The sequence below is a fragment of the Campylobacter sputorum genome (assembly GCF_002220775.1).
Classification (GTDB): Bacteria; Campylobacterota; Campylobacteria; order Campylobacterales; family Campylobacteraceae; genus Campylobacter_F; species Campylobacter_F bovis.
The window spans coordinates 692,057-1,153,429 of record NZ_CP019685.1 but is presented as its reverse complement, the minus strand read 5'-3'; the positions used below and the strand labels follow the sequence as shown (position 1 = coordinate 1,153,429).

The following is a 461,373-nucleotide window of genomic DNA, read 5'->3' as shown; positions in this document are numbered from 1 at the left end:
AAATAATGAGTTTGTTTTTATAAAAGATTTACTCCTTAGCCAAAAAGGCAAACTAAATGCAACAGGGGCAACACAAAAAAGTTGGAGTGATACGCATAGAAATTTCATCAAATCACTATTTGATGAAGGATATAGATTAAGATATAGTGGTGCTATGGTTAGTGATTTGCACCAAATTTTGCTAAAAGGTGGCGGACTTTTTAGTTATCCATCAACAAGCGATACGCCAAATGGCAAGCTTAGACTTACTTTTGAAGTTTTACCATTTGCTTTTATATATGAAAAAGCTGGTGGAAAAACAAGTGATGGAAAAAATGATTCTTTATTAAATTTAGAAGTTTTAGCTATCCATCAAACAACTCCATGTTTTTTTGGATCAAGTTATGAGATAAATAAAATGCACGAGTATTATGGAAAATAAAGTATGAGCGAACAAGATAATATCCAAAAAGATAGTTATGATATCGCTTTTGAAAATAAGCTTAAATTACTAAAAGAGTGCCAAAATTCGAAAAATATTGATAGTTGTATGAAATGCGATAAAATCTTTGAGTGTCAAACTAGAAAAGATTATGTTGATGCAACATATCAAAGTATGATAAAAGGACAAAGCGGCGGCTTTGATTTTTAGGAGAAAAAATGGAAAAAAGATATATAACAACACCAATTTATTATGTAAATGACATTCCTCATATAGGACATGCTTATACTACGATAGTTTGTGATACAATGGCTAGATTTTATAGACTTCAAGGATATGATACATATTTTTTAACAGGAACTGATGAGCATGGTCAAAAGATAGAACAAGCTGCATCTAAAAAAGGCTTTACGCCAAAAGAATATGCGGATGATATAAGTGCTAAATTTAGAAATTTATGGGATTATTTTGAGATAAGTTATGATCATTTCATAAGAACAACAGATGATTATCACAAACAAACTGTGCAAAATGCTTTTGAGAAAATGTATAAAAAAGGCGATATATACAAAGGCGAATACGAAGGGTATTATTGTGTTAGCTGTGAGTCTTTTTTCACACAAACACAACTTTTGGATGATGAATGCTGTCCTGATTGTGGTAAAAAAACAAGCATTGTTAAAGAAGAAAGTTACTTTTTTAAACTCTCAAAATATCAAGATAAGCTTTTAAAATGGTATGAAGAAAACGAAGATTGCATAATACCAAAAAATAAAAAAAATGAGATTATTAATTTTGTAAAAAGTGGATTAAAAGATCTTTCTATCACAAGAACTAGCTTTGATTGGGGTATAAAGCTTCCTGCAAGCTTGAATGATGATAAGCATGTTATGTATGTTTGGCTAGATGCCTTGCTAAATTATCTCTCAGCTCTTGGATATACGCTTGGTAGCGAGAAAATGGGTTATTGGGATCACACTTTGCATGTTGTAGGTAAAGATATACTTAGATTTCATGCGGTTTATTGGCCTGCATTTTTAATGAGTCTTGAATTACCTTTGCCAAAGCATATAGCAGCACATGGTTGGTGGACAAGAGATGGTGTAAAGATGAGTAAATCCTTGGGAAATGTTGTAAATCCTAAAGAAGTTGCCGATGCATATGGAAAAGAGTGTTTTAGGTACTTTTTGTTAAGAGAAGTTCCATTTGGTCAAGATGGAGACTTTTCGCAAAAAGCACTGATAGATAGGATAAATAGTGATCTTTCAAATGAGCTTGGGAATTTACTAAGCAGGATTGTTGGAATGAGCTCAAAATATAGTGATTACGAGATAAATTCAAAAGATGTTTTGAAATTTTATAAAGATGAGCTTTATAGTGTGGATTGTTTTATAAATAATGCAATATCGGCATTAAATGAGGTGGCTACAAACAGATATCTAGAAGAGCTTTGGAAGATACTTTCTGTTGCAAATGGCGTGATAGCAAAATACGAACCTTGGAATTTGATAAAAAACTCTAAAAATGATGAAGCACTTGCTCTTGTGGCTTTGTGTGCAAATTTGCTTACAAAAGTTGCTATTTTGCTTTATCCTGCAATGCCAAAAAGTGCTAGCAAAATAGCTGAAATTCTAGGTTTTGAGATAAATAATAAAACTTATGAAAGTGTTATAAAAGAAAAAAATCTTTTAAATTTTAAAGCACAAAAAACGGATCCACTTTTTGTAAAAGTAGAAAATGAACTTTTAAAACGACCAGAAGTAAAACAAGAAGAAATCCCTCAAAAACAAGATAATGATATACAAATAGATGATTTTAAAAAATGTGTTATTAAAGTAGGAACCATTTTGGAATGCGAAAATGTAGAAGGTAGTGAAAAACTGCTTAAATTTAGCATTGATCTTGGCGAAGACAAGCCAAGGCAGATAATATCAGGCATAGCAAAATATTATAATCCTTTGGATTTAATCGGCAAACAAATTTGCGTTTTAGCAAATTTAAAACCAAGAAAAATTTTTAAACACATTTCAGAAGGTATGATACTGAGTGCAGAAGATGGCAGACTAACGCTTCTTAGTGTTGAAAATAAAGTAAAAAATGGTGCGATAATAGGATGAATATAATAAATCTTTGCGGTCTTTTAAACGCTGATTTGCTAAATAAACCAAAAATTTCGGCTATAAATAGTTTTTGTTTTGATTTAAAAGATTGCAAAGATCAATGTGCTTTTATCTGTATAAATAGTAGCGATGATGACATAGCTGAAGCCATAGAGCGAGGTGCTTATGTCATAATTTGCGAACACGATACTATGGTGCAAAACGATGAGATTGCCATAATGAAAGTTGGTAGTCTAAAAATTGCTTTAACTAGGCTTATACGCTTTGTTGCGTGTTATAAAAAGCTTAAATTTGCGATTTTAAATACCATTCAATATGCCGCTATTTGCAAATTTTCACTAGATAAAAAAGCAAAGATACTAAAAAGTGATTTTAAAAAGCGTTTTTTGGATATAATGAATGCAAATGATGAGGATCTATTTTTTAGCGATGATGAGAAGTTGTTGCAAAAAACTACGGCTTTTTATGATACTGTTTTTAGTGATGATGATGCACAAAATATAACAGAAAATTCTATTTTTTATTTGAGTTTTGTTTGCGATGATGTATATTATCAAAATATAATTTATCCCAAAGTTTTTCTTAGGCATTTAACTGGGCTTATAAAATATCTAAACAAATTAGAAATTTCTTTTAAATTACCAAAAGATTTAGGCATAGAAGGACATTTTGATCCTATATTTGTAGATAAATTTTATAATATAAAGTCTTTTGGCGATAGTTACAGAGCTTTTATTGTTGAGAATGATTTAAGTTTATTTGAGATTGAAGCAAATTTTTTAAGGTCTAAATTTAATGATAATATCATAATTTGTGCATCTTATAATTTGCAAACAAACATCCAAATAGATTTTCGTTTTACATCATTAAATGCTTTGCAAAATTTAAATAATTTTCATTACGCTTTGGTTTTTTGTGAAAAAAACGAGCTAGTAGATTCTTTAAATCAAAAAAAAGATCAAGAAACACTTTTTTAATCTAAATTTATCCTTATATATAAAATAGTATAATGCGCTAATGCTAATTTTAGGAGGATACTATGAATAAAACAGCTTTCATAACAGGTGCAACTTCGGGTTTTGGTGAGGCTATCGCTAGGCTTTTAGCTAAAAATGGATATAAATTAGTGCTCGTAGCAAGAAGAGAAGATAGACTAAAGGCTTTATCTGATGAGATTGGTAAAGACAATGTGTATATTATATCGCTTGATATTTGCGATAAAGATGGTGTTTTTAAGGCTATTAAAGATATCCCACAAAATTTTTTAGATATAGAAATTTTGGTAAATAACGCAGGTCTAGCTCTTGGTCAAGAGAGTTTTATAGATGCATCGATTGAGGATTTTGAGACTATGATTGATACAAATATAAAAGGTCTTATTTATATCACAAAAGCGATATTACCTATAATGAAACAAAGAAAAAGCGGATATATCTTTAACTTAGGCTCTGTTGCTGGAAACTGGCCATATAGTGGCGGAAATGTTTATGGTGCAACAAAAGCTTTTGTAAAACAGCTAAGCTTTAACCTTAGAAATGATTTAAAGGGTACAAATATCAGAGTTACAAACATAGAGCCGGGTATTGCAAAAACAGAGTTTAGTTTAGTGAGATTTAAAGGCGATAAATCAAAAGCAGATAGTGTGTATGAAAACACAGGGTTTTTAAGGGCTGAAGATATCGCTACAATAGTGTTAAATTGCATAAATATGCCAAAAAATGTAAATATAAATTCGCTTGAAGTAATGGCTACAACGCAAACTTGGGCTGGATTTTTCTTTGAAAAAAAATAGTTTAAGGAGTTTTTACTCCTTAAAGCATTTTTAATACTTTGACAACTTCGCCCTTTTTTAGACCATCTTTTTTTTCTAACGGACAAATTAGTAGTGCTGCGTTATTGTTTAGATTATTTATTATCGCACTTGAACCGCTTTTTTTACCTTCTAAATTTGCAAAAACTTTACCATCTTTAAAAGTTATATTGCAAGCAGTAAATTCTAAAAATTCGGTCTTTTTAACATAATCTTGGCTTAAAATAGCTTCAATTTCATTTTCTTCTTTTATGCAAAAAAGCTCGTTTATCAAAACTCTTACATACAACACGCACATTACCATAGCCGAGTATGGAAATCCTGGAAGTGCAAATATGTATTTATCATTAAATTTGGCTATTTTTATGTGTCTTCCAGGTTTTATAGCTGCCCCATCTACTAATATTTCACAATTTTCTTTGAGCGATGATTTTACAAAATCATAATCCCCAACACTCACTCCGCCTGTAGTGATTAGCATATCGCAACTTTTTATGCCATTTATGATAGCTTCTTTTACTAGATTTTTTTCATCTTTTATTATTGGTAAAATAACAGCTTCACACCCCATAAGTTCTAACATAGATGCTATTGCTATGTGATTTGAGCTATGAATTTGTGCTGGTGTTTGAAGTGCTTCTCCAAGATCTCTTATCTCGCTTCCTGTTGCCAAAACTCCGACTTTTGGTTTCATAAAAACAGATATATGAAACTCTCCAAGCTCAGCAAGAAGTGCTATTTCAGAATAACTAAGTTTTGTTCCTTTTCTTATCAAAATATCATCTTTTTTGTAACTTTCGCCTATTTTTCTTACAGCAAAACCTTTTTTTACGCCTTGATTTATAAAAATATACCCATCTTTGACATCTACATTTTCTATAGGTATTAGTGTATCGCTATTTTTACACATAAGTGAGCCTGTAAATGTTTTTATGCACTCGCCATCTTTTAAGCCTATATTCATAGGATTTGTTCCAGCTGGAATATCTCCTAAAATTTTTAGCTTTCCAGCGGATAGATCGCTAAATTTACAAGCATATCCGTCCATTGCTGAAGTTTCATACTGCGGGTAGTTTTCTTTGGCAATTATATCTACTGCTAATATTCTATTTAGTGCAGAAGTTATGGCAACTTTTTGTATTTTCTCACAAGGTTTTATAGAGTTTTTTAGTGTCTTTAAGGTCTCTTCGTATGATTTAAATTTCATTTTATTCCTTAGCTTAAAAGTCCAGCATTGCTTAAGTTATGTGATCTTTCTTTTGCATAGATTCTTTTGCCATTTATAACATCATATTTCCAAATAGGAGCATTTGCTTTAAAATCTTCTACAAAATCGTTTATAAGTTTTAAGGCTATTTTTCGTTGTTTGCTCACAACGCCGCTCATATAAGAGCATTCGTGAATTTTGACATCTCCAAGAGAGTGTGCAAAAAGTAAATAAGTGCCACATTTTGCAGCATCTTTTACCCAGTTTTCATACCAAGATTGTAAAATCGGTTTGTATATATCAAAGCTTAGTGCGGATATACCGCCTTCATCTCTTACTATACCGCTAAATGTTATCAATGCACCACAATTTGCATTCTTAAATTTATCATACCAAGTTTTATAAATTTGCAAACTATCCAAACTTCCTTGGTAAATTTCCATATTTGTTAAAATTTTTTGCATATCATCCGCCGCAAACTGGCGGTAAAATAGATATTTTATCGCCATCATTTAGTGTTATATCAAGAGAATTTACCATCACATCATTTATAGCAACTCCTGATATTTCAAGCCATTGTTTTAGGTTTTCATATTTTGCCAAAACTTCTTTTAACTCTTTTAAATTTTTTACATCCAAAGATAATTTTTCGTGTCCTATAGGACCTAAAAATTCAACTTCTACCATAATTTACTCCAATTTAAATTGGAGTATTTTAACTAAAATTTCTAAATTTTCGCATAATTTAAAAAAGAGATATTATTTATATTATTTTGCTATAATTCATAAATTCAAAATTACACAAGGATAAAATATGGCAAATGGTATGATTATATATGCTTCAAAAGCTGGTGCAACTAAAGCAGTTAGTGAAATTATAGCAAAAGAGCTTGATTTTGATATTTTAAATGCAAAAGAGCTTACATCTGAAGTTTTTAGTGAGTATGATAATTTTATTTTTGCGTCTTCAACTTACGGAGATGGGGCTTTAAATCCTGATTGGAAAGATAAATTAGATATCTTAGAAGATGCAAATTTAGAGTCAAAAACTATAGCACTTGTAGGCATTGGAAATCAAGAAAGACACGGAGAGCATTTTTGTGGCGGTATGGCTGAGTTTTTAGAAAAGATAAAAGGTGCAAATGTTATAGGGCAAACAGAGCTTAATGGTTATAAATTTAATAATTCTGAGTTTTTCAAAGACGGTAAATTTTTTGGTTTAGCTGTTGATTTTAAGGGCGATGAAAATTATCAAAAAAGAGTTCTTGATTGGGTAAATGATATAAAGGTTAAATTTAAAGGATAAAATCCTTTAAATTTTGTATGATTGCAACTATAAAATATATTAAACTATATTAAACTATATTTATTTTTATTGTTGCAATCTTTTTAAACACTAATACTCATACAAAAACGCTTTTAAGCCAGTAGGCTCTGCTTGCTCGACTTCTTGATGTACATTATTTGATGGCTTTATATTTACATCTCTACCAAAAACATAACTTTGTTCATCTACAACAGCTTTGTAAGCTTTATTTAGTTTTAAAGCGCGCTCCGCACTTGGCATTAAAAGATAACTAATGTCATTTTTCAAAATTTCCATAGCCTTTGGTTTTAACTTCCAGCTTCTATCCATTTTAGCCCCAGGATTAGCTTGATTTATCTCATACTCTTTTTCTATCATCTCTTGGTTTTTTCTCCAACCATCCATAAAGAATTTATCCATTATCTCTGTATTTCCTCTAAACTCATCACCGGCGTTATTTAGTGCCAAATATTTAGCGTATTCTCCTTCGCCATCTTTAAGCACCATATCTTTTATGCCAGAAAAGTCTTTTTGCAACCAGTGAAACCAGCCATTTTGAAACTCATCATTTTCAAATTTACGCTGAAAAACAAATGTTGAATCAGCCGTTGCTGCGATATTTGAGTGACATCCCATACAAAATAGAGTCTCTTCATAATTTTGCGGCCTAAGTTCTCCAAATTTATCTTCAATAAATCCTTGAAAAAACCAACCACGCTCATTATTTAGCCCAGTTTCCACGTTTCCAACATATTGATCTGTCCTATCGGGAAAATCGCTCTTTTCTTTTATAGCGTCAGCTCCAGTATCTGAGAGATCGCCATAAGTTTGCCAGTATTTTTTAATGCCGTATCTTAGCTCTTTCATTCTTTTTGCCATACCTGTTTTATCATTATTTACATCTATATATCTAACAGAGTGTAAAAACTCAGTCCCAACAGGATAAAGCCCTGGGGCAATATTTACTTTATTTTTTAAAAGCAAATTTTTAGCAAGTCCAACATAACTCATAGTAAAATTTGAAAGTTTATCTGTTTTAATGTCATAATAAGGCTTATTCCATTTAAAAACTATCTCGTTTGCCGTGTCAAATTTGCCATTTTGGTTTAAATCAACGCCGTATTTACTCTCATCTATCGCAAATGTTTTTATGCTTTTTTGCTTTATCAAACTCTCCACTATAAGTAAATTTATCTTATAAATTTCAAGATCAAATTTACCGCTCTCATCTGTGGCAAAAATTTTTGGAAGGCGGATTAAAACATCATCCGTGTTTCCATTTGTAGGCCAAAAAGTCCCTAAAAATGGATAGTATCCAAATGCTCTCCAAAGAGTATATCCGCCATCTTTTGTCCTATCAAAGCCCTCATTATCAAAGTTGTACTCACAATCAGGTATATAGCCATCCCATTTACCATTTTTATTATAATCCCAGTTTTTGTCTAAATTTTTAAGCTTTTTAGCTAAGATTATTTCGCCGTTTTCATCTTTATAATTATCGCTTCTAACATATTTTAAAATTTCATCATCGCTGATTTTAGCGATATCTTTACTTCTATCTACAAATAAATTTGTAAAAGGATTTTTAGTTGCAGGAGCTGGAAAATCATAACTTTCTTGAACATCATAATCCTCATAAGTAAAATTTGGCTCTTTATTTAAGCTATGACAAGTAAAGCAAGGATTTGATACGATTTTTGGATTTTTCTCATCAATGGTTTTTGTATAGCACTGCGATGAAACATAAGAGTGATTTGCGTTGATAATCTCTTTACTGGTGATATTAATTTCCAATGCAAAAGCATTAATAAAAAGCAAATTTAGTAAAACTAAACTTTTTCTCATAAGACCCCCTTTTTTAAATTTATAAAAGCCCACTTTTAAAGGTGGGCTTTGCGTGAAATATTTGTATAAAATAACTATTTTGTTATAACAGGAAATGGTCCGATATATCCAGTATAAGCTCTTGAATCACTTGGATTTGAAAGCTTATCTTCATCGCTCTCTCCATAAGGGTGTTGCACAACTGCCATTATATAGCCAAAGCCAGCGATATTGTTGTAGTAGTAAGGCGATGTTGTTTCACTTCCATAAGGTGTTGTAAAAATTCTAGTTAGCTTATCTTCTGCAATGTTGTATGACCAAATAGCGTCATTTTGATGACCATCGCCTGTATCTTCTCCGATGATTAATGTGCCAGTATTATTTATATAAGTAACATTATCAGGATTTGCTAAGCCATTTAAATCACAGGTATTTAGCTTATCTCCTGTACTGCTATACTTGCCTGAAATCATACCTTTCATTACACTTGGAACAAATTTTGAGCCTATTTTTTCATCTTCTACTAAGCTTAGTCTATAAACAGTTCCACAAGTATTGTGCGGCAGTCTTATGTGATCAAATCCCTTAACATCATATTTATTGCTATCTTTGCCTTTATTTTTAAAGCTTTCCATACCTTTATTTATCTCACTCATTCCTATATAAACTTCATTTAGATTATTGTTGTAAGTTATGCCTTCCATTTTTCTAAACTCAGTTGTAGCTCCTTTTATCGCTGCAACTCTTCTAGTTTCTAGTCTTGAAGCTACTTTTTCCATACCATCTTTTAGCTTTATACACTCAGGTGGTGTTTCTTGGTTAGAATCGGCATTTGCTTTAGTTGGAGTAAATCCAGCTGGGCAACTCTCATCTTTAAATTCAGCCACTTCAAACATATCGCTAAATTTAACATTATCTTTGATAGCTTTTTTGATTTCATTGTTTGAGGCATGACATAAATCCATCCACTCTAAATTTGCAGTTCCGCCGTTTTTATCATCTATTTGATTCCATTTAGCAGCATATAAAGTTCCCGCACTCAAATCTCCTGCCTTATCAGATACAAACATAAACAGCCCAACATTCGTGCCATCATCACTTAAAAATACGGTCTTATTATCAGGCATTACATAAGATAACTCGTGAGCGAATCTACCCATAGAGTAGTGTTTTGTAACTTCAACATCACTTTTATCGCTAACTATTTTTATCTCAGGCGTCCAGCCGTAAGCATAAGGATTAAGTTTAGTTAAATCTCCGCTAAAATACTCGCCCATTAAGTTATAATATTCGCCACCATCGCCATTATCTTTTATAGTTCTTGCATCTGGCTCATACTCTTCGCTTCCTAAATGCGTTCCCCAAGGTGTAACCGATCCAGCACATGGAACCCATAAACCACCAAATTTAGAAAAATCTATATTCCTAGTATTTACGGCTGTTAATTTTCCATTCTTATCTTGTCTTAACTCTGTTACATACATAGCAGCTGGTCTTGTCTCAAAGTGAGAAATCATAAAAATTTTATCACCATAAGTTAAAAGTGATGAGAAGTCATTATCATTTGAAATTCTAGGGCTTCCATCTTTTGTTGTGATAAGCTTGCCATTTGTGTCATACAAAGCACCAAATACGCCATCGCCTACTTTATCACCTGAACGCATTATGATGTTGTAGCCTATTTTATGCTCTTTATCATTAACTTTTACGCTACTGCTTGCTCTTACTTCTCTTTTTTCACTGTCAGTTTTAGGAACTGATACTTCGCTAAATTCAATGCTAGTTAAATTTTCAGCCCCAAAAGATACGCAAACTGACGCAGCAACTAACGAAATAATTTTTTTCATTTGTATTTCCTTGTATTGATAAGATATTTTGGATTATATATCCTAAAAACAACATCAAGGAAACATTTATTTAAATTTGATTGTTTATTTAAAAAATGCTAATATTTTGTAAATTTATACAAAGGAGATTTTATGGGTGGTATATTTTTATTTTGTGCTCTTATAATTGCTATTTTTGTAATTATTTATATGATAGCAAAACTAAACATTCATGCATTTTTATCTTTGATGTGTGTATCGCTAGTTTTAGCTATAGTAGTAGGAATTCCTTTGGGAAAAATCCCAAGCATTATAGGATCTGGTTTTAGTTCCATTTTTTCTAGCATAGGTATAGTTATAATTTTAGGTGCTCTTATTGGCACAATACTTGAAAAAACTGGAGCCGCTTTAAAACTTGCTGATATGGTTATAAATTTTGTTGGTGAAAAAAGACCAAATTTAGCAATGATGATAATGGGCTGGGTTGTTGGAATTCCTGTATTTTGTGATAGCGGATATGTAGTTTTAAATCCTATTAGAAAAGCTATATCTCAAAAGATATTAAGTTCAAATCCTCTTGGTATGGCTGTTGCATTAAGTGGTGGACTTTATATAGCTCATGTTTTGATTCCTCCAACACCAGGACCAATAGCAGCTGCTGGAGCTTTAGGGGCTGGAGAAAACTTACTAATGGTTATTTTAGTTGGTGTGCTAGTAAGTATTCCTATACTTTTTGTTTTATACTTTTTTTCTAAATTTATAGATAAAAAAGTATTTTTACAAGAAGATAAGCAAGAGCTTATAAAAACTTATGATGAATTAAAAAGCGAATTTAAACAACTTCCTAGTGGTTTTAGTGCCATTATGCCAATACTCGCACCTATACTTTTTATGGCACTTGGCTCACTTGCTGCAATTTTAAAAATAGACGGATTTTTGGGCGATATTTTTAAATTTTTAGGAGCTCCTATTATAGCACTTGCTATTGGTCTTTTATTTGGAGTTTATCAGCTTTATGAGACTAAGAAGTTTGATGAATTTAATAAAATAACAGAAGAAAGTTTAAGAGTAGTTGGTCCTATCATTTTTATAACTGCTGCTGGTGGAGTTCTTGGTAAAGTTATATCTGAGGCTGGTTTTGTTAATTTTATAAAAGAAAATGCGCTTTATATAAGTTCTATGGGGATATTTTTTCCATTTATTATCGCTGCTATTTTAAAAACAGCTCAAGGCTCTTCAACTGTTGCTATTATCACAACTGCTTCTATTTTGGGTTCATATCTTGATCCAAATTCAGTTATGAGTGTTTTGGGATTTAGTACAAGTATGAGTGCGGCACTTTGTGTAATGGCGATAGGTTGCGGTGCAATGTGTGTTTCTCATGCAAATGATAGTTACTTTTGGGTTGTAACAAATTTTAGCTCTATGGATACAACAAGGGGTTACAAAACTCAAACTTTAATGACATTTGTTATAGCTGTAGCTGGCATTATAAGTGTTTATATTTTTAGTTTGTTTTTGATGTAAAGTTTGCATGGAAAAAGTCGTTATTGCCATTGATTCATTTAAAGGATGTATGAGTTCGCTTGAGGCTGGACTTGCTATAAAAGATGGTATAAAAGAGTTTTGTGATGAGGTTGTAGTTATCCCTATAGCTGATGGTGGAGAAGGAAGTGTTGAGGCTATGAAAGATGCTTTGGGTGCTAAATTTACGCAGATTGATACTTTTGATCCATTGCTTCGTCCAATAAAGGCAAGTTATGCTTTTAATAAAAATTTAGCCATAATGGAAATGGCTAGTTCTTGCGGTTTAGCACTACTAAAAGATGAAGAGAAAAATCCAAATAAAACCTCTACTTTTGGTCTTGGTATTATGATAAAAGATGCCATAAAAAAAGGCGTAAGAGAGTTTATCATAGGAATAGGCGGAAGTGCTACAAATGATGCTGGTAGCGGTATGCTTGAAGCACTTGGCTTTGAATTTTTTGATAATGATAGCAAAAAACTTAAAATGTGTGGTGAAAGCTTATCAAAAGTAAGTTTTATAAGCTCAAAAAATTCTTTAAGTGAATTAAATGAGTGTAAATTTAATATAGCTTGTGATGTTATAAATCCGCTATATGGCACAAATGGTGCTGCTTATGTCTATGCTAGACAAAAGGGTGCAAGTGATGATATGATAAAGTTTTTAGATAATTGTCTTAAAAATTTTGCGGATATAACATATAAATTTAACGGAAGTGATTTTTCAAATTTGCAAGGTGCTGGTGCAGCAGGTGGTCTTGGCTTTGGATTTGTAAGTTTTTTAAAAGCTAAGCTAATGCCAGGTTTTGATATTATCGCAAATGCTGTAAATTTAGAAAAATATATAAAAGATTCAAATTTGGTAATAACTGGCGAAGGAAGAATTGATTTTCAAAGCACAATGGGCAAAACCCCAACAAAAGTTGCAAGTGTTGCTAAGAAGTATGGTAAAAAAGTTATAGCTTTTGGTGGAGCAATAAGTGATGATATAAAAGGGTTAAATGATTTTATTGATGCATATTTTTGCATACAGCAAAGAGCAATCAGTCTTAAAGAAGCTATGCAAAAAGAAATTGCGATGAAAAATTTAAAAAATACATCAAATCAAGTTATGAGACTTTTAGTTTAAGACCCATTTTGGGTCTTATGTTTATTTTACAAGTTCTAAAGTAGCTGATGCTATTGCAAACTCTTCGTTAGTTGGAACTATCAATGTTCTTACTTTTGCATCTTTTGTGCTTATATCTCTTATTTCGCCACTTCTAATACTATTTTTTTCTTTATCTATTGCTATTCCTAAATTTTGCATATTTTCACAAATAGCTTCTCTTGCAAGGTCATCGTTTTCGCCAATCCCTGCTGTAAATATTATGGCATCAACTTTGCCTAATGCTGCATAATACGCTCCGACATATTTTTTAATGCGGTAACAAAACATATCAAAAGCTAATTTTGTTTTTTCATCTGTTTTCATTTTTTCTTCTACATCTCTCATATCATTTGTGCCACAAATTCCATAAAGTCCGCTTTTTTTGTTCATTATGATATCCATCTCTTCAACTTCTATATTTGCTATTCTTTTTAGATAAGGAAGTACCGCAGGATCTATGTCACCACATCTTGTACCCATCATAAGTCCTTCAAGTGGAGTTAGTCCCATAGATGTATCAAAGCATTTTCCGCCTTTTATAGCACTAGCACTAGCTCCGTTTCCTAAGTGTAGCGTTATGCAGTTAAAATTATTTATATCAATGCCCATAAATTTAGCACCAGCTTTACTTACATATTCGTGAGATGTACCGTGAGCCCCGTATTTTCTAATCTTGTATTTCTCGCAGTATTCATATGGTAGTGCATACATATAAGAGCTTTTTGGCATAGTTTGATGAAATGCTGTATCAAAAACAACTACATTTTTCACATTTGGTGCTTTTTTCATAACGCTTCTTATGCCTATTGCGTGAGCTGGGTTATGAAGTGGTGCAAGTGGAATAATATCTTCTATATCTTGTATAACTTTTTCAGTAACTAGTGTTGGTTTGAAATATCTATTTCCACCATGAACTACCCTATGTCCAATTCCACCAAGCTCTTCAAAATCACTCATTATACCGCTTTTTTTGAAAAGATTTTCCATCACTTCAAGACCTTGAGCATGATCTTTTATAGCCTCAGTTGATTCAAAAATTTCTTTAGTTTTTTCAGCTTTTAGTTTTGCGTAAGATGATTTTTCGCCTATTTTTTCTACCAAACCACTTGCGATAACACTTTTATCACCCATTTCAAAAAGTTTAAATTTGATAGAACTACTTCCTAGATTTAAAACTAATATTTTCATTAAATTTCCTTTGCTTGAATAGCTGTTATTAAAATTGTATTTACTATATCTTCTATTAAACATCCACGACTTAAATCATTAACTGGTTTTTTAAGCCCTTGCAAAATAGGACCAATTGCAACTGCTCCCGATGTTCTTTGAACTGCTTTGTAGCAGATATTTCCACAATTTAAATTTGGAAATATAAAAACATTTGCATTTCCTGCTACTTTTGAATTAGGCATTTTTTTCTTAGCTACTATCTTATCAAATGCTGCATCAAATTGAAGCGGTCCATCTACGCTATCTTTTAGCTCACTATCTTTTGCTAATTTTGTCGCTCTTTTTATAAAATCAACATCTTCTCCACTTCCACTTTCTCCAGTTGAGTAACTAAGCATAGCAACTTTTGGTTCAAGTCCGAAATCTCTAGCAGTTTTTGCACTTGATATAGCTATACTAGCAAGTTGTTCTTCTGTTGGATTTGGTGTAATTGCGCAATCTGCAAAAACTACAACTTCATTTTCTAAACACATCAAAAATGCACCACTTACTGTTGATACTCCTGGTTTCATTTTAATTGTTTGAAGTGCAGGGCGTATAGTCTGCGCTGTGGTTGTGTTAGCACCACTTACCATACCACTTGCATATCCGCTATAAACTAACATTGTGCCAAAGTAAGTTCTATCTTTTACTAGTTTTTGAGCTTCTTCTAGTTTCATATATTTTGCTTTTCTTAGCTCATAAAGCGTATTTGAAAATTCTTCAAGATATTCATTATCATTTGGATCAATTATCTTTGCATCTTTTAAATTTAAACCAAGTCTTTGAGCATTAGCTAAAATTTCATCATTTTTTCCTAGAAGTATTAAATTTACTGCGCCGCTTTTTAAAAGTTTATCGGCTGCTTTTAGTATCCTTTCATCATCACTTTCTGGTAAAACTATCGTGCTATTTGCACTTTTTGCCATTTTGTATAATTGTGTTTCAAATTTAAGAGGTGTAATGATATTTTTTTTCGTTTTTAAGCACTCTTCTAACTTTGAGTTTAATTCTTTTAAATCTGTTAAATTTATAACAGATAAACCTTTGTTTTCGGCGTTATTTTTAAAAAATGTTTTTTTAAATTCACATTTGCTTAAATTTACTATAGGTAAGTTTAAATTTCTTGCTATTTCTAAATTTAAAAAACAAAAATTTTCATTTGCAACAACAGCCAAAGCACTATTTTGAGCTTTTTTATCAAATTCTTCAATAATACTCTTTAAAAGTTCATTTTTTTGATTGTTTAAGAGTAACTCTTTAGCTTTCTCTTCGCTAAAAACTGCACTGTTTTTATCATAAATTGGATAAAAACACTCAATATTTGTTGGTAAGTTTTGTATATCGTTTTGATTATCTGTTATAAGATAAAAACTATTTTGGCACATACGCACTCCTTTCTTTGCAATTTTGGAACTTTATTTGCTTATAAATCATTATAACATAAAATATTCTAAGGTTTTATATGAAAAAAAATCTAATTTTATTTTTTATCTTAACTCTTATATTATCAGGGTGTACATATACGGTTGATCCAAAAATATCTATGGAACCGCCTGTTTATGTAGAGCAATTACCTCCAAAACAAGCAGGCAATGAGATACAGCATGCTGGAAGTCTTTTTGGAAGAGGGGAAAATCCAATTTTTTCAGATAGAAAAGCTATGAATGTAAATGATTTGGTTACAGTTGTAATAAGTGAAAAAACAAATCAAAGCTCAAATGGTAAAAAAACTACTTCAAAAAACTCCACAACAGCATTATCTGGTGGAATTATAACTGCAGGTTCGCCATTATCTAGAGTAACAGATCAAATAAATAAATTTGGAAATATAGGTTTTAAAGGCGGTAGTGAAACTGCTTATAGCGGTGATGGGACAAATACTCGAACAGAAGCATTTAACACAACCATATCAGCAAGAATAGTAAAAGTTTTAAATAATGGAAATTATTTTATAGAAGGAAATAGAGAATTACTAATAAATGGCGAAAAGCAGATTATACAGCTTAGTGGCGTTATAAGACCTTATGATATATCAAGCAACAATGAGATTGATTCAAGGTATATTGCTGATGCTAAAATTTCTTATAAAACAGAAGGCGATATAAATAAAGCGATAACAAAACCTTGGGGAACAAAGCTTTTAGAGGGAATTTGGCCATTTTAGTTGCCAAATTCTCCAGTCCTTTCTAGCGCATCTTTTGCTTTGCTGTATTCTTTTTTATCAACAAATATTTTTGCTACATTTCTACAAGCAAATTCTATGTCATTTTTACAAGCAATAGAATAAAATTTAATAGCTTCGTCTATATCATAATTTTCGCTATTTTCATACATATAACCGGCGTTTGCACATCCTTCAAAACTACCATATTCACATGAAAGTTTATAATATTTTAAAGCTTGTATATCGTTTTTGTTTGTGCCATCTCCACTTTCAAACATCATGCCTGTATTATCACATCCTACTGCATTTTTAAGCTCACAAGCTTTTTTATAGTATTTAAATGCTGCTTTGTAGTTTTGTGTTACACCCAAAGCTTTGTCATAATAAAAGCCAACAAAAACACACGCAGTACTATCGCCTAAATCACAAGCTTTTTCAAAGTAATTCATACTTTTGCTTAAATCCATCTCAACTCCATCTGCTTCTTTATATATACTTCCTAAATTTAAACATGCCCAAGCATCGTTTTTGTTGCATTGTAATTCAAAAAGTTTTTTTGCTTTATCGTATTCTCCTGCATTAAAAAAATCAAGAGCATTTTTGGTTAAATTTTCATCATTTTTTGCATATGTTAAGCTTAATAATACAAATATTATCATAAAGTATCTATGCATATTTTATCCTTATTTTCGGTAATTGTGTTTCAAAAATAAACAATATTATAGCATAATTGCTAAAACTGAATGTATATTTTACATATATAAACTAGTTCAAATATTAATAAAGATATAATATAAAAATTTTTGTAAAAGGTGGTATTAGTGAAAGAGATAACAGGCTCGCAAATGATAATAGAAGCTTTGCATTTAGAAGATGTAAAAGTTGTGTTTGGATATCCTGGCGGTGCTGCACTAAACATTTATGATGAAATTTATAAACAAAATTATTTTAAGCATATTTTAGTAAGGCACGAACAAGCAGCTGTTGTGGCTGCAGATGGTTATGCAAGAGCAACCGGTAAAGTTGGAGTTGCAGTTGTAACAAGTGGTCCTGGCATTACAAATGCACTTACTGGCATTGCGAATGCATATATGGATTCTATACCTATAATTATAATAAGTGGTCAAGTTAGTTCAAATTTAATAGGCACTGATGCTTTTCAAGAAATAGATGCTATTGGGATGAGCAGACCTTGTGTAAAACATAATTTTCTTGTAAAAAATATACAAGATTTACCTAGAATATTAAAAGAAGCTTTTTATATAGCAAAAAGCGGTAGACCAGGACCTGTTCATATTGATATTACAAAAGATGTAACGGCTGCAACAGCAGTTTTTAAATATCCATCGTCTATAAATATGTTAACATATAAACCTACTTATAAGGGACATTTAGGACAGATAAAAAAAGCCGTAGAATTGATACTTGATGCAAAAAAACCGCTATTTTACATAGGTGGCGGTGTGGTTAGTTCAAATGCAAGTGAGCTTGTGAGAGAACTTGTTGAGTTTACAAATATACCAGCAGTTGAGACTATAATGGCACTTGGTGTTTTAAGCTGTGAAGATAAAAATTTTATCAAAATGGCTGGAATGCATGGAAGTTACGCAGCAAATATGGCTTTAAGCGAATGTGATTTGTTAATTTGTCTTGGAGCTAGATTTGATGATAGAATCACTGGAAACACAAAAGAATTTGCAAAATATGCAACAATTATCCATATAGATATAGATCCAAGTTCTATTTCTAAGATTATTCATGCTCATTATCCAATAGTTGGGGATATAAATATGGTTGTTACACAACTACTTGAAGAGCTTAAAAAAGAAAAAATAAAGAGTTTTAAAGATTGGCATAATACTATAAAAACTTATGATAAATTGCATCCTTTGACATATAAAGACAGCAAAGATTCTATAAAACCACAATGGGTTATAGAAGAGAGTGCTAAGATACTTGGAGATAATGTTATTGTCTCAACAGATGTTGGTCAACACCAGATGTGGGTTGCACAATTTTATCCTTTTAAAAAGCCAAGAAAACTTCTAACAAGCGGCGGACTTGGAACTATGGGGTATGGTTTTCCTGCTGCAATTGGTGCAAAAGTTGCATTTAAAGACGCTATTGTTGTAAATTTCAGTGGAGATGGATCTATTTTGATGAATATTCAAGAGCTTGCAACTGCAAATGAGTATGGTATTCCTGTTATAAATATCATTTTAAATAATGGCTTTTTGGGTATGGTTAGGCAGTGGCAAAGTATGTTTTATGAAGAGCGTTTTTCATCAACAGATTTAAAAAATTTAGCTCCTGATTTTGTTAAATTGGTACAAGCTTTTGGCGGAAAAGGCTATAAATGTGAGAGTAAAGATGAGTTTAGACAAGCTTTAAAAGATGCTGTGAAGTCAAATAAAGTATGCATTATAGATGTTAGCGTAGATAGATTTGAAGATGTTTTACCTATGGTTCCAGCTGGCGGTGCAATTTATAATATGATACTAGAATAGGTGGTATTTATGAACGAGAGAAGAGTAATTTCTGTAATAGTTTTAAACGAACATGGTGTGTTAGCTAGGATTGCAGGACTTTTTGCTGGAAGAGGGTATAATATAGATAGCCTTACTGTTGCTCCACAACCAGATAGTCAGTTTTCAAGAGTTAGTATAGTTACTAGTTGTGATGAAAGAGTTTTTGAACAGCTTGTAAAACAACTTCATAAACTTATACCTACATATAAAGTTATAGAAACTGATAATTTTAGTGAAAAAGAGCTGGTTTTAGTAAAAATTCCTATAAAAGAAGATTTTAGCGGTTTAGATGCCATTTTAAAATCATATAATGGTATAGTTGCAAACGCAAATGAACAGTATATAATCGTAATGGCGTGTGATGATGCGGTAAGAATAGATTGTTTCATAAAAGTTATGAAAAAATACAGCCCGATTCAGATTGTTCGTGGCGGTTCAGTTTTAATGGAGATGTAAATGAAACTTAGTAAAATAGTAAAAATTTTAGATTTAAAAGTAGATTTAAAAGAAGATATTGAAATTCGCTCTTGTGCTTCTCTTTTGGATGCCAAGAGTGATAATTTAAGCTATTGTGATGGAGTAAAAAATCAAGATGATATAGCTAAAAGTAGTGCAGGAGCGATACTTGTTAGTAAAGATTTGGCTCACTTAGTTCCTAAAAACTCACAATCTTTAATATGCGAAAATCCTCATCTTGCTTTTGCGATTTTAAGCAAAGAGTTTTCAAATCCTCTTTTTTATCCAAAATCAAGCTCTTTTATAGATGAGAGTGCAAACATTATGCCAAATGTTTATATAGGTTCAAATTCAAAAATAGGAAAAAGCACTATAATGCACGGAGCTTATATAGGCGATAATGTCGTTATAGGCGATAAATGTATAATACACCCAAATGTTGTAATTTATAATAATACTATCATAGGTAATTCTTGTAATATACTTGCAAATGCTGTGATTGGAAGTGATGGTTTTGGTTATGCTCACAAAAAAGATGGTAGTCATGTAAAAATTTATCATAATGGAAATGTGATTTTAGAAGATGAAGTGGAAATAGGTGCTGGAACTACCATAGATAGAGCTGTTTTTGGCTCAACTATCATTAAAAAATGCACCAAAATAGACAATCTTGTCCAAATAGGACATAACTGCGAACTTGGAGAGAATTGCATTATTGTTTCTCAAACAGGACTTGCAGGATCAACAATACTTGGTAGAAATGTTGTAATGGGCGGTCAAAGCGGAAGTGGCGGTCATGTCAAAGTTGGTGATTTTGCTCAAATTGCAGCTAGAACAGGAGTATCTAAAAATTTAGAAGGTTTTAAAAAATACGCAGGTCATCCTATACTTGAACTTAGTGAATGGTTAAAGTTAAATGCAAAAATTATGAGGTTTTTTAAAAAATAGTAGTTTATGAAAATAACCATTTTTCCAATAGCTGCAAGTTTGGTTTTTATTTTCATAAATTTATATGTTTATAAAAGATTTTTTGGAAAAATCCATATTTTTTCTAGCAAAAAATACTATGTTTTTGTTTTAATAATTTGTATTTTAGAGACATTTTTTTTCTTTAATCTAAGAGTTGATTTTTTAAACCAAAGAATGCAAAACATATCAGCTATGCTTATTGGGGTTAGCTTTATTGCATTTAGTTATGTGATTATTTATGATATTTTTCTCATTTTTATTAAATTTTGTAAATTTAATAAAAATAAACAAAAAAGTATAAAAAAAGCTGTTGATTTGATATTTTTTGTTATGATTTTTATTTCAATTATTTTTGGGGTATATAGTGCTATTTCAAAACCTAATGTCAAAAATATAGATATAGTTTTACCAAAACTAAAAGAAGATTTAACCTTTGTTCAAATAAGCGATATTCATATAGGTGGATTTTTAACTCAAGATTTTTTAAAAGACATTGTAAATGAAATAAATGCTTTAAATCCAGATATAGTTGTAATAACTGGGGATTTGATAGATTTTGATCCAAAATTAGCTGAGGAAAAACTTACATCTATAAATGATATAAAATCAAAATTTGGAACTTATTTTGTGCTAGGAAATCATGAGTATTATGTTGGTGTAAAAGAAAGCTTAGAGAATTTAAGTAAATTAAATATGTATATTTTACAAAATGAATCAATTGAGATTGGTGGTGTAAATTTAGTTGGAATATATGATTATTTGGGTTATAAAGTAGGAGAGTATGAACCTGATTTAAATAAAGCTATAAAAAATATAAATGAAAGTTTGCCTGTTATTTTACTATCTCATCAACCAAGAATAGTTAAAAAATTTAATAAAAATGAACTTTCAAAACTAGATTTGATTTTATGTGGTCACACTCATGGAGGTCAAATTTTTCCATTTCATTTTTTAGTAAAAATGGTAAATTCTTATCTATACGGACTTTATGAAAAAGATAAAACTAAAATTTATGTAACATCTGGAACCGGATTTTGGGGACCGCCTATAAGACTTTTATCATCATCTGAGATAGTAAATTTTAATTTAAAGGGTAAAAAATGAGAAAAATAATATCGCAAATTTTTGGTTATATTGCGGCTGCAAATTTTGGCTTTTTGCAAAAATACATAAATAAATTTTATATAAATTTATTTAAAATAGATATGAGTGAGTTTAGAAGTTATGATGAGTATAAAAGCTTAAACGAACTTTTTACTAGAAAATTATTAAAACAAAGAAGTTTTAGCCTTGATGATATAGATTTTATAAGCCCAAGTGATGGACTTTGCCTAGAGTGTAGCACTAGTAATAATAGCACTGCTTTGAGTATAAAAGGTAGAAGTTATGATATAAAAAAACTTCTTGATATGGGTTATAAAGATGGTGAGTTTGATTATATAAATATATATCTTTCGCCAAAAAATTATCATTGCTATCACTCTCCTTGCGATATGCAAATTTTAAGTGCTTTATATATTCCTGGGGATTTAAAAAGTGTAAATCAAAAATCTTTAATGCGTTTTGATGGTGTTTATGAGACAAACGAAAGAGTTGTTTTAACTTGTAAATCTAACGATAATTTTACATTTTGGTTAGTTTTTGTAGGTGCTTTGAATGTAGGTAAAATGAAATTTCTTTTTGATGATAGGATTCAAACAAATGCAAAATATATGGATAAGACACTTTATGAGTATGAAGATATATTTTTTAAAAAGGGCGATATGCTTGGGAATTTTGAGCTTGGTTCAACCATAGTCGTGCTAGCAAAAAGCGGCAAGATGAAACTTAGTATAAAAGCTGGCGATGAGATAAAATTTGGAGATACTATAGCTAAAATTCTATGACACAGGCACTGCTACTTTTGTAAGTTTTGTGAATTTTACTCCTTTTAAACCGGCTATTTCGTTGCTAAATTTTTCTATATCTTTAGCCTCGCCTTTAAGGCATATAGTTTCTAAACAGTTATCGTGATTTATATGAATGTGCGTGGTGCAAGTGATATTTACTTTTGCATCATGTTCTATTTGCATCATTTTTGATAAAACATCGTTTTGATGGTGGTTATAAACAATGGTTAAAACTGCTATTAGTTCATCATTTGCTTCTTGCCAAATATCTTTTATGATTTGTTCTCTTATAAGATCTCTTATAAACTCACTTCTTGAAGCATAACTTTTATTTTCTACTTTTTTATCTAGTTCATCTAGTAAATTTTTTGGCAAAGAAACGCTAAATCTTATTATTTTTTCCATTTTTAATTCCTATTGTGTAATAAATTTAGCTTATATTGTATTATTTTTATCTTTAAAATGACTTAAATACCATTGCATTTGACCAATTGCAATAGAGCTATCATTTGGCGGAAATTTTGGTATATGATAAGTTAAATTTGCTTTTTTAAGGAGTTTTGTTGTTGCTTTTAGTAAAGTTTTGTTTTGAAAAACGCCACCACTAAAACAAATTTCAAGATTGTATTTTAAAGATATTTCTGCTATTAAGTTGCTAAAAGCGTTTATGAAAGCTGTTGCGGCTACTTTTTTATCATCTTTTAGTGCATTTATTAGTGCAGTTTTATAGCAAATTTCATCATTAAGTATTTCAAATTTATAGCTTACATCTAAATTTTCATCGTATAATGCTTCTAATTGCATTCCAGAGTGCCCTTCATAACTTATTTCATTTATGCCACAAATTATACTAGCAAAAGCGTCAAATAGCCTTCCAGCTGAAGTTGTAAGAGGTGAATTTATGTTTTTTTCATATATTTTTTTTAAATTTATTAGTTTCATTTGATCAAATTTAGATAAAAATTTTTCAGCAATATTTTCTAAATTTTCACTTAAAATCAAGCTATAAGCAATTTGCCAAATATTTTTTATAGCATTTTCTCCGCCAAGAAGTTTAAATTCTTTAAAATGTAAAACTCTTTTTAAATTTCTATTTTTATATAAAAATATCTCTCCGCCCCATATTTTCTTATCTTCTCCATATCCAGTTCCATCAAAACAAAATGCTAAAAAATCCTTTTTTTCTAACTTAAACTCAAATATATTTGCATATACATGAGCTTTATGATGCCCGATTTTTTTTATATTAAACCTATTTTTTTCAAAATATTTAGTGTGTAAAAAGTGTGGATGTAAATCCCCTATAATCTCATCAAATTTAAGCTTATAAGTTTTAACAAACATATCAAGAAGAGATATGAAACGCTTGAAAGTAGCAACATTTTTAAGATCGCCTATGTATGGAGATATAAAAATTTGTGAGTTTTTATATATTGCAAATTGATTTTTTAACTCTCCTCCAAGTGCCAAAATTGTTTTTTTATTTATTGAGTTTGTTTTAATTGTTTGCGGATTTACTCCTCTGCTTGTGCGTAAAAACATAGTTTGATTATCAATGACTTGTAAAATACTATCATCTCCTGGATTTAGTATATCTCTATTATTATCAAGATAAAAATCAAAAATATTGTCTAATTTTGAAATTAAATTTAATTCATCATATATGATAGGTTCCCCGCTTATATTTGCACTTGTTGCGATAATTGGATTTTTAAAATATTCAAAAAGTAATAAATGAACGCCTGTATTTGCTAAAAAAATCCCAACTTTATTTAAATTTGGAGCAAGTATTTGTGGTAAATAAGTGTCTTTTTTTAAATTTAAGATAACAATAGGTTTTAAATTTGAATCGAGTTCTTTTTCTTCTAAAGTGTTTATATTTGCGAAATTTTTAGCCATATCTAAATCTTTACACATTATTGCAAATGGTTTAAATGGACGATGTTTTCTTATCCTAAGCTTTTTTATTGCATCTTGATTTAAAGCATCTACACATAAATGAAATCCGCTTAATCCTTTTATAGCTATGATTTTACCATCTTGTAAGGCTTTTGCTGCTAATTTTATAGCATCATTTCCACTTTTTAAAATATTTCCATTTTTATCTTTTAAATACAAGCTTGGTCCGCAATTTGGACATGAAATTGGTTGAGCGTGATAGCGTCTATTTAGAGGATTTGTATACTCACTTTCGCAAAATTTACACATTTTAAATTTACTCATAGTAGTGTTGATTCTATCATATGGTAAATCTTTTATTATCGATATTCTTGGTCCGCAATTTGTGCAATTTATGAAAGGATAATGGTATCTTGCATTATTTTTATTATAAAATTCAGCCTTACATTCGTTACAGATTGCAAAATCAGGTAGAATTGGAGATATCTTTTTTGCAGATTTTGAAGCAATTATGGTAAATTTAGTAAATTCTCTATGAAATGTTTTTATTTTTTTTACGCTATGAATTTTACAAAGTGGAGGAAGAGAAGAGTAAAATATTTCAAAAAAATTATCTATCTCATCTTTGCTAGCTTGAAGTGTTAGTTTTACGCCTTCACTATCGTTATAAACTTCTCCTTTTAAACATAAATCCGTAGCTATTTTATACACAAAAGGTCTAAATCCAACCCCTTGAACTAAGCCCCTTATATCAAATTCATAGCATAACTGGGAGTTCGTCATCAAAACTCATATTTAGATGTAATTTGCATAGTGCACAAAATGATTTGCATTCTAAAAAAGAGCCCAATATATCTACATCAAAAATATCATATTCATCTTTTGCAGTTGTAAAAAGTTCATTGATAAACATTACAAAAGATTCAATATATCCAAAACTTAGCGTTTTATCGTCAACTCCTGCTAATTTAAAACTCATACCGCTTTTTATAAATTTTATATAGTCAAATTTAATGTTTTCTATGAGTTTATAATCAATCATAGGTCCTTTTTTTCCACTATAAGCATCAGCGTTTTGTAAGATATTTAAATCAAATCCTAAAATATTTTTAACTATCTCAAAAAGTGTAAAAAAGTTTTTATTTCCTTTTATTTTACCGCTTGGAAACGAAAATTGCTCTGTAAAGTTTTTAATAAGTTTTGTTCCTGTTTCATTTTGTTTTATGGATTCAATAATTTCCTCGTAAGTATCTGGTATATGTATTTGAAGTAAATTTATACTATTTGTATCATCTAATATAAGAAATTTATCATCATAATGCTTATTTAGTAAAACTAGTAAATTTTGTTTTGATAAAATGCCTTTTTTATTTATATGCATAGCATAAATTAACAACTCCGGGTGATCTTGTTTTGAAGAATTTAGCATATCTTGAATTTTTTTGTTTAGATAATAAGTCGAAGATAAAACAACTTGAGAATTTTCTAAAATATTTACTTTAAATGGCTCAATAGTTTTATTTAGTATATGAATACTAAAAAATAGTATATTTATTTTATGAGCTTGATCGCATAAAACATATGTAAAAAGATCTCTTGCTCCTTTTACCCAAAAATTATATGGTGAGTTTTCATGATTTTTTCTATAAATTGCGTTTATTCTAAGATTTATCATGGGTTTTTCAAAACTAGCTAAAGCAAACTGAGCTTTATCATCAGCTATAAAAATTCTTGTAATTTCTTTTAAATTTGTTGGCATTAAAAAATCACTATCAAAGCTCACTCCACTATTTATTTCAAATGTTCCGAAATCATCTTGAAGAACTATTTTTTGTGAATTTTTAAGAGTGTTTAAACAAAATTCTAAAAGCATATAAAAGTTATTTTCATCAACATTTATAAATTTATTATCTATAAAAACAGAAATTTGGCTTAATATATCAAATTCATTTTTTGAAATTTGCGATGAGTCGTTGTATAACTGAGCGACTTTTGGAGTTATATTTGAATATTTTTGTATCTCAAAAACTTCACTTTGTTTTAAATTTTCACAAACTTCAACTTTAAAGTCTTTTAAAAATATAAAATGTGGAATTTTTGGCATACACTCATCATTAAAAGCTAAAATGTCATTTTCATCGCCCTCTACAAAAAATATGACTTTCTCGTATTCTTCGCAAATTTCTGTTTTTATGTTGTATTGTTTTGCATAAAAATTTAAAAAATAACTCAAAATATGGTTCGAGCTTTTATATAAAAATTCGTATTTTAAAATCATAATTCACCTTTAGAAAATAAATTTGCGATATCTTGTATGTCTTTATCATTTTTTTTGATTATATTAAATTTAAACTCATCTTTTAGATGTTTTAATATAGTTTTTTGGGCTAAATTTACACCATCTCTTATCTCGCTAGATATTTCAAAGCTCAAAGGAACTATGCGTTTTGGTATAATACCCACAATCTTAGTTTTAGGAATATCTCCCATAAGTTCCATGTATTGAAGTGTTTGAAGCATTTCTACTTCATGAGCCGAACCACTCCAATTTATCTTTTTAGGCATATCATTGTAATCAAAAAAATAAACATCTCCGATATTTCCATCTTTTGCATCTATGCAGTCTATGATGATAGCATAGTCATATTTTACTATTATAGGGATAAGTTGCATTGCAAGTGTTCCGCCATCTATAAAAGTGATAGTGTGAGTATCTGATCTAAAAGTGTAGTTTTTTTCTAAAAGTTTACAAAGATGAACTCCGATGCCTTCATCGGAGAACATCACATTTCCTATACCAAGAACTAGAATTTTCACTAATGATTTTCTTGTGGAAATTTATAGCCACTTATAATAGCATCCATTGCACCATTTTTGCCTTTTACGGCATTAAATATAGCCATATAAACATGTGCAAGAACAAAAATCATAATTATCCACATACAAATATGGTGGATTTCTCTTACATTTGCAAGACCACCCATCCAAACTTCAACAACTCTCATGGGTTCATAAAATAACCCTCCAAGCCCCTCGTGATAAACATGAACATATAAAACCATTCCAGTTAAGCATATCACAAACATTACTATATAAAATAGCAGATATGAAGCAAACTGAAGTGGATTATAAACACCTTTTATATGAGGATGTTCTCCTAAGAATAGATAGTATTTAACTTGTTCTATCCATATTTTTATATTAAAAAAATCCCCAATACTCGCTAATTCTTTTCTACTTTGTTTGTCAAATACAAATAAATAGAGTTTAAAGAAAAGCACCGCAATAAGCACAAAAGCTGCTATCATATGCACAGCTCTCCATTTTGCATTCATAAATATCACAGGTTCATTTGTTACAACTGGACTTACAAAAACATAAGCTATATAAAATCCACTAACTACAAGCAAGACTATGCTTAATGCTCTTATCCAGTGAGTAAGCCTATATCCAATGGAGAACTCATACTCAGCAATATGTTTCGCGTCATTTTTCATAGATTGCTCCTTATAAATTTGGATTTACTTTATACTCGCTTATTTCATTTCCTTTTGTATCCATTACATGAACTGCACAAGCAATACATGGATCATATGAGTGAATTTTGCGAATAATTTCTAAAGGTTGCGTTAAGTCAGCTATTTTTAAACCAATCAAACAAGCCTCATAGCTTCCCATTGCACCATTAGAATCTTTTGGAGAGGCATTCCAAGTAGAAGGAACAACTGCTTGCCAATTTTTTATAACGCCTTTTTCTATTCTACACCAATGGCTCAAAGTTCCTCTAGGTACATGACCTATATATCTGCCTTTATACTCTTTATTTGGGTCTATAGCATATTTTGCACAAGTTTCTGTATCGCCTGATTTTATATTTGCAATTAAGTTATTTAGTGCTATTAAGCCATTATCTGCTATAACTTTTGCTTCTATCATACGACAAGCAGTTCTTCCAAGTGTTGATAAAACAGCAGTTAATGGAAGACCAGTATCTGCTAAAAATTTATCAACCACTGGAACAACATATTTGTTTCCTTTTGCATAATTTACAACTATGTTTGCTAAAGGTCCAACTTGCATAGGTTTTGAGTCATATCTTGGTGCTTTTATCCAAGAGTATTTACCAGTTGTATCAAGAACTTTCGTATCAACCATCTCACCTTTAGCATTTATTGTTTTTTCGTCTTTAAATCCTGTGTAATTAGGCTCTTGCTCTCCATCGTAAGGATGAAGAGGTTTATCGTTTTTATACCAAGAATGTGTTGCTTCTTCTGTAATTTTGCTTTCATCTAGCTCTTCAACTTTACTTAAATTACCATTTATAATAATACCACTTTCAAACAACCATCCATCTTTTGATATTTGAAATTCTTTTTCTGTAAATAAATTTGCTACCCCAACATCATTTAGAACACTTGGTTCATTTGCATAAGCTTTTCCAGCCATTACAAGGTCTGGATAATAAGCTCTATCAACGAAATCTTTAACTTCATTAAATTTAGTCATATACTCACCAAGTCTAGCAGGACTTAATATATCCATAACACAAGTTACACCTCCAACTGTTAGACTTTGTGGATGTGGTTGTTTTGCTCCAAAGATTGCCATCATTTGAGCAGCTGTTCTTTGAACTCTTAAGCACTCTAAATAGTGGCTTAGAGCTATTAAATTTTGCTCTGGTGTTAGATGATAAGTTTTGTGCCCATAGTAAGCATTTGCAAATGGTCCAAGATTTCCTTTATCAACAAAAGTTTTCACTTTTGCTTGAACAGCTTTTAGCTGATCTGCTCCACATGCATAAGGAAAATCTGTGTATTTAAAAGCTTCATCTTGTGCTTTAAAAGGATCTGCACTAAGTGCACTTACGATATCAACAAAATCAAGTGCATGAAGTTGATAAAAATGAACAATGTGATCGTGAAAAAATAAAGCATTATTCATGAGAGTTCTCGTTAAAACAGCATTTAGTGGTGGAGTTATACCAAGGGCATTTTCAACTGCCATTATACCAGCTTTATAGTGAGAAAATGTGCAAACTCCGCAAATTCTTTGCATTAAAAAACCTGCATCTCTTGGATCTCTACCTTTTACTATTGTCTCAAGCCCTCTCCAAAGTGTTGAGCTACTAAAGGCATCTGTTACTACATTGTTATCATCAACCATAACTTCAATTCTAAGATGACCTTCTATTCTTGTTATAGGATCTACTACTATTCTTTTACTCATAATTTATTCCTTATTTTATTTTTTAAATGAAGCAATGGCTGCATGAGCTGCAATAGCAACGCCGGCAATAGCTAGAATTCCTATACCTATTTTATCAGCTGTAGCATCAGCTCCTAAACCGCCAAAAGTTGTATTATAAAGTCTATCTCCAAGAGGAACTTCAAATGGACCCATTTCATCCCAAAAATTTGGTTCACTACATCCTATACAGCCATGACCTGCTTGTATAGGCCAACTTGTATGAGAATTAAATCTTTCTCTTGAGCAGTTGTTAAAAGTATAAGGACCTTTGCATCCTACTTTATATAAACAATAACCATCTTTTGCACCCTGATCGCCAAAGTTTTGGACAAATTCGCCAGCATCAAAATGACCTCTTCTTTCGCAAAGATCATGAATTCTTAGTCCATACGCCCATTTTGGTCTATTGTAAGCATCTAAGCTAGGTAGGGTTCCAAAAAGCAAATAATTTAAAACATTTCCAACTATATTTTTCTCACTTGGTGGGCATCCTGGTACATTTATAACAGGTTTATTTGTTATTTTACTAAGAGGTTGAGCATTTGTTGGATTTGGATGAGCGGCTTGAACGCCACCAAAACTTGAACAGGTTCCTATAGCAAATATAGCTAAAGCATTTTCACTTGCGTGTCTGCAATGCTGTGCTCCTGTTGTTCCTGTTGGACCTACTGTTAAATAAAATTCACTCGAACCTTCAGGAATTCCACCTTCAACCATAAGGACATATTTGCCTTTGTATTTTTCTATAGCATCTTCTAAATTTTCTTCAGCTTGCCATCCACTTGCTGCCATTATAGTTTCATGATATTCAAGCGAAATATAATCAAATATAAGGCTATCTATAGTAGGTGTATCTGTTCTTAATAAACTTTCACTACATCCTGTGCATTCTGCCATATGCAACCAAATAACTGGCAATCTATCTGCTAATTCAGCAGCTTTTGCAACTTGAGGTATAAAAGATGTAGGAAGTGATAGCATTGCAGTCATCGCTCCAGCCCATTTCATAAAGTCTCTTCTTGTAAAACCGTGTTCTTGCAATTTTTGCATAATAGAACCATTATGCATTTTTGGCATATTTTGAACTTCGTTCAATCTAGCACTGATTTTTGCGGCAAGATTATCTTGTTTCATGAACTCTCCTTTGTAAATTTTTATTCTTACTTTATTTAATATAAAGAAAATAGATATTTATCTAAAATTAGATAAATATATAAATATTATGTAGTTTACAACTATTCAAGTTAAAATAAACTTTTATAATTAAATTAATTTTAAAATAATAAATTATATTCAAGTAGTAATATTTATTAAATTTTTTTATTACGAATATAAATTTATATTTTTCTTAATAATTAGCAGATGAGATAACATAAACTAATAATATTGCATTAATTAAATAATATAAATTTAACGCATTTTTTAGAATTTTTATATGGATTTTCTATGAATAATTAGGTATATTGTATATTGCGTTAATATGTAGAAATTTATGACAATCGCACTTATCTTAGCAAGAAGCTAATAAGTATATATGATAGGACAAAAGCTATTATAAATATTATATACTTTAAAATATTATTTTTATTCATTTTTAAATTCTAGTTTTTATTTTTTATTAAAGTTTTATAATATACATAGTTTTATTAAACATAAATAAATTTATGTTTAATAATGCGAATATAAAAAAACAAGATATAAAACCAGAGTTTAAGTTTTTTAATAGTTATGTTTTATTTTTATAAGTAATTTTAATGCTTGGATGCCCTAAGAGGATTCGAACCTCTGTTAGCTGATCCAGAGTCAGCAGTTCTACCACTAAACTATAGGGCAAAAATAAAGTTTGATTATAAATCAAATAAACATAAATTTAGCTAAATTTCTTCTATATGTTTTAAAAAATCTTTAGCAGTTATTAAACCTATTATTTGTTTGTTTTTTAATTCAATTCCATCTTTAAAAAATATAATAGCAGGGGGACCATAAACTCCAAATTCTTTCATCATTTCTTTGTTTTCATTATTGCTATTTGTAACATCTATCTTTACAAGTTCAAATTCAAAAAGTTTTTGTTTCACATCATTATCTTGAAAAATATTTTCTAACTCTTTACAATTTACACACCAAGTTGCCCAAAAATCTATCATAACTGGCTTTTTTGAACTATGAATTATATTTTTTAGTTCTTTTAAATTTTTAGCATATTTAAAAGAAATTTCTTGATGATTTATTTGAGGGCGGTTTTTACTAATTGTAATGTTTTCAAGTGGTTTTGATATATCTGTTGCCCCACTTGCAAATCCTATAATTAGTAAAATTGAGTAGATAAATACAAAAATACAAATAGATTTTTTAAATTTCATAAAAGTGCTTTTTGCTCTGTCAAAACGTCCCATGAAAATAGCAAAAAATATCCCAATGACACCATAAATAAGCATTGTTAGATTTTGATTTATTATTCTTGATAACATCCATACGGCCATTATTAGCATTATAAAGCCAAATAATTTATTAATTTCTTCCATCCAAATTCCTGGTTTTGGAAGAAATTTTTTTCCACCAAGACCTATTAGAAGCAATGGAATTCCCATGGCAAAGCTCATTACAAAAAGAGCTAGTCCTCCAAGAAGTATATTTCCACTCTGAGCTATGAAAAGAAGTGCTCCAGCAAGTGGTGCTGCTATGCAAGGTCCTACTATCAAAGCTGATAAAAATCCCATAATGGCTACGCCAAAAAACCCTGTTTTATGTTTAGTTTTTGAGTTTATGAAATTTTGAATAAAAAGAGGCATTTGAAATTTAAAAACACCAAACATTGAAAGAGCAAAAAATACAAAAATAAGACTAAAAGATATGATAACAACAGGAATTTGAAGTATTCCTTGAATACCCATGCCAAAAAGACTTGCTAACACACCTGCTATGGCGTATGCTATACTCATTGAAAATACATAAACTAGACTTATTATAAAACTATGTTTTTTGCCAACATCCCCTTTTGATACAATTATGCTTGAAAGTATGGGAATCATTGGTAAAATGCATGGCGTTAAAGCAAGAAGCAGTCCGTATCCAAAAAATGTAATTAAACTAACAAAAACGCTGTTTTTTGATAAATTGCCAGCTATAGTTTGATGGTTTGATGAGTTGCTTGATTTATCTGTTTTTATATATTTTGGAGTTGAAAATTTTTTTAAATCTATTTGAGATATAGAAATTTCATATGTGTTTGCATTTTTTTTAATATCTATCTTTTTTGCTAAAGGTTCATAGCAAAAGCCATCATAAGCACATCCCAAGTAATCAACTCTTAGAGAAAGCTCATCTAAATTATTTATAAGTCCAAGCGGAATTAAAACATCAAATTTTCCGCTATAAATTTGATAATTTTTATATTGTTTGCTTTGTGGAAAATTTAAAAACTCAGTTATATCTTTGTCTTGCGAAAGTAATTTTACCTTGATTTTATCGCTATAAAGATATGCTTTTTTATCTATATTAAATTCTAAATTTAAACCAATATTATCTAACATTTTGGCTTGTATATCAAAAACATTATTTATATTTGCAAATAAAAAACTACAACTAAAAAACAGAAAAAATATTATCTTATTAAACATTATAAATTCCAATTCTTATATGAGGGTATTGCATTATACTAAAACTTAATTAAGATTTTATTTATAATGTTATAAAATTGTTAAAGTATTTATACAAAAAAGGATACGATATGCTTAATGAAGAAAAAAAAGAAAATAGAAAAAAAGAGAAAAAGGAAAAGAAAAAAGCATATAAAAAAGAGCTTAAAAATCTTCAAATAGAGCTTTTGAAAATGCAATATTATATAAAAGAAAAAGGTTTAAAACTTCTTATTATAATGGAAGGGCGAGATGCTGCAGGAAAAGGTGGAACTATAAAACGCATAATAGAACATTTAAATCCTAGAGGATGTAGGGTTGTAGCACTTCCTAAGCCTAGTGATGTAGAATCCACTCAATGGTATTTTCAAAGATATGTCGCTCATTTGCCAAGTGCGGGAGAGATTGTTATTTTTGATCGCTCTTGGTACAATAGAGCAATGGTAGAGCCTGTTATGGGATTTTGCACACAAAAAGAGCATAGAAATTTCCTTCAAGAAGTGCCGCAATTTGAATTTCTTTTAACTAGGTCTGGTATTATGATTTTTAAGTTTTTCTTATCTATAAATAAAGAAACACAGGCAAAAAGATTTAAAAGCAGAAGAACAAACCCATTAAAAAGATTTAAAATTTCCCCTGTTGATAATATGGCACAAGAACTTTGGAATCAATACTCAATGGCACAAAGTAGTATGTTTTTACAAACAGATACAGATATAAATCCTTGGATTATTATAGATTCAAATAGTAAAAAACAAGCTAGAATAAATACTATAAAAACAATATTAAATAAAGTTGATTATAAGGATAAATGTTCTCAAGATAAGTTAAAAATAAACAAAGAAAAAATTAGAAGTGCTGCAGATGAACTAAAAATATTAGAACAAGCGATTAAAAAAATGAAAATTACACTTTAGTCGGTATTTATTTTTTCTGGCTTTGGTATTATTGGTGCTGTTTTGCTAAAATTTATAAGATCATAAGTAGTTTTGATATTATCTGGTATGAAATTTAAACAATGCTGAAAAATTTTTGTAGCAGATATCGTATCGCTCATCGCTCTATGATGGGCGTTGTTTATGTTTAGAAGTTCTTTTAGATGTTCAAGACCATATTTTTTTGATGATATTGTTCTTTTTGCAAGTTCTATTGTGCAAAGTTTTGGATTTAAAAGTATTCCAAGTCCAATTTTACTTAGACTATTACTTATAAAATTGTAGTCAAACCTGACATTATGGGCTATAAATACAGAGTCTTGCAAAAAAATCTTAAATTTTTCTAGTGCAATTTTTAAATTTGGTGCATCTTTTAAATCGTTTGTAAAAATTCCTGTTAATTGTGTAATATTTTCTGGTATAAATGGTGCATAAATTAGCGTTTCAAAAGTATCTACGATTTTTGAATTTTGTAGTTTTACAGCACCAATTTCTATAATCTGCCCATCTTTCATACTACCATTTGTTTCTATATCTACAATACAAAATACTTGATCTTTAATCAATGTATGTTTAAAAACTGGAACAACTCGATTTATGTAGTCTTTTTGTAAATTTAACCCAAGCGTTTTCCATTCACATAAATTTTTTACATTTATTATCTCATTTATCTCTTTGATGTTGCTTGCTATATTTACAAAATCTTTGTAATAAAGTGGATTTGTTATAAAAAATTTAATAAAAGCCTCTAGCTGCAATTTTATATCTTTAATGAATCAATAGATGTCTTGTAATCATTTGATGAAAATATATAATTTCCAGCTACAACTATATCAGCCCCAGCTATTTCTATGTCTGATATATTTAATCCATTTATACCGCCATCAACCTCTATCATGCATTTTATGTTATTTTTATCTATCATATCTCTTAAAGCAGATATTTTTTTAAGAACAAGAGGCATAAATTTCTGTCCGCCAAAACCAGGATTTACACTCATTAAAAGCACTATATCAACACTATGAATTATATGTTCTAGCATAGAAACTGGAGTGTGTGGATTTAGGACTATTCCTGGACTAATGCCGTGATCTCTAATGTATTCAATCATTCTTAAAGGATGTTTTTCTTCTTCTATGTGAAATGTTATAAACTTTGGTTTAATGTCTAAAAAAAGATCTACAAAAAATTTAACATTTTTTACCATTAAGTGTATATCAAGTGGCACACTTGAAGCTTTTGCTGCAGCTTTTACAACACTAGGTCCTATTGTTAAATTTGGTACAAAATGACCATCCATAACATCTATATGCAAAAGATCAGCTCCAGCTTCACAAACTTTTTTTATATCACTGCTTAAATTTCCAAAATCAGCCGAGAGAATACTTGGTGCTACATACATTATTTTCCTTTATTTATTTAAAAATACAATACAACTTTTTCCGCTTATATCAAGTTCTAAAAAAGCGCCTTTGCTTTTATTTGCTTCAAATTCCTTGATGTTTGTTATACTTCTTGACATTGTAATTTCTACTTTTTGTTTTTTTTCATTAAACATCAAAAGTATATTTTCACCTATTATATCCATAAATTCTGCTAATGCTACTGCTATATCACTTCTTTCATTTTGATTTTCATCTAGTAAAACTTTGCAAATTTCTTTGGCGCAATTTTCGCTTGTACATAAGAGCAATTTTCCATCAATATCACCATAAAATGCTATATATGCACCTATGTAATCTTCAAAACCTTTTGCACTAAATGGTATTAATGATGCTTGTTTTTTTGTAATTTGTGTTTTTAAAATAGAAGATATTGATGAGCTTATAATGCTTATTATATTTGGTAGTGTTTCTATTAAATTTTTACCAATGTTGTTTATTTTATTGCTAAGCATTCCTGCACCGCCACTTATTGTGCTTTCATCATTATAAAAATCTTCCATAGAATCATAAACTAAAATTCCGCCATCTTCAAGCTCATTTTTTAGGGCTTGAGTTATATTTTTTATATTACAAATTGCTATTACTACGCCATATTCTGCACTTAAGACAGAAAGACTTGCTAAAAAGGCTGTTCCATATACGTTAAAAGATGGTATATTTGTTCCATCAAAAATAAAATATTTAAACCCAACTTTAATTAAATTCTCATAATATTTTTTATCAAAATTTTCAGCAAAACTGGAATCTAAATAACCATTAAGATTATACACAACAACATTATCTTTTATGTATATTTGTGTATTTTTTTCATAATTCATAATATGTGTCATACTCAAAATATGGTCAAAATCTTTTTGCATATTTTTAAAATCATCAACATTTTTTGCTATATGAACATCGTGTCCTTTTTGAGCAAGGCTTAGGGCTATTTTAGCATTTTGCTTTTGGCTATCTGTATATATTAAAACCTTTTTTTTATTTTCGTTTGATTTATCATAAAAAAGCATTCCCACTTCAAGTGTTTCAAATAAAGAATAATTTATACTTTGATCAGACATATCAAAAAAAGATTTAAACATTTTTTCATTATAGTCACAAAGCCCTATGCTGATTTTTAGTTCTTCTTTTATATTTAGCAATGTGTTTATTATATTGTTAAATCCGATTTTATTAAAAAAAATTACTTTTTTAAATGAAATAAATACACAAACTGGCATTTTTTCTTTTAGATAAAGTATATCATTAGAGTCTATTATGGTTTTTGACATTGCACCATCAATAAAACCAATAGGAGAAAAAATAGCAACGCTATTTTTTAATACAGGGGTCATATTTTCACTTTCTTTAATAAATTTGTTTTGTATTTTACCTATAAAATCTTTTAAATTAAATAAATTTATAAAAGTAAATTTAAGTAAATATTTTGTTTATTATGATATAATTGCAAGTTTATTTTATTAGATTAAGGAAAAACTATGTCAAAAAGATGTGCAATAACAGGAAAAGGTCCTATGGTTGGAAATAGTGTAAGTCATGCTAACAATAAAAGCAAAAGAAGATTTATGCCAAATTTACGCTCTATCCGTGTTACTTTAGAAGATGGAACAACTAGAAGAATCAAAGTTGCTGCTTCTACTATTAGAACTATGAAAAAACATTCAAAATAATAAAATAAATTTAAAAGAGGAGTAGATGTCTTTACTAGAAAAGATAAAAAAATTCCTCAACTGGTCTGATTCTTCAAAGCCAGAAGTAGATTTAAATACAGAACTATACGAACAACTACGCTTTTTTCGTCTTCCTTTGATAGCAGTTATCCTGATGCTTATGTTTGGGGCATTAGGATATGTTGTTATCAACGATTTTTCTTTGATAGATGGGATTTATCAAGCTGGTATGACCTTTACAACGGTTGGTTTTACGGAAGTTGATTATATATCGCCAGCTGGAAGACTCTTCACAATAGCACTTATTTTCACTGGATTTGCTGTTTTTTCATTTTCTATAGGTCTTGTTATAGAGGTGTTAAAAAAAGGATCGCTTATAAATGTTTTTAAGGAAAGAAAGATGATAAATGATATAGCTAGATTAAAAAAACATTTTGTTATTTGTTATCACAATAACTATACTATAGAACTTACAAAGCAGTTTAGGGAAAACCATATACCTTTTGTTGTGGTTGATGAAAGGGATGACTTGGGAGATTTGGCAGAAAAGTATAAGTATCCTTACTATATAAAAGCTGCACCGCATACAGAAATTGCTCTTAAAAAGACACATTTTTCAAGTGCAAAGGGACTGATTGCCCTTAGTGAAAATATAGCTGATAATATAGCAATTATTACAACAGCAAGGTTGTATGAAAAAGAGCTTGGTAGAGAAGAGTATTTTATAATGAGTACAGCAAACAATGAGGACGACACCGTAAAGCTTAAAAAACTTGGGGCAAATTCTGTTGTAACGCCGACTAAGCTAGTTGCACAAAGACTTAGTGCTGTAAGTGTTAGGCCTGATATGGAAAATATGCTTGAAGAATTTTTGTATAAAAAAGGCTCACCTATAGATATAGAAGAGATTTTAGTGCCTGATTATTCTTGGATTAGATTTAAAAGACTAAAAGATACTCATTTAAAAGAGCTAGCAAGTGCAAATATAGTAGGCATAAAAGATCAAAATAATAAATTTATGCCTATGCCAAAAGATGATATTTTGATAGGAACTGGCTCTAAACTTCTTGTAATAGGTACAGCAGATGGTATAAGGATGACTAAAAGAGTCATAAGAAGCAAATATATGCCAGAGGAGTTGAAATATGTTTGATATAATTTCTTTAAAAAATGGACTTGAAAATGTAGATGGTTTTTGTTTTGGTGGAGTAAATGCTGGTTTTAAAAAAGATTCAAATGATTTAGGATTTATAAGAAGTGATGAGGCTTATGATGTAAGTGCTGTTTTTACTAATAATAAATTTAAAGCAGCTCCTATTAGGCATTTTTTAAATTATCCAAAAAATTTTAAAACAAATTTTATACTTTTAAACTCAAAAAATGCAAATGCTATGACAGGACAAAACGGAATTGATGATATAAATTTTATTTTTGAAAACTTATCACAAAAGATAAATTTGATAAATCCTATAATGAGTTCAACTGGTGTTATAGGATATAGACTAGATAACGCAAAAATCATATCTGCATTTGATAAGATGGATTTTAACTCAAAAGATAGCAATGGTGTAGCTAAGGCAATTATGACAACAGATAGTTTTAAAAAAGAGCTGGCTTTTAGGGTTGAGCTTGAAAATGGCGGATATTTTAATGTTGCTGCTATTTGCAAAGGTGCGGGTATGATAAATCCAGCTTTTGCAACTATGCTTTGTTTTATACTAACAGATGCAAATGTTCCAAAAGAAGATATGGATGAAATTTTATTTGGTAGCGTTAAGCATAGTTTTAATGCTATTAGTGTAGATGGCGATACATCCACAAACGATACTTTAATGTTGCTTACTTCAAGAAAAACTGAATTTTATGATAAAGTAGCTTTTAGAGAAGTTATAAATTTGATAACAAAACAGATGGCATTATATCTTGTTCAAGATGGAGAGGGTTCCAAAAAAGTTGTATCGTTTAGTGTAAGTGGGGCAAAAAACGATGAAGAAGCAGAAATCGCTGCAAAAGCTCTTTCAAATTCACTTCTTGTAAAAACTGCGATTTTTGGAGAAGATCCAAATTGGGGAAGAATAGCTTCAACCATAGGTGCTAGCAAAGTAGAGTGTAAAGAAGAAAATTTAGTTATAAAATATGATGAAGTTGTAGTTTTTAGCAAGGATTTACCTCAGTTAGATGAGCAAAGAGAAAATTTAGCTCATAATATAATGAAAAAATCAAGTTACAAGATAAGCTGCGATTTAGGAATAGGAGAAGGTAAATTTGAGACTTATGGATGTGATTTAGGTCATAAATATGTAGATATAAATTCAGATTATAGATCATAATAAAAGTAGTTTTAAGTCTTGAATAGATAAAATGCTAGACAAATAATAATTTTATTTTAAGGAGATATTATGTTTCATGAGTATAGAGAGCTTATAACTGAGCTAAAAAATAAAGATGCACACTTTGCAAAAATTTTTGATCGTCATAATGATCTTGACCAAAAGATCAAAGATGTTACAGAGGGTAGAGAGCATATGGATAATTTTGAACTTGATAAACTTAAAAAAGAGAAACTTCTTTTAAAAGATGAAGCATATGCAATTCTTTCTAATTATGAAAAGGAAAATAAGTAATTTGTTGTTTTCGGATGAGTAAGTCTTGCTCTTAAATTTATTTATATCGCTTTTATTAAGGAAATTTTTTGGATAAGATAAAAGTCGCTATTGTAGGTTTTGAAGATATAACAAAGAGTTATTATAGTGATCTTAGGCGTTCTGATTATTTTGAGCTTGTTGGAATTTCTAAACAAGATAGTTCAAAAAATTTACCAGATATAAAAACTCAAATATATCAAAGCGTAGATGAGTTATATTCGTATCACTCGCCAGAAGCACTTATTATAACTGCTCCTGCTAATATGCGTAAAAAAACTTTTTTACAATGTCAAAAGTATGCTAAAAATTTTTTAATACATGCACCATTATCTACTAATATGGGAGATATAAATGAGATGGCTTACATTGCAAAAGAAAATAATCTAAAGGTTTGCATTGGTTACAACACTAGATTTAATCCAGCTATAATATCACTAAAACAGGCTTTAAAAAAAGAAGAGCAAATTTATAGTATAAATATCATACATTCTTCTACTTATCCTAAAGATACTTTTGGTGGTATAAAAATGTCTATTACAATCAGCGATTTGGATCTTATAAGATACATTTCTTCATCGGAAATATCAGAGTTTTGTGTATCTACAAATAGTATAAAAGATAAAGACATAGAAGATGTTTTATGTGCTAAAACAAAAACAACAAATGGAATAATTTGTAGCATAACCAACTCATGGAATTATAAAATAGATAGATTTTGTATAGAAATTTCTTGCTCTAGTGGGCATTATATGGCTGATTTGATTGCATTTAACCTTAGAAAAATGGACGATAGGGGACTTATAAATTTAAGAGTTGATAATGAAGATATGTCAATTAGATTTCAAAATAGTGAATTTTTTAAATATTGTATGAGCGGCGATATAGGAAATTTAGTTAGTATAAAAGATTCCATAGCAATATCGAAAGTGATTTTATGAAAAAAGTTTTATTTCTTTTAAATATGGGTGGTCCTTCAAATTTAGATGAAGTTTGTGTATTTTTAAAAAATATGTTTAATGATAAATATATAATAAGTGTAAAAAGTAATCTTCTTAGAAAATTTATAGCTTATATGATAGTTAGTTTTAGAAAAAAAGAAGCTAAAAAAAACTATGAGATGATAGGGGGCAAATCTCCTATTTGTGATATTACTTCAAGTCTTGTTAAAAAACTTAAAAATAGTGATTATGAAGTTGATTTTATAATGAACTACACTCCGCCTTTTGCCAAAGATGTGCTAAAAAAATACAAAGATGCAGATGAGTTTATTTTGCTTCCGCTTTATCCTCATCATTCTAGCACCACAATTTTATCAAGTGTTGATGATATTAAATGTGCTATGGGGGAACTTGGATTAAATCAAAAAATAACTCAAATTCCATATTTTTACGAAAATAATCTTTATAATGATGTAATTTTAAATTTAATTATAGAAAAAATAAAATCTAAAAATTTAAATACACAAGATATTGTGTTGATATTTTCTGCACACTCTTTGCCTATAAAGATAATACAAAATGGTGATTTATATGAAAAACACATACAAGATCATGTTTGTATATTATCTAAAAAACTTCAAGAAAATGGTGTTATTTTTAAAGATATAAAGCTTGCATATCAGTCAAAATTAGGTCCTGTTAAATGGCTCGCTCCAAATATAGTTGATGTTATGAAAGAATTAACTCATAAAAAAGTCATAGTTTTTCCAATTGCATTTTGTATAGACAACTCAGAAACAATTTTTGAGATAGATATAGAATATAAAAAACTTGCAAAAGAGCTAAATTATGAGTTTTTTGATGTTATTGGGTGTCCAAATAATAGAGATGATTTTGCAAAGTTTATAGACACTATAACAAGGAATACTTTTTGCTTATGAAATAGTACCTTAGCTAAAGGAGAATTTATGAAAATAGAAGATATAAATTCCATAATATCTACATTAGGTACTGTAGCAAATAGTGCTAGAATTGGTGATTTTGATCAAGAGTTATCTAAAGCTTTAGTATCTCAAAATCAAAAACTATCTGATGATTCAAAGATAGGCAGTGTTGAAGAGTTTCGAGATAGGCTTACAAAGTATGGCTCTTATGCTTTTTTAAATATTCTTAATGCTGAAAAAATAAATGAAAAAATTGAACAAAAAAGGCAAGAGTTAAAAGAGTTGTTAGGACTTAATGATACTAAAAATCTTAGCAAAGATAAGATTGCTGATTTAAATAAGATTTTAGAAGATTCGCTTGATGATTATAAAAAAGAGTTGTTAGCCAAATTTCAAAATAATGCAATTTTAGAAAAAGCCCAAAATATTAATTCTAAAAATAACTCATCAAATTTTACTTTATTTGATTTGATAAGTTTAATTTGAATTATATGCTAGGTATGAGTTGCTGTTCTTGTATTAAGAGTTCTACAATGCTTTTAAATATAGGAATAGCACTTTGTGAAGCATAAATCTTACCTTCTTTTGGTTCTCTTACAAAAACCCCTATGGTATAATTATGTCCAAATTTATCATCCGCAAATCCAAAAAACGAAGCATTATAAAGACTTTTTGAGTATCCTCCGCCAACAGCTATACGAGAAGTTCCAGTTTTTCCGCCTATATTTAACCCATCTATATTAGCTTTTTTACCAGTTCCATCCTTGACAACTCTAATTAGTATATTTCTCATTCTTTTTGCAACATCTTCAGTTAAAATTTGCTCTTGTGGTGGAATAGGTCTTCCTTTGTATAATTTTCCATCTTTTTGCAAATTTGATACTAGTTGAGGTGTTACAAGATAACCATTGTTATTAAAAACAGCATAAGCTCTTAGAAGTTGCAAAAATGTAGTTTGTATGCCATAACCATAACTTGCAGTTCCTCTATAAATTTCAGAGTTTAGCTCTGATAAGCTTGGGATTATTCCTCTTTGTTCGTAAGGTAAATCTATGCCAGATCTTTTCGTAAATCCAAATTTTATGAAATTCATATAAAGTTCTTCGCCAGATATTCTTTTTGATAGCTCAACCATGCCTATATTTGAAGAGTGTATTATAACCTCTTCAGCGTTCATGCTTTTTGCAGGATGACTGTCTCTTATAGTGCTTTTACCGTGTTTATATATACCATTGTGTGTATTAATTGTTTCTAGCGGATTTACCTTGTTTGCTGACAATAAATATGCAAAAACAATAGGCTTTATAACAGAACCTGGTTCATATGCATATTCACTAGAAGTTGAGTTTAATGCTCTATAATTTTCTTTTTTTATGTTTGATGGATTATATCTATTTGTAGTAGCAAGTGCTAACATTTCGCCAGTTTTACTATCCATTATTCCTGCAACTATCTCTTTAGCTTCTATGTCTTTTATCATAGTATCTAAAATATATTCAGTCATTTTTTGTAGCTTTAGGGATATATTTAATATCACATTATATCCATCTATTCTTTGTCCAAGATCATTTGGTTTTTCTATTATTATATTATTGCTTAAATCTCTTGAGCCTACAATCTGAGCATCTTTTATAGATGCCAAATAATCATCATAATATTTTTCTATACCTTTTACACCCTCTCTTTTTATAATTCCATTTTTTATCACTTCTTTTACATAGCCTATTGATGGCGTTAAGCTATCTTGTGCCATATAAACTCTATACTCTCCTTTTTCTATGATACCCATTGCTTGTGCATCGTATTTTCTACCATTATCGTCAACAAAGGGTATGAAAACTGAGTTTGTTGAAAAAAATCTTCCAAGCTTTTTTAGATGTGCTGCAGTTTTTGCGGATATATTTTTTGATAATATAACATATCCTTTTTTGCTATTTATAATTTTTTTTATTTTGTTTGGATTATTATCTGTATATATAGAATAAAGTTGTATAAACAAATCTTTTTTATCTGGATTTAGACTTCTTGTATCAATTTTTACATCAAAAATTTTTTGAGTAGTTGCAACTCTAAAACCATCTTTTGATATTATATCGCCTCTTATGGATGTATCAGAATCGCTTGCTATGCGACCTACTATACGTCTATCAAGAGTTGCTCTATAAAAAAACACTACAAGAAGTATTAAAAAAGCCGCCAAGACAAGCAAGAAAACGATAGTTATTTTTGATTGTCTAGCTATCATTATAATTGTGTTCTTGATATCTCTTTATATGCGCTTAATGCTTTGTTTCTTATTTCTAACATTAATTTCATGCTTGTTTCTGCTTTGCTTATAGCAAGGGCTGCTTGATGTAAATCTTTTACTTCCCCTGTTGCAAGATCTGCTAAAGCTTTATCTGCATTTATTTGAACTTCGTTTAACTCTTTTAAGGAGTTATCAAGCATTTTAGAAAATTCTCCACTATTTGATGAAGTTTTATTTAAATTTTTATCACCTATGTGTGTATTAAGATCTATTTTGTTTATATTATTCATAATTTATTATCCTTTTAATAAATCTATCGCACTTTGTGTTATGCTTTTTGTTGTTTGGAAAGCTGACACATTTGCTTGATACGCTCTTGTTGCTTCTATAAGATCAGACATTTCGATAACTGGATTTATATTTGGATATGCAACATATCCTCTTGTATTTGCATCTGGATGAGATGGGTCATATTTCATTATAAAATCCTTATCGTCTCTTACTATCTTATCAACTACTACACTCATGATAGATGGGTCGCCATTTTTTGGTGAGTCTGAATCATCAAGTGGATTTGAGTATTCTAACATATTATGGCTTTTTTTAATCTGATTATTTAGTTCTTTGTTAAAATCAAATGCTTTAAATATAACTTCTCTTCTTCTATAAGGACCACCTTCTGCTGTTCTTGTGGTTTGAGAGTTAGCTATATTTGAGCTAATCACATTCATTCTAAATCTTTGTGCACTAAGACCATATCCACTTATATCAAAATCACTTAAATATGCCATAATTTATCCTTAAATTTTACCGCTTGCTTCGATTACTGCCTTAAATATCGCACCACTTTTACTAAGTGCGGCATCTATAGCACTTATCATCATTGCATTTTTACTCATTTCTGAAGTTTCTACATCTAAGTCAACCGTGTTTGCATCATTTCTAGCCATATGACCATCTCTTAGATAAATTGTTCCAAAACTATTTTTTGGAAAATCAACTCTTGGAAAATGGGCGTCGTTTGTCTGAGCTAATTGCAATATTTGATTTTGTTTATTGTTATATATTTCTTCAACTTTTTCTTTTAAAGCAGATTCAAAATCAACATCTCTTGCTTTATAAAAAGGTGTGCTTACATTTGCTAGATTGCTAGATATGAGCTGATTTCTTAAATTTCTACCAGATAACGCTTGTTCTAAAAGTGGTTTTGCTTTGGTCGTATTTATTCCTGCAAACATATTAATCCTTTTTATTTTATAGGTTACAAGCAAATTTCGTTCCAAAATTGATTATTGAATAAACTTAGAATACAATAATTATTTTTTTTGGTTTAGATGTTTGCAGTATCCATTTATGTATTCAAAACCAGAATATAAAGTTAGTCCAACCGCTATCCATAGTAAAATAGATCCGCCATACCAATTCATACATAAAAAACCTATTGCTATCATTTGAAAAACAGTTTTTACTTTTCCAGTCATAGAAGCAGCTACTTTCACTCCATCGCTTGCGAGAAAAACTCTAAAGCCTGTTATGAAAAACTCTCTTACCAATATCAAATAAACAGCCCATGGATTTGCTCTACCTATCATCATAAGACCCATAAATGCAGCTAATGTTAACATTTTATCTGCTAATGGATCAATGATTTCTCCTAGTTTTGTTGTTTGTTTCCAATTTCTTGCTATATAACCATCAAAAAAATCAGTAATAGATGCTATAACAAAAACAAGTGTAGCAAAATAATTTAACCAGCTTATGTGAATAGTTGGATTTTTTATCTCAAGAAGTATATAAAACATAAGTGGTGCAAGGAAAATCCTTGCAAAAGCTAAAATATTTGGTATGTTTAACATATTATTTAAATGTGGTTCCGCCGTCTATTATCAATGTATGCCCAGTTACCCAACTAGCATCTTTTGAGCATAAAAACAGACATGCTCCAGCTAAATCTTCTGGTTGACCCATTCTACCAAGTGGGCTAAGTTTGGCTGTAATATCTCTTACTTCTTCATAATTTGTAAATGCTTTTAAAGCATCTGTATCTATTGGTCCACCGCTAACTGCATTTACTCTGATGTTTTTTTCTCCAAGCTCAGTTGCTGCGTATCTTACCATTGCTTCAACCGCTGCTTTACAAGTTCCATGACCTGAATAATTCTCTATAAAAACTCTATTTCCAGTTGAGCTTATGGATATTATTGATCCGCCACCAACTTTTTCCATCCTTTTTGCAGCCTCTTGTGCACCAACTACAAAAGCGTTGACTGTTGCTGTAAAAATATTATTTATGCCTCTTGGTTTTAATTTCATAAATTTAGTATATCCTCCAGCAACTGCACGCCCTGAAATTATAGCATTTGAGATAAAAAAATCTACTCTATCAAAATCTTCATCAATTTTTAAAAAAAGCTCTTTATATGTTTCTGGTTCTAGTATGTTTAACGCATAACATCTTGCTTTTATATTATATTCTTTTTCTAACTCTTTTACTTGTGTTTGTGCTAACTCTTCATTAGAATTGTAAGTAAAAGCTATGTTTGCACCAGCTTTAGCAAATTTAAGTAGTATGGCTCTGCCAATTCCTCTCGTTCCACCGCTTATAACTAGTGTTTTATCTTTGTAAAAATTATCCATTAAAATCCTTTTATATGGTATTGTTTCATAATATTTTCAATTTTTTTCATATTTTCATTACTAGGTTCACAAAGTGGCAATCTATACTCAAGCACAGGTATTAATCCTGCTATAAACATAGAGGCTTTTATTGGTATAGGATTGCTTTCGCAAAACATTATTTTATTTATGTTGTATAGTTTGTCATTTATAGCTTTTGCTTTTGAAAATTGTTCATCTAGTGCAAAATGAGTAAGTCTAGCTGTATAATCTGGCAATAAATTTGAAGTTACAGAAATTACACCTTTGCCACCATTGCTTAAAATTGGATAGTTTATTGCATCTTCTCCACTCATAACAACCATATTTGGCTCATGTGCTAGTAAATCAACGCATTTATCTATATTTCCACTAGCTTCTTTAACGCCATAAATATTTTGGCAATCATTAAATAGTCTTATAGCAGTACCAGTTTGTATATCACAGCCAGTTCTTCCTGGAACATTATATAATAAAACTGGTATATCTACATTTTTTGAAATTTCACTATAATGTCTATAAAGACCTTCTTGTGTAGGTTTATTATAATAAGGTGTAACAGAAAGTATACCATCTGCGCCTTGTTCTTGAGCAAATTTAGCCAAAGATATAGCTTCATGCGTTGCATTACTTCCAGCACCTGCTAAAACTTTAGTATTTGTTCCTTTGCATAGTTCAACTGCAATTTCAATGCAAGTTCTGTGTTCATCATGAGTTAGTGTTGCACTCTCGCCAGTTGTTCCAGCAGGAACAACACAATCAATGCCATTTGCTATCTGTCTTTTTATGAGTTTAGCATAGGTATCCTCATCTATTTTCCCATTTTTAAAAGGAGTAATTATGGCGGTCATTGCACCTATTAATACTTTTTTGCTCACTTGTTTTCCTTTCTTAAAATTACTGTTGTTGATGTATGTTTGACAAAATATTTTTGTGCACATTTTTGCAACATTTTAGAATCTAATGCCTCAATTTTACTCTCTAAGTTTAAAAGTGGCTCCAAATCACCTTTTGCTATATAACTACCATAAAGAGAACTAACTTTACTAGCACTTTGGAGAGAGTAGATAAGTTCTGCTTTTATGCTATTTTTGATTTTGGTAAAATCATCTTTGCTTATTGTATCATTTTTTGTTTTTTCTATCAATAAATTTATCTCTTTTTCTACAAGCTCTGCTTTGATTTCATTGTTGCAAATTGCTATTATTATAAAAAGACTCTCATCAATATTGTCCATATTGTAAGCATAAATTTGATTTACTAGTTTTTTTTCATCTACTAAAACTCTTTGTAAAAGTGAGCTTTTTCCATTACTTAAATACTCACTTAATCCTTCTAGACAAACGCTATCTTCGTGATTAAAAGGTGGTATTTTATAAGCTATTGCTATCATCTCAACATCACTTTGCTTTGTTAGATAGATTTTTTTTGCACCATCTTGTAATGGTTCTTGGCATATGACATTTGGTATTGCTGATTTGTTTTTTATATGCTCAAAATATTTTTTACTTAGATCAAAAACACTTTTTTTGTCTATATCGCCACTTACTATTAAAAATGCATTTTGTGGTTGATAAAAAGTAGAGTGAAAGTTTTTAATGTCTTTTATGCTCCAGTTTTGTATATCATCGTAAAATCCGATTGGTGTCCAATGGTATGGATGATGCAAAAATGCGTGATTAAAAAGCCTAAAATATAGATATCCCATAGGCGTATTATCAGTTCTCCATCTTCTTTCTTCTAAAACAACATCTCTTTCTGGTTGAAATTCGCTATCTTTTAAATTTAAATTTTCCATAATTTCGCTAAAAAGATATAGAGATTTTTCTAAATTTTGTTTTGAACATTTTATAAAATAGTGTGTATAATCAAAACCAGTTGATGCATTATCAATCCCGCCAAAACCCTTAACTATTTCATCAAATTCGCCAGCTTTTAAGTTTTTAGTTGATTTAAAATTTAGATGTTCTAGCATATGGGCTATTCCGCTTTTTCCCATTATTTCATTTCTTGAACCAACTTTATAAAATATATCGACACTTATCACATTTGAGCCAATATTTACAGGTATGTGATAAATTTCCATTTTATTTTTTAGTATTTTTTTATTAAATTTATTAAGCATGATATCCCTTTATTTTAAATTTACTCCGACTGCTTGCGATATATTTTTATATCCATCTTGTTCTATCATTTCTGCAAGTTTTGAGTTTATGTTATAGCAAATTTTAGGTCCATTATATATAAAAGCTGTGTAAATTTGCACCAAATTTGCTCCAAGTTTAATTCTTTCATAAGCTTCATCTGCGTTATTTATACCGCCAGAACTAATTAGTATGGTTTTACCAAAAAGCTCTTTTGCAAGTTCTTTTAAAAGTGTTTTTGATCTGTTTTTTAGAAGTTGTCCGCTAATGCCTCCAAAATTTTTAGCATTTTTACTTAGAGAATAATCAATGGTTGTATTTGTTAGTATTATGCCATTTGCTCCATTTTTTATAGCAGTTGTGCATATTTGCAAACTTTTTTCTATACTCATATCAGGAGATATTTTTAAGATAATTGGTTTGCTTGTTAGCGGTTTTATAGCTAAAAACAGATCATTTATAAAACTTTCTTCTTGTAAGTCTCTTAAATTTGGCGTGTTTGGCGAACTTATGTTTATGACAAAAGCATCACTAATTTCGCTAAAAATTTTAACTAAATTTATATAATCATTTACGGCTTCAGCATTTGGTGTGATTTTGTTTTTGCCTATATTGCAAAAAATTGGTATCTCAAATGGATAAATATCTTCAATCCTATTTTTTATAACTACTGAGCCATCATTGTTAAATCCCATTGCATTTTGAATGCTTTCTTCTTCTATAAGTCTAAATAATCTTGGTTTAGCATTTCCGCTTTGTGGTTTTGGGGTTAGTGTGCCATATTCAATATGCCCGTAACCAAGTGCAAAAAGAGATTTTATCATAGTCGCATTTTTATCAAATCCTCCGGCAATGCCAATTGGATTTGGAAAATTTAGTCCAAATATATTTTGATTTAAAATTTCATTTTTATAGGTAAAATTTTTTTTGAGTATATTTAAAGCAAATGGAAATTTTGATGCGGTTTTTAAGCCAATTTCTGCTATATGGTGTGCATTTTCTGGATCAAATTTAAAAAATATATTTTTTATAGTATTATATTGCATTAATTTTCCTTATCCGTTATAATGGTTCCTTTTAAATTTTTATATATTTCACAACTATTTGAAAGTTCCTCATCATTACCAAAAGCTACTATTTTGCCATTGCTTACAACTGCTATTTTATCTGCATCTTCTACTGTGCTCATTCTATGGGCTATAACAAATATTATTTTATTATTTGAGAGATTTCTTATGATGTTTGTTATAACTTTTTCGCTTTCATTGTCTAATGCGCTTGTTGCCTCATCAAAAATTAAAATTTGAGGATTATCATAAAGTGCTCTTGCTATTGTTATTCTTTGTCTTTGTCCGCCACTTAAATTTGTTCCAAATTCATTTAGTATTGTTTCTATTCCATTTTCTAAATTATTTACAAACTCAAGGGCATTTGCCATTTTTAGAGCATCTATAACTTTTTGTTTATCAAAATCGTTTCCATAGCATACATTTTTTGCAACAGTATCGTTTAATATATAAGCACGCTGCGAAACAAAACCTATATTTTTTCTAAGAGATTTTATGTCAAATTCTGCTATGTTTTGATTATTTACTAAAATGTCGCCTTTTATGGGGTCATAAAACCTCATAAGTAAATTTATTATAGATGTTTTTCCACCACCACTTTTGCCAACTATTGCTATGAGTTCGCCTTTTTTTACTATCAAATTTACGCCATTTAATACAACTTTATCTTGATATTTTAAATAAATATTATTAAAAGATATTGTGTTTATGTCTTTTGGAAATTCTTCTTTTCCACTTAATATGTTAGGATGTTTGTCTATTAATTCAAAAGTTCTTTCGCTTGCTGCTATGGCATCTTGCATACTATTGTGTAATTTTGAGATTTTTTTTAGAGGCGTATAAAGCATAAAAAGTGCTGTTAGAAAGGAAAAAAAACTTCCTACGCTTAAATTTCCATCAATTACTTCTTTTCCGCCAAATATTATAACTATGGAAATTCCAATAGAGCCGAGAGTTTCCATTATGGGGCTAACAATCTCTCCTATTTTTACGCTTTTTAAATTTAGTTTGAAAAATTTATCATTTTCTTTTGAAAATCTATTTAATTCATAATCTTGAGCATTTTTTGATTTAATGATTTCTATATTTGTAAAAATTTCGTTTAAACATGAGCTAATATCTGATGTTTTTTCTTGAGAAGATCTTGAAATTTTCCTCATTTTTTTAGCAAGTTTGGATATCGGAAAAACCGCAAGAGGCATTATAATTAGTGCAAAAAATGACAATTCTAAGCTTTGATAAAGCACAACGCACAAAAGCCCGATAATAGTTATAACTTCTCTTATAAACTCAGGAATCATAGAAGATACAACGCTTCTTATTCGCTCAATATCGTTTATATTTCTACTTACAAGTTCTCCAACTCTATGCTGGCTAAAAAATTCCATATCCAGTTTAAGTAAATTTCCAAGAAGTTTTTCCCTAAATCTCCTAACAGTATCTTGCCCAATATATGCTGTATAGTAAGCTTGCATATAAGTTCCAAGGCTTTTTATAAAATAAATTGCGATAATTGCATAAGGCAAAATGTATAACATATCTTCGTTTTTTTCTACAAAGATTTTATCTAAAACAGGCTTTACAAGATACGCAGAAATCGCAGAACCAGCCGCAGCCATAATCATACCTAAAATTGCCAATGCAAAATGAGGCACATAGTCTTTAAAATATGGTAAAAATCTTTTGAAAATATCCCTTATGCCATTCATAGCTTTTCCCAAATAGTTCCACTTGGTGTATCCATAATGGAAATTCCTAAATCTATTAAATTATCTCTTATTTCATCTGCTTTTTGATAATTTTTTTCTTTTTTTGCTTCATTTCTCTGTGTTATGAAATTTAAGATATTTTGTTTTGTTTCATCATCCACGCCAAATTGAAAATACTTTGTGGTATCAACTTTTAAAATACCTAAAATTTCACTACAAAAGTTCAAATTTGCTAAAACTATCGCTTTATAGTTTTTATCTTTTGGGTTTTTATCTAGATATTCGTTTGCCGAATTTACCATCATATCAAGTGTTGCAAGTCCAAGAGATGAGTTTAAATCATCACTTAGTGCTTCTAAAATTTCTGTTTTAAATTTCTCATCAACCATACTAGGCTTTACATCTAAAACTCTTTTTTTTAATCTGTAAATTTTATCTAACCTTTTTTTGCTTGCAAGTAAATCTTGCAAATTATAGTTAAAATTTGCTCTATAATGAGTGCTTATTAAATAAAATCTCAAAACTTCCCCGCATACGATTTTTAATGCATCTTTTATAAAAAAACTATTTCCAAGGGATTTACTCATCTTTTCATTATTTATTTGTACAAAGCCGTTATGCATCCAGTATTTTGCCAAGTTTTTATGCTCGGCACATCTACACTGTGCTGCTTCGTTTTCATGGTGTGGGAAAAGTAAATCCATACCACCTGCGTGAATATCTATGAGTGTTTCATCATCATAAGCAAGGTGTTTTTTTATCATTGCAACACATTCTGTATGCCATCCTGGTCTTCCTTTGCCAAAAGGACTTTCATACCATTTTTCATCAAATTTCCATAGTACAAAGTCTTTTTCATTTTTTTTATTTTCATTTGAGATAACTCTTGCTATATTGTCTTCGCTATCGTTTTTATGGCTTAAAGATAGATAATCTTTATCTTTTGATGTATCAAAATATACGCCATCATTTAGTATATAAGCTGAATTATTTTTTATCAAAAGTTCTATATATGATATGATTTCATCTAAATTTTGTGTAGCTTTTGGCTCAAAATCGGCTCTTAATACATTTAATTTATCCATATCATCAAGATATCTTTGTATATAAAAAGATGTTATTTCTTCTAAGCTTTTGCCACTTTCATCCATCTTTTTTAAAATTTTATCATCAATGTCTGTGAAGTTTTTTACAAATTTAACTTTATATCCAAGTGATATGAAAACTCTTCTTAAGAGATCAAAACTAACGCTACTTTTTGCATGTCCTAAATGTGCGTCATCATAAACAGTAGGACCGCACACATAAATTCTAACTTCACCATTTTTGATTGGCTTAAATTCAACTTTTTTCTTTTTGACACTATCGTATATAACCATCTACAAAACCCTTAAAAACTAATAATATCAATATTTCTAACACGCAAAGTGCAAAAATTATTAAAATTTTCTTAGCACTTATTATAGCCAAAAAATTATTAAACGAAAAAATCTTAATATTCATAAAAAGCAGATAAAACGCCGAAATAGAGCTAGCAAGTGCAAGTCCAGCAGCACCAAGAGGTTTTATCAGTAAAAGGCAAAAAATCAAATTTATCAAAAGACTGTATATAGATATTTTTGCTGCTAACTTTTGTTGCATTTTTGCATACAGCCATAAAGAAAAAAGTTTTGCTAACCCAAAGGCAATAAGTCCAATCATAAACATACTAAGAACTTGAGCACATTCTTTGGTATTTTGTGAATTAAATTCGCCTCTTTGAAATAACAGCCAAGTAATTTCATAACTAAGCATTATGCCACCAATGCTAGAAAAAAGTAAAAATGCAAGTAAAAAATGAAATGATTTACTCATTAAATTTAGTGCATTTTCATATGAATTTACTTTGATTTGTCTGCTAATTTTTGGAAAAACAGCTGTTGTTAAGGCTACGGCAAAAAGAGAGTAGGGGAGTTGAAAAATTCTATTTGCATAATACAAATAGCTAATGCTACCAGTTGCTAAAAAACTAGCAAACCAAGTATCTATAAAAGCACCAATTTGTGCTGAAGATGAGCCTATAATTCCATGATAAAAATTTTTCCAAAAACCATCAGTTTTAGTTCTAAGCCCTTTTTTAAATTTAATAAAACCACCTTGTAAAATACGCAGCATTTTTATGTGTTTAAGTGCTATTATGTGGGTTAGCGCCTGTAAAAATCCGCCAATAACCACGCCATAACTTAGATAATATGCCGCAGTTTTTTGATCATTTCCATAAGATAGCAATAGTGCACAAATCATAGAAATATTAAGAAGTGCAGTTGAAAAAGCAGTTGTTGCAAAATGCCCTTTGTATTGGAGCATAGAAGCAAAAAGAGTTACTAAAAAAATAAAGCTAAGATACCAGAAGTTGATCTTTACAAGCGGAACTGCTAAGTCTATCATATTTTTATCAAAACCAATAGCTAAAGCCTTTGTAAAAAGTGGAGCAAAAAGCATAACAGTAAGACTTAAAAGTAGGATAAAAGATAGAAATTTAAGTAAAATTTCTATGCTAAAAAGACCTTTTTTATTTGTTGATACAAAATTTGGTAAAAAAGCCTGCGTAAATGCACCTTCACCAAAAAGTCTTCTAAAAAGATTTGGTAATTTAAACGCTATAAAAAATATATCACTCCATACACTAGCACCTAAAACCGCAGCTGTTAGCATGTCTCTTAAAAAGCCTAAAATTCTTGAAAATAGTATACCAAAGCTGTTTGTAAAAAAATGTTTTAGCATTATTTTTTTTGTAAAATAACAGCAGCTATGGCAAAACCACCATCGTGGCTTATGCTTAAGCTTGCGTTTTGTATATCAAAATTTGATTTAATTTTTTGAGCTATTTTTAAAAATGGAGCACCATTGCTATCTTTGTAAATTTCAACATCGTGAAAAGAAAATTCCTTGCTTATGCCACATCCTAAAGCTTTAGCAAAAGCTTCTTTTGCGGCAAAAAAGCCAGCCATTGTAGCTTCGCTTTTTGCTATGTTTATCTCATCTTTATTTAAGAATTTATATAAAAACTTATCACCATATTTTAGTTTTAAATCAGATATCCTTTTTATGGCAATGATATCTATTCCTATCATTGGATGATAAAATCCGTGAAATATACATTTTTTATATAGCCATCTGTTAAAATTTCATTTATTTTCCCAACTATTTCATCTTTTAATCGCTCTTTACCTTTTGTTGTGCTGATTTCTTCGATGGTTTTAGATGAAAGTGAGCGTATAACAATGTCTCTTATTATGGATTTTTTCTTATCCATTTCTGGTGTTAAAGTTTCTATGCTAAGTTCAAAATCTATTGAAGTTTTTAGGTATCTAGAACCGCTTTCACTTAGCAAATTTACAACAAATTGATCCATTGGATACATTACGCCAATATTCATAAAATCGCTGTATCTTACAGATGTATTTGGTTTTGGTACCGGTTGTGTTTTGTGTGAATCGGATTTTGTTTCAACTGCTACTTCTTGTTCTGGATGAGAAGATAGCATAAGTCCGACAATAACTCCTAATACAAGTAAAATTATAAAAGATAATGCTATTACGATTATTAAAATTACTTTTTTGCTACCGCCTTTTTTTTCTTTTTTCTCTTCTTTTTCTTCTTCGGCCATCATAATTCCTTAAATTTTTTATTTAATCTTGACATTATATCTAAAAAATATTTAAACAATCATTTTGTATTTTTATAATGGTATTTTAAATAGCTACTTGCATAACGCTTTTTGTTGATATCAAATTAAAATTCTTTTGGATGATCTAGAGCATATCTAAATTTAGTTAAATCAACTTTTTTATCCCATATTGAAACAATTAAACAGCCAACGGCATTACCGCATAGATTTCCAACAGCACGCATTTCACTCATAAATTTATCAACTCCAAGTAAAACAGCAACTGTTGCTACTGGTATTATGTCTAGTGCAGAAAGTGTTCCTGCTAAGATAATAAACCCTGAACCAGTAACACCTACTGCGCCTTTGCTTGTAATCATCAAAATAAGCAGTGTCATAAGTAAATGCATAAATGATAAATCAATATTAAAAGCTTGTGCAAGAAAAATAACACTCATGGCTAAATATATATTTGTACAATCTAGATTAAATGAGTAGCCAGTTGGTATTATTAATCCGACAGAGCCTCTTTGAATACCTGCTTTTTCTAGTTTTTGCATAAGTGGAGCAAGTGCGGTTTCACTTGAGCTTGTGGCAAAAACTATAAGAACTTCTTTTGAGATAAAACGCATAAATTTAAATATATTAACTTTTGCAAAGTAACAAATGATGCCAAGTATTCCAAAAATAAATAAACAACAAGAAAATAGCATAACAAGAAGCAAGTTTATCATGCCCCATAGTGTATTTAATCCAAAATGACCAATTAGATAAGCCATTGCCGAAAATGCAGCAATAGGACTAAACCACATAAAAATGCTTAGAATTTTAAGCACAATGTGCTGCAAACTGGTAATTGGTTTCATGATAATATCTTTGTGCTTATGTGATAAAAATGATATAATAAACGCAGTTACAATAGCCATAAATAACACTTGAATGGTATTTCCGGTAATAAAAGGCGTAATTGGATCAGATGGTACAGCACCTTTTAAAATGTGCCAAATTTCATTAAACATATTTTCTATTGGGCTTGCATTTGGATCTAAGGCAATATTTTTTGATTGAGTTATAAATTTATCAACACCCTTGGTATCTAAATTTTCTATCTTTAAATTCATTCCAGACCCTGGTTGTAAAATTTTTGGAACAACTATACCGATCGCAAGGGCAAGAGTTGAAACAACTTCAAAGTATATGAAGGCCTTTAGCCCAATCGAACCAAGCTCTTTTAGGCTATGAAGCCCAGCTATACCAGAGACTATGGTTAGAAAAATTATAGGACCTATCATCATTTTAAGTACTTTGATAAATATTACTGCGCCTTGTTTTACTATGTGTGATTCTGCGAGCGGGGGATTTATTATACCAAGCAATATACCAGCAATTATCCCAAATACAACCCAAAAAGCCAAATTAGTTAATAGTTTTATGGTGCGAGATTTTTTTGTGAGTGTTTTCATTTCTTTCCTAATTAACATATAACTTACATAAAGTATTTTTAAAGTTTATTTAAATATTAAATTTATTATTTATAATAAAATAATAAAAAATATACGCATAGTAATATACATTGTTTTTTCTTAATTTTATATTATTTAAAGCTATCGTTTTATTGTATTTTATAAAGTAAAATTATTTTATATGTAAAAATAGTTAAAGTATTTAGACTCTAATTTATAAGTCTTTTTGGTATTTTCATAGTAAATAATGATGTATTGGCTAGCTTATAAATATATAAATAAAAGTAGTTTTTTAATTAAAGAATAAATTTAGAAAATGTGTAATTTTGTAAATATCTTATTTGACAAAAAACTTGCTTTATTATGTGCTTTTATTTATAATTGCTTGATATAAAATATTTGATTTGTATGGAGATGATAAATGGTGGTCAGAGGCAGAATCGAACTGCCGACACGCAGATTTTCAGTCTGCTGCTCTACCGACTGAGCTATCTAACCACGAAAAAGAATTATAATTATATCTTTGTATTTATTAAAATTTGTTTAATTATACTAAATTTTTATATTTTTTTGCAATTTAGCATAAATTTAACCTTGAAAAAGGTCAAATTTATTACTTTGTAAAAGCGTATTTTAATACATCTCTTATATGTTTAACTGGTTGTATATCTATAGCTTTTTTAACTTCATCTGGTATTTCATCCAAGTCTCTATCGTAATTTTTTTGAGGAATTAGAGCCAATTTTACACCAGCTTTATGGGCTGCAATTAATTTTTCTTTTAAACCGCCTATTGGCAATACATCGCCGCTTAATGTTATTTCACCTGTCATTGCAACATCTGATCTTATTTTTTGGTTTGTAAAAATAGAAGCAATTGCTGTGGCTATAGTTATTCCAGCACTCGGACCATCTTTTGGAGTTGCACCTTCTGGGACATGTAGATGAAGGTCATATTTGTGGTAAATTTCATCATCATTTTTTTCATCTTGTGTTTTTGGAATAAGGGTTTTTGGGACTTTTAGATATTTTTCATCTATTAAAACTTTTACAACACTATATGCAATTTGAGCCGATTCTTTCATAACATCGCCAAGTTGCCCAGTTAATTGAAGTAGTCCTTTGCCGCGTATTTTTATCGCTTCTATTTTAAGCACATCCCCGCCAACACTAGTCCAAGCAAGACCATTTACTATGCCAACTTGCGGGGCTCTTTTAATCTCATCTATTTCAAAAATTTTCTTTTCTAAATACTCTTTAACTTTTGCTTTTGTTATGGTTGTTTTTTTAATCTCATTGTCGCTTAAAACTATATTTTTGGCTACTTTTCTTAGAATATCTGCTATTTTTCTCCTTAAATTTCTAACACCGCTCTCTCTTGTGTATTCACTTATGATAAGTTCTATCGCGTCATTTTGAAAAATTATCTCTTTTGTGCTTAGGGCGTGTTTTTGTATTTCTTGTGGTATTAAGTATTTTTTAGCTATTTCAAATTTTTCTTGCGGTGTATAGGAGCTAAGAAAAATAAACTCCATTCTATCTCTAAGGGCTGGCGGTATCATGCTCACATCATTTGCTGTTGCTATAAATATAATTTTGCTAAGATCTATGTCAAAATTTAGATAATAGTCTCTAAATTTAGAATTTTGCTCAGGATCTAAAATTTCAAGCATCACAGCACTTGGATCGCCCCTATGTCCGTTTCCTATCTTGTCTATCTCATCTAAAACCATTACAGGATTCATCTGTTTTGCTTCTATGAAACCTTGAACTATCCTACCAGGCATTGCGCCAATGTAAGTTCTTCTATGCCCTCTAAGCTCATTTACATCTTCTAATCCACCAAGAGCTACGCGTATAAGTTCTCTTTTTAATGCTTTTGCTATTGAATTTGCAAGACTGGTTTTACCAACGCCAGGGGGTCCTGCAAAGCATATTATGGCGCCGTTATTTAATTTATTGTCACTTTTTCTTTTTTCTATCAGCTCTCTTAAAGCGAAATACTCTTCTATCCTTTCTTTTGGTTTTTTTAAAGAGTAGTGATCTTTATTTAGCTGTTTTGAGACTTGTGCTATGCTAGATTTTTGTTTTGAGATTTTTTCAAAAGGCACTTCAAGTGTCCAGTCAAGGTAGCTTTGTACCATTCCAGCATCAGCTGAATCTGGGTGAAGGCGAGATAGCTTATCTATTTGTTTTTTTATCTCTTTATAAGCCTCAGTTGATATAAATTTCTTTTTAGTTTCTAATTTTTTCTTGTATTCTTGAATTTCTTCTTCTTTGCTATTATCTGTGCCTAATTCTTCTTGAATTTGTTTTAGTTGTTCTTTTAAAAAATACTCTTTATTTACTTTTTCTATACGAGAATGAACCTTGCTTTTTATATCTTTTTCTATTTTATGAGATTTTATCTCTTCTGTTATATAATCAATCAGTCTTAAAGCTTTTTTTTCAAATTTTGTTTCTATAAAAAACTCATAAGCTAAATCTTTTTTTAATCTAAGAGAGCTTGATATAAGGTCGCAAATTCTTATGGGGTCTATATTTTCTTCTATAGCTTTAAGAAGTTCTGGCGGAAAGTAACTTATAAATTTGTTTAGCGTTTTTACTTTTTCTATAAGTGTATTCATAAGTGCCTCAACCTTATTTGGCTCAGGTAAAATCTCTTCTATAGCATCAACTTCAGCTATCAATGGTATTTTTTGTATTTGTTTGATTATGCGACCTTTTTGAATACCTTGAAAAAGTATTTTTACTCTTCCATCAGGAATAGTGGAGCGTCTCATGATATTTCCTATAACACCGCAATCAAAAATATCATCAAAATCTCTACTACCATCATTTTGAGGCTTTGTTGTAGTTATAAGTATAGGTTTAGAATTTTCTTGTGCGTAATTTATAGCTTCTATATTTTCATTATCTTCTATAAAAATTGGTGTAATCATAAAAGGATATAAAAAAATATTATCTTCTACTAAAACAGATATTTGCATTGGCAAACTTTCAATCTTGCTTATCATATTTTCTCCTATTCAAAAATGCTTCTATACCACGGAAGTGTTGGTGGTATTAAATTTGTATCTTTATAAGGGGAATTATCTATCTTTTCTTTATAAATTTCAGCAGATATATCTCTGCCTGTTCTTTCATATAAATCGGCTATTTGTAGATCCAAATAGTGCGTAGCAAGATTAAATTTCAGCAACATTGTCTCAGCTAATGGTCTATACATTGAGTTTGGATATTTGTATAGAAAATTTTGTATTTGAACGGTTGTATCATCCATTAGTTTTTGATTTCTATTTGGTCTTATAAATGAGTCAAAATTTGCTTTCATTTTTAAAAACTCTGCATATTCTGTTTTTTTATAATCCCCGTATTTTTTTATATATTCATCCAAATAGTAGTTTGCAAGCAGATACTCTTCATCTTCCATATGGGCTTGTGCTAGAATTATTAAAATAGTCTCTAATAGTGGCGAAGCGACATGTTCGCTTTGCATGGATGTATAGTGTTTATCGGCACTTTCTAAGTCTCTATCTCGTATATCTTTTATTATCAGGGAATACCACGCATCTGGAGATAAGTTGTAAATTTCATCAGACTTTGTTGAGCATGCAGTTATTACAAATGCAATTAATATCGCAATAATATATTTATATGATATTTTCATATAGCAATTTCCTTATAAAATAAATTCTTGGCATATTTTACACTTTTTTGTTTTATTTGTTTATAAAAAAGGGATATTTATATGCTTTTTGATAAAAAAATGATAGAATAACATAATAATATAAATTTATAAGGAGAGTATCATGATTTTTGATATAAAAAGTCCTATATTGGGTTTTGAGCAGATAAAAAAGGCTAAAATTGTTCAAATAGACGATTTTTTTGCAAGATTAGAAAGTCAGGACGATAAAACAACTTTTACACTAATAAATCCTTATGGATTTAGAGATTATGCTTTTGAAATTCCAGATTATTATATAAAACTTATGGATATAAAAGATAATAGCGAACTTAGAGTTTATGTTATAGTTGTACTTAATTCACCACTTGAAGAATCAACTATGAATTTTGTTGCTCCTATAGTTTGTAATATGACAAATAATACCATTTCTCAAGTTATACTTGATACTGTTGGTTATCCTCAATACAAACAAGCTGATAGGATAGCTAACTATATAAATAAAGATAATTAAATTTATGGAAGAAATTTTTATACTTGGCAATGGAGCTATGGCAACTGCTATGGCTTTTGGGTTAAAAGATAAGTATAGTGTTTTTTTGGTTGGCAGAAACAGAGAAAAATTAGAAAATTTAGAAAAACAAGGTTTTAAAACAGAGCTTTATGGAGATAAATTTGATATAAATAATAAATTTATTATATTAGCTTTTAAACCCTACGCTCTTGGTAGTGTTAGTCAAATTTTAAGTGGAAAAGCTGATTTAGTAATAAGTGTTTTAGCTACATCAACACTTGAAGATATAAAAAATCAAATTTCTTCAAATAGATATATAAAAGCTATGCCAAATATAGCTGCTAAATTTAAATCTTCTATAACTCCTTTTTTCTCAAAAGATTGCCACAATGAAGATGAGGTTATTTTATCTACATTTGGTGAAATTTGTAGAGTTGATAGTGAAGATGAGTTAAATATCGCAATGGCGATAAGTGGTTGTGCGCCGGCGTATTTAGCTTTGGTTGCTGAAGCTATGGCGTGCGGTTGTGTTAGTAAAGGGCTTAAAAAAGATATATCCCATAGTATTACTGCTGGTGTTTTTAAAAGTGTATCAGCACTACTAAAAGAATCTCATCCAGCTCTTATAAAAGAGTCTGTTTGTTCGCCTGCTGGAACTACTATAGAAGGTGTTAATGTCCTAGAAGAGCATTCTATTAGATCTGCTTTTATAAAAGCTATAAAAGCAAGTATAGATAAGGTGAGAAAATAAATTTATATGTTAATAAAATAGTAAGCTTTATTTAAAAGCTTACTAAATTTCTATTTTTTGTAGCTTTCAACAAATTTAGCGATTCTATCTATGGCTTTTTTGATACTATCTAAATCTGTTGCATAAGACATTCTAAAATATCCATCTAATCCAAATCCTATGCCTGGAACAGCCGCTACTTTAGCTTCGCTTAACATATCTTTACAAAATTTCATAGAATCTTTTTCTATCTCACTACAATTTACAAATATATAAAAAGCTCCATCTGGCTTTAATGCTTTTAATCCTTTTATATCGTTTATTGCTTTTACAGCGTAGTCTCTTCGTTCTTTGTAAGCTTTATTCATTTTTGCTATATCTTCGTTTGATTCGCCAAGTAGTCCAGGAATTGCTCCTGCTTGAACAATAGAACTTATATTTGATGTGCTTTGGCTTTGTATAGATTTAACAGCTTTTGTAAGTTCTGGTATCTTGCAAGCCATATAGCCAAATCTCCATCCTGGCATTGCACCACATTTACTAAGCCCATTTATAGTTATTGTGCGTTTTAACATATCTTCGCTTATACTTGCTGTTGCACAAAATTCTCCATCAAATACTAATTTTTCATAAATTTCATCGCTGATTACAACTATATCTGTATCTTTTAGTATTTTGGCAAATTGACTTAATTCTTCTTTTGTATATATTGAACCTGTTGGATTGCTTGGGGAATTTAATATGAGTAATTTACTTTTTGTAGTAATAGCGTTTTTTAGCTGCTCAGCTGTAATCTTAAATTTACTACTCTCATCTGTATTTATAATCACTGGTGTTCCGCCTGCAAATTTAACTATCTCAGGATAACTTACCCAGTAAGGTGCTGGTATAATAACTTCATCGCCTTGCTCTATCATAGCTTGAATTATATTGAAAATAGAGTGTTTAGCACCAACATTAGTTATTATTTCATTTGTTTCATATTCTAAATTATTGTCTTTTTTTAGTTTTGTTTTTATAGCTTGTAAAACCTCAAGAGTTCCTGGTATTGGAGTATATTTTGAACAACCTTGTGATAAAGCAACTTTTACGGCACTTTTTATTATCTCTGGCGTATCAAAGTCTGGTTCTCCTGCACTCAAACTTATAACATCTATGCCATTAGCTTTCATTTCTTTTGCTTTTGCACTTATTGCTATTGTTACAGATTCTTTGATAGATTTAGCTCTATTTGCGAGATGTATATTCATTAGATATCCTTTATGAAATCAATGTAGTAAATTTAAAACATAATTATTATACTATTTTTTTCTTGTTTTAATCATAAAGTATATACTTGAAAATAAACATAATATATATCCAAAAAACTCACTTCCTTCTTGAACTATATTTTTGACAATATTTGCATAATTATCCGGTAAGAATATATTCCAAAACATAGTTGTTCCAAATAATCTTGAAAATACTAATATTGTTAAAAGTCCAGATATCATCATGCCAAAATATGGTAAGTTTTTATAGTATTCAAAGCCATTTAAAAGTTTATTTTTATCTCTCAAAGCAAGTATTGTGCCAGTAATAGTTGTTAAAATAGTAAAATAAAACCAAGAACCATGATGCAATATATCAAATAAGAAATCAAACTCTCTTATTAATATACAAATAAAAAATGATCCTATAAGTATGCAAATATGTTTTAAAATATATATTTTTTTTGCTATATAAAAATATATACAAATAATAATAAAAATTATTATTTCTTGTGAAATTTCAATAAACGAATATTCGCTTACTATATCGTTTATATCTTCAATATTTATATTAGCGTATGATACAAGCATTATGGTAAGTAAAATAAAACTCATTATTAAAAATATTAAAATATGTTTTATTAAATTCATAAATTTAACCCTTTTTTCTAAAACTTTTTAATTTTTAATAATATAGTTTTTATATAACTCTTCTAAAGCTTTGTCTTTTGATAATATGTCTTCGTTGTCTTTATGTAAAATTTCTTCGATTATTGAAATTCTTTTTACAAGATATTCAAATAGCTCTTTGTTTATATTTGGAATTTTATTATGAGAAAGAGGTGTTTTATCACAACCTCCAAGTACTGTAGCAGGAATTCCAACAGCAGTGCAATTTGGTGGAACACTTTTTACTACAACTGAATTTGCTCCTATTTTAGAGTTTTTACCTATTGTGATATTTCCTAAAATTTTAGCTCCAGCACCAACTACAACACCTTCTTTTAAGGTAGGGTGGCGTTTTCCTTTATCTAAACTAACGCCACCTAATGTTACGCCTTGATATAACAATACTCTATCACCAATTTCGGCAGTTTCTCCTATAACAATTCCAGTTGCGTGATCTAAAAAAACTCTTCTCCCTACTTTTGCACCAGGGTGAATATCAACTCCTGTGAAAAATCTTGAAATTCCAGCCATAATTCTAGCCAATCTTTTAAATCCTTTAGTATGGAAAAAATGTGCAAAACGATGGTTTATAATAGCCCAAACCCCAGGATAGTTAAAAAATATCTCTAGTAAGCTATTAAAAGCTGGATCTTGCCTTTTTGGTTCTAAAAAATCTTCTTTTATAATATTTAAAAATTCCATGTATCAACCTATGGTTTTTAGGTATCCATTATCATTTAAAAATAGATATAATTCACCTAAAATATGTTTTTTTTGTTTTTCATCAACAAGCTCTGATTTTTCGATTCTCTCATTTAAAGTGTCTCTTATCTCATAAACATCATAATCCATATCTTCTAAAATGTCAAGAACTGATTGTGATTCTAATACATCTGATATTTCATAACCACCATTTTCTTTTAGTGTTATTGTAGCTTCAGTTGGATGAGTAAAAAGATTGTGATTCATTCCTAAAACTTCTTGATAGGCACCAACTAAGAAAAATCCTAGATAATAGTTTTCGTTTTGTATATCAATATCGTGTAAAAAAAGTTGATTCTTGTTTGTATCAAAAGGAATTTCTCCATCACTATCACAAGTTATATCCCAAATGGAAGCCGATCTGTTTGGGCGTTCGTCAAGTTTTTCAAGGGGCATTATTGGAAAATGCTGTTTTAATCCCCAAAAATCTGGTAAAGATTGAAATAATGAGAAATTTACAAGATACCGCTCTTGCACTTCATTTTGTATTTTTGATAAATCACTAAAATTTTGTTTATTTCCAAGCATTGCAACTGCTTTTTTCATTATAAGATTTGCAAGTATTTCCGCGTTTGATCTATCTTGTAAATCAGCATATCCTAAATCAAATAGTGTTAAAACGCTTTCCATATGAGCTATTGAGTCGTGAAGATATTCAAGAGCATTTGTTGGTTTTATGTTTTGATATAAATCATAAAGTTCTGTTATAAGCGGAGGATTTGTTTTTTTAAGACATATTTTATCCTCTGAGTACTCTTGCGAGAATAGCTCTAAAACAGGTGCAACTAAAACAGCGTGATTTGCAGAGACATATCTGCCAGATTCTATAAATATATTTGGTTCTTCAACTTTTTTTTGATTTGATATTGTTTTTAGTAAAAATACAACATCATTTGCATACTCTCTTAGCGTATAGTTTCTAAGAGAGTTTTCTTTCATTTGTGAGTATTCGACAGCTAATCCACCGCCTAAATTTATGGCTTTTAGATTTTTTGCTCCCATTTTTCTAAGTTCTGCATATATATTTCCAGCTTCAGTTAAGGCTTTTTTAAGAGGATGAATTTCGTTTATTTGAGAACCTATATGAAAATGTATCATTGTAAATTTATCAAGTAAATTTGCCTCTTTTAATAAATTCATAGCTTCTATTAACTCTGTTGATGTTAAACCAAATTTAGAGTTAATGCCAGCACTTTTTGCCCAAGCACCGCTTCCAGAGCTGTGAAGCCTTATTCTAAGACCAATATTTGGTTTTGGCTTAAATCTTTCTTTGGCAGTTTCAATTATCCCTTTTAGTTCGCTTAACCCTTCAATGGTAAGAGTTATATTGTGCCCCATTTCTGCTGCTATAAAACCTATATTTATTAGCTCTTTATCTTTAAAACCATTTACTGTAATTGGTGCTTCAAAGTTATTGTATGCCATTGCTAATAAAAGTTCAGCCTTACTTCCAGCTTCTAGTCCATATTTATAGGGATTTCCTATCTTAACTAAGTTTTTTACAAAACCTGGATATTGATTTACTTTAAGCGGATAAACTGCACTAAAATTGCCATTGTAATCAAATTCTTTTCTAGCTCTTTCAAAATTTGAATAAATTTCAACTATTTGCTTTTTGATGAGATGTGGAAATCTAAGCAATATCGGTCCTCTTATACCATCTTGCCTAATATCGTTTATCATATCTATCAAAGCTGGTTTAAAATCTGTATTTAAGCAGACTCTACCACCGCCATCTATTGTAAAATTTGAATTACCCCAAATACTAAGACCATAATCATTCATAAATTTGCCTTCAATTCTTGTTTTATATCTGAAATTTTGATCTTTTTATCTTGTTTATTTTGTAAATTTTTATACCAAATTTCGCTGTTTTTTGCTTCATCTTCTCCCACGCACAAAAACACATTAGCATTTATATTGTCAGCATTTTTTAAGTGTTTTGTTGCATTTTTTGCCTCATAAGATATTTCTACTTCATATTCATCTCTTAAATTTAAGCAAAGAGTATAAATTTGATCTATAAATTTATCATCTAAAGCGCATAAATATATTTTTTTTCTTTGTATTTTGTAGTCTTTAGAAGATAAAATTTCCATTATTCTTTCTATACCAAGGGCAAATCCTACGCCATATGTTGATTTTCCACCTAAAAATTCAACTAAATTATCATATCTTCCGCCACCTAAAACTGCACTTTGTGAGCCTATTTCATCGCTAACAAACTCAAAAGCTGTTTTTGTATAATAATCAAGTCCGCGCACAAGTTTTGGATCTATTTCAAATTTAATGCCGTTTTTTGTTAAAATTTCTTGTAGTTTTTTAAATTCACTTTCGCACTCTTTACTTAGATTATCTATAATAAGCGGTGCATTTTGTAAAACTTCCTTACAATGATCGACTTTACAATCTAAAACTCTTATTGGATTTGTTTGTATGCGTCTTTTGCAATCTTCGCAAAGTTCATCTTGTATATTGTTTAGAAAAGCAACAAGTTTATTTTTATATTCGGGCATACAATTTTTATCGCCTAGCGAGTTTATTTTTAGAGCTGTTTTTATGCCTAATTTTTGCAGTATTTTAGCACCTATTATGATAACACTAGCATCTTCATAAATGCTATTTTCTCCAAAGCATTCTATGCCAAATTGATGAAATTCTCTCAAACGACCTTTTTGCGGTCTTTCGTATCTAAACATACTTCCGTGATAAAAATATCTTTTAACACCACTTGTTTTATCAAATTTATGTTCTATAAAAGCTCTAACAACGCCTGCTGTTCCTTCTGGTCTTAAACAAACATCATTTCCGCCTTTGTCTGTAAATTCATACATTTCTTTTCCAACAATATCACTACTCTCGCCAACACTTCTTTTAAAAAGAGAAGTGTTTTCAAGTTTTGGTGTTTCAATAAAACTATATCCAAAATTTAAAGCAACGCTTTCACAAACTTCTATGATATGTTTGTAAATTTGGGCTTTTTCATTTAGTATGTCATTCATACCTCTAAGTGCTTTAATCATTTATAAACTCCAGAATTTGTTTATGGATAGTCTGTATCTCAAGAGTTGAATCAATACTTAAAACATCAAATTTACTATTTTTAAATAAAATTTCCATATAGTGTTCAACTCTTTTTAAATATTCTAATCCTCGTTTTTCAATGCTATCTAAATTTCTTAAATTAAGTCTATTTTCTAAAATATCAAAATTTGCTTTTAAAAATATAAATTTATCTCCAAAATCATTATCTAGGACAAATTCGTTAAATTTTATAAGTTTTTCTATATCTAGTGTAGGATCATTTGCCATAGCATAAGCAATCCCTGATATAAAGCCTCTATCGCTAAAAATCATTTTATTTTTATTAGGTTTTATAATCTCATCATAATGTTGTGCTCTATCTGCTAAAAATAGTAAAAGTTCAGATTTGTATGATATTTTACCACTATTTTTCAATAAAAACTCTCTTATTTTGTTTCCAAAATTTGTTCCACCTGGCTCTTTTGTGATTATAGCGTCTTTGTAAATATCTGCTAAAAGTGATATTTGAGTGCTTTTGCCAACTCCGTCAATTCCTTCTATGGTTACTAACATTTTTCATCCAACATATGTAAAATTTCTTTTGGTACTACGCTTGAAACATCGCCACCATGTAAAAAAATAGATCTCACCACTGAGCTGCTTACAAATGCATATTTTAAAGATGGCATTAGATAAACCGTTTCTATATTGTTCCATAGTGCAGTATTTGCATACCCCATTTGTAGTTCGTATTCAAAATCGCTAACAGCCCTAAGTCCCCTTATGATTGTGTTTATACCGTTTTCTTTGGCAAAATCAACTAGTAGATTATCAAAGCCAACTACTTTTATATTTTTTATTTCTTTAGTGGCTATTTTTGTCATCTCAATGCGTTTTTCCAAGCTAAAATATGGTTTTTTATTTTCAGATAATGCAACTGCTATTATAACCTCATCAAAGAGTTTTTTAGCTCTTTGTATAACATCCAAATGACCGTTTGTTATAGGGTCAAATGTTCCTGGATATATACATGATTTAAACATTTTGTTTGCTACCTAAAAAATAAATTATAATTTTATCTAAAGTTTTATTATACATTAATTTATCTCCATTTTTTATATAAATTATGTTCAAAATTTAAGCTATCAAGCCATTTTCCAACAAAAAAGTTTTCTAAATCATCAAGTGATTTAATATCTGAGTAATTTGCATAAACAGGCGGTGCTATAATTACCCCAATGGATGATAACATAGCCATTTGATTTAGAGATATATATGAAAGCGGCATTTCTCTAACGCCTAATACAAGTTGCTTTTTTTCTTTTATAGCAACTGCTGCTGATCTTGCGATAAGATTATCGCTTATGCCTGATGCAATTTTGCCTAAAGTATTTATAGAACATGGTGTAATTATTGTTTTTGAAATACCAAAAGAACCACTTGAAACAGGTGCTCCTAAGTCTTTGTTATCAAAAAATGTAATATTTTTAAATTTATCTTTGCTAAAAACTATATGATTTTCTATATTTAAAACATTCTTAGCATTTTGACTAATTACTGCAAAAATTTCTAAATTATTTGGTAAATTTAAAAGCAGTTTGATTCCTAAATTTACACCACTTGCACCGCTTATACAAACTAATACTTTCATTGTATCAATACTCCATTTTTTGATATAATTTTAGCATTAAAAAGTTTTCCATCATTTGTTCTTACTCTTATAATATCTCCTATAACGCCGCTATCTAGGGCTTTAACTTCTACATTTACACTTAGCGCATTATCTATAAAAATAGCATTTATGGTTGAGTTTTTTTTGACATCTGCCATTATGCTAAATTGTGTTGATGTTAAAACACTTCCTCGTTTAATTTTTTGTTTTGAGATAATTTTTGTTGTAGGTATATCGCTTAGTGCGTTTATTTTATAATCTTTTAAATCAATATATTCATATCTATAATCACTAATATTTAAAACATGCTTTGCGTTTATATCTTTTGTTGCAATAAAAGCCCCGATTTTAGCATCTAGTGTGTATTTAAAAAAGAAAATTTTTCTGTTATTTGTATCATTTTTTTTCTTTAAAAAAAGTATAAATTTGCCATTTTCATTTCGTATATCTGTGATTTTTATATAATCAATATTGTATAAAAAAAAATCATCTGGAAGTTTGGCTTGTGTGGATATATCAAAATTATTTATCTTTAAATCACCATAATTTTTGTAAATTTCTTTTAAAACGCTGTTTTTAACTATATCTATAAAGGAACAATCAAGCTTAAATTTAACAATTCCACCGCTAAAATCTCTATACTTTATACCGTTTTTTACAAGTTCTAGTCTTATTATTTCGCTACTAACACTAGTTTGGTTTAAATCAAAAAGTAAAGCAGTATCTTTAGGATCTTCTGTTATATCATAAAGCATAACGAAATTAGAGTTTATGCAGTATTGCGGTAAAATTTTTACATTTGCAAAACAAATAAGTGGGATAATTGTAAGTAATATAATTTTTTTCATCACAATGTATATTTTATTACTTGTATTTCATTACCACTTTCTAGTTTTAAATTTTGTTCATTTGATAAGCAAATCGCATTATTTAAAGTAAGTGGCTTTATCATCCCTGAGCCGTAGTTTTCCAAATATGGCGTGAAAATACCATCATTGTAATTACCTAGTATGATATTTGTTCTTTGTGGTTTTAATTTTATAGTATTTGAAATTTTGGTGTTGATAGTTTTATGTTTAAAATCCGCTTGCCCGTTCATTTTTTTAAGAGTTGGGATTAGTATTAAAAAACATGTAAAAAATGCTGTCATGGGATTTCCTGGAAGTATAAAAACAAATTTATCATCTTTTATAAATACTTTTACAGGACCACCTGGTTTTAAATTTAATCTATCAAAAATTTCTTCATATCCTAAGCCCAAAAGTGCTTCTTTCATAAAGTCTTTATCGCCTTTGCTAGCTCCTCCTGAGCAAATTAAAACATCATAATTTAAATTTGATAAAAAAGCTTTTTTTGTATCTTCTAAAGAGTCTTTTATAATGCCCTTATAAACACTTTTAAATCCATTATAAGCAAGTAAAGATGCGATTGCACTTGCATTTACATTGTAAATTTGCTCACTACTTGCATTTTCCCAAACTTCTACAAGTTCATCTCCGCTTGAAAAAAGTGCTATACTTGGCTTTGAAAAAACTAAAATTTCATTTATACCTTGACTTGCTAAAAGCATTATCTCACTTGGAGTTATTTTTGTACCTTTTTTTAGTAAAATTTCTCCGCTTTTTATCTCTTCACCTTTGTATCTAAAAGCATTGTTTTTCTTTGTTTTTTCATCTATAAAAAGCTTATTATCTTTTATAATGGCATCTTCAAGGCGAACTATGGTATCCGCATTTTTTGGCATTATCGCACCAGTCATTATACGAATTGCTTCATTTTTATCTGTATGGTATTGTGTTTTATCTCCAGCAAAAATGGTTATTTGTGATATGTTTAATGGAGTGTCTTTATCATCAAATTTAAAAGCATATCCATCAAGAGCGCTATTATCAAAGCATGGAAGATCTTTTGATGCGTAGATATCTTTTGCTAAAACTTTACCTAAAGATGAGGCAATGTTTGTGTATTCATTTTTAGTGCAAGTATTGATTTTTGAAAAAAGTAAATTTAGCCCATCATTATAGTTCATTTTATTCCTCTAATCTTTTAATTTTCGCACCAAGTTTAGATAGTTTTATTTCAAGTTTTTCATAGCCTCTATCAAGGTGATAAATTCTATGGACTCTTGTAGTTCCATTTGCAACAAGTCCGGCTAGAACAAGGGCTGAACTTGCTCTTAAATCAGTTGCCATGACATCAGTTGCGTTTAGTTTTATGCCACCATTTATCGTTGCAATATGAGCATTTAGTTTTATATCTGCTCCCATTCTTAAAAGTTCACTTACATGCATAAATCTGTTTTCAAAAAGTCTTTCATCAATTACGCTAGTTCCATTTGCAACAAGACAAAGTGCCATAAATTGAGCTTGCATATCTGTTGGAAAACCGGGGTATTCGCTTGTTATAATTTCTATAGGTTTTATTTTTTTTGCTGGTAATATAGTTATGCAATCTACATCTATTTTTATACCATATCCCATACTTTCAAATTTATCTAACACTGCTACTAGATGGTTTGGATTTACATTTTTTACAGTAATTTGTGAATTTGTTATAGCTCCTGCGCACAAATAAGTTCCAGCTTCTATCCTATCTGGTATAACATTTATTTCTTTTATATCAAGTAGTTTTCCACTGCTTCCTTTTATGATAAGTTCACTTGTGCCAATACCTTTTATATCAACTCCACTTTGTGATAAAATCTCGCAAAGTGCTACAACTTCTGGCTCTTTTGCTGCATTTATGATTTTTGTTGTACCATTTGCAAGAGCTGCTGCCATTATGATATTTTCGCTTCCAGTAACAGTTATTTTATCAAAAATAATATTTGCACCTTTTAGCCCATCTTTTGGCGTAGTAGCTACAACATATCCCTCTTTTATCTCTATTTTTGCACCCATTTTTTCCAATGCACTTAGGTGTAGGTCTATTGGTCTTTGACCTATGGCACAGCCACCTGGAAGCGAAACTTCACAATGGTGAAATCTTGCAAGAAGTGGTCCTAGAACTAAGATGGAGGCTCTCATCTTTCTAACAATATCATATGTTGCTTTTGTTGAATTTATCGTAGTTGTGTCTATTTTAACTTGGTGTGATTTTATAAATTTACAAGATGAGCCTAAATTTTCAAGTAGTTTGCATATAGTTTTTATATCTTCAACTTCTGGTATATTTTTTATATTTACAGGTTTTTTCGAAAGTATTGAACAAGCTATGGAAGGTAAGGCTGCATTTTTTGCACCACATATTTTTACTTCGCCGCTTAATTTATACCCACCTTTTATCGATAATAGATACATATTTAACCTTGATTTTGATTTTTGCCATTGTAGCGAAAATTTGCTTAACTTTTTAAATTTTTATTTAAATTAGTAACTTTTAATGATATAATAAAAAATCCCAAAAATTTATTTACAGGTTTGTTTATGAATACAAAAAAATTTATAGTGTTTTTAGTGAGTTTGATTTTTTTTGTAGGATGTTCTACTAAAACAGATGTAGTGCAAAATGATTTTTATGATATTTATAATGATGAAAATTTAACAGATATAAAAGAAGATTTTCAATCTCAACTTGTATTGCAAGATGAAAAAACAGAGGAATTTTCAATTCCAAATGCAGATAAATATCCCTATGATTTAGTTAAACTACTAGATAGATATTTAGATACAAAAGCAGGTGGCGATTGTTCTGGTTTTGTGTCTCTCATAAATAACAGATATGATAATTTATATTTTGATGAAAATGAATTAAATTCTTACTACTCAAATCATAGAAAATCTCAAGCTATGTATAATCTTTATAAATATAATGAAAAAATATCGTTAAAAAATCCTAAAGTAGGGGATTTGATATTTTTTTCAAACACATCTACAAAAAAATCCATAAAATCTGTAAATCCTAAAAATGTCACACATGTTGGGATTATAAGGGGTATAAATAAAGATGGAACTATAAAATTTATTCACTTTGCAAGTGGTAAAAACATGTATGGATATATGAACTTAAGAGATAAAAATACCCATATTAGAGATAATAAAATTATAAATAGTTATATAACTAGATGTTCGAGTGCTTCTTGTCTTACTTCAAATAGATTTATAGGATATGGAAAGTTAAATTAAGTCTATTTTTGTAAAATTAAGCTATGAATAAAAAATTATATTTCTCTTCATTTGTCATTGCAATAAACTGCCTTGTGTATTTTTTACACTATTTTGTGTTTAATACTAATAAATTTAGTATATTATTTGGTCTTAATTCCCTTTGTATATATTATGGTTTTTATTGGCAGCTTGTAACATCTATGTTTTTACATGGATCATTTATGCATTTGGCTATGAATATGGTTGTTTTGTATCAGTTTGGATCCATACTTGAGCGGTTTTTAGGCGGGATTAAATTTATGCTTATTTATTTGCTTGGTGGAATTATTACAAATTTATTAAGTCTTGTTTATATATGGTATAACGGATATTACAAAGGTATAGATATAAATACAATTGGAGCAAGTGGTGCCATATGTGTTTTACTTGGATTTATGGCTTTTATAGATAAATACAATGCAAAAGGACTTTTTATAGCTTTGATTTTGATGAGTTTTGCACCGCTTTTAATGGGTATAAATGTAGCTTGGTATGCCCATTTACTTGGATTTGGTATAGGGTATTTAAGCGGTAAAATAGTTAGGAAATATTAGATGTTTTTTGTCAAGTTAGAAGATATTTTATTTCAAAACAATCCAACAGAAAAAATTTCTAAATTTAAAAACTTTTATGATGAGTTTAAGTATGGAAATTTAGAATTTGAAAAAAATTTTAAACCCAAAACTTTAGTAACGCCTAGTTATGCTTCATTTTGTGATGTAAAATCTATGCGTGAAATGAAGATAAAATATCCAAAAGAAAAAAACTTTGCTGCATTTGTGCATTCTATAGCACACATAGAATATAGTGCCATAGATATAGCCTTAGACGCTGCGTATAGATTTGCAAATTTGCCCTGTGAGTATTATTTAGACTGGCTTGAAGTTGCAGATGATGAGATTAGGCATTTTGAAATGATTTGTGAGTATTTGCAAACTTTGGGCTATAAATACTCTGATTTTGCCGTTCATGACGGTCTTTTTATAGCTATGCAAAAAACTGAGAATTCTTTTTTAAATAGAATGGCACTTCTTCCAAGATATATGGAAGCAAACGGACTTGATGCAAATATGCATATGGAGAGCAAAATTTCTAAAAATAGCGATAAAAAACTCACAAATATTTTAAGCATAATACTTGATGAAGAAATTTCTCATGTAAAAAAAGGAGATAAGTGGTTTAAATTTGCGTGCAAGCAAAATAATCTTAATCCTGATATTTATATAAATATCGTAAAATCTCTCTATCCTAATGCGTTTAAACAAAAAAGAGAGTTAAATATAAATGCAAGATTAAAAGCTGGGTTTAGTAAATTTGAAATAGAGCAAATAATGAACTTAATGGAGCAAAAATGAAAAAGGTATATTTTATAAGACATGCAAAATCATTTAATAATTATGATTGCAAAGATATAGATAGAAGCATAAATCAAAAAGGTGAAAAACATATAAAATTTATGGCAAATTTGCTAAGAGATAAAGGTATTATGCCAGATATTATAATTTCTAGTAATGCAAAAAGAGCGTTTCAAACTGCTAAAATTATTTCCGATGTTGTGGGATTTCAAAGCCAAATAGTTCAAAAAAAAGAGCTTTATAATTCATCTTTGAGTGATTTTTTAAAAGTGTTTCATGAAATTGATGACAAATTTAAAACTGTGTTTATTATAGCTCACAATCCTTGTATATCTGAGATATGTGAACTTCTAAGCAATTCAGTGATAGATCATATGCCAACTAGCTCCATTTTTTGTATCGAGTTTGAACAAGATTGCTTTAAAAATATACAAAACCATAGTGGAAAAGTTATATTTTTTGACTATCCAAAATTGCATAAAAATAAATAAATTTAACATTTTATTCACATTAATTATATAAAATTACTTTCTAAATTTTTAAATTTATAAGCGGTGTATATGAAAAAAACTATCAAATATATTATTTTGTTTGCTATTTTAATAGCGGTTGGATATGGAATTTATGCTAAATTTATAAAAAAAGAAGAAAAAATTGAGTTTATAACTACAAATGTAAAAAGAGGCGATATAGTTAAAAGCGTAGAAGCAACAGGCAAAATTTATCCAAAAGATAGCGTTGATCTTGGTGCTCAAGTTTCAGGACAGATAAAAAAACTATATGTTGAGATTGGCGATATAGTGAAAAAAGGCGATATGATTGCTGAAATTGATGATATAAAGCAAAAAAATAAGATTGATGACCTAAAAGCGTCTCTTAGTATATTTAAAGCAAAATTAAACTCAGCAAATATAGCAAAAGAAGTAGCTGAAAATAAATATAAAAGAGAGTTAGATTTATACAAAGCAAATGCAACTTCAAAAGAAAATTTAGAAAAGACAAAAGATGAATTAAGTTTGGCTAAAGCAAGCCTAACCGAAATTCAAGAGCAGATTAAACAAACCGAAATTTCGCTTTATACTGCTCAAACTGATTTAGGTTACACAAAAATAGTTTCTTCTCTTGATGGAGTTGTGATATCAATACCTGTTAAAGAAGGCCAGACTGTAAATGCCACGCAAACAACTCCTACTATAGCAAAAATTGCTAATTTAAATACATTAGAAGTAAGAGTTGAAGTTCCAGAAGGCGATATAAATAGTGTTAAAATCGGGCAAAAAGTAAAATTTGGAACTCTTGGAGATATAAATTTAGATTATAATGCAACTATATCAAGTATAGATCCTGCAGATAAAACATATAGTGATGAAAATTCTGATATAAAAGGCAGTTCTGCTTCCGCAAATAGCTCAAATGCCGCTGTGTATTATTATGCAAAATATTATATAGAAAATGATAATAATTATTTTAAAATAGGCATGACTATAGAAAATTCAATTATTATAAATAATGCCAAAAATGTTTTAATGGTTCCTTCCATAACTATAAAAAATGATGAAAATTCGCATTTTGTTTTATTAAAAGATGAACAAAATGATGTAAAAAAAGTTGGCGTCGAAGTAGGTCTTAGTGATGGTATAAATACACAGATAATATCTGGATTAAAAGAAGGTGATGAGGTTATAACAAACAAGCTTAGTGCTAAAGAGTTGGAAAATTTAATTGAAAATAGAAAAATGAGAATAAGGTAAAATTTGAGTTTATTAAAACTTGTTAATATTTGTAAAAATTTTGGAACAGCCAAAAATCCAACAAAAGTTTTAAAAAATATAAGCTTAGAAATAAATAGTGGAGAATTTATCGCTATAATTGGTCAATCTGGCTCAGGAAAATCAACACTTATGAATATTTTAGGTTGTCTTGATATCCCAAGTAGTGGCGAATATTATATAGATAATAATCTTATATCAAATTTTGACAAAGATAAATTAGCACTTTTAAGAAGAAAAAAATTTGGCTTTATTTTTCAAAGATACAATCTTCTTTCTGGTATCAATGCTACCGAAAATGTAGCACTTCCTGCTGTTTATGCTGGTATTAATTATGATAAAAGAATCAAAAGAGCAAAAGAGCTTTTAGAAAATTTAAATCTTTCTCATAGGCTAACATATTATCCAAGTGAGCTTAGTGGCGGACAACAACAGCGTATAAGCATAGCAAGATCGCTTATGAATGGTGGAGAGATTATTTTAGCTGATGAACCAACTGGCGCCCTTGATTCTAAAAGTGGAGAACTTGTTTTAAAAATACTTGAAGATTTGCATAAAATTGGTCACACTATCATACTTGTAACGCATGATTTAGGGGTTGCAAATCATGCAAAAAGAATTATAGAAATAAAAGATGGCGAGATTATAAAAGATGAAAATAAAAACGAAAATGAAAATTTTGTCCAAAAAAATATTGATAAAATAGATAGTAAAAATTCTTTATTTGCCATAAAAGATATGTTTGTTGAGTCATTTAAAATGGCAGTAGGAGCTATTTTATCTCATAAATTAAGATCACTTCTTACTATGCTTGGAATTATAATAGGCATAGCATCCGTTGTTTCTGTAGTTGCTATAGGCAAAGGTTCTCAAGAAAAAATACTAGCTGATATCAATGCAATGGGAACAAATACTATAACCATTTTTCCTGGCAAAAGTTTTGGTGATATGAGGGCAAATAATGTTAGGAGTTTAAGTATCAGCGATACAAGACTTTTAAATAAACAAAGTTATGTAATGAGTGTTACGCCAAATACATCTACAAACGGAACTTTAACTTTTCGCAATTTATCTTATACAGGCTCACTTCGTGGCGGGAACGAACAGAGTATAAATGTAAATGGTTTGAAGTTGGAAGATGGGAGATTTTTAGATAAAAACGATGTTGTAAACAGTGCTTCTGTTGTTGTGATAGATAGCAATACAAAAAATAATTTTTTCCCAAACTCAAATCCTATCGGTAAAGTTTTGCTTTTTAATAAACAACCATTAAAGATTATTGGGGTTTTAGAGCCAAATGATAACTTTGGAGACGCCGAAACATTACGTATTTACGCACCTTATACTACGGTTATAAATAAAATAACAGGAGATAGAAATATAAACTCAATTACCATAAGAATAAAAGATAATGTAAATATGCAACTGGCTCAATTTGCCATCACTGAATTAATATCTACAAAGCACGGAAAACAGGATTTTTTTATAAGAAACTCAGATAGTATACGACAAACCGTAGAAAGTGCAACAGGAACTATGAGAATTCTTATATCCGCAGTTGCTCTTATCTCACTTATAGTTGGTGGAATTGGTGTTATGAATATAATGCTTGTTTCTGTTACAGAGCGAACAAAAGAAATTGGACTTAAAATGGCAATAGGTGCGAAAAGTAGAGACATACTTATGCAGTTTTTAGTTGAAGCTATTTTAATATGTGTAATAGGTGGTATTTTTGGCTTAATGCTATCTTTTGGAATAGGTTTTATTTTTATGTATTTTGTATCTTCTTTTGCGATGGCATATTCCATAACTTCTATCATAGTAGCACTTATATCTTCTATGTTTATAGGCATTATTTTTGGTTTTATGCCTGCAAAAAATGCAGCAAATTTAAACCCAATAGATGCACTTTCAAGGGAATAAAATGAAAAATTTAATAATAATTTTTATGATTATTTTTAGCGGTTGTGCTATGAAAGAGTATGATTTTACTTCGCCTATTGGAGATGTAAATGAGAGTTATTATGAGCAAAATTTATCTTGGTGGGAAGGTTATGATAATGTTTTGCTGAGCAAAACAATGCAAACAATACTTGAAAATAATCTTGATTTCAAAAATAGTAATTTAAATATAGATAAATTTATGGCTTATCTTGGTCTATCAAGAGCGGATTTGTTACCAACTTTTGGTGCAAGTTACAATGCGTCTGCAAATAAAAATATAGATGAAAATTCAAATAGCGATATAAATTTTAAAAGTTCATTGAGTGTATCTTATGAGATTGATTTGTTTGGTAAATTTATGGATAAATATAAACAATCAGCTTTGCTGCTAAATGCCTCAAAACTTGATTTAAACGCACTTGATCTTAGTATAAAAAGCGATAGCGTTAGCACATTTTTCAACCTAATGTATCTGCAAAATTCTAAAGATAAAATTTATAAAATGAAGCAAAATTATGAGAAATTAAAAGAAATTATAGTGGCTAAATTTAATTACGGAAGAGCCGATAAATTAGAGGTTGAGCAGATAAATCAGTCTTTATTGCAAACAGATGAAAAGATTTTAAATATAAATACGCAAATTTACACAACTCGAGAAAAATTAAAAAATTTAATGTATTCACAAAATTTACCAAATTTAGAAAATTATAGTATTTTAGATACAAAACTTCTTGGTATATCAAGGAAAATTCCTCTTGAAATTCTCTCAAATAGACCAGATGTAAAAGCAGCAGAACTTAGACTAAAAGCTGCATTTTATAACTATAAATATACTTTTAAAAGTTTATATCCAAACATTACAATAGGTGCTTCCCTTAATTCAAATGAGCAAAAATTTGATGATAGTTTTAAGCTAAATTTTTTAAACGGAAATATACAAATAACACTTCCTTTTTTAGATTTTGCTAGGGTTAAAAATAATATTAAGATTTCTGAGATTGAGTATGAAATGGCTAAAAACGACTTTTTAACAAAATTAAATAGTGCAATAAATGAATTTTATAGAGCATTTTTAGACTATGAAAATTATAAGCTTAAGTTTGAAAATACTAGTAAAATTTTAACTCATAGTATAAATATCACAAAATATTATCAAATACGATATGATAGTGGTAAAAACGAACTTTATGATCTTTTAAATTCTCAAAATACAAAGTTAAATTATGAATTAAATTTACTATATGATAAATATATTTTACTTCAAAACGAAAATTTAATATACAAAATAGTAGGTGGTAAAATTTAAAATAATTTCATAAAAGAAAAATATTTTGATACAATTAGACCTGTAATTATTAAATTTAGGGATTAATATGAGAGTTTTATTTTTGATATTTTTATCATCCGTTTTGATGTTTTCTAAAGTTTTAGATGATAACAAGATTAGTTGCGATGAAATAAAAGAGTATAAAGATGAAATTTTTTCAAATTTAGATATAGATTTTTTAAATACACAAATCGATTTTAACTGCGAAAATTCTTTATTAAATTTAGATTTTTTAAATAAATTATTTGATATTAGTAAAGAAATAAGGGGTGATAGGTTAAATTGTAAGGGTATTGTGTATAATGCAAAGCAAAAAGAGTTTAAATTTCTTCTTTTAAAAGCTGGTGTTGCACCTGAGATTTACGCAAAAACATTAAATGATGAAAATGGCAAAATTGCTGATGATAACAGAGCTTATTTTAGATTTTGGGCTTATAATAGTATAGGAAATTTTGAGTTATTTAACAATTTTTGGAAAGAATATAATGCAAATATGTCAAATCTTGTCTCTTTTTATAAAAAAAGAGAGATAGATGAAGGAAGTGCCATATTTTATGCAACAAAAGTTATGAATGACTTTTTAAATTTTTCAGTTGGAGATTTTTCATATACTATAATGGGGAAGGTTCCTGATATTACTGATTTTGAAAAGCGTATATCAAATCCAAATTTCGATTTATATGGTTTGCAAGAAATTCTTTTTAAAGATAAATATTCGCAAAGTGAACTTAGCAATGCTTTAAATATATCTCTTTTGCATGAAAAAAGTGTTAAATTTTTAGAAGAACTTCTTAAGATGGGCGCAAAAGTAAATGAAGGAAGCGAGTCATCGATATTTTTTGCTCTAAAAAATATAAATAACATTAAATTTTTGCTTAAAAATGGAGCAGATATTAACTATAAAAATACATTTGGAAAAACTCCTATTTTTTATACTGTTGGCTTTAATGATTTAAATACAACAAAATTTCTAGTACAAAATGGTGCTGATATAAATGCAACATATATAAGTAAAAATGAGAAATTTGCAATAAATTCAAATATAGGAATGGTAACACTGCCTTTTTATCAAAATTTATGTGATTTAGAGCATACTTCAAGAACTCTTTTTATGCATGCTGCACAACATTCAAATGTAGAAATGTTAAAATTTTTAATGCAAAGCGGGGCTGATATAAATGCCGTAGATGACCTTGGTTATAATGCTTTGGATTATGCAAAATTAGGAAACAAGAGCGAAAATATAAAATTTTTAGAAAATTTGAAATAAGAGTGTAGATATATTTAGCTTAAATTTTTATAAATTTAATTAAAATTTATTATAAAATAAATATAATAAGTTAATTTATAAAACATTGTTTATTTTTATTAAATTCATATATACTTACAATAACTAAACACTTAATAAAGGAGTATCATGAATATTCATGAATATCAAGCTAAAGAGCTTCTTGATGATTTTGGTATAAATGTAGCTAAAGGTAAGATCGCGTTTAATCCAAATGAAGCTCTTAATGCCGCAAAAGAAATAGGTGGAAATGTTTGGGCTATAAAAGCTCAAATTCATGCGGGCGGTAGAGGTCTTGGCGGAGGTGTAAAGATCGCTAAAAATTTAAATGAAGTTGAAAAATATGCAAATGACATCATAGGTATGAATCTTGTTACAGCTCAAACTGGCAAAGAGGGTAAACTTGTTAAAAAGGTTTATATAGAGCAAGGCACAGATATAGCTAAGGAGTTTTATTTAAGTTTTACATTTGATAGAAAGAGTGAAAAAATAGGGCTTATAGCTTCAGCTGAAGGCGGAATGAGTATAGAAGAAGTTTCTCATAAAAATCCAGAGCTTATAAAAAGCATTTTGATAGATCCGCAAATTGGACTTTGTGATTTTCATTCTATGGAAGTTGCTTCTTTTTTGAAATTTGATAAAGATTTAAGTATTAAATTTTCAAATTTACTTACAAAACTTTATAAACTATACATAGATACTGATGCAAATTTAGTTGAGATAAATCCACTTGTTTTAACTACTCAAAATGAATTTATTCCTCTTGATGCTAAAATGGGATTTGATGATAGTGCAATGTATAGACAAGAAAAAATAGCTAAAATGCGTGATTTAGATGAAGAAGAACCAAGCGAAGTTGAGGCTAAAAATTATGGTTTAAGTTATGTAAAGCTTGATGGAAATATAGGTTGTATGGTAAATGGTGCTGGTCTTGCTATGGGAACTATGGATACTATAAATTCAGTTGGCGGCAAACCAACAAATTTTCTAGATGTTGGTGGTGGAGCAAGCCCTGAGACTGTTGCTAAAGCTTTTGAGATTATACTTAGAGATAAAAATGTAAAAGCGATATTTGTAAATATTTTTGGCGGTATTGTAAGATGTGATAGAATAGCAAATGGCATTTTAGAAGCTACGAAATTAACAAAAGTAAGCGTTCCTGTTGTAGTAAGGCTTGATGGAACAAACTCAAAAGAAGCAATGGAAATTTTAAAAAGTGCAAATATAGAAAATATAATCTCAGTTGATGGTCTTGAAGATGGTGCAAAAATGGCAATTAAGCTAGCAAAGGAAGGTAAATAATGAGTATTCTAGTAAATAAAACCACAAAAGTTATAGTTCAAGGTTTTACTGGCAAAGAAGGTACTTTTCACTCTGAGCAATGCTTAGCTTATGGTACAAATATAGTTGGTGGAGTTACACCTTTTAAGGGTGGACAAACCCATCTTGGAAAACCAGTTTTTAATACCGTTAAAGAAGCTGTTGATGCAACTAAAGCCGAGGTTTCTTTGATATTTGTTCCTGCTAGATTTGTTGCAGATGGTATCATAGAAGCTGCAAATGCTGGTATAAAATTAGCAGTTGTTATAACAGAACACACTCCTGTTAATGATATGATTAGGGCAAAAAATTATGCAAATAAGTGTGGTATGATGATGATAGGACCAAATTGTCCAGGCATTATAAGTTCAGATGAGTGTAAACTTGGCATTATGCCAGGAATGGTATTTAAAAAAGCAAAAACAAATATAGGCCTTATTTCAAAATCAGGAACTCTAACTTATGAGGGTGCAAATCAAATCATAAATGAAGGTTATGGCATATCAACAGCTGTTGGTATCGGAGGAGATAGCATTATAGGTTTAACTTATAGTGAGCTTTTACCTATGTTTGAAAAAGATGAAGAAACAAAGGCTATTGTTATGATAGGCGAAATTGGTGGAAATTTAGAAATTCAAGCTTGTGAGATTATAAAGTCGCAAATAACAAAACCAATTATTGCTTTTATAGCGGGTCAGTCTGCACCAAAAGGTAAGAGAATGGGGCATGCTGGTGCAATTATAAGTGGCGAAGATAGCACTGCAAAAGGAAAAATGAAAGCTTTAAGCGATGTTGGTGTTTATGTTGTGGAGAGTCCAGCACACATAGGCTCTAAGTTAAAAGAGATACTTGGTTAAAGGAAAATAAATGGATAATGAAAATAGACCTGTTTGGGTTGATGAGTCAAGATGTAAAGCGTGTAATATATGCGTTAGCTACTGTCCTAGTGGCACAATTGCTATGAGAGAGGAAGTTTCTGCTATTAGTGGCACAATGATAGAAGTTGTTAATCCTGATTCATGTATTGGGTGTAGAGAGTGTGAAAATCACTGTCCTGATTTTGCAATTTTTGTTGCAGATAAAGGTTTTAAATTTGCTAAACTCACAGAAGAATCAAAACAAAGAGCGGCAAAAATTAAAGCAAATAACTATCAAAAATTGCAAGGAGAACTAGCATGAGAGAGCTTATAACAACAGGAAATTCTTTGGTTGCACAAGCAGCAATTGAGTGTGGCTGTAAATTTTTTGGTGGCTATCCTATAACACCATCAAGTGAAATTGCTCATGAGATGAGTCGTTTGTTGCCAAAAAATGGTGGACATTTTATACAAATGGAAGATGAAATTTCTGGTATAAGTGTAGCTCTTGGTGCTTCAATGAGCGGAACAAAAGCAATGACTGCAAGTAGTGGACCTGGAATTTCTTTAAAATCTGAGCAAATAGGTCTTGGTTTTATTGCTGAAATTCCTTTGGTTGTTGTTGATGTTATGAGAGGTGGTCCTTCTACTGGGTTGCCAACAAGAGTAGCACAAGGCGATATAATGCAGACTAAAAATCCTACTCATGGCGATTTTGCTAGTATTACATTGGCACCTAGTAGTTTAGATGAAATTTATTCTCAAACAATTAAGGCTTTTAATCTTGCAGAACGTTTTATGACTCCTGTATTTTTACTTTTAGATGAAACTATAGGTCATATGCAAGGAAGAGCTTTTATTCCAGATGTTAAGGATATTAAAATAATAAAAAGAGCCCAGTTTAGTGGCGATCCTAAAGAGTATTATCCTTATAATGCTAAAGAAGATGAGCCAGCAACACTAAATCCATTTTTTAAAGGATATCATTATCATATAACAGGTCTTCATCATGGTATAACTGGGTTTCCAACAGAAGACGGGTCTATAGTTGATTATAATATAAAAAGACTATTTAATAAAATTAATGCTCATAAAGATGAGATAATAGAATACGAAGAGTATATGTTAGATGATGCAGATATTTGTGTAATATCATATGGCAGTGTGTCTCTTAGTGTAAAAGTAGCTATAGAGGAGTTAAGAAAACAAGGAAAAAGAGTTGGTCTTTTTAAACCAATTACTCTTTGGCCAAGCCCTGAAGAAAAATTAAAAGAAATAGGAGCTAAATTTAAAAATGTATTAGTTGCTGAGCTAAATATGGGGCAATACTACGGAGAAATAAAAAAATGTATGCTAAGAGATGATATACAAACACTTCTTAAAGCAAATGGAAGACCTATTTCACCAAGTGAAATTATACAAAAAGTTATGGAGTTTTAAAATGGCAATTGATTATAATAAATATTTAAGAGCAAATAAAATGCCGACATTATGGTGTTGGGGATGCGGTGATGGAGTTATTTTAAAAACTATTATAAGAGCCATACATGAACTTGGTTGGAATATGGATGATGTTTGTATAGTAAGTGGTATAGGTTGCTCTGGAAGACTTAGTTCTTATGTGGATTGCAATACTGTTCATACAACTCATGGTAGAGCTATTGCTTATGCAACTGGTATAAAACTTGCAAATCCAAATAAACATGTTATAGTTGTAACAGGAGATGGAGATGGTTTGGCAATAGGTGGAAATCACACGATTCATGGTTGTAGAAGAAATATAGGGCTTAATCATATTCTTATAAATAACTTTATTTATGGTCTTACAAATTCTCAAACAAGTCCTACAACTCCACAAGGTTTTTGGACTGTAACAGCACAATATGGCAATATAGATCCTCATTTTGATGCTGCAAAGCTTGCAATTGCAGCAGGAGCGACATTTGTAGCAAGAGAGAGTGTTTTAAATCCGGATAGAATAGTAAAAACTCTTGTAAAAGGTTTTTCGCATGATGGTTATAGCTTTTTCGATATTTTTTCAAACTGCCATATAAACTTAGGTAGAAAAAATAAAATGGGCGAAGCTACAAAAATGTTAGAATGGCTTGATAGTAAAATAGTAAATAAAATAAAATTTGATCAAATGAGCGAAGAAGAGAGAAAAGATTTATATCCTACTGGTATATTACATGAAGATAATTCTAAAATAGAGTATAGCAAGGCATATGATCAAGTTATTAAAGCTGCTAAAGATGGAGTTGCTATAGATTGGGAGATGATAAAATGAGACGCAATTTAAGATTTGTTGGTGTTGGTGGTCAAGGTGTAATTCTTGCTGGAGAGATATTATCATCTGCTAAAATTGAAGATGGTGGATATGGAGTGAAAGCATCTACTTACACATCTCAGGTTAGGGGCGGTCCAACTAAAGTTGATATACTGCTTGATGATGAGCCTATACTCTATCCTTATGCAAATGATGGAGAAATAGAATTTATGCTTGCTACTGCACAAGTTAGTTATGATGCTTTTAAAGATGGTGTCAAACAAGGAGGCATAATAGTAATAGAGCCAAATTTAGTAAAACCAACAGATGAAGACAAAGAAAGATATAAAATCTATGAGATACCTATTATTTCTATAGCTAAAGATGAGGTTGGTAATGTTATAACTCAAAGTGTAATTGCTTTGGGTCTGGCAGTTGGCTTTACAAATGTTATGGATAAAGATGTTGTTAGAAAAAAGATGATAGAAAGTGTTCCTAAAAAATTTCAAGAATTAAATTTAAAAGCTTATGATTTAGGATTAAAATACTCTAAAACATTATAATATTTTTAGTATAGACAAAGATATTTTGTCTATACTATTTTATTTTTCTCTTTATATATTTTATTCTTTTTTTTATTTTATTTATTTCACTAAAAAAGTTCGAGTAAAAACTTTTGTAAAAATCAATAAATTTACTATTTCTATTTACACATATAACTGAAAATACCTGTTCTAATTCCATTTTTTCTTTACTTGTAAGCTTTTGCATTACTCTTTTAGTCCTTTTTTTATTTTTGATAACACATACATAATATCTTCTTTTTCAAGTTCACAAAGCATTTCAAAAGCTGCTTGAACTGCTTGTGGTTTTGAGTTTCCAAGTCTCCAATCTTGATATGTTCTCATAGACACATTAAGTTTTTTAGCCATTTGTGCATGCGAAATTTTTTTACCCATATATTTGGATTCTACTGCATTATGCAACAGGTTAAAGATATCATTTGTTTGAATCATTTAGAAATTATACAGATTATATTATTAAATATGTATTAAATATTATATAAATTTATATATTTTGTATAAAAATAATATAAAATACATTATAAATAGTTTTAATAGTATTAAATATAATATATTTAATCATTTTTATACGGAAAAAATTATAATATATACATTATTTTACATTTAGTCATATTTACTAAATAAAATTAAATATATTTTTTTAGGTTAAAATACTTGACAAATAACCACTCAATGTTGTATAATACCACTAGCAATTAAAGTTAGAGAGTGCTAGATAATGAAAATAAATAAAAGAGATTTTATACTTGAATCCATTATAAAGTCGTATCTAAGTGACAATACTCCAGTTGGCTCAAATGAGTTGTGCTTAAAGATTAATGAAAGTATTCCACCATCTACGATTAGAGTTTATTTCAAAAAACTCAGCGATGAGGGAGCTATAACACAACTTCATATTAGCGGAGGTAGAATTCCTACAGTTTGTGCTATGAATGAATATTGGAAAAGTATATTAAATTTAGATGAATTGCTTGTTATAAATGACAAACATGCACTAAGTTTTTTGATTAAAAATTTTGGAATTTATTGCATAATTTTTGAAAATAAAAAACAAATTCTAAAAGATGTTGTAAATTATAGAGATAGGTTTATTATACTTGATTTTGATGGCGAAGAACTAGTTTTAAAATTTAATATCAAAATATATAAGCTTTTATTAAATTTAGTTGGCATTGATTTGGATGAATTAGAAAAATTCTGTATACAAATAGGAGCTAGTGAGCTTAGAAAAAAAATAAATCAACTAAATACATCCAAAATTTTATTTAGAGATAATGAGTTTATGTTGTTCAATATTTTTAAAGATGACAAGTTTAAATTTATGCTTGATTGCAATATTTTAAAATATATAAAAAACAGTATTTATATTATACCAAATGAAAATGAAGGTTTTATGGCAATTAAAAGAAATGTTATTTTTGAAGATGAAAAATCTACAATGATATGTTTAGGAAGTGTTTATAATGATTATGATAAATTTTTTGAAAACTTAAAGGATGTGGCATGAATGAAGAAAAACTAGAACAAGAAAACACGCAAAACTTAGATGAAAATTTAAATTTTAATGATGATGAAAATGTAAGTTTTGAAAATCTTGACAAAGAAGATATTAAAGATGAGCAAGTAGTTGAAAATGATGAACTAGCTGAGTTAAAGGCTAAATTTATAAGGACTGTTGCAGACTTTGAAAATATTAAAAAAAGAATGGATAAAGAAAAAATTGTAGCAGTTGAGTTTGCAAATGAAGGTTTTGCAAGAGATTTACTTCCTGTTTTAGATGCCCTTGAAATGGCCATAAAAATGGATGTATCTCAAAATGAACTTGCTAAGAATATAAAAGATGGAGTTGAAATGACAATATCTTTATTTATGAAAAACTTTGAAAAATACGGTATTACACCTATAAAAACAGATGGTAAATTTAATCCAGAGCTTCATAATGCTATAAACATTATAGAAGTAGAAGGTAAAGAAAGTGGTGATATAGTCGAGGTTTATCAAAAAGGATATAAATACAAAGATAGAATTTTACGCCCATCTATGGTTGTAGTTGTAAAATAAATTTAAAAATTAATGAAAGGTTAGAAAATGGGAAAAGTTATAGGAATAGATTTAGGAACAACAAATTCTTGTGTTGCTATTTATGAGCATGGAGAAAGTAAAGTTATACCAAATAAAGAGGGTAAAAACACAACTCCTTCTGTGGTTGCTTTTACAGATAAGGGTGAAATTTTAGTTGGAGATACAGCAAAAAGACAAGCTGTTACAAATCCTAAAAAGACTATTTATTCTATAAAAAGGATAATGGGTCTTATGATGAATGAGCCAAATGCGCAAGAGGCAAAAAATAGACTTCCTTACGCAGTAGTCGATAGAAATGGTGCATGCGCTATAGATATAGATGGCAAAATTTACACTCCACAAGAGATTTCTGCTAAAGTTTTGATGAAGTTAAAAGAAGACGCAGAAAGCTACCTTGGAGAAAAAGTTGTAGATGTGGTTATCACAGTTCCTGCGTATTTTAATGATAGTCAGAGAAAAGCGACAAAAGAAGCTGGAACTATAGCAGGACTTAATGTTTTAAGAATAGTTAATGAGCCAACTGCTGCTGCACTTGCTTATGGATTAGATAAAAAAACAGCCGAGAAAATCGTTGTTTATGATTTAGGTGGCGGAACATTTGATGTCACCGTTCTTGAAACTGGCGATAATGTTGTTGAGGTTCTTTCAACTGGCGGTAATGCGTTTTTAGGTGGTGATGATTTTGATAATAAACTTATAGATTTTTTAGTTAGTGAGTTTAAAAGCGAGAGTGGAATAGATTTAAAAAGTGATGTTATGGCACTTCAAAGATTAAAAGAAGCAGCTGAAAACGCTAAAAAAGAGCTTTCAAGTGCTATGGAAACGACTATAAATTTACCATTTATTACAGCTGATGCAACTGGTCCAAAACACCTTACAAAAACTATAACAAGAGCTAAATTTGAAAGTATGATTGATTCTTTAGTTGCTGAGACAATCACAACTCTAAATAAAGTTGTAAAAGAGGCTGGCTTAGATAAGTCAGATGTAAAAGAAGTAGTTATGGTTGGTGGTTCAACTCGTGTTCCATTAGTTCAAGATGAAGTTAAAAAAGCATTTGGAAAAGATCTTAACAAATCTGTAAATCCTGATGAAGTTGTTGCTATTGGTGCTGCTATTCAAGGTGCTGTTATAAAAGGCGATGTAAAAGATGTTTTACTTCTTGATGTTACGCCGCTAAGTCTTGGTATCGAAACTTTGGGTGGCGTTATGACAAAAGTTATAGAAAAAGGAACTACAATTCCAACTAAAAAATCTCAAGTTTTCTCAACTGCAGATGATAATCAAAGTGCAGTTACGATCCATGTTTTACAAGGCGAGAGAGAATTTAGTAGAGATAATAAATCTTTGGGTCAGTTTAATCTTGAAGGTATTCCACCTGCACCAAGAGGAGTTCCGCAAATAGAAGTTGAGTTTGATATAGATGCAAATGGTATTTTAACTGTTTCAGCTAAAGATAAAGCAACAGGTAAAGCACAAAATATCACAATTTCTGGCTCAAGCGGTCTTAGTGAAGAAGAGATAAATAAAATGGTAAATGATGCAGAAGCTCACAAAGAAGAGGATAAAAAACGTAAAGAATCAGTTGAAGCTAGAAATAGTGCTGATGCGTTGGCTCATCAAACTCAAAAAAGCTTAGATGAATTAGGAGAAAAAATACCTTCAGAAGATAGAGCAAAAATAGAAGCAGCCTTAAATGATCTTAAAGAGACCCTAAAAGACGAGAATGCTTCAAAAGATCAAATTGACGCAAAAGTTAAAGCATTAAGCGATGTTAGTCATAAGCTTGCTGAGAGCATGTATAAAAATAAAGATAATACTAATGGGCAAAACACATCTGATAAAAATAAAAAAGATGATGATGTTATAGACGCAGAAGTCGAATAAAATTTTCAAGGGAATCTTTTCCCTTGAATTTTTAACTAATAGTTACATTGAAATAAAATCTACTTAAAATATCTAATTTTTTTTGTTTACAATATTTTCTAAATTTATTTATTATGTATTGACAACGGGGGGGGAGTGATATAATTTATCATTTAAAATTACTAACTAAAAAATTATTAATTTATAAGGAGTATTTTTATGTTGAGTAAAGTTTCAAGCAAGGTTTCGCTTATTATTCTTTTTTTGTTAGCCGTTTCTTTTACAGTTTTTTCTTTTATAAACTATAATTCGACTAAAAATGTTGTTTTAAGCGAATCTATGAGCAATAAAAAAACTATAACTAAATCAGTAGAAATGTATGTTGAACAATATATTAAAACACGCGTTTTTGCTATAAATAATTTTGCCAAGTATTTAGGAGCAAATCCTTATCTTTTAGATGATAAGGATGCTATTAGGTCTAGATTAGAAAGTATAGGTCCTGTACTTGATTTTCAAGAATTTTATGTTGGCTTTGCAGATACTGGAGAGGTTTATAGTATAATTTTTAATGGTGATGGAACTACAAAATTCGAAATACATGGTAAACAGATAAATTATGATGCTAGAAATACAGATTGGTATAAAGGCGCATCTAGTGATACTTCTAGAGCATATGTTTCAAAGATATATATAGAGAATAACAAAATTGTTGTTAGTCTTGCAAGAGCAATTGTTGTAGATGGAAAAGTAGTTGGTGCTGTAGGAACAGATATACATACAGAAATATTGTCTAATGCAGCAAATAGTTTAAAACCTACAAAAACATCCCTAGTAAATATAATGGATTTAAATTCCAATCAAATATTAGCACATCCAAATAAAGAATTTGTAATGTCGAATTCAAAAGATGCCGTAGATGCTTTTAATACATTTACAAGTAAATTTAAAGAATTTGGAAACAAACCTTTTGAATATGACTTTATGGGAGATCATAAAGTTGGTGCTTGCGAAAAATACGAAGCTGCTAACTGGCTTATTTGTTCAGCAAACTCAATGAGTGATTATGATAGCACACTAAGTTATATAATTAAAAGTCAAAGTGTAACTTCAACTATATTTATTATACTTATAGTATCTATCTTAACTTTCATAATAACAAGAGCTTTAAAACCAATCTCTATAATCCAATCAGGTCTAAACAATGTATTTAAATTTATAAATCATGAATCAAAAGATGCTAATACAATAAATGTAAAAACAAAAGATGAATTTGGAGCTATGGCTAAAGCTATTAATGAAAACATTGAAAAAACTAAAAAGAATTTATCTGATGAAGAAGTATTTATAAAACAAGCTAATACATTTGTAGATGAGATAAAAGAAGGTAACTTCTTAGTATCATTTGAAGCAAATTCTTCAAATCCAGCACTTAATAATCTAAAAGAAGCATTTAAAGAGTTACAAACAACATTAGTCTCACTTATAGCAGATAATGGACATAATATACTAAATTTATTAAAATCTTTCCAAAACAAAGACTTTACAACTTCTATAGAAGATAAAGGTGTTATTGCTCAAGGTATAAATACTTTAGGCATTGAAATATCAAATATGCTTAAACAAAATCTATCTCAAGCAGAGAGCTTACAACAAAAATCAGATCTATTATCTAAAGCAGTAGATCAAATAACAGCTTCAGCTAAAAAACAAGCTAGTTCACTTGAAGAAAGTGCAGCTGCAGTTGAAGAGATGTCTAGCTCAATGAACTCAATTAATCAAAAAACAACAGAAGTTATAGCTCAAAGTGAAGAGATTAAAAATGTTATAACTATTATAAAAGATATATCAGAACAAACTAATCTTCTAGCACTTAATGCTGCTATAGAAGCAGCAAGAGCTGGAGAAGCAGGAAGAGGATTTGCAGTTGTTGCTGATGAAGTTAGAAAACTTGCTGAAAAAACAGGTAAATCTTTAACTGAGATAGAAGCTAATGTAAATGTTTTAACTCAATCAATAAATGAGATGAGTGAAAGCATTAGAGAACAAACTGAAGCAATATCTATGATAAATAACTCTGTAGCTGATGTAGATGCTTTAACAAAAGAAAATGTTAATATTGCAAACAATACAAACAGCATTACAAAAGAACTTGATACTATGTCTAAAGATATAGTTGAGAGTGTAAGGAATAATAGGTTTTAAATTAATCCCCCTTAATATATAAATTTTCTAGATGCTTAAAGCATCTAGAAGTAAACTATTAAAATAAACTATATCTTATAAATACTTTGTTTTTGTTTATCAGTAATTAATGCTTTTGGTAAATTTAAGTTATTAAATGCTTTTTGTAATTTCTTATACAATTTTTCAAAATCAACACCAGCTACTCTAGTTTCGCTTATGGTTGTGATAAGTATGACATATAGAATTTTTAGAATTTGAAATTTAAAAATAAACTACATTTTAAATACTCTGTTTTTGTTTATCAGTAATTAAGCATATTGATAAAAAACTATGTTATAATTCACAAAAATTTTTAAGGATAATTAATGATAAAAAGAGCTTTTGGAGAGTGGGAAGAACAAGAACTTATAATGCTTTCTTTGCCTCATGAAAATAGCGATTGGAATGAGTATTTAGATGAAATTTTACTTTCATATGAAAATTTTGTAAAAGCGATTATTCCTTATCAAAAAGTCCTTTTAATAGCTCCAAATTCAAATATTTTTGAGAAAATATTTTCTAAATTTGATAATGTTTATTTTATGCAAATTCCTACAAACGATACTTGGATTAGAGATTATGGTGCTATAGATGTTATGAATGGCGATAAAATTATAAGTTATGATTTTAAATTTAATGCTTGGGGTAATAAATTTAATGCTAGTCTTGATAATAATGTAAATAAAATTCTTTTTGAGAATTATTTTAAAACTGAGTTAAAAGAGATTAATCTTATACTTGAAGGTGGTAGCATAGATTTTAACGGAAATGGCGTAATGCTTACAACAAAAGAGTGTTTGTTAAATCGCAATAGAAATAGTTCTATGAATAAAGATGAACTTGATATAGAGCTTAAAAATCTTTTTGGTTTAAAACAGATTATTTGGCTTGAAAATGGATTTATAGATGGTGACGATACCGATTCTCATGTAGATACTTTAGCTAGATTTATAGATGAAGATACCATTGCTTACTCGATCAGCGAAAATCCAAAAGACAAAGAATATATGGCACTTTTAGATATGCAAAAAGAGTTAAGAAAAACTGAATTTACACTGATTCCATTACCATTGCCGCAGGCTAAATTTTATAATGGCAAAAAACTAGGTGCAACATATGCAAATTTTGTTTTTATAAATGAAGCTTTAATAGTCCCAACATATAATGATAAAAATGATGAAATTGTTATAAATAGACTCAAAAAAGCATTGCCCGGTAGAAAAATTGTAGGTGTTGATGCGACTGTATTTATAAGACAAAATGGTTCTTTGCATTGTTCTACTCAAAATAGATTTATTGGAAAAAGATAATTAATGCATATTGATAAATTAGAAAAAACCGCACCAATTGTTGCTGGAACAACGGCTGTTTTGCTTGCTATTATAAAGTTAATTGCAGGACTTATGAGTGGTTCTATTTCTGTTTTAAGCTCGGCAATTGATTCTATGTTAGATTGCATAGTTTCCGGATTTAACTATTTTGCACTTAGAAAATCACAACAAGGACCAAATGATAAATTTAATTTTGGTTATGGCAAACTAGAAGCGTTGGTTGCATTTTTAGAAGGTTTATTTATAATCGGTATTGGTATATTTATTTGCATTCAAAGTATCCAGAAATTTTATGCTAAAAACCATGATTTTAACATAGATATTGGTTTATATGTGATGATTTTATCACTTGTAATTACAGGTATTTTAATACTTTATCTTAATTTTATTTCTAAAAAAAGTGGTAACCTTATCATCAAAACAGATGCTTTGCATTATCAAACTGATTTTTTGACAAATTTAGCAATTATAATTACTTTGATAATTATCAAATTTACAGGTCTTACGATAATAGATGCTATTTTTGGTATCATTATAAGTATCTACATAGTATTTAGTGCTATAAAAATCATAAAAGAAGGCATTTATACTCTTCTTGATGGTGCTATAGATGAAAATATAGTAGATGATATAACTAAATTTATTATTTCGAGAGACGATGTTACTGATTTTCATGATTTAAGAACAAGAAAAAGTGCAAAAACCTGTTTTTTTTATATACATATGGTTTTTCATCCAGGAATTTCACTTTCAAAAGCACATGCTATAGGCGATGAAGTAGAGCATTATATACAAACAAAATACGATAGTTATTCATGGATTATAAATTTGCATTTTGATCCAATAGATGATTCAGATTAATAATAAATAAAAAAAGGTTTAGAAATGGCAAAAATATTAAAAGTTGGTATTATTTCGCATCAGTATTGTGGTAGTAAAACTGCAACTATAGAAAAAACGGTTTGTCTTATAGAACAAACTGTAAATAGCGGTGCAAATTTGGTTGTTTTGCAAGAACTTCATCAAGAAGCTTATTTTTGTCAAAACGAAAATGTGGATTTTTTTGATTTAGCAAATGATTATGAAAGTGATTTGGCTTTTTGGTCTAATGTTGCAAGAGAGTATAAAATAGTTTTAGTAACTTCTCTTTTTGAAAAACGCTCAGCTGGAATTTATCATAATAGTGCTGTTGTTTTTGATATTGATGGAAAAATAGCTGGAAAATATAGAAAAATGCATATACCAGATGATCCAAATTTCTATGAAAAGTTTTATTTTACACCAGGAGATCTTGGTTATAATGCAATACAAACAAGTGTTGGAAAATTAGGAGTTTTGATATGTTGGGATCAGTGGTATCCCGAAGCTGCCAGACTTATGTGTTTAAATGGTGCAGAAATTTTGATATATCCAACTGCAATTGGTTGGTTTGATAATGATACAGATGATGAAAAAAAACGCCAACTTGATGCATGGATAGCAGTTCAAAGAGGTCATGCTGTAGCAAATGGAGTTCCAGTAGTTGCGGTAAATAGAATTGGTTTTGAAAGCGATGGAAAAGATGGCGGAATTAGATTTTGGGGAAATAGTTTTGCTTTTGGTCCGCAAGGAGAAGAAATATTTAGTTCAAATAGCACAGATGAACTTTCAAGTGTAGTTGAAATAGATATGATAAGATCTGAAAATGTGCGTAGATGGTGGCCGTTTTTGAGAGATAGAAGAATTGATAGTTATTTTAATATAACAAAGCGTTTTGTGGATTGATTTTTTAATAATCTCTTAAGCTTAAAATTGTAGAATTACTTTTTATTTACTATTTACTATGAAATTATGCAAGGAAATTATTTGACAACTTTTGTAAAAAAAATATTTAAAAGTGAAACAACTGGCGGTGTATTTCTACTTATTGCTACTATTTTAGCTCTAGTTTTTCAAAATTCATCTTTGATGCATAATTTTTATCATTTTATTTTAGAATTTCCTATAGTTATTGGTATTGGTGATTATGTATTAGATAAACCATTTGAATTTTGGGTAAATGATGCCTTGATGGCTATATTTTTCTTTTCTATTGGCTTAGAGTTAAAAAGAGAGATGATAGAAGGTCAATTAAAGCATTTTTCACAAGTATTTTTACCAAGTTTTGCTGCTCTTGGAGGAGTTATTTTCCCTGCTATTATTTTTAGTATCATAAACTGGGGTAATGAATTTGCTATGCGTGGATGGGCTATACCAACAGCAACAGATATTGCTTTTGCAGTCGGAGTTCTTGCTATTTTAGGGAAAAGAATTCCATCAAGTCTTAAGATTTTTATCTTAACACTTGCTATAATGGATGATTTATGTGCTATAGTCATAATTGCACTTTTTTATTCTACTAGTCTTAACTTTGCTTTTTTAATTGGTGCTTTGATATGCACTCTTATACTTATATTTATATCAAAAAAAGGTGTTGATAGTAAGGGTATATTTATTTTATTTAGCATTATTCTTTGGATTTGTGTATTAAACTCTGGAGTTCATGCAACTATAGCTGGAGTTATAGCAGGATTTACAATACCAATTTATAATGAAAATAACGGCACTTCAATGTTAAAAGAGATGGAACATTCGCTTTCTATACCTATAAATTTCCTTATTTTGCCGATATTTGCGTTTGTGAATGCTGGAATAAATTTGCAAGGCATGTCACTAGATTATCTTTTAAGTCCGGTTCCATTAGGTATTTTTGCTGGATTATTTTTTGGAAAGCAATTTGGTGTATTTTTATTTAGCTATATAGTTATTAAACTTAAATTTGCAACATTACCACAAAATGCTACTTGGAAACAATTGTATAGTATAGCAATAATATGTGGCATTGGTTTTACAATGGCACTTTTTGTTGCCAATCTTGCTTATTTGCCAGATCCTTTGAGATATCATCAAACTGATAAATTAGCCATTTTGCTTGCTTCTGTTATATCTGGTGTAGTTGGCTATATAGTAGCTAGAGTTTTTGGCAACAATCCAGACGGTTCTCCTAAAAATCATAAATAAAATTATTTAGCCTTTGATATTTAAAGGGCTTTTTTAACTTCTTTTAAGACAATTTTAAATATAATCAATTTTCTGATTAAAAATTAATGATGAAAGGAAGTAATGTGCCAACCATAAATCAATTGGTTAGAAAAGGACGCAAGAAAATTACCGAGAAATCAAAATCTCCTGCGTTAAAAGATTGTCCTCAAAGGAGAGGAGTTTGCACGAGAGTTTATACTACAACTCCTAAAAAACCAAACTCAGCTCTTAGAAAAGTTGCCAAAGTAAGGCTTACTAGTGGCTTTGAAGTAATTAGCTATATAGGTGGTGAAGGACACAACCTACAGGAACACTCAATAGTACTTGTTCGTGGCGGTCGTGTTAAAGACTTACCTGGTGTTAAATATCATATAGTTCGCGGAGCTCTTGATACTGCTGGAGTTGCTAAAAGAACTGTTTCTAGATCTAAATACGGTGCTAAACGCCCAAAAGATAGCAAATAATATAAATATAGTTTATTTTAACAGACTTACTATTTTTTGAGTAATGTTTGAGTAAAATTTAATCACAAATTTGAAGGAATAAAAATGAGAAGAAGAAAAGCCCTTGTTAGGGAAGTTATGCCTGATCCAATTTATGGCAGCAAAATCATTACTAAATTCATAAATTCATTAATGTACGATGGTAAAAAGGCAGTTGCAACCGAGATTATGTATGGTGCTATTGCTCTTATAGACAAAAAAGGTGGCGAAGTTAAAGGCATAGATGTTTTTAACAATGCTATTGAAAATGTAAAGCCTGTTATGGAGGTTAAATCACGCCGTGTTGGTGGTGCTACATATCAAGTTCCAATAGAAGTTCGTCCTGCTAGACAACAAGCTTTAGCAATCCGTTGGTTAATTTCTTTTTCAAGAAAAAGAAGCGAAAGAACTATGATAGAAAAATTAGCTTACGAGTTAATGGATGCTGCAAATTCAAAAGGTGCCTCATTTAAGAAAAAAGAAGATACTTATAAAATGGCTGAGGCAAATAAAGCATTTGCTCATTACCGCTGGTAATAAGGAGAAATAATGGCAAGAAAAACACCTTTTCACATGGTTAGAAATATAGGTATTGCAGCTCACATTGATGCAGGAAAAACAACAACAAGCGAGAGAATACTATTTTTTACGGGAATAAGTCATAAAATAGGCGAAACTCATGAGGGTACAGCCACAATGGACTGGATGGATCAAGAAAAAGAGCGTGGTATAACTATCACTTCTGCTGCGACAACATGTTTTTGGAAAAATCATCAGATTAATCTTATAGACACCCCGGGTCACGTTGATTTTACAATCGAAGTTGAAAGATCAATGAGGGTTTTAGATGGCGCTGTTGCTGTATTTTGTGCTGTTGGTGGTGTGCAACCACAAAGTGAGACAGTTTGGAGACAAGCTAATAAATACCGTGTTCCAAGAATAGTTTTCGTAAATAAAATGGACAGAGTTGGAGCAAATTTTTATAATGTCGAACAACAAATAAAAGATAGATTAAAAGCTAATCCTATTCCTATCCAAATTCCAATTGGCGCTGAGGATGATTTTAAAGGAGTAGTTGATCTTGTAAGAATGGTAGCTTATGTTTGGGAAGATGACAAGGTGCCAACAAATTATGTTGAAAAAGAAATTCCAGCAGAATTAAAAGAAAAAGCCGAAGAATATCGTGCTAAGATGATAGAATCTGTTTGTGAAACAGATGATAAGCTTTTAGAGAAATTTTTTGGCGGCGAAGAGTTAAGTGAAGCAGAAATAAAAGAAGGTATAAAAAAAGGTTGTTTGAGTCTTAGTTTGGTTCCAATGCTTTGTGGAACTGCTTTTAAAAATAAAGGTGTTCAACCGCTTCTTGATGCAGTAGTTGAATATTTGCCAGCTCCAGATGAAGTTGCCGATATAAAAGGTGTTTATGAAAATGGAGAAGAGGTAACTGTTCCTTCAACAGATGATGGAGAGTTTGCTGGACTTGGATTTAAGATTATGACAGATCCTTTTGTTGGTCAACTTACTTTCGTTCGTGTTTATCGTGGTAAACTTGAAAGTGGAAGTTATGTATATAATACAGTTAAAAATACAAAAGAGAGAATTGGTAGAATTTTAAGAATGCACTCAAATAAGCGTGAAGAGATAAAAGAGCTTTATGCTGGAGAAATAGGTGCTATAGTCGGCTTAAAAGATACTTTAACAGGTGATACACTAGCTAGTGAAAAAGATAAAGTTATTTTAGAGAGAATGGAATTTCCTGATCCTGTTATTAGTGTTGCAGTTGAGCCAAAAACAAAAGCAGATCAAGAAAAAATGGGTATTGCTCTTCAAAAACTTGCTCAAGAAGATCCAAGTTTTAGAGTTGGAACAGATGAAGAAAGCGGTCAAACAATCATATCTGGTATGGGCGAGCTACATCTTGAAATCATAGTAGATAGAATGTTAAGAGAATTTAAAGTTGAGGCTGAAGTTGGTAAACCGCAAGTTGCTTATAGAGAGACTATAAGAAAAACAGTTGAACAAGAGTATAAATATGCAAAACAGTCTGGTGGTCGCGGTCAGTATGGACATGTATATCTTCGTCTTGAGCCAATGGAACCAGGTAGCGGATATGAGTTTGTAAATGAGATTAAAGGTGGTGTTGTTCCAAAAGAGTATATTCCAGCTGTTGATAAAGGTTGCCAAGAAGCTATGCAAGGCGGCGTTTTGGCTGGATATCCAGTTGAAGATGTTAAAGTTTCTCTATTTGATGGAAGCTACCATGAAGTTGATTCTTCTGAAATGGCATTTAAACTTGCTGCGTCAATGGGCTTTAAAGAGGGTGCTAGAAAAGCAGGTGCAGTTATATTAGAGCCTATTATGAAAGTTGAGATAGAAACTCCTGAAGAGTATATGGGTGATGTTATAGGAGATATAAATAAACGTCGTGGTCAAGTAAATAACATGGGTGAGCGTGGAGGAAATAAGATTATAGATGCATTCTGCCCACTTTCAGAAATGTTTGGATACTCAACAGATTTAAGAAGCCAAACTCAAGGTCGTGCTACATATTCAATGGAATTTGATCATTATGATGAAGTTCCTAAAAATGTTAGCGAAGAGATCATAAAAAAGAGAAATGGCTAAATAATCGTGTCAAAGGATTTAAAAATCCTTTGACTTTTAAAGCAAAATTGCATTTAAATATTTTGTCCTCATAGCTCAGCTGGATAGAGCACAAAATTCCTAATTTTGAGGTCGTGAGTTCGAATCTCGCTGAGGACATATTTTATATTCGTTTAATACATATCCTGTTGCATATATATTTGTAATATTAAGATTTAATTTTCTTCTTAAATTTCCTACTAAATTTTGTATTGTTATCTTTGTAACATATTGTGTATTATAAACACATTCTTCTATCATTTCAAATGTAACTATAGATCCTAAATTTGCACTAAATAGAATAATTAGTTTATGCATTATTGGGCTTAAAAAAATTTCGTTTTTATTTTCGAATATTTTCTCGGTTTTTAAATCTATGCTTATTTGTTTTGTCAGTTTTGTTAGTTTTTTATCATTGTTTTTATTTTTAAATATAAGGATTATATTGTCTAATATAGCACTAAATTTTATTGGTTTAAATAAAATCATAGAACTTCCGCCATTAAATTCATTTAAAAATTTAATATAAACTTGTCTTTTACTAGCTAAAAATATAAATTGTTGATTTTTATTCATATTAATTATAGGAGATAAATTTATACTTGATACATAATCTAAATCTAAAATTATAATGTCAATATTTGTGTTTGAATTTAAAAAAGCTTCAATAAAATTATCTCTATTTTTGATAAGTAAATTGTTAAATTTATTTCTATTTTGTTTTGCTTTCTCAATTGTTTTTTTGCAATCAACAACTAATATTAAATTTAAATTTTTTAAATTTATCAATATATTCCCTTTATTTCGGTTAGTATTTTACAATATTTAAGTTTAATATAAGCATAATAATGAAAACTAGATGAAAATGTATGTTATGATACATTTTTATTATCAACAAAAAAGGATTATTTGTATGAATAGACGAAATTTTTTGAAAGCAACAGGTGTTGCAAGTGCTGTATTATCTACAAATCCGCTTTTAGCAGGCGAAAAAAAGCTAAAAAGCATTCCGACTGCTTCAAATGTAGGGGCATTTTTTGGAGAAGTTGATGAAAGTGGAAAATTGGTAAAAATTACTCCACAAATTTCAGATAAAGATCCTAAAATTCCATGGAGCGAGGCGTGGATAGATAGAGTCTATAGTCCTACTAGGATAAAGTATCCATGCGTAAGAAAAAGTTATCTTGAGGCAAAAGGCATAAAAGCAAACTCAAAGCCAGAACTTCGTGGTAAAGAAGAGTTTGTTAGGGTTAGCTGGGATGAGGCGATTAAGCTAGTTTTAACTAAACTTCAAAGCGTAAAACCAGATGAAATTTATAATGCAAGTTATGGTGGATGGGGTCATCCTGGTCTTTTACATAACTGTTCTGCAGCTGCTGGAAGATTTTTTAACACAGTAATTGGTGGTGCAATTACAATGGATGGAGAGCATAGTAACGGTGCAGCTGGTAAGGTAAATACAACTATAGTTGGGGATTTAGAAGTTTATTCGCTTCAAACAGCTCACGAAGTGATATTAGACAATACTCAAGTATATGTTATGTGGGGAGCTGATATTTTAAAATGTAATCAGATTGATTTTAAAGTTGCAAATAGAGCAAATAATCCATATTACGACAAATATGCTAAATCAAATATCAAATTTATAACAATTGATCCTCAATTAACGCCTATTGCTAAAAAACTAAATGCAAAATGGATAAAAATTCGTCCAAATACTGATGTTGCGTTAATGCTTGGTATGATGCACTATCTTTATACATCAAATCAATATGATAAAGAATTTATTCAAAAATATACTTATGGATTTGAGAAGTTTTTACCTTATTTGCTAGGAAAAACAGAAGATAAAGTAGAAAAAACACCTTTATGGGCTAGTAAAATTACAGGCATTGAAGAAAGTGTTATCAAAGCTTTGGCTGATACTTTTGTAAAAAATAGAACATTTTTAGCAGGAAACTGGGCTATGCAAAGAGCCCATCATGGCGAACAAGCAGACTGGACTTTGATGGTTTTAGCAGCATTTATAGGACAAATTGGACTTCCTGGTGGAGGATTTGGTTTTTCTATGCACTACTCAGGTGGTGGTCAAGCATCAAGTGGAGTTATGCTTCCAGCAGGTCTTCCACAAGGCAAAAATAAAGTTAGGGCTAAGATTCCAGCTTCAAGGATAAGTGAAGCTATCTTAAATCCAGGCAAAAAAATTAAATTTAAAGGTGGAGAATTAACATATCCAAATGTTAAAATTTTTTATAATGTAGGTGCAAATACTTTAGGGCATCAACCAGATTCAAATTCTTTAATTAAAGCTTTAAGAACTTTGGATACCGTGATAGTTCATGAGCCTTGGTGGACACCAACTGCTAAGATGGCTGATATAGTTTTACCAGCTACAACCACACTAGAAAGAGATGATATAAGCTATGGCGGAAGTTATTCGCAAGATTATGTTTATGCTATGAAAAAAGTTATTGAACCGCTTTATGAAGCAAGAGATGACTATGATGTTTTTGAAGAAATGGCAAAAATTGTTGGCGTTAGAGAACACCGTAAATTTACAGGCGGAAAAACCAAAATGGAGAGAATTAAAGGCTTTTATGATAGAAGTGATTGCCCAAATTATATGAGTTTTGAAGAGTTTTGGGAAAAAGGATTTTTAAGTTTTACTCCTGAAGAGAGTTCTTATAAGTATGTAAGACACGCTGATTTTAGAGAGGATCCAGAAAATAATAAGTTAAAAACAGAAACTGGCAAACTTCAAATTTTCTCAGATAAATTTGATAGTTATAAATTAGATGATTTTAAAGGTCATCCAATTTGGCTAGAACCTGATGAGTGGCTAGGCGATAAAGAAAAAACAAAAGAATTTCCATTTCATGTAGTAAGCCCACATCCAACTTATAGAATTCACTCTCAACTTGATAATTGTTTTGTAAGAAAACTTTATAAAGTAGGCAATAGAGAGCCAGTTTTAATAAATAGTGATGATGCTAAAAAGTTAGGCATTAAAAACGGAGATACTGTTGAAGTGTTTAATAATCGTGGTAGTTTATTAGCTGGAGTTGTTGTAAGTGATGATATAATGAGTGGAGTTATTTCTATCCAAGAAGGTGTTTGGTATGATCCTGAGAGCTTTGATAATCCAAGATGTAACGCAGGTCATGTAAATGTGCTTACTCATCATATATCAACTTCATCAATGGCACAAGCCACAACTGCAAATACATGCCTTGCAAATATCAAAAAAGTTGATGCTAAGCCTTATGTTGGCATAAAAGCACCAGTGGTAAAAGGAGTGTAGTATGAAAAAAATGATGTTTTTACTCATAGTTTTAAATAGCTTAGTTTTTGGAAAAAATATGTGGATTTACAATATAAAAACAGATCTTATAAATCCAAAAACTAACGAAGTTGTAGGTAAAATTTATGAAGGAGCTCCTGTAAAGCTTATAAAAAATCAAGGAGAATTATCTTTAATAGAGGTAAAAGGTGTTACAAGCAGTGTAGATAAGGGTGTTTTAGTTCATAAAAATGATAAAAATACAAATACCCCATTATCAAGCTTTTTAAAGCTTGATAATGCTACTGCAAAAAGTGGAGATAAATTTTTAGTAAAAAGTTCAGATTTAGTTGATAGAGAATATCCAGCATGGGAAGAAATAGAATTAGTTTATTATGATACTTGTACAAGTTGTCATGCAGGACATCATCCAAGCGAACATTTAATGAATGAATGGGATGCTTATTTATCAGCTATGCAGTACTTTGCAAAGATAAATGATGAAGAAAAATCTAGAATCTTAAGATTTTTAGAATCTCATGCAAAAGATGGATTTACAAAAGAAGAAGAGTAGATTTAGGGCTAAATTTAGCCCTAAATCTATTAAAATTTAATTTTTACAAGTCTATAAAGCGGATCGTATCTAAAGGTTATTAAATTTTGTAAAATCCCAAATATACACATAAAAGTTATAAAACTACTTCCTCCATAGCTAAAAAATGGAAGCGGAACTCCTACAACTGGTGCAAATCCTATAGTCATTGATATATTTACTCCAACATAAATAAAAATCATCGAAGCTAGTCCAACTGACATAACTATAGTAAAATAATCTTTTTTTCTCCAATACACTATACTAAAAAGATGAATTATAAGTAAAAAATAAATTAGCATAAGTGCACTCCCTCCAATAAATCCAAATCTTTCTATGGTGTATGCAAAGATAAAATCACTTGTTGCGATTGGTAAAAATTTAAATTTTGTTTGTGTTACTTCATCTTTTGGTTTGCCACTTATACCGCCGCTTCCTATTGCTATTATTGATTGTTTTACTTGATAACTTGGTTCTTTTGATATAAAATCTGTTATACGCTTTTTTTGATAATCATGAAGATTTTCATATATTATTGGCGATAAAATTCCTGCAATTACAATGAGTGATATCCATATCTTTTTATTTACTCCAACTACGAAAAGTATGCTATATCCAACTAAAAATAGTATAAGTGCAGTTCCTAAATCAGGCTCTTTTAAAATTAAAATAAACGGTAAAATTATATAAAAACTTATTTTTATAAAATCTTTTAAACCATACCCGTCTTTTTCTGGTGGTTTTTGCTTTATCATATATGCTAACATCAATAAAAATGCAGGCTTCATAATTTCGCTAGGTTGTATTGTAAAATGGACAAATGGAATTTCTAGCCATCTTTGTGCACCAAGCTTACTAACTCCAATTATATCAACACTAAAAAGTAAAATTATATTTACCCAATAAACTATCGGTATCAACCACTCAAGTTTTTTAATGGGTATTAAAAAAAACAGTATAAAACATATAGCTCCAATGCCAAAATATACAAGTTGTTTGCTAGCTAACATATCATTTGCGTCTGAAACTAGTATGTATGATAAAATTACTATTGGTATTATTAAAATTACTTGAATATAATCAAAATGTGTTAAAATACGCTTGTCAAGTCTTATCAAATTTTGCCTTTTTTGGCAAATTATACCATAAAGAGAGTTATAGTGAAAGAAATTTATGCAACTTATAGCAGTGAAAGATTAGATATTTTTTTATCTCGTGTTTTAGATATATCTAGAAATCAAATTGCAAATTTGATAAAAAATGCAAATGTAAAAGTAAATGATATTTTGGTTTTAAAACCATCTTTTAAAATAGAAGAAAATGATAAAATAAACATAAATTTTCCACAAAAACAAGATATTATCTCAGATATAAAAGTAGATTTTGATATAGAGGTTATTTATGAAGATGATGATTTGCTTGTGATAAATAAACCGCCAAATTTAGTTGTTCACTCAGCACCAAGTGTAAAAGAGCATACTTTGGTTGATTGGCTAGTTCAACGAAAAACTTTGCTTTCAAATATAAATGGAGAAAATAGACCAGGTATTGTTCATAGATTAGATAAGGGAACAAGTGGTGTTATGGTCGTTGCAAAAAACAACATTGCTCATGAAAAATTAAGCTTACAACTTCGAGATAAAACAATGGGCAGAATTTATCTAGCACTTTGTGATTATGCATTAAAAGAAAATTGTATAGTTGAAAAGCCAATTGGTAGAAATCCATCAAATAGGCTTAAAAAAGGCATTGTAGAAAATGGAAGATATGCAAAAAGTGCATTTGCAAATGTATTTAGTAACGGAAATATAAATTTAATAGCAGCAAAATTATTTACTGGTAGAACTCATCAAATAAGAGTTCATTTAAGCTCAATATCAAGGCATATTTTAGGTGATAATTTATACGGATTTAAGAGCGATAATGATAAAATAAATAGAGTAATGCTTCATGCATTTGAAATTTATTTTATCCATCCAAGTACAAATTTACCTATGAGTTTTTGTGCTAGTTTGTATAGTGATTTTTTAGATTTAATTAAAATTGACAAGGAGTTTTTAGATGAAAATTTGCAAATACCTAATATCAGGAATTTGTTTTGCGATATTTCTAAATGGGTGTGCCACAAAATTACCAAATAGCACAAATCCTAATCTACCTATAGTTGAAAATATAAAAACTATAAGCGATATGACAGAAATTGCTTTTGAATGGTCATCTCTTGGTAGCAATGAAAATATAGAAGGATTTTATTTATATAGAAAAGACAGTAATTCTAATAGTTTTAATATAGTTGCAAATATAAAAGATAGATATGCTACTCATTATGTTGATACTAAATTATCTCCTGAAATAACATATGATTATATGATGAAATCATATGATGTTTCAAATAATGCTTCTAGGCAAAGCGAGATTGTCAGCGTTAGAACGCAAAATTTGATAGAATCTGTTCCGTTTGCTCAAACCATACAAGGTTTGCCAGATAGAGTTAAAGTTCTTTGGAGACCACATCCTGATTTAAGGGTTGATAGCTATATAATAGAAAGAAGCGAAGTTGGCAGTAGTAGTTGGAAACAGATAGCTGAGATAAAAGGTAGATTAAATGCAGAATATATCGATAAAAAAGTTGATGCCGGTAGATCTTATAAGTATAGAATTAGTGTAAAAACTACTTCTGGCATAATATCAAGACCAAGCGAAATTTTTAACGCTCAAACTAAGCCAAAGCCATATCCAGTTACAGGACTAAACGCAACAAATTCAGAACCTAAAAAAATAGTTCTTAATTGGGATGCTAATACAAACGAGGATTTTTCGCATTATAATGTTTATGCTAAAAGTAGTAAATTTTTGCCATATAAGCTAATTGCTACCACAAAAACAAATTCTTATACTGATTTAGTAAATGAAAATGGTGCCACAAAAACATATGTGGTAACAGCTGTTGATACAACTGATTTAGAAAGTGATAAACAAATTCAAGGCGTTGTTGGAAGTACATTGTCTGCTCCTAAAAGTCCAGTTTTTACAAGAGCTGATTATACGGGCGGTGCAGTTATGTTAGCTTGGGATCCAAAAGATGATAAAACCGTGAGTTATGTTTTAAAAAAAAGTAGTAGCGATAAAGAGAGTAGTTTTGAGTTAAGCGATACAACTTATGCAGATAGCGATTTAACGATAGGTGAAACATATAAATATAAGATTATTGGGATTGATGAGTATGGAATAAACTCTCAAGAATCTGATGAAGTTACTATTTTGGCTAAATAGATGCCAAATTTTGTTGCTAGTTCTATAAATAAACCTAAATTCCCTTTTGTTATCCATGATGTTAGTTTTTTGTGGAGCGCAAAAAGTAAGTTTGATGATATTGTTTTAGTTAAAATTGATAATGAAGAGTTTTTCATAACGATAAAAAAAAGAAAAAATGACTTTGTATTAAAAGGCGAAAAGATCACTAGGCCAGCAAAAGTTGGACTTTTGCAAAAAGCACTGAGTGTTTTTAAAGATGAGTTTTGTAAAGATATATTAAGCGATACAATAGCTATTAAAAAAAATAGATTAGTAAAACAAACTCCTCTTTTGGTTGATGAAGAGAGTCTTTTAAATTTTCTTGATACAACAAAATTTAAAAAGATTTTTATAGAAATTGGTTTTGGATCGGGCAGACATTTGCTTTATCAAGCTAGAAAAAACGAAGATACTTTAGTAATTGGTATAGAAGTTTATAAGCCTTGCATAGAACAAGTTGCAAAACTTGCAATGGTTGAAAATTTAAATAACATTTTGCTTTTAAATTCAGATGCTAGAATTATTTTTTCTTTGATTAAAACTAGCAGTATAGATAGAGTTTTTATGCATTTTCCAGTTCCTTGGGAAAAAGCAGAACATAGAAGAGTCATATCTGAAAATTTTGCAAAAGAAACTAAAAGAATTTTAAAACAAAATGGTAAATTTGAATTAAGAAGCGATGATAGGGATTATATTGATTTTAGTATAAAACATTTTCTAAATTTACCTCATTCAAATTTAGAAATACAAAAAGATGTAAATTTGCAAATTAGCAGTAAATACGAAGATAGATGGAAAAAACAGCATAAAAATATATATGATATGTTTTTTACAAATTTAGAAAAAAATGTGTTTGAAGATACGAAATTTGATATGGTTTTTGATGAAATATATGATGTTGTGGCTATAAAAAATAGTTTTAAAAATATAACTATAAAAAAAGAAGGTTATTTTGTGCATTTAGAAAATTGTTATGAAAAATCAGATGATGAAATTTTAATAAAACTTTCTTTGGGTGCATTTTATAAACCAGAGCATTGTTATATTTTTATTAGTTTGCAAAAATGTGAATATTTTATAAAAAAACCACTAGCAACAAAGGAAAATTTTATGGCGCATATGGCTTTAAAGGAGTTTTTAAAAAAATGCCACATCCTATAATAAAAACAGAAAATCTACTTCTTGGTTACGAAAAAGATGATATTGTTATAAATAGTGCAAATTTAGAGATATTTCCAAATGATTTTGTTTTTATAACAGGACAAAGCGGAAGTGGAAAATCCACAATATTAAAGTCTTTTTATGGAGAAATAGTTCCTAAAAAAGGTATGTTAAATGTCTGTATGTATGATTTAAACAGTATCAATAAATCAAATTTGAATGCATTAAGACGAAAAATAGGCATTATATTTCAAAACTACCGCCTTATAAATGAGTGGAGCGTTGAACAAAATGTTATGTTGCCACTTATAATAAAAGGTTTTTCTAAAAATACTTGTAAAAAGCAGAGCACAAAGCTTTTAAATCATGTAAATATGTTACATAAAGCCGATAAATATCCTTTTGAATTAAGTGGTGGAGAGCAGCAAAGAGTTGCTATGGCTAGAGCATTAGCTCATAATCCTATGCTTATTTTATGTGATGAACCAACTGGAAATTTAGATGATTATTCAAGTGATATTATATGGAGTTTGTTAAGGTCAGCAAGAGAGATGCTTGGTGCTACTATCATAGTTGTAACACACCGCATACCATCACTTTTACGAATGCAATATAGACACTTTAGCATAGAAAAAGGAAATGTTAATGAAATCTTTTAAAAGTAATATGAGTGTATTTTTGCCTTTATTTATCTTGCTTTTTTCATTTGAATTTTCTTTTAATGCAAAAAATATAGTAAAAAATTATGAAATGGCTATGAATCAAGATTATAACATCATAGTTGTATCTAAAAATGATATAAATGAGACTATACTTAAAAAAGAAATTTATACATTTCAATCAGCTAATAAACTAACTACTGATTCTATACTAGATAAATTAAAAGAAGATATATCTTCAAAAAATTTATCTATTTTAAAAAACTCGCTTCCAAATTTTTATTCTATAAAGTTAAATTCTTTTCCTAGTACAAAATATATGAATGAAATTAAAAGTAAGCTTTTAAAAATAGATGGAGTTACTAGAGTTGAAACTTTTTCTAAAACTCACGATAAGATATATAAATTTCTTTTGATTTCCAAGTATTTTTCATATATTTTTACATCTTTAATAACGCTAATAGGTTTGATGCTTATATATAAACAGATGAAAATTTGGATATATGAACACCAAGAAAGAATAGATATAATGTCTCTTTTTGGGGCTGCTTTTTGGCTAAAAGGCGGTAGTTTATATAAAATGGTTTTTATTAGCTCTTTGCTTTCTAGTGCATTTGTTATAATATTTTTTGTAATTATTTTTAATCTAGAAAATGTTAAAAACGTATTTTTTGAACTTGCTATTATGCTTCCTGATATAAACATACTTCATGATTTTTTCATCCTTTTTGGTACATCATTAGCACTTACATTAATTGCTGTAAGTTTTGTTATGATAAAAACATCTAGGTCTAGTGTATGAAAAAAGCTATATTTCTTTTTTTTGCTGTTTTTATCTGTTTTTGTGCGGCTGCAACTTCAACAAAAGATAAAATTGCAGATAAATCAAATACACTTAAATCAACACAAGAGTTAGAAAAATCTCTAAATAAAAAATTAGAAGAACTTGCAAGCGATATTGTAGTTGGCGAAAAAAATATAGCATTAACAGATGATCAGATTAAAAAATTAGAAAATCAAGTTGAAGAGTTAAAACAAAAATCAACTCTTGAGTTAAGCGAACTCGATAAGCTCACAAAACAAAACTCAGATCTTATACGCAGTAAGCAAAATATGGAAGAAATGATGATTCGTATAATTGCAGAAAATTTCTCTTTTGATTTGCTTTCTGCAGATCATATAGAAGAGAGTGAAGAAAGTATCATAAGTAGGGAAATAGTTTTAAATTTAAGCAAAGATATGAAATCTAAATTTGAACAACTTGCAAAAAATTATGAGGAAACTACAAATTTAATAAAAACCCAAAATTCAAAGATAAATAATATAAAAAATAGTCTAAAAGAGTATGAGGATAAAAAAAACGAACTTACAATAACAAGAAAAAAACGCTCAGATGCACTTGAAAAATCAAAAAAAGATAAAGATATCTATCTTTCTAGGCTTACAAAACTTCAAGCACAGCAAGATGAGCTTAGAAAAACTCTTGAGAAGTTAAAAATTTTAAGTGCAAAAGAAGATGAAGAAAAAAAGAGAAAACAAGAAAAAGAGAGTTTAAAATCAGCAAAATCTAAAAACTCACCAGATAATGATATTAGAATAGTTGGTTCAAGTTATAAAAAAGGCGATGTTAAAAAATACACTGGATCAAAAACTATAGCACCTCTTGAAAATTTCACAGTAAAACAGAAATTTGGTAATTATGTTGACTCTGTTTATAATATTAAGATATTTAATGAATCAGTTGTTCTGTCTTCAAATGAACCAAATGCGAAAGTAAGAAGTGTTCTTGCTGGAAGAGTTGTTTTTGCAAAAAATACAAGTGTTTTAGATAATGTTGTGATAATTGAAAATCCAAATGGCATACATACTATATATGCACATCTTTCTCAAATAGCACCTACTATAAGTGTTGGCAGTAAAGTTTCTAAAGGTTATACGATAGGAAGAGTTAGAAGAGATTTGACATTTGAAGTTACCCAACAAAATTATCATATTGATCCGCTTGAGATGATTTCTTTTTAAATTATATAAATTTAAACCATTTTTTGATAAAATTAAAGGTTAATTAGGAGTAAAAAATGGATAAGAAAAAAAGAATACTTGTTAAATTTTCAGGTGAAGCACTTGCTGGAACAACTGGTTTTGGTGTAGATGTTTCTATACTTAAACAAATTTCATTACAGATTAAAGAACTTGTTTTAAATGATATTGAAGTTAGTATAGTAATTGGCGGAGGTAATATTATAAGAGGCGTAAGTGCTTCAGCTGGCGGCATTATAAAAAGAGCAAGTGGAGATCATATGGGTATGCTTGCAACTGTAATAAATGCAATTGCTATGAGAGAAGCTTTAGAAAATGCAGGGATGGATGTTAGAGTTCAAAGTGCAATAAAAATGGAAGCTATATGCGAAACTTTCATTTTAGGTAGAGCTCAAAGACATTTAGAAAAAGGTCGTGTTGTTATCTTTGCGGCAGGAACGGGTAATCCATTTTTTACAACGGATACTGCAGCAACTCTAAGAGCTATAGAAATAGAAGCAGATCTTATAATAAAAGCCACAAAAGTAAATGGTGTATATGATAAAGATCCAAACAAATATGAAGAAGCGAAGTTGCTAAATGTTTTAAGTTATGAAGAAGCAATGAAAGATAACATTAAGGTTATGGATGATACTGCCATTGCTTTAGCAAAAGACAATAACTTGCCAATAGTAGTATGTAATATGTTTAAAGATGGAAATTTGCTTAAAATTACAAATGGTGATTTTAGCGAGTGTTCTATTGTAAAAAATTTAAATCAGGAGATATAATGAGAACAGAACAAATAGTTTCAAAAGCACTTTTAAATTTTGATGGAGATAGATACAAGCTTTCACTTGCCGTTGCAAAAAGAGCAAAAGCTCTTTCTATGGGAGCAGCTCCGCTTATAGAAACTGATACTAGAAAAATGAAATTTACAGATATTGCTATCATGGAAATAGCTGATGGAAAAGTTAAAATAGAGGCGAGCGTTGAAGCAAATAAATAGCGGACTGTTTTTAGGAGATCTGTTAGAGGAATTATCTAATTGTAAAGATCTTGATTCAGCTAAATCAATACTATTTAGCTTTTTTACTCCAAGCGATAAAGTAAAAGAAGCTGTTGAGTTTTGCATAAAAGCACATGATGGACAAACTAGAAAAAGTGGCGAACCTTATGCTGTGCATCCTATACTAGTAAGTACTATAGTTGCTTATATGGGCGGTGAAGAAAGCATGGTGCTTTCTGCTTTACTTCATGATGTTATAGAAGATACTTGTTGTGGATTTGAGGAAATAAAGGTTAAATTTGGACTAGAAGTTGCAAATTTAGTAGAAGGGCTTACAAAAATAGTAGAAATAAGAGATGATCAACTCATAGACGCTAATTCAAATGAAAGAATGGCTAGATCTGCTCTTAGCTTTAGAAAAATGCTTTTAGTATCCATTCAAGATGTTAGAGTTTTGGTTATTAAGCTTTGTGATAGACTTCATAATATGTATACAATCGATGCATTAGCCCCAGAAAAACAGATAAGAATAAGTGAAGAAACTCTTATGGTTTATGCACCGATTGCACATAGATTAGGAATTTCTTCTATCAAAAATTTACTTGAAGACATGAGTTTTAAACATGTTTTACCAAATGAATACGCTAAAATAGATGGTTTTATTAATAAATTTAAACAACAACTTCAGTTAAAACTAAATAGTTTTAGCGATGAATTATCAGAAATTTTGCTTAAAAATGGCTTTGGCGAAAATGATTTTATGATAGAAAAAAGATTGAAGCACTATTATTCTATATATTTAAAAATGCAAAGAAAAGGAATTTCTATAGAAGAGGTTTTAGATCTTTTAGCTATTAGAATTTTGGTTAATGAGCCAAAAGATTGTTATTTGGCATTAGGTTGCCTTCATACAAATTTTAGCCCTTTGATATCTAGATTTAAAGATTATATCGCACTTCCTAAGCAAAATGGATATCAGACCATACATACAACTCTTTTTGTTGATAAAGCTATAATTGAGGCTCAAATTAGAACTTTTGATATGCATAAAACAGCAGAATACGGAGTTGCAGCACATTGGAAATACAAAGATGGTGATAAACTTCCAAAACCACATCTTGAGTGGCTTGGTGATATATCTACTACAAATCAAGAAGATGAAAATCCAGAAGAGCTTTATGAATACGCAAAAGATAGTTTATATGTAGAAGATATAAATGTTTTATCGCCAAAAGGTGAGATTATAACCCTTCCAAGAGGTGCAACTGCACTTGATTTTGCATATGAGATACACAGCGAAGTTGGTCTTCACGCAAAAGAAGCATATATAAACAAAATTAAAGTTCCACTTCTTGCTGAGCTAAAAAATGGTGATTTTGTAAAGATAGTAACAGATGAAACTCCAAGATATAGATGTTCTTGGTTAAATAATGTAAAAACAGGTAAAGCAAAAGCTGCCATTAGAGGATTTTGTAAGCAAAAAATAAAAGATATAAATAATTTTGTTGCTATTAATATACTTTGTGCTACATTTAATACAAAAAAAAGAAATATATTAAGATGGATAGAAAATGAAAATTTAGGAAAAAAGGTTTTTAAGGTTGCAAGCGATTCTGTATTTTTTCAAGATGTTGTAAATGCTTTAAAAAAATATCCAAGACAAAATATGACATTTTCTTTAAATTTTGGCAACAAATATGAGATAAAAAAACAAAAATTTGATAATATAGTTGTTTATTCTAATTATAAAATAAATGATGTAGAGTTTGATTATTGCTGTAATCCAAAAAGAGGGGATGATATAATAGGTTTTAGAAACTCTCATAGTGTGATAGTTCATCATAAACTTTGCGAAAGGGCGGCAAAGCTTATGCAAAGTGGAAAAGAGATGATTTTTGTAAAATGGACTAGAAATGCACCTCTTAGATACAAAATAATAGCTAGTTTAGAAAATAAAAGAGGCTCATTAGCTTCATTTTTAACATTTCTTGTTAAAATGCAAGTTGATTTAGTTACAATTACATTAAAAGAAAGCTATGACAAACAGGCTGATTTTTTCGAACTTACTATAGAAGTTAATGAAAATATGGATGTAAATGATATAAGGGATAAAATTAAAGATAGATATAAGATAGTTGAGTTTATATCGCTTAAAGATGCTTATTCTGAGTAAAAAAAGGGGGTAATTATTTATGAATATACAAGAAATTATACAAGAGTTAAAAAGAGGTGTTGCAGAAATAATCGATATGGAACGCATAGAGTTCTTGATAAAAGGGTTTTATGATAAAAATGAAAATTTTTATGTGAAAATAGGCCTTGATCCAACTGCGCCTGATTTACATCTAGGGCACACAGTTGTTCTTCAAAAAATGGCATTTTTGCAAAAACACGGCGCTATAATTCAGTTTTTAATAGGCGATTTTACTGCTCAAATAGGCGATCCAAGCGGAAAAAGTGAAACTAGAAAAAAGCTTGATGTTAAAACTGTGCTTAAAAATGCTAAAACTTATGAAGAGCAAGTTTTCAAAATTTTAGATTCAAGCAAAACTGAGATTAAATTTAATTCAAATTGGATAAATGACATTGGGGCTAGTGGCATGATAGAACTTGCTAGTACTTTTAGTGTTGCTAGAATGCTTGAAAGAGAAGATTTTACAAAAAGATTTAAAAACGGCGTAAGTATATCTATAAGCGAATTTTTATATCCACTTTTACAAGGATATGATAGCGTTGAGATGAAAAGCGACATAGAAATGGGTGGAACTGATCAGAAATTTAATCTTTTAATGGGTAGAACTTTACAAAGAATTTATAATATCGGAAAAGAACAAGCCATCATTATGATGCCTTTGCTAGAGGGTTTAGATGGCGTAAATAAGATGAGTAAAAGTCTTGGAAATTACATTGGAGTTACAGAAGATCCAAATACTATGTATGGGAAACTTCTAAGTATAAGCGATGATTTAATGTGGAGATATTATGAGCTTTTGAGTGAAAAAAGCATATCTCAAATACAAGAAATTAAAAATGGTGTAAAAAATGGTAATATCCACCCAAAAAATGCAAAAGAGGCTTTAGCTTTAGAAATAACATCTAAATATCATGGTGAAAAAGCTGCAAATTTGGCAAAAATAGAGTTTGATAATGTTCATAGTAAGAACGAAATTCCGACTGAAATTCAAAGTTTTACTATAAAAGAAAATCCAGTTTGGATAATAAAAGCTTTGGTTGAGTGTAAAATGTGTGCTACAAATAGTGAAGCAAGAAGAAAAATTGCAGAAAATGCAGTAAGTATAAATCAAAGTAAAATTTCAGATGAGAAAATGGAGCTTAATGCTGGCGAATATGTATTACAAATAGGCAAAAAAAGTTTTGCCAAATTAAAGGTTGTATAATGAGTTTTTCAAGCTTAAAAATAGGAAAATATGAGATAAAATTTCCGATAATTCAAGGTGGAATGGGGCTTGGCATAAGCTGGGATAAACTTGCTGGAAATGTTAGTTTAAATGGAGGTCTTGGTGTAATAAGCTCTGTTGGAACAGGATACTATGAAAATAAAGCTTATATTGATAAAGAGATAAACTCAAAACCATACAATAGTGAAAATTTTTATTCATCTAAGGCCTTGAAAAAGATTATAGAAAATGCTAGAAAAATTTGTGGAAATTTACCTCTTGGTGTAAATGTAATGTGTGCTGCAAATGATTATGAAAGAATTGTTAAAGATGCTTGTGATGGAGGGGTAAATGTTATAATTTCAGGAGCAGGTCTTCCTACAAATTTACCAGAATTTACTAAAGATTTTGCGCATGTTGCTTTAGTGCCAATTGTATCTTCAGCAAAAGCATTAAAGATAATTTGCAAAAGATGGAGTGGTAGATACAATAAAATTCCAGATGCTGTTATTTTAGAAGGTCCAAAAAGCGGAGGTCATCAAGGTTTTACTTATGAGCAGTGCATTGACCCTGAGTATCAATTAGAAAAACTTATACCTCAAGTTAAAGAAGAGATAAAAAATTGGGGAGATTTTCCTTTGATAGCTGCTGGTGGTATTTGGGATAAAAAAGATATAGAAAATGCTATAAGCCTTGGTGCAGATGGTGTGCAAATGGCAACAAGGTTTATTGGCACACATGAGTGTGATGCTCATATTAATTTTAAAGAGACTATATTAAATGCAAAGCAAGAGGATATAGAGCTTATAAAATCTCCTGTTGGATATCCAGCAAGAGGCATTAGAACAAATCTTTTAGATTTAGTAGATAAAAGAATTGGTCCAAAAATACAATGTATTAGCAACTGTGTTTCGCCTTGTCATAGAGGTGTTGAGTCAAAAAAAGTAGGGTATTGTATAGCAGATAGACTTTATGATGCATATGCCGGTATTAAAGAAACTGGGCTATTTTTTACAGGTGCTAACGGTTATAAATTAAAAGAGATAATAAGCGTAAAAGAACTATTTAAAAAGTTAATAGATGGTGAAAATTCTTAAAATAGTATCTATACTATGCTTTAGTTTTTGTTTGTGTTTTGGCGCATTTGCTGATGATATAAAAGCTTTTGATACTAAATTTGATTCTTCGTCAGAAAGTATAAAGCTAAAATATTATCACTCTATGAAAAATATCTATATTCAATCAATAATAAAAAGTGATAAAAATTTAAAAATTGCTGCATTAAAAAGATTGATTACAAGTTCTAAGGCATTAGATATGGATTATGCAGATTATGAAAAAGAACTTGCTAGTCTTGGTATTAGTGATGAAAAAAAACAAGCAGTTTTTGAAAATAAAAAGCAAAATATCGCTAAAAAAGTAGAAAAAAAATCTCAAGATGATGATAAGCCAGATACTATATTAAGACTTTTAGAGGTAGCTAAGATTGATAATGCTATAAGATTAAAATTTAATAGACCCCCGCTTAGTAAAGAAGTTAAAGAGTTTAATTTAAACAATAAAACCACAAATCGTTTTGTTATGGATTTTAGTGGGATTTTGATTGGAAAATCAAGAAATATTGAAAATTATATAAATGATGAAGTGCGTGTGGCACAATTTGACAAGCAAACACTAAGAGTTGTTTTTAGCGATAGAAATAAAGTTGAGTATAATATATCTAGAGAAAATAATTATATATTCATAACATCAAATAAAAAAATTACCACCGATGTGTCAAAAGATAATAAAACAAAAGCACAAGTAGTCACTCAAAAAAAAACAAATAGTTCTGTAAAGACAGAAAAAAAACAGACTGTATCATCTAAAATAAAACGATCTTCAAAACTTATAGTTTTAGATGCAGGACATGGTGGCAAAGATTCAGGGGCTGTTGGAAATGGATTTTATGAGAAAAATATAGTTTTACAAGTTGCATTAAAAACAGGTAAAATTCTTAAAAATATGGGCTATGAAGTAGCTTATACAAGAACTAATGATAAATTTATAAATCTTAGAGATAGAACAAATCTTGCTAATAACAAAGCCGCAAGTTTGTTTATATCAATACATGCGAATGCTGCACCAAGCTCTAAAAAAGCAAAATCAATGAATGGCGTCGAGACATTTTTCTTGAGTCCTGCAAGAAGTGAACGAAGTATGAATGCAGCTGCATTAGAAAACAAATCTGATATAGAAGAGATGAATCACTTTTCAAAAATGACTTTTTTAAATTTCTTAAATAGAGAAAAAATTATCTCTTCAAACAAACTTGCAATAGATATCCAATCAAATATATTAAGTTCTCTTAAAACAAAATACAAAGTAAGTGATGGCGGTGTTAGAGAGGCACCATTTTGGGTTTTGGTTGGAGCTTTAATGCCAGCTGTTTTAGTTGAAATTGGATACATTACTCATCCAACAGAGGGTAAAAGACTTGCAAATGATGCTTATCAAGATTCTTTGGCAAAAGGTATAGCAAAAGGCATAGAGGATTATTTTATAAAAACTTCTTTATAATATAAATTTTAAATGTTTTTATATATAATCATAAATTTAATGAATTAAAAAGATATAACATGATAGAAGTTAAAAATTTAATTAAATACTACGGCGATATAAAAGTTATCAACGATGTTAGTTTTAGTGTAAAACAAGGAGAGATTTTTGCTCTTGTTGGACATAGCGGAGCTGGTAAAAGCACTTTGCTTAGGTGTTTAAACGGATTAGAAAGTTATCAAGATGGAAGTGTAAAGATAGATAACAAAGAGATAAAAGAGCTAAAAGAAGAAGAGCTTCGCAAATTTAGAAAAGATGTTGGTATGATATTTCAACATTTTGCATTAATGAGTAGAAAAACTGTGTTTGAAAATATAGCAACGCCACTTGTTTTTTGGAAATATGACAAAGATTATATAAAAAAAAGAGTAAATGAACTTTTAGATATCGTTGGATTAGAGCATAAAATGAACTCATATCCTAAAGAGCTTAGTGGTGGGCAAAAGCAAAGAGTTGCCATAGCTAGGGCTTTAGCATTAAATCCTAAAATTTTACTTAGTGATGAAGCAACTTCCGCACTTGATCCAAATACTACAAAACAAATTTTAGAACTTTTAAAAGATATAAACTCAAAATTTGGCATAACTATAATCATAGTTACACATGAAATGGAAGTTGTAAAAACAATCGCACATAATGCTATTTTACTAAAAGATGGAATTATTACAAATAAAGGTAAGGTTCATGAACTATTTTTAAAACCTGATGAAAATATGCGAGAGTTTTTAGGCGAAGAGATGATTTTACCAGATAGTGGTATAAATATAGCACTTTACTTTCCAAAAGAAGTAGCTTTTGAATGCGTAATAACATCAATGGCAAGAGAACTTGATATAAATTTTAACATCGTTTGGGGCAAAATCGAGCAGTTAAGCGACTTAGTTTTAGGACATTTAGTTATAAATGTTGAGTCAGAGCACAAAGAAAAAGTGGTAAATTTTATCAAAAAAACGGGTGTTTTATGGGAAATTTTAGAGTAAATTTTGATATCAACTTTGACTTTATGATGATTAAAAAAATTAAATAGATAAGGCATTAAATGAAAAAAACTATGATATTTTTAAGTATAATTTTAGCCCTATTTTTCTTATATCCGTTTTTTGCGGGTGAGAGTATTTTTGAGAGCATGGATACAGCATTTTTTAAAGATGAGCCGTTTTTTGGAGCTCTTTTTGATAGCTTTGGAGTTAGTTTAAAAGAAATTTTAGGCGATAAAACTTATCAAATTGCTATTGATATTTTATTAGTTGCAACTTGGGAAACTTTATATATGAGCATTACTTCAACATTTTTTGCTTCCATCATAGGAATTGCACTGGCTATAATTCTTGTTTTAACTAGACAAAATGGATTAATGGAAAATGCAAAAGTGTATTTTGTTCTTGACATAATAGTAAATACGCTTAGAAGTTTTCCTTTTATAATACTCATCATAGTTCTTTTTCCGCTTGTTCGCCTTATAATTGGCACAAGTATAGGAACAGACGCTGCTATCGTACCACTTACTATAGGCACAGCTCCTTTTATGGCAAGACTTATAGAAAATGCTTTAATAGAAGTTGATAGTGGTATAGTTGAAGCTGCAAAAAGTTTTGGTGCTAGTAAAATGCAAATAATTTTTAAAGTTATTTTAGTTGAAGCAGTTCCAACTCTTATAAATGTTATAACTTTAAGCATAATAGTAGTTATCGGTTTTTCTGCTATGGCTGGAACTCTTGGTGGCGGAGGACTTGGTGATGTTGCTATAAGATATGGTTTTCAAAGATTTAGAGCAGACATAATGACATACACTGTTATTATACTTATAGTAATGGTTCAAATTTTCCAAAGTATGGGGGATTTGATTTATAAAAAAGTAAAAAGATAGTATATTTATATAAATTTAAGAATAAATTTATTACAATCATAAAATTATTTTTAAAAAGGAGATATTATGAAATCAGATATGTCTGACATGTATGAAATGTGTCGTTGTTTAGCTATGCGTTGTCGAAAGATTTTTTAGTCAAACACTTAAAATTCCTTTAAGTGTTTGAGATTTTAAACATTTAAAGGAATTTTATGAAAAGATTATTTCTTATTCTGTTTATAGTCTCAAATTTAAGCTTATATGCACAAAAATTAGCTGTTGGCACTTTGCCTATTTCTCATGCTCATATTATAGAGTTTATAAAACCACTAAGTTTTGATATAGAAATAAAAGAATTTAATGACTATTTTATATCAAACTACGCTCTTGAAAATGGCGAGATATATTTGCATTTTGGTATAGGTCTTCCTTATATGAAAGAATTTAATCCAAAAAATACTACGCATATATTTCCATTAGATATTGCTATTGTAAATATGAATTATGTTCTAGGAGTAAATTTAAATCCAAAAAGAGATACTCTTGCCTTAAAAGATAGAGAAAATACTTATGTAAATTATCTTATAGTAAAGGAATGTAATGAAAATTTACAAAGCTAAAGAATTTATAAAATACAATATAATTAATATATTTTAAAGGAGAAAAATATGAAAAAAATAGTTTTTAGTTTATTGTTATCGTTTTTAGTAGCTGGTTTTGCAAATGCTGCTGAAAAAATAGTAGTTGGTGCTACGCCTGTTCCTCATGCTGAAATTCTAGAAGTTATCAAACCTGAACTTGCAAAAGCTGGATATGATTTGGATATAAAAATATTTAATGATTATGTTATACCAAATGTTGCAACAGATAGTGGCGAGTTAGACGCAAACTTTTTTCAACATTTGCCTTATTTAGAGGAATTTAATAAAAATAAAGGCACAAAACTAGTTAGCACAGCTTCTGTTCATATAGAGCCAATGGGTGTTTATAGTAAAAAGATAAAAGATTTAAATGAGCTTAAAAAAGGTGCAAAAGTTAGTATTCCAAATGATCCTACAAACGAGAGTAGAGCTTTGGATGTTTTGGCAAATGCTGGACTTATAGAGCTAGATAATGCGACTTTAAAAACTCCACTTGATATAACCAAAAATCCTAAAAATCTTAAATTTATAGAGATAGAAGCGGCTAGTCTTCCTAGAACGCTTGATGATGTTGATATATCAGTTATTAATACAAATTACGCACTTAGCGTAGGCTTAAATCCTAAAAAAGATGCCTTAGCTTTAGAAAGCAAGGATAGTCCTTATGCAAATATAGTTGTAGTTAGTGAAAAAAATGTAGATAGCAAAAAAACCAAAGCGTTAAATCAAGCTATACAAAGCGAAGCCGTGAAAAAATTTATAGATGAAAAATACAAAGGTGCGATAATTTCTGCTTTTTAACTTCATATAGATAGCCATTTTTTGGCTATCTATTTAAATTCCAATCATTTATCATTATTAACTACAATTTCGTTTTATTTTTTAAAATGAGGTAGTATATGAAATACAAAGAATCCAGTCTTATTATGATAACTTCGGCACTTTTTGTTGCGTTTTATAACTTTACATTTTTTACAAATGTTGCATCTGTTTATGATATAAGAGAAAATTTTATATATTTTGTTTCTATAGTTATAATGCTTTTTTCATTTAGTGTTTTGTTTTTTACTCTTTTTAGCTCAAAATACACAACAAAACCTATACTTATTTTTGTGGTTTTGGTTTCATCTATAACGGCTTATTTTATGGATAATTATGGTGTTATTATAGATAACACTATGCTTACAAATGTCATTGAGACAAATGTTTCAGAAACTGCTGATTTGCTTAGTATAAAGCTATTTTTATACATTATATTTTTAGGCATAATTCCATCAATTTTTATTTATAAATTTAAGATAATTTATCCAAATTTTAAAACACAATTTTTCTCAAAGTTAAAAATTTTAAGCATTTTTTACTTATTATACTTGCAACTATGCTTAGTTTTTCTAAATTTTATACATCATTTTTTAGAGAACACAAACCTTTAAGATACGCTATAAATCCATTTTACTGGCTTTATAGTGTAGGAGATTTTAGTACTAAATCTTTAAAAGGCACTAACATTGGGTTTGTAAAATTAGGCGAGGATGCAAAGGTAGTTGAAACAAGCTTGGAAGATAAGAATGATGATAAAAAAGAGCTCATTATACTTGTTATTGGAGAAGCAGCTAGGAGTGACCATTTTAGTTTAAATGGTTATGAGAGAGATACAAATCCGCTTTTAAGTAAAGAAAATATTATAAATTTTCCAAATTTTACTAGTTGTGGTACAACTACGGCAGTTTCTGTACCTTGTATGTTGTCTGCTTTAAGACATGATAATTTTGATAAATACAAGGCTAAAAATCAAGATAATGCTTTGGATATTTTAAGTAGAGCTGGGGTTAGAATTTTATGGAGAGATAATAACTCTGATTCAAAAAATGTCGCAACTAGAATGGAGTATGAGAATTTCAAAACTAATCAAAATAACAAAGTTTGCGATAATCAAGAGTGTCGTGATATTGGAATGCTTGATGGACTTGATAAATTTATAGATAAAAATAAAAACAAAGATATCTTAATAGTGCTTCATCAAATGGGAAATCACGGACCAGCTTATTTTAAAAGATATCCAAAAGAATTTGAGAAATTTACTCCAGTTTGCAATAGTAATGATTTTCAAGAATGCGATCAGCAAAGCATAATAAATTCCTATGATAACGCTATTTTATATACTGATTATTTTTTAAGCGAGGTTATAGAATTTTCTAAAAAATACTCAAGTACACATGAAAATGCCGTGATTTATATGAGTGATCATGGAGAGAGCTTGGGCGAAAACAATATCTATTTACATGGTTTGCCATATGCCATAGCTCCACAAGCTCAAAAACATGTGCCGGCTTTTATATGGCTTGGCGACGGTTTTTTTGATGTTGATAGTAAAAAACTTAAAGAAAAGGTTAAAAATGGAGAGTTTTCACAAGACTATTTATTTCATACTTTGCTTAGTATTTTTTGAAGTTCAAAGCAAAATTTATGATAAAAACTTGGATATATTAGATGGTACTAAAAAATAGCATTTTTATAACAGGTTTTTTACTAGTTTTAGTAATTTTACTATTTGAATACACAGATATAGACATTATAGTTCAAAATCATTTTTATGATATCAAAAATGGTTGGCTAGTTGATAGAAATGATAAAATGCTATATTTTATTTTTTATAGTGGCGTTAAAAAAGCTATTGTAATTTTTGGCGTTATTTTGTCTTTTATGGCAGTTTTTTATAAAAAATTAAAGCTAAATTTAGCAAATTTACTCATAGTTTTGTTGTCTTTATACATAGTTCCTTCAACTGTTAGTTTATTAAAAAAACAGACAAATATGCCTTGTCCTGTCAATCTTGAGATATATGGCGGAAGTTATCCAGATATAGGATTGTTTGAACGATATCCAAAAGAATCAAATTTTAAAAGAATAGCTTGTTATCCAGCAGGACATGCAAGTGGCGGATTTGCACTACTTTCTCTTGTGTTTTTATGTAAGAAAAAAAGAACAAAAGTGGTTGTTTTTATTCTAGCTCTTGCCTTAGGTTGGATGATGGGATTATATAAGATGATGATAGGAGATCATTTTTTAAGCCACACCATTGTTTCAATGCTAATAGCATGGCTTAAATTTTGATAATTTCTAAACTAATTTATAAGAAATTTAATAAAACTTAGTTTTGATTATCTAAAAAATCAATCGCAGATTTAACAGCTTTTGGGCAAATTTTAGAAAAAAGATTTTGATTTATTATCTCTTTTAATTCATCTTTTTTACTCAAATCATAGCCCAGTATATCTTTGCATTCAAGTCTTTTAAACTCGTTTATAAAAGGTTTATCAAATTTAGCTTTTAAATCTTTTGCATTTTTGTATTTTAGTCCCATTGTCATTATAAGTAATAATTACGGCACCATAGGTTTTTGCTCACCACATCTTGTCCTCAAAACATGCGTTAAGGTTTTTTATATTTTCTTTTGACAAAAAATCATTACATGTTTGGTTTAGCACCATTTGTGTGCAGTTTTGTCCAGAATGCAAAAAAGCTGAGTTAAAATTTACTCATAAAACTTCTGAAAAAAAGAGCCTATTTATCAAAAATTCCAACTACGACTTCACATTTTCCTAACGAAATACACAAAGAAAAATGTTCTTATATAAAATGAGCATGCTACAAAAAAGAAACAAAAGAGCTTATAGTCTCATTAACTGAAATACAAATGCATGATCGTTTAGAATCAATGCTAAATCGTTTTATTAAAACAGAAAAAAATGAGGATAAATGTTTGATAGGAAATAACGCAAACCTGTATCAAATTCCAAAAATACACTTGATGTAATTAAACAAACTGGAAAACATACAATGGGTATAGCTTCAACTTTAGCAAGTGCTACAAAAGAAAATCTAAAAGGTAGTTTTTCAAATTTATCAGATAAAGCTACATCCAGTAGCAGAATGAATGATATAGCAAATAGAATTAAAGAAAGAATATCTCCAATAGATGAAACTAAAAATACAAGTAGCAGAACAATTTCAGGTGCGAATGAAACTTATTATTCTGGCATAAATTCTTAAATAAGGTAAAAAATGAGTAAACAATATATTAAACAAATCCATATTTAGATGCAAAAAGAGAATGGCTTGAACGATATGGAAATTATATATTTCAAAAAAGAAACTGGCAAATAATAGCAGTTCTTAGTGCAATTATCTCTTTAATTTGTGTTATTTTTCTTGGATATTCTACTACGCAAAATAAGCTAATCCCATATGTTATAGAAGTTGATAAACTAGGAAATACTTCAAAATTTGGAATAGTCCAAAATATCGATAAAAAATCCCAATGTTATAAAATATGGTTTTAATACTTTTATTTATATTTTTTAAAAAGTTTTTTGTTTCTTATGTCGTCATTTTTATTATTTTATACATTTTACAATTACAATATTTAAAAATTTTTATAATATTTTTTAAGAAAGCTATTTAAAAATATATTTAATTTTATTAAAAATATGTTGTTATTTGCTATTTTTTGTTTAAAAATAATGCAAACTTGTAAAGTGGATAATATTTTGAATTTATTTATAGTTTCTATGTATGCAATAGCATTTATTAAATTTAATTTTAAATATTTTATTAATTAATTAAATAAATTCTAATTAAATACAAAATTATGTACAATCTCAAAATTAGTGCTAAGGTGTAGCAATAACAAATTTAGGAGATTAAATGTTTCATTCTTTCAGACAAAAATTTTTAATAAATTTTTGGCACACTGGAAAAGCTATGATAGCTTTAGCTATAGTTGCGACTGCGTATTACGGGATAATGCGTAGTGGCTGGGCTGTAACTGGCGAGATGACAAGGTGGGGTGGAGAGTTTTTAGAGCTTTTTGGTATGGATTTAAGCGGATATTCATATTATAAGAAGCAAAATTTAAGTGGCACACCTTTTTCAAGATCAGCTGGACTTATGCTAATAGGTATGTTTATAGGGGCTTTAGTAGCAGCTTTATGGGCAAATAAAGTTAAAATTCGCTTCCCTGCAAGCAAAATTAGGGTTTTTCAAGCTATAGTTGGAGGAATTTTAACTGGTTTTGGTGCAAGACTTGCATTTGGATGTAACTTAGCAAATTTCTTTACAGGATTGCCATATTTTTCGCTTCATACATGGTTTTTTACTATTTTTATGGTAGGCGGAATTTATACTGCAGTTAAGCTTTTAAATATTGATTTTTTCAAACCAAAAGCAAAATTGGTTCGTTCAATTACAGGCAAAGGCGTAGGTTTAGAAATAGATAAAACAAAGGCAAAAAGACACTTTATGTTTGGTAGTATAATTTTTGCTTTGTTTTTAGTTTGGTTTTTTGTTTTACTTATAAAAAGTCCAGCCATTGATGTAGCTAATAAAAAAAGCCTACTAAGCGTAGCACTTTTATTTGGATTTATTTTTGGTTTTATCATTTCAAGAGGGCAAATTTGCTTTACATCTTGCTTTAGAGATATGTTTTTGTTTGGTAGAACCATAGCTATCAAAGGTGCGATTATTGGAATGGTGATATCTTGCGTGTTAGTTTATGCTTTTGTTTTAAACGGACACGGGATTAAATTAGTTGAAATTTCGTCTGGCGTGATGATAGGTGGATTTTTATTTGGATTTGGGATAGTTTTTGCTGGAGGATGTGAGTGTGGATGGACATATAGAGCATTTGAAGGGCAAATTCACTTTATGATAGTTGGAGTTTCAAATTTTGTTGGAACGGCTATTTTGGCTTTAAGCTATGATGCTATACCAAATTTTATAAAATCAGGCGTAAAAGTAAATATGCTTGAGAGTTTTGGAAATTTTGGAGGATTTGTTATAAATTTAGCCCTGTTTGGCGTTATGGCGATTTTAGCTTATGTTTATCAAAAGAATTTTTTTAAAAAAAGGGGATTTTAATGAGTAATGTTTATGATGGAGAAGTGACTTATACGCTTGATTTAAAAGGAGAAGCTTGCCCTTTGCCTGCAATTGCTTTGGTTGATGCTTTGCCACAGCTTAAAAAAGGGGAAATTTTAGAACTACTTTGCGATTGCCCACAAAGCATTAACTCAATCCCTCACGATGCTAAAAACCGCGGTTTTGAAGTTTTAAGTGTTGAACAAGATGGTCCAACGATAAGATTTATTATAAAACATCCTTGATATAAGCCCTAAATTTGGGCTTATTCCTACTTTTTAATTAAATATCGCTACTAAATTTACTATTTTTGTAATATTACTTATAAATTATAAAAATTTTTAAGTTTATATTAATAAAATTACACATAAAAATAAAAAGTAACTAATTTGTAAAGCTTTTTTAATGGTAAATTTATGTGGTAGCGTTATTGTTGCGAATTAAAAATATATTATAGCTATTTAAAGTTTGGTAGTTAATATTATATTACTAGTTAGGCTGATTTTGGATTTAGAATTATAGCTAGATAAAACATTTGCTTTAACTGATTTAAAATTATAACTATTTATGTCAGATGATATATTTATTATTTTATTGTTTGCATAGATTTTAAATTTAAGTATATTAATTCAAAAAAAGTTTATCTATTTCTTTGCTTTGCCCGAGCCTATAAAGTGCAAAATCGTATTTTATAGGATCATTTTTATCAAATTCTCTTAGCTTTTTTGTTAGTTCCATAACAGCCCTAAAATCATAACTTTTTCTATTTATAAGTCCAAGTTTTAGTGCAACTTTATGAGTATGAGTATCAAGTGGTATCAAAAGATATTTTTTATCAATGCTTTTGAAAATTCCAAGATCGATATCGCTACTTCTAACCATCCATCTTAAAAACATATTGTATCTTTTATATGGTGAAATAGGAGTTTTAAAAACTGAACCAAAATAAAAATTATATCCAAAAGATCTATAATCATTTAGTGAATATATAAATTTCATAAGTTCATTTATGCCATCTATAATTTCGCCTGATTTTTTCATACCGTTTGCTACAATTTCTTCTATATTGCCATCTTGTTTTAATCTTTTGTGTGTTATAAAAATCTCTTTTACATCTATAGTGCTTTGAAATCTGTATTTATGCGAAGTGTAAAATTTATTTATTTCTTCATCGCTTTCATCAAGTAAATCGAAATTTAGCGAGTTTAGAAATTTAACTATCATTTTTGCATTACCATAAGCAAATAGTGCACATATTAGTGCAATATTTGGCTCTTTATATTTTCTAGCAACTTGCAATGGATCCGCAAAAGCTAATAAATTCTCATCACAATTTTTTAAATTCGCATGAAAATCTAGTAAATTTTTTAAATCAATCATTGTTTTAAAGTAAGCAATGTATCAAGCATTTTTTCTACTGTTGTGATTATTTTTGCACTTGCCCCATAGCTTGATTGAAATCTAATTAAATTTGTAAGTTCTTCATTCATACTTACTCCGCTAATTGATTGAAACTCTTGAAGAGCTGTTGTATATAAGGCTTTATTTGTTTCATGTGCGTTGTTGTTTGTTTCAGTTTGGGCAGCTATTTGCGTAGTTAAAAATCTATAAAAACCTTCTATAGTTTCTTCTTTTCCAAATGAGTTTTTGCCATTAAATTCAAGCTTTTTATATTGAAGTTGAACAATCTCATTTGCTACTTCGTTATTACCATCAATTGGTGCTTTAAATCCTTGAAGTTTCACAGGATCATCACTTAATACGCTATTTACTTTTATGTTTTTTGAGCTATTTCCGTCAAAAAATCTATTTAAACCAACAACTCCTGGAAAATTTGTCCCATTATCTTCAAAAGATATAAAATATTCATCGTTATTAAATTTAGGATTTATAGATAGTTGCCCTAAATTTTTATCATCATGATATATATATGATGCACTAAAATAATCATCAACATCGTTTAGTGAGTTCTTGTCTTTATTATCATCTGAGTTTGTATTAAACTGAGTTACTATGGAATTTGAGTCTAAACCGCTATTCATAGCTGTAGTTCTATTTATCTCTATAGTTTTTCTAGCCACTTCCTTTCCTTGTTTATCATAAACTACAACATCAAATGTTCCTTCTTTTATAGTATCATCAAAATTTATAAGAGAATTTTCAGGCTTTAAGAAATTTAAATCACTTGAATTTACTTTGTTTTGAGCCGATTTTGCATAAATATTATTTGTTTGGGTTATTAATGTTTTAGCAAAAGTATCTAGGTTATTTATATAGCTTTGAATTGTTCCATCGCTTGTTTGACCAGTAGATGCGTCTATATACCTACCTCTAAGCTCAAGTTCAGCCCCTATTTGTCCGCCTGTTATACTCGGCATTATGTTTATAAGTCTGCCGTCTTGTCTTTCATAATACACTGCTTGAAAATCACTAACGGCACTTTCGCTTTTTAAAACAAGTGGGTGAAATGCAGTTCCTTCAACTATACCAAATCCACCTAAATTTAGACTATAATCTTGACCCATATCTGTGATATTTCTATCTATGGCAGTATTGCTTTCAAGAGAACCTTTAAATGCTGTTATATTTACTAATTTTGCCATAGCTCTTTCAAGCTGATCCCTTTTATCCCTAAGATCATTTGCATTATTGCCTTTTATTGATTCTATTCTAGCAATCTCTCCATTTATATCAGCTATTTGTTGTCCTAGACGATTAAATTCTTCTACATTTATTTTTAGCTGATCATTTACAGTTTTTTTCATTTTATATAGTTCATCTGATGCTTTTCTTATATTCTCGCTTAGGGTTTGTGTTAGTTGGATAAGGTTGATTTTTTGCGAACCATCTGACGATTTTGATGCAAAATTATTCCAAGCATTAAAGTAATTTTCTAAATCTTTTAGTATACCAACATCTTTTAAATCCGGAAATCTTTGTGTTATTTCTTGTAAGATATCTTGTTTATAACCAGTATAAGAAAGAGCACTTTCTGAATTTTTTAATCTACTATATGAAAATTCATCATGTATTCTTACAATCTGATCTACTTGTGTGCCGTTTCCAACATCTCCTGGTATATTGTGAAAAGGTTCTTTGGCTGATTGAACAACTCTTTGTCTTGTATAGCTTTCATTATCTATATTTGAAATATTATGACCAGTTGTGGTTATTTGCATCTCGGCGGCATTTAAGCCAGAAACCCCAATTGATAAAGTGTCAAAGATTGCCATTTTAAACCCTTAATTTGAAATTAGAGTTAAAAATTTGTTTGCCTTTTTTGTTATACCCTTCTGATTTTTCTCCAAAAATCTTGTTTGCAAGAGAGTCGTAATACTCTTTTATTACTATAACATATCTTGAATACTCTCTATTTTTATTTTGTAAGAGAGTAAGAGAGTCTTTAAGTTCGGCTAACTTATTTTTATCCTCTTCGTCCAAAATACCAGCAAGATCTGTTCCACTTTTTTCTTCTAACATTTTAAGAAGTTCTTTATCAAGAGTTATTTTGGAGTTTTCAAATTTTTTTATAAGTTCTGTTTTGGTTTTTACACTTTGTTCTACTGCTTCGTGTCTAGCATTTTTTATATTTTCTATGTCAGTTTGAGTTATTTCTATGAGTTGATTTAGTGATGAAATAGCTTCATCTAGGTATTGTTTTATCATTTTTAGTCCTTTTAAAGCACAAAGGACTAAAATTAAAATAGTTCGTTAGCTACTGCCTTTGCTGTTTTGTTTAAATCTATTTTATAAGTTCCGTCTGCTATGGCTTTTGCTATTTTGCTAACTTTACTATCACTCTCAGCACTTTGAGCTGTTGATTTTAAATTTTGTATCTTTTTATCGTCATTTTTAATTTTACTAAGCGAAGAATCAGTTACGAAGCTCGCACCTACTGAATTAATCATCTTTTATCCTTTATAGTTAGAACTTGATTGCTAACTATATCGGCATTATTTAATTTTTATTAAGACCTTTCTTTTAAAAAATTAAATAACATATCGCTAAATCCAAAACCACCGCTTAATGCTTTACTCATTGTGTCATTATACATTGAGTTATAAATCTTATCTCCAGCATCTTTTGGAAAAAGTGAATTTTCGTTTTTTATAGATAAATCAAGAACGGTTTTTACTAAAAATGATTCAAAAGCATCAGTTTGCTCTCTTAGTGCCTTTTCATCAAATCTAGGTCTGTTTTGAGTTATCAATTTATCATTTACTGTATTGTATGCATTTAATGCCATAGAGTTATCTATCATTACATAATCTCCAAATCTGCGTGTATCGCACCAACTTCTTTTAAATTTTGTAAAATTGCTATTATATCCTTTGGTGTTGCACCAAGTCTATTTAAAGCTCTTGTTACATTTGCAACAGTTGTTTTTTGTGTTCCTATATTTAGCGTATTCATAGCACCATCTATAGATGTTTCGCCACCGAGATCTATTATATTTGCTGCTGTATTTTCAGGTGCTAGATTGTAGCTTTGTGGTTCTATCTTTAAAGTTATGCCTCCATGAGATATAACAACAGGATCAACTGTTATATTTACTCCACTTACTATGGTTCCTGTTCTTTCATTTATTACTATTTTTTCTTGTGGCTTATAATCGACTTCGGTTTGTAAAATTTGAGATAAAAAATCAACCATGCTAGCACCTTCTGGCTTCATCAATCTTATTGTTCTTGGATCTGTTGCAACAGCTACTTCCCCATAAATCCTGTTTATGACATTTTGAACAGTTGTTGCACTATTGAAATTTGTAGTTTTTAGACTAAGATCTGCAAAGTTTTGATTATATATGTCATATAAAACTTCTTTTTCTACTAAAGCACCTTGCGAAACTACAGCAACTGTAGGATGATTTCCAGCTGCGTTATTGCCAGTTCCTTCATTTTTCCCGCCTATACTTACAGAACCTTGTGCTATAGCGTAGATATCCCCATCAACACCTTTTAATGCCGTCATAAGCAGTGTTCCGCCTTGCAAACTTTTAGCATCACCAAGAGAAGATATAACTATGTTTATTTTATCTCCTTGCCTAGCAAAAGCCGGAAGTGAGGCTGTAACCATAACAGCTGCTGTGTTTTTTGATTTTATATCATCTTGATTTATTTTCATGCCAACTGTTTGAAGCATATTTGATATAGACTGAAGCGTAAATTCAGAAGTAGTGCCATCTCCAGTGCCTTTTAAACCTACAACCAAACCATATCCTATGAGTTGATTTTCTCTTACTCCTACAACATTTGCTATATCACTTATTTTTGCTGCATTTAAGAAATTACAAGCAAAAAAAGCTATAAACATATATTTCATAAACCTCATCATAATATCCTTAAAATAAATGAAATTTAGAAATATGAAGCAATAAGTGTTCCAAATATTAAATTTTTTAAATGTAGTAACTAAGTGAGCTTTTTCCAAATTTACGAGTTTTGTCTAATTTAAATTTACCTAAAATATCTGGCATTTTTAAAGTGCTAATGTGTTCTATGGCTATAAGATAAATTTTATCGTTTTTGACATTTTTTATCATATTAAAAATATTATCATAAATTTCTTCAAATCCATCCCTTATATTAAAAGGTGGATCTATGTATAATATAATCTCATCTTTTATATTTGCTATTATCTTTGGAAGTTCAATAAAGCAATCTCCATTGATTGGTATTAGATTTTTTTCATCTATACTTTTCATATTTGATTTTGTTATCTCAAAAGCAGATTTGTCTTTTTCTATGGCTACACAAATTTTCGCATAGTTACTATAAGCTTCTATTGCCATTAAAGCACTTCCTCCAAAACACTCTACAAAAACTTTGCCATGAAGTTCATTTCTAATAGTGTCAAAAAAAGAGCCTTTTAGTATGTTCTTAGTGCTTCTTGTGGTTTTTAAGCTTGGAAGAAGTAGTTTTTTTCCTTTAAATTTGCCACTTGATATAGTTGTAAAAAGTTTATTTTTTGAGTTCATTTTTTATCAGTTCTGTTAAGTCTATTTTAAATTTATTAAGCAAATTATTTAGTTTATCTTCAAAACTACTTGAAATATACTCTATATTTTCGCGATGTTTTATTTGCATAGCAGAGTAAAAATCTTCTATTGTATAAACTAACTCTTGTTTATTAAAAGGAAATTTAAGATATGGTGAGTTTTCGCCTATAATAAAAACTGGTTTATTTGTATCTAGTTTTTTGTCGCTTATTATAAAATCACAATCTTTTCTTCTAGAGGCAAATTTACCAAGAAATAACATCATTGATTTTTGCAGCAAAATACATTCACATTCAAAAGATATTTTCATAACTCCCTCCAAAATATTTTCTTATTTTAACTAAAAAAATAAAATTTAGTATGCCAAACTAAATAAATTATACTTTTTGTCGATATACTCACCAAAGAAAATAATTTTAAGGAGAAAATTATGGAGATATATGATGTAGCTTCAAGACAAATGGATAGTTTTATTTCTTTATCTCAAACTCAAAATAGTACAAAATCAGCGTTATTTGAAAAATCTAATTTGAGTAGTAGTAATGAAGAGTTAAATCAAAAAAGGTCTTTATCAAATGAAGAGATAAATAAGATTGCAGATCGATTAAATAAACAGATGGAGTCTTTGCAGACAAATATAAGATTTGCCTATAATGAGGAGATAAGTTCTCTTTATGTAAATGTTTTAGAAAAAAATACTGGAGAAGTTATAAGAAAAATTCCTACAGAAAGTATGATGAAACTAAGCGAACATTTTAAAGAAATTATAGGTTTGTTAATGGATAAGAAAGGATAAATTATGCCAGCCATAAAATCACTCGGAATAGGAAGTCAGGTTTTAACAGGAGATATAATCGACAAGCTAAAAGCTGCTGATGTAAAAGCGCAAATAGATCCTATTGGTAAAAATATCACAGATAATACCACTAAACAAAAAGATATAACAACTATTTCTACATTCTTGTCATCTTTGAAAACATCAGTATCAGCCCTAGGAAATGAGACAACATACCTTAAAAGAAAAGCAAGTGTTAATGGGGATAGTGCTAATGTAAATGTTTCTTCTGGTGTTAATTTGCATGATTTTAATTTAGATGTAAAACAGTTAGCTCAAAATGATGTTTATCAAACTTCTAAATTTGGAAGCGAAAATGACATAGTTTCTGCTGGTGGAAAGCTTTTTGATGATGGTAATTTTACTATAACTTTAGGAAGCGGTAGTAATAAAAAAGAATTTAAAATAAATATAAAACAATCAGATACTTATGAAGATTTAGCTAATGAGATAAATAGAGCAACAAATGGTGCTGTGAGTGCCAAAATTTTAAATGTAGGAGAGGGCAAGTCTCAGCTTATAATACAATCAAAAGATTCTGGATTAGATAATGCTTTATCATTTAGTGCTACAAAAACTAAAGATACAAATGGAAGCGAAATAGATGATCCAAATTCTTTAAAAATACTTTCTGCTCTTGGTCTTGGAAATGAGATGGTGGATAAACTCGATGAAAACTCTCAGCCAATTCTTGATAGCTCTGGTAATAAAGTTCAAATAACACAGCTTGAAGCAAACCATATACAAAAAGCACAAAATGCTGAATTTACATATAATGGTGTTAATATGTCAAGACAAAGTAATAAATTTGATGATATTACAGCAGGTGTTGAAATTACTTTAAAAGAGACTGGGAAAACTAGTGTTAGTATAAATAACGATACTGAAAATATAATTAGTGAGATAGAAAATCTTGTAAAATCATATAATGAACTTATGAATAATCTTAGCGCCTCTACTGATTATAATGAACAAACTGGAATGGGCGGTGTTTTGCAAGGTATGAATGAGATTACTACTATAAAATCAAGTATTAACAAAGTTTTATTTGAAGCTGTAAATACCGGTAGAAGTGTTACAGAAATTTCACAAGATAAAAATGGCAATGAGATAAAAAATATCTATAATGCACTAAATACAGTGTCTGACTTTGGTATAAGTTTGAGTGAAGATGGTCTTTTGAAATTTGATAAATCAAAATTTAATAAAATGGCAGAAGAGGATTTTGACTATGTTGAGAAATTTTTCGTAGGAGATATGAGCCATTCTAAAATATCTTATAGTTCAAAAGATATATCAGGCGGTGCTATTTATGTTTCTAGCGGAGCTTTAAAGATAGGCGATAAAGAAATTTTATTTAAAACAGATGCCGCTAATACAAAAGAACAAAATGCTCTTGCTCTTTTAGACGCTATCAATAAAGCTGATATAAAAGGCTTAAAAGCTGAATTAAATGCTACTAAAACTGGCGTTAATTTAACAAGGCAAGATGGTGGTTCTATAGAAATAACTGGTAGAGATGATGTGCTTAAAGCTTTGGGATTAGAAAAAGTAAGCATACATGCTACTTCTAGTGAAAACAAAGGTGTATTTGCCAAATTAACAGATACGCTAAATGGCATGGTTGGTCAAGAAGGAACGATAACAAAGCTTTCGGATTCTTTAACTAAAGACAACGAAAGACTTAGCGATGAAAGACTTGATACGCAAAAAAAGATAGATGAAAGATATGAGAGAATGGAAATGCAATTTGCTCAATATGATGCCATTATAGGTAAATTAAACAGACAGTTTTCAGCACTTCAAAGTATGATAGATGCAGAACTTGCAAATAAATAAAAAGGAAAGTAAAATGCAAAATAATTTAGCATATTCTGCTTATATGCAAAATAGCGTAGGAATAGAATCTCCAAAAAAATTAATAGAAATGCTTTATGAGGGGATACTTAAATTTGTTTATAGGACAAAAAAAGCTATAGAGGATGATGATATAGAAGCAAAAGTTTATAATATAAATAGAGCAAATGCGATATTTTTTGAGCTTATAAATTCACTTGATTATAATCAAGGCGATGTTGCACATTATTTAGCTGGTCTTTATACAAGAGAGATTCAACTTCTTACACAAGCAAATTTAACAAATGAAAAAGCTAATCTTGATGAAGTAATTCATGTTGTAAAAGAGCTTTTAGAAGCGTGGAAGGAAGTTACTAAAGAAGATGAATTGGCTTGATAATTTTAAAATTGCCATAGCAAATAAAGATAGTGAAAAAATTTTACTTCTTATAGACAGTATGCCATCAAATTTTAAGACAGTTGATGATATGTTGTCTGCTCTTAGTCTTACAAAAGAGGCTTTAAATTTAATAAATTTTAAAAAAGACTCTTTGGCAAACGATATAAAAAAGTTAAAAAGCGTTAGAAAATATGCTGATTATTATCGATAATAAGTTCTAAATTTATTATCGATGTTTTTTTATATTTTAATTTAAAATGTAACTCTTTTTTATACATAATTAACAAGGATAAAAATGAAAAAGATTATTTTTACACTTTTAATATCACTTTTATTTTGTGGATGTAGCTTTTTTACAGATACTCAAAAAGAGCTTTTGGAAAATAAAATAGTAGTATTATCTGATAATTTTTATGATGATTTTAAACTTATAAATACAGCACATAAGCTCAGAGAAGATGGATTAACAGAAATTGAAGCTGTTTTTGTAAATACAGCAGATAAAAGCATAAAAATTGCTTATAAAATAGACTGGTTTGATAAAGATAATTTTTTGGTAGATACTCTTATGTCTAAATGGGAAATTATAAATGTAACCCCTATGAAAAATTTAGTTATAAGAGGAGTTTCGCCATCTACAAAGGCCATAAATTATCAAGTAAGGATAATGTATCCCAAAAGCGATGATATAAAATAAATAAAATTTAAAATCAAAAATACAATAATTTTTATATATTATTGTATTTTTTGCTCTATCTTACTTGCCCATTTCCTAATACCTGATATTTGTATGTAGTTAGTTCATTTAGTCCCATTGGACCTCTTGCGTGAAGTTTATTTGTGCTAATTCCAATTTCTGCTCCAAATCCAAACTCACCTCCATCGCTAAATCTCGTTGATGCGTTTACATACACACAAGCACTATCAATTAAATTTAAAAATTTTTGTATATTTTCTTCGTTTTTAGATATTATAACTTCAGAATGAGATGAGCTAAATTTTTCTATATGAGTTATAGCTTCATCTATGCTTGAAACAACTTTTAAATTTACTGCGTAGTCTAAATATTCTGTATCGAAGTCCTTGTTTGTAGCTTTTTCGCAATTTATAAATTTAGCAGTTTGTTTACAACCCTTTATATGTATTTTTAGCTCATCAAATTTAGTTTTTAACATAGGCAAAAATTTATCAGCTATATTTTTATGGATTAGTATTGTCTCGATGCTATTACAAGCCGATGGTTTTGAAAATTTTGCATTTACGCATATATCTAAAGCTTTTTTTAAATCAGCAAATTCATCTACATAAGCATGACAAAGTCCTTTGTCGTGTTTTATAACTGGTATTTTTGATGTATTGCTTACCATTTTTACCAAATTTTCTCCACCTCTTGGTATGATAAGATCTATGTATTTATCCATTTTTAAAAATTTTTTAACATCTTGTCTTGAGATATTAAGATAGCTAATGCATTTTGTAGGGATATTAAATTTTTCTAAAGATTTATGTAGTGCTTTTATGATTGCTAAATTTGAATTCAGTGCCTCTTTTCCGCCTTTTAATAGGCAAACATTTGAGCTTTTTAGACACAAAGATGCAACTTCGGCAGTAACATTTGGACGCGATTCATAAATTATACCAATTACGCCAATAGGTATAGAAACTTTGTTTATTTTTAAACCAGCATAATTTATCCAACCACTTAAAACATTACCTATTGGATCTTGTAAATTTGCTACTATTTTTAGCGAATTTGCTATATCGTTTATCCGTTTTTCATCCAACATTAATCTATCTTGCATAGCTTTGCTAAGTGAAATTGCGTTTTGCATATCTATTTTATTTGCACTTAATATATCTTTTTTGGATTTTGATATTTCCTCGCTCATATCAAGTATGATATTTTTCTTTGTTTGCGGGTTTAATTCAAGTAGTGTTTTTGATGTTTGTCTTGCTTTTTTGATTGTATCTATCATAATATTTTCTCTTTTAATCAAATTTAAACTAAAAAATTGGTATATTTTAGCATTTAAAACTTAATATTTTGGAGAGTAAATTTGAAAAATATTTATGATGTTGTTGTAATTGGCGGAGGTCCTTGTGGAATAGCTTCAGTTGTTGAGTCAAAAAAGATGGGATTTGAAAATGTTTTACTTTTAGAAAAAGGCGATAACCACTCTCAAACAATTAGAAAATTTTATAAAGACAATAAAAGAGTAGACAAAGAGTATAAAAATATGCCTTCAGTTGTTGTTGGAAATGTTCCTTTTGAAACATCTATAAAAGAAGATGTTTTGGATTATTTTGATAAACTTCTTGAAGAAGAAAAAGTAGATACAGTTTTTAATATAGAAGTTGAAAAAGTTCAAAAAATTGAAGATATTTTTCATGTTGCAACGCCAAGCACTATTTATGAGGCTAAAAATGTTGTTGTAGCAATCGGTAAAATGGGCAGACCAAATAAGCCTGATTACAAAATCCCGACTTCTTTAAATTCAGTTGTAAATTTTAATTTAAATTCTTGTTCTAATGATGAAAAGATTATGGTTGTAGGTGGCGGTAATTCGGCAGCTGAGTATGCAATAGAGCTTAGTAAAGCAAATATTGTTACACTTTGTTATAGAAAAATTACATTTACAAGACTTAATGATATCAATGAAAGAGAACTTCTTGATTTAGCAGAGCAAAATAAATTAAATTTAAAACTAGGCATTGATATAACTGAACTAGAAAATGAAAATAACAAAATAAAAGTCAAATTTAGCGATGGATCATATGAAATTTATGATAGGATTATTTATGCGATAGGTGGCTCAACTCCAATAGATTTTTTACAAAGATGTTCAATTAAAGTAAATGAGAATTCTCAACCAATAGTAGATGAGAATTTAATGACAAATATACCAGGTCTTTATGTTGGCGGTGATATAGTTACTAAAAATGGTGGCTCTATAGTATTTGCATTAAATCATGCTCATAATATTATAAGTCATATAAAATCTAAAATATAGTTTATTTGGGAGACTTTTTGTGAGGTTTTTGTTAACTTTTTTAACTTTACTTGCTGCAAGCTTATTTGCGGCAATTTGTTATGTATTTTACGATACAAAAATCTCGCAAGTTTCTGTAAAAGAAAATATCCAAACAAATCAAAATGAGCTTAAATTTAGCGATTTACCGCTTAGTATTCAAAAAAACTATATAAATAAAGACGATCTTTCTGAGTATGGGGACTACATAACGCCTTATTCTTACGCACTAAATTTTGAAATAAATAGCAATGATGGAGAAGTTGTAGGCAGTAATGATGAACTTAAAGCCCAAATAATAGCACTTAGAAATCATAATAAACTTTTATATATAGACAATATTGATTTAGCTAACAAAAACTGGGAGGCGATATTAAGGCTTAGAGATCAAAAAAAAGATATAGAAAATGAAAAAAAAGAATTTTTAGATAAAAATTTAAAACTTTTAAGACAAGCACAAGATCAACACTACAAGAATATAGATGAACTTACAAAAAGGCTAAATGATGTTCAGCTTTCTAGTATGCAAAATTCTAAAATTTATGAGCAAAAGATAGTAGAGTTAAAAAATGAGATAGAAATAGCTCAAAAGATTTTACGCGATAAAGAGCTCGAATTTAGTCAAAAACTTTCAAATATAACAAGCAAAGAAAAACAAAATAACTCATCTCTTAGTCAAAAAAATAGTTATCTTTTAGAGCAACTTGAAGAGCTTAAATCTAAAAATGCACAAAATTTAGAACTTTTAGCAAAACAAGCAAAAGAAATCGACAAGCAAAAATCTGATCTAAAGCAAATAGTTGATTTAAAAGATACTCAGATAAACAATCTTTTAAGCAAGCATACTATGAGTATTGCTGATTTAGAGAAAAAAAATAAAACAGATCTTTCTGATTTGAGAACTGAGTTTGAAAAACAAAAAGATAAATTTATAAAAGATTTAGAATCAAAAGAAGAAGATATTAAAAATCTTGGTAAAATAGCATTAGAAGAAAGGCAAAGTTATACAAATCAAATTACAGGACTTGAAGATAGACTAGCTAAAACGCTTGTAGAAAATAAAAATTTAAAGGATAAAAGTTTAGAAAAAAAGTATCTTAGTATGCTTAGAGAGCAAAATTTAACTATATCTAATTTGCAAAATGAGTTAAAAAAGATAAATGATAAAAATGAAAGTTTGATTATATCAAATCTTGAAGAGCTTATTAAGCTTAAAGATAATCAAATTTTATCTTTAAATCAAAAAATGGATAAATTTAAAGACGACAATAAAACTACAAAAGATATAATTGATAAAAATTATAAACTTCTAAATGAAAAAATTGCATCATTGCAAAATGAAAAAACTTCTTTGCAAAATTCTTTAAATACTACTATAAATAAGCTAAATGATGAGATAAAGAATTTAAAAGAGGAGAATTCAGCTAAAATATTAAACTCAAATTTAGCTTTAAACTATGGCTTAAAAACTAGAGAATATGAAGATAAAATAAAAACTTTAACGCAAAAATTAAATGATATAAAAGATGAAAAACAAAATTCTATCGATTTGAAAAAAGAAAACAATAAACTAAAAGCCAAGCTTGAAAATTTAAATAAAACAAAAAAAGGTAATTTTGAAATAGAGGTTATAAAAAGCGATAAAGATAGTCTAGCACTAAAAGAAAAAAACCAAGAACTGCTTTCTGATATAAATAAGTTAAAAAATCAACTTCTTAACAGCGAAAAACTTCTTTTAGATGTTGTAAATGAAAATGAAAAACTAAGAATAAATAGAATTTCAAGCACTCAAACAAACGACATTATTGCAAAATATGAAAAAAGTTTGCAAAGTATAAAAGAACTTGAGATAGAAAATGGAAAATTAAGGCACGATATACTTTCATTAGATAAAAATAGTATAGCAAAAATCGCTCCTAAAAAAGCTGTTAATATAGATTCTATATCATGTGAGGATTTGAACTCAAAAAATAAACCAAGTGTAATGTGTAAAAACTTAGTAAGTGAATTTTTACAAAAATATAATTCTAATTTTTCTTTTGTAGTCATTCCTATAAACAGTTCAAGCTCCGTAAAAGCAGTATCTCAAAAACTTCGAAATAGTGGCATTAGTAATGCAGATAAAATCAGTAATTACGCTTTAGGATATGAAAAAGCAGAAGTTGGAGCAAGGTTGATAAGAGATGAATTTGGAGATTTTTCTAGGATATCTTATGCAAATGAAGTCATAACAAAGCCAAATAAACAAGGCTTTGTTATAAAAGTATATAGATGAAACTTTTTCAGCCAAAAGAAGGATATCGCTACAACAGCGATACGGTAATGCTTTATAGCTTTATAACAAAGCTAAAAGGCAATGTTTTAGATGTTGGTTGTGGATGTGGTATTTTAGGGCTTTTGTTAAAAAGAGATTTTAGTAATATTTCTTTAACTATGATTGATATATTGCAAACAAATATAAATATGGCTATAAAAAATGCTAATGAAAACAATATCAAAGCAGATATCATTAGTGGCAATTTTTTAGATATGAATGAAGATGTTAAATTTGATTATATTGTCTCAAATCCGCCTTTTTACCACGACGGGGCTATAAAAAGTAAAAATTTACACAAAAATTTTTCTAGATATAGTTCTAACTTAAATTTGCAAAATTTTTTAGAAAAAAGTTTCAAGATTTTAAAACCAAATGGAACTTTGATTTTTTGCTATGACGCAAAGCAAATTAATGATATATTTTTTTTGCTTCGTAATCTTAAATTTAACACAAATAAGGTACAATTCGTGCATCCAAAAGCTACAAAAAATACAAAGCTTGTTTTGATTGAGGCGAGAAAAAATTCTAAAAGTTTATGTGAAATTTTACCGCCAATTTTTGTAAATTGTGATGATGGTTATAGCTCTTTGGCAAAAGAAATATTTGCTAAAGCTGATTTATTGAGTGTAGATTATGAGTGAGTTTGATTTTACTTTTGATAGTAGTGCTTGCAAAAAGTGTGGAGGAAAATGCTGCATTGGAGAAAGTGGCTATATATGGATAAACAAAGATGAAATTTTTGAATTGTGTAAGCATTTAAACACTAGCTTTGATAATTTTAAACATAACTATTTAATAAAAGTTGGTTTTAAATTTAGCCTAAAAGAGAAAAATTACAACAATGGAAAAGCTTGTATATTTTTTGATGAAGATAATTTAAACTGCCTGATTTATGATTTTCGTCCAAATCAGTGTAAAACTTTTCCTTTTTGGAATCATTTTAAGAATAATTTTGATGAATTGGAGAAAGAATGTATTGGTGTAAAAAAATTGTCTTGATATTTATATTATGTGTAAATGCATTTTGTTTTAATCTAGACAAAAAAGATACACAAAGATTTAATTTAATGCAGGCATTTTTATATGAAAACAGTGGAAATTTTGATGAAGCCAAATCTTTACTTCTTGATTTGTATAAACAAACAAATGAAAAAATATATCTAAAAGAGTCTATTAAGATAGCTTTTGTAAATAAATCTAGTGATTTTGCAGAGCTTTTGAAAAAAGGTAGGATTGTTTTAAAAAATGACCCAGATTTTATAAGAATAGATGTTTCTGATATGCTTTTAAGAGGCAGATTTGATCTAGCAAAAATAAAATTACTTGATCTTGTAAAAAAAGATAAAGATGCTAAGAATTACTCTATGCTTAGCATGATTTATATATATGAGCAAGATTATGAAACTTCTTTAAAATATTTAAAAAAAGCTTATGAGCTAGAAAATAGTGAGAAAAATTTAATGCCAATTGTTGAGGTTTTAGATAAAAATTTATTCAAAACAAAAGAAGCTATCAGTATTTTACAAGATTATATAGATAAAAATGGCTGTAGTATTGAGACTTGTGAAGCTGCTGGATTGCTATATCTTAAAAGTAATGATTCTAAAAAAGCTATAGAAATTTATGAAAAACTATATGAAGATTCTTTAGATGAGAGATATTTACAGGCAATTATACAAATTTTTGCAGTAGAAAAAGAGTATGAAAAGGCTGTAAAATATCTTGAGAAAAATTATCCCCAAAATGATATTTTAACAGATCTTTATGCTAAACTTGGCAGATTTAATGATGCATATAATTTTGCAAAACATAAATTTGAAAATTTAAAAGAACCTATTTATCAGGCAAAAATGGCCATTTATAAGTATGAAGATAATAAAAATAAACTAAATCAAAATATTTTAAAAGAAGTTATTAATAACTTTGAAAAATCCGTGTACTTAGTAAATGATCCGATTTTTTATAATTATTATGGTTATTTACTAATAGATCATGATATAGATGCTAAGAAAGGATTAGAACTAGCTAAAAAAGCCCATGAACTTGATCCAGAATCGTTTTACATAGTTGATTCTATAGCTTGGGGTGAGTATAAAGTAGGCGATTGTAAAGCCGCAAAAAACACTATATCTAAAATCATAAATAATGAAGATTTTATAAACTCCCCAGAAGCAAAAGAACATATAAAATTTATAGATGAATGCTTAAAAAGAGGGCAAAATGATACTAGATGAGATTATACAAAAAACAAAAGAAGATTTAGAAATTCAAAAAAAAGAGTTGCCTTTTGATATTTTAAGTAGAACTATTTTTAATGTAAGAAATATTCAGCGAGATGTAAAAAAAGCCCTCAAATCAACTAATGATGAGCCGTTTAGACTAATTTGTGAAGTTAAAAAAGCAAGCCCTAGCAAAGGCGTTATAAGAGAGGATTTTGATCCTGTTAATATAGCTAGTTTATATCAAAAAGCTGGTGCAAACGCACTATCCATATTAACTGAACCGCATTTTTTTAAAGGAAATTTGGAGTATCTCTCACTTATAAGAAAATACACAAGCGTACCGCTTTTAAGAAAAGATTTTATAGTAGATGAATACCAAGTTTTACAAGCTTACTTATATGGTGCTGATTTTATACTGCTTATTGCAAAAGCTCTTGATAAAAAAGAGTTGAAAAAACTTGTAGAGCTAGCTTTTAGCCTTGGTATGGAAGTATTACTAGAAGCTCATGATAAAGAAGATATCAAAAAAGCTATTTTTTCGGGTGTAAATATAATAGGTATAAATCATAGAGATTTGCAAACTTTTGATATGCATATGGATCTTTGTGAAAAACTAATACCCATGATTCCAAATGGTAAAATCATTGTAGCGGAAAGTGGTCTTAGCTATCGCGAGCAACTAGTAAATTTAAATAAAATTGGCGTAGATGCCTTTTTGATAGGCGAATATTTTATGAGACAAGATGATATAGCTAAAGCTATTAAATATATGAAAGGTTAGATATGAACCATTTAAATGCACCTTGGAGATCTAAGTATTTTGAGACAAAAAGTGATAGTTGTGTTTTTTGTAATATAGTAAAAAATCCTCAAAAAGATGATGAATTTGGTGTGCTTTTTAGAGCAAAACACTGCTTTGGTGTTATGAATCTTTATCCATATTCTCCAGGGCATTTTATGGTAATTCCATATGAGCATATAGACAATATTGAATATTTAGACGATAAAGCTTGGCTTGAAATGAGTTTATATGTAAAATTAGGAGTTAAAATTTTAAAAGAAGTATTAAATGCAACTGGTGTAAATATAGGTATGAATTTAGGAGCTGACGCTGGTGCTGGAATTTGTGAGCATATACATTATCATTTAGTTCCAAGATGGAAAGGTGATACAAATTTTATCACAACCATAAGCGAAACTAGAGTAGCTGGTGTTGATTTTGAAAAATTGTATAAGAAATTACAAAAAGCATTTAATAACTTAAATTTACCAAAAGCATTAATTACTGATAAACAAAAACAAAGTATTTATAAGATATAGTTTATTTTAATAGTTTACTTCTAGATGCTTTAAGCATCTAGAAAATTTATATATTAAGGGGGATTAATTTAAAACCTATTATTCCTTACACTCTCAACTATATCTTTAGACATAGTATCAAGTTCTTTTGTAATGCTGTTTGTATTGTTTGCAATATTAACATTTTCTTTTGTTAAAGCATCTACATCAGCTACAGAGTTATTTATCATAGATATTGCTTCAGTTTGTTCTCTAATGCTTTCACTCATCTCATTTATTGATTGAGTTAAAACATTTACATTAGCTTCTATCTCAGTTAAAGATTTACCTGTTTTTTCAGCAAGTTTTCTAACTTCATCAGCAACAACTGCAAATCCTCTTCCTGCTTCTCCAGCTCTTGCTGCTTCTATAGCAGCATTAAGTGCTAGAAGATTAGTTTGTTCTGATATATCTTTTATAATAGTTATAACATTTTTAATCTCTTCACTTTGAGCTATAACTTCTGTTGTTTTTTGATTAATTGAGTTCATTGAGCTAGACATCTCTTCAACTGCAGCTGCACTTTCTTCAAGTGAACTAGCTTGTTTTTTAGCTGAAGCTGTTATTTGATCTACTGCTTTAGATAATAGATCTGATTTTTGTTGTAAGCTCTCTGCTTGAGATAGATTTTGTTTAAGCATATTTGATATTTCAATGCCTAAAGTATTTATACCTTGAGCAATAACACCTTTATCTTCTATAGAAGTTGTAAAGTCTTTGTTTTGGAAAGATTTTAATAAATTTAGTATATTATGTCCATTATCTGCTATAAGTGAGACTAATGTTGTTTGTAACTCTTTAAATGCTTCTTTTAGATTATTAAGTGCTGGATTTGAAGAATTTGCTTCAAATGATACTAAGAAGTTACCTTCTTTTATCTCATCTACAAATGTATTAGCTTGTTTTATAAATACTTCTTCATCAGATAAATTCTTTTTAGTTTTTTCAATGTTTTCATTAATAGCTTTAGCCATAGCTCCAAATTCATCTTTTGTTTTTACATTTATTGTATTAGCATCTTTTGATTCATGATTTATAAATTTAAATACATTGTTTAGACCTGATTGGATTATAGAGATTGGTTTTAAAGCTCTTGTTATTATGAAAGTTAAGATAGATACTATAAGTATAATAAATATAGTTGAAGTTACACTTTGACTTTTAATTATATAACTTAGTGTGCTATCATAATCACTCATTGAGTTTGCTGAACAAATAAGCCAGTTAGCAGCTTCGTATTTTTCGCAAGCACCAACTTTATGATCTCCCATAAAGTCATATTCAAAAGGTTTGTTTCCAAATTCTTTAAATTTACTTGTAAATGTATTAAAAGCATCTACGGCATCTTTTGAATTCGACATTACAAATTCTTTATTTGGATGTGCTAATATTTGATTGGAATTTAAATCCATTATATTTACTAGGGATGTTTTTGTAGGTTTTAAACTATTTGCTGCATTAGACAATATTTCTGTATGTATATCTGTTCCTACAGCACCAACTACTTTTCCATCTACAACAATTGCTCTTGCAAGACTAACAACAATTTTGTTATTCTCTATATATATCTTTGAAACATATGCTCTAGAAGTATCACTAGATGCGCCTTTATACCAATCTGTATTTCTAGCATCATAATTTATCTGTTTACCATGTATTTCGAATTTTGTAGTTCCATCACCATTAAAAATTATACTATAAACCTCTCCAGTATCTGCAAAGCCAACATAAAATTCTTGAAAATCAAGTACAGGACCTATACTTTCTAATCTAGACCTAATAGCATCCTTATCATCTAAAAGATAAGGATTTGCTCCTAAATACTTGGCAAAATTATTTATAGCAAAAACGCGTGTTTTAATATATTGTTCAACATACATTTCTACTGATTTAGTTATAGTTTTTTTATTGCTCATAGATTCGCTTAAAACAACATTTTTAGTCGAATTATAGTTTATAAAAGAAAAAACTGTAAAAGAAACGGCTAACAAAAAAAGAATAATAAGCGAAACCTTGCTTGAAACTTTACTCAACATAAAAATACTCCTTATAAATTAATAATTTTTTAGTTAGTAATTTTAAATGATAAATTATATCACTCCCCCCCCCCGTTGTCAAGGGCGATGTTATAAAAATAAAATTATATTTTTATTCTACTGTAACGCTTTTTGCTAAATTTCTTGGCATATCAACATCATTTCCAAGTCTTATTGAAATTTGAAGAGCTAAAATTTGTAATATTATTAATAAAATTTAAAATTTTTTTTATTAACTTTTGTTTTTTAAATTTAGAAAATTTTTATTTAAAAATTTAAACCAGCTAAAATACTTAATAATCCTAAAATATAGGCAAAAAGTCTTTGTTATGTCTTTAGTATGTTACAATTATTAAATTTAACTTTTAATATATCTTTTAAGTATTATCATTGCACTCAAACTATCTAGTTTTCCATCTTTTTTCTTGTGGTTTATTACTGCAAAATCGCTAGCCTCTTTGCTTGAAAAACTCTCATCTATAAAAATTATCTCTCCACTAAAATTTATTAAATTTACAAAGTGTTTTATGCGTCTAGTCATCTCATCTTCACTACTTCCGCCAAGTGGGATACCAACAACAAGTTTTTTTGCTTTATAATCTTGTAGTAACTGACTTATTTCTTTTGAAGCTTGATTGCGATTTTTGCGTATAATTGCATTTAGCGGCAAAACTACTCCATTTTCATAAGATATGGCAACTCCTATTCTTTTTAAACCAACATCTATAGCCACTATCATTTTACACTCACGCTAAAGCCATTTATGCTGATTTTGCCAAGTAGTTCGTATTCGTAAATTTTGCTTCCAAATTTATTTAAGCACTCTGTTAAATTTGAATTATTTTTTATAAAATCCAACACTTCGTCTTTTTGTAAATTTTCTTTTAATTTACCGCCAAATTTCTCGCCAAGTTCGTCAAAATCATCTAAAAGTGTCGCATCTTTTTGTTTTAGTAGTAAATTTGTACCCTTGCTTTCATCTATCCTTTGAGGAAAAGCAAATATAGGAATTCCTAAATTTTTGGCTATTTTAGCACTTGAAAGTGAGCCGCTGTTTAAATCAGCTTGTGCTATAACAATTGCTTCACAAAGTCCTACAACTATGCGATTTCTTTGTAAAAAACGATGTTTAAATGGCGGCTCATCTGGTTCATACTCGCTTAAAACAAGTGAGCTTTCATACATTTGATTTATTAAATTCGAATTTGTTTTTGGATAAATTATATTTAAACCATTTGCAAAAACTGCTATGGTGTTTGGAAAAGCGGCTTTGTGTGCTGTTATATCACATCCAATAGCCCCACCACTTACTACGCAAATGCCATATTTTTTAAGATTTAAGCATAAATTTGATATCAAATTTTTAGTATAAAATGATATTTTTCTAGAGCCAACTACTGCAATTTTTGGCATTTGTAACAAATCAGTATTGCCTTTATAGTATAGCATTTTAGGCGGATTTTTTAGTCTTAAAAGATCTTGCGGGATTTTATCTAATATAGCCATAAATTTCCTTATATAGTCTATCTACATACACAATTTCTACATCTTTTAACATATTTATGTTTTTATTTATGGTTTTTAGCGTTATATCGTGTGGATGACCTATAGCTATGGCATAACCTCTTTTTTTTGCTATATTTATAGCATCTTTGAGTTGCGTTTTTATCTCTATTTCAGAGTGAATATTATCTAAAAAAACATCCCTAGATAGATATGGCATATTGTATTTTTTGGCTAAATCTTTAACTTTACTTTTTGCTATTGTTTTGCTATCAAGAAGTACAATATCTTGGGATTTTAAAATGCTCATAAGTTTATCTAAAGCTTGAATGTTTGATGTAAATTCGCTTCCGGTATGGTTATTTATAAATTTAAGCTTTGGAAAATCTTTTTTTATCTTTTTTATCCTTTTTAACATCAAGTCTTTGCTATCTGTTATATGCATAGTGTTTGGCTCTTCATTTTTATAATTAATCGCACTCATTGGTAGATGAATCATATAAAAACTAAATTTATTTGCAATTTGAGCTGTATTTGGAGTATTTGTTGATACTGGAAATATAGATGGAGTAATTTTTAATTTTATTTTTTTGATAAGCTCTGCTTGTGTAAAAGTTGAAACATCGTCTATTATAATTGCAAGAAGTGGTTTTTTGCCTCTTCTATCCAGCGTTTTTGCCGTTGTATCATAAATTGCTTTTTGTGATTTCTTTTCTAAATCTTCATCTTCGTATTTTTTTGGACTATCTATAATGCTAATTTGTTTTGATATATTTTTATCTATTGTGTTGTTTTCATCTTTTATTTGTGTGCTTTGATTTGCATCTAAAAGTTTAAAAAATTCACTTAAATTTTGCTCTGCTAACTCTTGTTCTTGGATTTTTTGAGATGGTATGTTTGTTTGGTATTTTGAATAATTAGTGTTTTGTTGAGTGTGTTTTTGTTTTACTAAAACTTCTTTTTTCTCATAAATAATTTGATCTGTTTTTGAATTAGTTTGATTGTTTGAAGTTAAAATTTGTTGAGTAGTTGTTAGATTTTTATCTTCAATATTTTTTTGTGAATTTATTGCTATACCATAAATGGTTGCAAAAAAAACCAATATTATAAAAATGCAAAAAATATACCATTTAAAAGCGTGCATTTTAACACGCTTTTTTGAAGATTTTTTTTTATTCAAAGTATTAGTTTTTAGATTGATCTATTAATTTACCGTTTTTTATCCAAGGCATCATAGATCTAAGTTTTTCACCTGTTTTATTTAAAAGAGAACTTTGAGATATCTTTCTTTCGGCGTTCATTCTTGTATAGCCTGCTTTTTTCTCTAAGATAAAATCTTTGGCAAATTTGCCATTTTGTATCTCTTTTAAAATTTCTTTCATAGCTTTTTTGCTCTCTTCGTTTATAACTCTTGGACCACTTACATAATCACCGTATTCAGCGGTATTTGATATAGAATATCTCATATCAGCCATTCCGCCTTGATATATCAAATCAACTATAAGTTTCATTTCATGCAAGCATTCAAAATATGCCATTTCTGGTTCGTATCCAGCTTCAACAAGAGTTTCAAAACCTGCATTTATAAGAGAACAAAGTCCTCCGCATAAAACAGCTTGTTCTCCAAAAAGATCAGTTTCTGTTTCGTCTTTAAAAGTTGTTTCTATTATCCCGCTTCTTCCACCACCTATAGCACAAGCATAGCTTAATGCTAGCTCTCTTGCTTTGCCAGATGCATTTTGTTCAACTGCTATAAGATCTGGAATTCCGCCACCTTTTAGAAATTCACTTCTTACGGTGTGCCCAGGTGCTTTAGGTGCTATCATTATACAATCAATTCCATCTGGTGCTTTTATTTGACCAAAATGAACATTAAATCCATGAGCAAATGCTATGGCACTTCCTTGTTTTAAATTTGGTTTTATCTCTTTTTCAAAAATTTCGCTTTGATGTTCATCTGGTGTTAGTATCATGATAATATCAGCTTCTTTTGTAGCCTCGCTAACGCTTAAAACTTTAAAACCTTTTGCTTCAGCTTTTGCCCAACTGTTTCCATCTTTTTTAAGTCCAACGATAACCTCTACGCCACTATCTCTAAGGTTTTCAGCGTGTGCATGACCTTGTGAGCCAAAGCCTATCATTGCAACTTTTTTGCTTCTTATAAGGGATAAATCACAATCTTTATCATAAAATACATTTACAGCCATATGAAATCCTTTTTTAAAAAATTAAAGTTTAATTATAGTTAAATCTAGTTAATAAACTACTGAATTTACTCTTCAAAAAATATATCACTTCTTAGTCTTATTAATGATAAAAAGCCTAGCGTTGCGCTTTGTTCTCTTATGTAGTTTCTATTGCCTTTTAGAAAAAATCTTTCTACCATCATATTTCCATCTTTTGAACCAGATCCTATAAATACAGTTCCAACCGGTTTTTCTTTACTTCCGCCATCTGGACCTGCTATACCGCTAATTGCTATGGCAAAATCAGCGCCACTTGCTACTAAAGTCCCTTTTATCATCTCTTCGACACACTGAGAACTAACAGCACCGTAAGTTTGAAGAGTTGTATCTCTAACTCCAAGCCAAGAGGATTTTATCTCATTTGCATAAGTTACCAAAGAGCCATCAAATGCAGATGATACACCACTATAAGATCCAAATTTAGCAGCAAGTAATCCACAAGAACAACTTTCTGCAAATGTTATTTTCAACCCTTTTTTTATAAGCGTATTTGCGATGTGTTTTATCGGATCTTTTTGGAGAATTATCTTTTGTGAAAAAAGGTTTTTAGCACTTTGCAAAAAGCCATCTATTTGACCAAATTTATTTTCTACTGCTTTAACTATAGTCCAGTTTGCAACCATTTGACTTAAATTTATATTTATATCATATGTTTTTGCTAATGGTTCAAGTAATATTTTAGCACTTTCACTATCTAAATCAAATATTGAAAAATAAGCAAAATTTCTTTCAAATTTACTCAAAAATGGAGGCAAATCTTGAGTTGGATTTGCATTTATTAAATTTACTTCTGCGTTATTTATCTTTAAAACAAAGCTTCCGTTTGAAAATTTACTAACTTTGCTTGGAACTAGCATCTCATCTTTTAACTCTAAAATATCACTTGTAAGGGTTGCAAGGACTTTGCTTGCGATATGGTAGTTATCGTCTGTTGTAAAAATGGTTAGTATATCATAAGCAAAAGTGTAATGTTCTATGTTAAAAGGTAGATTTTTGTCATTTTTATTTATATAATTTATGACGCCTTTTTCTCCAAAATAATCTTCGTATTTCTCATATATATATGTTAAAAACGAACTATTTAGTATGATATCTTCACCAATAATTAAAATTCCATGTTGCATAATTAACCTTTCGCTAAATTTCTAATTATCATTAAAATTTGATTTAGTTCAGTGTCGTTATAAATTATATTATCAAAGTAGTTTTTATGTTTTTCTAAAATGCTTTTTTTATTATCTATCATCAATACCGTTTTTATGCGAGTATTTGCGTTTTCGTCTGGATTTAATAGTAATTTTTCTATATCGTCTAAATTTAATTTTGGTAAATTTATATCTATGATTAATACATCATAAGAAATTTCTTTTATCAATTTTTTAAATGTATCTAAACTTGTAGCGACATCTATATTTTCAAAAAATTCTTGGAATTTATTTTTCATCAAATTATTATCAAGAATAGATTTTTTAACTATCAAAATATCTTTTTTATTTACATTAGTGCTTTTTGTATAATGAGTGGCAATATTTTGTCTTAACTGCATATTTGGTATGATTTTATGTTGCGGTATGAGTTTGTTTAATAATCTTGAAAGAGTGTTGATTTTTAATGGTTGAGATATTAAATCATCAAAGCCATTGCCATAAATGCTTTCATCATTTCTTTTTATGATATTATCTGTAATTGCTATGATTGGAGAGTGATTTATAGCATTTTCTTTTTCAAATTCTATGATACTTTTTATGCCATGTTCATCTATTTGCATAGTAGGATCTAGTTGTATAAAAATTACTTCATAAGATAGTTGAGTATATTCAGAAATAAGTTCTTTTATGGATGTAACTATGGTAGTTTGTATATACAAATAAGATAACATATATTTTATAAGTTTTTGCATAGTAACATCAGTTGTCAAAACTAAAGCTTTTGCGTTAAATTTATCATCTATTTTTTCTATTTTATTGCTTATAATGTAGTTTGGATTTGATTTTTTAACGGACATTATGTTTTGTAATGTTTTATCTATATAAGTTAATTTTATAGGTTCATCTATGTAGAAAATATTTTGATTCATATCTTCTTCTTTTATAGAGTTTAAAATATAGTAATTTGCACTAATGATTATAGGTTTATTAAATTTTATTTTTAATTCCATATAATCATCAAAACGAATAAAGATAATATCAAAATCAAAATATTGTGGCTTGAGTTTTTCTACATTAGAGAAAAACTCGCAATCAACTCCAAGACTGCGTAAATAAATTTCTAAAATTTTATTAAATTCTTCACTTTTTGATTCTATAACTGCTATTTTTAAGCTATATTGATTTAACGGTACATTTATATTGGTATCTTTTAAATTTATGATAAAATCAAATGTATTTCCAGTTTTTGAGTTATTTTTAAATATAAGCTCCCCGCCTAGTAAATTGGCTAATTTTTTAGATATACCAAGTCCTAAATTTAAATATTTTTTTTCATATTCCTCTTTGTTTATTGAGGTTTCTATAAAAATTTGATCAATTTTTTCTATATTTATATTTTCTCCATTGTCTTCAACGCTAAATTTTATTTTAACTTCGTTTTTAACATTATAATCCATTTTTATTACGCGTAAGATTACTTTCCCGCCATCGTGTGTAAATTTAATGGCATTATCTAGTAGGTTTATCAAAATTTCTTTTATTTTTACTAAATCGCCATTTATGTAGCTTGAAAGTTTTGGGTCTATGAAAACATAAAATTCGATATTTTTATCTGAGGCTAAAAGCACAAAAATTTGTGCAGTGTTTTCAAATTCTTTTATTGGTAGAAAATCTATATTTTGAAGTAAAACTTGATTGTTTTCTATATTTTTGGTCTCTTTTATATTTTTTGCTATTTGAAAAATATTTTTTGCATTTTCTTTTATGTTTTTGGTTATGACATTTTTATATCTTTTTTCCATCAAATCAATATAGCTAATTATGCCTTGTAATGGAGCTTGTATCTCATGAGCGATATTTACTAGAAGATCTGTTTTTATTTGATTTGCTTTTTTAAGAGAGCTTATAGAGTAAGCCATATTTTTTATGGATTTATCTATGTTTAAAAACGCATCTTGTATGTTTTTCTTAGAATTAAATTTAAAATGTATTTTTTCATCCAAGTAGCCTTTTTGTTTTAGTGTATCAAGCGTATATCTGAAATATTTTACAATTTGATTTCGTCTGTTAAGATTGATTATCAGTTCTATAAAAAATACACCGCATAGCATGAGTATAAGAATATAAATTTTAATGTCATTTTTAAGAAATTCTTCGTATTGTTGAAATTTTGTTGATATATTTTGATAAGCTATGTCGTTATATTGATATAATATAGATAATTTATCGTCAGTTTTTTCAGTCCATTTTCTATATGGCGTGTTAAATATTCCATTTTGAGATTCAAATAATATATTTAGTTTTAATTCAGAACATATTTGAAACAAATCATTTAGTTCATCATTTGGATCTATATTTAGCATTTGTGCTTTTGAATTAGTTGACATTAGTATAAATGGATTTACATTTGTATTTGCATAAGCTATTTCTAGCCAAAATTGTTTTTGATTTTTTGATATTGGTGTGTTTGTAATCAAAATGCTATTTATATAGTCTCTTTGCAGGTTTGTCGTGGTAATAATATCTTGAGAAAATATAATGTAATTTATAAATAAATTTATATCTAGTGGAGCATTATAGTTTAAAAGAGTTGTAAGCTTTTCTAAAATTACTTTGTTTAAATATCTGTATATTTCTAGATAAGGTGCGTATAAATGCTCAAAATTATCTAGTTTTGGATTTTGTCTTATTTTGCTCGTTTTTGTTAAAAATATATTTATATTTTCGCTTAAATTTTCTCCATAAGCGTATTGTATAAACCTATTTGTTTTTTGTATTTGATTTGTAAAAATTTCTACATTAAAGCTATTTGTTTTATCTAGGGTTAAGACGCCAATTTGAGCTTCTTTTTCTATGGCTGTTTTTAATTGTTTTAATATAGAGTACTCTTTTAGAGTTGTTTTCATTTCATTGTTTTGTTCAAGTTTTTCATATGTATTGTATATGAAATATAAAAAAATAATTATTAAAGCAAGTAATGGTATGCTAGTTACAATTTTAAATGTATTTTTCATGCTAAATAAATTTATCCTTTAAATTTATATTAAAGCATATTCTACCAAAAATTATCAAAAACTCTTTTTAATTTATCAGGTAAATATTTACCTGATAAATGTATTTTTATGAATTATAAACATCCTTGCTTAATGTTTTTAGTACTTTGTCTGTTGCTATACTAGCAGTCATTCCGCCAGATACATTTGTGGCTGTTCTTGCCATATCAATGATTGGATCAATTGCTAAAATAGTTGCAAGAAGTGCGAAATTGTTTTCTAAACCAAGACCTGTTATAACAACAGATAGTGCCATTATGGCAATTCCTGGAATTCCTGCTATACCAAATGAAGCTATTACGCTTAATATAACTATCATGGCAATGTATTCAAAAGTTATACTTACTCCAAGTGCGTTTAGCAAAAACACAGCAGCACTTCCAGTATAAAAACCAGCACATCCATTCATTCCAATCGTTGTTGAGATACTTGCTACAAAAGATGCATTGCTTGAACTTACGCCAAATTTATTCGTAAGTGTTGATATGGTCATTGGAAGTGTTCCAGATGAACTTCTTGATGTGAAAGCCATTATTAGCGTTGGTAAGGCTTTTTGAAAATATTTTATAGGGTTTAAGCCATTTATTAAAAGAACAATAGCGTGCATACTAAGTGTTAAAATAGCTGCTACATAGCATAAAACAATATAATCAAGTGCAGAAATAATCGCATCAAACCCATTTTCTAAAAATGTATTTGCTATCATTACAACAACTACATAAGGTAAAAACGATATGACTTTTTTGGTTATTTGCATAATGATTTTATAAATAAAATCTATCAAATTTCTAAGTATTTCGAAATTTTTTATATCTTCATTTTTTGCTATCATATTTGCACCAAATGCGATAAACAAAGAAAATATAACCACGCCAAGAACATTTGTATTTGCCATAGCTGAAATTATATTGTTTGGTATAAAGTCCAGTATAACTTCATTTATAGGCTTAACTTCTTTTATAATTTTTGTAGTAGTTTGATTTATAGTTCCAGAGCCTACTTGCATAACAATAGCCAAAGTTATTCCTATGAGCGAAGCAATGGCTGTTGTTATCATTAGATAAGAAAAAGATATACCAAAAATATTTTTAAATTTTACATTTTGATCTAAATTTATAATAACTCTTATAATGCCAAAAAATATTATAGGAATGATTAAGAGCTTTAAAAAGCTTATAAACATAACTATTATAAATTTAAACCACACATAAATTTCATAAAGAGGTCTTAGATTAGTGGAATCTTTTAATGATAATATATTTTGATGTGGAAAATTTGCTAAATATAAGCATAAATATCCAAGTAAAATGCCAAAAATTAAAGATAGAGCCATAATCTTACCGTTACTTACCCCTACATTTTTCAACACTTTTAACAGATAAAATATCAATGCTAAAGCAAAAAGCCCAAGTAGTGTGTAAATGCTAGATATGTTAAAAAAATTAACAAAAAAACTATACATAAAAGTCCTTTTAAATTTGAAATTTAAAATATATAATAATAATATATTAAATATTTTAAAAAAGTTATTATACAATATTTTTGATATTATAGCAATACTTTTAAATATATTAATATTATATATTTTTAATTTTATTAGCTACTTTAATATTTGTAAGGGATTTTATATCTTCAAAATTAGCTTCATATATTTTATCAAATGAGCCATAATAGTTTAAAAGTTTTTTGATACTTCCATCGCTTATTCCAAGATTTTTCATCTTTGAACTATTTAAATCCATTTTTCTTTTTGTTTTTTGATGAAATGAAATGGCAAACCTATGAGCCTCATCGCGTAGTTTTTGAATGAATTGCAAAATTTTATTATTTGTTTCAAATTTAAAAACTCCGTTTTTTGTGTAAATTTTGTCTTTTGCATTTCCTTTTGCGCGGTAAGCTTTAGCGTCTATTTTTTCTTTTGAAATGGCAATCACATCTACATTTGCACCGCTACTTTGGATTATCAAACTAGCTAAATCAAGCAAGGCTTGTCCGCCATCTATTATCCATAGATCTGGCGGGTTTAGTTTGTCAAATCTTTTAGCTCTTAGTGTTAAAAACTCATTCATTTGATCATAATCATTTTTGCTTTGCAAATGTGCGTGTCGATAAGCGTCTTTTAGAAAATGATCTAATTCAAAACTTACCATTGAACCAACATTTGCAACACCTTGCATATGTGAGTTATCAAAAATTTCTATCCTAAAAGGAGTATTGTTTAAATCAAAAGTTTGTTTTATGTCGTTTAAAAGCTTATAATTACTATTTTTCAAATGTTTTTGAATTTGTAAATCGCAGTTTTTATACGCAATGTCACAAATTTTTCTTTTTTCACCTATTTTTGGAGTTTGGATCTTAAATTTAACCATATGTCTTTTGCTTAAAATTTCAGATACTAACTCTTTATCTTCAAAATTCTCATATGTGTAAATTTTAGTAGAGTTTATAGGGCTTTCTTTAGGATAAGCTTCTATTATAATTTGTTTATAAAGCTCATTTATCTCATTAATACTTGCATTTTCAACCATTGAAATAATATGTCTTGAGTTGCTTATTTTGCCATTTCTTATATTAAATATTACAGAGCAAACTATATTTTTATCAGCTTTTATGGCAATTACATCGAAGTCTTCTAATTTAGCCAAATCAACTTCTACTTTTATTTGCATATCTTTTATAGTTTCGATTTGATCGCGCATTATAGCTGCTTCTTCGTAGTTTTCGTTATTTGCATAATTTATCATTAAATTTTGTAAAAACGGCACAAGAGACGCTGTATTTTGCATATCTTTTATAGCATCATCTACTATTTTGGAGTATTGTTCTTGCGAAATTTTATTTTCACAAGGTGCATGGCAACGCTTTATTTGATAAAAAAGACAAGCTTTTTTACCTTTTATGCACGATTTTTTTTGAACAAGTGGAAATTTAAGATATAAAGCATTTAAAATTTCTTTGCTACCTTTAAAATATGGACCAAAATATTTTATATTTTTACCTTTTATAACTTTTCTTGTTATTTCAAAACGCGGAAAATCCAAGCTTAAATCTATGTAAATATAAGGATATGTTTTATCATCTCTTAGTAAAATGTTGTATTTTGGCTTAAGTTGTTTTATAAACGAGTTTTCTAATATCAGTGCGTCGCTTTCAGAATCTGTTATGATGTATTCTAAATGCACACTTTGGCTTATCATGCGGGCTATACGCGTGCTAAGGCGTGGATTTGGCGATAGAATAGGGCTAAAACTAAAATAACTTCTTACTCTATTTTTTAAATTTTTTGCTTTACCCACATAAAGAAGTTTCCCATCTTTATCAAAATACTCATAAACACCCGGATTTTTAGGAAGGGATAAGATATCATCGATTAGCATTTTTTAGCTCTTCTTTAATGTTTTCATAAATTTTGTGTAGTTCTTGTGATGTGGCTAAATTTTCAAATTCACCACAAGATAAATGTGAGTAATCTTTTTTTATTTTTATGATTTTTTCTTCTTTTTTTGGTTTTTTTATGATGATTTCTATATTTTTAATATTTACTAAAGTGCTGTTTTTGTTTATTTCGCAGTATTTTTTTAATAAGTTTTTTATTTGATTTATACTACTATCACTATTTAATTCTTGCTTAAATGCAGGATGTAAAACAACTATATACATAATTTCATCTTTGCAAAATGTGTTGTTTATAATGCTATTTTTGGATTTTCCAAGAAGAGATATAAACTCTTTTGCTTCTTTGAATTTTTTTAATTTGTTGTAAGAAGGAGTGTTTGACATATGAGTAATAATTTCTTTAACGCTTTTCATAAGGTTATTTTATCATTTTTTTTATTAATTTTATTTGCAGCTTGCGGTTATAAAGCACCACCTTTTTATTCTGCAGATTCTGACAGTGATGTAAATAAAACTAATGAAAACTTTATATCAAATCACGATACGATAACAAAATAAAATATAAAGATAAATAAGTTTAAATTTGATACAATTGTGCTTGATTAAATTTAGATTAAACAAATAGGAATTTTTATGAAAACAGCAGATATTATAGTCTTAGACTTTGGTTCGCAATATACTCAGCTCATTGCCAGAAGATTGCGTGAAAATGGTGTATATGCAGAACTTTTGCCATTTAATGCAAGTATTAGTGATATAAAAGCAAAGTCACCAAAAGGTATTATTTTAAGCGGAGGACCGGCTAGTGTTTATGCTAGTGATGCTTATTTTTGTGATGATGAGGTATTTTCTTTGGGTTTGCCAATTTTAGGAATTTGTTATGGAATGCAACTTATCGCTCATAAATTTGGTGCAAGTGTGGTTGCTGCGTCACATAAAGAGTATGGTAAGGCAAATTTAAAATTTAAACAAGATCATGATTTATTTAAGCAAACAGATGATGGGCAAATAGTATGGATGAGTCATTCTGATAAGGTTGAAAATTTACCAGATGGATTTGAAACTATAGCGACTAGCGATAATTCTCCATTTTGTGCATTTGGAAATGAAAAAGAGAGAATTTATGCTCTGCAATTTCACCCAGAAGTAGCACATTCGCAGTTTGGTGATAAAATTTTAAAGAATTTTGCAAAATACATTTGTGGATGCGAAAGCACTTGGAATATGGGAAGTTTTGCTAAAACTCAGTGTGAAGCAATAAAAGCAAAAATTGGAAATGATAAAGTTTTATGTGCTGTTAGTGGTGGAGTTGATAGTTCCGTAGTTGCTGCACTTCTTGCTCATGCTGTGCCTCAAAATTTGATTGTTGTTTTTGTTGATAATGGACTTTTAAGAACAGATGAAGCAAAGCAAGTAGAGGCCACATTTAAACTAAAATTGGGCGTTGATCTTATAAGTATAGACGCAAGTAAGTTGTTTTTAGAAAGATTAGAAGGTGTGAGCGATCCAGAGCAAAAAAGAAAGATAATAGGTAATACTTTTATAGAAGTTTTTGATAAAGAAGCAAAAAAACATGAAAATGTAAAATATCTCGCTCAAGGCACGCTTTATACGGATATCATTGAAAGTAGTGTAGTTGGATCTAGTAAAACTATAAAATCTCATCATAATGTTGGCGGTCTTCCAAAGGATATGAACTTTGAGTTAATTGAGCCATTAAGAGAGATTTTTAAAGATGAAGTTAGAAAACTTGGAATAGAGCTTGGCTTAAGCCCAGATTTAGTTTATCGCCATCCTTTCCCAGGTCCTGGTCTTGCAATACGCATAATGGGTGATGTTACAAAAGATAGGTTGGAGCTTCTAAGAAAAGCAGATGTAATCTTGCGAGATGAACTTAAATCAAGTGGTTGGTATAATAAAACTTGGCAAGCATTTTGTGTGCTTTTAAATGTAAATTCAGTTGGAGTTATGGGCGATAATAGAACTTATGAAAATGCAGTTTGCATTAGAGTTGTTGATGCAAGTGATGGTATGACTGCAAGTTTTTCAAGGCTACCTTATGATTTATTAGAAAATATAAGTCGTAGAATTATAAATGAAGTTGATGGAATTAACCGCGTAGTATATGATATTTCAAGCAAACCACCTGCAACAATTGAGTGGGAGTAGTAAAATAGACTTTAGGGCCTTATAAGAGAGTGTTGTGTTTGCTATAAAAATTAAAAAAAGAATGATTTGATTGATTATTGAGTAAATTTTGATTGATATTTTTAAATAATTGTATTTTTTAGAATTAAAGCTAAGAAGCAAAAGATTAGAGAATTAGTTAAAAATTCATAAAATTTACTCTTTTTTGGTTTGATGTATATTAATAAATACTACTTTGCAATATCTAATAAATGTATATAGCAAAAATTTTTAATAATAAATTATAACGTTAAATAAGATTATTTTAAACTTGCAAAGATTCTAAAATGATTTTTATTTTGATATAATTTCCATATAGAAATTATATTTAGGGGTTAACATATGGATTTAAAAAAATCTCTTATAGATTTGCAATGTGAAATGGTTGCTGAAAGAAATTTAGTAAATCCTAGACAAATTACTTGGTTGCAATATGATATTTTATATCAATTAAAAAACAATGGTAAAATTTTACCATCAAATTTAAGTATTTTACTTGGAATATCGCGAACTAAAATTTCAAAAGCATTAAAAGGATTGAAAGTTAAAGGATATATACAACAACTTCCAAATAAATTTGATGGAAGAGAATTATATACTTATATTACTAAAGAGGGTAAAAGTTTACTAGATGATATTTCGGCTAAACATACTGCACTTCATCAAACAGCATTAAAAATTTTTTCTAAAGAAGAGCAAGAAGCGTTTGCTTATTTATCAAATAAACTATCAGGCAAATTGCGTATGGCTAGGATAAAAACAGATGAATAATTTTATAGTTATAAAAAATGCAGCCACAAATAATCTCAAGCATATTTCAGTAAAAGTCCCAAAATATAAAATAATTGCAGTTACAGGTATTTCTGGATCTGGAAAATCGTCTTTTGTATTTGATACGATTGCAAGTGAATCACAAAGATTATTAAACGAAACTTATTCCACTTATATTCAAAATTTATTGCCTAAATATAAAAAACCTATAGTTGATTCAATTTCTAATCTTCCTGTCTCTTTGGTTATTAATCAAAAAAGATTGCAAGGTAATTCAAGGTCAACAGTAGGGACAGTTACGGGAATTTATTCTGATTTGAGACTTTTGTATTCAAGGATTGCTAAGCCTTTTATCGGTTATTCTATGAAGTATTCATTTAATAATTCTAAAGGGATGTGCAAAAACTGTCAAGGATTAGGAATTGTAAAGTCTATAGATGTCAAAAAGTTAATTGACTTTAATAAGTCATTAAATGATAGTGCAATAGAGTTTCCAACATTTCAAAATGGTGGTTGGAGATTAACAAGATACACGGAATCTGGTTTTTTTGATAGTGATAAGAAAATAATAGATTATACGAAAAATGAACTGGATTTACTTTTATATTCACCTGAAATCAAACCTAAAAATCCAACTAAGAATTGGCATAAAACGGCAAAATATCTTGGAGTAATTCCAAGAATTATGAATGCCTTTGTCAATGTAGAAAACACAAAATACAAAAAAGATTTAGAACGAGTTTTAACAACATTAGTATGTCCAAAATGTCACGGGGCTAGGTTAAGTGAAGAAGTTTTGAGTGCAAAAATACGAGATAAATCTATAGCGGATTGCTCGGATATGATGGTTAATGACTTATATCATTTTTTGGATAGTATTGATGATGAAAGTGCATCCATTATCATTCATGAATTAAAAACAAAATTGAGAAGTTTGTCTATTGTGGGATTAGATTATTTAAAATTAAATCAACCAACAAGCACTTTATCTGGTGGCGAATCTTAAAGAATTAAGATGGTTAAGTATTTAAATAGTTCTTTATCGGATGTGCTTTATATATTTGATGAACCAAGCGTAGGTCTTCATCCTCAAGATATTAAAGGTATTGCTAATATTTTTAAAGAAATAAAAAATAAGGGCAATACAGTTTTGTTTATTGATCATGATTTAGATATGATTAAGGTATGTGATGAAGTAATTAACTTTGGTGAAGGAGCAGGAATTCATGGAGGTAAAGTAACTTTTCAAGGTCCATTTGAAAATTTGTTAAGGTCAAATACGGTTACAGCTAAAGCATTTTTAAAAAAACATACTATAGTCCAAGAAAAGAAACAATTCTTAAAATATTATGAACTTGTCAATGTATCAAAGCATAATTTAAAAAATATCTCTGTAAAAATTCCTAAAAATGCCATCACATTAGTAACAGGGGTTGCAGGATCTGGAAAAAGCACATTAATAAGGGAAGTTTTTGTAAATAGCTATCCGAAGTCAACAATTTTAGATCAAAGTATGCCACAAGCTTCTAGTCGCTCCAATATTGCTACTTATTTAAAAATTTATGATGAAATTAAAAAAGTTTTTAGTAAAGAAAATCATGTTGATATATCACTTTTTTCTATGACTGGCAAAGGAGCTTGTCCTATATGTAAAGGAAAAGGTGTTGTAAAGCTTGACTTAGCTTATCTTGGAGATTTTGAAGAAATTTGCGAAAAATGCCAAGGAAAAAGATTTAATGATAAAGCGCTCTCATACATATATAGAGGTAAAAATATAAGCGAAATATTTGATCTAACTGCCCAAGAAGCAAAGGAGATGTTTTTTGATAATAAATTAATAAGACACACATTAGAATCTATTATTGAAGCCAATTTATACTATATAAAACTTGGACAAAACCTTGACTCATATTCTGGAGGGGAACTGCAAAGATTAAAGATAGCGCAAATGTTATTAAATCATACATCAGAAATTATTATCTTAGACGAACCTACAACGGGGTTACATGAATCTGACATTGACAATTTATTGATGCTTATTCGTGAATTAGTAAGAAAAGGAAATACTGTAATAATTATAGAGCATAATTTGTCTGTTATTGCTCAAGCAGACTGGATTATCGATCTTGGTCCAAAAGGAGGAAAGATGGGAGGAAATTTATTATTTCAAGGATATCCAATTGATTTTATCAAATGCCAAGATTCTTTTACTGCAAGACATTTAAGAAGATTTTTAAAAAAACAATAAAACTTGTATAAACTTGAAAATATTATTTAAGACTTAAAAAACAACATTTCATATCAAATTTTTTAAAAAATTTAATAAAGAATATGTTAAGTTTGGATATATTTAATTGACGATATTTAATAAACTTGATAAAATAACGCTTTTATTTTATAAAAGGTGGTCTTATTGGATTATTTAATTTTTATTTTGGTTTTTTGTGTTTTTGTTTTAAGGTTATATTTTTTAAAAATTTCTAAGAAAAATGAGAAAAATATTTTAAAAAATGGCGGAAAAGAGTATGGCGTAAATAATACAAAAGCTATAACTATAGTTCATGTTATGTTTTATCTTTTTTGTTTATTTGAAGCTATTGTAAGAGGGGTGAAATTTGATATGGTTAGTTGTATTGGTTTAGGATTGCTAATGTTTGCATTTTTTATGTTGTATTATATAGTAAATTATTTATTAAAAGGTATTTGGACAGTTAAGCTGATGATAGCTAAAAATCACAAATACAACCCACATTTTCTTTTTAGGACAATAAAACATCCAAACTATTATCTAAATATTTTTCCAGAACTCGTAGGACTTTCAATGCTTTGTCATGCTAGTGTGTCGTTTATTATTTTAGCTCCAATTTATCTTATAATTATGTATATAAGGATAAAAGAAGAAGATAATTTGATAAAAAATGTAATCATACCAAATGGTATAAAAGAATTTTGATTTTATTATAAAATTTATAAATAAAGTAGCAAAATGATATATCTAGTTTCTCATACAAAATTTGATGATAAAAGTGTTAAACATTTGCAAGTTTGTGAGATTAAATTTCATAAATTTAACATTGATTTAAGTAAATTTGATGCTTTAGTTATAACATCAAAAAATAGTATCAAATCTTTGAAATTTAACTCTATAAATTTAGCAAATTTAGAAGTTTTTAGCATAGGTGAGGGCAGTACAAAAGAGGCATTAAATTTTGGATTTAGTGAAATTTACACAGCTAAAAACTCACATGGTGATGAATTTGCAAATGAGATAGCACCGCTTTTAAAAGATAAAAAACCACTATTTTTAAGAGCAAAAGAAGTTGTATCTGATGTTTTTGTAATTTTAAAAAATGGCGGTGTAAATTTAACAGAAATAATAGCCTATGAAAATGTTTTTTTAAATTTAGCAAATGATTTAAAGCCGCCTAAAAACAGCATTATTATTTTTACATCCCCATCTAATGTTAATGGTTTTTTAAGAAATTTTGAACTAGATGCTAGTTATAAAATCATAGCAATAGGCAAAAAAACAGCAATAAGTTTGAAAAATTTTTCAAATATCATTGTTAGTAAAACTCAAAGCATAGAAGATTGTATAGAAATTGCAAAAAATTTAGCGTAAATTCTAAATTTATATACACATTGGCTGTAAATTTAAGTATTGTTTTGTTATAATTTAATCGCCTGAACGAAGCGTCAGTATTTTTGAGGGTCCAACACATAAGTATGGCGATGATGTACTTAGTTCGTGTGATGTGGTTTTGTTTGAGCTTTTTTTTGAAAGCGAGAGATTGCAACCTGTAGAACTAGTCTAGTTGCAAGTTTGGCTTTTTAGGGCCGACCATTTACAACAACGCTCGTTTGGGTATTTTATTTTGGAGACAATATTTGAAAATTTTGATAATTGGAAGCGGTGGCAGAGAATATGCCATTGCTATAAAACTTCTTGAAAATAAAGATAATTCGCTTTTCTTTGCACCTGGAAATGGTGCTACAAATAACTTAGGAGTAAATTTAGATATAACAGATTTTGAAAAGTTGGCTGATTTTTGTGAGCAAAACAAGATAGATTTAACAATCGTTGGTCCAGAAGATCCTCTTACAAATGGTATTGTGGATGTATTTAAAAAAAGAAATTTAGTTATATTTGGCCCAAGTAAAAATGCTGCAAAGCTTGAAGGTAGCAAAGTTTATATGAAAAATTTCCTTAAGAAATATAATATTAAAACAGCTAGATTTCTAAGCTCAAACGATAAAGATGAAATTTGTAAATTTATTGATACTTTAGGTGATAAAGTTGTTGTAAAAGCTGATGGGCTTTGTGCTGGCAAAGGCGTTATCATAGCAAATTCTCACAATGAGGCAAAAAAAGAAGCTCTTGATATGCTTAGTGGAAAAAGTTTTGGTGAAGCTGGAAAAAATGTGGTTATAGAAGAATTTTTGGATGGATATGAGCTTAGTTTTTTTGCGATTTGTGATGGTAAAAACTTTGTAAGTTTGCCTTTTGCACAAGATCATAAAAAACTTAATGATGGAGATATGGGACCAAATACAGGTGGAATGGGGGCTTATGCACCAAGTCCACTAGCTAATGATAATCTTTTAAAAAGAGTTGAAAATGAGATACTAAGAGTTACGCTTGATGGTATGATACAAGAAAATGCACCATTTTGTGGTGTTTTGTTTGTAGGTCTTATGATTGTTAATAATGAACCATATGTGCTTGAATACAATGTTCGTTTTGGTGATCCAGAATGTGAAGTTTTGATGCCGCTAATAAAAGGCGATTTGGCTGGTATTTTAAAAGATGCTAGTTTAGGTAAATTAACTAAGATAGAGCTGTATAATAAATTTAGCGTTGGCGTTGTGATGGCTAGTGAAAATTATCCTTTTAGTTCTTCGCCAAAACAAGAGATTAATGTAGAAAATATACCAAATGACACACATATTTGTTATGCTGGAGTTAGCTTAGAAGATAAAAAACTATATGCAAATGGTGGTAGAGTTTTGGTTTGTGTTGGCAGTGGAGATAACATAAAAGAAGCACAGGAAAAAGCTTATATGCTTTGCCAAAATGTTAAATTTAAAGGTGCAAAATTTAGAAAAGATATCGCATATCAGGCATTAAAATGAGTGATAATGTATTAAAAAAACTAAATACAGAGGGCATTGATATAGCACCAATGAACAAAAGATTTTTATCTTATGCCATTGATGAGGTTTTACTTAGTTTGCTTTTTGTGATAATTTATTGGGATTTTTTTACTACCAATAATGATTTTGAACAAACATTGCAAATGGTTTCATCCATGAGTCTTCAACTTGTGCTTTTAAAAGTTGTTTATCAGTCGTTTTTTATATGGTATTATGGTGCAACTATAGGTAAAATAATTTGTAAAATAGTATGCATTGATGTTGTTATGCTTTCAAAACCAAAATTAAGCACAGCTATTTTAAGAGCGATTTTTAGAATAGTTAGTGAGAGTTTTTTATACTTAGGGTTTGTTTGGGCTTTAGGAAATCAGCTAAGACAAACTTGGCATGATAAAATCGCAAAAACAGTGGTGATAAATGCGTATTAAAAAGATTATTTTTTTTCTTTGCGTGCTTTCTACGATTTCGTATTGTAAAATTGAAAATATGGAACTTTTAGCAGATGAAGTAACCAAAGAAGGAAATACAACTATAGCAAATGGTAATGTTTTGGTTTTCTCGCAAAGCTATCTTGCTACTGCTGATAAAGCTATGTATCACGATGATGATAATTCTAGTATAGAGCTTTTTGGTAATGTAAATTTTATGACAAAAGATGGTTATATTAGCAGGTCATCTTACACAAAACTTTATTTAGAAAATAATAACATAACTTCGGATGCTTCTTTTATGATGAATAAGCAAAATGAAGTTTGGATACAAAGCGATAATGCTTGTGATGATAAAGAGTATTATAATACAAGTGGTTCTGTGGTATCAAGTTGTAATGTTAATGATCCTGATTGGTCTATTAAATTTACAAGCGGTATGATGAACAAAGAAAGCAAGTATTTACATCTTTTTAACCCTAGATTTTATATAGGAAGTGTTCCTGTTTTTTATCTTCCATATTTTGGATTTCCAACAGATAAAACTAGAAGAACTGGACTTTTGATTCCAAGTGTTGGATATAAGCAAAAGGAAGGATTGTTTTATAGGCAACCGATATATTTCGCACCACAAGATAGATGGGATTTAGAGTTAGATCCTCAGATTAGAACAAATAGAGGAACTGGAATTTATGGAACATTTAGATTTGTTGATTCTATGGATTCAAGAGGAAGTATTACAACTGGTATTTTTAAAGAAAAGAAATCTTATCAAGAAGAGCAAAATCTAAAAAACGATTCTCATAAAGGTTTTGAGTTAAAGTATGAAAGGGATAAATTAGTAAAATATTTGCTAGATGATAGCTATAAAGAAGGGCTTTGGATAGATTATATATCTTTAAGAGATGTTGAGTATCTAAAGCTTCAAAATACAGGATCTGATAATGACTATGATGATTCTTTGGTAACTTCTAGGTTAAATTATTTTCTTTCTAAAGACAATCATTATGTGGGTCTTTATGGTAGATATTATGTGGATCTTTTTGAGCTTGCGTCAAAAGGAAATAATGACAAAACAGTTCAAGAACTTCCTACCATACAATATCATAAATTTGTAGATTCGCTTTTTATGCCAAAACTTCTTTATTCTACTGATTTGCTATATCATAGATATGATAGGGATATAGGAACAACTGCAAATCAAGTTGAGTTTAATCTGCCAGTAACTTGGAGCACAGATTTAATGGATGAGTATTTGAAATTTGTAGTTAAAGAAAATTTATACACCACAAAGGTTAATTACTCAAAAAACAAAGCTATCATAGATAATCAAATTCAAGATGTAAAAGATAATGATTATATAAACACATACACTCAATTTGCTTTATCCACAGAGCTTTCTAAGGCTTATAGTAACTTTTTTCATACTATAAATTTTGCAGTTGATTATGTAATTCCAGGGTATGAAAAAAATGGTATAGATAAAAAAATATATAATGGATATGGTGATTTATCAAATATTAATCTGTTTGATAGATATTTAGAAGATAATTTTGTAACTAGTGTGGATGAAAAGTATTTAGATGAAACTTCATCTGCTAGTATGGTTCAGTATTTTTATAACAAAGATGGTAGAAAAGTACTAAGACATAGCGTTGAGAGTGGTTATAATATAGATAAAGATAAATATCTAAATTTAAAGCATCGTATATCTATTTTCCCTTATTCAAATTTATCTCTTCATAATAAATTTGAATATGATTTTAGTGAAGATATATTTGAAAAAATACAAAGTATGATTAATTATTCACACTCTATCATATCGCTTAGACTTTGGCATAATTATGAAAATAAAGGAAAGAGTAAAAATACTCAAAAATATGATAAAGAAGAGTATTTTGGTGCAACTGGTTTAGTTAATATAAATAGGTATTATTCTGTTTTTGGTAGCTTTGGATATGATTTTGAAAATAACTATACAAAAACATGGAGTACAGGGATAAATTATAGAAGAAAATGTTGGGGATATACTATTAAATTTAAAGAAGATTTAGAGCCTGAATTTACAAGTGCAGGCCCAGGAATGGAGAAGAAAAAAGCTGTGTATTTGTATTTTAATTTTTATCCAATCGGTAGCGTTGGCTATGATTATTCCACAACGCAATATAGTGGTAATCAATGATTGCTCTAGAAGAGTTGCAATTTGAAAATCAAATTGAAGCGGCACAAAAAATCATAGAAATTTTACCAAATGATTTGGTAAACGATGATTATCTTATGGTGTGTTCATCCTTGGATTCTGTTATAGTTGCAGATATTGTCGCAAAAGAGCTTAAATTAAGTTATGAGATTATGTTTTGTGAATCCATTTATGCACCACATAATGGCGAATGTGTGATAGGTATGGTAAGCGAAACACAAGAGATAGTTCTGCATGAAAATTTAATAAAATCTTTTGGCATAACGCTTGGTTATGTTTTTGGGGAGGCGCATAGGAAATACGAAGAAAAAATTTTAAAAAATGTTTATAAATTTAGAAAAGGAAATTTATTAGGTGAATTAGCAAATAAAAACATTTTGCTTATTGACGAAGGTTGTGAAACTGGACTTACTGCTGAAATTTGTGTAAAAACTCTGTTAAATGAAGGGGTAAAATCTATAACTTATCTCACACCTCTTATTTCAACTGATATCGCCGATGAGCTAAATGTTTTAGTGGATAAGGTTTATGCCGTTCATAAAATTGCTAATTTTGTTAGTGTGGATTTTTATTATAGAAATAAAATTATTTCAAGTCCAGAAATTATAGTTTCTATACTAGAAGAAAGTCCATATTATTTGCCGCTTCAAAAAGGAGATAAGAGTGCAAGTTAAAATAGAAGTAAATAATCAAAATGAAATTTTTGATGTAGATAAAGTTGCAAAACAAGCAGCTGGTGCTGTTTTAATGAGAGTAAAAAACACAGTTATATTAGCTACTGTTGCTAGAGAAAATTCGCAAGTTGAAGATGATTTTTTGCCTTTAACTGTGCAATATATAGAAAAACAATACGCAGCTGGGAGAATTCCTGGTGGATATGTAAAAAGAGAGACAAAACCTGGTGATTTTGAAATTTTAACATCTAGGATAATAGATAGAAGTTTAAGGCCGCTTTTTCCAAAAGGTTATGCTTATCCTACTCAAATTGTGGTTTATGTTCTTTCAGCAGATCCTGAAGTTGATTTGCAAGTTGTGAGCTTAAATGCTGCTAGTATCGCACTTTATTTAAGTGATATACCTGTTTCAATGCCGGTTTGTGGCGTTAGAGTTGGCTGTATAGATGATAAATTTGTAATAAATCCTAGCAATAGCGATCTTAATAATTCTACTTTGGATTTGTATGTAGCTGGATTAAAAGATGAACTTTTAATGATAGAGATGAGAAGTTTGCCAACAATTGGCGATAATAATAATTTATCAAAAGATTTATCTGATCTTGTTATAAATCAAAATATGAATGAATTTAGTGAAGATAGAATGCTTGAAGCTATTGAGTTTGCAAGAGCTGCTATACTAAAAGGCAGTAACGCTTATGAAGAGGCTTTTTTAAATTTAAAAAAAGAAGATGCAAATCTTGATTTAAAACCAGAGATAGAAAATGAAAGTATAGCCGTTTATATAGATGAATTTTATAAAAATGATGTAAAAGATGCCATAAATAAAATGGCTAAAAGCGAAAGGGCTAGTGAACTTGATACAATAGCAAAAGCTATATCAGAAGATGAAACTGCTGTAAATGAAGGTTGGGATCTTAAAGTTATACAAAATGTTCTAGGTAAATACAAAAGAAAAATCATAAGAGATCAGATTATAAATGAGCATAAAAGAGCCGATGGTAGAGGATTAAAAGATGTTAGACCTATTAGTATAGAAACCAACATACTTCCTAATGCACATGGAAGTTGTCTTTTTACAAGAGGTCAAACTCAAGCTCTTGTTGTAGCTACTCTTGGCTCAGATAGTGATGCTCAGATGAGCGAAATGCTTACTCAAAAGGGAGCTGTTGCTGAGAGATTTATGTTTAATTATAATTTTCCTGGATTTTGTGTTGGCGAAGCAAGTCCATTAAGAAGTCCTGGAAGAAGAGAATTGGGGCATGGAAATTTAGCTAAAAGAGCATTAGCTCCTAGCATACAAGAAACTTCGCCTTATACAATAAGAGTTGTAAGTGAAATTTTAGAAAGCAATGGTTCTAGTTCTATGGCTAGTGTTTGCGGTGGATCTCTTTGCATGAGAGCAGCTGGTGTTGATACTATAAAATTAGTTGCTGGCGTTGCTATGGGGCTTGTATTTGAGGATGATAAATATGCTATTTTAACTGATATAATGGGACTTGAAGATCATGATGGCGATATGGATTTTAAAGTTGCAGGATCTATTGATGGGATAACTGCTTTGCAGATGGATATAAAGCTTGGCGGTATTAGTTTAGATGTATTAAGGCAAGCACTATATCAAGCAAAAGAGGGCAGAGAGCATATTTTAAATTTAATGGAAAATGCAAATGATCAGATTGTTTTAAATGAAGATATTTTACCTAAATTTGAACTTTTTAACATAGATCCAAGTAAAATTGTAGATATCATAGGACAAGCTGGAAAAACTATAAAAGAGATTATAGAAAAATTTGCAGTTAGTGTTGATTTAGATAGAGAAAAAGGCGAAGTTAAGATAGCTGGAGATGTTAAAAAAAATGTAGATGCTGCAAAAGATTATATAATAGAAATAGTTTCTAAAGATAAAAATCAAAAAAGAAAGCAAAATTCTCAACATAAAAAAGAGACGATCAAATTTGAAATGGGTGAAGAGTTTGAGGGGGAAGTTAAAAATATTTTAGATTTTGGTGCATTTATTTCTTTAAGAGATAATATTGATGGACTTTTGCATATATCAAAAATAAAAACTCCACTTAGCGTTGGAGATAAGATAAAAGTAAAAGTAGGCGAACAAAAAGGTAACAAAATCTCTCTTGATTTAGCTGAGTAAAATTACATAAAATAGAAAAGAATTAACTCTTTTCTATTTGTATAGTTTAAATTTGAGCTATATACTCTATCTCTACTAGAACGTCTTTTGGTAGATTTGCTATGCCAACAGTGCTTCTTGCTGGTTTTATTTCGCCTTTAAAATAACTTGCATAAACTTCATTTACTTTTGCAAAATCACTTATATTTTTTAAAAAAATTGTAGTTTTTACTATGTTGTCTAATGATGAACCAGCTTCTTGTAAAACACAGGATATATTTTTCATAACTTGATGAGTTTGATTAACTACATCATTACTCAAAAGTTCACCATCTTTTGTAAGAGGAATTTGTCCAGAGCCAAATATAAAACCATTTGAGATAACTGCTTGCGAATATGGTCCAATAGCTGCGGGTGCATTTTTTGTTGAAATTTTTTTCATATTTTCTCCTAAAATAAAATTTGTAAATTATATCATTATTAATAATATATGTTTTTTAAATAATAAAATTTTTGTAAATTAACATAAAAGCAAAGAAAAGTAATATTATAGAAGCTATGTAAGATAGATTTCTTGCCATATGATTGTTTATAAAATTTCTGTTTTTGTATACAAAAAGAGGCATTAGTGAAATCCAAGAAAATATAGCTATAATCAAACCAGAAATAATAGCTATACTCGATGATTTATCGCTACTTATAGTTGCTATGCTTAGCCAAAATCCTATAGTATAAGGATTGCTTATTGTAAGCAAGAAACCTTTTAGGAATGTTTGAAGCTTTGATGAAAATTCAACATCTTTAAAAGATATTTTATTGTGTGCATTTTTTATAATTGTGTAAGATATATATAGTAAAAAAATAGCTCCAAATACAGCTAAAGATTTTAGAATTATTGGTGTATTTAAAAAATTTAAAATACCATAATTTAAAAGAATTAGATAAAAAATGTCAGCACACATAGCACCAATTCCAAATAAAAGTGCATAAATATAAGATTTAAGCGCATAAGACATTATGATTATATTTACAGGACCTATAGGTACTGCTGCACCATATCCTAATAAAATCCCATGAAGCAAAAAATTAATCAATATAATAAATCCTTTTTTGGTTCACCTAAATAGTAGCCTTGAAATTCATCTATATTAAGTTCAACGCATATATCAAAAACCTCTTTTGATTTCACGAACTCTGCTATTGTTTTTATATTCAAGTCTTTTGCAAATGCAACAATTGCTCTTGTTATGGCATATGAGTTTCTATCTTTATCTATATCTTTTATTATTGAACCGTCTATTTTTAGATAATCTGGCATTAGTTTTAATAAATAGGCAAAATTGCTATATCCGCTTCCAAAGTCATCTATTGCTATTTTAGCACCCATTCTTTTTACTCTTTTTATGAAATCTTCAATTCTTCTTATGTTTTCTATATTTTCATCTTCTAGTATTTCAAAAACAACTCTATTTCCTATGTCGTATTCACTCAGTTTTTCTATTATAAAAGAACTTATAATTCCATCTATCATATCTATTTTTGATATGTTTAAAGATATTATTGTATTTGGATGTTTTTTGAGAGTTTTAAATGTTTTATCTATAAGTATCATTTCTATCTCAGCATATCTTTTTGTTTTTTTAGAAACTTCTAAAAAAACAGCAGGACTTATAGCGCCTTCTGTATCGTTAACAATTCTTACTAAAGATTCATATTTTATAATGTTTTTGTTTTTATCGAAAATTGGTTGAAAATATGGCATAACTTCATTGTTGTATATAGCTTTATTTATCATATATGATCTAGAAATACTTGTTTTAAATTCTCTTATTTGATCTATTTCTTTAAAATAACAAACATAATCTTTATTTAGATTTTTTGCCATTTTTAATGCCGTGAAAGCTTTTTCTAATGTATTTTCTGATTCTAATGCCATGCCTATTGTTACATGTAGTTCTACTTGGCAATCTAGAGTATCTTCAGGAGTAGGAATGCTAAAAATTTTTCCTTTAAGTTTTGCGATTAAATCTTGTACCATATTTTCATATTTTTCTATGTCAAATGGCGAATCTTCTAAAAGTGCAAACTGATCGCCTATAAGTCTATATAGTTTTAGGTTATATTGTTTTGAAAAATCTTTTAGAATTTTTGATAGTTTTTTTAAAAGTTCATTGCATACCGTTTTTCCAAAATAATCATTCATTATCTTAAAATCATCAATATCTATAACTATAATTTTTGGCATTTGCATATCTTTTAGATCCCTATATATAGCTGTTTTATTTGAAAGACCAGTTAGGGAATCTATATAAATCTTTTGTCTTAATTCTTTGTTTTTATTGCGTAGTTCATTATTTTTTCTATTTATATCATCTTGTATTTTTATTATAAAACTTATATAAAATTTATATAAAATATATATTGCTAATATCGATATTGCTAATACTAATAAGCTAATAATAATATTTGATTTGATATTGTCTATTATCCAATATGTAAAATTATGATTTTTTGCAAAATTACCTTCTAATATATATATTGTATCAAATCCTATGATTAAATCATCTCTGATTTTTTTGAAATAAACTACTTTCTTTATATATTTTGATATATCTTGGAATTTATAAATTTCATTTTCTTTTATGGTAGCTTTATATTCATCTAAACCAATTAATATATATTTGCTGTTAGATAGTGGTGAGTTTATTAATTCTGGGTATCTAGAGCTATAGTATATAGTAGGTTCTTTTAAGTCATTAGAACCAATCATCCATATGGACTCAGAGCTATTTTTTATATATTTATCAAAATCAAAGTCTGAAATATTTTCATATTTTTTTAAATTAAATTCTATCTTGTCTATGGTTTCTTTTACACTTAAAAACTTAGCTTCTGTTCTAAAATCATCATCCATATAATACATAGATAATAAAAATAAAATATTTATTGGTATTATAAAAATAAACAATATTATAGGTATTAATATAAATTTGAGTTTATGATTTTTTGTTTTTAAATCAGGTGTATTTTCATTTTCCATTGTTTAAACCTTAAATGATTTTTTAACAAAATTATACTTTTTGAAAGTAAATTTTCATTTATAATTTTATTATTTTTGCTCCAAATCCACCTAAATTTGGTGGTGCATCAAAAAACTCTTTTACGCTTGGATGATCTTTTAAAAATTCTTTTACAGCATAGGCTAATTTTCCTGTGCCTATGCCGTGTTTTATAACAACTTCATCAAAACCTACAATCAGACTATCTGAAATAAATTTATCAACTTTTTGCAAGGCAGCTTCTACTCTAAGTCCATGTAAATCAAGTATCATACTTGCATTTTTAGGTTTTTGTATGTTTAAATTTAGCTTTGGTTGTTGCATTTTAGCTTGATTTACGCTTGGTTTTATAGAATTTAGCGAAACTCTTAATTTTATACCATCGCTTAAAATGGTAACTTCACTTTTGTTTACGGATATGATTTCGCCTTTGATGTTATTATATTTTACTCTATCGCCAATACTAAATTTATAATCACTCTTATCAGACTTTGGTATTTCTATGGCTTTTTTTAAATCATTTGCTCTGTTTATGCTTCTTTGCTTATCTTTTGTATCTTTTAAATTTATAGTTTTTTTGGCTTCATTTATAGCTTTAAAATACTCAATTTCAAGTTTATTTATCTTATTTTGTAAAATTTCATAATTTTTTTCTTGTTGGTCTTTTAAATTTGATATCAGTCTGTCTAGTTTTTGCGATTTTATATCATTTTGTATGATTTTTTCTTTAAGTTCATTTTGTGTATTTATAGCTTGAGAAATAGCCAAATTTAAATTTTCTTTATCTTCGCCATAAGCTTTTTTAGCTTCGCTTACCAAGTTTTGACTTATGCCATAACGAAGTGCAGTTTCAAATGCATAACTTTTGCCTATAATGCCTTTTAGGAACTCAAATTTAGGTGAGCGTTTTTCTTCATCATATAATGCCGCAACTAGCTCTACATCGCTATTTTTACTAAGTAACATTGCTAAGCGTTTATGATGCGTTGTAATTACCATTTTTATATCATTTTGCATAAGTTTGTTTATCATTACGCTATAAAGACTTGCGGCTTCTTCAAAATCGGTTCCAAGTTCTATTTCATCAACTCCTATAAGGATGGATTTTTGAGAAAAAAGTTTAGAAAATTTAATCATTCTGCCCGCAAATGTTGATATGTCATTTTTTACATTTTGAGGATCTTCTATGATTGTTTCAAAGTTTTTAAATGTTCCTATTTTTGATTTAGTGCTATTTATACTCATTGGAAGAAGGTATTTGGCTAATAAACTTGCAGATATTATTGACTTTAAAAGCATACTTTTTCCACCTGCATTTACACCAGTTATTAGTAGCACTTTGCCACAAAACTCAACGCTTACTCGCTTTGGATTTTTTAGGGCAGGGTGAGCAAATTCGCTTAAAATAATATCTTTGGAACTATCTGGTAAAACAAAGCTCAAATCACAGCTTTTTGCCATCATTGCTCTTGCACTAAGAGCATCAAAAGTGTCGAAAGCTTGGTTTATAAATTTCAAAAACAGATAATTTTTATGCAAAATAGAACTAATTTTTACACAATGTTCGTAAATAATCTCTTCTTTTTTATCTAGTATTTCGCTTTGTTCGTTTTTTAACTTGCTTATAGTTGTTGGAAAAATATAAAAAAACCCGCCGCTACTTCTTCCTATGACACTGCCTTTAATAGCGTGATTAAATCCGCCTCTTAAAAGAAGCGTTTCGCTATCATTTATGTAGTGAATTTGTGTATCAACAAGATATGGAGTTAAACTTTTTGAGTAAATTAGTTTTTTAAGTTCGCTATTTATCTGCTCTTTTTTGATTTTATAAGCTTCTTTTAGACTAGCAAATCTATCATCTAATTCATCTTTAAACTCGCCATTTTTATCAAATTTATCTGGCAAATCTTTTAAATTTTGGGGTATTTCTATCTTTTGTAGCCATTCATCAAGTTTTGGTTCAAATTTGAGTTTTTTTAGATACTCAAAATATCCTATTATCTTTGCAAATTCATAAATTTCGCTTATATGAAGCGTTGCTTGTTTGGTAAGTCTTAAAAGAGCATCATCTAAATTTGTTATGTTTGGAGGTGCTTTAAATTCACTATTTGATAAGATTAGTATCTTTTCGTAATTAAGCTTACTATCGCCTTGTAAAAAAAGTGGCTTTGGTCGTGATAAAAATGAGTTAAAATGCTCAATATAATTTTGCAAATCCAATGTTTTGAAAATTTCCTCATTCATCTATTTTGCAATCCTTGATATTTATAATCACACCTTTTAAATTTACAAATTCATTTTTTGGTATGAATGTTGAAGTTCCAAACTCGTAGTTAAAACCACTTTTATTTACATCATAAATTCCACATTTTAAAATTTTGCCTTGGTTAAATTGTGTAACTAAAGTTATTTTTTGCTTACTAATAGATGAAATTTTGCTCTCATATATAAATATACAAATGCAGATAAAAAATACAACTAACGTTGAGATAAGTTTTGATTTTTTGCTAAGTTTTTCGTCATTTATGCTATAAATAACTATGGCAACTACTATAATAATTAAAACTAAGATAAATCTCATATTTCTCCTCTTAATTGGTAAGTTATGTCTCCAGCCCCAAAGCCTATTATCAAACCTTCATCTATGCGGTGTTTTACATCAAATTCATCATTAAAAGTGATAGCTCCATCCTCATTAAAAACTCTTTTTGCGAAATTTGGTCTTAATTCTTTAAATTCTTTTTTTAAATTTATACCATTATCGGCTTCACCGCCTGAATAAACAGGAAGTATTACGATATCATCTACTCCTTCAAAGCATGTTTTAAAGCTTTGTAAATTTGCTTTTAATCTTGTAAAGCGATGCGGTTGCCAAATAACTGTTGTTTTTGATATTCCTAGCATATTAGCATACTCTTTTGCACTTTTTAGAGTTGCTTTTATCTCAGTTGGATGATGACCATAATCGTCTATTAAAATAAAGTCTTTACTAGCTTTTAGTATATCAAAACGCTTTTTTATGCCTTTATATTTAGCTAAATTTTCTCTTATGCTTTCAAGACCAACTTCGCAATTTGCCGCAAGTATAGCAAGAGATGCATCTATGGCGATATGTTCTCCTATGCCAAAAACTTCAAATGTGCCTAAATTTTTAAGATTAAAACTCATATAAGGTTCATAGTTTCTTAAAACCATTTTTAAATCCGTTATATCTTTACTTGGGTATAGTTTTATGCAATCCATTTTTAGTGTAGATAAAAACTCATCTTCAGCGTTTATTACTCTAACTTTTGCTCTTTGCAAAAAGCCTGTATAAGCAGCGTAAAATTTATCTAAATCATAATCATAATGTTCCATATGTTCTGGCTCAGCGTTTGTTACAACTGCTAGATATGGATTTGAGTTTAAAAAGCTACTATCACTTTCGTCTGCTTCAAAAATGACATTTTCGCTTTCAAAATATTTCATATTTGAGCCAAATTGCTTTGATATAGCTCCAATTATAACAGAACCTTCAACTAAACTAGCAAGCATGGAAGAAGTTGTGCTTTTGCCATGTGCTCCAGCAACCGAAAAAACTCTTTTATCATTTAGTATAAATGGCAATATCTCTTTTCTTGATAAACATTTTATACCTTTTTCTTTGGCTGCAATTAGTTCTGTATTTTCAGGTTTTATGGCAGCTGAATAAACTACTAAATCTTGATCTTGTATGATATCAGCACTATGGGGCGTTATAACGCGAATTCCTTCGTTTCTTAAATCTATTATAGTTTGTGTTTCTTTTATATCTGAACCACTTATTATAAAATTTTTTTCTTTTAAAAATCTAGCAATTGCAGAAATTCCAATACCGCCTATGCCTATAAAATGAACTTTTTGCATAAAATTTCCTAAAACTTTTTTGGCAATAATTGTAACCAAAAATGACTTAATGTTTTATCTTTAAATTTAGTGTGATATAATCTACTTATCATTATAAAGGAGTTTTTTGGTGTATAAAAATAAAATTTTAGTTTTGGGTGCTGGGTATGCTGGGCTATCTTTTTTAAAAAATTTGACAGCTAAAAGTATTAACAATTGTGAAATAACGCTAATAAATACAAATTCATATCATTATCATAGTGCACTTTTACATAAAGTTGCAAGTGGAGAATGCGATACTAGAGCGATTTATAATTTAAAAGATGTAATTGATGAGAAGATAAATTTGGTTGTAGATAGTGTAGTTGACATCAAAAAAGATAAGGTTAAAACAAAAAATGGCGAGTATGAGTTTGATTATCTAGTTATAGCACTTGGTTATAGCATAGAAGATTTTGGTATACAAGGCGTAAAAAAACTTCACTCTTTAAGTAACTATGAAGATTCTTTGGATATTAAAAAGGATATATATCAAAAACTTGATAATTATAAATTTACAAACGATAAAAAAGATTTAAGTTTTATAATTTGTGGTGCTGGATTAAGTGGCGTTGAGCTTGCTGGCTCTTTGTCAAATGAGCTTAAAAAATATGCAAAAAAAATAAATATAGATGAAAATGAACTTAACATACTCATTATTGAAGCGCTTCCTTACATACTGCCAATTTATGATGAAAAACTTAGAGATATGGCAAAAAGAAAACTTGAGCGTATGGGTGTAAAAGTATATTTAAATTCAAAAATATTATCTGTTTCAAACGATAGTATAGTTGTAGAAAATTTAGGAGAGATTAAGGCAAATACGATTATATGGACTGCTGGAACTAAGGGAAATGATTTGATTAAAAATTTGGGTTTTAAACAGATTAGATCAAGAATAGAAGTAGATGAGTTTCTTAATCCTATAGGTTTTGAAAAAAATGTTTATGCCATAGGTGATAGTTCTGCTTTTATTTTAGAAAACTCTAAACCTCATATACAAAGTGCACAAATAAGCCTTAAAATGGGGAAATATGTAGCTAACAATATCCAAGCTAAATTAAATGGTGAAAAAGATATTGAGAAATTTAGTTTTAAATCTCTTGGAAGTGTTTGTTCTATAGGCAATGATTATGCACTTGGAGAGGTTTTGGGCTTTAAAGTAAGTGGGTATTTTGGTCATATAATGAAAATTTTAATAGAGAGAAAATGGGATTTTATACTAGATAATTTAAGAGGGTTTTTCAAAAACGGCTAAATTTAATTATTATTTTTTATAAATTTATTTATTTTTTATAGAAAATCTAGATATATAATCAAAATAAAAAAGGTTAGAGATGATTAGATTTTTTATGTTTGTAATGCTTTCTTTTAGTTTGATTTTTTCTAATGAGTTAAAAAATGATAGTTCTGTGATAGTTGGTAAGCTTAAAAATGGTCTTACTTACTATATAAAACAGAACAAAACCCCGCAAAATTCAGCTCTTATTTATCTAAATGTCGCAGCAGGGTCTATAAATGAAAAAGAAAACGAGCAAGGTCTTGCACACTTTGTGGAACATATGGTGTTTAATGGAACAAAGGATTTTGATAAAAATAGTCTTATTAGTGAGCTTGAGAAACTTGGTGTTAAATTTGGTGCAGATTTAAATGCTGCAACAAGTTTTGATAATACCTTTTATAAGTTAGAGATAAATTCATCAAAACAAAATTTACAAAGCGGTTTTAAAGTGCTAGAAAATATGGCTCATTATGCACTTTTTAACGAAGATGAACTTCAAAAAGAAAAAGGTATCATTATAGAAGAAGATAGAATGAGAAAAGATAGCTCTGAGCGTATTTTCAAACAAAGTATGCCTTATATTTATAAAGATAGCATATATTTAAACAGGCTTCCTATAGGAAAAATGGATATTGTAAAAAGTGCAACTCCTGAAATTATGCGAGAGTTTTATACTAGAAATTACCAGCCAAAGCTTATGAGTTTGATAGTAGTTGGGGATTTTGATGTTGATGAGGTAAAAAAACTTATAAGTGAAAATTTTTCAGATATTAAAAATACTAAAGAAATTCCAAATGTAGATAAAAGTATAGGTTTTTGGGATAAATTTGTAGTTTTTAACTCACATGATAGTGAAGTTACAAATGAGAGTATAAGAGTGTATTTTGAAGGGAAAGCAAATGTAATAAAAGATAAAAATAGCTATAAAGAGTATCTTATAAAAAGGTATTTTACAAAGCTTTTTTCACAAATGAGTTCAAATTTAGCACAAAAAGGCTTGATAACAAACGATATTTATTTTTATGATTATAATCTTTTTGATCAAAAATCACTAAATGTTTTTACTCAAAGAGTTGTTTCAAATGATTATATTGGCGGGATAAAAAATATTTTTTCTTTGATAAATAAAGTTAAAAAAGATGGCTTTGATAAATCGTATTTTGAAGTGGCAAAGAGTGATTTTTTATCATTAAATGAGATGAAATTTAAAAAAAGTCAAACACAAAGTTCAAAAGAGTATTTGATGAATATACTAAATTTCGTTCAAAATGGTGATATTTTTCTCTCTCCAAAAGACGATTATGAGCTAACAAAAGAACTTTTAAACGATATTACGCTAGATGAAATAAATTTTAAATTTAAAGATATGGTTGAAAAAAATGGCGTAATGGTTGAGTTTTTAACAAAAGAAAAGTTTGATTTTGACGACAAAGAGATAAAAGCTATTAGAGAAATAAAACCAATCGAAGTTAATTTCGCTGTAAATTTACCAAATTCTTTGGATGTTGGCGAGTTAAAAAGTGTTAAATTTACAGATAAAAAGATTGATAAAAGCGGCGTTATAAAATATAGTTTTGAAAATGGCATAAATGTTTATTATAAGCCAAATGAGAAGCAAAAAAACAAAATGACATATATTTTTAGCACAAAAGGTGGTTTTAGCAACCTTGATAGTGTTAAATTTCCTGCAATGAGCGTAGATATATCAAATGGAAGTGGTGTTGGTAAATATAGCGATTTTGAGATAAATGTTATAACCAAAGGTCAAATGTTTAGTTTGAATAAATTTATAAATGAAATTTCAAGAGGATACAAGGGAGAGAGTTCCAAAGATGACTTTGAAAATATGTTAAAAATGCTTGTTTTGGATATAAAATCACCAAAACTTAGTGATGAGTTTGCTAAAAGATTTAAAATAAAATCATTAGATGCATTAAATAAAAATAATTCTAATCCTATGTATAAATTTTTAAAAAAATATAATGAAAAATATTATAACAATAACGAAAAAAAGAGCTTCTTAGACGCAGATGATATAAATAAATTTGATATAAATAAGGGTAGAGAATTTATTAAATTTAACTACTCAAATCCTTATAATTTTAACTTAATAGTAAGTGGCGATATGAGTGAGAGTAAATTTGAAGAGCTTATAAACAAATATATAGGATCAATGGATACAAAAGCAAGTGTTACAAATATTAAAGATGATGGGATAAGGGCTATAAAAAATGGCTTTTTTGGGGATTTTTCATCTAATGATGAAAGAAGTTTGGTTCAGATTAAATTTACAAATAGTGATATCAAATTTAGCCCACAAAAAGATGTAATTTTTGATGCAGCTTCAAGTATATTAAGCAATATTTTAAGAGAAAACATAAGAGAACAAAATAGCGAGGTTTACTCCATCAGTGCAGCTTATGATTTAAATAAACTACCATATGCTAGATCTATTGGCATTATCAACTACTCTTCATCGCCAAATAATGCTAAGCTTATAGTAGAAAAATCTAAAGACATTATACATAAATATCAAAAAGAGTTTGTTGATGAGGTGTATTTGCAAAATTATAAAAAATCAGCCATTATATCACTTCAAAAAAATATGCACAAATCTTCATTTTTAATAAACCATATAAATCAATCAGTTATAAATGATGAACAAATTTTAAACTATGATGATATGGCTAAAATCATAAACTCGGTAACTTTGCAAGATATCAAAACTGCATTAAACGAGCTTTTTGATACAAATAAAATGTTTATTGGTATATTTTCTCCCAAAAAGTAGTTGTTTTAATTTATATTTATCTAGTATAAATATAAATTTTTTGATAGATGATTTTGAAAATATTAATTTATTTATAAAAATAGTCCATTTTATTTTTGTAAGAATTTATTTCAATTCATCTAGCATTTTAGTTACTTCGGTTTGGTCAAATTTGCCTTGATTTAGTAAAATAAGTTTTGAAATTTTTATAAAATCTTTTGTTATATCCCACGCTATCGAGCTATCGTTCATTAGAGAAGTTGCCATAGATGAGGTTATTTTCTCATTATTTAAAAGATTATTTATAGCATCAAATGAATTATCGTTGCATGATTTTTTAAGTGATTTTAATGTTATTAAATGTTCTTTTGCCTCATCTAAACTATCGTTAAGTAAAATTTCATTTGTTAGTTTTAGTGTTTTTGTTAAATTTAGTCTTAGTAAGTCGTATTTTAACTTGATAAATTCATTATCGTGGTTTATAAAATAATATATATTTTTATGTATTAATTCCATATTTTTAAGTGTATTAGCAAGGTATAAGCATATTTTTCTAATAGTCATAAAATATTCACTAAATTTCTGTGTTTTATCAAAGTTTTGTGCTTTAGTGCTAAAATCAATAATCTCATTATAAATTGGCTTAAAGCGTTGTGCGTAAAGTTCTTTAAAGTCAATTTTGATTGGTGTTTGGCGAAGTTTTATTATCTCGTCTGGTTGATTGTTGTTAATATCGTTTGATGATATGCTTATGCTTTTTGCAAGGATTGTGTATGTGTTTTTTACAAGATGTCTAATCTCTTTATTTATAAGTTTTTTTGAACTCTCAATAGATGTTAAGGCGTCTTGATTTAAATATATAGCTTTATCTATTTGATTTCTATGATAGTCTTTTTGTTTGACGAGTTTTTCAAGTAAATTTACAAAATGCTTTGCAAATGGAGCAAAAATTATCATAATAATAAAGTTGAAATATGTGTGAAAAAGCGAGAGTTTAAGCATATAATCATTGTTTTTGATACCAAAAAATTTAGAACTAATATCTACGATATTAACAAAAGGATTAAAAAGTATTATTGCTATAATTGCAACAACAATATTTACAATGACATGACCTAACATAAGACGCTTACCATTTGTATTTGCGTTTAGTGAGCCAATTACCGCCATTATGGTGCTACCAACATTTGAGCCAATTGCTATAGCTAATGCATTTTCATAGACTATTTGGTTATTTGCAAGTGCGGCAAGTGTTAGCATAAGTGTTGCGTGTGAGCTTTGCATAAGAGCTGTTATAAGTGTGCCAACTATGACATAAATAATTACGCCTTTAAGACCCTCAATTGAATATTTTGCCAAGTCTATATTCTCTTTTGTGCTTTCAAATCCACTTTTCATATACATAATAGCTATTAAGATAAGACCAATACTAATTAAGAAAAAACCAATTCCTTTTATGGCATTTTCACGCATTATGGTAAAAATTACGCCAAATATAACAATTGGCATTGCATAGTTTGCGATATCTATTTTAAGTCCTATCCCTGCAATTAGCCAAGCACCAGTAGTTGTACCAATGTTTGTCCCAAATATTACAAAAAGTCCAGAAAGAAGTGTTATAAGCTCTGCGCTTAAAAATGAAATGCAAAGAACAGTAACAAGACCGCTTGATTGCATTATTGCCGTGCTAATAAGTCCAAAAAGAAAGCTTGTGGTATTGTTTTTTGTGGCTTTCTTAAGAAAAATTTCGAGCCAACTACCAGTTATCATCTTAAAGCTGTTTGATAAAACTTCAAGAGAGTATAAAAATAGACATATTCCAAAACAGATAGTAAGGAAATTTTTATTATTAAAAATTAGCATAAAAAACACTACTAATACAGAATAATTAAAAAATTTCTTTATCATATTTTATCCTTTTGGTGTGAATTTTAATATTAGTTATTTAAAATTTGCTTAAAATAAATTTAAACTATATATAAAACTTTATTCATAATTTTGAAAATATATAAAAGTACTTATTTTAAATATAAAAACACAAAATTTAGTGATGAAAGATTACTATTATAAGCTCAATAATTTTGTAAGATATTAAAATCGCATTAATTATCTTTTTATGCAAATAGGTTTTATACAAAAAGTGGTTATTTTAAATTTTAAATAGATATATTAAAATGTCATTATTAAGTTTTAAACTTAAACTTTAAAAGCTCTATTTTATACCATAAAAAATACATTTTTGTATAAAAATTTGTATTTAATCTTAATAATTTATTTCAGAAAAATATTTTTAAGTTTAATTTTTGTATAATAAAGTATAAATTTTATATAAATGGAGATAAATATGAAAAATATCAACCTAAGTTTGGGTGTTTGTTTGGCATTATGCTCATTTGGTATTCTAAATGCTGCTGAGAATCTCGAAGAAGCCCTTGTAAATGGAAAGTTAAAAACAGAGTTAAAAGCTGCATATGTAGATCAGACAAATGATGGAAGTCCTTATAATAATGAAAATATGCTTACAACCGGCATAGAAATGTCGTATGTAACAGATCCTCTTTATGGTTTTAGGATCGGCTTAACAGGGCAGGGCAATGCATCGCCTTTTGATGATGATCAAAATTCAAAACAAATGAAGAGAGCAGAGTGGTGGGCTACAGGATTTGTTTTATCTGAGGCGTATTTGGGATATGCTTTTGATAAAACAGATGTCAAATTTGGTCGTCAGTATGTAAATATGCCACTTGTTAGTGGAAACTATACTCGTGCTTTTAAAGAAGCGTTTGAGGGTGTTAGTGTATATAATAATAATTTACCAGATACACAGATTCAAGCTGGTTGGTTTTATAAATTTCAAGGTAGAACAAATGCTGTTATGTCAACAGATGGCGATAAAGATGGTAGAGCACCTGTATTTAAAGATAGAGTAGTTCTTGGAGGAGTTGGTCCATATTCAAGAGAATTTGATAATATTTTTACTATAGCTGCCATAAATAAATCTATTCAAGAAGCAACATTTACAGGATCATATGCTCGTATAACAAATGTTGCTTCTGGTAATGGTAATGGAGATGTAAATTTATTTTTTGGAGAATTGAATTACATAGTTCCATTGGATATGCTTAAATTAGTTTTTGACGCTAGGTATAATGGCTCAAGGGTAGATGGTGAGTTTGATAAAGAGAGATTTGATGGCGATATGTTAGGACTTAGAGCTGGATTTAAGGATTTATATGGATTTAGTTTGTACTATGCATATACAACTGTTAGCGACAAAGATTCTGCGATTATAAGTGTTGGACTTGGCGGCAATACTTATACATCACTTCCTATAAGAGGACCTTTTGTTTATACTAATCAAGCAGGTATGGATGTGCACAAGATTTTATTTGAGTATAATTTTGCTCAAGTTGGCTTAAATGGTCTTAAAGCTGCATTTCACTATGTAAATGGCGAACAAGATAGTAAAAATAATAAAACAAACAAAGATGTTGATATAAAAGGTTGGGCTACTGTTGTAAATTACGCTGTAAAACAAGTTAAAGGTTTAAGTGCTGCTGTATTTTATTCTGAATTAGAAAAAGACCCGAACAAAAGTGATGCAAAAACTACAGAGCAAGATGAAATTTGGATAAAATTATCTTACAAATTTGATGTGCTTTAATGTTTTTTGTAATTTTTAAAACCAAGATTAATTAAAATAATTATAACTCTAAATAAATAATGCCAAGTTTTTAAACAAGTAAATTTGGCATTATTATAAAATTTACTTATTATAATCTTAATGAATTAAATTTATAAAATATAAACTTTGATATTTTATAAAAATAATAAATATTAAAATATATAAAAGTGAATTTATATTAAATAAAAATATAAAATAATTATTTTTTTAATAGTATTTTTTAATACTAAATTTGATAAAACTACTCAAATTTAGTATTTGATTTGAAATCATTTATTTATTTTAAATAACAAAGCCAATTTTTGTTATTAAAATAAAAAATATTTATGAGACTTTGTGTATTATATATTTCATACTTTTTGTTATTTAGCATAGTTATTATTTCGATTTGATTTATTAGTTAATTTATAAAGCAATAAATTTCAAATATCTATAGACTAAATTTTATTAGTGAGTTCACAATTAAACTTTATATAAAATAAATGATTATTATTATACATATTAAGTTATTTTTAATAGCATAAAAGATAAAATGTTTATTAAATATTAACTATTTTAGGTGCTGAATGCTAAAGATTATCTTTTGTTTTATTTTTGTTGTATCGTTGCTTTATTCTAACGAAAAGCAAATCCAACAAAGAGAATTCGCAAATGAACAGCAACATTTAAAGCAACTTCAAGAAAATATGCCAAACTCAAACATAAATTTGCAACCAAAAAACAAGCACGATAAATTTTCACTTATCTTAAACGAAAATCCTTGTTTTGTAATAAATGAGATCAATTTAACTGGCAACAACAAAGATAACTTTTCAAACTACCTAAAAGAAGTGCTTAGAAAGATAAAATTTCAAAAAGGGCAGTGTCTTGGCAAAAAGAGTATAGCCATTTTGCACTCTGCTTTTAGTAATGAGATAATATCTAGAGGACTTATAACCACAAGCGTGATAATCCCTAATCAAAACATAAAAACAGAAAGAGCATTAACATTTGAAGTGCTTGAAGGAAAAATAGATCAAATCTTGATAAACGAAAGCAATAGCACAACTGATAAAATTTCCGTATTTATGGCATTTGGCGGTAATGTCAGTAGTGATGATTTAAATTTGCGAGATATTGAGCAGGCTCTTGAAGTTTTTCAAAACTCATCAAATGCACAAGTTGGCATAGAACTCATCCCTTCATTAAAACCAAATTTTACAAATATTAATATCACTAAACAAAAATCTTTCCCTATAATAGCTCAACTTAGCTTTGATAACTCAGGCTCAGACGCTACTGGAAAGTACAAGGGTGATACAAGTGTACAAGGCTTAAATTTATTAGGACTTAATGAAATTTTATATCTATCATACACTAAAAATATATTTAGAGGCGAACATCAAAGAGTAAACAACGAGAGTGAAAATGGTGGCAATGATAGTATTTATTATGGCTTTACTTTGCCATTTGGTAGAATTTCACTTGATTTTAACGAATACAAATATAATTATGATCAAGCTATAGCTGGAGCATATGGTGTTTATAAATATAGTGGAAAAAGTAAAAATAGAAATTTAACGCTAAATTATTTGTATCATCGTAATCAAATCTCAAAAAATAGCATATATTTTCGTCTTTGGGAGAGAGAAAATAAAAATTTCATACAAGATTACGAGTTGGATAATCAAAGGCGAAAAACAGCTGGATATGAGATAGGGTTAAATTCGCAGTTTTATATAGAAAATGGATTTGTTATACTTGGCGCCTCTTATAAAAAAGGCACAGGTGCTAGAGGATCGCTAAGAGCACCGGAAGAGGATTATAATGGCGGAACTAGCAGGTTTGAAAAATATATTTTAAATTTTCACTTTCGCAAATCATCTAGCAACACACCTTTAACATATGATTTAAAATTTCAAGCTATGTATAATGGCACTCCTTTAACTATGCAAGAGCGTATAAGTCTAGGAGGATATTATAGCATTCGTGGATTTGATGGTGAAATGAGCTTAGTTGGAGATAGAGGGTTTTTAATCCGCAATACTTTAGAATACGACTATATAAATAATCATAAGACATATTTTGCATTTGATATTGGTAAGGTAACGCCACAAGCTGGTTTGTATGATTCAAAAAATGCTTTAGCTGGCGTGGGTATTGGATTAAAAGGGAATTTTAAACTAAGTGGCTCTCTTGGATATGATATCTTTGTTGGTAAAGCACTAAGTAAGCCAGAATATTTTGAGACCAATAAAGTAGCTTTAAACTTTGGTCTAACATACACATTTTAAGGATATGCTTTGTATAATAAAAACAATTCATTAAATAATAAATCTCTACTTTATAAAATATTAACCAACAACTTATCCATTTATAAATTTTTAAATACTAAAAAACCTAAAATCATAAATTTAAAAACTTTTAACCAACCTCTCTCCATCCTAATCTCTTTATCCCTTATATTTCCAAATTTTATTTTAGCTAATATAATAGCTGATATTAATGCTCCTATATCTAATCAACCAATTATACTAAATACAAATAATAGTGCTATACAAATAGACATAACAAAGCCAACTTCTAAAGGTGTATCTATAAATGAATATTTAGAGTTTAATACTCTTAAAAGCGGAACTATTTTAAATAACTCTAGAAGTGGAAGCAACACCCTAACAGCAGGACAAATCCAAGCTAACCCAAGACTAAGTAAAGAAAGTGCTAAACTTATAGTAAATAAAGTAAATTCCCATGAAAAAACTAATCTACAAGGCAATATAGAAATAGCAGGAGATAGAGCTGATTTAATAATAGCAAATCCAAGTGGTATAAATATAGATGGCACACATTTTATAAACTCTAAATCTACAACACTAACAACTGGAAATATAGAGTATGAAAATGGTGGCATTAAAAATATAGCAGTTAATAAAGGTGAAATTTTAGTTACTAATAGAGGCTTAAAGGATGAGAGCAATTATTTAAATATCTTAACTCATAGTGCAAAGATAAATGCAAACATTCACGCAAATGAGATAAATATAATAACTGGAGATAATACTATTAACAAAGATGGTAGTATCTTATCAAATAATGAAAATAGTATAAAAACTTCAAAATTTTCTATAGATAGCTCATCTCTTGGCGGAATGTATGCTAATAAAATAAAGCTAGTAGGTACCAAAAATGGTATTGGGGTAAATAATCAAGGTAAAATTATAGCAACTAGCTTTATAAAAATAAACTCCAATGGAGATATTATAAATAGTGGTGATATAGTATCTAATAAAGAGATACAGATAGAGGCTAAAAATATAAAAAATAGTGGAAATGGTGTAAAATTTGCAAACATTAGTGCAAATAGCTTTAAGTTAAAGGCTGATAATTTAGATAATACTAATGCTATAATACAAACAAATACTGCCCTAGATATAAAAGCACGCAACTTAAAAAATACATTATCTATAATAGGTAAAGATATATCTTCTAACTCAAATCTTAACAATAAAGATTTATCTACAACTTCAAACAATCATAGCTTTATACTTATAGATAATACAATCTCAAATAATAATTCCAAAATTTTATCAAATGAATTAAATTTAGATATAAAAGATGCTATTACAAATGAAAACACTAAACTTAATATCAAAGATATTGGCACAAGCACTGATGAAATTTCTAATACAAATTCAGATATCATTGTAGATAATTCTATAAATTTAAAAGCAAAAAATATCACTCAAAATAGTTCAAATATCCATTCAAACAAAGATATCAACCTTGAAATTTCAGACACTCTTTTAAATACAAACAAATCTAGTATTTTATCATCTGGTGATATTTTCTTAAAATCAATTAATCTTGATAATATTGGCTCAAATATCATATCAGGCGGTGATTTTACCATAAACACAAACAATTTAAATAATAAAGATAGTTTAATAGCTTGTGGTAAAAAATTAAATATAAATACCAACACCTACAAAAATCATGCAACACTAGAAGCTAAAAGTGATTTGAGTTTAAATATCAAGGATGATAATGTTGTATATAATGGTGGCTTTTATGCTAAGAATAATATATCCATAAATACAGCTAAAAATTTTATAAATAATACTAAGTTTATATCAAACAATGCCTTAAGCATAAGTGCAAATAACATAATAAATAATTCTATCTTATATGCAAATGGCAATATGGATCTGTTTGCTGTTGCTAGATTAAATAATTTTAATAAAATAGTATCTAATGCAAATTTGAGTTTAAATGCTAATGAGATTATTAACAAAAGTTCAAATATATATGCTACAAAAGATATATCTTTTAGTGCAAATACTATTAATAATATTTCAAATTCAGATATTTATAGCAATGGTAATATAAATATCAACGCAGATTTGGTATTAAACAAAGATAGCTCAAATATCATAGCTGTTTTAAATTTAAAAATTAAAAATGATAAAACAAAAGATCACAAATCCTCACTTATAGACAATTCCTCATCACTTATCTATGCTAGTAAAGACATTGGTATCATAGCAAAAGATGTAAAAAATTATTCACAAGATGAGTTAAAAACTTATATTACAAATTCTAACTCAAAAACTATAAATTTAAGAGGATATAAGATAAAAATCAAACAAGACATAGGTAAGCTAAGAGATGATATAATAAAAACTTATAAAATAAACAACAACTACAAAAATCCAAGTAATGAGTATATAAATACTACTCTAAAAGAAAAGATTATAAACTCTACACAAGATCTTTATGTAATAAATTTATACAAAGATACAAAAGCACATGGTAAAAATATATATGATAGCATAACAATAGACTATGATAATAAAGTAGCTTACATAAATACTAGCGACATTAAAGATCATGAAAAAACTAGAAATATAATTTATAACATAGCAAAACAAAACATTAATGCCAATGATTTAGCAAAATTTAGAAGTTCTCAGATTGTTTCAGGCAGTGATATAAATTTCATAGTTAATGATTTATTAAATGATAAAAGTATAGTGTATGCTAATAATGATATAAAGCTTTATAAAACAAATTTAACCAACAAAGGACTTGAGTTAACAAACACCATATCATCAAATGCAAATTATGTTTGGCAAGAAAAAGTTAAGAGGGGATTTTTGAGGCGTAGCAAATGGAAAGATCGCGGAGGAAGTGTAGGTAGTATAAATACAAACTATACAGAAGTTGGATACCCGGCTATATTTGCAGCAGGTAGTAAGATAACAGGACAACTTTCAAAACTAAGCAATGGCTCATACAATGACACTATACTTGCTACAAATAAGCCAAATTTTACAGATGCATATAGCAACAATTTTTTAAACTATCTTTCTAGATTTGATACATCTACTAAAATTTTAAACAAAAATTCAAACCAAACCATCATAACACATCCAAAATTTGAATCAAATAGTGTAGCTTTAAGCGATACAAAGTATTATTATCTAAACAACAGTGCTATTTATACACAAGATTTACCAAATAGTGATTATATGCATAATAGACTTAGTAGCTTTTATGATTTTAGAAATTCTATTTTTAGATCTATTATGCAAAAAGATACCATACCATCAAACTTTGCTTCTATTATACATACTGATGAAGATATCATACTTGATATAGATGGCAATCTAGGAAACTATGGCTTTATAGCTAGTAAATCAAATATCAGTATAAAAGCAGACAATATAACAAATCATCAAGCAAGTATGACATCTAGTGGAGCTTTTATTTTAAAAGCAAATAATAATATAAAAAATTTATCTAGCTCAATAAAAGGTGATAAAATATCTTTAATTGCTAGTAATGATATCTATAATACAACCCTATCATCTAAAAAAACCATAAAGCAAAGCAATTATACATATACTGATATTGGTAAAAAATCAGATATATCATCAACAACTAAAGATATATATCTAAATGCTAAAAATAATATATTTATAAATGGTGCTAGCATTAACTCAGCTAAGAGCATTGCTATGCTTTCTAATGCAGATATATCTGTAAATACAGTGCAAAATAAAGGTAATTATGATTTTAAAACAAATGGAGGGTATTACAAAAGAGATTATATATTTCACAATGGTTCTAATATTAATGCCAAAGATTTTATATATCTAAAATCAAATAATAATATAACACTAGATAGCGCAAACATATATGCAGGTGAAAATTTAGCAATAGATGCAAAAAATAATATAAATGTTATATCAAGCCTTGATAATGACTATAGTGAATCAAAAATAACTTCTAAAGGCTTTTTATCTAAAAAAACTACATATACTCAAACCTTATTGCAAAATGTAAATAGTTCAAACCTAAATGCTAAAAACATATCTCTTATATCAGGAGAAAATACAACTATATTAGGATCAAATTTACATTCCACTAATACAATCAACATAGATGCTAATAATATAAATTTAACTAGAGCTTTATATTCAAATCAAAGCATCAATCAAACAAGTAAATCAAATTTAGGTGGATTAAAAAGATCACTTGATATACACTCTTTAGCAAAATCAAATATTCAAGGCTCAAATTTAAGCACTGATAACAAAGATATAAATCTATTTGCTAAAAATGATTTAAATATAATATCATCGGATGTATCAAGTGGAGCAAATCTAAATTTAAATGCAGGTAATAACCTAAATATATTAGCAGCTAAAGAACGTATTAAAGAGCAAAGCATTCATAAAAAATCTAGCTTTAATCCGCTAGGATTATTAACCTTTACAGCTACACTTGGCACATCTGGTGGAGAAATATATACTGCTAAATTAAACGAACAAGGTAGTTTAGATGGCTTATCAAAACTATCAAACATCACTGCTAATGATAGTATTAACCTAAATGCTAACAATATGCTTATTACAGCAAATTTATCGAGTAAAAATGATATCAACATTAACTCAAATACAGCTAGTATACTAAATGCCACAAACACACACGAAAGTTATAGTATAAATAAAAAAACTAGTATAAACATAGCTCACATACAAGATATACTAAAAGACGCTAAACCTAAATCACTCTCTGAGCTAAAAAAAGATACATCAGCTAAAATTCGCCTAGCAAATGCAACTTATGAAAAAGCTACTAAGAATACAACTTCAACTAATAGTATTAATTCAAACATAAACGCTAAAAATTTAAATATAAATACTAAAAAAGATATAACTATCATAGGCTCAAATCTAAGCACAACTGAGGATATAAAACTAACATCAAAAGATGGTAATATCTATATCTCAAATGCAACTGACACAATTGATACTACTACAACACTAAAACAAGCTCAAGTAGCTCTGTCTCTTAGTATCCAAAACGAATACGCCCAAATAGCCCCAGCCGCTATTGAACTTGAACAAGCAGTAAAACAGCTAAATAGTGTAAAAAAAGAGTATGATGAATATAAACAAGCTAAATCTAGTTTACAAGCAAAACTATTAGAACTAAAACAAAGATATAATAATAAAGAAGCTGGCATAGATCAAAGCGATATAGAAGATTTAATAGATATAATAGACAATATAAAAGATGAAGAAAAATATTATATAACAAACATAGCCCTAGCAACTACAAATGTAGCCTCTAAAACCACAGCTCTAACATCTCAAATAGCTACGTCTTCATCAAGTGGTTATACTTATGGCTTTAGCGTAGGTATAGTAGGAGATGTAAGTGCTCATCAAAGTAAATTAGATACTAAACAAACAACATCTATATCTTCAAATTTAAAAGCAAACAACATAAATCTATCAACTAGTAAAGATAAATCCACTAACATAACTGGCTCAAATTTAATAGCTAATAATGATATAAATATAGATACTAAAGATCTAAACATAAACGGTAGCACCAATACATATACATCAAATGAAAATAGCAAAGAGTTAGGTGGAAGTCTAAATTTTACTATGTATGGTGGAGGTGGAGGAAGTGCAAATATAAATCATAAACAGGGTTATTCAAATATAGATAACCTAATACACAATAACTCACTACTATATGCTAAAAATAATCTAAACATAAACACATCAAACGATACAACTATACAAGGTGCAAATTTAAGAGCAGATAATAAAGCAAACATTCAAGTAGGTAATAACCTAAGTTTAATTAGTCAAAGAGATAGCTACTTATCAACTCACAAATTAAAAAGTATGGGAGCTGGTATAGGAATAAGTGGAGAAAAATCACAAAGTAATAATCCAAATCCTTATGCTATCTCAAACAATATGATAAACTATGATAACTCTAAACTATCAAACATAAACTCAAATTTCAGCCAAAGTAACTCAAATACCATAACTAAACAAACAAACCTTAGCTCAATTACAGCTAATGAGCTAAATATCAACACTAAAAATAACACTCATTTAAAAGGCTCACTAATAGCAGCTGGATACTATAAAGATAACACTAAAAATAGTAACTTAGTATTTATAGATAATAAAAACCTAAACTTAACAACAAATACTTTAACTTATGAAAATTTATCAAATACAAGCTATACTAAAGGAACAGACTTAAGCTTAAGTGCAAACTATGCTATTAAGAATAATACAAAAGAAAAAGAGAATACAACAAATAACAATCAACAAAACAGCCAATCAAATACACCTACTAATCAAACACAAGATATAAATTCTAAAATTTCATCAGCTTCGTATTCAAACAATAGAAATTTAAGCTATAGCCACTCAAAGACATTAGCAACTATAGGACAAGGTAACTTAATAGTAGCTAATACTAATATATCAAATTTAAACAAAGATGAGTTAGAAAATTTACAATCAACAAATACAAATTTATTAAACTCAGATGACCTAACTAGACTAAATAGAGATACAACTAAAACAAATAAAGACCTATACAATACAAGTATAAGTTCAAATGTAGAGGCTATTCTTGATACAAGGCTTTTAACAGAAAATGGAAGAGAGGAGATAAAAAGAGATTATGAAGACTCTTTAACTATAGCAGATGCTATAACACAAATAGTAACTACTCATAGAGCAAAATTTAGTGACTTTTTTAAAGAAAATATTAAAACTTATAATACGCTTCAAGGGGTAAGAGAACTTATAGATAATAATGAAGTCATAAGAGAGTATCTGTCATCAAACGATACAAATATACAAGATAAAGAGATATTTACAAAAATAATAATAAATTCAGTTATGTCAAATTTAGGCTACATACCAACTAATGCTAAACTAATATACACGGATGAAAAAGGATATGACAATAAAGATATACAAGGATATTACTCATTACAAACAGATACTAGTTATATAAATTTGAAAAATATTTTTTCAACAAAAGATATTATAAAAGTAATAGCTCATGAAACAAGTAGAGCTATTGATACTAAAAACAATATGGATATCACTACAAATAGAGATGATAACACAAAATATGCTTCAAATTTTGCAAATTATACTACAAGATATTTTAGTGATTCGTTAAATAAATATAATAAAGAATTTATAGCCATATCTCCTATATCAAACTCTATCTATAAAGATAATCCATATATCATCTCAAACAATAGTGAGTTTGTTATGCTAGATAAAGATATGGGGGATAATAAGGTCTATATGTATAATGGAAAGGTTTTAACATCTGATAAAATAAATGATCATAAGGTTGTAGATTTGACATTATGGGAAGCTATAAGTAGAGGTCATTTAGATATGAATTTACCAATTACTATTATAAATAGCCTATCTGATAATACAAAAATACTTGAAACACCAGACAGTAGAGTTTATAAAAAAGAGTATGATTTAAGTAATAAAGATGACTTTGAAACTTTAAGAAAACAAACAGATCTAACATATGATGATATTAATAATAATACAAAAATAGTATTTATAAATGGTATGATGAATAGTTATGATGACGCAAGAAATAGTGCCAAACTTATAAGTAAAGACTTTGATAAAGTAGGACTTATAAATAATTCTTCTACCTATGCTGGTATTGGTGATATAATAGAATGGTTTCCAAATTATTTAACCACTAAGGATGTATTAACAGCATATAAACTACAACAATTATCGCCAGGTACTATTATAATAACACATAGTGCAGGAAATGAAGATATCTTTAAAACAAATAAAATAAACTACATTCAAGGAGTAAAAACACCATATAAACTTATCTCTGTTGGTTCACCAAAATCTGCTACATATTTAAAAGATTCAACATCAAAAGTAGGAGCAGAATTTATAATGCAACTAAATCATCCAAATGATCCAGTGGCTAATGGTTTTTTAAATAAGGATGGGGATTATGATATAAAGTATGGTCCATTTTATGATTTAGAATTTCATAAATTTGAAAATTATTCTCCTAGTATAAAATCATATATTCAAAATAAAGGTATTATGAAAAATGAATAGTAATCTAAAATTAATTTTAATTCTCTTTTTATTTTTTTTAATGTATCATGGTCCATTATTAATTTTGACAACATATTACATATTTTCTATTTATTTTTATTTAATTTATATATTTTTATATATAATTTGGAGTATTTTCTTATATCTAAATATTAAAAACATTAAGGTATATGTCTTTTCTATATTAAAAATAATATTTTTTAGTCTATTTTTGATATTATATGCAGTTGTTGCACAAGGTTTTACTGGTATTATATTATTTGGACTCGATGGTCCCGGATATTTAGAAAGACATAATTTTCATAATTATGAGTTAAGGCATGACAATGTTCTTTATTGGCTATTCATTTTTTCCCTCCACTATCCTATATATATCTTTATCTTTATAAAACCATTTGTCAATCATCTTGATAAATCAATTAAGAAATTTAAAGAAAAAGAGTTAAATAAAGATGAGTAAGTTCATGTTTGCTATAAACATATTAAATAAAGACCTATACAATACAAGTATAAGTTCAAATGTAGAGGCTATTCTTGATACAAGGCTTTTAACAGAAAATGGAAGAGAGGAGATAAAAAGAGATTATGAAGACTCTTTAACTATAGCAGATGCTATAACACAAATAGTAACTACTCATAGAGCAAAATTTAGTGACTTTTTTAAAGAAAATATTAAAACTTATAATACGCTTCAAGGGGTAAGAGAACTTATAGATAATAATGAAGTCATAAGAGAGTATCTGTCATCAAACGATACAAATATACAAGATAAAGAGATATTTACAAAAATAATAATAAATTCAGTTATGTCAAATTTAGGCTACATACCAACTAATGCTAAACTAATATACACGGATGAAAAAGGATATGACAATAAAGATATACAAGGATATTACTCATTACAAACAGATACTAGTTATATAAATTTGAAAAATATTTTTTCAACAAAAGATATTATAAAAGTAATAGCTCATGAAACAAGTAGAGCTATTGATACTAAAAACAATATGGATATCACTACAAATAGAGATGATAACACAAAATATGCTTCAAATTTTGCAAATTATACTACAAGATATTTTAGTGATTCGTTAAATAAATATAATAAAGAATTTATAGCCATATCTCCTATATCAAACTCTATCTATAAAGATAATCCATATATCATCTCAAACAATAGTGAGTTTGTTATGCTAGATAAAGATATGGGGGATAATTTAAGTATATTTATACATGGCACTTGGTCTAGTCCAAAAGATGCAGACCCTAAATTTATAGAAGCTTTATCAACTACTTTTAAAGAGCCTATTTATCAATTTAAATGGAGTGGAGAAAATCACAAAAAAGCAAGAGCAAGAGGAGCTATCAAACTTACAGAATTTGTAGAAAATTATAAATTTAAAGAAGGCGAAGCATTGAATTTAGTCATGCACTCTCATGGCGGAAATGTTGGAAAAGATTTTACACAATTTTATGAAGGAGATAAAAAAATAGATAATTTTATAATGCTTGGCACACCAGTAAGGGATGATTATTTTATAAATTATGATAACTTTACTGAAAATGCAAATATTTTAAATGTGTATGATAGCAGTGATATTGTGCAAGTGGGTGGCAAATTTGAGTTCAAAAATTATACTATTAATATTTATATGGGTGATGGTTGGCATAAAATAGATGATTCTAAAATAAATAATATTAAAATTGAAACACCAAATAACCGTTGGTATGATGGGCTTATTGGAGACCATACTAATATGGACTCTAAACCTGTTTGGGAGCAAATAAAAAATGAAATTAGGTGAATATGTTATATTTATAAATATATTTATTATATTTATAATACTATTTTTTATCAATAAACTACTTGATAAATTTGATATAAAAAGACGATTGATTTATTATATATGCATAGTAATTGCTATTGGTTTGTTAATAAGCGGATCGTTTTTCAATATTGTATTTAATTTGTATGGTGGCGAAACTAATGGATATGCTATGTTTTTATCATATATAGGGGCTTTTCTTTTTGTTTTGCTTGAGATTTTTGTTTTATTTATGATATTGCTTTTTAAATTTTTGAGAAAATGGATAAAAAATGAAATCAAATAAGCCATTTTATTTATTGATAATATTGTTTTTATTATTAAATTTACTATTTTTGATAATATATTTTTATTTTAAAACTGAAAATTTGCAATATTGGTTTTTTTATATATTTAATCTCTCAAATTTTAGAACCTTTTGTTTGTTTGTACTTGTTAATTTTTATGCTGTTTTATATTACAAATTGTTGTAATTATTTTAATTTAATATTTAAAAATTTGGAAGTATCATAAAAATGAAAAATTTTATCTCTGTTGGTTCACCAAAATCTGCTACATATTTAAAAGATTCAACATCAAAAGTAGGAGCAGAATTTATAATGCAACTAAATCATCCAAATGATCCAGTGGCTAATGGTTTTTTAAATAAGGATGGGGATTATGATATGACAACAATAAAAATCTGGAAAGATATAAAAAATTATCATCCATTTGAAATTTATTATCCAAATATAATTAAATATATCAATAACACTCAAAGGGATAAAAATTGAATAACAATTTAAAGTTATTATACATATTAACATTGTATTTTCAAATGTATTATGGAGGTTTAATTTATTTTACAGATAAAGATTTGCATTTATATATTTACTTTGCAATATCTTTATTTTTCGATGTTATATTGATATTGTTATTACATAAAGAGATAAAAGATATTAAAAAAAATATAGTTATATTTTTAGAATTACTTATTATGTCCATAATGTTATTTTTATTTTCAAGTATAGCTCAGTTTTTTACTTGGCTTACCGATTTTCCATATAATAATAAAGAGGAATATTATTATTTTTATAGACTTTTCATTTTTTCCCTCCACTATCCTATATATATCTTTATCTTCATAAAACCATTTGTTAATCATCTTGATAAATCAATTAAGAAATTTAAAGAAAAAGAGTTAAATAAAGATGAGTAAAAAATACTATCAAACAATATGAAATTTTTCAATATAGCTTTTTCTTTTCTTATTAAAGAATTTTTTGAAATTAAATTTTAACTTTACATGTAACTTTTAAAAATACTTTATTTAAATAAAGATATAATACCAAATCATTGCATAATAAATTAAGGAGAATAGGTGTTTTTTAAAAGATTTAAATCTTTAACTTTTAACCAACCTCTCTCCATCCTAATCTCTTTATCCCTTATATTTCCAAATTTTATTTTAGCTAATATAATAGCTGATATTAATGCTCCTATATCTAATCAACCAATTATACTAAATACAAATAATAGTGCTATACAAATAGACATAACAAAGCCAACTTCTAAAGGTGTATCTATAAATGAATATTTAGAGTTTAATACTCTTAAAAGCGGAACTATTTTAAATAACTCTAGAAGTGGAAGCAACACCCTAACAGCAGGACAAATCCAAGCTAACCCAAGACTAAGTAAAGAAAGTGCTAAACTTATAGTAAATAAAGTAAATTCCCATGAAAAAACTAATCTACAAGGCAATATAGAAATAGCAGGAGATAGAGCTGATTTAATAATAGCAAATCCAAGTGGTATAAATATAGATGGCACACATTTTATAAACTCTAAATCTACAACACTAACAACTGGAAATATAGAGTATGAAAATGGTGGCATTAAAAATATAGCAGTTAATAAAGGTGAAATTTTAGTTACTAATAGAGGCTTAAAGGATGAGAGCAATTATTTAAATATCTTAACTCATAGTGCAAAGATAAATGCAAACATTCACGCAAATGAGATAAATATAATAACTGGAGATAATACTATTAACAAAGATGGTAGTATCTTATCAAATAATGAAAATAGTATAAAAACTTCAAAATTTTCTATAGATAGCTCATCTCTTGGCGGAATGTATGCTAATAAAATAAAGCTAGTAGGTACCAAAAATGGTATTGGGGTAAATAATCAAGGTAAAATTATAGCAACTAGCTTTATAAAAATAAACTCCAATGGAGATATTATAAATAGTGGTGATATAGTATCTAATAAAGAGATACAGATAGAGGCTAAAAATATAAAAAATAGTGGAAATGGTGTAAAATTTGCAAACATTAGTGCAAATAGCTTTAAGTTAAAGGCTGATAATTTAGATAATACTAATGCTATAATACAAACAAATACTGCCCTAGATATAAAAGCACGCAACTTAAAAAATACATTATCTATAATAGGTAAAGATATATCTTCTAACTCAAATCTTAACAATAAAGATTTATCTACAACTTCAAACAATCATAGCTTTATACTTATAGATAATACAATCTCAAATAATAATTCCAAAATTTTATCAAATGAATTAAATTTAGATATAAAAGATGCTATTACAAATGAAAACACTAAACTTAATATCAAAGATATTGGCACAAGCACTGATGAAATTTCTAATACAAATTCAGATATCATTGTAGATAATTCTATAAATTTAAAAGCAAAAAATATCACTCAAAATAGTTCAAATATCCATTCAAACAAAGATATCAACCTTGAAATTTCAGACACTCTTTTAAATACAAACAAATCTAGTATTTTATCATCTGGTGATATTTTCTTAAAATCAATTAATCTTGATAATATTGGCTCAAATATCATATCAGGCGGTGATTTTACCATAAACACAAACAATTTAAATAATAAAGATAGTTTAATAGCTTGTGGTAAAAAATTAAATATAAATACCAACACCTACAAAAATCATGCAACACTAGAAGCTAAAAGTGATTTGAGTTTAAATATCAAGGATGATAATGTTGTATATAATGGTGGCTTTTATGCTAAGAATAATATATCCATAAATACAGCTAAAAATTTTATAAATAATACTAAGTTTATATCAAACAATGCCTTAAGCATAAGTGCAAATAACATAATAAATAATTCTATCTTATATGCAAATGGCAATATGGATCTGTTTGCTGTTGCTAGATTAAATAATTTTAATAAAATAGTATCTAATGCAAATTTGAGTTTAAATGCTAATGAGATTATTAACAAAAGTTCAAATATATATGCTACAAAAGATATATCTTTTAGTGCAAATACTATTAATAATATTTCAAATTCAGATATTTATAGCAATGGTAATATAAATATCAACGCAGATTTGGTATTAAACAAAGATAGCTCAAATATCATAGCTGTTTTAAATTTAAAAATTAAAAATGATAAAACAAAAGATCACAAATCCTCACTTATAGACAATTCCTCATCACTTATCTATGCTAGTAAAGACATTGGTATCATAGCAAAAGATGTAAAAAATTATTCACAAGATGAGTTAAAAACTTATATTACAAATTCTAACTCAAAAACTATAAATTTAAGAGGATATAAGATAAAAATCAAACAAGACATAGGTAAGCTAAGAGATGATATAATAAAAACTTATAAAATAAACAACAACTACAAAAATCCAAGTAATGAGTATATAAATACTACTCTAAAAGAAAAGATTATAAACTCTACACAAGATCTTTATGTAATAAATTTATACAAAGATACAAAAGCACATGGTAAAAATATATATGATAGCATAACAATAGACTATGATAATAAAGTAGCTTACATAAATACTAGCGACATTAAAGATCATGAAAAAACTAGAAATATAATTTATAACATAGCAAAACAAAACATTAATGCCAATGATTTAGCAAAATTTAGAAGTTCTCAGATTGTTTCAGGCAGTGATATAAATTTCATAGTTAATGATTTATTAAATGATAAAAGTATAGTGTATGCTAATAATGATATAAAGCTTTATAAAACAAATTTAACCAACAAAGGACTTGAGTTAACAAACACCATATCATCAAATGCAAATTATGTTTGGCAAGAAAAAGTTAAGAGGGGATTTTTGAGGCGTAGCAAATGGAAAGATCGCGGAGGAAGTGTAGGTAGTATAAATACAAACTATACAGAAGTTGGATACCCGGCTATATTTGCAGCAGGTAGTAAGATAACAGGACAACTTTCAAAACTAAGCAATGGCTCATACAATGACACTATACTTGCTACAAATAAGCCAAATTTTACAGATGCATATAGCAACAATTTTTTAAACTATCTTTCTAGATTTGATACATCTACTAAAATTTTAAACAAAAATTCAAACCAAACCATCATAACACATCCAAAATTTGAATCAAATAGTGTAGCTTTAAGCGATACAAAGTATTATTATCTAAACAACAGTGCTATTTATACACAAGATTTACCAAATAGTGATTATATGCATAATAGACTTAGTAGCTTTTATGATTTTAGAAATTCTATTTTTAGATCTATTATGCAAAAAGATACCATACCATCAAACTTTGCTTCTATTATACATACTGATGAAGATATCATACTTGATATAGATGGCAATCTAGGAAACTATGGCTTTATAGCTAGTAAATCAAATATCAGTATAAAAGCAGACAATATAACAAATCATCAAGCAAGTATGACATCTAGTGGAGCTTTTATTTTAAAAGCAAATAATAATATAAAAAATTTATCTAGCTCAATAAAAGGTGATAAAATATCTTTAATTGCTAGTAATGATATCTATAATACAACCCTATCATCTAAAAAAACCATAAAGCAAAGCAATTATACATATACTGATATTGGTAAAAAATCAGATATATCATCAACAACTAAAGATATATATCTAAATGCTAAAAATAATATATTTATAAATGGTGCTAGCATTAACTCAGCTAAGAGCATTGCTATGCTTTCTAATGCAGATATATCTGTAAATACAGTGCAAAATAAAGGTAATTATGATTTTAAAACAAATGGAGGGTATTACAAAAGAGATTATATATTTCACAATGGTTCTAATATTAATGCCAAAGATTTTATATATCTAAAATCAAATAATAATATAACACTAGATAGCGCAAACATATATGCAGGTGAAAATTTAGCAATAGATGCAAAAAATAATATAAATGTTATATCAAGCCTTGATAATGACTATAGTGAATCAAAAATAACTTCTAAAGGCTTTTTATCTAAAAAAACTACATATACTCAAACCTTATTGCAAAATGTAAATAGTTCAAACCTAAATGCTAAAAACATATCTCTTATATCAGGAGAAAATACAACTATATTAGGATCAAATTTACATTCCACTAATACAATCAACATAGATGCTAATAATATAAATTTAACTAGAGCTTTATATTCAAATCAAAGCATCAATCAAACAAGTAAATCAAATTTAGGTGGATTATCTAAAACATCCCTTAATAAAACAGATACTACTACAAATGTAAAACAAACCATCCTTAAGACAAATCAAATAAATTTATCTGCAAATGATATTAATGTTATAGCATCTAGTATAGAGACAAATATTGCTAATATAAATACTGAAATTTTAAATCTAATCTCATCTAAAGACACACACTCTAAAACTGAATATAAATCTAAATCAGCACTACTAACATCTACTATCCATGATAAAGGTAAGATAGTAGAGATAGAAATTCCAGCTATTATTAAAGTAAAAGATAAGTTTATATTAAATAATCAAGATATAACACAAAAGCTTGATAAAAAAATAGTAGATGAAATTTCTAAAACTCTAAATTCACAAAATTTAAAAGAAAATATCATAAGAGAACTTAGCTCAAATTCAAACACTCCACTATCTCAAAAAGAGATAAACCAAATAAAAGCAACTCTAAACTCAAAAGAGTGGAATGATAAAACAACTACATTAAGTGGAGTAGGCTCACTAATAGTTACAGCAGTAGTTACTTATTTTACAGCTGGAGCTGGTAGTGCAGTAGCTTCATCTTTAGCGTCAGCTAGTGCTGCAACCACTAGCGTAGCATCAGCAGTTACAAGTGCAGTTATAACAAATGCATCGCTTCAAGCTACAAATATGGTTATATCAAATGGTAAAGTTAAATTTGATATTAACTCTTTAACTAAATCAGCTCTAAGTGCAGGTCTAGGAGCATATGCTAGTTCATATATAAATAGTATAGACACTCTAACTAATTCAAACATAATAAATTCAAACTATCTTGATATAAGTTATGCTGATACACTAAATACCCTATCAAACTCAGCTATACAAAGTGGAGTATTTAAAACAAGCTTTAAAGATAGCTTACTTGCAAACATCTCAACTAGCACAAGCAATTATCTATTCAAACAAGCTGGAGATTTAGGATTAGTATCAAACTCACAAGATGGAAGTATATCTAAAACACTAATTCACTCAATAGTAGGTGGAAGTATAAATGCTATTAAAGGAGATAGCTTTAAAGAAGGAGCATTAATATCAGGAATAACAGAAATCTTAAGACCATTAAGCACTAATTTAAACAAAGAAGAACAACTTCTATCTTCACAACTAATAGGAATTATAAGTGGAGCTATAATAAATGATGAAGTAGGAGCTAATCAAGGATATAACTTAGCTACTAGTTCAGAACTATTTAATAGACAACTTCATAAAGATGAAGAGAAATTTTTACAAAATAACGCTAAAGATTTTATAAAATACTATAAAGATATAACAAACAAAGATCTATCAGAACAACAAGCAAGAGACTTACTTCTTTTATCAGGTAAATATATAGTTGATGCTAAAGATAATGGTATATTTAATATATTAAATTTCTTTGGTAAAACAGACTTTAATAAAGATGAGATAAATATAGCAAAAAGTTTTATATATCAAAATTCACAAGGATTAAAATTTACAGACCACTACAAAGAAAACTTTACACCAACTGATTTCTTTAGTGCTACAGATGAACAATTTTATAATCATTTCTACAATCCAAACACTCCACAAGGTTTAAGTGATGATAGTTTAGTGTTTATACCTATGGATAAGGTTGGAACAACTGCTACTAAAAATGTTGGTGAATTGGCTTATGAAAGTAGTAAAGTATTTTTAAAAAATAGTGGTGATAAATTATCTACATCTGCTATACCAATTACAACTATAGGTTTATCAAACTATCTAAATACCCCAATGAGTAGCGATGAAATACTATATAGTGGTCCAACTGATACTGCATTAGTAATAGGTGGTGGATTACTAGCAAATCAAGGCACAAAAACTCTATCAAAAGCATTTTTAAATCAAAATGCTAAGACATCTATAAAGACTGGTTTGGAGGCTGGGGCATTTGATGGTGCATTGCAGGTAGGAAGTCAAATTTATACTCAAGTTATTAATAATAATGGATATGTAAATTTTAATGATATAAGTTTAGATTACGATAGTATTGTATTTAGTGGTGTGGCTGGAGCTATAACAATACCTAGAATTTTGGAGACAAAAAACAATATACAATATTCTATTAAAGCTATTGATGAATTAAGAAGACAACAAAAAAATGCAAAAACCATAAGCAAACACAATAAACTACAAGATAGAATAGATAAACACTGGATGAATATTATAAGACAAGGCGGTTTTCAAATTTCAAACTCAATAATGGTTGATACAATTAAAGAGCAAGCCACTAATAAGGAATAGATATGAAACAAGGTTTTAATAACTGGTTTGTTATAAATATGGGTAGCATATGCAGAGATTATCCGGTATTTTATTGGGTATTTTTCTGTATATTTGGCTTATTTATCTTTCGAGTATGTTTAGGGTCGATACTTCTAGATATTGGTGTCAAACATAAAAGATTTTCAAAATTCACTTTAATATTTATGATTATGTCGTTAGTAGTTTTTATTGTTTTAATTTATTTCACAATAACAAAATCATATGGTTTATTAATTTATCCTTGCTTATTTACTTGGCTTGCTACTTTTTATACTATTTTTATAGTATTTAAAAATCATAAACAAAACAACAAACCATCAAAAATAAAAACTAAAAAGAAACCAATCATAAAAGTAAAAGCAAATAAAACACCGCCCAATCAAATAAAGAAATCGATATTTCTAAACTATCCAAAGCTAGAAAAAGATATAATAAAAAGAGTAGTTCAGAGAGAAAGCAAGGATAAAATTTGAAGTATAAATTTATGAAATATAAATTCCCAAACATATTTAAATTTATACTTATTTTATCTCTAAGTATAAAACCATTACTAGCAAATTTATATTTACCACAAACAAGCAATTATCTATTCAAACAAGCTGGAGATTTAGGATTAGTATCAAACTCACAAGATGGAAGTATATCTAAAACACTAATTCACTCAATAGTAGGTGGAAGTATAAATGCTATTAAAGGAGATAGCTTTAAAGAAGGAGCATTAATATCAGGAATAACAGAAATCTTAAGACCATTAAGCACTAATTTAAACAAAGAAGAACAACTTCTATCTTCACAACTAATAGGAATTATAAGTGGAGCTATAATAAATGATGAAGTAGGAGCTAATCAAGGATATAACTTAGCTACTAGTTCAGAACTATTTAATAGACAACTTCATAAAGATGAAGAGAAATTTTTACAAAATAACGCTAAAGATTTTATAAAATACTATAAAGATATAACAAACAAAGATCTATCAGAACAACAAGCAAGAGACTTACTTCTTTTATCAGGTAAATATATAGTTGATGCTAAAGATAATGGTATATTTAATATATTAAATTTCTTTGGTAAAACAGACTTTAATAAAGATGAGATAAATATAGCAAAAAGTTTTATATATCAAAATTCACAAGGATTAAAATTTACAGACCACTACAAAGAAAACTTTACACCAACTGATTTCTTTAGTGCTACAGATGAACAATTTTATAATCATTTCTACAATCCAAACACTCCACAAGGTTTAAGTGATGATAGTTTAGTGTTTATACCTATGGGGAGAATTGGAAAATTTAACAAAAATAGTGAAAAAAATATAGTAAATATTATAACCAACAACAAGGCTAAAAAAATATTTGGAACACGAGATGGGCATGTTATAGACACACCACAAAATAGAGAACTTTTGATGAATGTTGCAAATGATACAAAATTAGTTTTAGGTAAAGATAAATTTGGCAATACATGGAGTTCAAAACTTTTAGATAACGGAGAGCAGGTTTGGACGCAAACTAGAAATGGACAAATTATCAACGGCGGAATAAATAAAACACCAAAAATTTTAATTCAGAAACTGGTCTATCATCTCCAATAAGACCGAATTGGAAATAAATATGAAAAAATATTTAACTATAAATGAAGCATATATTTACTCATATAAATTTTTAAGTGATTTGTATTTTCAGAATTTAGATGATGATTTGGGCGGATTTTTAGGTGGAATGTCGCCAGAAATTTGGATTGGTGAAAATGCTGGTGATGAAGATTTATATAATCAATGGATTATAAGTGCTAGTAAAATTTCAAATTCTACAAAACTCACCTTAAAAGAAAGTTTTTTAATAATGATAAAATTTTTAAATATCCAATATGAATTATTTGATGAAGTATGGGCTAAGAATTTAGTTAATGAAATTGTCAATAATAAAAAATATTTTAAAAAATGGATAAAATTTGAAGTATAAATTTATGAAATATAAATTCCCAAACATATTTAAATTTACACTTATTTTATCACTAAATATAAATTTATCACAAAATGTAAGATGTGTTTATGAAATTTAACAAACAGAGATGAATAAGGCACAAAAGGTTATAGACTGGGTAATATTATAGGGTAAAAAGTGTTGTAAATATAAACAAGCTTAGATTTTATATTTTTAGGAATTTTACTTGAAAATTATTATTTTAATTTCAGATACTTTATTTATACAAGATAACTTAAAAAATATTCAAAATGCTATCTTAAACATAATTACTCTTTAAAAGATATACAAGTAGGTGAAAAGTATAAAGTGGTGGGTCACCAAGACTAATACTAAAAAGCCTAAAGCTACTAATATATCGGAATTAGCTCCAATTAAGAAAGCCTTATTTTAATTAATCGGTAACTTTTTAGGTAACTATTGTTTAAAGCACTAAATGCTTAAAAATTCTAAGCTATAATAACTTAAGCTATTATAGCTTGTTGCACCATATAAATATATTAAATCTAGACCCAATGGAATTTAAACTATAAATAAAGAGCTTTAAGTTATGATTTTACCTATGAAAAACAAGTATTTGTATCGTTCCAGATTTTCAGAAAACAAATTTCGTGAAATTTTGAAATATTTTTGTCTTAATATATAAGCAGTTAAAATATCTAAATTAACAGAAATTTGAGAAAAAACAGTGGGAAAAATATTTAAGCAAATCAGAATTTAATGATGAACGAATATGAAAAAATATCTAAATTTAGTGGAGAAATAGGGATAGATAAAAGCGCTAAAAGAGTAAGAGACAAAAAAGGTATAGGTGCTAATAAAACATCAGTATTTGGAATGTTAAAAAGAGATGGCAAGGTTTATACACAAGTTTTAAACTGTTCTAGTAAAGAGTTATTGTCTATTTTAAAAGAGTTTAGTAATCTAGGTAAGAGTGTAATTTATTTAGATAGCTAGAAAGCTTATGATGGGCTTGGTTGATTATGGTGCTAAAGAACATTACGAAGTAAAACACTGTAAGGATGAGTTTGTAAATACTAGGAATCATATAAATGGCATAGAAAACTTTTGGGATGCTGCAAACACAAACTAAGTAAATTTAAAGGCATAAATTATACTGCACTTAAAGGAGTGTGAATTTAGATATAACAACAAAGAAAATCTCTATCAAGTTTTATTAGAATTGATAAGAGTTCTTGCAAAGCTATGAGCGTAAGCGAAGTAGAAAATCCTCTTAACTTGTCTTGAACCTTTTATAAAATATCTATGGCTTATTATTTAATTATATATTCTATCTATTGTCCAAAAATAGGCTTTAATACTACGGATTTTATTTTGTAGTGTTTTTGCTTTTTTCAAATCCTTAGATGAAATTGTTTTAAGTAAATTATTTATTTTTCTATCTTTTTTTACAATATTTTTATACTCTTTATGAGAAAGTATTTCTTGATTTATTTTTTCAAATTCACGATTATTAATTAATTCCAAAAGTTTTGTTAAAAGAGCACTACTTTTAGAATTAATATCGTTTTGTTGAATCTTTTTTACCCTATTTATAAGATTATCTAAATCGGAACTATATTTTTGCTTTAAATTATGTATAAAATTTTTTACATTTTTTAACGAAATTTCACCTTTTACAACTAAAATTAACAATAAATCAGCCGTTGTAATGATTTCACCTAATAAATTATTCTTAAAAAATTCACTAAAATCATTTTTTGCCCCATCATCATCTGTAATAAAATATGTTTCAAAAAAACTATCAAATTTATATCTATTTAAATACAATGCATAAGAACAAGAGTGCAACTCACCATTGTCTTTAGCATATTTAGTAGTTTTCTTAGTAAATTCCAAAGCAGATTCAAAATCTTTTTGGTTCACTACTGCCAACATCTCATTATGCAATTCTTTTGATATGTAAGTATTTATCAAAGACTTTTCTTGCAAGGAGTTTAAATTTTTATCGTAATTATCTTTAATCTCTCCTAATACTTTTTCTACAATTTTAATGTCTAAACCTACTTTTTTTAATAATTTTAAATAATCATATTCTAATTCATAATTATCGTCTTGATATATAATATCGTTTTGTAATAAATTTATAACCGTGCAAGCATCTAGTATAAAAACCACTTACTCTTCCCAGGAGATAATCTCTTGTTTTATTTGATTAATAAAATCTCTATTTATAGTCTTTTTTTCTTTTATTAGTGCCATTTCTAAAATTATAGAAAAACTTTCGTTGATTTTTCTAGCAGTTAAATTTCCTATATGGCTAAGTATATATGAAATATCTTCATCAGATATAGGGATAGGCTTTGACTCCATCAAGGCCTCATTAAACATCTCTTTTACATATATTTTTGCTTCTTCTATACTTAATGGTGCAAAGTCGATTTGCACACCTATTCTAGTAGTCAAAGCTTCACCAAGATACAAAGACATATCTTCTCTAGACATAAATGGTTTTTGAGTAAAATTTATAAAAATAGTTAAGTTGTTAGGAGTTTTATCTATGAATTGCCTTAAAAAAGTAGTAAATCTATCTTGAAGAGACTTACTAAGAGTATCTATATCTTCAAATTCATCTAGCCATATAAAAAATGATGAATAGTATTCTTTTTCTAAAGTTAAACAACCAATAATAGTTGCTAGAAAATTTGCTATTTGTTCATCGTTATTTAATCCATATGAAAGCCCTAAATAATTTAAAGTACCTTTTGTACTATCACCATATATATAATTTTTTAATTGTTGAAAATCATCATCAATTTCTTCGTTATTAAATAATCCTTTTTGTTTTTTTATATTAATTCCAACAAGTTTTTTAAAGACATTTGCAATTATTCCATCGTTTGAAAAAGCATCAATCCTTTTAGCCAAAGCATCTTCGCCTATTTTATCTCTAATAGCCAAAAAATCATCTCGTATATCTTCCAATGAATACTGCCCTAAAAAAGATCGCAAAAACTCCTGAACTATATTTTTTGAAGTTCGTGGTAAGGTTACTTTTATACTTTTAGCTTTTTCTACATTATTTTTCTCTACAAGTTCTTGTAATCTATCTGTTTTTGAAAAATAAAGTGCAGCATGAGTTTTTCCACTACCATAACTTCCCCAGTTAATTACTATCCTAGAAGGTCTTGTTAGTAGTGAAATTTTAATTCTGTCTTCTATCTTTTCTTTTACATCTTTCATTCCAGCCCATATTATCTCTTGTTGATTTATTGGTGGTGTTAAACGGAATGGATTTTCTTTTAATCCTAAATTTTCAAATTTCATTATTTACTCCTTTTTTCTTATAAAGCCATCGTTTTCTGTTTTATACCAATCGAAAATATACTCTCTGTTTTCCTTGCCACTTAAGTATTTTTGTATATCGCAAGGATCTATTATTTTTTCTTCTTTAAATAACATCAAAAAACAACTATATATTATAGCTTGAGAGGCTGTTACTCTGTTTGGTGCCATGGTTTTAAACAGCCTAAAACTCTCATCAATATATTTTTTAACTAATATTATATCTGATTTATCCACATATGATGCTTTTATAGAATAAACTTCGCTCATTAAACTAAAAAAATCCATACACAATAATTGATTTACTATAGTAAATTTCTCTTGAAATATATCATAATATGAGCTTAAACCACTAAGAAATTTTAGCCCTTTTTGCGATAAAATAATATTGTTTTTTAAAAACTCATCCTTATCTAACAAATCTAGATCTAACATCCAATTTACTCTTGGTTCAACAATGTGTTCTAAATAAGATTCTTTCCAGTTAATTATTTTTTTAATTTGTAAATTCATTTCTATTTTTTCTTTATTGGAGATTTTTGAATGTTCAACTATAAAGCGAAGTTCTTTTATAATATACTCTTTAAATTCTGATTTTAAATTTTTAATAGTTGTTTTATTTCCTTGAATATAAATTATTTCTAGTAAAGACCAAAAGTAAAAATTATCATTTTGTAAAATAAAAAATAAAAAAAATATCTTTTCATAATATTGTAAAATAAAGTAATTATCCGTAGGATTATCTAATTTTTTTCTAAGGACATTAAAAACTTTTCCGAATTTGGATAAAGCATATCTATTATTTTGAATATATAGCATTCTTAAAGAAATCGCAAAATCTATATATGCCTTAGGAGAATTTCCTGTTCTAGAAATTTCTATAATTCCTTTGGTGTTTATGTGCGATAATAAATCAAACTTACGCTTATCTGCTTCTAATTCTATTTTTCTATTAAATACATTATCTGGGTAATTATTACTCTCATAAAATAATCCCATTATCATTTTAATATATGCTAATCTTCTAACTTTGGTTTGCAGGGCTATTGAGCTTATACCATTTAATGTTAAGTTAAGTTTATATTTAAAATCTTGCCAGTCAAACCATGAAATTTTTTCATAATATTTTTTAACAAAATTAAGTTCTATGTTACTAATATTTAGTTTTATAATATCTTCAAAAAAATCTAACCTGCCACCAATATCCTTAGATAGCATAATCTTGTAAAATAAATCATAATATGGGCACCAGCCACTATTGCTACTACCGATTGATATAGTTGGGATTTTAGAAAAATACTCATAATATTTTTTTAAAATTTCTAGAACAAAAAAATATTTCTTTGGATGAGTTTTTATTTGTATTGAAATATTTTTTATACTGATTTTTCTAGACAAATCAGTATCATATAATAAATTTAACTCCATATAATCTTCATTGCATATATCATATAAATCATCTTGATTAGTTTCTATAATAATTTCTAAATTGGTAAATGGTACTATAATATTAGAATAAAGGTATCCTACCATTCCATTTTTGTATTTATCAAATAGTTTTAATAGTTCTTTTTCTTGCTTAGTAATCATAGCGTACACATCGTACAAAGTTTATCTTTTTCTATATCATAAATCATCTTATCATGTTTTGATATAAACTCCATTTCTTGCATCATAGTTCCATTTTTTATAGGTTGATTTTTTCTTATTTCTTCCATTCTTTTATAAGATTTTTTAATTTTATCAATATTTTCTGGTTTTATAAGTTCAGAAAGTGGCATACCTTTTATCCAGCTATATCCATCTTTTTCAAATTCCATAGCTTTTTTAAACTCCTTTGGTCTTTGTTCGTACAGCCAAACCCACTCTATCTGTCTCATAAAAAAACAAAAATAACACCCAGACCTACTTCTAAAATATTCTATATCATATTTTTCATCATATATTGCATCATAATATTTTGGTAGTCCAAGCCCTATATCATTCAAAATCCTTTTTACATCATCAAGCGTTATACCATCATCTTTAAAAGGCATAACAGTTGTGATATTTTCCTGGGTTGGCACTAATCCATCTCTATTTTCATCAGCCCTTATGCCTATATAGTTGTAAATTTGATACTCACTATATTCTTTCATCTTATTTAAAAATGTTTCTAGCTTCATCTTTCTTGTGCACCATCTCTCCATAGGTGAAGGCAAAAAATCATTATGCTCCATCAGTAGCTCTTTAAATGATTTTTTAGGTTTTAATCTTTGAACTTCAATACCAGCTAAATTTTCTAAATCCCTTAAATAATCATATGTATCTTGAAGTTCTTCGCCTGTGTCAAAAAATAGATATTCAAATTTAATATTTGGGTATTTATTTTTTAGATATATTGCTAATGCAGCACTATCTTTTCCGCCAGAAATTGATACTACATGTAACTCTTTATTCATCTTTTAACTCCTCTTTTAATAGCTGTGATATTAAATACAGTTTTTCATCTTTTGTATAGTTTTTTGGTATCTGTTTTTTTATTTTTATAGCCTCGTTATCTATCTTAACTATTTTATCTTTATCTATACTAATGATTTTATTTAAATTATTATCTAATAAGTTTAATGAAATTTTTCTTACATCTTTTTTGTCTGAAATAAGCTCAGTAATTTCTAAATTATCTAAAATTTGTATAGAATGCTTTTTTAACTTGTTTTTAAACTCTTTTATGTCGTTATCAGTGCATTTATCTATCTCTTTTTTAATCAAATTTATACTCAAAGAATCAAGTAGTTTAACTAAAGAATCACTATAAATAAAACTCTTTAAAATGGACTTTGTTGTTTTATCTAAATTTACATTGTTATTTAGTTTTTTAGCTATTTTAGACAAAGAGTTATTAAATGGAAAAATTTTAGAGTCTAAATAAAAAATATCTGAAATAAAACTCTCTAATTCTACTAATAAATTTTTATAAGATAGTGCTATTTCATTAAATGCATTTTTAAATTTAAATATAAACTCATCTAAATTAATTTCTTGTATATTTTTATATCTGAGTGCTTTAGGTATCGATTCAAAATAGGCTTCTTTTGGCTCTTTCATAGAAGATAATACGCTCCTTAAAGAAATAGCCTCTTTAGATAGTTTTTGTGTATTCTTTGAAAAATCACTAAACAAATTAAATTTACCAAAAAGCACTCTTGTAACAGCAGTAATATTTTCTTTTGAGTAGCTAAAATCTGCTATATCAGATGTAATTCTTACATATCCTTCAAAAAGCTTTTCTTCGAATTTATTTAGTTTTATAAACTCAATTTCAAATTTATCACTAGCTTTCCACATGTTCATTAATAAATCTATATTTAAGTCAAAAATATATGTGTTTTCACGAAAAATATTTATAGAGTCTTTATGAACTATAAAAAACAAAGATGACACAAAAAGAGCTTTTGTTTGACTAAGCCCAAAAGGCTCTTTTGATAAATGTTCAAGTAAATTTACTAAATTTACTCTTTTGTCTATAAATTCTTTTATGCTCTTCCAAATATATTTAAAATTCAAACTATCTGGAGCGAACAATTTATATTCTTTTCCATCTTTTTTATGTATCCCGGCTGGCTTGATAACAGATAAATATAAAGCTTTCTCAGCAGGAAATTTCTCAAAAGCTAAATTTTCTTTATCATAATCACATAGCATTTTTTTAAAAAGTGCTTTTAAAATAGTTGTGTTTGTTCCTTTGCTATTTATAGTATGATTTAGAGTGTAACTGTTTATTATGGGTGTTTTGCTGAAATTTATCTCAACTATTTTACTTAATAGCTCTTGCAATTTTTTATGACTAAAAACATAACAGCTATCTTTGTATAAAATTTCATTTTCTTCTATGTCTTTATTGAGAATAACCTCAAAAGCGTTTTTATAGTCTTGTATCATACTACTAATAATTTCATTTGTATCTTTGCTTATTTTTTCCTTATGAAGCTCTCTAATGTGCTTTAAAATTTCTATTTTTTTAACTAATTCTTCTAATTTTTGATGATTTTTTAAAACAATAGCTACGGATTTTTCATTTCTATACAAGATATCCTTAATTTTATCATCATAAGTAGAAAGTAAAAATACTTTATATGGTAAATCCAAGTTTTTCAAAGCAGTGCTAATATATTTTTTTTGAAAACTTTTTTCTAAACCATAGAGTGAAAAAAACCTCTTTGCAACGATGCTATCCTTAGATATGATATGATTAATCTTCTTTTCATAATCCATATTTATATTTTGAGATAGAAAATTTTTCATCTCTTTATTTATATCTATATTTGAATCTTCTAAAAGCGAATATGACTTTGTCTGCTCTTGAAAAATGATGATATTTTGCTCTTCTAAATATCTGATACTATCTTTTATATCATTTTCTTTATACTTATCAAGTAGTGATAAAACTATCTGTTTGTCGTTTGGGATAATGGTTAAATTTAACTTAAATGTGTGTAAAAGACTGATTGTTTTGATTATATCTTTTTGGATATTATTTTTTATCCTACTATCTTTTAGTCTATATTCGGATAAATACCAAATTTCTCTATCTGGCAACAAAATGGTATAAATTTTTAATAAATAAGAGACATAATCATACAAATTTGCTAAATCATATAGCTCATGTTTTTCAAATTCATTATCTAAAAACTCTTGAAACCCGAATGATTCTGCGGAAAATAAAAACGAATAAATAGTTCTTTGATTTTGAAAATATTTTGTAAAAACTTCAGCTATTATTAGAACTGAATATGGGTGTAATGGGCAAATTTTCTCAAATATTTCTAAGGTATTTTTTTGACTAATTTGTTTTGCAAAGCTCTGATTTTTAGATATTTCTTTAACTGTTTTTCTAGCTTTCTGTATATGCGTAGAGCTATTATCATAAAAACTCTCTTTAAAAATATTTAGCATCTCAAAATAATCATCTTTAAAAACGATATTTTCAAAACGCCCTTGAATTTTATCCCAGTCCGTGTAGGTTATCAAAGATGCATCAAGACCATTGTATTCTCTAAAAGTTTTATGAAGTGAGACTATTAATTTAAAATTTTTTTGAGTATTTACAAACTCAGCAACTGTTTGTAGCTCGAAAATATCATTAGATTCTCTTTCTTCTAAGCTATACTCTATAAATTTTCCAAACTCATCAATTGTTAGCAAAACATCAGTATATCCAAGCTCATCGGCTTCTTTTAATAAAATTTCTAGCAAAACACTGACTTGATATTTCTCGTTTTCTTTTAGGTATTTGATTGTATTTTTAAGCTTAACTATTTCTAATAAAGCTGTTTTTAACTGAGTTTTGAAAGATATATGTTCACCAACAATCTTTATTCTTAGAAAATTCTTATTTTTTTTATATTTGACAAAGTTATCGTAAATTGTTTTATCACACTCACTTAGTTTATCAAGGCAAATTTTTGCATATTTTGTATCACTTAACAATGTATTTATATACAACAATAAGGATGATTTACCAGAACCAAATGGACCTATTATGGATACAGAGTTATTTGAGTTTTCTCCCACTAGGTACTCAATCACTTTAAGAGTGGATGTGGTAAGTATATAGTCTTGGCAATTTTCATCATCATAAATAATATTAACCGATTTATTAAATTTTTGATTTAATTTTACACTATCTCTATATTTAAACATAAATTTTATCTCACTTTAATATATCATTTAATATTTTTTTAAGTTCAAGCTTTTCTTGAATGTAAATTTGCCTAATCCCCGAAGCTTCAGAGTAAAACAGTTTGCCATTAGTTATTTTTTCCAAATTATTTATTTTTATAAAAAAACTATTTTCATTCATGCATAGGCTTTTTTGGATGCTTATCTCGCCTTTTTGCAAATCATCTATAGATATAGATGGGTTGGCATTTTTAAAACTGTTTAAATAATCAACTAAAATATACAAAAACACACTATCGCTTATATGTGTAGCTAAGCTAATGTTTAAATTATAAAAACCGCGATTTTCATCTAAGATATTTAACTCTTTAAACAAACCAAAATTACTCTCTTTTGAACTGCTATACATTCTTAAGAAAACATCTATGTCTGATTTAATGGTATTTGTGGATAAGCTGTATTTATTAATTTTTAGCCATTCGATAATACTATTTAATAATTCTTCCTTTGAAAATTTAAAAAGATATAGTTTGTTAAAAAATAGATAGTATAGAGTCGATTTTTCTTTGCTTTTTACCAAATTCCAGTGTAGAATCCACAAAATATCTGTATTTTCTATATATGGATCATTTTCTAAAATTGTTTTACCTAAATATGTTAAATCATTGCCGTCTATAAGCTCCAAATTTTTCATCCAGTGTCGCAAGGATTTTACCATATTGACACCTAATCCCAATTTTGCAACCGAGTTTTCAAACTCTGAAATTTCAAATAATTTGCTATTTTTACTAAACGCTTCAAGTCCCCTTGAAATCCAGTCTATCTTACAATCAAATTTATCATGACCAGAAAAAGATACTTTAAATTTTGACACATATTACCTTTTTATATTTTTTAAAAATATTGTTAAAATTTCCTTTTACTTAACGCTGTAATACACCGAACATCTATTGTAGCATATTTCAATCTTTCATATAGTAATTTTATTAAAAACTATTTATCATGTTATGCTACCATAATTTTCATAAAAATTGTTTTTTCAATACATTGAAAATAAATCAATTGCCAAAGAAATATAATAACAAGGCATGGTTTATATTTTTTTATTTTATAAGTTTGTACTAGATTACAGCATAATATTAATTTAATTTTCTAATACATTAACCCAAACAACCAAAGCGGAATTTTACTTCCAAAGCCAATTTTCAAATTATCAGCAGCTACAAATGAGTTTTTATCATCCTTTATCTGACTAAAGCCTTTTTTAGCTCCACCTATTTCAAATACAAACTCATCCACTCTAAAGTCTCCACTTTTACTAAAGTAAATTTCTCCACTATTTCCAGCCTGATTTACAAAAATTATCTCTCTGATATTGCTAATATCTGGCTTATATAAATGCATTAAATTTGTATTTTCAAGGTAAATTTTATCAGCTTTATTCATATTTTAGTGATAACTCATCTCTCATTAGAAGTCTTATAAGTCCAGCATTCTAGCACAGCAAGATAATCTTTTAGCGTTCTATCATCCTTAATATCCACTATCTTTTTTAAATCAGTATAGTTTGGAGAGTAGGAGCATTTTCACTAATTGCGTGAAGTAGTAGCTTTAGCTTTCTAGCTGTGTTGCCACTTGGGTTTGGATATACGCTAAGTAAATCTCTATAAATAGTTGCTTCTATACTTTGCCTTAGGGTTTGAAAAAAGACTATTTCATTTGACAACTCTTTATAGTATAGGTAGTATCCAAATTTCAAATACTCTTTAAAAAGCTTAGTTGTATATAACTCTTTTTCTTTTAAGCTCTCCACAACATCACTAGTAATATCTTGATGAGTGGTTAAGACAGCATCTAAGCTAAAAGGAATGATGTTAATACCGTAAAAAAGTCTTAAATACTCCCTAAAACTCATCCCATGCATTTTATAAATAATAGCTCTTCTGCTTAAATCATGCGAACTTTTAAGAATTTCCAAAGCTGATGAGCTAGTTGCTACGATATTTAAATCCTTAAAATTATCATAGGCAAATTTAAGCACTCCAGATATATCTTTGTCTTTATGAATTTCATCAAGGTAGAGATATTTTCCGCCATTTAAAACAAACTCTTCAATTATTGTTGTGATATCGTTTGAAAATTCCATATTATCTAAACTTAGATAGAGACTTCCTTTATTTTTGCTTGTAAGCTGAGCAAGAGCGGTTGTTTTACCGATACCACTACTTCCTAGAATTATGCTTAGCCTGTGATTTTAAATCAGTAGTTTTTTAAAATATCTTTCAAACTTTTGATTGTTTAAGTTTGATTAAGGCGTTGCTTTTTATAAATAGCTCATCTAGCATCTTTCATTCTTTTTATGTAATGAGATACAATTATATCATAAAAAGTATGGATTGTATTACATATTTATAAAAACAGACTAATTTAAAATCAAGCTGTATAAAATTTGATTTGAAAATTTTATACAAATAAAAGCTATGTTAATCATAAAAGAATCTAGAACATATCTAAAAAGCATTTTAACATTAAGATTATAATATAAAAATAAGTTTGTTCTAAATAGAATTTAGGCAAATAGAGCTATAAGTATGGTATGAATTTATATAAAAATATCCATAAGGTTCTTTAAAAACAAGTATATATGAAACCAAGGATGTTTTAAGTTTTAGAGCACTATTTTTTCAACTCGCTCCACGATAAAACTACTCCACCAAGATGCAATTTCTTCAAGCCCTTTTAACATCGTAGTTCCTCCGCTATATACTAGTGTGATTTGATTTCCTAAAAACAGCTCTCTTACCTCAAATCTGAATTTAGAGGCTTTTTCATTCTTGATGGTTGTACTATAGGTTTTTCTAAAACTATGAGTTCTTTGATAATTTGAGCCTTTATTAAACCGCATTCGCTCTAGTTCTCTATTAATATATTTGCTGCGATAGGCTCTAAGCTAGAGGTTCTAAATTAGTCTCCAAAAGTCCTAAATCCCTACAAAATTTTTCTTGATTTTTAAGAATTTTAACAACCTCATTACTAAGCTGTAAGATAAAATCACTTATGTTTGCATTATTTACCTTCATCTTTCTCTGGTATGGTTAGCAGTTTTTCATCAAAATCAACATAATCCCATCTTAAAGACACAGCATTTTGATCTAAGTGGTATGTGAAGCATGAACTTTAAGATGTTTTTTGTAGTTATATTACTGTTTTCATAAATTGCTTTACATAAGTTTGTAAAGTAGGGCTCTGTGGTTATGACTTGGAATTTATAACCTCTAGTCTTTTTACAATATTATCCATTTTTATATCAGAAACGACATTTCTGTCTATATAGCCTAAAGATAGAGCATATCTAAAATTTGATTCAATAGTCCATGTAGCCTATGTGTCCATTTGAGACTAGACTTCGCTCTTTTTACTAGTAGCGTAGATATATCTCTTTTATGGGTAGAACTCATCGGCTTATTTCCTATCTTGTCAAGCGCCCACTTTTCTATCTCTCTTCTGTTTCTGCTAGCAGTTTCTATACTAATAATGCCTTTTTCATTTATTTTTCATCTTTTATCTGCAAATTCATTGTAAATTTTTTCAAAAGTATTACTGAGTTCTTCTTTTGCAATGGATGCTTCACTATCTAGATGAGTTTTTACATCGTCTATACCATTTTCTCTAAGAGTGATAAGTTCGGTAATTTTTTGTCTTGCATCAGCTAAAGTTACCTCATCATAGTTGCCGATAGCAATTTTTCTTTGTTTGTTGTAAGAGTTTCTATAAAGATAGTAAAATTTCTTAGAGCTTGTTGGATACACTCTAATGTAGAGATTGTTGCTCAATCTCTTTCAAAATACTCTTTATATTTGGGTTTTAGTCTTTTTAGGTGGATATCTGGTCTATCTCTCATGCTAGGCACCTCCTTTGCTTGGATGTGTAGTTGAAAAGTTATTGATTTTATCATTTTGTATAAAATTATGTTTTAGGTAACTTTTTCGGTAAGTAAATTTCGTGAATTAATCTGAATAGTTATAAACTGATACGACTTAGAATTTTATTAAAATGCTTAAATATCGTAGTTAAAAATGTGAAAACAAATTAATATGAATCTTTAAGAATAGTAGGTGGTGGGTTCAGTAGGACTCGAACCTACGACCATCCGGTTATGAGCCGGATGCTCTAACCAACTGAGCTATGAACCCACTTAGCAAATTAGAAAATGTATTTTATATAAAAGTAATTTAAATTTAGCTTTAATAATAAAAATATTATTAAATTTATAAAAATAGTTTTGGATTTTCTTTTTTTATGTATTCTATAACTTCTATAATCTCATCAACGCCCTCAGCTTTGCTGTCTTTTAAAATATCATCGATATTTTCAACATAAATTTTAACTGCTTCTTGAAGATTATCTTTTTTTACTCCAGCATAATACAAAAGACCTTCTAATAAAACGCTAATTTCATACATTAGTTCATCTTGTGAAATTTCCGTATCTTGATTTTTCATTTTTCTTCCTTATTTTGAGTAGTTTTTTTTAAAATGTGATCTTTTATTTGATTTTTTATATTTTCATAATCAAAACTATCTTTAAAAGCCGCAAATAAACCACCGCTTGCGTTTTTATGGCCGCCTCCGTTAAAAAGTTCAGCCGCCATTGCACTTACATCTATTTTATTATTTGCTCTTAGACTTATTGTTTTTTTAGAGCTTACATCCATAAAAAAATCAAATTCCGGATTTGTTACTAAAAAGTCATTTCCTATAACAGAAGTATTTCCGATATTATGCGTTAATATGCCTTTAAATTCTCTGTAATTTATAATAAATTTCTCTTTTTGATTTGAAAGATTTTTTACTATGAAATTTGAAATCATATTGCTAAGAGTATCATTTGTTGTATCAAAAAAATACTCTTTTTTTATTTTGTGTGTATCATCATCTAAATTTATATGTGCATTTTGTGACCACATATATTCATTTGCTTTTCGTAGTAAGAAAAATATATATTCGTTTGATTTGTCTTGAAACATAACTTTATTTATCTCTTTTGAATTTGCTACAAGGTTTAAACATACTTTTCCAAACTCAAAATATTTATCATCTTTTAACCATATATCAACTGCATTTACCATTTTGCAATACTCGCGTAAGTTTTCTTTTTGTCCATATATAGATGCAAAAAAATCATATGTTATAAGAGTTGCACATCTGGAGTTGTCAAGATAATACCACTTAAATTTCTGCGAGCATTCTAAACCACTTTGATGATGATCTAGTAAAAAAAGCTTTGTATTTTTATCTTTTATTAAATTTTCAAAATCTTCGCATTGTTTAGGCGTTAAATTTAAATCAGTAATTAAAATTATAGATTTTTCATCATCAAGTAAATTTACAATTTGATTAAATTTCTCATCTATTTCTTTTCCATAATTTGAGTTAAAAAATGTAATATTATCAAAGTAAGCTTTTGTTACAATTTGTGCTGAGTAGCCATCTAAATCTGTATGTGAGAGGTGAAAAAATTTCATTATTATCCTTATAAGTTTTCTATATTTATCACACCAAGAGTTTCAAAAGGTGTATTTGGCGAAATTTCGGCAAAGCTAAGCACAACTATATCTATGCCAAACTGAGAACAGATATCTGAGATAAATTTTCTTATAGAAGATTCTACACAAAGTACCATATTGTTTTGGGTTATAGGTTTTTTATCTCTTTGATCTCTAAGAGCTGTTACTACGGCACTAGTTTGTGCTACATTTAGCATTAGATTATAACTTCCGTCTTTTAGCTGAAGAGCATCTATAAGTTTTTGTTGATCTGCAGAGTTTAGTATGTAGAAATTTAGCTGCCCGTTTTCATCGCTATACATTGATGTTATAACTCTTGAAAGAGATTTTCTAACATATTCTATTAACATATCGAGATTTTTAGTGTATTCTGCCATATCTCCGATAGCTTCAAGTATACTTAACATATCTTTTATAGGAATATTGTCTTTTAAAAGAGCTTTTAGGATTTTTTGTATCAATCCAACACTTGCAACCCTTAGTGTATCATCTACAAGAACTGGATAATCTTCTTTTAATTTATCTAAGATATTTTGAGTTTCTTGCCTTGTTAAAAGCTCAGATGCGTTTTGTCTTACAAGTTCGCTCATATGGGTTGATATAACTGCTGCTGGTTCTATTGGTATATATCCTTTTACCATTGCATCTTCTTTAGCACTAGCATCTATCCAAAGCGCGTCATATCCAAAAGCAGGTTCTTTTGTAGGAATTCCTTCTATTTCTTCGCTTACCATCCCATCGCTCATTGCCATAAATTTATCAGGATAAACTTCGCTACTTCCTATAACTATACCTTTTAATTTGAAATTATAAACATTTGGCGGAAGTTGTAAATTATCTCTGATACGGATTTTCGGCATCAAAAATCCAAGATCATTTGCTATATTTCTTCTCATAGATCTAATTCTTTCTATAAGATCGCTATCTGCTAATTTAAGTAGTCCATATCCTAAATCAAGTTCTAAAATTTCTAATTTTAGTATATCGTTTATGCGTTTTTCTTCTTCTTTTGCTATCTCTTCTTCGCTTTTTTTAGGTGGTTTTGTAGTTGCTTCTTCTTGTTGTGCTTTTTGCTTCATTTCTTCTTTTTTCTTAGGTGTTAGCAAAAGTGGAGCTTCGCCTTTTGATCTTCTCATCAAATATCCCATTCCAAGGAAAATACACCCAATGAAACCCAAAGAAAATGTTGGAAGTCCTGGAACTAGTGCAAAAATGACTAGTATAAAGCCAACTATAAACATAGTTCTATACTCGCCAAGAAGTTGTTTTAAAACACCTTCTGCAAAATTATCATCATCTTTGCTGGCTCTTGTTATGATAATAGCAGTAGCCGTTGAAGTGATAAGACCAGGAATTTGGCTTACTAGTCCATCTCCTATTGTTAGTATCGTATATGTTGATGCAGCATCAGCCATAGTTAAGTCATGTTGAAAAGTTCCTATCAAAAAACCACCAACTATATTTACTATAGTGATGATGATACCAGCAACTGCATCGCCTTTTATAAATTTACTAGAACCATCCATTGCTCCATAAAAGTTTGCTTCCCCTATAATTTCTTGTCTTCTTTTTCTAGCTGTTTGTTCGTCTATCAAACCGGCATTTAGATCTGCATCTATTGCCATCTGTTTTCCAGGCATTGCATCAAGTGTAAATCTTGCTTGAACTTCACTAACCCTGGTCGATCCTTTTGTTACAACCATAAAATTTATAAGCACAAGTATCGTAAAAACTATGATACCAATTACATAATTTCCACCAACTACAAATTGTCCAAAACTCGAGATAATCTCGCTTACGGTATCTGGACCCTTATGCCCCTCACTTAATATCATTCTAGTTGTAGCGATATTCAAAGAGAGTCTAAAAAGTGTTATAAGAAGTATAAGTGTTGGAAATGTAGTAAGATCGGTTGGTTTTGGTATATAAATCGAAATAAATATAATCAAAACTGATAAAGATATGGAAAGTGCTAGGAAAAAATCAAGCACTATACTTGGAAGTGGAACTATGATGATTGCTATAATTGATATGATTAAAGCAACTATAGAAAGGCTTTTCATTTTTACAATCGGCTCTAAAAAAGGAGCTATGAGGGTTATTATATTATTTTTTGATTTAGCCAAGTTTATCTACTTTTGCATAATATCTTTTAATGTTATTTTTTTTAAAAAATCATCTACAATGTTTTGAAGTTTGCTAAAAATAGGCCAAATAGTGCAAATATCACCATTTTGATTATGACAATTTTCTATATCTCCAGAACATTCAAAAACATTTGTAGGGCGTTTTTCCACATACTCTATAATGCTTGCTATTGTTATTTGTTTTGGATCTTTAGCTAGTGAAAAACCGCCATTTATTCCACGAGTAGATTTTAAAACACCATTTTTTGCAAGATTTTGTAAAATTTTTGCTAAAAAACTTTTTGATATATTTAATTCTTTTGATATATTTTCTACATCTTTTGGATTATTTGATTTTGCAAGTAAAATCAAAGATAAAAGTGCATATTCGCTAGCCTTTGTAAAAAGCATGATACTCCTTTAAAATCTTCAAGGAAGTATTTTAGCTTGTTTTTACTATAATTTATATTAAACGGCTCTGTATTTTACATAATTCAGCATAATTTTAAGTTCTTTGGATATAATCAAAGTTTAATTTTACCAATCAGGAGGTCTAAAATGGCTTTGGATTCGGCTACAAAAGCAGAAATAGTTGCAAAATTTGCTAGAAAAAGTGGTGATACAGGTTCACCAGAAGTTCAAATCGCACTTCTTACAAAAAGGATAAGTGATTTAACCGAGCATTTGAAAATTTATAAAAAAGATTTCAGTTCTCGCCTTGGTCTTTTAAAAATGGTAGGACAAAGAAAGCGTCTTATGAAATATTTTAAAAGTAAAGATTATAATGCTTATATTAAACTTATTGAAGAATTAGGTTTAAAAGACAAATAATTTCCCCCGTTTTTACGGGGTTATTTTATATAAATATACCCACAAAATCTTCCTGTTATTTTATCTCTTCTATATGAAAAATAATTTTTATCACAATGTGTGCAAGTCTTACTTATCTTATAATCTTTTAGCCCGATTTCGTTTATCTCACTAAGTAGCGCTTTATTCATATAAAAATTTCCATCTTTTTTAAATTTATTAAATGTTTCAAGATTTAAATTTCCTATTTCATAACATTTTCCTTGAATATGTGGACCAACTATTAGTTTTAAATCATCTATTTTGCATTCAAATTTAGCTATCATTTTTTGAATTACTTTTGTTAGTAAATTTGCACAAATTCCAGCTCTTCCTAAATGCACGGCTGATATAATTTGTTTTGATTTATCAAATAGTAGCACTGGCATACAATCTGCTACCATAACACATAAAACTGCGTTTTTTAAATTTGTGATTATTGCATCGCAAGTTGGAGCTTGGTAGGGCATTTTATCTATTATGCAGATATTATCTGAGTGAATTTGATTCATAAATACCAAATTTACACTTTTAAAACCTAATTTATTTGCAAAAATTTCTCTATTTTGTATGACTAAATTTTCGTCATCATTTACATGTAGTCCTAAATTTAAACTACTATAATTTCCATTTGATACACCGCCTTTAGTATCGCTAAAGCCGTAAAATATACTCATTAATAAATACTCATTATTTTATCTATATCATCCCAAGTAGTAGTATTTTTATTAGATATTATTTTATAAATATATCTTGCAAACATATCAGTTTCTATATTTACTTTTCTGCCGATACTAAAACTGCCAAACAGAGTATCTCTCATGGTTATGGGTATTACACATATTCTTATTGAATCTTGCATAGTTTGGGCTATAGTAAGGCTAACTCCATCTATGGCTATACTTCCTTGCGGAGAGGTAAATTTCATCAGCTCTTGAGGAAGTTTTATAAAAAAATCTGTTCCATTTGAGTTTTTATTTATAGCATAAATTTCTCCAATACCATCTATATGACCTTGTAATAAATGCCCGTCAATACTATCTCCAAGCTTCATTGCTGGTTCTAAATGAACTCTGTCTTTGTAATTTTGCAAGGCTAGCATTTTTTTACTTTGTGAGCTTATTTCTACACTAAATCCGCCCTCAAATGCTTTTACAACGCTAAGGCAAGCTCCGTTTATAGATATACTATCTCCCAAATTTGGTTTTAAATTTGATTTTAATGTTAATATATTTTGATTATAGCTTGTAACTTTGCCTATTTCTCTTATTAATCCATTAAACATCTTAACTTCTTACAGCTGATCCAAGATCCCACATAGGCATAAAAATTCCAAGTGCTAATAAAACTACCATACCGGCAATAGCAAATATTAAAATAGGTTCTATATAGCTTGATATATTTTCTATAATATCATCAAATTTAGTTTTATAATAAGCTGTTACTTTTTCCATCATTTCTTCTAAATTACCGCCCATCTCTCCTGCTTTTATCATTTGAATAAGCATGCTTTCATATAGTTCTGTTTCTATTATACTTTGAGTAAAATTCTTACCATTTTGTATAGATGTGCTAACAGAAGATAGTCTTTTGTTTATATAAAAATTTGGAATAGTCATAGTAGCAGTATTTAATGCTTTAGATATAGGAATACCAGCATTAATAAGCTCCCCAAAAATCAAGTTAAATCTATACATACTAGAATAAAATAGTATATTTTTAATAAGATAAACTTTATTTACTATAAATGTATCAAAAGATGCTCTAAATTTATCGTTTGTTTTGTATTGGTGTTTTGCAAATACAAAAGCTAAAAATAATCCAGCAAGTATGAAAATACCATAATTACTAAGGGCATATTCAATTTTTAAGAGAAGTATGGTTGGAAGTGGTAAATTTGCACCAAGTTCATCAAATATAGCTTTAAATTTTGGAACTATTGCTAACATTAAAAAAGTAAAAGCTCCAGCTATAGAAACTATAACAAAAGTAGGGTATCTTAAGGCTTTTTTGACATTTTGTTTATTCTTCCAAACATCATCTAGTATATTTGCTAGATTATTTAGAGATTCTGCTAATTTACCAGTACTTTCACCAAGCCTTATCATAGCAATAACTATATCTCCAACTTGATCTTTGTATTTTTCCATAGAATCTGCAAAATTTTGTCCGTTATCTAGCATTTCATTAACAGATGCGAAAATATTTTTTAATTTTTTGTCCTCTGTAGAAGCTACTATTTCTTTTATTGAGTCTACTATAGGGATACCAGCGTTTATCATAACAGCTAGTTGTCTTACACATGAAATTAAATTTGGTGTTTTTACCTTTGATCCAGATATAAAATTAAGTATTTTATCTTTACCTTCTTCAAATTGGGCAGATAATGAAGTCGATTGTATTTCGCCTATTTTGGTTACAGTGCCATTTTTTCTAGCTATATTCATAGCTTGAGTTTTATTTACAGCACTTAGTTTCATTTTATGCTTTTTATTGTTACTTATGTATTCTACTTCATATATTTTCATGTTTTAGCAACCCTTAAAATTTCTTCATATGTTGTTATTCCTCTAGCTGCTCTTAGAATTCCATCGTGAAACATATCTATAAATCCTTCTTCGTATGCCATATGTTTTAAATCATCTTTTGAAGCGTTTGATGCTATTAAGCTAGACATTTTGTCGCCTACTGGTAAAATTTCACTTATCATTTCTCTGCCAAGATATCCAGTTTGTGAACATTTTTCGCAACCTACATTTTTATAAAATTGATAATTTTGTGGAAGATATTTTTCTATGGTTTGCAATGTAGCATCTGGTAAATTTATAGGTTGTTTGCAATAAGGACATAATTTTCTAACAAGTCTTTGAGCTTCTATACACACTATGGATCCGCTTATAAGATAAGGTTCTATTCCCATATCTATCATTCTTGTAATGGACGATATTGCATCATTTGTGTGTAATGTAGAAAAGACTAAGTGCCCTGTTAGTGCTGATTGTATAGCTATTCTTAATGTTTCTTGATCTCTAATTTCTCCTATCATTATTATATCAGGATCTTGTCTTAATATCGATCTTAGAGCTGAAGAAAAAGATAGTCCAACTTTTTCATTTACATGAACTTGTTGAATCATATTTAGCTGGTATTCAACCGGATCTTCGACTGTGATTATTTTTGTTGTTATGCTTTTTAGGTCATTTAGTGCAGCGTATAATGTAGTTGTTTTACCGCTACCAGTTGGTCCAGTTACAAGTATGATTCCATAAGGAGATTTAATGGCTGTATTAAATTTGGCTAAATTTTGAGGGTGCATTCCTAAATTGTCTAGACTAATTATAACTTTTGATTTATCAAGTATCCTTAAAACTATACTTTCGCCATTTAAAACAGGCAAAGTTGAGATACGAAAATCATACTCTTTGTCTAAAATTTGAGCTGAAAATCTGCCATCTTGTGGCTTTCTTCTTTCTGCTATATCCATATTTGAAAGTAACTTAATGCGAGATACCATTGGAGGATAAATATCTTTATCAAATATGAAAAGTTCTGTTAGCATCCCGTCTATACGGCTTCTTACTATGCAATTTGTCTCTGTTGGTTCTATATGTATATCACTTGCCCTTGATGTTATTGATGTTTTTAATATAATTTCAATCAATCTTAATATGCCGCTAACATTTGTGCTATCATCATTTGCGGAACTTGAGATCTCTTTTCTTATTTCATTTATAATACCTTTTATATTTTCATTTAATTCTACTTTGCTTAAATATTTATCTATTTGGGCTGGATCGGCTACAACTATCTTTAGCAATTTTCTGTTAAAGATATGTTGTATCGCATCTTGCGAGTTTAAATCAAAGGGATTTTTAAAAGCCACATAGATATTTATCTCATCTTCTTTTATTGGCATTGCACCAAATTTTTTTAGCTGAGATAAATTTGTTTTTTCTGATATTCTATAATCTATATCAATACTATCTAGATTATAAAAAGTAAATTTAAACCTATTTGAGACTAGTTTTAAAAATTCTTTTATATCTTGAGTAAAATCGTTTTCGATACTACTTATATCTACCCTTTGTCTTCTATATAAATCAACTAGGGTACTAGCAAACCCATCTTTGCTTATATATTCGTTTATTATATGTTCAAAATTATTGTTATTTTCTAGTTTTGCAAAAATTTCTTCTTGTTGCGATTGTGAGATTTTTTTGTCTTTTATAAGTTGATTTATAAATGTTTTATAACTCTCTTTCATTTAAAAAGTCTCCTAAATATACAGCTATAATGAATTATAGCTGTATATAATTACTGATTGATTAAAGATTTGGAAAAACCTAATTCCCTTACTGTTTCTTGAACTGGAGTACTTGTAGTTTCTATGATTCTTGGTGTAACTAAAAATATTAACTCAGTTGTGCTAACTTTATCTCTTGTGCTACTAAAAAGATTTCCTATATATGGTAAATCACCTAAAAAAGGAACTTTTGTATTATCTTTACCTTTAGTTTCTCCTATAAGACCACCTATGATAACTGTATCGCCATTATTTACCTGAACTACAGTAGAAAGCTTTTTTTGTAATGTATCTGGAGCTATAACTCTAGGTTCTAAATTGCCTTGATATGCGTTATCTTGGTCGTATTTAAAGTTACTTAAAGATGGGTTTATCCTAAGCATTATTTTATCATCATCGCTAATAGAAGGTAAAATATTTAACAAAATTCCTATAAAAACAGAATACTGCTTCCAAGTAAAATTAGTTCTTCCGCCTATAGTATTATCGTTTGTTGATTCTTCTTGAACTCTATAATTTATATTATCTCCAACTGTTATCAAAGCTTGTTGATTATTTAGAGTCATAACTTTTGGACTTGATACTACTTTTGTTCTTCCTTTTGTTTCTAGGAAATTTAAAACGCCATCAAGGTTAAAATTTACATTTGCACCTATTCGCCAAGCACCATTTGATTGACTAGATTTTAAACCAGGAAATGTGTCCCATGCCCAAGTTCCAGCTTCGCTTAATATACCATTGTCATATTTTGGTCCTTTTGTTATAACCGATCTTTCATTTCTATTTCCCCAAGTGTATCCGCTTGGTTTTGTTGGATCATTTCCTAAATATGAATTAAATCCTATTTGAAATTTACTCCAATCAACTCCTTTTTTATACTCATTTTCTAGCTCAACAGATATAATATTAACATCTAATATGACTTGTTTTTTGAGTCTTTGTTGCATAAGTTTTATATACTCTTCTATTCTATCTAGTTGAGATTTTGTGCCAGTTACGGTTATGAGTCCCGCATTTTGATTTATAATAGGCATTGGTGCTTTTATACTTTCTGATCCATTATTTAAAACAGCTAAAAGCTCAGCTTGTAAATTTGCCCAAAAATCAAATTTTTCTGTTGTTTTTATAGAGTTATCTAGGTTTTCTAAGTTATTATTATTACTATGATTAAGATTATCTTCTTCTCCAACTTCAACTGGAGCTGAGTCAACAGAAGCTTTTATAACAGCAGTTCCTTCTCTTATTGAGGTGATGTAGTCTATTTTGAATGTTTTTGTATCTAGTGATGAAATTTTTAAAATATTTTTATCAAAATTATAATTAATGTTTTTTTCTGCAAGAAGTAAATTAAAAATTTGATCTAGTTTTAAATTTTTTATATTTATACTAGAAACTTCGTTATTTAGTAGCATAGTTGCATTCTGGTCTTTTGTGATTATGCTAAAATTACACATATCTGAAAATTGATTTAAAATTTCATTTAATGTTACTTTTTGACTTACCTTTAGGTTAAAAAGTCTATTTTCGCAATTTGCATATAATGAAGTTGCCATAAGTAAAACGCAAACTATATATATCAATTTATTTTTTTTAATTATCTGATATAATGACATTCTCATTTCCTTTTACTAAATTTAAAGTTAAAGTTTCGTTGTTTTTAGTTAATTTAACACTATTTTTTAGTATGGCATTTAATTTGTATCCTCTAACATCATCGCCAATGCTATACCAAGTATCATTTATTTTTGCTTTGTTGTTTAATATGGCATACAAAGCGTATTCCGGCTCTTGTTCTAAATTTATAGATGGTTGGTCGTAAGTAACTATAGGTGTATTTTTTATACTTATAAATGGATCTACGGATTGGCTTAACTCTTTATCACTAAGACCTTTTCTAGCTTTATCTAAAGAGTTAAAAAGCCCTTCATAATGTTTTATCATATCTGATATTTGATTATTTTGACCACCAAATGAAAAAGATAAACCAAGGATTAAAAATATAAAAATATTTACTATTTTTTCCATGTTAATATTTTACTCCCCATACAGAAATATCTATCTTGCCAATAAGACTATTTTGTGTAGCTACTATATCCATTTTATGAATATCTACTATAAGTTTTGATTCTTCTATAGAATTTATAAACTCTAAAATATTATCAAATTTACCTTCTAAATCTATACTTATATTTAAAGCTTGTTGTATTTTTTGCGGAGTTAGTATTTTAAATTCATTTTTTATTTTTTGTATTTTTATATTGTTTTCATTTGCTAAATTTGAGATTGTGTTTAAAAATATAGCCCAATTTTGTTCATTAAATAGTAGATAAGATAATTGTGTTAATTTATCGTCAAAATATTTGTTTGCATCTTTTATGCTTTGCAAATTTTGTTTTGAGTTATTAAGAGCCGCTATTTTTTGATTTACTAAAAAATTATCATCATTGTTTTGAGAAACGCTTTGCAGGTATTGATTTGTATCTGTTAGGTTTTTGTATGTAATATTATAGTTTTTTTGAGCATCTTCTATTTCATAGATAGAAGGATCGAAAAGCAATATATAAAAAATAAAAGCAACAATTGAAAAAATTCCCATAAATATCAAAGAAGTTTCGTTTTTTGTTTTTAGAGAAAAATAGTTATCAATCTTATCTATATATGATATTTTATTCACTGATTTATCCTTATAGTAACATTGCTTTCATATGTTCTTGTATCGTTTTCATCTAATGCAATTTGTTTTGTAGATACTGAATATGATTTTGTTTTGCTTATTTCTTTTATAAGTTCTGTTAATTTCGTATCGCTATCACTTCTTATAGTGACTGTTAGATTATTATCTGTGTTGTTTATCTGATAGACTTTTGTATTGTATTTGTTGATAAGTATTGATAGATTGTGTAATGCAATACTTTTCATAGGATAATTTTCTTTTTTATTATATAGTTCGTTTAATAACTTTTTTCTAAATTCTAGTTTTTCATTTTCTGCTTGTATTATCTTATCAACAGCTTCTTGTTCTTTTTTAATTGTGGCTAGTTGTACTTCTATTTGTCTTTTTCTAGCATCTTTTATCAAAAGCTCTTCTTTCATATATTTTGTTTGTAAATTTAAGATAAAAGCATTTATATAATTATAAATAGGAATACTAGTAGAAAGCAAAATAGCTACTAATATCGTTAATATAAGTTTTCCTGAGTCTCTTTGAAAAAGAGGAGGTGGTCTTAAAAATGTTGAGAAATTAAACTCATCATTTTTATATTCGATGTAGTTTTGTGCTGTTAAAAACATAAGATTATGAAAAATGTTTAATTTTAATGTTTTTGAATTTATTGTTATATCAAAAGAAAAATCGTTAGTTTTTATTTCTGTTATATTTTCTACCAATTCGTTAAATTTTGGTATATTTCCTATATCTGTGTATATGTAGATATTATCAATAGAGATATTTTGCATTCTAGATATATTTTTTGTAAGATCTGATATATAATAAATCATATCTTCAAAAATTTGATGTAAATTTTGATCGCTATTATTTAATCCATCTTGCATAAGAGCTTGAAAAAAAGATTCTTCATTAATTCTGCTTGTATTTAATTCCGCATATTTTTCGCTTAAATATCTTAAAGAATATCTAAAAGATCGAGAGTGAACATATTCTGCGTTGTTATATATAGTTAAAAAGGCTTCGTTTTTCATCATAACTATAAAACAATCACAACTGCTACTTGGCAAAATATTTTTAGTATATAATGATTTTACTAAAAGTGGTGCATATGCGATATAATCTATATATTTCTTTTTATCAACGATATTTGAAAATATAGTGTTTAGTTTCGAGTTTTCTATGACAAATATATTAAAACTTCTAACATCTTGACTGTTTGTGTTTAAAACCTCTATATAGGAAATTTTATACTCTTCATTTGGATCTAAATTTTGTTCTTCATATGCTTTTATAGTTATAATGTTTGCTATATCTTCTTCTGGAGTAGAACTTGGAATTTCTATAATAGTGTTTGCTTTTGCCTCATTATAAGGTAAATAAGATATATAAAAATCATTTTTTTCGGGTGGCTGTAACAAATCATGTATACTAACTCTGTTTTCTTTAAAGTTAAACGCAGTATTTTCTGCAACATCAATAGTTGTTATATATTTATTCGTTTTTTGTTTTTTTATCATTATTCCAAACTTTATTTTTATTAACTTTGCATTATATCAAAAAAAAAAAAAATAAACATAAAAAAATCTAATTATTTAAATTTTTTATTAAATTTAAATCTTTTGTCCAGTTTTTTATGATATCTATCTTTATATTTATGAACACTTTTTTTTGTAAAAAGTTAGATATTGTCTTTCTTGATGTTATTCCTATACGCTTTGAAGTTTCGCCATTTTTACCAATTAATATGGATTTATGGCTTTTTGTATCAGTGTATATGGTGGCATAAATTTCAGTTATATCGTTTTTTTCTATAATCTTATCAATCTTTACATCGCTACAATAAGGCACTTCATCACTTACATTTTCATACACAGCTTCTAAAATAAGATCTCTTATAATATCTTTTTGGTTATTTGTGCTAATTATTTGCGGATCATAATAATATTCGTGAGTTGGCAGAAATTTGCATATCTCATCTAGTATCAATTTTTTAAAAATTTGCTTTTTTGTATTAATCGGGATTAGAGATAAAAATTCATTTTGGTATTTTTGATATTCTGTTATTTTATGCAATATCTTTTTATCATCAGATTCGTCTATTTTGGTTAATAATAATATATGCGGATTTTTTCTCTCAAGCGATAAAAACTTTTCATAGTTTTGCAATGAATCATGAATACAAGCAAGAAAAACTATCAAATCACAATCACCTATCATTTTTTTAGCTTCATCTATCATAAAAGAATTTAGTGTTTTGTTGCTTTCATGAAGTCCTGGAGTGTCTGTGAAAATGATTTGATTATCTTCGTGCATCACAATTCCACTTATTTTGCGTCTTGTTGCATTTATTTTATGAGAAACCATAGCGATTTTCTCGTTTAAAAGATAGTTAAGCAGGCTACTTTTACCAGAATTTGTTCTGCCAACTAAGCTTACAAAACCGCTTTTCAAAGTATATACCTTGCCAAATCTTCATTTTCACAAATATCTTGCAGTTTTTCTTCTACCATTTCTTTTGTTATGATAACTGATTTCCCTTTGTATTCATCAGCTTCAAAGCTTATATCCTCAAGAACTTTTTCTATAACAGTATGTAATCTTCTTGCTCCGATATCTTCTATTTTGTTATTTGCATTTGCTGCTATTTTTGCTATAGCTTTTATGGCATCATCGTCAAATTTAAGCTCAACATCTTCTGTTTTTAAAAGTGAAATGTATTGTTTTAAAAGAGAATTTTTTGGTTTTGTTAATATGTCATAAAGTGCGTCTTCATCTAGGCTATCGAGTTCTACTCTAAGCGGAAATCTGCCTTGAAGTTCAGGTATTAAATCACTTGGCTTGCTTATATGAAATGCTCCAGCAGCTATAAAAAGTATATGATCAGTATTTAAAACGCCAAATTTGGTATTTACACTAGAACCTTCAACTATAGGTAGTAAATCTCTTTGAACACCTTCTTTGCTTGGATCTTGACGATTTGAATTTGAGCTTGAAACTGCTACTTTATCTATCTCATCTATAAATATAATGCCTTCGTTTGCCGCTCTTTTTATAGCTTCTATTTTTATGCTTTCCATATCTAGTATTTTATCGCTAGCCTCGTTTTTAAGAGCTATTTTAGCATCCTTTACTTTCATATCTTTTTTAACTTTTTTACTGCTTATTCCTATAACTTTTATAAAATTTTCTTGGATTGATGCCATTTCTGGTGGAAGAGACGCATCTGATTGAACTGTGCTTTCACTAACTTCTATTTGTATATCTAAATCATCGAGTTTTCCGTTTTTAAATTTTTCAAGCATTTTGTTATAGCTTATTTTATAATCATTTTGTTTTTCTTCGCTAGCTCCTTTTGGAAGTGGCGGAAGAAGTTTTTCTATGATTTTATTTTCTATATATTCTCTTATCTTATCGGCATTTTTTTCTATATGTTCATGTTTTACTAAATTTACTGCTGCGGCTGCTAAATCCCTTACCATAGATTCCACATCTCTACCTACAAAACCAACTTCAGTGTATTTACTGGCTTCTATTTTTATAAAAGGCAGAGCTAACATTTTTGATAATCTTCTTGCAATTTCGGTTTTTCCTACCCCGGTTGAGCCTATCATGAGTATATTTTTTGGGATTATATCATCTTGAAGTTCTTTTGGAAGTTGCATTCTCCTATATCTGTTTCTAAGTGCAACTGCTATGGTTTTTTTCGCATTTTTTTGTCCGATTATGTATTGATCCAAAAACTCAACAGTTTGCTTTGGCGTGTAAATCATTATTTTTCATCCTTGATTGTAAAAGTTTTAATGTTATTGTTTGTATAAATGCAAATTTCTCCAGCTATTTTTAGGCTTTCTTTTACAAGTTCTTCCTCGCTTAAATTTGCAAATTTATCTAAGGCTCTAGCAGCGGAAAGTGCATAATTTCCACCGCTTCCTATAGCTGCTAATTTATCATCATCAGGAACTACAACATCTCCGTTTCCACTTAGTAAAAATATGTTTTTTCTATCAACTACAAGCATCATAGCTTCTAATTTTCTAAGATATTTATCTTTTCTCCACTCTTTACTAAAATTTATTACAGCTTTTTCAAGTTCACCTTTTGCTGAGTCTAAGCATTGTTCAAACATATCAAAAAGATTAAAAGCATCAGCAGTGCTTCCGGCAAATCCAGCAAGAACGCTTTTGTTTTTGCCTATTTGTCTTATTTTTGTAGCACTACCTTTTAAAACCGTATTTCCAAATGTAACTTGCCCATCTCCTCCAACAACTGAGCAATTTTTACCTTTATAAGCAAGTATTGTTGTAGCGTGAAACACCTATTCGCCCTCCACATTTACTTTTAAATTTGCACTTATAGAATTGCCTAATTTTACTTTTATATCATAAATTCCAGTGCTTTTTATGTGCTCACTTATATCAAAACTTTTTTTATCTATTTTGTATTTATGTTGTTCATAAAGTTCATTTGCTATCTCATCTTTTGTAACAGAGCCAAATAAAGACCCATTTTCTCCAATAGATTTTTTTATAGTTAGTGTGATTTTTTCAATCTCATCTTTTAGTTTGTTAGCACTTTCAATCTCGTATCTTAATTCTTCTGCTTTTCTTTTTTGATCAGATTCATATTTTCTTAAAACTTCTGTGGTTGCAGCTTTTGCAAAACCTTTTGCTATCAAAAAATTATTACCATATCCATCTTTTACTTCTTTTATTTCTCCTGCTTTTCCAAGAGATTTTACATCTTTTATCAATAAAACTTTCATAAATTAATCCTTTTTTGTTAAATTTGTCTTCCGTTTTTTCCAGCTATTATAAATCTCAAAGCGTTTAGTTTTATAAATCCATTTGCATCTTTTTGATCAAAAACAGCATCTTCTTCAAAAGTTGAAAATTCTGTATTAAATAAGCTATCATTTTTGCTTTCTCTTCCTATTATGGTAACATTTCCTTTATATAATTCAAGCTTTACGACACCATTTACATGTTTTTGACTTTCGTTTATAAGTGCTTGAAGCATTTTTCTTTCTGGTGAAAACCAATAACCATTGTAAATAAGTTCTGCATATTTTGGCATTATTTCATCTTTTAGATGAGCCGCACCTCTATCTAAAGTAAGACTTTCAATGGCCCTATGGGCTTTTAGCATAATTGTGCCACCTGGTGTTTCGTAACAACCTCTTGATTTCATGCCAACATATCTATTTTCAACTAAATCAAGTCTGCCAATTCCATGTTTAGCACCAAGTTCGTTTAATGTTTCTAAAATTTCATATGCTTTCATTTTTTTGCCATTGACTGCAATAGGATCGCCATTTTGATATTCTATTGTTATAATTTCACTTTCATTTGGAGCGTCTTTTGGACTATTTGTCCATCTCCACATATCATCTTCTGGTTTTGCAGCAGGATTTTCTAAAACAAGGCCTTCATAAGATATGTGAAGTAAATTTGCATCCATTGAATATGGAGATTTTCCTGGTTTTTTGCTTATATCTATGCCATTTTTTTGTGCATAATCAAGAAGCTTTTCACGACTATTTAAATCCCACTCTCTCCATGGAGCAATTATTTTGATATCAGGATTTAGTGCATACGCACCAAGTTCAAATCTAACCTGATCATTTCCTTTTCCAGTTGCACCATGACTTATTGCATCAGCTCCTGTTTTTTTTGCTATTTCTATTAGTTTTTTTGTAATAAGAGGTCTAGCAATTGATGTTCCAAGTAGGTATTCGCCCTCATAAACTGTATTTGCTCTAAACATTGGAAATACATATTCTTTTACAAATTCTTCCCTTAAATCTTCGATAAAAATATTTTCATGTTTTATGCCAAGTTTCATAGCTTTATTTTTTATAGGCTCTAAATTCTCTTTTTGCCCTATATCTGCTGTAAAAGTAACAACTTCACATCCATAATTATCGCCTAGCCATTTTAAAATAATGCTAGTATCAAGTCCTCCAGAATAAGCTAAAACTACTTTTTTAATATTTTTTGACATGAAAAACCCCTTGAAATAATTTTATAATGAAGTAGTATTCTATCTAAAATATATTAAATTTATTTTTAACTTACATATCGCATAAATATTGTTTCTATTTTATTTCGATTAGAATTTTTAGTCGTTTTAATGTAATATTTATTAAATTTTGTATAAAATATTAGGTCTTAATTCTTGCATAGGAGAGAATATTAATGAGTGCTACAAAAGAACTGAATTCACAGTTAGAAGAGTTGTTTAAAGAAAATGAAAAAGAAGGATATATAACATTTGAGAAATTAATTAGACTTTTTAATAAAGCACCAAATATGAGCATTGCAAAAAAAATAGAATCTTTGAGTAAAACATATAAAGTAAAACTTATAAGTGCAGCTCAAGTTGCAAAAATGAAAAATTTAGAAGATGCTAAAAAAGCAGAAGCACAAAGACAAAAGATACAAAGTGAAAGTTTGGAAGAAGAATTTAATCTATCAAATGAAAATGATCTTTTGGAGTGGAGCAGATCAGATAGTCCTGTTAGAATGTATCTTCGCGAAATGGGGCAAATTTCACTTCTTAGTAAAGAAGAAGAGATAGAAATAAGCAAAAAAATAGAACTTGGAGAAGATATAATCATAGATGCATTTTGTTCTGTGCCTTTTTTGATAGATTTTATTTTAGCATATAAAGATCCTCTTATTAATAGAGAAAGAAGAGTAAAAGAGCTTTTTAAAAGTTTTGATAATGATAAAATAGGAGAAGATGATGACGAAGAAGATGTTATAGATGATGAGGATGATGAAGAATTCGATGGTGATGATGAAGAAGAAGGTGTAAAAAAAGAACTTTCTAAAAAATTTGATAAAAGAGCTTTGAAAGTAACAGAAAGTTTTAAAGCACTTGAAAAAGCTAAAAAAGATTGGCTAAAAATAATTGCAAAGCAAGAAAAAACAGTAGAAGAAGCTGATGATTTATTATCAAAACTATCTATTAGCTTTAAAAAGAAAATTTTAAAAGAAAAACTTATGGATTTGGGTCCTACAAGTAAACTTATAACAGAGATTGTAAAATCCATGGAAACAGCTTTAAAGAGTGATGATGAGTTTGATAAAGAGCTAAAAAGACTTGAATACAAACTTCCTATGTTTAGTGCAGAACTTAAAAAAAATCATAAATCAATACTAAAAGATATTACTAAGCTTTCAAAAGAAGATATAGCTGCTAGGGTTCCAGAAACTACAATGGTTTCAACTTATGTTGAGATAAAAAAACTATTTTTAACAAAAGAGGCTAGTAAACAAGGTTTTAACCTAGATCCAAAGCTTCTTAAAGAAATTTTAGAGCAGATAAAGCGAGGTAAAAATATATCAGATGAAGCAAAAGGAAGAATGGCTAGGTCAAATTTGCGTCTTGTTGTGAGTATAGCAAAAAGATATACAAACCGCGGCCTTCCGTTTCTTGATCTTATACAAGAGGGAAATATCGGTCTGATGAAGGCTGTTGATAAATTTGAATATAAAAAAGGTTATAAATTTTCAACTTATGCTACTTGGTGGATAAGACAAGCAATTTCTAGGGCAATTGCGGATCAAGCAAGAACTATAAGAATTCCTATACATATGATAGAAACTATAAATCGCATAAATAAAATAAATAGAAAATATCTACAAGAAACAGGAAAGGAACCAGATGTTCAAACTATAGCCAAAGAAGTTGGACTTAGCGTTGATAAAGTAAAACAAGTTATAAAAATCACAAAAGAACCAATAAGCTTAGAAGCTCCTATTGGAAATGAAGATGATGGTAAATTTGGAGATTTTGTAGAAGATAGAGGCTCACTTTCACCTATGGAAGAGATTTTAAAAGGTGATTTGCAAGAACAGATTGATGAAGTTTTAGATCAATTAAATGATAGAGAGAGGTCTGTTATTAGAATGCGTTTTGGACTTATGGAGGATGAGAGTGATAGAACTCTTGAAGAAATAGGAAAAGAGCTCAATGTAACAAGAGAGCGTGTTAGACAGATAGAAAGTTCAGCTATAAAAAAACTAAAACATCCAAAAGTTGGTAGAAAACTTAAAAACTATATGGAAAGCTAATTATTTAAAAGTAATGATATGAAACATAGACAAACTTGGAGTTCCCAATTTACTTATATTTTAGCAGTTGCTGGTGCAACTGTTGGTTTTGGTTGTACTTGGCGTTTTCCATACCTTACAGGATTAAATGGTGGTGGAGCTTATGTGCTAGTTTTTTGTATAGCAATGATTTTAATTGGTATCCCAATGATACTTGTTGAAAACGCCATAGGTAGAAGGCTTCGTGTAAATGCAGTTGATGCGTTTGGCGGTCAAGCAAATGGCAAAAATATATCTAAGCTTTGGAAGATAGCTGGATATATGGGTTTGCTTGGTGCATTTGGAATAATGGCTTACTATATGGTTATAGGTGGCTGGGTTTTAGAGTATATTTACTCTATAATTTTTGGAGACTTTAATCTATCAAATGGAGTTATTAGTAAAGAGCTTACCATAGATTTTTATGAAAAAAATATAGTTAGTAATCCATTTGCTATAACTATATCTACTGCTATTTTTGTTTTGATAAACTTTTTTATACTTAAATTTGGAGCTGTAAGAGGTACAGAAAATGCGGCAAAAATTCTTATGCCAATTCTGTTTTTACTTATGATTGTTATGGTTTTAGGAAATATAACTTTAGATGGTGCAATGGATGGCATTAAATTTTATTTAACACCTGATTTTTCAAAAATCACACTAAAACTTTTTGTAGATGTTTTAGGTCAAGTATTTTTCGCACTTTCTTTAGGTTTTGGTGTTATGATAACAATGTCTAGTTATCTAAAAAAAGACATAGATCTTATAAAAACATCTGTAGCAACAGGTATTTTAAATACAGTTATAGCAGTTATTGCTGGTTTTATGATATTTCCGTCTTTATTTAGTTTTGGTCTTTCACCTGACAGTGGACCAAGTTTGGTTTTCAAAAGTTTACCCATTGTGTTTTCAAATATGATTTTTAGTAATTTTTTTGCTGTTGCGTTTTTTTCACTTTTAATGATAGCAGCACTTACTACATCTTTGCCTATTTATGAGGTTTTGATTACTTCTATTTGTGAAAAAACAAAAATTTCGAGAAATAACTCTATTGCTTTAGTTTTGGGTGGAATTTTTGTATTTGGAAATTTGCCATCGTTAATGGCTACAAATATTTTAGATCATATAAGTATATTTGGAAAAAATATATTTGACGCGTTTGATACTATAAGTGCTACGATATTTTTTATTTTAACATCGCTTTTGTGTGCTATTTTTGTTGGTTGGGTTTTAAAAGATGAGGCTAAAGCAGAAGTTTTACTTGGTACAAAATTTAGCTTAAGGGTTGTTAATATTTGGTTTTTTTATATTAAATTTATTATACCTATTTTGATAATTATTGTATTTTTTAGTAGTTTTTATGATAACTTTTTAAAATGATTTTAAAACTATTTATCAAATTTAGATACTATTGCCTAAAAAATGGAGAAAAATAGTGTTTTTTGCTTTAATTTTTATATACACTGCATATACGATTTATAAAATTTATCTTTCAACTTTAGAGATAAATTTTATAAAAGAAAATATTAATAAAAATCCAGTGGTTCTTAATGAGTATGATTATAAAAAAGCTGGAAATACGGCTATAATAAATCAAAAATTCTCTATAATAGAGAGTATTTATTCGTTTGCAATGATAATTTTTTGGCTTTTTTTTGGACTAAATATCTTAAATATATTCATAAAAGATCAAATTTCTATTTTGGGTGGGACACTTTATATTTTATCTTTTTTGATAATTAGCACTCTACTTACTTTACCACTTGAAATTTATAGAACTTTTGTAAAAGACAAAAAACTAGGATTTTCCAAAACAACTCCAATGCTTTTTATAAAAGATAATATAAAATCACTTCTTTTACTTATTGTTTTTGGAGGACTTTTTATTGCTATGATATTATGGTGTTTTAAAACACTTGACTCTTCTTGGTGGATATGGGCATTTGTGGCTAGTTTTGTGATTTTACTCATCATTCAGCTTATTTATCCTACTTTAATAGCACCTATTTTTAATAAGATAAAACCATTGCAAGATGAGAATTTAAGCTCATCTATAAACTCACTTTTACAAAGTTGCGGATTTAAAAGTAAGGGCGTTTTTGTTTTGGATGCTAGCAAAAGGGATGCTAGATTAAATGCATATTTTGGCGGTCTTGGTTCTACAAAAAGAGTTGTTTTGTTTGATACTCTTATTGCAAAATTATCAAAAGAGGAAATTTTAGCTGTTTTAGGACACGAACTTGGACATTTTAAACACAAAGATATATTAAAAATGCTTACAATTTCTTGTTTTATGATTTTTGTTATGTTTTTTGTTTTTTCTCATATTCCAAATTCTATTATAAACTCACTTGGTATTGTTGATGACGGAGTTGGAATTATAATAGTATTTTTACTTTTTTCGCCTGTATTATCGGCTATCTTTGAGCCAATCATATCAAAACTTAGTAGAAATAATGAGTTTAATGCAGATGAATTTGGTGCAAATATGAAAAGTAAAAATGATATGATAAATGCACTTAAAAAACTTGGTAGTGAAAATAAAGCTTTTCCTATATCACATAAACTTTACTCTGCTATTTATCACTCTCATCCAACGCTTTATGAACGCATAAGTAGGCTAGAGAGTTGAAAATTTCAGAGCTTTTGAAAATAGGCGAGAATTTAACAGATTCTAGTTTTATAGCAAAAGAACTTATGAAATTTCATACAAAATTGAATTTTGAAGAGATTTTTTTAAATTCAAATACAATTATAGAAGACGAAGATGGTTATATAAAACTCATAAAAAGATATGCTAACGGCGAACCACTAGAATATATAACTAATAGTTGTGAGTTTTATGGTTTAAATTTTTTTGTTAAAAAAGGTGTTTTGATACCTAGATTTGAAACAGAAATTTTGATACAAAAAGCTATAAATTTACTCTCAAAAATAAACTCACCTAGAATTTGTGAGATAGGTTTTGGATCTGGCATTATATCTATAATCCTTGCAAAAAATCTTAAAAATGCTAGTATTATCGCAACAGATATCAGTAAAATAGCACTTGAGGTTGCTATTTTTAATGCAAAAACTCATGGTGCAAATGTTGAGTTTGTAAATACATCTTTGCTTGATGGAATTAGCGGAAATTTTGATGTTATTATATCAAATCCGCCTTATATATCAAACTCATACAAACTTGATAAATGGGTTTTAAATGAGCCAAAAGAAGCATTAATTGGAGGCGAAATTGGAGATGAAATTTTGCATAAAATTGTAGAAATTTCTGCAAATAGGACAAATTTTTTAGCTTGTGAAATGGGCTATGATCAAAAAAAATCTTTAGAAGAAAAACTAATAAAATTCGGATTTAAAGCTGAGTTTTATAAAGATTTAGCTGGATTTGATAGAGGATTTGTTGCAAGGAGATAAAATGTTTGAAATAAGAGAGATAAAAGAAGCTGAATTTGATGAGTTGTTGATACTTATAGATGAACTTGCAGAGTATGAAAATCTTAGCGATGAGATAAAATTTAATAAAATTGAGTTTAAAAAAAATATATTTGAAAAAAATTATGCAAAGTGTTTAGTTTGTATAATAGATGGTAAAATGGTAGCTTATGCTTTTTATTTTATTACATTTTCAACTTTTTTAGGCAAAGCTGGAATTTTCTTAGAAGATCTATATGTTTGTCCTAAATTTAGAAATCAAGGAATTGCAAAGAGTATTTTTTCTAAACTTATACAAATTTGTAAAGATAATGGATTTGGCAGAATTGATTGGGACTGTCTTAATACAAATGAACTTGGCATAAATTTTTATGAAAAATTAGGTGCAAAACATCTGAAAATATGGAGAAAATATAGGCTTTGTGAAGATGATTTTGACAACTTGTTAAACAAAGGAAAAAAATGAAATTTTTAAATATATATCTTTTTTTATTGGCTATGGTTATAGGTATTGAGGTGTCAATTGGTGCATTTTTAGCTCCAGTTATATTTTTCCCACAAAATATAATAGGCGAGGGTGTTTTAACGCATTTTCAAAGTGGTCAGCTTATGAGTAATATTTTTGTGAAATACAACTATGTTTTGCTTGCCGTTAGTGCTATAAGTTTTATTTATGAGATTATAAATTTAAAATTTGATAGTAGTTTTTATAAGAAAGTATCATCATTTGCACTTAGTTTTATTATACTAGTTTTAGCTTTAGCTTTTGTGTTTTATTTCACTGAGTATATTTTGCAAGCTCAAAAAATAGGAGTAGAAGCTACTCAAAATGAGCAGTTTAAACAAATTCATAGTGCAAGCGAACTTGTAATGAAAATAATGATGATAGCGCAAGTTATATTGTTTTTTATAAAATTTCCATGTTTATCTTGCATATCTAAAAAGTGCTAATTTTTACTGAGCTGTATGTTGTCTTTGGCTAAATGAAGTTTTTCGAATATCTCTTCTAAAAGTTTTTGTTCATCTTCATTTAGTTCCATTTTTTCTTTTTTTAAAAGTATTTTTACAACTTCTTCGTTTTTTAACAAATCATTGTCAAATTTTATGGCGTTTTCAACTATTTTCATTACAATAGGATTTTTTAAATTTCTATAATCCATATTTTTATTTCTTTCTTTTGTTATAAAGCTTTATATAAATTTGAAGTATGTCTATAGCTGCTGGAGTAATGCCGCTTATCTCACTTGCTGCAAAAAGCGTAGGAGGAGTGAATTTTTCGAGTTTTTCAACGACTTCATTGCTAAGTCCAGAAACACTTCTAAAGTCAAAATTATCTGGAATTTTTATATTTACCATATCTTTCATACGCTCTACTTCTTTTTTTTGTATATTTATATAAAAATAATACTTCGCTTCTGTTAAAATTTGTTCTAAACTTTCTTCGTCTAAATTTTCAAAAAATTGATCTAATTTTTTTAATTTCTCAAGTGTAAATGTTTTTCTAGCAACTATTTTTTGAAGCGATATTTTATCGCTGATTTTTTCTTCGTCTATGCTTTGTAAAAATGTATTTACATCATTTGTAGGTGTTATTATTTTATTTGTAAGGATATTTAAACCTTGTTCTAAATTTTGTTTTAAATGCAATGTTTTTTGATATGTTTCATCATCTATCAAGCCAAGTTCATATCCGTATGAATGGAGTCTAAGATGAGCGTTATCTTCCCTTAAAAGTAAGCGATATTCTGCTCTACTTGTAAACATTCTATATGGTTCTTTTGTGCCTTTTGTTACCAAATCATCAATCAAAACACCTATATATGCCTCATCTCTTCTTAAAACCAAAGCATCTTTATCCATCAAAGCTAGAGAAGCGTTTATTCCAGCCATTAAACCTTGTGCGGCTGCTTCTTCGTATCCAGTTGTTCCGTTTATCTGTCCTGCTAGATAAAGTCCTTTTATCTTTTTAGTCTCAAGCGTGTGTGTTAGCTCTAGTGGATCTACATAATCATATTCTATAGCATATCCATGTCTTACAATTACTGCATTTTCGAAGCCTTTAACAGAGTGAAGCATAGAAACTTGCACATCATAAGGAAGGCTTGTTGAAAAGCCATTTATGTAGTATTCTGTGGCTTCTTTTGTTTGTGGTTCTATGAAAAGATGGTGTCTTTCTTTGTTTGCAAAACGATTTATTTTATCTTCTATGCTAGGACAATATCTTGGACCAACACCTTCGATTTGACCGGTAAAAAGTGGAGCTCTATCAAAATTTGAGCGAATTATATCGTGCGTGGTTTGGTTTGTATAAGCTATATAACAAGGAAGTTGTGTTGGATTAAAATTTTTAGTTCTAAAACTAAAAGGTTTTATCTTTTCATCGCCGCATTGTTTTTCTAACACAGAAAAATCTATGCTTGAGGCTAATACTCTAGGGCAAGTTCCTGTTTTTAACCTACCCATATTTAATCCGAGTGATTTTAATGAGTCTGAAAGTGATGTTGAAGCTAGCTCACCAACTCTTCCTGCTTTTAATTTGTTAAATCCAACATGGATTAATCCATTTAAGAAAGTTCCTGTTGTTATGATTAGTTTTGTTGTATTATAAACATTATTAAGATGAGTTTTTATGCCTATTATTTCATTATTTTTAGTTAAAATTTGGGTTGCTATCTCTTGAGTTACTGATAAATTTGGGGTACTTAAAAGTAAATTTCTCATATAAACTCTATATCTATCCATATCTATTTGAGCTCTTGAGCCTCTAACAGCTGGTCCTTTACTTTCATTTAATACTCTAAATTGTATACCACATTTATCAGTTGTAAGTCCCATAACTCCGCCAAGAGCATCAATTTCTTTTACAAGATGTCCTTTTGCAAGTCCACCTATTGCAGGATTACAGCTTGTTGCACCTATTTGTTCTGCTAAAATAGTTATAAGAAGAGTTTTTTTACCCATATTTGCAGCTACCATACTAGCTTCTATTCCAGCATGACCGCCACCAATAACGATTATATCATAATTCATAAATTTCCCTTATTCTAAAAAACTTAGATTATACTACAAAATTTATTAAATTTACATCCAGTCTAAAACTTGATTAATTTCTTTTGCTATGAAAGTTTTTATTGTGTTATTAGATGTTGTTTTTAGCGGAGCTATAGCATTTTTAAATTTTTGTATGCTTGCTTCTTTTAGTCTTATATCTAAGTTATAAACATCTCTGATTTCTCCATTTAAACTAACTTCTCCTATAAAAATAGTTTCTTTGCTTATTGGTCTATTTTTAAAGCTACTAACTATTGCAGCAACCACGGCAAGATCAGCTGCTGTTTCGTTTATCTTAACTCCGCCTATAACATTTATAAAAACATCATAGTGTCCCAAAGGAAGTTCTATTTTTCTCTCAAGTAAAGCTAATATCATATCAAGTCTGTTTCTATCATATCCTGTTGAGCTTCTTTTTGGGTATGAACTTTCACAAACCAAAGCTTGAATTTCTACTACTAATGGACGAGAGCCCTCCATTATGACAGTTAGAGCACTTCCACTTATTGCTTTACCTTTTGTGAAAAATTTACTAGATATATTTTTTGCTGGTATTAAGCCGTTTTTGACCATCTCAAAAATCCCAACTTCACTAGTTGAACCAAATCTGTTTTTAAATCCCCTTAATATTCTAAGTTCTTTACTTGCATCTCCTTCGAAATATAGCACAACATCAACCATATGTTCAAGCACTCTTGGTCCTGCAATACTACCTTCTTTTGTTATGTGTCCAATGATAAAAATGCATATGTTTTGTTCTTTTGCTATACGCATTAACTCAAATGTAATTTCTCTTACTTGTGAAACGCTTCCAGGAGCTGAGCTTATATTTTCGCTATAAAGCGTTTGAATGCTATCAACTACTATAATTTTATACTCTTTATTTGCTAGCTCAGATTTGATATTTTCAAGGCAAATTTCTGTTAATAAAAATAGATTTTGATTTATAGCATTTAGTCTTTGTGCACGCATTTTAATTTGACTCTGGCTTTCTTCGCCACTTATATATAAAACTTTTCTATCATTTTTGCTTAAATTTGAAGCTATTTTTAAAAGCAAGGTCGATTTTCCAATCCCAGGACTTCCGCCAATAAGCACCAAAGACCCCTCTACAACACCTCCTCCTAAAACTAAATCAAGTTCTTCATCTTCTGTGCTAAGTCTTGAAATTTTTTCTATCTCAACTTCACTGATAGGTTTTGCTTTTGAAGTGTTAATATGAATTTTAGAAATTTCTTTTAAAGCTTTTATTTGATCTGCTTTTAACTCTATAAAACTATTAAAAGAACCACATTCAGGGCATTTTCCAAGCCATCTGTTTTGTTGATTACCACAATGCTCACACTCAAATATTGTTGTTTTTGTTTTTGCCATTTAAATTTCTTTATTTTTTGATTTATAAATTTTATCAAAATTTATTAATTTTTTGATTAATTTAGATTTTATATAAATATTTTTAAGTATTTTGTATTTTTTTTGATAAAATTGAGAAATAAATTTCGTTATTAAAATTTAAGGAGTATTTAAATGGGTTTTAAACAGAAAATTTACCTAATTTTAGGTATTTTACTTGTTTTGGGGTATGGCATATTTAGTATATTTAGTTATATAAATACCAAAAAACATACAGAGAAAAATAACTTGCAGATCTTTCTTTAATAGTAGAAAACAACAAAAATTACGCTCAGAATTGGCTTAATAATATTGAAAATTCTTTAGATGTTACTGCTAAAACAATAAGTAAATTTGAATCATCCCAAAGGGATGTAATAATGGATCATCTTATTACAAATAAAGATACAATAAGAGCGATTGGAACATTTGTTGGCTATGAAAATTTAGATTATATAGTGAGTTCTGGATGGATACCACCAGCTAGTTTTAATCCTACTAAAAGAGGCTGGTATGTTGCAACAAAAAATGCTCAAAAGTCAGTTATTACAGATGTTTATGAAGATGCTGGAGCTAAAAGATTGGTTATATCGGTAACTGCACCAGTTAATAAATCATCAAAATTAATTGGTGTTTTAAGTACTGATATATCTCTTGATACAATCACTAATCGTGCAAAATCAATAGAAATTTCTGGCGGTAGAGCGTATTTCTTAGATAAAAATGGCTTAATTTTAGGCTACCCTGATGAAAAAATAGTTGGTAAAAAACTAGTAGAAACTTATCCTGAGATAAAATCAATCATAGATCAGATGTATCAACAAGAAAAAGGTGTATTAAAATACAAATTAGATGGTAAGTCAAAAATGCTTATTTTTGACACTATTAACAAAACAGGTTGGAAAGTTGCAGCTGAGATAGATGAAGAAATAGCATATGAAGAGATAAATTCTACATTTAGAAATTCTCTTATATTAAGTATATTTAGCATAGTAATATCTTTAGCAATAATTATATTTCTACTATATATCCTCTTCAAACCTCTAAACCGTTTAGGACTTATGATAAAAGATTTAGCAGTTGGAGAAGGTGATCTTACAAAAAGAGTTGAGATTAATGGCAAAGATGAGATAGCTAAGATTGGTAAAGATGTAAATACATTCATACAAAAAATTCAAACTCTTATAATAAATTCAAAAGCAACAAGTTCTGAAAACGCTTCTGTTGCAAATGAACTATCTCAAACATCACTTGCAGTTGGAAAGAAAGTTGAAGAAGAAAGTGCTGTTGTAAATAGTGTAACAAAAGATGGTGAAAAGATATTAAATAATATTAATAATTCAGTTGAACATGCTGAAGAGAATTCAAAAGAGTTATCAAAAGCAAATGATAATCTTGAATCTATAAAAAATGAGATGGTAAAACTAAACTATGTATTAAGTAATATAGCTCAAAAAGAAATTGAACTATCTAAAAAACTAAATCAAACAAGTAGAAATACAGAAGAAGTTAAAACTGTTTTAACTGTTATAAATGATATATCAGATCAAACAAATCTTTTAGCATTAAATGCTGCTATTGAAGCAGCACGTGCAGGAGAAGCAGGAAGAGGATTTGCTGTAGTTGCTGATGAAGTTAGAAAACTTGCTGAGAAAACTCAAAAAAGTTTAGATGAGATAAACACAACTATAAATTTAGTAGTTCAATCTGTTAATGATGCAAGTTCTCAAATGGATGAATCTACAAAAAACATAACAGATCTATCCGAAAATGCAAAAAGTTTAGAAGATGTAGTAAATAAAAACGCTCTTATAATACAAGAAAGCATTAACTCTAATATACAAAGCGTAAAAGAGTATAAAGAGGTTTCTAATAATATTAAAAATATCATAAACAAAGTAAAAGAAGTTGATTCTATTACAAGTGCAAATGCTAGAAGTGTTGAAGAGATAGCAAGTGCAAGTGAACATCTATCAAATATGACTTCTAAACTTGATAATGAGCTTGGGAAATTTAGGGTGTAATAAAATATAAAATATATGTGGCTAAATAAAAGCCACATATAATGAATTATTTTTTGGAACTTTTTTCTTGTAGCATTTCATCAAAAATATTAAAAAGTTCTATGGTATATTTTTCTGCTTCTTTGAAATTGTCTAAAATTTGATTTTTATTTTCGCTATTTGAAAAATCTTGTATAGATTTGTTTATTAATTCGTGAACCATTTTATGAGGTATTTCTATTTTTTCAAATGCTTTTGTATCGCCAAAGTTATCTTTTCCGTTTGCACTAACCCATTTTCCAAGACGACAATGTAAATGATCGCTTAATTGATTTAAATTTTCAGATAAAATTTCTCCATATCCGCCAACTTTAAACAAAACATGATCAAGTTTTACTAGGGTAATAAAAATTTTATACATAATCTCCATAGCATCATTGCTTACAATTTTTGAATCATTAATTAATTCTTTAAATTTATCATAAAATTTTTCCATATTTGAATTTGATTCCATAGCAGTTTCTTGGACAGATTGGCTGTGTGTAAACATTTCGTTCGAATTTTGTTTTAAAATATTTATGTTTAATTCAATCTCGCTTGTTGCTTTTTGGGTTTTCTCAGCTAGTTTTCTAACTTCATCAGCAACTACGGCAAATCCTCTTCCAGCTTCTCCAGCCCTTGCAGCTTCTATAGCAGCATTAAGTGCTAAAAGATTTGTTTGATCTGATATATCTTTTATTAAATTTAAAACTGTTGAAATTTCATCAACAACTTTATGTAATTTATCTGCGATAGAATATGCTTCATTTGATGAACTTGAAATTTGTTCTAATGACGATACAACGCCTTCAAAGACATCTGATAACTCATGTATGTTACTGGAAATTTCTTTACTTTTTTGGTCAATTTCTTTAGCATTTTCTAAATTTGATTCCATATCTTTTTGAACAATTTTGACATTATTAAATGTCATATCTTGAAGCGATTTGGAAATTTGCGTTTTTATGGATTCATCTTGGTTTATTTTTTGCGTATCGCGTTGCTCTGTTACTTGTGCTTTTAACGCAGAATTTTCATCACACAACTCTTTAATTTTACTATTAAGAAGCTCTATTTCTTGGTTTAGTTTCTTAACTACATTTTTCTCAAACATGTCCGACCCCCCCCCCATTTTTATATAAATTTATTAATAAGTTACAAAAATGAAATTATATCTATATTAAAATTATATTATTCTTAAATTTAATATTTTATATTTTATCAAATATTAAGAATAATCAAAAAAAAACAATATTGATTAAATTTAATATAATTTTAATATTAATAAATATAAAATAACAGATTATTTTCAAAAATGGAGAAGCCTATGACAAAGATTAGTAAAAAGCAGTTTTTGGTTATATCGCTTATGCTATTTTCAATGTTTTTTGGAGCAGGAAATTTTATATTTCCGCCAATGCTTGGAAAAGAAGCTGGTATAAATGTATATGAAGCAATTTTGTTTTTTTGCGTTACTGGGGTAGCTTTACCAGTTCTTGGAATAGCAGCTGTTGCAAAAAGCCATACTATGGATAATCTTGTAAGAAGAGTAGATCCTTATTTTGCAATGATTTTTACTATTTTAATTTATATTACCATAGGACCAGCTTTTGCGATACCAAGAGCTGCAAATATGCCATTTGAAGTTACTATAGCCCCTTTTATATCTACTGAGAATCAATCAATTGGGCTTTTTATTTATACTCTTATATATTTTATAATAAACTACTTGATATGTATAAATCCTAGTAAAATGGTTGAAATGCTTGGAAAAATACTAACACCACTTATGTTAATTTTGATTGTTTTTCTATTTATATCAAATATTATTAATCCAATAGGGGAATTTGGACCCGCTGTTGGAAAATATGCATCGCATCCTATTGCATCTGGGTTTTTAGCAGGTTATGAGACTATGGATGCCCTTGCTTCATTGGTTTTTGGTATAGTTGTGATTAATGCTATAAAAAATCTTGGATTAACAAACAATAGAGTTATAGTAAAATCAACTATAAAATCAGGAATTTTAGCCGGTGCTATACTAATGTCTATTTATATGATGCTTGCATATATTGGTGCTAGCGCGTCTTCATTGTTTCCTGATGTAAAAAATGGTGCAACACTGCTTTCTAATATCACAAATCAGCTTTTTGGTCGGTTTGGAGTGTTTGTTCTGGGAGCTATATTTTTACTAGCTTGTCTAACTACAACAGTTGGACTTATATCTTCAGCTAGTGAATTTTTCTCGGGTTTAGTTAAAAATACAAGCTATAAATTTTGGGTTATAGTTTGGTCTTTCATTAGTTTTTGTGTTGCAAATGTAGGTTTAAATGCTCTTTTAACATATAGCATACCTGTATTAATAGCTCTATATCCAATAACTATAGTTTTAATAATCTTAGGTTTGATCAATAACTTTATAAACTCATCTAAACTTATTTATAGAACTTGTGTTTATGTTGCAGTAATAATAGGTGTTTTTAATGGATTTGATACAGCTGGTATAAAAATTCCTTTGATTTCTGAAATTTTTGCAAAAATACCTTTTTATGATATAGGTCTTGGTTGGATAATACCAGAAATTTTATGCCTTATGATAACTTATATAATGCATCTTTTTAGAAAAAAAGATGGAATTTAGTAAATTCAAGGGAGTTATGCTCTCTTGAATTATTCAAATATACTTTCTAATATAGAATCAACAAAATCTTGTGCCCTAAACTCGATAATGTCGTCTTGTTTTTCTCCTGTTCCTATGTAAAGTATAGGAAGCTCTAGTTCTCTTGCTATGCTAAAAAGTGCTCCGCCTTTTGGAGTTCCATCGAGCTTTGTTATAATTACGCCATCAAGTTTTATTATCTCATTAAATGATTTTGCTTGAGAAAAACCAGCATTTCCTTGAGTGCCATCTAAAACTAAAATTTTTCTATGTGGTGCTGATTGCATAGCTTTGGAGCTAATTCTAACAATTTTTTCAAGCTCATTTGCTAGGTTTTTCTTATTTTGTAGCCTTCCTGCTGTATCAATTAAAACATTATCAATTTTTTTTGCTATTGCAGAGCTTATAGTATCGTAAGCAACTGCAGCAGGATCGTGACCTTGTGCAGAAAATACTATAGGGGTATTGATTTTATTTGCCCATAACTTTAATTGCTCAACTGCTCCTGCTCTAAATGTATCGCAAGCTCCAAGCATAACTTTTTTGCCATTATTTTTATACAAATTTGCAAGTTTTGCTATAGTTGTTGTTTTACCAGCTCCATTTACACCCAATATTAATTCAACAAATGGTTTTTCGTTGTATGTATCTTTTTTTGGATATAAAAAATATGTAAGCATAACTCTTTTTAAATCATCTTTTTTTACATTATCGTTTGGTGGAAGATAGTAGATTATTTCTTCAACTATTGAGTAATTAACATCTGCTTCAAGTAGCATATCTTCTAAAACTTCTTTTGAAATTATTTTATTTTTAGGTTTTGCACTATTGATTACACTAAGTGTTTTTTTAAGAAAGTCAAGCATTATAATAAAACCTTATTTATATCTGAAATCAACATTTCTCTTGGAACAAGACCAAGATATCTTGATATATATTTTCCATTTTTATCATAAAGCATAGTGTATGGAACACCGCTTATCCCACCAACTGCGTTACCAAAAAAGAAATTTGACTCACCGCTTGATATTTCGTAATTTATATTGTTTTGTTTTATAAATTCATTCACTTCTTCTTGTGTTTTTTCCTCCATTAAAACACCAACAACTACAAGATTATCTTTAAACATATTTTGTATTTCATTTAGATGAGGAATTTCTGATTTACAAGGCGGACACCAAGTTGTAAAAAATGTAAAAAGTATAGCTTTATCGTTATTTTCTATCTTAAATCCATCTTCATTTTTTTGCATTGATAGAAGTTTTTTATTTTGTAAATTTAATAAAAAAGGTGCAGTATAATCTTGTTCTATTATCGCTGTTTGGTTACTTTCTTTTAAATTTGAATTTTGCTTATCATCTTGTGTTTTTTTATCGCATCCATAAAAAAATATAATACAAATTAATGTTATAATTAAAAATCTTAATTTCATATAGTAAGTTCCTTATTATTTTTTTGGAATTATTATATTATAAAGTAAATAAAATGTGTGTTAAAAAAGATAAAAATAGTTTGAGAAAATCTATAAAAAAAGATTTATCTAAAAGAGTTAAAATTAGTGCAAAATCTACTCATTATAAAATGCTTGAAAATCTTTTAAATTTAATAAATTTTATCTGTGCTAAACGAATTTTAATTTTTTTACCTTTACAAAGTGAGCCAAATTTATACAAAATAATGAGATATATGCGTAGAAAATATGAATTATATGTTCCATTTATGTTAAGTAAAAGTTTAAAAATGGTAAAATTAAGACAGCCATTACACATTAAGCGTTTTGGTGTCAAAGAACCGAATTTTTCAGGTGCTTATACAAAAAAAATAGATCTAGCTATAGTCCCTGTTGTTGGGGTTGATATGGATTTGGCTAGAATAGGACATGGAAAGGGATTTTACGATATGTTTTTTTCAAATTTAAATTATCGCCCAATCATAGTTTTTATAAGCATAAGCAACTATTTTATTAATTACCGTGTATGTGAAAAACACGATATAAAATGTGATTTTTATTTAACCCCTACTAAAATTTATTCTAAAAGAGGATTTAATGATAGATATTTTAATAGGTTTAGGAGCAGGTGTAATCGGAGCAGGTGGAGGTTATTTAGTAGCTAAAAAGATAAATGATGCTAGTCATGAGATATATGTAGTTCAAGCTAAAGAAAAAGCAAAAGCCATAGAAAAAGAAGCTGAAAAAAAGCTAATGGAATCTGATCTTAAGGTTCAAAAGGCTGAGTTTGAGGCTAGAAAAAATTATGAAGATAAAAGTTATAAACTTCAAAAAGAATACAATCTAAAATTTGATGATATTGCTAAAAAAGAAAGTATTTTGCAAAGCGAACAGCAAATTTTAAAAAATACCAAATCTGATTTTGAAAAAGAAAAACAAAATTTAGAGAAACTCAAAGAAGAAAATTTAGGTCTCAAGAAAATTTATGAAGAAAAACTAGCTCAATCTTTGCAAATTCTTGAGCGTGCTGCAGGAATGACTCAAGAGGAAGCAAGATATAATATATTAAAACAAGTTGAAGAAAAAAGTAGAGCAGATATCGCTCATATAGTAAGAAAACATGAAGAAGAGGCTAAAAAAGAGTCAAAAAGAAGAGCAAACTATATATTAGCTCAGGCCACTACGCGTTTTGCTGGAGAATTTGCTGCTGAGAGACTTATAAATGTTGTAAATATAAAAAATGATGAACTAAAAGGTAGAATCATAGGAAAAGAGGGCAGAAACATTAAAACTTTAGAGATGGTTTTAGGTGTTGATGTTATCATTGATGATACGCCTCATGCTATAGTTTTAAGTAGTTTTAATTTATACAGAAGAGCAATTGCAACTAAGGTTATAGAACTTTTAGTAGAAGATGGTAGGATTCAGCCTGCTAGAATCGAAGATATTTATAAAAAAGTTTTTGATGAATTTGAACAAAGTGTGCAAGAAGAGGGCGAAAATATAGTTATGGATCTTGGTTTGAATGGCATACATCCAGAGATAGTAAAACTTATAGGTAAGCTTAAATTTAGAGCAAGTTATGGACAAAATGCCCTTTCTCATAGTTTAGAAGTAGCACATTTAGCTGGAATCATAGCTGCTGAAACAGGTGGAGATGAAAAGCTTGCTAAAAGAGCAGGACTTTTGCATGATATAGGCAAGGCTTTAACACACGAGTATGAGGGGAGTCATGTTGATTTAGGGGCTGAGATTTGCAAAAGATACAAAGAGCATGATGTTGTCATAAATGCTATTTATGCTCACCATGGTCACGAGGAAGCAAATAGTATTGAAAGTGCGGCAGTTTGTACAGCAGATGTCCTTAGTGCAGCAAGACCAGGTGCTAGAAGAGAAGTTTTAGAATCTTTCTTAAAAAGAGTTGAAGCTATAGAAGAAATAGCTAAAGGAAAACACGGTATAAAACAAGCTTATGCCATAAATGCGGGTCGTGAAATAAGAGTTATAGCAAACGCCAAACTTATCAATGATGATGAAGCAGTACTTGTGGCAAAAGAGATAGCTGATGAAATTCACGAAAAAGTCCAATACCCTGGTGAAATAAAAGTTAATGTTATACGAGAAGTTAGGGCTGTAAATTATGCTAAATAAATTATTTTTTCTAAACAAAATACTGCTTTTTTTATTTTTTATAACACCGCTTTTTGCGAATAATGAATTATTGCTAAATGCATCAAATTCTTATGTTTTGGTAATGAAGGAAAATCAAAACGCACCAATAAAACAGCTTTATGCTCAAGCTCAAGCTATAGTTATATTTCCAAAGCTTACCAAAATAGGTTTTATAGTAGGTGGAATGGGTGGAAGTGGTGTTATGATTATCAAAAATGGTAATGAAATTTCTCATATAAAAAATGTTAAAATAGGCGGTGGAAGTCTTGGGCTTCAAATTGGATATGATAGTAGTTCTCTTGTTTTGTTTATTTTAAAAGATAGTATAGTAAATGATATATTAAATTCAAAATTTACAATAAGTTCTGATATTTCTGTTTCTTTTGGAGATTTTGGGAAAAAATATAGCAGAATTAGTGATATTAAATTTACTAATGATATTTATGCTTACGCTAATAATAGTGGATTTTTTGCAGGAGCTAGCTTTAGTGGAGCGATTATTAGCTTAGGCGATAAATTCGGTTATTCAAAAGATTCTTATGCATACTCATCTTTGATAAAAGCTTTTTTGAAATTCTAAGGTGTAAAAATGCAAGATATGTTAACTTCTTTATCTACATATGGATATTTTATTTTATTTTTCTACTCTCTTGGTGGTGGTATGGTTGCTATTATAGCAGCTGGTGTGCTTAGTAGTGTTGGTAAAATGGATATAACTTTAAGTATATTTATAGCAATTCTTGGAAATATAATAGGAGATAGTATCATTTTTTATCTTAGTAGATACAATAAAAAAGAATTTTTACCATACCTAAAAAAGCAAAGGCGAAATGTGGCACTTTCACAAATTTTATTTAAAAAATATGGCAGTTTTATAATAGTTATTAAAAAATATATTTATGGTATAAAAACAATTATACCTATTGCTATTGCTTTTACAAAATATCCATTTTATAAATTTACTATTTTTAATATAATTGGTTCTATTGTATGGGGGATTAGTTTGGGATTGCTAAGTTATTTTATGGGAGATTATCTGATACAATCTTATGAAAAATTAAAAGAATATCCATGGATAATGCCACTTTTTATATTTATGATATTTTTTATAATAATTGTGTATTTTAAAAAAGCTACTAAATCAAAATAATTTATTTTTTAGAGTATAAATTTATACTCTAAATTTTTATATTTCTTTAATTGTGAATTTTTTCTTTAAAATAATCATCTATATTAAAGTAATATTCGCCACTTCTGCTTCTATATGTAATCATGCTTTTATCAAATTTATCAACGCTACTTATACCCATTATTTCCATTATTGTTTTTAAACTATCTAGTAATCTATTGTGATAATTTGCAATGTGTTCTGACTTTTCATTTATAAGATACGAAAATCTTTTTTTCTTATCTTGTGTTGCCATACCAACCGGACAAGTGTGTTTTCCAGCACCTGCACAAACTCTAGCTCTAATGCATCCGCCACTCATCATAAAGCCTCTTGCAATTCCAGCCAAATCAGCTCCTAAACACAATACTATAGCAACATCATCTGGTGTTAGAATTTTGCTACTAGCTATGATTTTTATATCATCTCTTAATGAAGTATCTTTTAACTCTTTATCTACTATATATAGTGCGTGTGCTATGCTTAGCCCAACAGACTCCATTAGTTCTAGTGGTGCAGCACCGCTTCCGCCATCGCCACCATCAATGGTTATAAAATCTGGAAGCATTTTTCCATCTTTTTTACGCTTAGCTAAATTTTGGCACATTTTTTTGATTTCATTAATGTCTGAAACGACTATCTTAAAGCCAACTGGCTTATCTGAAAGTTTTTTTAGTTTTTCGATAAAATCAAACAATTCATCATGTGTTTTTGCATATGGGAATCTATTTGGGCTAAAAAGATCAACGCCTTGAGGAACACCGCGATAATAAGAAATTTCAGGTGAAATTTTAGTTCCAAGCAGTTTTCCTCCTGTTTGCTTTGCGCCTTGGGCTATTTTTATTTCAGTTGCTTTGCAAAATTTCATTACTTTTTGATATCTAAGTTCATCAAAGTTGCCATTTTCATCTCTTACACCATATAATCCTGAACCAATTTGAAATATTATATCTGCCACATCATCTGGTACATTTTGTGGAAATGCTTCTATAGGAGCATCCCAGTTTATTCTATAAAATTTAAGGCTCTCTTTGTCTAAAACAAAGCTATCTTTTGCCTTACCTTTTAAGGCTAAATCTTTATATTTTCTTGAAGCAACGGTGTGGTTAAATAGCTTTTTATACAAATGATAGATTTTTTTAGCACTTTCATCTGGATTTATTACTTCTAAATATTTTTCTCTCTCTAGTGTTAGTTTGTGTTTAAAAAAATAGTTACTAGTAAGTGAACCCTCGCCTGTATTTATAGGAAATTTTCCTTTTATTGCGCCAAGAGAAAAAGCTCTTGTTGCTTCTGGACTTAAGGCACCATCACTCATGGCTGATCTAACTATAACAGATTTTGTCGTAAATGGTATTTTACAATCTTTGTTTCCTATATTAATGCTAAAATTATTGCTAACTTCGTTTTTGTTTAAAACGCTTGATGAGTGTTTTAACATAAATCTACTTCCGTCATATGCCTTTGAAACACTAAAAGACATAAGTAGATTATCTCCTTTTGCGGCTTTATAGACCCAATTTATCTTATCTCTAGATTCATAGAAATTTTCTTCGGCAAAATACTGCCTAAGCGGCTCTCTTAAAATTTCAAAAAGATATCTAAATCTGGCAATAACAGGATAATTTATAAGTAGAGCCGATTTCCTTTGAACATATCTATCGTAGACAAAAAGCATTACTATGCATAAAATAATTACAAAAAACAAAATTTGTAAAATAATCATCACATATTCCTTACAAACAATATATTTAAAAACATATAATTATATTGTAATAAAATTTATTTCACCTAAAAAATAAATTTTAATTTTCCCCATAACTTTCACATCTTTTCAGCTCACTTTAAGCAATATTTCTATACAATTCAATTTCCGCTTCGCAGAAAAACCTTTTAAAAAGATCTTTTTTGTTGTTAAGTGTGTTTTTTAAATTAATATTGTTAAACATTTTTAGTCAATCTTTGAAATCTAAACAAGTGATCGATTGAGCCATCTATTTTTAGGCTTTCTTTGGAAAGTAAAAAGTAGTAAAAAATATAATTATTAATAATAAAGATTAAAATATCAAATTATTAAAAAATAAAAAGTTTTTAGATTAAAACTTCATATAAAAGCGTGATTAAATTTCTTTAAGTTATTTAGAAATTTATACAAACACCTTAGATTTATCATTATATGAAAAACTAAGTTTTTCGTAAATGTATGTAACTTTAGGTGGGTGTAAGAGAGTAAAACTCCTACACGCAGAACGGACTTTGTTCGTTTAAGTAATAAATATGGAGAGTTTGATCCTGGCTCAGAGTGAACGCTGGCGGCGTGCCTAATACATGCAAGTCGAACGATGAAGTCCTAGCTTGCTAGGATGGATTAGTGGCGCACGGGTGAGTAATGTATAGCTAATCTGCCCCATAGAGAGGAACAACACTTAGAAATGAGTGCTAATACCTCATACTCCAATTATACATAAGTTTAATTGGGAAAAGTAGCTCTTAATAATATATATCAAAGATAATTTATAAATAAAAAATCATAAATATAACAATGAGTTTTTTTAAAGCTTTATATTAATAAAGCAAAAAAAGCAAAGTAGTTAGATTTATTTAGTTTTTAAATATTTTTAAACATAAACAAATTTAATCATAATAATTAAATTTAAATTATCACTAAATTTCTAAACCATCATTTAGAAATATCTTAATATATATTATTAAGAGCTTTCGCTATGGGATGAGGCTATATTGTATCAGCTAGTTGGTAAGGTAATGGCTTACCAAGGCTATGACGCATAACTGGTCTGAGAGGATGATCAGTCACACTGGAACTGAGACACGGTCCAGACTCCTACGGGAGGCAGCAGTAGGGAATATTGCTCAATGGGGGAAACCCTGAAGCAGCAACGCCGCGTGGAGGATGACACTTTTCGGAGCGTAAACTCCTTTTCTTTGGGAAGAATAATGACGGTACCAAAGGAATAAGCACCGGCTAACTCCGTGCCAGCAGCCGCGGTAATACGGAGGGTGCAAGCGTTACTCGGAATCACTGGGCGTAAAGGACGCGTAGGTGGATAGATAAGTCTCTTGTGAAATCTAGTAGCTTAACTACTAAACTGCTTGGGAAACTATCTATCTAGAGTAAGGGAGAGGCAGATGGAATTCTTGGTGTAGGGGTAAAATCCGTAGATATCAAGAGGAATACTTATTGCGAAGGCGATCTGCTAGAACTTAACTGACACTAATGCGTGAAAGCGTGGGGAGCAAACAGGATTAGATACCCTGGTAGTCCACGCCCTAAACGATGTATACTGGTTGTTGCTATGCTAGTCATGGCAGTAATCCACCTAACGGATTAAGTATACCGCCTGGGGAGTACGGTCGCAAGATTAAAACTCAAAGGAATAGACGGGGACCCGCACAAGCGGTGGAGCATGTGGTTTAATTCGAAGATACGCGAAGAACCTTACCCGGACTTGATATCTAACAAATCATCTAGAGATAGAAGAGTGTCTGCTTGCAGAAATGTTAAGACAGGTGCTGCACGGCTGTCGTCAGCTCGTGTCGTGAGATGTTGGGTTAAGTCCCGCAACGAGCGCAACCCACGTGTTTAGTTGCTAACAGTTAGGCTGAGCACTCTAAACAGACTGCCTTCGTAAGGAGGAGGAAGGTGTGGACGACGTCAAGTCATCATGGCCCTTATGTCCGGGGCGACACACGTGCTACAATGGCATATACAATAAGACGCAATATCGCGAGATGGAGCAAATCTATAAAATATGTCCCAGTTCGGATTGGAGTCTGCAACTCGACTCCATGAAGCCGGAATCGCTAGTAATCGTAGATCAGCCATGCTACGGTGAATACGTTCCCGGGTCTTGTACTCACCGCCCGTCACACCATGGGAGTTGATTTCACTCGAAGCCCAAATACCAAATTGGTTATGGTCCACAGTGGAATCAGCGACTGGGGTGAAGTCGTAACAAGGTAACCGTAGGAGAACCTGCGGTTGGATCACCTCCTTTCTAGAGTACAATGAATATTTCTCACAAAATATTCATCAAAGGAAAATTTTAGATTAGTATATATAAACTAATCTACTCAATCATCCTTGTTTAGTTTTCAGAGATTGATCTTAATAAAGATATATAGTGCTAAAAAGAAATTATATAATTTAGATTTTACTTAAATAAAAAATAATTTATTTTATTGTTTAAAGCTATCTAAAACAGAATATGTGAGCTTTGCACAATAAAAAGCAAACTGCTTTGCTTTTTAATTGATTACTGTTGTGAGCAAAGCGAACCAGTAAGCATACTGCGTGCATTTGAGTTTATTTGCATAAGAAAATATATAAATATGGGGAATTAGCTCAGCTGGGAGAGCGCCTGCTTTGCACAATAAAAAGCAAACTGCTTTGCTTTTTAATTGATTACTGTTGTGAGCAAAGCGAACCAGTAAGCATACTGCGTGCATTTGAGTTTATTTGCATAAGAAAATATATAAATATGGGGAATTAGCTCAGCTGGGAGAGCGCCTGCTTTGCACGCAGGAGGTCAGCGGTTCGATCCCGCTATTCTCCACCATTTAGATAATACAGAACTGAATATGGAAAACAGATTAAAGAAAATATCCGTTATCTGCACTCAGACATCCGTATTTGGTAAGAGGGCCTATAGCTCAGCTGGTTAGAGTGCACCCCTGATAAGGGTGAGGTCATAAGTTCAAGTCTTATTAGGCCCACCATTATATCATTAATTAGTTTTTAGTGCATTGTTATAATAAAAATGTTTATAATATTTATATGCTTTAATTTTATCTCGTGAATAATTTGTAATTCCAAATAAAAAATATTTCTATTTATTTCCTTTAAGTAAATTTCATGATATTTATATAAATAATTAATTTAATTTATAATTTTATATTTTTTACTGATTAAATATTAAAAAGTGGTGATACAGCAATCTTTATATGGTGTTTTAATACTGCGTAAATATTATTTAAAGTTTTAACTATGATAGATAAAAAACAAGTTAAATTTGCAGATTTATGCATGGATACATAATGCCAGTAAATCATTTAGAAAATTAAGCCAATAAAATATTAAATGATAAAAATATGCTGGATAAAAAAATGCTATAGTGTGGCAAAATAAAACATATAACGGAAGAAGCGATAAGATGTCATTAAACTTTTTGGACTATCATCTTGTCATTTTTGTTGTAGAATAGAGATTGTGTCTGTTTTAGGTGGAAAAGAAGATATAAATGGCGTAAAGATGAGAAACAATTTATCATTAATTAAAGATGAAACTATAAAACACATTGATAAAATGAGATTTGAATGATATGCAAATAAAAAACTTTTAACCACTCTAAAACATTCCAAAACTAAGCATAAACAAAGCAGAAACTATAAAAGCATTAATCACATCACAAAAATGCACCTCATATAGAACAAAAATCATAATGTAACCAATTATTATAATGATTAGTGGTTTTTGAAGATAGGAGATTATTTGTATAATATTTTAAGCTAATAATAAAACTAGAAAAGTATTTTAATTTTAGACAAAATGGAGATAATCAAGTTGAAATTTTCAATATTTGCTTAGATATAACACATGGGCTATTTAGAGTAATGCTTATGATGAGAATTTATTTGTATAATTTAAAACTATTAATAGTTAAATTGTATGGATTTATGATTTTAAAAAACTAAGCGATGAGACAATTAAAAAGCGTAAAGCACTAAATATTTTCAATGATTTTCAAAAATCTATTATTTTTAAGTTCAGATTGTAAAACTTCTTCTAGTAGAAAAGAGTTTATAATTTATATTTTAGATAAATATGAATAGCAAGAAATGGATAAATTTGAAGACTTTTTATATACAATAAATTATATAAAATAACATAAATAATTAATAAAATATTTGAGATAATTATTGAGTGTTGCATGAATTAAAAGATATTGCCTTAATTTATAAACTAAAAAGTATTTTTAATAAGCAGCTAAATTCTATAAAAATTTCAAAATATAGATATTTAAATCTTGATACAGGCAAGAATAATCTAAAATATGGTTTTGATGATTAATTATTGCAACGAAATTAATGGGTTGGTTTTATAGTTGGAGAGATTGTAGACATAGCTCCTTCTGTCATTTGATTTTTATTAAATGTTTTTAATTAATTTTTATCTTTTTTAATTTTTAATTCAAATCTACAAGTATTTATAATATATCTCATCATCAATCAAAAAAACCGTATTATCATTAGTATGATATCAGCTAGTATTTTTTATTTAGCTTATTTTCAAATCTTGCTAGTATTTATTCTTTATATATAAAATTTCTTTTTATCACTCTTGTTTTTATATCTATTTAATTAGAAATTCTTTTATTTTAAATATAAAAAGATTATACGTTTTGACAAAACGCATTATGTTTCAAAATCCATAGGATTAAATTTAAACATCATCTTTTCGGTATTCTTTTTCATAATCAAATTTTAAAGATAATAGATTTCCTTGCTCGTTTAGGATTTCTTGATATTTATCTTGACAGCTAAAACAAGTATCTACTAAATAACCTTTTGTGTTTTCGTATTCTTTTAAACCTCTATAATAAAATAATTTATGTTCATCATCAATAATAAAAGGCGTTATATTATTTTTCAAACATTCTTTAAACATTATTAATCTGCCTGTTCTTCCGTTGCCGTCTTCAAAAGGGTGTATACTCTCAAATTTATAATGAAAATCTATAATATCTTCTATGACTATATTTTCTAAAGAGTTATATAAATTTAATAATTTTTCTATCTCTTTTTCTACATCTTTTGGGTTAGTTGTTTTGGTATCTCCTATAAAGTTTACTCTTTTTTTAAAATCTCCTATAATACTATCTTTTGTATCTTTTTTTACTATAGAATGTATATTTTTGATAAGTGCTATGTCTAGTGGTTTATTATAATTATCTAAAATAAAATCAAATGCTTTAAAATGATTTTTTGTTTCTATAATATCATTTATTTTTATAATCTCGTCTTTTTGGGATAATAAAGAATTTGTTTCATAAATATATCTAGTTTGGTCTTTGCTTAATTTACTGCCCTCTATTCTGTTTGAATTATATGCAAATACTATCTGTGTATAATGATAAAGTCCATTTTTAATGCCGTTATTATATTCATCAAGTAAAATTTTTAATGCCAAATTTTCATTCATTATTTATCTCCTATTTTTTCTTAGATTTGATTTTTCTTTCCATTCGTTCATAAGTTTGGCTGTTGTTTTCTCTCTATATTGTCTTTCTAGTTCTCTTATTTCTCTAACTTATTTTTTTAGCTCTAAATTTAACTTTTAAAGCGTTTAAATAGTCTGATTTCATATTTACGATTTTATAAGACCTTTTTCTTATACGCTCTTTGATTTATCTTTTTTCAACTTCTCTTTGTTCTGTTTTGTTATATTTTTAATTTCAATGTCTGCTTTAAATTTCAAAATAAATTTTAACCCATAGCAAAACCAGTAAAAACCATCGATACACCCAGTTTCAAAATCCATAGGATTAAATTTAAATCTGATTATACCTTTTTTTGCTACTTTTTTTCAATACATTTCAAAATCCATAGGATTAAATTTTAACGAACAGGGGGCTTATGATAGCACAATGTCAGCCTCCGCCTGGATCGGAGTAATTACCAGTTTAAAAAGTGATTATGGAAGAGTGTTTAACACCCAAACTCCTACAATATCAATGTGGGAGACAGTGCAGAGAAATAAATTTATCTTTGTAACACTTCCTACTATGGCAAGTGATACAACTCCAAAACAGCTAGGAAAGCTAATTCTAGGGCTTATTAAAGGGGTTGCTGCCGAAAAAGCAAAAAATGCGGACGAGCCAAAAATTCCTTTTATTTGTTGGTTTGATGAGATAGGAAGTTACATTATCGAGGGTTTTGGTAGACTTATGAGTAAATCAAGAGCTTTAGGTATCACAATCATACCTATTTTTTCAGTCTCCGTCTCAAATAGACGCAGTTGGAAAGGTTGTTGGTAGTGAGAGCTTGGAAAGACGTGAAATTTTTGATACCACTGGAACGCATATTTTGATGAAAAACATTAATCCTGAAGCAACTGAGCTATATGCAAAAATGGTAGAAGAACAAAAATTTATAGATATGGAATACTCCGATAGAAGAGAGGGCGTAAAAGGGCAGATTGGCACGGAAGATAGGTATAAGGTTGAAAAAGAACCAGCTATCAAGCACGAGCAGGTAGTCGGAATGAATAACGGCGAAATGCTAGTATTTAATGACGGCAAAATGTATAGGGCAACGGCAACTACTGAAAGCAGTTTGGCAAGATATGGCAAGAAGATATCATGTGAGTTAAAGAAAATGGAAGAACCTATACCGATAACCGAGTATATACCGAAAAAACAATTTATAGCCGATACATATAAGCTTTATAAGAAATTGCAAATGGATAAAAAAGGTGGCGTGATGATAGAGATTAAAAAAAATTGTAATAAGGAGAAGAGTATGAAAAGGTTGGCTTTATTTAGTTTAGTTGTAGCAAATTTGGCATTCGCAAATCCTCTAGATGAAGTTGGTAATACTATTGACGGTGTTACAAAGCAAGGGCAAGACCTTTACAATCAAGGTAAAGGCATTTATGATAGCACGATAGGTAAGGCTGTGGGTGTTTTGGATAGTATTTTAGGAGGTAGCTTAAGTGGAATTAATAGTAACCTCGATAAGCTAAATAAAGTTTTGGATAAAGTGCAAGGAAGCCCAATAGGGCAATGTTATACTATCCCTCAAGCTAAACTTGATATTTGTAGCTTAATCCCTGATATGGAAGCTGGTTTTGATGTGTGTAGTCTAGCACCAAATTTACCAGGACTACAGAAGAAAAGTAAAAGGATGTCGCAGGACACAAGTCCTTTAAAAGCTTTTTGTGAAAACAAAGAAAAATATACTGGAATAGGTGGAGTTGGAAACACTGATACCAGCATACTTACTGGTGGTAGCTCAGAAGATAAAAAACCCTCTTATGATATGCCAGGCGGAAAGGGTAGCCTTGATAGGATAATCAAAACTAAAAGTTCCGCAAATACCGCCCTTATGCAAAACGACCAGTCAAAATTAAATTTAATAAAAACTGTTGGAGACGCAAAAGGTAAAAATTTAGAAGATGTTACTATAGAAGATGTAGTGGCAACCGCCCCTAAAGATATAAAAGAATATACAAATAAACGAGATATTTTAGTTAATGCAGAGATAAAATTTAGTATAGAAAATTCCCCTTATAGGTTTGCTAAAAAGCTATCAAATAAAGTAGGAAAAATTAGTGGTAATGACCCTAGTTCTATTGTTAGTAGTGAAGTAAATGAGGCTCATAGGGCTTTAACAACTGAAACAATTGAAATAATGAAAAACGAACTATCAAGAGCTTTTAATGATGAGTTTTTAGCTACTCCTACAAGAGAGTATATTGATATTTTAAGGCAAGATATAAAAGTTAAAAATGTTGAAAAAATAAATAATCAAATGTTGTCTGAGGCAAATATTGTTAAAGATATTAAAGCTAATCTTGAAAAGAAAAAAGACCTTATCTCCTTAACCGCTGAAAAAGTAGTTATTATGAATACGGTGTTTGATGTAGCTAGTGCAAGAGCTGAAGTCGAAGCACTTATAAGATAGGAATTATAATGAAAAAAGTTGTTTTACTTTTAATGGTTTTTATGGGTTTTGTATTTGCAGACCCTAGCGAGACTGAAATTTTTATGGAAAACGATGAAACGATCGCCACTACTTGTAAGCCACAGTGTAGAAAAGTAAGTAATAAATTTGTTGCTCTAGTTACAGCGTTTGACCCTAAAAGTGGTATTACTCAATGTAGCATTTATCCAAGAGATGATTTAAGAGCCTCTTTAGGGTTAAACGCCAATACTAAAAATAAAACTTGTATCGACCAAACAAATCAAACAGTTCCTATGAGTGGTTTATCAAGCTATAATAAAAAATATGACGCTTCGGATTTAAAATACCAACCAGGGCAACTAACACTTACAAAATTTCTAGCTGGAATGGTAACGCTTGACCCTAGTTTAATTGATTTTGAAAGAACTAAGGTAACTGGAGTAATAGAGCTTAAAAATCCTACGGCAATATATGGAACAAATATAGCAGAGGTAAAAAACAGAGAAGAAATTACAGCAACGGCGGATAGTTTCAATAAGGCTAACTTGGCATATTATGGCAATATATATAGCAATATGAGCCGTGTGTATTCCGCTTTACAATATATGCTTTTAGTCGTTATAGGAGGTTTTTTCTTTTCAGTTATGGCTGTTAAAAATTTTAACAATAAGATTGAAAGAGCAAATGAAAATCAGAAAATTTTAAATACTCTTTTAGTGCCAGTAATTGTGTTTGGAACATTTTTTATCCCTATCCCTGAGGATAGTGGAATGAATGCAACGCCTATCCAAAAGATTATGAGGGCTGGTGCAAGTTTAAGTAATGATTTTGCAGATAGAGCTGGTGTGTTTGGAAGTGAAAGTTATATGCAAAAGCTTTACGGTAGTGTAGGTGCTTATACTGTAGATAAAGAAAAAGCACTTGAAGAGAATAAAAAGAACTATGTAAATATCATAAAAGCTTATGAGCTTGGGTATAAAGAGTGTAAAGAGAGGTTTCCTAACATAACTAGTTTTTTAAATCCCTCAGACGGGACAGATATGTTAAATTTGGATAAGAAAAACGAGAAGTATCATTTTTCAGGATGTCGGTTTATAGAACATAAAATGAGAGCTTTTTATACTCTACAAAGACAGAATGATTTAATGCTTGGAGCAGTTAAGAAAAATATTAGAAACAATGAACTAGAGGCTACTTTAAAGCAGATTAATGAGGGTGTCAATAGTAGAAATAATGAGCTTGGTTGGATAAATTCTACTATTATTCCAGCACTTGCGGTCTTGGTTGAAAATATATCTGTTGTAGAAGATAACTCGGTTGCCTCTCAGATTGTAGAGGATAATAAAAATAATATTGAGAGGTCTAGCAAAGATAGAGCAGATGAAAATATGATAGAGCGTAATAAAGATAGTTGGTGGAGCTGGGGTGCAAATGTAAAAGATAAAATGGATGTGGTAGCTGGAGATACTGTCGGCTGGATTATGGGTAAAATGACTTATATGATTTTGCCTGGTGCTGGAGATGTAGTCAATATGCTTTCAGTAAAACCAGAGACAGCTGAAAAAATAGCAAATTTTATACCTTTTGGAAAAACCGCACTTGGTAAAATAGCCATTGAAAAAGTTATCTCGTTTGCTTCATCAGCTTTGGCAATAGTTATAGTGGTAGTTTTATATACATCTATATTAAACTACATCCCATTAACTGTATCAATAGTTGCAAGTGCCTTAGCATTCTTGGGTTATATTATAGAGTTGACTAAGTATTTTTATATAGCACCGTTTGTTACGGCTTTTTCGCTAACTACTGGCAGGACAAATAAAGTAGCGGATTTTCTTGTAACTGGTATAGCCTTATTCTTAAAGCCAGTGCTTATAGTTATTTTTATATATTTTGCACTGTTTATATATGGCTTGTTTAATGATATTTTTATGATGTATGCAGTAGAACAACTTAGTATGATAATGGAAATTCAAAATCAATTTTGGATGACAGTTATGATTGGTGTTTTTGAGATACTTTTAAAAATAGTTGGTGCTATAGGGTCAGTGTATATTATGTGGAAATTAATAATACACGCTCCAGCTTGGGTATTTAAAATGATAGGTCTTAATGATAGCAATGCAAGTTTTGCAACAGAGCAGTTAGGACAAAGACTGGAAAAATATAGCTTCCAGCTATAATAAAAAATAGTAGTTGATTGCTATTTTCTTATATTCTATATTAAGAAGATAGCAATTTAGACAAAGAATATGATATAATTAAGATATTAAAAGCATAAGGAGAAATAAAATGAAGAGGTTAAGCTCAATTGGGTTAGCTGTAGCAATCTTGACAAATTTTGCATTTGCTGAGGAATGCACTCCTGAAATGAGAGCATTGACTAATTGTAAAATTACTAAACCCTCTTATGATATGCCAGGCGGAAAGGGAGATTTAAATAGAATTCTTGATAAAACTCCACGTGATGTAGGTTATGATGAGGGAATGATAAAGAGAGCCAAAGCAAGATACAATAAGTCTCTTAAAGATTTAGACAAAGCCAAAAAAGAGCTTGAGATAGCAACCGAAAGTAAAAACACTCAAAAAATAGAAAAAGCCAAAGAAAATTTGCAAGAGAAAGAAAGAGATGTGGAACTTTATAAAGCTAAAGTAGTTGATTTGGAAGCTAGAAAAAAAGAAGCAGAGAAAAAGGAAAAGTAAGAGATGTCTTATTATTAGAGCTAAACATGGCTCACGTAGATTTAGGAGGAATAAAATGAGGCAAGAATTTATAAGTTTTCATCTTGATATACCAAAAGAACGTGAAGATTTGGTAGATTTTGCTAGGTGGCTGGTTAGTAAAGTTAATAATATAAAAAATTCAGTTGATACAAAAAATGTTGATAATGAAGTAGAAGAAAAATTGGAAAAAGCTAAGGATTTTATAGGTGTTATTAAGGGCGTGGATATAACGAACGAGCAAATCAAAGAGGTTAGGGCGTTATCTAGGTTAAGGGCTTAGAATGTAAAAAGTCTTTTTAGATATAAATTTTGTTTGTGATTTGATGTTGGAGGATAGGATATACAGCAAACTATCAATACAAGAATTCAATAATCTTATTAAAGATAAAGTTGCAATGACAGTTTCATCCACTTCTATACCAACTATATATTACATAGCAAGTAATGCTTATAAAGAAAATCAGTTTTTTATCCAGCAGATGATATCTTTACGCAATCAAGCCAGTGTTTTTAATGATAAACTAAATAAAAACAATGCTTTTGAAGTAGCTAAGTTTTTTATAGATGAAATTTTAAAAGAACCAAAACAAGATAATAACAAAAAGCTAGTTATAGAGGCATTATACTCAATGTGTAATAATGGTGTTGTTGAGCTATTGCCTACCACGTCTATTGCTACAATAGAGGCTATAAAGTATTGCAGAGATAATCCAAGCAATGATTTAGAAGATGTTTTGCAGTATTTTATAGCTAAAGAAAATGGCTGTGATGTTATTTACACGAATGATAAGAAATTTCCTAAGCTTGATATACCACTAAAAAGAACTGACCCTAACATACCTGATTATATTCCCACGCAAGATAAAGCAGATAAAAGTATAAGTGATTTAAAAAAAGAGTTTAATGAAATTTTTTCAAATACTCCAGTGGATACAAATAAGGCAGAAATTAAAAGAGATAAACAATGAGAAAACTTATATTTATTGCCCTAATGAGCGGTATTTGTTTTGCAAATTCTCCAGGTGCTTTAAGTAGTCTTACAAAAGAACATACAGAGGTATATCCTACACACGAAAATCAGTATATTACTATCATCAATAAAAAAGAAATTATGAAAGATATATTGATTAGCAAGGCAAATTTTATATTTGAGTTAAACAAATTTAAACACTTGCTTTTTAATAATTTTATCATTGACGCAGAGAAAAAATACTACAAGGAATAAGTATGGCAAATGATTTTTCAACTGATGAGGCTCTTAAGGAACAAAGACGCAAAGAGAAACTTTTAAATATAGTCAATAAAGAGCAGTATAGATTGAAACTTGGCATAGTTTATCTTTTTACCAGTGGTTTTAATTTAATTGCTATGATAATTGCCTACCTACTTTATAAACTGAGCGGATATAGCTTGGATATCGTAATTACTCTATATCTCATATCTATTATTTTTTACTACAAATACTGGTTTAACTACACCAAAGACGGAAAGCATTTTGACGGATTTGTGTTTAGGAGCTTGGTTGCTTTTAATATTAGAGTTGAGAAAAAATTGCGTGAAATGCTAGAGCTAAATTCGGCAAAAAAGATTAAAGAATGATAGATAAAAAAAACATTGAAAACTCTACAGTAGTAAGAATTCAAAAGGATACATTTAGTAAAAAAAGCCTATTAAATCAAGAAGAAATAAAGGTTTATAGTGCTTTGATAAAAGCGATTAATGAGCTTGGCATTAGTGGACTTGTAAATATAAATTCTCAAGTAAATTTATCGGCTTTTATAAGTAGTGATATTGCTTATCCGGATTTTAATAAACTATCCGTTGATTTTTTGATAACTAGCAAAAAAACAGCCGAGCCTTTATTGGTTATAGAGTATTACGGCGGAGGACATTATGGCAATGAAGAAGAGGCGTTAAAAGTAGAGAATAGAGACCTTATAAAGTTATCTATATTTGCTAAGGTGGAGTTGCCTTTTAAAATAATTTGCAATAGTGAATTGGATGATATTATGGTGTTTTGTAAGAATTTACTTGAAAAATTTGCGGATCAGTGTAAGGAGAATTTAGGAGGAGATAAACAGTGAAAAAGATTATTGTGTTAATGGTTTTTAGTGCGATCTATGTTTTTGCTTGTGGTGGTTGCCGTGATCAAGGACTAGGGCAACAGCTAGGACAAGTATCGGTGCAAAAATTTGAAGCACTAGACAAGCAGACAGCAGAAAAGATTAATGAGATTGTGGCAAAAATTCATAAGGCACACCAGGAATTAGAAGTGGAGAATAAAAACATACTTATTCAAAATCAAAAGTTAGTAGTACTTCAAGCGGTTTTAGAAAAACAAATAGTATTTAATCAAGATGTTATAAACAAGCTTCAAGGGATATTAAATACCAAAGAAAACGAAAAAGGATACTTTGAAAAATGAAAAAGATACTTTTGGTTTTTATTTTTTCAGTAGAATTTCTTTTGGCTGGAGTGTGGAGTAGTAGTGGCGAAGACGGCATTAATCAGTAGAGTTAGACAGCTAAACGAAAAGACCATACAAACTACGAGCAGATAAGAAAAACTCAAGTAGATAAAGTGGTTGAGAATGATGAGCTAAAACAAAGGCTTTTAATTAATCATAGAGAGCTTTTAAAGAATGAGAGTATAGAAAAGCAAATGGTTGATATGACAAATGCGTTTCAAAATCCATAGGATTAAATTTTAACGTTCAAGGCAGTTTTTCATAACCCGCTCCCGCTCGTTTCAAAATCCATAGGATTAAATTTTAACGACAAAGCTCTACCCTTTAGTTGATATTTTTCATTTGTTTCAAAATCCATAGGATTAAATTTTAACAGTCTTGGAAAAAGCCCTGAAGTCGCAGCAACTGGCAGTTTCAAAATCCATAGGATTAAATTTTAACTCTGGATTATCTTTATAGAACTTAAGCCTATCTACAGTTTCAAAATCCATAGGATTAAATTTTAACCTTTTCCAATTCATTATGGTTTGATACGCAGTTTTTGAGTTTCAAAATCCATAGGATTAAATTTTAACACAAAAGAAAAAACAGATAGTGTGTTTGATAGCTTGTTTCAAAATCCATAGGATTAAATTTTAACAATGAAAGCTATTTTCAACTAATAGATCACATAAAAGGTTTCAAAATCCATAGGATTAAATTTTAACTATAAGAGGAACATATAGCTTACTTCTACTTCTTTGGTTTCAAAATCCATAGGATTAAATTTTAACCTTCCCAAGTATCTCTATGGCTCTCCAAAGTAGCCTAGGTTTCAAAATCCATAGGATTAAATTTTAACAGCAACCAAATCATCATACATCGGCAATCATTGCAAATTATTATAAATATATCCGACTTAAAAGCTGCTTATAAAAGCCTTTTTTGCAAACAAAAAACCCTAAATATAGGCATTTAAATAAACTTAAACTTAGCTTTAAAAACTAATCCCCAAAAAAATACAAAATCTCTCTTGTAAAGTAAGCTAATCAACATACCCTTCATAAGGATAATTCTCACAAATGCACTTTTTTATCTGATTTGCTTCACGCCTAATTATTTGCCTATAAGTTAAAAACTGATTTTCAAATTTCACCTGAGAAGTAAGGGCTTTTATCATATTTAACTCTATTTTTTGCACAGCTTCGTTTGTAAACCTTATCCTTCCGGCATCAGTTTTAAAGTCTTTTGCTGTGATTTCATCTTTATTTAGCATATTAAAAATCAAATTATCCCCTAAAACAGGCTTAAAAATCTCAGCCAAATCAAGATGCAAGCTAAGCGACCTGTAATTTGGCTCGTGTAAAAACGAAATCCTAGGATCAAGCTCGGTTTTATAAATTTCGCTTAAGCAAACATTATAAATTCTAGTATTTACATAGCTTATAAAAGTGTTGATTTTATCAGTTGGTGGGCGTTTTGAGCGAGCGATAAATTTAAAGCTTTTTTGATTTTTTATGATTTCGTTCCATTTTATAAAATATTCCTTTGCAAAAGCCCCTTCGCACGCCATAATTTGGGCTATATTTTGGGCATTTTTTAGAGCTTTAAGATGCCCATCTTCTTCAAATTTAACGCCTCTTTTTGTGCAGTTATTTATAGAGTTTATCATCCTAGCTTTGGTTATTTCTTTAGCGATTGCTACTCTTTTTATCTCATCGTCAAAAGTTCTTACTTGATTTAAAAGCACAAAGCCGCTTTTATTTACTGAATTTGGCGAGTTTGGATAGAAATTTCCACGAAAACTTCCATGCTGACTAAATATATGAAGCAAGATATTATTCGTGCTTAAAAACGCCATAGTATAGGTATCTAACTCAACTTTGCCAAGGATATAAATTTCATTGATAGCGTTTATGGGTAGGATTTTTGTGTTTAAAATCAAGCCATCTTCATCATATTTATCAAAATAAATATTGTTATCTTTTCTATAAAGTTTTCCACTGCTTAGCAAAAAATGTGTTCTATCTGTTTTCATAAATCTCCTTTAACTAAAAAGTGGTTCATTTTTATCTATACCTATAACTTCGCGTTTAGTGTAACTTTGCTTATCAAATTTATAGATGATTATAGAGTCAAATTTGGCGTGGATGAGCTTTTTGAGATGGGCGGTTAGCTTTTTGTAGTCACTTTCTCTAATCTCGCCTTCATAGACGCTAAATTGCACTCTTGGGATATATTTTTCTACAAGTTTTCTTACGCGGTTTGAATTATTTTTCTCTTTTTCTTCGCTATTTGAGATGTCATAAAACAAAATAATATACATAAATTTCCCTTAAAAACAATAGTCATTGTAAGCGCAATTTTTACAAAATTTACATTTAGCTGCCTTTGGTGGAGTTTTAAGGCTTAAAAACTCACTCATTTCATCCAAAAGCTCTCTTATAAGCTTAAAATTCTCATCGCTATCATCAATGGCGATAACTTTTTTACCACTTATTACTTTTCCATAAATTTGCTTTAAATTTAGAGCGGTTTTAAGAGTGTAGATATAAAAAAGAAGCTGCATTTTAGCGGCGTTTTCGTTTTTTAGAGATTTTTTATATTCGGTTATGATGTAGTGACCACTTTGCTTTGCAATTTTATCAAATTTAAGGTTTGAGTATGGGAAATCGTGCAAATTTTCCCTTAAATCAGCTAAGGCTTTTCCAATTAGCATATTTTCATCATCTTGTCGTGCGTGAATTTTTCTAGAATACAGCCAAGCTTCTCTTTTACAAGTTGTGTAGTAATTTACCAAAGTACCTGTGATCTCTTCTTTTGTAAAAATCATGAAAATGCCATTTCTTTGGAGTTAGCTTTTAAAATTCCTACATTTTTATCATATTCTGGTGCGTTAAAAGGCAAGTAAGAAATATCACAAAATTTTACTTTTTCTAGGCGAGTGCCAAAATTTTTAATGTCATTTTGGCTTATATTGACGCCGTATTTTATAATTTTTTTAATGATATTGTTTCTAAATTCTTTGATTTTAAACTCATCATCATTTTTATAATTAAAGAAAACTTGCTCCAAATCCGAAATAAAATTAGGCTTTGGTTCTATAATAATAAGTTTTTTATATCTATTTTCTTTCATAATTTCATCTATTTTGCTATTTATAGTTTCAAATTCAAGTTTTGAAATCTCATTTTCTATATATAAATTTTCTAAATTTTCATGAATTTTTTTAAAATAAATATTAGAAAATTCTAAAATTTCACTCTCTTTTATCTCTTTTTGTTTTAAGATTTTAAAGATGCTATCGCTTATATTTTGCAAATCTCCATATATTAAAGCTTCAAATTTGCTAATGTTATTAAAAACATATAAAACACCATCACCAAATTCCCCGCTTCTATTTACCCTACCTGCTGTTTGTATAATAGAGCTTATAGGACTTATTTCTCTAAATCCAACTTCAAAGCTAAGATCCACACCAGCTTCAATAGACTGGGTTGAAATGAGAAGTATTTTTTTAGATTTATCATTTTTATTTTTAAGCCGTTTTTTAATATCACCTATGATTTGCAATTTATGATTGTCAGTCATGTAGCCATTTATTGAATATGTTTTAAATTCATCTTGAAATTTAAAGTATAGCTCTTGAGCTTTTTTGATAGTATTTACAACGACAAGGGTGTGTTTATCTTTGGCAACTATTTTGATTTGTTCTATGAGTTCATCTTCGTCTTTATCTAAATATTTTATTTTATATCTATTTTGTTTTTTGAAATAGTCTAGGTTTGAAATTTCTTTAAATTCAGGGCTATTGATAACTGGCATTGTTGCTGACATAAGTATGAAAACAGAGTTTAATTTTTCTGAAATAATTTCACAAAGCTTGATAAAATCTTGTCTAAATTTATATGGCAAAGCTTGAGCTTCATCAACTATAATAACACTATTTTTAAGGCTGTGAAATTTGACATTGTCTTTGTTTGAGTTACCAAACATGGCGTAAATTAGTTGATACATTGTTGTGATATTTATATCAGCACTAAATGAGTTTAGCATAAATTTAACTTTTGAATATCTATCACTATCTAAATCTATATCTTCGTTTTCATCATTTTGGACTATAGTTTTATGGTGGATTTTTTGCACTTCCAAATCAGGATAGATTTTCGAGAAAGTGTCGTAAGTTTGATCTATGATGGATGTAAAAGGAAGAGTAAAAATAACTCTTTCTTTTTTAAATTTAAGAGCGAAATTTAGAGCAGTTAATGTTTTGCCATAGCCTGTTGGAGCTGTTAATGTGTATAAGGAGTGGTTTTTATCAAAATTAGATAAAACAAATTGTCTAAAATCTTCTCTTTTTTTATTTTCAGGTAGATTTCTATCTTCATCTTTTACTAAATTTTTTATATATTTTTCAAGCGGTTTTAATTGAATGGGCTTTGAAGGAGTAAATTTAGAGCTAAAAATTGCTTCAAATTTGTCATTAAAGATTAAATTTGAGTAAATAGATTTAAATTTTATAAAATCATCGTAATTAAATTTATGCTTAAATTCTGATAATAGTAAATATCTTGATAATTTTTTAGCTTTTTCGTGTATATTATCAAATTTAATATCTTTAAATTCACTAAAAGTTTTTGCATTTTCTATAACTTCATTTGCAAAGCTAAACTCTATACTGTTTTGGTAGTAATCACCAAAGTTTTTGTTTGAAACTTTTAAGGAATAAAAATCTTTTACATCTGTGTGATGAGAAATTATTGCTAAAAATCCAAAAAGTGTATCTAGCTGATCAAAGTCGCTATTTGAAACAAAAAAATATCCGCTTAGTAAAGAGTGCTCTTTATTTTTTACTTTTGATTTATCTCTTATGTAAATTTGAAAACTATTTTTAAGTTTTGCAATATCGTGATAAATTTTAACCTGTTTTTCTAGTGTGGCATCGTTTTCATAAAGCATTCCTAAAATGTGATTTATGAAGATTTTATTTGGATGAGATAGAAATTCATCAAACAAAATAGAGTCTTTCGTCATTGATTTCGTAAATTTCACCACTATTTTTAGCAAGAAGTTTGCCTAAGTTTATTTCTATGATGAAGTTTTTAAACTCTTTAAAGATTCTATTGTTTTCTACATCACAAGGCATAGTGTAAGATGAGAGTTTGGCACTAAAATTATCTTTTTCAAAGATAAAATCGTTTTCTAAAACAAAGCTAGAAACATAGATTTTTTCATCTTCTATTTTGTTAAAGTTTTTAATCTCTTTAAATTTAAAGTCAGCAAGGCAAAAATTTATGCCAAGATATGGTGTATATACGCTTTTATGCTCTTTAATATTTTTATAAATTTGATCTTGAAAGTATTTATCTAAATTTTCTAAATTTAGATAAATGGTATAGTTTGGCTCGCAAATTAGCTCTCTATAAAACTGTTTTTTTTGAGATGCATCTTGGTAACCATCAGCTAATTTCATACTTGAGCTAAGAGCCATTTTTATACCATTAAAAATCATAGTTTTTTTCTTTAAGGATGCGTTTAGTTTAACGCTATATTTTAAATCTCCAAGCTTTTCATACTCTTTTAGCCCTATTATGGCTCCCAAAAGTCCCATTATGGCTGTTTTTGGCGGCACTGGATAAGTAAGAGATGAATAAATTGTCGCAGGATGGCTAAAATGCGCATAATCTCCCCATAAATCAAAGGCTATTAACATCTATTTCTACCCAGCTTTTATCAAATTCATCTTCATTTAAATTTTTAAAGTTAAAATCGCTGATGAATTCAATCTTTTCTATATCATTTTTATATAGTTCAAGTTTTTCTTTTAAATTTGAAAAATTGATTTTAAAATCTTTTATACTTCTTATTGCCTCATCTTCTTTTTGTGAAATTATTGAAACTAAGTTGTTTAGATCTCCTGTAAAGGTATTATTTTTATAAGATATGATTAGTAAAAATCTAGGTATTTGCCCTATTTTTGTGCGAGTTGTTAAATTTTTGCTTCCATTCCAAAGAGCTTTTAGAATTTTTTTAGCATCATCTTCGCTAAAATTTGTATTTTTAGCATTATTGTTATCAAAAATTCCATAAGTTGCAAAAAATGCGTAGTCTAAAAAAGACTCTTCCCTAAATGTTTTTGCATCTTTATCGCTTCCGCTTGCAAATGCACCAGCACCTTTTATGTATTTTACTGAAACTTTATGTAAAGATTTTGAGATTCTAAACTGAACTGGACCAGTAAAGCTTACACTTTTTGTTTTAACTTCTTTTTCTTTGTTATCAGAAATTGGCAATACTCCACCAAAAGCACGAATATCTATAAAATTTGATAAAATTGCTTCTATGATTTCATCTTTATTTGCTTTTTTGATATCTATATTTAGCTTAGTTTCCTCTCTCATTGCTGTTTTTGCATCTAGTATTTTTCCGTCTTTATCTTCGTATGTTTTTATAAAAATCTGATCCGGATTTTCTCTAATTAGTTCATCTCTTATTGTTCTTTTTATTCTAACATCAGTAGCTTCTGCTAAACTTGTTTCTTCATCCAGTCTAGGAGCATTATCATTTAACATATCTCCGTTTGGATTAAAATTTTCACCATCCCAAAAAAATAAAATCTCTTTTTTAAGCATCATTTTCTCCTTTTTTATCTTTTATATGTTTATTAAAATCGCTCCCACCCATTGCAAAAGCGATTGTAATGTGTGAACTTTTTACTATTTCGCTACTTGTTACGGTATCTGCTAGCGTTTCAAAAAGCTTATCTTTGATTAAATTTATTTTTTCTGTGCCGCTTATAGCACTAGATGTAGATGAAACTTTTCTAATAGTCTCATCGCATTTTTTATAAATTTTTTCAAGATTTGATCTGTTTATAACTCCTATATTATTTAGCCAGTTGGCATAAGAGCTTTTTTTAGACACTCCAAATTGCCAGTTTATTGTGGCTGCTGATAGCATACCAATAAGATATGCACTTTTTAAATTTGGATTTTGCAAAAAGCTACTATTTGCTATTAGTGAATTTAATTTTTCATCTAGTGATAAATTTTTCACATCTATATCCTTTCTTAGGTTAAATTTTATTTTGCCTATATCATTAAAGAAATTTATATATTTTTCTATACTTTCTATAGTTCTATCTTTGTAGTAATCATTAAAATATTTATCCCATTCAACATTGTTAAAATAAGCTTTATTATTACTACCAAAAACTATTAAATTTGCTATTTTAGTAAGCAATATATCTAATTTTATTCTTTTATCAGTAAGTAAAATTTGCATAATCTCTAAGTTGTTATTAAAAAGCTTTTGCAAATAAATCATATCTTTTGGATTGTTTTTTGAACTAAAGGCTTTTATTTTATATTTGGCGAGATTTTTTGCAATATTGGTTATGTAAGATGGCAAAATATCATCAATAACCAAAAATAAATTTACAGCAGCATTTGTTTTTCCATAAAATAAAATAGTTGCTAAAACAGGGTAATCTTTTAAATAAAGCCCACTATTTTCTAGAGTTAAGTCAATCATTTCTTCGCCATCTTTAATGCTATTTATATCGCCATTTGTAGTTTGTTCCAAAATTTCTAAAATCTCTTTTGAGATATCTTTGTCATTTGTTAAAAATGTTGGCAAAATAGCCATTTTAAGACCATAAAAATTGTGAGATAGTTTTTTATCCATAGCATCATAGCCGATTTTGACGATTTGTGCATTTTCTGGACTAAGTGGTAAAAGTCTAGGTTTTATATATTGCAAATTTTCAGGAAGTTCATTTACAGAACAAAATGCTAAATTTGCATCTCCTCCAATTCCTTTGATATTTTCTATCATATCATATCCATAAACATTTAAAACTTTGGTTTTGGAGATATGTTTTATGTATGTCTCTTGAAAATATGCAGAAACCGGCTTTTTTTTATAAGATAAGGCTAAATAGGTTGCTGTTTTTGTGCCTTTTTCTTCTTGTAGTTTTGAAATTTCATCTATTTTATCTTTAAAAAAATCTTCATCTATGTTTTTTAATATAGTTAAAATTTTATGCTGGTCGCAACTTACATCACCAAAGTCATCACTGAATTTTGATAATAAATTTTTGCAAGCAGTTAAAATACCTTTTATAAATTTATCTAAATTTAAATTGGTGTTTTTATCAAAAAATTGGTTTGGAAAAAGATTTCCAGAATTTGATCCAACGCCAAAGCGAGTGATAATTAATTCATCTTTTAAAACATTAAGACTAGGAATTATCTCTTTTGTTTCTATGTCAAAAAGATAGGTTTTGATTTTGCCATATTTATAAGCATTATTTTTTATAATGGCTTCATCACTTTTATAAACACTTCCTATGTCATAAAAAGTTTTTATAATATCACTCATTATTGCTTCCTTTTTGTATTTTTTGAATTATAGCAAAAAGTAATTTCTTTGTCAAATTTTATTATTATATTAAGTTATATATTTTGACATAAATTGAAATTTTGCTATAATTCTACCTTTTAGCAAGGCATCTTATAGATTTTGAAATTTATTTTATTAAGTTAAAGCCTTGCTAAACTTTTTCTACAAAGCCACATCCATAGCTCATAACACCACTTCCAAGCCCGGTAGAAAGGGCTAAATTTATTAAGTCGTTATTCGCTTTTATATTCCAGTTTCCAAGCCAAGCTTTCATATAGTTTTTATTATTTCCGTAGTAAAATTTGTGAAATCTCTCAAAATCTTGCCATAAAAGCTCTATTTTAAGCTCGTCTTCATAAGCTTTACCATAAAAAGTTTCATATTTCTGAAGTAAATTATTTGTCATAATTTCTAAGTGCCTTGAATCAGCTGGTTCGAGATAGACTTTTCTATCTAAAAGCCCTTTTATATTGCAAACAACATATCCTTTTAAATTTAAATCCGTTTCATCCGTTTTGTGCTCACTTAAATTTATCGCTGTATCAACCAAGTGAATCTCACCAAGCCTTAAGCTATTTTTTAGTAAAGAAACAGCTACTATCTCTTCTAGTTCTTTTTCTAAAGCACTAAATTTGATATGTAAAAGCCCGTCTTTAAGAGTAAAGCAAAAATTTGTTTTTTTGAAAACCTTTCCACTACCATGTTTGTATCCAATATGTTCTATTTCAGGTAAATTTGAGTAAAAAAATCCCTGAATCAGCTTTGATAAACCTTTATAAATTTGTAAATTTTTTGATGGAATTTTGCTTTGTATTGTAAGCATTGAAAAACCTTTCATATGGAATTAATATTATATTTTCAAAATTCTATATTAAGGTAGTCAAATTTTTGTTTAAATTTATATTTTTTCAAAAAAATCTTTATATTTTATCTATTTTTAAGTTTATTTCTGTAAAATACCATTTCGCTTTTGTAGAAGCGATGTTATTTAACTTACTATTGTTAAAAGTCACAAACAAGTTTTAATAAAATAAAACAATTTTACAGGACCTTGTTAAAGCTTTAATTATATTGATTACAAAAAAGCAAGCTTTTAGATTTATCTGTTATCTAAATTTAAAAGTTTAAAGATTATGTCACGGTATATAAAGAGTTAAAAACTTATCTTTATATATTATTAATCTCTTTCCGTCTTAAATCATATATAATTAAACATTGTAAATAAAGTAAGATAAAAATAAAGAGAGAATTTTTTAGACATTTAAAAGTTTAAAAGGTAACTTTTTATTAATTAAATAATAAAAATATAGTTCTTATTTATAACTTTATTAGCTATAGAGTTTAAATATCAATTATTAATATTTAATTATTTAAAATATTTTTATTACTATTTATCTTTAACAAGGAAGTGATGCGAATTAGAATATAAACATAATAAACAATTCTAATAAATTCCAAAGACAATAAAATTAAATTTACTTACAATCGGTGAATTTATGTTTTTGTTGTAAATCTTTATAACTTTAGGTGGGTTGAGAGAGTGCTTGCACTCCCCACCGTAAAGACGAATTTTATTCGTCTGCGGAATTAAAAAAAGGTAAGCTACTAAGAGCAAATGGTGGATGCCTTGGCTGGTAGAGGCGATGAAGGACGTACTAGACTGCGATAAGACACGGGGAGCTGTCAAGAAGCTTTGATCCGTGTATTTCCGAATGGGGCAACCCAGTGTATAGTAATATACATTATACGGGTTACAGAGAATAGATTAAATACCAAATTTTATTATTAAATTTATTATGATTAACTTTTAAATTATTTCTTAGTCTATAAATCATAGTTTAGAAATAACTATAAAAGAGTAATAAATAGAATAGATAAAAATATTTTTTACTTCATAAAGATTAATTATAATAAACTAAAAACTAAAATTTCTGTATATAGTTATCTGTTGTCTGTAATCCGTAGGCGAACGTGGGGAATTGAAACATCTTAGTACCCACAGGAAAAGAAATCAAAAGAGATTACGCTAGTAGCGGCGAGCGAACGCGTAAGAGGGCAAACCACTAGTTTACTAGTGGGGTTGTAGGACTGCATAAAAGACTAAAACATGATAGTAAAACAATCTGGAAAGATTGAGCATAGAGGGTGATACTCCCGTATACGAAATCATCTTTTTACTTAGCAGTATCCTGAGTAGGGCGAGGCACGTGAAACCTTGTCTGAATCTGGGAAGACCACTTTCCAACCCTAAATACTACTACTAGACCGATAGTGCACAAGTACCGTGAGGGAAAGGTGAAAAGAACTGAGGTGATCAGAGTGAAATAGAACCTGAAACCATTTGCTTACAATCATTCAGAGCACGATTCTTTATGACGTGTGATGGACTGCCTTTTGCATAATGAGCCTGCGAGTTGTGGTGTCTGGCAAGGTTAAGGAAACCCGGAGCCGTAGCGAAAGCGAGTCTTAATAGGGCGTTTAGTCAGATGCTGCAGACCCGAAACGATGTGATCTATCCATGAGCAGGTTGAAACCGGTGTAAAAACCGGCGGAGGACCGAACTGGCAAGCGTTGAAAAGCTTTCGGATGACTTGTGGATAGGGGTGAAAGGCCAATCAAACATCGTGATAGCTGGTTCTCTCCGAAATATATTGAGGTATAGCGTTGTGTCGTAACTATAAGGGGTAGAGCACTGAATGGGCTAGGGCGTATACCAATGTACCAAACCCTATCAAACTCCGAATACTTATAGTGTAATCACAGCAGTCAGGCGGCGAGTGATAAAATCCGTCGTCAAGAGGGGAACAACCCAGACTACCGACTAAGGTCCCCAAATCTTATTTAAGTGGAAAACGATGTGAAGTTACTGAAACAACCAGGAGGTTGGCTTAGAAGCAGCCATCCTTTAAAGATAGCGTAATAGCTCACTGGTCTAGTGATTTTGCGCGGAAAATATAACGGGGCTAAAATAAGTACCGAAGTCGTAGATTCGGAATACAGATTACAGAATACAGATTACAGAGTTTAAAGAAATAAAACAGAGTGAATACAAATAATAAAAAACTAGATGTAACTGATTTAGAAATTTATAAATCATCTTATAATCTTATGTTAGAAATTCACAAATTAACACTATCTTATCCAAAGATAGAACAATTTGGTGGTATAGCTGATCAATTAAGAAGATCAAGTAAAAGTATAACTGCTAATATGGTAGAAGGTTATGCTAAACATAGATTCTATAAAGATGAGTTTAAAAGAATGCTAGTTTATTCAATAGGAAGTACAGATGAAACTATCTTATGGATAAGAGTTTCAAAAGATTTAGGTTACATTGATGAAAAAATATCTAATAAATTAATAAAAGAGTATAAAATCTTAGTTAGAAGATTATCTGTATTTACAAGTAGTATTAAATAATTAACTTTAAATTCCGTAATCCGTATTCTGTCATCTGTATTCCGTCTGGTAGGAGAGCGTTGCATTCAGCGTTGAAGGTGTACCGGTAAGGAGCGCTGGAGCGGATGCAAGTGAGCATGCAGGCATGAGTAGCGATAATTAATGTGAGAATCATTAACGCCGTAAACCCAAGGTTTCCTACGCGATGCTCGTCATCGTAGGGTTAGTCGGGTCCTAAGCAAAGTCCGAAAGGGGTATGCGATGGAAAATTGGTTAATATTCCAATACCTTTGATTATGTGCGATGGAAGGACGCTTAAAGCTAGTGGGGCTAACTGATGGAATAGTTAGTCTAAGGATGTAGGTTGAGTTATAGGCAAATCCGTAACTCTTTATCTGAAATCTTAAAGGCTTACAAAACTCTTCGGAGTAGCGTAAGAACCCATGATGCTATAGAGCCAAGAAAAGTTTCTAAGTTTAGTAATCAAAGCCCGTACCGTAAACCGACACAGGTGGGTGGGATGAGTATTCTAAGGCGCGTGGAAGAACTCTCTTTAAGGAACTCTGCAAAATAGCACCGTATCTTCGGTATAAGGTGTGCCTACCAGGGTGTTAAAGCCCTAGAGGTTACAACAAAGAGTCCCTCCCGACTGTTTACCAAAAACACAGCACTCTGCTAACACGTAAGTGGATGTATAGGGTGTGACGCCTGCCCGGTGCTCGAAGGTTAATTGATGGGGTTAGCATTAGCGAAGCTCTTGATCGAAGCCCGAGTAAACGGCGGCCGTAACTATAACGGTCCTAAGGTAGCGAAATTCCTTGTCGGTTAAATACCGACCTGCATGAATGGCGTAACGAGATGGGAGCTGTCTCAAAGAGGGATCCAGTGAAATTGTAGTGGAGGTGAAAATTCCTCCTACCCGCGGCAAGACGGAAAGACCCCGTGGACCTTTACTATAGCTTGACACTGCTACTTGGATAAAAATGCGCAGGATAGGTGGGAGGCTTTGATCCATAGATTTTGGTTTATGGTGAGCCATTGTTGAGATACCACTCTTTTTTATTTGGGTAGCTAACTAGCATGAGTTATCCTCATGTAGGACAATGTCTGGTGGGTAGTTTGACTGGGGCGGTCGCCTCCCAAAATGTAACGGAGGCTTACAAAGGTTAGTTCAGAACGGTTGGAAATCGTTTGTAGAGTATAAAGGCATAAACTAGCTTAACTGTGAGGCATACAAGCCGAGCAGAGACGAAAGTCGGTCTTAGTGATCCGGTGGTTCTGTGTGGAAGGGCCATCGCTCAAAGGATAAAAGGTACCCCGGGGATAACAGGCTGATCTCCCCCAAGAGCTCACATCGACGGGGAGGTTTGGCACCTCGATGTCGGCTCATCGCATCCTGGGGCTGGAGCAGGTCCCAAGGGTATGGCTGTTCGCCATTTAAAGCGGTACGCGAGCTGGGTTCAGAACGTCGTGAGACAGTTCGGTCCCTATCTGCCGTGGGCGTAAGAAGATTGAGGAGAGTTGACCCTAGTACGAGAGGACCGGGTCGAACCAACCACTGGTGTATGGGTTGTTCTGCCAAGAGCATCGCCCAGTAGCTAAGTTGGGATGTGATAAGAGCTGAAAGCATCTAAGCTCGAAGCCAACTCCAAGATGAATCTTCTTTTAAGAGCTCTTATAGACTATAAGTTTGATAGGCTGGATGTGTAAGTGATGTAAGTCATTTAGCTGACCAGTACTAATAGCTCGTTTGCTTATCTTTTATTTTTTTTGTTTGTCTTTTTTCTACTAAACTGCGTCAGACTTCATATAGTTCTGCGGTCATTACCTATATGGTAACTCCCTTGAACTCATTTGTCTTCCTTGTTTAGCGAAAAAATACCTCCAAAAATACATAATAACTATACAAATAAATAGTTAAAATTAAGCATCACTTCCTTGTTAAGGATAAAATTAATAATGATTTAGTTTAGTGTAAGAACAATTGCACGAAAGCTTGATTAGATTTTTGCATTCATTACCTTTAAGGTAACTCACTTAAAACTAATCAAACTTTTTACAAGCCTTACATCTAATCACAAATCAAGTTTGCTAGAAAGATATAAAAGTGAAATATCTTTAATCCTTAATAAGTAAAAAGTTTTATAATTAAAACTTAGACTTTTAACAATTTATCTAACAGTGTTTAATAAGAATACTTTTATAAGTTCGTGGTTTGCTTAAAATACGACTATTTTTAATTTAGATAAGGAAAGCGAATAATAAGCATACTTTTTAATCTTGACGCAGTATAAATAAAAAGAGAAAGTATTTTTATTTAACACTGCTTTGTGGCTATACAGATATGGAAACGCCTTGCCCCATCTCGAACCAAGAAGCTAAGCATATCATGGCTGATGATACTCTCCCTTACTGGGATGTGGAAAAGTAAGTCGCTGCAAAGCGTGTTAATAATTTATTCTACAAATCTTTCTTAATTTATTCACATTTATTTATATTAAAATAATTAAATAAATTTAGTATTTTTTATATAATAATTCATATTAAATTAAATATAATTTGCTTTTGTTATTGTTTGTTTCCATTTGTTAATTTTTATATAAATTTATAAAATTTTAAGTACAAAAAATGTAAAATCTGATTTATCCTAATATATTATTAATTAATCATTATATATAAGAAAGATAAAAAATATACTAAATTTAAAGGAAAATATATGAAAAAGTTACTTTTATTATTAATGCTTGTTTGTTCTTATGTATTTGGAGCTATAGATTTAAATACAGCTTCTAAAGACGAACTTATGACATTAAAAGGTGTTGGAGAATCTAAAGCAGAGGCTATCATAGAGTATAGAAAAACTAATAAATTTAATAGTGTTGAAGATATAAAAAATGTCAAAGGTATAGGTGATAAGATTTATAATGATAATAAAAATAGTATGAGTGTAAATAAAGCTAATAACAACAAAAATAAAAAAGAAGATAAGAAGGATAAATAAGTCTTTATAATGCTTTTATGATTATAAAGAGTTTATTGTAAATTTATAATTTTAAATTTTGCTAATATAATATTATATTAGAATGGGATTGTAAAGTAAATCTTATCCTTATGATGTTTATGATTGTTATGGGGATAGGTTTTTAAGTTAAAGCTGTGATTTTTTATATGTCAATTTTGCCTTATGTTATATGATTTAAAATTATTTGCAAGTTGAATTTTTAACAATATAACTAACAGCTACTGAAAAAGTACTTTCATTACAAGTTGACTTAAACTCACAAGCTTTACTAGGCCAAGTAATATTTTTCGTAAAACTACCTACTAAATAACTTACTTTAATCATAACATTTTTATTATCTGCCTGTTTTATATCTAGAATTTTAACATCTATATTAAACATTTCTTTTTTTTCGCTAGATATTTGTATTAGTACATCCATTTAATAAAAATGCGGCAACTAAACCAAATAAACAAAATTTTATTTTGCTAACACAACTTATCGTTTATTAATAAATATAAGTATATTATGGTCTAAATTTGAATTGTATTTAAACTTTAAAATAGAATACGGCGGTAAAACGGTATTTGTTGATAAAATTGATATTTTTTTGTTGCCTGTTTTTACATTAAATGCTTTTGCGAAGATTGATATACAGGCACGAAAAAGGTTTTAACAAATACATAAAAATAACCTAAATTTAAAAGATATTTTGTAAAATGTTTTTGTAAGAATAATCATATAAGATAATATTATTACCACATATAAATTTAGTAATACGATTGTTATGCAAAATAGGCAATACATATGAAATATAGTGGTTTTAAGGTAAAATAATAGGCATAAAAGACATTGTTGCTTATAAAATAAATACAGTTACCCACTTATTTATCTAGTTGTTATGCTGTAATAAAGTAATATAGCATTAGAAAATTATATTTAGTCATTGATGCATGAGGGCTTTTTAGCAGCAAAAATGATATTATGGTAGATTTAAACTATGCTAATTAATAGTTCTAGAATGAATGAAGATAGTGTTGTATAAGATTTATGATACAATATCTATCAAAAAGTTGAAACTATGCAGGTTTTTCTAGTTATGTAAAAGGTAAATATATGAAACCAAAGTACAATTTTTTTAAAAATACAAAATATGCATTAAGCGGTATTTATTGCATGTTAAAGAGCGAAACTTCTTTTAGAATAGAACTATTTTTAGGCTCTATTTTTATCATTATAGCCCTGTGTTTAAAAATAGATATATTGCATAAAATTTTACTTATTTTGCCTATATTTCTTATTTTTATAACAGAATGCATAAATTCGGCTATAGAAAGATGTGTAGACCTTGTTACAAAAGATTATCATATATTAGCCAAAGAAGCAAAGGATATAGGGAGTTGTGCTGTATTTTTATCAATATGTCTTTGTGTGTGTATTTGGGTTGCTATACTTGTAAAAATTTTTATTTTAATCTAGCTTTTATTTTGATTTAAAATATGATAAAATTAAGCTATGAAAAATGTAATTATATTAATATTTATTCTGTTTTTTTTAAACGGTTGTTTGTGGTTTAATGAAAGAGGAATTTCTACTAGATACTACAATGATTGCAAAGAGTATTATGATGCTACTGGGACTTATCAAAGAAAATGCCCACAAAATATTATTGATTGGTAGATAAATGAATCTTGAAGAGATAAGAAAACAAAAATTAAATGAGCTCAATTTTGAAATTTATAAAAAAAATATTAGCAATATATCAAATTTACCTATCATAGAATCCGAGTGTAAATTTGATGATGTTATAGAAATTTCAGCAGATATTGATGATAAAACTAAAAATCTAGTTTATGAAACGGCTTTAAGTTTAAAGCCTTGGAGAAAAGGTCCTTTTGATGTTTTTCAAACTTTTATAGATTCTGAATGGCAAAGCTTTATTAAATTTAATATTTTAAAACCATTTTTAAATTTACAAGGCAAGGTTGTTGGAGATATAGGTTGTAATAATGGCTATTATCTTTTTAGAATGTTAAATTACAATCCGGCAAAATTAGTCGGTTTTGATCCTGGTATTAGGGCGTATTTGCAATTTAAATTTATAAATCATTTTATTAACAGCAACATACACTTTGAGCTTTTGGGGGTAGAGCATTTGCCTTATTATGAGTATAAATTTGATACGCTTTTTTGTTTAGGTGTTTTGTATCATAGAAGCGATCCGATAAAATGTTTGAAAGATCTTAAATCATCATTAAATCCAAATGGCGAGTTATTTTTAGACACTATGATCATTAATAGCGACAAAGAAATAGCTCTTTGTCCTAACAAAACTTACTCTAAGATACCAAATATATATTTTATACCAAGCATAAAGGCTTTGCAAAATTGGTGTCAAAGGGCTAAATTTAAAGATTTTACAATACTTGCAACAAAAAAAACAGATGAAAATGAACAGAGAAAAACAAGCTGGATTGATGGTGAAAGTTTGGATAATTTTTTGAATAATAAAGATAAAAATTTTACAGTAGAAGGCTACCCAGCGCCACTTAGAGCCTATATAAAGCTTAGTATATAAAGGAAAAATATGTCAAGTGATATAGAAAATTTAGAAAATGATGATCAAACTTCTGAATTAATGGAAAAATGGGAAGTTATAAGAGGTGATTTAAAATTTGAATGGCTTATAAAACCAAATATATGTGGATATATTATTGAAATAGATAAAAATAGTGCAAAAAGTATTTTAAATACGAATATGGATATGAAAATAGATAATGAAAATTTGATAGATGTATCATTTTTATTTATGGCTGCAAATTATTGTGCTTATGCTTCCATAAATGAAAAATATTTAGTTACTATTGGTGTAAAAATAAGTTTTTTAGCACATCCTAAGCTTGGTGATGTGATTGATTTTGTCGCAACTTCAAATTTTGAAGAGAGTAAAAAAAGAGAAGTTAGGGTTGTTGGAACTATAAAAGATATAAAGATTTTTGATGCAGTTTATCAGATTTTAATATTAGAAGATCATGTATTAAGGATAAAAGAAAAATTAACTAAAAAAGCAACTAAAAATAATGACAAAGAAGATTAAAGCCTTTTTATCCATGTTGTGATATTATTTTGCTCTTCTTTTAGTGTTGATGGTATTCCATGACCTGGTAAAAGTATAAAATCTTGTTGTATTTTTAAACATTTTTTTAGGCTGTTTTTCATATCTTCTTTGTTTGAGTGTGGAAAATCATATCTTCCAATAGAGCGATAAAATAAAAAATCCCCACTAAATAGATAATCACCTATCTCTATCATCGAGCATCCTGGTGTATGACCTGGAAAGTGGTGAAATTTTATTTTAAAATCGCCTATAATGAATAGATCTTCATTGCTTATTTTTATGTCAACTTTACTAGGATTATACCCAATGCCAAAAATATCATTTTCTATCATAAAAATATCATCTTTTGGTGCATAAATAGGTATATTAAATTTATTTTTTAATTCAAAATTATTATAAATATGATCAAAATGTCCGTGTGTATTTAGGATTGCAAGCGGATTTTTTACATTATTAATTACCCATGAAAAAGAATTTTCTCCTGGATCTATGATTATTTCTTTGTTATTTATAGACAATATGTAGCAATTAGTTTGATATCTTCCGCATTCTTTTGTTAAAACTTCCATTTTTAGTCCTTTTTTGTTACAATTATAATACTTAATTTTAAATTTTTACTTTTGTATTCTTTTTGTAATTTTAAAAGAATTTTTTAATATAAAAACCAGTAGAATTAATAAAATTTATATTATTAAAGATTGAAATGAGTAATTATTCAGATATACATAATAAGATATTAAATTTTTTAAAATTAAATTTAAATACTGCTAAAAATTTTATAATTGGCATTAGCGGTGGTTTGGATTCTGCTGTTGTAGCTACTTTGTGTGCAAAAGTGTCACAAAAAAATACATATGCGTTGCTTTTACCAACTAAAATTTCTAATGTAAAAAATTTAGAAGATGGGATTAATCTTTGTAAAAAACTTGGTATAAATTATAAAATTATATCAATAGAACCTATTTTACAAGCTTATAAAGTAAGTATAGATGAAAATTTAAGTAACATTAGATTAGGCAATCTCTGTGCTAGAATTCGAATGAGTTTACTTTATGATTATTCTGCTAAGATTGGTGGATTTGTTGTAGGAACTTCAAATAAAAGCGAACTAATGTTAGGATATGGAACTATATATGGCGATATGGCTTGTGCTATAAATCCAATTGGTGAAATTTTTAAAAGCGATATATTTGAGTTTGCAAAATTTCTAAAAATTGATAAAACATTCATTGAAAAAAAACCTAGTGCCGATTTGTGGGAAAATCAAGATGATGAATCTGATTTGGGCTATAGTTATAATGAATTAGATATAATTTTAAAAGAGATAAGTAAAAACGGCATAAGCAAAGTAGATTTGTATAATAAATTTGATAAAGATTTGGTAGATAGAGTTTTATATTTAGTAAATAAAAATAGTTTTAAGTTGCATCCTCCTAAGATTGCTAAAATACATTAGATTGTAAAGGAAAAATATGAAAAAAATAGATTTTTTTAGACCTCAAATAGATGACAAAGAAAAAGAGCTTATAAAACAAGCATTAGAAAATCCAAATAGTGTTGATATGGTTCTTGATTTTGAAAACAGCATAAAACAATATTTTGGTGTAAAGCATGTTATTTCTACTAATAATGGTACATCTGCAAAACATCTTGCACTTTGTGCCATGGATATCAAAAGAGGAGATAAAATAATTTGTTCTGTAAATTCGTTTCCAAATATTGCAGAAGTTATAAGGCATTTTGATGCAGAACCTATTTTTGTTGATATAAAAGAAGATGATTTTAATATAAATCCGCAAAAATTTGAAGATGTTATAAAGGCGAATAAAAGTAAAAAATTAAAATGTGCTTTTATAACTCATATGGCTGGCCAATCTGCAGATATGGAAGAAATTTATGATATAGCTAATAAGTATGAAATAGATATAATAGATGATGCAACTAATGCTCTTGGTGCGACATATAAAGGTAAAAAAATAGGAAGTATGAGTTCTAAGATATCTTGTTTTAGAATCAATTCACAGTTTAATATTAGTGTTGCAAGTGCTGGTTTTATGCTTACAAATGATAGTGATATTGCACAAAGGGCTTTACTTTTAAGAAATCACGGTATCGTAAACAATGGTGGAAAGAATGATAATTTAGGTTATATTTATGATATCGTAGATATAGGCACCAAATATAGCCTTTGTAGTATAGATGCTGCTTTTGGTTTGGCTCAGTTTCAAAAAGTTGATATGTTTATCAAAAAAAGAATAGAAATAGCGTCTATTTATAATAAAAATTTAAAAGATTGTCCACATATAGAAATTCCTATAAATAATGGCGAACATATTTATTTTCAATACATAATAAAAGTTGATAAAAATAGAGATAGTTTTGCTAAAGATTTAGCAGATATTGGTATAAGCACAGCTCTTCATTATGTCCCTTTAAACCTTTTAAGTTATTATAAAAATAAATATAATTTAAAAGTAAATGCATTTCCATCTGCACTTAAGACATATCAAACTGTTCTTTCTTTGCCTATTTATTCTGATTTAAAAAACGATGAGATTGAGTATATTTGCAGTAGCATTTTAAAAACAGCAAAATCTCGTGTGTAGACAAAAAATACATTTATGGATAAATAGGTATTTTTATAGACCAAATTTATTTGATGTATTTTTATCCATAGCTTTGTTGCCATTTAGTTTTGTTTACGGATTTTTGGTTTGTATAAAAAAGCTATGTTTTAAACCAAAAAATTTTGACATAAAAATTATAAGTGTTGGAAATATAATTGTAGGTGGTAGTGGAAAAACACCACTTGTTAAAGCTATTTATGAGTTATTTTCCCCGCAAGTCAAAACCTTTATAGTTCTTAGGGGTTATAAGAGAAAGTCAAGTGGCTGTTTGCTAGTTGCAAATGATGGAGAAATTTTTTTAGATGTTATAAAAAGTGGCGATGAAGCTATGGAATATGCTAAGTTTAAAGCAAATGTTATAGTTAGTGAAGATAGAAAACTTGGTATTGATATGGCTAAAAAATATGGAGCAAAGTTAATTATTTTTGATGATGGATTTTCTAAATTTGATATAAAGAAATTTGATATTTTGCTTAAGCCACAGATAGAGCCATTTTTTTCATTTACTTTTCCAAGCGGTGCTTATAGATATCCAACTTTTTTTTATAAATTTGCAAATTTTATACCACAAAATTCAGATATTATAAAAAATAGTAAAATTATAAATCCAAGCAATAAAATGCTTTTAGTTACGGCCATAGCAAATCCACATAGATTAAAAGATTATTTTGATAAATGCGTGGGAATAGAGTTTTATCCAGATCATTATGATTTTAATAAAAATGAACTTTTAAATTTATTGCAAAAGTATCAAGCCACAACGCTTCTTGTTACTATGAAAGATTTTGTAAAAATTGAGAGGTTTAACTTGCCTACTTCAATAATAGTTTTAGAAACTACTATTAGTCAAAAATTTGCAAAAACGCTTTATAATTATGTCTTTGATAGTAAATTTAGCTCGTTTTAGATAAAATTAAAATAAAAATATTGAGAGGTTTTCCTTGCATACAAGTATCAAAACAGCAGAAATTATACTTTCGGCACTTCCTTATATCCAAAAATTTAGAGATAAAATTATAGTAGTAAAATTTGGTGGTTCTACTCAGATAAAACCAGAGTTTAAACAAGAGTTTGCAAGAGATATGGTGTTGCTTCAAATTGTCGGCATAAAAGTTGTCATAGTTCACGGGGGAGGCAAAAAAATAAATGAGTTTTTGCAAAAAACAGATATAAAAAGCGAATTTGTAAATGGCATTAGAAAAACATCGCTAGAAGCATTAGAAGTAGCAGAAATGGTGCTTTGTGGAAATATAAATAAAGAACTTACAAATTTACTCAATTTTCATGGTGCAAAAGCTATAGGAGTAAGTGGAAAAGATCTTGGCTTGTTTAAAGCAAAAGCCCTTGATATGGATAATTTAGGTTTTGTTGGAAAAATAATTGATGTAAATGCTAGTGCTATAAATGATCTTTTAAATTTAGGTATAATGCCTGTAATATCGCCAATTGCAGCTGGAGATGAAAATAGCGTTAATGGATATAATGTAAATGCAGATTTATGTGCATGTGAAATAGCTAAAGCTTTACATGCTAGTAAAGTTGTATTTTTAAGCGATATTTCTGGCATTTTGGATAAAGATCAAAAATTAATTAGTAAATTAAATAAAGCCGATATAAAAAGACTTATTGATGATGGTACTATAAGTGGTGGTATGATACCTAAGGCACTTTCTTGCGTTGAATGTATCGAAAATGGCGTCGAAAAAGCACATATTATAAATGGAAAAATTATGCACTCCATACTTCTTGAGTTATTTACAGATGTTGGTATAGGAAGTATGATAGGATAAAAAAGGAGAAAATATGATATTAACTACAACTCGCTTAAAACAGGGCGATGAAGCTCAGTGTTGTAAATTTAGCGATTCGCTTTTAAGCCCAAGTAGCGTCTATGGCGGGCTTTTTGCACCAAAGGATTTGCCAAAAATAAGTAGTAAATTTTTTAAAAAAGAGCGAAGTTATGAAGAATTTGCGTTAAAAGTTATAGAAAAATTTGGTTTTGATCTTAATATAAATAGTTTTAAAAAAGCAATAAAAAGATATAGATATTTTGATGATGAAAACTCGCCTATAAAAATTAAAAAATTATCAAAAAATCTTTATATAAACGAACTTTTTCATGGTCCAACAAGGGCTTTTAAAGATATGGCGCTTCAACCTTTTGGCAAAATTTTAGATGAGCTTGCTAAAGATAGACTTGAAAAATATCTTATAATGTGTGCAACTAGCGGAGATACTGGACCTGCTACGCTAAATACATTTGAGAAATCAAAAAATATAAAAGTAGTTTGTCTGTATCCAATTGATGGAACAAGTGAAGTTCAAAGACTTCAAATGGTAACATCTAGGGGTAAAAATTTAAAAGTTATTGGCATAAAAGGTAATTTTGATGATGCTCAAAGAGCTTTAAAAAATCTGTTAAATGATGAGGATTTTAAAGAACAACTTTTTAAAGAAAAATTAAATTTAAGTGCTGCTAATTCTGTAAATTTTGGGAGAATTTTATTTCAAATTTTATATCATTTATATATTTATGCATATTTGCTTTTTAGTAAAAAAATCAAAGATGATGAAAGTATAGACATAATCGTGCCAAGTGGCAATTTTGGTAATGCTTTGGGTGCGTATTATGCTAAAAAAATGGGTGCTAAAATTGGCATGATAAAAATAGCCTCAAATTCAAACAATATATTAACTGAGTTTTTCAACACGGGAGTTTATGATTTAAGGAGTAAAAAGCTTATAAAAACCATGAGTCCAGCTATGGATATATTAATTAGCTCAAATGTAGAAAGACTGCTTTTTGATAAATTTGGTGCAGTGCGAACAAAAGAACTTATGGATAGTTTAAATAAAAATAAATTTTATGAGCTAAGTAAAGATGAATTAAAAGAGTTGAAAAATGATTTTATGGCAGATTTTTGCACAGATGAAGAGTGTGTGAAATTTATAAAAGAGTGTGCAAAAGATTCTAATTTAATAGATCCTCACACTGCAACTTGTTTTAAAATGGTTCAAAAAGATAAGATTAATGTTATAACTTCTACAGCACAATGGGTTAAATTTACTCCATCAATGATAAAAGCTATCAAAAATGAAAATATAATAGATGAGAAAAAACAGATGATAAAACTTGCAAAAGAATTTGATGCAAAGATACCAAAAAGCATTTTAACACTTTTTGATGACAAGATAAATCATAGAGATATTGTAGACCAAAGTGAGATAAAAAATACAATAATAAAATGGATAAAATCATGATAGTAATACCAGCAAGACTTAATTCAACTAGGCTAAAAGATAAGATTTTACTTGATATTTTTGGAGTTCCTATGTTTATAGCTACCGCAAATAATGCGTCAAAAATAGATAGTGTTTTAATAGCTGTTGATGATGAGAATGTTTATAAGATAGCAAAAGAACACGGATTTGATGCTGTTATGACAGATATAAATCATCAAAGTGGAACAGACAGGATAAATGAAGCAGTAAGTAAAATGGGACTTAAAGATAGTGAGCTTATCATAAATGTCCAAGCTGACGAGCCTTTTTTTGAGATATCAAATTTACTAAAATTTAAAAAATTTGCAAGCCAAAAGATAGAGCAGGGTTCTTTTATGGCGAGTTGTTTTAAAATGGTTTCTAAAGATGAGGCAAAAGATCCAAATTTAGTAAAAGTTGTTATCGATGAGAATTTTAATGCTATGTATTTTTCTCGCTCACTTATACCTTATCCAAGAAATGAATGCGAGCTTTATAAGGCTCATATAGGAATTTATGCATATAGCGTTGCAACTCTTAGAGAATTTTGTTCTTTTTTGCCATCTTTTCTTGAAAATACAGAAAAGCTTGAACAACTTCGTGCCTTGCAAAATTGTAAAAAAATATCTATGCTAGAAATTTTTACAACAAGTATTGGTATAGACTGCCAAGAGGATTATCAAAGAGCCATAAAAGCTTACAAAGAAGCAAGTTTGTATGAGCAATGATAAATTTATAGAACAGATTTCAACTGCAGTTAAATTTATTCAAATTTATTGCGATGATAAGCATAAAAATGAAGTAAAAAATGCAAAAGAACTAAGTTTAATTTATAAAAATGAAAATTTACATACATCCATAAAATACAATCTTTGCAAAGAGTGTGAAGAATTGGTTTTGTATGTGTATCAAAGGCTGCAAAATTGTCCTCATGAAGAAAAACCAAAATGTAGAAAATGTCCCAAAACTTGCTATGAAAGAGATAAATACAAGCAAATGAGAAATATAATGGTAAGCTCTGGAACTAAACTTGGTCTTACTAAATTAGCCCAAAAAATCGGTATAAAAAGTAAAGTCTAGATTAAATTTCTAAATTTATCAAATCCGCTTTTTTGTGTTTTTTTGATAGATAAAATTTGCAAATACTCATTTCTTGGTATTTCTTTTGCACCCATAAATATAAGATGAGGATTTGTAACTTGACAATCTATTAGAAAATCAAAATTATTTAGTGACTTACAAAGATGGTAAAGTGCGACTTTAGATGCATTTTTGCTAGTAGAAATCATACTTTCTCCACAAAATATTTTGCCTATTATCAGCCCATATAATCCACCAACTAAAATATCATTTTCATACACTTCTATACTATGAACAATGTCATCATCTGCTAAAGATGAATACGCTTTTACAAATTCCTTTGTTATCCAAGTCTGATCTTTTTTTAGTCTTTCTTGTCTGCAAAAATTTATAAATTCTTTAGTGTTTTTATCAAATTTTACGTCATATTTTTTTATATAAGATTTTAAGCTTTTGTGTAATCTAAAATCATGCGGATACAGCACACATCTTGGATCTGGAGAAAACCAAATAGGCACTTTATCTATTAAAAACCAAGGAAAAATTCCACCATTATAAGCACTCATCAAACACTCTTTGCTTAAATCACCACCATATGCAATTGGATCTGAAGCAGGAGCATTTAAGGCATCTGGAAAGATATAGTCCATTAGTTAAATTTAAAACTTAAATTTTCATTTTTTAAGGTAATTATAGCATTTCCACCACTTTTTAGTTTTCCAAAAAGAATTTCTTCGCTTAATATGTCTAAAATTTCTTCGCTTATCACTCTTTTTATATTTCTTGCACCAAATTCTTGGCTATAGCCTTTTTTATATATAAATTCTCTTGCTTTTTTATCTGCTTTTATAGCTACCTTTTTGTCTTTTAGTGTTTGTGATATTAAATTTAATTCTTTTAACACTATGCTATCTAATATTTCATCATTTAAATGTGCAAAATTTATAATCTTATCAATCCTATTTCTAAACTCAGGAGCAAAAAAGTTTTTTATAGCACTTGTTGTTTTTATACTATCATCTTTTTTAAATCCCATCTGATTTGGTTCTTTTGTTCCTAAATTTGATGTCATAATAATAATTGTATTTTTAAAATCAGTTTTATTGCCGCTATTATCAGTTAATATCCCATTATCAAAAATTTGTAAAAATATATTTAGCATATCACTATCTGCTTTTTCTACCTCATCAAAAAGCACAACGCTATATGGATTTTTCTTTATCGCATTTGTAAGAATGCCTCCTTCTTCAAAGCCAACATATCCAGGAGGGGAGCCTATAAGCTTTGCAACTGCGTGTTTTTCCATATATTCACTCATATCAAATCTCTCAAAATGTATGTTTAATTCTTTTGCTAGAGTTATCGCAAGTTCGCTTTTACCAACTCCGCTTGGTCCTGTAAATAAAAATACACCAGTTGGAGAGTTTGGATTTTTAAGACCAGCATAAGAGCGAGTTATGGCTTTAACTAAAGCATTAATTGCTTCATCTTGACCAAAAATTTGTTTTTTAAGATTTTGTTTTAAATTTTTAATCAAATCAGTTTGATTTTCGTTTGTATTTAAATTTGCTATACCAGTAGCCTTGCTTATAATTTCATTTAATGCTTTTTTGGTAACTATTTTTTTACCAGCTAAATTTAAAGTAGCTCCAACTTCATCTATAATATCAACTGCACTATCTGGTAAAAATTTATCACTCATATATTTTTTAGCTAAAATTACGCTTTGTTTTAAAATTTCTTTTGGATATGAAACGCCATGAAAATCTTCATAATATTTTTTAATCCCATTTAAAATTTCAACACTATCTTCTATGCTTGGCTCATTTATATCTATTTTTGAAAATCTTCTACTAAGTGCTTTATCTTTTGTAAAATTTCTATACTCAGAGTATGTTGTAGCTCCAATGCAGCGTATTTTACCGCTTGCTAAAGATGGTTTTAATAAATTTGACATATCCAAGCTTCCACCGCCACTCGCTCCAGCTCCTACTATAGTGTGAATTTCATCTATGAAAACTATCGCACCATCTATTTGTTCTATTTCGCTTATGGTGTCTTTTAGTCTTTTTTCAAAATCACCTCTATATTTTGTGCCTGAAATCATAGCTCCCATATCAAGAGCGTAAATAGTAGAATTTTCTAGTTTTTGTGCTGCATTTTTATTTACAATATTTAATGCAAGTCCCTCTACTATGGCTGTTTTTCCAACTCCAGCTTCACCTACTAATATTGGATTATTTTTCTTGCGACGACTTAAAATTTGCACCATTCTTGCAAGCTCTTCATCTCTACCTATAAGAGGATCTATCTTGCCATCTTTTGCTAATTCGTTTAAATTTATGGCATACAGAGAAATATTTGATTTTTCTTGTTCTGTATTTTTTGAACTGATTGTCTCTTCAAGAAGTTTTAAATTCGCACCATGGTGCACTAAAAGCTCACTCATGCCTAAATCTTTATCTTTTATAATATCTAAAATAAAATTTCTAGATCCATAAATATTATCTTTGTTTTCCTCTAAATTTGCATTTTTTATTATTATGCTTAAATGCGATGTTACACTTGGTTGGCGTTGAGATTTTAATACTGGTGTTGTTGCTATGTAGTTTTCTAAATTTTTTATTAAACTATCTAAATTTGAAATACCCACATTTAAAAGAAGTGTTCTTATGTCATCATCAGTTCTTATTAGAGTATATAAAACATGCTGACAAGTTACATATTCATGAGCGTTTTTATATGCAAGTTCTCCAGCTTTTTGAATTAAAAAACTAAATTTTGTATCTAACACATCTACTCCTCTTCTAAAATCGTTTGCAATGGATATGATGCGTTTTTTGCAGCAATACTTACTTCATTTTGTTTTGATAGTGCAATTTCTTTTGTATATATTCCACAAACTGCACTTCCTTCATTATGTACTTTTAGCATTAAATCTACCGCAACTGGGGCTTCATGATGAAAAATATCCATTAAAACTTGCACAACAAAATCCATGCTAGTCACATCATCGTTTAAAAGTAAGATTTTATATAAATTTGGTTCTTTAAATTTAATATCTTGTTCTATTTTTTCATTAATTTGAGGCATTTTTGATTCTCTCTAAATCGTTTTGCAATAAAGGAACTGTTACATATCCTAGGTAGAAATTTTTCATTTCTGTGCTATTTTTACGCAAATTATCACTTAATTTCTGATATTTTCCATCTTTTAGAACAACTTTAAATGGAATTTGCAGTGCATCTTTATAATCAATATCTTTTAAAATTTGTTCCACGATATCTGCATTTCTATCTGAGTTAGTTATGAAGTAGTATGCATTGTATTTTTTGGAAAAATTTTCAATTATCTCTTTGTTTGTTATATTTTCAAAATGAATGAGGCCTATCATCATCATATCATTGCTATTTTTTAGTTGATAATCCATAAGATTCGAAGCTTCTGCACGACACGGCTCACAAAATGTTCCAAATATATCAAACATTATTATTTTGTTGCTATCTTTTAGTTTAAATCCATTTTGCGTTCTAACTATAGTTATATTTGAATCAAAAACACTATTTAGAGTTATTTCTTCGCCAACTTTTATCTGTTTTGGTGTATTTTCTTGAGCAATGTTTGTTGATTCTTGGTTTTGACAACCTATAAAAAATATAGCTAAAGTTATTGCTAAAATAAGTTTTTTCATACAACTCTCCTTAAAATATACACATATTATACATTTGCAATGTAAATTTTTGATAAAAATATATGATTTTTTATATCAAGATAGCTCTTAAATTTGTATTATATGTTTTTAATGTTTTTTTGATGGTTTGTTTTGCAAATATAATATAAACTCCGCTATTTTTTGTGTATTCTTCTTCTATACTAAAATTATTATTTAAAAAAAGTATGTGCTTTTATATTTAGCACATACCTTGTAAAGATTAAAATTTATACTCCAACTTTACGCCAGCTTTACCTCCATAGTCACCTTTAAATTCACTGATTGCACCGATGTTGTATTGAATCACGAAATTTTCATTGAGATTTGTTTCCCCAATGTAATTTAATTCATATTTGACATGGCTTTTTTCGATTTCATAATTGATATAAGAGTTAGCTTGACTTAAATTTACTTTGATATTGTCATCAGAACCATGAACCCGCTTTTTGGCGATAGCTTGGATTGTGTGAGCTTGTGTCTCGCTTACTATTGTATATTCAGCTCCAATACCTACAGAGACGCCAAAATTACTAGTTTTGTCTTGTTTATAATTTTGTGAATTAAGTGCATCCATATTTGTATAATCAATCTCAAAAAGTGCAAGTGGCTTTATACTAGAGGAATTTGACAGCTCAAAACGATGTTTGTAGTATGTAGATAAAAGTGTACCAATGCCGTTATTTTTGGCTTGTTCGGCGTTATTTAAAAACATGAAGTCTTTCTCGCTTTTTATGTAAGCAAGGCTTAAATTTGTTTGAAGTTCATGCCCATTTATACCTTCATAGTCTGCGTAGATGCCTATATTGTAAGCTTTTGAATTATCTGTGTAGTTTTTGCCGTTATATTTTGCACTCACAAAACCAGCCATAATACCATAAATCACATTGCCGTTTGCCACATCTGCTATCCTATCATAGCCTATATTGGTGCCGTAAAATTTCATATCAGAGTTACTATTTTCTTTGAAATATCCACCGCCGAAGTTATACCAAAAGCTGTTTTTAACTCTGTCATTTTTAATCGCTTCAAGGACATTTTTAAGATCATCTCGTGGGTCGTTGCCACTTGCCAATTTGTATTTAAAGGCATTTTGCATAGTTAGTTTGGGTCTAAATTTTATGTGTGCTAGACGTGAGTTCATTGCCAAATTTGATGCAAAAAGCACATTGCTAGCAATGCTTTGTTGTGAATTTTCGCCGACATTTTTTAATTCATTTTGAGTTTGATTTAAAATTTCATCAAAAGCCTTTGCGTCTTTTGTGTAAGCGGCTTGTTCTATTTTTGCTGCTAGCTCAGGATTTCCGCCATTTGCTGTATGGGTTAAGATAGCTGTTAAAAGCTCGTTATTTTGGTTATTTGATAGTTTTTCTAGGGCTTTTTGGCTTTTTGGATCTTCTTTTGTAAATTTTATAATAAACTTATTATTTTCGATTTGACTTGTTGCGAAAATACCATTTAATAAAAGCTCTACATAAGGTGTTTTTGTGCTTGTTAGTGTCTTTGCAGTGATAACTTCGTAGCTTTTGTCATAGTCTATTTTATCAATGTTTGTCTTCAATATATCACTAAAATTTAACTTTATTTTTAGTATGTCGGCAAAGCTTACTTTATTAAATTTTAAATCATTTACTTTAACCTCATTGTTATCAAGAAAGCCCACATTATTCAGAGTTAAAGAGTTTAAAACCCCGATATTTTGTGTGATATTTTTAGGAGCACTCATATCAAAGCTTAGTTCTTTAAAATTTATTTTTGAATTATCTTGTGTTGTAATTTTATCAAATTTGTTTTCATCCCAAGTTTTTAGTGTAACTTCACTGTTGTTTTTGGCAGTTAAGCTTTGTAGATTAGGAGTTTTATTAATTGTCGTAAGATTGATTTTTGAATTATCGGCATGTAAATTTTGCACATTAAAGGTCGAATCATCTGAAATTTTAAATTTGTCATTTGTAAAATTTACCAAACTTAAATTTTGAACATCTAGGTCTGAGCTATTTTTAAGCTCTATATTTCCGCCTTTTATTTCTAAGTTATTGGTGCCTTTTTGTATGAATTTGGAGTTATCAAGGCTTACGCTTTTTAGTGTAGTAGGACCATCTGTGCTAACTAAACTACCATTTTTTGCAATCAAGCTTAGTTCATTAAGGTTGTTAATGAAACTATTGCTTAAATTTAACCCCTTTGTGTTATCAAGAGTTATAGATTTGCTAACTTTTAGCGTAGCAGCCGCACTTTTTTGGATTTTGTTGTTGGCATTAGCAATATTTTTAAATGTTAGATCTTCTATCTGCGCAGTTGAGTTATCAGTAAAATTTACTTTATTATTCTCACCAATCGTTAAGTTTTTGGCTGTTAATGTTGCACTATTAGAAAGCGTTAAAGTTGGAGTAAATTCTTTTAAGCTTGATTTGATAGCGGTCTTGTCATTTGCTATTATTGTTCCGCTAAATTTTATCGTGTCATTACCTTGTTCTTTTTTGGTAAGCTTTTGTGTTTGGACATCTTGCCTGTATGACATTCCACCTTTTTGCGTGTTTGCTCCATCAAGTTTATCGATAAAATAGTCAATATCACCTCCAAAATTTATAGCCGAAGTACCGTTAGCCGTGATAGCAGAGTTAAATTCGCTTTCCTTGCCGATGTTTAGTGTTGAGTTTTGTAAAGTTACACCTTGCTTTGCGTCAAATTTTACTTTGTCCCAGTCTGGCTGAGTAAGTGTTGACGGTCGCTCTATGTCCATATATTCAGGGATATTTTTGTCATACTGCTTGATTGTTTCCGTGCTTGTGTCAGATGTTTTTATAGCATGAGTAGTAGGGTGTCCGTGTATTGTAACTTTTGAATTTACAACATTTAAAGCGCCATTTATCTGTGTATTTGCATTAAAAACAAGCGTTTTATTATTTGTGTCTTTGACTAATAAATTTATCTTGTTTTTATCAATGCCTCCGATACTTGTATGCATGATGGTATCTGCACTATCATTGCCTGTAATGGTTATCGTAGAAGTAGCGTCAGATGAGTTTATGACATTTGCACCAGAATCGTTTGCGGATATGTTTTTAACAGTTATGCTTTTTCCGTTTAGATCAAGCTTTCCGCCGCCATTACCAAAAAATAGCTTATTTGTATCAAAATTATTTACACTATTTCCGAGTTGTAATGTCGCACGTCCGCTTGTGATGTAAATATTTTCAAATGCATTGTCTGTATTTAAAACTACAAGTCCGTTACCAAGACGCAAATTTGTTCCAGTTGCTGTGTTTACATTTAGTGTTCCAATGCCTATTTTATGTAAGTCTTCTTTAATTTTTGTGTTTAAATTTACAACAGCCCCACTTGCGATGTCAAATCCTGCTAATTTTAAACTGCCGTTACCATTTATATTAGTCGTTCCATTCTCTACGACTATGCCGCCATATCCCAAATCTTGGTTGCTTGTTATATTAAAGTTTTGATTGCTAGATATTATGTTGTCTTTGTTTTGCTCTAAATTTTTTGATCGATTTTCGTATTTATTTACATAATCGTCAAAATCTTGCTTAGTCACATAAGACAAATCTATCCAATTAGCATCGCTACTATGACCTCTTAAAACCCCGATTAAAACCCATTTTTCTCCATCATAAAGGTAAAATCCACTTCCACTATCGCCAGTGGTAGTATTATTAGTAAATTTTTGATTAACCTTCGCTTTTAGTGTGATATTATTAGCTTTGCTAGAAAAATTGATTAAATTTGCATTTGCAGCTAGATCAAAAATTCCACCGCCACGAGCATTATTACCTAATTGACTAAGACTACTTGAGTTATTTAGTTTTAAGTAACCAGTTCCAGCCTGATAAAGCATAATTTTACCATCTGCATCGGTATCTATACTTTTTAAATATCTGTCTATTTTGGCAATATTTTCACTTGCATTATTGCTAGTTATTTGCGTGGAAACCATCATTTGATCAATATTTGATGGCGAAATTTCACCTTCAACTATATATTTTGTTGTTTTTAGATAGAGCGTGTCAGTTGAATATTTTGATGTAGTATCTGCTGTGCCGTGATGACCTGTTAAAAATTTATAGTTTGTCTGTCCAAAAGTAGTTGAATTACTCCCACTTCCGTTAAAACTAGTGGCTTCAAATACACGTTTTGTATGATCTGCTGTAACTACATAGTTTCGCCCAAGCGATGTGATTGAACCATCGATAGTTCTAGCTGATTGGTTGGGTACTTGTAGAAACTTAAACTCACTACCATCTTTTGCTTTCAAAATGATTTCACCACTAGTTTTACTAAAAACTCCTTTGTTTTGTCCGAGATCTATGTAGTCTCTATAATGAAAGTTATCAACATTCATTTCCTGCGAGACCGCACAAGTAGCAAGAACACTTGCTACTGCAATTGAAATTATAAATTTTTGATTATTTTTCATAAGCCCCCGTTATTTTTATAAAATTTTAAGATTTTATAAAAAATTAGCAAAAATAATTATTAAAGATTTTATAAAATCACAATTTTAAGTTTATATATAGCCTATCAAATATAAATTATAGTTTAATATACACAATTTTTTCATTACTCAAACCTTAATTTTTTAAACCAAGCTAAAGATTTGATTTAATAGTATTAAATTTTAGCAAAGCTCCAAAAAGTCCATCATATATATTCTATGATAACCATCTACTTTTTAATACCAAATATATATCTTGTAGGTTGCTTTGATATCTGTAGTAAAAGCTTCATCATTTATTATAAAATGGCAAATATAAACTGTTTATTGTATCATAATCATAGTTTTGATTTGATTTTAATTGTACTAGATCCAAATAGATATCATAAAGCTCTATATTGCCTATAATACTATGAAATTTGGATATTTGATACTCATAAATTTCTTTTTTGCAAGTCATAAATTGTATTACTATTTTATTTATATCTAATAATTTGCTTATTTAAAGTAGATATGGGCTTAAAGCTATAAGTCTCTAATTTTATAATAATTGCATAGTTAAATATTTTTTATCTTTAAGTTATAAAAATTTACTATTATAATATTTTTATTTATGCAATATAAATTAAAAATTTTTCATAGCTGCTCTTGCTTCCCTGTCTGCTTCTTTTTTCTTTAAAGTTTCTCTTTTATCGTGTAAATTTTTACCTTTTGCAAGAGCAATGCTAGCTTTAAGTATATTTTTTGAGTTTAGATAAAGCGATAAAACAACCATTGTGTAGCCATTTGTACTAACTTGGCCCAAGAGTTTATCTATCTGTTTTTTGTGCATTAGAAGTTTTCTTGGAGCTCTTTCGTCTGGTTTGAAGTGAGCATTAGTGCTTTGTAAATGACTTATGTGTGCATTTAATAAAAAAAGTTCACCTTTTATAATTCGGACAAAACTATCTTTTAAATTTACTCTACCAGCCCTTATAGCCTTAACTTCACTACCTTTTAGAACTATCCCAGCTTCATAGGTTTCAATGATGCTAAAATCATGAAATGCTTTTTTATTTTTTGCTAAATCTTTTTGCATGTTAACTCACTAAAAAGTAGCTACTACCGCTACCACTTAAAAATTCATTTTCTTTTAAGTTTAAAGAATAAAGTTTTTTACAAGGCTCTAAAAGATCATTTAATTGTGTATTTTTATAAATTTGTAAAATTTCTTTTGAGCTTAAATTTTCTAAATTTTTAGCTAAATTTATATCAAATTTACCACTAAAATCATTTCTAAATTTTTCATAAACATCTTTTGTTGAGCAAAATAAATTTGGTGTAAAAACTTCTAAATTTGGAATCTCATCTATAAATTCTTTTATGTTTTCTCCAATCCCGCCAACATTAGCACTTTTAAACCCACTTATGAAAAATGCAACATCGGCACCTATTTGTGAGCCTATTTGTATAAGCAACTCATCACAAATTCCTAGATTAATTTCCTTATTTGCAAGTTTTAAAAAAGCAGCGGCATTTGAGCTTCCTCCACCAAGCCCACTACCCATTGGTATATTTTTAATCAGCTTGACTTTATGAAATTTAAAAAACTCATCAAGTTTATTTTTATATCCACAAAGGCATAGTTTTTCATAGGTTTTTTTAATAATATTATCTTGTATATTTATATTTGCGTCTATTTCAAATTTATCATTCTTGCTAGTTTTTACAAATTCAATTTCATCAAAAAGATTCTCAAATAATATAAATCTAGAGGAAATTTCGTGGTAACCACCTCTAAAATCTGTAATTTTTAAAAATACATTAAGCTTTGCATATGATTTCATTTTTTTAGTTTTTCGCTAAGTTTGCTTAAATTTTCGTGGCTTTGCTTACTTGCTTGAATGTTTTCTTGCGTTACATCGTTTGCCAATTCGCCTCTTAAAATCATCATATCTTTTGGTGCGTCTATACCAACTTTAACACCGCCTTTAGCGATTGAAACTATTTTGATAGTTACATCATTCCCTAATTTTATAACCTCATCTTCTTTTCTTGAAAGTATTAACATTTTTCTACCTTATTTAAACAATATTTTACACCTTGATCTTTTATCTCAATAATACTAAAAAAATCATCAAAATCTATTAAATATTTGCCATTTTCTTTTTTAAAAAAATTTTCAATATTTAGTTTTTTGCCTAAACTTATATCTAAAATATCTCCATTATACACATTTTTTTCTAAATTTAAAAACTTAAGTGGATTTAACATTTTTTCATTTTCATATATAAATTTACCCTCACTAACTCTTTTTAATGCACTAAGTGTTGCTTGAATTCCTAGTTTTTGTGCAAATAGCTGTGCATAAGATCTTATATAAGAGCCTTCATCAACTACTATTTTAAATGTTAAAAAAGGATGAAAATATGATAAAATTTCGCACTCATAAACATGCATTGTGCTTTGTTTGATATCAAACTTAACCCCATTTCTAGCCAAATCATAAGCTCTTTTTCCATTAATCTTTTTTGCACTATATTTTGGCGGTGTGTATGTTATATCGCCAAGAAGTGAGTTTTTAATTATATTAAACACGCTTGGATGAAAAGGAAGTGTATTCTTAACGCTTATGATATTTTCATCATCTAAACTTTCACAATACGCACCAATCCACATTGTAGCAATGTATGTTTTTGGTGTTTTGTCTAAATAGTTAAAAAGTTTAGTGTATTGTCCAAATGCAACAATAAGACATCCACTTGCAAAAGGATCAAGCGTGCCAGAAAATCCAGCTTTTTTAACGCCGTATTTTCTTTTGATTTTTCTTAAAAAGAAATTTGAGCTAATGCCTCTTGGCTTGTTTGCAACAAAAAGTGCATTCATACTGCTTTTTCCACGAAATTTGACATTATCTCGCGAGTTATACCACCAAAGTTTATTTTGAGCTTAAAATCTTGATTTACTTTGGTTATTTCTACAATTCTTCCTATGCCAAAAATTTTATGTTTGATCAAATCGCCTTTTTTAAATTCTTTTTGTTGCTCTATTTGTAAAGAGCCTTCACAAAGACCAGCTTCACTTAAAAATCTACTTTTTTTAAGCCTTTCTCTTTTTCCTTTGTAAAATCTAGATTCTGCATGGCTTAAAGTAAGATGTTCTTTTGCCCTAGTTATCGCAACATAAGCAAGTCTTCGCTCTTCTTCTATATCGCTTCCATCTCCAATTAATGGGAAAAATCCTTCTTCAAGTCCTATTACAAAAAGATATTTAAACTCTAAGCCTTTGCTAGCGTGAATACTCATTATAGAAATGCTTTCTTCATTTATGCTATCTTGATCGCTTTGAAGAGAAATTTCATTTAAAAACTCTTCTAATTCAAACTCATCATCATTTATAGCTTGATCTTTAAGTAGTGCATAAAACTCATCGATATTCGCAACTCTTTCGGCTCCATCTGGCATATCTTCATAAAATTTTTTTATACCAAATTTAGCTTCTAGCATATTAATAAGATTATAAATTCCATCAAAATGCGACAATTCTTCTAAATTTGAAGATAATTCTAAGAGCGTGTTTAAGTTTTTTTTGCCAACATCATCACTTTTTATATCGTTTATAGCTTGATACATAGATGTTTTATTATCAAATGCAACTTTTTCTATCTTGCTTATAGTGACTTTTCCAAGACCTCTTTTTGGGCGATTTATAATACGCTCTAAAGAAAAATCATCATGTTGATTTATTGCAAGTCTTAGATAACTTATGATATCTTTTATCTCTGTTCTTTCATAAAATTTAACACCGCCAACCATTTTATATGGTATATTTTCTCTATTTAATCCTTCTTCTAATGAACGAGAAAGTGCGTTTATCCTATATAATATCGCTATATCTTTTGCTTCTACGCCAGAGTTTAGAAGTTCTTTTATCTTAGTTGCAATTTTGCTTGATTCTACGCTTTCATCATCGCAATTAAATATAGTTATATCGTTGCCTTCTTGTTTTGTGCTGATTAATTTTTTGCCAAGGCGATTTCTGTTATGCTCAATCAGTTCATTTGCGGCTTTTAGTATAGATGCGGTTGAGCGATAATTTTGTTCTAGTTTTATGATTTTGACATTATCAAATTGGTCTTTGAAATTTAAAATATTTTCTATTTTTGTTCCACGCCATCCATAAATGCTTTGATCATCGTCGCCAACTACACATATGTTATTGTGTGTTTTGCAGAGCTTTTGCAATAATTTTAATTGTAAATCATTTGTATCTTGGTATTCATCAACCATGATATATTGGTATCTTTGTGAGATTTCATTTGCTAGTTTGTCATCACTATCTAAAATTTTATAAGTAAGCATCAAAAGGTCATCAAAATCTACTAAATTATTGTCTTTTAGATAATTTTCATATCTTTCATAAATACTAGCAACTTTAGCATAAAAGTCATTTTCTTTGCCGTTTAAAAGTGTAGATGTATTTTTTTTAACATCATTAACACTTAAAAGAGTATTTTTGTATTTTGAAATTTCACTTCCTAAAATAGCTGTGGGAATGTTGCTGTCAAAACTTTTTAAAATTCTTTTTTTATCATTTGTATCTATAATGATAAAGTTGTTTTTTCTTTCAAGTCTTGATATGTGAAATTTTAAAAATAATAATCCAAATTTATGAAATGTGCAAAGTAGTGGTGGAGACGGTAATTTGCTTTTTCCTAGCATATTTAAAGCTCTATTTTTCATCTCATTTGCCGCTTTATTTGTAAATGTTAATGTTAACGTATTTGATGGGGCTATTCCAACTACAGATATGAGATAAGCTAGTCTTGAAGTTATGGTTTTTGTTTTGCCACTACCAGCACCCGCTAAAATAAGCATAGGACCATCTATGTGTTTAACTGCTTTTTGCTGCTCTTCGTTTAGGTTTTGAAAAATTTTATCCATGATAATCTTTATTTATAAATTTATTTTTTCTTAAATAGTTCTCTATTTTGTGGATTTGATAAAAACATAGCCATTGATTCTTTGGTTTTACTCTCTGTAGAATTTTCTTTATGTATAGAAAAATTGACTAAAATAGGGCTGTTTTCTACCAAAATTTGAACTATTGCACCAAGTGGAATTTTTACAAAAGATGCAAAATTATCAGCACCAAAACCAGCTTCAAAAGTTATATAGTTTTGTGTTAATTTTGTGCTTTCATAAGTATATCCATCTAGCGTAAAAAGAACAACTGGCATTGGCATATTTGCCATTATCTCGTTTGGAAGAGGTGGATCAAATTTAACATAAGGCATATTTGAAAGTATAGAAAATCTTATGTCATTTTGTAGTAGCAACTCTATGCACTCATAAACATGCATTTTCATTAAAATTCTAAAACCATCATTATCTAGTAGATCGTCTAACATTTTATACCTTTGAATTCATTTACAAGTTTTTTTATCTCATTTATACCTATTTGCCAAAAATTTTCATTGTTAATATCAAGATTAAATTTACCTATCAGCTCTTTTGATTCCATACTTCCACCGCTGCTTAAAAATTCAGTATATAACTCTATGAAATTTTTACATTTACCACTTTTATACAAACCAAACAGTGCAAGAACTAAAAGCTGTGCATAAGCATAAGAATAGCAGTAAAATGGCGTATGGATAAAATGCGGTATATAACTCCACCAAAGGCTGTAATATTCATTTAGTTTTAAACTATTTCCAAACATTTTTTTTGATTCTTTTAGCCAAATTTTGTTAATCTCATCTACGCTTAATTCATCTTTTTTTGCATGAATTTCTCTTTCAAATGTAGTAAAATTTATCTGCCTATAAAGTGTGGCAAATATATCTTCTAGTTTTGAGGCATATAAAGATAGCTTTTCTCCGTCTTTTAAATCTTTTTTTATATAATCAAATACAAGCATCTCGCAAAAAACAGAAGCAGTTTCAGCCGTAGTTAGTGGAGTTTGTGAATTTAAAAATCCAACCCTATAAGCAAGTTTTTGATGAATTAAATGCCCAAGTTCGTGAGCCATAGTAAAAAGATCTCTTAATTTATTTGTGTGATTTAAAAGCACATAAGGATGAGTATCAGTTGTAACAGAGTGCGAAAACGCTCCACTTATCTTAGTTTTGCTTGGCATTGCGTCCACATAACCGTTCTCAAGAGCATGTTTTGCAATACTTGCAAATTTAGGATTAAAACTTTCAAAAGCGTTTAAAACAATCTTTTTTGATGTTTCGTAACTATATTTACCGTCATATTGAAGTGGTGCATATCTATCATAATCATAAAGTGTTTTGTATCCTAAAATTTCTCTTTTTTTATCATAAAAATCATGCACTAAATTAAAGCTATTTTCGGTTGCATCTACTAAAGAATCAACACTTTTTTTGTTGATTTGGTTGTATTCGTGCATCATATCTTCTGGATATTTATAATTTCTTAGTTCGCACTCTAAAGCACTATTTTTTCTTATCATGTTATATATATAAGTAAGAAGTTTTGAGTTTTCTTTTAGTTTTTTGCTAAATACAATAGATGCTTTTTTTCTAATATTTCTATCACTATCGCTAAGTTTGCTTAGAATTTCCTCTTCTTTTAAATTTTTGCCATCAAATTTAAAAGTTAAGCTTGTAAAAGTTTCATCAAAAAGCCTTGAAAATGCGTTTACACCGATATTTTTTGTTCTAAGTATTATTCTTTCTTCTTTTTTGCTTAGCTGATGGGCTTTTTGTTTTAATAAATTTGATAAATAATATCTATATTTTGTACAAAATTTAATAAATTTAGATTGTTTTTTTTCATCTAGTTCATTAAATTCTAGTTCAAAAAAGAGTAAATTTTCTTGCAATTTTGAGCAAATGTCTTCATATTTTGCATAAAATGAACTTTCATTGTTATCTTTTGCAAAGCATAAAAATGTATAACTTTCTATCTTTGTGATTTTTTCAAGTATATTTTCGTATGAAATTATAGCTTCTAAAAACTCATTTTCTTTTAAATTTGATAGTTTATTTTCAAAATTTGATTTAAAATCTTTGCACTCTTTTTCTAAATTTTTACTAAAACTTTCCAAGTCTTTTTTGTTTTTAAATATATATTCTAATTTCCAAACCATAAATCCCTAACTTTGAGTAATTTTAAAATAGTATGTATTTTACCAAAAAAATGCAAAAAATCATAATTTAAATTAAATTTATAAAATGTCGATTTATTATAAAATTAGGAGTTTGAAATGAAAATAACAAATTTAAACAGCTTTCAAAATCACATCGGTTTTTCTAAATTCTCTAACAAAAATAAAGCACATATAAAAGAAGGCATAAAAGATACTATTGAAATTTCTTCTAAAGCTAAAGAGATGTTAGAAGTTTCAAACTCTAAAAACATAAAAACTGGACTAAATTCTACTATACATTTTGAAGATTCTGCGGCGGTTTTAAGGGCGGTAGAAAGAGGTTATATAAAAGTAGATGGCAAAGATATCAAGCTAAGCGATGAAGATAAGAAAAATTTATTAAAAATGGATAAAATTGCAGAAGAAAAAAGACTAGCCGCATTTTATAAAAGAGGATTAGAATACCAAATAGCTGTTTCTAGACAGCAAAGTGCTGCATAGAATCTGTATTTTAAAGAATTATTAGGCATAGATATAAATGATAAAAGTTTAAACGAGATTAGAAAAGTTGCATTCAAGGGTGTTGATGGTAATGATTTTGAGTGGAAAGGTTACGAATTTGGTTTAGATATCTCTGATGGAGTGGTAGGCGATATCTATGTAAGTGAAAAAACAATTATAAAAGGGAAAAGTTAAATTTTAGCCATTTATGTGGCTAAAATTTTAGATTTTTAAACTAAATCATTATATTTAGTTGTGGTAGTATAAGATGCAATGGCTGTAAATAAAATATCTGTTGAGCTATTTATGGCTGTTTCTAAACTATCTTGTATGACACCTATGATAAATCCGATTGCTATAACTTGCATAGCAATATCATCACTTATTCCAAACAATGAACACGCAAGCGGTATAAGCATAAGTGATCCTCCTGCAACACCGCTAGCACCGCAAGCTCCTATAGTTGCAACAAGACATAATAAAACCGCACTTGCAAAATCAGGCTTTAATCCAAGACTAAAAGCGGCACAAAGCGACATAATAGCAATTACAACAGAAGCTCCTCCCATATTTATGTTTGCACCAAGTGGTATTGATATAGGATATAGTTCTTCGTCTAAATTTAGTTTTTTTGATAAAGCTAAATTTATAGGTATATTTGCGGCTGAACTTCTCGTGAAAAACGCTGTTATACCACTTTCTTTGAGGCAGAAAAAAACTAACGGATAAGGATTTTTTTTGGTATATAGCCAAACTATAAGAGGATTTATGATAAGAGCTAAAAATAACATTGCAAAAACTAAAAGAAGTATAAGCTTTCCATAGCTTAATAAAACATCTAATCCTGTTGTATATACGCTTATACAAACAAGACCAAATATACCAAATGGTGCAAATTGTATAACAAATTTAACTATCTTTGTGATAGCATCTGCAAGATCGCTAAAAAGATGCTTTGTGCTTTGGTTTGATTTTCTAAGCATAATTCCTAGAATTATTGCCCAAGATAAAATTCCTATATAATTTGCATTTATTAATGCATTTATTGGATTATCAATCATTTTAAAAAGCAAATTTTGAAAAACAGCAATCAAACTACTAGGATTTTGTATATTAAGATTAGTTGGTATGTTTAAATTTAGTGTTACTGGAAAAAGATAAGAAAATACAACTCCTGTTAAACCACCAAAAAAAGTGCCTAAAAGATAAAGTTGTATTACTTTTTTTAAACCTTTTGTATTTGAAAAATTTTTAAAAAGTATTGAATTTGCTACTAATATAAAAACTAAAATCGGTGCTACGCTTTTTAATGAAGTTATAAAAAGATCCCCTAAAAGTTTTGCAAAATTTACAAAGTTTTTTAAAAAAGTTATATCGCTATATTTTGCACTCAAGGCTAAAATTATGCCTAGAAGCATTCCTATGAAAATTCTTATAACTATGTTTTTTTCACTATAAGATCTAAAAAGTTCGTGTAATGTTGGCATAATGTTTCCTAAAATAAAAATTAAATCATAACTTTATCAAAAATACATTTAAAAATTTATAATTTATAGATAACATTAAGCTTGTATTAAAATATAATTGATAGAATTAAAGGTTTTTAAATAAAATTAATAAGGACAAAAATTATGTATCTTTTTACTAGTGAAGTAGTAAGTCCAGGTCATCCAGATAAATGCGCAGATATCATAGCAGATAGTATAGTAGATGCTATTTTGATGAAAGATAAAGATAGTAGAGTTGCAAGTGAAGTTTTTGTAGCCGGAAAACATATCGTAATAGGCGGAGAGATAAGTTCTAAGGCTAAATTTAGCTTTAATGAATATGAAAATATCGTTAAAAATACACTTCGCAAAATAGGCTATACTGGTAATCCAAACTTTACTAAAGAGCAATGTTTGCATCCAGATGATATAGAAGTTCATGTGCTCTTAAATCAACAAAGTCCTGATATAAATCAAGGTGTAGATCAAAAAGAAGGTGAAATAGGAGCAGGTGATCAAGGTATAATGTTTGGTTTTGCTACAAATGAAACAAAAGAATTTATGCCTGCTGCTATAACTTATGCAAGAGATTTATGCGATAAAGTTTATAAATTTGCAAAAGCAAATCCTGATAAATTTGGTGTTGATATAAAAACACAAGTTACGCTTGATTATGGTAATAAAAGTAATTTTGAAAATTGCAAACCGCAAAAAATTCATACCATTGTAGTTTCTGTGCCAAGTGTGCAGACAATTAGCATAGAAGAAGTTAGAAAAATAGTTAGTGAGTTGATAGATACAGCAGGACTTCCAAAACACTTATATGATAAAGATAAAACTATTATTTATATAAATCCAACAGGAAGATATGTTAACCATAGCTCTTTACATGATAGTGGTTTAACTGGCAGAAAACTAATAGTAGACAGTTTTGGCGGATATGCTCCAATTGGTGGTGGGGCACAAAGTTCTAAGGATTACACAAAAGTGGATAGAAGCGGACTTTATGCAGCAAGATATATAGCTAAAAATATTGTCGCTGCTGGGCTTGCTAAAAAATGCATAGTTCAACTAAGCTATGCTATAGGTATAGCAAAACCAACTTCTGTTAGTGTTGATACAATGGGAACTTACGCAGACGGTATAGATGATGATATGTTATCAGATTTTGTAATGCAAAATTTTCCTTTGACTCCAAAATGGATTACAAATAAATTTGGATTAGATAAACCTAGTAAGGATACATTTTTATACGCAAAAGTTGCCGCAAATGGGCAAGTTGGGCATAAAGACTATCCTTGGGAACAACTTGATAGTGTAGATGCATTTAAAAATATCAAATCAAAATAAACCATATTTGCATTTTAATTTCATACAAAAATATAGCTAGATTTAATAAATGTTTAAATTTAGCTATAACTATCATTAAAATTTAAATTTAAATAAATAAATAAAATAGTAAAATTTCAATATATGTTAAATTTATGAGTTAAGGGAGTTGTAAATGGCTAAAAAAACCAAAATATTGTCTTTTTATTTTAAAGTAAATTTATTGAATAGGATTTTAATAGCTCTCGTTCTTGGTATAGCCCTTGGTATTGCTTTACCTCAAAATAGTGTAGATGTTATAGGTTTTTTAACTCCTTTTGGAGATCTTTTTATAAGACTTTTAAAAATGATTATAGTTCCAATTATAACATGTTCTTTGATAGTTGGAACTAGTTCTATTTCGCCTGCAAAATTAGGAAAAGTTGGCATAAAAGCGATATTTTTTTATTTTCTAACAACTCTTTGTGCTATTATAATAGGATTAGCTTGTGCTTTTGTTTTTGCACCTGGTGTTGGTCTTGATTTGAGCGATACCTCTGTTGCTATTAGCAAAACTTCGAATGCCCCAAGCATTAGTCAAATATTTTTAAATATGGTTCCTACAAATCCTTTTGAGTCTATGGCAAAAGCAGAGATTTTACCTATAATTACATTTTGTATGTTTTTTGGAATTGGTCTTGCGTTTTGTAAAGACAGCGACGATGAAAGGGTAAAAAGCGTAGCAAATACAGTTTATAACTTTTTTGATGGAATGAGCGAAATTATGTTTAAAGTTATAAAATGGGTTATGGAATATGCCCCAATTGGTGTGTTTGCTCTAATGTTTGTTGTGTTTAATAAAAATGGTGCTTCTGCTGTCGGACCTCTTTTAAATGTAACACTAAGTGTATATATTGGTCTTATTTTGCAAATTTTGTTAGTTTATTGTGTAGTATGTTTGATTATTGGTATTAGTCCATTAGAATTTTTAAAGAAAGCTAGACCACCTATGTTAACTGCTTTTGTTACAAGAAGTTCAAATGGAACTTTACCAGTTTCTATGGAAACAGTTGATCAAGATATGGGAGTTCCAAGAAGTATTTATGGCTTTGTGTTACCCGTTGGTGCAACTGTAAATATGAATGGAACCACTATTTATCTTGGCGTTTGTGCTATATTTATATCAAATGCATGCGGTATTGATTTGGGCATAGGTAGTTACATTACTATTATTATAACATCTATATTAGCTGCTATTGGAACAGCAGGTGTGCCTGGAGCTGGAGCTTTAATGCTACTTTTGGTCTTGGAATCAGTCGGTATAAAAGTTGAGGGAAGTGTTGGGATTGCTTATGGTATGATACTTGCAATGGATGCTATACTGGATATGGGTAGAACATCTATGAATGTTACAGGAGATATTATGGCGTCTGTCTGGGTTGCAAAAACTGAAAATGAGCTTGATATTACAAAATGGGAGAAAAAAATATGAGAAGAGTTGGTATAATTGGCGGCATGGGTCCTTTAGCAACTATTGATTTATATAAAAAGATAGTTAAGTTAACAAAAGCTAATTGCGATCAAGAAAATATCCCACTTGTTATAGACAATAACACTATAATTCCAGATAGACCATCTTATATATTAGATTATACCAAGCCAAACCCACTTCCAGATTTGATTCAAAGTGCTAATAGACTAAAAAATGCAGGTTGTGAGGCTATATGTTTGGCTTGTAATACCGCTCATTATTTTGTGGATGATATTATTAAACAAACTGGTGTAAAAGTTTTAGATATGCCAAAAATAACGGTAAATTCCATACTTAAAGATGTTAAAAATGTAAAAAATATATGCGTTTTAGCAACTAATGTCACAATTAGCACTGGGATTTATGAAAAAGAATTAAATAAAAATGGGCTAAATAGCGTGAAATTATCCAAACAAATACAAGAAAAACTTATGTCGTGCATTTATAATGGTGTTAAAGCCGGAAAAGTTGCCAAATACACTAATCTTTTTGAGGAGATTGTAAATAGCTTAGAAGCAGATTTATTTTTAGCTGCTTGCACGGAACTACCAATATTTTTACCACTTATAAAAACAGATAAGAAATTTATGGATCCAACACTAGAACTTGCTAAAGAGATTATTAAATTTTCTAGAGGATAGAATAATTTTAACTTTTTAATTTTTTAAAATTATGCTTATACTATTTTTATAAAAGTCCATATTAAATTTATATTATAAATACAAAGCCCATTATTCCGCAATTTTTAATTTATTATAAATATATACTATTGTTTTAAAACTAATATTAAACAAGAAAGTTATTTTTAGGGTATTTTGATAAAATCAGTTAGTAACAATTTTAATTTTAGGAGTTAATATGGGTAAAAAGGTTTATCTTTTTGCTACTTGTCTTGGCACTGCTATGATGGGAAAAACAGTTATGAGTGCTGTTTCTTTGCTAAGAAGAGAGGGTATAGAGGTGATTTATAAAAAAGATCAAACATGTTGTGGACAACCATCTTATAATACTGGCTATTTTGAAGAGACTAAAAAAATTGCTCTTTATAATGTGGAACTTTTTAAGGGTAATTATCCGATATTAGTTCCAAGTGGATCTTGTACTGGTATGATGAAGCATGATTATTTGGATCTTTTTAAGGATGATTCAAATTTTGATAAAGTAAAAGATTTTTGTTCTAGAATTTGTGAATTTGGCAATTATCTTGATCAGGTTTTAGATGTAAAATACGAAGATAAAGGTGAGCCTATCAAAGTAACATGGCACACAAACTGCCATGCTTTAAGAGTTGGAAAAAGCATAGAGAGTTCAAAAAATCTTATAAGAAGATTAAAAAATGTGGAATTTGTTGAACTTGAATATGAGGAAGAATGTTGCGGTTTTGGGGGTACTTTTGCTGTAAAAGAGCCAGAAATTTCAAATGCCATGGTGTTAGAAAAAATAAAAGATATAAAAAATAGTGGCTGTAAATATGTGATTTCTGCAGATGGAGGCTGTTTAATGAATATAGCCGGAGCAATGAGTAGGCATAATATAGATATTAAACCTATTCATCTATATGATTTTATCGATAAAAGATTAAAAGGAGAAGCTCTATGAATCACAAAAAAATAGTAGATCACGAGTTAAATAACGCTCAATTAAGAGAAAATTTATCAAATGCAATGCATGCACTTCAAAAAAATAAACAAAAAATTACCCAAAATAGATTTAATAATTGGGAAGAACAAAGGGAAGTAGGTAAAAAATCAAAAAATAAAATATTAAATTCACTTTACAATAGAGTTTTAGAATTTGAAGAAAATGCCAAAAAAAATGGTTATATAGTTCATTGGGCTAAAAACGGGGATGAGGCCTGTGAAATAGTTCATGATATTATGAAAGAAAAGGGTTTAGATACTATTTTAAAACAAAAAACAATGGCTAGTGAAGAAATTGGATTAAATCACTATTTACAAGAAAAAGGAATGACAGCCCTAGAAACAGATCTTGGTGAAGTTATCATTCAATTAATAGATGATAAGCCAGTTCATATAGTTGTTCCTGCGATTCATAAAAATCGTTATGAGATAGGCGAGATTTTTCATGATAAACTAGGAGCTCCAAAAGAAAGTGATCCTGAAAAATTAAACGCAATAGCAAGAGACTATATGCGTGAGAAATTTAAAAAACTCAAGATAGGATTAACCGGTGGAAATTTCTTAATAGCAAAAGAGGGCGCTATTTGGTTGGTTGAAAACGAAGGAAATGGTAGAATGTGCAATACTATACCAGATGTTTTGATTAGTGTTTGTGGTATAGAAAAAGTTGTTGATACTATAGAAGACGCAGCTACTTTAGTCGGATTATTAACTCCATCTGCTACTGGTCAATTCATAGCAAATTATAATAATATAATTTGTGGACCAAGAAGAGAAGGGGAGCTTGATGGTCCAAAAGAGTGTCATATAATTTTATTTGATAATCATAGAACAGATATGTTAGCACATGAAGAGTATTATGAAGCATTGAGATGTATAAGATGTGGAACTTGTATGAACTTTTGTCCAGTTTATGATAAAATAGGCGGTCATAGCTATCAAAGTGTATATCCAGGACCAATAGGCGAGGTTATAAGTCCTCAAATTTTTGGTTTAGATAAGCATGATGATGTTTTGACATTATGTTCACTTTGTGGAAGATGCTCTGAGGTTTGCCCTGTTAAAATACCTCTTGCAGATATAATAAGAAAACTTCGTAGAGATAAAATAGGTCAAGGTAAAAATCCTCCATATGGCGCAGAAAAAGTTGTTCATAACGGGTATGAAAAAATGATTTTCAAAGGATTTACATTTGCAGCAACTCATGGTTTTGTATTTAGAAAAGTGGCTGGAATGGCTATAAATTTTAACAATTTTATACATAAAAATGGTGAAAAATTGCCTGTTTTGAAAAATTGGTTTGCGTATAGAGATCTTTTTGAATTTGACTATAATTTAAATGAAAATATATCAAAAGTACAAGGAGTGCAATATGAGTAGTAGAGAAGAGATTCTAGAAAAATTAAAAAATAGTTGCGGCATAAAAAATTTTGTTCCAGAGATTACAAAAGATCCAGTAAGCTTTATAAAAGATGATGTTGATATGTTTAGTGAATTTAAAAATAGAATTGTAGAAAATAAATCTATTTTGCACGAGAATACTTCTGATATAGTTTCTGAGATAAACATGATTATAGAAAATGAAGGTGTTAAAAATCTAATTTATCCATCAAATTTACCTATTGATATAAATAGTTTAAACATAGATAACAAATTTGAGTTTAGTAAAAATATAGAAGAATTTAAAGAGAAAATTTTTGAATATGATGTTTCCATAATCCAAGCTAGATTTGGCATTAGTTCACATGGTGTTCTTTGTATAAGTGCATCTAAAGAGCAGCCAAGAACTTTAAGTTTAACTCCAAGAGTATGCATAGCTTTACTAAAAAAAGAAAATATTGTAAAAAGTCTAAGTGAAGCATTAAATAAAATCAAAGAGCAAGACGGAAGACTTCCAACAAATACTATCTTCATCTCAGGTCCATCAAGAACTAGTGATATAGAATTACAACTTGTAATAGGTGTTCATGGTTCACAAATAATGCATGTAATTTTGTATTGATAAAACAAATTCTAGATACTTTAAGTATCTAGAATTTAATAAGTTAAGCAGGTATAATAAAAGGTAAAAAGTGTGTTATTATATAACAAATCACGCCTATTGCTATTATAAATAATATTGAGTATTTAACAGTAAATCTAAACAACTCACTTTCTCTTCCAACTAATCCAACAGCCGCACAAGCAACTGCTATGCTTTGAGGACTTATCATTTTACCAACAACTCCACCAACTGAGTTTGCTGCCAAAAACATTATATCAGGTATGTTAAGTTGATGAGCTGTGACTTGTTGCAATGGTCCAAATAGTAAATTTGAACTTGTATCAGAACCTGTTAAGAATACACCAAGCCAACCTATGATTGGAGAAAAGAATGCAAATGCGTCTCCTGTATGCGATAGAGCAAGCCCCATAGTAGCAGCTTGGGCACTATTTTTTGCAATATATGCATAAGCAACAACTAGACCTATATTTATAACAGGGATAAACATCTCCCTTACTGTTTCGCTAGCTGCTTTTACTGCCATTTTTGGTTTAATTTTCAGTGCAAAAATAGTTAAAATTGCAGCAAAAAATATGGCTGTTCCAACTGAGCCTAGTAAATCAAATTTAAATACAGATTTTATAGATGTATCTTCTAAAACGATAGGAGCTGTTTGAATCATAGTCCCATTTATATAAGGCATACTTATGTTGAATGTAGAAAATGCTAATGAATTTTTTACAATAGGTAGTGTCCATAGTACAACGGTTATGATTAAGAAAATAAATGGTATCCAAGCAAGAAGTATCTGTTTTGTTGATAGGCTTGTTTCAGTGTATTCATCAGCACTTTTAACTCTAAATACATTTTTTACATGCCATACTCTTAAAAATAGTGTTGTACAAACAAGAGATACAATCGCAGATGTTATATCTGGAAGCTCTGGTCCTATGCTATTTGATGTTATATATTGAGTTATAGCAAATGACACTGATGCAATTGCTATAACTGGAAAAGTTTCTTTTACGCCTTTCATGCCATCCATTAAAAATACTATAAAAAATGGAACAAATAGTGTTATAGGAGGCAAAATTCTACCAACCATAGCTCCAACAGACACTGGATCAACTCCAACTGCGTGAGACATTGCGATAATTGGAATTCCAATAGCACCAAAAGCAACAGGAGCTGTATTTGCTATCATGCAAAGTCCAGCAGCATAAAGAGGTCTAAGACCAAGACCCATAAGTAGCGCAGCTGTAATAGCAACAGGACCACCAAAACCTATAGCACCTTCTAAAAATGCACCAAAACAGTAAGCAATAAGTATAACTTGTATTCTATGATCGGGAGTTATAGCTATAACGCTTGATTTAAGATATTCAAAGTATCCTGATTTTACAGATAGTTTATATAAGAATATAGCCGCTAGAATAATCCAAGCTATTGGCCAAAGACCATTCATAAAACCTTGAGAGAAGCTTAAAAATACCATAACTACTGGCATTTTATAAACAAACACCGCGATAAAAGAACTTAAAAGCACTGTAAATAAAGCTGCTTTCCAGCCTTTTAATTTTAGTACCACAAGTGATACAAAAAATAAAATGATAGGTAGCGACGCTACACCAGCACTTAACCAGATATTCCCAATGGGATCGTAAATCTGTTTCCATTCCATTTATTAATCCACCTTTTTTAGTTTAAAATATAAACATAAATGCTTATTGGTTAATTTTAATGTAAAATGTGTAAAATATATATTTGAAAATAAAATTAATTTATTTATTAATGTAATATTAATAAATTTTAAAAAATTTAAATGTAAAATTAATATATAAAATTATGGATTGTTTTATTTTTTTGACACAAAATTTGAGCCAAAGCTGGCTCAAATTTAGAGTATTTGGGATTCCATGTACTCTTCGTAAGTTCCTTTAAAGTCAGTTATTTCCCCGTTATCTTTTATCTCTATTATCCTATTTGCAAATGCATCTATTAACTCTCTATCGTGGCTAACGCAAATTACATTTCCAGCGTAGTTATAAAGCGCTTCTCCAAGAGCAATAATGGCTTCTAAATCAAGGTGATTATTTGGTTCATCTAATATTAGTAAATTTGGTTTTATTAACATAAGTTTGCTTAACATTACCCTATGTTTTTCGCCACCGCTTAAATCCCCAACACTTTTTTCTTGTTCGTCCCCACTAAAAAGCATTCTTCCAAGGCATTTTCTAATCTCATCTAAATCCTTGTTTTTAGCGTCTTGCAAATACTCATAAAGTTTTAATTCGCCTTTAATTTTATTATTTGTATCTTGTGCAAAATATCCTGGCTCGATTGTTGCACCTATATGGACATTTCCACTATCTGGGAGTATTTCTTTCATAATGATTTTACAAAGTGTAGTTTTTCCAACACCATTGTGCCCAATAACTGCTATTTTATCTCCTTTTTTTAGCTTTAAGTTAAAATTATTAAAAATTATTTTATCGCCAAATTTTTTATTTATATTTGTTAATTCCAAGATTTCATTGCCTATTTCTCTATTTAATTTAAACAAAATGCTAGGCTCTCTTCTGCTTGAAACTGCAATATCTTCGATATTTAGCTTTTCAAGCTGTTTTTGGCGACTTGTAGCTTGTTTTGCCTTACTTGCATTTGCGCTAAATCTTGCTATAAATTTATCCAAATCTTCTTTTTCTTTAAGCTTTTTCTCTCTTTGCATTTGAGCTTGTTTTTTGATAAGATTTGCTGCTATATACCAATCATCATAGTTTCCACTAAATTCACGAATTTTTTTGAAATCAACATCAAGTATATGCGTACAAACTCTATTTAAAAAGTGCCTATCGTGGCTTATGACCACCATAGTTCCCTCGTGCCTATTTAGCTCATTTTCTAGCCATGAAATCGCACTTAAATCAAGGTTATTTGTGGGCTCATCTAAAAATAAAATATCTGGTTTTGGAAAAAGCACTTGTGCTAATAAAACTTTAAATTTATCAGAGTTTTCAAGCTCACTCATAAGTTTATCATAGTTATTTAATCCAAGAGAGCTTAAAATTTTCTCTATTCTTGTTTCACATTCATATGTAGGGTCTTCTTCTGCTGTAATTATTTCAAGTTTGCTTAGTTTTTCATTTATCTCATCGGTAAATTCTTCACTCATATAAAGTTTTTCTTTTTCTTTCATAGCATTATAAAGCCTTTTGTTTCCATACAAAACCGCATCTTTTATAGTGAAATTTTCAAAAGCAAATTGATCTTGCCCTAAGGTGCCGGTTTTAAGACCATTTTCTATGATTATGTCGCCGCTACTATAATCAATATCGCCAGAGAGAATTTTTAAAAATGTTGATTTTCCAGCTCCATTTGCACCAATAAGTCCATATCTGTTGCCTCTATTTAGTTTTAAATTTACATCTTCAAACAAAATTTGTGTCCCAAATTTCATGCTAAGAGAATTAACTTCTAACATATCTTTCCTTGTATTATTTTTTGCAAATTGTAATCAAAAAAGTTTTTTTTGTCAAAAAATACTATATTTTATATTTTTTGATAAAATACATTGTTTAAAGGAAAAAAATGAAAAAATTTAAAAATATATTAATATCTATATCTTGTGCATTTTTTTTAGTATCTTGTGCTAAAAATCAAGAAGTTAAAAATACTCAACCATTAACTCAAGTTTGCGAAACTTGCAGCATAGATGAGCTTAGTTTGCTAAAATTAAATATAGATCAGAATGTAAATTCTTTAAATTCATATGATTTTAGTAATTATGTAATAAATGTTGATTTTACTAAAAAAATTGGTAATATTTTAGATAAAACTTTTATAAATTTGCCAGCAGATGAAGCTCTTTGGGGATTATCATATAAAAATACTATAAATAAAAAATATTATTCTCCAAATAGACATCAAATTTCAGATGAGTGGTTTGAAAAAATTCACGATAACGCAAACAAAGAAGCTTATAAAAGCGTATCAAGACTGGCAATTACTACAAAAAATACTCTTGTTAGAAATTTGCCTACAAGTGGGCCAATATTTCTTAGCTTTAATAAAGCAGGGGAGGGCTATCCATTTGATTATCTTCAATCATCTGTTTTACACATAGATTCGCCTGTTTTTGTTTCTCATTATTCAAAAGATAAAGCGTGGGTTTTAGTAGAAAGTGACGCACTTTTTGGATGGATAGATACAAGAGATATTAGGTATTTAAATGATATAGAAAAAAATGAGATAAAAAATTCAAATTTAATATCTGTTTTGGTAGATGATACGCCTGTTTATGATAAATTTGGAAATTTTTTGTTTGAAGCTAGAATGGGTGCGGTTTTAAGAGTTTATGATGAAAATGCAACGCATTATATGGGTAAAGTTTTTACGCAAAATGGACAAAATGAGTTTTACATTTCAAAAGATAAAGTTGTTAAATTTCCTGCTAAATTTAATAGTAAAAATTTAAAATATGCTATAAGTAGTGTTTTAGGAGAGCCTTATGGATGGGGTGGTTTTGGGTATTATAGAGATTGTTCTTTGTTTATAAAAGATCTTTTTGCTACTTTTGGGCTTTGGCTTCCAAGAAATTCAAAGCAACAAGGCAAAGTAGGGTATGTTGTAAATTTAAAAAATATGAGTAATGAAGAAAAACTTAATGTTATAAAAAAATATGCCGTTCCTTTTTTAACTATATTTTATATGCCAGGACATGTTATGCTTTATGCCGGAAATGTAGATGGTAAGCCTGTTGCCATTCATGACGCTTGGGGTATAAAAACAAAGGATAACTCAAGAGCGTTAATATCTCAAATTGCCATAACAGAGCTTGATATAGGAAAAGATAGAAATGATATAGATGAAAAAAGTCTTCTTCTTTCAAAAATTACTTCTATGAATGTAGTAGCAAAATCAAAAAACGATATTATCTCGCAAAATTATGGTGTAACTATAAAAGGAAATGAAATTATGTTTAAAGATGGTTCTAAAATGCCTTTTAAGGATAATAAAATAAATAAAAACTTTGATGAGCTTTTAGATAATCCTAGTGTTTTTGATATGTTAGCTTTGCCTTATTTTAGTTTTTCTAATGTAGGCAAAAATTTAAACAATGCTGGAAGATTTAGAAATGAAGAATTTTTTGGAAAAATTTATGGTAAGAATAGACAAGAGGTTGAAAAAAACTTAGTTGATATTATTTGGCTTAAAAATAGTGTAAATAAAAAATTTAAATTTAATAAGCAAAATGGTGCAGCAAAGGCTATTCAAAATGTCTCAGATGATTTGGATTTGCTTATAAAAAATAGACCTGAGTTATTAAAATATCTAAATAATCCATCCGGAACTTATAATTATAGAAAAATAGCCAACTCAAATAATCTAAGTTCACATAGTTGGGGCATAGCAATAGATATAAACACGAATTATTCGCATTATTGGCAGTGGAGTAAGAGTGGTTTATATGAAAATTCCATACCAAAAGAGATAGTTGATATTTTTGAAAGACATGGATTTATTTGGGGCGGTAGATGGGAACATTTTGATACAATGCATTTTGAATACAGACCAGAATTTTTTCAGTAATACATATTTAAATACATACAAATAAGGCTATAAATTTTTGTTAAAATTTATAGCTATAATTATCAAATTTTTACTTTTAACCAAAAATTTGATAATTATATAGTTTTTTATAAAACTTATAGTGTGATAATCAAAATAACAGACTTACTTAATTTAGTGTTTTTAAATTTTTACTAATAATATTATTAGTTTGGTATAAATTTTCGCAATATTAAAATTTGTATTTTATAAATTTTCATTACTAAAATAGATACTAAATATCACAATACATTTTCTTAAATTTATAGTAATGATTGCTATATCATTGCATTTAAAGTTAATTTTTAATAGATTTTAAAGAGTTTTTTATAGAATTTATCAATGTATCAAATTCGCCCGAATTTTGGAGTTTTAATAATTTATCGTTTATATTAAGCATATCCTTTGTGTATTGATGAGATATTATATCATTTATAAAAAATTCACTATCACTTTCATCATTTATTTTAAAAAGTTCTCTCCAAATATCTGTTATCCACCAGCCACATATTGAGATATTATCAAACTCGCTTAAGTGTTTTGTCTTTAAAAACATTGCTATATCATCACTTAAAGAACCATCGCTGAAAAAATCTCTATGCTCTTCATTTACTTTGATAAAAAGTCTATATCCAAAACCATTTATCTTATTTTCACAACAAATTCTAAACTGGAATGCATTGTTTTTATATTTTTTACAAGATATACAAAGGGGATGTTTTTGCATAAAATTTGGATATGAATTTAAACTTTCATCATCAATGCTAAGCTTCCAAATTTCGCTATTTGTTGATTTTAAAAATTCATTAAAAGATAGTATGAAAAAATTCTTATAAAGCAACTCTTGTTCATGAAATATATCGCTATTTGGATCAATGCTAGCTTTATAATCCTTAAATTTCACAAATTTCCCTCAAAACAAAGTTAGGCAATTATACCTAACTTTGTTTAAACTAAAATATATAAAATGCTCCAAAAATAATAAATGCTCTAAGACAAAAACCACCGATTAAAACAGCATATTCGCTATAAACACAGCTTTTTACTTCAACTACTGCTTGAGAATTTTTAGCTTTCATTATATATTTACTTGTGCCAATAAGTGGAAGCAACAAACCAACTAGTATAAATCCTATCCAAAACACAAATGCCAACGAACCTGACATAATTTTAGTTGTACTTTTTAAACCTGCCAACTCGCTAGAAACAGATGAAAATAAAAATATAATAGCAACAATTTCCAAAATAATCAAAACATTGTGCAAAGTATGAACTTCGTGAGTTAGTTCATTGCCTTTGTTTAAACTATATGCTGAATTTGCACTAAGTCCTGTCGATATTGCTGAAATAGTAAAAATTATTGGAACCCAAATACTAGCCCAAAGCGGAATAGCCTTAACAGTGTAAAGTAAAAGTCCAGTATAGCCCATAACTCCTAATGCTAACAATGAGCCTAAAAACAAAACTCTATCATTTAAAGCTTTTTTGTTTTTTATTGACCAAAATACTAGCAAAGTAACAATTATGAAAAATGTCAGCAAATATGTTCCTAAACTCATCATGGATGTAGGATGAGAATAAAGCTTGATGATAGCAAATGGATTTATAGCCGCACTTGGTGCTAAATCAAGCAAAAGTAAAATCGTTCCTACAATCACAGCAACAGGAGCTAAGAAAAATCCAAATTTATAAAATTTCTCATCCAAATTGCCCAAATAGCCTTTATATGCTAAAACTGAGCATAAAAAAGCACCACTTCCAAGACCTCCTAAAAATAGATATATGACTATCAGCCATCCCCAAATTTCTTGCTGCATTTTAAATCCTTTTTGTTTTTTAAAATTTTATTTAAAATTTCAATTTCATTTTTTAGATACAATTTTAAAAACTCTGCAAGATTCTTCCAAATTTCTAATTTTGATTCTTTTATGCAAAGTTCTATAAATTTATCAAACCATTGCGATGGATGAAGTTCTAAAAAGCTCTTTTTTTCTTGAATAATCTTAGCAAAATCATCCTCATCGTTTAAAGCTTTATAACTCATAAAATATAAATATTCAAACTCATATCCTATAAAATCATCAGGAAATTTATCAAATTTCTTAACCCTTAGACCAGCTCGTTCATAAAAATCCCTCACTTGCATAGTTTTTTCGCCAAACATATTGTGATAGTCGAAATAAACTGATTCATACGGCACAGCTTTTGGTCTTGCAGGTCCTACAAAAAGTCTATTAAATTCCCATCTAGCTTCATCTAAAAATTCTTGAATTTTAGCCTTTTGTAAATCATTTATAAAAGGATGTGTTTTATAAATTTCATCTAAATTTATAGAAATATTTAAAATTTCATCTAAATTTTTCTTATCAAAATCAAATAAAAATATCCTTCTACAAATATCTTCTACGAGCAAACTATTAGCTAAAATTTCTTTCATTTTTTATCCTTACTTAGTGAAATTTGCACTTTTGATTTTTGGATAAAATCTAATATTTGGTTTTGTAAAGCTATGTACAAACCCTACCATCTCTTTTTGCATACCAGCACTATCGCTAAGATCGCTTGGAACTAATTTTAAAACCCCAACAGGACAACACTCAACGCAAGCTGGTTCTTCTCCTCTTTGTAATTTTTCAGAACAAAGATTGCATTTTTGTGCTTTTTTATCTTTGCCTTTTGTAATAGCGCTATATGGACATGCTAAGATACAATACCCACAGCCTATACATCTATCATGTATTGGTTCAACAACTCCATTATCAAGCTTTTTATAAGCTCCAACTGGACAAACATGCAAACAAGTTGGATTATCACAGTGATGACAGGATCTAGAAAGATACATATCTTTAGCTATGCCGTCTTCATGAATTTTTATCCTATCTACATGACGCCAGTTAATATCTGGATCTTGATTATGATAAACTTGACAAGCAATTTCACAAGCTTTACAACCTATACAAAAATTTTGATCAAATAAAAATCCTAATTTTTTCATCTTACACCTCTAATTATGCTTTTTAACTTCAACGAAATTAGCCGCATATGTTGAGCCATCGCCTAAATCGCTGATTCCATCAGAACACAAAATATTTGCAACTGTTTTTGAATTTGTGGCTTTTGCCCAAACATGTCGCCATGCATAAGTTAAACCAGGCTTCATCTCGTTTGACTCTACGACACAAAATATCGCCGTTCCTTTTTCGTTTGTAACCTCTACAATATCGCCATCTTTTATGCCACGATCATCCATATCTTCTTTTGTCATGAAAATCATCGCTTCGCCGTTTCTAACCATTCTTTTTACAATATAAGGCATACTTCCCCAGTTTGTATTATCTTGAAGTTGGCTTCCAGGAGTCATGAAAAATAGTGGATATTTTTTTACATATTCTTTACCATAATGCTTTTCATAATAATCCTTATCAGTTCCAAGATCAATAACAGGATGGTATCCTGCATCTTTAAATTTCTTGGAATAAAGCTCGCATTTTCCACTCTGGGTGCCAAAAGTTAAATTATCTTTTGGTGCGTATGGATAGTGTGGATGTAACTCTTTCATCGTTTCAGGGGTTCTAAATGGTTTAATTTGACCTGTGGCTTTTAGTTTTTCATAAGTTATATTTTGACCTTTTGCAAACTTAGTATCTAAAAATTTCCTACAAACAGTCTCACTATCCCAGTCAAAACACTCTTCTGTATAGCCCATAGCTTTTGCAAGAGCGTTGAAAAATTCCAAATTTGTCTTAGCTTCGCCAAGTGGTTTTACAGCCTGAGCGTTATAACAAACATATCCTGAAATTTGATCATTTTGTATATCTTCGCTCTCCATAAACGTAACTCCTGGTAAAACATAATCAGCCCAGTCGCAAGTATCAGTATTGTATGGATCAATCACAACTAAAAAGAAATCATCTTCTATAATTCTTTTTTTAATTAAATTTGTATTTGGTGCTGTTGTCATCAAATTTGAGTTGTAATTTATGCAAGCTTTTATAGGCACATTTACAGGCTTACCAAGGCAAGTTGCACCTTCTTTTTGGATACCTTTTCCAAATTCCACATAACTTACTCTTTGCCTTTCTATTTTGTTACCAAACTCATCTTTTGGCGATAAATCAGGCATACAATTTTCAAAATTAAAGCACCCGCTTACATGCACATACGCCCAAAATAAACCTCCGCCTTGTTTGGTCAAAGCTCCAACTAGCACAGGCAAAAATGTAACCGCTCTAACAAGTCTTGCACCATTATAATGTCTTTGTCCGCCATCGCCATGCATAATAGCTGGATTTTTAGCTTTTGCATAAAGTCTTGCAAATACTTTTATCTCATCAACGCTAACCCCGCACATATTTGCAAGTTCTAAATATGTATATAATGAACACTCTTTAACTAACTCATCAAAGCCCATTGTATATTTTTCAACAAATTCGTGATCATAAAGATCTTCTTCGATGATAAATTTACAAACTGCTAAACAAAAAGCAGGATCACTTGATGGTTTGATTTGTATAAACATATCAGCTTGATTTGCAAGAGGGATTCTAATTGGATTTATTACAATGATTTTTCCACCTCTTTTTTTAACACGATGAGCAAATCTTATCCAATGCACGGCTGTATTTGACTCATTTGAACCCCAGCTAATATACATATCTGATTCATCGATTTCTAATGCATCTTTTGAATAATCAGTTCCAAGAACGCTAGGAGTTCCTGCGTATCTAGGCCAATCGCAAGGATTTCTAACAAGCCTTGTAGCACCATATTTTTCAAAGAAATTTCCAGGTGCTATTGTTTTTGAAATATGCCCTTCATTTCCTGAATATACAAACTCGGTTAAAGCTTCACCGCCAAATTCCTCTTTTATTTTAGTTAGTTTTGCGGCAATCTCTTTTAAAGCTTGATCCCAGCTAATTTTTTCCCACTTTCCTTCGCCTTTTTTTCCAACTCTTTTCATTGGATGCATAATTCTATCTGCATTATAAAGGTGCAATGGATAGGTGTGTCCTTTAACACAAACGCTTCCTTGTGTTAAAGGGTGTTTTGGATTTCCTTTCATAGCAACCATTTTTCCATCTACAACCTCTGCTACGATTGAACAAGCATCACGACAATTCCTAGGACAGGTTAAGTAGTGATAAGTTGTATCTTTTTTGCTGTGAATTTTAGGTTTAAAATCAACTTCAAACTGCTCCATAGCAAACAAATTTGGAGTTCCGCTAGCAATAGCTAAAACTCCAGTTTGCTTTAAAAATTCTCTTCTTTGCATAATTTTTATCCTTATTTCATATCAAAGATATAAACTTTATTTTCTTTATTATTTCTTGAAAATATATAAAATTTATTGTCTTTAATGCTTAAAGCAACAGGATTTGGAACATTTGCAAAACTATAAGCATCAATTAAACTCTTGCTATTAATATCAAGTTTTAAAATAGTAGAGTAGTTTTTGCTTAGCAAATATGCACAATCATCCAAAATATCCACGCCAACTATATAAAATTCGCCCAAATTTCTATTTTCATCAATGCTTAAATTTCCTACTATTTTTGGTATATACTCTTCAAGTATCATTTTATCATCCGCGTCAAAAACAGCAACACTCCAATAATCTCTCACATCATTTGGCACACTCACACTTAAAAATATATTTTTGCTCTCATCATAATCAAAGCCTAAAATATATTGCTGCTTTGCTCTAAGGGTAGAAAATCTATTTTTTTCTTTAAGTTTCCACTTATCATAGCCTTTTAAAAGATGTTTCCACTGCTCATTTTGCTCCTTTTCATCATTTATATCAATCGGTTCGTAAATAACAAAACTTTTGTTATAGCTTATCATCCCAACATCACTTTTATACCAAGTTGCCCCTACTGTTTTTTCCATTTCTAGCATAAAATGTCTATCATGTTTGGCATACCTTAGGGCTTTAAAATTTTCATCAGTGATATAAAATTCATTTTCTTTGCTAACTAGGGCAAATTGCTTTGTAGCACTATCATAATCAGCTCCTAAAATAGCATTATCGTTTTCTAAATTTATGCTTATTTCTAAAACAGCAGGATTTAAAGCCGTAACTCCTTTTAAGGGTGAGTTTTGACTACTTAAATCAAACTCAAATCCAAAACTAAAACTTACAATGCAAATTAAATAAAATAATTTTTTCATAATCTCTCCTTAAATCACCATTATTCAGGCAAATCTGGAAGCTCTGGATTCCAATCAAATCTAAAGTCAAATGCACTTTCCCAATGATCTTTTTCCCAAAACCATTTATTAGTATCCAAACTCATTCTTGCTGGCGTGCTTGAAGCAAGATAGGGTGGAATTCCTGATGTTACAAAAGCTTGAATGCAATTAAAAGCGATAATTACTATAAACACAATGTTGGCAACTTTACCTAAAAAAAGATTTTTTAATTCTTTTTCATACTCGTTGTTTGAACTTTTTTTCATAATTTCAGCGATATGTTTGCTATTTAAAATAAAAATTAGACCTAAAAATAGCAAGACACAAAAATTTACAACAACTACCCAAAACTGAGTATGAGCCCCGAAAATTTCAAGACCAAAACCTTGTTTGATATCTAAATATCCACCAAAAGTTCCATCTATACTATAATGGATAAATCCGTTAAATAGTCCCCAACAAGCCATAAATATTAAAGCTGCAAAATATGAGGCTTTAAAGCCATATCTAACAATGAAAAGACCAATAAATGCGATAACTATCATAGTAATTCTCTCAGCCCAACACATAATACAAGGACTATCACCCATGCCAAATCCCAAAACTATACAAGCAATCCCAACTGGCAAAGCCATAAGTAAAATCACAGCTACCGCCATTTGATTAAAAAAATTTTTCTCATAATCAAGCATTTTTAACTCCTAAAAATTTCCAATAGGTACAACAACCCAAGCATTCACATAAAACTCAAGTACAACAAGTATTAAGCATGCAACAAAACCACAAGTAGCAGCTATACGCTTCTTTTCTGGTTTAAGATATATAATCAAAGACGCTATTAATAGTAAGACTAATTGTAAGAATTCCATCTTTACTCCTTAAATGAGATTTAATTTATATTATTAACTATTAATTTAAAGTATAATATTATTTTTTATTTAAAATAAACTTAAAAAATAGTATTTTTTATAAAAAAATATAATTTTATTTAAATTTATTATTTAAAAAATATAATTTTATATAATTTTTTATGTTTTTAAGTAAATTTTAATATTATAAAAAAGTGGATAAAAAGTATAAATAGAAATTTGTAAATTTTTAAGAAAATGATTTTTGGAGTTTTTATATGAAGGTTTAAAAGATTAAATTTTACAATTTTCTTCTGATGGATATAATGTAAGTCCATAATCTTTAGACTCTACATCCCAAAGATCTAAATTTGCTTTTTTAGATAAGATATATTCAAATCCTTTTTGTGTTAAATTTATGCATATTTTAAAATCTTGTTTATTTACAAAAACTATGCTTTCAAAAAAGTGAGAAAAGCAAATCACTTCATTGTTATTTGTATCAAAATTTACCGATTTATTTAGTAAAAGTTCCATATTGTTTAGCATTTTAAATAAAATATCACAAGATTGGAATTTTCCAAAACGCTCAAAATAAGGTTTTAAATTTTCATTATTTAAAGTTATTTTTTTGCTTAAATTTTGATTTAATTCTTGATTTATTATACCAAAGAGATAAATAAAAGCATTTTGATTTTGATAAATTTTGCCTTGAGTATTTTCTAGTACCACAAATCCATCTTTTGCTATATGTTTTTCATTTTTATAGTAAAAATTTAAATTTGAAATTTCATCTTTAAATTTTTTCTTTCTACTTAGTGGGATATAGTCCATTATTCCCATTTTATCAACTATAGCTTCTATTCTTGTACCGCCATTTAGTTGATGTTGCATAAAGTACCTTACAAAACTACCTTTTTCTTCACTAAAACTATTTAAATACTCAATTTTATCAAGGTAAGCACATTGATATAAATTTAAAAATGTAGAATTTAATTTTATTTCTACTTCATCTGGTATATCGCCGTATTTTTGTAGTTTTGAAATACTTATATAATCAATAATGCTCATTTCATCTTGAATTTTATCTTTAACAAAAATAGTAATTTTTACATCTTTTAACTCATGAAATCTTTTTATAGTATCAACTCCTGTTTTTGTAATGTTTGTTTTAAATTTCTTAACAAGGTCTGATTTTTTAATCTTAAAAGTAAAATCTCTATTTTTAAGTTTATTTTGAGAAAAAAGCATATAAAGTAGCGTTTCATATATCATCAAGTGAGAATATGTTAAAAATGTATTTTCAATCATAATTGAGTAATAACAGCGAGTTATATGGTATTTTTTATTATTATTTAAAAATTCATTAAAAACTTTACCACTACTATTTGGATATAGTTTAAAAACATCATAAGATTCTAAAAAAATATTTTCCATATATTTACTTTCAAAAATTTAATAATACTAAATTTTATCTTACTTAGTCTTAAATAGTGTTTTATGTAGTTATTTTTATAATAATTATGTTTTATTTATGTATTTAAAATCTTATAATTTTTTGCTATAAGATTTAGTAGCTTGATTTAATATTAACAAAAAAGTTTATTCATTAAGAAATCATCAAGCTGAAAAATCAAAAATTTAATTATATAAATTTAAAATATAACCTATCTATGTTTTGATAGAGTAGGGCTTTAAAATTTTCTTTTTGATTCATTAGTTCTGCTTTTAGCTCAGTTTCAAATTCTTCTCTATTTAAGCTCTCATAGGCTTTTGATATTACATAATCAAAGCCAAACCAAGTGGTTATGGCTAATAACGGAACGCAAACTATACTAGCTGGACCACAAAGAGCTCCGCTTGTTCCGGCACTAAGACTAGTGCTACTTTTTAATGCCAACTTTGCTCCACTTTTTGCAGCGAGTTTTGCCCCAGTTTTTAGAGCTGTTATTCCGCCTAGTGTTAAAACGGAATTTATTCCAAATTTTAATTCATAACTTTGCATATCTATAATAGATATAATTTTTGTCGTATCGTATTTTATGGCGTTTTCATTTGCAATATTACTTATATCTTTTTTTAAATTATCTAAATTTAATAAAATTATATTTGTTATATCGTCATTTAAGTTTACAGGAAAGCTACTTTTAATAATATCATCAAATTTATTTTTATAAAAAATTGATGCGTTTTTATCAATGGCACCATGATAAAGCTTTACATAATCACTATACCAAGCATATTCAAAATCAGCTATATTTTTAACAGCTTTATCTATGCTAAGCTCATAAATTTGATCTATATAAATGTCTATTGCATTTTTGGTATTCATTAAATTTTGACTTATTGCAATATTTATTTTATTTTTTAAATTTAGTATAATTTGTTCGCTTTGAAGCTTATTTTCATAATTTTGATTTAAAAATGATGTTAGAAAAAATATCAAAACACCAAATGCTAGAACAAAAATAGTTTGTAAAAAGTACCCAAATTTAAAGCTATTTTTCTTATCTTTTTTTGTAAATAAAAACGAATAAATATGCATAATTGCGATAAAAAATACAAAATAATTAAAACTAAAAATAATTAAAACTATTATTTTTGCAAATTGTTTTTGTATTGTTGTGTATAAAAAATTTTGTATATTTTCTATAAAACTATTTACTGCCAATATTTCATTTATCAAAACGCATTGGGTATTTATTGTTTTTAGTATAAAAATTTCGGATAAATTTACATTTTTATAAAGCATAAAATTTATAAAAAATATCATAAAAACAATGGTTGAAACAGTACTTGAAATATAAATTATAACTTTTTTAAGGCTATAATTCGCCATCCTGAACTCGCGCATTAGTTTTTTCATAACTATAAATTTGGTAATTATAAAAATCAAGGGTAGAGCAATAAAAATATACAAAAAAATATAATTATTTATATTTGAAAAGTTTATAATCAATATAGTTGTAAAAAATAGAGCTTTTATAAAAGATGATACGCTATGGCTTAAATTTCCGCTTAAAAAAGGTTTTATTTTGCTGTTTTTTCTAAATATTGCGTAGTTTAAAAATCTTTTTTTGATAATATTATAAGAAAAAATTTCATAACCAAATACTAGTAAAAACATGGTAAAATACAGCAAAAAGCCAATGCAATTTAATTCTTCAAAAGTAAATACAAAAGATATTAATGTAAAAAAGATTAAAATTTTAAGTAACGAGTTCATAGTAAATTTAAGCATCTCTATATTTAAGAGATGCTTAAAAAGGCATGGTGGAATTACATCATACCACCCATACCACCCATACCGCCCATGCCACTCATATCAGGCATAGCTGGTTTGTCTTCTTTTATATCGCTAACTGTTGCTTCTGTTGTAAGAAGTAAACTTGCAACACTAACTGCATTTTGTAAAGCAACTCTAGCAACTTTTACAGGATCTATAATCCCTGCTTCAAACATATTTACATACTCGCCTTTTGCTGCATCAAAGCCGTAGTTTTCATCTTTATTTATCTCAACTGCATTTGCTACAACACCAGCATCAAAACCAGCATTTTCAGCGATTTGTCTAAGTGGAGCACGAAGAGCTCTTTTTACTATATCAGCACCTATTGCTTCATCGCCGCTTAAATTTAAATTGATTTTTGATCCAGCTTTTATTATAGCTGCACCACCACCAATTACTATACCTTCTTCAACTGCTGCTTTTGTTGCACTTAGCGCATCATCAACGCGGTCTTTTTTCTCTTTCATTTCTGTTTCAGTTGCTGCGCCAACTTTTATAACAGCAACACCACCGCTAAGTTTTGCTAGTCTTTCTTGTAATTTTTCTCTATCATAATCACTTGTTGTTTCGGCAATTTGAGCTTTTATTTGATTAATTCTTGCATCAATTGAAGCTTTTTCACCTTTGCCATTTACTATAGTTGTGTTGTCTTTGTCTATTACAACTCTATCAGCTTCGCCAAGATCGCTAATGCCAGCACTTTCAAGTGTTCTTCCAAGCTCTTCGCTAACTACTTCTCCGCCTGTTAGGATAGCTATATCTTCAAGCATTGCTTTTCTTCTATCACCAAAACCAGGAGCTTTTACAGCAGATATATTTAAAACACCTCTAAGTTTATTTACAACTAGTGTAGCAAGTGCCTCACCCTCGATATCTTCAGCTATTATAAGAAGAGGTTTTCCTGATTTTTGAACTTGCTCTAAAACAGGTAGTAAATCTTTTAAATTTGTTATCTTTTTATCAAAAAGCAATATATAAGGATTGCTTAGCTCAACTGTCATTTTTTCTGAGTTTGTGATGAAATATGGGCTTAAATATCCTCTATCAAACTGCATGCCCTCAACAACATTGAGCTCATCATTTATTGATTTTGCCTCTTCAACTGTTATAACACCATCTTTACCAACTTTTTCCATAGCATCAGCTATAAGTGAGCCAACAGCCTCATCTGAATTTGCAGAAATTGTAGCAACTTGTGCTATCTCTTTTTTATCTTTTACTTTTTTTGACATATTTTTAAGCTCAGCTATGATTGCCTCAGCAACTTTGTCCATACCTCTTTTTACTTCGATTGGATTTGCACCAGCTGTTATATTTCTAAGACCTTCTTTGAATATTGAATGAGCTAAAACTGTAGCAGTTGTTGTGCCATCTCCCGCTTGATCATTTGTTTTGTTCGCTACTTCTTTTACTAGTCCTGCACCCATATTTTCTATAGTATCTTTTAGCTCTATCTCTTTTGCAACACTAACACCATCTTTTGTAATAGCTGGAGCACCAAAGCTTTTTTGTATAAGCACATTTCTACCTCTTGGCCCCATTGTTACTTTAACTGCGTCATTAAGTTTTTTTACGCCATCATAAAGTCTATTTCTTGCATCATCTGAAAAAATTATCTCTTTTGCCATCTTTTATCTCCTTATTTTATAATACCTAAAACATCATCAATACTTAAAACTAAGTATTTTTTATCATCTAGTGTTATTTCTGTTCCGCCATATTTTGCGAATATAACACTATCTCCTTCTTCTATACCTTCAACTTCTTTGCTAACAGCAATTACTTTTCCGCTTAAAGGTTTTTCTTTAGCATTATCAGGTATAATAATGCCTGTAGCAGTCGTGTTTGTTTCTTCTACGCGTTCTATTAAAACACGTTTACCAAGTGGTTTGAATTTCATTTTGTTTCCTTTGTTAAAATAAATTTATTAGCACTCTTTTGCTTTGAGTGATGAAATTATATGATAATTTTTATAAAATGTCAATAGTTATACAAAAAATTATCATATAATTTTAGTCATATACGCTAAAGTTATATGATATAAAATATTAAATTAAAGGATAAATATGAAAAAAATATTTTTGATTTTAGGTAGTGTTATCGCTTTTTTAATACTTCTAATTATGTTTTTATTTTCTAGTACAGGAAATAATCTAATCAAGCCATATGTTGAGAAAACGATAAAGGAAAAGAGTGGATATGATATAAAATTTGAAACATTTAGGATTGGTTTTTCTAATTTAAATTTAAAAGGCGATATAAATAAAGAGATATTTTTAAATTTAAATGGACCTTATTCTATATTTTCAAGAAGTTTTGATGTTGAATATAAAGTAGATATAAAAAATTTAAAAAGCTTTGGACTTGAACTTAAAGAAAATATGAATTTATTTGGTAAAGTAAGTGGAAATATAAATAATTTCAATGCAAATGCAAGTGGAAAATTTTTAGATAGCGATGTAAAAATAATGGCAAATATCATAGATATGAAGCCATATACCTTAAAAATAGATGCAAATGGATTAAATTTAGCCAAAGCCTTACCTCTTGCGAAACAGCCATTATATGCCTTTGGCAGCATTGATGTAAATGCAGATATTCAAAACGCACAAGGTAAAGCTACCATAAATGCAAAAGATATAAGATTAAACGAAAAAGTTTTTAAAAATGATTTAAATATATCTTTACCTCAAAATACTATTCTAAGTGGCATTAGTGAGTTAAAAATGCAAGGCGAAACTATAAATTCTAAAACATATTTAAACTCAAATTTAAATTTAGAAGCAAGTGCTAAAAACACAACTATAAATTTAAAAACAAAACATATAGATAGTGATTTTGATATAAAATTAAATGATCTTTCTAAACTTGAGCCATTTACTAAACAAAAATTGATTGGAAATTTAGACATACTTGGTGCTATTAGTATAGAAGATAAGAAATTATCACTTTTTAATGCAAAAGTTTTAGGTTTAGAGGGAGATATAAAAGCAAATGTAAAAGACGAAAATTTACAAATCAAACTTAAAGATGTTAGTTTGTCAAAAGTTTTAAAAATGCTAAATCAACCAAATTTATCTAGCGGAAAAATAAATGCAGATATAAGTTCAAATATGAGCTTTAATGATGTAAGCGGAGCTGCAAATATAAAAGAAGCTCTTTTAAATAAAACACAACTAGATAGCATAACTGGTAAAAATTTTCCAAACAATCTAACATATAATTTTGATATGAATTTTGATAAAAAAAATGATACGATAAAAGCAAAAGCAAATTTAGATAGTAAAATTGCAAAATTTGATATAAAAAATGCAACTATGAAAAATGGTGAAGTTAGCTCAGATTATACTTTAAATATTTCTGATTTAAATGAATTATCATTTTTAACAAATACAAAATTAAAAGGAAATTTTGTTGCAAATGGAAGTACAACTATACAAAATGGAAAATTTTTAACATCATTAACTTCAAATTTTCTTAATGGAAATTTAAAAATAGATATAAAAAATGACAATTTTAACAAAACTGGTTTTGGCGCCTTGATACTAACTTCAAATTTTAAAAATTTTGATATGAAAAAACTAACAGATATGCTAGGATATAAACATATATATGATGGCATTGGAAATGCTAGTTTTAACTATGATTTAAACAAAGTTTATGGAAGCTTTTCTTTAGATATAAATGATGGTGCGATAGCTAGTAATGAGTTTGTCAATATACTAAAAGCTGTAAGTCAAGGGAGTTTTGAAGCAGCTGTTTTTGATAAGACTGATGTAAACGGAACTATAAAAAGCAATATTGTAAATTTTGATGCATGGATTGGAAATAGTGGAAAAAGCGGTAAAAAAAGTAAAGGTTCATTTAATGTAGATGATGGAAATATAAATTTAATTACATCTAAAATTTATATACCAGTAAGGGGAAATATAGAAAAAACAGATATATCTATAGATATAACAGGAACTACAAAAGAACCTAAATATAATGTAAGTTCAGAGTATTTGAAATCAAAATTCTCAAGAAAAATTGACAAGGGTTTAGATAAACTTTTTGGTACAAATAGTGTAGATACTAATAATACTACAAATTTAGATCAAAATGCCTCATCAAAAGATGTGGCAAAAGATGCGATTAAAGGGATTTTAAAAGGGCTATTTTAGTTCTTTATCTAATAATTTAATTTTATCTAGAGCCAAATTTGCTGAGTGCAAGGCATTTTTACTAAGTCCTTCTTTAAAGTCTAAAACATTTTCAAGAAGGACTGAAATACCTAAAAATATAGTTTTTAAGCATATTGTTCTAAGATAGCTCAGTAAAACTGGAGTAGGTAGGTTGTGTGTAGAATACATATATGTTTTTTCATCGCTAATATCTAAAAATTCGCTTACTCCTTCTTTAAAACCACTTATAGCGTCAGCTACCACTAAAATATCTGGAGCAAAATTTCTAATAGCTTCAAACTCATTTTCTGGCACATCTTCGCCATAAAACACTTTCCAATCTTTTAGTTCTTTTTCTACTAATTTTCCTAAATACAACGCTATGCCGTCATCTCCTCTTAACTCATTTCCTATACATAAAAGTGCTTTTTTCATATAAAACCTTATTTAAATTTATAAGTAAGTTTATCTAAAAAAATAAAAAATAGTTTTAAACTATAAATTATTTTAATAAAATATTAAATTTTTAATAGTATATTTTCATGAAATTTTTAAATTAAGGATATAAAAATGAAAGATATGGGAGAACCAAAAATAAAAATAGTTGCAATGCCAAGCGATACTAATCCATCTGGAAATATATTTGGTGGATGGATTATGTCCCAGATAGATTTAGCTGGAGCTATAGCTGCAAGAGAACTAGCACCTGAAAGAGTTGTTACTATTTCTATGAAAGAAGCTGTTTTTAACGAGCCTGTTTATATAGGCGATATAGTAAGTTGCTATGCAAAAGTAGTTAGTGTTGGTAGAACATCAATTACAACAGTTGTAAAAGTAGTTGTTCAAAGATTAACTAAAGAAAATACAACAATTTGCGTTCCAGTAACTACAGCAGAAGTTGTATATGTAAGTGTAAATAAAGCTGGTGAAAAAAAACCTATAGATAGTGATTTAAAAAGACTTCACGGATTTTAAAAGCTATCTCTCAAAAAGAGATAGCTTTTAGTTTATTTAATTTCTATTTTTTTACTTTGAGATATAATTTCAGCTTTTGGCAAGAAAATATCTAGCACTCCATCTTCTTGTTTTGCTTGTATGTTAGCGGTATCTATATCTTTTGATATACTAAAACTTCTTTCAAATTTACCAAAAAAACTTTCTGTTTTGTGATATTTTTCATCTTTTTGTTCGCTTTTATTAAATTTTCTTTCTCCAGATATTTTCAAAATACCATCATTTAATTCTATATTTACATCTTCTTTTTTAATTCCAGGAAGATCAACTTCTATGTTATAACCTTTTTCATCTTCTCTTAAATTTACCATAGGTTTGAAGTTTTCACTTCTATTTACAATAGAAAAAAATCCATCTTCAAACGGATTTAAACTAAACAATGGGTTGTAATTTGTAACTTTCATTTTATTCTCCTTTATTTTATTTATTTAATTAAGTTGAGCGTATTATACTAAATATTTTTATATTTGTCAAGTATTTTTTAGCACTTTAAATATATAAGTGCTAAAAAATAGTATAAATTATCCTTTTTATCAATTATTTATCAAAATTTAAATATGATTATAAATCATTTTATAAAAGGTAAGATTATGATAGATCAAATTTTTAGAGAATACGATATAAGAGGTATCTTTGGCGATGATTTAAATGAGAGTTGTGTTAAGTTGATAGGGTTAAAACTCGGTAAAATCATGCAAGAAAAAGGTGTAAAAACACTAAGTATAGGATATGATGCAAGACTTAGCAGAAATGACCTTTTTTCTTGGATTGTTAGTGGGCTTAAAAAAAATGATATAAAAATTTTTGATATAGGAATGGCTCCAACTCCTGTTGGTTATTTTAGTGTTTTTAGTGAAAAATTTGATGCAAATATCATGATAACTGGATCTCATAATCCAAAAGAATACAATGGATTTAAGATTACTATTTTTAAAGATAGTTATTTTGGCAAAGATCTGCAATATCTTAAAAGTTTGATAATTGAGGCTTTAAATCAAAATTTAGATAAAGACATAAAAATAGATTCAAACATAGAAAAATATGATATTTTAAGTGAATATATAAATTTCTTTGTAAAAGAATTCGCTCATTTAAAAGACTTTAAAATTCCTTTCGTGGCTGATTGTGCAAATGGAACTGCTGGTATAACTCTTGGTGAAATTTGTAAAAGATTAAATTTAAACTCAACTATTCTTTATGAAAAACCAGATGGAAACTTCCCTAACCATCATCCAGATCCAACTATACAAGAAAATTTAAAAGATGTAAAAAAATATATGTCAGAAAATAACTTAAATTTAGGTATAGCTTTTGATGGAGATGCAGATAGGGTTGCTATTTTAACTCCAAAAAGAGATATCAAAGGCGATGAGCTTGCCTGTCTTTTTACTTTGAATATGAAAAACCCAAGAGTTTTAGGAGAAGTAAAATGCTCTAAGATTATGTTTGATTATATAGACAAAATAGGCAAAAGTTTTATAGGAAAAACGGGGCATAGCAACATAAAAAAAGCTATGAAAGAGCTAAACATAGATTTAGCAGCCGAAGTTAGCGGGCATATATTTTTCAAAGAGAGATATTTTGGTTTTGATGATGCGATGTATGCTATGATGAGGGTTTTAGAGCTTTTATATCTAGGCTATGATCTTGATAAAGAGCTTGATAAACTACCAAGACTTTATAGTACGGACGAAATAAAAGTAAAAACAAGTGAAGAAAATAAATTTAAAATCATAGAAATTTTAAAAGATAAAATAAAAAGTGGAATAAAAGAACTTCCGCAGATAAAAGAACTTATAGAAATAGATGGTATAAGGGTTCATTTTGATGAGGGCTGGGCGTTAGTAAGAGCTTCAAACACAACTCCTGTTTTGGTTACAAGATTTGAGGCAAACTCAAAAGAATTTTTAGAAAAAATGCAAAAAATCTTTAGTTTAGTTTTAGATGATATAAAATCTAGTTTATAAATTTAGTTTAGTAAATTTGGATAAGTTTTGTTAGATAAAGTTTTAGAAATTTTAAAAAAATCAAATCTATTTTTAACTGGCGGCGGCGGTGTTGGAAAGAGTTATTTGGTTTTAGAAATTATAAAACATTATCAAAAAAACTCAAAAAAAGTTATAGTGCTTGGAAGTACTGGTATAAGTGCAGTTGGCATAGGTGGAGTTACGCTTCATAGTTTTTTTAAGATAGGAATTTGTTCAAATTATGATGAGTTAAAAATTTATGATAAGAAAAATAAACAGAAATTAAAAGAATTAAATGAAATTTTAAAGAGTTGTGATCTTATAGTTATAGATGAAATTTCTATGGTTTCAGCCGATATTATGGAACTTATTTATTATCGCATTACAAATAGCGAATTTAATGGTAAATTTATATTAGTTGGAGATTTTTACCAACTTCCGCCAGTTAAAAAAGAGTCTACAAATACTCTTTTTGATTTAACTTATGCTTTTTCGTCCAATGCTTGGAATGATTTAAATTTAGTAAATATTGAACTTTATGGCTCAAAAAGAACAGATGATAAAATATTTTATGATTTTCTTTCAAAACTAAGAGTTGGAAATGTTGGGGTTAATGAGATAAATTATCTTAAATCATTTTTAAGAAATAATATAGATTACAATGATTCAAGTGTGCTTTTTGGGACTAATTCTGAAGTTGATAAACTAAATATGATAAAACTCCAAAGCATTGATTCTCCACTTGAAATTTCTAATGGTTATTTTGAAATTTACGATGAAAATTTAAATGAAAATATATTACAAAAGTGGATAAATAATCTAAATATAACAGATGAGCTAAAGATAAAAATAGGTGCAAAAATCATATTTACTACAAATAAATGGGGCGAGTTTTTTAATGGCCAAAGAGGCGAGATAGTAGATATCATTAAAAATTACGACACGATAGATTTTGTTAAAGTTTTGATGGAAAATGGAAATACGGTAGATATCATTAGACAAAAATATGATTTAAGCGAATATGCTTTTGATGGTAGTGAAATGAAAGAAAATGTAAGAGCTAGTTATTTTCAGTTTCCTTTCAAATTAGCTTATGCTATTACTATACATAAATCGCAAGGAATGAGTATAAATAATCTTACTTGTAATCTAGATAAAATTTTTGTCTCAGGACAGCTTTATGTGGCACTTTCTCGATCTAGTAATCCAAAAAATTTAAAAATAATTTTCAATAGAAATGAAAACTTTGAAAATTATATTAAAAAAAATGCTACAATAAATTTAGAAGTTGCTAATTTTTATGCAAAAAATAGCTTTATAAATTTATAGGAGTTATTATGAAAGTTTTATTTTTACTTTTATTTTTTTTGTCTTTTAGTTTTAGCGAGGGGATAAATATAGAAAATTTTGAAACAAATTTATACTCAAAAGCTGAAAAAAACAACATTAGAAAAGTTTCTTTGAGTGTTGAACTTATAGGAAGAGATCTGATGGAAAATAAAGGTAAAATTTTAGATAGTATAAATGTTATCATAAGTAGCTATTTTGTAGAAGATATAATGACTTCTAAAGGTAAAGAAAACTTTAAAAATATGGTTTTAGAATATGCTAGAAAGAGATACAATGTTGATTTAGAAGCTATGTATATCATAGAATTAAAAACCATAAGCGAGCCAAGTATGGATGAAATAATAGCTGCTATTAGATCAACTGATATTTGCAAAACTATGGAAAAGAAACAACCATATAATCCACCTCAAACTATACAAAATTTAGAACAAAAACCAAATCAAAGCGAATTTTATAATGGCGGTAGTAGCGTAGAAAGCCCAAATTTAAAAGAATATGACATCACTAAAGATCCAAATTTCGGTAAGGATTTTGGAGAAAATTAATTTTTAACTATATCGTAGTTATCTGGAATATTTGGAATAAAATCATTCCTATCTATAGAAATATCTTTTTGTGTATTGCTTAGCTTTATTTCTACAAAATTATCTAATTTATCTTTATATGTTATAACGCTTGGAAGCGAGTTTTGAAATTTAACTTTATATGTTATTCCATCGTGGAGCGCTTGATATTCGTCTGCTGATACTTTTTTTGCACTTTTTAAAATTTTGGTTAAATTTGGACTATCTTTTAAGCTTGAAACTATAACTTGCTCTAAATCAGGTTCAACAATCATGACTTTATCATAACCAAAATATATAGTTTTATTTGTTGGTTCTATGTAGTTCCAAACAGCTTTATTATCATCTATTGCACTAAGGCTTCCTTTATAAATAATCTTTGTTTTACCACTTGTTACTGTTTGTATAAAGTCGCTTTTTAAGCTCATAAAATCAAGATCATTTGCAAAAACCATAACACAAAGTGTAAATAAGATAGATATTTTTTTCATTGTAGATGCCTTTTAAATTTGTAACAAATACTATCACTAAAAATTAAACAATAAATAAAATAAACTATGATAAAATATTAGCTTAAATTTAAAAAAAGGTGTTTATATAATGATTTCAGCAATTAGAAAAGTTTTTGGAACAAAAAATGATAGAGAAGTAAAAAAATATTTTTCAAAGATAAAAACCATTAATGCTTTAGAATCAAAATATCAAAATTATAGCGATGATGAGCTAAAATCAACTTTTAATGCTTTAAGAGAAGATATAATAAATGGTAAAAAAACTCAAAATGAAGTTTTAAATGATGTTTTTGCTATAGTTAGAGAATCATCAAAAAGAGTTTTAAATATGAGACATTTTGATGTTCAACTAATCGGCGGCATGGTTTTAAATGATGGAAAGATTGCTGAGATGAAAACAGGCGAGGGTAAAACTTTGGTCGCTACACTTCCTGTTGTTTTAAACGCAATGAACGGCAAGGGTGTTCATGTTGTTACTGTAAATGATTATCTTGCCAAAAGAGACGCACAGCAAATGGGTGTTTTGTATAACTTTTTAGGGCTTAGTGTTGGCGTTGTGTTAAATGGTATTCATGATGACAAAAGTAGACAAGAAGCGTATGGCGCTGATATAACTTACGGAACAAATAATGAGTTTGGTTTTGATTATCTCCGTGATAATATGAAATTTTCAGCAGATCAAAAAGTCCAAAGAGAGCATAATTTTGTAATAGTCGATGAAGTTGATAGTATCTTGATAGATGAAGCAAGAACACCGCTGATAATATCTGGTCCAACAAACAGAACTTTAGATGGATATATAAGAGCAAATGAAGTTGCAAAACAAATGATAAGAGGTGAAGCACCCAAAACTCCAGAGGAAAAAGCAACTGGGGATTTTACTATAGATGAAAAAAACAAAACCGTAATGATAACAGAAGAAGGCATTACAAAAGCGGAAAAACTTTTTGGGGTAGAAAATCTTTATAGTTTGGATAATGCAATCTTAAGCCATCATTTAGATCAAGCATTAAAAGCTCATAATATATTTCACAAAGATGTTGATTATGTAGTAAGAAACGGAGAAATAGTAATAGTTGATGAATTTACAGGAAGACTTAGCGAGGGAAGGCGTTATAGCGAGGGTCTCCATCAAGCATTAGAAGCAAAAGAGGGTGTTAAAATTCAAGAAGAAAGTCAAACTTTAGCTGATATTACTTTTCAAAACTATTTTAGACTTTATGAAAAGCTTTCTGGTATGACAGGAACAGCACAAACCGAAGCTACTGAATTTTCTCAAATTTATGGATTAGATGTTATATCTATCCCAACTAATGTACCTGTTATAAGAAAAGATCAAAATGACCTTATTTATAAAACAGAAAGAGAAAAATTTGAAGCAGTTATAAAAGAGATAAGAAGAGCAAATTCAAACGGGCAGCCAGTTTTAGTAGGAACTGCTTCCATTGAAAAAAGTGAAAAACTTCATGAGCTTTTGGTTAAAGCAAAAATTCCTCACTCAGTTTTAAATGCTAAAAACCATGAAAAAGAAGCCGAGATTATAATGGATGCAGGTGCAAAAGGTGCTGTAACTATAGCTACAAATATGGCAGGACGCGGTGTTGATATTAAAATAAGTGATGAAATGAAAGCTCTTGGCGGACTTTATATCATAGGAACAGAAAGGCATGAAAGTAGAAGGATAGATAATCAACTTCGTGGTCGTTCTGGTCGTCAAGGTGATCCAGGAGAGAGTAGGTTTTATCTAAGCTTAGAAGATAATTTGCTTAGAATTTTTGGAAGTGATAAGATAAAAAATATCATGGAAAGACTTGGAATTAAAGATGGCGAACATATAGAATCAAAAATGGTAACAAGGGCTGTTGAAAATGCTCAGAAAAAAGTTGAAAGTTTGCATTTTGAGTCAAGAAAACACATATTAGAGTATGATGATGTTGCAAATGAACAAAGAAAAACCATATATAAATATAGAAATGAACTTCTTGACAAAAACTATGATTTAAGTGATAAAATAAAATTAAATAGATCAGAGTATATAGCCAATGTTTTAGATAGCTTAGAAATTTTCCACGGAAGTATAAAAGATAATTTTGATATAGATGGTGTTGTAAATATAATAGAAAATGATTGTGGTACGCATATACAAAAAGAAGATTTGTTGGGACTTGATTATGATGATTTAGCTCAAAAAATAAATCAAATTTTAGAACAATCTTATGAAGCAAAAATGAGCTTTATTGATATGGAACAAAGAAAACATATAGAAAAAGTGCTTTATTTACAAGTTGTTGATACTGCATGGAGAGAGCATTTGTATCAAATGGATGTTTTAAAAACCGGCATAGGTTTGAGAGGATATAATCATAAAGATCCTTTAGTAGAGTATAAAAAAGAGAGTTATAATCTTTTTATTGAACTTGTTAACAGGCTTAAATTTGATAGTATAAAATCTCTTCAAATAGTTCAGTTTAAAACAAAAGAAGATATAGAAGCGGAAGAAGCGTTAAGAAAACTTGAAGAAAAAAATGAAGATATCAAATTTAATAAAGATGAAGAACAACAAGAAACTAACTCAAAAAGACAACCCATTGTAAATAAAGAAAGAAAAATTCGTAGAAATGAGCCTTGCCCTTGTGGAAGCGGCAAAAAATATAAAGATTGTTGCGGAAAAAGTGGTCCTAAAAAAGGTCTTTTTGCTTAATGGTAAAATATCTTGTTTTTAAATATTTAAGATTTGATAAAACTCAGCCTTTTATAATGCTTAGTGCATTACTCGCTTTTCTTGGCGTTGCCATAGGGCTTATGGTATTAATAATAGCAATGGCTATAATGAATGGTTTTGATAAAGAATTTGAGAGAAAACTTTTTACCATGAATTACCCAATAACCATAATTAGTCTTACAAAAGGCGGCATAAATGATGAAAATGTAAATAAGCTAAGAAGTAAATTTACAAATCTCAAATTTAGTCCATATATCACAACTCAAGGTGTTGCAAAATACGGCGATAGACTAGAAGGAGTTGCTGTATTTGGCGTAGATTTCAAATACGAAAAAGATATAAATAAAGTTGTAAATGATGCTATAAAAGATATAAAATTTGACGAATTTGATGCACTTATAGGTAAAGGGCTTAGTGATATGTTTTTATTATCACAAAATGATAAAATCACGCTAATTTTTACTAAAGCCGATGCTGGTGGATTTTCCATCATGCCAAAGATAAAAAGGTTTGATGTAAAATCAACATTTAGATCAGGTCTTATAGCATATGATAAAAGCTATGTGTATGTTACAAATCAAGCCTTGCAAAAAATTTTAGGATATGAAAGTGGAATTTATGATGGAATTCATGTTTATTCAAAAGATCCATTTAATGATATAAAAACTATAAAATCACAACTTCCACAAAATGCAAGAGCTATAGGTTGGTGGGAACAAAATGGCAACTTTTTTTCAGCTTTAAAGCTTGAAAAGAGGGCACTTTTTATAGTTTTAATGCTTATAATACTAGTAGCTTCTTTAAATATTATAAGTTCACTTTTAATGACTGTTATGAATAGGCGTCAAGAAATTGCTCTTCTTTTAGCTCTTGGTGCTAGTAAGTCTGAGATCAAAAAAAGCTTTTTTTGTCTTGGTAGTGTAATAGGGGGTGGAGGGATAATCATAGGTGTTTTACTGGGGCTTTTTGGAGTATGGTTGCTTGGAAGCTTTGATATAGTAAATTTGCCAGCAGATGTCTATGGAAGTTCAAAATTACCTATGGAACTTTCTATCTTGGATTTTGTTATGATAGTTGTTGGAGCCATAATAATAGTAGCGGTTTCATCGTATTATCCTGCAAAAAAAGCAACGCAAATTGATGTTTTGCAAACTCTTAGAAATGAATAAGTAAATTTGTATTAATCTACCCCACCTATCAGGACTTATATCGCAAAATGCACCCATAGATTTTTAGAAACAAATTGTGTATTTTGTAAATTTTGTTGATTTTTTCAAAAAAATATATTAAAAATTTAAATAATAGAATGCTCTAAAATTGATTTTTTTTGATTATAACCCTAGCTTCAAAGCCTAAAATTATACAATACTAAATATGAAAATAGGGGAGTGTAAAATTTAGTTTTCTACAAAGATAAATTCTTTATAAGTAATCATATTTAAATTTATAAATTTTTATTTTATATAGAAATATTTTAATAAATTTAAAATACTATATACATAAAATAATACATATATAAATACATATTTTTATATATCAAATTTAACGGATAATTTTTTATCATTCAAAAAGTAAAGCTTTGAAATTAGCTAAAATATGAGATTTGAAAATTTTAAAAAGAGAGTAAAACTGGAAATATAAAATAGTTTGAAAATTATAGTTTTCAATATAAAATATAAAATAAGTTACGATTTTACCTTTTATCTAATTACAAATAGTAAAATAAAATGTATTAAAATACTGATATCATATAAGATAAATTTCTATGTACTTTTCAAAACAAATCTAAACAAAAATGAACTTATTTAAAGATATTTAATGTATAATATTGTTTAAATTTAATTAAGGTGTTTTATGAAGTTTAAATTAGATTGTAAAGAGGATTTTAACTCATCCCTTCTCTTTTGGCTTACAAGATATGTTAAATTTAAGATAAGCTCTCTTTCTAATAAAGACTTAAGAGATCAAAAAGCTTTAGCATCAGTAAATTACTCTCTTACGCAAGGTGTTGAAAATATACACGAGCTTGATGGACTTGTAAAAAAAGCAAGAAATGCTGGCATTGGTGGTGTAAATACCTATTTTAATCCACTTAAAAAGATATATGAACAACTTTTGATTTATAATTTGGATAGTTTAAAACAAATTGATGAGGAGTTATTAAGCGAAATTTTAGCAAGTGCGACAGGGGCATTAAGCGATGCTAGTAAAAAAAACTATAGGATAAGTGTTATAAATTTTTTTAGTTTTTTGGATAAACAAAATGAAGAAAATGGCTCTGCTCATATCTTTGACATAGAGCTTAAAAATTGGGGTGGTATTAGTGGAAATAGTGGCAATAAACTGCCTGAATATATGAGCGAAGATGAAGTTAAAAGATTTTTAAATGCTATTGATGGGAGTGATTTTAAAACAAATACCCCTAGAAACAGATGTATCATAAAACTTATTTTATTTACTGGAATTAGGGTTAGTGAAGCTTTAAATTTAAAAAGAAAAGATATTGTAGAAGATGGTGATCTTTTTGTCATAAGGATAAGAGGCAAAGGCAATAAATACAGAATCGTTATGATAAAACAACACTTAATAAGTGAGTATTTAAATTTACTTGAAACAAATTATAACAATAAAGAAGGATTTCTTTTTATAAATAAAAATGGCGGTCGTTTAACACAAGCTTATGTAAGTAGAATTGTAGAACAAATTTTATTTAAAGCTGGCATTAGAAAAGAAAAAAATGGTGCTCATATGCTTCGCCACACATTTGCTACAATGCTTTATAAAAAGCAAAAAGACTTGGTTTTGATACAAGAAGCTTTGGGGCATGCTAGTTTAAATACATCTAGAATTTATACTCATTTTGACTCACAAAAGTTAAAATTAGCAGCAAAAATTGCAGAAGATTTAAATGAGCAATAAATATAAAATAAAGTTAAATTTATATAAAATATCAAATTCATTTTACTATGTAGGTTTTAAATTTGAGTCCAGATAGATCACTTTTTTATGTTTGCTCTTTGCTTATTACAATAGGCATAATTTTTTCTTTTTCTTTGCCTATATATTTTGTTGCAAGAAATGATTATCCTATGTATCACTTTTTATTAAGGCAGTTTATAGCTGGAAGTTTATCTATATTTATAATGTGGTTTTTATCTAGACTTGATCCAGATAAGTGGCTTTTTAGGATAGGGGTTTTATTTTTTATAATTTTTACTATTTTAATGATTTCGATGCCTTTTATGCCCTCTTCTATCGCTAGAGTTGTAAATGGTGCAAAAAGATGGATTCATACTCCATTTTTTGCCATATCACCTGTTGAATTTTTTAAAATAGGTTTTATATATTGTCTTGCATGGAGTTTTTCAAGAAAGATTGATGGTAGTAAAAAAAGCTTTAAAACCGAGATAAAAATTTTGATACCTTACATACTTTTATTTTTATTTTATGTATTTTTAATAGCTTTTATGCAAAATGATCTCGGACAAATTGCCGTTTTAGCCGTTATACTTATATTTTTGGCACTTTTTGCAGGAACTAGTTTCAAGCTTTTTATGATGGGTTTTATCCTTTCTATTGGAGTTGCAGTTGTTGCGATATTATCCACAAGCCATAGGCTTAATCGTATAATAAACTGGTGGGCTTATGCTCAAGATATTTTTTTAAAGTTTTTGCCTGATGATTTGGCCAGTCATTTAAGAGTGGAAGTTGTATTAGAGCAAACCGGACAAGTTGCAAATTCGCTAAATGCTATCAAATATGGCTCTATTTACGGACAAGGTTTTGGTTTTGGAAGTTATAAACTTGGTTTTTTGCCAGATGTTCATACAGACTTTGTGCTTGCTGGGATTAGCGAAGAGATAGGATTTGTTGGTTTTAGCTTTATTGCTTTTTTAATGTTTATAGTTATATTTTTGATACTTAAAATTTCTGCAAGAAGTGAAAATAAGGTTTATCATCTATTTTCTTTAGGTATTGCTCTTATGATTTTTACAGCTTTTATAATAAACTCTTATGGTGTAAGCTCTATAATCCCGCTTAAAGGAATTCCTGTGCCATTTTTAAGCTATGGTGGTAGCTCACTTCTTGCAACAAGTATTGGCATTGGAATGGTTTTAATGCTTGCAAAGAAAACTTCAAAAAAGGTTAGAGATGATAGCAATTAGCGGTGGCGGAACTGGCGGGCATTTGATTATAGCTAAAACTCTTTGCGAAGAGTTAAATAAAAGAGGCGAAAAAACTATTTTTATAGGTTCGCAAAACGGACAAGATAAACTTTGGTTTGAAAATGATGATGATTTTACGCATAAATATTTTTTACCAAGTAGTGGAGTTGTGGATAAAAAAGGCTTTTCTAAGCTTTTTTCTTTATTAAATACTATAAAACTTTCATTTAAATGCATGAGTATTTTTAGAGAGCATAATATAAAAAAAATAGTTTGTGTTGGTGGATATAGTGCCGCTCCTACTGCATTTGCTGGAATTTTAACAAAAAAAGAAATTTATATACACGAGCAAAACGCAATTACTGGAAAGTTAAATAAATTTATAAAAAAATTTGCCAAAAAGTTTTTTAGTTCTTATGAGGGTAAATTTTATAGTTATCCTGTAAATTTAAAGTTTTTTGAATCCGCAAGAGTGCGAAATGAGCTAAAAACTATAATGTTTTTAGGTGGTTCTCAAGGGGCTAAATTTATAAATTCCCTAGCATTAGAATTAGCTTTAAGCCTAAAAGAAAAAAATATAAAAATAATCCATCAGTGTGGCTTGAGAGAATTTGATGAAATAAAACAAAAATACGAAGAACTTGGTGTAGAAGCTGAAATTTTTGCTTTTTCTAAAAACATAGAAGAAAGTATGAAAAACGCAGATCTTTGCATAAGTAGAGCTGGAGCAAGTTCGCTTTGGGAACTTTGTGCAAACAGGCTTCCTTGTATTTTTATACCTTTTCCATTTGCCGCTAAAAACCATCAGTTTTATAATGCCAAGTTTTTATATGAAAAAAATCTTTGTGTTTTAATAGAGCAAAAAAATGTAGATAAAAACACTGTTTTACGACACATTGACAATATAAATTTAGCCAAAATTTCTAGCGGATTAGCAAATATTATAGAAAAAAATGGAGCCAAAATAATAGTTGATGAAATTTTGGCTTAACTTAGCTAAACGCTAAATTTATTTAAATCATCTTCTAAATTTTTAGTTACTAAGTTTAGTTTGTTTGCTATATCAACTAGTTGTTTTGAAATGGCTTGATTTTTGTCGCTTATTTCAACCGAATTTTTAGCTTCTTGCAAAAATTCTTTTATAAAAGATGATATTTCTATAATCTTTGATTCTATTTCTTTTGCTACCTCTATAGCGTTTTGGGTAGTTTGTTCAGATATTTTAGCTTTAGATGATAGCTCATTTGCATTTTCATTTAATTTATTCATTCCATCTACATTTTCTTGTAGTGACGAATAAAGCGAATTGATATTTTTTATGATACTTTGTGTATTTGTGTTTATATTTACTATGGATTCTTGCGTTTTTTCGGCTAATTTTCTAACTTCATCAGCAACAACTGCAAACCCTCTACCTTCGCTTCCAGCACGAGCGGCTTCTATGGCAGCATTAAGTGCTAATAACTCAGTTTGTTCTGCAATATCGCTTATTATATCTATTATATTTTTCATATCATTTGTTTGAGAAACTATAACTTGCAAGCTATTTGATATATCTTGTTCTTTTGAGCTTGCTAGGCTTATGTGATTATTTACTACCAAGAGTAAATTTAACATATTTGATAACTCATTTAATGAATCTTTATTTAGCTTATCAGCTTTTTGTGCAAGCTTTGATGAAGTAACTAGAGTTTCATCTATATTTTTAGCTATATCATATGATGCTTTGCTCTGCTCTCTTCCTTTATTTGAGCTAACAAGTAGAGTATTTGAACTCTCATTTAATAATAGTGTTTGATCTTCTACATCTTTTGCACTAGTTTTAGCAGTAGAAATGATTTTTTGAATGCTTGATATAAAAGAGTTTATATTTTGGCAACTCTGCCCTATTTCATCACTACTTTTTATGCTTATTCTAGCGCTTAAATCGCCATTTCCACTTGATAAATTTTTTGCCTTACTAAGAAGTTCTAGTATCGGTTTTATAACAACTTTTTTTAAAACAAAAATCAAAATGGCTATTGTGATAACAAAAGCTATTAATATTATTAATATAAATTTATATGAGTTTTTTGCTATATCATCATCTATTTTATCATAAGAATATGACAAATCCATAACTCCTAAAACATCTCCTTTTTTAGAAGATGTATGACACATAAGACACTCATCTTTTGCCAAAAATGGTCTTACAAGCCTTAAATGAGAGCTTCCATTATCATCTTTGGATTGTAAATTTAGATTATTTGGTTTTATAAACTGATTTTTTATTATTTCATCATTTAATACAATTTCTTTTAATCCAAAAGTTTCTATAACTGCTTTTGATGGGTATATGTTTAAATTTTCAACACCTTTTATACTACTAGCTTCATTTACAGTTTTTTCTATAATGGCTGGATCTCCAGTATTCATAGATGTTTTTACTGTTTGATATATGGACATACTTAACATATTTAAGTTATCCTCACTAGCATTTCTAGTAAAATTATAAAACTCTCTTTGTATCATAATAAAAAGAATAAAAAAGCTTACAAAAAGAACAATAACCATACTAATGATAATTTTTTTATTAATTGTGTTTAACTTAAACAAATTTTTACCTTATATTAATTTTTTATAAACCATTATCTTATCAAAAGTATTCTTAATTTTAAATTGTAGTGTAATAAAAACAGAACTTATTTAAATGAAATGTAGTTTATTTTGGGTATTTTAATTACAATATAAATAAATATTGTAATTAAAATAATTCATTTATAAATTAAACTAAATTTAAATGATATTTAGTTTAATTTCTTCGTTATTTATAATGCAAATTTTTGCATCTAAAATATTTTTTGCGATATTTTTTGCCTCACTAAGAGAGTGCATTTCGTAGCTACCGCATTGGTATTTGTTTAGCTCGGGTATATCATTTTGTGTTTTTACATCTAAAACATCTTTCATACTTTTACTCCAAGCATTTATAACTTCTTCTTCACAAGGTATGCCTATAAGACTCATATAAAAGCCAGTTCTACATCCCATAGGCGAAATATCTATAATTTCAACACTATTTGAATTTAAATGCTCTCTCATAAAACCTGCAAAAAGATGCTCTAATGTATGCATTCCTTTTGGTGGCAAAATATCTACATTTGGTTTGCAAAATCTAAGATCAAAAACACTTATATCATCACCTTTTGGCGTTTTCATTGTTTTAGCAAGCCTAACTCCTGGTGCATTCATTTTCGTGTGATCAACTTTAAAACTATCTAAAAGTGGCATTTTTTATCCTTTTTATAATGTATTAAATATCCTATCTCCAGCATCGCCAAGTCCAGGAACTATATAACCTTTTTCGTTTAATTTTTCATCAATAGCTGCCAAATAAACATCAACATCTGGATAAATTTTGCTAAATTTCTCAATTCCTTGCGGTGCTGCTATTAAAGATATAAATTTAATGTCTTTAACGCCTTGCTCTTTTAAGTGCTTAACTGCACTTATAGCAGTAGAACCTGTTGCAAACATAGGATCTATTATGATGACTATATTTTTTTCAACATCTTTTGGCAATTTTGAGTAGTAAAATTCAGCTTGTAATGTTTTTTCATTTCTTTGAAATCCTAAAAAACCAACACTAGCATCTGGAATAAGCCTAAATACACCATCTAGCATACCAAGTGCAGCTCTTAAAATAGGACAAATAGTTACTTTTGTTTTTAGTTTTTTTGATTTTGTTTCGCAAATTGGAGTTTTTATAGTTGTGTCTTTTAGTTCAAAATCACTACAAGCTTCAAACAACATCAAATAAGTTATCTCATCAACCAATAAGCGAAACTGAAAAGGATCTGTGTTTTTATCTCTTAAAAAACTTAGTTTATGTTCAATTAATGGATGTGATATAAGTTTAATATTTTTCATTTTATACCTTAAAATTTAATAAATTTTAAGGTATTATATCAAAATTTAAATTCGCTTTGACTGAAAAATATTCAAAGTTTATTTTAAATAACTTCCTTGTGGAGTAGGCGTTGTTTGTATATCTTTATTTTCGTTTTTTGCACCACTTTTTTGCAAAGCATTTGGACCTTTTAGATAAGCGATTATAGAACCAAGTTCTGGATTTGAAGTTTTAAATGCAATTGGTCTCATAAGATCTCTATAATTTCCGCCATGATCGCTATCTACTTGATAGGCTCTAAAAGAAGATTCTATCTCTTCTGCACTTATTTGGCTTAATTTCTTAGATGTTCCCATAGCTCTTTTTGTGCCTTTTTCTCCATGACAGCTAAAACAGTTTGCTTTATATAGCTCTTCTCCCCTATTAACATCGTATGCATAGTTTGTATTTACACCAAAACTAATCCCGCCACCAGTAGATGCCGGTGCTTGTGAGCGTTCATAAGTGTTTATGCTTACATTTTGATCTTTAGCATATTTTTGTATCAAATTTTGAAGCTCTTTTCCAAATTCACCTTTAGCTTCTATAACATAAGTTTCTGCAGCAAAAACAATATTTGATAAAAGCAGTAAAGACGCAATATGTAAAATTTTTTTCATACAGTAAATCCTTTTTTAAATTTAAAAAGTAAGATTATATCAAAAAAAGGCTAATAATTAGAAATATCATTTAAAGCACCAAGTAAATAATCCAGATCATCTTTATTATGCGTGTAATGTAATCCTATCCTAACAAAGCCGGGACGCTCTTTAAAATATCCATCATCTTGTAAATTTAATAAATCATGACCATATGGACCAGCACAAGCACACCCTGCTCTTGCTTGGATGCCAAATTTATTGCTTAAAATTTCTGTTATATCATAAGGAGATTTATCTTTAAAATTAAAAGAATAAATAGGCAATCGTGATTGGTTTTTTGGATAATATGTAATGATATTTTTTATACTTTCAAATTTTGGCTCAAAATAACTTTTTAGCTCTAACTCTTTATTTTTTATATTTTCAAATCCCAATTGATTTCTTATCTTATAAGCAAGATGAGCCCTTATAAGCTGGATTATTCCAGGTGTTCCGCCCTGCTCTAGTTGCTCTTTATCATGAGTAAAACTTTGCGAAATTCTACTTACATATGAAACAGTGCCACCTCCTGCAAAAGTTGGGAGATTGCTTTTGCAAAGTTCTTTTTTTATTATAAGCAAACCAGAACTTCCAATACCACCTATTAATTTATGAGGAGATAAAAACATAGCATCATAAAAATTACAATCTAAATTTCCATATGGGCTATAAGTAGAACTATCAAGAGCTAAAATACCATTATATTTTTTAATAAGCTTATATATTTCTTTATAGTTACTAAAAATTCCAGTAACATTTGAAGCGACATTAAAACTTGCAATTATCTCTCTATTTTGATTTTTTTTAAGTACATCTTCAAGCATATTCATATCGACATTTTTATTATTATCAAATTTTATTCTAACACACTCACAAAGAGCCAATCTTGCACTCACTTCATTTGAATGATGTTCATAAGGACCGATTATAAAAAGAGGTATATTTTTTATGTCGCTATTTTTTATGTTTAGTCTATTTCTTAACATTGGTGGAATATAAATTCCAAGCAGTTCTTGAAATTTTTTCATAGCCGCACTTGAGCCGTATCCACAAGGCATAAGGTAAAATTCATCATTTAACTCAAGTAGTTTTTTAATCTCTCTTCTAGCTTTTTCATAATACTGTGTTGTTGTTCTTGCACAACTTGAACATTCAGAATGCGTGTTTGCATATGTTAAAAGTATCGATGAAATTTGCTTTTCTACACTCTTGCAAGCAAGTCCAGATGCTGTAAAATCAAAATAATAAATTCCATCTTTTAATATAATATCTTTTCTTAAATCTTCAAAAGTCAATATCTTTTCCAATCTTTTTAAAAATTGGAAAATTATAACAAAAATATGTTAAAATACACGAAAGGAGTATGAAAATTTATACTTTAAAATCCACTTATCAAACGCATAAACATTTAGATATACATTCTTTGATAGAATTTCATTTTGTATTTGATGCATATGAAATAACTCCAAAGTATTATGATATATTTGAGGCTATTAGATATGAAATTTTATATAAAGTTGATGAACTAAAAAAAAGATTTTATTTTGATAACAAACATCAAAAACTTATATCAAAAGCACTTTATAAGTTATCTAAAAATGATAGAAAACAAAACTATGTTTTTAAGCTTTTTCCAAGAGGATTAGCACATATTATCTATACAAATATACTTTTTAGCGATCTTATTTACATAGAAAAAAGTAGTGAAAAACCTATCATAAAAGATAAAAAAGAAAAGATAAAAAAAGAACTAAGAAGATACACCATAGAAGATAAACTACATTTTAAGAACAATTTTACAAGATTTTGGTTTAGATTTATAGAGCCAAATTTAAAGTTAATCGAGCTTGGCAAATATGATTTGATGATGGAAATTATAATGCAAGATTTTGATAATTATGCAAGCTTACCATTTGAACTTCTTGCTAAAGAAATCATAGCAAATAGGCTTAAAATCCCACCATTTGAGATAGTAAGTTACTGGGATAAAGATATCGAGATAGATATATTTATAAAATCCAAAATAGGCTATATAGTTGGTGAAGTAAAATATAAAAATAAAAAAATTTGTAAAAATATTGTAAATATACTACTAAAAAAATGCGATAAAATAAACATAAAGCCAGCAAAAATAGTTTTGATTTCAAAAAATGGTTTTAGTAATGAGCTTTTAAAAGAAAAAAATGAAAATATTACACTTTTTAGTATAGAAAATTTTAAGGAATTGCTATGAATAACAACAAAGATATAAAAAATAGTTTAGAAAATCTCATAGAGCAGACTTATTTGATAGAAAAAGAGTATAAAGCATTAAATGAATCATATATTAGTTTGCAAAGTTTTATAAAAAGCATAGTAGAAGCACTTCCAACTGCTCTTTGGGTTATAAATAAAGATGGAAGTGTATTTTTGCAAAATAGCGAAGCTGAGAGTTTAGGATCTTTGCTTGAACTTATAAATTTAAAAGAACCAAGACAAGAAATAAATTTAAAAGCGTCATATTTTCAAGTTATTATAAAACAAAAAGATGACAAAACTATAATCTCTGCAAATGATATAACAAATGAAAAAAGAAGTGAAAGATTAGCATCTATGGGGCAAGTTTCGGCTCATCTTGCTCACGAGATAAGAAATCCTATAGGTTCAATTGCCCTACTTTCATCAACTCTTTTAAAAAGAATTGATGATAAAAATAAACCGATATTAGAAGAGATGCAAAAGGCTATTTGGAGAGTTGAGCGTATCATAAAAGCAACACTACTTTTCACAAAAGGAGTTGTACCAAACAAATATAAATTTGATCTCATTTCTTTAAAAAACGAGTGCGAAGATGTTGTTAAATTATACACATATTCAAAAAATATATCGTTTGAGTTTAAATTTGAAAGTTGCCCTTATGTTGGTGATAAAGACCTGCTTTCTATGGTATTTCAAAATTTAATTTTTAATGCAATTGATGCTATAGAAAGCGATGATAGTGATAATGGAAAAGTTGAGATAAATTTTTATAAAACTAATGCCACTTATGAGTTTGAAGTGCAAGATAGTGGAGTTGATATAGAAGATGATAATATACTTTTTGAGCCATTTAAAACAACAAAATTAAAAGGAAATGGGCTAGGATTAAGCCTTTGCAAACAGATAATAAAAGCTCACGATGGAGAGATTTGCATAAAAAACTCTCCAAAAAGATTTTGTGTTAGTTTAAAAATTTAATTCACATAATGCGTGGAGCTAAAATATCCATCATCAATTTTGTGCTTTGTTTTGAAAGTGAGTCTATAAATTTATCATAATTTGATTTTTCTTTCCAAGATGGATTACTAACTCCACTCATTTTTGCAAGTTCATTCCTTGCTTCTGCCACTTATGAGTTTGAAGTGCAAGATAGCGGAGTTGATATAGAAGATGATAATATACTTTTTGAGCCATTTAAAACAACAAAATTAAAAGGAAATGGGCTAGGATTAAGCCTTTGCAAACAGATAATAAAGGCTCATGATGGAGAGATTTGCATAAAAAACTCTCCAAAAAGATTTTGTGTTAGTTTAAAAATTTAATTCACATAATGCGTGGAGTTAAGATATCCATCATCAATTTTGTGCTTTGTTTTGAAAGTGAGTCTATAAATTTATCATAATTTGATTTTTCTTTCCAAGATGGGTTACTAACTCCACTCATTTTTGCAAGTTCATTCCTTGCTTCATAATAGTTTGAAATTTTATCTATAAGTCCAAGTTTTAGTGCGTCAGCTCCTAAAAAAACTCTAGCGTTAGCCCACTCATCTTTTTTATTTATATCTAGTTTTCTAGCATTTGCAACTTCATTAACAAAAAAATTATAGCTTTTATCTACTAGTTCTTGAAGTGCTACTTTTTCTTTTTGATTCCACTCACGCATAATTGTGCCACTTTGCTTGTATTCTCCTGCACTTATCGTCTGGTCGCTAATGCCAACTTTTTTTGCTAATTCACTTATATTAAATCCTTGCATAATAACACCAATTGAGCCTATAAAACTACCTGGATTTGCATAAATTTTACTAGCCCAAATACTACTTAGATAGCTTCCACTTGCCATAGTTCCTGTTGCATAAACCAAAACGGGTTTTGTTTGGTTTAATGATTTTATGGCTAGCGATATCTCTACGCTTGGACTTAATGCACCTCCTGGACTATCGACTACAAACAAAACGCCTTTTATATTTTCATCATCTTGTGCGTCTTTAATCTCTTTTAATATATCAAAACTTGATATTATCGCACCTTGCAATGATATCTCTTTTAAGTTTGCGTTTGTTGTATCTTTATTTTCTCCACTATAAAATACTATATAGACAACTAACAAAAAAACAAATGTTTTGAAATATTTGTTTATAAATTCAAAAATCCATCTAATAGGTGCAAAAATAGCCTTTAAAAACTGCATTCATCTCCTCCTACGAAAAGTTTTTTTACCTCTTTTGTCTGTAATATAAGCTGAAGTAAAAGTTCGCTATCTTCACACTCTAAATTTTCATAAACAGCAATATCAGCTAATCTTCCAACACTTAGTAAGCCGCTGTTTAAATTTAGTGCATTTGCTGCGTTTATTGTTGAACTTATCCATAAAATTTCAGCCAATTTATGTAAATCAAAATCATCATGTATCAGTAAATTTGCTCTTAGTTCATCAAAAAAATTTAAACTTATATTTGAACTAAGTCCGTCTGTGCCGATATTTGGTTTAATTTCACTTAAAATTAATTTTTTTAAATTTAGTGTTTTTTTGCTAAGAAGTCTATTTGAAAAGGCACAATGCGTTATAGAGTGCATTTTTTTATCAAATTTAGAAAAATCATCCACATAAACGCAATGCGTAAAAAGTGTTTTTATATCCTTAAAATATTTTAAAAAACTATCTATATTATACATAGGCTCTGGATTTTTGTTGAAATTTAAAAGCCATTTTTTAAATCCACCGCTGCCTTTTGTTAGCCAATTTTTTTCATGATTGCTTTCTAAGAAATGCACAGACATTAAAAGAGAGTTTTTTTTAGCAAATTCGCACGCTTTTTTTGTAAGTTTTGGATGTGTTGAATATGGCGAATGAACTGAAATAGCCGGTATAAATTTATCATTTTTATATTTTAAACTAGCATTAAATCTATTTATAAATTTATCCCAATTTTCGCTACAAATTTTATCATTCGCACCCAAAATTTCATTAAAAAATACAATTCTAGCTTGTGAGTTTGCACAAATTTCCAAATCTATGCCAAAACTTGAAATTTCGCCTATAGTGCAAACGCCACTTTTCATTATAGATTTTATAGTTTTTTCTATAAGTTTATTATTTGCTTCTTTGCTTAAATTATCTCGTGATTTTACAATACTTTCAACCCATTTTAAAAAATCACCATAAACAAAGGAGGTTTTATTTGAGCTAAATTCTAAATGAGTGTGAGTATTTATAAAGCATGGTGCTATTATGTCGTTTGAGCAATCTATGATGATTGCGTTTTTATATTTGTTTTTAAGTTTTTCAAAATCATCAATTTGTATTATAGTTTTATCAAAAGCTATGGCTTTATTTTGTAAAACCTTAAAACCATTTTCAAAATTTAGTATTTTTTTTGCTTTTATTATCTTCATATTTTTTCTTTTATAATTTTAGCTGGAATCCCAACAGCCACTACATTATGAGCCATATCTCGCACAACAACACTTCCAGCTCCTATTGTTGTATTATCGCCTATATTAATTTTTTGTATGACACTAGCGCCTATTGCAATATGAGTAAGTTTGCCAACTTTTACCCCGCCTGCTAGACTTGCATTTGGGCTAAGGTGAGCAAAATCTCCTATAATGCAATCATGTTCAACCACACAGCTTGTATTTAAAATAACTCCGTTCCCAATGATAGCATCTGCATTTATTACTACATTTGGCATTACTACAATTCCTGTTTTTAACCTAACACTAGGCGAAATTATGGCACTTGGATGTATTAAATTTACTACATTAAAACCACTTTTTTGCACTTTTTCTTGTAATATTTGACGAGTTTTGTTATCGCCTATAGCAATTATGATATCAAATTTTTCTAAGTTTGTATTAAATTTATTATCACTTGCATCATCTAAAAAAATGATATTTTCATATCCGCAAGATCTTGCTATGTCTGCAACAACTTTGCCATGTCCACTTGAGCCATATATATAAATATTTTTAGTTATACCCATTAAATTTTTCCGTTGTAGCCATACCATCTTTACTTATACCATCTTTAATTATAACTTTTTTTATGGTTAAAAGTGCTATTTTTATATCTAAAAAAAAGTTTAAATTTTTAGCATAATAAACATCATATTCAAATTTTTTAGCCCAAGAAATGGCGTTTCTACCATTAACTTGTGCAAGTCCTGTGATACCTGGGCGGACATTGTGTCTAAGTTTTTGTTCATCATTGTAGATATTTAGATATTCTATCAAAAGCGGTCTAGGACCAATGAAACTCATATCTCCTTTTAATACATTAAAAAGTTGTGGTAATTCATCTAGGCTTAAAGAGCGAATTTTTTTACCACAATTATTTAAACGCATATCATCTGGCAAAAGCTCTCCGTTTGAGTCTTTTTCATCGCTCATTGTTTTAAATTTATAAATTTGAAAAATTTTTTCATTTAAACCTGGGCGAGATTGTGTAAAAATGGCATTTTTACTTATATTTTTTTTGATAATTATATATGTTATTAACATGATTGGCGATGTCAAAATTATAAGAAAAACTGAGCCAACAATATCAAAAAATCTTTTAAAAAATATCCTATACATCTAAGAACTTCCTATAATACTCTATATATTGTTTGGTTATAATTTTTTGATCGTATTTCTCAAGCACTAAATTTCTGCCATTTTGCCCCATTTGTTTTGCTAAATTTTCATTATCTAGTAAAGTTTCTATATTTTTTGCTAAATCTTTACTATCTTTAACATTACAAATTAGCCCATTATATTCATCTTTTATAGCTTCATTGCAACCACTAACATTACTTACAACACAAGGTAAACTCATACTCATGGCTTCTAAAACTGTTCTTGGAAAACCCTCTTTATAACTTGGTAAAACATAGATATAAGTGCCTTTTAATAGCTCTTTTACTTTATCGCTCCATTTTATCCATAAAACATTTTGGCTATTTAAAAAAGATTTATTGGCACTGCTTTTATTTCCCTCATATCCATCTCCAACAAAGACAAACTTGGTATCTCTCCTATCTTTTAAAATCTTTGCGGCTTCATAAAATTCTCTTATACCTTTGTGCCAAAGTGCCCTACCCATCATTAAAACTATTTTTTTATCGGTTTTAAAATCATACTTAGTTACTAAATTTGGATTAAATTCATTAGCATCTACACCAACGCTTTTTATTTTTTTTACTTTATCTTCTTGTATTATATTGTGTTTTATCATATAATCAGGATCGCTATCGTTTACAAAAATAGTTCCATTGCTTAATGCAAATGATTTTTTATACAACCTTTCTATGGTAAATCTTACCATTTTTGACTTAATATCATTATCTATATAAAAGCTTCCAAGACCTTCTACTAAATTTAAAACAACTTTTATATCAGCTTTTTTTGCTGCAATTGTGCCAAAAACATTGCTTTTATGTGCTGCAGTTTGAAGCATATCTAAATTTAGAGTTGATAAAATAGAGGCTAAATTTTGTGTATCTTTTTTAACTTTTAATGGATTTAAGCTAGCTTTGTCTATCTCATAAATAATAGTTTTAAATTCTTCTTGTATAGGCTTTGTATAAGCTCCGTATGGCTCGATGGCAAAAACTTCGTGCCCAAGATTTTTTAATTCACGCATAATTGGAGCTCTAAAATAATAAATACTCATATCAGAATGGGATAAAAAGCCGATTTTAGCCATACTTAACAACCTTTAAATTTAAAAGTAATTTTATCATTTTTTGAGTTTATAAATTTTAGTTGATCCATTTAAAATCGCTGGTTCAAATAAATTTTTATCATAATTTTCTAATACAAAAAGTTGAATATATGCACTATCATATAAAGTTTTATCTAAAACTAAAATTCTCAAATAATCTTTCATAAAAATCACATAAAAATTGCTATTTGAGTCTATGTTAAAATAATTTACATTTAATTTTTCATTTTGATCATAACTTGTTTCTACATATGTATTTACACTATAAGAGTTTCCATTTATTGATAATTTAGTGCCATCACTACTTAATATAACATTATTATTTAACATTATTTGATTATCATTTGTAGCTGAAAATCTCTCACTAACTATAAAAAACGGCTGAGCAAATTCTTGCCCTGTTGTCAAATCAAGTCTAGAAAAAGCTAGCACTGTCGGATATATGTATATCATTCTATCTGGTAAATAGTAATAAATATCTCTTGTTTGCTTTGGCAGAGTTAAATTTGCATCTTTTAATGATAATAAAAACCCATTAACATTTGTAGCATTATAATCTTTTATCATCTGTTTTAAATTTAATCCAAATTTTTCCTCATAATTTCTTTCTGTATATTCAACTTCTAATCTTGCCATATTTGCAGAGCTATTTTGATCGCTTCCAAGTGCAAAACTAACGGCGAAATTATCACTTCCTAGATGTTTTCCTCCATCTATGAGAGTTTTTACATCAGAATAATATCTTATTGGATAACCATAATCCCACCAAGAAAGCACATAATCTTCTCTTTTTGCAATATTTTTTAAATCATCCAAACTTTCAACTTCGCTATGTGTAAAAACAGGAAATACCTTATAATCATAAATATGTTTTAAAGATGGATATAATGCACTAAATGTTACAACAAATAAAAATGCATAACCTAAAAAACGATCTTTTATATCTATCTTTGTAAAACAATACATAACAAAATAGCCAAAACCAAGAGCCATTACTGGAACTGAGTATATTGTAAATCTTAAACCACTTTTAAATGACATAAGACCTAAAAATAGAATCGGTAAAGTTAGTAGTAAAATTTTATTGTTTTTGATAAATAAAATATATCCTACAATAGATACCAAAAATACTATCAAATGCCCGCTAATCCTAGTTGCAACTGTATTAAAATCTATCGCAGAACTTTCTCTTATTGTTTGATTTACATTGAAAAATTTAAAAACAGTATCACCGCTATCTGCAATGTCTCTAAATATGTAAAATTTAATGTTAAAAAGTATAGGATTTAATCCGCCAAACCATATAAAGCATATTGCTGAAGATATAATTAATGCAAATATTACTTTTTTATCAAAAAATCTTTGATAAAAATAGATTAAAGCATACAAAATAATTATTATAAGAAATTTGATTTGTATAGGAAAGCTTGTAATTGCCAAAATCATAAAAACCATAGCTTCATAGTTTAGTTTTTCATATCTTTCAAAAACAATGGTATATAAAACAAACATCCCAATCATTGCGAGTAATAGTGAGTAAGAAGATGGATACCACCATCCATATATCGCCATAAAAACTGGAATAAATATTAAATTTACTCTCTCTTTTCTTTGAACAAGTCTTGTTATGCTCCAAAAAACCATCATAGGAAGAGTAATATTTAGCATATCTGTATCATAATATCCACTCATTGTTCTATTATAATAACTATTTGCAACAACAGCTAGAAGTGCAGCTATAAATCCAGCTTTTGAAGCGTTTAGTTCTTTACCTATAAGTATCAAAGGCACAGCTAATAGTGGAGATAAAAATGTACTCATATACAAAAGTATAGTTTCTAATGAAAATGGCAAAATGCTATATAGCCACATGCTAAGTGTAGAAAGAGATGAGCCATAGTAAGAAAGATCGTTGGGTTGATGAAAACCAGCTATCATATCTCTTGTGCCCTCAGCAAATGCATATCCATCATTTGTACTTATCATAAGTTCATTATTCCATATAAAATGAGGATAAGCGCTAGCCCAAACTACCCAGTAAAATCTGCAAAATATCCCAAAACAAACAGCTAAAACAATCATTAAAATAGTATGTTTAGAAAGTCTAGGTAATTTATTTAGAAATTTAGCGAAATTAAAATTTGACATACAAAACCTTGTTTTTACAAAAATTTATTCCAAAGAAAACTACAATTTTATCTTATTTTATATAATAGATATATAAATAACATTTATTTAAGCCATATTTTTATGAGTTTCTTCTATTTTTTTAATTAATTCATTTGTGATTTTAGCTTTATCAAAAAACATAGCCCTTGTTTTTGCTTTTTGCTCATAAGCTTTAACAAAACTCTCTTCATCTATTGCTTTTTGCATAGCATTTTGCGTAGAAAGTTCATCGTTAACAGGAACTAACACGCCCCACTCATCATCACCCAAAAGCTCTCTTGCGCCACTTTTATGATCGCTTGATATGATGAATTTTCCGCACGCAAGTGCTTCTATTAAAGCATTTGAAAATCCCTCAAAAAGACTGACAAATACAAAAGCATAACATTTAGACATATATTTATAAGGATTTTTTTCAAATCCCATTAAATGCACCCTATTTTCTAAATTTAACTCTCTTATAAGGTTTTGAAGTTCGTTTTTTAATACGCCCTCGCCTAATATGACCAAATCAAATTTATCATTTTTAAGTTTAGAAAAAGCTCTTATTAAAAGAGAATGATTTTTACCACTATCAAGCCTACCAACGCTTAAAAAAAATGGTTTATTGAGATTTTTATCTATTTCTTCGTTTGAAAGTTTGGCTATAGTTTGCATATCAATAGCATTATATAAAACCCACATTTTGTCTTTTTTTATACCAAAATTTTGCTCTAAATCAATCAAATTTCCAAGCGAGTTTGGCATTATTAAATCAGCTTTTGGATACAAAAATTTAAGCAAAGTTTTACTTATAAATGATTTTAAATTTTTTTCTTTATAAAGCACTGATGGAGTTGAGCATTCGTTAAATATCATAGTCCCCTTTAATCCAAAAATTCTAGCAAAACCAGCAGCGTAACAAGGGCGATTCATCCATACAAAATGTATATCAATTCCAAGTTTATTACAAAGTTTTTTATATTTTAAGCCCAAAAATGGAAGTTTTAATAATTTTTTTATGCCATTTTCAAATGGTGCGGATTTTTCTATAAAATGTATATTTACTTTATTTGGAATATCATAATACACTCTATCATTCATAAGAATTAGGTGCACTTCATATGCTTTTATAAGCTCACTTAGTAAATTACTTACAACTCTCTCAGCCCCGCCACCAGCCATAGAATAGATAAAAACAGCTATTTTTTTCATTTTTTCTCCGCCAAATTTCGTATAAGGTTTTCCCATTTTTTTGTTATATTATCAGTTTCAAAATTTTCTAAAGTAGCTTTTGTATTTTTAATTATTAATTTGCCTAAATCTTCTTTTAGTATAGACATTTCAAGTTTTTTAGCAAGTTCATCGCTATTTCCTATATCAAATAAAAATCCAGTTTTACCATCTTCTATAAGCTCAATTCCTCCAGCTGTTTTGCTAGAAATCCTAATACATCCATAAAATGCACTTTCTATTAACACATTTGGAAGACCTTCGCTATATGAAGCAAGTACAAAAATTTTAGCTTTTTTATAAATTTCTTTTATGTCTGTTCTATGACCTAAAAATTCAATATTTAAGTCTAATTTTTTAGCGTTTTTTTCTAAAAAATCTCTTAAAGAGCCATCTCCTGCTATTAAAATACGGTAATCTTTGAGTAAGCTTTGATCTATTTTTGAAAGAGCGTCAAAAAACACATCGTATCCTTTGACTTTTTCAAGTCTTGCTACGCTTAAAATTATATTTTCTTTTTGTGATATTTGCGATAAATCTCCAAAAAATGGATTATACATTATGACGCAATTTTTTACAAATTTTGAGTAGTAATTTAAATCACTTTTTGTAAGCAGCGTTAATGCATCAACTTGCCTATAAGCTAAATTTCTTATAAAAGTAAAAATTTTGCTTTGCAAAAATTCATGAGAGTTATGCTCTGTTGCTATGAGTTTATAATTTAGTCCAAAATTTGCTATAGCGCAAGCTACATTTGTCCAGTCTATAAAGCTTATTATGACATCTGGATTTTCATTTTTAAAACATTTTCTTAATTTTATATATTTGCTAAATTTACTGCCATTTTCATAAACATTTAAATTTATAAATTTTATATTTTTATCAAATTCATATAAATTTTCATTGTTTTCAAGTATTACTATGCTTACTTGATTATTTTTTGAAAAATAATTCGCGATAACTTCAAGCACACGCTCTGCTCCGCCATTTCTAAGAGCTGCTATGACAAATAAAATTTTCATTTTAAGCCTTTGTAAATTTTAAAAACTGCCTTTAATAAAAGCGGATGAATGGCTAAAAGTATAATCAAAATCTTTTTTTTAAAATATTTTGTCTTTACCATAAAAACACTATTTAGTCTTTTTTTGATAAGATTAGAAAATTCATAAATTTTAGGATAAAACTCGCTTGATTTACTTCTTAAAATACCAACACTTGTATCAAACATAGACGAACAAAGTGCGTAATTAGCTTCGTTTGCAAGTTCTTTATAATTTTGCTTAATCAAATTTGTAAATCTTTGCACGCTATCAACAGCTATTAAGTTTTTTTGACTAAATGAATGCACGGTTGAGTCTTCTCTAATGCGGTAAAAGTAGTATTTTGTATCGCTATAAGCTATGTTTTGAGCTTTGTGTATAACATCAAAAGATATGAAAATATCTTCATAAATTCTACCTTCAGGAAAACGCAAATCATCAAAAATCTCTCTTTTGTATAAAAAAATGCATGGCGAAAAAGAAAGATGGGCTGTGCAAATTGCCTTTAAAAGCTCTTTTGAACTTAAAACCTTTTGAGAGCTATTTATTTGTGAAATATCGATATTTGGATGATTTTGACTAAATGCTTGAAAGCTTATCATGCTCATTTTTGTTTGAAATTTAATTGCCATATCATAAAGTTTTTGTATGAAATTTTCTCCCAACACATCATCGCTATCAACAAAACTTATAAAATCCCCTTTTGCCTTATCAAGACCTAAATTTCTAGCACTACTTTGACCGCCATTTTGCTTGTGAAAAACTTTTATGCGACTATCATTTTTTGCATACTCATCGCAAATTTCACCACTTTTATCGCTTGATCCGTCATCAATAAGTAAAATTTCTAAATTTTTATAAGCTTGATTTACAATAGAATTCAAACACTCTTTTAGATAATCTTCAACATTATAAACAGGAACTATAATACTGATTAAATTTTTATCAAATTTATCCATTTTTTTCCTATATTTTCTACTAAAAAACTCTCTCTTCTAAGATTTGCATTTTGTACAAATTTATCTCTTAAATCTTTATCTTTCATCAAATTTTCTAATCTATTTGCTATCATTTTTTCATCATCAACTTCGCATAAATAACCATCAAAATCATCCTTTATAAGCTCACTTGGCCCAGCAATGCAATCAGTAGAAATTCTTGCACAATCAAAAAATATACTTTCCATAAGTATATTGCAAAATCCTTCAGCTCTGCTAGTTACAACAACTATTTTTGATTTCTCATAGTAAGTTTGTATATCTTTTACAAATCCTAAAAATTTAACTTTTAAATTTAACTCTTTTGCTAAATTTTCTAATTCATCTCTTAAAATTCCATCTCCTGCGACGATAATTTTCCAGTTTTTAAGCAAATTTTTATCAATCAAACTAAGCGATTTTAAAAAAACATCAAACCCTTTAAAAATTTCTAATCTACCAGCGGCTAAAATGATATTTTCTTTTTTTAAATCTCCTTTTTGAAACTCAAACATAGGATTTTGTATAATCTCAACATTTTTTACAAATTTTTTATAATAAATCAAATCATAACTTGTTAAAACAGACAATGCCTTTGCCTTTGGATATGTTAGTCGCTTTAAAATTTTCCAATTTTTTGATTTTAAAAAGCCATGATTTGTGTGTTCGCTTATAAAAATTCTTTGATCTTTGTTCGCTAAAAGTGTTAAAATATTCATATAATCCAAAAAACTAATCACAGCATCAAATTTATTTTCTTTTAAAAATTTCCTTAAAACGATGAATTTCTCAAATCTTTTTGTTAAATTTTTAAAAAAACCTAAATTCTCAACACTCAAATTCGCACTCACAACCTTAACATCTGGCAAAATATTGTAAAATGGAGACATGGAGTCAAATTTAAAAATGGTAATATCAAATTCTTTACTCAAATGATTTGCTAAAACGCTTAAAACTCTCTCAGCCCCGCCTTTTGAAAGCGTAGAGATTACAAAACAAATTTTCACTATTTTTCCTTTGTGATTTTTTTATAATCACTAAATAGCGATATAATGCGGGTTTTAAGTATGTATTTTAAAATTTCATATCGCTTAGCAAGGCTTATTTTGATTTTAGCAAAATCTCTCTCGCTTTGTATATTGCTACTGCTTAAATCTTTTGGATGTGAAAAAATATCGCAAAAACAAAGCTTAATATCTACTAAAAGTCTAGCCCAATCATCAGCAACATACAAATAATGATTTTGTAAATCTAAAATTTTTTTAGCAGCTATTTTATCTAAAGCATAGCAGCAAGCTCTTGTAAAACACGCTTTAGATAGGTCATTTACTAAAAAAAGTTCATCTTTTATATTTTTTACAAATGCACTATAGCTATCTTGACCACCGCAAAGCATAAGCGAATTTTTAGGTAAGATCTCCAAAAAACTCTCCACTTTTTCTATCATTTCGTCATTGCCAATAATATCATCTTCAAAAATAAGTGCGATATCATTGTCGCTTTTTAAAAAAGTCTCATAAACTAGCTTATGGCTTAAAGCGCACCCTACTTCAGCTGGACTTAAAATTTTACCTACTTTATAAAATGTCGGTGCTATATTTTTATAATAACTTAAAGCATCAAATTCACGCCCATCTATGGCATCTATAAGTTTAAATTTATCATAAAATTTAGGAAATTCACTCTTTAAAAAATCTCTTCTTTTTTCATCTTTTTTTAAAGATATGAGATAAATTTCATATTTCAATTCTTTATCCTTTTAAATTTCATAAAAATTTTATTTAAAATAATGGATTTTTCACTTTTGTTAAATAATATTATAAAGTTTAAAGTATATCCAAATAATAAAAATATAGTAGTAAATTTGATAAAATCTAGCCAAGAATTTATGGAAATAAATTTTTTAAAGAAATAAAAAATAATCAAAAAAATAGTAAAAATAACTATATTTATAAAAATAGGTTTATAAAAAGTAAAAATGTTTAAGCTTAAATTCAAACTCGCATTTATAATATCAAAAATCAAAATTCTCAAACTATAAAGCACAGCAGCTACGATAACAATACCAAAAAGCCCAAATTCGGTGTATTTCAAAATCAAAATTTGAGATAAAATCGTGCTAATTCCTAGCACTAAATTTGCCATAGCTGGTCTTTTAAGTTTATTTGTAACATTATCAATGTTAAACAAAACAAAAACATAAGAGATAAAAATGATAGGAACAAGCGAAATCATGCAAAGTTGATATATCTCTAAAATTTCACTTTTTTCTTTAAAATTTAGCCATAAAGTAAAAAAATCTATCCCCAAAATAGCAAAAATAACACAAGGTGTAGTTATGATAAAAGCTACAACTTTTATGTAGAATTTAGTCTCGCTTATAAGGGCGGTGATATTTTTTTTAGAATAAATCTCAACAAGTTTTGGAAAAAAAGTAGAACAAATAGTAGCAACAAAAGACTCAATTATAAGTGGCCCAGTTTTTGATACCGACAAAATCCCCATAGCCACAGGTGATATAAAAAGATTGCAAATAAGCAGATCAAGTCCTGTTAAAAGCACTCTATTTAGAGCATTAAAACTATTCCATATGCCTGAATTTAGAAGTTTTTTTACCATTTTAAAACTAAAATTTGAAATATTAAATTTAATATCAGGGGCAATTTTTTTTGAAATTGTAACAGTGCTAAAAAATACAAAAAAACTAGAAATCAAAGCACAAATAGCAACATAATATAACTTTGGTAAAAAAAAGTAAAAAAATAGGATAATACCAAGACCAAATATAATGCTAGAAATTGCATTTCTAATAGATATGATGTAAATTTTATTTTTTACAAAAGCAGTGATTGTAAAGATTGTATTAAAAAGCCCCAAGCAAAAATTTAAAAAATATACTAAAAACATAAGCTTTACATCATTAGCTAAATTTTGTGATATATTTAGGAAAAATTCCAAATTTAAAGTAAAAATAACAGATAAAATAGCAACTAAAATAGTAAAAAATATATTTACAATAACAACAGTTGAAAAGTAGTAATTAGCTCTAGTAATATTTAATTTATGATATTCTAATGCTACAAAACGCCCAGCTACCGAGTTTATAGCGACACTTAAAATATAACCATAACTTACTATACTATTTGCTAAATTTAAAAAACCAAAAGCTTCATTTCCTAGGCTTTTTAAAATAAATGGTGTTAAAAAAAAATTTATGCCCATTTGGACGATAAAAACTATAATACTACTGATTAAATTTATGCCCATTTTATTTTACAAGTCTGTAAATTTCAAATTTCATACTGAAATCTTTTGGAATATAAAAGATCTGTTCTAAATTTGAATTATAAGGTATGATTAAATTTGGATCAAATTCTACGAATTTAGCAGTTTTTTTAGTATCTCCACAATCCATTAAAGTCGAAGCTGTCTTGTCGCTTCCACTTAATTCGTAGTAATTATAACCATCAAGTGTTTTTTTGTTTAAATTTAAATCAGTGAAAAAATGATGATTGCAATCAATATTTAAATTTTTACCAAATTTAACTTTAATTAGATATTCATTTTCGCTATCTAGTTTTTTTAATTTTAATATCTCTTTTTTTTGCCCATCCTTAGGATTTGGAAAAATATCGCCAAACAAGATCGTTAAAAATAGAGAAAAAATCAGTAAAATTTTCATTTTTCTTCCCAAGCAAGAGCTGAAGATATGATAAGTTTTAATTCATCTTTCTTTGGTTTCCAGTTGGTTAATTTTCTTAGCTTGTCACTATTTGCTATAAGCATAGCAGGATCGCCATCTCTTCTTGGGGCAATTTCAGCTTTAAAATCAACACCACTTACTTTTTTTGCCGTATTTACTACTTCTTTTACACTAAATCCTCTGCCATATCCTACATTAAAAATAGAACTTCCATTTTTACTAACATAATCCAAAACACTTAAATGCGCATCAGCTAAATCTTCTATATGTATATAATCCCTTATACAAGTTCCATCTTTTGTGTCATAATCATCACCAAAAATAGACATTTTTTCTCTTTTTCCAAGTATAGTTTGAGTAGCAACTTTTATAAGGTGTGTTGCATTTGGATAGTTTTGTCCGAGCATTCCATCGCTACTTGCACCAGCAACATTAAAATATCTCATAATGCCGTATTTGAAATTTGGATTTGCAAGTGCTGTATCTTTTAAAATCCACTCACTCATCAATTTGCTTCTACCATAAGGATTTATAGGATTTTGCTCTGTTTCTTCTGTAACTTCGCCATTTTTTGGTTCTCCATAAACAGCAGCAGTTGAGCTAAATAAAAATATATTTACACCATATTTTAGGCATAAATTTGCTAAATTTATAACATTACTAGTATTGTTTTCATAGTATTTAAGCGGCAATTGCGTACTTTCAAAAACTTCTATAAATGCCGCAAAATCGATAATAGCATCAAATTTTGACTTAGCAAAAAGCTCATCAAGATCATCTAAATCTTCTAAGCTCATTTTTATAAACTCAAATTCTCTTATTGTTTTTAGCGAGTTTATGGCTTTCATTGAACCTTTGCAAAGATTATCTATGATACAAATTTCGTGTTTTGTTTGCTCTAAAAGTGCTTTTGTTACATGGGAGCCTATATATCCAGCTCCGCCGGTTATTAAAATTTTCATTTTTTCTCCTTAAATTTCGTTTCTAAATCGTAAAAATACTGGAAATCTTGGTTTTTTATTTTTAGTTAAATTTTGATATTTATAAGTTATGATTTGATTTATTTGTGGTGGATTTTTACGCAACTCATCGCTAAAACCAGAACCTATTTTAAAAATAACGCCAGTTTTTATGTCTTTACAATCAAGAGAACCCATTATATTTTTATACTTTCCATTTCCTTTATTTATTTTTAAAACTTTGCATTCACTATCTTTAAATTTTTTAAGTTTTAAAATTTTGTTTGAGCGGGTATTTTCGTATATCAAATTTGACTCTCTTGCTACAACCCCCTCTCCACCACCTTTCATCACATCATCTAAAAATTTAAAAACTTCATCGTTATTTTTTGCAACTCTTTGCTCTATTACATTTATGTTTTTGCATTTACTAGCAATTTCTTGCATTTTTTGATATTTTTTATCAAAACTTACATTCATATCTGGTATATCAAAAATGTAAAATTTTAACTCTTTCCAGTCGTTATTAGCTTCACTTTTTGATGTTATGGAAGAGATATTTTCAAAATCCCCTCTTTTTGTATAAAGCTCACCATCAAGTGCAAAATTTGGAAAACAAGCCGTGAAATTTGAAGGATAGGTAAATTTATAACCATTTCTTGATTTTAACTCTTTACCGTCCCAAACACCCCTAACTCCATCTAATTTTTCGCTTATATACCAGTTTGTTAAATTTTCATCATCGTATTCGCTTAAGAGCATTATTTGTCTGCTTTGTGCATTTATAAAACTTATAAAAAAAATCAATAAAATGCAAACTCTAAGCATCGTTTTCAACTCTTTTTAACTCATCATTTATATACTCTTTAAAAACAGCAGTATAACTCATATCCTGTTTTTCTTTTTGTAAATACTCACTCATTATAGATATGTTGTTTGCATAATCTTGTGTAGTAATATTTCCTCTTAAAAGTTCATATTTTAAAAACAGCCAGTATGTATTTAATGTATCGCTTTCGCAATATTGATAAATTTTATCAAGTTTATCATCATAAAAAAGTTCAGTTACTTGATCCCCGTGAGTATCATATTTGCCTGGCAAATTTAAAGTTTTGCAAAGCATATCTAGGCTTATTCCACTAACTGCCCTAAAATCGCTAATATGATCAAGCAAATCTAGATGAAAAACTCCATCATATCTACTTCTATAATTTTCCCATTTAGTTTTGTTAAATTCTTTATTATTTGTTTCAAAATAAGCTGGAGCTTGAATGTTGTATTTCATGGCTCTAATCATAAGCATAGGAAGATCAAATCCACGCCCATTAAAGCTAACTAAACGGGGATTTTTTTTATTTATAAAATTAATAAAATCATTAATTTTTTCTTTCTCATTATTGCCAGATATGGTATTTACTCTTATAAATTTACCAAAATCATCAGCTAAAACAGCGCTAATTGCAACAACTTTATGAAAATTTACAGGTAAAAACTCACTCCCGGTTTTTTCTTTTTGGGCTAAAAAGGCTAAATTTGAAATTTCTTTATCATCCCCATCATATCCATATACTTTTTTTAAACTATCAGCATCAGGCACAGTTTCACAATCAAAAACACATATCATTTTATTTTAGAGCCTTTCATCCGCTTTTTCTAAAACGCCTTTTATGTCAAAAGTTACGGCATTTAAGCCATTTAAATCAAGATTTTTAAACTCATTATGAGCAACTGCCAATATTATGGCTTCGTATTTTTCTAAATCGAATTTATCTAACAAATTTATATTATATTCTCTTAAAACATCGTTTTTATCAGCCCATGGATCAAATACATCAACAACGCAACCAAAATCCTTTAACTCACTTATAACATCAATTACCCTTGAGTTTCTTATGTCAGTGCAGTTTTCTTTAAAAGTTATGCCAAGAATCAAAACATTTGCATTATTTATCTTTTTGTCATGCTTTATCATTAGTTTTACAACTCGGTTTGCAACATATTTTCCCATATTGTCATTTATGCGTCTTCCAGCTAGAATGATTTCAGGATGATACCCAAGTTCCCTAGCTTTATGTGTTAAATAATATGGATCAACACCAATGCAATGCCCACCAACAAGACCTGGGCTAAATTTTAAGAAATTCCATTTTGTTCCAGCTGCTTTTAAAACTTCTTTAGTATCAATACCTATCTTTTCAAAAATCATAGCAAGTTCATTTACAAATGCTATATTTATATCTCTTTGTGTGTTTTCTATAACTTTTGCTGCTTCTGCGACTTTAATGCTACTTGCTTTAAATGTGCCAACTTCGATTATGCTTGAATAAATTTCATCAACTTTATCTGCAATTTGCGGCGTAGAACCAGATGTGATTTTTTTGATTTTTGTAATAGTGTGTTCTTTGTCTCCAGGATTTATACGCTCTGGTGAATATCCACAAAAAAAGTCTTTGTTAAATTTCAAATTTGAGTATTTTTCTAAAACTGGCACACACTCTTCTTCCGTTGCTCCTGGATAAACCGTGCTTTCATAAACTACGATATCTTCTTTTTTAAGCACGCTTGCTACGCTCTGACTTGCTTTTAAAAGCGGTGTTAAATCTGGGCGATTATTTTTATCAACAGGCGTTGGAACGGCGATTATAAAAAAGTTGCACTCTTTTAAATCATCTAAATTTGAACTAAATTTTATACCATTTTTAAGTGAGTTTTTTAATTCCTCATCATTTATTTCAAGTGTTTTATCAGATCCATTTTGCAGCTCTTTTATCCTATCTTTATTTATATCATATCCTATAGCTTCGAATTTATTTGAAAATGCTACCGCTAATGGAAGTCCAACATATCCTAAGCCTATAATTGCGATTTTTGTCATATTTGCTCCAGATTTTTAAATTGCGTTATTTTATCAATTTTTTAATTAAAAAAGCTATAATTACAAGAATATTAAGGGGAAAATTTGAGAGAAAATATAGAATATTTACTAGTATTATTTTTTATAAAATGTGCTAAATTTATGCCTAAAAAATTTATTTATTATTTCTTAGATAAAGTCTCTTTGCTACTTTTTTATACATTAAAATCACGCCGAAATTTAGCCATTTCAAATTTAGCCAATGCTTTTAAAAATTTAGATGAAAACGAGATAAAAAATTTAGCAAAAGAAACTTTTAGAAGTTTGGCAAAAACTGTAGCAGATTGTTTGCTTTTAATAAACAAAAGAGTAAAAGTCGAAGATTTTTTTAATAAATCTTATGAAAATGAGATAAAATCCCTAATGCAAAATGTAAATACTGGTGTTTTGTTTTTCACTGCACACTTTGGAAACTGGGAAATTTTAACAAAATATGTTGCAAAACTAGGATTTCCGCAACTTGTTATTTCGAGAGAGGGAAATAATACCTTAATAGAAAAAAATATCACTATACCTTTTCGTGATGAGTTTGGAAACAAATTTGCTTATAAAGATGAAGCTATGAATAAGATTGTAAAAGCTTTAAAAAAAGGTGAAATTGTTGGAATTCTAACGGATTTAAAATTAAATAATAGCATTTTAGTTCCATTTTTTGGGCGTGAATGTTACACTGCAAAAACTGTTGGTTCGCTTTATTTAAAATATCATCCAAAAATAATTCCAATCTTTGCAAGAAGAATTGATAATGGCAAATATGAAATCATCGTAAAAGAATTTCCTAATCTAAATTTAAGTGGCGATAAAGAAAATGATATAAAGCTAATTACTAAAACTTGCAATGAAATTTACGAAGATATAATTAAACAAAGCCCAGAGCAGTGGTTTTGGATGCACAATCGCTGGAAATTAAATTAATGAAAGCTTTAATTATAAGCGATAAAAGAGCGGGTCATGAAAGCCAAAGCGTAGCATTTTGTCGTTTGTTAGGGCTTGAATTTGAGATAACTAGTATTAAATTTAAAAACAAATTTTTAAAAATTTTAAGCTATATTTTGGATTTTTTAAGAATTTATAAGACTATTTTTGAATGTGAGCTTAAAAGTGGCTATGACTTGGTTGTTTCATCTGGTTCAACTACTTATTATGCAAATAAATACTATGCAAAAAAAAATGGCATTAAAAACATAGCTTTAATGATGCCAAAGGGTTTTAGAAAAGATTTTAGCTATATTTTTGCAACTAAAAATGATGCTAAAAAAGAGCTTCTAAATTTGGTAGTTTTACCTGTAAATTTAAATTTTTTAGAAAAAAAAGAGTTTTATAAACCTCAAAAAAAGGCTATTTCTTTTATAATCGGCGGGGAAAATAAAATTTACAAAATATTGCCCGATATTTTAAATAAAATAGATGAAATTATGTCTAAATTTAGTGATTATGAGTGCATGATAACCACTTCTCCACGCACTCCAAAATGGCTAGAAAGCGAGCTTAAAAAAAGAAATTTTAGTTTTAGTGTTTGGTTTAGTGAAAATAAAATAAATCCAATTTATGATTTTACTCATAAAAGTGAGTTTATTTTTATAACCGCCGATAGCGTTTCTATGATAAGTGAAGCGGTTTGTAATGGAAGTGCAAATGTGTGTATTTTGGAGCTTTTCAAGAATAAAATTTCAAAATTTGATGAGTTTTTACTAAATTTAAAAGAGTTAAATTTAGTTCAAATTTATGATAACAACGCCAAATTAAAACAAACAAAAAAATTTAATTTAAAAGAAGTTTTAGAAAGTATAAATTTATGATAATAGTGCAGTTATTGCCAGAGTTAAACGAAGGTGGCGTGGAGCGTGGAGCGATAGATATTTCTAGGCTTTTAGATAAAGATGGTATTAAAAATTATGTGATTTCAAATGGTGGAAAGCTTGAAAAAGAGCTTAAAAATCAAATAAAATTTGATGTTAGTTCTAAAAATATTTTTACTTTCATCCCTAGAATTTTTAAACTTCGTAAAATTTTAAAAGATTTAAATCCAGATATCGTTCATGTAAGAAGCCGCGTTCCTGCGTGGCTTGTGTTTTTTGCTAAAAAAGGGCTAAAATTTAAGGTCGTAAGCACGGTGCATGGGTTAAATTCAGTAAATTTTTATAGTAAAATTATGATAAATGCTGATAAAATAATAGTGCCAAGCAACTGCGTAAAAGAGTATATTTTAAAAAATTTTCACGCAGATAAGACTAAAATTTCAGTGATTTTTAGAGGTGTAGATTTGAGTGATTTTAATCCTTTAAATTTTGATAGTGAAATTTTAAGGACAAAATTTAATCTAAAAAAAGATGATTTTATCATATCTTGCGTTGGGCGAATAACAAACTTAAAAAACATAGAAACTATCGTAAAGGCACTTAAATTTTTACCAAATGCCAAGCTTTTAGTCGTTGGTGGCGTGCATAAAAAAAGGCAAAAATATTTTGAGTTTTTAAAAGTTTTGGTTTGTAAGCTAGGTTTAGAAAAAAGAGTGATTTTTACAGGTAGTATTAGCAAAATCGCTGAAATTTACGCACTTAGCGATGTGGTAGTAAGTGCTTCGATTAAGCCTGAGAGTTTTGGTAGAAGTGTTGCTGAGGCAATTTCGCTAAATACGCCAGTTGTTGCAAGTAATCATGGCGGAGTAAAAGATATCATAATAGAAGGAATAAATGGCTACTTTTTTGAGCCTTTGGATGAACAAGAACTCGCCGATAAAATTTTAACGGCAAAAGAGCTTAAATTTGATGGATTTTCCTATATAAAAAGCAAATTCTCAGTAGAAAAAATGTATAATCAAACTTTGGAAATTTACAAGGAAATGCTAAATGAGTGAATATATTTTAAGCTTAAAAGCTGATAAAACTAAATTTGCTTTTAAGTTTTTACTTTTTGTGTGGCTTTGTAGTGTCCCTTTTAAAAATTCTATTTATCAAATTTCAACTGTTTTAATTTTACTGTTTTGTATAATACATTTTATAAAAAATAAAAATTATTTTATCTTAAAAGAAAATTTTAACAAAACTAAGATATTAAGCTTTTTTGTTGGGCTTATAATTTTAAGTATGATTGTTTCAAATTTACTAAATTTAGAACTAGCAACAAAAGATTCGTGGAAAAATACATTTTCTTTTATTTATAGATATGCTTTTATTTTCATAGCACTTGCTTATTTTTATGCACTTTCCTTCTTCTCTAAAAAAGAGATGGTTTTTATGCTTTTATTTGGAACTATGCTTTTAGCACTCAGTGGAATATGTGAAGCGATTTTAAACCCAAATGTTTTGTTTGGAAATGTGTCTAATGGTAATACAACAGGCTTAAGAGGAACTCTTAATAACCGCAATATAATGGGGCTTATGATGAGTGTGAGCGTAGTTTTTTCACTTTTTGTTTTAAGAAAAAACTTACTTATAAGTTTTGTTTTGTTGGCAATTTATGGCTTTTGCATGATTTTTTCATTTTCAAGATCTGGCTGGGTAGCTAGTGGCGTGGCATTTTTGATTTTTATAACACTAAACTTTAAAAAATTTGATAAAAGATTTTTTATTGTAGTGATTTTATTTATAGCTGCTGTGATTTTGATTTATTTAAATGTTGATAGCTTTCAAACTAGATTTAATCAACTTTTAGCAGGTCAGTCTAGTTACCGCACTTATTTATGGAAATATGGCATAAGTCAAATTATAAATCAGCCATTTTTTGGTCATGGAGTTTCAATTTGGAGAAGTCTTGATTTGCCGCCTGATATCGCACTTCACACAGGAGTTCATAACTCAACTATAGAAATTCTACTATTTACTGGTATTTTTGGTCTTTTTGTATGGATAAGTGCGGTATTTTTAGTTTTTTTTGAAATTTTAAAAAGTAAAAATTTCATATATTTGCCACTACTTGCATATTTTGTAGTTATAACTCAGTTTGATTTTAGTGTGTTTGACTCAAAAGAGCTTTTTAGTTATGTAAGTGTGTTTTTATTTTTAGTTTATAGTGATAAATTTAAGGAAAATTTTTGAAAACAATAATTTTTATATCTATTTTTTTAGTCATTGTTTGTTTTGTGATTTTTTCTATTCGCCTTAAATGGTGGCTAAAGGGTATTGATTATAAAATTCCAAGAGTTTTAATGTATCATATGATAGCAAATCATTTACCAAAAAACAAAAGTAAATTTAATCGCCTAAGAGTTAAACCAAAAAGTTTTGAAAAGCAACTCATTTGGCTTAAAAAAAATGGTTTTAAAAGCTATTTTTTAAGTGAAATTTCGCCATTAATGCCTGAAAAATCTATCATAATAACTTTTGATGACGGATACGAGGATAACTTTACAAACGCTTTACCACTTCTTAAAAAATATGGTTTTAAGGCTACTATTTTTATAGTTTGCAATCGCTTTGATAAAAACTGGGCTAATGATAAAGATTTGAAAAAATCAAGCCCAGAGCTAAATGCTAAAGAGATGCTAAGCGATGATGAAGTTAGGCAAATGATAGAAAGCGGTTTTATAGAAATTGGCTCACACACGCTAAATCACGCAAATTTGCCATCTTTAAGCTTAGAAGAAAAAGAAATAGAGATTAAACACTCAAAATCTTTAATAGAAGAGAAATTTGGTATAACTTGCAAAAGTTTTGCATATCCTTTTGGGTTTTATGATAAATTTGACACTATTTTAGTAGAAAAATCGGGCTACAAATTTGCCACTACAACAACGCCCGATGTTTTAAGAAATAAATACTCAAATTTTGAAATTCCGCGCCTTATGATAAGCGGTCGTGGAAGTTTGCTTCATTTTATACTAAAAATCAAAAAAGGAAGAAGTAGGTGAAAATTTGTTATTTTTCTTGCTCAAATATCTTTGGCGGAGTAGAAAATATTATTTTGCAAACCTTAAATGAGCTTTGTAAAAGTGATGAAGTTGGTTTAATATTACCAAAAGGAGCGAACTTTTTAGATAAATTTGATAAAAGAATTAAAATTTATGAGTATAAAAGTTACGATAAAAGATATAATCCATTTTTATACATAGAAGTTTTAAAAATCATAAAAAATTATGATATCGTTCATACACATGGAAGTAAAGCCACTCAAATTTGCTATATTTTAAGTAAATTTTATGATTTTAAATTTGTATCAACAAAACACAACGATAGAAAAGGTAAAATTTTTAACCGCGTTAAAAATGTAATTGCCGTTTCAAAAAAAGTCGCAACTACGATAAACAATGAAAGTAAGGTTATATATTTTGGTATAAAACCTAAAAATATCACTAGAAATTTACCCGCTAAATTTACTATAACAGCCGTTGGAAGGCTTGATTTTATTAAAGGTTTTGACATTTTGATAAATGAAGTAAGTAAGCTTAAATTTGACTTCATTTTGCAAATAGTTGGAAATGGAAAAGAAAAAGATAATTTTGAAAAACTCATAAATGGGTTAAATTTAAATCAAAAAGTAAAACTTTTAGGGCATAAAGATAATATTGCACAGATTTTAGCAAATTCTCATTTGCAAGTCATTAGTTCAAGGAAAGAAGGCTTTCCGCTAACTTTAATAGAAGGACTAATTTACTCAAATGTTTTAATCTCATCAAAAGTTGGTGGAATAGATGAAGTTTTAAATGGTGAGTTTTTTTATGAAAATTTGAATGAAAAAGTAGATGAAATTTATAAAAATTATGAAATTTACAGAGCTAAATTTAGAGATTTACATAAAAATGCTAGGCAAAATTTAGATTTTTATAATTACATATCAAATTTAAAAGAGTATTATAAAGGTATTTTATGAGAATAGTTCATTGTGGAATTTTTAACGAATATGATGATGGAAATTTCTTTTATGGTTTAGAGAGAAAAATAAGTCACGGACTTCATCAAAATGGGCATTTTGTATATGATTTTAGTTATCGCGACTGGGAAAGAAATTTAAGATTTTGCAAACTTAAAAATACTGGTTTAAAAAAAATGCAAAATAAATTAATTGAAATTTGCAAAAATTTAAATGCAGATTTATTGCTTCTTGGAAAAGCTGAAAAAATAAGCCGTGAGACTTTGCAAAAAATAAAAGAAGCACTACCAAATATAAAAATTATACAATGGTATGCCGATTTAAGAAATATTGATGACAATGATTTTAATAAAATCCATTTTTTAGATGCATTTTTTATGACAAATGGTAAAAATTTAAAAGAAATTTCAAAAAAATATACAAATACTTTGGTTTCTTTCATACCAAATATTTCAGATAAAGCATTTGATATAAAACTTACACAAGAAAAAATTTATGATGTGCTTTATATTGGTAATGATTATTCACAAAATAGAAAAAAATTTATAAAAAATTTAAATGAAATGTGTCAAAAAAATGATATAAAAATTAAAATTTATGGAAGTTTAGGAAATAATTTTATTTTTGGCAATGATTTTTTTAAAGCAGTTGCTAAATCAAAAATAGCTGTTAATTTCAATGCTGATGATTTTGTTGATAAATTAAATGAAGATAAAATTTTATACGCAAGCGATAGAATGGCTCAATTTATGGGTGCCGGAATTTGCACTTTTAGCCCAAAAATTAGTGGTTTTGAAAGATTATTTGAAGATCAAAAAGAGATAGTTTATTTTGAAAATTTAAATGATTGTGGCGAAAAAATTTTACAAATTTTAAAAAGCAAAAAGTGGAGAGAAATAGGAGAAAATGGGCGAGAAAAAGCACTAAAAATAGCAAATGCCAAAAGAGTTACAAATTTTATGCTTGAAGTTTTGTTCGGTAGGGAATTTTCACAAAACTACGAATGGAGAGAGTTTATCTATAAAAATGGAGAAAATATTTGAAAATTTTACAAACACTTCACTGGGTGCAGTTTGCTGGGACTGAAAAAGTTTGCATTGATTTATGTAATCAAATGTCTAAGGAACACGAAGTTTATCTATTTAGTAATAAAATTAGTTCAGATAATCACAATATAACAAGAATTCCCTACAAATAAAAATAGATTTAACCCATTTTATTTATATAAATTATCAAAAAATGGTGAAACAAATAAACCAGACATAATTCACACGCACAATACTAAATTTTTAGAAATTAGCAAATATATGCAGATATTTTTAAATCGCAAAATTCCACTTGTTTTTACAAAACATAATTGGTTTTTTAAGAAAAAAATGAAACTTGCCAATTTGTGTGTTGGAATTTCTCCAGAAACTTTGTTGCTTTGTAAACAAGCAAATGGAATTTGTTTTAAAGCTCCAAATAAAATTTAAATGAAAGCGATTTTAATACAGTTGGCGTTCGAAGACTTGAAGAGCATAAAAACTTTCAACTTGCTATAAAAGCACTAAGCAAAGTAAAATTTGACTTTAAATTTTACTTTGATTAGGTCAAGGAATTTATGAAAACGAGCTTAGAAAGTTAATAAATTCTCTAAATTTAGAGGATAAAATAAAACTTGTAGGTTATGTTGATAATCCTTGGGATTTACATATATAGCTCAAATTTGCAAGTCTTGTTTTCAAGATTAGAGGGTTTTTCTTTGGCTTTGATTGAAGGAATTTATTATGGTAAGATGGTTTTTGCACTTGATACTGCAAATCATAAGGAAGTTTTAGGAGAGGATTTTATAGTAGAAAATGATGATGAAATTGTTGCTAGAAAATTAGATGAAGTTTATGAAAATTATGATTTTTATAAAACTAAATTTGAAAAAATAAAAAAATACACAAAAATACAGCATAGAAAATGTAGCAAATGAATATATAAAAGCATATAAAAGCTTAATAAAAAATTATTTAAATGATAAAAAACATTTAATCACAAATATCGCGAGCGAAATTTCTCTAAATTTTATAAAAATAGTGATAAATTTACGATTTTAGGTGTTGGAATATTTGCAAAAGTTAAAAATTGGGATTTTTTAATAATCTAACCTTTAAAAGTTAAATTTTTAATTTTCAGTTAAAATCTTATTAATTCCGAGTCGTTTTTTAACTCTTAAAGAGCGTCTAAAAAGTTTAAATTTTGATATAAATGGTAATTTGAAACAAAAATTATTTTCTTTGTCAGTGCTGTTTAGTCTTTTAAAATCGATAAAAAACAGATTTTCTTCGCCGTTTTTGATTTGCACTAAGAAATTTTTCATATTTATAATATCAAAAAGATTTATATTGTATTTTCTTATAAGTTTTAAAAATGTATCAATTTGAGTGGCTAAATTTTTACTTAAAGTGTGATTTTGTAGATAAACTTCTAAATTTTGACTAATTTGTAAATTATCGTCTCTTATAATCTCGCAAATAATAGCTTTTCCTTTATCTGTTTGAATTAATTCATTTTCAATTTTTGGTAAGAATTTTTGAATTTTCATACATAGAGATAAAATCTTTTTGTAATTTTGCAAATCAACCAATAAAAGCTCATCTTTGCCATCTTTTTGGACTTTTAACATTTTGTTTTTATCATTTGGGTGCACGTAGCAATCGCGATACCAACCACTATCTAAGATTTCTTTAAGTTCTAACATTTACAACTCCTAGATTTTAATTCTATCGTAATTCATTTTATAAAACAATAAAGCAAATTATGATACTATCTAACTTTACTTTACTCAATGTGGAATTCTTTATGATTTTTGTCTGTATTTTTTTGTTTATAATTTTAGTGGCATTTTCACTTCGGTATAACTGGTGGCGAGTTTGTATAAGCGATAATCACGCAAGAGTTTTAATGTATCACTCAATCGAACGACATTTTGGCGATAAATTTGATAAATGGCGAGTTTTACCAAAAGATTTTGAAAAGCAAATTGCTTGGATTGCAAAAAATGGTTATAAATTTTATACTCTTGCTGAACTTTGCGAATTATCAGAAAATATGCCCAAGAAAGCAGTTTGCATAACATTTGATGACGGATATGCTGATAATTTCACAAATGCCTATGAAATTTTAAAAAAATATGGTGCAAAAGCCACAATTTTTTTAATTCCTAATCAAAAGGAAAATCACTGGGAAAAGGCAAATGCAACGCATTTTTCAGCTATGCTTAATAGCCAACAAATTACCAAAATGAGCGATATTGTGGAGTTTGGTTCTCATACGATAAATCACGCAAATTTGCTTCAAATATCACTTGAACAAGCTAGGATAGAAATAGAAAATTCTAAAAAAGAGGTTGAAAAAATCACAGGTAAAATTTGCGAGAGTTTTGCTTATCCTTATGGAAAATATGATGAAAAAATCTTACAAATAACTGGAGAATGCGGATTTAAAAATGCCGTAATTGTTAAGCGTGGAGTTTTTAAATCTGGTGAAAATAGGCTTGAAATCAAGCGAATAGGAATTCTTGGCACTGAGAGTTTTTTTGACTTTTGGCTGAAATTTAAGAAAATAAGGAATAAATTATGATAAAAGCGTCTGTTTATATGATTTGTCAAGATGAAGAAAAACATATCGAACGGATGTTGAAATCTGTCGCGGATTTTGATGAAATCATAGTTGTAGATAGCGGAAGCAAGGATAAAACGCTTGAAATCGCAGCAAAATTTACAGATAAAATTTATCACCACGACTGGCAAGGCGAAGGTGTGCAGAAAAACTATGCATTTTCACTTTGTAAAAATGAATGGGTATTAAATTTAGACGCTGATGAGGAAATTACTGGTGAGCTTAAAACTGAAATTGAAAATTTTATGAAACAAAGTGAGTATGTCGGGCTTGATATAAAATTTCACGAGTATTCTTTAGGGCGGATTTGTTCGCCTTTTGTTCGTAAAAATACACACATTAGGTTTTTTAAGAAAAGTTGTGGAGAATATAGAAATCTAGGTGTTCACGCACAAATTTCAATCAACGGCAAAGTAGCAAAAAGCAAACACTCAATCCATCATTTTAGTGATAAATTTATAAAAGAGCTTGTTATGAAAAATAATAATTATTCAAGTCTTAGAGCCCAGCGTGATTTTGAAAAAGGCAAAAAACCAAATTTCTTAAAGCTGATTTTTATTTTTCCATTAATATTTTTTAAATCTTACATTTTAAGGCGATCATTTTTTGATGGTAAAAAAGGCTTTATAACTTCAATGATAAATGCTTTTTACGCATTTTTAAAAGAAGCAAAACTTTATGAATTAAATTTAAAAAAATAAAAGCAAAAAAAATATATAATTTAAATCAATCTTATTTAAGTTTAAGGAATAAAATGCAAAAGATAAAAATAGGCATAGTTGGTTATGGAAATTTAGGTCGCGGTGTTGAAACCGCTTTACAAAAAACAAACGATATGGAACTTGTAGGCATTTTTACAAGGCGTGATCCAAAAAGCATAAAAACTCTTTTTAGCTCTAAAGTTTATAATCAAGATGAATGCTTTAATATGAAAGACAAAATAGATGTTTTGATTTTATGTGGCGGAAGTGCAAATGATTTGATGGAACAAAGTCCTAAATTTGTTGAGAGTTTTAATATCATTGATAGTTTTGACACTCATGCAAAAACGCTAGAACATTATAAAAATGTAGACAAAATTGCTAAAAAAAGCTCAAAAATAGGCATTATTTCTATAGGCTGGGATCCGGGACTTTTTTCTCTAAATAGACTTATAATGCAAAGCGTATTGCCAGAAGGAAAAGATTATACTTTTTGGGGAAAAGGTGTTTCTCAGGGACATTCGGATGCAATTCGTAGAATTTCTGGTGTTGTGGATGCAAGACAATACACAATTCCTTCGCAAAAAATTCTAGATGATGTAAGAAATGCTAAATTTGGAGATTATACAACAAGGCAAAAACACACAAGAGAGTGTTTTGTAGTGCTAGAAAATGATACGCAAAGCGAAAGAAAAAGAGTTGAACAAGAGATAGTTTCTATGCCAAACTATTTTAGTGATTATGATACAACTGTAAATTTTATAACTAAAGATGAGCTAGATAAAAATCACGCAAATTTACCACATGGCGGAAATGTTTTTAGGGGTGGTAAAACTGGAAAAAATTTAGAAAATAATCATGTTATAGAATTTTCTTTAAAACTTGATTCAAATCCTGAGTTTACATCAAGTGTTATGGTTGCATATGCAAGAGCTGCTTTTAGGCTTCAAAAATCAGGTCAAAGTGGTGCTAGAACTATATTTGAAATACCTCCGTTTTTACTAAGTGCAAAAAGTATAGAAGATATCATCCACGATACTTTATGATAAATTTTGCCCTTTTTAGGGCAAAAAAATAATATGATAAACAACATTCCTGCATTTTTTAATAAACATTCAAAAATCCTAATACTTGGAAGTTTTCCATCAGTTATTTCAAGGCAAAATGAATTTTTCTATGCTAATAAACAAAATAGATTTTGGAAAGTTTTAAGCTTTGTATTTGACGAAAAAGAACCAGTAAGCTTAGATGATAAAAAATCACTACTATGTAACCATAATATCGCCTTATGGGATATAGTAAAGAGTTGCGATATAAAAGGTTCAAGTGACTCAACTATAACAAATTTAAAAACAAATGATATAAATCAAATTTTAAAAAATAGCAATATTTCACACATATTTACAAATGGTAGTAAAGCCTCGTTTTTATATAAAAAATACATTTTAAAAGATACTTTTATACAAAATTATCCTCTTGTATCAACTAGCCCAGCAAACGCTAGATACTCTTTAGAAAAACTTATAAAAGAGTGGAGTGTTTTATCTAGCATTTAGCTTCACTTCTTTTAGTCTATTGCTTTTAAAATTATGTCTGCCGTATTTAGCTTCTTCTTTTCCATTTAATTCTACTAAATCCGCCGTAAATCCGCAAGTTTGGTTTATAACAGTATATGTTCCAACTCCATACATATCAACAGGCGTGCTAACATCTTCAAATTCTTTGATAATTTTTGGTGTAAAAGACGAACTTACCACTATCTTAACATAAGAAAAACCATTTTCATCTAAAGCTTTTCTTAAGGCAAATACTAACTCTTTGCAAACTCCATGCGGATCAAAACCGCTAGTATCTTTGTCATTAAAATATTTATCTATCAAATTTTTTGAAGTATCAGCTCTAACAGCATAAAGTCTATTTCCTAAAGCACTTGCTGCTTTTAATGCATCGTTAATTGCATCGTTATTATAATCAACCAAAGCTGTTATTTTTTCATTTGGAAACGTTTTTGCATAAATTTCACATGCTTTTACGATGTCCCCTTTACACATTTGTATAAGTGCGTGTGGCATAGTTCCCATGCCTTTTCCATCCCACCATAAGCCTTGTGCGTCAGTTGAAACCTTATTTATACCAGCAACAAAAGTAGCATATCCATCACCAATTTGTGTTAAAATATCATCTTGTCTATCTGCCATAGAAAAAACTATTTTTCCATTTGCTGCTTTTAAAACTTCACTTACATTTGTGCAAACAGAGCTTCTTCTTGCTAAAGTTGCATCTATGATATTTTCTAAAAAACCAAAATCCTCATATTTTCCACTAACTTTTAAAACAGGCTCATATCCTTTGACCATATCTCCATCATTTAATGCGAGAATTTTTAAATTTTGAGGATTATTTGCAAAAGTTTGTAAAATTGCTATAGCTTCGTCTATACCACATAAAATATATTCATCCGTTCTGCAAAACCATTGTTGGGTTACATTTTGATTTGGTAAATTTTCTTTAATGATTTTATTTGTTTTTAAAAAATAATTAGCCGAAAAAAAGCCATCTTTTATCCTATCATCAAATTTAAAAGTTTTATTTGTAAGACGAGATATCTTACCGGATTTTTTTAGTTCTATTTCTGTTTGCATAAAATTTCCTAATTTTAAATGAATTTATAAAATGAGCAAAAAGCTCATTTTATACTAATGACAGTGTGCTTTACCACTCATATCTGGTTGAATTGCAGAGTTATCTGCTCCACCTTTGGAGTTTATATCTTCTATAATTTTTATTAGCTTCTCAGCTCCATCTAAATATCTTTTAGCACTTACTGAATTTGGCTCATAAAAACTTATAGGTTTTCCACTATCTCCACCCTCTCTTATGGATGGTTCTATTGGAATTTCTGAAAGAATTTCAGTTTTATATCTTTCGCATAGTTTTTTTGCACCGCCTTTTCCAAATATATCATATTCTTTTTTTGTATCTGGTGCTATAAATCCACTCATATTTTCTATAACTCCAGCTATAGGAATATGAAGTTTTTCAAACATATCAAGAGCTCTAGCACTATCATCAAGTGCAACAGTTTGTGGAGTTGTTACGCAAATTCCAGCAGTTACTGGCACGCTTTGAGCAAGGCTAATTTGTGCATCTCCAGTTCCTGGTGGCATATCAAATAAAAGCACATCTAAATCACCCCAAGCAACATCTCTTAAGAGTTGATCTATAACTTTCATAATCATAGCACCTCTCCATATCAAAGCAGAACCACTTTCCATTAAATTTCCCATGCTTATCATCTCTATGCCATGAGTTTTAATTGGTTCTATTTTATTACCAATAGCATATGGTTTTTCATTTTCAACACCGAGCATTCTTGGTATATTTGGACCATAAATATCTGCGTCCATAAGACCAACTTTTTTACCAAGTTTTGCTAAAGATATAGCTAAATTTAGAGTAGTTGTGCTTTTGCCAACACCACCTTTTCCACTACTTACCATTACAAAACTTTTGATTTGTGGTGCTAAGTTTTTACCACTTCTTGTGTTGCTTTGCTCTTTTGGAATTTCTGGTTGAGCTATATTTATACAAACATCTCCTAAAAGTGCTTTTATATCATTTCTTATTTTGTCTGCAACTTCAGGATTTGATGATACTATTTGTAGATTTATAATGATACCATTATTAGTTTTAATCTCTTTTACAAAACCAAAATCAACTATACTTTTTTCAAAACCAGGATAAATAACCTGTTTTAATTTTTCTAAAATTTCATTTTTATCCATTTGGATACTCCTTACACTCTTTTTTTGCTATCTCTTTACTTATCTTATAAGCACAAAATTTTGGTCCACACATTGAACAAAATTCAGCTTCTTTAAATACATCTTGAGGAAGAGATTCATCATGATACTCTCTTGCTCTATCTGGATCCAAAGCAAGTTCAAACTGCTTATTCCAATCAAAATTATACCTAGCATCACTCATAGCATGATCTCTTTGTATAGCACCTACTCTATTTCGTGCTATATCTGCTGCGTGTGCTGCTATTTTATGAGCAATAAGCCCCTCTCTAACATCTTTTGCATTTGGCAAACCTAAATGTTCTTTTGGCGTAACATAACAAAGCATGCTAACGCCATGATATGCAGCAAGTGCTCCACCAATCGCACTTGTGATATGATCATACCCAGCACCGATATCACTAACAAGCGGACCAAGAACATAAAATGGTGCATTATTGCAAAGTTCTTGTTCGAGCTTGACATTATACTCAATTTGATTTAACGGAATGTGACCAGGACCTTCTATCATCACTTGAACATCTTTTTCATAAGCTCTTTTTGCAAGCTCGCCTAAAACTTTTAATTCACTAATTTGAGCCTCATCACTAGCATCATAAAGACAACCTGGACGCAAACTATCACCAAGAGATAATGAAACATCATATTTAGCACATATCTCACAAATTTCATCAAAAGCGGTATAAAATGGATTTTCTTTGTGATAATGCATCATCCATGATGCCATCAAGCTACCTCCTCTACTTACTATACCCATCTTTCTTTTTGAAACAAGCGGCATAAATTCTAACTTAAAACCAGCATGTATAGTAAAATAACTAACGCCCTGCTTTGCTTGATTTTCTATGACATTAAGCATAGTTTTTATATCCAAATTCTCAATATTTCCAACATCGTGAATGATTTGATACATCGGAACTGTGCCTATTGGAACTGATGATGCTTTTATGATAGCCTCTCTAATAGCGTTTAAATCGCCACCAGTTGAAAGATCCATAACAGTATCTGCTCCGTATTTTATAGAAATATTAAGTTTTTCAACCTCTTCATCTATATTGCTAGCTAAACTAGATGAGCCAATATTTGCATTTACTTTGCATTTTGTTGCAATACCTATACCAATTGGTTTTAAATGAGCATGATTGATATTTGCAGGTATTATCAAAGAACCTTTTGCAACCTCTTGCATAACTAAATTTTCATCTAAGCTTTCAGTCTTTGCAACATATTTCATTTCATCAGTTATTATGCCATTTTTAGCATAATAAAGCTGTGTTTTTCCAAAAGTATTTTTAGTATTTTGCATATACATTTTCCTATATTAAAAATAATTATCAAATATATCAATAAAAAGCTAAAAAACAGCTTTTGTAATGTATAATAATTATTTGTTAATATATAAAGGAATGATAATGCTTGATATATCTTTAATAATGCTTGGTGCAGGCTCATCTAGTAGATTTGCTCTACCTGTAAAAAAGCAATGGATAAGATTAAATGATACTCCGCTTTGGCTATATGCAACCCAAAATTTATGTAATTTTTACCCTTTTAAAGATGTTTTTATAGTAAGTAACGAATGCGAATATATGAGTAAATTTACAAATAATTTTAAATTTATAAAAGGTGGCGAAACTAGACAAGATTCATTAAAAAATGCACTAGATAAGATAAATAGTGAATTTGTTTTAGTAAGCGATATAGCAAGACCTTGCATTAGAAGAGAGCTATTTTTAAAGCTTATTGAAGGATTAAATAACGCTGATTGCGTTGTTCCTGCTCTGAAAGTTAGCGATACTGTGTATTTTGAAGAAGAAAGTATAAATAGAGAAAAATTAAAACTTATTCAAACACCGCAGTTATCAAAAACAAGTATGCTAAAAAAAGCTTTACAAAGCGACATAATATACACAGATGATAGCTCAGCCATAAAAGCAGTTGGCGGCAAAATTTGGTATGTTGAGGGAAACAAAGACGCAAATAAAATAACATATTATGAAGATTTGCTAAATTTAAATTTACCAAAACCATCAAACGATATATTTAGTGGAAACGGATTTGATGTGCATAAATTTAGCCAAAATAATGATAAAACATTAGTGATTTGCGGAGAAAAAATACCACATGAAAAAGGCATAATAGCTCATTCTGATGGAGATGTTGGAATTCATGCATTAATTGATGCTATGCTTGGAGCAGCATCTTTAGGAGATATTGGGGAGCTTTTTCCAGATAATAATGATAAATTTAAAGATATAAGTTCAATAAAACTTTTAGATATCGTAAATACTATGATAAAAAAAGTTGGATTTGAGATTATAAATTTAGACATAACTGTAATCGCACAAGAGCCAAAACTATCATCTTATAAAGATAAAATGGCAAAAAATATAGCAAATACTTTAAATTTAACACAAAATAGAGTTAATATTAAAGCAACAACAACAGAACATTTAGGATTTATAGGAAAAAAAGAAGGGATTGCAGCATTAGCAAATGTAAATTTAAAATTTTTTGATTGGACTAAGTATGAAAGTTTTAATAGTAGAAAATGAGATATATTTAGCACAAAGCATAGCTTCAAAACTCAGTAAATTTGGTTTTGATTGCACAATTTTAGAAAACGAAAATGAATATAACAAAAATGAATTCTTTGATGTAATACTGCTTTCAACTAGCTTTTCAAATAAAAAATTTGAACAAATTATAGTAGAAAATAGAGATTCTATTATTATAGTAATGATTACATATATAAGTAATGATACTATTTTACGACCAATAGAACTTGGAGCACATGATTATATACAAAAACCTTTCATAATGGAAGAACTCATTAGAAAAATAAAGTATTTTATAAATTATCACAAACTAAAAATGCTAAATACAACATATAAAAATTATTTTAAAAATAATTTAATATCACCATATTTAAAAGAACATGAATTAAAAAAACTAAAACTACCTGTTTTAATTCGCAGTATAAAAACTCAAAACTCAGATAGTTTTGCGCTATTTTATACAATAAATTTAGATATAGCTTTTGAGCAAATTGATTTAAAAAACAACAACTCTTTAGAAAAGCTTAAAAGTCGTATTGGTAAAAATTTGTTATATCTAATAAATTTTCAATCTTTAAAAGATAAAGAAAAGATGGAAGTTTTAGAAATTTGTTCAAAAAAACAAGTAATTATATCAACTACAAATTTACTTGAAAAAGCAGATTGCCAAATCATAGATATACCTGTAGAAGATAGTAATTTCGATATAAATGAAATTTTAAGCATTGATGATTACACAAAACTTGCTATATCAAAATATCAAAATAAATATAGCGATACAGACCTTGCAAAAAAACTAGGAATGTCAAGAAAATCATTATGGGAAAAGAGAAAAAAATATGGAATCCAAAAATAAATCCATAAATATAAATAAAACAGAGTATGGCATACTATCACTCATAGAAAATGGAATTTTAGGCAAATTTACTAAACTAATGAATGAAGATGAAGCAAAGATTGCTATGAGCGGCAAATTTAAAGATGAACCAAGTCCATTTACTTATGTTTTTGCACCAAGTGGGTGTGAAGATGAATTGCAAAATTTAAAAAGCAAAGATACGCTAGAGCTTGTTTTAAATGATAAAAAAGTAGGATATATAAAAGTAGAAAGTGTGTATAAAACAAAAAAAGAAATAGCCGATAAGTCGATATTTTTAGTAGATACACTTAAAGCAAATAAAAATTTAAAATATGGAAAATACGCAGTAAGTGGTGAAATACGGGTATTTGATACCTCACTAGAAGAGACAAAAGATAAAATTTTTAAAAAAATTAAAAATAATAATCTTAAAAAAATCAGTGCGGTTATGCTAAGAGCAAATCCGATTCATAGAGCCCACGAAAGACTTATAAGAATCATGATAGACAAGGCAGATCTTGTAATAATATTTTTAATAAGAACTTTATCAGAAGATAAACTTGAGTTTGATTTAAGAGTAAAAACACTAAAATATTTTGCAAGTAAATATCTACCGGTAGATAAAATAGAAATAGTAGCTTTTGAAAATACATTTTTTTTCAAAGATCATGTAGATCCGGCATTAGAGTGCATTGCAGCACATAATTTTGGTGCAAATAAACTTGTAGTTGGACAAAATCATGGTGGTATAGGTATGTTTTATGATGGCAATACACCACATACAGCCTTAGACATATATAAAAAAGAATTAAATATAGAAATCATAGTTATGCCAGAGTTTGTATATTGCAATGAATGTAAATGCTTAGTTAGCACAAGAAGTTGTCCGCATGGTGCTCATCATCATATAAAATATCGCACAAAAACTTTAAGAGATTTGCTTTATAATGGAATTATGCCACCATCCATCCTTATGAGAAGTGACATTTCAGCACTCATACTAAGTGAACTTTTTCCAAATAGATTTAAAGATATACAAAAAATTTATGATAATTTATTTGCAAACAAAGGTATTTTAGAAAAACACGATGAAAAAGATTTTTATATAGCACTTATGAAGCTTTATCAAACACCAATAATGAATTAAGGATTATTATATGAGAAAACTATTTCTTACATTTTTTTATACCGGTTTAATACCTTTTGCACCAGGAACCTTTGGAACTATAGCTGGAGCCGTGGTAGCGTATTTTATACTTAAATTTTTAGGTGCTAATACACTAGCTCTTTTGTCTATTCTAGTATTTGTTGCTGCTATTAATCCGATAAAAGAATACGAAAAAGAGACAAACTCTCATGATAACTCTTGTATAGTTATAGATGAAGTTGCAGGTATTTGGCTAACTTTATCAATGTGCGGGCTTTCTTTGTTTGGTTTTATACTTGGTATTATTTATTTTAGACTTTTTGATATTTATAAACCATCTATTATAGGACGCATAGATAGGGAAGTAAAAGGCGGTTTGGGCGTAATGGGTGATGATATGTTAGCTGGATTTTTTGCTGGGCTTAGTGCTTTAATAACGCTTAAAGCACTAATATATTTTGGCATTATTTTACCGGCTATATAAGAGGCTCATCCATAACTTTTGGGCAAGTAATTCCCATTATTTTAAGAATACTTGGCGCGACATTACTTAAGCCACCGTTTTTTATAGTTTTTACTCCATTTGCTAAAATGAAGCAAAATACATCAAAAGTTGTATGGTTTGTAAGGGTATTTAAATTTTCATCTTTTATAGCTTCACAATTACCATGATCACTTATTTGCACATAAGCATAATTTTGTTCTTTTGCAAGTTTAATTATCTTTCCTAGGCACTCATCAACAGCTTCAACAGCTTTTATAGATGCTTCATAATTTCCAGTATGACCAACCATATCACCATTTGCAAAATTTACAACTATAAAATCAAATCCATCTTTTATAGCTTTTAGCGTAGCATCACAAACTTCATATGCACTCATTTGTGGCATTTCATCATATGTTTTAACCTTTGGACTAGGAACTAAAATTCTAGTTTCATTTGGCAAAACATCTTCTTTTCCACCATTAAAAAAGAATGTTACATGTGCGTATTTCTCTGTTTCTGCGCAATGAAATTGTCTAAGACCATTTTGAGATATAATCTCACTTAATGTATCTTTGATATCATATTTATCAAAAATAACCTTAAAATCAAAACTATCATCGTAATTTGTCATAGTTATTAAGTTTTTAACTACAAATTCTCTTTTAAATTCACTGAAATTTTCACAAGCTAGGGCTGAACAAATTTCCCTTGCTCTATCGTTTCTAAAATTTATAAAAACAACTCCATCATCTTTTTTTATGCCGTCAAAACCATTAAAACTTGCTGGCTCTATAAACTCATCTGTGATATTGTTTTCATATGATTTTTCTAAATATTTACTTGGCGATAAATTTAAAGGATTATTAACAAAAATCATATTTTCATAGGCTTTTTGCACTCTATCCCATCTTTTATCTCTATCCATTGCATAAAACCTACCGCAAATAGTGGCTATTTTTTTATTTTTAGTCTGCTTTTGTTCTAGTTTTTCTATAAATTTAGCACCGCTTGTTGGAGAGACATCCCTACCATCTGTTATCGCATGTTGCAATACTTCAAGTCCAAAACTTTCATAAATACTAGCTATTTCATCAAAATGATTATCCATACTATGAACCCCGCCATCACTATAAAGACCTATAATATGGACTCTTTTGCATTTTTTTGCTATCAAATTTAAAGCAGTATTTTGTTTTAACGAACCATCTTCTATGGCCATATTTATCTTTACTAAATTTTGATATAAAACTCTACCGCTTCCTATTGTCATATGCCCTACTTCGCTATTTCCCATCTGTCCATCAGGAAGACCTACGCTCTTGCCACTTGTTTTTAAAAGAGAATTTGGCACATTTTTAAAAAGATAATCATAAGTAGGTTTTTTAGCATTTGCAAACGCATTAAATTTATTTTTAGGATTAAACCCTATACCATCTGTTATTATTAAAATTGTTTTTTGATTCATCGCTTTTTTCTCTATAAAAATTTAATTATTTTTTAGCATTATTATACTAAAATTTAGCTTTTTATCAATAAAGGTTATTATGTTTTATTATTTATATACATTTTTAAATATAAATTTATTCCAATACACTACAGTTAGAGCTGGATTTGCTTTTTTTATAGCTTTTGTTTTTACGATCTTTTTTATGCCTAAATTTATAAGATGGGCAAAACAAAAACATGCAGATCAGCCTATATATGAACTTGCACCAAAATCACACCAAACAAAAAATAAAACTCCAACTATGGGCGGACTTGTTTTTATATTTTCAACCATAGTTGCTAGTTTGCTTTGTGCAAGACTTGATAATTTTTATGTAATATCTTCTATTTTATGTCTATTTTTATTTTGTTCTATAGGTTTCATTGATGATTATAATAAGATAATAAAAAACATTAATCACGCTGGATTAACACCAAAAGGTAAATTTACACTTCAAATACTTTTTGCTTTTGTAATAAGTATTGTGCTGTTTGCAAATGGTGCAAATACGGAACTTTTTGTGCCATTTTACAAATACCCAATCCTAAATATGGAATTTTTTTCAATTGTTTTTTGGGTAGTTGTAATAGTTGCAAGTTCAAACGCTGTAAATTTAACAGATGGACTTGATGGACTTGCAACGGTTCCTAGTATATTTGCACTTTTAAGCCTAAGTGTATTTTCATATCTTAGTGGACACATAGTTTTTAGCAATTATCTATTTTTGCCAAGTATTCAAGGACTTGGAGAGGTTATCATAGTTACTTGTGCATTAATGGGTGCTTTGATAGGATTTTTATGGTTTAATTGCTATCCAGCTGAGGTTTTTATGGGGGATAGCGGAAGTCTTAGTATGGGTTCATTCATAGGACTTGTTGGTATTATGAGTAAAAATGAGTTTTTGCTAATAATTATAGGATTTGTTTTTGTAATGGAAACGGTTTCTGTAATATTGCAAGTTGGAAGCTTTAAAATATTTAAAAAGCGTATATTTTTAATGGCTCCAATACATCATCATTTTGAGATAAAAGGTTGGGTTGAAAACAAAATTATAATTAGATTTTGGCTAATTGCCCTACTTGCAAATTTAGTTGCACTTACTGCATTAAAGCTTAGATAATGAAAAAATCACTATTTGGATACGCACTAACTACAAAAGCACTCGCAAAAACTGGCGGGTGGGATATTTATGATGATAAGTTTAAGGAAATTTCACAAGACGAATATGGAAATTTACTTTTGCCAACAGATAAATTTGACGCGTCAAAAAGTAACCTCGAAATTCCAAGTCCAGGATTTCCGCCTACTCATAATTTGGTTAAAAATGCTAAAAATTTAATAAGTGAATATGATTATTTTAAAGATATTATGCCTACAAGCGTATGGATAAGTGGAACAAACGGCAAAACAACTACGACAAAAATGGCTCAATTTTTACTAGAAAAATATGGCTCAGATATAGGCGGAAATGTAGGAAATCCGCTTGCTACGCTAAATAAAAATGCAAAAATATGGATTTTAGAAACAAGTTCCTTTACGCTTCATTATACAAAGTTTGCTTCGCCTAATGTATATATTTTATTACCAATTACACCAGATCATATAAGTTGGCATGGAAGTATGCAAGAGTATGAAAAAGCCAAACTAAAACCAATTTTATCAATGAAAGAAGGCTCTGTTGCAATTTTACCTAAAAAATACAAAGGTATTGAAAGTTTGGCACAAATTTTATACTACGAAGATGAAAAAGATTTAGAGAAAATTTGTGGGGTAGAAAGTAAAAATTTAATATTTAAAACACCATTTTTAATGGATGCTTTGATGGCACTTTGTATAGAAAAAATATTTTTTGACAAAGCAGATTTTGAGTTTTTAAATAATTTTATAATAGAACCAAATAAACTAGAAGAAATTTACGATAAGTTTGGCAGACTTTGGGTAAATGATACAAAAGCCACAAATATCGACGCAGCCTTGCAGGCTTTTAAACGATACAATGAATTTAAAATTCACGCTATAATTGGTGGTGATGACAAAGGTGTGGATTTAAGTAAAATTTTTGAAATTTTAAGTAAACAAAATGCTGTAATTTATGCCATAGGCTCAAATACAAATAAAATTATGGATTTATCAGCTAAATTTAACTTAAAAGCTTTTAAGTGTGAATTTTTAGATATAGCTGTAAATGAGATATCTAAAAATATGAAAAAAGAAAATGAAGTTGGTCTGCTAAGTCCAGCTTGCGCTAGTTTAGATCAGTTTAGTTCATACGCACAAAGAGGCGATGAATTTAAAAAATTTATCAATTTAATATAAAATTTGATTTAAGGATAAAAAATGTTTCAAAATATTTTACATCCATTTGTATGCGGTGTTTTATTCCCTTTTATATGCTTATATTTTGTGTTTATTTATCTGCCTTATCAAATTTTTATGCAAAAACCAAAAGAAAATAATACATATAGTTTTAATAATTATAAATATAAAGATATAAAATTTTAGATTTGTAAAAATTAAATAAAAATCATATTAAATCCAAAATTATAAATTTTTACTTTGATAATTAAATTTTAATATTCAAAAACTCATCTCTTTGTTTTTTAACTTCTAAACGCTTTTGCTCTTCTCTTTTTTTCCTGTATTTTCTTTAAAAGTTCTTCAAACCAATCATTAGTATATCCAAAAGAATTACTACGCTTTTTAACAGATATAGAGTTATCAAAAGTTGGAGAACTTATACCCATTCCTTTATACGGAACTCCGCCAATATTTTCATTTTTATCACTTAGAGAAAAAACTGATCCAGTAGTGCTTGAACTTACTATATTTGAGCCCATTTTTATCTTGTGATTTGTATCAAGTGAACTATACTCTCTTTTCATAAGTCCAAAAATTTTTGCTCTATAATCTGAATCATTTGCCATTTTTTGTAAATTTTTATCATCAATATATAAAAGATGTTGCCCATTTATCGGGTCGCTTGGATCGCTAGATGTAAATTGATATTTTGGAAACTCTTTATTTATCTCTTTTTTTAATTCTTCAATCGATATACTTCCATCATTTTTAAATTTAGTTTCATAAAGTTTTGTTTGATTTTCTCCATATTTTACAAGAGACTCGCTAAAATTTTGCAAAGATGGGTAAATTTTTGGCAAATTTGCATTATTATTTGGTAAATTTGAAAAATTAGAATTTATCATTTTATCTCCTATAAATTAATTTATATCTATATCGGTAAAAAAAGATTTATTTAAAAAATTATTATAAAAAATTTTATTTAGATAAAGTCCATTTGGCGAAAACGGGATTCTGGTATAAGCTTGTAATTTATAACTATTTTCAATTATTTTACCATCATTTAAAGCTTTAAAAGAATTTGATAGCATAAGTCTTATTTGTGAGCGTAAAAATCCATTTGCTTTAAATGTAATAATGCTTAAATTATCTTTTCTAAAAACTCTTGCAAAATACACAGTTCTTACGCTTGATTTCGCATCACTTCCTGTTTTCATATAGTTTTTAAAATCATGCTCTCCAACAAAAACTTGCAAAATATCATTTAGTTTTTCTATATCAAATTTAGGCATAAAATGGCAATATTTTGATAAAAAAGGGCTAAATTCACTATGATTTATCACATATCTATAACTCCTAGCAATAGCATCAAAACGAACATTGAAATTATCATCTACAAGAATAATTTTTTTTATATGCATTTTTGGATGTAAATGGCGATTTATAAGCTCACAAAGTCTTTTTTTATCATTAAAATAATCATTTTTGCAAGACACAGCCGAGCATTGATTTAAAGCATGAACGCCTTTATCTGTTCTAGAACTTGAAACCACTTTATCAAAAATTCCAACATGGCAAAGTGCTTCTTGCAAGTAGTTTTCTACGCTATTTTTATGAGGTTGGCGTTGCGAACCACAAAACTCACTTCCATCATAACTATAAATAAAAAGAAACTTCATATCCTTAATATCTACTTAAAATTTTAATTTTAAAAGAAAAAATAGACGCAAGAAGTGTAACTATAAAAATAAGAGGAATAGCTATAAATGGTTGTTTTACAAGTATCATTAAAGCAGCAAAATAACAAAACAAGACACCAAATATACCAAAATATATAAATCCTTTTTCATATCTATAAGTTACTATTCCAAAAGTAAGTGCAAAATACACACTTGCAAGTGGAAAAATAGAAACTAATACATTTATCGTAAAATCTTTTTTTCGCTTATCATCGTTTAGTGCTTGTTTCCAATAATCAACTATACTAACAATTTCTTTTGAATTATCTTTTTGCTTACTTCTTATAATCATATTATCAAATTTTGTAGCATGTATGACATTAGATGCTATATCATAACTATATCCATCTATTAATTTTAGCTCTATTGTGCCATTAAAGTTATTTATGTAACCTGTTTTTGCCATTAAAACCCTATCGTTACTATCACTGTTTTTTGGATTATATAGTATCAAATTTTCATACACGGTTGTATTTTGATCCATTGATTGGTTTTCTATATATACCATCCAATCAGAAAATTTTTGACCAAATTGTGAAGCTTTGATATTAAGCTGTGCATCATTTAGCTTGTGTCCAATAAAATTATCGCTTAACTCCTCGGCAATTGGTATCATTATAAGAGAAGTTCCAAGCAAAAGGATGCTTACAAAAGTAGATAATATGGCAAAAAACTTTCCTATTTGTCTAGTTGGATATCCTAATGTAAAAATAACTATACTCTCATTTTCTTTTGAAAGTTTAAAAAAACTTATGGCTAATGATACAAAAAAACTTATTGGGATAGTAAAAAGTAAAATTTGTGGAAGCAAAAACATATAAAGTCTAGCTAGTTCAAAAAATGTTATGCTTACATAAGATGTTATTCTTGAAATTTGTATAAAAAATACAATGGAAACTATTATAAAAAGTGTTGCGAAAAGCGAAGCAAAACTACTTAAAAAATTAGTTAAAAGATACCTATTTACTCTGTTCATACCATAACCAAATCATAAATTTTGAATATAATTATAATATAACGAAATTAAATTTATAATTTCACTTTTAAAAATATATGTAAAAATTAAACCTAAAAATAAAAATGGTATCATCGCAAGCTCTATATCGCTTTGTTTTTTGACTAAAATAAAATACATAAAAAAAGGCAGCATAAAAATACAAGCCAAAATAATAGCAATTATTCCCATTTTTATGCCTAAAATCGCTCCAATAATAGCAATTATGATAGTATCGGCATCTCCCATAACTTCTATATTATCATAAATTTTGCCTCTGTTTTTTATAACACTAACAATAGTTTTTATAATTATAATCGCACCTGCTAATATCAAAGAATCAACAAAAAAAGTCCCGTATAAATTTAAATTTATTAAATGATACGCAATCAAATCTCTGTCATAATTTGATAAAATAGCAAAAACATAAGCAAAAAGCAGCAAATTTTCAGGAACCATTTTTATCTTAAAGTCAATAATGCTAAGACAAAAAAGTATTATAAAACAAACTCCAAGCATAAAAGAGTTAAAAATTTCATAAACATAAAAATATGCTAAAACCATCAAAATTCCACTAACAAACTCAACTAAAGGATAAACAAAACTAATCTTATTTTTACAAAATGCACATTTGCCACGTAAAAATATCCAAGAAATTATGGGTATATTGTGATAAAATTTAAGCTTTTTATTGCATTTTAGGCAATGCGAAGCTGGAAAAACAACGCTTTGTTTTAATGGAATTCTATAAATCAAAACATTTCCAAATGAACCAATTACAGCCCCAAATATGAAAAATAATACCCAAATCACTATAATCCACCAAACCTTCTATGTTTTTTCTCAAATTTCTTAATTATAATATCAAGCTCTTTTGAATTAAAATCGGGCCAAAATGTATCTGTAAATTCAAGCTCTGCATAGCTAGCTTCCCAAAGCATAAAATTTGATAATCTTATTTCTCCACCTGTTCTTATAAGCAAATCAACATCGCCATAACTTGCACTATCTATACTTTTTGAAATATTTTCTTCATTTATTTCATCATTTGCTAAAACTAGTTTTTTACAAGCCCTAACTATCTCGTCTCTACCGCCATAATTTAATGCTAAAACTAAATTTAAACTTGCACCTTTTTTTGTTAATTCTTTTAAATTTAAAATTTCATTTAATAAATCACTATCAAAAACCGATATATCGCCTATAGTATCAAATTTAATATCATTTTTGATTAGTTTTTCTCGCTGCTTTATAATAAATTTTTTAAGCAGTTTCATAAGAAAATCTACTTCATTTTTAGGTCTTTTCCAATTTTCTGTGCTAAATGCATAAAGACTAAGAGTTTGTATGCCATTTTTAGCACAATAAGTCGCTATATCATCCACAACCTCAGCACCCTTTTCGTGCCCATTTATTCTCATAAGAGAACGCTGTTTTGCCCATCTCCCATTTCCATCCATTATTATTGCTAAATGCTTAAGTGTATTCAATAAATTTAACCTTTAAAATCAACAAAATTTATGCTCTTTTTCCAAAGCATATTAAAATTTGAATCTATTTTTATCTCTACATCAAAAAAACTTTTGAGTAAAGAAGCCACGGTAGAATATGGCGTTTTTATGCTAATTAATTTTTGTTTTTGATATAAAAACAAAAGTGGTGCGTAATTTAAAAATATAAGATAAATTTGCATTACATTTCCACTTTTTTTAAGCTGAAAAAGTTGCGGATAACCTTCATAAACAAATGGTATATGAATGATATTTTCACTAAGTGCCATAAAAATATCGCTCCACAAATCAAAATGGGATTTATCTTTAGAACTAATTAGCATATTTATGCAAAGTTCATAAAAAGAATTTAAACTTTTTTCATAAATTATTTTTTCTATAATCTCTGATCCGTTTTCAAGTAAATAGCCTATATTTGGTTTTTCAATTAAGTTACTAACTGATATTAAATTTCCATTTTGAGAAATCTCGCCCCAATACTCACCACCAACATTAAGATTTTTCATACTTTTTGTGCTTAATGTTTTGTTTCCAAATCTAAGCAAATAGCGATTATATGAGGTTTTTTCTAATACTTTTATATTTAATGGTAGTGAATTATTAAGGATTATAGAACTCATAAATTTTTAACCAAATTTGCAATTTTTAAAGCTATATTTTCTTTAGTATCGTAATTTAAAAGCGTAGAATTTGTGGGTGTTATAAACTCAATTTGTGTAGAATCTGAGCCAAATTTTACATTATCATTTAAAATATTCAAGCAAACCGCGTCTAAGTTTTTATTTTTTAGCATATCTTTTGCATTTTGTTTGGCAGTTTTTTCATCTACTTCCATTTTAAAACCTATTTTTTTGCAAGAAACTTTTAAATTTGACAAAATATCATCATTTTTAATCAGCTCTAAACTAAATTTATCTCCAAAAACATCTTTTTTTACCTTACCACTAAATTTTTGTTTTGGCACATAATCACTAATAGCAGCAGCCATTACCAAAATATCTTTATCTTGCAAATTTTCTCTATCTAAAATAGTTTTTAACTCAAAAGAATTTTTAAATTTAGTAAATTTATAAGGCACTTTAAAACCAGCACTACTAATAAAATGAACATTCGCGCCAAGCGTATAAAACGCATCGCTTAAAGCTTTTGACATTTTTCCGCTTGAAAAATTTGTAATAGCTCTAACATCGTCTATATTTTCATATGTAGCGCCGCCTGTTATAACAACTTTTTTATCTTTAAAAAACTCATCTTCAAATATTGCTCTTTTTACAGCATAAATTATATCCTCAATATCAGCCAATGCACCTTTTCCATAATCTCCACAAGCTAGCGTTTTACAAACAGGCTCAATTATCTTAATGCCATTTTCTTTTAAAATTTCTAAACTTTTTTTAGTAGAAAAATGCTCTAGCATTGCATTGTTTGCAGCAGGAGCTATTATTGTTTTTACGCTACTTGCTGCGATTAATGTATCCATAAAAACAGATCCGCCTATGCCATTAGCAAGACGATTTATAGTATTTGCACTAGCAGGGGCTATCAAAACAAGATCCATTTTTGCATATTGTATATGACTAAGCCCATCAGCCCAATTCTGGCTATGAGAACAAAGCACTTTATGATTGCAAAGTGCTTCAAAGCTAACACTATTTGCAAACTTCAAAACCCCATCACTAAGCATTATATAAACATCAGCCCCAAGTTTTTTTAATGCAGATAAAATTTCATAAGACTTATAAAAACTAACACTACCACAAACACAAAGTAGTATTTTTTTATTTTTTAGCATCTTTTTTTCCAAAAAATTTATAAAAAAATCCTTCTTTATTTATCTGCCTTCCTCTGCTTATAACAAGACATCCACTTTTTACATTTTGAGTTACAGTTGAGCCAGCAGCTATTAAAACATTATCTTCTACGCTAACTGGCGCAACAAGCTGTGTATCACTTCCAATAAATACATTTTTGCCTATGCTAGTCTTATATTTTGCCTTGCCATCATAATTACAAGTTATAGTTCCACACCCTACATTTGTGCCGCTATCTATATCGCAATCTCCAAGATAGCTTAAATGCCCTGCTTTAACTCCATTTAAATTTGATTTTTTCAGTTCTACAAAATTTCCAATGTGTGTATTTTTAACATCATTTCCAGGTCTAAGATGAGCCATAGGTCCTATGTCAGAGCTTTGAACAATGCTATCTTCTATAACCGATGAACTTTTTATAATACTATTTTTTATGACACTTTTTCCTATGATGCTTACATTTTCTTCTAAAGTGCATTCACCTTCAAATTTAGCTCTACTATCTATATAAATAGTTTGTGGTAATCTCATATAAACACCATTTTTCATAAGTTTTTCTTTTATCATATCTTGCATTATATTCTCGGCTTGTGATAATGCAAATTTATCGTTTATACCCATAAAATTTCGTTCTGCTACATTTACTGCAACGCATTTTAAACCCATATTTTTAGCTATTTTTATGCTATCTGTTAAATAATACTCATTTTGTGCATTTTTATTATCAATTTTTGGTAAAATTTGCTTTAAAACTTGCGTATTAAAACAATAACATCCAGCATTTACCGCTTTTACCATTTTTTGTTCATCGCTAGCATCTTTTTGCTCTACAATGCACTCTATTTCACCATTTTTACTTATAACTCTACCATAACCAAAAGGATCTTGTGCCTCAAATGTACTAAGTGCAATATCACAATCCTCAGATATAAGTTTTTTTAAATCATCGCTTTGTATCAAAGGCATATCGCCACACAAAATAAGTGTTTTTTTTCTATCAAGTTTTACATCAAAAAGCGCACCAGCGGTTCCTGGAAATTCATCAACATTTTGTCGATAAATTTTTATATTTGGAAATTCTTTTAAAACTAACTCTTTTATCTCGTCAAATTGATAATTTAAAATCACGCTTATATCATTGCTTATCTCATAACTGCGTTGTATTACATGATAAATCATGGGTTTTCCTGAAATCTCAAAAAGAACTTTTGCCTTGTTTGATTTCATTCTAGTTCCAAAGCCGGCTGCTAAAATCACAACACAAACATCACTCATAAAAAGCCTTAATTTTTAAATTTATGCATTATTGTAGCCAAATTTAACTAATATTTTAAGAAATTTTACTATTTTAAACATAAAAAATAATAGATAATTTTAACTTAATATAAAAAATGTTAGTATTTCATAAAAATTATACACAAAAGGGCAAAGAAATATGTCTAAAAAATTTATAGATGTCATGGATACTACTTTTAGAGATGGTTTTCAGTCTGTTTTTGGTGCTAGAGTTTTGATGAAGGATTTTTTTCCTGCTCTAAGTGCGGCAAAAGATGCCGGGATTACCCACTTTGAGTTTGGAGGTGGTGCTAGATTTCAAAGTTTATATTTTTATCTAAACGAAGATGCTTTTGAAATGATGGATAAATTCCGCGAAATTGTAGGAGATGAGGCAAATTTACAAACTTTAAGTCGCGGTGTAAATACAGTAACACTTGATACAGGAAGTAGAGAAATAGTAGATCTTCATGCCAAGCTTTTTGCAAAGCACGGAACAACAACTATTAGAAATTTTGACGCATTAAACGATGTTGAAAATTTAAAATATAGCGGTGAAAGGATAATGGCTCATGGCTTAAAACACGAAGTTGTAGTTACTATGATGGATCTTCCACCAAACTGCACTGGTGCACATGACGCAGCTTTTTATGAAAAAGTTTTAAGAGATATTTTAGATGCGAACATACCTTATACAAGTATCTGCTTTAAAGATGCTAGTGGAACAAGTAGCCCAGAAAAAGTTTATCAAACAATCAAAATGGCTAGAAAACTGCTTCCAGAAAATACACACATTAGACTTCATACACACGAAACCGCAGGAGTTAGTGTTGCTTGTTACCTAGCAGCACTTGAAGCTGGAGTTGATGGTATAGATTTAGCAGCAAGTCCAGTAAGTGGGGGAACAAGTCAGCCAGATATTTTAACAATGCTTCATGCTATTAAAGGAAAAAATTATGATTTGGGCGGACTTGATATAGAGAAAATACTAAAATATGAAGAAGTTTTAAAAGATAGTTTAAAAGATTATTTTTTACCGCCTGAAGCAACCAAAGTTAGCCCTATAATACCATTTTCACCAATGCCAGGTGGGGCACTAACAGCAAATACTCAAATGATGAGAGATAATAATATTTTAGACAAATTTCATCAAGTTATAGTGGCTATGAGAGAAGTTGTAGAAAAAGGTGGCTATGGAACTAGCGTAACGCCTGTAAGCCAATTTTATTTTCAACAAGCATTTAATAATGTAATGTTTGGTAAATGGAAAAAAATGGCCGAAGGCTATGGTAAAATGGTGCTTGGATACTTTGGAAAAACCCCAGTTAAACCAGATGAGAATGTTATAAAATTAGCCTCTCAACAACTAGGACTAGATTTTACAACACAAAATGCCATTGATATAGCAGATGCAGATGAGACAAAAAGCTTAAAATATACGCAAAAAATACTTGAAGAAAACAACATTGAAGTAACAGAAGAAAATTTATTTATAGTTGCAGCCTGCAAAGAAAAAGGTATAGCTTTCTTAAAAGGTGAAGGCAAAGTTATGGTTAGAAAAAACTCTGATATACCACAGCAAAAGAAATGCTCTTCAAAAAATACATCAGAAATTAGTAAATATAGTGTCAGTGTAAATGGCAATAAATACAATGTGGAAATTAGTGATGGTTTTGATAATTTTGGTAAAATAAAAAATATCTCTAAAGTAGAAGATAAGACTAAAACTGAAACAAAAAGCAAAAGTCAAAACACTAGCGGTGATATATTAGCAACAGTGCCAGGAAGTGTTTTTAAAATTTTACTAAAAGAAGGAGATGAGGTAAAAGCAGGACAAACAGTAATTATACTTGAAGCTATGAAAATGGAGATAGAAGTAGCTTCACCAAAAGATGGTATTATAGATGAAATTCTAATATCGCCAAGTGATACAGTAGAAAATGATCAACTCTTAGCTAGAGTTAAATAGAATAACAAAAATTAGGAGGAATGTAATGTTGAATGAGATTAAAAAACTTGGACTTGATAATGTAAAAGAGATTTATCATAATCTAAGTTATGAAGAATTATTTGAACACGAAGTCAAAAACAATGAAGGAAAAGTTAGCAGTAATGGTACTTTTATGGTTGATACTGGTATATTTACAGGAAGAAGCCCCAAAGACAAATACTTTGTAAAGCAAGACGAATCTCAAAAATACATAGCATGGGGAAAAATTAACCAGCCAATTTCAAAAAACTTATTTGATAAGTTACTTAAAAAAGCCAAAAAACAGCTTTCGAATAAAAATATTTATGTTCAAGATGCATATTGTGGAGTAAGCGATGCAAGCAAAAAAAGAGTTAGATTTATAACAGAAATTGCTTGGCAAGCACATTTTGTAAAGAATATGTTTATACGCCCAAAAGATAATGAGTTGAAAAATTTCAAACCTGATTTTGTAGTTTATAATGCTTGCAAATGTTCAAACGAAGACTATAAAGAAGATGGCTTAAATAGTGAAGTTTTTGTAATTTTTAACATAGAGGAAAATGTAGCTGTAATAGGTGGAACTTGGTATGGCGGAGAGATGAAAAAAGGTATTTTTTCTATGATGAATTATTGGCTTCCATTAGAGGGAAAACTTTCTATGCACTGCTCTGCAAATATAGGAAAAAATAATGATACTGCTCTATTTTTCGGACTTAGTGGAACAGGAAAAACAACTCTTTCTACAGATCCAAATAGAGCTTTAATAGGCGATGATGAACATGGCTGGGATGATGAAGGTATATTTAATTTTGAAGGCGGATGTTATGCAAAATGCATAAATTTAAGTAAAGAAAATGAACCAGAAATTTATAATGCTATCAAAAGAAATGCTTTACTTGAAAATGTAGTGGCAGATGAAAACGGTAATGTTGATTTTAATGACGGATCAAAAACAGAAAACACAAGAGTTAGTTACCCAATAGAACATATTAAAAATAGACAAGAAAACTCAAAAGGTGGACATCCAAAAAACATAATCTTCTTAACAGCAGATGCATTTGGAGTTTTACCGCCTGTTGCAAAACTTACAAAAGAACAAGCGATGTATTATTTTCTAAGTGGATATACCGCAAAAGTTGCTGGAACAGAAAGAGGTATAACTGAACCAGTGGCAACTTTTAGCGCATGCTTTGGCGAGGCATTTTTACCACTTCATCCAACTATTTATGCAAAACTTCTTGGAGAAAAGATAGATAAATACGGAGTAAAAGTTTATCTTGTTAATACAGGCTGGAGCGGTGGTGCTTATGGCGTTGGTAAAAGAATGAGCATAAAAGCAACAAGAGCTTGCATTAATGCAATATTAGATGGCAATATAGAAAAAAGCGAGTTTGAAAACTTTGATGATTTTAATATTTCTATACCAAAAGAGCTTAATGGCGTTGAAACAACCCTATTAAATCCTATAAATAACTGGAAAGATAAAAATGAGTTTATAAAAACCAGAAAAAACCTAGCAAAAATGTTTGTAGAAAACTTTAATAGATACAAAGATGTAAAAGCTGGAGTTGAATTTGCAAAAGCTGGACCAAGTATTTAATAAAATCCAATATGGCTTACTATTTTTTAAGTAAGCCCTATTTTTAATTCCTTTAAATTTTCATAAATTTATAAAATATAGATAAAATTTAATGTGTAAAAAAATTGATTTATATGAATTTAAAATAAATTTATATATAATTAAAAAGTTTATTTTAAACAATTTAGGAGAAAATTTATGCTTATGCGTAGTTTGATTTTACATAAAACATAAAATTAAAAGAAAGGATTTAAAATGAATAATTTTTCAAACATACTAAATACTTACAAAATATTTTTCATAATGCGCCGCTTGGCGTTTTAACTGCTTAACTATAATTTAAAAATTTAATTTCTATAACATTTATTTAAAAATTTACATTAAAGGGAGAATAATATGCAAAATTCTGTGATTTCTTATCCTAGGATAGGTGAAAAAAGAGAGTTAAAATTTGGTGTTGAAAAATATTTTAAAGATGAAATTAGTCAAACAGAGCTTTTAGACTTAGCTAAAAATTTACGCAAAACGCATTGGTTAAGTCAAAAAAATGCTGGTATTGACTTTATAAGTTCAAATGATTTTTCATTTTACGATAATATCCTTGATTGTGCTAATACTTTTAATGTTGTTAGCGATAAATATAAAAAACTAAATCTCAATGAACTAGATGAATATTTTGCACAAGCAAGAGGCTATCAAGGTAAAAACGGAGATGAAAAAGCTCTTGCAATGAAAAAATGGTTTAATACAAACTATCATTATTTGGTTCCAGAATGCGATAATACAAACATATCTGTAAATGATACAAAAATTATAAGCCAATACAAAGAAGCAAAAGAATTAGGAATTGAAACAAAACCTGCTATTAGCGGTATTTTTACATTTTATAAGCTTATAAATTTTACAAATGAAGATATAAAGCTAAAAGTAAAAGACAAACTTAAAAAGGCTTATATAGAGCTGTTAAACAACTTAGAAAAATCTGGAGTAAAACTAGTTCAATTCGATGAGCCATATTTAGTCAGCGATTTAAATAAAGAAGATATATCTTTGTTTAAAGAATTTTATGAAGAAATTTTAAACAATAAAAACTCTGTAAAGATATTGCTACAAACATATTTTGGAGATGTTAGAGATATTTATGTTGATTTAATAAATTTAAATTTTGATGCTATAGGGCTTGATTTTATAGAGGGTAAAAAAAATTTAGAGTTATTAAAAAAGTATAATTTTCCAGACAATATTACACTCTTTGCAGGAGTAGTAAATGGTAAAAATATTTATAAAAATAACTACGAAAAAACTATAAATTTACTAAAAGAGATACAAAAATATGCAAAAAATGCCGTTATAAACACATCTTGTTCACTTTTGCATGTGCCTTATACAACGCAAAATGAAACAAATTTAGAAGAAAAATATTTAGAGCATTTTTCATTTGCAATAGAAAAATTACAAGAGTTAAAAGATTTAAAAGATATTATCAACTCAAATCAAATATCAAGACACACTGCTTTTGTATCAAACAAAAATTTATTTCAAAAAGAAACAAACAAAACAAACCAAAGTGTTCAAAACAGGATTAAAAATCTTAAAGATAGCGATTTTGTAAGATTGCCAGAATTTTCACAAAGAGAAAAATTACAAAAACAATCGTTAAATTTACCACTCTTGCCTACAACCACTATAGGTTCTTTCCCCCAAACACCAGATATTCGCTCAAACCGTTTGGCATATAAAAAAGGAGAAATTTCAGCTCAAAATTATCTAACCTTTCATCAATTAAAAATAAAAGAGTGCATAGAACTACAAGAAGAAATTGGACTTGATGTGTTAGTTCACGGCGAATCTGAAAGAAATGATATGGTTGAGTATTTCGGGCAAAGCTTAGATGGATTTTTATTTACAACAAATGGCTGGGTGCAAAGCTATGGCACTCGTTGTGTTAAACCACCTCTTATTTGGGGTGATATAAGCAGAACTAAGCCAATAACTGTCTCATGGGCAAAATATGCTCAAAGTTTAAGCAAAAAATATGTCAAAGGTATGCTAACAGGACCTGTAACGATACTAAATTGGTCTTTTCCAAGAGAAGATATTAGCCTAAAAGATAGCACTCTTCAAATCGCATTAGCAATAAGAGATGAAGTTTTGGATTTAGAAAAAGAAGGAATTAAAATTATCCAAATAGATGAAGCTGCATTAAGAGAAAAACTACCTCTTAGAAAAAGCGATTGGCACAGCGAGTATCTTGATTGGGCGATACCTGCGTTTAATCTAGTGCATAGTGGTGTGCAACCTACAACTCAAATTCATACACATATGTGTTATAGTGAATTTAGCGATATAATCAAAGAAATAGACGCAATGGATGCAGATGTAATATCATTTGAAGCAGCAAGATCAAATTTGGAACTTCTTGATACATTAAAAAAAGTAAATTTTAAAACTCAAGTAGGTCCTGGTATTTATGATATACATAGCCCAAGAGTACCTAGTGTAGAAGAGTTAAAAAGTGTGATTATAAAAATATTAGAAAAATTACCAAAAGAAAAAGTTTGGATAAATCCAGATTGTGGATTAAAAACTAGAGGCTATAAAGAAGTAGTAGCTAGCCTTAAAAATTTGGTAAGTGCAACAAAACAAATTAGGGGGTAATATGACCCTCTCTTTTGAAATTTTTCCACCTCGTAAAAACGACAGTGTTGAAAAAATTTATAATACATTAGAAGCATTAAAGGATTTAGATCCGGATTTTATAAGCGTAACTTTTGGTGCAGCTGGTTCTAAAAATTCAACAAATACTTTAGATATTGCAACTCTTGTAAAAGATAAATACAATACAAAAAGCATAGTTCATTTACCTTGTATTCATAAAAATAAAGATGAAATTTTGCAAATTTTGCAAGAGTGTAAAAAGCGTGGATTAAATGATATTTTGGCTCTAAGAGGCGATGAAGTAGAAAATGAAAAAGTAAGCGAAGATTTTTCATATGCAAGTGACTTAGTTAAATTTATAAAGCAAAATGGAAATTTTACGATATATGGCGCTTGTTATCCAGAAAAACATAAAAATTCAAAAGATTTTGTAGAGGATATAAAAAATCTTAAAATTAAAGTTGATGCTGGAGTTGACACGCTTTTAACGCAGTTATTTTTCGATAATGAAGATTTTTATAAATTTAGACAAAATTGCGCTTTAGCAAATATAAATGCGAAAATTTGTGCTGGAATTATGCCTGTTACAAATAAGCGTCAAATTTTGAAAATAACCTCACTTTGTGGAGCAAAAATACCGCCTAAATTTGTTAGAATTTTAGATAAATATCAAGATGATAAAAAAGCTATGTTTGATGCTGGAATTGCATACGCGATAGATCAAATTGTAGATTTAGTAACTTATGGAGTTGATGGAATTCATCTTTATACTATGAACAATGCAAAAGTAGCTATAAAAATTTATGATGCGATAAAATCTCTTTTTCAAAGAGAAGTAAAGTAGTTTATTTATAAATTTATACAAGATTTAGTTTTAAACTTATAAACTAAATCTTGTATTTAATAAAACTATTTTATAACAAGACCTCTATATACACCTCTTCTATTTATCCAAACAAGGACTTTATCTCCATTGCTTTCTTTCATAACAGAGTTAAAATCTTCTATATTTTTAATATTTTTATCCCCAACTTGTATAATCAAATCCCCGCTCATAAAGCCTAAATTTTCAGCTTTAGAACCAGATTTAACATCAGTTACTAAAACACCACTTGCATCACTTGGGATACGATACTTAGCACGATATTCATCTGTTAAATTTACAATACTAAGCCCATCTACTATATAATTTGAAACTGAACCTGTTTTTGTTCCAGAATTTGAAGAGGCGTCATTCATATTTGCCAATTTTAGTTTAGTAGTATATTCTTTGCCCATTCTTTCATATTTTATGTCTATTTTTGTATTTGGATCTAGTGAGCCGATTAAATTTGTAAGAGTTGATGCATCTTTTATATCTTTATCATTTACTTTTATTATCAAATCGCCTCTTTTTAATCCAGCTTTATCTCCAGGCATATCTTTTTCTACGCTAGATATCAAGGCTCCTTCTTTATTTTTATATACTTCTTTTTGATCACTTGTTAAATTTGATATCATTATGCCTATGTATCCACGATCTATCTTTCCATCAACAATAAGTCTTTGTGCGATATTTTTTACCATATTTGAAGGTATTGCAAATCCAATACCATTATTATCGCCATTTCTACTAAGTATTGCTGAGTTTATACCAACCAAAGCACCCCTACTATCAACTAAAGCTCCGCCAGAATTACCAGGATTTATAGAAGCATCTGTTTGTATAAAATTTTCGTATTGATTTAAGCCAATATTATTTTTATTTAAAGCAGAAACTATTCCTTGAGTAATAGTTCCACCAACCCCAAAAGGATTTCCAACAGCAAATACAACATCGCCTTCCATTAGATAAGATGAATCAGCAAAAGATATGGCTTTTAAATCTTTTGCTTCTATTTTAATAACAGCAAGATCAGTTTTAGTATCAGCACCTATAACTTTTGCTTTATACTCATTATTTCCATACATTGTTGTTACTACTATCTCATCAGCATCAGAAATTACATGATTATTTGTAACTATATATCCATCACTTGAAATTATAACCCCGCTTCCCAAAGAAGAGGTGCTTCTATTTCTATCTTGCGGGATACCAAAATTAAATCCAAAAAATTCCTTTAAAAATGGGTCATTAAACATATGGGAAAACGGCATATTTCCATTATCTTTTATAGTTTTTTTAGTAGAGATATTTACAACTGATTGTTTAACATCTTTTATGGAATCATGATATGAAAGTATAGCATTTGGATTATAGCCTGGCTCAACTCTATCTGGAGATGTGGAAGCTTCATTAAATTTTATACTTCCTGCATTTAAAATACAAGCAGTCACAAGTGATAAAAAAATAGTTTTTTTCATTTATTTCTTTCCTTATCTTTAATTTTATTTTTTAAAATTATATTTTATAAAAGTTAATGTTTAATATGTTGATTGTAAATGAAATTTCACTTTTTAATCTATAATACTTGATTGACATAGACTAAAGCTTTATGATATAATATATATTAAGAAAAATACATAAAAGGATTTAAAATTGAGTAATAGTTTATATGAAACACTAGGTGTAGATAAATCAGCATCTAATGAAGAGATAAAAAAAGCATATAGAAGACTTGCCAGAAAATATCATCCAGATATAAATAAAGATCCTAAATCCGAAGACAAATTTAAAGAAATCAATGCAGCTTACGAAATTTTAAGTGATGAATCAAAAAGAAAACAATACGACATGCATGGGGATTCTATGTTTGGTGGACAAAGTTTCCATGATTTTACACAAAATCAGGATTTGGGAAATTTAGATGAAATTTTAAGAAATATATTTGGTGGTGCCTTTGGCTCAAGAAGTTCTAGTGGATTTGGAGGAAATAGCTTTAGCTCTTTTAGTTCTTATGATGGATTTGGGGCTGATTTGGACACTCAAGCTAAAATAAAAATACCATTTGATGTAGCTGTAATGGGTGGAGAAAAACAGATAAATATAGGTGGCGAAAGCATTAAAATTCGCATTCCTGCTGGCATAAATAGCGGAGAAAAACTCAGGGTAAAAGGAAAAGGTAGAAGCATAGGTGGTCAAAGAGGAGATCTTATACTAAATGTTGCTGTAGAATCTAGTAGCGAGTATGAAAGAAATGGGGATGATTTAACAAAAGAGTTAAATATATCTCTAAAAACTGCACTTTTTGGAAATAAAGTAGATATTCAAACATACAAAAAACCAGTTAGTATAAAAATATCTCCAAACACAAAACCTAATCAAAAAATAAGATTAAAAGGATATGGGGTGCAAAATAGAAAAAGTGGCATTTATGGAGATTTGTATCTAAAAGTAAATGTTGTTTTACCAGATATTTCAAATTTAGATGATAATCTAGTAGAACTTATGAAAGAAAAATTACCACAATAAAGGCAAAATATGAATACACATTATGACGAACCAGTATATTTAATAAGCGTAGTTGCAAAAGTTTTAAATATCCATCCACAAACTTTAAGACAATACGAGAAAGAAGGACTTGTTTGTCCAAACAGAACTGATGGCAAGATGCGACTTTATTCAGAAAGAGATATAGATCAAATTAAAACAATTCTTAGATTAACAAGAGATATGGGGATAAATTTAGCAGGCGTTGATGTTGTTTTAAGGCTAAAAAAACAGATGGAAGAGATGGAAAGAGCTTTAGATAATTTAAATGAAGAGTTAGAAAGATTAAATAATATAAATAAGACATCTAATAAAAAATCTTTAGTAAAGGCAAAAAATAATTTTGATATAATATTTTACAAAGATAATGACTAAATTTAAGGCATAATTTTGGAAGAAAACCTAATCATAATCGGTGTACTTTTTTTAGCTAGTATATTTTTTAGCAAAATTTCAGATAGGTATGGAATTCCTGCTCTTATAGTATTTTTATGTGTTGGAATGTTAGCTGGAAGCGACGGTATATTAGGTCTTCCTTTTGATGATACTAAATTTGCAGCTTTAGTTGGAAATTTAGCTCTTATTTTTATACTATTTGCAGGTGGCTTTGATACAAATATAAAATCTGTTGCCCCAATACTTAAAGTTTCCATAGTTCTAGCAACTCTTGGAGTTGTTATAACTGCTATTGTATTAGGATTATTTATTTATCTTCTTTTAGGTTGGAGTTTGCTTGAAAGCTTTTTACTTGGCGCCATTATAAGCTCAACTGACGCAGCCGCAGTATTTGCGATACTTAGATCAAGAGGTATAAAACTAAAAAACAATCTTGGTGAGCTTTTAGAATTTGAAAGCGGAAGCAATGATCCAATGGCAATATTTTTAACTATGACCATAATTGGTATTATAAGTGCATCACAAACACCAACTGCTGGAAATATAGTCATAGAACTTGCTATGCAATTTTTTATAGGCGGAATTGTCGGATATGCTTGCGGATGCTCTTTGCCAAGTATTTTAAACAAAATTCAACTTAGTTCATGGGGGTTTTACCCTATTTTAGTTCTTGGATTTGTTTGTTTGGTTTTTGGAATTACTACAAAAATAGGCGGAAATGGTTATATAGCTGTATATGTTATGGGAATTTTTGCAAATAGACGAGAATATGTATACAAAAAGAATTTAGTTGGTTTTTTTGATGGAGTAGCTTGGATAATGCAAATTTTTGTATTTTTAACTCTTGGATTGTTAGTTTTTCCAAGCTCTCTACCAAGCGTTACTCTTATGGCAGCACTTATAGCTCTTTTTCTCACTTTTGTTGCAAGACCAATCAGCGTGTTTATAGGCACTATCTTTACTAAATTTAGCATAAAAGAAAAAACATTTATATCTTGGGTTGGGCTTAGGGGCGTTGTTCCTGTTATATTATCCACCTATCCTCTTAGTGCAAACATAAATCATGCAGAGGATATGTTTAACATAGTTTTTGTTATAGTCTTCATTTCTGTTTTAATACAAGGTTCTACAATATCAAAAGCTGCTACAATACTTGGCGTAAGATTAGAAGAAAATAAAAAAGAAGAAATAAAAGAACCTTCCATTAAAAATCAAATTTTTTATCAATCTATTAGGCAATTTTCAATAGAAGAAGATTCTAAAATAATTGGAAAAAACCTAGCCGAGCTGGAATTACCAGAAAATTTCTATGTAGTTCTTTCTGTAAGAGATGGAAAATACATAAAAGTTACAGGATCTTATCTTTTTAAAGCAAATGACTTGCTTTTGATAGTTTGTAAAGATGAAGATTTTTATACAAAAATACTTAAAGATTATGGATTTATAGCGTAGCATTTATTTTATATTAAAAGCTATTTTGTTATCCTTATAGTTAAAAATTTAAAAAGGGAGTTTTATGAAAAAAATAGTTTTTTTACTATCAGCTTTTGCTATTATGTTATCAGCTGCTAATAATAAGGCAAATGAGTTACAAACAAAATGCGATAATAACGATTTAGAAGCTTGTAGCGATCTTGGATTTTTATATAGTGAGGGTTTAGAAATAAATGGTGATGATAAAAAAGCCATAGAACTATTTACAAAAGCTTGCGAAGGTGGTTATGCTAGAGGTTGTGCTGAGCTTGGAGTAATGTATGAAGGCGGTTTTGGCGTTCAAAAAGATACTAAAAAAGCTATCTCTTTGTATGAAAAAGCTTGTAAAAACGAATATCTAAAAAGTTGCAATTACCTTGGGACAATGTATGCATCACAAAAAGATTATGATAAAGCAAAAGATTTATTTATAAAATCTTGTGATAAAGGTAACGCTATGGGATGTTTTAGTATCGCTACGCTTTACCATAATGCAAAAGGCTTTAAAAATGATATAAATATGGCTATGAAGTATTATAAAAAAGCTTGCGATTTAAAAGACGAAATAGCTTGCGTTCAATATGAAAATTTAAAAGAGAAAAAATAACTTGGAACAAACAGATAAATTTAAAAGAGTAAAATACATAAGATCTCTTGAAAAATTTGTAAAATCAATCGTTGGAATAATAAAAAGAGATGATTTTGATGAAAATTTATTTAAACAAAGAGTTGAAAAAAGTTTTGAAATTTTAAAGAAAGTCGAGCCCGTGTATCTTGATCAATCCTATACAAAAGGATTGGTTGAGTTTGTAAATTTATCTTTAAGTAGCACAAATAAAGATGAGCTTTTAAAATCATTTAATCAACTAGAAAAGATAAAAAATCTAAAATATAAAAAAGAAAAACACAAAAAGAGCTTTAATGAGTATGAATACTAAAACAATTATATTTGATATGGATGGAACAATTATAGATAGCTCAGAAGCTATCTGTGTTACTATAAATCAAACAAGACGAAATATCGGACTAAAAACCGATTTACAAAAAGAATTTATTTTAAAAACAATTAACTCACTAGATAAAAATATGACAAAAGAGTTTTTTAATTTAGAAAATCCAACAAATAAAATGATGCAAGATTTTCAAAAAGATTTTGACAAAAACTACAATATTTATGCTAAAAAATATGAATGTGTTGATGAAATACTTGATTTTTGTATATCCAAGAAATATTTCGTAGTCCTTGCAAGTAACGCTCCACAAGATAGTTTAAAAGCAATTTTAGAAAAAAATAAAATATATGATAAATTTAATTTTATCATAGGTTTTAGTAAAAATACACCCAAAAAACCAGATCCAACTATGTTAAATTTAGCCAAAGAAAAAGGTTTAAATAATACAGCAGTTTTTATAGGAGATAGCATAAAAGATGAAATGGCTGCGATAAATGCAAATATGCCTTATATAAATGTTTCATGGGGATTTGGAGAAAATAGCACTAAATTTAAAAATGCTAAGAATTCTAATGAGCTGATAAAATTTATAGAAGATATATAAATTATATAATTGTGTAATTTAAACTAATTTTTAATAAAACATTATTGTGATATAATCTAGGTTTAATGTTTTAGTTAAGGTAAAAAATGAATGAAAATGATCTTTTTTGCGGAGATTTAAGAGAAAAGTTTTTTGATATTTTATTTCATGCAACACGAAATAGTGTCGAAGATGAAATACAAAATTTACTTAAAAAATACATAGCTATGGAGCATTTACTAGAACAAAATGGAATTGATCTAAAACAAGTTGATCTTTTTGAATATGAAAATGCTAAAATTTTAGATGAAAAGTTACAAAATATGTATATGCATCTAAGTAGTGAAATTTTAACAAAAAGCATATAAAATTGTTTAAAATTTTTTGTATCTTAATCATATTTTATGTCAATCTTTTTTGTGCTTCTTTAGAATTTGCTTATGAATATAAATTTGAGTTAAAAAAAGACCAGATGGCTAGAGTTGCAGTAAGATTAAATAGCGAGGATAAGCAAAGAGAGATAGAGTATTTTAACTTTAGATGGACGCTTTATGATGCTACAAATATGATAGTTCATAGTTGGTGGAGAAAATACCCAAGACATATGAGTGTTTCATTAAGAAATGGATTAAAAGAATACGACCAGTTGCTATTTGAGCCAAAAGAAAACTTTCCCAAAGATGAAGTTAGGCTTTATCTTGCTTTCTTAAAATATGAAAAAGGTATAGCTACTTTTATGGTATATATCAAAGACGAAGCAAATAGAGTTGAGGTAAAATTTATTGATCCAAAAAAACCAAACAATACAAATAATCAAGGATAAAAATGGATAAAATAGATACCATAATTACAAATATGATAAAAGAGCTTGATTATGAGCCATTAAATGAAATGTTTGCAAACATAAACTCAGGCAAAAAACTAAGATCAAAACTTCTTTTAAAAATAGCCACAGAAAATGAAAATTCATTAAAGTTATGTGCTATCATAGAACTAATTCACGCAGCTAGCCTTTTGCACGATGATGTAATAGACGAAAGCTATACAAGGCGTGGAAAAGCTAGTATAAATGCAATTTATGGTGCTAAAAATGCGATAATGCTTGGAGATATTTTATATTCAAAAGGATATTTTGAACTTAGCAAATTTGATAATTTTATATCTCAAAATATATCAAACGCCGTTAGCTTGCTTAGTATAGGCGAGATAATGGATGTATCTATGGGAGAAGAATTTAATCAAAGCGAACAAAAATATCTAAAAATGATTTATTATAAAACTGCAGTTTTAATAGAAGCAACAGCTAAATGCGGGGCATATCTAGGAAAATTTGATATAGATGATTTCGCAAAATATGGCAAAAATTTAGGTATTGCTTTTCAAATTATTGATGATATACTAGATGTAACACAAGATTCAAAAACACTTGGAAAACCTGCTTTAAATGACTATAAAGAAGGAAAAACCACACTTCCTTACATATATCTTTATGAAAAACTCAACAATAAAGATAAAAAATATCTTATTTCTTTATTTAAAAAAGATTTAAAAGATGAAGAACAAAGCTGGATAAAAGAAAATTTGGCTAAATTTAACATTATAAAAAAATGTTTAAATGTAGCAAAAAATTATGGAAATGATGCTATAAATTCGGTTAAAAAATACAATATAGAAGATCTTGAAAATATAGTAAAAAGTATGATAGATAGGACATTTTAATGCATTATATGAGTATTAGTTTCACGCACAAAAATACAGATATTTGTGTTCGTGAAAAACTTTCTTTTTCAGATAATGAAAATAAAAGAAAATTTCTACAAAACATCTGTTCTAGCAAATATATAAGCGAAGCTATGGTGCTAAGTACCTGTAACAGAGTTGAGATTTTTACCAGAAGCTTAGAACATAAAGAAGCAGAAGATCTTATACTCTCACAACTTCATCAATCAAGCGGTATTGATTTAGAAGAGCTTACAACCAGAGCCGATATTTATGAAGATGAAGGGGCAATACATCATCTTTTTTCAGTTGCAAGCTCACTTGATAGTTTAGTCATAGGCGAAACACAAATAGTTGGGCAACTTAAAGATGCCTTTATTTTTGCATATGAAAATGGTTTTGCAAAACTAAACATAAGTAGAGCTATGCACTATGCTTTTAAATGTGCAGCAAGTATAAGAAACTCAACTGATATATCTAAAAATCATATATCTGTTTCAAGCGTGGCTGTAGCAAAAGCCAAAGAAATTTTTGGTTCAATTGAAAATATAGAAGCTTTGATTGTCGGTGCTGGCGAAATGAGTAGGCTTGCTGGCAAACATCTAGTAGCAAGCGGAGCTAAAGTTACTATAATAAATAGAAGTTTAGAAAATGCAAAAGATTTAGCAGATGAACTTGGTATAAATGCGTCATATGATTCTATCTCAAAACTAGCACAATACATAAATAAAAACAAAATTATATTTAGTGCAACAGGGTCTTCAAATCCCGTAATAACAGACGATATGCTAGAAAATAAGGATTTTGATAGATACTTTTTTGACATAGCTGTTCCAAGAGATATTGATATAACTCCAACTGATAAAATTCATATTTTTGCTGTTGATGATTTAGATGAGATTGTCAAAAAAAACACAACCATAAGAGAAGAACAAGCACAAATTGCATACGCCTTAGTAGGAGATATGACAAATGAGTTTTTTAAATGGATACAAAGTTTGGCATCAACTCCTATAATTAAAGCTTTAAGATTTAAAGCAAGAGAAGTAGCAGAAAATGAGATACAAAAAGCTATCAAAAAAGGCTACTTAAAAAATTCAGATAAGGAAGAAGCAAGAAAGCTAGTTCACCAAGTTTTTAAGGCTTTTTTACATACACCTAGTGTAAATTTAAAAGATTTGGGAAACAAGGTAGAAGCTGATGCTATAATTAGATCAGTTCAATACATATTTGATATACAAGATAAATTTAAAGAATTTAATTTTTACAAATGCGAATACGAATGGGAGAAAGATAGTGAAATTTAGCAAACTCTACGCACCTACTACAAAAGAAGCGCCAAAAGATGCAACTCTTCCTAGCCATATATTTTTATTAAGAGCTGGATTTATAGGACAAATTGGAAGTGGGCTTTATAACTTTTTGCCACTTGCTCAAATGGTAATAAATAACATCAAAAATATTATAAAAGAAGAGATGGATGAAGCTGGAGCCTTAGAAATAACTATGAGCATGGTTACACCAGCCGAACTTTGGAAGCAAAGCGGTAGATATAGTTATTATGGCAAAGAACTTTTAAGATTTAAAGATAGAAAAGAAAACGAATTTGTTCTAAGCCCAACAAACGAAGAAAGTGTTGTAAATATTGTAAAAAATAACATTACAAGCTACAAACAACTTCCACTCCATCTTTATCAAATAAATACAAAATTTAGAGATGAGGCAAGACCTAGATTTGGACTACTAAGAGGCAGGGAATTTATAATGACTGATAGTTATAGTTTTCATGTCTCAAAAGAAGATATGAAACGAGAGTTTGATCTTATGGAAAAAACATACTCAAATATCTTTACTAGACTTGGATTAAATTACAGAGCAGTTGATGCAGATAGCGGTGCAATTGGTGGAAGCGGAAGTAAAGAATTTATGGTTTTAGCAGATAACGGCGAAGATGATATTTTGGTTTGCGATAATTGCAAATACGCAGCAAACATAGAAGCCGCAAAAAGAAAACCATTGAAAACAACAGCAGACATGCCAGAAGCACAAATGAGTAAATTTTATACCCCAAATTTAAAAACAATAGATGAAATAGCAAATTTCTTTAAAGTTGATAAATTTTTTACGATAAAAGCCGTGATAAAAAAAGCTATTTACGAAAACGATAGCAAAATAGTGGTTTTATTTGTAAGAGGATGTGATGAAGTTCAAGAAAAGAAAGCACAAAACGCTTGTAACGCAATAGAACTCGTTGATGCTAGTGAGGAAGATATTTTAAAAGCGGGATTGGTTCCTGGATTTTGTGGTCCAGTTGGTTTAAAAAATGTAGATTTTTACATAGATAGTGAACTAAAAAATGCAAAACAAATGATTTGCGGTGCTAACGAAAAAGACTATCATATAATTGGTTTAAATATTGTAAATTTTAATGACGATAGATTCAAAGACCTAATAGCTGTAAAACAAGGAGATATATGTCCTCATTGCGGAGGCAAATTACACATCACAAAAGGTATAGAAGTTGGACACATTTTTCAACTTGGAGATAAATACTCAAGTGCAATGAATGCAACCTTTTTAGATATAAACGGAAAAGCACAGCCTTTTTATATGGGGTGTTATGGCATAGGCGTAAGTCGTTTAGTAGCCGTTATAATAGAAGCAAATCATGATGAAAAAGGTTGTATTTGGAACGAGCAAACTTCTCCTTTTAAACTAGAGATAATCATATCAAATTTAAAAGATAACTCTCAAGTAGATTTTGCAAACCAAATTTATAAAAACTGCAAAAGCCTAGGCATACAAACACTTCTTGATGATAGAAACGAAAGATTTGGCGTTAAAATGAGTGAATTTGAACTTATGGGATTTCCATATGCCCTACTCATAGGCAAAAGCTTAAATGAAGGCAATGTAGAGCTAATAGAGAGAAAAACACTCAATAAAACTATAATCAAAAAAGATGAAATTTTAGACAAATTAAAAGAGATATTATGCAAAAAACATTAGCTTTTATTTATATTTTTATCGAAATTTTTATAATTTATGCATTTATAGATGAATATGGATTTTTGAAATTCTTACTAGAAATTATAATAAGTGCAGTCATTGGCTTAATGCTTATGTTTAAATTTGGATTTATAAATATGGCAAATTTAAGCTCTCCTATGCAAATGATAAGCAATTTTGGTATAAGCATTGGCGGATTTTTATTAATGTTGCCTGGGTTAATGTGCGATATAGTTGGTTTATGCGTTATAATATTTTCAGTTTTTGCAAATAAAAAGATTGATAAAAATTATAATTTTAAAAAAGATAATACAAACGAAGATATCATAGATGTTGAAGTGATAGATGAGGATAAAAAATGAAAAAATTAATCATAGCAACAAGAGGAAGTGCCTTAGCAATGTGGCAAAGCGAGTTTATACAAAGTGAGATTAAAAAAACTCATGGCATGGAAGTTGAACTTTTAAGTATGAAAACAAAAGGCGATGTTATATTAGATTCCCCTCTTGCAAAAATTGGCGGCAAAGGACTTTTTACAAAAGAGCTAGAAGAAAGCATGATTAGAGGCGAAAGTCATATAGCTGTGCATAGTTTAAAAGATGTTCCCATTGTTTTTCCAGATGGTCTTTTACTTGGTGCAATTAGCAAAAGAGAAGATGTTAGAGATGCTTTTGTTAGCGAAAATTTCAAAAATTTACAAGAACTGCCAAAAGGCTCTAGAGTTGGAACAACAAGCCTTAGAAGAAGAATGCAACTTCTTATGATTCGCCCTGATTTAAATATAATCTCACTTAGAGGCAATGTAAATACCCGCTTAAAAAAGCTAAAAGAAGGCCGTTTTGATGCAATCATACTAGCCGTTGCTGGTATAAAACGACTTAATCTTAACAAAGAAATAAAATTTGTTACACCATTTGAACTTGATGAAATGGTGCCTGCTATGGGACAAGGTGCCCTAGGAATAGAGGCTAAAAACTCTAATGATATCTTAGACATAATTAGCTTTATAAATGATGAAAAATCTCACATAGAAACAACTATAGAACGCGATTTTGTTACTATGTTAAACGGTGGCTGTCAAGTTCCAATAGGTATAAATGCAAATTTAAAAGGTGATGATGTAAAAATAAGGGCTGTTTTGGGATTGCCTGATGGAAGCAAGTTTTTAAAAGAAACTTTGATTGTTAATAAAGATAAATACAAAACTATAGGTAAAGAATTAGCTACTAAATTTATAGAAAAAGGTGCAAAAGAGCTTTTAAAAGAAGCTGAAATAATGGCTGAAAAACTACAATCAGAGAATATTTACTAAATTTAAAGCGTATTAAAATACATAATATTTTATGTATTTTAATACAAACATATCCTATTTTGCGTTAATCAAAATAACTCTAACTACTTCTGGGGTGACTTCACTATGCTCTCCCCAAATTTTATTTCTTTGTATAAATCTCTCAGCAATTTTAATAGATGCTTCTTTTTCATCTATACCATAATCACTAAGATGAGTTTTTACTCCAAGTGAATTGAAAAATTCCTCTATCTTATTTATGCAATTTGATGCGATTTGATCTTTATTTCCTTCTAGTTTAAATACCTCTACACCAAGTTTATAAAGTTTTTCTTTTTTATTTTTCAAATGAAGTCTGTATCTACTTGGTAAAACCACAGCCAAACTTTGAGCGTGATCTATGCCATAAAATGCAGTAAGTTCATGTCCTATCATATGCACAGCCCAGTCTTGAATAACTCCAGCCCCTATCCAACCATTTAATCCACATGTTGCACACCAACAAATATTTGACATAACATCATAATCGCTTGGATCTGATATAGCCTTAGGTCCTTCTTCAAGCAAAGTTCTTAAAATGCCTATAGCCCACAAATCTTGCATAGGAGTGTTTATATCCCAAGTAGCGTATTGTTCCAAAGTATGAACAAATGTATCCACTATGCCATTTTGAATTTGTCTAAGTGGCAAACTTGCGGTATAACTTGGATCAATTATAGAAAATTTAGGAAAAACAAGACGACTTTTAAAAGAGAGTTTATCTTGAGTGCTTCTTCTTGATATAACACCACCATTATTCATCTCAGATCCGGTTGCAGGAAGCGTCATAACGCTTGCTAGCGGAAGTGCATTACTAGCACATTTTTTACCCTCTAATACTTCCCATTCATCGCCGTTTTCATAAAATATAAGCGATATAAACTTAGTAGCGTCTAAAACACTTCCTCCGCCAACAGATAATAAAAACTCCACGCCATTTTGCCTAGCAAAATTTCTTGCTTTTACACATGTATCAAAATCTGGATTTGCCTCTATTCCACCAAATTCTACAAAATTTAAACCATCCATTGCATTTATAACATCATCATAAACGCCATTTTTCTTAATGCTTCCACCGCCATAGAGAAGTAAAATCTTTTTATCTTTTGGAAGAAGTGATGAAAGTCTTTTAACCTCATCTTTACCAAAAACTATCTTAGTTGGAGTATGTAGTATAAAATTATTCATATCTTATCCTTTCTTTAGGATTATACATTATAAAGATAAATTAAAATTTTCTTTTATTAAATTTACTATCTCTTTTACACTTAAAACTCTACCATAACTTAACACTTTTTCATCTATCAAAAGAGCTGGAGTGCTCATAACTCCATATCCAACTATCTTAACTAAATCTTTGATATGCCCTACTTTTTCATCCATATCAAGTTCTTTTAATGCTAAAAGCGTATTTGATTCTAATTCATTACACTTTTTGCAACCAGTTCCAAGAATTTTTATCCTTGCATTTTCATCTAAGCTATCATTTTGATCTTGTGCTTTTTTAAATTTAAAAAACATATCATTTCCCTTTATATAAAAATTTTCTCAAAAATATTAAAAATATATCCAACCATAACTATACTAATCACACAATAACCTATAAACAAAGCTAAAAGTTTTGGCTTCATAGCTCTAGATAGCATTATCATAGATGGTAAAGAAAGCGTAGTTACTGCCATCATAAAAGATAGCACCACTCCAAGAGTTGCTCCTTTTAAATACAATGCTTCAGCTATAGGAATAACGCCAAATATATCAGCATACATTGGCGCACCAACTAAAACAGCTACAATCACACCAAAGAAACTATCTTTACCAAGTAAATTTTGTATAAAATCTTGTGGTATCCAATTGTGAATATAAGCGCCGATTGCAACACCGACTATTATATAAAAAAATACTTTTTTAAAAGTTTGAAATGTTTGCTCTTTTGCATAAACCACTCTATCTTTTTGGCTCATTTCAAACTCTTGTAAATTTGTATTTTGTATAGATAATATGTATTCTTGTATATATTTTTTTTCATCTAAATTTCCAAGTAAGCTTCCGCCAAGCACAGCTATAACAAGCCCAACTATAACATAAATCACTGCGATTTTTATCCCAAAAATACTACTTAGCAAAACAAGCGAGCCAAGATCTACCATGGGAGAAGATATAAGAAAAGATAGCGTTACACTAAGTGGCAAACCAGCAGAACTAAAACCAATGAAAAGAGGTATTGACGAGCAAGAACAAAATGGCGTAACAGTCCCAAGAAGAGCTGCGATAATGTTTGCAAAAATACCTTTAAATTTTCCAAGTATTTTTTTACTTTTTAGAGGAGAAAGATAGCTTTGTATGTATGAGATTAAAAATATTAAAACACATAAAAGTATAGTTATCTTTAAGACATCATAGATAAAAAAGTGCAAACTTCCGCCAAATTTACCATCTAAATCAACTTTAAAATTTAAAAGCAAATTTCTTATAAAATCACTTAACCACTGCATACCTAAAACTTGAGTTGTAAAAAAATTATCCAAATTATTTTTCTCCATTATTGATTGATGCTTTTAAATATTTCTATATAAAATAGAAAAAAAATACTAACTAATGGCATTTTATATTATCTAATAAATTTTTTGCCATATCTAACCCATCTTCATTTAAACTATAATACATCCATTTGCCATCTTTTCTACATTTTACAATATTAGAATCGCAAAGTATCTTCATATGATGAGAAAGAGAAGGTTGCTTTATATCTAACTCTTCAAGCAATACACACGCACATTTTTCACCACTGCATAAAATATCAAGTATTTTAAGTCTATTTGGATCACAAAAAGCTTTAAAAACTCTAGAATTGTCTATAAATTTATCCAAATTTAATCCTTTTTTTAAAATTATATAACACATATTGATATTTGTCAATATGATATTAATATTAAATTATAAATTTTGTATCAATGAGAGAATTTACATTATCAAATTATTATAAAAAACACATATATCTAAATTTAAGATTGATTTTTTATTTGTGATTTTATTTTGTTGTTTTTTGATTATAATATTACTTAAATTTACCAAAAGAAACGCCTAGACATATTACTATTGTTTTAGTTTGGTGTATAATTACACATAATTTCATATAAATTGTATGTAAATTTATAAAAGGATTACTTTGAATACTCGTTCAAAAGGTACGTTTTTAGTTATTTTTGGTGTTTTTTTGATGAGTTTTGAATCACTTATCATAAAAGCGACAAAAAGTGATATTTTTAGTATAACAATGTATTTTGGTCTTTTTTTGGCATTATCATCATTTTTGATATCTTTAAAAAATGGATTAAAAACAACGAAAAAATCGTTTTCAATAGAAAAAAAGGCTCTTTTTACGGCTGCATTTTGTATGGCTTTTGCAAATTTTTTCTTTTTTTATTCAGTAAAATATATAGGTATTACTATAACTGTTTTAATTTACGCAACCTGTCCTATTTTAACTGCGATTTTAGAAAGCATAATTTATAAAACAAGAGCTGGAGCAATGCTTTATATAACATCTTTAATTATAATTTTTGGTCTTTTCATAGCTATAAAAGATAATATTAAATTTGATGAAATGTTAAATATATTTTTTTGTTTAATTGGTTTAATTTGTTTTAGCATAATTTATATTGTACTTAGCAATAAAAAAGAAGTAGATAGAAAAAGTGTAATAACTCTTTGTGGTTTAATGCTGTTTTTCTTCGCACTTCCTTTTGCAAATACAAAGATAAATTTGCAAGATTTTTGTTTGTTATTTTTTATGGGATTTTTTCTAACAAGTATATCAAGGTTAGCTATAGGTTATGGAGCAATGTTTATTTTAGGAGCTGAAGTTACACTAATATGCGTTTTAGAAAGCATACTAGCTCCAATCTGGGGGCATATAATCCTTGGAGAAATTGTAAATTTAGATATGATTATAGGCGGAACTATAAGTATTTTCGCAATAATTTGTTATATATCAATGAAAACTCGCTATAAGATTTCCTACTAATAAATTCCATCCATCAACCAAAACAAAGATAAGAAGCTTAAAAGGAAGTGAGATCATAGTTGGTGGCAACATCATCATACCCATAGACATAAGCACTGAGCTAACAACCATATCTATAACTAAAAATGGAAGATAAAGCAAGAAGCCTATTTCAAATGCTGTTTTTAGTTCGCTTATAACAAAAGCAGATATTGCTATGCTAAAAGGTATATCATCAACTGTTGCTGGATTTTCTAAATTTCTTATACGAAAAAATAGAGCTAAATCTTTTTGTCTAGTATTTTTTATCATAAAATCTTTAAAAGGTTTTGAGCCTTTTACAAATGCTTCTTGATATCCAATCTGCTCTGCTAAATAAGGCTTTATACCATCATCATAGGCTTGTTTGCCAACAGGCTCCATAATAAAAAATGTTAGTATCATAGCAAGAGAAATTAGTATTGTATTTGGAGGCATTTGCTGCGTTCCCATTGCTTGTCTCATAAAAGAAAAAACAATCACAAGTCTTAAAAAACTTGTCATCATAAAAACAAGACTTGGAGCAAGAGCAAGAATGGTTAAAACTATTAAAACATTTAAAGATGTTACAAGCTGTCCAGGAGTATCTGGTGCACTAAGACTTAAATTTACGGTTGGTATAGTAGGCTCAGCACCAATTAAGCTAACAGCAAATATGAAAAATAGTATAACTGCTCTCAAAAAACACCTTTTAAAAATTATTCTATATTTTAGTTAAAATTGATTAAATTTATAGTTAAATTCTTTGCATTTTTGAATTTAATAGATATAATTATCAAAAAAAATTATAAAGGATTTGCAATGTCTAGTATAGTTTTTCAAAAGCAGGATTTAGAGCCTTTGTTAAATCATCATATAAACATATTACAAAGATTTACAAATGGAAGTGAATCAACATTTTCTTTGATATATTTTAAGGCACCAAAAGACTTTAAAAATAGCGATATTTTTAAAAAAAGTTTAAGATCTACAGATGCGCTTTTCATAGATGATAATCACTATATCGCTATGCTAATAGGCACTGACTGGAATGGCGCATTAGAGGTTTTAAGTGGGATTCAAAGTTTTTTCGATGATGATAAATATGATAATATAGTCTGTTATCCAGATGACGGAAAAGATGGCGCAACTCTTATGAATAATTTACAAGATATGATTATAGATAATTATGGCATAACTTTAGATATTCTAAAAATAAAAAGTTAGAAATCTATAAATTTTGCAAAGATTTCATCTGCTTGTTTACTAAATTTATTTCCCCTTAAGTGCAGTTTGCAAAACTCAACTATGGCTCCATGGAATCTAGCATAAATTTCATTTATACTAAGATTTTCTCTATAATAATCACATATTATTTGCATATCCATACTTTCTAACCACTCTCTAGCTTCGTCGTAACTTTCAAATTCATAATTTAGTTTTGATAATATTTTTTTCGTATAATTATCGACAACCATTATATCACGCTTACAAGCATAACAAAGTATAGCATCACAACTCTCAAAACCTATCCCTTTTTGAGAAATAAGCCATCTTCTACTTACTAAATTTACAAAACTATCAAAATCTCCAAAATCTTTTAATATGTTTTTGCAAAGCATATTTAATCTTTTTGATTTTACATTATGAAAACCACTTGGTTTTATAAGTTCACTTAAAACCAAAATATCGCAATTTGCTATTTTTTCTAAATTTAATAAATTTGCATTTTTTAAATTTTGTAAAGAATTTTCAACATTATTCCATTTTGTATTTTGTGTTAAAATAGCACCAACTACTACTTCAAATGTTCCATAATTTGGCCACCAACAATCATTTACTTTAATACCAGATTTTAAAATAGCTATAAAAAGTTCATCACTTTGCAAAAATTGCCCTTTGAATTAAAATTTCATCAATACCATCTATTAATCTAATCTTAAAAGCATCTACAGCTTTACCATTATTATCTGTTTCAAAAACAACCATTTGAAAAGCTCTTTTAGCATTTTTATCTACACTAAAAGAGTGTTTTAAACCAGTTAAAAAGCTTTTAATGGGAGAACTTGCCTCAAAGCCTATGATATCAAAATAATTTCCACTAAGCCCCACATCTGTTACATAAGCCGTGCCATTGTAAATTTGCAAATCATCAGTCCCAATATGAGTATGAGTTCCAAAAATAGCACTAACTTCGCCATTTAAATAGCACATCATAGCCCTTTTTTCGCTAGTTACTTCAGCGTGAAAATCAATCAGTATATTTTTACTTTCACTTTTTGCAATCGCTTCTTTTGCTGAGAAAAAAGCATTATTTGTAATGTTAAGTCCATAATTTCCCATCAAATTAATAACACATAAATTTTTGTTATCTTTTTTTAAATTTATAATGCCTTTGCCACTAATACCATCATAATGATTATAAGGTCGAAGTATCGGCATTTCATCCATCAAACCAACTATATCTTTTTGATCAAAACTATGATTTCCACCAGTAATAACATCAACACCGCTTTTTAAAATCTCAATAGCATTTTTAGAATTTATACCAAATCCACCGCTTGCATTTTCGCAGTTTGCTACCACAAAATCAAGTTTATAAGTTTTTTTAACTTCTTTAACATTTGATATAAGAATTTCCCTACCAGGTCTTCCTATAACATCGCCTATAAAACCAACTCTCATAATCTAAATTTATACTTTACTTTCTAATAAATTTTTATATTCTATAAAAAATTGCTTTGCAGTTCTACCACTTCTTGAACCTTTTAACATAGCAAAACTTTTTGCATTTTTTATAAGCTCTTCTTCATCATATTTATAACCTAAAAAATAGTGTTTAACTATGTTTATATACTCATCATAACTGCCTTGATAAAAACTTATCCAAAGTCCGAAACGATCAGATAAAGATATCTTCTCATCAACACTATCGCCATAATGCAACTCACCGCTTGTTACATATACATCATTATTGTCGCTTTTTTGCTCACTAACTAAATGTCTGCGATTTGATGTGGCATAGATGATTACATTTTTAGGGGCTTTTTGTATGCTTCCTTCCAAAATAGGCTTTAAAAACTTATAGCTATCATCACTATTCTCAAATGAAAAATCATCACAAAATATTATAAATTTATACTTTTCATTACGGATATCATCTATAATATCAACTAAATTTTCAAGATCAGCTTTGTTTAGTTCTATAATTCTAAGATTTTTATCTTTTAGCTTCCAAAATACAGCTTTTACTAAACTTGACTTACCGCAACCTCGCTCACCCCAAAGCAAGGCGTGATTTGCACCATTGTCATTTATAAAATTTATAGTATTATTTAAAAGCTTTTCTTTTTGTTCATTGATATTTATCAAATCATCTAAATTTACAGCATCTATGTCGCAAAATTTAACAGCCATAAGTGCATTTTTGCTTTTTCTATAAACAGCTGCGTATGTTTCATCCCAGTTCATTTATTACTCTCTTTCCTCAAATAAACCAAAACTTCATTTATAATGTCATCATCGTCTTTACTTTTTGATTTTAGTTTTATACTCTCGCCATTTTGCTTTTTAAGAGTAATGTTTTGCTCGTAATTTCCAATATAAACAAAATCTTGCTTTATAGCCATAACTTTTATAGCCATAAGTTCAATAAACTGCAATGTATAAATATCCAATCTACCAAACCGATCTTCTATCTCGCTTTGTATTTCATAAACTTCTTTTACATCTTCACACTTGCTAAGTCTTCTATAAAGTTCTAATCTCAGCCTATCTTCGCTTATAAAATCACTATTTAAAAATGCATTTATACTAAGTTTTAGTTCTATTTCTTTGTTTTCTTTTGCTAAATTTTGATTTAAAAGCGTGTTAATATGCGTTTCAAGCATCCTTAAATAAAGCGAATACCCAATAGCTTCTATATGTCCGCTTTGTTCGACACCAACTAAATTTCCACCACCTCTAATCTCTAAATCGTGATACGCTAGCACAGAACCAGCCCCTAAAAAAGAGTTACTCTCAAGAGAAACTAATCTTTTTACACTTTGACTACTTAAAGATAACTTATTTTCAACTAAAAAATAACAAAATCCTTGTTTATCGCTTCTTCCAACTCTTCCTCGAAGTTGATGTAAATCAGCCATACCAAAATTATTTGCATTATTTATAATGATGGTATTTACATTTGGTAAATGAATTCCACTTTCTACAATACTAGTGCAAAGCAATACATCATACTCTTTATTTGCAAATTTTATCATTTCTACTTCTGTTACTTTTGGATCTATTTTTGAATGAAGTATGAGTATTTTTAAATTTGGAATAATTCCAAGAAGTTCTTTTTTTGCACTCTCCATAGTGGCAATGTGATTGTGTATATAAAATGTCTGTCCGGCACGCCTTAACTCTCTAGCAATAGCTTCTTTTATAATCTTTTCGTCCCACTCTTTTACAAGAGTTCTTATATCTAGCCTGTTTTGCGGTGGAGTTGTAAGTGTGCTATATGATTTTATGGAGCTTAGTGCCATATTTAAGCTTCTTGGTATAGGAGTTGCACTCATACTTAAAAGATGGCAAGATGATGAAATTTCTTTTAATTGTTCTTTTTGTTTTACGCCAAATTTATGCTCTTCATCTATGATAATTAATCCTAAACTTAAATCTTTTACATTTAACAGGGCGTGAGTTCCAATACAAACGCAAGGTTTATTTGATTGAAGTTGTTTTTTAATCTCTGCTTTTTCTTTAGTACTTGTAAAACGATCAAATTTAAAAACATCTATACCAAAACCTTTAAAGCGCTCTTTAAGAGTTGCATAATGTTGGGAGCTAAGAAGAGTAGTTGGAACAAAAAACAACGCACTATATCCACTTTTGATAGTTTTAAATATAGCATTCATAGCAACTTCTGTTTTCCCAAAACCAACATCACCACTTATCAACCTATCCATTACTTTGCCACTTGCTAAATCCTTGCTTATATCATCAATTGCTTTTATTTGATCTTTTGTATATTCAAATCCAGCACTTTGCATAAATTTTAGATATTCTAAACTATCACACTCAATTTTAACACCCTTTATAAGCTCTCTTTTAGCAGCAAGTGCGATGATATTTGAAGCTATAGCAAAAAGTTTTTGTCTAACTTTTTCTTTTATTTTAGCAAAACTTCCCTTTCCAAGTTTGTCTAAAACAGCTATATTTCCACTTCCTGCTATATATCTATCTATTTTATTTAAATGCTCTACTGGAAGCAAAAGTTTATCATTATTTTGATATATTATCGCAACAAATTCTCTTTTAGCACCCAAAATTTCAACTAATTCAAGTCCTTCAAATTTACCTATACCATAATCTTCATGAACGACTAAATCTCCGCTATTTAGCTCATCTAAAACAAGGCTTGATTTTCTAACTCGTTTTTTCTTTTCAAATTTATTTAACGATAAGATAATCTCATCTTTGCTTATTAAATTTACAACATAAGGTGAAATTTTTAAATTTACATTTGAAAAACAATCAAGTTCATAAGACTTAAAAATACCATCATTTTTTGATAAAATAGTAATTTTTTTATCTTTATGAAACTCCAAAAATTCTTTACTTAGTGTGGTGTTTAAGTCTTTAAAATTTTTGGCTTCTTTTATAACTGGAAGTTTTTTTAAAAACGACAAATCAGTATCTGTAATTATATCTTGCAAATTTATATCATTAACAAGTATTACTTTAAATTTATCAAAATAATTCTCAAACCCATCAATAGCCCAAAAACCAAGCGAATTAAGATCATTTATAAAAGCATCGCTTTGCATTTGAGATATCTTGTTTGTTACATTTTCATACTCATTCTTACTCAAATAAGCTAAAAATGGCGAAATTTCTATACTCTCAAGCTCTAATTTATCGCTTTTTTGGGTGCTTGGATCATAATATCTTATGCTTTCTATCTCATTATCATCAAGAAGAATCCTAAATGGTTTTTCTTTTCCAATGCAAAAAATATCTATTATCTCTCCACGAAAGCTAACTTCTGCTTCGCTTTCTACTATATCAACTATGTTGTAACCAAATCTTAAAATCTCTTCTTTGAAAGAATTTAAATCTATTTTGTCTGCAAAACTTAAATTTATAGTATGAAAATGAGATTTTGAAGGCAGTTTGTTTAAAAGTGTTCTAATTGGGCTTATTAGCATTTTTTTTGAGTTTGACTTATAAAAACCATTTAAAACAGAAGATATTTCAAAAAGCTCTGCATTAAATGGTCTTAAATCATCTCCAAAACTTGCTCTAAAATCTGGTAATCTATAAGCCTCTATACCACAATAACTCACAACATTGCTAATCACACTTGCTTGTTTATCATCATCGCAAACTATAATATCAAAATCATTTTTTTCAAGACAAAACTCATAAATTTCACTTTGCACTATACAAAAACCTTAAAACCACATTTATTCATCATCTTTTTGTATCAAAATATCAAGTTGTCCAGTGTTTTCCTCAGCAACTTTTCTAACACTACTTTTACCTTCAAAAATAGCTTTTGCTTCTATTATAAATTCTTCTGAAATTACATTTCCATTAATGCTTCCGCCAGCTAAAATTTGAACGCTCTCACAATCTACTTCTCCAGAAAAAACTCCGCTTACTATGAGTTTTTTAGCCTTTAGTGTGCCTTTTATATGACCTTGATTTCCTATAACAACAACTGAATTTGATAAAATATCTCCATCCAGCAAACCATCAACATGAAGCATACTTTCAAAATTAAACTCACCCTTGAGTTTTGCGCCAGTTGATATCACTGTTGTTTCTGTGGCTAATTGGTTATTGCCTTTATTAAAGATTGCCATGGAACTCTCCCTTCTTTTTTAAATATTTCTTCAAAATTTTTACTATCCCATTTCATAAAATTTGCAGGATCTAAAGGTTTTTGTATAAATCTAATTTCATAATGCAAATGTGGTCCAGTTGAAAGTCCAGTATTTCCACTATAGCCTATAAGATCTCCTTTTTTTATAAACTGACCTTGTTTAACAACATCTTTTCTACTCATATGTGCATATCTTGTTTTAAACCCATAGTTATGCTCAATCACAACCAAATAACCAAAACCATTATTTCCATTATACTCAGCAAGCTCAACAACACCATCAGCAGGTGCATAAATAGGTGTTCCTATATCTGCAGAAAGATCAATTCCAGGATGAAATTCTTTTCTTTTGAGTATTGGATGATCTCTCCAGCCAAATTTAGCACTAACTCTTTTATAATCAATAACATCTCCATTTGGAATTTGAGAAAATATAGCATTCATTTGATATGTAGTAACTTTTATATCATCTATTCTCTCAATTAATGTAACATTATCATCAGAAGTTAGTCCAATTTGTTCTTCCATCTCAGCAATTTTATCTTCTACAGCTTTAAAATCTTGAGTTCTTTTGTCAAGTTGTTGTTGTATTTTTTCATTTTCCAACATTAGTTCATTTTTTAAAATTAAAAGCTCATTTCTTTTTTTTGAAAGTTCGTTTGTTTGAGTAGATAAAATACCAATATAAAGCATTCCAAAAATAAATGAACAAATCACAAAAATAACTATATATAAAACTATCTTTTTGATAAGCTTATGCATAGTTATGTGTTTTGTACCTTTTGTATCGCTTATAGTTATTATAAACCTATCTTTCAAAACAGTTCCTTAAAAAATATTCTACTAACATAAAAGATCCAAAAACTAGATATTTTTCATCATCTTGTATGCCTTTAAATTTATCCCATTTTATATTAAGCTCATTTAAATACTCTATTATTTTTTTGCCACCAAGTTCTCTATCGCTTGGATAGTCTAGAATTTCAACTCTTTTTACTCTACCCTTAAAAAGCTTTAAAACTCCTTTTATATCCTTATCTAAAAAAGAGTTATATACTAAAATCATATCATTGCTTGATATATTTTCTAAAACTTTTTTAGCACAAAGTTCATTATGTCCTACATCTATGATAATATTTTTAGATATACGCTGCATTCTTCCTTGTAAATCTAAGTTTTTTAAATTTGATAAATCTACATCTATTTTTAGAAATTTTGTAGCACTAAATGCTAATGCTAAATTTGAATACTGAAAATTTGCAAGATTAAATTTATCTATATATTTTTTTATATCATTAAAATTATTTTCATTTAATAAATCTTTTGCAAAAAATAGATTTGAGTTTTTTTGCAATGCTATATCTTTTGCTATTTGTACAGAAACATCATTCATTTCATCATTTAAAATAGCGTTTTTTGCCATAGAAATCAGCTTAGTGCGAGAAATTTCCTCTAAATTATTTCCAAGTATTCCAACATGATCAAGTCCAATTGGCGTAAAAAGACAAAGCTGTTTATCAAATACATTTGTTGCATCATACTGAGCACCCATTCCAGCTTCTAAAATGACAAAATCACATTTTTCAAAAAGCGGAAGTGTTAGAAGGGTTGCGTATTCAAAATAACTTATTTTTTCTTTAATTTCATCGCTTAAAATATACCAAAGTCTTTCATGAGCATTTTGTAAATTTTCATCGCTTACTATACTATCATTTATATAAAACCTCTCATTAAAACTAAAAATATGCGGGGATGTATAGTGTCCTACGCTTTTATTAGCCAGTCTTAAAAGCTGGGCTAAAAACCTACCGGTACTTCCTTTGCCATTTGTTCCAACAACATGAATAACCTGCTTATTTATAAATTTATCTTTTATAGCATTAAAAACATTTGGCATAAAAGAATGGTCTATTTTTTTATAATATAGTGGCTTTTTATTTAAAAATTTACTTAATTTCATTATTTAACTCAGGCATTACCTTATTTCTACCGCTATTTTTAGCTTCATACAGAAGTTTATCTGCAGCATCTAAAAGATCTTGCGAATTTTTATGCTCAGATCTGCTTGCTATACCACAACTTACAGTTATTGTTATTTTTTTATCCCTATAAATAAACTGAAAATTACTAACTATATTTCTTATTTTTTGGGCTACAATATAAGCTTGCTTTAAATCTAAATTTGGAAGCAAAAGAACAAATTCTTCTCCACCATATCTACCTACAAAATCAACTTCTCTTGTATATTTTTTTAAAATCGAACCAAATGTTGAAAGTATAAGATCTCCCGCATCATGTCCATAAATATCATTTACATTCTTAAATTTATCAAGATCAAAAAAGCAAACTGAATAGTTTATGCCATATCTTATATACATTTCATCAAATTTACTAAGCTCTTGCATTAGCCCGCGTCTTGTTGCAACTTTAGTAAGAAAATCTTCATTGCTCTCTTTTTTTGCCTCGCTTAGTTTGGTTTCTAGCTCTTCAACTCTTGCTTTAAGAGAATTTATAATCTCTTGATCGCTTGTCATTTGTATCTGAAATTCTTCATTTTCTAAATCAAGCGCATCTGCTATACTTATAAGTTTTTGCTTGATAATATCAAAATTATCATTTGCTAAATCAATAGAACCCAAATTTTTCTTAATATCTTTCATATTTTTAGATCTATCATTAGACATTTTGGTAGCATTTACAAGTCTTGAGTTTATAGTATTTAAAATATTATTTAAAGCTATTGCCTTATCGCTAATCTCTTCTACATCTAATTCTATGCGTCTTTTTACACAACTTTTAATATTTTTTGAAACTTGCGGCAAAGATAGAGATGATGGGTTTTGTTTTATATTTTTATTTAATATGCTAATTGTTTCATCTTTTTTATTTGAAATAGATGGAACCAAAGAAAGAAGCACAAGCTCTGCAATACTTTTCATATCAACACTATTTTGTTTTAAATTTACAATTAAACTATCGATATCATCAACAAATTTTGATATATCATCTGGTTTAGATATACCATGAAATTCTAACTTCTTAAAAAAGCTATCATCATAACTAGCCGCAAAATCTCTCCACTTATCGCTAAGTATATTTAATGTATTTTGATCTGTTTTTCTTTCTAAAGTTGTAATTGTTGCATTCGCCAAATTTCTCGCATCTTTATTGCCAAGCAAGATTATTGATTGTAAAATTTTCTTACAAAATATACTAAAAGCATTTATTATAACAGCACACTCTGTAGGCTTTGCCATATTTAGCCTAGATATCAAAAACGCAAAAAGCTCATCAACTGTTTTTACATTTAACCTTTTTACTTCTAAACTATACTGATCGCCAAGCTTCTCTACATATTTTTTTAATTTTTGACAATCTTTTGTTGATACTCCATATCTTGCGGATACTTCGCAAAAAACTTGAGCATAATTATCTGGCGTTAAAAGTAAATGTTTGCTTTTAATCTCAAAAAGAGATTCCTTTATGATTTCACTTAATTTAGTTGACATTGCTATATGCTCTAATTGCAAGTTTTGAAATATACTCATCAAAAGATTCACTTGATGAGTTTTTAATAGCATTATATCTCTCAGTATCACTTATAATACTATCAGTAAAACGGGTATTTTTAATTTTTCCACTTATTTTGAAATCATATTCACCGCTTGTTGTTATATTAGATACACTCCCATCTTTAAAATAAGTTTTATAATTTAGTGTTAAATTTGCTTTATATGTAGTTACATAACCATATTGATCATACATTAAAGGAGAAAAATTTATTGATTTTATAGAAACATAAATTTTTGAATCAGCATTTTCTTCATTTTCAGCCAAATTTTTATGAAGCCTATTTACAACTCCTTCTCTTACACTATCTTTTATATAAACACTATTTTTTGGATCAATCTTACTAATAATGACATCTACAAATACATTTTCTCCAAGCAAATCAGTGCTTATTTTTGAAATTGGTTGATATCCACAAGAAGTTATAAAAAAACAGATGAAGATAAAAAAAATATGTCTCATATAATTTCCTTATTTTATTACCAAATTTACAAGCTTTTGTTTTACATAAATTTCTTTTATGATAGTTTTTCCTTCTAGCCATTTTGAAACTGAGTTTTTTGCGATATTTAAAATTTCATCTTGAGTTGCACTTGTTTTAACTTCTATTTGAGACCTTACTTTGCCATTTATACTAACACCTAAATTTAAAGTATCTTGCACAAAAACTTCTTCACACATAACAAGTTCTTTAAAGTTCTCTCTTTTAAATAGTTCTTCACTAAGCTCGTTTGAAATATGTGGAATAATTGGCTCTAATAAATTTAATAAAATAAAATAACCTTCAGTTAAAATTTCATCGTTATCTTGTGCGTTCAATGCATTCATAGCTTCCATACAAGCAGCAATTAGTGTATTAAAAGCAAAACTTGAGCTATAAACATCATAAGATTTTTTAAGTGCTTCATAAACTTTAAGTCTTGCGTATTTTTGCTCTTTTGTTAATTTTGAGTGATCAAATTTAGGCGTACAAGTAGTTTTAATAACATTTTTAGATCTATCTACAAGCCTTGTTATAAATTTATAAGCACCCTCAAGCGCACTATCATTCCATTCAAGTTCTTTTATAGGAGGAGCAGCAAAAAGTATAAAAAGTCTAGCAGTATCTGCGCCGTATTTCTCGATAATATCATCTGGATCTACAACATTTCCTTTGCTTTTACTCATTTTAGCACCATCTTTTAATACCATTCCCTGAGTTAGCAAATTAGCAAAAGGTTCATCATCTTTTAAATACCCTAAATCTCTTAAAGCTTTTTGAAAAAATCTAGCATATAAAAGATGTAAAATCGCATGCTCTATTCCACCAATATACTCATCAACATTCATCCAATAATCTACACTTTTTTTATCAAAAGCTGCATTTTCCCAAGTCTTTTCATCGCTTGCAAAACGCCCAAAATACCAACTACTCTCAAAAAATGTATCAAGAGTATCTGTTTCTCTTATGGCTTTTTTGCCACATTTTGGACAAATACAATTTTTCCAAGTTGGGTGTCTATCAAGAGGATTACCCTCTCCTGTTATTTCTACATCATCAGGCAAGGTAACTGGAAGATTTTCTAAGCTCTCTGGCACTAAACCACAATCGTCACAATGTATCATAGGAATAGGTGCACCCCAATATCTTTGGCGGCTCACACCCCAATCTCTTAATTTATAATTTGTAACTTTTTCTCCTATACCCATATCCTCAAATTTAGTTATGATAGCATCTTTTGCGAGCTCATTATCCATGCCATTGTATTCATCAGAATTTACAAGCACTCCACCATTTTTTATATCTAAAAACTCTCCATTATATTTATCTTTGCTATCTTTTAAAGCTATGCTTTGAGTTATTTTGAGATTAAATTTAGTAGCAAATTCATAATCTCTTTCATCGTGAGCTGGGACAGCCATAACAGCACCATCTCCATACTCTATTAAAACAAAATTTGCCATCCATACTGGAATTTTCTTTTTTGTAAGCGGATGAATAACATGAAGACCTAAAAACAAACCATCTTTATCACTAGCTTGTCTATCTTTTGGACTTTGATTTAGTATATTTTTAATCTTTTTAACACTATTTTCATCTAAGATATTTTTATCTAAAAGTTTCTTTACAACTTCATGCTCTGGTGCAAGAGCTGTATAGCTCATACCATAAATAGTATCTGGTCTTGTTGTAAAAACACTAAAACCATCAATACCATCAAGGAGTTCTTTACTCTCTTTATCAAACTCAAATTTAAATTTCAAACCATCGCTTTTTCCTATCCAATTTTCTTGCATAGTTATAACTTGATTTGGCCAATGATCTTTTAATTTTTTCAAATCTTCTAAAAGCTCATTAGCATAAGATGTTATCTTTAAATAATACCCTGGCATCTGTTTTTGCACAACTTCATGACCACAACGCCAACATTTACCATCTTCTACCTGTTCATTTGCTAAAACAGTTTGATCGTTTTCACACCAATTCACAACTGAACTTTTGCGGTAAATTAATCCTTTTTCATACATTTTAATGAAAAATTCTTGTTCCCATTTTGTATAAAGCGGATCTGAAGTAGCAAGAAGTCTTTTTTTAGAAAAGCTAAAACCTAAACTATCTAATTCTTTTATCATATAATCAATATTTTCATATGTCCAAGTTTTTGGATGTACTTTATGCTTTATAGCAGCATTTTCAGCAGGCATTCCAAAACTATCAAAGCCTATTGGATGTAAAACATTAAAACCCTTTTTTCTATAATACCTTGCTAATACATCTCCAATTGAGTAGTTTCTAACATGCCCCATATGAATGCGTCCACTTGGATATGGAAACATACTTAAAATATATTTTTTTGGCAGCATATAATCATCTTTTGGTTCAAATTCATTGTTTTCTCGCCAAATTTTTTGCCATTTTTTCTCAATATTTTTAAAATCGTAAGCCATAATATCTCCTAAAATTCGTCTCTGACTTTTTGAGATTCAACCAAAACAAGCATCAACGAAAACACATTTGCTATTGCAGCACCTATAACTAAAGAATAAACCACTGTCATATTTCCACTTACTTGTATAACAGTAAAAGCAGGTATCAAGTGCAAATCTGCAACTAAAGAGCTTGCAAAAAGCTCTGTAGAAAGATCACTTTTAATACCGGTTTTTAAAAGAGTAGAAATTAAGTTTACGCTAGCAGCAATAAATAGTGCAATCTCATTTTGATCATACAAAAAACCAGCTGTTGTGGTTAGTGACATTAGCGAAAAAAATATAAATATTACTCTACCCCAATTCATAATATCTCCTTATATAGTGCCTTTTTCATATAATGCCCGCATTCTTTCTTTTTCTTTTTTCTTTTTTAGTTTTTGCTCTAAAAAATTTCTATAATCAATAACACTAAATTTAAACCACATAAGAGCTTGTGCGGCTACAAAAACAGAGCTTAGTGTTCCAGCTATAACTCCAATTAAAACAACAAAAGAAAATCCATGTATCATATCTCCACCAAAAAGATATAATACAAAAACGCTTATAAATGTAGTAAACGATGTAAGAATAGTCCTTGATAAAGTTTTTGAAACAGATTCATTAATAATATGAAATATATCAGTGTTTTTACTTTCTTTTATCCCCTCTCTTATCCTATCAAAAACGATAATAGTATCATTGAGAGAATAGCCAATTATAGTTAAAACAGCCGCCAATATATCTAAATTTACATCTATTTCAAAAAAAGATATAACGCCAAGAGTAATAATAACATCATGAAATTCTCCAACTATGGCAGCAAGAGCAAATTTCCATTCAAATCTAAAAGCTAGATATATTAAAATTAAAATAAGTGATATACTTAGAGCCATTATAGCGCTTTTTCTTAGTTCATCTCCAACTTTTGGCCCAACTATATCAACTCTTCTTATCTCAAAATTTCCAGTATCTTTTAGTAATTCAGACATAGCTGCAGCTGGATCTTCTCCTATGGAACTACTTGAACCAGAATATCTTATAGTTATTTCTTCTTTTGAACCAAATTCCGTCACACTAGCACCTTTTAAAGATTCTATAGTATCAAATTTCTCTCTTATTTTAGATATCGGTGCTGGCGAATCGTATCTTACTTGTATAAGAGTTCCGCCAGAAAAATCTATGCCATAATTAAATCCTTTTGTTGCCATAAAAAATATAGAAGCAATAATGAGTAAAAATGAAATGACTAAAGAGTGATATCTATATGACATAAAGTCATAAATTTTTCCTTTATCAAATATTTGCATTTTCTACCTTTCTTACTTTATAGCCAAACCATAGTTTTAAATTTCCACTTTTTTCGATTTTATTTACAAAAAACTCAAACATACCATGAGTTCCTAAAATTGCAGTTAGCATAGAAGCTAATATACCTATACTCATTGTAACTGCAAATCCTTTAATAGGACCAGTGCCATAAGCATAAAGAGCTGCACTTGTTATAAGTGTAGTTAAATTTGAATCTATAATCGCACTCATAGCATTTTCATAACCTTTTTCTATGGCTAATCGCACACTAGCACCTGATTGAAACATCTCTCTTATTCTTTCATTTATTATAACATTCGCATCTACTGCCATACCAACTGTTAAGACAATTCCTGCCATACCAGGAAGAGTAAGCGTTGCTCCAAAAAATGACATAGTGGCAATAAGTAGTAAAATGTTTGTAATAAGAGCTATATTTGCAAAAATACCAGCTATCATATAATACCATGCCATAAAAAGTATAACCAAGATAGAAGCACCATAAAGAGCTACCATAGATTTATCTATACTATCTTGACCTAAACTTGGTCCTATACTTCTTTTTTCAAGAACATGCACAGGAGCAAGAAGAGCTCCACTTCTTAGTGCAATCGCCAAGTCATTTGCCTCTTCAACACTAAATCTTCCACTTATCTGACCACTTCCGCCACCTATTCTTTCATTTATAACAGGAGCAGAATAAACTTTATTATCAAGCACTATAGCAAGTCTATTTCCAACATTAGCACCAGTAAAATCACCAAATATTCTAGCACCTTCTGTGTTTAAAGTAAAATTAATAATAGGCATATTATTTCTTTGATCAAAAGCAACTTTTGCATCTATAAGCATAGCTCCATCAAGTATAGGAATTTCTTTTATGAGATATTTAAATTGTTCATTTTTAACATCACTTAAAACTATATCACCATAAGCCCTTGCATCTTTTTGAGTTATACTTTGAGCTAAATTTTGCCTTTTTTCATCAAGAGCCATAAGTTGCAAGTGAGCCGATTTTGCTATAAGTTCTCTTGCTCTTTCCTCATCTTGGGCTGTTTTTATACCAGGAAGCTCAACAAGAATTTTCTCTTCACCCTGTTTTGCAACAGTTGGCTCAGCAAGACCAAACATATCAAGTCTATTTCTTATAGTTTCAACAGCTTGATCTATGGCAAATTTAGCAGTTGCAGCTTTTTCTTCTTCGGTTAAATTTATAGTATAATCCTTACTTCCTTTTTTTATATCAAGACCTTTTATACTTTTAAGCATAGTATCTATCTTAATTTGCTCTTGCTCATCTATAATAGAAAAATACAAATTATCTTCATTCATCTTAAATTTATCTACTAAAATTTCTTCTTTTGTCAAATAATAATTTACACTAGAAGCAATAGATTTCATTTTTGATTTTATTGTTTCATTTGTATCAACGCCAAGAAGCATATATAAACCACCCTTAAGATCTAAGCCAAGATTTATTTTTGGTCCAGTTGTTAAAAAATTTAATATAGAAGAATTCGCTGTTTTATTATCATCTACATAAGAGCTTAAAAATGTTGGCATACAAAAAAATAGGCTAAAAATAGTTGCTATAGTAAAAATAATTAGTCTATATGTTATTTTTGACTTAGAAATACTAGGACTACGCATCTAATTTCTTTGCAACAAAAGCTCTATCAAGCCTAACAATTACATCATCATTAAGTTTAACTTTGATAAAATCATCTTCTGGTTTTACAACTTCACAAACAAATCCACCATTTGTTATGATTTTATCGCCTTTAGATAGCGATTCTATCATGGCTTTATGCGCCTTAGCTTGTTTTTGTTGAGGTCTTATAACCAAAAAATAAAATATCGCAAAAAGCACGATAAGAGGTAACAATGAAGCAAAAAATTCGTTATTCATTTTTTTCCTTTGTAAAATTTTTTTTAAGAACATATTTTAACACTAAAATTATAATAAAAGGCTTTGTTAATGCAATTCTTATATCAAATTTAATATTTTTAGGATATTTTGACAATATTTTCATAAATTTTATCAGTCCGTTTTTATTTATTTTAGGATTTTATTTATTGCTCAAAAACTCTAAAGAGGAGTTTTTTACAACCGGACTTTGGATTGGGATTTTATGGTTTTATTGGATTAGTTTTAGCTTGATTTATTATGATTTTGGTTTTTTTATACCACTTGAGATATTTGGAATTTCTATAGTTTATGCACTTATATTTTTATTTATAGGATTTTTTTCAAATCTATTTATAAGAGCTGTTTTATTATTAACAATCAAATTTATTCATCCACTTGGTTTTGATTGGTTAAATTTTGAAGTTATGCTGGTTGAAGGTATTTTTGATCCAAGTTTAAGAGGACTTGGTGTTATTTTTCTAAGCATAGTTATATTTATAAAATTTAAAAAGTTTAAATTTATAGCTCCATTTTTACTTATTTTTGGCTTGCAATTTACACAAAATGAGTCTAAATTTCTACCATTTGACATAAAACTCACTCAAACCAATGTAAGTCAAGATATAAAATGGGAAAAAGCTCACGCACAAAATATAATACATGAAAATATAGTTTTGATAGATAAAGCTATGATAGCAAAAAAAGATGTAGTAGTTTTACCAGAAAATGCTTTTCCTTTGTTTTTAAATTTAGAACCAAATTTGTTAAAACTTTTAAAAGAAAGATCGCATAATATTACAATAATCACTGGGGCTTTAGCATACGAAAATCAAAAATCATACAACTCAACTTATGTTTTTAAAAATGGAGAATTTTCAAGATACGATAAGTTTATTTTAGTTCCATTTGGCGAAGAAATTCCTCTTCCAAAATTTATCAAAGAACCTATTAACAAAATTTTTTTTAATGGAGCAATGGATTTTAGCAAAGCAAATAATTATAGCGATTACGATATAAATGGCGTAAAAATACGCAACGCAATATGTTATGAAGCAACAAGAAGTGAAACCTATAAAAAATCCCCAAATTTTATGATAGCAATAAGCAATAATGCATGGTTTAGGCCATCAACACAACCAATGCTTCAACACTTAATTATAAAATATTATGCAACAAAAAACAACACAACCATATATCATAGTGTAAATGGAAGTAAAAGCGAAATAATAGCACCTAAAAAGCTCTGGATAAATGAGCTTTTAGACGCTTTGAATAATAATTAAATTTGTTTAAATGGTGCTTGACCTTGTTTATAAAAATCATTGCCCTCACAATCAATTGCAACAATAGCTGGAAAATCTACAACTTCAAGCCTTGCAACAGCTTCAGGTCCAAGTTCAGGATAAGCTAAAACTTCATATTTTTTTATGCTTTGAGATATTAACGCCCCAGTTCCACCAATTGCAACCATATAAACCACGCAATTTTTCTTCATACTCTCAACAACCGCATCACTTCTATAGCCTTTTCCTATCATACCACTAACCCCTAAATCTAGCATGGTTGGAGTATATTTATCCATTCTACCACTTGTTGTTGGTCCTGCTGAACCTATCGCATTTCCAGGAATTGCTGGCGTTGGTCCAACATAGTAAATCACTTGATTTTTAAAATCAAGCGGAAGTTTTTCGCCTCTTGCCAAAGCTTCTGTTAATGCTTTATGAGCAGCATCCCTTGCAGCTATAATATAACCGCTTATAAGAACATTATCCCCTGCTTTTAGAGTTTTTACAACATCTTTATCAAAAGGCGCAGTTATTTTTTTTACATCTGACATAACCCCTCCTTAAATTTCAAATTCAGCGTGTCTTGCTGCATGGCAATTTATATTTATAGCAACAGGAAGTCCTGCTATATGAGTTGGATACCATTCTACATTTACTTTTAAAGCCGTAGTTGTGCCACCAAGTCCTTGAGGACCAACGCCTGTTTTATTGGCAAGCTCTAAAAGTTCTTCTTCAAATTTAGCATATCTTTCATCGCTATTTTTAGTATCGACAGATCTTGCAGCTGCAAATTTAGCTAAAAGTGCAGCTTTTTCCATAGTTCCACCAATTCCTACACCTATAACCATAGGCGGACATGCATTTGGTCCTGCTAGTTTAACAGCTTCTAAAAATACTTTTTTAACACCTTCTATTCCATCAGCTGGCACAAGCATTTTAAGCATACTTTTATTCTCACTTCCAAAACCTTTTGGTGCTAATTTTATTTTAAAAACATCGCCTTTTACTATTTTTGTATGAATAATTGCAGGGGTATTATCTCCTGTATTTTTCCTATCAAATAATGGATCATTTACAACTGATTTCCTAAGATATCCATCAGTATATCCTTTTGCAACACCTTCATTTATAGCATCTTCAATGTATCCACCATCTATCTTTACATCTTGACCAATTTCTAAAAATACAACACTCATTCCGGTATCTTGACAAAGTGCAACGCCGCTTTTAGCTGAAATTTCGGAATTTTTTATAATTTTTTCTATTATACTTTTTCCAAGAGGAGATTTTTCACTATCTTTTGCCTTTAAAAAAGCTTCTTTCATATCAGGCGTAACAATACAACAAGCTTCTTTGCATAACCTTGAAACATTTTCTACAATGTCATTATATTTAACTATCTTCATATTTATGCTCCTTTCTAGGAATAAATTGTAGTAAATTTAATTAAATTTACTACAAACAAAAATATATTATAAATACCCGTATAAATTTGCAAGTATATATCCAGCAACACAAGAAGAAAAAACTCCTATTAATCCTGGAAGAATAAAACTATGATTGATAACATATTTTCCTATTTTTGTTGTTCCACTTCTATCAAATTGGATAGCAGCTAAGTCACTTGGATAAGTTGGAAGTATGTAGTATCCATAGCAAGCAGGAGCAAATGCAACTATAATTCCAGGGCTTACTCCAACACCCAAAGCAAGCGGAACAAAAGCTGTAAGTGCAGCAGCTTGTGAATTAACAAATTTTGAAATAAGAAGTAGCATAATTGCATAAGTCCAAGGATGTTCTGTAACAACGCCGCCAAGAGTATTTTTAAGCATATCAAGATGAGCACCAAACATAGTTTCCGCCATCCAAGAAATTCCAAAAACAGCAACCATTGCCACCATACCTGATCTAAATACATCATTTTTAGCTATATTTGCTGCATTTGTATTTGTAAAAATTATAATAAGAGCTCCGGCTAAAAGCATAAAAATTTGAATAGTTTCTGTCATTCCAATAGGCTTTACAACTCCTTTTGCATTTGCAAAAGCTGGACGAAGATCACTAAAATATCCTAAAATTGCAACAACAGCAACAGTAATAACAAATATCCACATAGCTATCCATTTTTTAGAATCAATTTTAACACCAATTAGCGTTGCAACATCCCCACCATAAATTTTATCTTTTTCAACAGGATTCTTAATCCTTTCTTGAAAATCCAAATCTTTATCTAAATCTTTTCCTCTAAACATAGACCAAATTCCAACAACAATGACACCAAAAAATGTAGATGGTATAGTAATCTTAAGCAAATCCGTATAACCGTTGAAATTTTCAAGATGAGCTTTTCCACTAACTAAAAAAGCAGTTAGTGTTACAACAGCAACAGAAACAGGACTTGCAACAATACCCATTTGCGAAGATATAGAACTTGCAGCCATCGGTCTTTCTGGGCGAATTTTATTTTTTATAGCAACATCATAAATTATTGGCAAAACAGTATAAACAACATGTCCTGTTCCACAAAGTATAGTTAAGGTACAAGTAACAATAGGGGCTAGTATTGAAACATATTTAGGATTTTTTCTAAGTATTTTTTCAGCTATCTGAAGAAGGCAATCAAGTCCACCGCTTGCTTGAAGTGTTGCACTTGCAGTAACAACTGCAAGTATTGTCAAAATAACGCTAATTGCAGGCTTTCCCGGTTGAGTTCCAAGGAAAAAAATCATAAATACAAGACCTATACCGCCCAATAAACCAAGGGCAATACCACCTTTTTTTGCACCATAAAAAAGACACATTAGAACTATTACAAGTTCTATCCAAAACTGAGTTGGACTACTAAGATTTGTTAAGAAATCCATCATTTTCTCCTAAAAATATAAAATATTGTTATTCTACATTAATGAAAATTAAAAAAATATAATAATAACAAAAATTTAACTATTTTTAATTTTATAATGTATTTTTATAAATAGCAATTAATATTGATATACAAAGCAAAATAGCAAAGAAAAAAAGCATTATAAGTTTAACTTATAATGCTTTTAAGAGGAGAGTTAAAAGAATTTTAATCCATATTATATCTAGTATAGGCGGGTCTATCTAAATCTTGAGATATATCAAATTCATCATATCCACCACTAACTTTTAATCTTAGCAAACTTTCTGGTTTTTTAATTTCAGCTTCAGATGGTTTTAATTCTTCATTTTTACCCTTAAAACCAGTTGCTATTATAGTAACTTCAACTTTATTATCTACTATATTTGGATCAGTTGTTGTTCCAAATATAATTATAGCATCTTCATCAGCAGCTTCATGAACCAAATTCATTGCAGCAGTTATCTCAAAAAGTGAACATTGTGGACCAATTTTAAAATGCACAAGAACTCCAACTGCCCCATCTATAGATGAATTATCTAAAAGAGGAGATGATATAGCCTCTTTTATAGCTTCATTTGCAGCATCTTCTCCATCACTAACACCGACTCCAATGATGGCTAATCCTCTATTTGACATAACTTTTCTAACATCCGCAAAATCAACATTTACATCGCTTTCACCATGTTCTAATATAACAGAATACATACCACAAACAGCTTTGGCTAAAACACTATCAACCATTTTAAAACAATCTTTTAAACTAGCTTTCTTATCAACCAATCCTAGTAGTTTTTCATTTGGTATGATAATAACAGAATTACACTCTTTTTTAAATTCTTCAATACCATTTAAAGCTATTGTTTTACGCTTTTTACCTTCAAAAGGAAATGGAGTTGTTACAACACCTATGGTTAATGCATTTATTTCTTGGGCAATACTTGCTATTATAGGAGCTGCACCAGTTCCAGTTCCTCCACCAAAACCAGCTGCTATAAAAACTATATCAGAATATTCTAATGCACTTTTTATCTCATCTCTGCTTTCTTCGGCTGAATTTTTTCCAACATCTGGGGTCATTCCAGCGCCAAGACCTCTTGTAAGTTTTTCCCCAAGTTGAATTTTAGTTTTAGCAAATGATCCATCTAAAGCTTGTGCGTCAGTATTTGCAACTATTAAATCAACTTGTTCAACATTTGCACCCTCTCTTATAATATGATTTATCATATTGCCGCCACCGCCACCAACACCTATAACCTTAATCTTAGCTCCGTATGTCTTTTTATTTTCTTCAACAGTAAAATTGCCCATATGTAATTCTCCTCTAAAAAATTTGTCCAAGTTTTTGCCAAATTTTAGCAAATATATTAAGCTCCATCTCTTCTTTAGGTAATCCTATGTCCGGATGTCCTTTTTTTGCACTACTTAAAATACCACTTTTGTCTTCTTTTATGTTTTTAATTTCATTTTCATTTTTATCATTATCTTTAGTAAATTTAGAAAAATCATTGTTATTGTTTTCATATTCAAAATTTGAAATATCAAATTTTGAACTCTTTGCGTTATTTAAAGACGCATCAAATTCACCTTTATATCTCATATTTCCATTTGAATCTATCTCATATGGCGTAAAATGACCAGCTCCATACATACACAAACCAATGGCACAAGAATTTTCAGGATCTCTTAAAACTTCGACTAATCCAGAAAGTTCCCTTGGTTTTGCCATTCTAACAGGCATATTATTAAATACAGCACAAGCAAGTTCATAAATTCCATCTAATTTTGTCATACCACCAGTTAATACAACTCCAGCACTTGCAAGATTTTTCAAATTTGTTTTTTCAAGCATTTTAGCAAGTATCATTAAGGTTTCTTCGGCTCTTGCGTAAATCACTTTTTCAATAACATTTAAAGAAACTTCGTGCATTGATTGTTCATTTGCAAGAACTGGAAGCTCTATAATATCACTTCCTTGAAGTTTTAAATCTCTATATTTTAATTTAACATTTTCAGCATTCACCATAGGCGTATGAAGAGCCACAGAAAGATCTGTTGTAATATTTACAGAACCAACGCTTAAAAATTCATTTGATCTTATTGAATTTCCAGAATGAATAACCATATTGCAAGTTGCACCACCCATATCTATAAGAACTGCACCAAGCTCTTTTTCATCCTTATTTAAAGTTGCTATTGAAGATGCATAACCAGATAATACTATATTATCAACAGCAATTCCCGCATTTTCTATAACTTTTTTAAGATTTGCAAGAGTTCCAACTTGAACCAAAATTATATGTGTTGAAACTTCCAATCTAGATCCACACATGCCAAGCGGATCTTCTATATCATTTTGTTCTTCAACTTTAAAATTATAAGGCAGAACATGTAATTTCTCATAATTTGGAGGAATTGTAGCATTATACATAGCTGTTTTAATGGCTCTACTTATTTGATTTATACCTATATTTGAACCATTTGCATTATTTTTTTCATTTTTATCGCTTTTTGAATTGCTTATTGTTATAACACCAACACTATCTACACTTTTTACATAAGCACCGCTAACAGAAACTACAACCTTATCACACTGTGCACCAGATATCAAAGATGCTTGTTCGCAAGCTTGTTTAATAGACTTTGAGGCTAGCTCTATGTTTGTTATTACACCTTTTTTTATGCCCTCAGAAGGTGCTTTGCCAATACCTGTAATTTTTAGTTCATTATCGCTATTTAACTCAGCGCTAACAGCCCTTATATGAACTGAGCCAATATCTAGCCCTAATATCGTCATAATATACTACCTTTTATAATATTGTTCAATTTTATAACTTTTTAACAACGAGCTTATAAGATCTGAATTTAACTCATCATTTATTAAGCTATTTGAACTTTGTGTTAGCATATCTTTATATTCAACTAACTTGTTATTGTCAAGCAAATTTTGTTCCAAAATTTCGTATATTATAGCTTTTTTATCTAAAAGAATATAACCTTTTTTGTTAGTTTGTTCAAATAACTGTGAAACAAAAATTTGAAACTCACTCTCAGTAATATTATCAAAACTTTTTTTAGTATCTCTACTTATAAAACCAATATCTTTTCCAGAAAAATTCTCCAAAGATTTTTTTGCTTTATCTTCTAAATTTTTCTTTGTTATTTTTGCCATGTATATATCCATAGCATCATTTCTTGCATCTTCATAAGTTTTAGGCTCTGGTAAATTTACTTTTTCAACTTTAGCTATCAAATAACCATTATCATATTCAAATGGCTTTAATATATCATTAGCTTTTGCATTTTCTAGCTCTACAATAGGAAAAGTTGCATTACTTTCTTTTACGAGTAAGTTTTGATTAGCAATATTTGTATCTTTTTTAAACTCAACATATTTTTCTAGAGCTATTTTTCTAGTTTCTTTCATATTATAATCTTGTTTTACGCTATCTTTAACCTCTTTATACTCTAATATTTTATCATTAATGTCTCTATAGTTTCCTCTATTTTCATCATAAAATGCAAGTAGTTCAGTTTCATTTAAATCAACATTTACACTAGGAATATAAAGAGCTTTAAGCTCATAACTTTTCTCTGTTTGAAATTTATTTTTATTCTCTTCCCAAGTTTTTTTAAGTTCTTCTTCATTTATACTAACATTTTTATCTGGCGTTACGACATCTATAGCAATCCTATCTTGCATAAAAAAAGAAGAAGCTAGCATTTCAATATCATCTTTTGATGCTGGGATGTTCAAAGCATTAAATAGTTTTTGCAATAATATTGTCTTTTTTAAACTCTCTTCAAATTTTGCCGGTTTAATACCATTTGTTCTAAGTATATCCTCGTAAAGAGACCTATCAAAAACACCATTTTTTTGGAAATTTACATCTTTCATTATACTATCAGCTATATCATTTTCGCTAACTCTTATACCTATATCATCGGCATAATTTAACAACAAATTCTCTTGTATTAAATTTTGCAAAGCAAGATTGTCAAGTCCCATCTGCTCTGCTTGTTCTTTTGTAAATTTACCATCAAACATATTATTATAGTAATTATAAAAATTAGAATACCTTTGTTGAAATTCTTCTATACTAACAGTTCTATGACCTACTTTTGCAACAGATTTTGATCTATCTGAATTAAAATCATAAGCACCCCAACCAACAAAACCAGCACCAACAAAAGCTATAGTGCTTATCCATATAGTAACAACAAGATATTTCTTATTTTTTTGCATCCATGTTATCATAATAAATTTTTCCCTTTACTAACAAATACAAATAATCAATTTAATATTTTATATAATTTAGTGTTTAAAAAAGCTTAAATTCGGCATTATATTTTAAAATATTTAAACTTTTTTACTAACAAGAAAGTTAGTTAAATTTTACTTAAATTTAATAACTTACAACTATTTTCAAGTACTGCTATATTTTTTGCAAGCTCATATATAGTCCTACCATAACAAAATATTCCATAACCTTTTATAACTATAATATTTGTATTTTTTTCTATCATATATCTATAAATTTCAATACTAGCTCTTTCATACCAATCATCAAACTGCTTTGGATCATAAATTTCAATGTTATTAAAATTTATAGCACCATAGTAATCTTTTGGGACTATAGCACTATTATTTAAACTATAAGCTATGACATTTGGCGGCATTGCATAACAAACATATTTTGCCTCATAAATGTTTTTATATATATTATAGTGAGTATAACTATCGATACTTGCTTCATTCCATCTATAGTCTTTTTGCGATGTCAAAATAATCAAATCATCTTTTTGTAAACTATCAAAAACTGCATTTTTTTTATTGATTATAAATTTATCTTGTTCTAACCTTGCAGAAATTGAACCATGAAAAATTCCTAAAAAACCTTTTCGAAACATGGAAAGCGACATTTTTTGAATCTCTTCTAAATAGTAATCAAAACACATTTTTAACCTTATTTAACTTTAATTTGATATTATACTACATTTATTTTACTTATTTAGGTTTTAATTTGAAAATTCCTCATATTCCTGTTTTAAAAGATGAGATTTTATCTTTTTTTTCTAACATTAAAAATGGCATTATTTTAGACTGCACACTTGGATATGGTGGACACAGCGAGGCTTTACTTAAAACTTGCAAAGATATAAAGATTATTACTTGCGATAGAGACATAGAGGCTATAAATTTCTCACTAAATAGACTTAAGCCATACAAACATAGAGTTGATATACATAAAGATACATACTCAAATATACTAAATTATGTTAAGCAAGACGATATACATAATATTAAAGGAATTTTGGCAGATATTGGTGTTTCATCATTGCAACTTGATAAAAATTCAAGAGGCTTTGGATTAAATAGCGATGTTTTAGATATGAGAATGGATAGTGATTTAAGTATAAGTGCTTATGATGTTATAAATTCATATTCTTTTGAAAATTTAAGTGATATTTTATATAAATTTGGAGAACTTAATAACGCAAGAAAAATTGCTCAAGCTATAATTAATCAAAGAAAAATTTCAAATATAACATCACCAAAACATTTAACAAATTTAGTAAATAAATTTAAGATAAAAGGTAGAAATATAGACACCGCTATTTTGGTTTTTCAAGCCATAAGAATAGAGGTAAATAAAGAACTTGATGAACTAGAAAATTTACTAAATAACATTGAAAAAAGTAACATAAATGAGTGTTTTTTGGCTATAATAACATTTCACTCACTAGAAGATAGGATAGTTAAAAACAAATTTAAACAATGGTCAAAAAGTTGTATTTGTCCAGAATTTGCTTTAAAATGCGAATGTGGGAATAATCACAACATTGGATACTTACTAAACAAAAAACCTATAGTAGCATCGCAAAATGAGTTAAAAGAAAATTCTCGTAGTTCTAGTGCAAAATTAAGAGTGTTTTATATAAACAGAGGAAAAAATGAACAACAAAAATGACAATATCCAAGATAAACAAACTCTATTAGAAGAAAATAGGATATCAAATTTACAAGAAAATGGCATAAATTTTAAAGATCTTGTTATAGTTGTTCTTGGAATGTTTGTTTTATTATTGATATTTTTAATGAAAATAGGCATAACAAATAAAGTTTATTATATAAGCAGAGATATTTCTGAGATAAACAGTAAAATAGAGGTTTTAAAAGAAGAAAATAGAGAACTTAACTCAACCCTACAAGCAATTAAATTTAAAAATCAAATATTAACCCCACTCTCAATACCATAAAATCAAGATTTGGAAATCTTACTCATAACATATTGTTGCATATCTCTTCTTTGAATTTCTTCTTTTAGTGCGTTATTATAAATTTCTTCTACTTTTTTAGAATATTTTTCATATGGAAAAAATGGAAAATGATTTTCCCAGGCTTTTTTGATAAGAACCAAACTTATATTTTTTCTAGCCCAAATTTTAAACACATCAAAACAAAAAACCATACCAATCGTGCTAACAACTACAATTACTATAAGTAAATGAAAATTTAAAGTAGTAAAAAATCTATGCATTAATAAAGTAACAAAAAGTAACACAAATATAGTAAAAAGTGCAAATAAACCATACAATGATGTATATTTAAATCTAAAATTTAGTTTTGATGGATCTATAAGCATATTTTCGTTGTATAGAGAATTTGCTTCTAAAAGATCCAAAAAAAGAACTGGTTTTTTAGACACTAAAAAAACATTTTTTAATATAAAAGTTTTGATTTTGCTAAACATTTTTTATAAGCCTTATTAGATTTTGATACTACGCTAAAACTATAACAAAAAAATTGTAACAAATAGTTTAAAATTTGATACAATGATAAAAAAACAAAAAAGGATAATTAATGTTTAGTGAAAATATAGTTTTTTTAAATGGCAAATTTATGGATAAAAATGAAGCTAAAGTTAGCATTTTTGATAGAGGTTTTATATTTGGCGATGGAATTTATGAAGTAGTTCCAATAATAAATTCTAAACTAGTAGATAGGGAAGCATTTTGGGAAAGATTTGAAAATTCTATGAAATCAATAGAATTAAAACTGCCTTATACAAAAGTTGAATTTGAAGATAACGTATTAAAACAACTTATAGAAAAAAATAATCTACAAGAAGGTGGAATTTACATACAAATCACAAGAGGCGTAGCACAAAGAGAATTTTATTTTGTTAAAAATTTAAAACCAACAGTAATGGCTTATGTCTTTAAAACAAATGTTTTAGAAAATGAATTAACTAAAACTGGCATAGAAACGATAAGTGTTCCTGATATAAGATGGAAAAAAAGAAATATCAAATCAATATCGCTACTTGGTCAGTGTATAGCAAAAGAACTTGCACATAAAGCTGGAGTTTATGAATGCTTTATGACTGAAAACGGACATGTTACAGAATGCTCTAGTTCAAGTGCTTTTATCATAAAAAATGATATCCTTATAACAAAAGCACTTTCAAATGAAATTTTGCCTGGTATAAGAAGAGCCAAAATAATCAACATAGCAAAAAATATAGGACTTAGCGTAGAAGAAAGAAATTTCACTATGCAAGAAGTATACGAAGCAGATGAGGTGTTTATAAGTGCTGCTACGATTATATTATTACCTGTTATAAAAGCTGATGATAAGCTTATAAATGATGGAAAAATAGGTAAATATACTATAAAATTAAGAGAAATTTACGCACAAGCATTAAAAGAAGAAGCTGAGATAAAGTAAAAATTCATTCAAAAAATTCTCTTATATCACACTCAAAAAGCTTTGAAAGTTTTAAAAGATGAAGGAGATTAAATTTTTTGAGTGCGCGTTATTTTCCATATTTGCATAAAAGCCACTTGATGCTTGACCTATACTTAAGGCAGTTTCAAGTTGGCTAAAACCTTTTTCAATTCTTTTCTTCTTTACATTATTTGCTATATTTTTAAAAAATTCTTCATTTTCTTTTTCTGTTGTTATCTGTGGCAAATTTAACATTATTCATCTCTATAGGTAAGATTTCTATAAGTATAAATCCTAATATAATGTTTTTACAATTTTATGCGAGACGAGCAAGAATTTTAAATGGAAGATATTAAAAAAATTTTAACCAATAATCTACAAAAGAAAAAAGCTAAAATAATAGCAATAAGTGGTGCTTGGTGAAGTGGAAAAACATATTTTTTGAACAACTTTACTAAAAATTCCAATATAGATAAAAAATTTATCCATATTTCACTTTTTGGAAAAGAAAGTTATAGGGATATTTTGGAAAATATAACTCTTGAGATTTATAAAGAAAAAGAAAAAATAAAAGCGGTATTAAAAACATTATGCAAAATCACTAGCAACATTCTTAATTATTTAAATATAAATATTAATTTAGTTTCTATTTTTGATTTAATCAAAAATGATGATTTTAAAGATATTGTAATTTGTTTTGATGATTTAGAAAGAAAAAATAATAACTTAC

423 protein-coding genes, 6 tRNA genes, 3 rRNA genes, 11 pseudogenes and 1 CRISPR repeat array (2 of these 444 only partly in view) are annotated in these 461,373 nt (G+C 28.8%); of the genes and pseudogenes, 219 read left to right on the top strand and 224 right to left on the bottom strand.

Features of this window, described 5'->3' with window-relative positions; all coding sequences use genetic code 11:
• The 5 genes from CSPB_RS05685 to CSPB_RS05665 all read left to right on the top strand — a co-directional run.
• Positions 1–421, top strand: partial view of a class 1 fructose-bisphosphatase gene (locus CSPB_RS05685; protein ID WP_089189601.1) — the 3' portion only. 419 nt of this gene lie to the left of the window's left edge; 421 of the gene's 840 nt are visible here — the last part of the coding sequence; its start codon lies off the left edge, out of view; the stop codon is at positions 419–421.
• A 3-nt stretch (positions 422–424) separates the two neighbouring features.
• The gene (locus tag CSPB_RS05680) at positions 425–631 is read left to right on the top strand and encodes a hypothetical protein (protein ID WP_089182758.1); all 207 of its coding nucleotides are present in this window, start codon (positions 425–427) and stop codon (positions 629–631) included.
• An 8-nt stretch (positions 632–639) separates the two neighbouring features.
• Positions 640–2,538 carry a methionine--tRNA ligase gene (gene metG, locus CSPB_RS05675; protein WP_089189599.1) on the top strand — a complete coding sequence of 633 codons (1,899 nt, stop codon included), beginning with the start codon at positions 640–642 and terminating at the stop codon, positions 2,536–2,538.
• A complete protein-coding gene (locus CSPB_RS05670) occupies positions 2,535–3,518 on the top strand; it encodes a hypothetical protein (protein ID WP_089189598.1) in 984 nt (327 codons plus the stop codon). Before metG ends, CSPB_RS05670 begins: the two co-directional genes overlap by 4 nt.
• Positions 3,519–3,580: 62 nt before the next feature.
• Complete coding sequence (locus CSPB_RS05665) at positions 3,581–4,333, top strand: SDR family NAD(P)-dependent oxidoreductase (protein WP_089193499.1); 753 nt, start codon at positions 3,581–3,583, stop codon at positions 4,331–4,333.
• A gap of 19 nt (positions 4,334–4,352) precedes the next feature.
• Here CSPB_RS05665 and CSPB_RS05660 read toward each other — a convergent pair whose 3' ends face one another.
• The 3 genes from CSPB_RS05660 to CSPB_RS05650 are packed head-to-tail and all read right to left on the bottom strand — an operon-like array spanning position 4,353 to position 6,245.
• Positions 4,353–5,558: a molybdopterin molybdotransferase MoeA gene (locus tag CSPB_RS05660; RefSeq protein ID WP_089189597.1), complete on the bottom strand. Its 1,206-nt coding sequence runs from the start codon at positions 5,556–5,558 to the stop codon at positions 4,353–4,355.
• An 8-nt stretch (positions 5,559–5,566) separates the two neighbouring features.
• The gene (locus CSPB_RS05655; RefSeq protein WP_089183328.1) at positions 5,567–6,001 is read right to left on the bottom strand and encodes a molybdopterin synthase catalytic subunit; all 435 of its coding nucleotides are present in this window, start codon (positions 5,999–6,001) and stop codon (positions 5,567–5,569) included.
• Between the two features lie 22 nt (positions 6,002–6,023).
• Positions 6,024–6,245, bottom strand: a complete 222-nt coding sequence (locus tag CSPB_RS05650; RefSeq protein ID WP_089189596.1) for a MoaD/ThiS family protein — start codon at positions 6,243–6,245, stop codon at positions 6,024–6,026.
• A 127-nt stretch (positions 6,246–6,372) separates the two neighbouring features.
• Here CSPB_RS05650 and CSPB_RS05645 point away from each other — a divergent pair, with 127 nt between their 5' ends.
• The gene (locus tag CSPB_RS05645) at positions 6,373–6,864 is read left to right on the top strand and encodes a flavodoxin domain-containing protein (RefSeq protein WP_089189595.1); all 492 of its coding nucleotides are present in this window, start codon (positions 6,373–6,375) and stop codon (positions 6,862–6,864) included.
• Between the two features lie 90 nt (positions 6,865–6,954).
• Here CSPB_RS05645 and CSPB_RS05640 read toward each other — a convergent pair whose 3' ends face one another.
• Together CSPB_RS05640 and CSPB_RS05635 are read right to left on the bottom strand one after the other, a co-directional pair.
• On the bottom strand, positions 6,955–8,709 hold the full coding sequence (locus CSPB_RS05640) for an Aq_1262 family (lipo)protein (protein ID WP_089193498.1): 1,755 nt from the start codon (positions 8,707–8,709) through the stop codon (positions 6,955–6,957).
• 74 nt (positions 8,710–8,783) lie between these two features.
• Entirely contained in the window at positions 8,784–10,535 is a 1,752-nt protein-coding gene (locus CSPB_RS05635) for a PhoX family protein (protein WP_089193497.1), read from the bottom strand.
• Positions 10,536–10,667: 132 nt separating this feature from the next.
• On the opposite strand from CSPB_RS05635, the gene CSPB_RS05630 reads away from it, so the two are divergent.
• Both CSPB_RS05630 and CSPB_RS05625 read left to right on the top strand, forming a co-directional pair.
• Entirely contained in the window at positions 10,668–12,041 is a 1,374-nt protein-coding gene (locus CSPB_RS05630) for a GntP family permease (RefSeq protein WP_089193496.1), read from the top strand.
• Between the two features lie 7 nt (positions 12,042–12,048).
• On the top strand, positions 12,049–13,167 hold the full coding sequence (locus CSPB_RS05625; RefSeq protein WP_089193495.1) for a glycerate kinase family protein: 1,119 nt from the start codon (positions 12,049–12,051) through the stop codon (positions 13,165–13,167).
• 21 nt (positions 13,168–13,188) lie between these two features.
• On the opposite strand, the gene CSPB_RS05620 is transcribed toward CSPB_RS05625, so the two are convergent.
• Together CSPB_RS05620 and pta are read right to left on the bottom strand one after the other, a co-directional pair.
• Positions 13,189–14,376 carry an acetate kinase gene (locus CSPB_RS05620; protein ID WP_089193494.1) on the bottom strand — a complete coding sequence of 396 codons (1,188 nt, stop codon included), beginning with the start codon at positions 14,374–14,376 and terminating at the stop codon, positions 13,189–13,191.
• Positions 14,376–15,785 (bottom strand): phosphate acetyltransferase, encoded by a 1,410-nt coding sequence (gene pta / locus CSPB_RS05615; protein WP_089193493.1) that lies wholly within the window; start codon positions 15,783–15,785, stop codon positions 14,376–14,378. The genes CSPB_RS05620 and pta overlap by 1 nt, the downstream gene beginning before the upstream one ends.
• A 77-nt stretch (positions 15,786–15,862) precedes the next feature.
• Here pta and flgH point away from each other — a divergent pair, with 77 nt between their 5' ends.
• The gene (gene flgH / locus CSPB_RS05610) at positions 15,863–16,564 is read left to right on the top strand and encodes a flagellar basal body L-ring protein FlgH (RefSeq protein WP_033915918.1); all 702 of its coding nucleotides are present in this window, start codon (positions 15,863–15,865) and stop codon (positions 16,562–16,564) included.
• Here the strand turns inward: flgH and CSPB_RS05605 are convergent.
• On the bottom strand, positions 16,561–17,238 hold the full coding sequence (locus CSPB_RS05605; RefSeq protein WP_089193492.1) for a tetratricopeptide repeat protein: 678 nt from the start codon (positions 17,236–17,238) through the stop codon (positions 16,561–16,563). The two genes, flgH and CSPB_RS05605, sit on opposite strands and share 4 nt — an antisense overlap.
• Before the next feature lie 147 nt (positions 17,239–17,385).
• Here CSPB_RS05605 and CSPB_RS05600 point away from each other — a divergent pair, with 147 nt between their 5' ends.
• Genes CSPB_RS05600 through CSPB_RS05580 form a run of 5 tightly spaced genes read left to right on the top strand, consistent with a single transcriptional unit; the run spans position 17,386 to position 22,403 of the window.
• A complete protein-coding gene (locus tag CSPB_RS05600; protein WP_089193491.1) occupies positions 17,386–19,071 on the top strand; it encodes an acetolactate synthase large subunit in 1,686 nt (561 codons plus the stop codon).
• Between the two features lie 9 nt (positions 19,072–19,080).
• The gene (gene ilvN, locus CSPB_RS05595) at positions 19,081–19,548 is read left to right on the top strand and encodes an acetolactate synthase small subunit (RefSeq protein ID WP_033915915.1); all 468 of its coding nucleotides are present in this window, start codon (positions 19,081–19,083) and stop codon (positions 19,546–19,548) included.
• The gene (gene lpxD, locus CSPB_RS05590) at positions 19,549–20,496 is read left to right on the top strand and encodes a UDP-3-O-(3-hydroxymyristoyl)glucosamine N-acyltransferase (RefSeq protein WP_089193490.1); all 948 of its coding nucleotides are present in this window, start codon (positions 19,549–19,551) and stop codon (positions 20,494–20,496) included.
• Positions 20,497–20,502: 6 nt separating this feature from the next.
• Positions 20,503–21,621 (top strand): metallophosphoesterase, encoded by a 1,119-nt coding sequence (locus CSPB_RS05585; RefSeq protein WP_089193489.1) that lies wholly within the window; start codon positions 20,503–20,505, stop codon positions 21,619–21,621.
• A complete protein-coding gene (locus tag CSPB_RS05580) occupies positions 21,618–22,403 on the top strand; it encodes a phosphatidylserine decarboxylase (protein ID WP_089193488.1) in 786 nt (261 codons plus the stop codon). The genes CSPB_RS05585 and CSPB_RS05580 overlap by 4 nt, the downstream gene beginning before the upstream one ends.
• Here the strand turns inward: CSPB_RS05580 and nikR are convergent.
• From nikR to dsbD, 9 genes are all read right to left on the bottom strand, one after another.
• Complete coding sequence (nikR, locus tag CSPB_RS05575; RefSeq protein ID WP_089193487.1) at positions 22,398–22,811, bottom strand: nickel-responsive transcriptional regulator NikR; 414 nt, start codon at positions 22,809–22,811, stop codon at positions 22,398–22,400. The genes CSPB_RS05580 and nikR overlap by 6 nt on opposite strands.
• Positions 22,812–22,841: 30 nt before the next feature.
• On the bottom strand, positions 22,842–25,088 hold the full coding sequence (hypF, locus tag CSPB_RS05570) for a carbamoyltransferase HypF (RefSeq protein WP_089193486.1): 2,247 nt from the start codon (positions 25,086–25,088) through the stop codon (positions 22,842–22,844).
• On the bottom strand, positions 25,063–26,583 hold the full coding sequence (locus CSPB_RS05565) for a hypothetical protein (protein ID WP_089193485.1): 1,521 nt from the start codon (positions 26,581–26,583) through the stop codon (positions 25,063–25,065). Before CSPB_RS05565 ends, hypF begins: the two co-directional genes overlap by 26 nt.
• A complete protein-coding gene (locus tag CSPB_RS05560; protein WP_089193484.1) occupies positions 26,580–27,122 on the bottom strand; it encodes a HyaD/HybD family hydrogenase maturation endopeptidase in 543 nt (180 codons plus the stop codon). Before CSPB_RS05560 ends, CSPB_RS05565 begins: the two co-directional genes overlap by 4 nt.
• Positions 27,122–27,802, bottom strand: a complete 681-nt coding sequence (gene cybH / locus CSPB_RS05555; RefSeq protein ID WP_089193483.1) for a Ni/Fe-hydrogenase, b-type cytochrome subunit — start codon at positions 27,800–27,802, stop codon at positions 27,122–27,124. Before cybH ends, CSPB_RS05560 begins: the two co-directional genes overlap by 1 nt.
• A gap of 10 nt (positions 27,803–27,812) precedes the next feature.
• On the bottom strand, positions 27,813–29,531 hold the full coding sequence (locus CSPB_RS05550) for a nickel-dependent hydrogenase large subunit (protein WP_089193482.1): 1,719 nt from the start codon (positions 29,529–29,531) through the stop codon (positions 27,813–27,815).
• Between the two features lie 15 nt (positions 29,532–29,546).
• Entirely contained in the window at positions 29,547–30,686 is a 1,140-nt protein-coding gene (locus tag CSPB_RS05545) for a hydrogenase small subunit (RefSeq protein WP_089193481.1), read from the bottom strand.
• A 625-nt stretch (positions 30,687–31,311) separates the two neighbouring features.
• Positions 31,312–31,385: transfer RNA gene (locus tag CSPB_RS05540), tRNA-Gln, on the bottom strand.
• 41 nt (positions 31,386–31,426) lie between these two features.
• Positions 31,427–33,172: a protein-disulfide reductase DsbD gene (gene dsbD, locus CSPB_RS05535; protein ID WP_089193480.1), complete on the bottom strand. Its 1,746-nt coding sequence runs from the start codon at positions 33,170–33,172 to the stop codon at positions 31,427–31,429.
• Between the two features lie 110 nt (positions 33,173–33,282).
• Here dsbD and ppk2 point away from each other — a divergent pair, with 110 nt between their 5' ends.
• The gene (gene ppk2 / locus CSPB_RS05530) at positions 33,283–34,107 is read left to right on the top strand and encodes a polyphosphate kinase 2 (protein WP_089193479.1); all 825 of its coding nucleotides are present in this window, start codon (positions 33,283–33,285) and stop codon (positions 34,105–34,107) included.
• Here ppk2 and CSPB_RS05525 read toward each other — a convergent pair.
• Genes CSPB_RS05525 through CSPB_RS05515 form a run of 3 tightly spaced genes read right to left on the bottom strand, consistent with a single transcriptional unit; the run spans position 34,104 to position 36,901 of the window.
• Positions 34,104–34,883 (bottom strand): 3'-5' exonuclease, encoded by a 780-nt coding sequence (locus CSPB_RS05525; protein WP_227484130.1) that lies wholly within the window; start codon positions 34,881–34,883, stop codon positions 34,104–34,106. The two genes, ppk2 and CSPB_RS05525, sit on opposite strands and share 4 nt — an antisense overlap.
• A gap of 2 nt (positions 34,884–34,885) precedes the next feature.
• Positions 34,886–35,527: a ribulose-phosphate 3-epimerase gene (gene rpe / locus CSPB_RS05520; protein ID WP_089193477.1), complete on the bottom strand. Its 642-nt coding sequence runs from the start codon at positions 35,525–35,527 to the stop codon at positions 34,886–34,888.
• A 9-nt stretch (positions 35,528–35,536) separates the two neighbouring features.
• Positions 35,537–36,901 carry a chemotaxis protein CheX gene (locus CSPB_RS05515; RefSeq protein ID WP_151899143.1) on the bottom strand — a complete coding sequence of 455 codons (1,365 nt, stop codon included), beginning with the start codon at positions 36,899–36,901 and terminating at the stop codon, positions 35,537–35,539.
• Positions 36,902–37,045: 144 nt separating this feature from the next.
• On the opposite strand from CSPB_RS05515, the gene rpmB reads away from it, so the two are divergent.
• The 7 genes from rpmB to CSPB_RS05475 all read left to right on the top strand — a co-directional run bounded on the left by rpmB (position 37,046) and on the right by CSPB_RS05475 (position 42,250).
• Positions 37,046–37,237 (top strand): 50S ribosomal protein L28, encoded by a 192-nt coding sequence (gene rpmB / locus CSPB_RS05505; RefSeq protein ID WP_033915900.1) that lies wholly within the window; start codon positions 37,046–37,048, stop codon positions 37,235–37,237.
• A gap of 25 nt (positions 37,238–37,262) precedes the next feature.
• Positions 37,263–38,390: a potassium channel family protein gene (locus tag CSPB_RS05500; RefSeq protein WP_033915899.1), complete on the top strand. Its 1,128-nt coding sequence runs from the start codon at positions 37,263–37,265 to the stop codon at positions 38,388–38,390.
• Complete coding sequence (argJ, locus tag CSPB_RS05495) at positions 38,383–39,567, top strand: bifunctional glutamate N-acetyltransferase/amino-acid acetyltransferase ArgJ (protein ID WP_089193474.1); 1,185 nt, start codon at positions 38,383–38,385, stop codon at positions 39,565–39,567. Before CSPB_RS05500 ends, argJ begins: the two co-directional genes overlap by 8 nt.
• A 69-nt stretch (positions 39,568–39,636) precedes the next feature.
• Positions 39,637–39,861, top strand: a complete 225-nt coding sequence (locus tag CSPB_RS05490; RefSeq protein ID WP_033915897.1) for an HP1242/YdcH family protein — start codon at positions 39,637–39,639, stop codon at positions 39,859–39,861.
• A gap of 68 nt (positions 39,862–39,929) precedes the next feature.
• Positions 39,930–40,820, top strand: a complete 891-nt coding sequence (locus CSPB_RS05485) for a Gfo/Idh/MocA family protein (protein WP_089193473.1) — start codon at positions 39,930–39,932, stop codon at positions 40,818–40,820.
• On the top strand, positions 40,817–41,761 hold the full coding sequence (gene hemH / locus CSPB_RS05480; RefSeq protein WP_089193472.1) for a ferrochelatase: 945 nt from the start codon (positions 40,817–40,819) through the stop codon (positions 41,759–41,761). The genes CSPB_RS05485 and hemH overlap by 4 nt, the downstream gene beginning before the upstream one ends.
• 27 nt (positions 41,762–41,788) lie before the next feature.
• Entirely contained in the window at positions 41,789–42,250 is a 462-nt protein-coding gene (locus CSPB_RS05475) for a hypothetical protein (RefSeq protein WP_089193471.1), read from the top strand.
• Between the two features lies 1 nt (position 42,251).
• Here CSPB_RS05475 and CSPB_RS05470 read toward each other — a convergent pair whose 3' ends face one another.
• From CSPB_RS05470 to CSPB_RS05385, 18 genes are all read right to left on the bottom strand, one after another.
• Positions 42,252–44,009 carry a peptidoglycan D,D-transpeptidase FtsI family protein gene (locus CSPB_RS05470; RefSeq protein WP_089193470.1) on the bottom strand — a complete coding sequence of 586 codons (1,758 nt, stop codon included), beginning with the start codon at positions 44,007–44,009 and terminating at the stop codon, positions 42,252–42,254.
• Entirely contained in the window at positions 44,009–44,302 is a 294-nt protein-coding gene (gene fliE / locus CSPB_RS05465; protein WP_033915894.1) for a flagellar hook-basal body complex protein FliE, read from the bottom strand. The genes CSPB_RS05470 and fliE overlap by 1 nt, the downstream gene beginning before the upstream one ends.
• A gap of 6 nt (positions 44,303–44,308) precedes the next feature.
• On the bottom strand, positions 44,309–44,803 hold the full coding sequence (gene flgC, locus CSPB_RS05460; protein WP_089182722.1) for a flagellar basal body rod protein FlgC: 495 nt from the start codon (positions 44,801–44,803) through the stop codon (positions 44,309–44,311).
• Between the two features lie 9 nt (positions 44,804–44,812).
• Complete coding sequence (gene flgB / locus CSPB_RS05455) at positions 44,813–45,250, bottom strand: flagellar basal body rod protein FlgB (RefSeq protein WP_089182721.1); 438 nt, start codon at positions 45,248–45,250, stop codon at positions 44,813–44,815.
• 78 nt (positions 45,251–45,328) lie between these two features.
• A complete protein-coding gene (pgsA, locus tag CSPB_RS05450) occupies positions 45,329–45,868 on the bottom strand; it encodes a CDP-diacylglycerol--glycerol-3-phosphate 3-phosphatidyltransferase (RefSeq protein WP_033915891.1) in 540 nt (179 codons plus the stop codon).
• A gap of 1 nt (position 45,869) precedes the next feature.
• On the bottom strand, positions 45,870–46,649 hold the full coding sequence (locus CSPB_RS05445; protein WP_089193469.1) for an enoyl-ACP reductase: 780 nt from the start codon (positions 46,647–46,649) through the stop codon (positions 45,870–45,872).
• Entirely contained in the window at positions 46,649–47,518 is an 870-nt protein-coding gene (gene dapA, locus CSPB_RS05440) for a 4-hydroxy-tetrahydrodipicolinate synthase (protein WP_227484142.1), read from the bottom strand. Before dapA ends, CSPB_RS05445 begins: the two co-directional genes overlap by 1 nt.
• A 23-nt stretch (positions 47,519–47,541) precedes the next feature.
• Positions 47,542–48,792: a M16 family metallopeptidase gene (locus CSPB_RS05435; protein WP_089193467.1), complete on the bottom strand. Its 1,251-nt coding sequence runs from the start codon at positions 48,790–48,792 to the stop codon at positions 47,542–47,544.
• Positions 48,793–48,801: 9 nt separating this feature from the next.
• On the bottom strand, positions 48,802–49,857 hold the full coding sequence (locus CSPB_RS05430; protein ID WP_089193466.1) for a quinone-dependent dihydroorotate dehydrogenase: 1,056 nt from the start codon (positions 49,855–49,857) through the stop codon (positions 48,802–48,804).
• Positions 49,857–51,587, bottom strand: a complete 1,731-nt coding sequence (locus tag CSPB_RS05425; RefSeq protein ID WP_089193465.1) for an ABC transporter ATP-binding protein — start codon at positions 51,585–51,587, stop codon at positions 49,857–49,859. The genes CSPB_RS05430 and CSPB_RS05425 overlap by 1 nt, the downstream gene beginning before the upstream one ends.
• Entirely contained in the window at positions 51,584–52,966 is a 1,383-nt protein-coding gene (gene cysS / locus CSPB_RS05420) for a cysteine--tRNA ligase (protein ID WP_089193464.1), read from the bottom strand. Before cysS ends, CSPB_RS05425 begins: the two co-directional genes overlap by 4 nt.
• Positions 52,950–54,350 (bottom strand): murein biosynthesis integral membrane protein MurJ, encoded by a 1,401-nt coding sequence (gene murJ / locus CSPB_RS05415; protein WP_089193463.1) that lies wholly within the window; start codon positions 54,348–54,350, stop codon positions 52,950–52,952. The genes cysS and murJ overlap by 17 nt, the downstream gene beginning before the upstream one ends.
• The gene (gene acpS, locus CSPB_RS05410) at positions 54,350–54,700 is read right to left on the bottom strand and encodes a holo-ACP synthase (protein WP_089193462.1); all 351 of its coding nucleotides are present in this window, start codon (positions 54,698–54,700) and stop codon (positions 54,350–54,352) included. The genes murJ and acpS overlap by 1 nt, the downstream gene beginning before the upstream one ends.
• On the bottom strand, positions 54,697–55,239 hold the full coding sequence (gene fliL / locus CSPB_RS05405) for a flagellar basal body-associated protein FliL (protein WP_033915883.1): 543 nt from the start codon (positions 55,237–55,239) through the stop codon (positions 54,697–54,699). The genes acpS and fliL overlap by 4 nt, the downstream gene beginning before the upstream one ends.
• 122 nt (positions 55,240–55,361) lie before the next feature.
• Positions 55,362–56,699 (bottom strand): cation:dicarboxylate symporter family transporter, encoded by a 1,338-nt coding sequence (locus tag CSPB_RS05400; RefSeq protein WP_089193461.1) that lies wholly within the window; start codon positions 56,697–56,699, stop codon positions 55,362–55,364.
• 422 nt (positions 56,700–57,121) lie between these two features.
• A tRNA-Phe gene (locus CSPB_RS05395) sits at positions 57,122–57,197 on the bottom strand.
• A gap of 115 nt (positions 57,198–57,312) precedes the next feature.
• Entirely contained in the window at positions 57,313–59,715 is a 2,403-nt protein-coding gene (gene lon, locus CSPB_RS05390; RefSeq protein WP_227484131.1) for an endopeptidase La, read from the bottom strand.
• 8 nt (positions 59,716–59,723) lie between these two features.
• Positions 59,724–60,362: an outer membrane protein assembly factor BamD gene (locus CSPB_RS05385; protein WP_404813372.1), complete on the bottom strand. Its 639-nt coding sequence runs from the start codon at positions 60,360–60,362 to the stop codon at positions 59,724–59,726.
• Between the two features lie 148 nt (positions 60,363–60,510).
• Here CSPB_RS05385 and fliW point away from each other — a divergent pair, with 148 nt between their 5' ends.
• Both fliW and CSPB_RS05375 read left to right on the top strand, forming a co-directional pair.
• Positions 60,511–60,900 carry a flagellar assembly protein FliW gene (gene fliW, locus CSPB_RS05380; protein ID WP_089193459.1) on the top strand — a complete coding sequence of 130 codons (390 nt, stop codon included), beginning with the start codon at positions 60,511–60,513 and terminating at the stop codon, positions 60,898–60,900.
• A gap of 4 nt (positions 60,901–60,904) precedes the next feature.
• On the top strand, positions 60,905–61,651 hold the full coding sequence (locus CSPB_RS05375) for a pyrroline-5-carboxylate reductase (RefSeq protein ID WP_033915876.1): 747 nt from the start codon (positions 60,905–60,907) through the stop codon (positions 61,649–61,651).
• Positions 61,652–61,701: 50 nt separating this feature from the next.
• Here CSPB_RS05375 and CSPB_RS05370 read toward each other — a convergent pair whose 3' ends face one another.
• Genes CSPB_RS05370 through murA form a run of 11 tightly spaced genes read right to left on the bottom strand, consistent with a single transcriptional unit; the run spans position 61,702 to position 72,306 of the window.
• A complete protein-coding gene (locus CSPB_RS05370) occupies positions 61,702–62,880 on the bottom strand; it encodes a pyridoxal phosphate-dependent aminotransferase (RefSeq protein WP_033915875.1) in 1,179 nt (392 codons plus the stop codon).
• Between the two features lie 51 nt (positions 62,881–62,931).
• Positions 62,932–63,531, bottom strand: coding sequence for a hypothetical protein (locus CSPB_RS05365; protein WP_033915874.1), 600 nt, complete (start codon positions 63,529–63,531; stop codon positions 62,932–62,934).
• A gap of 27 nt (positions 63,532–63,558) precedes the next feature.
• Positions 63,559–64,251: a serine O-acetyltransferase gene (cysE, locus tag CSPB_RS05360; RefSeq protein WP_033915873.1), complete on the bottom strand. Its 693-nt coding sequence runs from the start codon at positions 64,249–64,251 to the stop codon at positions 63,559–63,561.
• Positions 64,252–64,254: 3 nt separating this feature from the next.
• Positions 64,255–66,096 (bottom strand): biosynthetic arginine decarboxylase, encoded by a 1,842-nt coding sequence (gene speA / locus CSPB_RS05355; protein WP_089193458.1) that lies wholly within the window; start codon positions 66,094–66,096, stop codon positions 64,255–64,257.
• On the bottom strand, positions 66,093–67,334 hold the full coding sequence (gene hisS, locus CSPB_RS05350) for a histidine--tRNA ligase (RefSeq protein WP_033915871.1): 1,242 nt from the start codon (positions 67,332–67,334) through the stop codon (positions 66,093–66,095). Before hisS ends, speA begins: the two co-directional genes overlap by 4 nt.
• Complete coding sequence (gene tmk, locus CSPB_RS05345) at positions 67,327–67,908, bottom strand: dTMP kinase (protein WP_089193457.1); 582 nt, start codon at positions 67,906–67,908, stop codon at positions 67,327–67,329. The genes hisS and tmk overlap by 8 nt, the downstream gene beginning before the upstream one ends.
• Positions 67,902–68,378 (bottom strand): pantetheine-phosphate adenylyltransferase, encoded by a 477-nt coding sequence (gene coaD, locus CSPB_RS05340; protein WP_089193456.1) that lies wholly within the window; start codon positions 68,376–68,378, stop codon positions 67,902–67,904. Before coaD ends, tmk begins: the two co-directional genes overlap by 7 nt.
• A 59-nt stretch (positions 68,379–68,437) precedes the next feature.
• The gene (locus CSPB_RS05335; protein WP_089193455.1) at positions 68,438–68,986 is read right to left on the bottom strand and encodes a UbiX family flavin prenyltransferase; all 549 of its coding nucleotides are present in this window, start codon (positions 68,984–68,986) and stop codon (positions 68,438–68,440) included.
• Positions 68,983–69,855, bottom strand: coding sequence for a flagellar basal body P-ring formation chaperone FlgA (gene flgA, locus CSPB_RS05330; protein WP_033915867.1), 873 nt, complete (start codon positions 69,853–69,855; stop codon positions 68,983–68,985). The genes CSPB_RS05335 and flgA overlap by 4 nt, the downstream gene beginning before the upstream one ends.
• The gene (locus tag CSPB_RS05325) at positions 69,855–71,036 is read right to left on the bottom strand and encodes a molybdopterin molybdotransferase MoeA (RefSeq protein ID WP_089193454.1); all 1,182 of its coding nucleotides are present in this window, start codon (positions 71,034–71,036) and stop codon (positions 69,855–69,857) included. The genes flgA and CSPB_RS05325 overlap by 1 nt, the downstream gene beginning before the upstream one ends.
• Before the next feature lies 1 nt (position 71,037).
• Positions 71,038–72,306 (bottom strand): UDP-N-acetylglucosamine 1-carboxyvinyltransferase, encoded by a 1,269-nt coding sequence (gene murA, locus CSPB_RS05320; RefSeq protein ID WP_089193453.1) that lies wholly within the window; start codon positions 72,304–72,306, stop codon positions 71,038–71,040.
• A 126-nt stretch (positions 72,307–72,432) separates the two neighbouring features.
• On the opposite strand from murA, the gene CSPB_RS05315 reads away from it, so the two are divergent.
• The 14 genes from CSPB_RS05315 (at position 72,433) to CSPB_RS05255 (ending at position 85,841) form a co-directional block, all read left to right on the top strand.
• On the top strand, positions 72,433–73,131 hold the full coding sequence (locus CSPB_RS05315) for a CHAP domain-containing protein (protein WP_089193452.1): 699 nt from the start codon (positions 72,433–72,435) through the stop codon (positions 73,129–73,131).
• Between the two features lie 23 nt (positions 73,132–73,154).
• Positions 73,155–73,706, top strand: a complete 552-nt coding sequence (locus CSPB_RS05310; RefSeq protein WP_089193451.1) for a rhomboid family intramembrane serine protease — start codon at positions 73,155–73,157, stop codon at positions 73,704–73,706.
• On the top strand, positions 73,707–74,507 hold the full coding sequence (locus tag CSPB_RS05305) for a ferritin-like domain-containing protein (RefSeq protein WP_089193450.1): 801 nt from the start codon (positions 73,707–73,709) through the stop codon (positions 74,505–74,507).
• Positions 74,504–74,998 (top strand): SixA phosphatase family protein, encoded by a 495-nt coding sequence (locus CSPB_RS05300; RefSeq protein ID WP_033915862.1) that lies wholly within the window; start codon positions 74,504–74,506, stop codon positions 74,996–74,998. The genes CSPB_RS05305 and CSPB_RS05300 overlap by 4 nt, the downstream gene beginning before the upstream one ends.
• A gap of 69 nt (positions 74,999–75,067) precedes the next feature.
• Complete coding sequence (locus CSPB_RS08680; protein WP_033915861.1) at positions 75,068–76,258, top strand: efflux RND transporter periplasmic adaptor subunit; 1,191 nt, start codon at positions 75,068–75,070, stop codon at positions 76,256–76,258.
• A gap of 3 nt (positions 76,259–76,261) precedes the next feature.
• Positions 76,262–78,199 (top strand): MacB family efflux pump subunit, encoded by a 1,938-nt coding sequence (locus CSPB_RS08675; RefSeq protein ID WP_033915860.1) that lies wholly within the window; start codon positions 76,262–76,264, stop codon positions 78,197–78,199.
• 1 nt (position 78,200) lies between these two features.
• Positions 78,201–79,526, top strand: a complete 1,326-nt coding sequence (locus CSPB_RS05290) for a TolC family protein (protein ID WP_161492190.1) — start codon at positions 78,201–78,203, stop codon at positions 79,524–79,526.
• A 67-nt stretch (positions 79,527–79,593) separates the two neighbouring features.
• Positions 79,594–80,817, top strand: coding sequence for an ankyrin repeat domain-containing protein (locus CSPB_RS05285; protein ID WP_089193448.1), 1,224 nt, complete (start codon positions 79,594–79,596; stop codon positions 80,815–80,817).
• Between the two features lie 147 nt (positions 80,818–80,964).
• Positions 80,965–82,137 (top strand): ADP-forming succinate--CoA ligase subunit beta, encoded by a 1,173-nt coding sequence (gene sucC / locus CSPB_RS05280; protein ID WP_089193447.1) that lies wholly within the window; start codon positions 80,965–80,967, stop codon positions 82,135–82,137.
• Positions 82,137–83,012, top strand: a complete 876-nt coding sequence (gene sucD / locus CSPB_RS05275; protein ID WP_089193446.1) for a succinate--CoA ligase subunit alpha — start codon at positions 82,137–82,139, stop codon at positions 83,010–83,012. Before sucC ends, sucD begins: the two co-directional genes overlap by 1 nt.
• A gap of 10 nt (positions 83,013–83,022) precedes the next feature.
• Positions 83,023–83,334: a 4Fe-4S binding protein gene (locus CSPB_RS05270; protein WP_089193445.1), complete on the top strand. Its 312-nt coding sequence runs from the start codon at positions 83,023–83,025 to the stop codon at positions 83,332–83,334.
• Complete coding sequence (locus CSPB_RS05265; RefSeq protein ID WP_089193444.1) at positions 83,331–84,452, top strand: 2-oxoglutarate synthase subunit alpha; 1,122 nt, start codon at positions 83,331–83,333, stop codon at positions 84,450–84,452. The genes CSPB_RS05270 and CSPB_RS05265 overlap by 4 nt, the downstream gene beginning before the upstream one ends.
• 1 nt (position 84,453) lies before the next feature.
• Positions 84,454–85,299: a 2-oxoglutarate ferredoxin oxidoreductase subunit beta gene (locus CSPB_RS05260; protein ID WP_033915853.1), complete on the top strand. Its 846-nt coding sequence runs from the start codon at positions 84,454–84,456 to the stop codon at positions 85,297–85,299.
• The gene (locus tag CSPB_RS05255) at positions 85,296–85,841 is read left to right on the top strand and encodes a 2-oxoglutarate:acceptor oxidoreductase subunit OorC (protein ID WP_089193927.1); all 546 of its coding nucleotides are present in this window, start codon (positions 85,296–85,298) and stop codon (positions 85,839–85,841) included. The genes CSPB_RS05260 and CSPB_RS05255 overlap by 4 nt, the downstream gene beginning before the upstream one ends.
• Positions 85,842–86,048: 207 nt before the next feature.
• Here CSPB_RS05255 and CSPB_RS05250 read toward each other — a convergent pair whose 3' ends face one another.
• Positions 86,049–86,294, bottom strand: a complete 246-nt coding sequence (locus CSPB_RS05250; protein WP_033915852.1) for a helix-turn-helix domain-containing protein — start codon at positions 86,292–86,294, stop codon at positions 86,049–86,051.
• A 286-nt stretch (positions 86,295–86,580) separates the two neighbouring features.
• Between CSPB_RS05250 and CSPB_RS05245 the strand changes: the two genes are divergently transcribed.
• The 13 genes and pseudogenes from CSPB_RS05245 (at position 86,581) to CSPB_RS05190 (ending at position 99,672) form a co-directional block, all read left to right on the top strand.
• On the top strand, positions 86,581–87,369 hold the full coding sequence (locus tag CSPB_RS05245) for an HrcA family transcriptional regulator (protein ID WP_089193443.1): 789 nt from the start codon (positions 86,581–86,583) through the stop codon (positions 87,367–87,369).
• Positions 87,366–87,923, top strand: coding sequence for a nucleotide exchange factor GrpE (gene grpE, locus CSPB_RS05240; protein WP_089193442.1), 558 nt, complete (start codon positions 87,366–87,368; stop codon positions 87,921–87,923). Before CSPB_RS05245 ends, grpE begins: the two co-directional genes overlap by 4 nt.
• Positions 87,924–87,950: 27 nt before the next feature.
• Positions 87,951–89,831, top strand: coding sequence for a molecular chaperone DnaK (gene dnaK / locus CSPB_RS05235; protein ID WP_089193441.1), 1,881 nt, complete (start codon positions 87,951–87,953; stop codon positions 89,829–89,831).
• 198 nt (positions 89,832–90,029) lie between these two features.
• Positions 90,030–90,593, top strand: a pseudogene (locus CSPB_RS09120) (PDC sensor domain-containing protein); the annotation flags it as partial.
• Positions 90,594–91,613: 1,020 nt separating this feature from the next.
• Positions 91,614–92,015 (top strand): annotated as a pseudogene (locus CSPB_RS09115) (methyl-accepting chemotaxis protein); the annotation flags it as partial.
• Between the two features lie 347 nt (positions 92,016–92,362).
• Positions 92,363–93,346, top strand: coding sequence for an agmatine deiminase family protein (locus CSPB_RS05225; RefSeq protein ID WP_089193440.1), 984 nt, complete (start codon positions 92,363–92,365; stop codon positions 93,344–93,346).
• A 3-nt stretch (positions 93,347–93,349) separates the two neighbouring features.
• Positions 93,350–94,228, top strand: coding sequence for a cation diffusion facilitator family transporter (locus CSPB_RS05220; protein ID WP_089193439.1), 879 nt, complete (start codon positions 93,350–93,352; stop codon positions 94,226–94,228).
• Positions 94,229–94,252: 24 nt separating this feature from the next.
• Positions 94,253–95,131, top strand: coding sequence for a carbon-nitrogen hydrolase (locus CSPB_RS05215; RefSeq protein WP_089193438.1), 879 nt, complete (start codon positions 94,253–94,255; stop codon positions 95,129–95,131).
• A gap of 66 nt (positions 95,132–95,197) precedes the next feature.
• Positions 95,198–96,406 (top strand): Na+/H+ antiporter NhaA, encoded by a 1,209-nt coding sequence (nhaA, locus tag CSPB_RS05210; RefSeq protein WP_193625349.1) that lies wholly within the window; start codon positions 95,198–95,200, stop codon positions 96,404–96,406.
• A gap of 104 nt (positions 96,407–96,510) precedes the next feature.
• Positions 96,511–96,891: a 30S ribosomal protein S12 gene (rpsL, locus tag CSPB_RS05205; protein WP_033916220.1), complete on the top strand. Its 381-nt coding sequence runs from the start codon at positions 96,511–96,513 to the stop codon at positions 96,889–96,891.
• A gap of 84 nt (positions 96,892–96,975) precedes the next feature.
• Positions 96,976–97,446, top strand: coding sequence for a 30S ribosomal protein S7 (rpsG, locus tag CSPB_RS05200; protein WP_033916219.1), 471 nt, complete (start codon positions 96,976–96,978; stop codon positions 97,444–97,446).
• A gap of 12 nt (positions 97,447–97,458) precedes the next feature.
• Positions 97,459–99,534: an elongation factor G gene (fusA, locus tag CSPB_RS05195; protein ID WP_033916218.1), complete on the top strand. Its 2,076-nt coding sequence runs from the start codon at positions 97,459–97,461 to the stop codon at positions 99,532–99,534.
• 64 nt (positions 99,535–99,598) lie between these two features.
• Positions 99,599–99,672 (top strand) — tRNA-Arg (locus tag CSPB_RS05190).
• Here the strand turns inward: CSPB_RS05190 and CSPB_RS08925 are convergent.
• Positions 99,634–100,041, bottom strand: coding sequence for a winged helix-turn-helix domain-containing protein (locus CSPB_RS08925; RefSeq protein ID WP_227484219.1), 408 nt, complete (start codon positions 100,039–100,041; stop codon positions 99,634–99,636). The two genes, CSPB_RS05190 and CSPB_RS08925, sit on opposite strands and share 39 nt — an antisense overlap.
• Before the next feature lie 418 nt (positions 100,042–100,459).
• Between CSPB_RS08925 and CSPB_RS05180 the strand changes: the two genes are divergently transcribed.
• Together CSPB_RS05180 and CSPB_RS05175 are read left to right on the top strand one after the other, a co-directional pair.
• Positions 100,460–102,853, top strand: coding sequence for a molybdopterin-dependent oxidoreductase (locus CSPB_RS05180; protein ID WP_033916228.1), 2,394 nt, complete (start codon positions 100,460–100,462; stop codon positions 102,851–102,853).
• Between the two features lies 1 nt (position 102,854).
• Positions 102,855–103,406 (top strand): hypothetical protein, encoded by a 552-nt coding sequence (locus tag CSPB_RS05175; protein ID WP_089193436.1) that lies wholly within the window; start codon positions 102,855–102,857, stop codon positions 103,404–103,406.
• Positions 103,407–103,435: 29 nt separating this feature from the next.
• Here CSPB_RS05175 and CSPB_RS05170 read toward each other — a convergent pair whose 3' ends face one another.
• Positions 103,436–104,542, bottom strand: a complete 1,107-nt coding sequence (locus tag CSPB_RS05170) for an FtsW/RodA/SpoVE family cell cycle protein (RefSeq protein WP_089193435.1) — start codon at positions 104,540–104,542, stop codon at positions 103,436–103,438.
• Between the two features lie 39 nt (positions 104,543–104,581).
• Between CSPB_RS05170 and CSPB_RS05165 the strand changes: the two genes are divergently transcribed.
• The 19 genes from CSPB_RS05165 (at position 104,582) to CSPB_RS05080 (ending at position 123,166) form a co-directional block, all read left to right on the top strand.
• The gene (locus CSPB_RS05165) at positions 104,582–105,565 is read left to right on the top strand and encodes an RluA family pseudouridine synthase (protein ID WP_404813374.1); all 984 of its coding nucleotides are present in this window, start codon (positions 104,582–104,584) and stop codon (positions 105,563–105,565) included.
• Positions 105,486–106,697 (top strand): fibronectin type III domain-containing protein, encoded by a 1,212-nt coding sequence (locus CSPB_RS05160; RefSeq protein WP_089193433.1) that lies wholly within the window; start codon positions 105,486–105,488, stop codon positions 106,695–106,697. The genes CSPB_RS05165 and CSPB_RS05160 overlap by 80 nt, the downstream gene beginning before the upstream one ends.
• Positions 106,698–107,879, top strand: coding sequence for a tRNA (guanosine(46)-N7)-methyltransferase TrmB (gene trmB, locus CSPB_RS05155; RefSeq protein WP_089193432.1), 1,182 nt, complete (start codon positions 106,698–106,700; stop codon positions 107,877–107,879). It abuts the gene before it with no gap.
• Positions 107,864–108,538 (top strand): cell division ATP-binding protein FtsE, encoded by a 675-nt coding sequence (locus CSPB_RS05150; protein ID WP_033916213.1) that lies wholly within the window; start codon positions 107,864–107,866, stop codon positions 108,536–108,538. The genes trmB and CSPB_RS05150 overlap by 16 nt, the downstream gene beginning before the upstream one ends.
• Complete coding sequence (locus CSPB_RS05145) at positions 108,525–109,340, top strand: cell division FtsX domain-containing protein (RefSeq protein WP_033916212.1); 816 nt, start codon at positions 108,525–108,527, stop codon at positions 109,338–109,340. Before CSPB_RS05150 ends, CSPB_RS05145 begins: the two co-directional genes overlap by 14 nt.
• A complete protein-coding gene (locus tag CSPB_RS05140; RefSeq protein ID WP_089193431.1) occupies positions 109,337–110,560 on the top strand; it encodes a murein hydrolase activator EnvC family protein in 1,224 nt (407 codons plus the stop codon). Before CSPB_RS05145 ends, CSPB_RS05140 begins: the two co-directional genes overlap by 4 nt.
• Positions 110,561–110,616: 56 nt before the next feature.
• A complete protein-coding gene (pyrH, locus tag CSPB_RS05135; RefSeq protein ID WP_089193430.1) occupies positions 110,617–111,348 on the top strand; it encodes a UMP kinase in 732 nt (243 codons plus the stop codon).
• Positions 111,348–111,566 carry a DNA-directed RNA polymerase subunit omega gene (locus tag CSPB_RS05130; protein ID WP_089193429.1) on the top strand — a complete coding sequence of 73 codons (219 nt, stop codon included), beginning with the start codon at positions 111,348–111,350 and terminating at the stop codon, positions 111,564–111,566. The genes pyrH and CSPB_RS05130 overlap by 1 nt, the downstream gene beginning before the upstream one ends.
• The gene (locus CSPB_RS05125; protein ID WP_089193428.1) at positions 111,550–113,739 is read left to right on the top strand and encodes a RelA/SpoT family protein; all 2,190 of its coding nucleotides are present in this window, start codon (positions 111,550–111,552) and stop codon (positions 113,737–113,739) included. The genes CSPB_RS05130 and CSPB_RS05125 overlap by 17 nt, the downstream gene beginning before the upstream one ends.
• Positions 113,740–113,758: 19 nt before the next feature.
• Positions 113,759–114,964 (top strand): tyrosine--tRNA ligase, encoded by a 1,206-nt coding sequence (gene tyrS, locus CSPB_RS05120; protein WP_089193427.1) that lies wholly within the window; start codon positions 113,759–113,761, stop codon positions 114,962–114,964.
• Positions 114,964–116,061, top strand: coding sequence for a nitronate monooxygenase (locus CSPB_RS05115; RefSeq protein WP_089193426.1), 1,098 nt, complete (start codon positions 114,964–114,966; stop codon positions 116,059–116,061). Before tyrS ends, CSPB_RS05115 begins: the two co-directional genes overlap by 1 nt.
• Positions 116,045–117,523, top strand: a complete 1,479-nt coding sequence (locus CSPB_RS05110) for an N-acetylmuramoyl-L-alanine amidase (RefSeq protein WP_089193425.1) — start codon at positions 116,045–116,047, stop codon at positions 117,521–117,523. Before CSPB_RS05115 ends, CSPB_RS05110 begins: the two co-directional genes overlap by 17 nt.
• 59 nt (positions 117,524–117,582) lie before the next feature.
• Positions 117,583–118,542, top strand: a complete 960-nt coding sequence (locus tag CSPB_RS05105; RefSeq protein ID WP_089193424.1) for a methionine ABC transporter ATP-binding protein — start codon at positions 117,583–117,585, stop codon at positions 118,540–118,542.
• Positions 118,543–118,763: 221 nt separating this feature from the next.
• Positions 118,764–119,429 carry a methionine ABC transporter permease gene (locus CSPB_RS05100; RefSeq protein ID WP_404813375.1) on the top strand — a complete coding sequence of 222 codons (666 nt, stop codon included), beginning with the start codon at positions 118,764–118,766 and terminating at the stop codon, positions 119,427–119,429.
• A 194-nt stretch (positions 119,430–119,623) separates the two neighbouring features.
• Positions 119,624–120,031 carry a MetQ/NlpA family ABC transporter substrate-binding protein gene (locus CSPB_RS05095; RefSeq protein WP_089193422.1) on the top strand — a complete coding sequence of 136 codons (408 nt, stop codon included), beginning with the start codon at positions 119,624–119,626 and terminating at the stop codon, positions 120,029–120,031.
• 48 nt (positions 120,032–120,079) lie between these two features.
• Positions 120,080–120,853, top strand: a complete 774-nt coding sequence (locus CSPB_RS05090; RefSeq protein WP_089193421.1) for a MetQ/NlpA family ABC transporter substrate-binding protein — start codon at positions 120,080–120,082, stop codon at positions 120,851–120,853.
• Positions 120,854–120,951: 98 nt separating this feature from the next.
• A complete protein-coding gene (locus tag CSPB_RS08835) occupies positions 120,952–121,485 on the top strand; it encodes a phosphoethanolamine transferase domain-containing protein (protein WP_228842439.1) in 534 nt (177 codons plus the stop codon).
• Complete coding sequence (locus tag CSPB_RS05085; protein WP_228842438.1) at positions 121,431–122,501, top strand: phosphoethanolamine transferase; 1,071 nt, start codon at positions 121,431–121,433, stop codon at positions 122,499–122,501. The genes CSPB_RS08835 and CSPB_RS05085 overlap by 55 nt, the downstream gene beginning before the upstream one ends.
• Positions 122,502–122,542: 41 nt before the next feature.
• Positions 122,543–123,166 carry a phosphatase PAP2 family protein gene (locus CSPB_RS05080; protein WP_089193420.1) on the top strand — a complete coding sequence of 208 codons (624 nt, stop codon included), beginning with the start codon at positions 122,543–122,545 and terminating at the stop codon, positions 123,164–123,166.
• Between the two features lie 37 nt (positions 123,167–123,203).
• Here the strand turns inward: CSPB_RS05080 and CSPB_RS05075 are convergent, their stop codons facing one another.
• On the bottom strand, positions 123,204–123,416 hold the full coding sequence (locus CSPB_RS05075; protein ID WP_089193419.1) for a hypothetical protein: 213 nt from the start codon (positions 123,414–123,416) through the stop codon (positions 123,204–123,206).
• 476 nt (positions 123,417–123,892) lie between these two features.
• Here CSPB_RS05075 and CSPB_RS05070 point away from each other — a divergent pair, with 476 nt between their 5' ends.
• The 4 genes from CSPB_RS05070 (at position 123,893) to yedF (ending at position 126,216) form a co-directional block, all read left to right on the top strand.
• Positions 123,893–124,105: a hypothetical protein gene (locus tag CSPB_RS05070; RefSeq protein WP_193625347.1), complete on the top strand. Its 213-nt coding sequence runs from the start codon at positions 123,893–123,895 to the stop codon at positions 124,103–124,105.
• Between the two features lie 86 nt (positions 124,106–124,191).
• Complete coding sequence (locus CSPB_RS05065; RefSeq protein ID WP_319803234.1) at positions 124,192–124,395, top strand: VirB8/TrbF family protein; 204 nt, start codon at positions 124,192–124,194, stop codon at positions 124,393–124,395.
• Between the two features lie 364 nt (positions 124,396–124,759).
• Complete coding sequence (yedE, locus tag CSPB_RS05060) at positions 124,760–125,971, top strand: selenium metabolism membrane protein YedE/FdhT (protein ID WP_089193418.1); 1,212 nt, start codon at positions 124,760–124,762, stop codon at positions 125,969–125,971.
• A complete protein-coding gene (gene yedF, locus CSPB_RS05055) occupies positions 125,971–126,216 on the top strand; it encodes a sulfurtransferase-like selenium metabolism protein YedF (RefSeq protein WP_089193417.1) in 246 nt (81 codons plus the stop codon). Before yedE ends, yedF begins: the two co-directional genes overlap by 1 nt.
• Positions 126,217–126,595: 379 nt before the next feature.
• Here the strand turns inward: yedF and CSPB_RS05050 are convergent, their stop codons facing one another.
• The 8 genes from CSPB_RS05050 to CSPB_RS05015 form a co-directional block, all read right to left on the bottom strand.
• On the bottom strand, positions 126,596–127,351 hold the full coding sequence (locus CSPB_RS05050; protein ID WP_193625346.1) for a TIGR02757 family protein: 756 nt from the start codon (positions 127,349–127,351) through the stop codon (positions 126,596–126,598).
• Complete coding sequence (gene flgK / locus CSPB_RS05045; protein ID WP_089193416.1) at positions 127,348–129,204, bottom strand: flagellar hook-associated protein FlgK; 1,857 nt, start codon at positions 129,202–129,204, stop codon at positions 127,348–127,350. Before flgK ends, CSPB_RS05050 begins: the two co-directional genes overlap by 4 nt.
• A 1-nt stretch (position 129,205) precedes the next feature.
• A complete protein-coding gene (gene flgN / locus CSPB_RS05040) occupies positions 129,206–129,637 on the bottom strand; it encodes a flagellar export chaperone FlgN (RefSeq protein ID WP_089193415.1) in 432 nt (143 codons plus the stop codon).
• A 32-nt stretch (positions 129,638–129,669) separates the two neighbouring features.
• Positions 129,670–129,879 carry a flagellar biosynthesis anti-sigma factor FlgM gene (locus tag CSPB_RS05035; RefSeq protein WP_033916034.1) on the bottom strand — a complete coding sequence of 70 codons (210 nt, stop codon included), beginning with the start codon at positions 129,877–129,879 and terminating at the stop codon, positions 129,670–129,672.
• Positions 129,880–129,938: 59 nt separating this feature from the next.
• Positions 129,939–130,232 carry a rod-binding protein gene (locus CSPB_RS05030; protein WP_089193414.1) on the bottom strand — a complete coding sequence of 98 codons (294 nt, stop codon included), beginning with the start codon at positions 130,230–130,232 and terminating at the stop codon, positions 129,939–129,941.
• Positions 130,232–131,305: a flagellar basal body P-ring protein FlgI gene (locus CSPB_RS05025; protein ID WP_089193413.1), complete on the bottom strand. Its 1,074-nt coding sequence runs from the start codon at positions 131,303–131,305 to the stop codon at positions 130,232–130,234. Before CSPB_RS05025 ends, CSPB_RS05030 begins: the two co-directional genes overlap by 1 nt.
• A gap of 64 nt (positions 131,306–131,369) precedes the next feature.
• The gene (locus tag CSPB_RS05020; RefSeq protein WP_089193412.1) at positions 131,370–131,948 is read right to left on the bottom strand and encodes an RsmD family RNA methyltransferase; all 579 of its coding nucleotides are present in this window, start codon (positions 131,946–131,948) and stop codon (positions 131,370–131,372) included.
• A complete protein-coding gene (locus CSPB_RS05015) occupies positions 131,932–132,279 on the bottom strand; it encodes an ornithine carbamoyltransferase (RefSeq protein WP_089193411.1) in 348 nt (115 codons plus the stop codon). Before CSPB_RS05015 ends, CSPB_RS05020 begins: the two co-directional genes overlap by 17 nt.
• Before the next feature lie 120 nt (positions 132,280–132,399).
• Here CSPB_RS05015 and CSPB_RS05010 point away from each other — a divergent pair, with 120 nt between their 5' ends.
• The 5 genes from CSPB_RS05010 (at position 132,400) to CSPB_RS04990 (ending at position 135,737) form a co-directional block, all read left to right on the top strand.
• Entirely contained in the window at positions 132,400–132,765 is a 366-nt protein-coding gene (locus tag CSPB_RS05010) for a flagellar protein FlaG (RefSeq protein ID WP_089193410.1), read from the top strand.
• 3 nt (positions 132,766–132,768) lie between these two features.
• Positions 132,769–134,643, top strand: coding sequence for a flagellar filament capping protein FliD (gene fliD, locus CSPB_RS05005; RefSeq protein WP_089193409.1), 1,875 nt, complete (start codon positions 132,769–132,771; stop codon positions 134,641–134,643).
• 13 nt (positions 134,644–134,656) lie between these two features.
• Entirely contained in the window at positions 134,657–135,037 is a 381-nt protein-coding gene (gene fliS, locus CSPB_RS05000; RefSeq protein ID WP_089193408.1) for a flagellar export chaperone FliS, read from the top strand.
• Positions 135,024–135,251 (top strand): hypothetical protein, encoded by a 228-nt coding sequence (locus CSPB_RS04995; protein WP_089193407.1) that lies wholly within the window; start codon positions 135,024–135,026, stop codon positions 135,249–135,251. The genes fliS and CSPB_RS04995 overlap by 14 nt, the downstream gene beginning before the upstream one ends.
• An 84-nt stretch (positions 135,252–135,335) precedes the next feature.
• The gene (locus CSPB_RS04990) at positions 135,336–135,737 is read left to right on the top strand and encodes a DUF1425 domain-containing protein (RefSeq protein ID WP_089193406.1); all 402 of its coding nucleotides are present in this window, start codon (positions 135,336–135,338) and stop codon (positions 135,735–135,737) included.
• Between the two features lie 55 nt (positions 135,738–135,792).
• Here CSPB_RS04990 and CSPB_RS04985 read toward each other — a convergent pair whose 3' ends face one another.
• Complete coding sequence (locus CSPB_RS04985; RefSeq protein WP_089193405.1) at positions 135,793–137,016, bottom strand: glutamate-5-semialdehyde dehydrogenase; 1,224 nt, start codon at positions 137,014–137,016, stop codon at positions 135,793–135,795.
• Between the two features lie 81 nt (positions 137,017–137,097).
• Between CSPB_RS04985 and CSPB_RS04980 the strand changes: the two genes are divergently transcribed.
• From CSPB_RS04980 to CSPB_RS04950, 7 genes are read left to right on the top strand one after another with little or no spacing between them, the layout of a single operon-like run.
• Positions 137,098–138,051 carry an NAD(P)-binding domain-containing protein gene (locus tag CSPB_RS04980; protein WP_089193404.1) on the top strand — a complete coding sequence of 318 codons (954 nt, stop codon included), beginning with the start codon at positions 137,098–137,100 and terminating at the stop codon, positions 138,049–138,051.
• 19 nt (positions 138,052–138,070) lie between these two features.
• Positions 138,071–140,344 (top strand): coiled-coil domain-containing protein, encoded by a 2,274-nt coding sequence (locus CSPB_RS04975; protein WP_089193403.1) that lies wholly within the window; start codon positions 138,071–138,073, stop codon positions 140,342–140,344.
• Positions 140,341–141,027 (top strand): tRNA1(Val) (adenine(37)-N6)-methyltransferase, encoded by a 687-nt coding sequence (locus CSPB_RS04970; protein ID WP_089193402.1) that lies wholly within the window; start codon positions 140,341–140,343, stop codon positions 141,025–141,027. Before CSPB_RS04975 ends, CSPB_RS04970 begins: the two co-directional genes overlap by 4 nt.
• Positions 141,020–141,385 carry a YkgJ family cysteine cluster protein gene (locus tag CSPB_RS04965; protein ID WP_193625345.1) on the top strand — a complete coding sequence of 122 codons (366 nt, stop codon included), beginning with the start codon at positions 141,020–141,022 and terminating at the stop codon, positions 141,383–141,385. The genes CSPB_RS04970 and CSPB_RS04965 overlap by 8 nt, the downstream gene beginning before the upstream one ends.
• Positions 141,358–142,620: a tetratricopeptide repeat protein gene (locus CSPB_RS04960; RefSeq protein ID WP_089193400.1), complete on the top strand. Its 1,263-nt coding sequence runs from the start codon at positions 141,358–141,360 to the stop codon at positions 142,618–142,620. The genes CSPB_RS04965 and CSPB_RS04960 overlap by 28 nt, the downstream gene beginning before the upstream one ends.
• Complete coding sequence (gene trpC / locus CSPB_RS04955; protein WP_089193399.1) at positions 142,607–143,389, top strand: indole-3-glycerol phosphate synthase TrpC; 783 nt, start codon at positions 142,607–142,609, stop codon at positions 143,387–143,389. Before CSPB_RS04960 ends, trpC begins: the two co-directional genes overlap by 14 nt.
• A gap of 2 nt (positions 143,390–143,391) precedes the next feature.
• Entirely contained in the window at positions 143,392–143,928 is a 537-nt protein-coding gene (locus tag CSPB_RS04950) for an HIT family protein (protein WP_089193398.1), read from the top strand.
• A 68-nt stretch (positions 143,929–143,996) separates the two neighbouring features.
• On the opposite strand, the pseudogene CSPB_RS09110 reads toward CSPB_RS04950, so the two are convergent.
• The 12 genes and pseudogenes from CSPB_RS09110 to CSPB_RS04900 all read right to left on the bottom strand — a co-directional run.
• Positions 143,997–144,398, bottom strand: a pseudogene (locus tag CSPB_RS09110) (methyl-accepting chemotaxis protein); the annotation flags it as partial.
• Positions 144,399–145,418: 1,020 nt separating this feature from the next.
• Positions 145,419–145,826 (bottom strand): annotated as a pseudogene (locus CSPB_RS09105) (PDC sensor domain-containing protein); the annotation flags it as partial.
• Positions 145,827–146,094: 268 nt separating this feature from the next.
• A pseudogene (locus tag CSPB_RS08830) lies at positions 146,095–146,187 on the bottom strand (hypothetical protein); the annotation flags it as partial.
• A gap of 153 nt (positions 146,188–146,340) precedes the next feature.
• On the bottom strand, positions 146,341–146,721 hold the full coding sequence (ruvX, locus tag CSPB_RS04940; protein ID WP_089193396.1) for a Holliday junction resolvase RuvX: 381 nt from the start codon (positions 146,719–146,721) through the stop codon (positions 146,341–146,343).
• Positions 146,718–147,488 (bottom strand): DNA-processing protein DprA, encoded by a 771-nt coding sequence (gene dprA / locus CSPB_RS04935; RefSeq protein WP_089193395.1) that lies wholly within the window; start codon positions 147,486–147,488, stop codon positions 146,718–146,720. Before dprA ends, ruvX begins: the two co-directional genes overlap by 4 nt.
• Positions 147,472–148,629, bottom strand: a complete 1,158-nt coding sequence (locus CSPB_RS04930) for a divergent polysaccharide deacetylase family protein (protein ID WP_089193394.1) — start codon at positions 148,627–148,629, stop codon at positions 147,472–147,474. Before CSPB_RS04930 ends, dprA begins: the two co-directional genes overlap by 17 nt.
• Positions 148,630–148,669: 40 nt before the next feature.
• Positions 148,670–149,692 carry a ketol-acid reductoisomerase gene (gene ilvC, locus CSPB_RS04925; protein ID WP_089193393.1) on the bottom strand — a complete coding sequence of 341 codons (1,023 nt, stop codon included), beginning with the start codon at positions 149,690–149,692 and terminating at the stop codon, positions 148,670–148,672.
• Between the two features lie 65 nt (positions 149,693–149,757).
• A complete protein-coding gene (locus tag CSPB_RS04920) occupies positions 149,758–150,855 on the bottom strand; it encodes a CinA family protein (protein WP_089193392.1) in 1,098 nt (365 codons plus the stop codon).
• A 2-nt stretch (positions 150,856–150,857) separates the two neighbouring features.
• On the bottom strand, positions 150,858–153,893 hold the full coding sequence (locus tag CSPB_RS04915; protein ID WP_089193391.1) for an ATP-binding protein: 3,036 nt from the start codon (positions 153,891–153,893) through the stop codon (positions 150,858–150,860).
• Positions 153,894–153,999: 106 nt separating this feature from the next.
• Complete coding sequence (locus CSPB_RS04910) at positions 154,000–155,394, bottom strand: cation:dicarboxylate symporter family transporter (RefSeq protein WP_089193390.1); 1,395 nt, start codon at positions 155,392–155,394, stop codon at positions 154,000–154,002.
• 115 nt (positions 155,395–155,509) lie between these two features.
• Positions 155,510–157,309, bottom strand: a complete 1,800-nt coding sequence (uvrC, locus tag CSPB_RS04905; protein ID WP_089193389.1) for an excinuclease ABC subunit UvrC — start codon at positions 157,307–157,309, stop codon at positions 155,510–155,512.
• Complete coding sequence (locus CSPB_RS04900; protein WP_161492189.1) at positions 157,296–157,742, bottom strand: hypothetical protein; 447 nt, start codon at positions 157,740–157,742, stop codon at positions 157,296–157,298. The genes uvrC and CSPB_RS04900 overlap by 14 nt, the downstream gene beginning before the upstream one ends.
• A 219-nt stretch (positions 157,743–157,961) precedes the next feature.
• Here CSPB_RS04900 and guaA point away from each other — a divergent pair, with 219 nt between their 5' ends.
• From guaA to CSPB_RS04850, 11 genes are all read left to right on the top strand, one after another.
• Positions 157,962–159,497, top strand: a complete 1,536-nt coding sequence (guaA, locus tag CSPB_RS04895) for a glutamine-hydrolyzing GMP synthase (RefSeq protein ID WP_089193387.1) — start codon at positions 157,962–157,964, stop codon at positions 159,495–159,497.
• A 360-nt stretch (positions 159,498–159,857) separates the two neighbouring features.
• Positions 159,858–160,286, top strand: coding sequence for a MarR family winged helix-turn-helix transcriptional regulator (locus CSPB_RS04890; protein ID WP_089193386.1), 429 nt, complete (start codon positions 159,858–159,860; stop codon positions 160,284–160,286).
• Positions 160,279–161,292: an excinuclease ABC subunit UvrA gene (locus tag CSPB_RS08670; protein ID WP_201260245.1), complete on the top strand. Its 1,014-nt coding sequence runs from the start codon at positions 160,279–160,281 to the stop codon at positions 161,290–161,292. Before CSPB_RS04890 ends, CSPB_RS08670 begins: the two co-directional genes overlap by 8 nt.
• 9 nt (positions 161,293–161,301) lie before the next feature.
• Positions 161,302–162,534, top strand: coding sequence for an ATP-binding cassette domain-containing protein (locus CSPB_RS08665; RefSeq protein ID WP_201260244.1), 1,233 nt, complete (start codon positions 161,302–161,304; stop codon positions 162,532–162,534).
• Between the two features lie 165 nt (positions 162,535–162,699).
• Positions 162,700–163,239, top strand: a complete 540-nt coding sequence (locus CSPB_RS04880; RefSeq protein WP_089193385.1) for an isoprenylcysteine carboxyl methyltransferase family protein — start codon at positions 162,700–162,702, stop codon at positions 163,237–163,239.
• A gap of 33 nt (positions 163,240–163,272) precedes the next feature.
• A complete protein-coding gene (locus CSPB_RS04875; protein ID WP_089193384.1) occupies positions 163,273–163,908 on the top strand; it encodes a uroporphyrinogen-III synthase in 636 nt (211 codons plus the stop codon).
• A gap of 266 nt (positions 163,909–164,174) precedes the next feature.
• Positions 164,175–165,419, top strand: a complete 1,245-nt coding sequence (purD, locus tag CSPB_RS04870; protein WP_089193383.1) for a phosphoribosylamine--glycine ligase — start codon at positions 164,175–164,177, stop codon at positions 165,417–165,419.
• Positions 165,416–165,868 carry an RDD family protein gene (locus CSPB_RS04865; RefSeq protein ID WP_089193382.1) on the top strand — a complete coding sequence of 151 codons (453 nt, stop codon included), beginning with the start codon at positions 165,416–165,418 and terminating at the stop codon, positions 165,866–165,868. Before purD ends, CSPB_RS04865 begins: the two co-directional genes overlap by 4 nt.
• Positions 165,858–168,050: an LPS-assembly protein LptD gene (locus tag CSPB_RS04860; protein WP_089193381.1), complete on the top strand. Its 2,193-nt coding sequence runs from the start codon at positions 165,858–165,860 to the stop codon at positions 168,048–168,050. The genes CSPB_RS04865 and CSPB_RS04860 overlap by 11 nt, the downstream gene beginning before the upstream one ends.
• Entirely contained in the window at positions 168,047–168,742 is a 696-nt protein-coding gene (locus CSPB_RS04855; protein ID WP_033916821.1) for a phosphoribosyltransferase, read from the top strand. The genes CSPB_RS04860 and CSPB_RS04855 overlap by 4 nt, the downstream gene beginning before the upstream one ends.
• On the top strand, positions 168,732–170,894 hold the full coding sequence (locus tag CSPB_RS04850) for a polyribonucleotide nucleotidyltransferase (protein ID WP_089193380.1): 2,163 nt from the start codon (positions 168,732–168,734) through the stop codon (positions 170,892–170,894). Before CSPB_RS04855 ends, CSPB_RS04850 begins: the two co-directional genes overlap by 11 nt.
• Positions 170,895–170,940: 46 nt before the next feature.
• Here the strand turns inward: CSPB_RS04850 and CSPB_RS04845 are convergent, their stop codons facing one another.
• The 6 genes from CSPB_RS04845 to murC are packed head-to-tail and all read right to left on the bottom strand — an operon-like array spanning position 170,941 to position 177,817.
• The gene (locus CSPB_RS04845) at positions 170,941–171,315 is read right to left on the bottom strand and encodes a RidA family protein (protein WP_089193379.1); all 375 of its coding nucleotides are present in this window, start codon (positions 171,313–171,315) and stop codon (positions 170,941–170,943) included.
• 55 nt (positions 171,316–171,370) lie between these two features.
• Positions 171,371–171,967 (bottom strand): LysE family transporter, encoded by a 597-nt coding sequence (locus CSPB_RS04840; protein ID WP_227484227.1) that lies wholly within the window; start codon positions 171,965–171,967, stop codon positions 171,371–171,373.
• On the bottom strand, positions 171,964–173,913 hold the full coding sequence (locus CSPB_RS04835) for an EAL domain-containing protein (RefSeq protein ID WP_089193378.1): 1,950 nt from the start codon (positions 173,911–173,913) through the stop codon (positions 171,964–171,966). Before CSPB_RS04835 ends, CSPB_RS04840 begins: the two co-directional genes overlap by 4 nt.
• Positions 173,914–173,971: 58 nt before the next feature.
• Entirely contained in the window at positions 173,972–176,176 is a 2,205-nt protein-coding gene (locus CSPB_RS04830) for an endonuclease MutS2 (protein ID WP_089193377.1), read from the bottom strand.
• A complete protein-coding gene (locus CSPB_RS04825) occupies positions 176,169–176,513 on the bottom strand; it encodes a hypothetical protein (RefSeq protein WP_033916825.1) in 345 nt (114 codons plus the stop codon). Before CSPB_RS04825 ends, CSPB_RS04830 begins: the two co-directional genes overlap by 8 nt.
• On the bottom strand, positions 176,510–177,817 hold the full coding sequence (murC, locus tag CSPB_RS04820; protein WP_089193376.1) for a UDP-N-acetylmuramate--L-alanine ligase: 1,308 nt from the start codon (positions 177,815–177,817) through the stop codon (positions 176,510–176,512). Before murC ends, CSPB_RS04825 begins: the two co-directional genes overlap by 4 nt.
• Positions 177,818–177,926: 109 nt before the next feature.
• On the opposite strand from murC, the gene CSPB_RS04815 reads away from it, so the two are divergent.
• Both CSPB_RS04815 and CSPB_RS04810 read left to right on the top strand, forming a co-directional pair.
• Positions 177,927–179,093 carry an NAD(P)/FAD-dependent oxidoreductase gene (locus CSPB_RS04815; protein WP_161492188.1) on the top strand — a complete coding sequence of 389 codons (1,167 nt, stop codon included), beginning with the start codon at positions 177,927–177,929 and terminating at the stop codon, positions 179,091–179,093.
• A 79-nt stretch (positions 179,094–179,172) separates the two neighbouring features.
• The gene (locus tag CSPB_RS04810) at positions 179,173–181,908 is read left to right on the top strand and encodes a M16 family metallopeptidase (protein WP_089193374.1); all 2,736 of its coding nucleotides are present in this window, start codon (positions 179,173–179,175) and stop codon (positions 181,906–181,908) included.
• A gap of 105 nt (positions 181,909–182,013) precedes the next feature.
• Here the strand turns inward: CSPB_RS04810 and CSPB_RS04805 are convergent, their stop codons facing one another.
• Positions 182,014–183,795: a Na/Pi cotransporter family protein gene (locus CSPB_RS04805; protein WP_089193373.1), complete on the bottom strand. Its 1,782-nt coding sequence runs from the start codon at positions 183,793–183,795 to the stop codon at positions 182,014–182,016.
• A gap of 436 nt (positions 183,796–184,231) precedes the next feature.
• On the opposite strand from CSPB_RS04805, the gene CSPB_RS04800 reads away from it, so the two are divergent.
• From CSPB_RS04800 to CSPB_RS08825, 11 genes and pseudogenes are all read left to right on the top strand, one after another.
• Entirely contained in the window at positions 184,232–185,551 is a 1,320-nt protein-coding gene (locus CSPB_RS04800) for an OprD family outer membrane porin (protein WP_089193372.1), read from the top strand.
• 587 nt (positions 185,552–186,138) lie between these two features.
• Complete coding sequence (locus CSPB_RS04795; RefSeq protein ID WP_089193371.1) at positions 186,139–187,845, top strand: ShlB/FhaC/HecB family hemolysin secretion/activation protein; 1,707 nt, start codon at positions 186,139–186,141, stop codon at positions 187,843–187,845.
• Positions 187,846–187,854: 9 nt separating this feature from the next.
• Entirely contained in the window at positions 187,855–196,005 is an 8,151-nt protein-coding gene (locus CSPB_RS04790; protein WP_089193370.1) for a hemagglutinin repeat-containing protein, read from the top strand.
• A 452-nt stretch (positions 196,006–196,457) separates the two neighbouring features.
• Positions 196,458–197,810, top strand: a complete 1,353-nt coding sequence (locus tag CSPB_RS04780) for an esterase/lipase family protein (RefSeq protein WP_089193368.1) — start codon at positions 196,458–196,460, stop codon at positions 197,808–197,810.
• Positions 197,797–198,117: a hypothetical protein gene (locus CSPB_RS04775; RefSeq protein ID WP_089193367.1), complete on the top strand. Its 321-nt coding sequence runs from the start codon at positions 197,797–197,799 to the stop codon at positions 198,115–198,117. The genes CSPB_RS04780 and CSPB_RS04775 overlap by 14 nt, the downstream gene beginning before the upstream one ends.
• A gap of 229 nt (positions 198,118–198,346) precedes the next feature.
• Complete coding sequence (locus tag CSPB_RS04765; RefSeq protein WP_089193365.1) at positions 198,347–198,604, top strand: hypothetical protein; 258 nt, start codon at positions 198,347–198,349, stop codon at positions 198,602–198,604.
• Between the two features lie 587 nt (positions 198,605–199,191).
• The gene (locus CSPB_RS04755) at positions 199,192–205,599 is read left to right on the top strand and encodes a two-partner secretion domain-containing protein (RefSeq protein WP_089193363.1); all 6,408 of its coding nucleotides are present in this window, start codon (positions 199,192–199,194) and stop codon (positions 205,597–205,599) included.
• A 2-nt stretch (positions 205,600–205,601) separates the two neighbouring features.
• Positions 205,602–206,093 (top strand): hypothetical protein, encoded by a 492-nt coding sequence (locus CSPB_RS04750; protein ID WP_089193362.1) that lies wholly within the window; start codon positions 205,602–205,604, stop codon positions 206,091–206,093.
• Positions 206,090–207,217 (top strand): hypothetical protein, encoded by a 1,128-nt coding sequence (locus CSPB_RS04745; RefSeq protein WP_089193361.1) that lies wholly within the window; start codon positions 206,090–206,092, stop codon positions 207,215–207,217. The genes CSPB_RS04750 and CSPB_RS04745 overlap by 4 nt, the downstream gene beginning before the upstream one ends.
• A gap of 19 nt (positions 207,218–207,236) precedes the next feature.
• The gene (locus CSPB_RS04740; protein WP_089193360.1) at positions 207,237–207,587 is read left to right on the top strand and encodes a hypothetical protein; all 351 of its coding nucleotides are present in this window, start codon (positions 207,237–207,239) and stop codon (positions 207,585–207,587) included.
• A gap of 571 nt (positions 207,588–208,158) precedes the next feature.
• Positions 208,159–208,818: pseudogene (locus CSPB_RS08825) on the top strand (IS1595 family transposase).
• A gap of 68 nt (positions 208,819–208,886) precedes the next feature.
• Here the strand turns inward: CSPB_RS08825 and CSPB_RS04730 are convergent.
• The 15 genes from CSPB_RS04730 to CSPB_RS04665 all read right to left on the bottom strand — a co-directional run bounded on the left by CSPB_RS04730 (position 208,887) and on the right by CSPB_RS04665 (position 224,678).
• The gene (locus CSPB_RS04730) at positions 208,887–209,747 is read right to left on the bottom strand and encodes a hypothetical protein (RefSeq protein ID WP_089193359.1); all 861 of its coding nucleotides are present in this window, start codon (positions 209,745–209,747) and stop codon (positions 208,887–208,889) included.
• Positions 209,748–210,896, bottom strand: coding sequence for a hypothetical protein (locus CSPB_RS04725; RefSeq protein ID WP_089193358.1), 1,149 nt, complete (start codon positions 210,894–210,896; stop codon positions 209,748–209,750). It abuts the gene before it with no gap.
• 3 nt (positions 210,897–210,899) lie between these two features.
• A complete protein-coding gene (locus tag CSPB_RS04720) occupies positions 210,900–212,522 on the bottom strand; it encodes a hypothetical protein (protein ID WP_151899142.1) in 1,623 nt (540 codons plus the stop codon).
• Positions 212,501–213,355, bottom strand: a complete 855-nt coding sequence (locus CSPB_RS04715) for a phosphoadenosine phosphosulfate reductase domain-containing protein (protein ID WP_089193356.1) — start codon at positions 213,353–213,355, stop codon at positions 212,501–212,503. Before CSPB_RS04715 ends, CSPB_RS04720 begins: the two co-directional genes overlap by 22 nt.
• Complete coding sequence (locus tag CSPB_RS04710) at positions 213,348–216,596, bottom strand: DUF6079 family protein (RefSeq protein WP_089193355.1); 3,249 nt, start codon at positions 216,594–216,596, stop codon at positions 213,348–213,350. Before CSPB_RS04710 ends, CSPB_RS04715 begins: the two co-directional genes overlap by 8 nt.
• A gap of 10 nt (positions 216,597–216,606) precedes the next feature.
• Positions 216,607–217,449 (bottom strand): DUF4007 family protein, encoded by an 843-nt coding sequence (locus CSPB_RS04705; protein WP_089193354.1) that lies wholly within the window; start codon positions 217,447–217,449, stop codon positions 216,607–216,609.
• Positions 217,450–217,727: 278 nt separating this feature from the next.
• A complete protein-coding gene (locus tag CSPB_RS08820) occupies positions 217,728–218,021 on the bottom strand; it encodes a hypothetical protein (protein WP_227484221.1) in 294 nt (97 codons plus the stop codon).
• Positions 218,022–218,127: 106 nt separating this feature from the next.
• The gene (locus CSPB_RS08815; protein WP_235606525.1) at positions 218,128–218,793 is read right to left on the bottom strand and encodes an AAA family ATPase; all 666 of its coding nucleotides are present in this window, start codon (positions 218,791–218,793) and stop codon (positions 218,128–218,130) included.
• A gap of 450 nt (positions 218,794–219,243) precedes the next feature.
• Positions 219,244–219,480 (bottom strand): hypothetical protein, encoded by a 237-nt coding sequence (locus CSPB_RS04695; protein ID WP_089193353.1) that lies wholly within the window; start codon positions 219,478–219,480, stop codon positions 219,244–219,246.
• Between the two features lie 649 nt (positions 219,481–220,129).
• Positions 220,130–220,408: an Arm DNA-binding domain-containing protein gene (locus tag CSPB_RS04690; protein ID WP_089193352.1), complete on the bottom strand. Its 279-nt coding sequence runs from the start codon at positions 220,406–220,408 to the stop codon at positions 220,130–220,132.
• A gap of 283 nt (positions 220,409–220,691) precedes the next feature.
• A tRNA-Ile gene (locus CSPB_RS04685) sits at positions 220,692–220,768 on the bottom strand.
• A gap of 75 nt (positions 220,769–220,843) precedes the next feature.
• Positions 220,844–221,077, bottom strand: coding sequence for a hypothetical protein (locus CSPB_RS04680; protein WP_033916649.1), 234 nt, complete (start codon positions 221,075–221,077; stop codon positions 220,844–220,846).
• Positions 221,074–222,099 (bottom strand): DHH family phosphoesterase, encoded by a 1,026-nt coding sequence (locus CSPB_RS04675; protein WP_089193351.1) that lies wholly within the window; start codon positions 222,097–222,099, stop codon positions 221,074–221,076. The genes CSPB_RS04680 and CSPB_RS04675 overlap by 4 nt, the downstream gene beginning before the upstream one ends.
• An 8-nt stretch (positions 222,100–222,107) precedes the next feature.
• The gene (flhA, locus tag CSPB_RS04670) at positions 222,108–224,204 is read right to left on the bottom strand and encodes a flagellar biosynthesis protein FlhA (protein ID WP_227484223.1); all 2,097 of its coding nucleotides are present in this window, start codon (positions 224,202–224,204) and stop codon (positions 222,108–222,110) included.
• Between the two features lie 69 nt (positions 224,205–224,273).
• Positions 224,274–224,678 carry an RrF2 family transcriptional regulator gene (locus tag CSPB_RS04665; RefSeq protein ID WP_089193349.1) on the bottom strand — a complete coding sequence of 135 codons (405 nt, stop codon included), beginning with the start codon at positions 224,676–224,678 and terminating at the stop codon, positions 224,274–224,276.
• 147 nt (positions 224,679–224,825) lie between these two features.
• On the opposite strand from CSPB_RS04665, the gene rpsO reads away from it, so the two are divergent.
• Positions 224,826–225,098 carry a 30S ribosomal protein S15 gene (gene rpsO, locus CSPB_RS04660; RefSeq protein WP_033916645.1) on the top strand — a complete coding sequence of 91 codons (273 nt, stop codon included), beginning with the start codon at positions 224,826–224,828 and terminating at the stop codon, positions 225,096–225,098.
• A 20-nt stretch (positions 225,099–225,118) separates the two neighbouring features.
• On the opposite strand, the gene pgeF is transcribed toward rpsO, so the two are convergent.
• The 13 genes from pgeF to CSPB_RS04595 form a co-directional block, all read right to left on the bottom strand.
• A complete protein-coding gene (gene pgeF, locus CSPB_RS04655; RefSeq protein WP_089193348.1) occupies positions 225,119–225,793 on the bottom strand; it encodes a peptidoglycan editing factor PgeF in 675 nt (224 codons plus the stop codon).
• On the bottom strand, positions 225,793–226,401 hold the full coding sequence (gene ribE, locus CSPB_RS04650; RefSeq protein WP_089193347.1) for a riboflavin synthase: 609 nt from the start codon (positions 226,399–226,401) through the stop codon (positions 225,793–225,795). Before ribE ends, pgeF begins: the two co-directional genes overlap by 1 nt.
• 1 nt (position 226,402) lies before the next feature.
• The gene (locus CSPB_RS04645; protein ID WP_089193346.1) at positions 226,403–227,644 is read right to left on the bottom strand and encodes a type II secretion system F family protein; all 1,242 of its coding nucleotides are present in this window, start codon (positions 227,642–227,644) and stop codon (positions 226,403–226,405) included.
• On the bottom strand, positions 227,641–229,380 hold the full coding sequence (locus CSPB_RS04640; RefSeq protein ID WP_089193345.1) for a GspE/PulE family protein: 1,740 nt from the start codon (positions 229,378–229,380) through the stop codon (positions 227,641–227,643). The genes CSPB_RS04645 and CSPB_RS04640 overlap by 4 nt, the downstream gene beginning before the upstream one ends.
• Before the next feature lie 50 nt (positions 229,381–229,430).
• Positions 229,431–231,032, bottom strand: coding sequence for a pilus (MSHA type) biogenesis protein MshL (gene mshL / locus CSPB_RS04635; protein ID WP_089193344.1), 1,602 nt, complete (start codon positions 231,030–231,032; stop codon positions 229,431–229,433).
• The gene (locus CSPB_RS04630; protein WP_089193343.1) at positions 231,010–231,444 is read right to left on the bottom strand and encodes a hypothetical protein; all 435 of its coding nucleotides are present in this window, start codon (positions 231,442–231,444) and stop codon (positions 231,010–231,012) included. The genes mshL and CSPB_RS04630 overlap by 23 nt, the downstream gene beginning before the upstream one ends.
• Position 231,445: 1 nt before the next feature.
• Positions 231,446–232,093 carry a type 4a pilus biogenesis protein PilO gene (gene pilO, locus CSPB_RS04625; RefSeq protein WP_089193342.1) on the bottom strand — a complete coding sequence of 216 codons (648 nt, stop codon included), beginning with the start codon at positions 232,091–232,093 and terminating at the stop codon, positions 231,446–231,448.
• Positions 232,090–233,604, bottom strand: coding sequence for a hypothetical protein (locus CSPB_RS04620; RefSeq protein ID WP_089193341.1), 1,515 nt, complete (start codon positions 233,602–233,604; stop codon positions 232,090–232,092). Before CSPB_RS04620 ends, pilO begins: the two co-directional genes overlap by 4 nt.
• A gap of 67 nt (positions 233,605–233,671) precedes the next feature.
• Positions 233,672–234,538, bottom strand: a complete 867-nt coding sequence (gene era, locus CSPB_RS04615; protein WP_089193340.1) for a GTPase Era — start codon at positions 234,536–234,538, stop codon at positions 233,672–233,674.
• Positions 234,535–235,857: an ATP-dependent protease ATPase subunit HslU gene (gene hslU / locus CSPB_RS04610; RefSeq protein ID WP_089193339.1), complete on the bottom strand. Its 1,323-nt coding sequence runs from the start codon at positions 235,855–235,857 to the stop codon at positions 234,535–234,537. The genes era and hslU overlap by 4 nt, the downstream gene beginning before the upstream one ends.
• Positions 235,857–236,402, bottom strand: a complete 546-nt coding sequence (hslV, locus tag CSPB_RS04605) for an ATP-dependent protease subunit HslV (protein WP_089193338.1) — start codon at positions 236,400–236,402, stop codon at positions 235,857–235,859. The genes hslU and hslV overlap by 1 nt, the downstream gene beginning before the upstream one ends.
• Positions 236,403–236,849, bottom strand: a complete 447-nt coding sequence (rplI, locus tag CSPB_RS04600) for a 50S ribosomal protein L9 (RefSeq protein WP_033916634.1) — start codon at positions 236,847–236,849, stop codon at positions 236,403–236,405.
• A gap of 17 nt (positions 236,850–236,866) precedes the next feature.
• Positions 236,867–238,087, bottom strand: a complete 1,221-nt coding sequence (locus CSPB_RS04595) for an argininosuccinate synthase (RefSeq protein WP_089193337.1) — start codon at positions 238,085–238,087, stop codon at positions 236,867–236,869.
• Positions 238,088–238,281: 194 nt separating this feature from the next.
• Between CSPB_RS04595 and rpoD the strand changes: the two genes are divergently transcribed.
• Genes rpoD through CSPB_RS04565 form a run of 6 tightly spaced genes read left to right on the top strand, consistent with a single transcriptional unit; the run spans position 238,282 to position 244,569 of the window.
• Complete coding sequence (gene rpoD / locus CSPB_RS04590) at positions 238,282–240,165, top strand: RNA polymerase sigma factor RpoD (RefSeq protein WP_089193336.1); 1,884 nt, start codon at positions 238,282–238,284, stop codon at positions 240,163–240,165.
• An 18-nt stretch (positions 240,166–240,183) separates the two neighbouring features.
• Positions 240,184–241,563 carry a sodium-dependent transporter gene (locus tag CSPB_RS04585; protein WP_089193335.1) on the top strand — a complete coding sequence of 460 codons (1,380 nt, stop codon included), beginning with the start codon at positions 240,184–240,186 and terminating at the stop codon, positions 241,561–241,563.
• A gap of 55 nt (positions 241,564–241,618) precedes the next feature.
• The gene (locus CSPB_RS04580) at positions 241,619–242,815 is read left to right on the top strand and encodes a M48 family metallopeptidase (protein ID WP_089193334.1); all 1,197 of its coding nucleotides are present in this window, start codon (positions 241,619–241,621) and stop codon (positions 242,813–242,815) included.
• Complete coding sequence (prmC, locus tag CSPB_RS04575) at positions 242,812–243,600, top strand: peptide chain release factor N(5)-glutamine methyltransferase (protein ID WP_089193333.1); 789 nt, start codon at positions 242,812–242,814, stop codon at positions 243,598–243,600. Before CSPB_RS04580 ends, prmC begins: the two co-directional genes overlap by 4 nt.
• 1 nt (position 243,601) lies before the next feature.
• Positions 243,602–244,084 (top strand): GNAT family N-acetyltransferase, encoded by a 483-nt coding sequence (locus CSPB_RS04570; RefSeq protein WP_089193332.1) that lies wholly within the window; start codon positions 243,602–243,604, stop codon positions 244,082–244,084.
• The gene (locus tag CSPB_RS04565) at positions 244,081–244,569 is read left to right on the top strand and encodes a DUF4149 domain-containing protein (protein ID WP_089193331.1); all 489 of its coding nucleotides are present in this window, start codon (positions 244,081–244,083) and stop codon (positions 244,567–244,569) included. Before CSPB_RS04570 ends, CSPB_RS04565 begins: the two co-directional genes overlap by 4 nt.
• Here CSPB_RS04565 and CSPB_RS04560 read toward each other — a convergent pair.
• Genes CSPB_RS04560 through radA form a run of 3 tightly spaced genes read right to left on the bottom strand, consistent with a single transcriptional unit; the run spans position 244,566 to position 248,043 of the window.
• On the bottom strand, positions 244,566–244,778 hold the full coding sequence (locus CSPB_RS04560; protein ID WP_033916626.1) for a hypothetical protein: 213 nt from the start codon (positions 244,776–244,778) through the stop codon (positions 244,566–244,568). The genes CSPB_RS04565 and CSPB_RS04560 overlap by 4 nt on opposite strands.
• Before the next feature lie 4 nt (positions 244,779–244,782).
• A complete protein-coding gene (gene mnmG, locus CSPB_RS04555) occupies positions 244,783–246,648 on the bottom strand; it encodes a tRNA uridine-5-carboxymethylaminomethyl(34) synthesis enzyme MnmG (RefSeq protein ID WP_089193330.1) in 1,866 nt (621 codons plus the stop codon).
• 51 nt (positions 246,649–246,699) lie between these two features.
• Positions 246,700–248,043 carry a DNA repair protein RadA gene (gene radA / locus CSPB_RS04550; protein ID WP_089193329.1) on the bottom strand — a complete coding sequence of 448 codons (1,344 nt, stop codon included), beginning with the start codon at positions 248,041–248,043 and terminating at the stop codon, positions 246,700–246,702.
• A gap of 284 nt (positions 248,044–248,327) precedes the next feature.
• Here radA and CSPB_RS09170 point away from each other — a divergent pair, with 284 nt between their 5' ends.
• On the top strand, positions 248,328–250,085 hold the full coding sequence (locus CSPB_RS09170) for a methyl-accepting chemotaxis protein (protein ID WP_256363473.1): 1,758 nt from the start codon (positions 248,328–248,330) through the stop codon (positions 250,083–250,085).
• Between the two features lie 46 nt (positions 250,086–250,131).
• Here the strand turns inward: CSPB_RS09170 and CSPB_RS09090 are convergent, their stop codons facing one another.
• A complete protein-coding gene (locus CSPB_RS09090) occupies positions 250,132–250,485 on the bottom strand; it encodes a CZB domain-containing protein (RefSeq protein WP_228841957.1) in 354 nt (117 codons plus the stop codon).
• A 60-nt stretch (positions 250,486–250,545) separates the two neighbouring features.
• Positions 250,546–250,809, bottom strand: a pseudogene (locus CSPB_RS09085) (methyl-accepting chemotaxis protein); the annotation flags it as partial.
• A gap of 621 nt (positions 250,810–251,430) precedes the next feature.
• Here CSPB_RS09085 and brnQ point away from each other — a divergent pair.
• Positions 251,431–252,744 carry a branched-chain amino acid transport system II carrier protein gene (brnQ, locus tag CSPB_RS04535; protein ID WP_228841956.1) on the top strand — a complete coding sequence of 438 codons (1,314 nt, stop codon included), beginning with the start codon at positions 251,431–251,433 and terminating at the stop codon, positions 252,742–252,744.
• 29 nt (positions 252,745–252,773) lie between these two features.
• Here brnQ and ftsY read toward each other — a convergent pair whose 3' ends face one another.
• Positions 252,774–253,628 (bottom strand): signal recognition particle-docking protein FtsY, encoded by an 855-nt coding sequence (gene ftsY / locus CSPB_RS04530; RefSeq protein ID WP_089193325.1) that lies wholly within the window; start codon positions 253,626–253,628, stop codon positions 252,774–252,776.
• Positions 253,628–254,194 (bottom strand): TlpA family protein disulfide reductase, encoded by a 567-nt coding sequence (locus tag CSPB_RS04525; RefSeq protein WP_089193324.1) that lies wholly within the window; start codon positions 254,192–254,194, stop codon positions 253,628–253,630. Before CSPB_RS04525 ends, ftsY begins: the two co-directional genes overlap by 1 nt.
• A 53-nt stretch (positions 254,195–254,247) precedes the next feature.
• On the opposite strand from CSPB_RS04525, the gene CSPB_RS04520 reads away from it, so the two are divergent.
• From CSPB_RS04520 to CSPB_RS04505, 4 genes are read left to right on the top strand one after another with little or no spacing between them, the layout of a single operon-like run.
• On the top strand, positions 254,248–254,877 hold the full coding sequence (locus CSPB_RS04520) for a 5-formyltetrahydrofolate cyclo-ligase (RefSeq protein WP_033916618.1): 630 nt from the start codon (positions 254,248–254,250) through the stop codon (positions 254,875–254,877).
• A complete protein-coding gene (gene rny / locus CSPB_RS04515; protein ID WP_089193323.1) occupies positions 254,810–256,363 on the top strand; it encodes a ribonuclease Y in 1,554 nt (517 codons plus the stop codon). Before CSPB_RS04520 ends, rny begins: the two co-directional genes overlap by 68 nt.
• Positions 256,353–256,964 carry a lipid-binding SYLF domain-containing protein gene (locus CSPB_RS04510; protein ID WP_089193322.1) on the top strand — a complete coding sequence of 204 codons (612 nt, stop codon included), beginning with the start codon at positions 256,353–256,355 and terminating at the stop codon, positions 256,962–256,964. The genes rny and CSPB_RS04510 overlap by 11 nt, the downstream gene beginning before the upstream one ends.
• A gap of 9 nt (positions 256,965–256,973) precedes the next feature.
• A complete protein-coding gene (locus tag CSPB_RS04505) occupies positions 256,974–257,534 on the top strand; it encodes a DedA family protein (RefSeq protein WP_089193321.1) in 561 nt (186 codons plus the stop codon).
• A 46-nt stretch (positions 257,535–257,580) separates the two neighbouring features.
• On the opposite strand, the gene CSPB_RS04500 is transcribed toward CSPB_RS04505, so the two are convergent.
• Positions 257,581–259,278, bottom strand: a complete 1,698-nt coding sequence (locus tag CSPB_RS04500) for an FMN-binding glutamate synthase family protein (protein ID WP_089193320.1) — start codon at positions 259,276–259,278, stop codon at positions 257,581–257,583.
• Positions 259,279–259,826: 548 nt separating this feature from the next.
• On the opposite strand from CSPB_RS04500, the gene CSPB_RS04495 reads away from it, so the two are divergent.
• From CSPB_RS04495 to CSPB_RS04485, 3 genes are all read left to right on the top strand, one after another.
• Positions 259,827–261,568, top strand: a 16S ribosomal RNA gene (locus tag CSPB_RS04495).
• 485 nt (positions 261,569–262,053) lie between these two features.
• Positions 262,054–262,129, top strand: a tRNA-Ala gene (locus CSPB_RS04490).
• A gap of 83 nt (positions 262,130–262,212) precedes the next feature.
• A tRNA-Ile gene (locus tag CSPB_RS04485) sits at positions 262,213–262,289 on the top strand.
• A gap of 1,723 nt (positions 262,290–264,012) precedes the next feature.
• Here the strand turns inward: CSPB_RS04485 and CSPB_RS04480 are convergent.
• Entirely contained in the window at positions 264,013–264,771 is a 759-nt protein-coding gene (locus tag CSPB_RS04480; protein ID WP_089193319.1) for a Fic family protein, read from the bottom strand.
• A gap of 544 nt (positions 264,772–265,315) precedes the next feature.
• Between CSPB_RS04480 and CSPB_RS04475 the strand changes: the two genes are divergently transcribed.
• The 10 genes from CSPB_RS04475 to CSPB_RS04430 all read left to right on the top strand — a co-directional run bounded on the left by CSPB_RS04475 (position 265,316) and on the right by CSPB_RS04430 (position 272,403).
• Complete coding sequence (locus CSPB_RS04475; protein ID WP_151899141.1) at positions 265,316–265,606, top strand: hypothetical protein; 291 nt, start codon at positions 265,316–265,318, stop codon at positions 265,604–265,606.
• Between the two features lie 7 nt (positions 265,607–265,613).
• Positions 265,614–267,254 carry a hypothetical protein gene (locus CSPB_RS04470; protein ID WP_089193317.1) on the top strand — a complete coding sequence of 547 codons (1,641 nt, stop codon included), beginning with the start codon at positions 265,614–265,616 and terminating at the stop codon, positions 267,252–267,254.
• An 8-nt stretch (positions 267,255–267,262) separates the two neighbouring features.
• A complete protein-coding gene (locus CSPB_RS04465; RefSeq protein WP_089193316.1) occupies positions 267,263–269,437 on the top strand; it encodes a hypothetical protein in 2,175 nt (724 codons plus the stop codon).
• A 109-nt stretch (positions 269,438–269,546) separates the two neighbouring features.
• Entirely contained in the window at positions 269,547–269,957 is a 411-nt protein-coding gene (locus CSPB_RS04460; RefSeq protein WP_089193315.1) for a hypothetical protein, read from the top strand.
• A gap of 55 nt (positions 269,958–270,012) precedes the next feature.
• The gene (locus tag CSPB_RS04455) at positions 270,013–270,258 is read left to right on the top strand and encodes a hypothetical protein (RefSeq protein ID WP_089193314.1); all 246 of its coding nucleotides are present in this window, start codon (positions 270,013–270,015) and stop codon (positions 270,256–270,258) included.
• Between the two features lie 115 nt (positions 270,259–270,373).
• A complete protein-coding gene (locus CSPB_RS04450) occupies positions 270,374–270,946 on the top strand; it encodes a type II toxin-antitoxin system VapC family toxin (RefSeq protein WP_195180711.1) in 573 nt (190 codons plus the stop codon).
• The gene (locus tag CSPB_RS04445; protein WP_089193313.1) at positions 270,943–271,203 is read left to right on the top strand and encodes a hypothetical protein; all 261 of its coding nucleotides are present in this window, start codon (positions 270,943–270,945) and stop codon (positions 271,201–271,203) included. Before CSPB_RS04450 ends, CSPB_RS04445 begins: the two co-directional genes overlap by 4 nt.
• Before the next feature lie 2 nt (positions 271,204–271,205).
• A complete protein-coding gene (locus CSPB_RS04440; RefSeq protein WP_089193312.1) occupies positions 271,206–271,577 on the top strand; it encodes a hypothetical protein in 372 nt (123 codons plus the stop codon).
• Positions 271,574–272,062, top strand: a complete 489-nt coding sequence (locus CSPB_RS04435) for a DUF2726 domain-containing protein (RefSeq protein ID WP_089193311.1) — start codon at positions 271,574–271,576, stop codon at positions 272,060–272,062. The genes CSPB_RS04440 and CSPB_RS04435 overlap by 4 nt, the downstream gene beginning before the upstream one ends.
• The gene (locus CSPB_RS04430) at positions 272,059–272,403 is read left to right on the top strand and encodes a hypothetical protein (protein WP_089193310.1); all 345 of its coding nucleotides are present in this window, start codon (positions 272,059–272,061) and stop codon (positions 272,401–272,403) included. Before CSPB_RS04435 ends, CSPB_RS04430 begins: the two co-directional genes overlap by 4 nt.
• Before the next feature lie 256 nt (positions 272,404–272,659).
• A CRISPR array of direct repeats spans positions 272,660–273,286; the repeat unit is 30 nt; unit sequence GTTTCAAAATCCATAGGATTAAATTTTAAC.
• A 183-nt stretch (positions 273,287–273,469) separates the two neighbouring features.
• Here CSPB_RS04430 and cas1 read toward each other — a convergent pair.
• The 8 genes from cas1 to CSPB_RS04390 form a co-directional block, all read right to left on the bottom strand.
• Positions 273,470–274,462 carry a CRISPR-associated endonuclease Cas1 gene (gene cas1, locus CSPB_RS04425; protein ID WP_089193309.1) on the bottom strand — a complete coding sequence of 331 codons (993 nt, stop codon included), beginning with the start codon at positions 274,460–274,462 and terminating at the stop codon, positions 273,470–273,472.
• A 9-nt stretch (positions 274,463–274,471) separates the two neighbouring features.
• Entirely contained in the window at positions 274,472–274,750 is a 279-nt protein-coding gene (gene cas2 / locus CSPB_RS04420; protein ID WP_089193308.1) for a CRISPR-associated endonuclease Cas2, read from the bottom strand.
• A gap of 9 nt (positions 274,751–274,759) precedes the next feature.
• A complete protein-coding gene (locus tag CSPB_RS04415; protein ID WP_193625394.1) occupies positions 274,760–275,254 on the bottom strand; it encodes a Dna2/Cas4 domain-containing protein in 495 nt (164 codons plus the stop codon).
• Entirely contained in the window at positions 275,254–277,440 is a 2,187-nt protein-coding gene (gene cas3 / locus CSPB_RS04410) for a CRISPR-associated helicase Cas3' (RefSeq protein WP_235606474.1), read from the bottom strand. The genes CSPB_RS04415 and cas3 overlap by 1 nt, the downstream gene beginning before the upstream one ends.
• Complete coding sequence (cas5, locus tag CSPB_RS04405) at positions 277,433–278,137, bottom strand: CRISPR-associated protein Cas5 (protein WP_089193305.1); 705 nt, start codon at positions 278,135–278,137, stop codon at positions 277,433–277,435. The genes cas3 and cas5 overlap by 8 nt, the downstream gene beginning before the upstream one ends.
• Positions 278,121–279,056, bottom strand: a complete 936-nt coding sequence (cas7b, locus tag CSPB_RS04400; RefSeq protein ID WP_089193304.1) for a type I-B CRISPR-associated protein Cas7/Csh2 — start codon at positions 279,054–279,056, stop codon at positions 278,121–278,123. The genes cas5 and cas7b overlap by 17 nt, the downstream gene beginning before the upstream one ends.
• The gene (locus CSPB_RS04395) at positions 279,049–280,806 is read right to left on the bottom strand and encodes a TM1802 family CRISPR-associated protein (protein ID WP_089193303.1); all 1,758 of its coding nucleotides are present in this window, start codon (positions 280,804–280,806) and stop codon (positions 279,049–279,051) included. Before CSPB_RS04395 ends, cas7b begins: the two co-directional genes overlap by 8 nt.
• A 172-nt stretch (positions 280,807–280,978) precedes the next feature.
• A complete protein-coding gene (locus CSPB_RS04390; RefSeq protein WP_089193302.1) occupies positions 280,979–281,650 on the bottom strand; it encodes a CRISPR-associated endoribonuclease Cas6 in 672 nt (223 codons plus the stop codon).
• A 772-nt stretch (positions 281,651–282,422) separates the two neighbouring features.
• Here CSPB_RS04390 and CSPB_RS04385 point away from each other — a divergent pair.
• From CSPB_RS04385 to CSPB_RS04375, 3 genes are all read left to right on the top strand, one after another.
• A 23S ribosomal RNA gene (locus CSPB_RS04385) occupies positions 282,423–285,988 on the top strand.
• A 564-nt stretch (positions 285,989–286,552) separates the two neighbouring features.
• Positions 286,553–286,670 (top strand): 5S ribosomal RNA (gene rrf / locus CSPB_RS04380).
• A gap of 272 nt (positions 286,671–286,942) precedes the next feature.
• Positions 286,943–287,227, top strand: coding sequence for a ComEA family DNA-binding protein (locus CSPB_RS04375; protein ID WP_089193085.1), 285 nt, complete (start codon positions 286,943–286,945; stop codon positions 287,225–287,227).
• A 201-nt stretch (positions 287,228–287,428) separates the two neighbouring features.
• Here CSPB_RS04375 and CSPB_RS04370 read toward each other — a convergent pair whose 3' ends face one another.
• The gene (locus CSPB_RS04370; protein WP_089193301.1) at positions 287,429–287,668 is read right to left on the bottom strand and encodes a hypothetical protein; all 240 of its coding nucleotides are present in this window, start codon (positions 287,666–287,668) and stop codon (positions 287,429–287,431) included.
• A gap of 675 nt (positions 287,669–288,343) precedes the next feature.
• On the opposite strand from CSPB_RS04370, the gene CSPB_RS04365 reads away from it, so the two are divergent.
• Genes CSPB_RS04365 through CSPB_RS04355 form a run of 4 tightly spaced genes read left to right on the top strand, consistent with a single transcriptional unit; the run spans position 288,344 to position 290,324 of the window.
• On the top strand, positions 288,344–288,706 hold the full coding sequence (locus tag CSPB_RS04365; protein ID WP_089193300.1) for a diacylglycerol kinase: 363 nt from the start codon (positions 288,344–288,346) through the stop codon (positions 288,704–288,706).
• Between the two features lie 36 nt (positions 288,707–288,742).
• Positions 288,743–288,907 carry a hypothetical protein gene (locus CSPB_RS09080; protein WP_195180633.1) on the top strand — a complete coding sequence of 55 codons (165 nt, stop codon included), beginning with the start codon at positions 288,743–288,745 and terminating at the stop codon, positions 288,905–288,907.
• A gap of 4 nt (positions 288,908–288,911) precedes the next feature.
• On the top strand, positions 288,912–289,805 hold the full coding sequence (gene cmoB / locus CSPB_RS04360) for a tRNA 5-methoxyuridine(34)/uridine 5-oxyacetic acid(34) synthase CmoB (protein WP_089193299.1): 894 nt from the start codon (positions 288,912–288,914) through the stop codon (positions 289,803–289,805).
• A gap of 9 nt (positions 289,806–289,814) precedes the next feature.
• Positions 289,815–290,324 (top strand): hypothetical protein, encoded by a 510-nt coding sequence (locus tag CSPB_RS04355; protein WP_033915623.1) that lies wholly within the window; start codon positions 289,815–289,817, stop codon positions 290,322–290,324.
• Here CSPB_RS04355 and CSPB_RS04350 read toward each other — a convergent pair.
• Entirely contained in the window at positions 290,321–290,914 is a 594-nt protein-coding gene (locus tag CSPB_RS04350; RefSeq protein ID WP_089193298.1) for an MBL fold metallo-hydrolase, read from the bottom strand. The genes CSPB_RS04355 and CSPB_RS04350 overlap by 4 nt on opposite strands.
• A 134-nt stretch (positions 290,915–291,048) precedes the next feature.
• Here CSPB_RS04350 and CSPB_RS04345 point away from each other — a divergent pair, with 134 nt between their 5' ends.
• The 7 genes from CSPB_RS04345 to CSPB_RS04315 are packed head-to-tail and all read left to right on the top strand — an operon-like array spanning position 291,049 to position 297,313.
• Entirely contained in the window at positions 291,049–291,801 is a 753-nt protein-coding gene (locus CSPB_RS04345; RefSeq protein WP_089193297.1) for an NAD+ synthase, read from the top strand.
• A 16-nt stretch (positions 291,802–291,817) separates the two neighbouring features.
• Positions 291,818–292,951, top strand: coding sequence for a DegT/DnrJ/EryC1/StrS family aminotransferase (locus CSPB_RS04340; protein ID WP_089193296.1), 1,134 nt, complete (start codon positions 291,818–291,820; stop codon positions 292,949–292,951).
• Complete coding sequence (locus CSPB_RS04335) at positions 292,944–293,879, top strand: tetraacyldisaccharide 4'-kinase (RefSeq protein ID WP_089193295.1); 936 nt, start codon at positions 292,944–292,946, stop codon at positions 293,877–293,879. The genes CSPB_RS04340 and CSPB_RS04335 overlap by 8 nt, the downstream gene beginning before the upstream one ends.
• 34 nt (positions 293,880–293,913) lie before the next feature.
• Positions 293,914–294,762, top strand: a complete 849-nt coding sequence (gene argB, locus CSPB_RS04330; protein ID WP_089193294.1) for an acetylglutamate kinase — start codon at positions 293,914–293,916, stop codon at positions 294,760–294,762.
• 13 nt (positions 294,763–294,775) lie between these two features.
• Positions 294,776–296,233, top strand: coding sequence for a threonine synthase (gene thrC, locus CSPB_RS04325; protein WP_089193293.1), 1,458 nt, complete (start codon positions 294,776–294,778; stop codon positions 296,231–296,233).
• The gene (kdsB, locus tag CSPB_RS04320) at positions 296,230–296,961 is read left to right on the top strand and encodes a 3-deoxy-manno-octulosonate cytidylyltransferase (RefSeq protein WP_033915630.1); all 732 of its coding nucleotides are present in this window, start codon (positions 296,230–296,232) and stop codon (positions 296,959–296,961) included. The genes thrC and kdsB overlap by 4 nt, the downstream gene beginning before the upstream one ends.
• Positions 296,951–297,313, top strand: a complete 363-nt coding sequence (locus CSPB_RS04315; RefSeq protein ID WP_089193292.1) for a nitrous oxide-stimulated promoter family protein — start codon at positions 296,951–296,953, stop codon at positions 297,311–297,313. Before kdsB ends, CSPB_RS04315 begins: the two co-directional genes overlap by 11 nt.
• Here CSPB_RS04315 and aat read toward each other — a convergent pair.
• The 12 genes from aat to CSPB_RS04255 form a co-directional block, all read right to left on the bottom strand.
• Positions 297,310–297,963: a leucyl/phenylalanyl-tRNA--protein transferase gene (gene aat / locus CSPB_RS04310; RefSeq protein WP_089193291.1), complete on the bottom strand. Its 654-nt coding sequence runs from the start codon at positions 297,961–297,963 to the stop codon at positions 297,310–297,312. The genes CSPB_RS04315 and aat overlap by 4 nt on opposite strands.
• The gene (locus CSPB_RS04305) at positions 297,963–300,107 is read right to left on the bottom strand and encodes an AAA family ATPase (protein ID WP_089193290.1); all 2,145 of its coding nucleotides are present in this window, start codon (positions 300,105–300,107) and stop codon (positions 297,963–297,965) included. The genes aat and CSPB_RS04305 overlap by 1 nt, the downstream gene beginning before the upstream one ends.
• A 2-nt stretch (positions 300,108–300,109) precedes the next feature.
• Positions 300,110–300,406 (bottom strand): ATP-dependent Clp protease adaptor ClpS, encoded by a 297-nt coding sequence (locus CSPB_RS04300; RefSeq protein ID WP_089193289.1) that lies wholly within the window; start codon positions 300,404–300,406, stop codon positions 300,110–300,112.
• On the bottom strand, positions 300,393–301,004 hold the full coding sequence (locus CSPB_RS04295; protein WP_089193288.1) for a thioredoxin domain-containing protein: 612 nt from the start codon (positions 301,002–301,004) through the stop codon (positions 300,393–300,395). The genes CSPB_RS04300 and CSPB_RS04295 overlap by 14 nt, the downstream gene beginning before the upstream one ends.
• A 241-nt stretch (positions 301,005–301,245) precedes the next feature.
• Positions 301,246–305,454, bottom strand: a complete 4,209-nt coding sequence (locus tag CSPB_RS04290) for a S6 family peptidase (RefSeq protein ID WP_089193287.1) — start codon at positions 305,452–305,454, stop codon at positions 301,246–301,248.
• Between the two features lie 643 nt (positions 305,455–306,097).
• The gene (gene smpB / locus CSPB_RS04285) at positions 306,098–306,550 is read right to left on the bottom strand and encodes an SsrA-binding protein SmpB (protein WP_089193286.1); all 453 of its coding nucleotides are present in this window, start codon (positions 306,548–306,550) and stop codon (positions 306,098–306,100) included.
• 1 nt (position 306,551) lies between these two features.
• Positions 306,552–307,298 carry a 4-(cytidine 5'-diphospho)-2-C-methyl-D-erythritol kinase gene (locus tag CSPB_RS04280; RefSeq protein WP_089193285.1) on the bottom strand — a complete coding sequence of 249 codons (747 nt, stop codon included), beginning with the start codon at positions 307,296–307,298 and terminating at the stop codon, positions 306,552–306,554.
• Positions 307,295–307,522: a carbon storage regulator CsrA gene (gene csrA, locus CSPB_RS04275; protein WP_089193284.1), complete on the bottom strand. Its 228-nt coding sequence runs from the start codon at positions 307,520–307,522 to the stop codon at positions 307,295–307,297. The genes CSPB_RS04280 and csrA overlap by 4 nt, the downstream gene beginning before the upstream one ends.
• The gene (gene truB / locus CSPB_RS04270) at positions 307,516–308,337 is read right to left on the bottom strand and encodes a tRNA pseudouridine(55) synthase TruB (protein WP_089193283.1); all 822 of its coding nucleotides are present in this window, start codon (positions 308,335–308,337) and stop codon (positions 307,516–307,518) included. The genes csrA and truB overlap by 7 nt, the downstream gene beginning before the upstream one ends.
• Positions 308,334–310,394, bottom strand: a complete 2,061-nt coding sequence (locus tag CSPB_RS04265; protein WP_089193282.1) for an ATP-dependent helicase — start codon at positions 310,392–310,394, stop codon at positions 308,334–308,336. Before CSPB_RS04265 ends, truB begins: the two co-directional genes overlap by 4 nt.
• 20 nt (positions 310,395–310,414) lie before the next feature.
• Positions 310,415–310,861, bottom strand: coding sequence for a hypothetical protein (locus CSPB_RS04260; RefSeq protein ID WP_033915641.1), 447 nt, complete (start codon positions 310,859–310,861; stop codon positions 310,415–310,417).
• The gene (locus CSPB_RS04255; RefSeq protein WP_089193281.1) at positions 310,855–312,570 is read right to left on the bottom strand and encodes a M3 family oligoendopeptidase; all 1,716 of its coding nucleotides are present in this window, start codon (positions 312,568–312,570) and stop codon (positions 310,855–310,857) included. Before CSPB_RS04255 ends, CSPB_RS04260 begins: the two co-directional genes overlap by 7 nt.
• Before the next feature lie 117 nt (positions 312,571–312,687).
• Between CSPB_RS04255 and CSPB_RS04250 the strand changes: the two genes are divergently transcribed.
• Positions 312,688–313,071, top strand: a complete 384-nt coding sequence (locus CSPB_RS04250) for a hypothetical protein (protein ID WP_089193280.1) — start codon at positions 312,688–312,690, stop codon at positions 313,069–313,071.
• Between the two features lie 230 nt (positions 313,072–313,301).
• Here the strand turns inward: CSPB_RS04250 and sstT are convergent, their stop codons facing one another.
• The gene (gene sstT, locus CSPB_RS04245; protein ID WP_089193279.1) at positions 313,302–314,558 is read right to left on the bottom strand and encodes a serine/threonine transporter SstT; all 1,257 of its coding nucleotides are present in this window, start codon (positions 314,556–314,558) and stop codon (positions 313,302–313,304) included.
• Positions 314,559–314,702: 144 nt separating this feature from the next.
• Here sstT and metK point away from each other — a divergent pair, with 144 nt between their 5' ends.
• From metK to CSPB_RS04215, 6 genes are all read left to right on the top strand, one after another.
• Positions 314,703–315,908 (top strand): methionine adenosyltransferase, encoded by a 1,206-nt coding sequence (gene metK / locus CSPB_RS04240; protein WP_089193278.1) that lies wholly within the window; start codon positions 314,703–314,705, stop codon positions 315,906–315,908.
• A gap of 154 nt (positions 315,909–316,062) precedes the next feature.
• Complete coding sequence (locus CSPB_RS04235) at positions 316,063–317,358, top strand: dicarboxylate/amino acid:cation symporter (RefSeq protein ID WP_089193277.1); 1,296 nt, start codon at positions 316,063–316,065, stop codon at positions 317,356–317,358.
• Complete coding sequence (cuyB, locus tag CSPB_RS04230; RefSeq protein ID WP_033915826.1) at positions 317,355–318,038, top strand: cysteate racemase; 684 nt, start codon at positions 317,355–317,357, stop codon at positions 318,036–318,038. Before CSPB_RS04235 ends, cuyB begins: the two co-directional genes overlap by 4 nt.
• A 217-nt stretch (positions 318,039–318,255) precedes the next feature.
• Entirely contained in the window at positions 318,256–318,996 is a 741-nt protein-coding gene (locus CSPB_RS04225) for a (Fe-S)-binding protein (RefSeq protein WP_089193276.1), read from the top strand.
• A complete protein-coding gene (locus CSPB_RS04220; protein ID WP_089193275.1) occupies positions 318,993–320,417 on the top strand; it encodes a LutB/LldF family L-lactate oxidation iron-sulfur protein in 1,425 nt (474 codons plus the stop codon). Before CSPB_RS04225 ends, CSPB_RS04220 begins: the two co-directional genes overlap by 4 nt.
• Positions 320,410–321,039, top strand: coding sequence for a LutC/YkgG family protein (locus tag CSPB_RS04215; RefSeq protein WP_089193274.1), 630 nt, complete (start codon positions 320,410–320,412; stop codon positions 321,037–321,039). Before CSPB_RS04220 ends, CSPB_RS04215 begins: the two co-directional genes overlap by 8 nt.
• Positions 321,040–321,082: 43 nt before the next feature.
• On the opposite strand, the gene CSPB_RS04210 is transcribed toward CSPB_RS04215, so the two are convergent.
• Complete coding sequence (locus CSPB_RS04210) at positions 321,083–322,702, bottom strand: lactate permease LctP family transporter (RefSeq protein ID WP_033915649.1); 1,620 nt, start codon at positions 322,700–322,702, stop codon at positions 321,083–321,085.
• A gap of 216 nt (positions 322,703–322,918) precedes the next feature.
• Positions 322,919–324,502, bottom strand: coding sequence for an ABC-F family ATP-binding cassette domain-containing protein (locus CSPB_RS04205; RefSeq protein ID WP_089193273.1), 1,584 nt, complete (start codon positions 324,500–324,502; stop codon positions 322,919–322,921).
• A gap of 107 nt (positions 324,503–324,609) precedes the next feature.
• Here CSPB_RS04205 and CSPB_RS04200 point away from each other — a divergent pair, with 107 nt between their 5' ends.
• Positions 324,610–326,610 (top strand): bifunctional C40 family peptidase/M15 family metallopeptidase, encoded by a 2,001-nt coding sequence (locus tag CSPB_RS04200; RefSeq protein ID WP_089193272.1) that lies wholly within the window; start codon positions 324,610–324,612, stop codon positions 326,608–326,610.
• Between the two features lie 316 nt (positions 326,611–326,926).
• Here the strand turns inward: CSPB_RS04200 and CSPB_RS04195 are convergent, their stop codons facing one another.
• The 12 genes from CSPB_RS04195 to groES form a co-directional block, all read right to left on the bottom strand.
• Positions 326,927–327,532 carry a hypothetical protein gene (locus CSPB_RS04195; protein ID WP_089193271.1) on the bottom strand — a complete coding sequence of 202 codons (606 nt, stop codon included), beginning with the start codon at positions 327,530–327,532 and terminating at the stop codon, positions 326,927–326,929.
• Positions 327,533–327,581: 49 nt separating this feature from the next.
• Positions 327,582–328,445 (bottom strand): NrfD/PsrC family molybdoenzyme membrane anchor subunit, encoded by an 864-nt coding sequence (nrfD, locus tag CSPB_RS04190; protein ID WP_089193270.1) that lies wholly within the window; start codon positions 328,443–328,445, stop codon positions 327,582–327,584.
• Positions 328,418–329,065, bottom strand: coding sequence for a TorD/DmsD family molecular chaperone (locus CSPB_RS04185; protein ID WP_089193269.1), 648 nt, complete (start codon positions 329,063–329,065; stop codon positions 328,418–328,420). The genes nrfD and CSPB_RS04185 overlap by 28 nt, the downstream gene beginning before the upstream one ends.
• 9 nt (positions 329,066–329,074) lie before the next feature.
• Complete coding sequence (locus tag CSPB_RS04180) at positions 329,075–329,623, bottom strand: 4Fe-4S dicluster domain-containing protein (protein WP_089193268.1); 549 nt, start codon at positions 329,621–329,623, stop codon at positions 329,075–329,077.
• 9 nt (positions 329,624–329,632) lie between these two features.
• Positions 329,633–331,900 (bottom strand): molybdopterin-containing oxidoreductase family protein, encoded by a 2,268-nt coding sequence (locus CSPB_RS04175; RefSeq protein WP_089193267.1) that lies wholly within the window; start codon positions 331,898–331,900, stop codon positions 329,633–329,635.
• An 11-nt stretch (positions 331,901–331,911) separates the two neighbouring features.
• Positions 331,912–332,799: a hypothetical protein gene (locus tag CSPB_RS04170; protein WP_089193266.1), complete on the bottom strand. Its 888-nt coding sequence runs from the start codon at positions 332,797–332,799 to the stop codon at positions 331,912–331,914.
• A 20-nt stretch (positions 332,800–332,819) separates the two neighbouring features.
• On the bottom strand, positions 332,820–333,512 hold the full coding sequence (locus tag CSPB_RS04165; RefSeq protein ID WP_089193265.1) for a disulfide bond formation protein B: 693 nt from the start codon (positions 333,510–333,512) through the stop codon (positions 332,820–332,822).
• Positions 333,513–333,521: 9 nt separating this feature from the next.
• Entirely contained in the window at positions 333,522–333,689 is a 168-nt protein-coding gene (locus CSPB_RS08655) for a hypothetical protein (RefSeq protein WP_193625319.1), read from the bottom strand.
• 273 nt (positions 333,690–333,962) lie between these two features.
• The gene (locus CSPB_RS04160) at positions 333,963–335,105 is read right to left on the bottom strand and encodes a hypothetical protein (protein ID WP_089193264.1); all 1,143 of its coding nucleotides are present in this window, start codon (positions 335,103–335,105) and stop codon (positions 333,963–333,965) included.
• Between the two features lie 208 nt (positions 335,106–335,313).
• Entirely contained in the window at positions 335,314–336,894 is a 1,581-nt protein-coding gene (locus tag CSPB_RS04155; RefSeq protein WP_151899140.1) for a hypothetical protein, read from the bottom strand.
• Positions 336,895–336,947: 53 nt separating this feature from the next.
• Complete coding sequence (gene groL / locus CSPB_RS04150; RefSeq protein ID WP_033915660.1) at positions 336,948–338,585, bottom strand: chaperonin GroEL; 1,638 nt, start codon at positions 338,583–338,585, stop codon at positions 336,948–336,950.
• 11 nt (positions 338,586–338,596) lie between these two features.
• Complete coding sequence (gene groES, locus CSPB_RS04145) at positions 338,597–338,857, bottom strand: co-chaperone GroES (RefSeq protein WP_089193262.1); 261 nt, start codon at positions 338,855–338,857, stop codon at positions 338,597–338,599.
• Positions 338,858–339,023: 166 nt separating this feature from the next.
• Between groES and CSPB_RS04140 the strand changes: the two genes are divergently transcribed.
• Positions 339,024–341,120: a hypothetical protein gene (locus CSPB_RS04140; RefSeq protein WP_089193261.1), complete on the top strand. Its 2,097-nt coding sequence runs from the start codon at positions 339,024–339,026 to the stop codon at positions 341,118–341,120.
• On the opposite strand, the gene CSPB_RS04135 is transcribed toward CSPB_RS04140, so the two are convergent.
• A complete protein-coding gene (locus CSPB_RS04135) occupies positions 341,112–341,555 on the bottom strand; it encodes a hydrogenase maturation protease (protein WP_033915663.1) in 444 nt (147 codons plus the stop codon). The genes CSPB_RS04140 and CSPB_RS04135 overlap by 9 nt on opposite strands.
• A gap of 135 nt (positions 341,556–341,690) precedes the next feature.
• Between CSPB_RS04135 and CSPB_RS04130 the strand changes: the two genes are divergently transcribed.
• Complete coding sequence (locus CSPB_RS04130) at positions 341,691–342,095, top strand: acyl-CoA thioesterase (RefSeq protein WP_033915673.1); 405 nt, start codon at positions 341,691–341,693, stop codon at positions 342,093–342,095.
• Positions 342,096–342,127: 32 nt separating this feature from the next.
• On the opposite strand, the gene CSPB_RS04125 is transcribed toward CSPB_RS04130, so the two are convergent.
• Positions 342,128–342,538, bottom strand: coding sequence for an Hsp20/alpha crystallin family protein (locus CSPB_RS04125; RefSeq protein ID WP_089193260.1), 411 nt, complete (start codon positions 342,536–342,538; stop codon positions 342,128–342,130).
• A 186-nt stretch (positions 342,539–342,724) separates the two neighbouring features.
• Between CSPB_RS04125 and CSPB_RS04120 the strand changes: the two genes are divergently transcribed.
• Genes CSPB_RS04120 through CSPB_RS04110 form a run of 3 tightly spaced genes read left to right on the top strand, consistent with a single transcriptional unit; the run spans position 342,725 to position 345,996 of the window.
• Positions 342,725–344,101 (top strand): phosphomannomutase/phosphoglucomutase, encoded by a 1,377-nt coding sequence (locus CSPB_RS04120; RefSeq protein ID WP_089193259.1) that lies wholly within the window; start codon positions 342,725–342,727, stop codon positions 344,099–344,101.
• Between the two features lie 27 nt (positions 344,102–344,128).
• Positions 344,129–345,430 (top strand): ATP-dependent DNA helicase, encoded by a 1,302-nt coding sequence (locus tag CSPB_RS04115; RefSeq protein WP_033915676.1) that lies wholly within the window; start codon positions 344,129–344,131, stop codon positions 345,428–345,430.
• Positions 345,431–345,438: 8 nt separating this feature from the next.
• Positions 345,439–345,996: a hypothetical protein gene (locus CSPB_RS04110; protein ID WP_052137574.1), complete on the top strand. Its 558-nt coding sequence runs from the start codon at positions 345,439–345,441 to the stop codon at positions 345,994–345,996.
• Here CSPB_RS04110 and lolA read toward each other — a convergent pair.
• Positions 345,993–346,505, bottom strand: coding sequence for a LolA-like outer membrane lipoprotein chaperone (gene lolA, locus CSPB_RS04105; protein WP_089193258.1), 513 nt, complete (start codon positions 346,503–346,505; stop codon positions 345,993–345,995). The two genes, CSPB_RS04110 and lolA, sit on opposite strands and share 4 nt — an antisense overlap.
• 109 nt (positions 346,506–346,614) lie before the next feature.
• Between lolA and secA the strand changes: the two genes are divergently transcribed.
• The 5 genes from secA (at position 346,615) to murG (ending at position 354,405) form a co-directional block, all read left to right on the top strand.
• Positions 346,615–349,227, top strand: coding sequence for a preprotein translocase subunit SecA (gene secA / locus CSPB_RS04100; protein ID WP_089193257.1), 2,613 nt, complete (start codon positions 346,615–346,617; stop codon positions 349,225–349,227).
• Positions 349,227–350,417 carry an ABC transporter permease gene (locus tag CSPB_RS04095; protein WP_089193256.1) on the top strand — a complete coding sequence of 397 codons (1,191 nt, stop codon included), beginning with the start codon at positions 349,227–349,229 and terminating at the stop codon, positions 350,415–350,417. The genes secA and CSPB_RS04095 overlap by 1 nt, the downstream gene beginning before the upstream one ends.
• A gap of 685 nt (positions 350,418–351,102) precedes the next feature.
• A complete protein-coding gene (locus CSPB_RS04090) occupies positions 351,103–352,167 on the top strand; it encodes a tyrosine-type recombinase/integrase (protein WP_089193255.1) in 1,065 nt (354 codons plus the stop codon).
• A gap of 62 nt (positions 352,168–352,229) precedes the next feature.
• Positions 352,230–353,414, top strand: coding sequence for an FtsW/RodA/SpoVE family cell cycle protein (locus CSPB_RS04085; protein WP_089193254.1), 1,185 nt, complete (start codon positions 352,230–352,232; stop codon positions 353,412–353,414).
• Positions 353,401–354,405: an undecaprenyldiphospho-muramoylpentapeptide beta-N-acetylglucosaminyltransferase gene (gene murG, locus CSPB_RS04080; RefSeq protein WP_089193253.1), complete on the top strand. Its 1,005-nt coding sequence runs from the start codon at positions 353,401–353,403 to the stop codon at positions 354,403–354,405. The genes CSPB_RS04085 and murG overlap by 14 nt, the downstream gene beginning before the upstream one ends.
• 5 nt (positions 354,406–354,410) lie before the next feature.
• Here murG and CSPB_RS09075 read toward each other — a convergent pair.
• The 6 genes and pseudogenes from CSPB_RS09075 to CSPB_RS04055 form a co-directional block, all read right to left on the bottom strand.
• Positions 354,411–354,923, bottom strand: a pseudogene (locus CSPB_RS09075) (methyl-accepting chemotaxis protein); the annotation flags it as partial.
• 345 nt (positions 354,924–355,268) lie between these two features.
• Positions 355,269–355,532 (bottom strand): annotated as a pseudogene (locus tag CSPB_RS09070) (HAMP domain-containing protein); the annotation flags it as partial.
• A gap of 657 nt (positions 355,533–356,189) precedes the next feature.
• Entirely contained in the window at positions 356,190–356,684 is a 495-nt protein-coding gene (luxS, locus tag CSPB_RS04070) for an S-ribosylhomocysteine lyase (RefSeq protein ID WP_089182479.1), read from the bottom strand.
• A 12-nt stretch (positions 356,685–356,696) separates the two neighbouring features.
• Positions 356,697–357,323 carry a uracil phosphoribosyltransferase gene (gene upp, locus CSPB_RS04065; RefSeq protein ID WP_089182480.1) on the bottom strand — a complete coding sequence of 209 codons (627 nt, stop codon included), beginning with the start codon at positions 357,321–357,323 and terminating at the stop codon, positions 356,697–356,699.
• A gap of 78 nt (positions 357,324–357,401) precedes the next feature.
• Positions 357,402–357,962 (bottom strand): c-type cytochrome, encoded by a 561-nt coding sequence (locus tag CSPB_RS04060; RefSeq protein WP_089193251.1) that lies wholly within the window; start codon positions 357,960–357,962, stop codon positions 357,402–357,404.
• 50 nt (positions 357,963–358,012) lie between these two features.
• Positions 358,013–359,278: an aminotransferase class V-fold PLP-dependent enzyme gene (locus CSPB_RS04055; RefSeq protein WP_089193250.1), complete on the bottom strand. Its 1,266-nt coding sequence runs from the start codon at positions 359,276–359,278 to the stop codon at positions 358,013–358,015.
• Positions 359,279–359,346: 68 nt separating this feature from the next.
• Here CSPB_RS04055 and CSPB_RS04050 point away from each other — a divergent pair, with 68 nt between their 5' ends.
• Both CSPB_RS04050 and CSPB_RS04045 read left to right on the top strand, forming a co-directional pair.
• Complete coding sequence (locus CSPB_RS04050) at positions 359,347–360,216, top strand: DUF234 domain-containing protein (protein WP_089193249.1); 870 nt, start codon at positions 359,347–359,349, stop codon at positions 360,214–360,216.
• Positions 360,213–361,199, top strand: a complete 987-nt coding sequence (locus CSPB_RS04045) for a sensor histidine kinase (RefSeq protein ID WP_089193248.1) — start codon at positions 360,213–360,215, stop codon at positions 361,197–361,199. Before CSPB_RS04050 ends, CSPB_RS04045 begins: the two co-directional genes overlap by 4 nt.
• A 1-nt stretch (position 361,200) precedes the next feature.
• Here the strand turns inward: CSPB_RS04045 and CSPB_RS08600 are convergent, their stop codons facing one another.
• The gene (locus CSPB_RS08600) at positions 361,201–361,350 is read right to left on the bottom strand and encodes a hypothetical protein (protein WP_161492186.1); all 150 of its coding nucleotides are present in this window, start codon (positions 361,348–361,350) and stop codon (positions 361,201–361,203) included.
• Between the two features lie 13 nt (positions 361,351–361,363).
• On the opposite strand from CSPB_RS08600, the gene CSPB_RS04040 reads away from it, so the two are divergent.
• Positions 361,364–361,543, top strand: a complete 180-nt coding sequence (locus CSPB_RS04040) for an ATP-binding protein (RefSeq protein ID WP_404813373.1) — start codon at positions 361,364–361,366, stop codon at positions 361,541–361,543.
• A 1-nt stretch (position 361,544) separates the two neighbouring features.
• Here CSPB_RS04040 and sppA read toward each other — a convergent pair whose 3' ends face one another.
• From sppA to CSPB_RS03955, 17 genes are all read right to left on the bottom strand, one after another.
• The gene (sppA, locus tag CSPB_RS04035; RefSeq protein ID WP_089193246.1) at positions 361,545–362,411 is read right to left on the bottom strand and encodes a signal peptide peptidase SppA; all 867 of its coding nucleotides are present in this window, start codon (positions 362,409–362,411) and stop codon (positions 361,545–361,547) included.
• Complete coding sequence (gene mqnF / locus CSPB_RS04030; protein WP_089193245.1) at positions 362,399–363,616, bottom strand: aminofutalosine deaminase family hydrolase; 1,218 nt, start codon at positions 363,614–363,616, stop codon at positions 362,399–362,401. The genes sppA and mqnF overlap by 13 nt, the downstream gene beginning before the upstream one ends.
• The gene (pglD, locus tag CSPB_RS04025; protein ID WP_089193244.1) at positions 363,613–364,206 is read right to left on the bottom strand and encodes a UDP-N-acetylbacillosamine N-acetyltransferase; all 594 of its coding nucleotides are present in this window, start codon (positions 364,204–364,206) and stop codon (positions 363,613–363,615) included. Before pglD ends, mqnF begins: the two co-directional genes overlap by 4 nt.
• Positions 364,193–364,798 (bottom strand): undecaprenyl phosphate N,N'-diacetylbacillosamine 1-phosphate transferase, encoded by a 606-nt coding sequence (gene pglC, locus CSPB_RS04020; protein ID WP_089193243.1) that lies wholly within the window; start codon positions 364,796–364,798, stop codon positions 364,193–364,195. Before pglC ends, pglD begins: the two co-directional genes overlap by 14 nt.
• Positions 364,791–365,909: a N,N'-diacetylbacillosaminyl-diphospho-undecaprenol alpha-1,3-N-acetylgalactosaminyltransferase gene (gene pglA / locus CSPB_RS04015; RefSeq protein ID WP_089193242.1), complete on the bottom strand. Its 1,119-nt coding sequence runs from the start codon at positions 365,907–365,909 to the stop codon at positions 364,791–364,793. Before pglA ends, pglC begins: the two co-directional genes overlap by 8 nt.
• Before the next feature lie 33 nt (positions 365,910–365,942).
• Positions 365,943–368,075, bottom strand: coding sequence for an STT3 domain-containing protein (locus CSPB_RS04010; protein WP_089193241.1), 2,133 nt, complete (start codon positions 368,073–368,075; stop codon positions 365,943–365,945).
• A gap of 87 nt (positions 368,076–368,162) precedes the next feature.
• Positions 368,163–369,290 carry an N-acetylgalactosamine-N,N'-diacetylbacillosaminyl-diphospho-undecaprenol 4-alpha-N-acetylgalactosaminyltransferase gene (pglJ, locus tag CSPB_RS04005; protein WP_089193240.1) on the bottom strand — a complete coding sequence of 376 codons (1,128 nt, stop codon included), beginning with the start codon at positions 369,288–369,290 and terminating at the stop codon, positions 368,163–368,165.
• Positions 369,287–370,330 carry a glycosyltransferase gene (locus CSPB_RS04000; protein ID WP_089193239.1) on the bottom strand — a complete coding sequence of 348 codons (1,044 nt, stop codon included), beginning with the start codon at positions 370,328–370,330 and terminating at the stop codon, positions 369,287–369,289. Before CSPB_RS04000 ends, pglJ begins: the two co-directional genes overlap by 4 nt.
• Positions 370,327–371,307: a glycosyltransferase family 2 protein gene (locus CSPB_RS03995; protein WP_089193238.1), complete on the bottom strand. Its 981-nt coding sequence runs from the start codon at positions 371,305–371,307 to the stop codon at positions 370,327–370,329. Before CSPB_RS03995 ends, CSPB_RS04000 begins: the two co-directional genes overlap by 4 nt.
• Positions 371,283–372,332, bottom strand: a complete 1,050-nt coding sequence (locus CSPB_RS03990; protein WP_089193237.1) for a glycosyltransferase — start codon at positions 372,330–372,332, stop codon at positions 371,283–371,285. The genes CSPB_RS03995 and CSPB_RS03990 overlap by 25 nt, the downstream gene beginning before the upstream one ends.
• A complete protein-coding gene (locus tag CSPB_RS03985; RefSeq protein WP_089193236.1) occupies positions 372,332–373,072 on the bottom strand; it encodes a glycosyltransferase family 25 protein in 741 nt (246 codons plus the stop codon). Before CSPB_RS03985 ends, CSPB_RS03990 begins: the two co-directional genes overlap by 1 nt.
• Complete coding sequence (locus CSPB_RS03980; protein WP_089193235.1) at positions 373,069–374,592, bottom strand: MATE family efflux transporter; 1,524 nt, start codon at positions 374,590–374,592, stop codon at positions 373,069–373,071. Before CSPB_RS03980 ends, CSPB_RS03985 begins: the two co-directional genes overlap by 4 nt.
• Before the next feature lies 1 nt (position 374,593).
• Positions 374,594–375,007, bottom strand: a complete 414-nt coding sequence (locus CSPB_RS03975) for an ecotin family protein (protein WP_089193234.1) — start codon at positions 375,005–375,007, stop codon at positions 374,594–374,596.
• Complete coding sequence (galE, locus tag CSPB_RS03970; RefSeq protein ID WP_089193233.1) at positions 375,004–375,990, bottom strand: UDP-glucose 4-epimerase GalE; 987 nt, start codon at positions 375,988–375,990, stop codon at positions 375,004–375,006. The genes CSPB_RS03975 and galE overlap by 4 nt, the downstream gene beginning before the upstream one ends.
• A gap of 9 nt (positions 375,991–375,999) precedes the next feature.
• A complete protein-coding gene (locus CSPB_RS03965) occupies positions 376,000–376,815 on the bottom strand; it encodes a DNA ligase (protein ID WP_089193232.1) in 816 nt (271 codons plus the stop codon).
• Entirely contained in the window at positions 376,808–377,611 is an 804-nt protein-coding gene (locus tag CSPB_RS03960) for a 3'-5' exonuclease (protein ID WP_089193231.1), read from the bottom strand. The genes CSPB_RS03965 and CSPB_RS03960 overlap by 8 nt, the downstream gene beginning before the upstream one ends.
• Positions 377,612–377,617: 6 nt before the next feature.
• Positions 377,618–378,862 (bottom strand): nucleotide sugar dehydrogenase, encoded by a 1,245-nt coding sequence (locus tag CSPB_RS03955; protein WP_089193230.1) that lies wholly within the window; start codon positions 378,860–378,862, stop codon positions 377,618–377,620.
• Positions 378,863–378,946: 84 nt separating this feature from the next.
• On the opposite strand from CSPB_RS03955, the gene CSPB_RS03950 reads away from it, so the two are divergent.
• From CSPB_RS03950 to CSPB_RS03915, 11 genes and pseudogenes are all read left to right on the top strand, one after another.
• On the top strand, positions 378,947–379,816 hold the full coding sequence (locus CSPB_RS03950) for a lysophospholipid acyltransferase family protein (protein WP_089193229.1): 870 nt from the start codon (positions 378,947–378,949) through the stop codon (positions 379,814–379,816).
• On the top strand, positions 379,816–380,700 hold the full coding sequence (locus CSPB_RS03945; RefSeq protein WP_235606503.1) for an ELM1/GtrOC1 family putative glycosyltransferase: 885 nt from the start codon (positions 379,816–379,818) through the stop codon (positions 380,698–380,700). The genes CSPB_RS03950 and CSPB_RS03945 overlap by 1 nt, the downstream gene beginning before the upstream one ends.
• Entirely contained in the window at positions 380,697–381,758 is a 1,062-nt protein-coding gene (locus tag CSPB_RS03940) for a glycosyltransferase family 4 protein (protein WP_089193228.1), read from the top strand. The genes CSPB_RS03945 and CSPB_RS03940 overlap by 4 nt, the downstream gene beginning before the upstream one ends.
• The gene (locus CSPB_RS03935) at positions 381,751–382,938 is read left to right on the top strand and encodes an O-antigen ligase family protein (protein WP_089193227.1); all 1,188 of its coding nucleotides are present in this window, start codon (positions 381,751–381,753) and stop codon (positions 382,936–382,938) included. The genes CSPB_RS03940 and CSPB_RS03935 overlap by 8 nt, the downstream gene beginning before the upstream one ends.
• On the top strand, positions 382,935–383,750 hold the full coding sequence (locus CSPB_RS03930) for a polysaccharide deacetylase family protein (protein WP_089193226.1): 816 nt from the start codon (positions 382,935–382,937) through the stop codon (positions 383,748–383,750). The genes CSPB_RS03935 and CSPB_RS03930 overlap by 4 nt, the downstream gene beginning before the upstream one ends.
• Positions 383,747–384,709, top strand: a complete 963-nt coding sequence (locus CSPB_RS03925; protein WP_089193225.1) for a glycosyltransferase — start codon at positions 383,747–383,749, stop codon at positions 384,707–384,709. Before CSPB_RS03930 ends, CSPB_RS03925 begins: the two co-directional genes overlap by 4 nt.
• A complete protein-coding gene (locus CSPB_RS03920) occupies positions 384,706–385,752 on the top strand; it encodes a glycosyltransferase family protein (protein WP_089193224.1) in 1,047 nt (348 codons plus the stop codon). Before CSPB_RS03925 ends, CSPB_RS03920 begins: the two co-directional genes overlap by 4 nt.
• Entirely contained in the window at positions 385,749–385,907 is a 159-nt protein-coding gene (locus CSPB_RS08595) for a hypothetical protein (protein ID WP_161492185.1), read from the top strand. Before CSPB_RS03920 ends, CSPB_RS08595 begins: the two co-directional genes overlap by 4 nt.
• A gap of 55 nt (positions 385,908–385,962) precedes the next feature.
• A pseudogene (locus CSPB_RS09065) lies at positions 385,963–386,016 on the top strand (hypothetical protein); the annotation flags it as partial.
• A complete protein-coding gene (locus CSPB_RS08590) occupies positions 386,017–386,184 on the top strand; it encodes a hypothetical protein (RefSeq protein ID WP_161492184.1) in 168 nt (55 codons plus the stop codon).
• A 194-nt stretch (positions 386,185–386,378) separates the two neighbouring features.
• Positions 386,379–386,672: a glycosyltransferase gene (locus tag CSPB_RS03915; protein ID WP_151899139.1), complete on the top strand. Its 294-nt coding sequence runs from the start codon at positions 386,379–386,381 to the stop codon at positions 386,670–386,672.
• 192 nt (positions 386,673–386,864) lie between these two features.
• Here the strand turns inward: CSPB_RS03915 and CSPB_RS03910 are convergent, their stop codons facing one another.
• Positions 386,865–387,440, bottom strand: coding sequence for a YrbL family protein (locus CSPB_RS03910; RefSeq protein ID WP_089193222.1), 576 nt, complete (start codon positions 387,438–387,440; stop codon positions 386,865–386,867).
• 101 nt (positions 387,441–387,541) lie between these two features.
• Between CSPB_RS03910 and CSPB_RS03905 the strand changes: the two genes are divergently transcribed.
• From CSPB_RS03905 to CSPB_RS03890, 4 genes are read left to right on the top strand one after another with little or no spacing between them, the layout of a single operon-like run.
• The gene (locus CSPB_RS03905) at positions 387,542–388,321 is read left to right on the top strand and encodes a polysaccharide deacetylase family protein (RefSeq protein ID WP_089193221.1); all 780 of its coding nucleotides are present in this window, start codon (positions 387,542–387,544) and stop codon (positions 388,319–388,321) included.
• Positions 388,318–389,061: a glycosyltransferase family 2 protein gene (locus CSPB_RS03900; protein WP_089193220.1), complete on the top strand. Its 744-nt coding sequence runs from the start codon at positions 388,318–388,320 to the stop codon at positions 389,059–389,061. The genes CSPB_RS03905 and CSPB_RS03900 overlap by 4 nt, the downstream gene beginning before the upstream one ends.
• 53 nt (positions 389,062–389,114) lie before the next feature.
• Positions 389,115–390,107, top strand: a complete 993-nt coding sequence (locus CSPB_RS03895; RefSeq protein ID WP_089193219.1) for a diaminopimelate dehydrogenase — start codon at positions 389,115–389,117, stop codon at positions 390,105–390,107.
• Positions 390,108–390,140: 33 nt separating this feature from the next.
• Entirely contained in the window at positions 390,141–390,617 is a 477-nt protein-coding gene (locus tag CSPB_RS03890; protein WP_089193218.1) for a DNA-deoxyinosine glycosylase, read from the top strand.
• Here CSPB_RS03890 and CSPB_RS03885 read toward each other — a convergent pair.
• From CSPB_RS03885 to thiC, 3 genes are read right to left on the bottom strand one after another with little or no spacing between them, the layout of a single operon-like run.
• Complete coding sequence (locus CSPB_RS03885; RefSeq protein ID WP_089193217.1) at positions 390,603–391,703, bottom strand: nicotinate phosphoribosyltransferase; 1,101 nt, start codon at positions 391,701–391,703, stop codon at positions 390,603–390,605. The two genes, CSPB_RS03890 and CSPB_RS03885, sit on opposite strands and share 15 nt — an antisense overlap.
• A 54-nt stretch (positions 391,704–391,757) precedes the next feature.
• The gene (locus CSPB_RS03880; protein WP_089193216.1) at positions 391,758–392,846 is read right to left on the bottom strand and encodes an Mrp/NBP35 family ATP-binding protein; all 1,089 of its coding nucleotides are present in this window, start codon (positions 392,844–392,846) and stop codon (positions 391,758–391,760) included.
• Complete coding sequence (gene thiC, locus CSPB_RS03875; RefSeq protein WP_089193215.1) at positions 392,839–394,176, bottom strand: phosphomethylpyrimidine synthase ThiC; 1,338 nt, start codon at positions 394,174–394,176, stop codon at positions 392,839–392,841. Before thiC ends, CSPB_RS03880 begins: the two co-directional genes overlap by 8 nt.
• Before the next feature lie 100 nt (positions 394,177–394,276).
• On the opposite strand from thiC, the gene CSPB_RS03870 reads away from it, so the two are divergent.
• Genes CSPB_RS03870 through CSPB_RS03855 form a run of 4 tightly spaced genes read left to right on the top strand, consistent with a single transcriptional unit; the run spans position 394,277 to position 397,912 of the window.
• Complete coding sequence (locus tag CSPB_RS03870; protein WP_089193214.1) at positions 394,277–395,419, top strand: bifunctional 2-C-methyl-D-erythritol 4-phosphate cytidylyltransferase/2-C-methyl-D-erythritol 2,4-cyclodiphosphate synthase; 1,143 nt, start codon at positions 394,277–394,279, stop codon at positions 395,417–395,419.
• Entirely contained in the window at positions 395,394–396,278 is an 885-nt protein-coding gene (locus CSPB_RS03865) for a DNA-binding transcriptional response regulator (protein WP_089193213.1), read from the top strand. Before CSPB_RS03870 ends, CSPB_RS03865 begins: the two co-directional genes overlap by 26 nt.
• A complete protein-coding gene (locus CSPB_RS03860; RefSeq protein WP_227484153.1) occupies positions 396,262–397,428 on the top strand; it encodes a sulfate adenylyltransferase in 1,167 nt (388 codons plus the stop codon). Before CSPB_RS03865 ends, CSPB_RS03860 begins: the two co-directional genes overlap by 17 nt.
• Before the next feature lie 10 nt (positions 397,429–397,438).
• The gene (locus CSPB_RS03855; protein ID WP_089193212.1) at positions 397,439–397,912 is read left to right on the top strand and encodes a phosphatidylglycerophosphatase A family protein; all 474 of its coding nucleotides are present in this window, start codon (positions 397,439–397,441) and stop codon (positions 397,910–397,912) included.
• Here CSPB_RS03855 and gpmI read toward each other — a convergent pair.
• Positions 397,905–399,380, bottom strand: coding sequence for a 2,3-bisphosphoglycerate-independent phosphoglycerate mutase (gpmI, locus tag CSPB_RS03850; protein WP_089193211.1), 1,476 nt, complete (start codon positions 399,378–399,380; stop codon positions 397,905–397,907). The two genes, CSPB_RS03855 and gpmI, sit on opposite strands and share 8 nt — an antisense overlap.
• Positions 399,381–399,459: 79 nt before the next feature.
• On the opposite strand from gpmI, the gene mraY reads away from it, so the two are divergent.
• The 3 genes from mraY to CSPB_RS08585 are packed head-to-tail and all read left to right on the top strand — an operon-like array spanning position 399,460 to position 401,903.
• Positions 399,460–400,521 (top strand): phospho-N-acetylmuramoyl-pentapeptide-transferase, encoded by a 1,062-nt coding sequence (gene mraY / locus CSPB_RS03845; RefSeq protein ID WP_089193210.1) that lies wholly within the window; start codon positions 399,460–399,462, stop codon positions 400,519–400,521.
• Entirely contained in the window at positions 400,521–401,717 is a 1,197-nt protein-coding gene (gene murD, locus CSPB_RS03840; protein WP_089193209.1) for a UDP-N-acetylmuramoyl-L-alanine--D-glutamate ligase, read from the top strand. Before mraY ends, murD begins: the two co-directional genes overlap by 1 nt.
• Positions 401,718–401,738: 21 nt before the next feature.
• Positions 401,739–401,903 (top strand): hypothetical protein, encoded by a 165-nt coding sequence (locus CSPB_RS08585; protein ID WP_161492183.1) that lies wholly within the window; start codon positions 401,739–401,741, stop codon positions 401,901–401,903.
• Positions 401,904–402,001: 98 nt separating this feature from the next.
• On the opposite strand, the gene CSPB_RS03835 is transcribed toward CSPB_RS08585, so the two are convergent.
• The 8 genes from CSPB_RS03835 to glmU are packed head-to-tail and all read right to left on the bottom strand — an operon-like array spanning position 402,002 to position 409,029.
• Positions 402,002–402,604, bottom strand: a complete 603-nt coding sequence (locus CSPB_RS03835) for a hypothetical protein (protein WP_089193208.1) — start codon at positions 402,602–402,604, stop codon at positions 402,002–402,004.
• Positions 402,605–402,619: 15 nt separating this feature from the next.
• Entirely contained in the window at positions 402,620–403,378 is a 759-nt protein-coding gene (gene truA, locus CSPB_RS03830) for a tRNA pseudouridine(38-40) synthase TruA (protein ID WP_089193207.1), read from the bottom strand.
• Positions 403,379–403,382: 4 nt separating this feature from the next.
• Positions 403,383–404,414, bottom strand: a complete 1,032-nt coding sequence (locus tag CSPB_RS03825; protein WP_089193206.1) for an LptF/LptG family permease — start codon at positions 404,412–404,414, stop codon at positions 403,383–403,385.
• A 12-nt stretch (positions 404,415–404,426) separates the two neighbouring features.
• Positions 404,427–405,245: a prepilin peptidase gene (locus CSPB_RS03820; protein WP_235606500.1), complete on the bottom strand. Its 819-nt coding sequence runs from the start codon at positions 405,243–405,245 to the stop codon at positions 404,427–404,429.
• Positions 405,245–405,922, bottom strand: coding sequence for a polyprenyl diphosphate synthase (gene uppS / locus CSPB_RS03815; RefSeq protein ID WP_089193204.1), 678 nt, complete (start codon positions 405,920–405,922; stop codon positions 405,245–405,247). The genes CSPB_RS03820 and uppS overlap by 1 nt, the downstream gene beginning before the upstream one ends.
• A gap of 5 nt (positions 405,923–405,927) precedes the next feature.
• Positions 405,928–406,563, bottom strand: coding sequence for a hypothetical protein (locus tag CSPB_RS03810; protein WP_089193203.1), 636 nt, complete (start codon positions 406,561–406,563; stop codon positions 405,928–405,930).
• On the bottom strand, positions 406,560–407,735 hold the full coding sequence (gene coaBC, locus CSPB_RS03805; RefSeq protein ID WP_089193921.1) for a bifunctional phosphopantothenoylcysteine decarboxylase/phosphopantothenate--cysteine ligase CoaBC: 1,176 nt from the start codon (positions 407,733–407,735) through the stop codon (positions 406,560–406,562). Before coaBC ends, CSPB_RS03810 begins: the two co-directional genes overlap by 4 nt.
• Positions 407,722–409,029: a bifunctional UDP-N-acetylglucosamine diphosphorylase/glucosamine-1-phosphate N-acetyltransferase GlmU gene (gene glmU / locus CSPB_RS03800; protein WP_089193202.1), complete on the bottom strand. Its 1,308-nt coding sequence runs from the start codon at positions 409,027–409,029 to the stop codon at positions 407,722–407,724. The genes coaBC and glmU overlap by 14 nt, the downstream gene beginning before the upstream one ends.
• A gap of 160 nt (positions 409,030–409,189) precedes the next feature.
• Between glmU and CSPB_RS03795 the strand changes: the two genes are divergently transcribed.
• From CSPB_RS03795 to metF, 4 genes are all read left to right on the top strand, one after another.
• The gene (locus CSPB_RS03795; RefSeq protein WP_089193201.1) at positions 409,190–410,998 is read left to right on the top strand and encodes a biotin/lipoyl-containing protein; all 1,809 of its coding nucleotides are present in this window, start codon (positions 409,190–409,192) and stop codon (positions 410,996–410,998) included.
• Between the two features lie 25 nt (positions 410,999–411,023).
• On the top strand, positions 411,024–412,601 hold the full coding sequence (gene pckA, locus CSPB_RS03790) for a phosphoenolpyruvate carboxykinase (ATP) (protein WP_089193200.1): 1,578 nt from the start codon (positions 411,024–411,026) through the stop codon (positions 412,599–412,601).
• A 375-nt stretch (positions 412,602–412,976) separates the two neighbouring features.
• Positions 412,977–415,238: a 5-methyltetrahydropteroyltriglutamate--homocysteine S-methyltransferase gene (gene metE, locus CSPB_RS03785; protein ID WP_089193199.1), complete on the top strand. Its 2,262-nt coding sequence runs from the start codon at positions 412,977–412,979 to the stop codon at positions 415,236–415,238.
• Position 415,239: 1 nt separating this feature from the next.
• Positions 415,240–416,082 carry a methylenetetrahydrofolate reductase [NAD(P)H] gene (metF, locus tag CSPB_RS03780; protein WP_089193198.1) on the top strand — a complete coding sequence of 281 codons (843 nt, stop codon included), beginning with the start codon at positions 415,240–415,242 and terminating at the stop codon, positions 416,080–416,082.
• A gap of 65 nt (positions 416,083–416,147) precedes the next feature.
• Here the strand turns inward: metF and CSPB_RS03775 are convergent, their stop codons facing one another.
• Positions 416,148–417,581 (bottom strand): Do family serine endopeptidase, encoded by a 1,434-nt coding sequence (locus CSPB_RS03775; protein ID WP_089193197.1) that lies wholly within the window; start codon positions 417,579–417,581, stop codon positions 416,148–416,150.
• A 175-nt stretch (positions 417,582–417,756) separates the two neighbouring features.
• Here CSPB_RS03775 and CSPB_RS03770 point away from each other — a divergent pair, with 175 nt between their 5' ends.
• From CSPB_RS03770 to hemC, 13 genes are all read left to right on the top strand, one after another.
• Entirely contained in the window at positions 417,757–418,629 is an 873-nt protein-coding gene (locus tag CSPB_RS03770; RefSeq protein WP_089193196.1) for a DnaJ C-terminal domain-containing protein, read from the top strand.
• A 9-nt stretch (positions 418,630–418,638) separates the two neighbouring features.
• Positions 418,639–419,022: a heat shock protein transcriptional repressor HspR gene (locus tag CSPB_RS03765; protein WP_033915746.1), complete on the top strand. Its 384-nt coding sequence runs from the start codon at positions 418,639–418,641 to the stop codon at positions 419,020–419,022.
• A gap of 15 nt (positions 419,023–419,037) precedes the next feature.
• Positions 419,038–420,495 (top strand): potassium/proton antiporter, encoded by a 1,458-nt coding sequence (locus CSPB_RS03760; RefSeq protein ID WP_089193195.1) that lies wholly within the window; start codon positions 419,038–419,040, stop codon positions 420,493–420,495.
• A 64-nt stretch (positions 420,496–420,559) separates the two neighbouring features.
• A complete protein-coding gene (locus CSPB_RS03755; protein WP_089182389.1) occupies positions 420,560–421,123 on the top strand; it encodes a tetratricopeptide repeat protein in 564 nt (187 codons plus the stop codon).
• 1 nt (position 421,124) lies between these two features.
• A complete protein-coding gene (locus CSPB_RS03750; RefSeq protein WP_089182388.1) occupies positions 421,125–421,454 on the top strand; it encodes a hypothetical protein in 330 nt (109 codons plus the stop codon).
• Positions 421,438–422,073, top strand: coding sequence for an HAD family hydrolase (locus tag CSPB_RS03745; RefSeq protein WP_227484152.1), 636 nt, complete (start codon positions 421,438–421,440; stop codon positions 422,071–422,073). Before CSPB_RS03750 ends, CSPB_RS03745 begins: the two co-directional genes overlap by 17 nt.
• 86 nt (positions 422,074–422,159) lie before the next feature.
• The gene (locus CSPB_RS03740) at positions 422,160–422,420 is read left to right on the top strand and encodes a DUF2018 family protein (protein ID WP_089182387.1); all 261 of its coding nucleotides are present in this window, start codon (positions 422,160–422,162) and stop codon (positions 422,418–422,420) included.
• A gap of 2 nt (positions 422,421–422,422) precedes the next feature.
• The gene (locus CSPB_RS03735; protein ID WP_089182386.1) at positions 422,423–422,875 is read left to right on the top strand and encodes a hypothetical protein; all 453 of its coding nucleotides are present in this window, start codon (positions 422,423–422,425) and stop codon (positions 422,873–422,875) included.
• A 2-nt stretch (positions 422,876–422,877) separates the two neighbouring features.
• Positions 422,878–423,771, top strand: coding sequence for a polyprenyl synthetase family protein (locus tag CSPB_RS03730; RefSeq protein ID WP_089193194.1), 894 nt, complete (start codon positions 422,878–422,880; stop codon positions 423,769–423,771).
• A complete protein-coding gene (hemA, locus tag CSPB_RS03725; protein ID WP_089193193.1) occupies positions 423,771–425,078 on the top strand; it encodes a glutamyl-tRNA reductase in 1,308 nt (435 codons plus the stop codon). Before CSPB_RS03730 ends, hemA begins: the two co-directional genes overlap by 1 nt.
• Entirely contained in the window at positions 425,068–426,780 is a 1,713-nt protein-coding gene (locus tag CSPB_RS03720; RefSeq protein WP_089189294.1) for a proline--tRNA ligase, read from the top strand. Before hemA ends, CSPB_RS03720 begins: the two co-directional genes overlap by 11 nt.
• Positions 426,765–427,142 (top strand): FxsA family protein, encoded by a 378-nt coding sequence (locus CSPB_RS03715; protein WP_089182382.1) that lies wholly within the window; start codon positions 426,765–426,767, stop codon positions 427,140–427,142. Before CSPB_RS03720 ends, CSPB_RS03715 begins: the two co-directional genes overlap by 16 nt.
• Entirely contained in the window at positions 427,139–428,092 is a 954-nt protein-coding gene (gene hemC, locus CSPB_RS03710; protein ID WP_089193192.1) for a hydroxymethylbilane synthase, read from the top strand. Before CSPB_RS03715 ends, hemC begins: the two co-directional genes overlap by 4 nt.
• Before the next feature lie 54 nt (positions 428,093–428,146).
• On the opposite strand, the gene CSPB_RS03705 is transcribed toward hemC, so the two are convergent.
• From CSPB_RS03705 to CSPB_RS03690, 4 genes are all read right to left on the bottom strand, one after another.
• Positions 428,147–429,298, bottom strand: a complete 1,152-nt coding sequence (locus CSPB_RS03705; RefSeq protein ID WP_089193191.1) for an iron-containing alcohol dehydrogenase — start codon at positions 429,296–429,298, stop codon at positions 428,147–428,149.
• Positions 429,299–429,325: 27 nt separating this feature from the next.
• Positions 429,326–429,631: a thioredoxin family protein gene (locus CSPB_RS03700; protein ID WP_089193190.1), complete on the bottom strand. Its 306-nt coding sequence runs from the start codon at positions 429,629–429,631 to the stop codon at positions 429,326–429,328.
• 11 nt (positions 429,632–429,642) lie between these two features.
• Positions 429,643–430,638 (bottom strand): permease, encoded by a 996-nt coding sequence (locus CSPB_RS03695; protein WP_227484150.1) that lies wholly within the window; start codon positions 430,636–430,638, stop codon positions 429,643–429,645.
• Between the two features lie 67 nt (positions 430,639–430,705).
• Positions 430,706–430,981, bottom strand: a complete 276-nt coding sequence (locus CSPB_RS03690) for an ArsR/SmtB family transcription factor (protein ID WP_089193188.1) — start codon at positions 430,979–430,981, stop codon at positions 430,706–430,708.
• Between the two features lie 298 nt (positions 430,982–431,279).
• On the opposite strand from CSPB_RS03690, the gene CSPB_RS03685 reads away from it, so the two are divergent.
• A complete protein-coding gene (locus CSPB_RS03685; protein WP_089193187.1) occupies positions 431,280–432,137 on the top strand; it encodes a DMT family transporter in 858 nt (285 codons plus the stop codon).
• Here the strand turns inward: CSPB_RS03685 and fliP are convergent.
• Positions 432,105–432,836: a flagellar type III secretion system pore protein FliP gene (gene fliP, locus CSPB_RS03680; RefSeq protein ID WP_089193186.1), complete on the bottom strand. Its 732-nt coding sequence runs from the start codon at positions 432,834–432,836 to the stop codon at positions 432,105–432,107. The two genes, CSPB_RS03685 and fliP, sit on opposite strands and share 33 nt — an antisense overlap.
• Before the next feature lie 120 nt (positions 432,837–432,956).
• Here fliP and CSPB_RS03675 point away from each other — a divergent pair, with 120 nt between their 5' ends.
• Positions 432,957–433,361: a hypothetical protein gene (locus CSPB_RS03675; protein WP_089193185.1), complete on the top strand. Its 405-nt coding sequence runs from the start codon at positions 432,957–432,959 to the stop codon at positions 433,359–433,361.
• Here the strand turns inward: CSPB_RS03675 and CSPB_RS03670 are convergent.
• Genes CSPB_RS03670 through yajC form a run of 14 tightly spaced genes read right to left on the bottom strand, consistent with a single transcriptional unit; the run spans position 433,358 to position 448,744 of the window.
• Positions 433,358–434,023 (bottom strand): 3-methyladenine DNA glycosylase, encoded by a 666-nt coding sequence (locus tag CSPB_RS03670; RefSeq protein ID WP_089193184.1) that lies wholly within the window; start codon positions 434,021–434,023, stop codon positions 433,358–433,360. The two genes, CSPB_RS03675 and CSPB_RS03670, sit on opposite strands and share 4 nt — an antisense overlap.
• Positions 434,013–434,819, bottom strand: coding sequence for a TIGR00282 family metallophosphoesterase (locus CSPB_RS03665; RefSeq protein WP_089193183.1), 807 nt, complete (start codon positions 434,817–434,819; stop codon positions 434,013–434,015). The genes CSPB_RS03670 and CSPB_RS03665 overlap by 11 nt, the downstream gene beginning before the upstream one ends.
• A gap of 9 nt (positions 434,820–434,828) precedes the next feature.
• Positions 434,829–435,605, bottom strand: coding sequence for an ATP-binding protein (locus tag CSPB_RS03660; RefSeq protein ID WP_089193182.1), 777 nt, complete (start codon positions 435,603–435,605; stop codon positions 434,829–434,831).
• On the bottom strand, positions 435,602–438,562 hold the full coding sequence (locus CSPB_RS03655; RefSeq protein WP_089193181.1) for a transcription-repair coupling factor: 2,961 nt from the start codon (positions 438,560–438,562) through the stop codon (positions 435,602–435,604). Before CSPB_RS03655 ends, CSPB_RS03660 begins: the two co-directional genes overlap by 4 nt.
• Positions 438,563–438,586: 24 nt before the next feature.
• Positions 438,587–438,988 carry a bactofilin family protein gene (locus CSPB_RS03650; protein WP_089193180.1) on the bottom strand — a complete coding sequence of 134 codons (402 nt, stop codon included), beginning with the start codon at positions 438,986–438,988 and terminating at the stop codon, positions 438,587–438,589.
• Positions 438,955–439,770: a M23 family metallopeptidase gene (locus tag CSPB_RS03645; RefSeq protein ID WP_193625272.1), complete on the bottom strand. Its 816-nt coding sequence runs from the start codon at positions 439,768–439,770 to the stop codon at positions 438,955–438,957. The genes CSPB_RS03650 and CSPB_RS03645 overlap by 34 nt, the downstream gene beginning before the upstream one ends.
• A gap of 46 nt (positions 439,771–439,816) precedes the next feature.
• Complete coding sequence (locus tag CSPB_RS03640; RefSeq protein WP_089193178.1) at positions 439,817–440,968, bottom strand: folylpolyglutamate synthase/dihydrofolate synthase family protein; 1,152 nt, start codon at positions 440,966–440,968, stop codon at positions 439,817–439,819.
• Positions 440,955–442,517, bottom strand: coding sequence for a GGDEF domain-containing protein (locus CSPB_RS03635; protein WP_161492182.1), 1,563 nt, complete (start codon positions 442,515–442,517; stop codon positions 440,955–440,957). The genes CSPB_RS03640 and CSPB_RS03635 overlap by 14 nt, the downstream gene beginning before the upstream one ends.
• Positions 442,507–443,040 (bottom strand): LPS assembly lipoprotein LptE, encoded by a 534-nt coding sequence (gene lptE, locus CSPB_RS03630; protein ID WP_089193176.1) that lies wholly within the window; start codon positions 443,038–443,040, stop codon positions 442,507–442,509. The genes CSPB_RS03635 and lptE overlap by 11 nt, the downstream gene beginning before the upstream one ends.
• A 9-nt stretch (positions 443,041–443,049) precedes the next feature.
• Entirely contained in the window at positions 443,050–445,506 is a 2,457-nt protein-coding gene (leuS, locus tag CSPB_RS03625; protein ID WP_089193175.1) for a leucine--tRNA ligase, read from the bottom strand.
• A gap of 8 nt (positions 445,507–445,514) precedes the next feature.
• Positions 445,515–445,853, bottom strand: coding sequence for a DUF6394 family protein (locus CSPB_RS03620; RefSeq protein WP_089189279.1), 339 nt, complete (start codon positions 445,851–445,853; stop codon positions 445,515–445,517).
• A gap of 9 nt (positions 445,854–445,862) precedes the next feature.
• On the bottom strand, positions 445,863–446,834 hold the full coding sequence (gene secF, locus CSPB_RS03615; protein ID WP_089193174.1) for a protein translocase subunit SecF: 972 nt from the start codon (positions 446,832–446,834) through the stop codon (positions 445,863–445,865).
• Positions 446,821–448,485, bottom strand: coding sequence for a protein translocase subunit SecD (gene secD / locus CSPB_RS03610; RefSeq protein ID WP_227484149.1), 1,665 nt, complete (start codon positions 448,483–448,485; stop codon positions 446,821–446,823). The genes secF and secD overlap by 14 nt, the downstream gene beginning before the upstream one ends.
• Positions 448,478–448,744, bottom strand: coding sequence for a preprotein translocase subunit YajC (gene yajC / locus CSPB_RS03605; protein ID WP_033915774.1), 267 nt, complete (start codon positions 448,742–448,744; stop codon positions 448,478–448,480). Before yajC ends, secD begins: the two co-directional genes overlap by 8 nt.
• Here yajC and CSPB_RS03600 point away from each other — a divergent pair.
• Complete coding sequence (locus tag CSPB_RS03600; RefSeq protein WP_089193173.1) at positions 448,720–450,027, top strand: apolipoprotein N-acyltransferase; 1,308 nt, start codon at positions 448,720–448,722, stop codon at positions 450,025–450,027. The two genes, yajC and CSPB_RS03600, sit on opposite strands and share 25 nt — an antisense overlap.
• Here the strand turns inward: CSPB_RS03600 and CSPB_RS03595 are convergent.
• The 7 genes from CSPB_RS03595 to CSPB_RS03565 form a co-directional block, all read right to left on the bottom strand.
• Complete coding sequence (locus CSPB_RS03595) at positions 450,024–450,581, bottom strand: Fe-S-containing hydro-lyase (RefSeq protein WP_089189275.1); 558 nt, start codon at positions 450,579–450,581, stop codon at positions 450,024–450,026. The two genes, CSPB_RS03600 and CSPB_RS03595, sit on opposite strands and share 4 nt — an antisense overlap.
• A gap of 9 nt (positions 450,582–450,590) precedes the next feature.
• Positions 450,591–451,436: a fumarate hydratase gene (locus CSPB_RS03590; protein WP_089193172.1), complete on the bottom strand. Its 846-nt coding sequence runs from the start codon at positions 451,434–451,436 to the stop codon at positions 450,591–450,593.
• A gap of 66 nt (positions 451,437–451,502) precedes the next feature.
• A complete protein-coding gene (locus tag CSPB_RS03585; protein WP_033915777.1) occupies positions 451,503–452,894 on the bottom strand; it encodes an anaerobic C4-dicarboxylate transporter in 1,392 nt (463 codons plus the stop codon).
• 206 nt (positions 452,895–453,100) lie between these two features.
• On the bottom strand, positions 453,101–454,222 hold the full coding sequence (gene ftsZ, locus CSPB_RS03580) for a cell division protein FtsZ (protein ID WP_089193918.1): 1,122 nt from the start codon (positions 454,220–454,222) through the stop codon (positions 453,101–453,103).
• Between the two features lie 13 nt (positions 454,223–454,235).
• Positions 454,236–455,708 carry a cell division protein FtsA gene (gene ftsA / locus CSPB_RS03575; protein WP_033915778.1) on the bottom strand — a complete coding sequence of 491 codons (1,473 nt, stop codon included), beginning with the start codon at positions 455,706–455,708 and terminating at the stop codon, positions 454,236–454,238.
• Positions 455,709–455,714: 6 nt separating this feature from the next.
• Complete coding sequence (locus CSPB_RS03570) at positions 455,715–457,169, bottom strand: peptidylprolyl isomerase (RefSeq protein ID WP_089193171.1); 1,455 nt, start codon at positions 457,167–457,169, stop codon at positions 455,715–455,717.
• A gap of 131 nt (positions 457,170–457,300) precedes the next feature.
• The gene (locus tag CSPB_RS03565) at positions 457,301–457,870 is read right to left on the bottom strand and encodes a class II aldolase and adducin N-terminal domain-containing protein (RefSeq protein WP_089193170.1); all 570 of its coding nucleotides are present in this window, start codon (positions 457,868–457,870) and stop codon (positions 457,301–457,303) included.
• A 65-nt stretch (positions 457,871–457,935) separates the two neighbouring features.
• Here CSPB_RS03565 and rsmH point away from each other — a divergent pair, with 65 nt between their 5' ends.
• Both rsmH and CSPB_RS03555 read left to right on the top strand, forming a co-directional pair.
• On the top strand, positions 457,936–458,883 hold the full coding sequence (rsmH, locus tag CSPB_RS03560) for a 16S rRNA (cytosine(1402)-N(4))-methyltransferase RsmH (protein WP_089193169.1): 948 nt from the start codon (positions 457,936–457,938) through the stop codon (positions 458,881–458,883).
• A complete protein-coding gene (locus CSPB_RS03555; RefSeq protein ID WP_089193168.1) occupies positions 458,867–459,172 on the top strand; it encodes a hypothetical protein in 306 nt (101 codons plus the stop codon). Before rsmH ends, CSPB_RS03555 begins: the two co-directional genes overlap by 17 nt.
• 2 nt (positions 459,173–459,174) lie before the next feature.
• Here the strand turns inward: CSPB_RS03555 and CSPB_RS03550 are convergent, their stop codons facing one another.
• Positions 459,175–459,666 carry a hypothetical protein gene (locus tag CSPB_RS03550; protein ID WP_033915782.1) on the bottom strand — a complete coding sequence of 164 codons (492 nt, stop codon included), beginning with the start codon at positions 459,664–459,666 and terminating at the stop codon, positions 459,175–459,177.
• A gap of 110 nt (positions 459,667–459,776) precedes the next feature.
• Between CSPB_RS03550 and CSPB_RS03545 the strand changes: the two genes are divergently transcribed.
• A complete protein-coding gene (locus tag CSPB_RS03545; protein WP_089193167.1) occupies positions 459,777–460,643 on the top strand; it encodes a D-amino acid aminotransferase in 867 nt (288 codons plus the stop codon).
• A gap of 4 nt (positions 460,644–460,647) precedes the next feature.
• On the opposite strand, the pseudogene CSPB_RS03540 reads toward CSPB_RS03545, so the two are convergent.
• Positions 460,648–460,898 (bottom strand): annotated as a pseudogene (locus CSPB_RS03540) (XRE family transcriptional regulator).
• Positions 460,899–461,168: 270 nt separating this feature from the next.
• On the opposite strand from CSPB_RS03540, the gene CSPB_RS03535 reads away from it, so the two are divergent.
• A protein-coding gene (locus CSPB_RS03535; protein ID WP_151899138.1) for a hypothetical protein crosses the window boundary here: on the top strand, positions 461,169–461,373 show its 5' end (the start). It continues 680 nt past the right edge of the window; 205 of the gene's 885 nt are visible here — the first part of the coding sequence; its start codon is at positions 461,169–461,171; the stop codon falls past the right edge of the window.

What these genes read in the sequence shown, in the direction of transcription:
- CSPB_RS04225 (WP_089193276.1), top strand. Translation starts at nt 318,256, where the DNA reads ATGGGTAAAAAGGTTTATCTTTTTGCTACTTGTCTTGGCACTGCTATG.
- flgA (WP_033915867.1), bottom strand. Translation starts at nt 69,855, where the DNA reads ATGAAAAAAATTATATTACTTACAATTATCCCACTTATTTGTTTTGCA.
- CSPB_RS03880 (WP_089193216.1), bottom strand. Translation starts at nt 392,846, where the DNA reads ATGGATAAAAATGAAATTTTAGAAAAATTAAAACAGGTTATTTATCCT.
- CSPB_RS04995 (WP_089193407.1), top strand. Translation starts at nt 135,024, where the DNA reads ATGAATTGGCTTGATAATTTTAAAATTGCCATAGCAAATAAAGATAGT.
- CSPB_RS08670 (WP_201260245.1), top strand. Translation starts at nt 160,279, where the DNA reads ATGAATAATTTTATAGTTATAAAAAATGCAGCCACAAATAATCTCAAG.
- CSPB_RS03730 (WP_089193194.1), top strand. Translation starts at nt 422,878, where the DNA reads ATGGATAAAATAGATACCATAATTACAAATATGATAAAAGAGCTTGAT.
- yedE (WP_089193418.1), top strand. Translation starts at nt 124,760, where the DNA reads ATGTTTCATTCTTTCAGACAAAAATTTTTAATAAATTTTTGGCACACT.
- CSPB_RS05585 (WP_089193489.1), top strand. Translation starts at nt 20,503, where the DNA reads ATGAAAATAACCATTTTTCCAATAGCTGCAAGTTTGGTTTTTATTTTC.
- CSPB_RS04155 (WP_151899140.1), bottom strand. Translation starts at nt 336,894, where the DNA reads ATGAACTCGTTACTTAAAATTTTAATCTTTTTTACATTAATATCTTTT.
- CSPB_RS05500 (WP_033915899.1), top strand. Translation starts at nt 37,263, where the DNA reads ATGTCTTTACTAGAAAAGATAAAAAAATTCCTCAACTGGTCTGATTCT.
- CSPB_RS05130 (WP_089193429.1), top strand. Translation starts at nt 111,348, where the DNA reads ATGAGAACAGAACAAATAGTTTCAAAAGCACTTTTAAATTTTGATGGA.
- CSPB_RS05650 (WP_089189596.1), bottom strand. Translation starts at nt 6,245, where the DNA reads ATGGTAGAAGTTGAATTTTTAGGTCCTATAGGACACGAAAAATTATCT.
- CSPB_RS03870 (WP_089193214.1), top strand. Translation starts at nt 394,277, where the DNA reads ATGCTTGATATATCTTTAATAATGCTTGGTGCAGGCTCATCTAGTAGA.
- tmk (WP_089193457.1), bottom strand. Translation starts at nt 67,908, where the DNA reads ATGTTAGTAACCATAGAAGGAATTGACGGAGTTGGCAAAAGCACTCAA.
- CSPB_RS04050 (WP_089193249.1), top strand. Translation starts at nt 359,347, where the DNA reads ATGAAAATTTATACTTTAAAATCCACTTATCAAACGCATAAACATTTA.
- CSPB_RS05115 (WP_089193426.1), top strand. Translation starts at nt 114,964, where the DNA reads ATGAGTTTTTCAAGCTTAAAAATAGGAAAATATGAGATAAAATTTCCG.
- CSPB_RS04185 (WP_089193269.1), bottom strand. Translation starts at nt 329,065, where the DNA reads ATGAAAGAAATTTTAGCTAATAGTTTGCTCGTAGAAGATATTTGTAGA.
- CSPB_RS03810 (WP_089193203.1), bottom strand. Translation starts at nt 406,563, where the DNA reads ATGAGTTCTATAATCCTTAATAATTCACTACCATTAAATATAAAAGTA.
- fliE (WP_033915894.1), bottom strand. Translation starts at nt 44,302, where the DNA reads ATGAATAATATAAACAAAATAGATCTTAATACACACATAGGTGATAAA.
- CSPB_RS03545 (WP_089193167.1), top strand. Translation starts at nt 459,777, where the DNA reads ATGTTTAGTGAAAATATAGTTTTTTTAAATGGCAAATTTATGGATAAA.
- CSPB_RS04680 (WP_033916649.1), bottom strand. Translation starts at nt 221,077, where the DNA reads ATGAAAAATCAAGATACGGAAATTTCACAAGATGAACTAATGTATGAA.
- yajC (WP_033915774.1), bottom strand. Translation starts at nt 448,744, where the DNA reads ATGAATAACGAATTTTTTGCTTCATTGTTACCTCTTATCGTGCTTTTT.
- CSPB_RS03860 (WP_227484153.1), top strand. Translation starts at nt 396,262, where the DNA reads ATGGAATCCAAAAATAAATCCATAAATATAAATAAAACAGAGTATGGC.
- lon (WP_227484131.1), bottom strand. Translation starts at nt 59,715, where the DNA reads ATGATAAGCAAGATTGAAAGTTTGCCAATGCAAATATCTGTTTTAGTA.
- uvrC (WP_089193389.1), bottom strand. Translation starts at nt 157,309, where the DNA reads ATGCTAATCGATGATATCTTATCCCTTCCTAAAAATCCGGGTGTTTAT.
- thrC (WP_089193293.1), top strand. Translation starts at nt 294,776, where the DNA reads ATGATATTAACTACAACTCGCTTAAAACAGGGCGATGAAGCTCAGTGT.
- cuyB (WP_033915826.1), top strand. Translation starts at nt 317,355, where the DNA reads ATGAGAAGAGTTGGTATAATTGGCGGCATGGGTCCTTTAGCAACTATT.
- nikR (WP_089193487.1), bottom strand. Translation starts at nt 22,811, where the DNA reads ATGGAAAAAATAATAAGATTTAGCGTTTCTTTGCCAAAAAATTTACTA.
- CSPB_RS04750 (WP_089193362.1), top strand. Translation starts at nt 205,602, where the DNA reads ATGAAACAAGGTTTTAATAACTGGTTTGTTATAAATATGGGTAGCATA.
- groES (WP_089193262.1), bottom strand. Translation starts at nt 338,857, where the DNA reads ATGAAATTCAAACCACTTGGTAAACGTGTTTTAATAGAACGCGTAGAA.
- CSPB_RS05160 (WP_089193433.1), top strand. Translation starts at nt 105,486, where the DNA reads ATGAAAATTTGCAAATACCTAATATCAGGAATTTGTTTTGCGATATTT.
- CSPB_RS04000 (WP_089193239.1), bottom strand. Translation starts at nt 370,330, where the DNA reads ATGAAAATTTTATTTGTCATAGCAGCTCTTAGAAATGGCGGAGCAGAG.
- CSPB_RS08835 (WP_228842439.1), top strand. Translation starts at nt 120,952, where the DNA reads ATGAAATACAAAGAATCCAGTCTTATTATGATAACTTCGGCACTTTTT.
- CSPB_RS05080 (WP_089193420.1), top strand. Translation starts at nt 122,543, where the DNA reads ATGGTACTAAAAAATAGCATTTTTATAACAGGTTTTTTACTAGTTTTA.
- CSPB_RS05630 (WP_089193496.1), top strand. Translation starts at nt 10,668, where the DNA reads ATGGGTGGTATATTTTTATTTTGTGCTCTTATAATTGCTATTTTTGTA.
- fliS (WP_089193408.1), top strand. Translation starts at nt 134,657, where the DNA reads ATGCAAAATAATTTAGCATATTCTGCTTATATGCAAAATAGCGTAGGA.
- rpsO (WP_033916645.1), top strand. Translation starts at nt 224,826, where the DNA reads ATGGCTTTGGATTCGGCTACAAAAGCAGAAATAGTTGCAAAATTTGCT.
- CSPB_RS04965 (WP_193625345.1), top strand. Translation starts at nt 141,020, where the DNA reads ATGAGTGAGTTTGATTTTACTTTTGATAGTAGTGCTTGCAAAAAGTGT.
- CSPB_RS04710 (WP_089193355.1), bottom strand. Translation starts at nt 216,596, where the DNA reads ATGTTTAAATATAGAGATAGTGTAAAATTAAATCAAAAATTTAATAAA.
- CSPB_RS05335 (WP_089193455.1), bottom strand. Translation starts at nt 68,986, where the DNA reads ATGAAAGTATTAGTTTGTATAAGCGGTGCAAGTGGTGTAAATTTAGGA.
- mshL (WP_089193344.1), bottom strand. Translation starts at nt 231,032, where the DNA reads ATGTCATTATATCAGATAATTAAAAAAAATAAATTGATATATATAGTT.
- smpB (WP_089193286.1), bottom strand. Translation starts at nt 306,550, where the DNA reads ATGCAAAAAGATTTAGCAAAAAATAAAAAAGCATTTCATGATTTTAGC.
- CSPB_RS04465 (WP_089193316.1), top strand. Translation starts at nt 267,263, where the DNA reads ATGAAAAAAGTTGTTTTACTTTTAATGGTTTTTATGGGTTTTGTATTT.
- sstT (WP_089193279.1), bottom strand. Translation starts at nt 314,558, where the DNA reads ATGCCAACATTACACGAACTTTTTAGATCTTATAGTGAAAAAAACATA.
- CSPB_RS04235 (WP_089193277.1), top strand. Translation starts at nt 316,063, where the DNA reads ATGGCTAAAAAAACCAAAATATTGTCTTTTTATTTTAAAGTAAATTTA.
- CSPB_RS05635 (WP_089193497.1), bottom strand. Translation starts at nt 10,535, where the DNA reads ATGAAAAAAATTATTTCGTTAGTTGCTGCGTCAGTTTGCGTATCTTTT.
- CSPB_RS04295 (WP_089193288.1), bottom strand. Translation starts at nt 301,004, where the DNA reads ATGAAAAAACTTATTTTAGCAATAACTTTAGCTATATTTTTTATAGGT.
- CSPB_RS04290 (WP_089193287.1), bottom strand. Translation starts at nt 305,454, where the DNA reads ATGAAAAATAATCAAAAATTTATAATTTCAATTGCAGTAGCAAGTGTT.
- CSPB_RS05285 (WP_089193448.1), top strand. Translation starts at nt 79,594, where the DNA reads ATGAGAGTTTTATTTTTGATATTTTTATCATCCGTTTTGATGTTTTCT.
- CSPB_RS04775 (WP_089193367.1), top strand. Translation starts at nt 197,797, where the DNA reads ATGAAATTAGGTGAATATGTTATATTTATAAATATATTTATTATATTT.
- CSPB_RS05070 (WP_193625347.1), top strand. Translation starts at nt 123,893, where the DNA reads ATGGGTATAGCTTCAACTTTAGCAAGTGCTACAAAAGAAAATCTAAAA.
- CSPB_RS03570 (WP_089193171.1), bottom strand. Translation starts at nt 457,169, where the DNA reads ATGATAACATGGATGCAAAAAAATAAGAAATATCTTGTTGTTACTATA.
- mqnF (WP_089193245.1), bottom strand. Translation starts at nt 363,616, where the DNA reads ATGAAGATAATAAAAGCAAAAAAAATACTAAATTTTGAAAATGGTTTT.
- CSPB_RS03965 (WP_089193232.1), bottom strand. Translation starts at nt 376,815, where the DNA reads ATGCTTAGAGTTTGCATTTTATTGATTTTTTTTATAAGTTTTATAAAT.
- CSPB_RS04960 (WP_089193400.1), top strand. Translation starts at nt 141,358, where the DNA reads ATGTATTGGTGTAAAAAAATTGTCTTGATATTTATATTATGTGTAAAT.
- dprA (WP_089193395.1), bottom strand. Translation starts at nt 147,488, where the DNA reads ATGGCTATATTAGATAAAATCCCGCAAGATCTTTTAAGACTAAAAAAT.
- CSPB_RS04010 (WP_089193241.1), bottom strand. Translation starts at nt 368,075, where the DNA reads ATGTCAAATTTTAATTTCGCTAAATTTCTAAATAAATTACCTAGACTT.
- CSPB_RS03645 (WP_193625272.1), bottom strand. Translation starts at nt 439,770, where the DNA reads ATGCATAAGCTTATCAAAAAGATAGTTTTATATATAGTTATTTTTGTG.
- CSPB_RS08820 (WP_227484221.1), bottom strand. Translation starts at nt 218,021, where the DNA reads ATGAATAAAGCTGATAAAATTTACCTTGAAAATACAAATTTAATGCAT.
- CSPB_RS04845 (WP_089193379.1), bottom strand. Translation starts at nt 171,315, where the DNA reads ATGAAAAAAATTTCAACAAAAAATGCACCCGCAGCTATTGGACCATAT.
- dnaK (WP_089193441.1), top strand. Translation starts at nt 87,951, where the DNA reads ATGGGAAAAGTTATAGGAATAGATTTAGGAACAACAAATTCTTGTGTT.
- groL (WP_033915660.1), bottom strand. Translation starts at nt 338,585, where the DNA reads ATGGCAAAAGAGATAATTTTTTCAGATGATGCAAGAAATAGACTTTAT.
- galE (WP_089193233.1), bottom strand. Translation starts at nt 375,990, where the DNA reads ATGAAAATTTTAATAACCGGCGGAGCTGGATATATAGGCTCCCATGTA.
- CSPB_RS04910 (WP_089193390.1), bottom strand. Translation starts at nt 155,394, where the DNA reads ATGTATAGTTTTTTTGTTAATTTTTTTAACATATCTAGCATTTACACA.
- CSPB_RS05025 (WP_089193413.1), bottom strand. Translation starts at nt 131,305, where the DNA reads ATGATGAGGTTTATGAAATATATGTTTATAGCTTTTTTTGCTTGTAAT.
- CSPB_RS04340 (WP_089193296.1), top strand. Translation starts at nt 291,818, where the DNA reads ATGAAAAAAATAGATTTTTTTAGACCTCAAATAGATGACAAAGAAAAA.
- CSPB_RS04440 (WP_089193312.1), top strand. Translation starts at nt 271,206, where the DNA reads ATGGCAAATGATTTTTCAACTGATGAGGCTCTTAAGGAACAAAGACGC.
- dsbD (WP_089193480.1), bottom strand. Translation starts at nt 33,172, where the DNA reads ATGTTTAATAAGATAATATTTTTTCTGTTTTTTAGTTGTAGTTTTTTA.
- secA (WP_089193257.1), top strand. Translation starts at nt 346,615, where the DNA reads ATGATTTCAGCAATTAGAAAAGTTTTTGGAACAAAAAATGATAGAGAA.
- CSPB_RS03590 (WP_089193172.1), bottom strand. Translation starts at nt 451,436, where the DNA reads ATGAAGATAGTTAAATATAATGACATTGTAGAAAATGTTTCAAGGTTA.
- CSPB_RS03945 (WP_235606503.1), top strand. Translation starts at nt 379,816, where the DNA reads ATGAAAGCTTTAATTATAAGCGATAAAAGAGCGGGTCATGAAAGCCAA.
- CSPB_RS05105 (WP_089193424.1), top strand. Translation starts at nt 117,583, where the DNA reads ATGATAGAAGTTAAAAATTTAATTAAATACTACGGCGATATAAAAGTT.
- coaD (WP_089193456.1), bottom strand. Translation starts at nt 68,378, where the DNA reads ATGTTTAAATCATGTATATATCCAGGAACATTTGACCCTATAACAAAC.
- CSPB_RS05645 (WP_089189595.1), top strand. Translation starts at nt 6,373, where the DNA reads ATGGCAAATGGTATGATTATATATGCTTCAAAAGCTGGTGCAACTAAA.
- truB (WP_089193283.1), bottom strand. Translation starts at nt 308,337, where the DNA reads ATGAATGCACTTTTTGTTGCAAACAAGCCAAGAGGCATTAGCTCAAAT.
- CSPB_RS09090 (WP_228841957.1), bottom strand. Translation starts at nt 250,485, where the DNA reads ATGTATAAAATTTTTATTACCCTAGTAAAACTTGATCATGTTTTGTTT.
- hslU (WP_089193339.1), bottom strand. Translation starts at nt 235,857, where the DNA reads ATGATTTACACGCCAAAGCAAACTGTTGAGTTTTTGGATCAATACATA.
- CSPB_RS03775 (WP_089193197.1), bottom strand. Translation starts at nt 417,581, where the DNA reads ATGAAAAAAACTATTTTTTTATCACTTGTGACTGCTTGTATTTTAAAT.
- CSPB_RS04435 (WP_089193311.1), top strand. Translation starts at nt 271,574, where the DNA reads ATGATAGATAAAAAAAACATTGAAAACTCTACAGTAGTAAGAATTCAA.
- CSPB_RS03885 (WP_089193217.1), bottom strand. Translation starts at nt 391,703, where the DNA reads ATGCAAACAGAAATAGAACTAAAAAAATCCGGTAAGATATCTCGTCTT.
- lpxD (WP_089193490.1), top strand. Translation starts at nt 19,549, where the DNA reads ATGAAACTTAGTAAAATAGTAAAAATTTTAGATTTAAAAGTAGATTTA.
- CSPB_RS04350 (WP_089193298.1), bottom strand. Translation starts at nt 290,914, where the DNA reads ATGGAAGTTTTAACAAAAGAATGCGGAAGATATCAAACTAATTGCTAC.
- kdsB (WP_033915630.1), top strand. Translation starts at nt 296,230, where the DNA reads ATGATAGTAATACCAGCAAGACTTAATTCAACTAGGCTAAAAGATAAG.
- cysS (WP_089193464.1), bottom strand. Translation starts at nt 52,966, where the DNA reads ATGGTTATATACGATAGTGTCAAAAAGAAAAAAGTTGAATTTAAGCCA.
- pglC (WP_089193243.1), bottom strand. Translation starts at nt 364,798, where the DNA reads ATGTATAGGATATTTTTTAAAAGATTTTTTGATATTGTTGGCTCAGTT.
- CSPB_RS05625 (WP_089193495.1), top strand. Translation starts at nt 12,049, where the DNA reads ATGGAAAAAGTCGTTATTGCCATTGATTCATTTAAAGGATGTATGAGT.
- glmU (WP_089193202.1), bottom strand. Translation starts at nt 409,029, where the DNA reads ATGAGTGATGTTTGTGTTGTGATTTTAGCAGCCGGCTTTGGAACTAGA.
- CSPB_RS05260 (WP_033915853.1), top strand. Translation starts at nt 84,454, where the DNA reads ATGGCAATTGATTATAATAAATATTTAAGAGCAAATAAAATGCCGACA.
- CSPB_RS04835 (WP_089193378.1), bottom strand. Translation starts at nt 173,913, where the DNA reads ATGGAAAATGAAAATACACCTGATTTAAAAACAAAAAATCATAAACTC.
- CSPB_RS03915 (WP_151899139.1), top strand. Translation starts at nt 386,379, where the DNA reads ATGTTGATAATCCTTGGGATTTACATATATAGCTCAAATTTGCAAGTC.
- CSPB_RS05490 (WP_033915897.1), top strand. Translation starts at nt 39,637, where the DNA reads ATGTTTCATGAGTATAGAGAGCTTATAACTGAGCTAAAAAATAAAGAT.
- CSPB_RS08590 (WP_161492184.1), top strand. Translation starts at nt 386,017, where the DNA reads ATGCAGATATTTTTAAATCGCAAAATTCCACTTGTTTTTACAAAACAT.
- CSPB_RS04565 (WP_089193331.1), top strand. Translation starts at nt 244,081, where the DNA reads ATGAAATTTTTAAATATATATCTTTTTTTATTGGCTATGGTTATAGGT.
- CSPB_RS04370 (WP_089193301.1), bottom strand. Translation starts at nt 287,668, where the DNA reads ATGGATGTACTAATACAAATATCTAGCGAAAAAAAAGAAATGTTTAAT.
- yedF (WP_089193417.1), top strand. Translation starts at nt 125,971, where the DNA reads ATGAGTAATGTTTATGATGGAGAAGTGACTTATACGCTTGATTTAAAA.
- CSPB_RS04480 (WP_089193319.1), bottom strand. Translation starts at nt 264,771, where the DNA reads ATGAATGAAAATTTGGCATTAAAAATTTTACTTGATGAATATAATAAC.
- CSPB_RS04595 (WP_089193337.1), bottom strand. Translation starts at nt 238,087, where the DNA reads ATGTCAAAAAATATTAAAAAAGTAGTTTTAGCTTATTCTGGAGGACTT.
- CSPB_RS05315 (WP_089193452.1), top strand. Translation starts at nt 72,433, where the DNA reads ATGAATACAAAAAAATTTATAGTGTTTTTAGTGAGTTTGATTTTTTTT.
- upp (WP_089182480.1), bottom strand. Translation starts at nt 357,323, where the DNA reads ATGAAAAATATTAAACTTATATCACATCCATTAATTGAACATAAACTA.
- radA (WP_089193329.1), bottom strand. Translation starts at nt 248,043, where the DNA reads ATGGCAAAAACAAAAACAACAATATTTGAGTGTGAGCATTGTGGTAAT.
- truA (WP_089193207.1), bottom strand. Translation starts at nt 403,378, where the DNA reads ATGAAGTTTCTTTTTATTTATAGTTATGATGGAAGTGAGTTTTGTGGT.
- CSPB_RS04200 (WP_089193272.1), top strand. Translation starts at nt 324,610, where the DNA reads ATGAAAAAATTTAAAAATATATTAATATCTATATCTTGTGCATTTTTT.
- ftsZ (WP_089193918.1), bottom strand. Translation starts at nt 454,222, where the DNA reads ATGGGCAATTTTACTGTTGAAGAAAATAAAAAGACATACGGAGCTAAG.
- fliL (WP_033915883.1), bottom strand. Translation starts at nt 55,239, where the DNA reads ATGATGGCCGAAGAAGAAAAAGAAGAGAAAAAAGAAAAAAAAGGCGGT.
- CSPB_RS04875 (WP_089193384.1), top strand. Translation starts at nt 163,273, where the DNA reads ATGATATATCTAGTTTCTCATACAAAATTTGATGATAAAAGTGTTAAA.
- murG (WP_089193253.1), top strand. Translation starts at nt 353,401, where the DNA reads ATGATAGCAATTAGCGGTGGCGGAACTGGCGGGCATTTGATTATAGCT.
- ilvC (WP_089193393.1), bottom strand. Translation starts at nt 149,692, where the DNA reads ATGGCTGTAAATGTATTTTATGATAAAGATTGTGATTTATCCCTTATA.
- CSPB_RS03550 (WP_033915782.1), bottom strand. Translation starts at nt 459,666, where the DNA reads ATGTTTAGCAAAATCAAAACTTTTATATTAAAAAATGTTTTTTTAGTG.
- secD (WP_227484149.1), bottom strand. Translation starts at nt 448,485, where the DNA reads ATGCGTAGTCCTAGTATTTCTAAGTCAAAAATAACATATAGACTAATT.
- CSPB_RS03855 (WP_089193212.1), top strand. Translation starts at nt 397,439, where the DNA reads ATGAGAAAACTATTTCTTACATTTTTTTATACCGGTTTAATACCTTTT.
- grpE (WP_089193442.1), top strand. Translation starts at nt 87,366, where the DNA reads ATGAATGAAGAAAAACTAGAACAAGAAAACACGCAAAACTTAGATGAA.
- CSPB_RS04665 (WP_089193349.1), bottom strand. Translation starts at nt 224,678, where the DNA reads ATGCTTTTTACAAAGGCTAGCGAATATGCACTTTTATCTTTGATTTTA.
- CSPB_RS04800 (WP_089193372.1), top strand. Translation starts at nt 184,232, where the DNA reads ATGAAAAATATCAACCTAAGTTTGGGTGTTTGTTTGGCATTATGCTCA.
- sucD (WP_089193446.1), top strand. Translation starts at nt 82,137, where the DNA reads ATGAGTATTCTAGTAAATAAAACCACAAAAGTTATAGTTCAAGGTTTT.
- CSPB_RS05110 (WP_089193425.1), top strand. Translation starts at nt 116,045, where the DNA reads ATGGTGAAAATTCTTAAAATAGTATCTATACTATGCTTTAGTTTTTGT.
- CSPB_RS05310 (WP_089193451.1), top strand. Translation starts at nt 73,155, where the DNA reads ATGAATAAAAAATTATATTTCTCTTCATTTGTCATTGCAATAAACTGC.
- murJ (WP_089193463.1), bottom strand. Translation starts at nt 54,350, where the DNA reads ATGCTAAAACATTTTTTTACAAACAGCTTTGGTATACTATTTTCAAGA.
- CSPB_RS05255 (WP_089193927.1), top strand. Translation starts at nt 85,296, where the DNA reads ATGAGACGCAATTTAAGATTTGTTGGTGTTGGTGGTCAAGGTGTAATT.
- CSPB_RS04445 (WP_089193313.1), top strand. Translation starts at nt 270,943, where the DNA reads ATGAGAAAACTTATATTTATTGCCCTAATGAGCGGTATTTGTTTTGCA.
- rplI (WP_033916634.1), bottom strand. Translation starts at nt 236,849, where the DNA reads ATGAAAGTTTTATTGATAAAAGATGTAAAATCTCTTGGAAAAGCAGGA.
- luxS (WP_089182479.1), bottom strand. Translation starts at nt 356,684, where the DNA reads ATGCCACTTTTAGATAGTTTTAAAGTTGATCACACGAAAATGAATGCA.
- CSPB_RS05290 (WP_161492190.1), top strand. Translation starts at nt 78,201, where the DNA reads ATGAAAAATTTAATAATAATTTTTATGATTATTTTTAGCGGTTGTGCT.
- hisS (WP_033915871.1), bottom strand. Translation starts at nt 67,334, where the DNA reads ATGATTAAAGCACTTAGAGGTATGAATGACATACTAAATGAAAAAGCC.
- CSPB_RS05565 (WP_089193485.1), bottom strand. Translation starts at nt 26,583, where the DNA reads ATGATTTTAAAATACGAATTTTTATATAAAAGCTCGAACCATATTTTG.
- metF (WP_089193198.1), top strand. Translation starts at nt 415,240, where the DNA reads ATGACCCTCTCTTTTGAAATTTTTCCACCTCGTAAAAACGACAGTGTT.
- CSPB_RS03665 (WP_089193183.1), bottom strand. Translation starts at nt 434,819, where the DNA reads ATGAGAGTTGGTTTTATAGGCGATGTTATAGGAAGACCTGGTAGGGAA.
- CSPB_RS03960 (WP_089193231.1), bottom strand. Translation starts at nt 377,611, where the DNA reads ATGATATGTGTTTTTGATTGTGAAACTGTGCCTGATGCTGATAGTTTA.
- CSPB_RS04830 (WP_089193377.1), bottom strand. Translation starts at nt 176,176, where the DNA reads ATGAATGAGGAAATTTTCAAAACATTGGATTTGCAAAATTATATTGAG.
- CSPB_RS03705 (WP_089193191.1), bottom strand. Translation starts at nt 429,298, where the DNA reads ATGAATAATTTTATACTACATACTCCAACTAAGATAGTTTTTGGTAAA.
- CSPB_RS05250 (WP_033915852.1), bottom strand. Translation starts at nt 86,294, where the DNA reads ATGATTCAAACAAATGATATCTTTAACCTGTTGCATAATGCAGTAGAA.
- flgC (WP_089182722.1), bottom strand. Translation starts at nt 44,803, where the DNA reads ATGGCATATTTAAGTGATTTTGATATAAGTGGATATGGTCTTAGTGCA.
- CSPB_RS04045 (WP_089193248.1), top strand. Translation starts at nt 360,213, where the DNA reads ATGAATAACAACAAAGATATAAAAAATAGTTTAGAAAATCTCATAGAG.
- pta (WP_089193493.1), bottom strand. Translation starts at nt 15,785, where the DNA reads ATGTGCCAAAATAGTTTTTATCTTATAACAGATAATCAAAACGATATA.
- CSPB_RS05470 (WP_089193470.1), bottom strand. Translation starts at nt 44,009, where the DNA reads ATGATAGCTAGACAATCAAAAATAACTATCGTTTTCTTGCTTGTCTTG.
- murD (WP_089193209.1), top strand. Translation starts at nt 400,521, where the DNA reads ATGAAAAAATCACTATTTGGATACGCACTAACTACAAAAGCACTCGCA.
- ftsA (WP_033915778.1), bottom strand. Translation starts at nt 455,708, where the DNA reads ATGACGATATTAGGGCTAGATATTGGCTCAGTTCATATAAGGGCTGTT.
- CSPB_RS04990 (WP_089193406.1), top strand. Translation starts at nt 135,336, where the DNA reads ATGAAAAAGATTATTTTTACACTTTTAATATCACTTTTATTTTGTGGA.
- nhaA (WP_193625349.1), top strand. Translation starts at nt 95,198, where the DNA reads ATGCAAGGAAATTATTTGACAACTTTTGTAAAAAAAATATTTAAAAGT.
- pckA (WP_089193200.1), top strand. Translation starts at nt 411,024, where the DNA reads ATGTTGAATGAGATTAAAAAACTTGGACTTGATAATGTAAAAGAGATT.
- pgsA (WP_033915891.1), bottom strand. Translation starts at nt 45,868, where the DNA reads ATGTTAAACATACCAAATATTTTAGCTTTTGCAAGGATTTTCCTTGCA.
- argJ (WP_089193474.1), top strand. Translation starts at nt 38,383, where the DNA reads ATGTTTGATATAATTTCTTTAAAAAATGGACTTGAAAATGTAGATGGT.
- CSPB_RS04135 (WP_033915663.1), bottom strand. Translation starts at nt 341,555, where the DNA reads ATGAAAAAAGCACTTTTATGTATAGGAAATGAGTTAAGAGGAGATGAC.
- CSPB_RS05375 (WP_033915876.1), top strand. Translation starts at nt 60,905, where the DNA reads ATGGAAGAAATTTTTATACTTGGCAATGGAGCTATGGCAACTGCTATG.
- CSPB_RS04620 (WP_089193341.1), bottom strand. Translation starts at nt 233,604, where the DNA reads ATGATAAAAAAACAAAAAACGAATAAATATATAACAACTATTGATGTT.
- CSPB_RS04805 (WP_089193373.1), bottom strand. Translation starts at nt 183,795, where the DNA reads ATGATAAAGAAATTTTTTAATTATTCTGTATTAGTAGTGTTTTTTATG.
- leuS (WP_089193175.1), bottom strand. Translation starts at nt 445,506, where the DNA reads ATGGCTTACGATTTTAAAAATATTGAGAAAAAATGGCAAAAAATTTGG.
- CSPB_RS04060 (WP_089193251.1), bottom strand. Translation starts at nt 357,962, where the DNA reads ATGAAAAAAATTTTACATATTGCGTCTTTACTGCTTTTATCAAATATT.
- CSPB_RS03980 (WP_089193235.1), bottom strand. Translation starts at nt 374,592, where the DNA reads ATGGGCATAAATTTAATCAGTAGTATTATAGTTTTTATCGTCCAAATG.
- CSPB_RS04585 (WP_089193335.1), top strand. Translation starts at nt 240,184, where the DNA reads ATGAAACATAGACAAACTTGGAGTTCCCAATTTACTTATATTTTAGCA.
- aat (WP_089193291.1), bottom strand. Translation starts at nt 297,963, where the DNA reads ATGGACTATATCTTTCCAGATGCCTTAAATGCTCCTGCTTCAGATCCA.
- cmoB (WP_089193299.1), top strand. Translation starts at nt 288,912, where the DNA reads ATGAATCTTGAAGAGATAAGAAAACAAAAATTAAATGAGCTCAATTTT.
- CSPB_RS03745 (WP_227484152.1), top strand. Translation starts at nt 421,438, where the DNA reads ATGAGTATGAATACTAAAACAATTATATTTGATATGGATGGAACAATT.
- fliD (WP_089193409.1), top strand. Translation starts at nt 132,769, where the DNA reads ATGCCAGCCATAAAATCACTCGGAATAGGAAGTCAGGTTTTAACAGGA.
- brnQ (WP_228841956.1), top strand. Translation starts at nt 251,431, where the DNA reads ATGACAAAGATTAGTAAAAAGCAGTTTTTGGTTATATCGCTTATGCTA.
- ruvX (WP_089193396.1), bottom strand. Translation starts at nt 146,721, where the DNA reads ATGATAGTGGCTATAGATGTTGGTTTAAAAAGAATAGGAGTTGCCATA.
- CSPB_RS04315 (WP_089193292.1), top strand. Translation starts at nt 296,951, where the DNA reads ATGAGCAATGATAAATTTATAGAACAGATTTCAACTGCAGTTAAATTT.
- CSPB_RS03635 (WP_161492182.1), bottom strand. Translation starts at nt 442,517, where the DNA reads ATGTCAACTAAATTAAGTGAAATCATAAAGGAATCTCTTTTTGAGATT.
- CSPB_RS04695 (WP_089193353.1), bottom strand. Translation starts at nt 219,480, where the DNA reads ATGCGGTTTAATAAAGGCTCAAATTATCAAAGAACTCATAGTTTTAGA.
- CSPB_RS08655 (WP_193625319.1), bottom strand. Translation starts at nt 333,689, where the DNA reads ATGGAATTCTTACAATTAGTCTTACTATTAATAGCGTCTTTGATTATA.
- CSPB_RS05655 (WP_089183328.1), bottom strand. Translation starts at nt 6,001, where the DNA reads ATGGAAATTTACCAAGGAAGTTTGGATAGTTTGCAAATTTATAAAACT.
- CSPB_RS04525 (WP_089193324.1), bottom strand. Translation starts at nt 254,194, where the DNA reads ATGAAATTAAGATTTTTAATTATAACATTAATTTGTATTATATTTTTT.
- CSPB_RS04630 (WP_089193343.1), bottom strand. Translation starts at nt 231,444, where the DNA reads ATGGAAAAAATAGTAAATATTTTTATATTTTTAATCCTTGGTTTATCT.
- CSPB_RS04090 (WP_089193255.1), top strand. Translation starts at nt 351,103, where the DNA reads ATGAAGTTTAAATTAGATTGTAAAGAGGATTTTAACTCATCCCTTCTC.
- CSPB_RS03565 (WP_089193170.1), bottom strand. Translation starts at nt 457,870, where the DNA reads ATGTGTTTTGATTACTATTTAGAAGAGATTCAAAAAATGTCGCTTTCC.
- lptE (WP_089193176.1), bottom strand. Translation starts at nt 443,040, where the DNA reads ATGAGACATATTTTTTTTATCTTCATCTGTTTTTTTATAACTTCTTGT.
- CSPB_RS03865 (WP_089193213.1), top strand. Translation starts at nt 395,394, where the DNA reads ATGAAAGTTTTAATAGTAGAAAATGAGATATATTTAGCACAAAGCATA.
- CSPB_RS05620 (WP_089193494.1), bottom strand. Translation starts at nt 14,376, where the DNA reads ATGAAAATATTAGTTTTAAATCTAGGAAGTAGTTCTATCAAATTTAAA.
- flhA (WP_227484223.1), bottom strand. Translation starts at nt 224,204, where the DNA reads ATGAAAAGCCTTTCTATAGTTGCTTTAATCATATCAATTATAGCAATC.
- CSPB_RS03755 (WP_089182389.1), top strand. Translation starts at nt 420,560, where the DNA reads ATGAAAAAAATAGTTTTTTTACTATCAGCTTTTGCTATTATGTTATCA.
- CSPB_RS04640 (WP_089193345.1), bottom strand. Translation starts at nt 229,380, where the DNA reads ATGAAAGAGAGTTATAAAACATTTATAAATCAACTTATAAAAGACAAA.
- CSPB_RS03700 (WP_089193190.1), bottom strand. Translation starts at nt 429,631, where the DNA reads ATGTTTTTTAAATTTAAAAAAGCACAAGATCAAAATGATAGCTTAGAT.
- CSPB_RS04645 (WP_089193346.1), bottom strand. Translation starts at nt 227,644, where the DNA reads ATGAAAATATATGAAGTAGAATACATAAGTAACAATAAAAAGCATAAA.
- CSPB_RS05095 (WP_089193422.1), top strand. Translation starts at nt 119,624, where the DNA reads ATGAAAAGATTATTTCTTATTCTGTTTATAGTCTCAAATTTAAGCTTA.
- CSPB_RS04365 (WP_089193300.1), top strand. Translation starts at nt 288,344, where the DNA reads ATGAAACCAAAGTACAATTTTTTTAAAAATACAAAATATGCATTAAGC.
- CSPB_RS05640 (WP_089193498.1), bottom strand. Translation starts at nt 8,709, where the DNA reads ATGAGAAAAAGTTTAGTTTTACTAAATTTGCTTTTTATTAATGCTTTT.
- CSPB_RS04675 (WP_089193351.1), bottom strand. Translation starts at nt 222,099, where the DNA reads ATGAAATTTTTTCACCTCTCACATACAGATTTAGATGGCTACTCAGCA.
- CSPB_RS03795 (WP_089193201.1), top strand. Translation starts at nt 409,190, where the DNA reads ATGTCTAAAAAATTTATAGATGTCATGGATACTACTTTTAGAGATGGT.
- CSPB_RS05435 (WP_089193467.1), bottom strand. Translation starts at nt 48,792, where the DNA reads ATGCTTAATAAATTTAATAAAAAAATACTAAAAAATAAAATGGAAATT.
- CSPB_RS05475 (WP_089193471.1), top strand. Translation starts at nt 41,789, where the DNA reads ATGAAAATAGAAGATATAAATTCCATAATATCTACATTAGGTACTGTA.
- CSPB_RS05265 (WP_089193444.1), top strand. Translation starts at nt 83,331, where the DNA reads ATGAGAGAGCTTATAACAACAGGAAATTCTTTGGTTGCACAAGCAGCA.
- CSPB_RS04505 (WP_089193321.1), top strand. Translation starts at nt 256,974, where the DNA reads ATGCAAGATATGTTAACTTCTTTATCTACATATGGATATTTTATTTTA.
- cybH (WP_089193483.1), bottom strand. Translation starts at nt 27,802, where the DNA reads ATGAAAAATGACGCGAAACATATTGCTGAGTATGAGTTCTCCATTGGA.
- CSPB_RS03600 (WP_089193173.1), top strand. Translation starts at nt 448,720, where the DNA reads ATGAAGCAAAAAATTCGTTATTCATTTTTTTCCTTTGTAAAATTTTTT.
- hemH (WP_089193472.1), top strand. Translation starts at nt 40,817, where the DNA reads ATGAAAAAAGTTTTATTTCTTTTAAATATGGGTGGTCCTTCAAATTTA.
- pglJ (WP_089193240.1), bottom strand. Translation starts at nt 369,290, where the DNA reads ATGAAAAAAATAGCTGTTTTTATCTATTCTATGGCTGGTGGCGGGGCT.
- cas1 (WP_089193309.1), bottom strand. Translation starts at nt 274,462, where the DNA reads ATGAAAACAGATAGAACACATTTTTTGCTAAGCAGTGGAAAACTTTAT.
- CSPB_RS05050 (WP_193625346.1), bottom strand. Translation starts at nt 127,351, where the DNA reads ATGATTGATTTAAAAAATTTACTAGATTTTCATGCGAATTTAAAAAAT.
- CSPB_RS09080 (WP_195180633.1), top strand. Translation starts at nt 288,743, where the DNA reads ATGAAAAATGTAATTATATTAATATTTATTCTGTTTTTTTTAAACGGT.
- CSPB_RS04205 (WP_089193273.1), bottom strand. Translation starts at nt 324,502, where the DNA reads ATGTTAGAAGTTAATTCTCTTAGCATGAAATTTGGGACACAAATTTTG.
- CSPB_RS05245 (WP_089193443.1), top strand. Translation starts at nt 86,581, where the DNA reads ATGAAAATAAATAAAAGAGATTTTATACTTGAATCCATTATAAAGTCG.
- CSPB_RS04450 (WP_195180711.1), top strand. Translation starts at nt 270,374, where the DNA reads ATGACAGTTTCATCCACTTCTATACCAACTATATATTACATAGCAAGT.
- fliW (WP_089193459.1), top strand. Translation starts at nt 60,511, where the DNA reads ATGATTTTTGATATAAAAAGTCCTATATTGGGTTTTGAGCAGATAAAA.
- CSPB_RS08925 (WP_227484219.1), bottom strand. Translation starts at nt 100,041, where the DNA reads ATGATTTTATTTAAACCAATAAAATTTAGTGCTATATTAGACAATATA.
- CSPB_RS04210 (WP_033915649.1), bottom strand. Translation starts at nt 322,702, where the DNA reads ATGGAATGGAAACAGATTTACGATCCCATTGGGAATATCTGGTTAAGT.
- CSPB_RS05090 (WP_089193421.1), top strand. Translation starts at nt 120,080, where the DNA reads ATGAAAAAAATAGTTTTTAGTTTATTGTTATCGTTTTTAGTAGCTGGT.
- guaA (WP_089193387.1), top strand. Translation starts at nt 157,962, where the DNA reads ATGAAAACAGCAGATATTATAGTCTTAGACTTTGGTTCGCAATATACT.
- CSPB_RS04865 (WP_089193382.1), top strand. Translation starts at nt 165,416, where the DNA reads ATGAGTGATAATGTATTAAAAAAACTAAATACAGAGGGCATTGATATA.
- sppA (WP_089193246.1), bottom strand. Translation starts at nt 362,411, where the DNA reads ATGCAGTTTTTAAAGGCTATTTTTGCACCTATTAGATGGATTTTTGAA.
- CSPB_RS04725 (WP_089193358.1), bottom strand. Translation starts at nt 210,896, where the DNA reads ATGAAATTTGAAAATTTAGGATTAAAAGAAAATCCATTCCGTTTAACA.
- CSPB_RS05430 (WP_089193466.1), bottom strand. Translation starts at nt 49,857, where the DNA reads ATGCAATATAATACTATAAAAAATATATTTTTTAAATTTGATCCAGAA.
- CSPB_RS05545 (WP_089193481.1), bottom strand. Translation starts at nt 30,686, where the DNA reads ATGAAACAAGATAATCTTGCCGCAAAAATCAGTGCTAGATTGAACGAA.
- flgB (WP_089182721.1), bottom strand. Translation starts at nt 45,250, where the DNA reads ATGTTTGCAGGAATAAATACGACCAAAGCAAAACCACTTTTAGAACAA.
- CSPB_RS04860 (WP_089193381.1), top strand. Translation starts at nt 165,858, where the DNA reads ATGCGTATTAAAAAGATTATTTTTTTTCTTTGCGTGCTTTCTACGATT.
- rpsG (WP_033916219.1), top strand. Translation starts at nt 96,976, where the DNA reads ATGAGAAGAAGAAAAGCCCTTGTTAGGGAAGTTATGCCTGATCCAATT.
- CSPB_RS04950 (WP_089193398.1), top strand. Translation starts at nt 143,392, where the DNA reads ATGAACCATTTAAATGCACCTTGGAGATCTAAGTATTTTGAGACAAAA.
- CSPB_RS04985 (WP_089193405.1), bottom strand. Translation starts at nt 137,016, where the DNA reads ATGATAGATACAATCAAAAAAGCAAGACAAACATCAAAAACACTACTT.
- CSPB_RS04560 (WP_033916626.1), bottom strand. Translation starts at nt 244,778, where the DNA reads ATGGATTATAGAAATTTAAAAAATCCTATTGTAATGAAAATAGTTGAA.
- CSPB_RS05085 (WP_228842438.1), top strand. Translation starts at nt 121,431, where the DNA reads ATGCTTAGTTTTTCTAAATTTTATACATCATTTTTTAGAGAACACAAA.
- CSPB_RS04915 (WP_089193391.1), bottom strand. Translation starts at nt 153,893, where the DNA reads ATGAAAAATACATTTAAAATTGTAACTAGCATACCATTACTTGCTTTA.
- CSPB_RS05515 (WP_151899143.1), bottom strand. Translation starts at nt 36,901, where the DNA reads ATGACCCCTGTATTAAAAAATAGCGTTGCTATTTTTTCTCCTATTGGT.
- CSPB_RS04795 (WP_089193371.1), top strand. Translation starts at nt 186,139, where the DNA reads ATGCTAAAGATTATCTTTTGTTTTATTTTTGTTGTATCGTTGCTTTAT.
- hemC (WP_089193192.1), top strand. Translation starts at nt 427,139, where the DNA reads ATGAAAAAATTAATCATAGCAACAAGAGGAAGTGCCTTAGCAATGTGG.
- mnmG (WP_089193330.1), bottom strand. Translation starts at nt 246,648, where the DNA reads ATGAATTATGATATAATCGTTATTGGTGGCGGTCATGCTGGAATAGAA.
- rny (WP_089193323.1), top strand. Translation starts at nt 254,810, where the DNA reads ATGATAGATATTTTAATAGGTTTAGGAGCAGGTGTAATCGGAGCAGGT.
- CSPB_RS04345 (WP_089193297.1), top strand. Translation starts at nt 291,049, where the DNA reads ATGAGTAATTATTCAGATATACATAATAAGATATTAAATTTTTTAAAA.
- CSPB_RS03905 (WP_089193221.1), top strand. Translation starts at nt 387,542, where the DNA reads ATGATTTTTGTCTGTATTTTTTTGTTTATAATTTTAGTGGCATTTTCA.
- CSPB_RS05010 (WP_089193410.1), top strand. Translation starts at nt 132,400, where the DNA reads ATGGAGATATATGATGTAGCTTCAAGACAAATGGATAGTTTTATTTCT.
- pgeF (WP_089193348.1), bottom strand. Translation starts at nt 225,793, where the DNA reads ATGAGTATATTTTACGGCTTTAGCGATACTAAAGGCGGTGTATCAAAT.
- CSPB_RS04250 (WP_089193280.1), top strand. Translation starts at nt 312,688, where the DNA reads ATGAAAATAACAAATTTAAACAGCTTTCAAAATCACATCGGTTTTTCT.
- pyrH (WP_089193430.1), top strand. Translation starts at nt 110,617, where the DNA reads ATGGATAAGAAAAAAAGAATACTTGTTAAATTTTCAGGTGAAGCACTT.
- flgH (WP_033915918.1), top strand. Translation starts at nt 15,863, where the DNA reads ATGAAAAAAAATCTAATTTTATTTTTTATCTTAACTCTTATATTATCA.
- CSPB_RS04165 (WP_089193265.1), bottom strand. Translation starts at nt 333,512, where the DNA reads ATGCTTGATTATGAGAAAAATTTTTTTAATCAAATGGCGGTAGCTGTG.
- trmB (WP_089193432.1), top strand. Translation starts at nt 106,698, where the DNA reads ATGCCAAATTTTGTTGCTAGTTCTATAAATAAACCTAAATTCCCTTTT.
- CSPB_RS05605 (WP_089193492.1), bottom strand. Translation starts at nt 17,238, where the DNA reads ATGCATAGATACTTTATGATAATATTTGTATTATTAAGCTTAACATAT.
- CSPB_RS03595 (WP_089189275.1), bottom strand. Translation starts at nt 450,581, where the DNA reads ATGTCAGATGTAAAAAAAATAACTGCGCCTTTTGATAAAGATGTTGTA.
- CSPB_RS03900 (WP_089193220.1), top strand. Translation starts at nt 388,318, where the DNA reads ATGATAAAAGCGTCTGTTTATATGATTTGTCAAGATGAAGAAAAACAT.
- CSPB_RS05400 (WP_089193461.1), bottom strand. Translation starts at nt 56,699, where the DNA reads ATGAAAACACTCACAAAAAAATCTCGCACCATAAAACTATTAACTAAT.
- CSPB_RS05660 (WP_089189597.1), bottom strand. Translation starts at nt 5,558, where the DNA reads ATGAAATTTAAATCATACGAAGAGACCTTAAAGACACTAAAAAACTCT.
- CSPB_RS04780 (WP_089193368.1), top strand. Translation starts at nt 196,458, where the DNA reads ATGAGTAAGTTCATGTTTGCTATAAACATATTAAATAAAGACCTATAC.
- CSPB_RS03660 (WP_089193182.1), bottom strand. Translation starts at nt 435,605, where the DNA reads ATGAACTGGGATGAAACATACGCAGCTGTTTATAGAAAAAGCAAAAAT.
- CSPB_RS04110 (WP_052137574.1), top strand. Translation starts at nt 345,439, where the DNA reads ATGAAAGTTTTATTTTTACTTTTATTTTTTTTGTCTTTTAGTTTTAGC.
- CSPB_RS04460 (WP_089193315.1), top strand. Translation starts at nt 269,547, where the DNA reads ATGAAGAGGTTAAGCTCAATTGGGTTAGCTGTAGCAATCTTGACAAAT.
- CSPB_RS04890 (WP_089193386.1), top strand. Translation starts at nt 159,858, where the DNA reads ATGGATTTAAAAAAATCTCTTATAGATTTGCAATGTGAAATGGTTGCT.
- gpmI (WP_089193211.1), bottom strand. Translation starts at nt 399,380, where the DNA reads ATGAATCAAAAAACAATTTTAATAATAACAGATGGTATAGGGTTTAAT.
- ilvN (WP_033915915.1), top strand. Translation starts at nt 19,081, where the DNA reads ATGAACGAGAGAAGAGTAATTTCTGTAATAGTTTTAAACGAACATGGT.
- CSPB_RS04160 (WP_089193264.1), bottom strand. Translation starts at nt 335,105, where the DNA reads ATGGAAAATATTTTTTTAGAATCTTATGATGTTTTTAAACTATATCCA.
- CSPB_RS03935 (WP_089193227.1), top strand. Translation starts at nt 381,751, where the DNA reads ATGAGTGAATATATTTTAAGCTTAAAAGCTGATAAAACTAAATTTGCT.
- CSPB_RS05665 (WP_089193499.1), top strand. Translation starts at nt 3,581, where the DNA reads ATGAATAAAACAGCTTTCATAACAGGTGCAACTTCGGGTTTTGGTGAG.
- CSPB_RS08680 (WP_033915861.1), top strand. Translation starts at nt 75,068, where the DNA reads ATGAAAAAAACTATCAAATATATTATTTTGTTTGCTATTTTAATAGCG.
- CSPB_RS05075 (WP_089193419.1), bottom strand. Translation starts at nt 123,416, where the DNA reads ATGGGACTAAAATACAAAAATGCAAAAGATTTAAAAGCTAAATTTGAT.
- rpoD (WP_089193336.1), top strand. Translation starts at nt 238,282, where the DNA reads ATGAGTGCTACAAAAGAACTGAATTCACAGTTAGAAGAGTTGTTTAAA.
- CSPB_RS04180 (WP_089193268.1), bottom strand. Translation starts at nt 329,623, where the DNA reads ATGAAAAAATTAGGATTTTTATTTGATCAAAATTTTTGTATAGGTTGT.
- tyrS (WP_089193427.1), top strand. Translation starts at nt 113,759, where the DNA reads ATGAATATACAAGAAATTATACAAGAGTTAAAAAGAGGTGTTGCAGAA.
- CSPB_RS03585 (WP_033915777.1), bottom strand. Translation starts at nt 452,894, where the DNA reads ATGGATTTCTTAACAAATCTTAGTAGTCCAACTCAGTTTTGGATAGAA.
- CSPB_RS04500 (WP_089193320.1), bottom strand. Translation starts at nt 259,278, where the DNA reads ATGATTATTTTACAAATTTTGTTTTTTGTAATTATTTTATGCATAGTA.
- metG (WP_089189599.1), top strand. Translation starts at nt 640, where the DNA reads ATGGAAAAAAGATATATAACAACACCAATTTATTATGTAAATGACATT.
- CSPB_RS04255 (WP_089193281.1), bottom strand. Translation starts at nt 312,570, where the DNA reads ATGGTTTGGAAATTAGAATATATATTTAAAAACAAAAAAGACTTGGAA.
- CSPB_RS05220 (WP_089193439.1), top strand. Translation starts at nt 93,350, where the DNA reads ATGCATATTGATAAATTAGAAAAAACCGCACCAATTGTTGCTGGAACA.
- cas5 (WP_089193305.1), bottom strand. Translation starts at nt 278,137, where the DNA reads ATGTTAATAGCCTTTGATTTATGGGGAGATTATGCGCATTTTAGCCAT.
- fusA (WP_033916218.1), top strand. Translation starts at nt 97,459, where the DNA reads ATGGCAAGAAAAACACCTTTTCACATGGTTAGAAATATAGGTATTGCA.
- CSPB_RS08585 (WP_161492183.1), top strand. Translation starts at nt 401,739, where the DNA reads ATGTTTCAAAATATTTTACATCCATTTGTATGCGGTGTTTTATTCCCT.
- CSPB_RS03765 (WP_033915746.1), top strand. Translation starts at nt 418,639, where the DNA reads ATGAATACACATTATGACGAACCAGTATATTTAATAAGCGTAGTTGCA.
- trpC (WP_089193399.1), top strand. Translation starts at nt 142,607, where the DNA reads ATGATACTAGATGAGATTATACAAAAAACAAAAGAAGATTTAGAAATT.
- CSPB_RS05035 (WP_033916034.1), bottom strand. Translation starts at nt 129,879, where the DNA reads ATGATTAATTCAGTAGGTGCGAGCTTCGTAACTGATTCTTCGCTTAGT.
- CSPB_RS05670 (WP_089189598.1), top strand. Translation starts at nt 2,535, where the DNA reads ATGAATATAATAAATCTTTGCGGTCTTTTAAACGCTGATTTGCTAAAT.
- CSPB_RS03675 (WP_089193185.1), top strand. Translation starts at nt 432,957, where the DNA reads ATGTCTAGTATAGTTTTTCAAAAGCAGGATTTAGAGCCTTTGTTAAAT.
- CSPB_RS03825 (WP_089193206.1), bottom strand. Translation starts at nt 404,414, where the DNA reads ATGAACAGAGTAAATAGGTATCTTTTAACTAATTTTTTAAGTAGTTTT.
- murC (WP_089193376.1), bottom strand. Translation starts at nt 177,817, where the DNA reads ATGCAAAAAGTTCATTTTATAGGCATAGGCGGTATTGGAATTTCTGCA.
- CSPB_RS03910 (WP_089193222.1), bottom strand. Translation starts at nt 387,440, where the DNA reads ATGTTAGAACTTAAAGAAATCTTAGATAGTGGTTGGTATCGCGATTGC.
- CSPB_RS05550 (WP_089193482.1), bottom strand. Translation starts at nt 29,531, where the DNA reads ATGAGTAAAAGAATAGTAGTAGATCCTATAACAAGAATAGAAGGTCAT.
- CSPB_RS04715 (WP_089193356.1), bottom strand. Translation starts at nt 213,355, where the DNA reads ATGAATAAAGAGTTACATGTAGTATCAATTTCTGGCGGAAAAGATAGT.
- coaBC (WP_089193921.1), bottom strand. Translation starts at nt 407,735, where the DNA reads ATGCTAAAAAATAAAAAAATACTACTTTGTGTTTGTGGTAGTGTTAGT.
- CSPB_RS04170 (WP_089193266.1), bottom strand. Translation starts at nt 332,799, where the DNA reads ATGAAAAAATTATTTTATTTAATTTGCATTGTAAGTTTTAGTTTTGGA.
- CSPB_RS05325 (WP_089193454.1), bottom strand. Translation starts at nt 71,036, where the DNA reads ATGAACTATAATGATGGGCTAAATTTACTTTTTTCAAAAATCAATACT.
- CSPB_RS05270 (WP_089193445.1), top strand. Translation starts at nt 83,023, where the DNA reads ATGGATAATGAAAATAGACCTGTTTGGGTTGATGAGTCAAGATGTAAA.
- CSPB_RS05015 (WP_089193411.1), bottom strand. Translation starts at nt 132,279, where the DNA reads ATGAAAATATCTTTTGAATGTGAATGTATTTTGCTGCAAAAATCAATG.
- CSPB_RS05425 (WP_089193465.1), bottom strand. Translation starts at nt 51,587, where the DNA reads ATGAATGGCATAAGGGATATTTTCAAAAGATTTTTACCATATTTTAAA.
- CSPB_RS04140 (WP_089193261.1), top strand. Translation starts at nt 339,024, where the DNA reads ATGAAAAAAATATTTTTGATTTTAGGTAGTGTTATCGCTTTTTTAATA.
- CSPB_RS03890 (WP_089193218.1), top strand. Translation starts at nt 390,141, where the DNA reads ATGATAAACAACATTCCTGCATTTTTTAATAAACATTCAAAAATCCTA.
- CSPB_RS05370 (WP_033915875.1), bottom strand. Translation starts at nt 62,880, where the DNA reads ATGAATATACATCTCGCAAATAGAGCTAAATCTATCAAAGAATCTGTA.
- cysE (WP_033915873.1), bottom strand. Translation starts at nt 64,251, where the DNA reads ATGGAATTTTTAAATATTATAAAAGAAGATTTTTTAGAACCAAAAAGG.
- CSPB_RS04740 (WP_089193360.1), top strand. Translation starts at nt 207,237, where the DNA reads ATGAAAAAATATTTAACTATAAATGAAGCATATATTTACTCATATAAA.
- CSPB_RS03620 (WP_089189279.1), bottom strand. Translation starts at nt 445,853, where the DNA reads ATGAATTGGGGTAGAGTAATATTTATATTTTTTTCGCTAATGTCACTA.
- CSPB_RS04375 (WP_089193085.1), top strand. Translation starts at nt 286,943, where the DNA reads ATGAAAAAGTTACTTTTATTATTAATGCTTGTTTGTTCTTATGTATTT.
- ppk2 (WP_089193479.1), top strand. Translation starts at nt 33,283, where the DNA reads ATGCTTAATGAAGAAAAAAAAGAAAATAGAAAAAAAGAGAAAAAGGAA.
- secF (WP_089193174.1), bottom strand. Translation starts at nt 446,834, where the DNA reads ATGCAAATATTTGATAAAGGAAAAATTTATGACTTTATGTCATATAGA.
- CSPB_RS04520 (WP_033916618.1), top strand. Translation starts at nt 254,248, where the DNA reads ATGTGTGTTAAAAAAGATAAAAATAGTTTGAGAAAATCTATAAAAAAA.
- ribE (WP_089193347.1), bottom strand. Translation starts at nt 226,401, where the DNA reads ATGTTTAATGGATTAATAAGAGAAATAGGCAAAGTTACAAGCTATAAT.
- hypF (WP_089193486.1), bottom strand. Translation starts at nt 25,088, where the DNA reads ATGACGAACTCCCAGTTATGCTATGAATTTGATATAAGGGGCTTAGTT.
- cas2 (WP_089193308.1), bottom strand. Translation starts at nt 274,750, where the DNA reads ATGTATATTATTTTGTTTTATGACATCTCAAATAGCGAAGAAAAAGAG.
- pglD (WP_089193244.1), bottom strand. Translation starts at nt 364,206, where the DNA reads ATGGGTATAACTAAAAATATTTATATATATGGCTCAAGTGGACATGGC.
- CSPB_RS04355 (WP_033915623.1), top strand. Translation starts at nt 289,815, where the DNA reads ATGTCAAGTGATATAGAAAATTTAGAAAATGATGATCAAACTTCTGAA.
- CSPB_RS04855 (WP_033916821.1), top strand. Translation starts at nt 168,047, where the DNA reads ATGATTGCTCTAGAAGAGTTGCAATTTGAAAATCAAATTGAAGCGGCA.
- thiC (WP_089193215.1), bottom strand. Translation starts at nt 394,176, where the DNA reads ATGTATATGCAAAATACTAAAAATACTTTTGGAAAAACACAGCTTTAT.
- CSPB_RS04395 (WP_089193303.1), bottom strand. Translation starts at nt 280,806, where the DNA reads ATGAGTGATATTATAAAAACTTTTTATGACATAGGAAGTGTTTATAAA.
- CSPB_RS04215 (WP_089193274.1), top strand. Translation starts at nt 320,410, where the DNA reads ATGAGTAGTAGAGAAGAGATTCTAGAAAAATTAAAAAATAGTTGCGGC.
- CSPB_RS03835 (WP_089193208.1), bottom strand. Translation starts at nt 402,604, where the DNA reads ATGATAAATTCTAATTTTTCAAATTTACCAAATAATAATGCAAATTTG.
- CSPB_RS04510 (WP_089193322.1), top strand. Translation starts at nt 256,353, where the DNA reads ATGCTAAATAAATTATTTTTTCTAAACAAAATACTGCTTTTTTTATTT.
- CSPB_RS05300 (WP_033915862.1), top strand. Translation starts at nt 74,504, where the DNA reads ATGAAAAAGGTATATTTTATAAGACATGCAAAATCATTTAATAATTAT.
- CSPB_RS03920 (WP_089193224.1), top strand. Translation starts at nt 384,706, where the DNA reads ATGAGAATAGTTCATTGTGGAATTTTTAACGAATATGATGATGGAAAT.
- CSPB_RS05215 (WP_089193438.1), top strand. Translation starts at nt 94,253, where the DNA reads ATGGCAAAAATATTAAAAGTTGGTATTATTTCGCATCAGTATTGTGGT.
- CSPB_RS03955 (WP_089193230.1), bottom strand. Translation starts at nt 378,862, where the DNA reads ATGACAAAAATCGCAATTATAGGCTTAGGATATGTTGGACTTCCATTA.
- CSPB_RS03715 (WP_089182382.1), top strand. Translation starts at nt 426,765, where the DNA reads ATGCAAAAAACATTAGCTTTTATTTATATTTTTATCGAAATTTTTATA.
- ftsY (WP_089193325.1), bottom strand. Translation starts at nt 253,628, where the DNA reads ATGCTTGACTTTCTTAAAAAAACACTTAGTGTAATCAATAGTGCAAAA.
- rpmB (WP_033915900.1), top strand. Translation starts at nt 37,046, where the DNA reads ATGTCAAAAAGATGTGCAATAACAGGAAAAGGTCCTATGGTTGGAAAT.
- CSPB_RS04765 (WP_089193365.1), top strand. Translation starts at nt 198,347, where the DNA reads ATGAAAAATTTTATCTCTGTTGGTTCACCAAAATCTGCTACATATTTA.
- murA (WP_089193453.1), bottom strand. Translation starts at nt 72,306, where the DNA reads ATGTATCTATTATCGATAAAAGGTGGGTATAAATTAAGCGGCGAAGTA.
- CSPB_RS04825 (WP_033916825.1), bottom strand. Translation starts at nt 176,513, where the DNA reads ATGAGATTTATCTTAGTTTTAATTATTATAGTAGTTGCCATAGTTATT.
- CSPB_RS04810 (WP_089193374.1), top strand. Translation starts at nt 179,173, where the DNA reads ATGATTAGATTTTTTATGTTTGTAATGCTTTCTTTTAGTTTGATTTTT.
- CSPB_RS04130 (WP_033915673.1), top strand. Translation starts at nt 341,691, where the DNA reads ATGAAAGATATGGGAGAACCAAAAATAAAAATAGTTGCAATGCCAAGC.
- CSPB_RS03940 (WP_089193228.1), top strand. Translation starts at nt 380,697, where the DNA reads ATGATAATAGTGCAGTTATTGCCAGAGTTAAACGAAGGTGGCGTGGAG.
- CSPB_RS04265 (WP_089193282.1), bottom strand. Translation starts at nt 310,394, where the DNA reads ATGGATAAAATTTTTCAAAACCTAAACGAAGAGCAGCAAAAAGCAGTT.
- CSPB_RS03650 (WP_089193180.1), bottom strand. Translation starts at nt 438,988, where the DNA reads ATGGCAATCTTTAATAAAGGCAATAACCAATTAGCCACAGAAACAACA.
- CSPB_RS05305 (WP_089193450.1), top strand. Translation starts at nt 73,707, where the DNA reads ATGTTTTTTGTCAAGTTAGAAGATATTTTATTTCAAAACAATCCAACA.
- CSPB_RS05140 (WP_089193431.1), top strand. Translation starts at nt 109,337, where the DNA reads ATGAAAAAAGCTATATTTCTTTTTTTTGCTGTTTTTATCTGTTTTTGT.
- CSPB_RS04930 (WP_089193394.1), bottom strand. Translation starts at nt 148,629, where the DNA reads ATGCACGCTTTTAAATGGTATATTTTTTGCATTTTTATAATATTGGTT.
- CSPB_RS05020 (WP_089193412.1), bottom strand. Translation starts at nt 131,948, where the DNA reads ATGAACTCAAAAAATAAACTTTTTACAACTATATCAAGTGGCAAATTT.
- CSPB_RS05680 (WP_089182758.1), top strand. Translation starts at nt 425, where the DNA reads ATGAGCGAACAAGATAATATCCAAAAAGATAGTTATGATATCGCTTTT.
- rpe (WP_089193477.1), bottom strand. Translation starts at nt 35,527, where the DNA reads ATGTATGTAGCACCAAGTATTCTCTCGGCTGATTTTGGAAATTTAAGC.
- CSPB_RS04280 (WP_089193285.1), bottom strand. Translation starts at nt 307,298, where the DNA reads ATGAAATCATATGCAAAGCTTAATGTATTTTTAAAAATTACAGATTTT.
- mraY (WP_089193210.1), top strand. Translation starts at nt 399,460, where the DNA reads ATGTTTTATTATTTATATACATTTTTAAATATAAATTTATTCCAATAC.
- CSPB_RS03895 (WP_089193219.1), top strand. Translation starts at nt 389,115, where the DNA reads ATGCAAAAGATAAAAATAGGCATAGTTGGTTATGGAAATTTAGGTCGC.
- CSPB_RS05365 (WP_033915874.1), bottom strand. Translation starts at nt 63,531, where the DNA reads ATGAATTTAATAAAACATATTTTAATATTTTTAATAATGAGTTTTATT.
- CSPB_RS04120 (WP_089193259.1), top strand. Translation starts at nt 342,725, where the DNA reads ATGATAGATCAAATTTTTAGAGAATACGATATAAGAGGTATCTTTGGC.
- CSPB_RS04900 (WP_161492189.1), bottom strand. Translation starts at nt 157,742, where the DNA reads ATGAAAAGCGTTAAAGAAATTATTACTCATATGTCAAACACTCCTTCT.
- pglA (WP_089193242.1), bottom strand. Translation starts at nt 365,909, where the DNA reads ATGGCTAAAATCGGCTTTTTATCCCATTCTGATATGAGTATTTATTAT.
- CSPB_RS05445 (WP_089193469.1), bottom strand. Translation starts at nt 46,649, where the DNA reads ATGGATAATTTTTACAAAGATAAAACACTAGTTATAAGCGGTGGAACG.
- metK (WP_089193278.1), top strand. Translation starts at nt 314,703, where the DNA reads ATGTATCTTTTTACTAGTGAAGTAGTAAGTCCAGGTCATCCAGATAAA.
- CSPB_RS05580 (WP_089193488.1), top strand. Translation starts at nt 21,618, where the DNA reads ATGAGAAAAATAATATCGCAAATTTTTGGTTATATTGCGGCTGCAAAT.
- CSPB_RS04220 (WP_089193275.1), top strand. Translation starts at nt 318,993, where the DNA reads ATGAATCACAAAAAAATAGTAGATCACGAGTTAAATAACGCTCAATTA.
- CSPB_RS04125 (WP_089193260.1), bottom strand. Translation starts at nt 342,538, where the DNA reads ATGAAAGTTACAAATTACAACCCATTGTTTAGTTTAAATCCGTTTGAA.
- CSPB_RS05030 (WP_089193414.1), bottom strand. Translation starts at nt 130,232, where the DNA reads ATGATAGATAACTCTATGGCATTAAATGCATACAATACAGTAAATGAT.
- CSPB_RS04175 (WP_089193267.1), bottom strand. Translation starts at nt 331,900, where the DNA reads ATGCAAAGAAGAGAATTTTTAAAGCAAACTGGAGTTTTAGCTATTGCT.
- sucC (WP_089193447.1), top strand. Translation starts at nt 80,965, where the DNA reads ATGAATATTCATGAATATCAAGCTAAAGAGCTTCTTGATGATTTTGGT.
- CSPB_RS04260 (WP_033915641.1), bottom strand. Translation starts at nt 310,861, where the DNA reads ATGTTAGACGATCTACTAGATAATGATGGTTTTAGAATTTTAATGAAA.
- CSPB_RS05145 (WP_033916212.1), top strand. Translation starts at nt 108,525, where the DNA reads ATGAAATCTTTTAAAAGTAATATGAGTGTATTTTTGCCTTTATTTATC.
- cas7b (WP_089193304.1), bottom strand. Translation starts at nt 279,056, where the DNA reads ATGCTTAAAAAAGAGATTTTATTTTTTTGGGATGGTGAAAATTTTAAT.
- CSPB_RS05225 (WP_089193440.1), top strand. Translation starts at nt 92,363, where the DNA reads ATGATAAAAAGAGCTTTTGGAGAGTGGGAAGAACAAGAACTTATAATG.
- CSPB_RS03640 (WP_089193178.1), bottom strand. Translation starts at nt 440,968, where the DNA reads ATGAAATTAAGTAAATTTTTAAATAAAAAGCCACTATATTATAAAAAA.
- CSPB_RS04970 (WP_089193402.1), top strand. Translation starts at nt 140,341, where the DNA reads ATGAAACTTTTTCAGCCAAAAGAAGGATATCGCTACAACAGCGATACG.
- CSPB_RS05175 (WP_089193436.1), top strand. Translation starts at nt 102,855, where the DNA reads ATGAAAAAAATGATGTTTTTACTCATAGTTTTAAATAGCTTAGTTTTT.
- CSPB_RS04300 (WP_089193289.1), bottom strand. Translation starts at nt 300,406, where the DNA reads ATGCCTCAAATTAATGAAAAAATAGAACAAGATATTAAATTTAAAGAA.
- metE (WP_089193199.1), top strand. Translation starts at nt 412,977, where the DNA reads ATGCAAAATTCTGTGATTTCTTATCCTAGGATAGGTGAAAAAAGAGAG.
- CSPB_RS05150 (WP_033916213.1), top strand. Translation starts at nt 107,864, where the DNA reads ATGCCACATCCTATAATAAAAACAGAAAATCTACTTCTTGGTTACGAA.
- csrA (WP_089193284.1), bottom strand. Translation starts at nt 307,522, where the DNA reads ATGTTAATACTTTCAAGAAAAGAAGATGAGGTTATAAAATTAGGGAAT.
- CSPB_RS04920 (WP_089193392.1), bottom strand. Translation starts at nt 150,855, where the DNA reads ATGCAACATGGAATTTTAATTATTGGTGAAGATATCATACTAAATAGT.
- CSPB_RS03555 (WP_089193168.1), top strand. Translation starts at nt 458,867, where the DNA reads ATGAACAACAAAAATGACAATATCCAAGATAAACAAACTCTATTAGAA.
- CSPB_RS03975 (WP_089193234.1), bottom strand. Translation starts at nt 375,007, where the DNA reads ATGAAAATTTTACTGATTTTTTCTCTATTTTTAACGATCTTGTTTGGC.
- flgK (WP_089193416.1), bottom strand. Translation starts at nt 129,204, where the DNA reads ATGGCAATCTTTGACACTTTATCAATTGGGGTTTCTGGCTTAAATGCC.
- CSPB_RS08665 (WP_201260244.1), top strand. Translation starts at nt 161,302, where the DNA reads ATGGTTAAGTATTTAAATAGTTCTTTATCGGATGTGCTTTATATATTT.
- hemA (WP_089193193.1), top strand. Translation starts at nt 423,771, where the DNA reads ATGCATTATATGAGTATTAGTTTCACGCACAAAAATACAGATATTTGT.
- CSPB_RS03995 (WP_089193238.1), bottom strand. Translation starts at nt 371,307, where the DNA reads ATGGATAAATTTGATAAAAATTTAATCAGTATTATAGTTCCTGTTTAT.
- acpS (WP_089193462.1), bottom strand. Translation starts at nt 54,700, where the DNA reads ATGATAGGAATAGATATCATTGCCATAAAAAGGATATCTGATTTAAAA.
- CSPB_RS04570 (WP_089193332.1), top strand. Translation starts at nt 243,602, where the DNA reads ATGTTTGAAATAAGAGAGATAAAAGAAGCTGAATTTGATGAGTTGTTG.
- CSPB_RS04455 (WP_089193314.1), top strand. Translation starts at nt 270,013, where the DNA reads ATGAGGCAAGAATTTATAAGTTTTCATCTTGATATACCAAAAGAACGT.
- CSPB_RS03740 (WP_089182387.1), top strand. Translation starts at nt 422,160, where the DNA reads ATGAATGAAAATGATCTTTTTTGCGGAGATTTAAGAGAAAAGTTTTTT.
- dapA (WP_227484142.1), bottom strand. Translation starts at nt 47,518, where the DNA reads ATGACCGCCATAATTACTCCTTTTAAAAATGGGAAAATAGATGAGGAT.
- speA (WP_089193458.1), bottom strand. Translation starts at nt 66,096, where the DNA reads ATGAATGATTATGGTCTTAGTATTTGGGGTAATTCAAATTTTACAATA.
- nrfD (WP_089193270.1), bottom strand. Translation starts at nt 328,445, where the DNA reads ATGCAGCAAGAAATTTGGGGATGGCTGATAGTCATATATCTATTTTTA.
- flgN (WP_089193415.1), bottom strand. Translation starts at nt 129,637, where the DNA reads ATGATAAAACAATACCTAGATGAAGCTATTTCATCACTAAATCAACTC.
- CSPB_RS04390 (WP_089193302.1), bottom strand. Translation starts at nt 281,650, where the DNA reads ATGCTTACAATACAAAGCAAAATTCCATCAAAAAATTTACAAATTTAT.
- lolA (WP_089193258.1), bottom strand. Translation starts at nt 346,505, where the DNA reads ATGAAAAAAATATCTATCTTATTTACACTTTGTGTTATGGTTTTTGCA.
- CSPB_RS04095 (WP_089193256.1), top strand. Translation starts at nt 349,227, where the DNA reads ATGGTAAAATATCTTGTTTTTAAATATTTAAGATTTGATAAAACTCAG.